The 451147-nt window shown below is 67.8% G+C and carries 390 protein-coding genes, 2 tRNA genes, 4 pseudogenes and 1 riboswitch (2 of these 397 only partly in view); of the genes and pseudogenes, 196 read left to right on the top strand and 200 right to left on the bottom strand.

The genetic code is table 11. The annotated features are described in order from the left end of the window. Positions 1-45: the final stretch of a hypothetical protein gene (locus AC3WR5_RS04420; RefSeq protein WP_141289829.1), read on the top strand. 246 nt of this gene lie to the left of the window's left edge; 45 of the gene's 291 nt are visible here — the last part of the coding sequence; its start codon lies off the left edge, out of view; its stop codon occupies positions 43-45. An 84-nt stretch (positions 46-129) separates the two neighbouring features. Here the strand turns inward: AC3WR5_RS04420 and AC3WR5_RS04415 are convergent, their stop codons facing one another. Then, the gene (locus tag AC3WR5_RS04415) at positions 130-687 is read right to left on the bottom strand and encodes a hypothetical protein (protein ID WP_141289830.1); all 558 of its coding nucleotides are present in this window, start codon (positions 685-687) and stop codon (positions 130-132) included. A 293-nt stretch (positions 688-980) separates the two neighbouring features. Here AC3WR5_RS04415 and AC3WR5_RS04410 point away from each other — a divergent pair, with 293 nt between their 5' ends. From AC3WR5_RS04410 to AC3WR5_RS04395, 4 genes are read left to right on the top strand one after another with little or no spacing between them, the layout of a single operon-like run. Next, entirely contained in the window at positions 981-4073 is a 3093-nt protein-coding gene (locus AC3WR5_RS04410) for a response regulator (protein ID WP_492482169.1), read from the top strand. Continuing rightward, entirely contained in the window at positions 4070-5002 is a 933-nt protein-coding gene (locus AC3WR5_RS04405; protein ID WP_492482167.1) for a CheR family methyltransferase, read from the top strand. The genes AC3WR5_RS04410 and AC3WR5_RS04405 overlap by 4 nt, the downstream gene beginning before the upstream one ends. A 16-nt stretch (positions 5003-5018) precedes the next feature. Then, positions 5019-5624, top strand: a complete 606-nt coding sequence (locus tag AC3WR5_RS04400) for a chemotaxis protein CheB (protein WP_141290218.1) — start codon at positions 5019-5021, stop codon at positions 5622-5624. After that, positions 5624-6712 (top strand): ATP-binding response regulator, encoded by a 1089-nt coding sequence (locus tag AC3WR5_RS04395; protein WP_231012393.1) that lies wholly within the window; start codon positions 5624-5626, stop codon positions 6710-6712. The genes AC3WR5_RS04400 and AC3WR5_RS04395 overlap by 1 nt, the downstream gene beginning before the upstream one ends. 363 nt (positions 6713-7075) lie before the next feature. Here the strand turns inward: AC3WR5_RS04395 and AC3WR5_RS04390 are convergent, their stop codons facing one another. After that, a complete protein-coding gene (locus AC3WR5_RS04390) occupies positions 7076-7252 on the bottom strand; it encodes a DUF1328 family protein (RefSeq protein ID WP_141288651.1) in 177 nt (58 codons plus the stop codon). A 347-nt stretch (positions 7253-7599) separates the two neighbouring features. On the opposite strand from AC3WR5_RS04390, the gene egtD reads away from it, so the two are divergent. From egtD to AC3WR5_RS04365, 5 genes are all read left to right on the top strand, one after another. Then, positions 7600-8604 carry an L-histidine N(alpha)-methyltransferase gene (egtD, locus tag AC3WR5_RS04385; protein WP_492482164.1) on the top strand — a complete coding sequence of 335 codons (1005 nt, stop codon included), beginning with the start codon at positions 7600-7602 and terminating at the stop codon, positions 8602-8604. Between the two features lie 19 nt (positions 8605-8623). Further along, positions 8624-9970: an ergothioneine biosynthesis protein EgtB gene (gene egtB, locus AC3WR5_RS04380; protein WP_492482620.1), complete on the top strand. Its 1347-nt coding sequence runs from the start codon at positions 8624-8626 to the stop codon at positions 9968-9970. Positions 9971-10136: 166 nt separating this feature from the next. Continuing rightward, positions 10137-10625, top strand: a complete 489-nt coding sequence (locus AC3WR5_RS04375) for a hypothetical protein (RefSeq protein ID WP_492482162.1) — start codon at positions 10137-10139, stop codon at positions 10623-10625. A 32-nt stretch (positions 10626-10657) separates the two neighbouring features. Next, positions 10658-11593 carry a hypothetical protein gene (locus AC3WR5_RS04370; RefSeq protein ID WP_492482160.1) on the top strand — a complete coding sequence of 312 codons (936 nt, stop codon included), beginning with the start codon at positions 10658-10660 and terminating at the stop codon, positions 11591-11593. A 347-nt stretch (positions 11594-11940) separates the two neighbouring features. Further along, positions 11941-12486: a L,D-transpeptidase gene (locus tag AC3WR5_RS04365; protein WP_492482158.1), complete on the top strand. Its 546-nt coding sequence runs from the start codon at positions 11941-11943 to the stop codon at positions 12484-12486. Here AC3WR5_RS04365 and AC3WR5_RS04360 read toward each other — a convergent pair whose 3' ends face one another. Next, positions 12487-14079, bottom strand: a complete 1593-nt coding sequence (locus AC3WR5_RS04360; RefSeq protein WP_492482156.1) for a hypothetical protein — start codon at positions 14077-14079, stop codon at positions 12487-12489. Between the two features lie 201 nt (positions 14080-14280). On the opposite strand from AC3WR5_RS04360, the gene AC3WR5_RS04355 reads away from it, so the two are divergent. The 12 genes from AC3WR5_RS04355 (at position 14281) to AC3WR5_RS04300 (ending at position 41325) form a co-directional block, all read left to right on the top strand. Continuing rightward, complete coding sequence (locus AC3WR5_RS04355; protein ID WP_492482154.1) at positions 14281-16545, top strand: winged helix-turn-helix domain-containing protein; 2265 nt, start codon at positions 14281-14283, stop codon at positions 16543-16545. Positions 16546-17167: 622 nt separating this feature from the next. Further along, positions 17168-18076, top strand: a complete 909-nt coding sequence (locus tag AC3WR5_RS04350) for a sulfotransferase family protein (protein WP_141289692.1) — start codon at positions 17168-17170, stop codon at positions 18074-18076. 146 nt (positions 18077-18222) lie between these two features. After that, on the top strand, positions 18223-18639 hold the full coding sequence (locus AC3WR5_RS04345; RefSeq protein WP_141289691.1) for a hypothetical protein: 417 nt from the start codon (positions 18223-18225) through the stop codon (positions 18637-18639). 86 nt (positions 18640-18725) lie between these two features. Next, positions 18726-20219, top strand: coding sequence for an efflux transporter outer membrane subunit (locus AC3WR5_RS04340; RefSeq protein ID WP_170201000.1), 1494 nt, complete (start codon positions 18726-18728; stop codon positions 20217-20219). Between the two features lie 18 nt (positions 20220-20237). Beyond that, positions 20238-22739 carry an HlyD family secretion protein gene (locus AC3WR5_RS04335; RefSeq protein ID WP_492482151.1) on the top strand — a complete coding sequence of 834 codons (2502 nt, stop codon included), beginning with the start codon at positions 20238-20240 and terminating at the stop codon, positions 22737-22739. Between the two features lie 404 nt (positions 22740-23143). Continuing rightward, on the top strand, positions 23144-23374 hold the full coding sequence (locus tag AC3WR5_RS04330; protein WP_141288282.1) for a hypothetical protein: 231 nt from the start codon (positions 23144-23146) through the stop codon (positions 23372-23374). Beyond that, entirely contained in the window at positions 23340-31730 is an 8391-nt protein-coding gene (locus AC3WR5_RS04325; RefSeq protein ID WP_492482148.1) for an SDR family NAD(P)-dependent oxidoreductase, read from the top strand. Before AC3WR5_RS04330 ends, AC3WR5_RS04325 begins: the two co-directional genes overlap by 35 nt. Positions 31731-31748: 18 nt before the next feature. Then, complete coding sequence (locus AC3WR5_RS04320; protein ID WP_492482146.1) at positions 31749-36641, top strand: beta-ketoacyl synthase N-terminal-like domain-containing protein; 4893 nt, start codon at positions 31749-31751, stop codon at positions 36639-36641. 303 nt (positions 36642-36944) lie between these two features. Then, positions 36945-38024: an alpha/beta fold hydrolase gene (locus tag AC3WR5_RS04315; RefSeq protein WP_141286888.1), complete on the top strand. Its 1080-nt coding sequence runs from the start codon at positions 36945-36947 to the stop codon at positions 38022-38024. Beyond that, positions 38008-39468 carry a hypothetical protein gene (locus AC3WR5_RS04310; protein WP_141286890.1) on the top strand — a complete coding sequence of 487 codons (1461 nt, stop codon included), beginning with the start codon at positions 38008-38010 and terminating at the stop codon, positions 39466-39468. The genes AC3WR5_RS04315 and AC3WR5_RS04310 overlap by 17 nt, the downstream gene beginning before the upstream one ends. A 159-nt stretch (positions 39469-39627) precedes the next feature. Then, on the top strand, positions 39628-40587 hold the full coding sequence (locus tag AC3WR5_RS04305; protein ID WP_492482143.1) for an alpha/beta hydrolase: 960 nt from the start codon (positions 39628-39630) through the stop codon (positions 40585-40587). 69 nt (positions 40588-40656) lie between these two features. After that, complete coding sequence (locus AC3WR5_RS04300; protein ID WP_492482141.1) at positions 40657-41325, top strand: histidine phosphatase family protein; 669 nt, start codon at positions 40657-40659, stop codon at positions 41323-41325. A gap of 14 nt (positions 41326-41339) precedes the next feature. Here the strand turns inward: AC3WR5_RS04300 and AC3WR5_RS04295 are convergent, their stop codons facing one another. Next, positions 41340-42440 carry a hypothetical protein gene (locus tag AC3WR5_RS04295; RefSeq protein ID WP_492482139.1) on the bottom strand — a complete coding sequence of 367 codons (1101 nt, stop codon included), beginning with the start codon at positions 42438-42440 and terminating at the stop codon, positions 41340-41342. 259 nt (positions 42441-42699) lie between these two features. Between AC3WR5_RS04295 and AC3WR5_RS04290 the strand changes: the two genes are divergently transcribed. From AC3WR5_RS04290 to greB, 5 genes are all read left to right on the top strand, one after another. After that, positions 42700-43683 (top strand): helix-turn-helix transcriptional regulator, encoded by a 984-nt coding sequence (locus tag AC3WR5_RS04290; protein ID WP_492482138.1) that lies wholly within the window; start codon positions 42700-42702, stop codon positions 43681-43683. A gap of 175 nt (positions 43684-43858) precedes the next feature. Then, a complete protein-coding gene (locus AC3WR5_RS04285) occupies positions 43859-44896 on the top strand; it encodes a branched-chain amino acid ABC transporter permease (protein WP_492482136.1) in 1038 nt (345 codons plus the stop codon). A gap of 1 nt (position 44897) precedes the next feature. After that, a complete protein-coding gene (locus AC3WR5_RS04280; RefSeq protein ID WP_492482134.1) occupies positions 44898-46709 on the top strand; it encodes a branched-chain amino acid ABC transporter ATP-binding protein/permease in 1812 nt (603 codons plus the stop codon). A gap of 141 nt (positions 46710-46850) precedes the next feature. After that, positions 46851-47588 carry an ABC transporter ATP-binding protein gene (locus tag AC3WR5_RS04275; RefSeq protein WP_492482132.1) on the top strand — a complete coding sequence of 246 codons (738 nt, stop codon included), beginning with the start codon at positions 46851-46853 and terminating at the stop codon, positions 47586-47588. A 113-nt stretch (positions 47589-47701) separates the two neighbouring features. Beyond that, complete coding sequence (greB, locus tag AC3WR5_RS04270; protein WP_492482130.1) at positions 47702-48265, top strand: transcription elongation factor GreB; 564 nt, start codon at positions 47702-47704, stop codon at positions 48263-48265. Between the two features lie 92 nt (positions 48266-48357). Here the strand turns inward: greB and AC3WR5_RS04265 are convergent, their stop codons facing one another. The 25 genes from AC3WR5_RS04265 to AC3WR5_RS04145 all read right to left on the bottom strand — a co-directional run bounded on the left by AC3WR5_RS04265 (position 48358) and on the right by AC3WR5_RS04145 (position 72610). Beyond that, entirely contained in the window at positions 48358-50640 is a 2283-nt protein-coding gene (locus AC3WR5_RS04265) for a RelA/SpoT family protein (RefSeq protein WP_141287368.1), read from the bottom strand. Between the two features lie 170 nt (positions 50641-50810). Then, positions 50811-51014 (bottom strand): DNA-directed RNA polymerase subunit omega, encoded by a 204-nt coding sequence (gene rpoZ / locus AC3WR5_RS04260; protein WP_141287369.1) that lies wholly within the window; start codon positions 51012-51014, stop codon positions 50811-50813. A 53-nt stretch (positions 51015-51067) separates the two neighbouring features. Further along, complete coding sequence (gene gmk / locus AC3WR5_RS04255) at positions 51068-51688, bottom strand: guanylate kinase (RefSeq protein WP_141287370.1); 621 nt, start codon at positions 51686-51688, stop codon at positions 51068-51070. A 225-nt stretch (positions 51689-51913) separates the two neighbouring features. Beyond that, on the bottom strand, positions 51914-53218 hold the full coding sequence (locus AC3WR5_RS04250; protein WP_141287372.1) for a sensor histidine kinase: 1305 nt from the start codon (positions 53216-53218) through the stop codon (positions 51914-51916). 91 nt (positions 53219-53309) lie between these two features. Further along, positions 53310-54770, bottom strand: coding sequence for a nickel-dependent hydrogenase large subunit (locus AC3WR5_RS04245; protein ID WP_492482127.1), 1461 nt, complete (start codon positions 54768-54770; stop codon positions 53310-53312). Between the two features lie 33 nt (positions 54771-54803). Beyond that, positions 54804-55829: an NADH-quinone oxidoreductase subunit B family protein gene (locus tag AC3WR5_RS04240; RefSeq protein WP_211361550.1), complete on the bottom strand. Its 1026-nt coding sequence runs from the start codon at positions 55827-55829 to the stop codon at positions 54804-54806. Continuing rightward, a complete protein-coding gene (locus AC3WR5_RS04235; RefSeq protein WP_492482124.1) occupies positions 55829-57283 on the bottom strand; it encodes a sigma-54-dependent transcriptional regulator in 1455 nt (484 codons plus the stop codon). The genes AC3WR5_RS04240 and AC3WR5_RS04235 overlap by 1 nt, the downstream gene beginning before the upstream one ends. Next, positions 57280-59139, bottom strand: coding sequence for an enoyl-CoA hydratase-related protein (locus AC3WR5_RS04230; RefSeq protein WP_492482122.1), 1860 nt, complete (start codon positions 59137-59139; stop codon positions 57280-57282). The genes AC3WR5_RS04235 and AC3WR5_RS04230 overlap by 4 nt, the downstream gene beginning before the upstream one ends. 42 nt (positions 59140-59181) lie before the next feature. Continuing rightward, positions 59182-60234 carry a hydrogenase expression/formation protein HypE gene (gene hypE, locus AC3WR5_RS04225; protein WP_492482120.1) on the bottom strand — a complete coding sequence of 351 codons (1053 nt, stop codon included), beginning with the start codon at positions 60232-60234 and terminating at the stop codon, positions 59182-59184. After that, entirely contained in the window at positions 60231-61379 is a 1149-nt protein-coding gene (hypD, locus tag AC3WR5_RS04220; protein ID WP_141290426.1) for a hydrogenase formation protein HypD, read from the bottom strand. Before hypD ends, hypE begins: the two co-directional genes overlap by 4 nt. Further along, positions 61376-61618, bottom strand: coding sequence for a HypC/HybG/HupF family hydrogenase formation chaperone (locus AC3WR5_RS04215; RefSeq protein ID WP_492482117.1), 243 nt, complete (start codon positions 61616-61618; stop codon positions 61376-61378). The genes hypD and AC3WR5_RS04215 overlap by 4 nt, the downstream gene beginning before the upstream one ends. Beyond that, a complete protein-coding gene (locus AC3WR5_RS04210) occupies positions 61591-62769 on the bottom strand; it encodes a Kae1-like domain-containing protein (protein WP_492482116.1) in 1179 nt (392 codons plus the stop codon). The genes AC3WR5_RS04215 and AC3WR5_RS04210 overlap by 28 nt, the downstream gene beginning before the upstream one ends. 15 nt (positions 62770-62784) lie before the next feature. Further along, complete coding sequence (gene hypB, locus AC3WR5_RS04205; protein WP_492482114.1) at positions 62785-63681, bottom strand: hydrogenase nickel incorporation protein HypB; 897 nt, start codon at positions 63679-63681, stop codon at positions 62785-62787. A 13-nt stretch (positions 63682-63694) separates the two neighbouring features. Further along, complete coding sequence (locus tag AC3WR5_RS04200; protein WP_492482112.1) at positions 63695-64042, bottom strand: hydrogenase maturation nickel metallochaperone HypA/HybF; 348 nt, start codon at positions 64040-64042, stop codon at positions 63695-63697. Next, complete coding sequence (locus AC3WR5_RS04195; RefSeq protein ID WP_492482110.1) at positions 64035-65171, bottom strand: hypothetical protein; 1137 nt, start codon at positions 65169-65171, stop codon at positions 64035-64037. Before AC3WR5_RS04195 ends, AC3WR5_RS04200 begins: the two co-directional genes overlap by 8 nt. Beyond that, positions 65168-65683 (bottom strand): [NiFe]-hydrogenase assembly chaperone HybE, encoded by a 516-nt coding sequence (gene hybE / locus AC3WR5_RS04190; protein ID WP_492482108.1) that lies wholly within the window; start codon positions 65681-65683, stop codon positions 65168-65170. Before hybE ends, AC3WR5_RS04195 begins: the two co-directional genes overlap by 4 nt. A 6-nt stretch (positions 65684-65689) precedes the next feature. Then, complete coding sequence (locus AC3WR5_RS04185; RefSeq protein ID WP_141290109.1) at positions 65690-65917, bottom strand: rubredoxin; 228 nt, start codon at positions 65915-65917, stop codon at positions 65690-65692. Next, a complete protein-coding gene (locus tag AC3WR5_RS04180) occupies positions 65914-66783 on the bottom strand; it encodes a hydrogenase expression/formation protein (protein WP_492482106.1) in 870 nt (289 codons plus the stop codon). The genes AC3WR5_RS04185 and AC3WR5_RS04180 overlap by 4 nt, the downstream gene beginning before the upstream one ends. Positions 66784-66801: 18 nt before the next feature. Further along, on the bottom strand, positions 66802-67299 hold the full coding sequence (locus AC3WR5_RS04175) for a thioredoxin domain-containing protein (RefSeq protein WP_141290111.1): 498 nt from the start codon (positions 67297-67299) through the stop codon (positions 66802-66804). After that, positions 67296-67631 carry a HypC/HybG/HupF family hydrogenase formation chaperone gene (locus AC3WR5_RS04170; protein WP_141290112.1) on the bottom strand — a complete coding sequence of 112 codons (336 nt, stop codon included), beginning with the start codon at positions 67629-67631 and terminating at the stop codon, positions 67296-67298. Before AC3WR5_RS04170 ends, AC3WR5_RS04175 begins: the two co-directional genes overlap by 4 nt. A 2-nt stretch (positions 67632-67633) precedes the next feature. Beyond that, positions 67634-68263, bottom strand: coding sequence for a HyaD/HybD family hydrogenase maturation endopeptidase (locus AC3WR5_RS04165; protein WP_492482103.1), 630 nt, complete (start codon positions 68261-68263; stop codon positions 67634-67636). Between the two features lies 1 nt (position 68264). After that, positions 68265-68996 carry a Ni/Fe-hydrogenase, b-type cytochrome subunit gene (gene cybH, locus AC3WR5_RS04160; protein WP_492482101.1) on the bottom strand — a complete coding sequence of 244 codons (732 nt, stop codon included), beginning with the start codon at positions 68994-68996 and terminating at the stop codon, positions 68265-68267. Positions 68997-69031: 35 nt separating this feature from the next. Then, positions 69032-69622: a HupE/UreJ family protein gene (locus tag AC3WR5_RS04155; RefSeq protein WP_492482099.1), complete on the bottom strand. Its 591-nt coding sequence runs from the start codon at positions 69620-69622 to the stop codon at positions 69032-69034. Between the two features lie 41 nt (positions 69623-69663). After that, the gene (locus AC3WR5_RS04150) at positions 69664-71520 is read right to left on the bottom strand and encodes a nickel-dependent hydrogenase large subunit (protein ID WP_492482097.1); all 1857 of its coding nucleotides are present in this window, start codon (positions 71518-71520) and stop codon (positions 69664-69666) included. 13 nt (positions 71521-71533) lie between these two features. Further along, positions 71534-72610 (bottom strand): hydrogenase small subunit, encoded by a 1077-nt coding sequence (locus AC3WR5_RS04145; RefSeq protein ID WP_492482095.1) that lies wholly within the window; start codon positions 72608-72610, stop codon positions 71534-71536. A 387-nt stretch (positions 72611-72997) separates the two neighbouring features. On the opposite strand from AC3WR5_RS04145, the pseudogene AC3WR5_RS04140 reads away from it, so the two are divergent. Then, positions 72998-73162, top strand: a pseudogene (locus AC3WR5_RS04140) (thiamine pyrophosphate-binding protein); the annotation flags it as partial. 50 nt (positions 73163-73212) lie between these two features. Further along, a pseudogene (locus AC3WR5_RS04135) lies at positions 73213-73287 on the top strand (class II fructose-bisphosphate aldolase); the annotation flags it as partial. A 241-nt stretch (positions 73288-73528) separates the two neighbouring features. Here the strand turns inward: AC3WR5_RS04135 and AC3WR5_RS04130 are convergent. Continuing rightward, positions 73529-74275: a spermine/spermidine synthase domain-containing protein gene (locus AC3WR5_RS04130; protein ID WP_492482093.1), complete on the bottom strand. Its 747-nt coding sequence runs from the start codon at positions 74273-74275 to the stop codon at positions 73529-73531. Positions 74276-74453: 178 nt separating this feature from the next. Here AC3WR5_RS04130 and AC3WR5_RS04125 point away from each other — a divergent pair, with 178 nt between their 5' ends. Beyond that, complete coding sequence (locus tag AC3WR5_RS04125) at positions 74454-74651, top strand: ribbon-helix-helix protein, CopG family (RefSeq protein WP_141284373.1); 198 nt, start codon at positions 74454-74456, stop codon at positions 74649-74651. Between the two features lie 329 nt (positions 74652-74980). On the opposite strand, the gene AC3WR5_RS04120 is transcribed toward AC3WR5_RS04125, so the two are convergent. Both AC3WR5_RS04120 and AC3WR5_RS04115 read right to left on the bottom strand, forming a co-directional pair. Further along, positions 74981-75610 carry a response regulator transcription factor gene (locus AC3WR5_RS04120; protein WP_492482091.1) on the bottom strand — a complete coding sequence of 210 codons (630 nt, stop codon included), beginning with the start codon at positions 75608-75610 and terminating at the stop codon, positions 74981-74983. A 23-nt stretch (positions 75611-75633) separates the two neighbouring features. After that, positions 75634-77541, bottom strand: a complete 1908-nt coding sequence (locus AC3WR5_RS04115; protein WP_492482618.1) for a PAS domain-containing sensor histidine kinase — start codon at positions 77539-77541, stop codon at positions 75634-75636. A 930-nt stretch (positions 77542-78471) separates the two neighbouring features. Between AC3WR5_RS04115 and AC3WR5_RS04110 the strand changes: the two genes are divergently transcribed. From AC3WR5_RS04110 to AC3WR5_RS04090, 5 genes are all read left to right on the top strand, one after another. After that, positions 78472-81327, top strand: coding sequence for an ATP-binding protein (locus tag AC3WR5_RS04110; RefSeq protein WP_492482089.1), 2856 nt, complete (start codon positions 78472-78474; stop codon positions 81325-81327). 14 nt (positions 81328-81341) lie between these two features. Then, the gene (locus AC3WR5_RS04105) at positions 81342-84476 is read left to right on the top strand and encodes a sensor histidine kinase (protein WP_492482087.1); all 3135 of its coding nucleotides are present in this window, start codon (positions 81342-81344) and stop codon (positions 84474-84476) included. 154 nt (positions 84477-84630) lie between these two features. Beyond that, entirely contained in the window at positions 84631-85371 is a 741-nt protein-coding gene (locus AC3WR5_RS04100; protein WP_492482084.1) for a response regulator transcription factor, read from the top strand. Positions 85372-85502: 131 nt separating this feature from the next. Then, positions 85503-87485, top strand: a complete 1983-nt coding sequence (locus AC3WR5_RS04095) for a M13 family metallopeptidase (RefSeq protein WP_492482082.1) — start codon at positions 85503-85505, stop codon at positions 87483-87485. Positions 87486-87637: 152 nt separating this feature from the next. Beyond that, positions 87638-88564 (top strand): alpha/beta fold hydrolase, encoded by a 927-nt coding sequence (locus AC3WR5_RS04090; RefSeq protein WP_492482080.1) that lies wholly within the window; start codon positions 87638-87640, stop codon positions 88562-88564. 92 nt (positions 88565-88656) lie between these two features. On the opposite strand, the gene AC3WR5_RS04085 is transcribed toward AC3WR5_RS04090, so the two are convergent. Beyond that, on the bottom strand, positions 88657-89523 hold the full coding sequence (locus AC3WR5_RS04085; protein WP_492482078.1) for a proline iminopeptidase-family hydrolase: 867 nt from the start codon (positions 89521-89523) through the stop codon (positions 88657-88659). Positions 89524-89578: 55 nt separating this feature from the next. After that, the gene (locus AC3WR5_RS04080; protein ID WP_492482076.1) at positions 89579-91270 is read right to left on the bottom strand and encodes an ATP-binding protein; all 1692 of its coding nucleotides are present in this window, start codon (positions 91268-91270) and stop codon (positions 89579-89581) included. A 300-nt stretch (positions 91271-91570) separates the two neighbouring features. Here AC3WR5_RS04080 and AC3WR5_RS04075 point away from each other — a divergent pair, with 300 nt between their 5' ends. Continuing rightward, positions 91571-92212: a response regulator gene (locus AC3WR5_RS04075; RefSeq protein WP_492482074.1), complete on the top strand. Its 642-nt coding sequence runs from the start codon at positions 91571-91573 to the stop codon at positions 92210-92212. Positions 92213-92221: 9 nt separating this feature from the next. Here the strand turns inward: AC3WR5_RS04075 and AC3WR5_RS04070 are convergent, their stop codons facing one another. Beyond that, positions 92222-92947, bottom strand: coding sequence for a sensor histidine kinase (locus AC3WR5_RS04070; protein WP_492482072.1), 726 nt, complete (start codon positions 92945-92947; stop codon positions 92222-92224). Positions 92948-93224: 277 nt separating this feature from the next. Here AC3WR5_RS04070 and AC3WR5_RS04065 point away from each other — a divergent pair, with 277 nt between their 5' ends. Then, positions 93225-93611, top strand: a complete 387-nt coding sequence (locus tag AC3WR5_RS04065) for a hypothetical protein (RefSeq protein WP_492482070.1) — start codon at positions 93225-93227, stop codon at positions 93609-93611. 78 nt (positions 93612-93689) lie between these two features. On the opposite strand, the gene AC3WR5_RS04060 is transcribed toward AC3WR5_RS04065, so the two are convergent. Further along, complete coding sequence (locus AC3WR5_RS04060) at positions 93690-94157, bottom strand: nuclear transport factor 2 family protein (protein WP_492482616.1); 468 nt, start codon at positions 94155-94157, stop codon at positions 93690-93692. A 306-nt stretch (positions 94158-94463) separates the two neighbouring features. Between AC3WR5_RS04060 and AC3WR5_RS04055 the strand changes: the two genes are divergently transcribed. Together AC3WR5_RS04055 and AC3WR5_RS04050 are read left to right on the top strand one after the other, a co-directional pair. Further along, positions 94464-95084 (top strand): pyridoxamine 5'-phosphate oxidase family protein, encoded by a 621-nt coding sequence (locus AC3WR5_RS04055; RefSeq protein ID WP_492482068.1) that lies wholly within the window; start codon positions 94464-94466, stop codon positions 95082-95084. 296 nt (positions 95085-95380) lie between these two features. Then, entirely contained in the window at positions 95381-96277 is an 897-nt protein-coding gene (locus AC3WR5_RS04050; RefSeq protein WP_492482066.1) for an alpha/beta fold hydrolase, read from the top strand. 193 nt (positions 96278-96470) lie between these two features. Here AC3WR5_RS04050 and AC3WR5_RS04045 read toward each other — a convergent pair whose 3' ends face one another. The 3 genes from AC3WR5_RS04045 to AC3WR5_RS04035 all read right to left on the bottom strand — a co-directional run bounded on the left by AC3WR5_RS04045 (position 96471) and on the right by AC3WR5_RS04035 (position 98153). Beyond that, positions 96471-97124 carry an isochorismatase family protein gene (locus AC3WR5_RS04045; RefSeq protein ID WP_492482064.1) on the bottom strand — a complete coding sequence of 218 codons (654 nt, stop codon included), beginning with the start codon at positions 97122-97124 and terminating at the stop codon, positions 96471-96473. A 307-nt stretch (positions 97125-97431) separates the two neighbouring features. After that, a complete protein-coding gene (locus tag AC3WR5_RS04040) occupies positions 97432-97674 on the bottom strand; it encodes a DUF1427 family protein (RefSeq protein ID WP_492482062.1) in 243 nt (80 codons plus the stop codon). Then, positions 97671-98153, bottom strand: coding sequence for a DUF1427 family protein (locus AC3WR5_RS04035; RefSeq protein WP_492482060.1), 483 nt, complete (start codon positions 98151-98153; stop codon positions 97671-97673). The genes AC3WR5_RS04040 and AC3WR5_RS04035 overlap by 4 nt, the downstream gene beginning before the upstream one ends. On the opposite strand from AC3WR5_RS04035, the gene AC3WR5_RS04030 reads away from it, so the two are divergent. Both AC3WR5_RS04030 and AC3WR5_RS04025 read left to right on the top strand, forming a co-directional pair. Beyond that, positions 98152-98958: an alpha/beta fold hydrolase gene (locus AC3WR5_RS04030; RefSeq protein ID WP_492482058.1), complete on the top strand. Its 807-nt coding sequence runs from the start codon at positions 98152-98154 to the stop codon at positions 98956-98958. The two genes, AC3WR5_RS04035 and AC3WR5_RS04030, sit on opposite strands and share 2 nt — an antisense overlap. A gap of 30 nt (positions 98959-98988) precedes the next feature. Continuing rightward, positions 98989-99171 carry a hypothetical protein gene (locus AC3WR5_RS04025; protein ID WP_492482056.1) on the top strand — a complete coding sequence of 61 codons (183 nt, stop codon included), beginning with the start codon at positions 98989-98991 and terminating at the stop codon, positions 99169-99171. A 21-nt stretch (positions 99172-99192) separates the two neighbouring features. Here the strand turns inward: AC3WR5_RS04025 and AC3WR5_RS04020 are convergent, their stop codons facing one another. The 5 genes from AC3WR5_RS04020 to AC3WR5_RS04000 all read right to left on the bottom strand — a co-directional run bounded on the left by AC3WR5_RS04020 (position 99193) and on the right by AC3WR5_RS04000 (position 107287). Next, positions 99193-102168, bottom strand: coding sequence for a sensor histidine kinase (locus AC3WR5_RS04020; RefSeq protein WP_492482054.1), 2976 nt, complete (start codon positions 102166-102168; stop codon positions 99193-99195). Positions 102169-102623: 455 nt separating this feature from the next. After that, positions 102624-103301 (bottom strand): DUF1275 family protein, encoded by a 678-nt coding sequence (locus tag AC3WR5_RS04015; protein WP_492482052.1) that lies wholly within the window; start codon positions 103299-103301, stop codon positions 102624-102626. A gap of 73 nt (positions 103302-103374) precedes the next feature. Then, positions 103375-105327: an amidohydrolase gene (locus AC3WR5_RS04010; protein ID WP_492482051.1), complete on the bottom strand. Its 1953-nt coding sequence runs from the start codon at positions 105325-105327 to the stop codon at positions 103375-103377. 296 nt (positions 105328-105623) lie between these two features. After that, positions 105624-106307: a DUF6624 domain-containing protein gene (locus AC3WR5_RS04005; protein ID WP_492482049.1), complete on the bottom strand. Its 684-nt coding sequence runs from the start codon at positions 106305-106307 to the stop codon at positions 105624-105626. Positions 106308-106534: 227 nt separating this feature from the next. After that, positions 106535-107287, bottom strand: coding sequence for an SDR family oxidoreductase (locus AC3WR5_RS04000; protein ID WP_492482047.1), 753 nt, complete (start codon positions 107285-107287; stop codon positions 106535-106537). Between the two features lie 110 nt (positions 107288-107397). Between AC3WR5_RS04000 and AC3WR5_RS03995 the strand changes: the two genes are divergently transcribed. Together AC3WR5_RS03995 and AC3WR5_RS03990 are read left to right on the top strand one after the other, a co-directional pair. Next, positions 107398-108309: a LysR family transcriptional regulator gene (locus AC3WR5_RS03995; RefSeq protein WP_492482045.1), complete on the top strand. Its 912-nt coding sequence runs from the start codon at positions 107398-107400 to the stop codon at positions 108307-108309. Between the two features lie 152 nt (positions 108310-108461). Next, entirely contained in the window at positions 108462-109895 is a 1434-nt protein-coding gene (locus AC3WR5_RS03990) for an FAD-dependent oxidoreductase (protein ID WP_492482043.1), read from the top strand. Positions 109896-109902: 7 nt separating this feature from the next. Here AC3WR5_RS03990 and AC3WR5_RS03985 read toward each other — a convergent pair whose 3' ends face one another. The 6 genes from AC3WR5_RS03985 to AC3WR5_RS03960 all read right to left on the bottom strand — a co-directional run bounded on the left by AC3WR5_RS03985 (position 109903) and on the right by AC3WR5_RS03960 (position 119105). Further along, positions 109903-110928 carry an aldo/keto reductase gene (locus tag AC3WR5_RS03985; RefSeq protein ID WP_492482041.1) on the bottom strand — a complete coding sequence of 342 codons (1026 nt, stop codon included), beginning with the start codon at positions 110926-110928 and terminating at the stop codon, positions 109903-109905. Between the two features lie 42 nt (positions 110929-110970). Further along, positions 110971-112428 (bottom strand): efflux transporter outer membrane subunit, encoded by a 1458-nt coding sequence (locus AC3WR5_RS03980; protein ID WP_492482614.1) that lies wholly within the window; start codon positions 112426-112428, stop codon positions 110971-110973. A gap of 2 nt (positions 112429-112430) precedes the next feature. Beyond that, positions 112431-113594: an efflux RND transporter periplasmic adaptor subunit gene (locus AC3WR5_RS03975; RefSeq protein WP_492482039.1), complete on the bottom strand. Its 1164-nt coding sequence runs from the start codon at positions 113592-113594 to the stop codon at positions 112431-112433. Next, complete coding sequence (locus tag AC3WR5_RS03970) at positions 113584-116802, bottom strand: efflux RND transporter permease subunit (protein WP_492482611.1); 3219 nt, start codon at positions 116800-116802, stop codon at positions 113584-113586. The genes AC3WR5_RS03975 and AC3WR5_RS03970 overlap by 11 nt, the downstream gene beginning before the upstream one ends. 352 nt (positions 116803-117154) lie before the next feature. Beyond that, complete coding sequence (locus AC3WR5_RS03965) at positions 117155-117532, bottom strand: hypothetical protein (protein ID WP_492482037.1); 378 nt, start codon at positions 117530-117532, stop codon at positions 117155-117157. A gap of 211 nt (positions 117533-117743) precedes the next feature. Further along, positions 117744-119105 carry a DUF1254 domain-containing protein gene (locus AC3WR5_RS03960; RefSeq protein ID WP_492482035.1) on the bottom strand — a complete coding sequence of 454 codons (1362 nt, stop codon included), beginning with the start codon at positions 119103-119105 and terminating at the stop codon, positions 117744-117746. 132 nt (positions 119106-119237) lie between these two features. On the opposite strand from AC3WR5_RS03960, the gene AC3WR5_RS03955 reads away from it, so the two are divergent. From AC3WR5_RS03955 to AC3WR5_RS03925, 7 genes are all read left to right on the top strand, one after another. Further along, positions 119238-120275 (top strand): ligase-associated DNA damage response exonuclease, encoded by a 1038-nt coding sequence (locus AC3WR5_RS03955; protein ID WP_492482033.1) that lies wholly within the window; start codon positions 119238-119240, stop codon positions 120273-120275. Further along, a complete protein-coding gene (locus tag AC3WR5_RS03950) occupies positions 120272-121951 on the top strand; it encodes an ATP-dependent DNA ligase (protein WP_492482031.1) in 1680 nt (559 codons plus the stop codon). Before AC3WR5_RS03955 ends, AC3WR5_RS03950 begins: the two co-directional genes overlap by 4 nt. Continuing rightward, positions 121948-124557, top strand: a complete 2610-nt coding sequence (locus tag AC3WR5_RS03945; protein WP_492482029.1) for a ligase-associated DNA damage response DEXH box helicase — start codon at positions 121948-121950, stop codon at positions 124555-124557. Before AC3WR5_RS03950 ends, AC3WR5_RS03945 begins: the two co-directional genes overlap by 4 nt. Beyond that, positions 124554-125243 (top strand): ligase-associated DNA damage response endonuclease PdeM, encoded by a 690-nt coding sequence (gene pdeM / locus AC3WR5_RS03940; RefSeq protein ID WP_492482027.1) that lies wholly within the window; start codon positions 124554-124556, stop codon positions 125241-125243. The genes AC3WR5_RS03945 and pdeM overlap by 4 nt, the downstream gene beginning before the upstream one ends. Before the next feature lie 129 nt (positions 125244-125372). Then, positions 125373-126008, top strand: a complete 636-nt coding sequence (locus AC3WR5_RS03935) for a Spy/CpxP family protein refolding chaperone (RefSeq protein WP_492482025.1) — start codon at positions 125373-125375, stop codon at positions 126006-126008. A gap of 86 nt (positions 126009-126094) precedes the next feature. Next, positions 126095-126802: a response regulator gene (locus AC3WR5_RS03930; protein ID WP_141291081.1), complete on the top strand. Its 708-nt coding sequence runs from the start codon at positions 126095-126097 to the stop codon at positions 126800-126802. An 86-nt stretch (positions 126803-126888) separates the two neighbouring features. Further along, positions 126889-128394, top strand: coding sequence for a sensor histidine kinase (locus tag AC3WR5_RS03925; protein ID WP_231012124.1), 1506 nt, complete (start codon positions 126889-126891; stop codon positions 128392-128394). 1 nt (position 128395) lies between these two features. On the opposite strand, the gene AC3WR5_RS03920 is transcribed toward AC3WR5_RS03925, so the two are convergent. The 7 genes from AC3WR5_RS03920 to AC3WR5_RS03890 all read right to left on the bottom strand — a co-directional run bounded on the left by AC3WR5_RS03920 (position 128396) and on the right by AC3WR5_RS03890 (position 134041). Beyond that, complete coding sequence (locus AC3WR5_RS03920; RefSeq protein ID WP_492482023.1) at positions 128396-129814, bottom strand: MATE family efflux transporter; 1419 nt, start codon at positions 129812-129814, stop codon at positions 128396-128398. Further along, positions 129811-130302: a DUF3717 domain-containing protein gene (locus AC3WR5_RS03915; RefSeq protein ID WP_492482021.1), complete on the bottom strand. Its 492-nt coding sequence runs from the start codon at positions 130300-130302 to the stop codon at positions 129811-129813. Before AC3WR5_RS03915 ends, AC3WR5_RS03920 begins: the two co-directional genes overlap by 4 nt. Before the next feature lie 62 nt (positions 130303-130364). Next, positions 130365-130571 (bottom strand): hypothetical protein, encoded by a 207-nt coding sequence (locus AC3WR5_RS03910; RefSeq protein ID WP_141288392.1) that lies wholly within the window; start codon positions 130569-130571, stop codon positions 130365-130367. A 176-nt stretch (positions 130572-130747) separates the two neighbouring features. Further along, on the bottom strand, positions 130748-131554 hold the full coding sequence (locus AC3WR5_RS03905; RefSeq protein WP_492482018.1) for an HvfC/BufC family peptide modification chaperone: 807 nt from the start codon (positions 131552-131554) through the stop codon (positions 130748-130750). Further along, the gene (gene bufB, locus AC3WR5_RS03900; RefSeq protein WP_492482016.1) at positions 131551-132408 is read right to left on the bottom strand and encodes an MNIO family bufferin maturase; all 858 of its coding nucleotides are present in this window, start codon (positions 132406-132408) and stop codon (positions 131551-131553) included. Before bufB ends, AC3WR5_RS03905 begins: the two co-directional genes overlap by 4 nt. 123 nt (positions 132409-132531) lie before the next feature. After that, positions 132532-132789 carry a BufA2 family periplasmic bufferin-type metallophore gene (gene bufA2, locus AC3WR5_RS03895; RefSeq protein WP_492482014.1) on the bottom strand — a complete coding sequence of 86 codons (258 nt, stop codon included), beginning with the start codon at positions 132787-132789 and terminating at the stop codon, positions 132532-132534. A 130-nt stretch (positions 132790-132919) separates the two neighbouring features. Then, positions 132920-134041 (bottom strand): aromatic ring-hydroxylating oxygenase subunit alpha, encoded by a 1122-nt coding sequence (locus AC3WR5_RS03890; RefSeq protein ID WP_492482012.1) that lies wholly within the window; start codon positions 134039-134041, stop codon positions 132920-132922. Positions 134042-134293: 252 nt separating this feature from the next. Between AC3WR5_RS03890 and xseB the strand changes: the two genes are divergently transcribed. Genes xseB through dxs form a run of 3 tightly spaced genes read left to right on the top strand, consistent with a single transcriptional unit; the run spans position 134294 to position 137361 of the window. Then, positions 134294-134533: an exodeoxyribonuclease VII small subunit gene (xseB, locus tag AC3WR5_RS03885; RefSeq protein WP_492482010.1), complete on the top strand. Its 240-nt coding sequence runs from the start codon at positions 134294-134296 to the stop codon at positions 134531-134533. Further along, positions 134530-135417 carry a polyprenyl synthetase family protein gene (locus tag AC3WR5_RS03880; protein ID WP_141288387.1) on the top strand — a complete coding sequence of 296 codons (888 nt, stop codon included), beginning with the start codon at positions 134530-134532 and terminating at the stop codon, positions 135415-135417. The genes xseB and AC3WR5_RS03880 overlap by 4 nt, the downstream gene beginning before the upstream one ends. Positions 135418-135468: 51 nt before the next feature. Continuing rightward, positions 135469-137361: a 1-deoxy-D-xylulose-5-phosphate synthase gene (gene dxs / locus AC3WR5_RS03875; RefSeq protein ID WP_492482008.1), complete on the top strand. Its 1893-nt coding sequence runs from the start codon at positions 135469-135471 to the stop codon at positions 137359-137361. 38 nt (positions 137362-137399) lie between these two features. Here the strand turns inward: dxs and AC3WR5_RS03870 are convergent, their stop codons facing one another. Then, the gene (locus AC3WR5_RS03870) at positions 137400-137936 is read right to left on the bottom strand and encodes a nucleotidyl cyclase domain-containing protein (RefSeq protein ID WP_492482006.1); all 537 of its coding nucleotides are present in this window, start codon (positions 137934-137936) and stop codon (positions 137400-137402) included. Between the two features lie 272 nt (positions 137937-138208). Here AC3WR5_RS03870 and AC3WR5_RS03865 point away from each other — a divergent pair, with 272 nt between their 5' ends. From AC3WR5_RS03865 to AC3WR5_RS03825, 9 genes are all read left to right on the top strand, one after another. Continuing rightward, positions 138209-138799 (top strand): ECF-type sigma factor, encoded by a 591-nt coding sequence (locus tag AC3WR5_RS03865; protein ID WP_141287842.1) that lies wholly within the window; start codon positions 138209-138211, stop codon positions 138797-138799. Then, positions 138799-141579, top strand: coding sequence for a serine/threonine protein kinase (locus AC3WR5_RS03860; protein ID WP_492482004.1), 2781 nt, complete (start codon positions 138799-138801; stop codon positions 141577-141579). The genes AC3WR5_RS03865 and AC3WR5_RS03860 overlap by 1 nt, the downstream gene beginning before the upstream one ends. 73 nt (positions 141580-141652) lie before the next feature. Next, positions 141653-142009, top strand: a complete 357-nt coding sequence (locus tag AC3WR5_RS03855; protein WP_141287840.1) for a hypothetical protein — start codon at positions 141653-141655, stop codon at positions 142007-142009. A gap of 139 nt (positions 142010-142148) precedes the next feature. Next, the gene (locus AC3WR5_RS03850) at positions 142149-142943 is read left to right on the top strand and encodes an enoyl-CoA hydratase-related protein (protein WP_492482002.1); all 795 of its coding nucleotides are present in this window, start codon (positions 142149-142151) and stop codon (positions 142941-142943) included. A gap of 6 nt (positions 142944-142949) precedes the next feature. After that, positions 142950-143426 (top strand): hydroxyphenylacetyl-CoA thioesterase PaaI, encoded by a 477-nt coding sequence (gene paaI, locus AC3WR5_RS03845; protein WP_141287838.1) that lies wholly within the window; start codon positions 142950-142952, stop codon positions 143424-143426. A gap of 7 nt (positions 143427-143433) precedes the next feature. Beyond that, positions 143434-144069, top strand: a complete 636-nt coding sequence (locus AC3WR5_RS03840; RefSeq protein WP_492482000.1) for a TetR/AcrR family transcriptional regulator — start codon at positions 143434-143436, stop codon at positions 144067-144069. Between the two features lie 41 nt (positions 144070-144110). Continuing rightward, positions 144111-145259 carry an ABC transporter substrate-binding protein gene (locus AC3WR5_RS03835; RefSeq protein WP_141287844.1) on the top strand — a complete coding sequence of 383 codons (1149 nt, stop codon included), beginning with the start codon at positions 144111-144113 and terminating at the stop codon, positions 145257-145259. A 196-nt stretch (positions 145260-145455) separates the two neighbouring features. After that, on the top strand, positions 145456-146595 hold the full coding sequence (locus AC3WR5_RS03830; protein WP_310742439.1) for an HD domain-containing phosphohydrolase: 1140 nt from the start codon (positions 145456-145458) through the stop codon (positions 146593-146595). Between the two features lie 19 nt (positions 146596-146614). Continuing rightward, positions 146615-150676 carry an ATP-binding protein gene (locus tag AC3WR5_RS03825; RefSeq protein ID WP_492481998.1) on the top strand — a complete coding sequence of 1354 codons (4062 nt, stop codon included), beginning with the start codon at positions 146615-146617 and terminating at the stop codon, positions 150674-150676. Between the two features lie 14 nt (positions 150677-150690). Here AC3WR5_RS03825 and AC3WR5_RS03820 read toward each other — a convergent pair whose 3' ends face one another. Both AC3WR5_RS03820 and AC3WR5_RS03815 read right to left on the bottom strand, forming a co-directional pair. After that, complete coding sequence (locus AC3WR5_RS03820; protein WP_492481996.1) at positions 150691-151668, bottom strand: tripartite tricarboxylate transporter substrate binding protein; 978 nt, start codon at positions 151666-151668, stop codon at positions 150691-150693. A gap of 122 nt (positions 151669-151790) precedes the next feature. Continuing rightward, positions 151791-152942: a UDP-galactopyranose/dTDP-fucopyranose mutase family protein gene (locus tag AC3WR5_RS03815; RefSeq protein ID WP_492481994.1), complete on the bottom strand. Its 1152-nt coding sequence runs from the start codon at positions 152940-152942 to the stop codon at positions 151791-151793. Between the two features lie 231 nt (positions 152943-153173). Here AC3WR5_RS03815 and AC3WR5_RS03810 point away from each other — a divergent pair, with 231 nt between their 5' ends. The 3 genes from AC3WR5_RS03810 to AC3WR5_RS03800 are packed head-to-tail and all read left to right on the top strand — an operon-like array spanning position 153174 to position 157176. Beyond that, positions 153174-156110, top strand: coding sequence for an EAL domain-containing protein (locus AC3WR5_RS03810; RefSeq protein ID WP_492481992.1), 2937 nt, complete (start codon positions 153174-153176; stop codon positions 156108-156110). Further along, entirely contained in the window at positions 156107-156298 is a 192-nt protein-coding gene (locus AC3WR5_RS03805; RefSeq protein ID WP_492481990.1) for a hypothetical protein, read from the top strand. Before AC3WR5_RS03810 ends, AC3WR5_RS03805 begins: the two co-directional genes overlap by 4 nt. Then, entirely contained in the window at positions 156295-157176 is an 882-nt protein-coding gene (locus AC3WR5_RS03800; protein WP_492481988.1) for an HDOD domain-containing protein, read from the top strand. Before AC3WR5_RS03805 ends, AC3WR5_RS03800 begins: the two co-directional genes overlap by 4 nt. Before the next feature lie 45 nt (positions 157177-157221). Here the strand turns inward: AC3WR5_RS03800 and AC3WR5_RS03795 are convergent, their stop codons facing one another. Beyond that, positions 157222-157440 carry a hypothetical protein gene (locus tag AC3WR5_RS03795; protein ID WP_492481986.1) on the bottom strand — a complete coding sequence of 73 codons (219 nt, stop codon included), beginning with the start codon at positions 157438-157440 and terminating at the stop codon, positions 157222-157224. Positions 157441-157576: 136 nt separating this feature from the next. On the opposite strand from AC3WR5_RS03795, the gene AC3WR5_RS03790 reads away from it, so the two are divergent. Further along, positions 157577-158995 carry an erythromycin esterase family protein gene (locus AC3WR5_RS03790; protein WP_492481984.1) on the top strand — a complete coding sequence of 473 codons (1419 nt, stop codon included), beginning with the start codon at positions 157577-157579 and terminating at the stop codon, positions 158993-158995. 60 nt (positions 158996-159055) lie between these two features. Here AC3WR5_RS03790 and AC3WR5_RS03785 read toward each other — a convergent pair whose 3' ends face one another. The 3 genes from AC3WR5_RS03785 to AC3WR5_RS03775 form a co-directional block, all read right to left on the bottom strand. Then, positions 159056-159259: a DUF6496 domain-containing protein gene (locus AC3WR5_RS03785; protein ID WP_492481982.1), complete on the bottom strand. Its 204-nt coding sequence runs from the start codon at positions 159257-159259 to the stop codon at positions 159056-159058. Between the two features lie 68 nt (positions 159260-159327). Further along, positions 159328-159918, bottom strand: a complete 591-nt coding sequence (locus AC3WR5_RS03780) for a DUF4142 domain-containing protein (RefSeq protein ID WP_492481980.1) — start codon at positions 159916-159918, stop codon at positions 159328-159330. 102 nt (positions 159919-160020) lie between these two features. Next, positions 160021-160425 carry a DoxX family protein gene (locus AC3WR5_RS03775; protein ID WP_492482609.1) on the bottom strand — a complete coding sequence of 135 codons (405 nt, stop codon included), beginning with the start codon at positions 160423-160425 and terminating at the stop codon, positions 160021-160023. A gap of 429 nt (positions 160426-160854) precedes the next feature. Here AC3WR5_RS03775 and lepB point away from each other — a divergent pair, with 429 nt between their 5' ends. The 5 genes from lepB (at position 160855) to AC3WR5_RS03750 (ending at position 163896) form a co-directional block, all read left to right on the top strand. Then, the gene (gene lepB / locus AC3WR5_RS03770; protein ID WP_492481979.1) at positions 160855-161523 is read left to right on the top strand and encodes a signal peptidase I; all 669 of its coding nucleotides are present in this window, start codon (positions 160855-160857) and stop codon (positions 161521-161523) included. A gap of 200 nt (positions 161524-161723) precedes the next feature. Continuing rightward, the gene (locus AC3WR5_RS03765; RefSeq protein WP_492481977.1) at positions 161724-162158 is read left to right on the top strand and encodes a VOC family protein; all 435 of its coding nucleotides are present in this window, start codon (positions 161724-161726) and stop codon (positions 162156-162158) included. A 122-nt stretch (positions 162159-162280) separates the two neighbouring features. Then, the gene (locus tag AC3WR5_RS03760) at positions 162281-162733 is read left to right on the top strand and encodes an SRPBCC family protein (RefSeq protein ID WP_492481975.1); all 453 of its coding nucleotides are present in this window, start codon (positions 162281-162283) and stop codon (positions 162731-162733) included. A 42-nt stretch (positions 162734-162775) separates the two neighbouring features. Next, on the top strand, positions 162776-163348 hold the full coding sequence (locus tag AC3WR5_RS03755) for a GNAT family N-acetyltransferase (protein WP_141288574.1): 573 nt from the start codon (positions 162776-162778) through the stop codon (positions 163346-163348). Next, entirely contained in the window at positions 163312-163896 is a 585-nt protein-coding gene (locus AC3WR5_RS03750; RefSeq protein ID WP_492481973.1) for a VOC family protein, read from the top strand. Before AC3WR5_RS03755 ends, AC3WR5_RS03750 begins: the two co-directional genes overlap by 37 nt. Positions 163897-163935: 39 nt before the next feature. Here the strand turns inward: AC3WR5_RS03750 and AC3WR5_RS03745 are convergent, their stop codons facing one another. Beyond that, positions 163936-164847 (bottom strand): LysR family transcriptional regulator, encoded by a 912-nt coding sequence (locus tag AC3WR5_RS03745; RefSeq protein ID WP_492481971.1) that lies wholly within the window; start codon positions 164845-164847, stop codon positions 163936-163938. Positions 164848-164945: 98 nt separating this feature from the next. On the opposite strand from AC3WR5_RS03745, the pseudogene AC3WR5_RS03740 reads away from it, so the two are divergent. After that, positions 164946-165986, top strand: a pseudogene (locus tag AC3WR5_RS03740) (NAD-dependent epimerase/dehydratase family protein). Here AC3WR5_RS03740 and AC3WR5_RS03735 read toward each other — a convergent pair. Then, entirely contained in the window at positions 165970-167448 is a 1479-nt protein-coding gene (locus AC3WR5_RS03735; protein WP_492481969.1) for a DUF3466 family protein, read from the bottom strand. The pseudogene AC3WR5_RS03740 and the gene AC3WR5_RS03735 overlap by 17 nt on opposite strands. A 174-nt stretch (positions 167449-167622) precedes the next feature. On the opposite strand from AC3WR5_RS03735, the gene AC3WR5_RS03730 reads away from it, so the two are divergent. Further along, the gene (locus tag AC3WR5_RS03730) at positions 167623-168852 is read left to right on the top strand and encodes a hypothetical protein (protein WP_492481968.1); all 1230 of its coding nucleotides are present in this window, start codon (positions 167623-167625) and stop codon (positions 168850-168852) included. Between the two features lie 37 nt (positions 168853-168889). On the opposite strand, the gene AC3WR5_RS03725 is transcribed toward AC3WR5_RS03730, so the two are convergent. The 5 genes from AC3WR5_RS03725 to AC3WR5_RS03705 form a co-directional block, all read right to left on the bottom strand. Then, positions 168890-170239 (bottom strand): MFS transporter, encoded by a 1350-nt coding sequence (locus AC3WR5_RS03725; protein ID WP_492481966.1) that lies wholly within the window; start codon positions 170237-170239, stop codon positions 168890-168892. Between the two features lie 343 nt (positions 170240-170582). Then, entirely contained in the window at positions 170583-171113 is a 531-nt protein-coding gene (locus tag AC3WR5_RS03720) for an RDD family protein (protein WP_492481964.1), read from the bottom strand. Between the two features lie 58 nt (positions 171114-171171). Continuing rightward, the gene (locus AC3WR5_RS03715) at positions 171172-172209 is read right to left on the bottom strand and encodes a zinc-dependent alcohol dehydrogenase (RefSeq protein ID WP_492481962.1); all 1038 of its coding nucleotides are present in this window, start codon (positions 172207-172209) and stop codon (positions 171172-171174) included. A 19-nt stretch (positions 172210-172228) separates the two neighbouring features. After that, positions 172229-172615: a hypothetical protein gene (locus tag AC3WR5_RS03710; RefSeq protein WP_492481960.1), complete on the bottom strand. Its 387-nt coding sequence runs from the start codon at positions 172613-172615 to the stop codon at positions 172229-172231. Positions 172616-172721: 106 nt separating this feature from the next. Beyond that, positions 172722-173333 (bottom strand): hypothetical protein, encoded by a 612-nt coding sequence (locus AC3WR5_RS03705; RefSeq protein ID WP_492481959.1) that lies wholly within the window; start codon positions 173331-173333, stop codon positions 172722-172724. A gap of 103 nt (positions 173334-173436) precedes the next feature. Here AC3WR5_RS03705 and AC3WR5_RS03700 point away from each other — a divergent pair, with 103 nt between their 5' ends. From AC3WR5_RS03700 to AC3WR5_RS03680, 5 genes are all read left to right on the top strand, one after another. Beyond that, positions 173437-175989, top strand: coding sequence for a chemotaxis protein CheB (locus AC3WR5_RS03700; RefSeq protein WP_492481957.1), 2553 nt, complete (start codon positions 173437-173439; stop codon positions 175987-175989). A 43-nt stretch (positions 175990-176032) separates the two neighbouring features. Beyond that, on the top strand, positions 176033-176635 hold the full coding sequence (locus AC3WR5_RS03695) for a hypothetical protein (RefSeq protein ID WP_492481956.1): 603 nt from the start codon (positions 176033-176035) through the stop codon (positions 176633-176635). A gap of 117 nt (positions 176636-176752) precedes the next feature. After that, positions 176753-177472 carry a Crp/Fnr family transcriptional regulator gene (locus AC3WR5_RS03690; protein WP_492481954.1) on the top strand — a complete coding sequence of 240 codons (720 nt, stop codon included), beginning with the start codon at positions 176753-176755 and terminating at the stop codon, positions 177470-177472. A 119-nt stretch (positions 177473-177591) separates the two neighbouring features. Beyond that, complete coding sequence (locus tag AC3WR5_RS03685; RefSeq protein ID WP_492481952.1) at positions 177592-178188, top strand: GNAT family N-acetyltransferase; 597 nt, start codon at positions 177592-177594, stop codon at positions 178186-178188. Beyond that, positions 178185-179147 (top strand): YXWGXW repeat-containing protein, encoded by a 963-nt coding sequence (locus AC3WR5_RS03680; protein WP_492481950.1) that lies wholly within the window; start codon positions 178185-178187, stop codon positions 179145-179147. Before AC3WR5_RS03685 ends, AC3WR5_RS03680 begins: the two co-directional genes overlap by 4 nt. Before the next feature lie 42 nt (positions 179148-179189). On the opposite strand, the gene fusA is transcribed toward AC3WR5_RS03680, so the two are convergent. Both fusA and AC3WR5_RS03670 read right to left on the bottom strand, forming a co-directional pair. Continuing rightward, a complete protein-coding gene (gene fusA, locus AC3WR5_RS03675) occupies positions 179190-181298 on the bottom strand; it encodes an elongation factor G (RefSeq protein WP_492481948.1) in 2109 nt (702 codons plus the stop codon). Between the two features lie 213 nt (positions 181299-181511). Next, positions 181512-182186, bottom strand: coding sequence for a TetR/AcrR family transcriptional regulator (locus tag AC3WR5_RS03670; protein WP_141287727.1), 675 nt, complete (start codon positions 182184-182186; stop codon positions 181512-181514). Between the two features lie 186 nt (positions 182187-182372). On the opposite strand from AC3WR5_RS03670, the gene AC3WR5_RS03665 reads away from it, so the two are divergent. From AC3WR5_RS03665 to AC3WR5_RS03650, 4 genes are all read left to right on the top strand, one after another. Beyond that, positions 182373-183932 (top strand): methyl-accepting chemotaxis protein, encoded by a 1560-nt coding sequence (locus AC3WR5_RS03665; RefSeq protein WP_492481946.1) that lies wholly within the window; start codon positions 182373-182375, stop codon positions 183930-183932. Between the two features lie 131 nt (positions 183933-184063). Further along, complete coding sequence (locus tag AC3WR5_RS03660) at positions 184064-185401, top strand: cytochrome c (protein WP_492481945.1); 1338 nt, start codon at positions 184064-184066, stop codon at positions 185399-185401. 10 nt (positions 185402-185411) lie between these two features. After that, a complete protein-coding gene (locus AC3WR5_RS03655) occupies positions 185412-185975 on the top strand; it encodes a sugar dehydrogenase complex small subunit (RefSeq protein ID WP_492481943.1) in 564 nt (187 codons plus the stop codon). Next, the gene (locus AC3WR5_RS03650) at positions 185972-187609 is read left to right on the top strand and encodes a GMC family oxidoreductase (RefSeq protein WP_492481941.1); all 1638 of its coding nucleotides are present in this window, start codon (positions 185972-185974) and stop codon (positions 187607-187609) included. The genes AC3WR5_RS03655 and AC3WR5_RS03650 overlap by 4 nt, the downstream gene beginning before the upstream one ends. A gap of 48 nt (positions 187610-187657) precedes the next feature. Here AC3WR5_RS03650 and AC3WR5_RS03645 read toward each other — a convergent pair whose 3' ends face one another. Beyond that, positions 187658-188047, bottom strand: coding sequence for a 4a-hydroxytetrahydrobiopterin dehydratase (locus AC3WR5_RS03645; protein WP_141287722.1), 390 nt, complete (start codon positions 188045-188047; stop codon positions 187658-187660). A gap of 232 nt (positions 188048-188279) precedes the next feature. Here AC3WR5_RS03645 and AC3WR5_RS03640 point away from each other — a divergent pair, with 232 nt between their 5' ends. The 7 genes from AC3WR5_RS03640 (at position 188280) to fae (AC3WR5_RS03610) (ending at position 195156) form a co-directional block, all read left to right on the top strand. Further along, positions 188280-189290 carry a beta-ribofuranosylaminobenzene 5'-phosphate synthase family protein gene (locus tag AC3WR5_RS03640; RefSeq protein ID WP_492481938.1) on the top strand — a complete coding sequence of 337 codons (1011 nt, stop codon included), beginning with the start codon at positions 188280-188282 and terminating at the stop codon, positions 189288-189290. A gap of 48 nt (positions 189291-189338) precedes the next feature. Further along, positions 189339-190265: an NAD(P)-dependent methylenetetrahydromethanopterin dehydrogenase gene (locus AC3WR5_RS03635; protein WP_492481936.1), complete on the top strand. Its 927-nt coding sequence runs from the start codon at positions 189339-189341 to the stop codon at positions 190263-190265. 14 nt (positions 190266-190279) lie between these two features. Further along, complete coding sequence (locus AC3WR5_RS03630) at positions 190280-191422, top strand: ATP-grasp domain-containing protein (RefSeq protein ID WP_492481935.1); 1143 nt, start codon at positions 190280-190282, stop codon at positions 191420-191422. Continuing rightward, positions 191419-192423, top strand: a complete 1005-nt coding sequence (mch, locus tag AC3WR5_RS03625) for a methenyltetrahydromethanopterin cyclohydrolase (protein WP_492481933.1) — start codon at positions 191419-191421, stop codon at positions 192421-192423. The genes AC3WR5_RS03630 and mch overlap by 4 nt, the downstream gene beginning before the upstream one ends. Positions 192424-192620: 197 nt before the next feature. Further along, positions 192621-193583 (top strand): ATP-grasp domain-containing protein, encoded by a 963-nt coding sequence (locus AC3WR5_RS03620; protein WP_492481931.1) that lies wholly within the window; start codon positions 192621-192623, stop codon positions 193581-193583. Positions 193584-193672: 89 nt separating this feature from the next. Further along, positions 193673-194515, top strand: coding sequence for a triphosphoribosyl-dephospho-CoA synthase (locus AC3WR5_RS03615; RefSeq protein ID WP_492481929.1), 843 nt, complete (start codon positions 193673-193675; stop codon positions 194513-194515). A gap of 128 nt (positions 194516-194643) precedes the next feature. Beyond that, a complete protein-coding gene (fae, locus tag AC3WR5_RS03610) occupies positions 194644-195156 on the top strand; it encodes a formaldehyde-activating enzyme (protein WP_141289915.1) in 513 nt (170 codons plus the stop codon). Positions 195157-195282: 126 nt separating this feature from the next. Here the strand turns inward: fae (AC3WR5_RS03610) and AC3WR5_RS03605 are convergent, their stop codons facing one another. Next, positions 195283-195714 carry a dihydroneopterin aldolase gene (locus AC3WR5_RS03605; RefSeq protein WP_141289913.1) on the bottom strand — a complete coding sequence of 144 codons (432 nt, stop codon included), beginning with the start codon at positions 195712-195714 and terminating at the stop codon, positions 195283-195285. A gap of 250 nt (positions 195715-195964) precedes the next feature. On the opposite strand from AC3WR5_RS03605, the gene AC3WR5_RS03600 reads away from it, so the two are divergent. The 5 genes from AC3WR5_RS03600 (at position 195965) to AC3WR5_RS03580 (ending at position 201570) form a co-directional block, all read left to right on the top strand. Next, positions 195965-198007 (top strand): sigma-54-dependent Fis family transcriptional regulator, encoded by a 2043-nt coding sequence (locus tag AC3WR5_RS03600; RefSeq protein WP_492482607.1) that lies wholly within the window; start codon positions 195965-195967, stop codon positions 198005-198007. Between the two features lie 270 nt (positions 198008-198277). Continuing rightward, a complete protein-coding gene (locus tag AC3WR5_RS03595) occupies positions 198278-198841 on the top strand; it encodes a flavoprotein (RefSeq protein WP_141288830.1) in 564 nt (187 codons plus the stop codon). Further along, positions 198820-200259 carry a DUF6513 domain-containing protein gene (locus AC3WR5_RS03590; RefSeq protein ID WP_492481927.1) on the top strand — a complete coding sequence of 480 codons (1440 nt, stop codon included), beginning with the start codon at positions 198820-198822 and terminating at the stop codon, positions 200257-200259. The genes AC3WR5_RS03595 and AC3WR5_RS03590 overlap by 22 nt, the downstream gene beginning before the upstream one ends. Then, on the top strand, positions 200252-200869 hold the full coding sequence (locus tag AC3WR5_RS03585) for a DUF447 domain-containing protein (RefSeq protein WP_492481925.1): 618 nt from the start codon (positions 200252-200254) through the stop codon (positions 200867-200869). The genes AC3WR5_RS03590 and AC3WR5_RS03585 overlap by 8 nt, the downstream gene beginning before the upstream one ends. Then, positions 200866-201570 (top strand): (5-formylfuran-3-yl)methyl phosphate synthase, encoded by a 705-nt coding sequence (locus tag AC3WR5_RS03580; protein ID WP_492481923.1) that lies wholly within the window; start codon positions 200866-200868, stop codon positions 201568-201570. The genes AC3WR5_RS03585 and AC3WR5_RS03580 overlap by 4 nt, the downstream gene beginning before the upstream one ends. A gap of 24 nt (positions 201571-201594) precedes the next feature. On the opposite strand, the gene AC3WR5_RS03575 is transcribed toward AC3WR5_RS03580, so the two are convergent. Genes AC3WR5_RS03575 through AC3WR5_RS03565 form a run of 3 tightly spaced genes read right to left on the bottom strand, consistent with a single transcriptional unit; the run spans position 201595 to position 204243 of the window. Further along, the gene (locus AC3WR5_RS03575; RefSeq protein ID WP_141288824.1) at positions 201595-202194 is read right to left on the bottom strand and encodes an amino acid kinase family protein; all 600 of its coding nucleotides are present in this window, start codon (positions 202192-202194) and stop codon (positions 201595-201597) included. Beyond that, positions 202194-203288, bottom strand: coding sequence for a hydantoinase/oxoprolinase family protein (locus AC3WR5_RS03570; RefSeq protein ID WP_492481921.1), 1095 nt, complete (start codon positions 203286-203288; stop codon positions 202194-202196). Before AC3WR5_RS03570 ends, AC3WR5_RS03575 begins: the two co-directional genes overlap by 1 nt. After that, positions 203275-204243: an ATP-grasp domain-containing protein gene (locus AC3WR5_RS03565; RefSeq protein ID WP_492481919.1), complete on the bottom strand. Its 969-nt coding sequence runs from the start codon at positions 204241-204243 to the stop codon at positions 203275-203277. The genes AC3WR5_RS03570 and AC3WR5_RS03565 overlap by 14 nt, the downstream gene beginning before the upstream one ends. 69 nt (positions 204244-204312) lie before the next feature. Here AC3WR5_RS03565 and AC3WR5_RS03560 point away from each other — a divergent pair, with 69 nt between their 5' ends. The 9 genes from AC3WR5_RS03560 to AC3WR5_RS03520 all read left to right on the top strand — a co-directional run bounded on the left by AC3WR5_RS03560 (position 204313) and on the right by AC3WR5_RS03520 (position 214625). Continuing rightward, positions 204313-205020 (top strand): HisA/HisF-related TIM barrel protein, encoded by a 708-nt coding sequence (locus AC3WR5_RS03560; RefSeq protein ID WP_492481917.1) that lies wholly within the window; start codon positions 204313-204315, stop codon positions 205018-205020. 238 nt (positions 205021-205258) lie between these two features. After that, positions 205259-206548, top strand: coding sequence for a molybdopterin-binding domain-containing protein (locus AC3WR5_RS03555; RefSeq protein ID WP_492481915.1), 1290 nt, complete (start codon positions 205259-205261; stop codon positions 206546-206548). Then, positions 206545-208230: a formylmethanofuran dehydrogenase subunit A gene (locus AC3WR5_RS03550; protein WP_492481913.1), complete on the top strand. Its 1686-nt coding sequence runs from the start codon at positions 206545-206547 to the stop codon at positions 208228-208230. Before AC3WR5_RS03555 ends, AC3WR5_RS03550 begins: the two co-directional genes overlap by 4 nt. After that, positions 208227-209156: a formylmethanofuran--tetrahydromethanopterin N-formyltransferase gene (fhcD, locus tag AC3WR5_RS03545; protein ID WP_492481911.1), complete on the top strand. Its 930-nt coding sequence runs from the start codon at positions 208227-208229 to the stop codon at positions 209154-209156. The genes AC3WR5_RS03550 and fhcD overlap by 4 nt, the downstream gene beginning before the upstream one ends. Further along, positions 209153-209974, top strand: coding sequence for a formylmethanofuran dehydrogenase subunit C (locus tag AC3WR5_RS03540; RefSeq protein WP_492481909.1), 822 nt, complete (start codon positions 209153-209155; stop codon positions 209972-209974). Before fhcD ends, AC3WR5_RS03540 begins: the two co-directional genes overlap by 4 nt. 58 nt (positions 209975-210032) lie before the next feature. Next, positions 210033-210566, top strand: a complete 534-nt coding sequence (fae, locus tag AC3WR5_RS03535; RefSeq protein WP_141291436.1) for a formaldehyde-activating enzyme — start codon at positions 210033-210035, stop codon at positions 210564-210566. 20 nt (positions 210567-210586) lie between these two features. After that, entirely contained in the window at positions 210587-212458 is a 1872-nt protein-coding gene (gene pabB / locus AC3WR5_RS03530; RefSeq protein WP_492481907.1) for an aminodeoxychorismate synthase component I, read from the top strand. 120 nt (positions 212459-212578) lie between these two features. Continuing rightward, entirely contained in the window at positions 212579-213259 is a 681-nt protein-coding gene (locus tag AC3WR5_RS03525) for an HAD family hydrolase (RefSeq protein WP_492481905.1), read from the top strand. A 250-nt stretch (positions 213260-213509) separates the two neighbouring features. Then, a complete protein-coding gene (locus tag AC3WR5_RS03520) occupies positions 213510-214625 on the top strand; it encodes a methyl-accepting chemotaxis protein (protein WP_492481903.1) in 1116 nt (371 codons plus the stop codon). Here the strand turns inward: AC3WR5_RS03520 and AC3WR5_RS03515 are convergent. The 3 genes from AC3WR5_RS03515 to AC3WR5_RS03505 form a co-directional block, all read right to left on the bottom strand. Beyond that, the gene (locus tag AC3WR5_RS03515) at positions 214574-215290 is read right to left on the bottom strand and encodes a M48 family metalloprotease (protein ID WP_492481901.1); all 717 of its coding nucleotides are present in this window, start codon (positions 215288-215290) and stop codon (positions 214574-214576) included. The genes AC3WR5_RS03520 and AC3WR5_RS03515 overlap by 52 nt on opposite strands. A 99-nt stretch (positions 215291-215389) precedes the next feature. Next, positions 215390-216019 carry a response regulator gene (locus AC3WR5_RS03510; RefSeq protein WP_231012083.1) on the bottom strand — a complete coding sequence of 210 codons (630 nt, stop codon included), beginning with the start codon at positions 216017-216019 and terminating at the stop codon, positions 215390-215392. Further along, positions 216016-217371: an ATP-binding protein gene (locus AC3WR5_RS03505; protein ID WP_492481899.1), complete on the bottom strand. Its 1356-nt coding sequence runs from the start codon at positions 217369-217371 to the stop codon at positions 216016-216018. Before AC3WR5_RS03505 ends, AC3WR5_RS03510 begins: the two co-directional genes overlap by 4 nt. 254 nt (positions 217372-217625) lie before the next feature. On the opposite strand from AC3WR5_RS03505, the gene pqqA reads away from it, so the two are divergent. From pqqA to pqqE, 5 genes are all read left to right on the top strand, one after another. Further along, entirely contained in the window at positions 217626-217700 is a 75-nt protein-coding gene (gene pqqA / locus AC3WR5_RS03500) for a pyrroloquinoline quinone precursor peptide PqqA (protein ID WP_141288184.1), read from the top strand. Between the two features lie 94 nt (positions 217701-217794). Next, entirely contained in the window at positions 217795-218715 is a 921-nt protein-coding gene (pqqB, locus tag AC3WR5_RS03495) for a pyrroloquinoline quinone biosynthesis protein PqqB (RefSeq protein ID WP_492481897.1), read from the top strand. A 7-nt stretch (positions 218716-218722) separates the two neighbouring features. Continuing rightward, positions 218723-219475 carry a pyrroloquinoline-quinone synthase PqqC gene (pqqC, locus tag AC3WR5_RS03490; protein ID WP_492481895.1) on the top strand — a complete coding sequence of 251 codons (753 nt, stop codon included), beginning with the start codon at positions 218723-218725 and terminating at the stop codon, positions 219473-219475. After that, positions 219472-219747, top strand: coding sequence for a pyrroloquinoline quinone biosynthesis peptide chaperone PqqD (gene pqqD, locus AC3WR5_RS03485; protein WP_492481893.1), 276 nt, complete (start codon positions 219472-219474; stop codon positions 219745-219747). The genes pqqC and pqqD overlap by 4 nt, the downstream gene beginning before the upstream one ends. 17 nt (positions 219748-219764) lie before the next feature. After that, the gene (gene pqqE, locus AC3WR5_RS03480; protein WP_492481891.1) at positions 219765-220892 is read left to right on the top strand and encodes a pyrroloquinoline quinone biosynthesis protein PqqE; all 1128 of its coding nucleotides are present in this window, start codon (positions 219765-219767) and stop codon (positions 220890-220892) included. Here the strand turns inward: pqqE and AC3WR5_RS03475 are convergent. The 15 genes from AC3WR5_RS03475 to AC3WR5_RS03405 form a co-directional block, all read right to left on the bottom strand. Continuing rightward, positions 220889-221788, bottom strand: a complete 900-nt coding sequence (locus tag AC3WR5_RS03475; protein WP_492481889.1) for an AraC family transcriptional regulator — start codon at positions 221786-221788, stop codon at positions 220889-220891. The genes pqqE and AC3WR5_RS03475 overlap by 4 nt on opposite strands. A gap of 104 nt (positions 221789-221892) precedes the next feature. After that, complete coding sequence (locus tag AC3WR5_RS03470) at positions 221893-222642, bottom strand: SDR family oxidoreductase (protein ID WP_492481887.1); 750 nt, start codon at positions 222640-222642, stop codon at positions 221893-221895. Between the two features lie 330 nt (positions 222643-222972). Then, complete coding sequence (locus tag AC3WR5_RS03465; protein ID WP_492481885.1) at positions 222973-223467, bottom strand: thioredoxin domain-containing protein; 495 nt, start codon at positions 223465-223467, stop codon at positions 222973-222975. Positions 223468-223517: 50 nt separating this feature from the next. Further along, positions 223518-224381, bottom strand: a complete 864-nt coding sequence (locus tag AC3WR5_RS03460) for a quinoprotein dehydrogenase-associated SoxYZ-like carrier (RefSeq protein WP_492481883.1) — start codon at positions 224379-224381, stop codon at positions 223518-223520. A gap of 13 nt (positions 224382-224394) precedes the next feature. After that, positions 224395-225348 carry an MBL fold metallo-hydrolase gene (locus AC3WR5_RS03455; RefSeq protein ID WP_492481881.1) on the bottom strand — a complete coding sequence of 318 codons (954 nt, stop codon included), beginning with the start codon at positions 225346-225348 and terminating at the stop codon, positions 224395-224397. 10 nt (positions 225349-225358) lie between these two features. Next, a complete protein-coding gene (locus tag AC3WR5_RS03450) occupies positions 225359-225841 on the bottom strand; it encodes an SRPBCC family protein (RefSeq protein WP_492481879.1) in 483 nt (160 codons plus the stop codon). Between the two features lie 111 nt (positions 225842-225952). Then, positions 225953-226915, bottom strand: coding sequence for a YVTN family beta-propeller repeat protein (locus AC3WR5_RS03445; protein WP_492481877.1), 963 nt, complete (start codon positions 226913-226915; stop codon positions 225953-225955). Positions 226916-226919: 4 nt separating this feature from the next. Further along, a complete protein-coding gene (locus AC3WR5_RS03440) occupies positions 226920-227762 on the bottom strand; it encodes a quinoprotein dehydrogenase-associated SoxYZ-like carrier (protein WP_492481875.1) in 843 nt (280 codons plus the stop codon). A gap of 39 nt (positions 227763-227801) precedes the next feature. Beyond that, entirely contained in the window at positions 227802-228749 is a 948-nt protein-coding gene (locus tag AC3WR5_RS03435) for a quinoprotein relay system zinc metallohydrolase 2 (RefSeq protein WP_492481873.1), read from the bottom strand. Between the two features lie 28 nt (positions 228750-228777). Next, complete coding sequence (locus AC3WR5_RS03430; protein WP_492481871.1) at positions 228778-229155, bottom strand: hypothetical protein; 378 nt, start codon at positions 229153-229155, stop codon at positions 228778-228780. Positions 229156-229221: 66 nt separating this feature from the next. Continuing rightward, on the bottom strand, positions 229222-229947 hold the full coding sequence (locus tag AC3WR5_RS03425) for a hypothetical protein (protein ID WP_492481869.1): 726 nt from the start codon (positions 229945-229947) through the stop codon (positions 229222-229224). A 16-nt stretch (positions 229948-229963) separates the two neighbouring features. Beyond that, complete coding sequence (locus AC3WR5_RS03420) at positions 229964-230983, bottom strand: S1C family serine protease (RefSeq protein WP_492481867.1); 1020 nt, start codon at positions 230981-230983, stop codon at positions 229964-229966. 10 nt (positions 230984-230993) lie between these two features. Then, entirely contained in the window at positions 230994-231842 is an 849-nt protein-coding gene (locus AC3WR5_RS03415) for a substrate-binding domain-containing protein (RefSeq protein ID WP_492481866.1), read from the bottom strand. A gap of 29 nt (positions 231843-231871) precedes the next feature. Further along, positions 231872-232288, bottom strand: a complete 417-nt coding sequence (locus AC3WR5_RS03410) for a c-type cytochrome (protein WP_141287060.1) — start codon at positions 232286-232288, stop codon at positions 231872-231874. Positions 232289-232394: 106 nt separating this feature from the next. Beyond that, positions 232395-234146, bottom strand: a complete 1752-nt coding sequence (locus AC3WR5_RS03405; protein ID WP_231012134.1) for a methanol/ethanol family PQQ-dependent dehydrogenase — start codon at positions 234144-234146, stop codon at positions 232395-232397. 601 nt (positions 234147-234747) lie between these two features. Between AC3WR5_RS03405 and AC3WR5_RS03400 the strand changes: the two genes are divergently transcribed. The 8 genes from AC3WR5_RS03400 (at position 234748) to AC3WR5_RS03365 (ending at position 243659) form a co-directional block, all read left to right on the top strand. Beyond that, entirely contained in the window at positions 234748-235461 is a 714-nt protein-coding gene (locus AC3WR5_RS03400; protein ID WP_141287056.1) for an ABC transporter ATP-binding protein, read from the top strand. A gap of 106 nt (positions 235462-235567) precedes the next feature. Then, complete coding sequence (locus tag AC3WR5_RS03395; RefSeq protein ID WP_492481863.1) at positions 235568-236554, top strand: PQQ-dependent catabolism-associated beta-propeller protein; 987 nt, start codon at positions 235568-235570, stop codon at positions 236552-236554. Continuing rightward, the gene (locus AC3WR5_RS03390; protein ID WP_492481861.1) at positions 236551-237705 is read left to right on the top strand and encodes a type 1 periplasmic-binding domain-containing protein; all 1155 of its coding nucleotides are present in this window, start codon (positions 236551-236553) and stop codon (positions 237703-237705) included. Before AC3WR5_RS03395 ends, AC3WR5_RS03390 begins: the two co-directional genes overlap by 4 nt. 50 nt (positions 237706-237755) lie before the next feature. Then, positions 237756-238643 (top strand): ABC transporter permease, encoded by an 888-nt coding sequence (locus AC3WR5_RS03385; protein ID WP_492481859.1) that lies wholly within the window; start codon positions 237756-237758, stop codon positions 238641-238643. Next, positions 238640-239638 (top strand): tripartite tricarboxylate transporter substrate binding protein, encoded by a 999-nt coding sequence (locus tag AC3WR5_RS03380; RefSeq protein ID WP_492481857.1) that lies wholly within the window; start codon positions 238640-238642, stop codon positions 239636-239638. The genes AC3WR5_RS03385 and AC3WR5_RS03380 overlap by 4 nt, the downstream gene beginning before the upstream one ends. After that, positions 239628-240626: a sensor histidine kinase gene (locus tag AC3WR5_RS03375; RefSeq protein WP_492481855.1), complete on the top strand. Its 999-nt coding sequence runs from the start codon at positions 239628-239630 to the stop codon at positions 240624-240626. The genes AC3WR5_RS03380 and AC3WR5_RS03375 overlap by 11 nt, the downstream gene beginning before the upstream one ends. Further along, positions 240623-241264: a response regulator gene (locus AC3WR5_RS03370; protein ID WP_492481853.1), complete on the top strand. Its 642-nt coding sequence runs from the start codon at positions 240623-240625 to the stop codon at positions 241262-241264. Before AC3WR5_RS03375 ends, AC3WR5_RS03370 begins: the two co-directional genes overlap by 4 nt. A gap of 103 nt (positions 241265-241367) precedes the next feature. Then, the gene (locus tag AC3WR5_RS03365; protein ID WP_492481851.1) at positions 241368-243659 is read left to right on the top strand and encodes a TonB-dependent receptor; all 2292 of its coding nucleotides are present in this window, start codon (positions 241368-241370) and stop codon (positions 243657-243659) included. A gap of 407 nt (positions 243660-244066) precedes the next feature. Here AC3WR5_RS03365 and AC3WR5_RS03360 read toward each other — a convergent pair whose 3' ends face one another. From AC3WR5_RS03360 to AC3WR5_RS03345, 4 genes are all read right to left on the bottom strand, one after another. Beyond that, positions 244067-244492, bottom strand: coding sequence for a hypothetical protein (locus AC3WR5_RS03360; protein ID WP_492481849.1), 426 nt, complete (start codon positions 244490-244492; stop codon positions 244067-244069). Between the two features lie 56 nt (positions 244493-244548). Further along, a complete protein-coding gene (locus AC3WR5_RS03355; RefSeq protein WP_492481847.1) occupies positions 244549-244896 on the bottom strand; it encodes a hypothetical protein in 348 nt (115 codons plus the stop codon). Positions 244897-245264: 368 nt separating this feature from the next. Continuing rightward, positions 245265-246476 (bottom strand): hypothetical protein, encoded by a 1212-nt coding sequence (locus tag AC3WR5_RS03350; protein WP_492481845.1) that lies wholly within the window; start codon positions 246474-246476, stop codon positions 245265-245267. Between the two features lie 25 nt (positions 246477-246501). Next, on the bottom strand, positions 246502-247767 hold the full coding sequence (locus AC3WR5_RS03345; protein WP_492481843.1) for a hypothetical protein: 1266 nt from the start codon (positions 247765-247767) through the stop codon (positions 246502-246504). A gap of 354 nt (positions 247768-248121) precedes the next feature. Here AC3WR5_RS03345 and AC3WR5_RS03340 point away from each other — a divergent pair, with 354 nt between their 5' ends. The 3 genes from AC3WR5_RS03340 to AC3WR5_RS03330 all read left to right on the top strand — a co-directional run bounded on the left by AC3WR5_RS03340 (position 248122) and on the right by AC3WR5_RS03330 (position 249278). Next, positions 248122-248517, top strand: a complete 396-nt coding sequence (locus AC3WR5_RS03340; RefSeq protein WP_492481841.1) for a hypothetical protein — start codon at positions 248122-248124, stop codon at positions 248515-248517. Beyond that, complete coding sequence (locus tag AC3WR5_RS03335) at positions 248514-248741, top strand: hypothetical protein (RefSeq protein WP_492481839.1); 228 nt, start codon at positions 248514-248516, stop codon at positions 248739-248741. The genes AC3WR5_RS03340 and AC3WR5_RS03335 overlap by 4 nt, the downstream gene beginning before the upstream one ends. A 135-nt stretch (positions 248742-248876) precedes the next feature. Continuing rightward, positions 248877-249278, top strand: coding sequence for a hypothetical protein (locus tag AC3WR5_RS03330; RefSeq protein ID WP_492481837.1), 402 nt, complete (start codon positions 248877-248879; stop codon positions 249276-249278). A gap of 363 nt (positions 249279-249641) precedes the next feature. Here AC3WR5_RS03330 and AC3WR5_RS03325 read toward each other — a convergent pair whose 3' ends face one another. Beyond that, positions 249642-250250 carry a hypothetical protein gene (locus AC3WR5_RS03325; RefSeq protein WP_492481835.1) on the bottom strand — a complete coding sequence of 203 codons (609 nt, stop codon included), beginning with the start codon at positions 250248-250250 and terminating at the stop codon, positions 249642-249644. Positions 250251-250593: 343 nt separating this feature from the next. On the opposite strand from AC3WR5_RS03325, the gene AC3WR5_RS03320 reads away from it, so the two are divergent. From AC3WR5_RS03320 to AC3WR5_RS03295, 6 genes are all read left to right on the top strand, one after another. Then, the gene (locus AC3WR5_RS03320; RefSeq protein WP_492481833.1) at positions 250594-251616 is read left to right on the top strand and encodes an AAA family ATPase; all 1023 of its coding nucleotides are present in this window, start codon (positions 250594-250596) and stop codon (positions 251614-251616) included. A gap of 17 nt (positions 251617-251633) precedes the next feature. Continuing rightward, entirely contained in the window at positions 251634-252503 is an 870-nt protein-coding gene (locus AC3WR5_RS03315; protein ID WP_492481831.1) for a DUF58 domain-containing protein, read from the top strand. Beyond that, positions 252500-253405, top strand: a complete 906-nt coding sequence (locus AC3WR5_RS03310; RefSeq protein ID WP_492481829.1) for a hypothetical protein — start codon at positions 252500-252502, stop codon at positions 253403-253405. Before AC3WR5_RS03315 ends, AC3WR5_RS03310 begins: the two co-directional genes overlap by 4 nt. Before the next feature lie 120 nt (positions 253406-253525). Continuing rightward, the gene (locus AC3WR5_RS03305) at positions 253526-254563 is read left to right on the top strand and encodes a vWA domain-containing protein (RefSeq protein ID WP_492481827.1); all 1038 of its coding nucleotides are present in this window, start codon (positions 253526-253528) and stop codon (positions 254561-254563) included. Continuing rightward, positions 254554-255111: a hypothetical protein gene (locus AC3WR5_RS03300; protein WP_492481825.1), complete on the top strand. Its 558-nt coding sequence runs from the start codon at positions 254554-254556 to the stop codon at positions 255109-255111. Before AC3WR5_RS03305 ends, AC3WR5_RS03300 begins: the two co-directional genes overlap by 10 nt. Positions 255112-255113: 2 nt before the next feature. After that, positions 255114-256811 (top strand): vWA domain-containing protein, encoded by a 1698-nt coding sequence (locus AC3WR5_RS03295; RefSeq protein ID WP_492481823.1) that lies wholly within the window; start codon positions 255114-255116, stop codon positions 256809-256811. A 59-nt stretch (positions 256812-256870) separates the two neighbouring features. Here the strand turns inward: AC3WR5_RS03295 and AC3WR5_RS03290 are convergent, their stop codons facing one another. Further along, positions 256871-257851, bottom strand: coding sequence for a LysR family transcriptional regulator (locus AC3WR5_RS03290; RefSeq protein WP_492481821.1), 981 nt, complete (start codon positions 257849-257851; stop codon positions 256871-256873). 120 nt (positions 257852-257971) lie between these two features. Here AC3WR5_RS03290 and AC3WR5_RS03285 point away from each other — a divergent pair, with 120 nt between their 5' ends. The 11 genes from AC3WR5_RS03285 to AC3WR5_RS03235 all read left to right on the top strand — a co-directional run bounded on the left by AC3WR5_RS03285 (position 257972) and on the right by AC3WR5_RS03235 (position 269667). Beyond that, on the top strand, positions 257972-259438 hold the full coding sequence (locus AC3WR5_RS03285) for a form I ribulose bisphosphate carboxylase large subunit (protein WP_492481819.1): 1467 nt from the start codon (positions 257972-257974) through the stop codon (positions 259436-259438). 25 nt (positions 259439-259463) lie between these two features. After that, the gene (locus AC3WR5_RS03280; protein ID WP_141290150.1) at positions 259464-259883 is read left to right on the top strand and encodes a ribulose bisphosphate carboxylase small subunit; all 420 of its coding nucleotides are present in this window, start codon (positions 259464-259466) and stop codon (positions 259881-259883) included. 119 nt (positions 259884-260002) lie between these two features. Continuing rightward, complete coding sequence (gene cbbX / locus AC3WR5_RS03275) at positions 260003-260872, top strand: CbbX protein (RefSeq protein ID WP_492482604.1); 870 nt, start codon at positions 260003-260005, stop codon at positions 260870-260872. Beyond that, the gene (locus AC3WR5_RS03270; RefSeq protein ID WP_492481817.1) at positions 260869-261675 is read left to right on the top strand and encodes an HAD-IA family hydrolase; all 807 of its coding nucleotides are present in this window, start codon (positions 260869-260871) and stop codon (positions 261673-261675) included. Before cbbX ends, AC3WR5_RS03270 begins: the two co-directional genes overlap by 4 nt. After that, a complete protein-coding gene (gene rpe, locus AC3WR5_RS03265; protein ID WP_141291158.1) occupies positions 261672-262361 on the top strand; it encodes a ribulose-phosphate 3-epimerase in 690 nt (229 codons plus the stop codon). The genes AC3WR5_RS03270 and rpe overlap by 4 nt, the downstream gene beginning before the upstream one ends. Further along, positions 262358-263047 (top strand): HAD-IA family hydrolase, encoded by a 690-nt coding sequence (locus tag AC3WR5_RS03260; RefSeq protein WP_492481814.1) that lies wholly within the window; start codon positions 262358-262360, stop codon positions 263045-263047. Before rpe ends, AC3WR5_RS03260 begins: the two co-directional genes overlap by 4 nt. Positions 263048-263061: 14 nt before the next feature. Next, positions 263062-264147, top strand: coding sequence for a class 1 fructose-bisphosphatase (locus tag AC3WR5_RS03255; protein WP_141290539.1), 1086 nt, complete (start codon positions 263062-263064; stop codon positions 264145-264147). An 8-nt stretch (positions 264148-264155) separates the two neighbouring features. Next, positions 264156-265034: a phosphoribulokinase gene (locus AC3WR5_RS03250; RefSeq protein WP_141290541.1), complete on the top strand. Its 879-nt coding sequence runs from the start codon at positions 264156-264158 to the stop codon at positions 265032-265034. A 24-nt stretch (positions 265035-265058) separates the two neighbouring features. After that, on the top strand, positions 265059-267128 hold the full coding sequence (gene tkt / locus AC3WR5_RS03245; RefSeq protein ID WP_492481812.1) for a transketolase: 2070 nt from the start codon (positions 265059-265061) through the stop codon (positions 267126-267128). Positions 267129-267160: 32 nt separating this feature from the next. After that, on the top strand, positions 267161-268198 hold the full coding sequence (fba, locus tag AC3WR5_RS03240) for a class II fructose-bisphosphate aldolase (protein WP_492481810.1): 1038 nt from the start codon (positions 267161-267163) through the stop codon (positions 268196-268198). Between the two features lie 80 nt (positions 268199-268278). Continuing rightward, on the top strand, positions 268279-269667 hold the full coding sequence (locus AC3WR5_RS03235; RefSeq protein ID WP_492481808.1) for a pyridoxal phosphate-dependent decarboxylase family protein: 1389 nt from the start codon (positions 268279-268281) through the stop codon (positions 269665-269667). Positions 269668-269704: 37 nt separating this feature from the next. Here the strand turns inward: AC3WR5_RS03235 and AC3WR5_RS03230 are convergent. Next, positions 269705-269780, bottom strand: a tRNA-Thr gene (locus tag AC3WR5_RS03230). Between the two features lie 205 nt (positions 269781-269985). Here AC3WR5_RS03230 and AC3WR5_RS03225 point away from each other — a divergent pair. Beyond that, positions 269986-270675, top strand: coding sequence for a D-sedoheptulose-7-phosphate isomerase (locus tag AC3WR5_RS03225; protein ID WP_492481806.1), 690 nt, complete (start codon positions 269986-269988; stop codon positions 270673-270675). Here AC3WR5_RS03225 and AC3WR5_RS03220 read toward each other — a convergent pair whose 3' ends face one another. The 4 genes from AC3WR5_RS03220 to prfB all read right to left on the bottom strand — a co-directional run bounded on the left by AC3WR5_RS03220 (position 270676) and on the right by prfB (position 276555). After that, positions 270676-271440 carry a hypothetical protein gene (locus AC3WR5_RS03220; RefSeq protein WP_141291216.1) on the bottom strand — a complete coding sequence of 255 codons (765 nt, stop codon included), beginning with the start codon at positions 271438-271440 and terminating at the stop codon, positions 270676-270678. 25 nt (positions 271441-271465) lie between these two features. Next, positions 271466-272494: a class 1 fructose-bisphosphatase gene (locus tag AC3WR5_RS03215; protein ID WP_492481803.1), complete on the bottom strand. Its 1029-nt coding sequence runs from the start codon at positions 272492-272494 to the stop codon at positions 271466-271468. A 124-nt stretch (positions 272495-272618) separates the two neighbouring features. Beyond that, complete coding sequence (gene pepN, locus AC3WR5_RS03210) at positions 272619-275294, bottom strand: aminopeptidase N (RefSeq protein WP_492482602.1); 2676 nt, start codon at positions 275292-275294, stop codon at positions 272619-272621. Between the two features lie 156 nt (positions 275295-275450). After that, a protein-coding gene (gene prfB, locus AC3WR5_RS03205; RefSeq protein ID WP_141290052.1) for a peptide chain release factor 2 occupies positions 275451-276555 on the bottom strand; the annotation gives its coding sequence in 2 pieces (ribosomal slippage) (positions 275451-276473 and positions 276475-276555; 1104 coding nt in all). A 186-nt stretch (positions 276556-276741) separates the two neighbouring features. Here prfB and AC3WR5_RS03200 point away from each other — a divergent pair. The 3 genes and pseudogenes from AC3WR5_RS03200 to AC3WR5_RS03190 all read left to right on the top strand — a co-directional run. Further along, complete coding sequence (locus AC3WR5_RS03200; protein WP_492481801.1) at positions 276742-277044, top strand: DUF4212 domain-containing protein; 303 nt, start codon at positions 276742-276744, stop codon at positions 277042-277044. Then, on the top strand, positions 277041-279125 hold the full coding sequence (locus AC3WR5_RS03195; RefSeq protein ID WP_492481799.1) for a VC_2705 family sodium/solute symporter: 2085 nt from the start codon (positions 277041-277043) through the stop codon (positions 279123-279125). Before AC3WR5_RS03200 ends, AC3WR5_RS03195 begins: the two co-directional genes overlap by 4 nt. Before the next feature lie 391 nt (positions 279126-279516). Further along, positions 279517-280002 (top strand): annotated as a pseudogene (locus tag AC3WR5_RS03190) (acyltransferase); the annotation flags it as partial. Between the two features lie 138 nt (positions 280003-280140). Here AC3WR5_RS03190 and AC3WR5_RS03185 read toward each other — a convergent pair. From AC3WR5_RS03185 to AC3WR5_RS03125, 13 genes are all read right to left on the bottom strand, one after another. Beyond that, entirely contained in the window at positions 280141-280710 is a 570-nt protein-coding gene (locus AC3WR5_RS03185) for a cytochrome b (RefSeq protein WP_492481797.1), read from the bottom strand. 108 nt (positions 280711-280818) lie between these two features. After that, positions 280819-281529, bottom strand: a complete 711-nt coding sequence (locus AC3WR5_RS03180; RefSeq protein ID WP_141290015.1) for a GntR family transcriptional regulator — start codon at positions 281527-281529, stop codon at positions 280819-280821. A 13-nt stretch (positions 281530-281542) separates the two neighbouring features. Further along, positions 281543-281944, bottom strand: a complete 402-nt coding sequence (locus tag AC3WR5_RS03175) for an AtzH-like domain-containing protein (RefSeq protein WP_141290012.1) — start codon at positions 281942-281944, stop codon at positions 281543-281545. Beyond that, positions 281941-283767: an allophanate hydrolase gene (gene atzF, locus AC3WR5_RS03170; protein WP_492481795.1), complete on the bottom strand. Its 1827-nt coding sequence runs from the start codon at positions 283765-283767 to the stop codon at positions 281941-281943. The genes AC3WR5_RS03175 and atzF overlap by 4 nt, the downstream gene beginning before the upstream one ends. A gap of 15 nt (positions 283768-283782) precedes the next feature. After that, positions 283783-284508 carry a cysteine hydrolase family protein gene (locus AC3WR5_RS03165; RefSeq protein WP_492481793.1) on the bottom strand — a complete coding sequence of 242 codons (726 nt, stop codon included), beginning with the start codon at positions 284506-284508 and terminating at the stop codon, positions 283783-283785. After that, entirely contained in the window at positions 284505-286052 is a 1548-nt protein-coding gene (locus tag AC3WR5_RS03160) for an ABC transporter ATP-binding protein (RefSeq protein WP_492481791.1), read from the bottom strand. Before AC3WR5_RS03160 ends, AC3WR5_RS03165 begins: the two co-directional genes overlap by 4 nt. Further along, on the bottom strand, positions 286049-286894 hold the full coding sequence (locus AC3WR5_RS03155) for an ABC transporter ATP-binding protein (RefSeq protein ID WP_492481789.1): 846 nt from the start codon (positions 286892-286894) through the stop codon (positions 286049-286051). The genes AC3WR5_RS03160 and AC3WR5_RS03155 overlap by 4 nt, the downstream gene beginning before the upstream one ends. Positions 286895-286967: 73 nt before the next feature. Then, the gene (locus tag AC3WR5_RS03150; protein ID WP_141289456.1) at positions 286968-287741 is read right to left on the bottom strand and encodes an ABC transporter permease; all 774 of its coding nucleotides are present in this window, start codon (positions 287739-287741) and stop codon (positions 286968-286970) included. Positions 287742-287751: 10 nt separating this feature from the next. Then, positions 287752-288738 (bottom strand): ABC transporter substrate-binding protein, encoded by a 987-nt coding sequence (locus tag AC3WR5_RS03145; protein ID WP_492481787.1) that lies wholly within the window; start codon positions 288736-288738, stop codon positions 287752-287754. Between the two features lie 26 nt (positions 288739-288764). Further along, the gene (gene biuH, locus AC3WR5_RS03140) at positions 288765-289457 is read right to left on the bottom strand and encodes a biuret amidohydrolase (RefSeq protein WP_492481785.1); all 693 of its coding nucleotides are present in this window, start codon (positions 289455-289457) and stop codon (positions 288765-288767) included. A 19-nt stretch (positions 289458-289476) separates the two neighbouring features. After that, positions 289477-290397, bottom strand: coding sequence for an ABC transporter permease (locus AC3WR5_RS03135; RefSeq protein ID WP_492481783.1), 921 nt, complete (start codon positions 290395-290397; stop codon positions 289477-289479). Continuing rightward, complete coding sequence (locus AC3WR5_RS03130) at positions 290397-291599, bottom strand: ABC transporter permease (protein WP_492481781.1); 1203 nt, start codon at positions 291597-291599, stop codon at positions 290397-290399. Before AC3WR5_RS03130 ends, AC3WR5_RS03135 begins: the two co-directional genes overlap by 1 nt. A 55-nt stretch (positions 291600-291654) precedes the next feature. Next, positions 291655-292773, bottom strand: coding sequence for a BMP family ABC transporter substrate-binding protein (locus tag AC3WR5_RS03125; protein ID WP_492481779.1), 1119 nt, complete (start codon positions 292771-292773; stop codon positions 291655-291657). 339 nt (positions 292774-293112) lie between these two features. Here AC3WR5_RS03125 and AC3WR5_RS03120 point away from each other — a divergent pair, with 339 nt between their 5' ends. From AC3WR5_RS03120 to AC3WR5_RS03100, 5 genes are all read left to right on the top strand, one after another. Further along, positions 293113-293496, top strand: a complete 384-nt coding sequence (locus AC3WR5_RS03120) for a c-type cytochrome (RefSeq protein ID WP_492481778.1) — start codon at positions 293113-293115, stop codon at positions 293494-293496. Between the two features lie 83 nt (positions 293497-293579). Continuing rightward, positions 293580-294470 carry a metallophosphoesterase family protein gene (locus AC3WR5_RS03115; RefSeq protein ID WP_492481776.1) on the top strand — a complete coding sequence of 297 codons (891 nt, stop codon included), beginning with the start codon at positions 293580-293582 and terminating at the stop codon, positions 294468-294470. Continuing rightward, positions 294467-294817 carry a cupredoxin domain-containing protein gene (locus tag AC3WR5_RS03110; protein WP_492481774.1) on the top strand — a complete coding sequence of 117 codons (351 nt, stop codon included), beginning with the start codon at positions 294467-294469 and terminating at the stop codon, positions 294815-294817. The genes AC3WR5_RS03115 and AC3WR5_RS03110 overlap by 4 nt, the downstream gene beginning before the upstream one ends. 9 nt (positions 294818-294826) lie before the next feature. Beyond that, on the top strand, positions 294827-295435 hold the full coding sequence (locus AC3WR5_RS03105; RefSeq protein WP_492481772.1) for a sigma-70 family RNA polymerase sigma factor: 609 nt from the start codon (positions 294827-294829) through the stop codon (positions 295433-295435). Next, the gene (locus AC3WR5_RS03100; protein ID WP_492481770.1) at positions 295432-296175 is read left to right on the top strand and encodes an anti-sigma factor family protein; all 744 of its coding nucleotides are present in this window, start codon (positions 295432-295434) and stop codon (positions 296173-296175) included. The genes AC3WR5_RS03105 and AC3WR5_RS03100 overlap by 4 nt, the downstream gene beginning before the upstream one ends. A gap of 1 nt (position 296176) precedes the next feature. On the opposite strand, the gene lhpI is transcribed toward AC3WR5_RS03100, so the two are convergent. The 21 genes from lhpI to AC3WR5_RS02995 all read right to left on the bottom strand — a co-directional run bounded on the left by lhpI (position 296177) and on the right by AC3WR5_RS02995 (position 317149). After that, positions 296177-297136 carry a bifunctional Delta(1)-pyrroline-2-carboxylate/Delta(1)-piperideine-2-carboxylate reductase gene (gene lhpI, locus AC3WR5_RS03095; RefSeq protein ID WP_492481768.1) on the bottom strand — a complete coding sequence of 320 codons (960 nt, stop codon included), beginning with the start codon at positions 297134-297136 and terminating at the stop codon, positions 296177-296179. Beyond that, positions 297133-297759 (bottom strand): glutathione S-transferase family protein, encoded by a 627-nt coding sequence (locus AC3WR5_RS03090; RefSeq protein ID WP_492481766.1) that lies wholly within the window; start codon positions 297757-297759, stop codon positions 297133-297135. The genes lhpI and AC3WR5_RS03090 overlap by 4 nt, the downstream gene beginning before the upstream one ends. Positions 297760-297846: 87 nt before the next feature. Beyond that, positions 297847-298275 (bottom strand): hypothetical protein, encoded by a 429-nt coding sequence (locus AC3WR5_RS03085; RefSeq protein WP_492481764.1) that lies wholly within the window; start codon positions 298273-298275, stop codon positions 297847-297849. A 110-nt stretch (positions 298276-298385) separates the two neighbouring features. Next, positions 298386-298982 carry a hypothetical protein gene (locus AC3WR5_RS03080; RefSeq protein ID WP_492481762.1) on the bottom strand — a complete coding sequence of 199 codons (597 nt, stop codon included), beginning with the start codon at positions 298980-298982 and terminating at the stop codon, positions 298386-298388. A gap of 15 nt (positions 298983-298997) precedes the next feature. Further along, positions 298998-299480 carry an SRPBCC family protein gene (locus tag AC3WR5_RS03075; protein WP_492481760.1) on the bottom strand — a complete coding sequence of 161 codons (483 nt, stop codon included), beginning with the start codon at positions 299478-299480 and terminating at the stop codon, positions 298998-299000. Between the two features lie 110 nt (positions 299481-299590). Beyond that, complete coding sequence (locus tag AC3WR5_RS03070) at positions 299591-299839, bottom strand: response regulator transcription factor (protein WP_492481758.1); 249 nt, start codon at positions 299837-299839, stop codon at positions 299591-299593. A gap of 137 nt (positions 299840-299976) precedes the next feature. Beyond that, a complete protein-coding gene (locus AC3WR5_RS03065) occupies positions 299977-300666 on the bottom strand; it encodes a 4'-phosphopantetheinyl transferase family protein (protein ID WP_492481756.1) in 690 nt (229 codons plus the stop codon). Further along, the gene (locus AC3WR5_RS03060) at positions 300663-301832 is read right to left on the bottom strand and encodes a multicopper oxidase family protein (RefSeq protein ID WP_492481754.1); all 1170 of its coding nucleotides are present in this window, start codon (positions 301830-301832) and stop codon (positions 300663-300665) included. Before AC3WR5_RS03060 ends, AC3WR5_RS03065 begins: the two co-directional genes overlap by 4 nt. An 8-nt stretch (positions 301833-301840) precedes the next feature. Next, positions 301841-303097, bottom strand: coding sequence for a beta-ketoacyl-[acyl-carrier-protein] synthase family protein (locus AC3WR5_RS03055; protein WP_492481752.1), 1257 nt, complete (start codon positions 303095-303097; stop codon positions 301841-301843). 13 nt (positions 303098-303110) lie between these two features. Continuing rightward, positions 303111-304121 carry a cytochrome c gene (locus AC3WR5_RS03050; protein ID WP_492481750.1) on the bottom strand — a complete coding sequence of 337 codons (1011 nt, stop codon included), beginning with the start codon at positions 304119-304121 and terminating at the stop codon, positions 303111-303113. Beyond that, positions 304118-304918 carry a cyclase family protein gene (locus AC3WR5_RS03045; protein WP_492481748.1) on the bottom strand — a complete coding sequence of 267 codons (801 nt, stop codon included), beginning with the start codon at positions 304916-304918 and terminating at the stop codon, positions 304118-304120. Before AC3WR5_RS03045 ends, AC3WR5_RS03050 begins: the two co-directional genes overlap by 4 nt. Next, positions 304915-306798 (bottom strand): virginiamycin B lyase family protein, encoded by a 1884-nt coding sequence (locus AC3WR5_RS03040; RefSeq protein WP_492481746.1) that lies wholly within the window; start codon positions 306796-306798, stop codon positions 304915-304917. The genes AC3WR5_RS03045 and AC3WR5_RS03040 overlap by 4 nt, the downstream gene beginning before the upstream one ends. Then, entirely contained in the window at positions 306791-307828 is a 1038-nt protein-coding gene (locus tag AC3WR5_RS03035; protein WP_231012040.1) for an alpha/beta hydrolase, read from the bottom strand. The genes AC3WR5_RS03040 and AC3WR5_RS03035 overlap by 8 nt, the downstream gene beginning before the upstream one ends. A 4-nt stretch (positions 307829-307832) precedes the next feature. After that, a complete protein-coding gene (locus AC3WR5_RS03030; protein ID WP_492481744.1) occupies positions 307833-309962 on the bottom strand; it encodes a virginiamycin B lyase family protein in 2130 nt (709 codons plus the stop codon). Between the two features lie 13 nt (positions 309963-309975). Further along, positions 309976-310485, bottom strand: a complete 510-nt coding sequence (locus AC3WR5_RS03025) for an SRPBCC family protein (RefSeq protein WP_141290197.1) — start codon at positions 310483-310485, stop codon at positions 309976-309978. A 1-nt stretch (position 310486) separates the two neighbouring features. Beyond that, positions 310487-312904: a virginiamycin B lyase family protein gene (locus tag AC3WR5_RS03020; protein ID WP_492481742.1), complete on the bottom strand. Its 2418-nt coding sequence runs from the start codon at positions 312902-312904 to the stop codon at positions 310487-310489. A gap of 10 nt (positions 312905-312914) precedes the next feature. Continuing rightward, positions 312915-313196 (bottom strand): acyl carrier protein, encoded by a 282-nt coding sequence (locus tag AC3WR5_RS03015; RefSeq protein WP_141291645.1) that lies wholly within the window; start codon positions 313194-313196, stop codon positions 312915-312917. A 9-nt stretch (positions 313197-313205) separates the two neighbouring features. Next, positions 313206-314240 carry a beta-ketoacyl synthase N-terminal-like domain-containing protein gene (locus AC3WR5_RS03010; RefSeq protein ID WP_492481740.1) on the bottom strand — a complete coding sequence of 345 codons (1035 nt, stop codon included), beginning with the start codon at positions 314238-314240 and terminating at the stop codon, positions 313206-313208. Positions 314241-314311: 71 nt separating this feature from the next. After that, positions 314312-315151, bottom strand: coding sequence for a hypothetical protein (locus AC3WR5_RS03005; protein ID WP_141291224.1), 840 nt, complete (start codon positions 315149-315151; stop codon positions 314312-314314). Positions 315152-315185: 34 nt separating this feature from the next. Continuing rightward, on the bottom strand, positions 315186-315863 hold the full coding sequence (locus AC3WR5_RS03000; protein ID WP_141291222.1) for a hypothetical protein: 678 nt from the start codon (positions 315861-315863) through the stop codon (positions 315186-315188). Between the two features lie 350 nt (positions 315864-316213). Beyond that, positions 316214-317149, bottom strand: a complete 936-nt coding sequence (locus AC3WR5_RS02995; protein ID WP_492481737.1) for an alpha/beta fold hydrolase — start codon at positions 317147-317149, stop codon at positions 316214-316216. A gap of 80 nt (positions 317150-317229) precedes the next feature. On the opposite strand from AC3WR5_RS02995, the gene AC3WR5_RS02990 reads away from it, so the two are divergent. From AC3WR5_RS02990 to AC3WR5_RS02970, 5 genes are all read left to right on the top strand, one after another. Beyond that, a complete protein-coding gene (locus AC3WR5_RS02990) occupies positions 317230-317730 on the top strand; it encodes a GNAT family N-acetyltransferase (RefSeq protein WP_492481735.1) in 501 nt (166 codons plus the stop codon). 61 nt (positions 317731-317791) lie between these two features. Continuing rightward, positions 317792-319561, top strand: a complete 1770-nt coding sequence (locus AC3WR5_RS02985; protein ID WP_492481733.1) for an acetate--CoA ligase — start codon at positions 317792-317794, stop codon at positions 319559-319561. Between the two features lie 164 nt (positions 319562-319725). After that, positions 319726-319813, top strand: a riboswitch (cyclic di-GMP riboswitch). A gap of 138 nt (positions 319814-319951) precedes the next feature. Next, the gene (locus tag AC3WR5_RS02980; RefSeq protein WP_492481731.1) at positions 319952-322216 is read left to right on the top strand and encodes a S8 family serine peptidase; all 2265 of its coding nucleotides are present in this window, start codon (positions 319952-319954) and stop codon (positions 322214-322216) included. Positions 322217-322251: 35 nt separating this feature from the next. Continuing rightward, entirely contained in the window at positions 322252-323928 is a 1677-nt protein-coding gene (locus AC3WR5_RS02975) for a sensor histidine kinase (protein ID WP_141290237.1), read from the top strand. Continuing rightward, the gene (locus AC3WR5_RS02970; RefSeq protein WP_492481729.1) at positions 323925-325340 is read left to right on the top strand and encodes an ATP-binding protein; all 1416 of its coding nucleotides are present in this window, start codon (positions 323925-323927) and stop codon (positions 325338-325340) included. Before AC3WR5_RS02975 ends, AC3WR5_RS02970 begins: the two co-directional genes overlap by 4 nt. A 79-nt stretch (positions 325341-325419) precedes the next feature. Here AC3WR5_RS02970 and AC3WR5_RS02965 read toward each other — a convergent pair whose 3' ends face one another. Genes AC3WR5_RS02965 through AC3WR5_RS02955 form a run of 3 tightly spaced genes read right to left on the bottom strand, consistent with a single transcriptional unit; the run spans position 325420 to position 326876 of the window. After that, entirely contained in the window at positions 325420-326037 is a 618-nt protein-coding gene (locus AC3WR5_RS02965; RefSeq protein WP_492481727.1) for a hypothetical protein, read from the bottom strand. Further along, positions 326030-326266 (bottom strand): helix-turn-helix domain-containing protein, encoded by a 237-nt coding sequence (locus tag AC3WR5_RS02960; RefSeq protein WP_141290163.1) that lies wholly within the window; start codon positions 326264-326266, stop codon positions 326030-326032. Before AC3WR5_RS02960 ends, AC3WR5_RS02965 begins: the two co-directional genes overlap by 8 nt. 7 nt (positions 326267-326273) lie before the next feature. Beyond that, on the bottom strand, positions 326274-326876 hold the full coding sequence (locus tag AC3WR5_RS02955; protein ID WP_492481725.1) for a DUF2975 domain-containing protein: 603 nt from the start codon (positions 326874-326876) through the stop codon (positions 326274-326276). A 112-nt stretch (positions 326877-326988) separates the two neighbouring features. On the opposite strand from AC3WR5_RS02955, the gene AC3WR5_RS02950 reads away from it, so the two are divergent. From AC3WR5_RS02950 to AC3WR5_RS02940, 3 genes are all read left to right on the top strand, one after another. After that, positions 326989-328047 (top strand): aldo/keto reductase, encoded by a 1059-nt coding sequence (locus tag AC3WR5_RS02950; RefSeq protein WP_492481723.1) that lies wholly within the window; start codon positions 326989-326991, stop codon positions 328045-328047. A 115-nt stretch (positions 328048-328162) separates the two neighbouring features. Next, positions 328163-328651 (top strand): aminoacyl-tRNA deacylase, encoded by a 489-nt coding sequence (locus tag AC3WR5_RS02945; RefSeq protein ID WP_492481721.1) that lies wholly within the window; start codon positions 328163-328165, stop codon positions 328649-328651. Between the two features lie 66 nt (positions 328652-328717). Continuing rightward, positions 328718-329554 carry a substrate-binding periplasmic protein gene (locus tag AC3WR5_RS02940; RefSeq protein ID WP_492481719.1) on the top strand — a complete coding sequence of 279 codons (837 nt, stop codon included), beginning with the start codon at positions 328718-328720 and terminating at the stop codon, positions 329552-329554. A 59-nt stretch (positions 329555-329613) separates the two neighbouring features. Here the strand turns inward: AC3WR5_RS02940 and AC3WR5_RS02935 are convergent, their stop codons facing one another. Further along, a complete protein-coding gene (locus tag AC3WR5_RS02935) occupies positions 329614-331878 on the bottom strand; it encodes a hybrid sensor histidine kinase/response regulator (RefSeq protein WP_492481717.1) in 2265 nt (754 codons plus the stop codon). Positions 331879-332116: 238 nt separating this feature from the next. On the opposite strand from AC3WR5_RS02935, the gene plsY reads away from it, so the two are divergent. Both plsY and AC3WR5_RS02925 read left to right on the top strand, forming a co-directional pair. Beyond that, positions 332117-332806 (top strand): glycerol-3-phosphate 1-O-acyltransferase PlsY, encoded by a 690-nt coding sequence (gene plsY / locus AC3WR5_RS02930; protein ID WP_492481715.1) that lies wholly within the window; start codon positions 332117-332119, stop codon positions 332804-332806. 1 nt (position 332807) lies between these two features. Next, positions 332808-333152, top strand: coding sequence for a RidA family protein (locus AC3WR5_RS02925; protein WP_492481713.1), 345 nt, complete (start codon positions 332808-332810; stop codon positions 333150-333152). Positions 333153-333215: 63 nt separating this feature from the next. On the opposite strand, the gene AC3WR5_RS02920 is transcribed toward AC3WR5_RS02925, so the two are convergent. From AC3WR5_RS02920 to AC3WR5_RS02900, 5 genes are all read right to left on the bottom strand, one after another. Next, positions 333216-333599 carry a VOC family protein gene (locus AC3WR5_RS02920; protein WP_492481711.1) on the bottom strand — a complete coding sequence of 128 codons (384 nt, stop codon included), beginning with the start codon at positions 333597-333599 and terminating at the stop codon, positions 333216-333218. A gap of 63 nt (positions 333600-333662) precedes the next feature. After that, positions 333663-334193, bottom strand: a complete 531-nt coding sequence (locus tag AC3WR5_RS02915; protein ID WP_141289290.1) for a hypothetical protein — start codon at positions 334191-334193, stop codon at positions 333663-333665. Between the two features lie 158 nt (positions 334194-334351). Then, on the bottom strand, positions 334352-334975 hold the full coding sequence (locus AC3WR5_RS02910; RefSeq protein WP_141289289.1) for an L-threonylcarbamoyladenylate synthase: 624 nt from the start codon (positions 334973-334975) through the stop codon (positions 334352-334354). 96 nt (positions 334976-335071) lie between these two features. Further along, a complete protein-coding gene (locus AC3WR5_RS02905) occupies positions 335072-335953 on the bottom strand; it encodes a 3',5'-nucleoside bisphosphate phosphatase (protein WP_141289288.1) in 882 nt (293 codons plus the stop codon). A 57-nt stretch (positions 335954-336010) separates the two neighbouring features. Further along, positions 336011-338218, bottom strand: a complete 2208-nt coding sequence (locus AC3WR5_RS02900; protein ID WP_492481708.1) for a hypothetical protein — start codon at positions 338216-338218, stop codon at positions 336011-336013. 269 nt (positions 338219-338487) lie between these two features. On the opposite strand from AC3WR5_RS02900, the gene AC3WR5_RS02895 reads away from it, so the two are divergent. Continuing rightward, complete coding sequence (locus AC3WR5_RS02895; RefSeq protein ID WP_492481706.1) at positions 338488-339894, top strand: glutamine synthetase family protein; 1407 nt, start codon at positions 338488-338490, stop codon at positions 339892-339894. A gap of 32 nt (positions 339895-339926) precedes the next feature. Here AC3WR5_RS02895 and AC3WR5_RS02890 read toward each other — a convergent pair whose 3' ends face one another. From AC3WR5_RS02890 to AC3WR5_RS02855, 8 genes are all read right to left on the bottom strand, one after another. Then, positions 339927-340481, bottom strand: coding sequence for a Uma2 family endonuclease (locus AC3WR5_RS02890; RefSeq protein ID WP_492481704.1), 555 nt, complete (start codon positions 340479-340481; stop codon positions 339927-339929). 68 nt (positions 340482-340549) lie between these two features. Then, complete coding sequence (gene yfcF / locus AC3WR5_RS02885) at positions 340550-341182, bottom strand: glutathione transferase (protein ID WP_492481702.1); 633 nt, start codon at positions 341180-341182, stop codon at positions 340550-340552. A gap of 101 nt (positions 341183-341283) precedes the next feature. Next, complete coding sequence (locus AC3WR5_RS02880) at positions 341284-348258, bottom strand: hypothetical protein (RefSeq protein WP_492481700.1); 6975 nt, start codon at positions 348256-348258, stop codon at positions 341284-341286. Positions 348259-348475: 217 nt separating this feature from the next. Next, the gene (locus AC3WR5_RS02875; protein ID WP_492481699.1) at positions 348476-348733 is read right to left on the bottom strand and encodes a hypothetical protein; all 258 of its coding nucleotides are present in this window, start codon (positions 348731-348733) and stop codon (positions 348476-348478) included. A 27-nt stretch (positions 348734-348760) separates the two neighbouring features. Next, on the bottom strand, positions 348761-353503 hold the full coding sequence (locus tag AC3WR5_RS02870) for an RHS repeat-associated core domain-containing protein (protein WP_492481697.1): 4743 nt from the start codon (positions 353501-353503) through the stop codon (positions 348761-348763). 129 nt (positions 353504-353632) lie between these two features. Then, positions 353633-354289, bottom strand: coding sequence for a glutathione S-transferase family protein (locus tag AC3WR5_RS02865; protein WP_492481695.1), 657 nt, complete (start codon positions 354287-354289; stop codon positions 353633-353635). Between the two features lie 18 nt (positions 354290-354307). Continuing rightward, complete coding sequence (locus AC3WR5_RS02860) at positions 354308-354958, bottom strand: DUF2238 domain-containing protein (RefSeq protein WP_492481693.1); 651 nt, start codon at positions 354956-354958, stop codon at positions 354308-354310. After that, complete coding sequence (locus tag AC3WR5_RS02855; RefSeq protein ID WP_492481691.1) at positions 354955-355725, bottom strand: SDR family NAD(P)-dependent oxidoreductase; 771 nt, start codon at positions 355723-355725, stop codon at positions 354955-354957. The genes AC3WR5_RS02860 and AC3WR5_RS02855 overlap by 4 nt, the downstream gene beginning before the upstream one ends. A gap of 261 nt (positions 355726-355986) precedes the next feature. Here AC3WR5_RS02855 and AC3WR5_RS02850 point away from each other — a divergent pair, with 261 nt between their 5' ends. Beyond that, on the top strand, positions 355987-357123 hold the full coding sequence (locus tag AC3WR5_RS02850; protein ID WP_492481689.1) for a S53 family peptidase: 1137 nt from the start codon (positions 355987-355989) through the stop codon (positions 357121-357123). A gap of 353 nt (positions 357124-357476) precedes the next feature. On the opposite strand, the gene AC3WR5_RS02845 is transcribed toward AC3WR5_RS02850, so the two are convergent. Genes AC3WR5_RS02845 through AC3WR5_RS02820 form a run of 6 tightly spaced genes read right to left on the bottom strand, consistent with a single transcriptional unit; the run spans position 357477 to position 365436 of the window. Beyond that, on the bottom strand, positions 357477-359813 hold the full coding sequence (locus tag AC3WR5_RS02845) for an nSTAND3 domain-containing NTPase (RefSeq protein ID WP_492481687.1): 2337 nt from the start codon (positions 359811-359813) through the stop codon (positions 357477-357479). A gap of 27 nt (positions 359814-359840) precedes the next feature. After that, positions 359841-360503 (bottom strand): RluA family pseudouridine synthase, encoded by a 663-nt coding sequence (locus AC3WR5_RS02840; protein ID WP_492481685.1) that lies wholly within the window; start codon positions 360501-360503, stop codon positions 359841-359843. Between the two features lie 51 nt (positions 360504-360554). Then, positions 360555-361760, bottom strand: coding sequence for an ABC transporter permease (locus AC3WR5_RS02835; protein ID WP_492481683.1), 1206 nt, complete (start codon positions 361758-361760; stop codon positions 360555-360557). Next, the gene (locus AC3WR5_RS02830) at positions 361760-362527 is read right to left on the bottom strand and encodes an ABC transporter ATP-binding protein (protein ID WP_231012209.1); all 768 of its coding nucleotides are present in this window, start codon (positions 362525-362527) and stop codon (positions 361760-361762) included. The genes AC3WR5_RS02835 and AC3WR5_RS02830 overlap by 1 nt, the downstream gene beginning before the upstream one ends. Then, entirely contained in the window at positions 362524-363885 is a 1362-nt protein-coding gene (locus tag AC3WR5_RS02825) for an efflux RND transporter periplasmic adaptor subunit (RefSeq protein ID WP_492481681.1), read from the bottom strand. Before AC3WR5_RS02825 ends, AC3WR5_RS02830 begins: the two co-directional genes overlap by 4 nt. Positions 363886-363912: 27 nt before the next feature. Continuing rightward, positions 363913-365436 (bottom strand): efflux transporter outer membrane subunit, encoded by a 1524-nt coding sequence (locus AC3WR5_RS02820; protein WP_492481679.1) that lies wholly within the window; start codon positions 365434-365436, stop codon positions 363913-363915. Between the two features lie 204 nt (positions 365437-365640). Here AC3WR5_RS02820 and AC3WR5_RS02815 point away from each other — a divergent pair, with 204 nt between their 5' ends. Both AC3WR5_RS02815 and AC3WR5_RS02810 read left to right on the top strand, forming a co-directional pair. Continuing rightward, on the top strand, positions 365641-366909 hold the full coding sequence (locus AC3WR5_RS02815; RefSeq protein WP_492481677.1) for a PQQ-dependent sugar dehydrogenase: 1269 nt from the start codon (positions 365641-365643) through the stop codon (positions 366907-366909). 122 nt (positions 366910-367031) lie between these two features. Beyond that, entirely contained in the window at positions 367032-369155 is a 2124-nt protein-coding gene (locus AC3WR5_RS02810) for a hypothetical protein (RefSeq protein WP_492481675.1), read from the top strand. Positions 369156-369218: 63 nt separating this feature from the next. On the opposite strand, the gene AC3WR5_RS02805 is transcribed toward AC3WR5_RS02810, so the two are convergent. From AC3WR5_RS02805 to AC3WR5_RS02795, 3 genes are all read right to left on the bottom strand, one after another. Beyond that, on the bottom strand, positions 369219-369992 hold the full coding sequence (locus tag AC3WR5_RS02805; protein WP_141286435.1) for a ferredoxin--NADP reductase: 774 nt from the start codon (positions 369990-369992) through the stop codon (positions 369219-369221). A 136-nt stretch (positions 369993-370128) separates the two neighbouring features. Beyond that, positions 370129-371319 (bottom strand): CaiB/BaiF CoA transferase family protein, encoded by a 1191-nt coding sequence (locus tag AC3WR5_RS02800; protein ID WP_492481672.1) that lies wholly within the window; start codon positions 371317-371319, stop codon positions 370129-370131. Between the two features lie 295 nt (positions 371320-371614). Further along, the gene (locus AC3WR5_RS02795) at positions 371615-372793 is read right to left on the bottom strand and encodes an acyl-CoA dehydrogenase (protein ID WP_492481670.1); all 1179 of its coding nucleotides are present in this window, start codon (positions 372791-372793) and stop codon (positions 371615-371617) included. 112 nt (positions 372794-372905) lie between these two features. On the opposite strand from AC3WR5_RS02795, the gene AC3WR5_RS02790 reads away from it, so the two are divergent. From AC3WR5_RS02790 to katG, 3 genes are all read left to right on the top strand, one after another. Beyond that, the gene (locus AC3WR5_RS02790) at positions 372906-373826 is read left to right on the top strand and encodes a LysR substrate-binding domain-containing protein (RefSeq protein WP_492481668.1); all 921 of its coding nucleotides are present in this window, start codon (positions 372906-372908) and stop codon (positions 373824-373826) included. 153 nt (positions 373827-373979) lie between these two features. Beyond that, a complete protein-coding gene (locus AC3WR5_RS02785) occupies positions 373980-374582 on the top strand; it encodes a hypothetical protein (protein WP_492481666.1) in 603 nt (200 codons plus the stop codon). A gap of 153 nt (positions 374583-374735) precedes the next feature. Then, positions 374736-376952, top strand: coding sequence for a catalase/peroxidase HPI (gene katG / locus AC3WR5_RS02780; RefSeq protein WP_492481664.1), 2217 nt, complete (start codon positions 374736-374738; stop codon positions 376950-376952). A 44-nt stretch (positions 376953-376996) separates the two neighbouring features. Here the strand turns inward: katG and AC3WR5_RS02775 are convergent, their stop codons facing one another. Genes AC3WR5_RS02775 through AC3WR5_RS02765 form a run of 3 tightly spaced genes read right to left on the bottom strand, consistent with a single transcriptional unit; the run spans position 376997 to position 379645 of the window. Beyond that, positions 376997-377620 carry a LysE family translocator gene (locus tag AC3WR5_RS02775; RefSeq protein ID WP_492481662.1) on the bottom strand — a complete coding sequence of 208 codons (624 nt, stop codon included), beginning with the start codon at positions 377618-377620 and terminating at the stop codon, positions 376997-376999. Positions 377621-377625: 5 nt separating this feature from the next. Further along, on the bottom strand, positions 377626-378618 hold the full coding sequence (locus AC3WR5_RS02770) for a Bug family tripartite tricarboxylate transporter substrate binding protein (protein ID WP_492481660.1): 993 nt from the start codon (positions 378616-378618) through the stop codon (positions 377626-377628). Next, complete coding sequence (locus AC3WR5_RS02765; protein WP_492481659.1) at positions 378608-379645, bottom strand: CDP-6-deoxy-delta-3,4-glucoseen reductase; 1038 nt, start codon at positions 379643-379645, stop codon at positions 378608-378610. Before AC3WR5_RS02765 ends, AC3WR5_RS02770 begins: the two co-directional genes overlap by 11 nt. A gap of 150 nt (positions 379646-379795) precedes the next feature. Between AC3WR5_RS02765 and AC3WR5_RS02760 the strand changes: the two genes are divergently transcribed. Then, on the top strand, positions 379796-380722 hold the full coding sequence (locus AC3WR5_RS02760) for an SDR family oxidoreductase (protein ID WP_492481657.1): 927 nt from the start codon (positions 379796-379798) through the stop codon (positions 380720-380722). Positions 380723-380823: 101 nt separating this feature from the next. On the opposite strand, the gene AC3WR5_RS02755 is transcribed toward AC3WR5_RS02760, so the two are convergent. The 3 genes from AC3WR5_RS02755 to AC3WR5_RS02745 form a co-directional block, all read right to left on the bottom strand. Continuing rightward, on the bottom strand, positions 380824-381435 hold the full coding sequence (locus tag AC3WR5_RS02755; RefSeq protein ID WP_141292065.1) for a rhomboid family intramembrane serine protease: 612 nt from the start codon (positions 381433-381435) through the stop codon (positions 380824-380826). A 160-nt stretch (positions 381436-381595) separates the two neighbouring features. Further along, the gene (locus AC3WR5_RS02750; protein WP_492481655.1) at positions 381596-383863 is read right to left on the bottom strand and encodes a xanthine dehydrogenase family protein molybdopterin-binding subunit; all 2268 of its coding nucleotides are present in this window, start codon (positions 383861-383863) and stop codon (positions 381596-381598) included. A 14-nt stretch (positions 383864-383877) separates the two neighbouring features. Next, positions 383878-384339, bottom strand: a complete 462-nt coding sequence (locus AC3WR5_RS02745; protein ID WP_141286773.1) for a (2Fe-2S)-binding protein — start codon at positions 384337-384339, stop codon at positions 383878-383880. Between the two features lie 102 nt (positions 384340-384441). Between AC3WR5_RS02745 and AC3WR5_RS02740 the strand changes: the two genes are divergently transcribed. Then, on the top strand, positions 384442-385029 hold the full coding sequence (locus AC3WR5_RS02740; RefSeq protein ID WP_141286772.1) for an Isoquinoline 1-oxidoreductase subunit: 588 nt from the start codon (positions 384442-384444) through the stop codon (positions 385027-385029). A 52-nt stretch (positions 385030-385081) separates the two neighbouring features. Here the strand turns inward: AC3WR5_RS02740 and AC3WR5_RS02735 are convergent. Then, positions 385082-385166, bottom strand: a tRNA-Leu gene (locus tag AC3WR5_RS02735). 137 nt (positions 385167-385303) lie between these two features. On the opposite strand from AC3WR5_RS02735, the gene cysM reads away from it, so the two are divergent. From cysM to AC3WR5_RS02720, 3 genes are read left to right on the top strand one after another with little or no spacing between them, the layout of a single operon-like run. Continuing rightward, on the top strand, positions 385304-386209 hold the full coding sequence (gene cysM, locus AC3WR5_RS02730) for a cysteine synthase CysM (protein ID WP_492481652.1): 906 nt from the start codon (positions 385304-385306) through the stop codon (positions 386207-386209). After that, positions 386206-386754, top strand: a complete 549-nt coding sequence (locus AC3WR5_RS02725; protein ID WP_141286770.1) for an NUDIX hydrolase — start codon at positions 386206-386208, stop codon at positions 386752-386754. Before cysM ends, AC3WR5_RS02725 begins: the two co-directional genes overlap by 4 nt. 26 nt (positions 386755-386780) lie before the next feature. After that, entirely contained in the window at positions 386781-387008 is a 228-nt protein-coding gene (locus AC3WR5_RS02720) for a sulfurtransferase TusA family protein (RefSeq protein WP_141286769.1), read from the top strand. 190 nt (positions 387009-387198) lie between these two features. Here AC3WR5_RS02720 and galU read toward each other — a convergent pair whose 3' ends face one another. Next, positions 387199-388065 (bottom strand): UTP--glucose-1-phosphate uridylyltransferase GalU, encoded by an 867-nt coding sequence (gene galU / locus AC3WR5_RS02715; RefSeq protein ID WP_141286768.1) that lies wholly within the window; start codon positions 388063-388065, stop codon positions 387199-387201. Positions 388066-388226: 161 nt separating this feature from the next. Then, positions 388227-391079, bottom strand: a complete 2853-nt coding sequence (locus AC3WR5_RS02710; RefSeq protein WP_492481649.1) for a valine--tRNA ligase — start codon at positions 391077-391079, stop codon at positions 388227-388229. 289 nt (positions 391080-391368) lie between these two features. On the opposite strand from AC3WR5_RS02710, the gene AC3WR5_RS02705 reads away from it, so the two are divergent. Beyond that, entirely contained in the window at positions 391369-392712 is a 1344-nt protein-coding gene (locus tag AC3WR5_RS02705) for a S41 family peptidase (protein ID WP_231012218.1), read from the top strand. A 39-nt stretch (positions 392713-392751) separates the two neighbouring features. Here the strand turns inward: AC3WR5_RS02705 and AC3WR5_RS02700 are convergent, their stop codons facing one another. Together AC3WR5_RS02700 and AC3WR5_RS02695 are read right to left on the bottom strand one after the other, a co-directional pair. Beyond that, positions 392752-392952 carry a hypothetical protein gene (locus tag AC3WR5_RS02700; protein WP_492481647.1) on the bottom strand — a complete coding sequence of 67 codons (201 nt, stop codon included), beginning with the start codon at positions 392950-392952 and terminating at the stop codon, positions 392752-392754. Positions 392953-393065: 113 nt separating this feature from the next. Then, on the bottom strand, positions 393066-393956 hold the full coding sequence (locus AC3WR5_RS02695) for a hypothetical protein (RefSeq protein WP_492481645.1): 891 nt from the start codon (positions 393954-393956) through the stop codon (positions 393066-393068). Between the two features lie 9 nt (positions 393957-393965). Here AC3WR5_RS02695 and AC3WR5_RS02690 point away from each other — a divergent pair, with 9 nt between their 5' ends. Next, positions 393966-394223 carry a type II toxin-antitoxin system Phd/YefM family antitoxin gene (locus AC3WR5_RS02690; protein ID WP_141286764.1) on the top strand — a complete coding sequence of 86 codons (258 nt, stop codon included), beginning with the start codon at positions 393966-393968 and terminating at the stop codon, positions 394221-394223. 3 nt (positions 394224-394226) lie between these two features. Further along, positions 394227-394664, top strand: a complete 438-nt coding sequence (locus tag AC3WR5_RS02685) for a growth inhibitor PemK (protein ID WP_492481642.1) — start codon at positions 394227-394229, stop codon at positions 394662-394664. A 98-nt stretch (positions 394665-394762) separates the two neighbouring features. On the opposite strand, the gene AC3WR5_RS02680 is transcribed toward AC3WR5_RS02685, so the two are convergent. The 9 genes from AC3WR5_RS02680 to AC3WR5_RS02640 all read right to left on the bottom strand — a co-directional run bounded on the left by AC3WR5_RS02680 (position 394763) and on the right by AC3WR5_RS02640 (position 403325). Further along, positions 394763-396184, bottom strand: a complete 1422-nt coding sequence (locus tag AC3WR5_RS02680; RefSeq protein WP_492481640.1) for a DUF58 domain-containing protein — start codon at positions 396182-396184, stop codon at positions 394763-394765. Beyond that, complete coding sequence (locus AC3WR5_RS02675; RefSeq protein WP_231012221.1) at positions 396151-397119, bottom strand: AAA family ATPase; 969 nt, start codon at positions 397117-397119, stop codon at positions 396151-396153. Before AC3WR5_RS02675 ends, AC3WR5_RS02680 begins: the two co-directional genes overlap by 34 nt. Further along, positions 397116-398468, bottom strand: coding sequence for a hypothetical protein (locus AC3WR5_RS02670; protein WP_492481638.1), 1353 nt, complete (start codon positions 398466-398468; stop codon positions 397116-397118). The genes AC3WR5_RS02675 and AC3WR5_RS02670 overlap by 4 nt, the downstream gene beginning before the upstream one ends. Continuing rightward, complete coding sequence (locus AC3WR5_RS02665) at positions 398465-399250, bottom strand: DUF4129 domain-containing protein (RefSeq protein WP_492481636.1); 786 nt, start codon at positions 399248-399250, stop codon at positions 398465-398467. Before AC3WR5_RS02665 ends, AC3WR5_RS02670 begins: the two co-directional genes overlap by 4 nt. Beyond that, positions 399234-399956, bottom strand: coding sequence for a hypothetical protein (locus AC3WR5_RS02660; protein WP_492481634.1), 723 nt, complete (start codon positions 399954-399956; stop codon positions 399234-399236). Before AC3WR5_RS02660 ends, AC3WR5_RS02665 begins: the two co-directional genes overlap by 17 nt. Further along, positions 399946-400965: a stage II sporulation protein M gene (locus AC3WR5_RS02655; protein WP_492481632.1), complete on the bottom strand. Its 1020-nt coding sequence runs from the start codon at positions 400963-400965 to the stop codon at positions 399946-399948. Before AC3WR5_RS02655 ends, AC3WR5_RS02660 begins: the two co-directional genes overlap by 11 nt. Beyond that, positions 400962-401735: an RDD family protein gene (locus tag AC3WR5_RS02650; protein ID WP_492481630.1), complete on the bottom strand. Its 774-nt coding sequence runs from the start codon at positions 401733-401735 to the stop codon at positions 400962-400964. The genes AC3WR5_RS02655 and AC3WR5_RS02650 overlap by 4 nt, the downstream gene beginning before the upstream one ends. Before the next feature lie 4 nt (positions 401736-401739). Continuing rightward, positions 401740-402246: an RDD family protein gene (locus AC3WR5_RS02645; RefSeq protein ID WP_492481628.1), complete on the bottom strand. Its 507-nt coding sequence runs from the start codon at positions 402244-402246 to the stop codon at positions 401740-401742. A gap of 101 nt (positions 402247-402347) precedes the next feature. Then, on the bottom strand, positions 402348-403325 hold the full coding sequence (locus AC3WR5_RS02640) for a GMP reductase (RefSeq protein WP_492481626.1): 978 nt from the start codon (positions 403323-403325) through the stop codon (positions 402348-402350). Between the two features lie 325 nt (positions 403326-403650). Here AC3WR5_RS02640 and AC3WR5_RS02635 point away from each other — a divergent pair, with 325 nt between their 5' ends. From AC3WR5_RS02635 to AC3WR5_RS02625, 3 genes are read left to right on the top strand one after another with little or no spacing between them, the layout of a single operon-like run. After that, positions 403651-406035 (top strand): UvrD-helicase domain-containing protein, encoded by a 2385-nt coding sequence (locus tag AC3WR5_RS02635; RefSeq protein WP_231012312.1) that lies wholly within the window; start codon positions 403651-403653, stop codon positions 406033-406035. 34 nt (positions 406036-406069) lie between these two features. Then, the gene (locus AC3WR5_RS02630) at positions 406070-408118 is read left to right on the top strand and encodes a diguanylate cyclase domain-containing protein (RefSeq protein WP_492481624.1); all 2049 of its coding nucleotides are present in this window, start codon (positions 406070-406072) and stop codon (positions 408116-408118) included. Then, entirely contained in the window at positions 408115-410211 is a 2097-nt protein-coding gene (locus tag AC3WR5_RS02625) for a GGDEF domain-containing protein (protein WP_492481622.1), read from the top strand. The genes AC3WR5_RS02630 and AC3WR5_RS02625 overlap by 4 nt, the downstream gene beginning before the upstream one ends. Here the strand turns inward: AC3WR5_RS02625 and AC3WR5_RS02620 are convergent. The 3 genes from AC3WR5_RS02620 to AC3WR5_RS02610 form a co-directional block, all read right to left on the bottom strand. Further along, the gene (locus AC3WR5_RS02620) at positions 410200-411018 is read right to left on the bottom strand and encodes a BPSS1780 family membrane protein (protein WP_141289945.1); all 819 of its coding nucleotides are present in this window, start codon (positions 411016-411018) and stop codon (positions 410200-410202) included. The genes AC3WR5_RS02625 and AC3WR5_RS02620 overlap by 12 nt on opposite strands. A gap of 15 nt (positions 411019-411033) precedes the next feature. Then, positions 411034-412002, bottom strand: coding sequence for a homoserine kinase (locus AC3WR5_RS02615; RefSeq protein WP_492481621.1), 969 nt, complete (start codon positions 412000-412002; stop codon positions 411034-411036). A gap of 95 nt (positions 412003-412097) precedes the next feature. Continuing rightward, on the bottom strand, positions 412098-412487 hold the full coding sequence (locus AC3WR5_RS02610; protein ID WP_492481619.1) for a hypothetical protein: 390 nt from the start codon (positions 412485-412487) through the stop codon (positions 412098-412100). 126 nt (positions 412488-412613) lie between these two features. Between AC3WR5_RS02610 and polA the strand changes: the two genes are divergently transcribed. From polA to AC3WR5_RS02585, 5 genes are all read left to right on the top strand, one after another. Then, a complete protein-coding gene (polA, locus tag AC3WR5_RS02605) occupies positions 412614-415376 on the top strand; it encodes a DNA polymerase I (RefSeq protein WP_492481617.1) in 2763 nt (920 codons plus the stop codon). A gap of 124 nt (positions 415377-415500) precedes the next feature. Then, entirely contained in the window at positions 415501-415917 is a 417-nt protein-coding gene (locus tag AC3WR5_RS02600) for a PaaI family thioesterase (RefSeq protein WP_375140594.1), read from the top strand. Positions 415918-415986: 69 nt separating this feature from the next. After that, positions 415987-416901, top strand: coding sequence for a UDP-2,3-diacylglucosamine diphosphatase (locus AC3WR5_RS02595; RefSeq protein WP_141288877.1), 915 nt, complete (start codon positions 415987-415989; stop codon positions 416899-416901). Between the two features lie 65 nt (positions 416902-416966). Next, positions 416967-419156, top strand: a complete 2190-nt coding sequence (gene ppk1, locus AC3WR5_RS02590) for a polyphosphate kinase 1 (protein ID WP_375140593.1) — start codon at positions 416967-416969, stop codon at positions 419154-419156. 5 nt (positions 419157-419161) lie between these two features. Next, positions 419162-419674, top strand: coding sequence for a SixA phosphatase family protein (locus AC3WR5_RS02585; protein WP_141288876.1), 513 nt, complete (start codon positions 419162-419164; stop codon positions 419672-419674). A gap of 6 nt (positions 419675-419680) precedes the next feature. Here AC3WR5_RS02585 and AC3WR5_RS02580 read toward each other — a convergent pair whose 3' ends face one another. Next, a complete protein-coding gene (locus tag AC3WR5_RS02580) occupies positions 419681-420871 on the bottom strand; it encodes a DNA alkylation repair protein (RefSeq protein ID WP_231012237.1) in 1191 nt (396 codons plus the stop codon). 87 nt (positions 420872-420958) lie between these two features. Between AC3WR5_RS02580 and AC3WR5_RS02575 the strand changes: the two genes are divergently transcribed. Genes AC3WR5_RS02575 through AC3WR5_RS02560 form a run of 4 tightly spaced genes read left to right on the top strand, consistent with a single transcriptional unit; the run spans position 420959 to position 426178 of the window. Next, positions 420959-422782, top strand: a complete 1824-nt coding sequence (locus tag AC3WR5_RS02575) for a phosphatase PAP2 family protein (protein WP_492481613.1) — start codon at positions 420959-420961, stop codon at positions 422780-422782. Further along, complete coding sequence (locus tag AC3WR5_RS02570; protein WP_231012241.1) at positions 422779-423825, top strand: glycosyltransferase family 2 protein; 1047 nt, start codon at positions 422779-422781, stop codon at positions 423823-423825. The genes AC3WR5_RS02575 and AC3WR5_RS02570 overlap by 4 nt, the downstream gene beginning before the upstream one ends. A gap of 11 nt (positions 423826-423836) precedes the next feature. Beyond that, entirely contained in the window at positions 423837-425462 is a 1626-nt protein-coding gene (locus AC3WR5_RS02565; RefSeq protein WP_492481611.1) for an ArnT family glycosyltransferase, read from the top strand. Beyond that, positions 425459-426178, top strand: a complete 720-nt coding sequence (locus AC3WR5_RS02560; protein ID WP_492481609.1) for a phosphatase PAP2 family protein — start codon at positions 425459-425461, stop codon at positions 426176-426178. Before AC3WR5_RS02565 ends, AC3WR5_RS02560 begins: the two co-directional genes overlap by 4 nt. 20 nt (positions 426179-426198) lie before the next feature. Here the strand turns inward: AC3WR5_RS02560 and AC3WR5_RS02555 are convergent, their stop codons facing one another. Beyond that, positions 426199-426945 (bottom strand): acyloxyacyl hydrolase, encoded by a 747-nt coding sequence (locus AC3WR5_RS02555; protein WP_492481607.1) that lies wholly within the window; start codon positions 426943-426945, stop codon positions 426199-426201. A 285-nt stretch (positions 426946-427230) separates the two neighbouring features. Between AC3WR5_RS02555 and AC3WR5_RS02550 the strand changes: the two genes are divergently transcribed. Next, positions 427231-428277: a CE1 family esterase gene (locus AC3WR5_RS02550; RefSeq protein WP_492481605.1), complete on the top strand. Its 1047-nt coding sequence runs from the start codon at positions 427231-427233 to the stop codon at positions 428275-428277. A gap of 87 nt (positions 428278-428364) precedes the next feature. Next, positions 428365-429078 carry a riboflavin synthase subunit alpha gene (locus AC3WR5_RS02545; protein WP_492481603.1) on the top strand — a complete coding sequence of 238 codons (714 nt, stop codon included), beginning with the start codon at positions 428365-428367 and terminating at the stop codon, positions 429076-429078. Positions 429079-429084: 6 nt separating this feature from the next. Here AC3WR5_RS02545 and AC3WR5_RS02540 read toward each other — a convergent pair whose 3' ends face one another. Next, complete coding sequence (locus tag AC3WR5_RS02540; protein WP_492481601.1) at positions 429085-431046, bottom strand: sigma-54-dependent Fis family transcriptional regulator; 1962 nt, start codon at positions 431044-431046, stop codon at positions 429085-429087. A 308-nt stretch (positions 431047-431354) separates the two neighbouring features. On the opposite strand from AC3WR5_RS02540, the gene exaC reads away from it, so the two are divergent. After that, positions 431355-432875 (top strand): acetaldehyde dehydrogenase ExaC, encoded by a 1521-nt coding sequence (gene exaC / locus AC3WR5_RS02535; protein WP_141287226.1) that lies wholly within the window; start codon positions 431355-431357, stop codon positions 432873-432875. 61 nt (positions 432876-432936) lie between these two features. Beyond that, complete coding sequence (locus AC3WR5_RS02530; RefSeq protein WP_492481598.1) at positions 432937-433311, top strand: DUF779 domain-containing protein; 375 nt, start codon at positions 432937-432939, stop codon at positions 433309-433311. Between the two features lie 83 nt (positions 433312-433394). Here AC3WR5_RS02530 and AC3WR5_RS02525 read toward each other — a convergent pair whose 3' ends face one another. Further along, positions 433395-434921: a methyl-accepting chemotaxis protein gene (locus AC3WR5_RS02525; protein ID WP_492481596.1), complete on the bottom strand. Its 1527-nt coding sequence runs from the start codon at positions 434919-434921 to the stop codon at positions 433395-433397. Between the two features lie 227 nt (positions 434922-435148). On the opposite strand from AC3WR5_RS02525, the gene AC3WR5_RS02520 reads away from it, so the two are divergent. The 4 genes from AC3WR5_RS02520 (at position 435149) to AC3WR5_RS02505 (ending at position 439664) form a co-directional block, all read left to right on the top strand. Further along, positions 435149-436054, top strand: a complete 906-nt coding sequence (locus tag AC3WR5_RS02520; RefSeq protein WP_492481594.1) for a DNA ligase — start codon at positions 435149-435151, stop codon at positions 436052-436054. A 111-nt stretch (positions 436055-436165) separates the two neighbouring features. Further along, positions 436166-437608, top strand: a complete 1443-nt coding sequence (sbcB, locus tag AC3WR5_RS02515; RefSeq protein ID WP_492481592.1) for an exodeoxyribonuclease I — start codon at positions 436166-436168, stop codon at positions 437606-437608. Positions 437609-437692: 84 nt separating this feature from the next. Continuing rightward, complete coding sequence (locus AC3WR5_RS02510; RefSeq protein ID WP_492481590.1) at positions 437693-438430, top strand: DUF6781 family protein; 738 nt, start codon at positions 437693-437695, stop codon at positions 438428-438430. 112 nt (positions 438431-438542) lie between these two features. Further along, on the top strand, positions 438543-439664 hold the full coding sequence (locus tag AC3WR5_RS02505) for a beta-ketoacyl-ACP synthase III (RefSeq protein WP_492481588.1): 1122 nt from the start codon (positions 438543-438545) through the stop codon (positions 439662-439664). Between the two features lie 16 nt (positions 439665-439680). On the opposite strand, the gene AC3WR5_RS02500 is transcribed toward AC3WR5_RS02505, so the two are convergent. Genes AC3WR5_RS02500 through AC3WR5_RS02490 form a run of 3 tightly spaced genes read right to left on the bottom strand, consistent with a single transcriptional unit; the run spans position 439681 to position 442551 of the window. Beyond that, entirely contained in the window at positions 439681-440829 is a 1149-nt protein-coding gene (locus AC3WR5_RS02500; RefSeq protein ID WP_231012247.1) for a Bug family tripartite tricarboxylate transporter substrate binding protein, read from the bottom strand. Between the two features lie 43 nt (positions 440830-440872). After that, on the bottom strand, positions 440873-441622 hold the full coding sequence (locus tag AC3WR5_RS02495) for a sulfotransferase-like domain-containing protein (RefSeq protein WP_492481586.1): 750 nt from the start codon (positions 441620-441622) through the stop codon (positions 440873-440875). Continuing rightward, the gene (locus AC3WR5_RS02490) at positions 441619-442551 is read right to left on the bottom strand and encodes an aminotransferase class IV (protein WP_141287219.1); all 933 of its coding nucleotides are present in this window, start codon (positions 442549-442551) and stop codon (positions 441619-441621) included. Before AC3WR5_RS02490 ends, AC3WR5_RS02495 begins: the two co-directional genes overlap by 4 nt. Before the next feature lie 124 nt (positions 442552-442675). On the opposite strand from AC3WR5_RS02490, the gene AC3WR5_RS02485 reads away from it, so the two are divergent. Continuing rightward, positions 442676-443368, top strand: a complete 693-nt coding sequence (locus tag AC3WR5_RS02485; protein WP_492481583.1) for a hypothetical protein — start codon at positions 442676-442678, stop codon at positions 443366-443368. A gap of 16 nt (positions 443369-443384) precedes the next feature. Continuing rightward, complete coding sequence (locus tag AC3WR5_RS02480) at positions 443385-444401, top strand: NAD-dependent epimerase/dehydratase family protein (RefSeq protein ID WP_492481582.1); 1017 nt, start codon at positions 443385-443387, stop codon at positions 444399-444401. A gap of 125 nt (positions 444402-444526) precedes the next feature. Here AC3WR5_RS02480 and AC3WR5_RS02475 read toward each other — a convergent pair whose 3' ends face one another. From AC3WR5_RS02475 to AC3WR5_RS02465, 3 genes are all read right to left on the bottom strand, one after another. Further along, on the bottom strand, positions 444527-445426 hold the full coding sequence (locus tag AC3WR5_RS02475) for an NAD-dependent epimerase/dehydratase family protein (RefSeq protein ID WP_492481580.1): 900 nt from the start codon (positions 445424-445426) through the stop codon (positions 444527-444529). 3 nt (positions 445427-445429) lie between these two features. Beyond that, positions 445430-445921, bottom strand: coding sequence for a thiol-disulfide oxidoreductase DCC family protein (locus tag AC3WR5_RS02470; protein WP_492481578.1), 492 nt, complete (start codon positions 445919-445921; stop codon positions 445430-445432). Positions 445922-446008: 87 nt separating this feature from the next. Beyond that, positions 446009-446536 carry a GbsR/MarR family transcriptional regulator gene (locus tag AC3WR5_RS02465; protein ID WP_141288908.1) on the bottom strand — a complete coding sequence of 176 codons (528 nt, stop codon included), beginning with the start codon at positions 446534-446536 and terminating at the stop codon, positions 446009-446011. A 92-nt stretch (positions 446537-446628) separates the two neighbouring features. Here AC3WR5_RS02465 and AC3WR5_RS02460 point away from each other — a divergent pair, with 92 nt between their 5' ends. The 4 genes from AC3WR5_RS02460 to AC3WR5_RS02445 all read left to right on the top strand — a co-directional run. Beyond that, positions 446629-447537 carry a LysR family transcriptional regulator gene (locus AC3WR5_RS02460; RefSeq protein WP_492481576.1) on the top strand — a complete coding sequence of 303 codons (909 nt, stop codon included), beginning with the start codon at positions 446629-446631 and terminating at the stop codon, positions 447535-447537. A 183-nt stretch (positions 447538-447720) separates the two neighbouring features. Continuing rightward, positions 447721-448560 (top strand): putative hydro-lyase, encoded by an 840-nt coding sequence (locus AC3WR5_RS02455; protein ID WP_492481574.1) that lies wholly within the window; start codon positions 447721-447723, stop codon positions 448558-448560. Between the two features lie 190 nt (positions 448561-448750). Beyond that, entirely contained in the window at positions 448751-450040 is a 1290-nt protein-coding gene (locus AC3WR5_RS02450; RefSeq protein ID WP_492481572.1) for an MFS transporter, read from the top strand. Between the two features lie 67 nt (positions 450041-450107). Beyond that, positions 450108-451147: the beginning of a hydantoinase B/oxoprolinase family protein gene (locus tag AC3WR5_RS02445; RefSeq protein WP_492481570.1), read on the top strand. It continues 2632 nt past the right edge of the window; 1040 of the gene's 3672 nt are visible here — the first part of the coding sequence; it begins with the start codon at positions 450108-450110; its stop codon lies beyond the right edge, outside the window.

Below are 451147 nucleotides of genomic sequence, written 5' to 3'. Positions count from 1 at the left end.
CTGCTGGCCTGCTACAGCGCCGCCTGGCACTGGCTCGCGGCCTGAAGCCCGACGGGCCATGAAAAAGGCGCCGTGGATGCGGCGCCTTGTTGCGGGTGAAGGTCAGGCCGGGGGCATGACCTTGTCAGTTCACCAGCTCTGGTTGTAGCGGGCCTTGGCCGAGGCCACGCAGGTGTCCTTGGCGTCGCCCGATAGGCCGTCGCACTTTTCCTTGGCGACCTTGTATTCAGCGGTCATCTTGGTGTCGATCGCGTCCTGCTCGGCATTGACGATCTTCTTGTGCGCCTTCAGGTCGGCTTTGGCCGAGTCATGCGCAGCCTTGGCTTCCTTGACGCACACGTCCTTGGCATTGCCCGACAGGTCATCGCACTTTTCCTTGGCCACGTCATAGCGGCCGTCGTACTGCGCTTCGGTCAGCTTGGCTTCGTCGGTCGGCTTGCCGGTGTAGTTGTATTCGAGACGGGCCTTGGCGACCTTCTCGTTGGCCTTGGCCTGCTCGACGCAGATGTCCTTGGCATTGGCCGACAGCTTGTCGCAGCTGTCCTTTTCTGCCTTGTAGGTCGTCTCGATGTCCTTCTTGGCGCCGTCGTAGGCGCTCTTGCTGAAGTTGTTGGCCTGGGCGGCGCCCAGGCAGCAGACCGCAGCAATGGCCACAAGGGATTGGCTCAGCAGCTTGGAAGTTTTCATGATGTTGTCCTTAGATGAGGTTGGTTGCTCTGCAGGCGGGTGAACCCGGGTCGGCCCTGGTCCATGCAGTTGCCACACATCCCGCCTTCTGTCCTTGCCGTGGCCCGCTGCTTCATCACCCGTTGGGGTATCAGGTGATGAGCCGGTCCTTTGGCGTGATCGCAGTGTCACGCTGAGCCGCATGGTCCTGCCACCGGTGGCCGCCGCGGCGACATGTAGGCTCCGGCCTACAGACTTCGCGTGGACCGTCGGCAAAAATTCCTCTGCATCGCCCCTGCCTGCTGCCTGCCTACATGCCGTTTTCGTCGTACCAAACCGTAGACCGCCGCGATCACCTGGTACTGGCCGCTGCGCTGCTGTTCGAGGTGGGCCTGCTGGTCGTCGACATCCTGACGCCGCTTGGATTTGCCGAATGGGTGCTGTACCTGCTGCCGCTGTCGCTCTCGCTGCTGCAGCGGCGGCGCTGGGTGCCCTACCTGCTGCTGGTGCTGGCCATTGTTTTCACGTTCCTTGGCATGCAGTGGTCGCCACCGGGCCTGGCCTCGCCGTTCCTGCTGTATGTGAACCGCAGCATGGGATCGGCCGCCTTCATCGTGATGGCGGTGGTGATCTCCAAGGTGCTGGGCCAGCGCGAAGCCATTCGCCGGCAGCTGTGGCTGCAGCAGGCGGAATCGGCACTGGCGCAGCGCCTGGCCGGCGAGCTGACGATAGAGCAGGTGGGCGAGGTCAGCTGCGCGATGCTGTGTGGCTGGCTGACACCTTCGGTGGCGGCGGCCTATCGGCGTGACGGTGATAGGCTGCGGCGCTTTGGCAGCCACGCGGCTGACCTGGCCACGCTGCCGGCGACGCTGACGCTGCAGGACGGCCTGCTCGGCGAGGCCGCACGCCAGGACCGATTCAATGCACTGAGCCCGGCGCCGCAGGGCCACCTGGGGCTGCAGTCCGCCCTGGGCCGCAGCTTGCCGGAGCACCTGCTGCTGATGCCGCTGCATGCCGAGGGCCGCAACGTCGGCGTGATCGAACTCGGCGTGGCGCGCGCGAAGCTGGACCTGGCACTCTGCGAGGAACTGGCGCGCGGCATCAGCGAAGTGGTCGGCCTGGCCTTGCGCGGCGCCGCCTACCGGCTGGAGCGCCAGGCCATGCTGGAGGAAACCCAGCGCCAGGCCGAGGAACTGCAGGCCCAGCAGGAAGAGCTGCGCGTGTCGAACGAGGAACTTGAAGAGCAGGGCCGCATCATGCGCGAGTCGCAGGCCGAGCTGGAGACGCAGCAGACCGAGCTGGAGCGCGTCAACGGCCAGCTGGCGCTGCACGCGCGGGCCATGGCCGACAAGCAGCAGGAACTGTTGCAGTCGCAGGCGGCGCTGCAGGCGAATGCCGAGGCGCTGGAAGCGGCCAGCCGCTACAAGTCCGAGTTCCTGGCCAACATGTCGCACGAGCTGCGCACGCCGCTGAACAGCTCGCTGATCCTCTCGCAGCTGCTGGCGGCCAACAAGGACGGCCGGCTCAGCGAAGAGCAGGTGCGCTTCGCCCGCGCGATCTTCGATGCCAACAACGACCTGCTGGCCTTGATCAACGACGTGCTGGACCTGTCCAAGATCGAGGCCGGCCATGCCGACCTGCAGCGCGAGCGCGTGCCGCTGCAGGAGCTGGCCACGCGGCTGCAGACGGTGTTTGCCGCGCTGGCCGAGAAGAAGGGCCTGGGCTTCGAGGTGGTGCTGGACCAGGGCCTGCCCGAGCACATCTTCAGCGATAGCCGGCGCCTGCAGCAGGTGCTGAAGAACCTGCTGGCCAATGCGGTGAAGTTCACCGTCAGCGGCAAGGTGACGCTGGCGCTGAAGCCGCTGGCCGGTGGCGCGGTGCGCTTCGAGGTGCGCGACACCGGGGTGGGCATTCCGGTCGACAAGCACGAGGTGATCTTCGAGGCCTTCCGCCAGGCCGATGGTTCGACCAGCCGCCAGTTCGGTGGCACCGGGCTGGGCCTGTCGATCTCGCGTGAACTGACGCAGCGCCTGGGCGGCACGATGACGCTGCACAGCAAGCCTGGTCAGGGCAGCTGCTTCAGCGTGGACCTGCCGGCCGAGCTGCCCGAGCAGCCGGCGCCGGACGAACCCCGCATGGCCCGCCCTGCCGCGCCGACGTCGCGGCCCGCCGGCCCCGCCGCGCCCACGCCGGCCGCGCTGCCGATCGAGCTGCCGCCTGGCCTGGGCGAGGACAGGCGGGTGCTGCTGGCGGTGGAAGACGACAGCGCCTTTGCCGCCACGCTGCGCACGCTGGTCGAGGAACTGGGCTTCGACTGCGTGGTGGCCAACACCGGCGAGCAGGCGCTGACGCTGGCGCGCGAGCTGCGGCCCAGCGGCGTGCTGCTGGACGTGGGGCTGCCTGATGTGTCCGGCCTGTCGGTGCTGGAGCGGCTCAAGCGCGACCCCGGCACCCGGCACATTCCGGTGCACGTGGTTTCGGGCCTGGAGCGCAGCCACGCGGCCATGACCATGGGCGCCATCGGCCACCTGGTGAAGCCGGCGCTGCGCGAGCACCTGGTCGAGGCCATCGAGCGGCTGCGGCACCGGCTGGACCATCCGTTGCGCCGGGTGCTGGTGGTGGAAGACGATGTGGCGCTGCGGCAGAACCTGCAACTGCTGCTGGCCGCGCCGCAGGTCGAGATCACGACCGTGGGCACGGTGGCCGACGCGCTGACCGCGCTGGGCGCGACCACCTTCGACTGCATGGTGACCGACCTGGCACTGCCCGACGGCAGCGGCTTCGACCTGCTGGAGCGCATGGCGCGCGGCGAGCGCGAAGGCTTTCCGCCGGTCATCGTCTACACCGGCCGGGCGCTGAGCCGCGACGAGGAAACGCTGCTGCGCCGCTATTCGCGCTCCATCATCGTCAAGGGCGCACGTTCGCCCGAGCGGCTGCTGGACGAGGTGACGCTGTTCCTGCACAGCGTGGAGGCGGCGCTGCCGGGCGAGCAGCAGCGCCTGCTGCAGGCCGCGCGCAGCCGCGACGCGGTGCTGGAAGGCCGGCAGATCCTGCTGGCCGAAGACGACGTGCGCAACATCTTCGCGCTCAGCAGCGTGCTGGAGCCGCTGGGCGTGCAGCTGCAGATCGCCCGCAACGGCCGCGAGGCGCTGGAACGGCTGGACCGCCAGCCGCCGGTGGACCTGGTGCTGATGGACATCATGATGCCGGAGATGGACGGGCTGGAGGCGATGCGGCGGATCCGCGCCCGGCCCGATGGCGCCGACCTGCCCATCATCGCGCTGACCGCCAAGGCCATGGCCGACGACCGCCAGCAGTGCCTGGAGGCCGGTGCCAACGACTACCTGGCCAAGCCGATCGACGTTGACCGGCTGGTTTCGCTGTGCCGCGTCTGGATGCCCAAATGACACGCCCACGCCGCTCTGTTTCTTCGCCGGAGCTGCCGGCGGCTGCGGTGTCGGCCGCGGGCAGTGCCGACGCTGCGCAGCGCGAGCGCAGTGACGCCGTGGCCCAGGCGGATACCTTGTTCGACATCGAGATCAAGCTGCTGCTCGAAGCCGTGTTCCTGCGCTACCAGCACGACTTTCGCCACTACGCACCCAGCTCGTTGCGCCGCCGCCTGCACCAGGCGCTGCAGGCCATGCGCTGCGAGCGGCTGTCGCAACTGCAGGACCGGGTGCTGCGCGAGCCGGATGCCTTCTCGCAGCTGCTGCAGTTCCTGACCATCCAGGTCAGCGAGATGTTCCGCGACCCGGCCTACTTCCGGGTGCTGCGCGAGGAGGTGGTGCCGGAGCTGCGCACCTATCCGTCGCTGAAGCTGTGGGTGGCCGGCTGCAGCCATGGCGAAGAGCTGTGGTCGCTGGCCATCCTGCTGCACGAGGAGGGGCTGCTGGAGCGCTGCATCCTCTACGCGACCGACATCAACCCGGTGGCCCTGCAGCGTGCCGAGGCCGGCATCTACCCGCGCGAGCGCATGCCGCTGTTCAGCCGCAACTACCTGGCGGCCGGCGGCAAGGCCTCGCTGAGCGACTACTGCACCGCCGCGTACGAGGGCGTGATGTTCGACCGGGCGCTGAAGCGCCAGGTGGTGTTCGCCGATCACAGCCTGTCGACCGACGCGGTGTTCTCCGAGGTGCACCTGGTGTCCTGCCGCAACGTGCTGATCTATTTCAACCGCGACCTGCAGGACCGCGCGGTCGGCCTGTTTCGCGAGGCGCTGGTGCGGCGCGGTTTCCTCGGGCTGGGCAGCCGCGAGTCGCTGCAGTTCGGCGCCCATGCGCACCTGTTCCAGCCGTTCCACCCGCAGCCGGACGTTCGGCTCTACCAACGCCTGTGAGCCAAGGAGCATGTCCATGAACTGGCCTGACCTGTCGCTCAAGGCGGTGGTGATCGGCGCCTCGGCCGGCGGCGTCGAAGCGCTGCTGGCGCTGACGGCAGCCTTGCCTGCCGATTTCCCGGCGCCGGTGCTGGTGGTGTTGCACCGGGCGCCTCAGCCGGAAGGCAAACTTTCACCCGCGGCGCTGCTGGCCAGGCGCTGCGCGCTGCCGGTCGAAGACGCATGGGCCGGCCAGCCGCTGAAGCCGGGCCGGGTGTTGCTGGCACCGGCCGACTACCACCTGCTGGTCGATCCGGGGCCGGATGGGCCGGTGGCTGCGCTGTCGGTCGACGATGCGGTGCTGTGGTCGCGACCGGCGATCGACCCGCTGTTCGAGAGCGCGGCGCACGAGTACGGTGCTGGCCTGCTGGCCATCGTGTTGACAGGCGCCAGTGCCGACGGTGCGGCCGGTGCTTTGGCTGTGCGCGCGCACGGCGGCCGGCTTTGGGTGCAGGATCCGGCCGAGGCCGTGGTCCCGACGATGCCGAGGGCCGCGCTGGACCTGGCCGGCGCAGACCAGGTGATGAGCCTGAAAATGATGTGTGATGCCCTGGGCCAGGCCCAGACGGGGGGAGAGAGATGATGGCTGCCAAACCTTTGAACATCCTGGTCGTCGACGACGTGCCGCAGAACCTGCTGGCGATGCGCGCGCTGCTCGCCGCAGACGACTGGCACGTGCTGACCGCCGACTCGGCCGATGCTGCGCTGGAGCTGCTGCTGCAGCACGACGTGGCGCTGGCGCTGCTGGACGTGCAGATGCCGGGCATGGACGGCTACGCGCTGGCCGAGCTGATGCGCGGGGCCGAACGCACCCGCCACGTGCCCATCATCTTCCTGACCGCGGGCTCGATGGAGGAGCAACGCAGCTTCCGCGGCTACGAGGCTGGCGCGGTGGACTTCCTCTACAAGCCCTTCGACGGCCGGGTGCTGCGCAGCAAGGTGGCGATCTTCGCCGACCTGCACCGCCAGAAGGCCACGCTGGCCGAGAACATGGCCGAGCTGCAGCGGCTGACGCGGCTCAACTCGACCATGCTGTCGGCGCTGTCGCACGACATCCGCGCGCCGCTGGCCGCGCTGGCGCTGAATGCCGAGCTGCTGCTGCGCTCCGACAAGCCCGGCCCCGGTTCGGCCGGTGCCCGCATCAAGGCCGCCACCGCGATGCTGAGCCGGCAGGTCGACCACCTGGTGAACCTGGCCCAGCTGCCCAGCGCCGAGCTGCGCCCCAGCCCCGTCATGACGGACCTGGCCGCGCTGACGCAGGAGCGGCTGGAGACGGCCCAGGGCAATGGCTTGCTGAGCCAGCTGCCAGCCTTCGAAGTGCTGGGCGACACCCAGGGCCTGATGGACCGGGCGATGCTGCAGCAGGCGCTGGACCACCTGCTGCTGCAGGCCACGACCTATGCTGGCGAGTCCGGGCTGAAGATCGAGCTGGATGGCGACCAGCGGCGCTCGCTGCTGCTGCGCATCAGCTTTGCCGGCTTGCTCGGCGACGCGGCCAGCCAGCACTTGTTTGGCGGCGGCGAGGCCGTCGAAGGCATGGCCGCGCCGCGCGTGGGGTCCGGCCTGTCGCTGCCGGAACGGGTGGCGCGCGCGCATGGCGGCTCGTTGGTCGGCCGCTCGCGGCCGCGCGAGGGCACGCAATTCGAGTTGATGCTGCCGCGCGGGCTCTGACGCCCCGGCAGGCCCATAAAAAGGGGCCCGCCACGTTGCCGCGGCGGGCCACCAAAAAAACCAGCGTCGTCGCCGGTCCTTCTCAAACGAAAAACAGGAATTGCAGGCAAGTCATTGCAGGTTCCGCGCCAGCCGCGGGCCTGCTGCCAGCGTGCCGCCTGCATGTTGCCGGGCCGTACGAGGGAGAGTCCTGTTTTTGCGTCGCCAGCGCTGTTACGATTTTTCACTTTCAGGGCCTTGCGGCCCGGCTCCGGACTGCGGTGGACGGCCGCCAGGGCGACCGGGCGTGACACATTTCGTCGCCTCGGGCGCGACGTTTCACGGCCGCGGCCGCAAATTGGCAATGCGGTTGAAGCGAACGCGCTACTTCCTCAGCGCGCCAATGCCCAGCAAGGCCAGCACGACAAACAGCAGGCAGATGGCCAGGAACACGAAGAAGAGCACCTTGGCGATGCCGGCGGCGCCAGCGGCCACGCCGCCAAATCCCATCAGGCCGGCAATCACCGAGATCACCGCAAAAATAAGGGCCCACTTGAGCATGATGTTGTCCTCTTGAGTCGACGAAGGTGGCCGCGAAGCCGCTCGCCAGGCAGGGCCGCCGGCGAGCGTTTTGCGGCATGGTGGGACTGTAGAAAGCGGCAGCCTGGGGGGCCATCGGTGGCGGCGCAGGCGGCTTGTAGGACGGGGCCTTGAGCCGGCCAGGTTCAGCCCGGGTGAGCCCGGGCCGGGGCATCGCGCATTGTTGATCGCCTGGCTCGGGTTTTGGGGTATTCCCTTTGGGCTGGCGCCCGCGCGCGTGTCAGGCTGCAAACGCGGCGCAGTCCTACACTGCGCTCCGGGCGCGAGAGGCGATGCTGCGCCAGTCCACCGCAAGCCCAGGGAGAGCCATGCGCGCCGTGTTCGACTCGATTCCCACCCTCCGCGACGTGGTGTCGCGCACCCAGCCACGGGGCCTCACGCCCGTGGATGCCGCCCCCGAGGATCCAGAGCGGGCGGCCATCGTCGCCGCACTGCTCAAGCCGGCGGCGAGCATTTCACCGAAGTACTTCTATGACGAGCAGGGCTCCGCGCTGTTCGAGGCCATCACCGAGGTGCCCGAGTATTACGTGACGCGCACCGAGCGGGCGGTGATGGTGCGCCATCACGAAAGCATTGCCGGCGCGGTGGGGGAGTGCAGCAGCATCATCGAGCTGGGCGCCGGCAGCTGCAAGAAGGCCATGTCGCTGTGCGAGTTGCTGGACCCGGACCACCTGGTCGTGGTCGACATCAGCGGCGACTTCCTGGCCACCCATGCACGGGTGCTGCAGGCCGGGCTGCCGTGGATGCAGGTGCATCAGGTGGTGGCCGACATCACCCGCCCTTTCGAGCTGCCGCCGGCGCTGCCCATGCAACGCCGGCTGGTGTTCTACCCGGGCTCGTCGATCGGCAACTTCGAGCCGGCCGAGGCCTGTGCGCTGCTGGCCCGCGCCCGCGGCCTGAGCGGCGACGATGGTGCGCTGCTGCTGGGCGTGGACCTGGTCAAGGACCCGCAGATCCTGCAGGCCGCCTACGACGACCATGGCGGAGTCACCGCGGCGTTCAATCGCAATGTGCTCACGCACCTGAACACGCTGATCGGCAGCGACTTCCAGCCCGCGCAGTGGCGGCATGTGGCGCTGTTCAATGCGCAGCGCAGCCGCATCGAGATGCACCTGGAGGCCAGCCGGGAGCTGGAAGTGCGCTGGGCGGGCGGCGGCCGGCGCTTTGCAGCCGGCGAGCGCATCCACACCGAGAACAGCTACAAGTACACGCCGGACCGGCTGCAGGATTTGCTGGCCACCGCCGGTTACTCGCGCGTGCGCTGCTGGACCGATGCCCGCGGCTGGTTCGCCGTGGTGCTGGCCCAGCCTTGAGTTCGCGATGAGCGCCGCGATGCTGATCGATGAAGTGCTGGCGACGGCTCCTGCGCACGCGGTCGTGCCGCTGGTGCAGCGCTACCACGCGGTGCGCCAGCATTCGCTGGGGCTGGTCACGCCGCTGTCGCCCGAGGATTGCTGCGCGCAGTCCATGCCGGATGCCAGCCCGGCCAAGTGGCACCTGGCCCACACCACCTGGTTCTTCGAGACCTTTGTGCTGGAACGCTGGGAGCCGGACTTCGCGCCCTTCCACCCCGGCTTCCGCATGCTGTTCAACTCCTACTACGACAGCGTGGGTGAGCGCCATCCGCGGCCCGCGCGTGGGCTGTTGACCCGGCCTTCGCTGGCCGAGGTGCTGATCTACCGCCGGCAGGTTGATGCCCGCATGGGCACGCTGCTGCTGCAGCTGCATGCCAACCCCGAGGTGCAGGCACTGGTGACGCTGGGACTGCAGCATGAGCAGCAGCACCAGGAGCTGATGCTGACGGATCTGAAGCATCTGCTGTTTGCCAACCCGCTGCGGCCCGCCTATGTGGCCAGGCCGGCGCCGGTGGATGCGGCAGAGGTCGCAGGCGCGTCCAGGGCGGCCAGGCCATTGCGCTTCCAGCAGTTTGCCGGTGGCCTGGTGGAGATCGGCCATGCGCGCCAAGCATTGGATGACGAGGCCACGGCGTTTGCCTTCGACAACGAATCGCCGCGGCACAAGGTCTACCTGGCACCGTACGCGATTGCCGATCGGCTGGTCAGCAATGGCGAGTACCGGGCCTTTGTCGAGGATGGTGGCTATGACGACCCGCTGTTGTGGCTCTCCGAAGGCTGGGCATGGCGCCAGGCGGCACAGCACCGGCACCCGCTGTACTGGGAGCCCGGCGCACCGGGCGCATGGCTGGCCTTCACGCTGGGCGGCCTGCAGCCACTGCGCGACGCCGAGCCGGTGGCCCACCTGAGCTACTTCGAGGCCGATGCCTTCGCCCGCTGGGCCGGCGCGCGGCTGCCGACCGAGGCCGAGTGGGAGCATGCCGCTGGCGCGGCCTGGGCGGAAGCTAGACCTGGCTTGCGGGGCCCCGACCAACTGCACCCCCAGCACGCTGCAGAAGCCCAGGCCCAGTGGTTTGGCGAGCTGTGGCAGTGGACCCAGTCCAGCTACGCGGCCTACCCCGGCTTCCGGCCCGCGCCAGGCGCGGTGGGTGAGTACAACGGCAAGTTCATGGTCAACCAGTACGTGCTGCGTGGCAGCTCGTGCGCGACGCCGGCCGGCCATGCCCGGCCCAGTTACCGCAACTTCTTTCCGGCCACCGCCTGCTGGCAGTTCAGCGGCCTGCGCCTGGCCAAAGACCTGAGCGAACTGCCGCCTGGCGGCTGACGGCGATGCCGCGGGGCCGTGGGCCAAGTCCTACATGTCCCGTTGGCATCGCCTGACACCCGGGGTCTTTTGAGGGGCGTACGCTGACATTCATCCGGTCAACACCGGGTGTCACTTTCCTCCCCAAACCGCGCAGTCACCTGTGCGGACTTTCAAAGGAGTTCCCATGAACACGAACAAGACCCTGCTTTCCGTCATCACCGCCGCCAGCGTCGCCGGTGCCCTGTCGATGGCCTACGCCCAGTCCGAACCGGCCCCGTCGCCGACCTCGGTGCAGGCCCCGACGACCGAATCGTCGGCCCAGTTGCAGGCATGGCACGACCTTGAGCAGCAGCGTGAAAAGGTGCGCGAGATCGCTCGCCAGCAGGCGCTGGACGCCGCTGAAGCCCAGCGCGCTGCGAATGAAGCCTCGGTGGCGCAGGCTGGTCAGGCGGCCGAGCCGACTTATCGCGCCAACATGAGCAACACCGCCGTGTTTGCCGAGCCTGCGCAGCAAGCCGCGCCGATGGCCCCGGCCACCCCGGAACCCAGCGCCACGCAAAGCAGCGGCACGACCACCCCCACGCCTGACCAGGGCTACAACAGCAGCACCGACAACAGCGCCATGAACAGCGGCTCGACCTCGATGCCAGCCCCGCAAGCCGACCGCAACTGAGCGACTCGTCCAGCCATCCCGGTCCTGACCCCATGAACACGAACCCCGAGCATCCTTCCGTGCGTCGCCCTGAGTCTGCTCCAGTGGCGCCTCGCGACACCGACTGGTTCGATGGCATCCGACGGGGTCTGTGGATCGGGCTGGCGGCGGCGGCCGTCATCCTGCCGGTGCAGTACCAACTGCGCCAGCATCGGCTGGCAGCGCAGCGGTCTGCGGCCGTCGCGATGGCGCCCGGTGCGGAACAGGCGCCTGCGGCTTTGCAGCCGCAGGCGCCGCTCGCCGTCACGCCGCCGCCGCCGGTGCGCCCGATGGTGGTGGACTGGCACGGTGAATCCGCCTCCGAGCCGGCCCGCAAGCTGGCGCAATGGGTGGCGGCTTCGCACAACAACGAAGGCATGGATTTCGTGATCGTCGACAAGCACAACACCAAGGTGTTCGTGTTTGCCTCCGACGGCCAGCTCAAGGGCGCCACGCCGGTGCTGCTGGGCTCCAAGGTCGGCGATGACTCGGTGCCCGGCATTGGCCAGAAGCCGATTGCCGACGTGCGCCCCGACGAGCGCACCACACCCGCTGGCCGTTTCCTCGGCCAGCGCGGCATGAACGCGATCAACCAGGATGTGGTGTGGGTGGACTACGACGCCGCCGTGTCCATGCACCGCGTGCGCACCACCAACGCCAGCGAGCGCCGGCTGGAACGCCTGGCCACACCGACCACCGCGGACAACCGCATCTCCTACGGCTGCATCAACATGCCGGTGGCCTTCTTCGAACAGGTGCTGGCACCGACCTTCGCGAAACAGCGCGCGGTGGTCTATGTGCTGCCCGAGGTCAAGAGCCTGCAAATGGTATTCGGCATTCCCGATCGGTTCGATGCACCGGCCACGACGGCCGAAGCCCCGGCCACGATGCCAACGATGACTTCGCTGCGTGCACCGCTCGCGGCGGCCGCACTCGCCGCCAAGGGCTGAATGGGCCGCCCGTTCCCAGCATTCGCTTAGCACAGCAAGGAAGCTGAACACTCAATAACGCCAGAAAACGCCAGTATTTGCCGCAAAGCCTGCAAACCCTGCGCTGCTAGTATTCCTGCCTGACACGACCGGATCGGAGATCCGCGTCAATCGTGTCGCTGGACATTGGCGAGGCGGGGTGCATGGGTTTGCTTGCTCGGCGTTGGCTGAAGGCTGCGGCCTCGGCATGGGTGCTTTTGTGTGTCGCGTCTGGCGTTCAAGCCAGCGTGGCGGTGTCCACGGCCGTTGCGGCACAGTCTGCGGAAGCGGCTGATGCTGGCGGTGCCAGCGCAGACCAGCAGCGACTGGTGAACTGGATCGCCGAGACCGGCGACAACCACGGCCATCCGTTTGTGCTGGTCGACAAACAAGCAGCGAGCCTGCGTGTCTACCGCGCGGACGGCAGCCTGGCCGGCGCCACCACGGTGTTGTTGGGCCGCACCCGGGGTGACCTGACGCAGCCGGGGGTTGGCGAGCGCACGCAGACCGGCCATCTGCTGCCCGAGGACCTGACCACGCCGGCTGGCCGTTTCGAGTCCGAGCCCGGCCGCAATCGCTTGGGCGAAGACGTGGTCTGGGTCGACCATGCCGCTGCGCTGGCCATACACCGCCTGCGCCCCGGTGCTTCGCAGGTCGAGCGGCTGCGTCGGCTTGCATCGGTCACGCCGGAAGACAACCGCGCCTCCGCGGGCTGCGTGGTCGTGCCGGTGTCGTTTTACCTGGACGTTGTCCAACCCCTGCTGGGCCAACAGGCCGGCGTGGTCTACATCCTGCCCGAGCGCGGCATGGGTGAGGGCACGCAGTGGGCCGACGGCCTGTCCCCCACCCACCTGCGACCTGTTGCACTGAAGTGATCAGCGCGCCGCGCCTGTCGGCAGCGGCGGGCGTGGCACCACGGTGACCCGTGTGACGCCATCGTCGCCGGTGCTCAGCGCATAGTTGCCCAGCGAGAAATAGGCTTCGGCGTGCGCGATGTCGCTGGCCTGCGCAACGAACAGCCGCAGCCAGCCGGTCGAGCCGCCAGGCAGACCGGTCAAGCCCAGCGCTTGTGTCACCACCTGGGTCTGTCCGGCCGGAAGGGTCACGGTGACCGGCAGGCCCAGTGCCTTGCCCTTCTTGCCAATGTCGTAGACCACGCTGCCGGTCTGTGATTCGCTTTGCAGCGCATTCAGGTACAGCCACAGCGAGACGGTCTGGTCCTGTGCGCTGGTATTGCGCAGCGTGTAGGCCAGCTGGCAATCGCCCACCGGCGTGTCGCTGCAGCGCGCCACGTCGTCCAGGTCCACCACCACCTCCGGCATGGTCAGCGTCAACGAGCTGGCGCTGGTGCCGGGGATGTCGAAGGTCTTGGAGAACTGCATGCCGTAGTGGGCATTGGCCAGCGCGTGAATCTGGTAACGGCCGGCTGGCAGCTTGGCCAGGTTCAGGTAGAACTTGCCATCCGCCGGCAGGGCCAGTCCGTCGCCTTCGATCCAGCGGCAGTATTCGTCGTCGGACCGGTCGCAGCTCATCAGTCGCACTGAAGGCGCGAGTTCCAGCGGCAGCGCCGCGCCGGTGTCCGCCGCCAGCACCTGGCCGGACAGGAAGCTGAGCTTGGCGTCCGGCCGGGCGGCGGGTGTGCCGGCCGCGATCAGGCCGGCGTGCCGCCGCGCACGCAAGGCGCGGGCTTGTTCGGCCGCGGCCGAGATCGGGCGCAGCGTGCCGTCGCCCTCGGAGAACACGGTGGGCAGGCTTTCCCAGATCAGCGCCTGCTGCGGCAGGTCCTTGGGCGACACGAACAGCGAAATCGAGGCGTACGCGCCGCGCGGCAGCTGTTTGCCGACATAGACCTTCTGCGTCAGCGTCTTCTGCTTGCCGGCGCCAAGCGTCAGCTGCACGCGCTTGGTGTCGCCGTCGCCATAGGTGTATTGCGACCATCCGGCCGGCATGAAGGCAGTGGTGGAATTGAGCACCCAGGCCTGCAGTTGGCGGCTGCTGCTGCCGATGTTGCGCAGCGTGTAGCTGACGCTGCAGAAGCCTTCGGCGTCCACCATGGTGCAGCTTTGCAGCTTGCTGGCCTGAAGCGGCAGCAGGTCCAGTGGCATGTCCATCGGATGGTCTTCGCTGCCGGTCACCGAGAACGGGGCCGAGTGCGTGTATTCGTGGTTCAGCGCGCTGCCCCAGAGCTGGTAGCGGCCGGGGCTGTCGAAGCTGCCGGCGGCAAAGCGGTAGCTGCCATCGGCCGCCGGTTCGGCGCCGGCCACGAATTCGGCGCACAGCGTGTCGCCTGGCGCGCTGCAGCGGTGCAGTTCGACGGATGGGTAGTCGTCGGCCACGAAGGCTTGCTGCGTGCTCGCGTCGAACAGGCGGCCCCAGACGTCGGCATGCGCAGGCAGGGCAGCCAGGCCCAGCCAGGACAGGCACAGCGCCCATTTGGCAGTTGAGCGAGGAGGGCGGGGAAGGAACATCGGGACACTCCGGAAAGATGGCGCATAAGTGCATGCAACGTGGCCTTGTGCCGCAATGCAGGGGCTGTGCCGATTTGACGGGGCCACCCTGGCACCGACAATGCTTGGGCTGCCAAGCTTTTCTCGTATTTTTCTCACGAAAAGATTTTTCCTCGTGAAATCAAGCAGTTACGCGCCGGCTTACGTGGCGTGCCCGGCGCTGTGAACGCACCGGCTACCGTTGAAGCGGCCGCCGCAGCCGCCCGTTTCTGGACCATTGGCCGGTTTCGCCTCGACCTGGCAACCCGCAGCCTGAGCGCCGGGCCTGGTGCTGACGGCGTCGCGCTGAGCGAAAACCTGTCGGTCAAGACCGCAGCGGTGCTGCGGCGCCTGGCCGAACGTGCTGGTGAGGTCGTGCCACGCGAGCGCCTGATCGCCGAAGTCTGGGAGGGCAATTCGTACACCGGTTCGCGCGCCTTGACGCAGGCCATCTGGCAACTGCGCCGGGTGCTGGATACCGAGGCAGCGGCGGGCGGCGAGAGCGCGATCAAGACGATTTCCAAGGCCGGCTACCAGTTGCTGCTGCCGGCCGCGCCCTGGATTCCCGCGGCCGGCGTGGCGCATGCCGATGAGCCCGCCGACGCGCCGGCTGTCTCGGTGAACCCGGCCGCGCCCTGGGGCCGCAGGCGCTGGCACCGGGCAGCGCTGTGGGGCCTGGTGCCGGTGCTGATGGTGGTGCTGGCCTCGAGTTTGGGCCTTGCCGGCCTGTGGTGGCCGCACTCGGTGCCGGTGCTGGCCGCGGCGGCGCTGCCGGCACCGCCCCTGCCGCTGACGATGCGGGATGGCGTCGAGGAGTATCCGGCCTTCAGTGCCGACGGGCGCTGGATGGCTTACCTCTGGTCGCGCGCCGGCAGCCCGGCGCGGCTTCAGGTGGTCGACCGGCATGCGCCCGACGCACCGCCGGTCGAGATCCGCGACGAGGGCTACACGCTGGCGCGGCCGATGTGGCTGGGCGCGCGCCGGCTGGCCTATGCCAGGGCGCGCGAGGCGGCCGACTGCGAAGTAGTGGTGGTCGACCTGACGCAGCCCGAACGGCCGGCCCGGCGGCTGGCCAGCTGCTTCTACGAGCGCAACCAGGCTTTTGTCGATGCCTCGCCGGATGGCCAGTGGCTGGTGCTGGCCCGGCACCAGGGCGAGGCGGGCGTGGCCCTGGTGCTGCACCGGGTTGCAGACGGCCAGGAGCGGCAGCTGACCCGTCCGGCCGGCGGGCTGGACGACGCGCAGATCAGCTTCTCTCGACGCGGCGACCGGGTCGCCTTCATGCGTGGCACTGCCATCGTTGGCGACCTGTACGTGGTCGACATCCAGACCGGTGCCGAAACCCGGCTGACGCACGACCAGGCACCGGTGGGCGGCCTGGCCTGGTTGTCGGGCGATGCCGGCATCGTCTTCAACTCGGCCCGCGATGGTGCTTTTGCAACCTGGCGCGTGGCGCCCGCCGGCGGCGAGCCGACCTTGTTCGCCCGCGCCGGCACCGCCACCAACCTGGCCACCCTGCCGGGCGAGCCGCAGGCGGTTGCTGCCAGCCTGCACCATTTCTCCGACACCATCGAACTGCGCTCGCTGGCCGATGGGCGCCTGCTGTCGGCCATCGCCTCCAGCGGCCGCAACCTGTACGCCCAGGCCTGCCCGGATGCCGGGCGCGTGCTGTTCCTGTCGATGCGCAGCGGCCGAATTGCGCTGTGGACCGGTGACGGCCAGGGTGCTGCGGCGCGCCAGGTCGCGCTGCCGCCCGGCACGCCAGACCCTCCAGGCTGCTCGGCGACCGAGCCGCGGTTTGCGACCAGTTTGCGGGCGCCCGGGGCGCAACACGACGCGCTGGTCATCGGCCGCCTGGACCGTGACGAGCCGCTGCAGGTGCTGCCGCAAACCGGTGGCTACAACAGCGTCAGCTGGTCACTGGATGGGCGCAGCCTGCTGGTGGCCAGCGGCCGCGGCGGCGGCTGGGACCTGTGGCGCTTCGACCTGCAGCGCCACGATTTCCAGCGCCTGACCGATGACCAGGGCCACTTCGGCCGCGAGGTGCGCACACGCAGCGGTCTCTGGTTGTATTACGCGCGGCTGGGCAAGCCGGGGCTGTGGCGGCGGCCGCTGGACCAGGCCGGCCGCACTGGTGCGCCAACGCTGGTCACCGACGCCCTGGGCTCGGAAGACTGGGCCAACTGGCAGTGGCATGACGGTGCGCTGTGGCTGGTCGAGCGTGGGCCCGAGCAGGACCAGGTGGTGCGGCGGGACGAGCTGGGCGCCGCGCCGCGGATCGCTTTCACGTTGCCACCGGGTCAGCTTCGGCTGTACCGCTCGTTTGCCATCACGCCGCAGGGCGAGGTGGTGGCCAGCATGTCCGGCCCTCGCCAGGCCGACATCGTTCGGCTTGAAGGGCCTGCGCTGCCGGCCGTCTCCGGTCAAGCCACATCTGTGGGACGTTGACCCATGTGCCGTTGCAGTTCTCTTTCAGATCGGCTGGCCCCCTGCATTCGTGGGGTTCATGCATATGTTTCGCATGAGCAGGCGTACAAATTGCATAAGCCAACCCAGGTGAAAACCCGGTCTGAACGCCACCGGACTCGTAGCACCCTAGCGCTGCTGACGGAGGATGGCGACGTGAGACCGATGTTGGTTGCAGATGGCTTTGCTTCTAGGGGTTGCGTTGCTGGGGTGCCAAGAAGGCCCTCGGGGCAGGCACCAAGAGCGGGCATACTGCAAAAGGTCAACCCAGCATCATGAGGCATTCCGGCCGGCCTTGCATGGCGGCTCCGGGTATGTCCCATGAGCAAGCGCTGAGCTTGGGCTGGCGGGCGTGGCGAAAGCGGCGCTGGCGGGTGTGCTGGCAGCGAAGAGTGGGGCTGGAGGGGCGTTTCCTGACCTCCAGCGTGTCGTGTCGTCCCCTTGGGCGGCCGGTGCAGGCAAGGAACGGCTGAATACAGCGGGAGTTGGGGTCATGGTTTTGGACAAGGTGTACTTCCAGGTGGGCAGCGCTGGTGATGGCATGTGCGCCGCCGGCCGGGCCATCGCCGAAGCGCACGCGCTGTTCGCCTGAGCGGGACGCACCATGGCCGCCCCGCTGTTCCTGCTCGCCCCGCCGAGGTCGTACACGTCGCTGATGAACGCGATGATCGGCCAGCATCCCCAAACCTTCGGTCTGCCGGAGCTGTGCCTGTTCAACGTCGAGACGCTGATCCAGCTCTGGACGCGGACCAGCGACGAGATCGAGAACTTCTCCAAGACCCGCCAGGGCCTGCTGCGTGCGGTCGCCGAGATCTATGGCGGCGAGCAGACCACGGCCACCATCAAGATGGCCAACCACTGGTGCTTCGCGCGCCAGCACCGCAGCACGGCCGAGGTCTACCAGGAACTGGTGCGCGACATCGATCCGCTGATCGCGGTGGAAAAGAGTCCGTCGTACACGATTTCGCTCAAGCGCATGCAGGCGATCTACCGGGCCTTCCCGGACGCCCGCTTCCTGCACCTGGTGCGGCACCCGGTGGCGACCTGCAAGTCCATCATGGCGCTGAACGACGGCGCGTTCGCGATGTACGTGAACTCGATCGACTTCCTGGAAGACCGTGCCATCGTCGATCCGCAGTTCGCCTGGCACGACCTGAACACCAACATCTTCAACTTCCTGCAGATGGTGCCGCCCGAGCAGCAGATCCGGGTGCGCGGCGAGGACATCATGCATGACCCGACCCACTTCCTGGGCGAAGTCTGCCGCTGGCTGGGCATTCGTGACGATGCCGAGGCGATCGACGCGATGATGCATCCCGAGCGTTCGCCTTTTGCCTGTTTCGGCCCCATCACCGCGCTGTTCGGCAACGACCCCAACTTCCTCCGCGGCCCGGCCTTCCGTGCCCACAAGGTCAAGGTGCCGCCGCTGGACAAGCCGCTGGCCTGGCGACCCGACGGCAAGGGCCTGGACCCGCGCGTGATCGAGCTGGCGCATGAATTCGGCTACCGCTGACCGGCGGCGCCAGAGATTGAGAAACGACTCAGTATGAGACACCCCGTGTCAACTTATTCCGTGCGGGCCGAGCGCCGGGCCGCTCCCAAGCCGGCACGCATCCCCCCGGGGGATCGGCCGACGTACTCGTCGGCCGAGGGGCTGGCATGAGCGATCCAAACGAGCGTCCGCCGGGCAACCGGCCCAAGATCGGCCACATCGATGGCGATCCGGTGACCAGCCATCCGAAACTCGACACCTTGTCCGAGAACCAGCGCGCACTGCGGCTGGCGGTCATCAAGGAATTCAAGGCCAAGAAGGTCAAGAAGTTCGTCGAGAAGCAGGTTCAGCACATCAACACGAACCAGCGCATCGCCGAAGGCATCAAGTTCCTCTTCGACGAGGAAGGGCGGCCGCCGCCCAACATGCCGATGGAGGACATCATCGCCGAGCGGCGCCACATCGAGTATGAGATCCGCTGGTTCGAGGCAATTCTTGAAGAGCTGCACAACCGCCTGGTGCGCGTCAAGGAAATCGAGGACCACGCGCTCGACATGCTGGCCGACCGGTTCACCGAGGAATGAGCATGCGCCGCATCCATCCTCCTCAACCGCATCTTGTGCAGAGCGCCCCGCTGGCAGACATGCCGCGCCGTGGCGAGGGAACGACCATGCGCCTACTTCCTGTCGCCGCCGCCGTGCTGGCGGCTGCCTTGTCCGGCTGCGCCGCTGTCGGCCCCGATTTCGAGCGCCCCAAGGTGACCGAGCCTGCCGCTTGGCGCACCACGCTGCCCGTGCCGGCCCAGGCCACCGCGGAGCCCGCTGCTGCTGCCCCTGTCGCTTCGGCAGACATGGCCAACCTGGCCTGGTGGAAAGCCTTTGGCGACCCCAAGCTGGAAGCGCTGGTGCAGCTGGCACTGGACAACAACAAGGACCTGAAGATTGCCGCTGGCCGGGTGCGTGAATACGCCGCCCGCCTGGACATCGCCAAGGCCCAGGAACTGCCCAGCGTCAGCGCCCGCGGCAGCTCCAACCGCGAGAAGATGAGCGAGGAGCGGCAGGTGCCGCTGTCCAACCGCACGCCGGTCAACAGCGCGGCCTACGAGCTGCAGGCCCAGGTGAGCTGGGAGCTGGACATCTGGGGCCGGGTGCGCCGCACCAACGAGGCCTACCTGGCCGACCTGACGGCGATTGACGAAAACCGCCGCGCGCTGACGCTGACCGTGGTGGCCAACGTGGTCGCCAGCTATGTGCAGTTGCTGGCGCTGGACCAGGATCTGGTGCTGTTGAAGAAGGAACTGGCCAGCCGCCAGGAAACCGCGCGCCTGACCGAGTCGCGCCAGGCCAAGGGCGGCTTCTCGATGCTGCCGGTGTTCCAGTCGCGCATGGTGATGGAAGAGGCCGCAGCAGCGATCCCGCCGAAAGAGCGCGAGATTGCCGCAACCGAAAACGCGCTGTCCATCCTGTTGGGCGTCGAGCCTTCGGCGGTGGCGCGGGCGAGGGCGCTGAACGACCTGAAGGCGCCGCCGGTGCCGCAAGGCATTCCGTCGCAGGTGCTGGCGCAGCGGCCTGACGTGCGCATGGCCGAGCAGAACCTGATCGCCGCCAATGCCCGCATCGGCGTGGCCAAGGCCGAATACTTCCCGGTGATTTCGCTGACCGGCCTGTTCGGCTACGCCAGCACCGACCTTTCCAAGCTGCTGACCGCACCGGCCAGCTTCGGCAGCGCCGGCACGCAGGTGCTGGCCAAGCTGTTCGATGGTGGTGCACTGGATGCCAACGTGCGCCAGGCCGAAGCCGTGCAGGCCTTGCACGTCGATGCCTACCGCAAGGCGGTTCAGAACGCCTTCTTCGAGGTCGAGGACGCATTGTTGTTTTACCAGAAGACCCGCGAGCGGGCCGACGTGCTGACCCGCCAGCTGAAGGCTGCGCAGGAAGGCGCGCGCTACGCCCGCAAGCGCTACGAAGGTGGCATGGGCACGGTCTTCGAGGCCCTGGAAGCCGAGCGCCAACTGACCTCGGCCGAGCGGCTGCAGGTCGATGTGCAACGCGACACGCAGCTCTCGCTGATCCAGGTCTACAAGGCCATGGGCGGTGGCTGGAAGGTGGCCGCACCGGACATCCTCGACAGCAATGCTGCAGTTGTCAGCAGCAGCACGAATTAACAGCAGAAAGATTCGGTCATGAGTGAGCAAACCAAGAAGGTGGCCCTGCCTGCCTACCTGCCGAAGCGGCTGGAGGCGTTCAAGATCTCCAAGGACGATCAGCCGAGCTACCTGCTGCGGGACAAGCTGCTGAACAAGGTGCACGACCTGGAGCCCTGGCAGTTCTTCCTGCTGGAAGTGCTGCCTGGCTGCGAGACCTATCCCAAGCTGCAATCGGTCTTCGAGGACCGTTTCGGCCGGCCGATCACGCAAAAGCAGATCGAGGAATTCTTCGCCAGCCTGGCCGACCGCCAGTTGCTGGACATGGAGAACCCGACGCATGAGCTGCTGCAGCGCTTTCGCACCAAGGGCTACGACATCAAGGACGGCACGGCGACGGTGAAGTCGCATGTGGCGAATGTGGCGGCTTCGCATGCCGAGGCGGCCACGGTGGCCGCTGCCGCGGTGGCCTCCGCTGCCGGCCATGCCGCGCCGCCTGCGCCGCCGAAGGCACCCGGCGCTGGCGCTGCTGCGCCCGGGGGCGACCTGCCTGCCGGCGTCAACGATGCCGCTGGTTTCGATCCACGCGCCACGCGCTGGATGTTGAAGCTGTTCGATCCGCGGCCGATGCTGAAGCTGCTGGCGCCGGTGGTCGCGCCGCTGCGCTTCCTTGTCTACATCATGCCGCTGATGGCGATCGCGGCCGTGCTGCTGTCGCTGGAATACAGCCACCTGATCCGCGAAGACCTGGCCAACCTGCACAACTACACCACGCTGTTCGAGCACGTGCTGTTCAGCTTGTTCACGGTGAATCTGGCGGTGACGCTGACGCAGGCCTTCATCGCACACGCCTACCGCGCCACCGTGGCGAAGTTCGGCATCTCGGTGTTCATGGGCTTCCTGCCGCGCTTCCTGAACGTTGTCACGCACACCGAGCAGATGACGCGCCGCGAGCGCATGTGGCTGAACGCAGGCCCGCTGCTGGTGCGCGTGTTCCTGTTCAGCCTGGGCATGCTGATCTGGTACAACACCCGTGACTCCGCGGGCACTGCGGCCAAGATCGGCCTGGCGCTGGGCATCATCTGCGCGATCGACCTGGTGTTTGCCTCGGGCAATCCGCTGGTCAAGGGCAGCGGCTACCACCTGCTGTCGGCCTTCATGAACGAGCCGCATCTGCGCGGCAAGTCATACAAGACGCTGCTCAACCGCATGCGCGGCCAGACCTTCAAGGAGTCGGACAACAGCGTGCTGGCGGCCTACGCCTTGGCATCGACGGTGTACGCCTTCGTGCTGATCCTGATCTCGGCCGTCATCGTCGGGGTCTACCTGCAGTCGGTGATGCTGGGCGGCACCGCGCTGTTCCTTGCGGCGCTGATGGCCATCTACCTGGGGCGGCGTTCGATCCGCCGCCTGCAGATGATCGAGGCGGCCTATGACCGTTCGGTGCAGTTCGACCGCTGGCGCAAGCGCACGCTGCCCGATGCGGTGGGTGAGGCCGAGGACACGCTGAAGCCGCGCAGCGCCTGGAGCCACTACGGCAAGATCGCGCTGGTGGTCACCTTGCTGCTGTTGCTGGTGATGCCATATCCGTACGAGCCGGGTGGCCGATTCCTGGTCTATCCGTTCCAGAAGCAGATCATCACTTCAGACATCGGTGGCGTGGTCCAGAAGGTCAACTTCGACGGTGGTGAGCGCATTGCCAAAGGCACCGTGCTGGCGACGCTGTCGACGCTGGACTACCAGTCCGAAGTCAGCGTCTACAACGCCCGCATTGCGGAGCAGCAATCCGTCGTGGCCGACCTGAAGGCGCGCCCGAAGCCGGAAGAGGTGGAGGTGGCTTCGCGTCAGCTGCAGGTGGCCCAGGAGCATGAGCGCTTCACCAGGGACCGCGTGCCGCGTCTGGAGTCCATGTACAAGGATGGCACGGTGTCATTCGAGGAACTGGACTCGGCTCGCCGCGAATACCAGGTCGACGTGAGCCAGGTGGCCGAAAAGAAGGCGGCGCTGGCGCTCGCCAAGACCGGTGCGACCAAGGATCAGATCGACGCTGCCGTGGCGAAGCTGCAAAGCCTGAACGAAGAGCGCGACATGTACCAGAGCAAGGTCGGCCGCGGCGAGTTGACCATGCCTTTCGATGGCAATCTGCTGACACTGCACCTGCAGGATCGCACCAACAGCTATCTCGAGAAGGGCGCGCCGTTTGCGTCGGTGGAAAACACCAACGATGTGACGGTGGAGGTAGAGGTGCCTGAAACCGACCTGGCCTACATCAAGGTCGGCACCAAGGTGCGCGTGCGGCCGATCGCCTTCAGCGACAAGTTCTTCGACGGCGAGGTCACCACGATCGATCGCAATGTCACGCAGCAGTCGTTTGGCACCGTGGTCAAGGTCGTGGCCAAGGTCAAGAATCCGGATCAATCGCTGCGCACCGGCATGACGGGCTACGCGAAGATCGACGGCAGCACCATGCCGGTGTGGAAAGCTTTCTCGTTGGCCATCCAGCGCTTCCTGAACGTGCAGGTCTGGTCCTGGATTCCCTGATGACACGGATGGCGCGCCTTGTTGGCGCGCCAGATCTGTTGCGCGTTGTCCCTCAAAGGCGCGACATCACAACAGCCACCTTCCTTCGGGGGGTGGCTTGTTTTTTTGTTGGCGCCGGTTTCGCGTCTGTTTCCGGCATATGCGTGAGAAAAGGGGAAATATTGCCTCTTTTCGCTGGAGACGCACCATTCTGGGGACATTGCGCGCGAAAATGCCTCGTAATCTGTCCGGTGGCTGGCATGGCGGTTGCAAAGTGCATTAACAGCCTATCTATGTGACTTTTCCCCCACGCATAAGTCGGCTTGAGTCGCCAACGTTCTTCAACGACACAGATTAGGGATAGTCGCTAGGTCGGCCTCCAAGTGACATTAGCGACTGGCGGTATTTGCTTAGAACCTGCGCGCATGAACCCGGTTGAAGAGCTGTCAAACCCGCGCCACGTACCGGTGGTCAGATGGGTGGAGAAGGCAAGGCTGGCGAAAGCCGGTCGGTATCTGATGGTGAGGCTGGGTGCCGCATCTGCGTTCGCAATGCGCACTGCCCTGTTTGTCGAGGCCGCGCTGTGCAAGGCGGTCCCGTTCCAAGTTTCCGGTGTCGTGAATGCCCACCACGAACGCCATGTCGCACGGGCCTGAAGACATGCAGCAGCCTTTGTTCACCCAGTTTGTGTTCACCCCCGCAGGTCAGGACGACGCCAGTCTGGCGATCGCCGCCTGTCGTGCCGGCGCCGTCGGCGTCGTCAATGCCGAATGGCAGCCTGACAGCCAGGTCGTGCTGGCCATGCTGGCCCAGGTGGCACGCCACGGTGGTGAAGGCTACGGCCTCAAGCTGGACCGGCTGGACCTGACGCTGGAAACCGCGCTGCAATCGCCCGCGCTGTCCGGCCTGGCTTGGCTGATCGTCGAGGCGCCGCTGGTCGAAGCCGCATGGCCGCTGATGACGCAGCTGCAGGCCCGCGGTGTGCGCCTGCTGGTGGAAGTCTGCGCGCCGGTGCTGCCGGTGCTGCCTGCCGAAGGCGTGGTCGAAGGCTGGTTGCTGAAGGGCAACGAGGCTGGCGGTTTTGTCGGTGAAGATGCTTCATTCATCCTGCTGCAGAAGTGGCGCAAGCTGAGCGCGCTGCCGCTGTACCTGCGCGGTGGCCTCACCCCGCACGTGGCCGCAGCCTGCAGCGCCATCGGCATGGCCGGTGGTGTGCTCGACTCGCAAGTCCTGCTGCTCGAAGAAGCCGGCCCCAGCGACGCGCTGATTGCGATGCTGGGCAACCTGTCCGGCAACGAAGCCACCGCGATTGGCGACGGCGAGCATGGCGAATACGTTCGCGTGCTGGTCCGGCCTGGCCACACTTTCGCGCGGCAACTGGTGGTCGATGGCGAAGGCCTGGGTTTTGCGAAGCTGGCCGAGATCGTCAAGGGCAAGGCCGACTGGCGCAACCTGCGCGCCGGCCTGCTGCCGCTGGGGCAGGACGTCTGTTTTGCTGGCACCTGGCGCAAGCAGTACAAGCACCTCGCCGCCGTGCTGCGCGCGTTCGACGAGGCGGTGGCCGGCCACCTGAAGGCGGCAGTCGCCGCCAATGCGATCAGCAAGGACGCGCCGCTGGCGGAGGCTCTGGGCATTACGTTCCCGCTGGTCCAGGGCCCGATGACCCGCGTGTCCGACAGCGCAGCCTTTGCCCAGGCGGTCGCCGACGGTGGTGCGCTGCCGATGCTGGCCTTTGCGCTGCTCAAGGGCGCTGCACTGCGCGAGCTGCTGGAAGACTCGGCCCGTCGCATGGCGACCAAGCCCTGGGGCATCGGCCTGCTGGGCTTTGCGCCGCAGTCGCTGCTCGACGAGCAACTGGCCATGGCGGCCGAGTACAAGCCGAGTTACGCCATCATTGCCGGCGGCCGGCCCGACCAGGCCGTGACGCTGGAACGCGCAGGCATCCCGACCTTCCTGCACGTGCCGTCGGCCAACCTGATCCCGATGTTCGTCGGCGAAGGCGCTCGCCGCTTCATCTTCGAAGGCCGCGAATGCGGTGGTCACATCGGCCCGCTGAGCAGCTTCGTGCTGTGGAGCACCATGGTCGACAAGCTGCTGGCCGAGCTGGCCGGCAGCAAGGTGCCTCCCGGCGACCTGCAGGTGCTGTTCGCCGGCGGCGTGCACGACGCTGTGTCGTCCGCCTTCGTGCAGACCATGATCGCCCCGCTGGCAGCCAAGGGCGTCAAGGTTGGCATCCTGATGGGCAGCGCCTACCTGTTCACCAGGGAAATCGTCGAGAGCGGCGCCATCGTCGAGCAGTTCCAGAAGGAAGTGATCGAATGCGACCACACGGTGGCGCTCGAATCCGGCCCGGGCCACGCCAGCCGCTGCGGCTACACGCCATTCGCCGAAGAATTCTTCCGCAAGCGTGACGAATTGAAGGCCGCGAAGGTGCCGGCCGATGAAGCTCGTCACGTGCTGGACGACCTGATCCTGGGCCGCCTGCGCATGGCTTCCAAAGGCACGACCCGCGTCGGCCTGAACGGCAAGCTGGAAAACCTGACGCCGGAGCAGCAGCGTGCCGACGGCATGTACATGCTGGGCCAGGTCGCCACGCTGCGCAACGAAGTCACGCAGATCGAAGACCTGCACCGGCAGGTCACCGAAGATGCGGCTGCGATGATGGCCGAGCGCCTGGCCGGCTTGGGCGATGCACCGCGCGCCGCCACTGCCGGTCCGGCCGACATCGCCATCGTCGGCCTGGCCACCTTGCTGCCCAAGGCCAACGACAGCCGCCAGTACTGGGACAACATCCTGGGCAAGGTCGACGCGATCACCGAGATCCCGTCGCACCGCTGGGACTGGCGCCTGTACTTCGACGAAAACCGCTACGCCAAGGACAAGATCTACTCCAAGTGGGGCGGCTTCCTGGACGACATGGCCTTCGACCCGACGCGCTTCGGCATGCCGCCGAAGTCCATCGAAGCGATCGATCCAATGCAGCTGATGGCGCTGGAAGTCGCTCAGCGCACGCTGGTGGACTCGGGCTATCACGAGAAGGCTTTCAATCGCGAGAGGTCCTCGGTCATCATCGGCGCCAGCGGTGGTACCGGTGACGTGGGCACGCAGTACGGCCTGCGGTCGGAGCTGCCGCGCTTCCAGGGCCAACTGCCTGAGGACGTGGCCGATCGCCTGCCCGAGTGGACCGAAGATTCCTTCGCCGGCATCCTGGTCAACGTGATCGCCGGCCGCATTGCCAACCGCCTGAATTTTGGGGGCGTGAACTACACCACCGATGCCGCTTGCGGCTCCTCGCTGGCTGCCGTGTACCAGGGCGTGAACGAACTGGTGGATGGCCGCAGCGACATGGTGCTGGCCGGCGGTGTCGACACGGTGCAAGGCCCGTTCGGCTACCTGTGCTTCAGCAAGACGCAGGCGCTGTCGCCGCGTGGCCGCTGCTCCACTTTTGACCAGAACGGCGACGGCATCGCGGTCTCCGAAGGCATTGCGATGATCGCGATGAAGCGCCTGGCCGATGCCGAGCGCGATGGCGACCGCATCTATGCCGTGATCAAGGGCGCTGGCGGCAGCAGCGACGGCAATGCCAAGGGCATGACCGCACCGCTGCCGGCTGGCCAGCTGCGCGCGATGCGCCGCGCCTACGCGCAAGCCGGTTTCGGCCCGTCCGATGTGGGCCTGTTCGAGGCACACGGCACCGGCACGGTGGCCGGCGACACGGCGGAGCTGGAAAGCACCACCGCGCTGATGCGCGAAGAAAACGGCGCGCCGCGCAGCGCCGTGGTCGGCTCGGTCAAGACCATGATCGGCCACACCAAGGCCACGGCCGGCGTGGCCGGCCTGATCAAGGCCGCGCTGTCGCTGCAGCACCGCGTGCTGCCGCCGCACCTGAACGTCAAGAAGCCGGTCGCGATCCTGCAAGCCGAAGACGCGCCATTGCACCTGCTGGAAGATGCGCAGCCCTGGTTGACGGTGGATGCCAAGCCGCGCCGCGCGGCCTGCAGCGCCTTCGGCTTTGGTGGCACCAACTTCCACGTCGTGATGGAGGAGTACACCCGCGAGTACCGCCCGTGGGTGCGCAGCGCAACCATGAGCCAATGGCCGGCCGAGCTGATGCTGTTCAGTGCCGCGAGCAAGGCTGAACTGGCCGACCGCGCCGCCGAACTTTCGACGCAACTGCCTTCGCTCAAGGACCTGGTGCTGCGCGACCTGGCTGCCAGCCTGGCCCAGCAATGGGAAGCCGGCAGCGACACGCTGGCCGTCGTCGCGAAGGACGCTGGCGACCTGGCTAGCAAGCTGGAGAAGGCTGCTGCCTTCCTGCGCGGCCAGGCGCCCATGCTGCCGCCGGGCGCTCACTTCGGTGCTGTCGGTGCGGACGCTGGCAAGGTGGCCTTGCTGTTCCCCGGCCAGGGTTCGCAGTACCCGATGATGGGCCGCGAACTCGCCGTGCTGTTCCCGGTCGTCGCCGACGCGCTGTCGCGTGCCAATGCTGCGCTGAAGGGCGCCTTCGAGACCCGCTTCGGCCGCGGTGCCAGCCTGGGTGGCTTCATCTTCCCGCGCGGCGCCTATGACGACGCCGCCAAGGACGCCGCCAAGCTGGCACTGACCAGCACCGACGTGGCACAGCCCGCGCTGGGTGCGCTGGAAGTCGGCCTGCTGCGCCTGATGCAGGGCTTCGGCCTGAAGGCCGACATGGCGGCAGGCCACAGCTACGGCGAGTTCGTGGCGCACCATGCCGCAGGCGCCTACGACCTGGAAGCGCTGATGACGCTGTCGGCGGCCCGTGGCCGCTTCATCGTCGACGCCGCCAAGGCCGGTGGTGCCGAGCTGGGCACCATGGCCGCGGTGCAGGCGCAACGCGCCGATGTCGAGAAGCACATCGCCGGTCTGGACAGCGTGGTGATCGCCAACCACAACGCACCGCTGCAAACCATCATCTCCGGCACCCATGCCGGCGTGAAGGCTGCGCTGGAGAAGCTGCAAGCCGCTGGTGTGGACGTCACGCCCATCCCGGTTGCTGCGGCCTTCCACTCGGCCCTGGTGGCCCCGGCGCAAGCCCAGTTGGCCGAACTCATCCAGGCCACCGACTGGCACACCGGCATGCTGCCGGTCTACGCCAATGCCACCGGCAAGCCGCACGCGGACGATGTCGCCACGGTCAAGCGCCAGATGGCCGACCACCTGGTGCAGTCGGTCGAGTTTGTGGCCGAGATCGAGGCGATGTACGCCGCTGGTGCCCGCACCTTCATCGAGATCGGCCCGAAGGCCGTGCTGAGCAAGCTGACCGGCAAGATCCTGGCCGGCCAGCCGCACAAGGCCATTGCCATCGACGACGGAAGCGGCCTGCCTGGCTTGTTGAACGGCCTGGCACAGATGCTGTGCGCTGGCGTTGACCTGGACATTTCGCCGCTGTTCGAGAAGCGCGACTGCCGCATTGGCAACGCCACCCAGCCAGCCGCGCTGCAGCGCACCGTCACCGTGCCCAAGCATGCCTGGATGCTGAACGGCAGCGGTGCCCGCAAGGTCACCGAGCCGGTGCAGCAGATCGGCATGACGCTGGAGCAGGCAGAGGTGCGCAACGCCGCCTTGGCCGCCCCTGCGCCTGTGCTTGCCGCTGTGGCCACTGCCGCCGCGCCGGCCCTTGCCGCGTCCCCCGCTTCGACCGCCATCGCAGCCGCGTCGGTGGCCTACACCCCTGTTCAAGCAATCCCGCCCGTCACCCCCCCACGTTGGAGAAAAGAGTCCCGTATGGATGAACGACGTCCCCTGCCACCGGCAGGATCTTCCGGCGTCATGTCGGAATACTTCGAGACCATGCGTCAGTTCCTGGAGACCCAGGAACGCGTCATGGGCATGTTTGTCGGTCAAGGTGAGCCGATGGCGGCTCGCCCGGCAGCTCCCCGTCTGCAGCGCGCTGCGCAGCCGATGGCACTGCCGCGCGTGACGGAGTACGCCGCGCCCGCACCGGTCGCTGCCGTGGTGCCCCCGGTTGCCGCTCCGGCACCGGTGGTGGCTGCGCCTGCGCCGGTCGTTGCGATGCCGGCACCGGTGCCCGCACCGGTTGCCGTGCCTGCTCCGGTGGTGGCCAAGGCCGCCCCGGCGCCTGCACCTGCCGTGGCGGCAGTGCCCGCACCGGCACCTGTTGCCGCTGCTGGCGCTGCGAGTGCTGCAATGGGCCGTGACCAGATGATCGACATGCTGCTTGCCATCGTCGAAGACAAGACTGGCTACCCGCGCGACATGGTGGGCCTGGACCAGAACCTTGAATCCGACCTGGGCATCGACTCGATCAAGCGCATCGAAGTGGTCGGCGCCATGCTGCAGAAGCTTCCGGAAGGGCTGCGTGCCAGCCTGACCGAAAGCCGCAGCAAGCTGAACACCCAGCCGACCTTGAATGGCATGTTGGACATCCTGTCCTCCGCCAAAGCAGGAAGCGTGGTGGCAAGCCCTTTTGATGTTGCCGAGACGGGATCAAAGGTTGTCGCTGCAAGCAGCGACAGCCACCCGCCTCGGCATGTCATGGTGCCTGCGCACGAAAGCATCGACGCCGATGCGCTGAAGCAGCTGCAACCCGGCCTGTTCGTGATCACAGAAGATCTCGCAGGCCAGGCCAAGGCCTTGGCTGGCGCCCTGCGCGAGCAGGGGCGCGAGTCCGTCCTGGTCGGGCGGGCCGTGCTGGGCAGCGAATCGGCCTTGATTGAATGGGCAGCGGCCCTGCGCCAGCAGGCGCAACCGTTGGCCGGTGTCATCCACCTGGCGGCATTGGGCGGGGAACTGCTCGCGCCGCAAGGTTCGGTGGCCGAATGGCGCCAGCAATTGCTGACGCATGAAAAGTCCTTGTTCCTGCTGTTGAAGGAACTGGCCTCCCGCCTGACCGAAGGCTCGCATGTGATGGCTGTCAGTGCGCTGGGTGGTCATTTCAACCGGGCGGGTGAGCACACGCCTGCCGGCCTGTCGCTGCAGAGCGGCGCGGTCGGCATGCTGAAGTCCTTCCACGAAGAGCGGCCTGAGCTGCGCGTGAAGGCGGTGGACCTGGACCCGGGCCAGTCGGCTGCGGCCCAGATCCAGACGGTGATGTCGGAACTCGAAGTCGTGGGTGGCCGCCAGGAAGTTGGCTATCCGGCGGGTCAGCGCACGGTGTTCCGCACCGAGGCGGTGGTGGTGCCGACCGACCCTGCGAACCTGGAAAAACTGAAGGGCATCGTGGTGCTGGCCACCGGTGGTGCCCGTGGCATCACGGCCGAAGTGCTGCGCGAGCTCGCGCTGCCCGGCAATACGCTGGTGCTGACTGGCCGTGGCGCCTGGCCCGAAGCCGAGCCGGCCGAACAGGCCGCGCTGACCACGGAAGGCGCGCTGCGTGCGCACTTCATCGCCCTGGTGCGTGCGGGCAAGCTCAGCATGAAGCCGGCAGAAGTGCAGAAGAAGGTGCAGGCCGTGCTGGCCGCGCGCGAGATGCACGGCAACAAGGCCGACTTCGAGCAGCGCGGTGCCAAGGTGGAATACCACCCTGTCGACGTGGGCAGCGATGACGGCATGAAGGCCTTGCTGGCCGACCTGTACACCCGCCACGGCGCGGTGCACGGCGTGCTGCACGGCGCGGGCGTGATCGAGGACAAGCTGCTGGTCGACAAGGCCTCGGACAGCTGGGACCGTGTGGTCGGCACCAAGGTCATGGGCCTGCTGCTGCTGCAGAAGTACCTGAAGCCCGAATCGCTGCGCTTCCTGAGCGTGTTCAGCTCGGTCGCTGGCCGTTACGGCAACAGCGGCCAGTCCGACTACGCGACCGCCAACGAACTGATGAACCGGCTGTGCTGCCAGCTGCAGCGCCGCTGGGAATACAAGGTCAACGTCAACGCCCTGTGCTGGGGCCCGTGGGGCCCGACGATGTTCGGCGCCGGCATGGTGACGGCCGAGACCGAAGCCAAGTTCGCCGAGAAGGGCGTCTACCTGGTGACCGCCGAGATGGGTCGCCGCCTGCTGATCGACGAGCTGATGCGCAGCAGCGGCGTGGACAACATCGAGATCATCTGCGGCGCCGGTCCGTGGGAAGCGCGCGAGGCCGACCTTGGCCGCATCCGGCGCCAGAACCCTCCGGCCCCACGTGAGGTGCTGGGCTCGCTGCTCGGCCCGGCCGAGATGATGACGCTGCCGATGGGCGGCCAGGTCGTGACCTTTAACGTCGACGCGAACCACGTCTACCTGCAGGAACACTGCATCGACAAGACGCCGGTGCTGCCGGCAGCCGCCGCGCTGGAGTTGCTGGCCCAGGCCGGCCGCACGCTGTGGCCGGGCTGGCACGTCGTCGAGGTGCGCGACTTCCGCCTGATGAAGGGCGTGGAGCTGAAGGAGGCTACCCGCAAGTTCGACATCGTGATCAACCCGCCGCCGTATGGCAGCGCGGAAGGCTTCGAGGTCAACGCAACGCTGCAGTCCGAGCAGCAGGGTGGCAAGTCGGTGGTGCACTACAAGGCCGTGCTGCGGCTGGAGCAGCGCATGCCCGAAGGCTTCTCCCGTGCGCCGCGTGCCCGCTTCGACAAGAAGCTGCCGGTGGCCCAGGCCTACGACGAGTACCTGTTCCACGGTCCGCGCTTCCAGGTGATGAAGACGCTCAAGGGCCTGTCGGCAGATGCCGCGGCCGCCACCGTCGCGTCCAGCAAGCCGGCCGAGTGGATGGGCCATGTGCCGGCCGAGCAGGACCGCTGGGTGTTCGACCCGGCGCTGATCGATGCCGGCCCGCAGCTGGCCATCGTCTGGGACCGCCTGTTCCGTGACGAGACCTGCCTGCCGACCCGCTTCGGCCGCGTGTCCCGCTATGTGGAACAGCTGCCGGCGCAGATGACGATGGAAATCGAGATCGTGCCGCTGGAAGACAGCAGCCTGGTCGGCGCCAACGTCTACTACACCAACACCGCCGGCGAGGTGGTGATGATGATCGAGGACATGCAGTGCATCTCCAGCAACGCGCTGAACCGCCTGGGCGGCACGGCCCGGCTGGCAGCCAAGTCCTCTGTCTGAAGCTCCTGATTGCGCACCATGACTGAATCGACCCAAGGCGCCGCCGCCACCGGTGGCATCTCCAGCAAGGCCGACGTGCCTGCCGCCGTTGCCATCATCGGCATGGCCTGCATGTACCCGCAGGCCGGCAGCATGCATGCCTTCTGGCGCAACATCATCGGCGGGGTCGACGCGATCACCGAGCCGGTCGAGTCCTGGGACGCCCAGCGCTACCTCGACACCGGCCGCATCAAGACGCCGTATGGCGGCTACCTGAAGGACCTCTACCGCTTCGATCCACGCGAATTCGGCATCATGCCGAACTCGCTGGATGGCGGTGAGCCGGACCAGTTCCTGGCGCTGAAGGTGGCGGGTGATGCGCTGCGCGATGCGGGTGGCCGCTACGCCGACCCGAAGTACGACCACCGCGACACCGGCATCGTGCTGGGTCACAGCACCTATCTGCACCGTGGGCAGGGCACGCTGATCCAGAATCACATCGTGGTCGACCAGACCATCGAGATCCTGCGTGCCAGCTGTCCGCACATGACGGAAGAGCAGATCGAGGCCGTGCGCAGCATGCTGGCCAAGAAGCTGCCGGCCGCCAGCGCCGACATCGCGCCTGGCCTGGTGCCCAATGTGATGACTGGCCGCATTGCCAACCGGCTGAACCTCAAGGGCCCGAACTACCTGGTGGACGCGGCCTGCTCGTCTTCGCTGCTGGCCGTCAACGCCGCCATGGACGAACTGCGCCTGGGCCGCAGCAAGCTGATGTTGGCGGGCGGCGTGAACGCTTCGCTGCCTGCGGAAGTCTCGGTCATCTTCACCCAGCTTGGCGCCTTGAGTGGCCGCGGCAAGGTGCGCCCGTTCGAAAAAGGCAGTGACGGCACGCTGCTGGGCGAAGGCCTGGGCATCGTCGCGCTGAAGCTGCTGGACGAAGCGCTGGCCGATGGCGACCGCATCTACGCCGTGGTGCGTGGCGTGGGCCAGTCCAGCGACGGCCGTGGCACCGGCCTGCTCGCGCCCAGCATGGAAGGTGAATCGCTGGCGATGAAGCGTGCCTACTCGGACTGTGGCGTGGACCCATCCACCATCAGCCTGATCGAGGCCCATGGCACCGGCATTCCGCTGGGCGACAAGACCGAGATCGGCGCACTGAAGAGCATCTTCGGCGAGCGCACGGCAGAGCAGGGCACGATCGCACTGGGCTCGGTCAAGTCCATGATCAGCCACACGATTCCGGCCGCCGGCATGGCAGGCCTGATCAAGAGCGCGCTGGCGCTGCACCACAAGGTGCTGCCGCCGATGCTGTGCGGCGAGATCAATCCGGATCTGGGCATTGACCAGACGCCGATGTACATCAACAACCAGACCGGGCCGTGGATCGCGCCGCAAGGCGCGCCGCGCCGCGCGGGTGTCAATTCCTTCGGCTTTGGCGGCATCAACACCCATGCGGTGCTGGAAGAAGCGCCAGCTGCGGCCCTGTCGCCGCAGCGCTTCATGCCCTGGTCGGCCGAGCTGTTCGTGCTGTCGGCCGATTCCGCCGAGGCGCTGAAGACGCGAGTGGCCGAGGTGCAGGCCCTGATCGAGGCGCGCCATGACCTGACGCTGTCCGACCTGGCCGGCTCGCTGGCTGCCACCGATGCGCAAGCCGCCTGTCGTCTGGCGCTGGTCGCGTCCGACAAGGCCAGCTTGTCCAAGCAGCTGACACAAGCCGTCAAGAAGCTGAGTGATGGCAACCCGAACTGGTCCACCCGCAATGGCATGGTCTACAGCAGCCAGCCGATGCAGGGCAAGCTGGCCTTCATCTTCCCGGGTGAAGGTTCGCAGTACCCCGGCATGCTGGGCGATCTGGCGCTGTGCTTCGACGACGTGCGCAACTGGCTGGACTTCTGGTGCAGCCTGTATCCGGACCAGCCGGGCGAGCGCCGCACCGACATTGCCTACCCGCCGTCCACCGGCCTGAGCGCGGAGCGCCGGGCGATGCTCGAGCGCCGCATGAACGACATGGACGTCGGCTCCGAAGCCGTGTTCGTCGGCGGCCAGGCGCTGAACCAGTTGCTGGGCACGCTGGGCGTACAGCCGGACGTGATGCTGGGCCACAGTTCAGGCGAATCGTCGGCGCTGGCGGCTTCGGGTGCGATTCCTGCCGCCACGCCGCAGGAGCTGGCCGAGTTCATCCGTGAGCTGAACAAGGTCTACCGTGCCGAACTGGCCGATGGTTCGATCCCGACCGGCGCGCTGCTGGCCGTCGGTGCGTTGCCGCGCGAGCAGCTGGACGGCTTTGTCGCCGAAGCCGGTACCGGTGTGTTCGTTGCGATGGACAACTGCGCGAACCAGGTGATCCTGTACGGCTCGGCCGAAGCCATGGCTGCGCTGCAGGCCAAGCTGACGCAGGTTGGTGCGATCTGCATGATGCTGCCGTTCGACCGCGGCTACCACACGCCTGCGTTCGACACCGTCACCAAGGCCTTCCTGAAGTACTACCGCGCGATCAAGCTCGGCGCGCCGCGCGTGCCGATGTACTCGTGCGCTTCGGCCAATCTGTTCCCCGAAGGCACGACCGCGCTGCGCCAGCAGGCCGCCGCCCAGTGGTCCACCACCGTGCGCTTCCGCGAAACCATCCAGAAGATGCACGACGACGGCGTGCGCTGGTTCATCGAGGTCGGCCCGTCGGCCAACCTGACGGCCTTTGTCAACGACATCCTGGCCGGCCGCGAATACACCGCCATTGCCACCAACCAGCGCCGCCGCAGCGGCATGGAACAGCTGCTCAGCGTGCTGGGTCAGCTGTGGGTGCATCAGAAGCCGGTGGGCCTGGCCACGCTGTTCAATGGCCGCAAGCTGAACACCGTGGCGCTGACGGACCTGACCGTGCCGGCGCCCAAGGGCGTGTTGCTGGACAACACCATGCCGCAGATGCACCTGAACGAAGGTGAACGCTGCCGCCTGCGTGACCTCGCCGCACTGCCGTCCGAAGCGGTGCCGGTGGCTGCACCCGTGCTGGCTGCCTTGCCGCCAGCAGTGCAGGCGCCCGTTGCTGCAGCCGTTGTGCCGGTCGAAGCGCCTGCTCCCATGGAGGAGCTGTCGCCGCTGGACAGCGAGGCCGCGCTGCGTGGCCAGGTCATGGGCGAATACTTCGACGTGATGCGCGGCTTCCTGGAACAGCAGCGCGCGGTGATGGATCGCCTGCCGATCGAGTCCGACTGGGACGAGTCAGCCGAGGCTGTCGCCGCGGAGCAGGACCCGGTGGCGGCTGCCATGGGATTCCTTGACGAGATCCTGGAATTCGACGAAGAACACCTGGTGGCGCGTTCCGCGCTGAGCCTGGAGCGAGACAACTTCCTGCGCGACCACGTGCTGTCCGGCCGTGTCTCCGTGGATGACCCGCAGCTGGTCGGCCTGTCCTGCGTGCCGCTGATGGTGAGCCTGGAGATCATGGCCCAGGCGGCCGCTGCACTGGCCGGCAGCGTCAACGTCTGCGTGATCGAAAACGTGCGCGCTTTCGACTGGATCGCGCTGGACGATGGCGAGATCGAGCTGAAGGTGCAGGCCAAGGTGATGAACCGCGAGCAGCAGCGCTTCAGCGCCTTGCTGTCCGGGCCGTCGGGCCGGCTGGTGAGCGCGGAATTCCGCTTTGCGCCGGTGTGGCAACTGCCCGCGGCGAGCAACCTGACGGAATGGCGCAGTTCGCTTTGGAACGACGAAGAGCTCTACACCTGCGGCATGTTCCATGGCCCGGTGTTCCAAAGTATCGAGCACATCCACGGTTGGGACGACGCGGGCATCGATTGCGCGCTGTCGCCGGTCTCGCTGGACAGCTTCTTCACCCCGGGCCAGCAGGCCACGCTGGTGCTGAACCCGGTGCTGCTGGACGCAATGGGTCAGTTGGCAGCCTTCTGGATCGCCCAGTACGTGGGCACGGACTTCAACTGCTTCCCGTCGACCATCGACCGCATTGAGCTCTACACGCCGTGCCCGAACGCACAGCCCGGCATCCAGCTGCGTGCGCGTCACTACTCGCTGGACGCGTCCAACAATGAGGTGTCGGCGCCGCGCGCCTGGCAGTTCGAATGCCTGGACGCCAACGGCCAGCCGCTGGTGCGCGTCAACAAGCTGGTCAACATCTTCTTCTCGGTGCCCAACCGCTTCTACCAGGTCCGCCGTGACCCGCTGAACGGCTGGCTGGGTCAGCCGCTGGCGGCTGGCGCTGAAAAGGGCACCTTGCTGTGGCGCCTGGAGCACCTGCCGGAAGACTTCTGCGCCCAGTCGGGCAACATCTTCCTGCGCATCCTGGCGCACATCTACCTGAGCGTCGAAGAGCGCGAAGAGTGGGCGGCGCTGACGGGCAGCGTGCGCCGCAAGCGGGAGTGGCTGCTGGGCCGTGCATGTCTGAAGGAAGCCGTGCGCCAGTGGATCCAGTTGCAGACCGGCCAGCTGCTGTATTCGTCCGACATCCTGGTCGGTCACGACGAGTTGGGCGCGCCCTGGGTGGACGGCTGGTGGCGCGACCACCTGGTGCCGGCGCCGCAGGTGTCGCTGTCACACAACGAAGCTGGTTCGCTGGTGGCGGTGAATCACCCGGATGCACCGGTGGGCGTGGACGCGGAGCAACACGGCCGCATCCAGAACCCCGAGCTGTTTGCGACTTCGCTGACCGCGGCCGAGCAGGCTGCACTGGCCGCATTGCCGGCCGATCAGCAGCCTGGCCGCCTGCTGGCGCTATGGTGCGCCAAGGAAGCTGCGGCCAAGTGCCTGGGCCTGGGCTTGCAAGGCCAGCCGGAAGCCTTTGCGGTGGAGTTTCTCGATGCAGCCGGCCTGCAGGCCCGCGTGAGCCATGCCCAGGCATTGCTGGCGGTGACGATTTATCGCGACGAGGGCTCGCTGATCGCACTGGCCACAGAGAGCGGCGACCGGGTCGAGGTCCATTGAAGTGGGGACGCTGATGGAAACGCTTGTAAGTGGCCTGGCCCAGGCAGGGGTGGAGCCGGCAGAATGCGTAACCATGCGTGACAGCAGGATCGCCGCGCCTCGTATTTCAGCCGACCGCCGCCCAACCCGCGCCGTGCGCGGACAGGCGGAGCGGTGGCATGCAGGTGTGTTTATTGCTTTCAGTCTGAGCAGTCACGCATCAGCGTCCCTGGACCCTCGGCAACGTCGACGCGAGCGCAGGCTTGCCGCGTACCACCGGTTCGTGATGCGACCGCAGATGTTGAGCCTTTCGGAGTAATTGCCATGCCTGTCGCTCAAGTCAATGGAGCCCGGCTGAACTATGTTCAGATGGCGCCGGAAGATGCCACCGATGAGGTCGAAGACCTCATCATGGTGCACGGATTGGCCACCAACATGGCCTTCTGGTACTTCCACTACGCGCCTGTTTTCTCGCAGCGTTTCCGCGTCACGCTGTTCGACCTGCGCGGCCATGGTCGCTCGGAGATGACCGAAAGCGGCTACGAGCCGCCCGACCTCGCGCAAGACCTGCTGGGCCTGATGGACCACCTGGGCATCCGCAAGGCGCATTTCCTGACCCACAGCTACGGCGGCGTGGTGGCGCTGAACGCCGCCTGCCTGGCGCCGCACCGCTTCAGCAGCCTGGTGCTGGCAGACACCCATATCGCAGCCGCTCGCCACGAACACCACTGGGAAGCCGGCCAGTTCGGCACCAAGATGCAGGCTGTGCTTGACGAGCACGGCATCGGGCTGGACACCCGCGACCCGTATTTCGGCTACAAGCTGCTGACCGAGGTGGCCCACCTGCAATTGCGCAGCGAGGAAGTGCCCGCCGTGCTGCAGGAGATGGTCAGCCCGTTCATCGGCAAGTACGGCAACCGCACGGCCAGCCAGTGGATCCGCCTGATGGACCAGACCAAGGCCTGCACCGAGCTGATGGGCGACGACGGACTGCGGCTGGACGAGCTGCGCAAGCTGCAGTTCCCCATCATGGCCATGTACGGCGACCATTCGCAAGCCCGGCTGACCGGCCGCGAATTGCTGGAAGTCTGGGGCCACGCGGTGTTCCGCCGCGTGCGCGATGGCGGGCATTTCTTCCCGTCGTCCCGGCCACAGGAACTGATTTCCGGCTGCAACCGCTTCTGGGGCGGTGAGTTCGGCGTGCGCCACGAGCTGCGCACCGGCGAGCCCAAGCGCAACTTCTTCCGCAGCGACCGCATTTTCCAGGCTGGCGAAGCCTGGTATTTCACGACCCGGGAGCACGCCCGTGTCGGCCCTGCGGCCAGCCGAGCCGAGGCCGAACAGGTCCTGGCTTCTTTCATTGCCGCGATGGCAACGGAACAACTCAGTGCAGTCTCGCAATAAGAACAAGCTCGGCGTTCATCCCGGACTCGGTCAACGCGATTTCAAACTGGTTGCCCACGGTGGTTTTGGCGATGGCCTGAATGCCTATGCGCATTCGATGGCCTGGTACAAGGACCGGCTGTACGTGGCGACCACGCGGGGCAACTTCCCGTTCATGAAGGCCCGCCTGCCGATCGGCATGGACATCTGGCCGGTGGAGTGCCCCGAGAGTCCGTTCGACCTGGACATGGGTGCCGAGATCTGGTGCTACGACCCGCACGAAGGCGTGTGGGAGAAGCGCTTCAAGGCGCCGATGATCGTCGGCAGCCATGGCAAGCTGATCCCGCGTGAGTTGGGTTTCCGCGGCATGGTGGTCTACACCCCGCCTGGCAGGCCGAACGAGCCCGAGCTGTACGTCAGCACCTGGTCGCCCGCGCGCGGCCCCGGCCCGAACATCCTGCGCTCGACCGACGGGCATCACTTCGAGCCGACCTGCGAGCCCGGCCTGGGCCTGCCGGTCACGACGATCCGCACCATGGTCCCGTTCAAGGGTCGCATGTTCACGACGCCGGCTGGCTCGCGCGGCGGCAATCCGAACGTCTCCGGCCACTCGGTGGTCTACGAGAGCACCGACCCCGCCAGCGGCGAATGGGAGCCGGTATCGGACTTCGGCTTCGGCGATTCCGGCAACAAAACGATCTTCGAGATGTGTGGCTTCGGTGACCATCTCTACATCGGCACCTTCAATCTGGAAGGCTTCCAGATCTGGCGCAGCACGGTGGAAGGGGAGAAGCCCTACCACTGGGAGCGCGTGATCGAGAAGGGGGCCTACCGCGGCCCGCTGAACCAGTGCGTGCTCAGCCTGTACCCGTTCAAGGGGCACCTCTATGTGGGCGGTGGCATCCAGGGCGGTGGCGTGGACACCCAAAACCGCATCGGCCCTGCGCCGCCTGAGCTGCTGCGCATTGCGCCGGATGGCAGCTGGGACCTGCTGGTTGGTGAGACGCGCGACACGCCGCTGGGTCGCAAGGAAGCGCTGTCTGGCTACCTGCCGGGGTTCGACAATTTCTTCAACGGCTATTTCTGGCGCATGTGCGTGCACGATGGCTGGCTGTACATGGGCACCTTCGAGTGGAGCTCGGTGCTGGGTTATGCGAACCGGCGGCGCTGGCCGGAAGCGTTCACGACCATCATCAACAAGCTGACGCCGCAGTTCCTGCTGGACCATTCCTCGGGCTTCGACCTCTATCGAACCTGCGACGGCAAGAACTGGGTGCCGGTCACCACCGATGGCATGGGCAATCCGTACAACATGGGTCTGCGCACGCTGATCTCTACCCCCCACGGCATGTTCATCGGCACCGCGAATCCGTTTGGTCCGAAGATCATGCCGCTCAACGGTGACCGCTACATCCCCAATCCGCGAGGTGGCTGCGAGGTGTTCCTGGGCAGCCCGCGCGACTGAAGCGAAACAGTTCGTCACCGTGTCAACCATCTTCGCCCGCTGGGACGTTGCGAGTGCATACCCTCAAACCTGCCGCTTCGCGGCAGGCCCCCCGAGGGGGATGAGGAAGCTTGGGAGCGGCCCGGCGCTTCCTCATGCAAGCACCCTGGAGAACGAACCATGTCCCTGGTCCGAAAACGATTCATCCTGCGCGGCGGCCTGGCCGCATTGGGCGCGAGTCTGCTGATGCCTGTCTTTGCTGGCCCCCTGAAAGACGCCATCGTCGACCGCATGCTGACGCGCAAGCTGGAGCAGGCGCAAGAAGGTGGCGCCGCGGCAATGGAAGGGCAGATGCTGCCCGTGCCGCTGCCGCCCGGCGCGCGTCTGGAGAAGGATTTCAGCTACGGCAGCGATCCGGCGCAGAAGATGGACATCTACATCCCCCAGCACACGGGGCTGGCGCCGGTGATCTTCATGGTGCACGGTGGCGCCTGGATGGTCGGTGACAAGGGCATGTCCAAGGTCATCATCAACAAGGCCGCGCGATGGCTGCCCAAGGGCTATGTGATCGTGTCGGTCAACTACCCGATGCTGCCGAATTCGCCTGTGGACCAGCAGGCCCGCGACGTCGCCAAGGCCCTGTCCGTGGCCCAGGCCAACGCAGTCAGCTGGGGGGCAGATGCCTCCCGCTTTGTGCTGATGGGCCATTCGGCCGGTGCGCATCTGGTGACGCTGCTCTCGGCCGACCCGCAGATCGCCTACAGCGCCGGGGCCAAACCCTGGCTTGGTACCGTGTCGCTGGACAGTGCATCGATGGACGTGGTCAAGACCATGGAAGACAAGCACTACAGCTTCTATGACAAGGTCTTCGGTAGCGACCCGAACTTCTGGCGCCAGGTCTCGCCGTACCACCGCCTGACCAAGGCGCCGCCGGGCCCGGTGCTGATGGTCTGCGGCACCGGCCGCGCCGACTCCTGCCCACAGGCCCAGGCCTTTGCGCAGAAGGTCATCTCTCTGGGCGGCAAGGCCACGGTGCTGCCGCAGGGCATGAACCATGGCGACATCAACGGCAAGCTGGGTGAGCCAGGTGCGTACACCGACACTGTCGAGAACTTCCTGCGCAGCCTGGGCGTGAGCTGAGCCTGCGGGTATTTCGGCAGGTCACCCGCGTGACAGCTGCCCGAGCGCCACAGGCGCACACTTGCCGCCATGGGAAGTGTCTACCTCGTTCGCCATGGTCAAGCCTCGTTCGGCGCGGCCGACTATGACCAGCTGAGCCCCCTTGGCGAGCAGCAATGCCAGCGCCTGGGGGCTTACTTCGCGGCGCGTGGCCAGCGCTTCGACGCGGTCTACACCGGCACGCTGAAGCGCCATGCACAGTCGCTGGCGGCCATCGCCAAAGGCATGGGCACGCCGTTGACCCCGCGCATGCGACCCGGGTTGGACGAGTACCTGCCCGAAGCTTTGGTGCGTGCAGTGCATACCGGCGAATTGCCGAAAGTGGGCACACCCGACGCGGTGCGGGCTCACTTCCGGTTGCTGCGCCAGGGGCTGCTGGCCTGGATGCAGGGTGAAAGCGCGCCCGAAGGCATGCCGACCTACCGCGGCTTTGTCGACGGCGTGCAGCTCGCGCTGCGCGATGCGCAAACCCACCACGAAGGCCAGGTGCTGATCGTTTCCAGCGGCGGGCCGATCTCAGTCGCCGTGGGCCATTTGCTCGGTGCCTCTTCAGCTGCCATCGTCGAGCTGAACCTGCGCATTCGCAACAGCGCCGTCACCGAGCTGGTCGCAGGCCATCGCGGCCATTTGCTGCTGAGCTTCAACACCTTGCCACACCTGGACGACGCCGAAGGCCGCGCGCTGCAGACCTACGCCTGAGCAGGCGGCCACCTTCAGTGAAGGGCAGCACCCGCGGCGGCTGGATGCCAAGCCGGACTGGCGCCTGCATCGACGGCGCCGGCTGCGTGGTCCAGCACCTGCCAGCCTGGCAGCCGCAGCCGGCTGACCTGATTCAGCAAAGCCTCTGTTTGCGCCGCGCTCAACTGCGAAGCAAAGCGTTGCCAGGCAACCAGCACCTTGCCATCCAATGCAGCATCTTCCAGCCGCTCGCGCCATTGCACCGGCGTGGTCGGGCGGCCGCCTTCCCAGACGCGCGGCAGCAGGCGGTGCAGCCACAGGTGGAAGGCGCGGCGCAGCGCGGCATTGGGCAAGGCATCCACCAACCGGCCGACGCGCAGGCCCCAATCGGGCTGCGCCAGCTGCAACATGGCCAGCGCTTGCAGACCTTGCAGCGGGTTGGCCAGCAGCACGCGGTTCGGCGGCAGCGCGGCCATGGGCATGTCCGTCAGTGTTTCCGCTGGCAGCGGGGTGACCAGGGCCATCAGCGCGGCCAACCGGGTCCATTCAGCTGCGCTGAGGCCTTCGGTCATGCCGTCCACCGCAGCGCGCGCCTGGCCGATGCGGGCCTGGACCTGCGCCAGGCTGAGCTGGGCGCGGGCCTTGGCGGCCTCCGGGCTCAGCGCGACCAGTTGGCCGGCCGTGTAGGCACCGGCTGGCGCCAGCGGCGTGATGTGGGCCTCGGCCAGGCTGAGCGACCGGCGCGTCACCGGGCAGCGGCTCACGGCCAGTTGGCGCAGGTAATGCGGCGTCAGTTGCAGTGTGTCGAAGGCCTGCCGGTACTGCCAGGCGTGCAGGCGCAGCTGCAGCCACATGCGCACGGCAGGGTCGGCACGGCGCGTGCGACCGCTGAAGCCCGGCTGTGCCAGCGCCCAGCCCTGGCGCACCGGGTGACCTGGCAGCAGGTGCTGTGCCGGCGGCACCACGCCGTAGCGCGCGTGTTCCTGGCCGATCTCGAAGCCGGCGCCGAACTCGTCGTCTGAGCTGGCCAGGCCGCCGTGGGTGGGTGGCGTGCCGCGGAAGCTGACCGGCAAGGGCACGGGTGGCAGCGCCGAGTTCTGGGCGGGCATGTCGAAAGCGAAAGCGGTCTGGGCCATGGTGCAAAGCTCCTGAAAGTCGTTTCGGTCGGCGGTACGGCCCGCCGGGCGCTGGGGCTGGAGGCCCTGTTCACGATGGGAGCCAGTTTGTGCGGCCCTGGGCTCATGGCATGAGCCAGCCAAAGCACTGTGGATAAAAACAGACTGGGGAATGCGCTATGCTGAAGGCTCAGGCTGTGAGCCATGAATGCGCTAGGCGTGCCATGACGAAGCAGGTTGGCGCGACGCCTGACCAGTTCTTTCACCGTGTGGTTGTCCGATGAACAAGACTGAACGCTTCTACAAGATCGAAGTGCTGATCCGCAGCCGCGGCGGCGTCAGCTTCGAGACCTTGCTGGACGAACTGGAGGTCTCGCGCGCGACGCTCAAGCGCGACCTGCAGTACCTGCGCGAGCGCATGGACGCACCCATCGTCTACGACCGCCACGACAACCTCTACCGCTTCGAAGACGGTGGCAGTGCGGGCGGCGAGGTGTCACACCAGCTGCCAGGCGTCTGGTTCAGCGAGACGGAGATCCACGCACTGCTGACCATGCACCAGCTGATCGCCGGGCTGGACTCGGGCGGCGTGCTGGGGCGCCACCTGCAGCCGCTGCAGGACAAGCTCAACAGCATGCTGGGCACGGGAGAAAGCGCCTCGCGTGAACTGATGAAGCGCGTCAAGATCGTCAACCCGGCGCGGCGCGCCGTGCCTGGCCGCTGGTTCGAATCGGTCGGCAGTGCCTTGCTGACCCGGCGTCGGCTGGACCTGAGCTACTTCAGCCGTGGCCGCAAGACCGAGTCGCAGCGCATTGTTTCCCCGCAGCGCCTGCTGCATTACCGCAACACCTGGTACCTGGACGCCTGGTGCCACAGCAGCGAAGGCCTGCGGCGTTTTGCGATGGATGCAGTGCGTTCGGCCAAACTGCTGGACCAGCGAGCCAAAGACGTCAGCCTGAAGACGGTTGAGGCCGAGCTGGACGGCGGCTACGGCATCTTCAGTGGCCACAAACTCAGCTGGGCTACCTTGCAGTTCACGCCCGAGGCTGCCCTCTGGGTGGCGCAGGAAGAGTGGCACCCTAAGCAGGAGCAGCGCGAGATGGCCGATGGCAGCCTGCAGCTGAAGTTGCCGTATGCAGACGCGACCGAGCTGATCATGGACATCCTGCGCCACGGGCCTCAGGTCAAGGTGCTGTCGCCAGCCTCGCTGGTGAAACAGGTCTCCGAGCGACTTCGCGAAGCTGCGTCGCGCTACGACGCCTGAGCCTTTTCCGCGTCCGTCACAAGCCGCCAGCCTGGGAAAACCCGTGGCCGGATTCGTGTCGCTTGCGCATATCTTCATTGGCTGACCGACCGGTCGAACTATTCGGTTCGAGTGCCGGCGAGAAGGCGCTATGAAGACGTGAGGGCCGGCAGGGCCAGGAAAGGCAGCAGTACGCATGGATGGTTCGATCGCCAGCATCCTGGCCCTGGATGGCATCACCAACGGGGCCGTGTATGCCTTGTTGGCGTTGGCCATCGTGCTGCTGTTTGCCGTGACCCGCGTGATCTTCATCCCGCAGGGCGAGTTCGTGGCCTTTGGCGCGCTGACGCTGGCGCTGCTGCAGACCGGCGCGGTGCCGGGCACTGTCTGGCTGCTGCTGCTGCTGGCAGCCGGTGTCGCGCTGGGTGAGCTGGTCAATGGCTGGCGCCAGCGTCGTTCGGCCAAGGCCTTGCTGCTGGCCGCGCTGCGCACACTGGCCTGGCCCATCGCGATTTCACTGCTGACCATCTGGGCCGCGCCGCAGCACTGGCCACTGCTGGCCCAGGCCGCGCTGACGCTGGCCGTCGTCACGCCGCTGGGCAGCCTGGTCTACCGCGCGGCCTACGAATCGCTGGCGGATGCCAGCGTGCTGGTGCTGCTCATCGTGTCGGTTGGCGTGCACTTTGTCCTGACCGGTCTTGGCCTCTATTTCTTCGGCGCCGAGGGCTACCGCAACCCGCCGTTCTGGGACGAACGCTTCAACGCCGGCCCGCTGATGCTCAGTGGCCAGACGCTGATCGTGCTGGCGGCGTCTTTCGCGCTGATCGTCATGTTGTGGCTGTTTTTCGAGCGCAGCCTGTGGGGCAAGGCCTTGCGGGCGACGGCGGTGAACCGGCTGGGCGCGCGGCTCATGGGCATTTCAAGCAGCAGTGCAGGGCGCTTGTCGTTTTCGATGGCGGCCTTCATCGGCGCGCTGTCCGGCCTGCTGATCGGACCGACGACCACGGTGTTCTACGACTCCGGCTTCCTGATCGGCCTGAAAGGCTTTGTCGCCGCGGTGTTCGGCGGCTTGGCCAGTTACCCGCTGGCGTTGGTCGGCGCGCTGGGCGTGGGCCTGCTGGAAAGCTTTGGCTCGTTCTGGGCCAGCGCGTTCAAGGAGGTGATCGTGTTCTCGGCCATCCTGCCGGTGCTGCTGTGGCGCTCGCTGCGCGACCCGCATGGCGAGGAGCACTGAGATGGCGGTTTCCTCCACCCGAGCTGCCGCCATCGCGCGGCGCCCGTCCCGCCTGCAGGCCTGGCGGCTGCCGGTGTTCTGCCTGCTGATGCTGGCCGCGCCGCTGCTGCCGCTGCCGGACTTCTGGATCACCCAGCTGAACTACATCGGCCTGGCATCCCTCGTCTCGCTGGGCCTGGTGCTGCTGACCGGCGTGGCCGGGCTGACCTCGTTTGGCCAGGCGGCGTTTGTCGGCGTCAGCGCCTACAGCACGGCCTGGCTGACGCTGAACGTCGGTCTGTCGCCGTGGCTCACGCTGTTCATCGGCGTGGGGCTGGCGGTGCTGGTGGCGCTGGTGCTGGGCCTGATCACGCTGCGCATGTCCGGCCACTACCTGCCGCTGGCGACGATTGCCTGGGGCCTGGCGCTGAACTTTGGCATGGCCAACATGGCCTTCCTCGGCAAGTACGACGGGCTGCAAGGCATTGCGCCGCTGACGCTGTTCGGCCACAGCCTGGCCGATGGGCGCTCGATGTGCAGCCTGATCTGGCTGGTCGCACTGGCGGCCGCCGTGGCGTTGAATCACCTGCTGGACTCTCGCCCGGGTCGCGCGCTGCGGGCGCTGAACGGCGGCGCGATGATGGTCGAGGCCATGGGCATCTCGACCTTCCGCTACAAGCTGACGGCCTTTGTGTTGGCCGCCGTGCTGGCGGCGCTTTCGGGCTGGCTGTTCGCCCATTTCCAGCGCAGCGTGAACCCGACCCCATTTGGCCTCAACAAGGGCATTGAATACCTGTTCATGGCGGTGCTGGGCGGTGTCGGCCAAGTCTGGGGCGCGTTCACCGGCGCGGCCATGGTCGTGCTGCTGACGGACAAGCTGCAGACCCTTCTGCCAGCCCTGTTGGGCAGCAGCGGCAACTTCGAGGTCATCGTCTTTGGCGTGGTGCTGGTGGCCACGCTGAAGTACGCGCCCAATGGCCTGTGGCCCTTCATCCAGCGCTGGTGGCCGCCGGCGCAGCGGGTGCGGGACTGGGAAGGCGCACCGCCGCTGCCGTCCCGCCCCAAGCCGGCCCCAGGCGAGCCGTTGCTGGAGGCTAGGGCGCTGCGCAAGCAGTTCGGCGGGCTGGTGGCGGTCAACGGCGTGAACTTCTCGCTGAAGGCCGGCGAGATCATGGGCTTGATCGGGCCGAACGGCGCCGGCAAGTCCACCACCTTCAACCTGGTGTCGGGCGTGCTGTCGCTGACCAGCGGCGAGGTGCTGTTCCGCGGCGAGGCGATTGCCGGCCTGAGCTCTCGGGCCATCGCGCGCCGCGGCATGAGCCGCACCTTCCAGCACGTCAAGATGGTGCCGGACATGACGGTGCTGGAAAACGTGGCGTTGGGCGGCTACCTGCGCAGCCATGGTGGCCTGTTGCGCGCCATGCTGCGGCTGGACCGGGCCGAGGAGCGCCAGTTGCTGGCCGAGGCCGAGCGCCAGCTTCGTCGCATCGGCATGGCTGAGCTGATGTTCGAGCGCGCCGGCAACCTGGCGCTGGGGCCGCAGCGCTTGATGGAAATCGCCCGCGCGCTGTGCACCGATCCGTCGCTGCTGTTGCTGGATGAACCTGCCGCCGGCCTGCGGCTGAAGGAAAAGCAGGCGCTGGCCGAGGTGCTGCGCCAGCTGAAGCAGGAAGGCCTGTCCATCCTGCTGGTCGAGCACGACATGGACTTCGTGATGGGCCTGGTCGATCACCTGACGGTGATGGAGTTCGGCACCTGGCTGATGGCCGGCACGCCGGCCGAAGTGCAGGCCAGCCCGGCCGTGCGCGCGGCCTACCTGGGCACGGAGCATTGAAGTGAAACACCCCCTACCGGCTTCGCCGGCCCCCTCAAGGGGGCGCGCCCGCAGGACCGGCAAAGCCGGATCCTGGAGCGCTGCTGGCTTGGGTCGGTTTCCTGTGTCGCGGGTGCTGCCCGGGAGCGTGGAGCAACTGAAATGAGCAGCAGCAGTTCAATCCTCAATGTGCAAGGCTTGCATGCCGGCTACGGCCGTGCCGAGGTCCTGTCGGGCCTGGACCTGCAGGTTGGCCGCGGTGCGGTCGTCACCGTCATCGGGCCCAACGGCGCGGGCAAGTCCACCACGCTTAATGCGCTGATGGGCGTGCTGCCCTCGCGCGGCAGCATCGTCTTCGACGGGCTGGAGCTGGCCGGCAGCACGCTGGAAGAGCGGGTGATGGCCGGCCTGGCGCTGGTGCCCGAGAAACGCGAGCTGTTCGGCACCATGCCGGTGGAAGACAACCTGGTGCTGGGCGGCTTTCGGCCGATGCGCCAGCGCGTGCCCGGCTGGCGCAGCACGCTGGACGAGGTCTACACGCTGTTCCCGCGCCTGAAGGAGCGCCGGCTGCAGCTGGCCGGCACGCTGTCCGGCGGCGAGCGGCAGATGCTGGCGGTCGGCCGTGCCTTGATGAGCCGGCCCAAGCTGATGATGCTGGACGAGCCCAGCCTGGGCCTGGCGCCGCTGGTGGTGCGCGAGATCTTCCGCACCATCAGTGCGCTGCGCGCCACCGGCGTCAGCATCCTGCTGATCGAGCAGAACGCGCGTGCGGCGCTGGAAGTGGCCGACCATGGCTATGTGCTGGAAACCGGCGCGCTGGCCTTGCAAGGTCCGGCCGCCGAACTGGCGACAGACCCGCGGGTGATCGACACCTACCTCGGTGCTGCCCGCGCGAGTTGACGGCTCCCGGCATCGGCGTACCGATGCCACCCTCCGAGAGGGTGCTCAGGCCGCTTGGGGCGGCCCGGCGCTGGCCTGAGACCGTCGCTTGGTCCTGGGCTACAGTTCCGCGGATGAACAAGGCCTTCACCAAGGAGCCCGAGGGCGACGACGAGGACGACGACGGCGGTGGCCTGCCATCGCTGCCCGCGGGTGGCAAGAACTACATGACGCCGGCAGGCCACACGGCGCTGCGCACCGAGCTGCTGCAGCTGATCGACGAGGAGCGGCCGAAAATCGTCGAGATCGTGCACTGGGCCGCGTCCAACGGGGACCGCTCCGAGAACGGCGACTACATCTACGGCAAGAAGCGGCTGCGCGAGATCGACCGCCGCATCCGCTTCCTGACCAAGCGGCTGGACATTGCCGAAGTGGCCGATCCGTCAGCCCACCATGGCAGCGACCAGATCTTCTTCGGCGCCACCGTGACCTATGCCAACAGCAAGGGCGAAGAGCGCACCATCACGATCAAGGGCATCGACGAGGTCGACCACTTGGCCGGCGAAGTCAGCTGGATCTCGCCGATCGCCCGTGCGCTGGTCAAGGCGCGCGAGGGTGACGAGGTCACGCTGATGACGCCCGGCGGCGCCGAGACGCTGGAGGTGCTGGAAGTGAAGTACCCGAAACCGGGAAACTGACGCGGGCCAGCGCAGGGCCGCCCCAAGCGGGCCCGCTACCCGCCTGGCGGGTGGTGATGCGTACTCGCATCACCGGGTGCTCACATTTCGGGTTAAGGGCGCACGCGCTGGGCTCTGAGCACCGTGGGGTTGCGCTTCAGCGTCCTGAGCACATCGGCCAGGTGTAGCCGGTCGCGCACGCTGACCAGCAGCCGCATCTCGGCCGTCTCGCCCACCGCTTCGTCGCCCATGTCGATGTGCGTGATGTCGGCCTCGGCACTGCTGACGGCCTGCGCGACCTGCGCCAGCACACCTTTGCTGTTGCGCATCAGCACGGTGATGGCGGTTTCGAACGCGCGGGTTGGCTCTTCGGCCCATTCCACCTGCATCCAGCGCTCGGGGTCGCGCTCATAGAGGCGTTTGCCAACTTGGCAGTCGGCGGTGTGCACCAGCAGGCCTTCGCCACGGCCCAGGTAGCCGACGATGTCGTCGCCGGGAATGGGCCGGCAACAAGGTGCCAGCGAGACCGAAGCGCCCTCGGCGCCGTCGATCACCACCAGGCCTTGCGCGGGGGTGTTTTCGTCATGGCCATAGCGGCCCATGCTGAGCATCACCGCATCAGGTTTCTGGCCCTGTTCGCGCAGCGACTGCGCGACGCGCTTGGCGACGATGGTCGCGATCTTCTTGCCCAGGCCGATGTCGATCAGCAGCTCGGCCTGCGTGCGGTTGCCGCTCCAGCGCAGCAGCGCCGGCCAGATCGAAGGTGGCTCGCCTGCGGCCGGCTCGCGCGCCGGCATCGTCAGGCCCTCGGCCCGCAGCGCCTGCGACAGCATCTTGTGCCCCAGCGCCTGCGATTCCTCCAGCTCCATGTTCTTCAGGTAATGGCGGATCTTCGAGCGCGCGCGGCCGGTGCGCACGAAGTTCAGCCAGGCCGGGTTGGGCCGCGCGCCGGGGGCGGTCAGCACTTCCACCACGTCGCCCGAGCGCAGCTCGGCGCGCAGCGTGGAGGCTTCGCCATTGATCTTCGCGGCCACGCAATGGTCGCCCACGTCAGAGTGGATCGCGTAGGCGAAGTCCACCGGCGTGGCGCCGCGTGGCAGCGCCAGGATCTTGCTCTTGGGCGTGAAGACGTAGACGGCGTCCGGCACCAGGTCGATCTTCACGTGCTCCAGGAACTCGGCCGCGTCGCGCGTCTCGTCCTGGATGTCCAGCAGGGACTTCAGCCACAGCGCGCCCAGGCGCTGCGCCACGTCGCCGGGGTTGGCGTCCCGGCCGACCTTGTAGAGCCAGTGCGCGGCGATGCCGGCCTCGGCCACCGCGTGCATTTCCTCGGTGCGGATCTGGAACTCCACCGCCGTGCCAAGCGGGCTCACCAGCGTGGTGTGCAGCGACTTGTAGCCGTTGGGCTTGGGAATCGCGATGTAGTCCTTGAAGCGGCCCGGCACCGGTTTGTAGAGCTGGTGCAGCACGCCCAGCGCGAGGTAACACTCCGGCAGCGTGGGCACGACGATGCGAAAGCCGAAGATGTCGCTGACCTGCGCAAAGCCGGCGTGCTTCTCGCGCATCTTGCGGTAGATCGAATAGACCGTCTTCTCGCGCCCGCTGACCTCGGCCTTCATCTTGTTGTGCACAAAGGCCTTGCCCACGTCGTCCTGCACGCGGGTCACGATGTCGCGCCGGTAGCCACGCGCGCGCAGCACGGCCTTTTCCAGTGCCGCGTGGCGCCAGGGGTTGATGTAGGCGAACGACAGCTCCTGCAGCTCGCGGTAGGTCTGGTTCAGTCCCAGGCGGTGGGCGATGGGCGCGTAGATGTCCAGCGTCTCGCGGGCGATGCGGGCGCGCTTGTTGACGGCCATCGCCGCCATGGTGCGCATGTTGTGCAGCCGGTCGGCCAGCTTGATCAGGATGACGCGCACATCGCGCGACATCGCCAGCAGCATCTTGCGGAAGGACTCGGCGTCGCTTTCCGCGCGGGTCGAGAACTGCAGCTTGTCCAGCTTGGTGAGGCCATCCACCAGCTCGGCCGTCGGCGCGCCAAAGCGCTCGATCAGCTCGACCTTGGTGATGCCGCAATCTTCCATCGCGTCGTGCATCAGCGCGGCCATGATGGCCTGCGCGTCCAGTTTCCAGTCGGCTACCAGGCTGGCCACCGCGATCGGGTGCGTGATGTAGGGCTGGCCGCTGGCGCGGAACTGGCCCAGGTGGGCCTGGTCGGCGAACTTGTAGGCGTCGCGCACCTTTTTCAGGTCGGACTTGCCCAGGTAGCCCAGTTTGTCGGCCAGGTCGGCAAAGGTGTTGACCTCCACCGGGGTCTGTCCGGTGGTCACGGTGGGCAGCCGCGGCCGACCCTGCAGTGCGGAAGGCAGGAGATCGGCGGCGAAGGAACGAATACCCATGCCTGGAATTTAGCCCATAACCCGGGCCGGCCGCGGCGATCTGCGAGGGGCCGTACCCGACCGCAGGGCTTTGCGGGCTTTGTTGCCGCCGGAAAGCAAAACGGGCACCAAGTGGCGCCCGTTCGGGATGGCAGGCCGGCGTTGCAGCCGGCATGCAGTGAGCCGGAAGCTCAGGTCGGAACCTTGCGCAGCATCTCGATGCCGACTTCGCCAGCGGCGATTTCGCGCAGCGCGGTCACGCCAGGCTTGTTCTTCGACTCGACCTTGGGCGTGTGGCCCTGGCTCAGCATGCGTGCCCGGTAGGTCGCGGCCAACACCAGCTGGAAGCGGTTGGGAATCTTGACGAGGCAGTCTTCAACGGTGATGCGGGCCATGGGGTATCCAAGGTCAGGAAAAGCAGGCAGTGAGCCCTGCGGGGCCTGAAGCGTCAGCCCAAATCCAGTGCAGTGAACACGGCGGACTTGGCGCGGCGCTGTGCCGCATACTTCAGGCGCTGCGAGTGCACCACGGTTTTCAAATCGAAAAGCGCGGTCTCGAACAAGCCGTTGATTATAACGTAGTTGAAATGCCGGGCCTGGGCCACCTCGTGGCGGGCGTTCACCATGCGCTGGGCGATCACCTCCGGCGGGTCCTCGCCGCGGCGAGCCAGCCGCTGCGCCAGCTCTTCCCAGCTGGGCGGCAGGATGAAGATCAGCACCGCGTATGGGAACAGCTGCTTGATCTGCAGCGCGCCTTGCCAGTCGATCTCCAGCACCACGTCTTCGCCGGACATCAGGCGCGACTCGATGCCGATGCGCGAGGTGCCGTAGCGGTTGCCGTGCACCTCGGCCCATTCGAAGAACTCGTCGCGCTCGACCATGCCCTGGAATTCATCCAGGCTGACGAACCAGTACTCGCGCCCATGCTGCTCCTGCCCGCGCGGCGCCCGCGTGGTGTGAGAGATGGACACCTTCAGGTGCGAGTCCAGCTCCAGCAGCGCCTTGACCAAGCTGGACTTGCCGGCGCCGCTGGGGGCGGCCACCACGAAAAGATTGCCAGGGGTTTCCATCGCGTCGTCCGGCTTTGCTCTCAACCAAATTCATCATTTTCGGCCATTTGGGTACTGTCTGCGCCCTCGAAGACGATTTGCCGCCGCTGACCAGGGCCTGAATGCGGGCCGCAGCAGAAATATTGCGCGCCAAGTGCGAGAAACAAAAGCGTGAACACAGGCCGACCGAGGGGCCGAGACGATGCGCGCCGTCACACACGGCAGCCCTCACGGGCTGAGGCCATGCTATCCAGGTGCCAGGGGCAGCTCCAAGAGAAACTCTGCCCCACCCTCTGGATGATTGCTGGCCGTCAGGCGACCGCCGTGCTGTTCGACGATGCCATAGCTGATCGACAAGCCCAGGCCCGTTCCTTTCCCAACGGGCTTGGTCGTGAAGAACGGGTCGAACAGACGCGACAGGTGTTCGGGCAGGATGCCTGGCCCGTTGTCGCGCAGGCGCACGCGCACCCGGGTGTGGTCGCGCTCGACCGTGAGCCGGAGTTTGGCTTGCTTGCCGTGGGCACCCGAGGCTGCGTCGGTGCCATTCTGTAAAAGGTTCATCAGCACCTGCTGCAGCTGACCGGCGCTGCCGTTGACCACACAGGGCGGTCCGCTCTGCCAGTGCATCTCGAAGCCCGCGCCCGTGCCTTTGCGCACCCAGTGAATGGCCCGCTCGATGACCTCGTTGAGATCCACAGGCGTGCGCGCCTCCGGGTCCATTGCCGAGAAGCGCTTGAGCCCGCCCACAATGTCGGCGGTGCGCTGTGCGCCTTCGAGGGTCCCTTCGATCAGCGACGGCAGATCGCCGAGCACGTGCTCGATGCGCAAGGTCGTGCGCAGGGCCTGGAGCGCCTCAGCGTCCTGCCCGGCATGCACGGCGGCGAGGTATTGGCGCAGCCGCTCGCTGTAGCGGGCTAAGGCATGCACATTGCCGAGCACGAAGCTGATCGGGTTGTTCAGTTCGTGAGCGACGCCGGCCACAAGCCGCCCGAGCGAGGCCATTTTTTCGGAATGCAAGAGCTGCTGCTGAGCGAGCTTGAGTGACTCGTGCGCTGCCCGCAGCTCGTGGTAGGCGCGTTTGATCTCGGCAGTCGGGCGGCCCACGAACACCGTGCCCACACGCCGTCCATTGACGCCGACGCGCGGCGTGCAGTTGGCATCGACCGACACGCTTTGGTGATGCGGCCCGGTCAGGTTCAACTCGGTCGCCTCCCCGCCGCGTGCGGGCTTGCTGCGCGACAGGACCGCGCGCGCGCGCTCGGCGCTGGGCTCGTCCGCGAGCAGGTCGTAAAACGAGGTCCCGCGCAGTTCTGCGTCGCTGCGCCCTACGAGCTCGCACAGCGCTGCGTTGGTCTCTTCGATGCGGCCGTGTTCGTCGCAGACCAGCAGCACGTCCGACATCGCCGAGAGCACACTGAAGATGAACTGCTGCGACTGCTCGAGCTCGTTGTTCTTCTGTTCGAGCTGGATCTCGTCGTGCACGAGCTGCGAGTAGACCTCGTCCATCTTGTGGATCACGTCCAGCCAGGTCGATTCGTCCACGCCTTCCATTGCGCCATGCGGCACCAGCCCTGCGAGGCCCAGGCTGCGCCTCGCAGGTTCGTTCTCGAGGTGCTCGGTGTCGGCCATGCTTCAACCCCGCTCAATGCACCGTGCACACCATGCACGGGTCGAACGAACGCACGATGTGCTGTACCGCGATCGGCGTGGTTTCGCCGTCGAGCACGGGCGCGCCGACGAGCGCCTGTTCCAGCGCGCCGGGTGTGCCGGCGGCGTCACGCGGCGAGAAGTTCCAGGTCGTCGGCGCCACGATCTGGTAGTTCACGATGCGCCCGCGCCGGGTCTGCACCCAGTGCCCCAGGCTGCCGCGCGCGGCTTCGCTCAGGCCCACGCCCAGGCCTTCTTCAGGCAGCGCCGTGTTCACGCAATAGGCGTCGTTCACCACCAGTTGCTGCAGCCAGCGTTCCATCATCGGCACGACCTGCGCCAGCTCCAGCAGCCGCGCCAGCACGCGCGTGTAGACCGTGCCGCCGTGGCGCGCCACCACCTCGCGCACCAGCGGGTGGGCCGACGCGAGCTGGCGTGCGATGGCGCCGGTCTCGACCACCTGGCCCCCCAGCCGCGGCGCCTTGTTCCAGGTGTACGCGTCGGCCTTGTCGGGTTCGGGCCGTGTGAGGCCGGCGCTCGGGTGCAGCGGGCCACCGGCGTCGGCCAACCGGGCGTGTGTGGCGTCTTCGCGGATCGCACCGGCATCAAGCGGGCCGAGCGCGTCGGTGGCGCTTGACCACACGCCGGGCGCGAACAGGTACCCGCCGCCCGGCTGCGGGTAGGCGCCGTAGCTGAGGTAACGCTCCGGGCCGGGACCGAGTGCGGCCAGACCGGTGTCCTGCGCGACGCTCAGGAACAGGCGGAAGTCGCCGCGCCACGGGTCTTGGGCATGCCAGGCCTGCAGCTCGGCTTCGCTGCGCAGCGCGGCGATCTGCTCCAGTGGCGCCGCGAACAACTGGCGTTCCAGAAAGCTCCGGAACTCGCGCACCCGCGCCAGCAGGCGCGTGCGCTCGGCCGCTTCGACCGGGCGCGTCGACCCGCCGGGCTCGATGCTCTGCGTGTGCGGCCACTTGCCGGCCAGCGTGCCAAGCAGTTCGAACCAGCGCTGGCGTGCCGAGATCGCGGCGCGCACCTGCTCGCCGGTCTGCGGCGCGAAGCGTCGCAGCGCTTCGGCGTGCCAGGCCTTCGCGGCGTACACCGGGCGCGTGAAGTCGGGCATGAAGAACAGGTAGAAGTGCGTCAGGTGGTCGGCGAGGTTCTCGGTGGCCAGGATCACGTTGGTGATGTGCTGGCCGTTGGCCGGCATCTGCATGCCGCCCAGGTCGGCCAGCGCCCGCGCCGCCGCGACCGATTGCGACACCGAACAGATGCCGCAGATGCGCGGCACGACCACCAGCGCGTCTTGCGGCGCCTTGCCCTGCAGGATCTGCTCGAAGCCGCGGTACATCGGTGCGTTCACGCGTGCCGAGTCGACGCGCCCGTCTTTGAGCTCGAGCGTGACTTCGAGATCGCCCTCGACGCGGTTGAACGGGCCCACCAGCAAACGGGTCGTCATGCGCCGCTCACCTCGACCGCGTCTTGCGCGCAGTCATTTGAGCCGCGTCTTCCGCGCGGCAGGCGCCACCACGATGTGGTCGGCCGTGGCATTGAGCTTCACGCGGCGCGGCGTGGCCGATTTCGACAGCGACGCGAGTGCTACGAACCAGGCCTTGGGCATGTCGGTCGGCAGGCCGATCGGAATGCCGGCGATCTTCGGCGTCTGGTGGAACGGGTGGCCTGGCTCTTGAAAGCCCGGTTCGGTGCAACTGATGCAGGCGTAGCCGCCGCGCGTGCACGAGCCCTCGCCGTTCCACAGCCGCGTGTTGCAGTCAGCATGCGCCTGCGTGCCCTTGCAGCCCATGTGCTCCATCATGCAGCCCAGGTCCGATGGCTTTTCGGCGCTGGCCTTGAACTCGTAGTACTCGTTGCGGGTGCAGCCATGGTGCACGAGCTGGTCGGCGTAAAAACGCGGGCGGCCCAGTGTGTCGAGCTCGGCTTCCGACAGGCCTTCGGCCGCCAGCGCCATCAGCGTGTCTGTGACCCAGCCCGGATGCGTGGGGCAACCGGCCACGTTGATCACCGGCAGGCCACTGCCCGAGCGGAACGCCGCGCCGAGCAGGCCGCCAGGTCGGTCGTCGTCATACTGCAGGCCACAGGCGTCAGTCGGGTTGTCGCCGCCCGCGGTGATGCCACCCCAGGCCGCGCAGCTGCCGATCGCGACCACGTGCCGCGCCTTCGCAGCGAGGCGTTTCACCCAGTCGATCATCGGCAGGCCGGTGCCGGCCAGCACGTGGAAGCGGCCGGTGCCGTTCGGGCCGCGCAGCAGCGAGCCTTCGATGCACAGCGCGTCGACGCGCAGCGTGCCGGCCAGCACCGCGTTCAGCATCTCGATCACTTCGCTGCCGCTGGCCAGCGAGAGCGAAGGGTGCCACAGCAGGTTGATGCCGGCGTCGCGCCACTGGCCATGGAAGTCGGTGGTGTCGGCGCACAGCAGCGACATGCTGCAGCCGCCGCAGCCGCCCGACTGCAGCCACAACACGTTCAACCCCGGCGGTGAAGTCTGCACGGCGCCCATCAGCCCTCCAGCCCGAAACGTTGCATCTTGCCGCGCAGGCCGACGCGCGACAGGCCCAGCTCCTTGGCCGCGCGGGTCTTGTTCCAGCGGTGGCGCAGCAGGGTCTCGCGCAGCACCATCGCTTCCATCGCGTCGAGCCGCTCGCCCAGCGTACCACTGGCGGGCAGCGGCGTGCCCTGGCCGTTCAGCGCCGCCGAGCGCCCGGCCTGGCCGTGCAGCACACGCGTGGAAAAAGCCTGCGCTTCGATCACTTCAGCGTCGCTCAGCGCGATCGCGCGGGCGATCTCGTTGCGCAGCTCGCGCACGTTGCCGGGCCAGGGGTAGCTCATCAGGCAGGCCATCGCTTCGTCGCTCAGGGCCACGCGCGGGCGGCCGAGTTCGGCGCCCACTTCGCCGACCAGACGCTGCGCAATCGGGCCGATGTCGCCAGGCCGCTCGCGCAGCGGCGGCACCGTGAGCGACACGCCTGCGATGCGGTAGTAGAGGTCTTCGCGGAACAGGCCTTCGTGCACCCGCTGTTCCAGGTCGCGGTGGGTCGCGGCGATCACGCGCACGTCGACTGGCACCGCACGCGCGCCACCCACTGGCCGCACCTCGCCTTCCTGCAGCACGCGCAGCAAGCGCACCTGGAACGCCGGCGAGGTCTCGCCGATCTCGTCGAGAAACACGGTGCCGTTGTGGGCGCGCTGGAACAGGCCGGGGTGGTCTTCGTAAGCGCCGGTGAACGAGCCGCGCTTGTGGCCGAAGAGTTCGGATTCGAGCAGCGTGTCGGGAATGGCCGCGCAGTTCTCCACCACGAACGGCGCCCCGGCGCGCGGGCTCGCGTAGTGCAAGGCTCGCGCCAGCAGTTCCTTGCCGCTGCCCGACTCGCCGAGCACCAGCACGCTCAGGTCGTAGCGCGCCACCCGCGCGGCCATCTCGCACACGCCGTCGAGCGGGCTGCCGGACGCACGTTCGATGCGGTCGAAGTCGAACACCCGGCGCGCCCGCTCCAGCTTGTTCGCGGCGCGCTGGCGCAGCACCGGGGTGCTGGTGCGCAGCTCCACGTCGAGCCGGTTCATGTCGCGCTGCAGCGTCTGTGCTTCGGCAGCGGTGCGCACGGCGCCGAGCAGGTGGTCGGGCACCCAGGGCTTGAGGATGTACTGGTAGATGCCGGCGTCGTTGATGCCGGCGATGATGTCTTCGGAATCGGTGTAGCCCGAGATCACGATGCGCACCGTGTCGGGCCAGCGCTCGCGTACTTCCTTCAGGAACACCACGCCGGTCTGGCCTGGCATGCGCTGATCGCACAGGATCACGCTGACCTGGAAGCGTTCGAGCTGGCTGCGGGCTTCGTCGGCGTTGCTCGCGGTGAGCACGGTGAAGTCTTCGTCGAGCGTGCGGCGGATCGCGTCCTGCGAGCGCACTTCGTCGTCGACGATCAGCACACGCGGCAGGTCGAGCACGGCGCTCACGATGAGGCCTTCATCAGATCGAAGCCCGGTTCGCGGTGCAGCGCCAGGTGACGCGGCGTCCAGGCGTGCGGCAGCTTGTGGACGAAGTGGTAGCGCGCCACGTGATAGCTGGGGTCGAAGCCGTAGAAGTTGCGGTGCATGCGGGAAAGTTCGTCCTGGCGGTACGCAGCCAGTGGGCGCAGCGCTTCGTCCGTGGCGCGTGCTGCCCGCTTGTGCGCCAGGCGCTGCGGCAGATTGTGCGACAGCGCCAGTGCCAGCGCATCGGCAACAGCCCCATCACCGAAGTCCGAGGCGGGGGTGTTCACGCAGCGGTCGATCAGGCCCATCTGCGCCGCCGTCGTGGCCGACAGCGGCAGGCGCTGCTGCATCAGCGCGCGCGCACCCTCCGCGCCGAGGCGGCGCGGCAGCAGATAAGTCCAATACTCCGAGCCGTACAGGTTGCCCATGTTCTTGTAATGCGGGTTCAGCACCACGCTGCGATGCGCCCAGACCTCGTCGGCCGCCAGCGCCAGAAAAGCGCCGCCGGCACCGGCGTTGCCACGCAGCGCGGCAACGCTCAGGCGGTCGGTGGTGGTGATGAGTTCCAGCGCCAGGTCGTTCATCGCATTGATGTTGCGCCACGATTCGTCGGCGGCGCTGTCGCCCGGCCGGTGGGCGGCGGCCTCGATGCAGTTCAGGTGAATGCCGTTGCAGAAGAAGTCGTGCCCGCCGAGCAGCAGCAGCACACGCGTGTCGCGCCGTTTCACTTCACGCAGCGCGGCGAGCAGGCGTTCGCACTGCGCGGTCGACATCGCGCCGTTGTAGAAGTCGAACGACAGGCAACCCACGCGTGCGCCGGGCGGGCCGAGTTCGCGGTAGCGCAGCTCGGCCCATTCGCCATCGGCGCGTTCGAGCGGCGCCGGCCGCTCGGGCAGCCGCGCGGCCTGCGGGGCGAACGCCAGCGCGGCAGGCAGCTTGAACGAAGGCCCGTCGCCGCAGGCTTGCGCGGTGCGGGCCTGGCCAAGCCACACCGCGCCATCGGCGGTGCGGCGCAGCAGCGCGCCGTCGCGCTGCGCGATCACGTCGCCGGGCCGGGCGGGGGGCAGCGTGTGCAGCACCGCGTCGCTGGCGGCGTGGCCATCGAACAGGTGGCAAGGCTGGCCGAACAGTTCGTCGGCCACGCCGGGCTGGCCGTCGGCGCTGCGCAGCCTGGCCAGCACGCGCGTGGTGGTGTCCGTCTGCCAGTCGATGCGGCGTGCCGACTGCGGCATCGCCGGCCGCCAATGGCCGGCAGGCGTTGCGGTGTTCGCAGGCTCGCCGCCACCGGCCATGGCAGCGCCGTGGCGTGCGACCGCCTGCAGCGTGGCCGTCACAGCCGCTTCGGCAACCTCGCCGCGGTACAGGCTGCCCTTGGCGGCCTCACGCATCGCGAAGGCGGCGTGGGCTTGCACCGGGCCGGCGTCGAAGTCTGCAGTCGCCTGCAGCACCGTCACGCCCCAGCGCGTTGGCGCGTCCAGCACCGCCCAGTCGAGCGCAGCCGGGCCACGGTCGCCGGGCGGACCGGGGTGCACGACCAGGCACACGGTGCTGCGCCACACCGGCTCGGGAATGCGCCGCTTCAGGAACGAGGCGATCACGAACTGCGGCTGGAAAAGCGCCACCGCTTCTTCGGTCACCCGGTCGGCGATGTCGAATTCCACCGCCACCTTGTGGCCGAGCGCATTCAGCTCGACGAACAGGCGCTGCGTCAGGCTGTTGAAGCTGTGGCACAGCAGCAGGATGCGCAGGGGGCCATTCATGGCGCAGGCGCGGGCTTCGGCCGCACCGGCGCTGCCGGTGGGTGTCTTGCGGTAGACGCGGTCGAGAGGCAGGTTCATCGGTACTGCACCGGTCGGTGGGCACGCGAGGGCCGCGCCGCATCAACAAATGCGCGGCAACTGCTCGCCGCTGAGCCAGTCGACCACGCGGCGCCCGCCGAAGCGTGTTGCCATCTGCACAAAGTGGTGCGGGTCCTCGGTGACGGTGCCGATGCGCACCGCGTTGCCACCGAGCGGGTGGGCGCGCATCGCCGCGAGCACGGCCGCCGCCGACTCGGGGGCGCAGACGGCGACCAGCTTGCCCTCGTTGGCAATGTACAGCGGGTCGAGCCCGAGCAGTTCGCAGGCCGCGTCGACCTGCGGCAGCACCGGGATCGCGGCTTCTTCCAGCAGCATGCCCACGCCCGACTGGCGCGCCACTTCGTTCAGCGTGGTGGCCAGGCCGCCGCGGGTTGGGTCGCGCAGCACGCGTACGCCATCGCGCGAGGCTTCGAGCATGGCGGCTACCAGCGTGTGCAGCGCCGCTGTATCGGAAGCGATGGTGGTCTCGAACTCCAGCGACTCGCGCTGCGACAGCACCGCCACGCCGTGCTCGCCTATCGTGCCCGAGAGCAGCACCACGTCGCCCGGCCGCGCGTTGGCGCCGCTGACGTTCACGCCGTGCGCCACCACGCCGATGCCGGTGGTGCTGATGAACACACCGTCGCCCTTGCCCTTTTCGACCACCTTGGTGTCGCCGGTGATGATCGGCACGCCGGCCTCGCGGGAGGCGGCGGCCATCGAATCGACCACGCGCTTGAGTTCGGCCAGGGGAAAACCTTCTTCGAGGATGAAGCTGGCGGCGATGTGCAGCGGGCGGGCACCGCACATCGCCACGTCGTTGATCGTGCCGTGAACGCTCAAGGCCCCGACGTCGCCGCCGGGGAAGAACAGCGGCGAGACCACGTGGCCGTCGGTGGCCATCACGAGCTTGTGGCCGGCGGGAATGTCGAACACGGCACCGTCGTTGCCCTGGCGCAGGTACTCGTTGTCGAAGGCCTTCAGGAACAGCTCCTCGATCAGCTGCGCGGCCGCGCGGCCGCCGGCACCGTGGCCCATGTCGATGCGGCCGTTCTTCAGGTCGAGCGGGCGCACGTAGTCTTTCTTGATCGTCATGCCGCCACCTCTACCCGCACCGGAATGTCGCGGAAGCGGCCATACGAATAGTGCGCCGCGCACGCCCCTTCGGACGAGACCATGCACGAGCCCATCGGGTTCTCGGGCGTGCACACGGTGCCGAAGATCTTGCAGTCGGTCGGCTTCTTCACGCCGCGCAGGATCGCACCGCACTCGCAGGCCTTGTTGTCGGCCACCGGCCGATAACCCAGACCGAAGCGGCGCTCGGCATCGAAACTCGCGAACGCGGGCCGGATCTTCAGCGCGCTGTACGGCACTTCGCCCAGGCCACGCCATTCGAAGCTCGCGCGCAACTCGAACACTTCAGACACCAGCGCCTGTGCCGTCAGGTTGCCTTCGGAGGTGACCGCGCGGGTGAACTCGTTCTCGACCTCGGTGCGGCCCTCGTTGACCTGACGCACCAGCATCAGCACGGCCTGCATCACGTCCAGCGGCTCGAAGCCGGCGATCACGACCGGCTTGCGGTATTCCTGCGCGAAGTGTTCGTAGGGCGCCGAGCCGATCACAATGCTCACGTGGGCCGGACCGACGAAGCCGTCGATCGGCACGGTGCCGTACTGCCGCACTTCGGGGCTTTCGAGAATGTGCGTGATCGCCGAAGGCGTGAGCACGTGGCAGCACAGCACGCTGAAGTTGGCCAGGCCTTCGAGGTGCGCGGTGCGGATCGCCAGCGCGGTGGGCGGCGTGGTGGTCTCGAAACCGATCGCGAAGAACACGACCTCATGGCCTGGGTTCTGGCGCGCGATCTGCAGTGCATCGGTCGCCGAATACACCATGCGGATGTCGCCGCCGCGCGCCTTGGCCCGCACCAGCGACAGGCTGTCGGAAGCCGGCACCCGCATCGTGTCGCCATAGGTGCAGACGATCGCGCCCTTGTCCAGCGCGAGCTGGATGGCCAGGTCGATGCGTCCGATCGGCAGCACGCACACCGGGCAGCCCGGGCCGTGGATCATGCGCACGTTGGCCGGCAGCAACTCGGTGATGCCGTAGCGCGAGATTGCGTGGGTGTGGCCGCCGCAGAACTCCATGAAACTGTACTGGCGCTCGGGTGCGGCCTCGGCGCGCAGACGCGCGGCGATCTTCTGCGCCACGCCGCCGTCGCGGAACTCGTCGATGTACTTCATGGCTGCGTCTCCAGCGCGGGCGTGGCGCCGGCCAGTTCGCCGAACATCGCCAGCGTGCGCCGCGCTTCTTCAGGGTCGATCTGCCCGATGGCGTGGCCGACGTGCACGATCACGTAGTCACCGACCAACGCGTCGGGCACGAGCGCGGTCGAGACCTGCTTGCGGATGCCGCCGAGGTCGACGATGGCCTGGTCTGGGCCGATCATCTCGATCAGGAGGGCTGGGATGGCGAGGCACATGAGGAACTTTCGTTGAGGCAGGCCGAGTCGGTGGCGACTCGAAGCTGATGCACCGCGACCCAGGCCTGGCCGAGCGCCAGACCGGCATCGCCGCACGAATGCCGCAGCGGCCGCAGCACACGCAGGCCGCGGCGTTCGAGGTGTTGCGTGAGGTGCGTGGTGAGCACGGCATTGAAGAAACAACCCCCACCGAGGCACACGGTGCCAATGTCGAAATGCTCGGCGGCCGACGCGGCCCAGCCGGCGAGTGCGGCCGCGAGCGAGGTGTGGAAGCCAGCGGCGGCTTCGTCGGTGGCCGTGGGTGGCACGTCGAACAAGGGGGCGAGCAAGGGGCGCAGGTCGAGCACACCTCGGGCATCGACGGTCGGCGCGGTGCTGCCGACGCGCGGTTCGTGCCCGGTTCCGAGCCAGCGGGTGGCGGCCTGTTCGAGCGCGATTGCGGCTTCGGCTTCCTGCGTCTGCTTCAGGCTCAGGCCGAGTGCCGCAGCGGCCGCGTCGAACCAGCGGCCGGTGCTGCTGGTGGGTGGGCATTGGACGCGCTTGTCCAGCATCTGTCGCACACCTTTGGCGCTGGCCGCGCCCACCGCCGCCGCGAAGCGCGCTTCGATCTCGTCGGCACGGCCGAGCGCGTGCAGGGCCGAGGCCGCCATGCGCCAGGGCTCGCGCGCAGCCACGTCGCCACCGGGCAGGCCGAGCGGGTACAGGTGGCCGAGGCGGCGAAAGCCCTGCGCATGGACGTGCAGCAGTTCGCCACCCCAGGCCTGGCCGTCGCTGCCCAGGCCCACGCCGTCGAGCGCGAGGCCGATCACCGGCTGCTGCAACCTGTGTTCGGCCATCACCGCCGCGATGTGCGCATGGTGATGCTGCACACCGATGGCCGGTACGCCGAGCTCGGCTGCCAGCCGCAGCGCGAGGCGGGTACTGAAGAAGTCGGGATGCAGATCGTGCGCGATCGCGGTGACCCTGCGCGGCGTGTCGTTCAACAGCGCGGCCACCGAGGCTTCGAGCGCGATGCAGGCCTGCGGGTCGCCGAGGTCGCCGTGCACGGCCGAGAAGCGCGGCTCGCCCGCGCTCAGTCGGCATGCGGCGTTCTTCAGCCACGCGCCGAGTGCGAGCACGTCGGGCAAGTGTGTGAACGCTGCGTGGCCCATGATCGGCTCAGTCTCTCAGGCGGGCGCGGCCATGCGCTGCTCCAGCCACTGCAGCCACGCGCCCATGCCTTCGCCGGTGGTGGCCGAGAGCTGGATCACCTCGATGGCGGGGTTCACGCGCCGCGCCGCCTCGATGCAGCGCTGCACGTCGAAGTGCAGATGAGGCAGCAGGTCGGTCTTGTTCAGCAGCATCAGCGTGGCGGCGGCGAACATGTCGGGGTACTTCAGCGGTTTGTCTTCGCCTTCGGTGACCGACAGGATCGCGACTTTCGCGTCTTCGCCCAGGTCCCACAGCGCGGGGCACACGAGGTTGCCGACGTTCTCGATGAAGAGCAGGCTGCGCGCGTCGTGGTGATCGCGGTGGTCGTGGTGGTGATCGTGATCGTGCAGGCGCGCGAACGCTTCTGCCACCATCGGTGCATCGAGGTGGCAGCCCTTGCCGGTGTTGATCTGGATCGCCGGCGCGCCGGTCGCGCGGATGCGGTCGGCGTCGAAGCTGGTCTGCTGGTCGCCTTCGATCACCGACACCGCGAGCCGCGGCGCACGTGCCTTCAGCGCTTCGATGGTGGCGCACAGCAGCGTGGTCTTGCCCGAGCCGGGGCTGGAGACGAGGTTCAGCGCCGTCACGCCATGCGCTTCGAAGTGCTGGCGGTTGTGGCGCGCGATGCGCTTGTTCTCGCCGAGGATGTCGGCCTCAAGCTTGACCGCGCGTGCCTGGCTCATGCCGGGCACCGAAACGCGTGCCGTGCCGGCCCCGAAGTGCAGGTCGCCGTGGCGCGGGTCGACCTGCACGTGGGCATGCTCGTGCTCGCTGCCGTGCTCGCTGCCGTGCGCGTGGACATGCGTGTGCCCCGTCCCTTCAGCTACCACACCGGCAGGGCCGGTCTCTGAACAACCACAAACGACACACATCAGCGCTTCTCCTTCACACGTCTTCGACCAGCATGTCCACGACCCGCAATTCGGTGCCGCCGACAGGCTGCAATTGGTAACCACCGCAGCCCGGGCAGGCCGCGCCGCGCTGCGCGATCGACACGGTGCTGCAGCAGTGCATGCACCAAGCCTGGCCGGGCGGTTCGTCGATCTCGAACACCGCGCCCTGCAGGCAGGTGCCGGGCGCCAACGCTTCGAGCGCGAAGCGCAGCGCGCGCGGCTCCACGCCGGCGAGTTGCCCGGCTTCCAGGCGCAGCGAGGTGACACGCACGAAGCCTTCGCGCCGGGCGTTGTCTTCGACCAGCTTCAGAATGCCGCCGGCCAGGCTGGCTTCATGCATGGGAGGCCTCGTGGGGCATGGGCAGATCCTGTTGGTGGGGCACGCAAGGATCGTAAGCGGCCATCAGCGCGCTGAGTCGGCGCAAACCCTTGTCTGCAGGTTGTTTTGGCAATTGCTCCAGCACGCGTGCCACCGCGCCGTCGGCATCGAAGTTCCATTCGGTCGGCGCGACCACGTGGCAAGCCACCACACGCGCCGTGTCGCCGCTGCCTTCGAGCTGTACGTGGTGCAGCAGCAGCCCGCGCGCCATCTCGACCCAGGCGATCGCCTCGAAGGGCGCGAGCGGCAAGGCGCCGAGGCTCAGCCAGTGCGCGCCGCAGCGTGCCGGCGCATCGGGCAGCGCGAGCCGCACACACTCGGCCAGGCGCGCGCCGAAGCGAAGCCAGGCGCTGTTCAGGCGCTGCGGTGCAGCTTCGTTCAGGCGCGTCCACACGCCGGTTTCTGCACAGTGGCCGCGCCAGCGGGGTTGGCGCGCGAAGGCGCGGTCGTTGAGCAGATTCGATGCGAAGCCACGCAGCTCTGCGGCATCGGCATGCAGTTGCAAGGCCGGCACGTCCGGCAGCGTGGAGCTGGTGGCGAGCCGGCAGGCCTGTAGCAGTTGCGCCAGCCGGCCCCTGCCGTGCTCGCACCAATGCGCCAGCCATGTGGCCGGGGCGTGTTCCCACGCTGCCAGCCAGCCGGCTGCTGCCATGCCCAGCAGCTCGGCCTCGAACCATGCAGCGGTTTCGCCCGGCGCGGCGGCCGACGCGAAAGCGGGGCAGCGCGCCAGCCAGCGCGCGGCGGCGTCGAGGGCCGTGTCGGCCGCCGGCTCTGCTGCGAGCTGGCGCGGCCAGTCGAGCGCGATGCGGCGCAGGTGTTCGCGCAAGGTCTGCTGTGCGAGCGACCTGCGGGTGGCGCGGGTGATCCCGTCGTCACGCCCGAGCGCTGCGTTCACTGCCATGCCGGCGCACAAGCTGTGGGCGTGGCCGCACAGGCTGAACAGGCTGCCCAGCGTGGCCGGCAGGCGGCTCGCCGGCAGGCCGCTGGCAATGCGGCTGACCCAGTCGGGCCGCGTGCTGCGCAGGTTGTGCGGGCGTGCCTGGCCCGCCCGCCACCAGAGTGCACCGCCGAGCGGCTCGTGCGTGTTCATGGCCGCACTTCGGAGGCGGCACTGCGGCCGAACAGGAACGAGCGGCGTGCCGGAACGGGCTCGGTGCGCACGGCCGGCAACGGCGGCCTGCGCAGCTGTGCCAGCACTTCCAGCGCGGTGGCGCGCGCAGTGGACTGGTCAGCGAACTCGAACATCGGCGAAAACAGCGAGCACGCACAAAATGCACCGAGCGCCGCTTCGTGCGCACCGATGAACTCGAAGCGCTGGCCTGCCAGCGGCTCGTCGTGGGTGCGGCCGACCTGAGCGGCCGAGTCTTCGCGTTGCAAGGGCAGGCGCACGAGGTTCATGAACCACGGCGTGACCAGAATGCCCAGGCCTGCCGGCTCACCCTCGCCCGCAGGCAGGCACTCGAAGCCGATGGCCTCGACCTGCAAGGCCGTGTTCAACACCGGCATGCCGGCCATGCGCGTGTGTGCAACGGTCGTGAACAGCGCGGCCAGTTCGGCCACGCGGGCGCTCAGGCGGTCGACGGGTGCGGGGTGAGGGCCCATGCGGTGTCAGTCGGTGTCTGCCAGCACCATGAACTGCTCGGCGTCGCCATCGCATTGCGGGCAGCGCCAGTGCGAGGGCCGGCCGCTGAACGGCGTGCCGGGCTCGACCTGCCAGACCGGGTCGCCGAGCGCCGGGTCGTACACCCACCAGCAGATCTTGCATTCGAGGCGCGCACCGGCCGGCAGCTTGGACAGGTTGCCGAGATAACTGCCTTCGAACCGCGCGCCGTTCATGCGCCCTCCACCCAGGTCAGCACTTCGCCGAGCCGCTCGTGGGAGTCATCGAGGTCTTCTTTCGCGGCCTGCGCAACGTCCGGCAGTTCCACCACTTCGACGGTGTTGAGGATCACCACGTCCTGCGAGTTGTAGTACACGACACGCCAGCAGTTCGGCATGCGTGTGTTGGTGATGCGGCAGTTGCCATAGCCGCGCGACAGGATCAACACGCGACCGGTGCCGAGGTGGTGGTCGAGGAAGCCGATGTCTTCGACCGACATCGGCAGCAGCGTCAGGTTGACCACCTGTGCCGGCTGGCCGGCACGCCAGGCGTGCCACTGGTCTTCGATCTCGGACAGCAGCGTCGGAGCGTTCTGTACGTTCGGGGGCAGGGCGCCTTGCCAGCGTGGCATGGTCGGCAGCACGTCTTCGAGCGCGACGGTCTTCAGCGCCTGCGGCACCGCGCCGAGTTCGATCACGTCGGAGCTGACCACGCCGTTCACCGAGCACACCACGCGCCACACGCCAGCAAACACCGACTCCTGCACACGCACCTCGTAGCCCGAGTCGCCGCCGGTCACGACCGCGCTGACCTCGCCTTCGCCGAGCACCTGGTTGATGAGCTGGCGGTCGGCCACCGGCAACCCGGTCAGGTCGACTCCGAGGTTGGCGCCGCCCTGGCGCACGCGGTCGAGCTGGGCCAGCGCCTCGCGCAGCGCGCGGTGTGCCCGATGGCAACCGGCCACGTCTTCCGGCTCGGGCAACAGCGGCGCGCGGAAGGTCTCCATGCCCTGTGGCATGGGCAGGTAGTCGAGCGTTTCTTCTTCGGGCTGGCTGCCCGGGCCGATGCCGATGGCCACCACAGGAATGGGGAAGTCTTTCATGCGAGGGTCCTCTTCAGTTCAGTGGCAGGACGCGTCGCCGGCGCCGGCGCTGACCACCGGGATGCCGATGGTCGGTGCGCGCGAGACCGGCATTGCCAGCGCCTGGGTCACGCGCTCGATGAACACCTCCCAGTCGTGCATGCCGCTCACCGTGGTGACGTACTGGCCGTCGCGCAGGAACAGCAGCGTGGGCCAGCGCTGGGAGCCGAAGCGGCGTGCGACCTTGTCTTCGCGCTCGCGTGGCACCACGCCCACCTTGAAGCGGCCAGGCAGGCTGCGCTGCAGTTCGGGCAGCACCACGGCCACGTCGAGCCCCTCGGGGAACTGCACCGGGTCGCCGGCGAACAGCACGACACGGTCACCGCCTTCGGCCGCCCAGGCGTCGATGTTGGTCTCGTCGACCCAGCTCGCACCGAACTGTTCGACCAGCCGCTCGATGAGTGCCGAGGTCACGACCTTCGGCGCCTGCACGGGCAGCTTGACCAGGGTTTCGGAGCCTTGTTTGTTGGTGCTCATGGAATGCTTTCCGGGGTGGGTAGGGCAGGCGCGCCGGACAACGCGCGCAGTTGCGCAGCCGTCCAGCGCGAGGGCAGGTCGAACGCGGCGTTGGCGGGGTCTTGTGCGTCACCCTTCATCGCGGCCTGCAGCAGGTCGAGCGTGGCGTTGATCTCCGCCACCCGTTGCGGCTCCAGCCGTTCCTGCGCGCTGTCGATGAAGACCAGCAGCCATTCGCCAGGCGCTACGTCGCCGACCAGCGCGGTGCGCACGCGGCGGCTTTCGCCGCGGCCACTGCACAGCGCGTGACCTGGTTCGGTGCTGCCCACCTGCATGGGGATGCCGATGCACATGCTCAGGCCGGGAAAAAACGTTCGTCGCCGACGCGGCAGGCCACCGCTTCGGGCGGGCGCTCGCCTTCGTAGCGCCTGAGTTCGAGCTGGGCGAAGCCGACGCTTTCGTGTTCGGCCAGCGGCCGCATGCGCGGCACCGGTTGTGCGCCCCAGCGCCGCAGCGTGTCGATGCCGAGGGCCAGTGCGTCTTCCATCGCGCTGCGCACGACAGGGCGCAGGCTACCGCCGTAGTCCTCCAGCTCTTCAGGCTGGCAGCCGATCAGCAGCACGTCTTTCGGGTACTGCTCGGTCAGCAGTGCGAGCATCAGCACTTCCTGAAAGCCGGTCTGGTGCAGGCTCATCTTCTTCGCGCCCATGAAGCGTGGCACCTCGTCGTTCTCGACCAGCTTGAGCGTGCCCGGTGCGAGGCCGTAGTCGATCGCATCAAAGATCAGCAGCCTGCCCGCCTGCTGCACATGCTGGATCAGGTACAGACCCTGCGTGCCGCCGTCGATCAGCTGCACGTGCGGCGCGAATTCGCAGCGTTGCTGCAGCGTTTCGATGCAACGCACGCCGAAGCCTTCGTCGGCCCACAGCAGGTTGCCGATGCCCAGCACCGTGATGGTGTTGTCGCGATCAGCCGGCTGGCTCATGTCAGTCCTTGAACGTCCGGTGGCCGGAGATCATGGTGCTGACCACGCTCGAGCGGCCCATGATGTCTTCGCGGATTGCGGCGTATACGTGGATGATCACGAAGCAGATCAGTCCCCACATGCCCACGTGGTGCCAGGTGTGCACGTCCTGCGACTGGCCAAACAGCGGGATCACCCAGCCGAACATCCGTTCCTGCCAAGAGCCCATCTGTGAACCTTCTCCGTACAGCGCGAAACCGGTGACGATCATGAACAGCGTCAGCAGGAAGAAGCCGAAGAACATCGCGAAGCGCGCCAGCGGGTTGTGACCCACATAGCGGCCGGGCCGGGCGCTGACGAAGGCGTACCACTTCACCATGCCCCACATCTCGGCCCAGTAGGCGCGCTGGAAGATCGGCACCCAGAACAGCTCGCGCGCGTGGTGGTTGCCCACTGCGGCCCAGTACAGGCGGCCGAGGATGCCCACCGCCAGCAGGTAGCCGGCCGCGAAATGCGCGAATCGAATGTAGCCCATCAGGTAGTTTGCGCTGGCCTCGCCGGGCTGCGTGGGCAGCGGCGAGCCGATGAAGTAGCCGGTGATGGCCAGCACGGTGATGGCGAGCGCGTTGATCCAGTGCCAGATGCGCACCGGGGCCTCAAAGACATACACCGACTTGATCGACTGCGCGAGGGCGACGACGCGCTCGTCGTTCACCGTGACGGCGGCGGGTGCGGAAGGGGAGCTGGTGGACATGGTGGTGTTCTCCTCGCGGGTTCCGGACGGGGGTCTCAGAGGCGGGTGGCGAGCATCACGAGCCCGCCGCCGCCGATCAGCGCGGCGGCCGCGCGCCAGGCCCAGGCCTGCACACGCTGCAGCCAGGCCCCGGCCCCGAGGCCGGCGCCGTGCAGTGCCGCCGAGCCGAGAACAAAACCAGTGGCGTAGGCGGCGAAGGATGTGCCGGCTTGCCACTCGATGCCGTGCGCCTGCCCGTGCAGCAGCGCTGCGGCGGCCACGATCAGCAGGCCCGCGCGCGCCGGAATGTGGCGCGCGCCGAGCATCAGCACGGCCAGCAGCACGACGCTGAGTGCCACGCCGGCTTCCACGCCCGGCAGCACCAGGCCGGCACTGGCGAGCAGGCCGCCGAACAGCAGCATCGCCAGGAAGACCAGCGGCCCGCGGGCACGCTGCGCGCCGCGCGCCGAAGCGGCAGACCAGAGGCCGACTGCCAGCATGGCCAGCAGGTGGTCGAGGCCGGTGAACGGGTGCATGAGCCCGGCGGCAAGGCCGTCGACGCCGTGCCCAGGGTGGGCCTGCGCGGCCGATGCCGCGAGCAGCAGCGCGGCCGCCACCATCGCGCGCGAGCGATTTTTCGTGAGCATGTCGTTGTCTCCTGGATGTTTGTGGTTCGTGGCCTGCGGCTTCAGCGCACCTTCACGCTGGTGAGTTCCTGGCCGTCCGGGCTCATCACGTGGGTCGAGCAGGCCAGGCACGGATCGAACGAATGCAGCGTGCGCAGGATCTCGACCGGCTGCTCCGGATTGGCCATCGGCGTGTTCATCAGGCTTGCCTCGAACGCACCGATCTGGCCCTTGTTGTCGCGCGGGCTGCCGTTCCAGGTGGTCGGCACGACGCACTGGTAGTTCTCGATGCGGCCGTCCTTGATGCGGATCCAGTGGCCGAGCGCACCGCGTGGCGCGGCCACCGTGCCCACGCCCTTAGCCTCCTTGGGCCAGGTCGCCGGGTCCCACTTCTCGACGTTGGCGGTGCTGGTGTCACCGGCCTTGATGTTGGCGACCAGCTCGTTGAAGTCGTCGAGCATCATCTCGGCGCAGTACTGGCTTTCCAGCGCGCGCGCCAGCGTGCGGCCGATGGTCGTGGGCAGCAGCTGCTTGGCGGTGTACTGCGTCTCGGGCAGGCCCAGCGCCTTCGGGATGACGCTGTTGATCGCCGCCGCCGACGAATCGATCTGCTGCTTGACGCGCTGCGAATACCTGTTGCCCTGCAGCGCATGCGCATGGCCGAGGATGTAGCGCGCCAGCGGGCCGACCTCCATCGCGTGGCCGCGCCAGCGCGGCGACTTGATCCACGAATACTTGGCGCTCTCGTCGATCTCCTTGATGTCTGTGCGCGTGCCCTTGGTCCTGGCGCCGAGTTCGTAGTTGGGCTCGGTCACGCCGTCCCACGGGTGCAGGCCCTTGGACTCGTCGGCATACTTGTACCAGCTGTGCGGCACGAACTCCTGCACCTGCTCGGGGTCGCGCGGGTCGACCGGGTGGATCACGTCCCAGTTGCCGTCGAGGATCGCGCCGCCGGGCAGCTGGTCGGTCCTGGCGTCGTAGTTGACCTTCGAGTAGGTGCCGTAGTCCATCACGTTGGTGGCCGAGAGACCGCCGCCGAACAGCCAGCCGGCGTTCTTGTAGATCGTGCCGATGGCCAGCACGTCTGGGATGTAGACCTTGTTGTTGAACTCGATCATCTCGTCGATGCGAGCCTTCACGAAGTTCAGCCGCTCCATGTTGATCGGCGCACCGGCGGCACCGTTGCCGTCGATGTTGATTGCGCAAGGCACACCGCCGACCAGGTAGTTCGGGTGCGGGTTCTTGCCGCCGAAGATGGTATGGACCTTGACCCATTCCTTCTGCAGGTCGAGCGCTTCGAGGTAGTGCGTCACCGCCATCAGGTTGGCCTCGGGCGGCAGCACGTAGGCCTTGCTGCCCCAGTAGCCGTTCATGAAGGGGCCGAGCTGGCCGCTCTCGACGAACTTCTTCAGCCGGTTCTGAATGTCGCGGAAGTAACCGGCCGAGGACAGCGGGTGCGACGGCGAGACGAGCTGCTGCAGCTCCGAGGTCTTCTTCGGATCGGCCTTGAGCGCCGAGACCACATCGACCCAGTCGAGCGCGTGCAGGTGGTAGAAGTGGACGGCATGGTCGTGCACCTGCAGCGTCTTGGCCATGATCTCGCGGATCAGGTAGGCGTTCTTCGGGATCTTGATGCCCAGCGCGTCTTCGACCGCGCGCACCGAGGTCAGCGCATGGCAGCCGGTGCACACGCCGCAGATGCGTTCGACGAAGGCCCAGGCATCGCGCGGGTCCCGGCCCTTCAGGATGACCTCAAGGCCGCGCCACATCGTGCCGGTCGAGACAGCGTTGCGGATCACGTTGTTGCTGTCGAGGTTGACCTCGCAGCGCATGTGGCCCTCGATGCGCGTGACCGGGTCGACGACGATGCGCCGGCCGGTGTTGTCCATCTTGAAGCCTTGCGTTTCGTAAGCGCCCATGGGTGTACTTTCTTCAGACCTTGGTGTTGGTGTCGTTGTTCTGGTTCGCGCGCTTGATCGCCGAGACGGCCGCGTGCGCCGCCGCTGCCGCACCCACGACGGCGGCCGCCACACCGCCGACCTTGTCGGCGTTGGCTTCGATGCCGAACTGGTGGATGTCGGTCAGTCGGTTGTAGAACGAGCCCTTGTCCCAGAAGCCGTCCTCCGAGCAGCCGATGCAGCCGTGGCCGGCCTTGATCGGGAAGCTCGTGCCCTCGTTCCACTGCACCGTGGAGCAGGCGTTGTAGGTGGTCGGGCCCTTGCAGCCGACCTTGTAGAGGCAGTAGCCCTTGCGCGCGCTCTCGTCGTCCCAGGCCTCGACGAACTGGCCGGCGTCGAAGTGCGGGCGGCGATAGCACTTGTCGTGGATGCGCTGGCTGTAGAACATCTTCGGCCGGCCCTGGCGGTCGAGCTCGGGGATGCGGTCGAAGGTGAGCATGTAGGTGATCACGCCCGTCATGACCTCGGCGATCGGCGGGCAGCCCGGCACCTTGATGATGGGCTTGTCGAAGATCACCTTGTGGATCGGCGTGGCCTGCGTCGGGTTCGGCTTGGCCGCCTGCACGCAGCCCCATGAGGCGCACGAGCCCCAGCTGATGATGGCCTTGGCGTCTTTCGCAACGTGCTTCAACTGCTCGATGAAGGGCTTGCCGCCGATGATGCAGCTCATGCCGTCCTGGTTGAGCGGCGGGTTGCCTTCCACGGCCAGGATGTAGTTGCCCTTGTACTTGACCATGATCTCTTCGAGGATGGCCTCGGCCTGGTGGCCGGCGGCGGCCATCAGCGTGTCGTCGTAGTCGAGCGAGATCATCGACAGCACCACGTCCTTGGCGAGCGGGTGCGCCGATCGGATGAAGCTCTCGGAGCAGCAGGTGCATTCCAGCCCGTGCAGCCACAGCACCGGTGTGCGCGGCTTGGTTTCCATCGCGTGCGCGATCTGCGGCACGAAGGCCGGGCCGAGGCCGAGCGAGGTCGCGGTCAGCGAGCAGTACTTCAAAAAGCTGCGGCGCGAAATGCCCTGGCGGCGCATCACCTCGTAGAACGTCTCCATGCGAGCTGTCTCCTCTTGTTGCTTCAAGGGTCTGGGGTCGCCGGTACGCCGGCTGCTGCTGCTTTGATTACAAGTCGCGAGCCAGCTTTCGGGGCCTCGCGGGAAAACCCCGAACGCAGCTCGCAAGCCCTTGTTTCAATTGGCAAAACGCGCGGGCCGCGGCATGCGCCCAAAACACGCGCGGCGCCAGCTGCCAGCTCGGCTTGCGATCATGGCGGCGCAGCGGCAGCCCGGCTTCCAGTTCGCGGCCGGCGCTCGATGCGCCGAACGCTCGCCGAGCCCGAGCCCGTGGCACGTCGTCGCGAACACCGCCGCCAGGCGCACCGAGATCGCAGCGATTTCCGAACTGCTCGCAACGCCGGGTCGAATTAGGCGCTCAGGACGGCGCTGCGCGACATCGACGGCCACGACGCAAGCTCCCTTGACCGCGCGCTGGACGCGGCGCGAGCCGCCGGCCGCCCGGTGCTCGTCCGCTGCGGGACGACCATCGGCCGAGGTTCGCCAAATCGCGCTGGCAGCGCGGATGCGCATGGTGCACTGCTCGGCGACGCCGAGATCGCCCTGACACGCCAGGCACTCGGCTGGACATCTCCGCCGTTCGAGATTCCGAAGCCGACTTCCTTGCCCGCACCGGTGTCGATGCCCTGGCCATCGCCATCGGCACCTCGCATGGCGCTGCAAATTCAGCCGCAATCACCACGGCCAGGAACAAGCAGCTCCCTTCGGTGGCGATGTTGCTGATGTCGCCACCCACACTGCGCCGTGCACTTGCATCAGCTTTTGCACCCGGTCCTTGCCCATCCGCATGCCTCGGGCCAGCAACTCCTTCGAGGTTTGTCTTCTCGACAGTGAATTGGATGGGCACAAACCGGACAGGATGCCCGCTCAACACAGCCTGGCTGCGGTGGCGCCGTCGCCTCAATCCTTGAGCGCGGACGCGATCAGCGCAAAGGCGGCCAGCAGTTGCTTCGCAGCCACCACATCCAGGTTCTTGGGGGGACGGATGATGCCGGGCGGGAGTTGCTCGAACGGATGGCCCTTCCTTGCAAAAACGATGCTGTTGCTCAGTTCGCCATCGTCCACGACCAGCACGGCGTCGTTGAAACTGCGCCGGATGCGCTCCAGGTGCTTGTCGTAGCTGATGTGCCCGTAGTGCAGGTTGACCACCATGATCCCGTCCGACTGCAGCATCTTGGCGCAGTCGTCGTAGAAGCGCTGCGAACTCAGGCGGGCCGGCTGGCCCTGGCTGTCGAAGCCATCGACCATGAGCACATCGGGCCGCGTTGCGCGCAGCCGCACGAACTGGGCACCGTCGCCACGCAGTACCGTGAAACGCTCGTCGTTGGGCGGCACGTGGAATTCATCGCGCAGCGCAATCACATGCGGGTTGATTTCGACCACCTGAATGCGTGCCCGCGGCAGATGGCGGTAGCAGAACTTTGCCAGCGAGCCGCCGCCGAGTCCGATCATCGCGATGCTCTCCGGATCGGGGTTGAAGAGCAGGAAGCCCATCATCGTGCGCGTGTATTCCAGGTCCAGCGCATGCGGGTCCTGGATCAGCATCCGGCTCTGGATCTCGCAGATCGAGAAGTGCAGGGCTTTGGAGCTCAAACTCTCGTAAACGAACGGCTTGACGAATTGCGCCGACTCTTGGGTTTCTGGCATGGCGGGGCAGGGCAAGCAGTGAGGCGATGAGGGAGGATCAGAAGTGAGGCAGAGGAAGAAGCGCCAGAACGAGGGTGCTGCTGGCCGAGGTCTCTGCCGTAACCGTGCAATCCAATTTGTGCTGGATGTTACTAAAATGATAATGTAAATGGCATACGGAAAGACACACGGAGATCGCATGGAACTCAAAACTGCGCGCCTGACGGTGCTGGTCGACCCCGCCAAAAAGAAGGCCTTCGAAGCTCTTTGCGCGAGGCAAGACGTGACGCCGTCGCAGGTGGTCCGGCGGTTGATTCGGGACTACTTGGATCACCATGGCGTGAGCTTCGTCCCGAGCGGGGTGGACCAAGAAGACGAAGCCACGGCGAAGCGCTGAGCCATCGCGATGCCGTTGCCGACGACCTTGGCCAGTTGGGCCCGGCGCGCGCACGGCGCGCGCTCCATACCGACGACCATGCGGCCTGTCTTGCCTTGTGGCGTCTGCCCGGCAATGGTCGTCGTGGGTACGACCAACCAGGACGCCATTTGCAGGACGCTGGCGTGCTGCTCATCTGGTGCGGGTTGGCGCCGGAACGCGTGACGATGTCCGTGCGCCCTGCGGGCCATGGCTACCGCTCTGCGCACCGCCGCATCCAGACCTCGGGTCCGCGCGGCCTTCCCAGGCGTGGCGGGCTGTGAGCCCATTCGTGGGCCGACCGTGCCTGGCTACTGCGGCCCAAGCGGACCGGCGACCCCGCTCTCGTGGCCGCCTTCCTGGCCGAGAAAATCCGCCATCCGTACCAGCTCAGGCACCGATTCGGCGCCCATTTTTCGCATCACCTGACCGCGATGGAGTTTGACCGTGGCCTCGGCGATGCTCACTCTTTCGGCAATCTGCTTGTTCAGCAGGCCTGCGGTGACCAAGGCCATCACCTGGCGCTCACGGTCTGTCAGAAGTGCATGCCTGGCCTGCAGCGCCGCCATGCGTTCGGCATCCCTGCGCCGTTTTGCCGCCTGTTTGATGGCGCGGTTGACGGCTTCCAACAAGTCCTGTTCACGCACCGGCTTGGCGAGGACGTCGACGGCACCGGCCTTCATTGCACGCACGGCCATCTGGACATCGACGTGGCCGCTGATCAGGATGACTGCCTGGGGGGAGCCGCTTCTCGCCAGGGCTTCCTGGAACTCGAGGCCGCTTTGCCCGGGCAGCCGAATGTCGAGCACGACGCAGCATGAGCCTTCCGGCGGCTCGGTTGCAAGGAACGCCTGCACAGACCCGTAGGTCCTGGTGAGCAGACCCACCGACTCGAAGAGGCCTCGCAAGGCCTCGCACACGCTGGCGTCGTCATCGATCACGACGACGGTTTCCGACCTTTGGCTCATTCCATGGCTCCCACTGCCAAAGGCACCGTGAAACTGAAAATGCTGCCGCGCGGCACATCATTCCTGGCGGAGACCGTTCCGCCATGGGCTTCGACGATGGAGCGGCAGATCGACAAGCCCATGCCGATGCCGCCTGGCTTGGTGCTGAAAAAGGCGTCGAAGATGCGGTCCAGGTCGTTGCGCTGGACACCGGTGCCGGTATCGATGACGCTCACCTCGCCAAACCCATCTTCACGCGCGGTACTGCAGATCGTCAGGCGCCTGCCCGCTTGCTCGGTGTCTGCCATCGCTTCCACGCTGTTCATCAGCAGGTTCAGCAGCACTTGCTGCAATTGTGTGCGGTCGCCAAGCACCGTGAGGGGTTGCTGCCCGACGTCGAAGCCCGCATCGACGCCGCGTCGCCGGAATTCGCCGTTCAACACCAGCAGGACGTCGCGAATCGCCTGATGCAGGTCCATGGGCGCCATGCGCGCGGGCGCCTTGCGAGCGAGTGCGCGAATGCCGGCCACGATTTCTCCGGCGCGATGCCCCTCCCGGACCACCCGCTCGGCCGCCTGCCGCGCACGAGTGGCGTCGAATTGCGCCTCGTCAAGCCAGCGCATGCAGGTCCCTGCATCGGTGACGATGGCCATCAGCGGCTGATTCACCTCGTGTGCAATCGACACGGCCAGCTCTCCCAGGGTGGTCATGCGTGCCACGCGGGCCAGCTCGTTCTGGCTCTGGCGCAGCTCATCTTCCGCGCGCTTGCGATCTTCGATGTCGATGAGCGCGCCATACCACTTCACGACGTCCCCGTTGGCGTCCAGCAGAGGGCTCTGTCGAAACGTGAACCAGCGGTATTCCCCATCAGACCGACGAACGCGTGCATCGATCTCTTCGCCGCGCTTGATTGACCGGACCCTTTCCCAGCGGCGCAGCATGTAATCCAGGTCCTCGGGATGGAACATGCGGCTGTAGCCTTCTCCCACCACGTCTTCGTACCGAAGCCCGCAGAAATCGAGCAGGTTCTTGCTGAAGAAATCGACGTAGCCATCCGGTTCGGAAGACCATGCCATGACGGGGATGGTGTCGATGATCAACTTCAGGCGTTGCTCGCTGGCCTTGAGTGCGTCTTCGGCGCGCTGAAGATCTTCGAAGTCGACATTGGCACCGACCCACCGGACCACGCCGTTCGCGTCGGTGATCTTGCGCCCGGAAAAATAGAACCAGCGGTACTCGCCATCGAATCGTCGGATCCGTCCCTTCAGGTCCATGCGGTCGCGCGTTTCAAGCGCGTCTTTCCATGTCTCGACCATGCCCGCCACGTCGTCGGGGTGGTAGAAATTGAGGAAGCCCCACTCGAGAATCTGCTCGGCCTCCACACCCGCGTATTCGGCCCAGCGTCGATTGACGAATTCGGCGGTGCCATCTGGCCGGGCCACCCACGCCAGGACGGGCAGCGAGTCGACGATGAGGCGAAGGTTCTGCTCGCTGGCCACCAGGGCCGACCGAGCCTCCTTCAGGGCTTCTTCCGCGCGCTTGCGATCTTCGATGTCCAGGACGACGCCATACCATTTCGCGACCTTGCCGCTGGGGTCCCGCAAAGGGTTCTGCCGAAGTGTGAACCACCGGTATTCACCATCGGCGCGCCGAATCCGGCCATCGATTTCCCTGACGCGCTTGGACGCCATGATCTCCTGCCACGCGGCCAGAAGGTGGGGCATGTCATCCGGGTGAAAGATGCGATAGAAGCCCAAGCCAAGGATCTCGCTGGAAGAGAGTCCCACAAAGTCCAGGAAATGCTGGTTGCAGAAGTCCAGCATGCCGTCCGGCGTTGCCGACCAGGCCATCGCCGGTATCGTGTTGATGATGAGGTTCAGCCGCCATTCGCTTTCTGCGAGCGCCGCACCGGTGGGCTTCTCCATGCGGGTGTCGGCAGGTGGCCGCAGGTCGTTCAGCTCGCGGATCTCCCGGCACGCCAGACCCGCCTGCATGGCTGAGACCTTCAGGCGCAGCCATTCCGAGCGCAGCGGAAAGCCAGCGCGCCGCGAGCCGACCACCAGCGAACCCATGCTGGCAATCTCGCCCAGCGGCACCGCCGCAACACCCAGCACCTCGCCGCCAACCACCATCGATGCCGACCCCAGTTGCGGGTGGGCCGCAAGCCACGCGTCAATCGAAGGGACGAGGTCTCCAGCGGACTGAGAGGTCGAAAGGGCGTTGCCGGTCCGCAGGAAAAGATGGACGGTGTCGCTGAACCGAAGGCCGGCGAAGTCCAGGCCGAGCATGTCGATCAGCGTCTCCAGCATGCTCTCGACGATGGCCGTCGGGTCCAGTCCCCGCCAGGTCGACGCAAGACGGACGAGATGTTCGAAGTCGTCGTCGCTCTGCCGCAATGCCTTGTCTTCAGCGACCGCGTGTGGAAGCGTCGCCTGGCGAGCCGCATCCAGCGGACCAGACGGTGATAGTTCACTCACAGAAGTTCCTCGCGGCTTGCTCAGCCAGGACCATGTTCCATCCGTGCGAGCGCAGCCGCTTCTCGCGCCCGGTCGCAGGCGAGCAGCTTACCGTGTGCCCGATGTCGCATCCAACTCGACCATGGTCTAGGGCTGCTCGACCAATCGCTAAGGGGCCACCGGATGGCAGCGGCGCGACGGCGTGGCAGGTGTCTGCGTGCTGCAATCGCCAGGCAGTCTGCACAAAGAGGAGGTGCAACTCGACCAAAGTCTAGCGTTGCCCCACCTCTCGCCGCCCATCGTCGACCAAAGAAGAATTGATCCGGTGTGCATCGGAAGATAGCCTTCACTTGCCGAATTGATTTCTGCAATTTTTGGTCGCGAGGAGTACGGAGAGTCATGAACCACGCGGCGGAGCAGGCTCGGAGGGCATTCGCCTTCGGGCCGTTCACCCTTTTGCCTGAACGACAGTTGCTGCTGAAAGGTGAAACGCCGCTGCGCATCGGTGGGCGTGCGCTCGACATTCTCACGGCCCTGGTCGAGCGCCCTGGGGAGATGGTCACCAAACGAGGGCTCATGGCGCGCGCATGGCCAACCACCATCGTCGACGAGAGCAATCTCAAGGTGAACATGGCAGGCTTGCGCCGCATTCTTGGCGAAGAGGGCGGCGCTCCGCGGTACATCGCGACCGTGATCGGCAGAGGCTATCGGTTCGTCGCTGATGTCCAGTCTTCTGGATTGGCAGAGCCTTCGTTGAGCCATGCGCAGCCCATGCGCAAGCACAACCTGCCCACCGGCACGACACGAGTCGTTGGAAGGACGGAAGTGATCGCCGCCCTGCAGCAGGACCTGGAAGGATCGCGGCTCGTGTCGCTTGTCGGGCCGGGCGGCATCGGGAAGACGACAGTTGCGATTGCCGCCGCTGACCGCGCGCTCCCGTCGTTCAAGGACGGTGTTTGGCTGGTGGACCTCGCGCCGCTGAAGGATTCGTCGTTGATCCCCAATGCCATCGCGACCGCCATCGGCATGGCGGCGCATTCGGCCAATGTGCTCGCCGCGCTGTGCAGCTTCTTGCGTGATCGAGAGATCCTGCTGGTGCTCGACAGCTGCGAGCACATCATCGACGCCGCAGCCACTTGCGTGGACCGCCTCCTCACGGAGGCTTCGAAAGTCAGGATCCTGGTCACCAGCCGGGAGCCGCTCAGCTTGCAGGGCGAGCGGGTTCGAAGGCTGCCGGGATTGAAAACACCACCGGTCACACCGGCGATCAACCGAGCGCAAGCCGTGGCCTTTCCGGCTGTGGAGCTCTTCGTCGAACGCGCGGTGGACAGACTCGAATCGTTCAACCTGAGCAATGCGGATGCCCCCGCCGTGGCCGAGATTTGCCGGCGTCTGGACGGCCACGCGCTTGCAATCGAGCTGGCCGCCACGCGAGTCGATGTCTTCGGGATCGGCGAAATCCTGGCCCGGCTCAACGACCGATTCCGGCTGCTGAAAGGACGCCGGTCGGGTCCGGACCGCCACCAGACGCTGATGGCGACCATCGACTGGAGTTTTGATCTCCTGTCGAACAGCGATCAGAGAATCTTGTCTCGGCTTTCCGTGTTCGCAGGCGCTTTCACCTTGGCCTCCGCTTGTGCTGTTGCCGCTGACGACGGCATTGACCGCGTCAAGGTGGTCGAGGGCGTGGCCAACCTTGTCGCCAAATCGCTGCTTGCGGCAGAGCCCGGCGAGATCGAGCTGGCATATCGGCTGCTCGACACCACCCGCAGTTATGCGTCGGAGAAGCTCGCCGAACACGACGAGCCGGACAGTGCCCACCTGCGCCATGCCCTGCATTTCCTCGAGCTGGCTGGGAATGCAAAGGCAGATGATGTTCGTTTGACCGGGCCGGACTGGCTCGCTCGTCACGCCGAGAAGATCGACGACATTCGCACCGCGATTGGCTGGGCTTTTGCCGGCTCGGCACACGCCGCACTGGGCGTGAAGCTCACCGTGGCGGCAATCCCGTTCTGGGAACGCTTGTCGCTGTTCGAGGAATGCCGGCTGTTCGTGAAGCGGGCACTGGAGAACAGCCTCGGGACCGACCGAACCAGGCAGGACGAACTGACCTTGTGCCTGGCCGCCGGTGGGGCGCAATTGTTCACGCGCGGTCCGATGCAGGAAGTCAAGGACCTCTTCACGAAGGCTTTGGCGCTTGCCGAAGAATTGAACCGTGCGGACTTGCGGCTGGAATGCCTCAAGAGACTGTCGGAATACCATTTGTGGGAGGGCGACTCGCGGTCATCCCTGGCACTGTCCGCCGAGATACGAGCGCTCGCAAGCGCGGAGGGGGACCTGATCTCGGTCGCCAATGCGGACGCTCACGCGGGATCTGCCTTGCACTACCTGGGCGACCTGTCTCAGTCGTGCCGCCACCTTGAAGACTTCCTCGCGTCACCGGTTCAAACGCGAGCAGGCTGGGAGACCGCCCGATTCCAGTTCAATCAGCGTCTGGAGGCCCGGGGGTCCCTGGCGTTTGTGCTGTGGTTGCTCGGTTTTCCAGAACAGGCCCTCGCGACCGCAAAGCGCCATCGCGTAGAGGCAGAGGAAAGTAACCATGCGGTGCCCATCTGTTCCGCCATTGCAATGACCGCAGCGCCTCTTGCCATCTATACCGGCGACTTTGCTGGTGCGGAGCAGGCCTTGAATTTCGCCGCACGGCATGCGGCAGCGCATGGCTTGCCGATGTGGGGCGCCATGACCGAGTGCGTGCGCATCAAATGGTTGCTCGATTCCGGCCGCGAGGTTGACCTGAAGCGGTATGAGGAAACGCTGGTCCAGATCCGCGACGGCAGCGTTGGCATTCGATATGCGCCATTCATTGCGAACCTGGGTCACGTGCTGTCGCTGCGCGGCGATACCACGGGTGCGCTCGCGAAGATCGACGAAGCGCTCTCGCTTTCCGCCAGCAGTGGTCAGGTCTGGGGCATCCCCGAAATGCTGCGCCTGAAAGGAACATTCATCGAAGCCGGCAGGCAAGCGGGGTGGGCCGATGCCGCGGCCGAGTGCTATGGCCAGTCGATCAACATGGCACACGCGCAAGGGGCGCTCGCCTGGGAACTGCGTTCGGCAACCAACCTGGCGGCGCTGTGGGCAGATTCCGGCTCCCGCGGTCGGGGCAAGGACATGCTGTCGTCCATCTACCGGCAATTCAACGAGGGCTTTGAAACGAAAGACCTGCGAAACGCACGCCGCATCCTCGAAGCGATGTGAGTACGACGCGACGCTTGCCCGCACACCACCATGGCCAGCACCCGTCGCAGGCGCTCGACTTCCTCATGACTTGGCGGTGCCTGCGCGCTTGGAGCGTGTGCCTGGTGCAGGCATTCCTGGTCAATGCGCTGACCTGTCCGGCCGCGCAGGCATTGCCGGCGCAATACAGCGTCTCGCAGCTTTATCACACGCAGTGGACCGTCCATGATGGCGTGCCGACGGGCATCGAGGCCATCGCCCAGACGCCCGACGGCTTTCTGTGGCTGGGCACCTCGGGTGGGTTGTTTCGCTTCGACGGTGTGGCGTTCGAGCGCTTCTCCGGCACGAACGAGGTTTCGCTCCTGTCGCAGGACATCTATTCATTGCACGCGGCGGTGGATGGTGGCCTGTGGATCGGGCACCACCTCGGCGGCGTGAGCCATTTGCAGGGTGGCCGCCTGGTCAACTACGGCCGGGCAGAGGGGTTGCCCGCTTCGTCCGTGACGGCCATCGGGCATGCAGGGGATGGGAAGGTATGGGCCGGGACGACACGAGGGCTGTTCCGACTCGAAAGCGGGCGGTGGCAGGCGGTGGGCGCCGCCTGGAACGCGCCGACAGGCCCTCTGGAGGCGCTTGTTGTCGATCGCGATCGCACCCTGTGGGTGAAGGGCAATGGGCAGATCTTCTATCTCAGGGACGGCGCGACACGGTTCGAGAAATTGCCGATCACGCTCGGCAAGTCCGTGTTCATCACCATGCTCCTGGCGCCCGGCGGCGCGGCCATGTTGTGCACTTCGGGGCACGTGCGCACGCTGGCGCTGAAAGTGCCGCTCGGCGCCAGCGCGTGGGTGCCGGAATGGCACGACAGGCAGGTCACCGTCAGCGAAGAGGCCACGTGTGTCTTCGACAGGGAAGGCCACTTGTGGGTTGGGGGGAGCGAGGGCGCGAGCCGTTTCCCACCGTCCTCAGAGAACGCAGCATCCACGGCCAATGGGTGGCGCGGCTACAAGGCGGATCTCGCGCCTTTGACCGGCGAATCCGTCTCGGCCGCGCTGGAGGATCGGGAAGGCAATCTGTGGTTTTCAACCCGCGCCGGACTTGATCGCTTTCGTGCGCCGGCCCTGTTGAAATTGCCATTGGATGTCGGATCGAACGAGTTTTCACTGGCGCCTGCGGGTGAGCGCGGCGCATGGATCGGCACGTCGCGGGGCAACATCTTTCGCGCCGGGCCGGTCTCCCAGGCGCAGATCGACTTCAACAAGTTGGCGGGCGTGGGAGTGGATACCGTCTACAGCAGCGCTGCGGGCTCGCTGTGGGTGGCGGGTGGGGATTCGATCTGGGAGCTTCAGCCTGATCGCCGTTGGCGGCGTTCGGCCCGGCCTGGCGCACAAGGTGGCCCGGCTGCTTACGCCTACTCCAACATCCAGACGATGACACAGGACGCCCAGGGTGCCATGTGGGTGTCCGTGCTGCGGGTTGGTGTGTACCGGGTGGTCGGGGATGCGTGGACCTTGTGGGGCGGACGCACCGACATGCCCACGCAAAACACGACGGCCTTGTTCACCGACATACGGGGCCGGGTCTGGTTCGGCCATGACGATGGCACGGTGGCGGTCCTTGACGGCGACCGCCTGACGATCATGGCCTCGCCGAACGACGCGCAACCGCAAGCGAGCCTGGGCGCCGTGGCTTCCTTCGGGCAGCAAGGCGATCGCATCTGGGTCGGTGCCGAGAAAGGGCTGTGGCACCTGGAGGGCGGTGTGCTGCGGCCTGTCACGGGAACCCGCGGCGCGTTCATCGGGGTCTCTGGCATCGTGCCGGGTCCGACCGGTGACCTGTGGCTGAGCACGGTCGAGGGCGTGGTGCACATCACCGCCGATGAGTTGGCCCCGGCGCTCGGCCGGCCCGAACGTCCCGTCCGCTATGCGTTGCTGAATCACCTGGATGGCTTGTCGGGGCTGCCAGTAGCGGCGATGGGCAATGGCGGCCGCATCTGGTTTTCAACGGTCAACGGTGTCGTCTGGACCGAGCCCTCGCGCACGGCGCGCAACCTCATCGCCCCCACGGTGATCATCAAGTCGATCGTTGCGGACGGCACCGTGTACACCTTGCAACCAGGCATGCCCACGCAACTGCCGGTGCACACCCGCGATCTGAACATCTCCTATACCGCGACCAGCCTCACGATGCCCGAGCGCGTGATGTTCCGCTATCGCCTCGGCGATGGGCATGGCGAATGGCAGGAGGTCGGGACACGCAGGGAGGCGTACTTCAGAGACCTTCCGCCAGGCCACCATCGTTTCCAGGTCCTCGCTTCCAACAACGACGGCGTGTGGAATGAAACGGGCGCCAGCATCGAGTTCGTCATTCCCCCCACCTTCGTACAGACGCCCTGGTTCATCGCGCTGTGCGGTGCAGCCGCCGCTGCGGCATTGGGGCTGCTGTACTGGTCGAGATTGCGCTCGATCAAGGCTCGCTTGCGCCTGCGGTTGGAGGAGCGGATGGTCGAGCGGGAGCGCATCGCGCGCGAACTGCACGACACCTTCCTGCAAGCCGTGAATGGCCTGGTGTTGCGGTTCCATGCGGTGATGGAGCGCATCCCGCCGCACGAGCACGCCAGGGGCTTGATGAAAGACGCGCTGGATTGTGCCGACGAAGTGATTGCTGACGGGCGTGATGCCGTGACGAACCTGCGTCTGGCGACAGCCAGTCCGACCGACTTTGCCCAGGATCTGAAACTCATCGGCGAGCGTTGGTCGCGGGACACCGGCATCTCCTTTGAGATGCGCATCGAGGGTCCGCTGCGCGAACTCGATCCTGTCGCCGTGCAGGAATGCCAGCGCATCGCCACGGAAGCCATCAGCAACGCGTTTCGCCATGCGCAGGGCACACGCGTCGAGCTTCGCATTGCCCATGCGCCCAGGCAGTTCCATCTGCAAGTTGCAGACGACGGTCACGGGTTCGACCCGGACCAGCCGCACGCCAGACGCTGGGGCCTCATCGGCCTGCAGGAACGGGCGGATAGGCTGAACGCGCGTTTGCACGTGAGCTCGGGCGGGCAGGGCACCACGGTGGCCATCGAGGTGCCGGCCAGGATCGCCTACAAGCGAAGGCGGCGCTCCTGGGTCGGGCGGCGCGTTGGTGCGGGTCGCCTTGCCGCAGAGTCCTGAGTCGGACGGGACGCCCCATGCGCATCTTTGCGCGTGCGCTGCTGCGGATGAGCCACTGTCGGCGGCTCGGTAGCATGAGATTTAACCGCGGTTAACTGGCCTTGTTTGCCGCCGAGGGCGACCATGCATGCATCAAGATTGAAGGAGCGATGCCATGGCTTTGGTCACACCCGCCGTCATAGACGTGACGCACCAGAACGCCGTTATCGAGGCAGGGCTGCGCCGCATCCTCGCTTCGTGGCCAGAGTTTGAAGTAAGAGGGGGCGCAGAAGCTGGCGGCCCTGCAACACAGCCGAGCGACCCCGACGTGGTCGTGCTGGACCATGACAAGGGGATCAGCTGGGCGAAGAGCCATCAACTTCACCCTCGAACCAACGTCCTGGTCGTGTCCATGATGGGACAGGAGAGCGACATCCGCAGTGCACTTGCTGCTGGCGTGCGTGGCTATGTGTTGATCGACTGCTCGGCAGACGAGATCGTGAACGCGGCGCGTGCGGTCGCGGCAGGGCGCCGGCATCTCTGCACCGCCGCCACCCTTCGCATGGCGGACAGCCTGGCGCAGCCTGTCCTGACCTCCCGCGAAACCGAGGTGCTCGCCCTGGTCTTCCGCGGCAACAACAACAAGGAAGTCGCGCGCACCCTGGGCATCTCCGTGGGCACGGTGAAGTCTCACATGCGAGGGCTGCTGACGAAGCTCGGTGCGCGTTGCAGGACCGAGGCCTTGTGGGTGGCTTCTCAGCGAGGGCTCATCGACCGGTCGGCAGATGCGGGTTCCGATGGGAACACGGCGCCCAGGCGAGCGCCGCCAACGGGTGGCAGGAGCGTGCCGCGCGTCACCGGCGCTCAGTCGCGGAGTTTTTCCAGCGCAGGCGTCCTGCAAGCGTTGCCCGCATGACGCCTCGCAGTGGCCGATGGGCGCTGCGAGATTTTTGCCACCGTGGCCATTTGCCCCGGCTGGATTTTCATCGCGAATTGACAGGGGTTGTCTTGAGTTTGAAGTTAGGAGCCTTGCTCGCTGCAGTGGCCATGTCCATCTCCGGCTGGGGCCAACCGGCCCCGGCCACCGTGTTGCCCAGCGGCATCGACCTGAGCGCACGCGACGAGACCGTGCGGCCAGGCGATGATTTCTGGCACTACGCCAACGGCAGGTGGGCGGCGCGCACCGAGATCCCGGCGGATCGCGAGGTGGTCGGCACCAGCGCCCAGCTTTCGGCCGACGCGGAGGCGAAAGTGCGCGAACTGCTGGAGATGGCCGCGGCCCATCCGGAAACGGTGAGCGCCTCGATGCGCATGGCTGGCGATCTGTACGCGGGCTGGATGGACGCTGCCGAGATCGAGGCGCGTGGTGTCCAGCCGCTGAAGCCCTACCTTGCGCGCGCCGCCGCTGTCGCAAGCCGCGCCGACCTTCAGGCGCTCTTCGCGGCGCCAGGGTACGCCTCGCCGATCGCCATCGACGTCGTGCCGGGTTTCGAGAACCCGGACCATCATGTGATCGCCGTTGCCCAGGGCGAACTGGGCATGACCCGCGACCAATACCTGCTCGAAGGCGAGAAGTACCAAGCCAACCGCCAGGCCTATCGCGCATACGTGCAGCGCATGCTGGCGCTGGCCGGCTTCGACGCTGCGGCCGCCAGGGCCGAAGCCATCATGACGCTGGAGACGGCGTTGGCGCGGGTGCACTGGTCCGGCACGCAATCGCGCGACGAGGCCCGCATGAACGACCCGAAGACGCTGGCTGCGCTGCAGGCGACCGTCCCGCAGTTCGACTGGAAGCGCTGGCTCGCAGCCTACGGCTTCAAGTCGCCGCGCGCGGTGGTGCTGGGCAACAACACCGCGGTGATCGCCATTGGCCGGATCTATGCCGAGACCCCGCTGCAAACCTGGAAGGACTACCTTGCCTTCCGCTTCGTCAACGACAACGCGGCCTACCTTCCCAAGGCCTTTGGCCAGGCCCATTTCGAGTTCCACAGCAAGACGCTTTACGGCGTGCAGCGGCAGCGGCTCCGCTCGGCGCTCGGCGTTCAACTGGTCAACAACGTGCTGGGCGAAGCCGTGGGCCAGGCCTATGCGGCGCGCAACTTCCCGCCGGCCGCCGCTGCGCAGGTCACAGAGCTGGTGGACAACCTGCGCACCGCCTACGGCATGCTGATCAGGCAGTCCGCCTGGATGGACGCGCCCACCCGGCAAAAGGCCCTGGCCAAGCTGGACGCCTTTGAAGCCCGCATCGGTGCGCCGGCCTACCGCGTGGACGATTCGGCGTTGAAGATATCCCGTGCCAACCTGCTCGCCAGCATGATGAGCCATGCGGCATTGGCGCGCAGCCGGGCCGTGTCGCAGCTCGAAAAGCCGGTGGACAAAGCGCGCTGGCTGATGCTGCCGCAAACACCCAATGCCTACTACGACCCGTCCACCAACCAGATCACCTTCCTGGCTGGGATGCTGCAGCCGCCGGTCTTCGAGGCCGATGCGGACCCAGCGGTGAACTATGGCGCCATCGGCGCGCTCATCGGCCATGAGATGGGGCATGCCTACGATGACCAGGGCAGCGGCCACGGACCCACAGGCAAGCTGGAGAACTGGTGGACCGATGCCGCCAAGGCCGGCTATCAGGCCCGCACCACGGCGCTGCGCCAGCAGTACGACGCCTATGAGGTGCTGCCAGGCCTGAAGGTCAACGGCGCCTTCACGATGGGTGAAAACATCGGCGACCTCAGCGGCCTGGAAGCAGCCTATCTCGCCTACCAGCTCTACCAGCAGAAGCACGGCACCGCACCGGTGCTGGATGGGCTCACCGGTGACCAGCGCTTCTTCCTCGCGCATGCGCGCTTCCGGCGCACCAAGATCCGCGAAGGCACGCTGCGTCAACTCGTGTTGATCGACGCCCACTCGCCGCCGCTGTTCCGGCTCAATGGCGTGGTGCGCAACATGGACGCTTGGTACAAGGCCTTCGACGTTCAGCCCACAGACAAGCTCTACCTGGCCCCGGAGGCCCGGGTCCACTTCTGGTAGCGGGCCGCCACCTGGTCCGCCGCACGCGGCTTCATCAGACTTGACACATTCAGGGTCCTCAATGAGGGATTCTTTCGATCGCCCACGCTTTGTCATTCACCAGAAAACCTGCCATGCGCTCACTCCGAAACACATTCCGATGGATTTTCCTGGTGGCGCTCGCTTTGCTGCTCGTGGGGGCCAAGGTGCATGCCGCCTCGCCCGCGAATGCCGAAGTGGTCGTGCGACATGAGTTTGCGGAGGTGGATGGCCACAACATCTTCTATCGCGAGGCGGGCCCTGCGGATGCACCTGTGGTGCTGCTGCTGCACGGCTTCCCCACGTCATCCCGCCTTTTCCGGGCGCTGATTCCGAAGCTTGCGCTTCGATACCGCGTCCTTGCGCCCGACCTTCCGGGTTCTGGCCTGACGCAGGTGAAGGATGGCGCGTCCTTTCACTACAGCTTCGACGAGCTTTCGCAGGTGGTCGACCGGTTCACCGAGGTGAAGGCGGTCAAACGCTATGCGCTCTATGTCTTCGACATTGGCGCGCCCATCGGTTGGCGGCTGGCCGTTGCCCATCCAGACCGGATCACAGCCATCGTGTCGCAGAACGGAAATGCGTACGAGGAGGGCCTCAGCCCTGGCTGGGCACCGATGCGCGAATTCTGGGCGGACCCTTCGCCGCAGCATCGCGATCCCTTGCGCAAGCTGTTCAAGCTCGAGACCACCCGATGGCAATACCTGGAAGGTGTGAAAGAGCCGTCCCGGATCGACCCGAACGACTACCTGCTCGACCAGCAATTCCTGGATCGCCCGGGCCAGGAAGACATCCAGCTGGCCATCCTGCTGGACTACCGCTCCAACCTGAAGCAGTACGGGGCGGTGCACGACTACTTCCGCAAGCACCAGCCGCCGCTGCTGGCGGTCTGGGGCGCTGGCGATCCATTTTTTCTGCCTGCCGGCGCAGAGGCATTCAAGCGCGACCTGCCCAAGGCGGAGGTCCACATGATCGATGGCGCCGGTCACTTCGCATTGGCCTCGCATGGCGACGAAATTGCGCGTTGGATGATGGCCTTCCTCGGGCGCAACCTCCAATGACCCATGCCATGTGGCGCCGGCGGTGCCAGCGCCACGTGGGTTGCCAGCCCAGGGCTGCGAGCGAGCGTTGCGGCGCCGGGCTGACTGGCGAATCAGACGGTTGCCAGGAAGCGCAGCAGGTGGCCAAAGTAGGCGGCCTGGTCGTCCCACATCGCCAGGTGGCTGCCGTTGGGGCAGATCTCCGCCTTGGCGTTCGGCATCATCTTTGCCATGCGCTGGAGGTCTTCCGGATCCATGGTGTCGTGCATGGCGCCGAGGATGAGGGTGCGGGTCTTGATGTCCTTCAGGCGATCCCAGCGTTCCCAGTCCTTCAGGCTGCCACTCACCTCGAACTCGCTGGGCCCCTGCATCTGGATGTAGATGTCCTTGTTCATGTGCTTGAAGCTGCGCATCAGCGCATCGGGCCAGGGATCCAGCCGGCAGATGATCTTGTTGTACAGGTGCGCCATGATGATCTGCTCATAGGCCGGGTTGTCGAAGTCCTTGGCCTCTTCGAGTGCATTGATCTGCTTGAGCAGCGGCGCAGGCAGCAAGGTCTCCTTGAGGTGGTTGACCCGCTTCAGGTAAGCCTGCATGCCGGCCACCATGTTGGAGATCACCAGGCCTTTCAGCGCCTGGGGGTGCTTCAGCGCGTACTCGATGGCCAGCACGCCGCCCCACGAGTGGCCAAACAGCACGAACTTGTCGAGGCCCAGGCCACGCCTGACTTCCTCCACCTCCTCCAGGTAGCGCGGCACTGTCCACAGCGACGCATCGGCCGGTTGATCGGAGTTGTTGACGCCCAGCTGGTCATAGAAATAGATCTCGTAGCCGGCCTCGGGCAGGAATGCCGCCATGACTTCCAGGTATTCGTGCGAGAAGGCGGGGCCACCGTGCAGCAGCAAGACCTTGGTCGCGCCGTTGCCGACGCGCTTGGTCCAGACCTTGTACTTGCCGCCGACGACCGGGACCAGGCGCACGCCTGCCGTGCGAACGCCAACGGGATTGAGGCCATCGGGAACGGGGGTCGCGATGTCAGGCGATGGTGGCCGCCGTGCGGCAAGGGCCGGCGTGGACGCGAGCGTGGCAGCCGCTGCAGCGGCTGAGGTGTTCAGGAAGTTTCTTCGACTGGTCATGATGGCCCTTGGAGGGGGTGATTGGCGGCGCCGCGCAGGCAGCTCCGCGTGTCGTGCCGCAGTGGCGGCACGGGGAGTTCGGTGGTTGCGGGCCTGTGTCCCGCGGCGAAAGGGCCGCGCCTTGCTGGTCGAGTGCGCCACGCCTGTGATGCGCGAGCCTGAAGCGAACCAGGTGTTCCTGCCCGCTCAGCGCCAGGCGCTCAAGGCAGCAGTGCCTTGTCGTTTCCGGGAGGAAGTAGCTGACTGTGGGGCCACCAAAATTTGCCGTGACGAGCGACTTTTCGGCGAGCGTGCCCAGCGCCTCCGTCGTTTGGTCAAGGCTCAGGTCCGTGACGGCCGCGGCGGCCGCGCCATCGAATTCGCCGTCGAACACCGAGACGGCGTGCAAGACGGTGGCTTCAGCTTCCGAAAGCAGGGCATGGCTCCAGTCGAAGCTCGCAGCCAGGCTCCGATGGCGCTCTGGACCCGCGCGGCGACCCGTCAGGAGATGGGTGCGATTATCGAGTTGCCTCAGCAGGCCGCTGACGCCAAAAGCCGGTATGCATGCCGCTGCCAGTTCGATGGCCAGCGGGAGGCCGTCGAGCCCTCTGCAGACCTCCGCAATTGCGGCTGCGTTGGCGTCGCCGAATTTGAACTGCTCGAAGCTCGATGTCGCCCGCTCCACGAAGAGCTGGATCGCGGGAAAACGCAGCGCTTGTGTCGCATTCAAACGTTCTGATCGAGGCGGCGCGCACAGTCCTGCAAGCCTGCGCACTCGCTCTCCCGCAATCCGCAGCGGTGCTCGGCTCGTCGCGAGAATCTTGACGTTGGCCGCGTTCGCGAGAACCTGGGCGGCGCAGTGGGCCGCTTCATCGATGAGGTGTTCGCAGTTGTCGAGCACGAGCAACAGCGTGCGTTCGCGCAGGTGTTCGCACAATGCCGCCCATTCGCCAGCATGCAATGCAAGACCCATCGCGCTGGCGATTGTGCCGGGCATCTCGTGGGGTTCTGTGAGTGACGCCAGATCGATCAGCCACACACCATCCTTGAACACACCCAGCGCTCGCTCGGCCACCGCGAGCGCTACCGTGGTCTTTCCCACGCCGCCCGCGCCAACAATGGAAATCAGGCGGCATTGGGTCAACTCATCCCACGACATGTCGATCACATCGTCCCTGCCCAGGACGCTCGCGCGACCGGCCGGTAAATTGCTGCGCCGTGGCGTTGACGTCGAAGAAGATGCCCGCCCCGCGGGCGAGGTGTGGGCCGTGACCTCTGCGATGAATCGGTAGCCGCGCCCCGTCACCGTCGCGACGTACCTGGCTGCTGATGGATCGTCACCCAGCACACGCCTCAGCGCCGCCATGTGCACCTTGAGGTTGCTTTCCTCGACCACCGTGTCCGGCCAGACACGTTCAAGCAGTTCGCGCTTGCTCACCACTTCGCCGGCGCAAATCACCAGGACGGTCAGCATCTCGAATGCGCGGCCGCCAATCCGGACCTGCGTACCGCTTTCCAGCAGCGCCTGACGCTCAGGAACGAGAACGAAGTTTCCAAATTCATATGAATTCGGCGCGACATCTCTCAGTTCAGGCTTCATGATCTTCTCCATCACACGAGGTGCAGACCTCACATCTGGGAAAATCGCCGCGGCAACACAAATGCCCATGCCTGCGCATTGACTTGTCTGGCGAGGGTTCCGTTCGCAATCGATCGTGATTTCCAATCGGCCACATGAGGTGACTTGATGGATCAGGACTTTAGGGAGCATGGTCAAGCCTCGCCAGCCGCGACGCAGGGACGGGCGTCTCACTCGATAGAGGGAGTGCCGCGCCTGCAAGGTTGACGATGGTCCCGGTGGGGCGTTAACGTCCCGCAAGAACCTTGAACGCTTCAGGGCGCGCTACCCCACATGTCAGAGCTTCCCGACAACCCCATTCGCATCCTCGTTGTCGACGACCACCCGATGGTGCGCGCGGGCATTGCGGCGGTCATCTCCGGCCAGCCGGACATGGCCCTGGTCGCCGAGGCGGGCGACGGCATTGAAGCGCTGGCGCTGTTCGAGCAGCACAGGCCCGATGTCACGCTGATGGACCTGCAGATGCCACGCATGAATGGCATGGCCGCGATGGGTGAAATGCTGAGCAGGGATCCCTCGGCGCGCATCGTGGTGCTGACGACCTACCGCGGTGACGTGCAAGCCCTTCGTGCGCTCAAGATCGGTGCCAGCGGCTACCTGTTGAAGAACGCGCTTCGCAAGGAACTGGTGGCCGCCGTGCGCACCGTGCATGGCGGCAGGCGCTTCATCGCGCCTGAGGTGGCGCAGGAGCTTTCCCTGCGCCTGACCGACGAAGCGCTTTCGCCGCGCGAGGTGGAGGTCATTGGCGAGGTGGCCGCAGGTGGCGCCAACAAGCAGGTCGCCGATCGCCTCGGGGTTTCGGAAGAGACCGTCAAGACCCACATGAAGAGCATTCTCGTGAAGCTCGGTGCGAGTGACCGCCTCCAGGCCGTCGTCATCGCGATGCGCCGGGGCATCCTCAACGAGGAACTCTGAGCAGCGCCTTCATTGGCGGATCTTCGCCGACGCCTTGTAGGCAAGCGCAGCCGAAATGCGCAGCTCGATTTCGGTGCCGGCACCCGCGCGGCTCCAGAAATCGAGCCGGGCGCCGATTCGCGCCGCGCGCGCCTGCATGCCAACGACACCCCAGTGAGCGGGGCCCTTGTCCTGCCCGAGCATGTGCGCATCAACACCTGTTCCATCATCGCGGATGCGGATGCTCAGCGTGTCTTCTCCATAGACGATCTGGAGTTCTATGGTGGCCGCATGTGCGTGGCGAAATGCATTGAGCAGCGCCTCCCTGCCAATGCGATAGAGCTCGGCCTTGACGAAGGGCTGGAGGTCACGTGCCGTGCCATCGACGATGGTGCGGAAGGTCACATTGCGGCCTTGCCTCAGCGCTTCGCCGGTGGCGGCATAGGCCACCGGCAGGTCGCCCAACGGCTCCTCCGAGGTCCTCAGGTCAAGCACCCTCTCGCGGCCTGTCGTCAGCATGGCTTCGACGCGGTCCAGCGCTTCCAGCAGCGCGGCGCGGGCCGGATCCTCGGGGGACATGTGGTCCACCGCGGCCTGGAACTGAAGGATCAGGCCTTGTGTGCTTTGCAGCAGCGTGTCCTGGAGTTCCCGTGCGATGCATGTTTGCTCGGCCATGCGTTCTTCGCAGCGGGCGCGCATGCGAGCGGCGGCCCGCTGGACGCAGAACCGGAAAGCGGCCAAGGCCAGCAGCGCCACGCCAACGCCGCAGAAAACGATGAACCCATCTGAGCGGATGAAGGCGAGCGGCGGCGCCGGGCCCTGGTCGGCCCCCCAAACGCTGCCACAACTGAGCAGGCAGACAAGCCGGCACCATGGCAACCGCCGCAGGCTTCGCTTCATTGGCGCTCGACTCGAATGGTGGTGAATTCGACTCTATCGAGCGGCGCGGCACTCGAAATCACTCCAAGGGCTGAGTGGCCGTTACCCGGATTGGCATTTTCCGTTCGATGGCGTCTTCATAGCATGCGAGCAAATGCAAAGACTGTTCTCCGCGTTCCCTGGCGGGCCACCGGGCGCCGCGCTGCTCATCATGCGGATTGCGCTGAGCGTTCTCCTGTTGGACGGCGCACTCCGGCCTCCTGGCCCGTTCACATCCGGTGTGGCCATGCTGGCGCCCTGGACGGTGGCGATCGCGCTCTGGATCGGGCTTTTCACGCCCGTCTTCTCGGCGTTGTGCGTGCCCCTGGTCCTGGCGATTTGCGTCAATGGCACCGGCGAGATGGACGTGGGGCCCGTCTGCACGATCCTTGAGGCCGCGGCGCTCGCAATGCTGGGCCCCGGGGCCTATTCGTTGGATGCCCGCTTGTTCGGGCGACGAAAGATCATCTTCCCCCAGCATCACGAAAGTGGCGATGAGTAGGGGCTGATGCCGCCCAGCCGCGACCGAAGGGCTTTGCGCTGGCGAACGGCAAGTTGTGGCGCAAGGAGGCGCGGACCTTCAAAGTCCCAGTTCAGTCAGTCCGGGATGATCGTCGGGCCGCCGGCCCAGGGGCCAGAAGAACTTCCGATCCGCTTGCGCGATGGGCAGGTCGTTGATGCTGGCGTGTCGATGCGTCATCAGCCCCGCCGCATTGAACTCCCAGTTTTCATTGCCATAGCTGCGGTACCAGTTCGCGGCGTCGTCGTGCCATTCGTAGGCGAAGCGGACGGCAATCCGGTTGCCGTCGAAAGCCCAGAGTTCCTTGATCAACCGGTAGTCCAACTCTCGCTGCCACTTGCGCTCCAGCAGCGCCTGCGCTGCCGGCCGGCCCGTCGGGAACTCCGTCCGGTTGCGCCAGCGGGTGTCCTCGCTGTAGGCCAGCGCCACACGCGCAGGGTCTCGCGTGTTCCAGCCGTCTTCGGCCAGACGGATCTTTTGCAGCGCGGTCTCGCGGGTAAAGGGAGGAAGTGGAGGACGTGTTTCCATGGCGGAATCCCGGCGTCGGAAGTTGAGGTGGCCAATCTTTGCCCGCCTGGCAGCAATCGTCACCCAGCCGGAGGCATAGCGGCCCTTGCGTCCAAGTGAGGTAGCCACCCGTGCGGGGCGAATGTCCGTCGTCCAGACGGTTGACCCAAAGTTGCAACCTTGTGCTGGTCCTGGGGGTGTGTCCGCATCGCCGGCGCATTTCTACGCTTGCGGCGTGGCCGTCGCAAAGGGACGTGCGGGGCCTGTCGGCTGTCTGCAGGCGGCGACTTCACAGCCTTTCACATTGGACAACCCGTTGGAGATTTCATGCCACGAGCATTCGCGGAGATCACATTCACGCCTTCGGTGAAGGCAGCCCAGCAACGCTACGGCTCCCGGCAGGCCAACCGGAGCTTCGAGACGGCGACGGCGCGCCAGCAAGAGCTGACGCAGGCCGAGACCGAGTTCATCGAAGGAATGGACGGATTTTTCCAGGCCAGCGTCGGCGAGACGGGATGGCCCTATGTCCAGTTTCGTGGGGGACCGCCGGGCTTTCTGAAGGTGATCGATGCCAGGACCATCGGGTTCGCCGATTTCCGCGGGAATCTGCAATATGTCAGCGTTGGCAATCTCGATGCCGATGGCCGGGTCGCACTGATCCTGGTCAATCACGCTGACCCCGGTCGCCTCAAGATCTGGGGCCGCGCGCGGGTCATTGACCGCGCCGTTGATCCCGATCTGGTCCGGTCGCTCCAGGTTCCTGGATATGCCGGCAGGGCCGAGCGCGCGATCGTCATCGGGGTAGAAGCCTTTGACTGGAACTGCCCTCAGCACATCACGCCGCGCTTTACGGAGACCGAGATCCGTGAGATGACCGCGCCAATGGTCGCGGAGCTGGCGGCGCTGAGGAAGAGAGCTGCCGGTGGTTCGGACCCGGGCATGCCGTGACGACCATCGCGGTGTTGTGATTCATCACGGCTCCCAGTTCTTCCGGGTTGTGAATTCAGGTGCCTCTTGGTGTGCATCAGCGTGGTCTCACGCATCCGGCTCGCGCCATGCCTGCTGTCCTTTCCATCCAAAGGCCACCCTCGACACCACCCTCTGCAGGATGTGCCTCGCAGTGCTGGTGTCTAACCTTGAAACGTCCGTCATCACACGCTGAGACGCGATGTCATGACGACATCCTCCAGGCTTGCTGCATCCGCAGACCGGAGGCGCCCCACCATCTACTGACGAGGAATCACATGGACCAGCTTACCCCCCGCACATCATCGCCGACCGACATCCGGTATGAACGAGTGAAGGTCGACGGCATCGAAGTCTTCTACCGGGATGCGGGTCCGATGGACGCCCCGGTGCTTCTGTTGTTGCACGGCTTCCCCACGTCGTCGCAGATGTTCCGCAACCTGATTCCCCAGCTGGCGGACAAGTTTCGTGTCATCGCCCCGGACTACCCGGGCTACGGCCAGAGCGAGAGCCCTGATCGTACGAAGTTTGCCTACACCTTCGAGAACTACACGAACATCGTCGACAAGCTGACCTGCCAGCTCGACATCGAGAAGTACGCGCTGTACGTGATGGACTACGGCGGCCCGGTGGGCTTTCGCCTGGCGGTCAAGCACCCGGAGCGCGTCACCGCGTTTGTGGTTCAGAACGGCAACGCGTACATGGAGGGCTTCGGGCACCCGTTCTGGGACGGCATCATGGCCTACTGGGAAACCGGTGCCGCCAAGGAGCGCGAGGCCATCCGGTGGCTGACGACGCTGAAGGCAACGTACTGGCAGTACAGCACCGGATTCAAGGACATGTCGCTGGTCAGTCCCGACGCCTGGACGCTCGACCAGGCCCTGCTCGACCGCCCTGGCAACGCCGAGATCCAGCTCGATCTGTTCTACGACTACCGGACCAACGTCCCGCTGTATCCGTCGTGGCACGAGTACTTCACCAAGTACCAGCCGCCGATGCTGATCACCTGGGGCGCTAATGACGAGATCTTCCCTGCGGCCGGGGCGCCCCCGTACAAGCGTCACCTGCCGAACGCCGAAATCCACATGTTCGACACCGGCCACTTCGCGCTCGAAGACCACGGCCGGCAGATTGGCGACCTGATCCGTGAGTTCCTGCAGAGGGTGGTCCGCTGAACGTCGGGCCACGGCGTCGGGCAGGTTGAATGATCAGTGTCAGACCGCCGCCAAGGTGGTCTGACTGCTTTTCTCAACCAGTGCAAAAGGGCCGCCGGGTGGTGTTCTTGCACCATCCCGCGGCCCTTTCACATGGCTCGGCTGAGAACTCGCCCAAGACTCGGGCGGCTCTCCCTGTGCCGCACCGTCCGAGTTATGCCTTCGCAGCCTGCTGCGCGCGCTGGTAGCTCTCAATGGCGGCGGCGTAGTGCGGAGAGAAGAGGGCGTAGATCTCGGCGTACTTTGCCGCGTCGGGCCGGTTCCAGGTTCTCTGCAGCTCGCAAACCATCGCGTTGATGCTGGTGGGCACCACACCGGCTTGGGTGAACCGAGCCAGCGTGGCCCGCGAGGTCAGCTCGCTGGGGTCGCCAGAGGCGTCCATGACCGCATAGACCTTGAATCCAGCGGCCACTGCGTCCAGGGCCGGGAACATCACACAGACGCTGGTCCAGATGCCGGCGATGACCAGCGTCTTCTTGCCTGTGGCGCGCACGGCCTTGACGAAGTCTTCGTTGTCCCAGGCGCTGATCTCCCCTTTGCGTGAAACGTAGGTTGCGCGAGGCGCGAACTGCTCGATCTCGGAGATGAGCGGACCGTTCGGGCCATCTGGCACCGATGCGGTGGTGATGACCGGGATGTCCATCAAGGCCGCAACCTTGGCCAGGGATGCGACGTTGGCCCTCAGCTCGCTGATCTCGATGTCCTTCACGGTCTGGAGCAGGCCTGACTGGTGATCCAGCAGCAGGATCGCGACGTCGGAGGCATCGAGCAGCGCTTTTCCGCCGCCGGTGGTGAGTACGTGTGCCATGTATGACCTTTGCGTATGAGCCTCGCTTCGAGGCGTTGTTGAAGATGCGGACGGAGCCTGCGGCGTGCGCCACGGGCAGGTCCGACTTACCCGCCACCACCACCCGCCTGTGACGAAGGCGACCGCCGGTTGTTTCCGGCACCGCGTTCGGAGCAGGTGGGCAATGTCTGGCCACTTTGCCGAACCGATCACCTGCCGGCACCCGCACTCGGGTTGGCGCGCGCTAGGCCTCTGGGCGTAAGGGGCGCAGGCGCGCGCGGTTGGGTAGAGCCGCGCTGCGAGGTCCGGCAGGGAGAGCCCGGCGATGTCACCGGCCTTGCTTGAGCGAACCGTCCGGCCCGCCGCACAGGTCCCGGTGCCTGGCTTCCCTTTTCGCGACCCAGCGATCCGTGGCGATGTACCCGAGGGTCATGGCCACCACCAACAGCGCACCGGCCAGCACGGGCGGTGCTGGCGACGGGATGCCGGCCCAGCGGCACAGCGCGCCAATCGCCACGCCCAGCAGCAGCCCGATCACGATCCTGGTCTTCTGTGTCGAGCCGGCGTTCATGCGGCGCCTCGCAGCAGGTGGTCAACGCCGGCGAAGCCGAGGGTGATGGACAGGACAAGCAGCGCGCCCACCAGCTTGGGCGGCGCCGGCAGTGGCAGGTCGAACCAGCGGCAGGCGACGCCAATGCCCAGGCCGAGCGCGAGTGAGATCAACAGGTCGTTCATGGATTCATCCCCGAGTTGGAACGGGCACCCGCGCAGCAGTGCGTGCCAGCTGGCTTTCCCGTCGCTGTTCGCTTCGAGTGTGCCGGGCGTGAGGCGTGCAGCTGTGTGCACGGAGGAAGGCACCACAGTGGCCAGAAGGGGCAGGTCGCCGACTTGAGTCGCAGCTTGCTCGGCGCAGCCCTGGCGATCGAGTTCGCCAGCCGTCAAGCAGCGCTTGCCACCAACGGAGGAGGTGGCACCAACCCCCGGGAGGAAGCTGGCGACCCAGCTTCCAAGGATATTGAATGCTCTTATTTTGATGACTGGAACTGCCATGAATGCCCCCCTTGTTCCCAAGCTGACTGCCTTCTCCATCGCGACCGGCCTGGTGTTCAGCGCCTGGCTGAGTCCGGGTGTTGTCGCTGCGGCGCCAGCGGTAGCTGCGAGCCAACAGGTCTCCGTCATCCTGGTGCATGGCGCCTGGGCAGACGGCTCCTGCTGGAACGATGTCGTCCCGCTGCTTCAGGAAAAGGGGCTGACGGTGGTCGCGGTGCAGAACCCGCTGAGTTCGCTGGCCGACGATGTGGCCGCCACGCAGCGAGCCATCGACAGGCAAGCGGGCAAGGTGCTGCTGGTCGGCCATTCGTGGGGTGGCGTGGTCATCACCGAGGTGGGGCGGCAGGAGAAGGTCGCGGGCCTGGTCTACGTCGCGGCTTTTGCGCCGACGGATGGCGAATCGGTGAACGACCTCTCCGCCAACAAGGACCTGCCACAACCCCCGGGCCTGGCCGGCATCGAGCCGGATTCACACGGCTATCTGTGGATGAGTGCCAGGAACTTCGGGGAGCACTTCGCGCAGGACCTGGCGCCGGCCAGGACCCGATTGATGGCAGTGAGCCAGAAGCCCATCGAAGGGCGCAGCTTCGGCGACAAGGTGGGGGTGGCGGCCTGGCGGAGCAAGCCCAGCTGGTATGTGCTGGCCGAGCAGGATCACATGATTCCACCGCTCGCGCAGAAAGCCATGGCGCAACGCGCGGGTGCCAAGGTCACCAGTCTTGACGGGGGCCATGCCGTGATGATGGCCAAGCCTGCCGAGGTGGCGAATGTCATCCTGGCCGCCGTCAAGGGCCTGGGCACTTAGTCGGCCGACCAACCGCACTGGAGCCACTCGATGTCTCTCCTGATCGTTCTCTTTGCGCTGGGGTTGCTCATCTTCGTGGCCTGCAGGGGGCACGGCGTCATCCTGTTTGCCGCCGGTGGCGGCGCTGCTGGCCGTGCTGCTACCAGTCCGGTCTTTGCGTGCGGGCCCTATCGGTTCACCAATCGCGAGTACCTCAGTTGGTGCATGCAATAGGCGGTCCGTTGCAGCTCTTGCCTATGCCTGCCGGCGCATCGGCTGGCGACCTTCTCTGGGGATTCGCAAGATCTGGCGCCATGGCCTGTTCGACGCGGTGCCCTCGAAAGCCTGGGCGGCAGGCACGCGAAGTTCGACTTCTGTGCCACCTCCGGGTCGACTTGTGATCGTGAGGCTGCCGCCGATCTGCGCGGCTCGCTCGCGCATGCCCAGCAGTCCGTAGTGGCCGGGGCGGGCGCCAGCCGCCAGAACTTCCGGGGCCATGCCCGGGCCGTTGTCGTGCACGCGCAGGGTGAATCGGCGCGACTCGAACTGCAGGTCCACGCGGATGTCGCTGCCCTTGCCGTGGATCACGGCATTCAGCAGCGCCTCACGGCCGATCAGGTAGATGCGGTCGCGGGTGAGAGGCCTCAGGGCCCGAGCTCGCCCGGCCTCCACGATCTCCACCTGTGCTGTTCCCGCCAGTTGGGCTGCGGCCGATTCGAACGCTTCGCGCAGGCCGACGGCGTCGGCATCCGTGCTGCGCAGATCGCGCACCCGGTCGCGTGCCTCGCCCAGCATCTGGTCGGCGTGGTCGAGCTGGCTTTCGATCGAACCGCGGGTGTTGTCCTGGGCCGGCAATGCGGTGGCCACGGCCTGGAATCCAAGGATCACGCCTTGCATGCTCTGCAGCAAGGTGTCGTGCAGGTCTCGCGCAATGCGCTCGCGCTCCGCCAGGATCTCGCGCATGCGCGACCGCTCGCGAGCCCTCAGGACACCCACGCGCAGCCGGTAGACCAGCCAGAGGCATCCGAGCACAAGCGACAGCGCGAGCATGCGAAACCAGAGCGTCTGGTACCAGGCCGGCAGCACCTCGAACGTCAGCGACGTGGGCACTTCGGCCCACTGGCCATCCTCGTTGCTGGCCATGACCTCGAAACGATGGCGGCCCGGCGGCAACTGCGTGTAGTACGCGGTGCGCCGAGCCCCGGCCTCCTGCCACTCGCTGTCGATGCCCTCGATGCGATACCGAAAGCGAACCCGGTTCGCGATGGAGAGCGCCGCCGCCGAATAGTTGAACTCGATCTGGCCGGGATTGGCGGACAGTTGCACCCCGGCTCCCGCTGGCGTGATCGCGCCATCGCTCTTGACCGCCCAGACCTGTGCCACGGGTGGCTTGGGCACGGCCTGCTTGACACCGGGATCGATCCAGAAGCGACCTTCGTTGGTCGAGGCCCAGATGAGGCCCGCGGCATCCCGGGCCAACCTGGGCGCATCCCCGGGATCTGCGACGCCGTGCAGCCCGTCATGGTGGTCATAGACCTTGGGCATCACCGCCTGCCCGCTCAAGCCGGCCTTGAGCGTTGCTGCGGGAATGTGAAAGACCTTGTTCAGCCCGGACAGCCACAGATCACCCTGCGGCGTCTCGACGATGCCCGTGATCGCTTTGAGAACATTGCCCTTGCTCTGCAAGGGGCGGAACTGGTCTCCCTCGAAAACGCCCACGCCGTTCAGCCCGCCGATCCAGACCCTTGCGCCGCGCGCGAAGGCCACCCAGGCTTCGGTCACCGTGTCATGGTAGGGCTCGGACCTGATCTCGCGGAACAGGCCCCCACGCAGCACGAAGGGACCGCGGCGCGCTTTGCCGGCAAACCAGAGCTGGCCCTGCGTGTCGGCATGGAGGATGTAGCGTCCATCGGCAGGCGGCGTGACAGGCCCCCTGGGTTGAGAAATGCGACCGTCTTGAAGGCGCAGCAACTGATCGCCAGCCTGAAGCCACACGGCTCCCGTGTCATCTTCAGCAATCTGATGTATTTGCCCACGCCATGACAGATCGGGCGTCGGGACAAGGGTGAAGTCGGCACCCGCCTCCTTGCGCCACAGCGCGTTCTGGGTCGACACCCAGATCCGATGATTTGCGCCGGGCCGGATGCTCGTGACGTCCTTGATCTGGGGCATCTCCTTGACGCTGCCATTGGCGACGTACTTCAAACTGCTGTTCCATTGGCCCAGCCAAAGACCGCCATCGGCATCGGGTGTCAGCTCGGCAGAGGTCACGTAACGCGGGAACTTCGCCTGCGTGAAGCGCGGGAGCCGAAACCGCTCGATGCCAGTTGCGGTTGCCAGCCAGATGTTCCCGTCGGCATCTTCGTGCAAGTCGTTCACTGAAAGAGACGACAGGCCGCGCTCAGGCGTGATGGCGTCTGCCTGCAGGGCGGAGACGCCTCCAGGCGCGAGAACGCGTCGCCAGTCGGCCGCATGCTCGATGCCGATCAGCGAATGCATCCAGAGGCCGCCCCGGCTGTCGAACAACATGATGCCGTGGGGCGCCCGCGTTAGGCGCCGCTGGCTGACAGGGCGGCCGTCTTTCATGTCGATCACGGCGATGCCCTCGGCGCCTGTGCACCACAGCGATCCATCCGGCGCGAAGGCAATCTGCTCGCAATCCCGCACGTCAACGCGCTCGAACACCCGCGCGCCCCTGGGCAGCCTGTACAGGCCGACAGGATTGACAAACCAGACAGCCCCTTGCGCGTCAACGACCGGACGGTGGATTGCCCTCGTCCCCTTTGGAATGCCCCATGAATCATCGAGGGCCTCGAGATGGAGCCCCTCGAGCCGAAGAAGGACACCTCTCTGGTGATACCACCCAACCCCTTGCTGATCGAAGATGAACCTGGCGTAAGGACCTGCGCCAAACTTGTCCTCGACCGCTTCGGTGCGGCCCTGCCACCTCCGCATCAGGCGGAGCGTCTCGGGATGGATGTAGTAGACCGCTCCCGTGGGGCTGGTCTGTCCCAGCACGTCGGCGGAGTCCACGAACGGCCCGCCCGCCGGCGCCTTGTTGAACGAGTGGAACTCAACGCCATCGAAGACCTGGCGGCCCACGGTGGTCCGCATCAAGAGCATGCCGTGCGGCACCTGGATGAATTGACCCGCCGCAGCTGCAAGGCCGTCCTTCTCGCCCCAGACGGTGTGCTCGTAGTCCGCGATTGCAAGCGCTGAGGCGCTGGTCAACTTGAGGGCGAGGGCCGTCCAGACCAGCCCTGCCAGCCAACGCGAGATGATTGACTTTCCGTGGCGCGCCGCGGGCCGCGTGCTGCGCGCGTGCGAGTGGAGGCTTCGGCATGGGCGAGTGCTGCGGCGCGATACCAGTATGTGCATGACCCGCCAGCTTACCCGCTGGGATCTTGAAACGTCCGGGTGGGCAGTCGCAGTACCGCGTGCATCTGGCGACCCAGAGCACGAGCCGCTGCGGCAGCCAGAACGCGCCGTGGGTGCTTTCGAACGCGAATCAACCGATGTCGATGTCGATGGCGGAACCGGCGGGCCGCGCGGCCATGCCGGGTCGGCTTTGCGACCGAGCAGTCGTTGAGGAAGCTGTTCGTGAAACGGCTCGGCATCACGCCAGATGACTACCGAGCCCGGTTTGGCGGTGGACGCAGCACGGCAGCCGGAACGCTGCCGGCTGGTCAGGGTGCGGCTGCGCGCGTTGCCCTTGCCAGAATGGGCACGAGCCCGAGCACGGGCGTGATCGCGAAGCACCACATGCTCAACTGGCTGTACAGGATGGCACCTGCCGCACAGCCCGCTGCGAACGCCGCCACGTTGGCGAGCATCTTCGACAGGCGAGTGCTTGCCTCCTGCCTTTTTTCGCCCTCCAGTCCGCGAACCAGGTTCGCGATGTCGATCATGATTTGCGTCGTCGTACCGGTCATCAAGGTGGTTGGCGGGGCGCTGCCAAGGTGCAGGCGCGAGGCAGCGTTCTGAATGGCCATCGCGGCAACGAAGGACATGCCGGCCACGATGGTGAGGACGTCATCTCCCTTCTGCTGCGGCCCCACGAAGATCGCCAGCGCGGCCCCGAACAGGAGCAGCAGCACCTGCAGTGACAGCATCGTGCGCAGCACCGGCAACCCGGCCCTGGCCACCGGGAAAGAGGCCAGGTGGGTCACGAGGATGACCGCGCAGAAGACGGGAAGCGCCAGCAATTTCGCCGTGGCTCCCGAGGTGCCGAGGACCAGGGCGGCGCCCAGCGTCACGAAGTTCCCGGTCACGTGCGCGGTGAACAGGCCCTGAAGGGCAAGAAAGCCCGCCGTGTCGATGTAGCCCGCTGTGAAGCTCATGAAGACAGGAACGCTCAGTTTCATTGGAAATTCCCTTGCCTTGTATCCAGGTTGAATCGAAGAGCGCCGCGCGCCATGGTACGGCCGCCGTCCACGCTCAAACGGCCCAGCATCCGCATCCAAACGCGCCCCAGAAGCCTTGTGCATCGCTCGTCGGCACATCGCGTCGGGCGGCGGCGGCATGGTCATGTCCGTGCACGCTGCAGCCGGCGCTGCAGCCGCACATGGATGCCATGCGAGCGGCACCCGGTTGCCCCAGCCTGCGCTGCTGATAGCCGCCGAATCGCTTCACTGGCGACCAGTCAGGCAGCACGGGGAGAGCGGGTGGGGCGAAGTCCGCAAAGTCGCCCTTGCCATGGACCACGCGGCCGCCCAGCAGGGTCATGACCGAGGAGAGTTGCGCGATATCGCTCTCGGGCACCTGGAGGTAGTCTTCAGACAGCACGGCCAGGTCCGCCAGCTCGCCCACGGCGATCCGGCCCTTCTTGCCCTGTTCGTTCGAGAACCAGGTGTTGGCCTCCGTCCAGAGGCGCAGTGCGTGCTCGCGATCGAGGCGGTTGTTCGGCGGATAGAGCTGCGCGCCGCCAACAGTCTTGCCGGTGACCAGCCAGGCGAGCGAAACCCAGGGGTTGTAGCTGGCCACGCGCGTGGCGTCGGTGCCGGCCCCAACCGGCACACCGGAGGCCAACATCTTCGAGATCGGGGGTGTCGCCTCGGCGCTCTTCTGGCCATAGCGGTCGATGTAGTACTCGCCCTGGTAGGCCATGCGATGCTGGACGGCGATGCCGCCGCCCAGGGCCGCGATGCGATCGATGTTCTTCTGCGTGATCGTTTCGGCGTGATCGAAGAACCAGTGCAGGCCGTCGAACGGAATCTCCCGGTTGACCTTCTCGAAGACGTTCAATGCGCGATCGATGGTCTCGTTGTAGGTTGCGTGCAGCCGCCAGGGGAAGCGGTTCTGCGCCAGCAGGCGGACGACGCGCTCCAGGTCGCCCTCCATGTTGGGGGGCATCTCGGGCCGGGGCTCGCGAAAGTCCTCGAAGTCGGCGGCGGAATACACCAGCATCTCGCCTGCGCCGTTCACCCGATAGGTGTCGTCGCCCTGGCCGGGCTTGACGCTCTTGGTCCAGCGCGAGAAGTCGTCGACTTCGCCACCGGGCTTTTGCGTGAACAGGTTGTAGGCGATGCGAAGCGTCAGCTCACCGTCTGCATGGAGCTTCTCGATGATCTCGTAGTCATCGGGGTAGTTCTGGAACCCACCGCCCGCGTCCACCACGCTGGTCACGCCCAGGCTGTTCAGCTCGCGCATGAAGTGGCGCGTGGAGTTCAATTGGTACTCCGGTGGCAGCTTGGGTCCCTTGGCCAGGGTCGCGTACAGGATGGTGGCGTTCGGGCGTGCCATCAGCAGGCCGGTGGGCTCGCCCGCCCCGTCGCGCACGATCTCGCCGCCCGGAGGGTTCGGCGTGTCACGCGTGTAGCCCACCGCGCGCAACGCGGCCCGGTTGAGCAGGGCGCGGTCGTACAGGTGAAGAATGAACACCGGTGTGTCTGGGGCCACCGCGTTGAGCTCGTCGATGGTTGGCAGCCGCTTCTCGGCAAACTGGTGCTCGGTGAAGCCGCCCACCACGCGCACCCATTGCGGCGCCGGCGTGTTCTGGGCCTGCTTGCGCAGCATCTCCATGGCATCGGCGAGGGAGGGCACGCCATCCCAGCGAAGCTCCATGTTGTAGTTCAGCCCGCCGCGGATCACGTGGATGTGGCTGTCGATCAGGCCGGGAATGGCGCGCCTGTTGCGAAGGTCGATCAGCTTGGTGGCCGGGCCACGCGTGGCCAGGATGTCTTTGGCATCGCCGACGGCGCTGAAGCGGCCGTTCGTGATGGCGACGGCCTGCGGATTGGGATTGGTGCGATCCAGCGTGGTGAACCGACCGTTGGTCAGGATGAGGTCTGGGTGCACGAGCGGGCTGTCCTTCGCGGATGCGGTGGCCGATGCCACCGGCCAGATCGCTGCACCACCAAGCGCCTGCAACACGTCGCGGCGGCGCGTCATGGCGCACTCCCTTCATGCGCGGCCGCGTGGCGCGGGGTGTCGACGTGCTTGATGAGGTGCGTCAGGCGCATGCTGCTTCTTCCTTGTGTCCGAATCACTGGAAGATAGGCGACGGGGCCTGGGGCAAACAGCCCCCGAATGGGCAACCTGAACTCGGCCTTTTGGAGATTGAACTTCGATGGCCCGACCCGATGGCTCGGCGGCGCGCTTACCGCGGGAAGGGCTTTGGAGTCTGATCGATTTGAGTCAGGCCTTGATCGCGGCCTGACCAATGCGCTGCTTGGGAGTGGATCGACTCATGTGACCCAACCGACATCGCGGCGCCAGAGATCGCCGGCGACTTGCTTGGATGCGTACTCCTCGTGCGAGGGGAGCGGGAGACCCCGGGCCCGCGACAAAACTTCGCTGACAGGCCCCAGACCTGCCTCCCTTCTCCACCTGTCGACTTGGCTCGGGTCTTCCAGTGCATTGAGCTCTGGCCCATCAGGTGTGAGATCGAACTGCGTACCGAAGCGCTGCGCTTTGCCTTCGAAGACACGAATTCGATCATCCAGGTAGGCAAACTGCCATCGTGGAACGAGCCCGATGCGGCTGGCTTCATCAATCAATGTGCGGCAGTGGCGCATGAAAGCGGGTTCGGCAATCGAGTGCTGAAGCACCAGCCACGCTGCCTCTGCACCCTCCGGCCCCACCAAGGCCTCGCTCGGCCAACCGTGCTCTTCCATCAGCGCGCGTAGATCGGCCGCATTTGCGCGATGAACTGCCTCCATGCGCGGGTGGTAGCCCTCGAGCAGCGTGCCCTCGGCTTGCAGCTCGGCACGGACCCGCTCGTCCCTGGAGGCCATGGCAAGCAGTTGATTCCTGAGGATATTGTTCACTTGGTTGGCGGACTTCGATGCAAACGAATTCAGCGGACAAGACATCGCGAGGCGGTTTCTCGGTCCGCTGCATAGACCTTGCCCCTGGATGCCGTGTCCCATGGCTGCTCCACGCGCTGGCTTGCTTTGATTGACGGGCCAGCCAATTTTCCTCCAACTGCATCGGGCCTGCGGCTCATCGAGGCCGTGATGCCGTACTCGGGCAGCACGCCCCGGAAGTCCTGGCTGGCGTGTTGTCTGCCGCGGTCACTGTGGAAGATCAGTCCCGCTTCGCCCGATCGCGTTGCGGCTGCCTTCAAACCGCACGGCGATCATCTGCCACAAAGCCGTCATACCTGCGTCATGCCACCGTCGGCGAACAGTTCGATGCCATTGACAAAGCTGCTGTCGTCAGAGGCAAGGAACACTGCCGCCTTGGCGATTTCGTCGGTCCTGCCGACGCGGCCCAACGGAATCGTCCGCGCCTGCATCTCGATGAAGCCTTCGAGTTGATCGCCCGTCAAGCCCAGCAGCTCATAGGCCGGCGTGGGCACCACGCCCGGGCTCAGCACGTTGACGCGAATGCCCGCATCTTTCAGGTCCAGCATCCAGCTTCGCGCCAGATTTCGCACCGCCGCCTTGCTGGCACTGTAGATGCTGAACCCAGGTGTGCCCTTGATGGAAGTCGTCGACGCATTCAGCACGATGGTGGCGCCCTTTGGCATGATCGGTATTGCCTTTTGCACGGTGAACACCAGGCCGCGCACATTGGTGTCAAAGATGCTGTCGAAGTGAGCTTCGGTGATCTGGCCCAGCGCCGCCACCTGACCGCCGCCCGCGTTGGCGAACAGCACATCAAGTCGGCCCTTTTCTTTCTGGATCGTGGCGAAAAGCTGATCGAGGTCCTGCAGGTTGGCAACGTCGCTGCGGACGCCCGTGACATTGCGACCGATGTCTGCGACTGCCGCGGCAAGCTGCGCCTGCCGTCGGCCGGTAATGAAGACGTGGGCGCCTTCGGCGACGAAGCGCTTGGCGGTCGCCAGCCCGATGCCGCTGGTGCCGCCGGTCACGAGGGCGATCTTGTCGGTAAGTTTGTTGGTCATGGTGGAGTCCTTGCGTTGGCCTGAGATGCAACGCAGTTTGGGTGCCCATCCGAACCTGGCCAAGATCGCGGCGGGCACTTGTCCATTTCCGATCCGCTAATAATGGCCCGATGGACCAGATCACCGCCATGCGCGTCTTCGCCCGGGTGGTCGAGGCTGGCGCTTTCGCGCGCGCAGCAGACCAGTTGCAGATGCCCAAGCCCAGCGTGACCAAGCTCGTACAACAGTTGGAAACCCACCTGAAGGTGAAGCTGCTGCAGCGCACCACCCGGCGCGTGACCGTCACCCCCGAGGGGGCGGCCTACTACGAGCGCACGGCACGCGTGCTGAGGGACATTGACGAGATCGAATCCGATCTGACGCAGGATCGGACCGATCCCAAGGGCTGCATCCGTGTCGACGTCGGATCGGTCGTTGCCAATCTGATCGTGATGCCGCGGCTGCCCGGCTTCTACCAGCGCTTTCCTCAAGTCCAACTCGCGCTGGGCGTCAGTGACCGACCGGTGGACCTGGTGGGTGAAGCGGTCGATTGCGTGATCCGCGGCGGCGCGTTGACCGACCAGTCATTGGTGGCCCGTCGCATTGCGCGGATGGCCTTCACGACTGTCGCCTCGCCGGCCTATCTGAAGCGGCATGGCGTGCCGGAAAGCCCGCAGGAACTGTTGGACGGCAGGCATGCGATGGCCAGTTTTTTCTCGGCCGGCACCGGCCGGATCGTTCCGGCCCCATACGTGCGCGGCGCAGAGCGCTTCGAGATCGCAGGCCAGGGCCCGATCTCCGTCAACGAAAGCACCGCGCACGTCAACGCTGCTTTGGCCGGCCTCGGTCTCGTGCAGACCTTCGGACCCATCGTGCAGCCGCACATCGAGAGTGGCGCCCTGGTCGAGGTGCTGGCTGAGTGGGCGCCTCCGCCCATGCCGTTCCATGTGGCTTATCGGCCCAACCGCCACCTGAGCGCCAAGCTGCGCGTCTTCGTCGACTGGGTCGTGGAAGTATTCGCACCCTACAACACCGCTCGCTGAGGCAGCGCAGGTCGCGCTGCGCCAGCGGTGAGGATCTGGTGCCGGGCTCTCCTCCGTCTTCTCAATCTGACGCTGGGCAATTCGATTTGGCAAACCCCCATCGACTTGCCGTGCAGGCTGGCTACGATGCCGCCAACACGGAGGTGCTTGCCATGTCAGCGGATAACCCATCCACACCCATCGCTTCGGACTTGTCTCCAGCCGACGGGCCGCGGCGACGGCGCGTGCTGGGCGGCTTGGCCGCCGGCACAGTCGCAGCGGCCTTGCCGCAGCGACGCGCCCGCGCCGCGACCTTGCCGCGGGTGGCCATCATCGGTGGCGGCATGGCGGGCATTGCCTGTGCGTGGCTGCTGGACGGTGTGTGCGAGGTGCAGTTGTACGAGGCGCGGGACACGATTGGTGGGAACGTGCGGACCTTGTCGGTGCCTGTGGGCGGGCAGGTGCTGCCGGTGGACATGGGGGCGCAGTTCTTTCATCCGGGGCCATATCCAACCTACGTGCAGCTGCTGTCGCAGCTGGGGCTGTGGCCGGTGGACAGCGGGGAGTCGCACAGCTTCGTGGCGTCGATCACCTTGTCGTCGCCCGACGAGGCGACGCCGCGTTTTGTCTCGCCGGTGCTGCCCGGGCGCGCGTGGCCGCTGCTGGCGCCATGGAACCGCTCCGGCGTGCAGGCTTTCCAGACGGTGTTCAACGCGGCGCAGCGGCGCGAGCAGCGGGATGCGAGTTGGTCGCTGTCGATGGGCGACTGGCTGGCGTCGCTGAACCTCACGCCGGCGCAGGCCGAGACCATGATCCTGCCGTGGGCCGCGTCGCTGAACTCGGGTGACGTGAGCGAGACGGGTGGGCTTTCGGCGCGGGCGCTGATGGTGTTCGCTGCCGGCGCGTTGCCGCCCGCGTTGACCGACCCGGTGCTGTACTACGTGCTCAAGCGCGGCATGAGCGAGCCGCTGAAACGCATGGTGGCGCAGTTCGGCACGGTGCAGATGCACATCAGCGCAGCGGTCGAAGCGGTGTCACCGGCGCCGGGCGGCGGGTTCCGTGTGCAGCCGCAAGGCTTGCCCACGGCGGACTTTGATGCGGTCGTCTTCGCCGCCTCCGGCCCGCCCACGCTGTCGCTGCTGGCCGGCCTGCCCGGTACCGCGGCGCAACGCAGCGCGCTGCAGGGCATTCCGTTCTACGACGCGACGCTGGCGCTGCACACCGACCCAGCCTTCGCACCGGCCGATCCACGGCACTGGTCCTTCCTGAACTGCAGCGCCGAGGGCAGCGCCTGCGAGGCCTCGATGTGGCTGGACCCGGTGATCGGCAGTAGCGGGCTGTGGAAGAGCTGGATCAGCCACCGCGCGCCGCCGCAACAGCTGCTGGCGACCGAGCAATACCGCCACATGCTGCCGACGGTGGGCGCGATCCAGTCGCAGAAACTGCTGGCCGCCCAACAGGGCCGCGGCGGCATCTGGTTTGCCGGCGGCTACACGCAGCCCTTCGACTCGCAGGAGACGGCGCTGCTGTCGGCGATGGGCGTGGCGCAGGGTTTGTCGGGCGGCAGCGCGCGGCTGAGCCGCCTGCAGCGCCTGGTCCAGCGCTGAGCCTGCCTCAGCCGGCGGCCTTGCCGGTGCGCGGCACGCGGCCGGTCACCGGGTACTGCGGGTCGGTGAAGCCGGGCGTGGACGGATGGCCTGGCGCCACCAGCGTGTCCACCAGGGCCTCGTCCTCGGCGGTGAACGGCGAGGCCAGCGCGGCGAGGTAGTCCTGCCATTGTTCGAGCGTGCGCGGGCCGGCAATCACCGAATGCACCTGTGCGTTGTTCAGCACCCAGTTGATCGCGAAGTGCGAGGCGCTGCTGCCATGTGCCTGCGCGTGGTCGTGGATGCGGCGCGACAGCGCGATGGACTCTGGCCGCAGCTCCGTCTGCAGCATGCGCCGGTCCGCGCGTGCGGCGCGGCTGCCGGCAGGCAGGGCGTCCATGCTGGCGTATTTGCCGGTGAGGATGCCGCGCGCCAGCGGGCTGTAGGGCACGACGCCAATGCCGTAATGCTCGCACGCCGGCAGCAGCTCGACCTCGGGCATGCGGTTCATCGCGTTGTATTGTGGCTGGCAGGCGACCGGGCGGTCGATGCCCAGCTCATCGCACACCCGCACCACTTCGGCCACGCGCCAGGCGCGGAAGTTCGACAGGCCGATGTGGCGGATCTTGCCCTGGTGCACCAGGTCGGCCAGCGCGTGCACGGTCTCTTCCAGCGGCGTGCTGGCGTCGTCGCGGTGCAGGTAGTAAATGTCGATGCAATCGATGCCCAGCCGGCGCAGGCTTTGCTCGACTGCCAGCATCACGTACTTGCGCGACAGGTCCGGCCCGGCTGGTGCGGTGTTGCCCGCCGGGAAACCGACCTTGGTGGCGATGACCCAGCGGTCGCGGTCCGCCTTTACCGCGCGGCCGACGATCTCCTCGGACCGGCCTCCGGCGTACACGTCGGCCGTGTCGATGAAGTTGATGCCGGCTTCGCGTGCGCTGTCGATGATCTGCACCGCGGTGGCCTCATCGCTCTGGTCGCCGAACATCATCGCGCCCAGGCAGAGGGGCGAAACCTTCAGGCCGCTGCGGCCGAGTCGTCTGTATTGCATGGCGGTTTCCGTTGAGGTGGGAATGGTGCTGTGGGTCCGTGGTCAGCGCTGGGCTGCGGCGTCGGTCGCGGCAGCCGCGGTCTGCGCGAGCTCGGCCGACCAGCCGCCGCCCAGCGCGCGCACCAGTTGCACCGTGGCGCGGCGCTGGCGGGTGCCCAGGTCCAGCGCGCTGCGTTGCGCCTGCAGGTTGGCCGTTTGCGAGCTGACGACTTCCAGGTAGCTGGCCGCACCGGCGTTGTAGCGGTTGGTGGCCAGCGCCAGCGCGCGGGCGGTCGCCACGGTGGCCTCGCGCTCTGCCACGGCTGCTTCGCCATAGCGGCCCAGCAAGGCGAGCTGGTCCTCGGTCTGCTGGAAGGCGGCCAGCACCACGCCGCGGTAGCGCTGCGCGGCTTCTTCGACGGCGGCATCTGCCCGCGCGTTGTCGGCCTGGCGGCGCCCGCCGTCCAGCAGGTTGAACACCAGCGTCGGCCCCAGGGCCCAGAACAGGTTGGGCATCTCGATGAAGCGGCCCAGGTCCGAACTCTGGAAGCCGGCTTGCCCGCTGAGCTGGACCGCCGGGAAAAATGCGGCGCGTGCGGCACCGGCGCTGGCATTGGCGGCCAGCACGCGCTGCTGCGCGGCGAGCACATCAGGCCGGCGCTGCAGCAGCGTGGAGGGCTGCAGCAGCGGCACCTGGGGCAGCGTCATCGACACCGGTTCGGCGGGCAGCGAGAAGGTCGACGCGCTGGCACCCACCAGCGCCGCAATCGCATGTTCCTGCACCGCCCGCTGCGCGCGCGACTGGCGCAGCTGCGAGCGCGTGGAGGCCAGCTGGCCTTCGGCACGCGCCAGGTCCAGCCCGGAGGCAATGCCGGCGTCATGCCGGCGGCCGATCAGCTCGGCGGCGCGCTGGTAGGCGGCTTCGGTTTCCTGCAGCAGGCGGGCTTCCTGGTCCAGGCCACGCAAGGCCACGAGGGTGTCGGCCAGCTGGGCTTGCAGCGCGAGCCGGGCGGCGGCCAGGTCGGCCTGCGCGGCCCGCTCGTTGGCGCTGCCCGCGGCCACCTGCTGCTTCACGCGGCCCCACAGGTCCAGCTCGTACTGGAAGTCCAGGCCCAGCGTGGCGCTGTTGTATTCGTCGGGCGAGTTCGGGCCCAGCACGCGCAGCGGCCGGCGGTCGGACTGGCGGTTGCGCTGGACATTCAGCGACGTGCCCAGCGTGGGCGACTCGGCTGCGCGCAGCGCGTCGGTCGCGGCACGGGCTTGCTGGTAGCGGGCGAGGGCGCTGGCGAGGTCGGGGCTGTTTTGCAGCAGCAGCTGCTCAAGCCCGTCCAGCGCCGGGTCGCCAAAGGCCTGCCACCAGCTGTCCCATTGCAGCGGCGGCAGGTCTGCACCCGCCACTGCGGACGGTGCTTCCTTGAAGGCTGCCGCGCTGGGGATTTCGGGCAGAGGCACCACCGGTGCCTGCGAACAACCCACCACACAGGCCGCGGACCAGGCAACGGCGATGAATCCGCGCCGCATCATCACGCGCCCTTCTTCGGCTCGGCCAGCACACGCACCTCGTCGCCGTCCTGGATGCCGTCTGGCGGGCTGGCGATGACTCGGTCCGCCGCAGCCAGGCCACCCGCCGGCACACCCGCCAGTTCGACCACGCTGCCGAGGTCGCGCGCCACGTCCACCTGCTTGAGCTTGACGCGGTTGTCCTGGCCAACAGTGGCCACCTGCACGCCCGCCTTGCCGATGATCAGCGCGCCCGGCGGCACGCCGATGCCACCGGTGCCGGGTGCGTTGTCCAGGCTCACGCTGGCGAAGCCGCCGGGCAGCAGTTCGCCCTTGGCGTTGTCCACCGTGAGCTGCACCAGCATGGCGCCGGTGCTGCCGTTGATGGACTGGGCCAGCGAGGCGACGGTGGCCACATAACGCTGGCCCGGCCGCTCAGGCACCGTCAACACCGCTTGCGTGCCGGGGCGCAACGCGGCGACCTGCCGCTGCGGCACGCTGACGTAGACGCGCAGCTTGCGCACGTCGGACACCACGAACAGCTCGCTGCCCGGCGCGCCGCCAACGCCGATCAGCGCGCCGATGTCGGTGTTGCGCGCGGTGACCACGCCGTCGAACGGCGCGACCAGCCGGGTGTAGCGCTGCAGCGCCTGCACGCGGTCGACGTTGGCCTGCATCGCATTCGCGGCGGACTGCTTGGCGGCCATGTCGCCGGCCCGCTCATCGGCCTCCTGGCGCGACACGGAATCGGTCGCCAGCAGGGTCTGCCAGCGCTGCGCGGTGCTGGCGGCCAGGGCCGCATTGCTGCGCGCAGCGGCGAGTTCGGCCCTGGCCTGCATCAGCTGCTGGTCCAGGTCCGGCGTTTCGATTTCGGCCAGCAGCTGGCCGGCCTTGACCGGGCCGCCAATGTCGACCTGCCAGTTCTTCAGGTAGCCGCTGACACGCGCATAGATGGGCGCGCGGGCCCAGGCTTCGATGCGGGCGGGCAGTTCGAGCCTGGTCGAGGCAAGCGCGGCCGGCGAGATCAGCGTGACGGTGGGCACGGCGCTGGCGGTGATGCCTTCGCGCAGCTGTTCTGCCCGCGACTTGCGCGTCCACAGGCCGGTCGCCACGACCACGACAGCCAATGCAACAGCGGTGATGGAGACCAGCCGCAGCCGCGGGGAACGGGTGGGTTCAGTTCGCATGGGAGGGATGTCCGGAAGAAGGAAGAAGCGGGCCGGCCACAGGCGCAGCATGCTCATGCCGGCGGTGCGCCAGGCTGAACACGACGGGCACGAAGACCAGCGTGGCAAAGGTGGCGAAGACCAGCCCGCCGATCACCGCGCGGCCCAGCGGCGCGTTCTGCTCGCCGCCTTCGCCCAGGCCCAGCGCCATCGGCAGCATGCCGATGACCATGGCCAGCGCAGTCATCAGGACCGGGCGGAAGCGCACGAAGCCGGCTTCCAGCGCAGCGGCGGTCGCGTCTCCCAGCTCGGCCAGGCGTTCGCGCGCGAAGCTGATCACCAGCACGCTGTTGGCGGTGGCCACGCCCATGCACATGATGGCGCCGGTGAGGGCCGGGACTGACAGCGTGGTGTCGGTGGCAAACAGCATCCAGACGATGCCGGCCAGCGCCGCGGGCAGGGCCGAGACGATGACCGCCGGGTCCAGCCAGGACTGGAAGTTCACGACGATCAGCAGGTAGATCAGCACGATGGCGCCGAGCAGGCCGAACAGCAGGCCGGAGAAGGCGCGGTCCATGGTGCGCACCTGGCCCAGCAACTGCACGTTGGAGCCCTTGGGCACGTCGGCCGCGGTTTCGGCGATCACGCGGCGAACGTTGGCGGCCACGGCGCCGAGGTCGCGGTCCTGCGTGGTGGCGTGGATCTGCACCATGGTCTGGATGTCGTACTGGCTGACGATGGAACTGCCGGTGCCACGCTCAAAGCGCGCCAGGCCACCCAGCGTGGTGCTGCCCGTGCTGGCGCCATTGCCCACCGGCAGGTTGGCCAGCGCAGACAGCGAGTCCAGCTCGCGCTGCGGCGTCTGCATCACGATGGGGTAGCTCACGCCATTGACCGGGTTCAGCCAGTAGGTGGGCGCGACCTGGCTGCTGCCCGCGAGGTTGACCACCAGGCTGTTGGTCACGTCGCGTGTGCTCAGGCCCAGCAGCTGGGCCTGGGTGCGGTCCACCTCGACCTTGAACACCGGCGCCTTGTTGGACTGCTGGATGCGTGCGTCCGCCACGCCGGGAATGGCCTTCACCCGTTTGAGCAGCTGCTGCGCATAGGCGAAGTTGGCGTCCATGTCGCGGCCGCGGACCTGCAGGTCGATGGGCGCGGGCGAGCCGAAGTTCAGGATCTGGCTGACGATGTCGGCCGGTGGGAACGAGAAGGTGGTGTCCGGGAATTCCTTGGGCAGCACCTCGCGCAGCTTGCGCACATGGTCGGCCGTGGGCTGGTGGCCCTCGCGCAGGGCGATCTGGAAGTCGCCGTCATGCGAGCCGGAGGCGCCGGTGTTGTTGTAGGTCAGGTTGATGCTGCTGGGCGGCAGGCCGATGTTGTCGACCAGCGTGGTGATTTCTTCCGATGGGATCACGCGGCGGATCGCCTGCTCGATGCGCGCGAATCGCACAGCCGTCTCCTCCACCCGCGTACCCACCGGCACGCGCGCATGCATCAGGATCTGGCCCGAGTCGACCTGCGGAAAGAAGTTGCTGCCGATGAAGGGCAGCAGCAGGAACGAGAGCGCGACCACCGCGACAAAGCCGATCAGGAACGGACGGCGGCGTGACAGCGCGAGTTCCAGCACGCCGCGGTAGCTTTCGCGCACGCGCTCGAAGCCGGCCTCGAAGCGGCGCTGGAAGCGCACCAGCGGGTTGCGCGAGGGCGGCAGGTCACCGTCGCGGCCGTGCAGGTCGGTGTGTGGCGCGTGCGGGCGCAGCAGGAAGTTCGCCATCGTCGGCACCAGCGTGCGCGACAGCAGGAACGAGAAGATCATCGCGAAGATCACCGCTTCGGCCATGGGCACGAACAGGAAGCGCGAGACGCCGTCGAGGAAGAACATCGGGATGAACACGATGCAGATGCACAGCAGCGAGACGAAGGCGGGGGTGACGATCTGCTGCGCGCCGTCCAGGATGGCGGTGCGCACGTCCTTGCCCTGTTCCAGGTGCCAGTTGATGTTCTCGATGGTGACGGTCGCGTCGTCCACCAGGATGCCCACCGCCAGCGCCAGGCCGCCCAGCGTCATCAGGTTCAGCGTCTCGCCAATGGCCGACAGCGCGATGATGGCGCCCAGGATGGACAGCGGGATGGACACGGCGATGATCAGCGTCGAGCGCCAGCTGCCCAGGAACAGCAGGATCATCACGCTGGTCAGCGCCGCGGCAATCGCGCCTTCGGTCGCCACGCCCTTGACCGCGGCGCGCACGAAGATCGACTGGTCGTTGATGGGCACCACGTTCAGCGCTTCGGGCAGCGAGGGCTTGAGTTCGGCCAGCTTCGCGCGCACGCCGTCGACGATGGCCAGCGTCGACGCCGCGCCGTTCTTCAGCACCGACATCAGCACCGAGCGGCCACCGTCCACATGCACGATGTTGGTCTGCGGCGCGTTGCCGTCGTGCACCTCGGCCACGTCGCTCAGGTAGATGGTGCTGCCGCCCACGACCTTCACCGGCAGCCGGCCCAGCTCGGCAATGACAGAGGGGGCGCTGTTGAGCTGCAGCGTGTATTCCAGCTCGCCGATCTTCTGCGTGCCGATGGGGGTGAGCACGTTCTGCGCGGCGAGCGCCGCCGCCACGTCCTGGGCCGACAGGCCGCGGGCCTGCAGTGCCGCGGGGTCGATGTCGATCTGCACTTGGCGCTGCTTGCCGCCGTAAGGCAGCGGAATCGCCGCGCCCGAGACCGTGACCAGCGGCGTGCGCACGGTGTTGAAGCCCAGGTCGAACAGCTGCTGCTCGCTCAGGCCCTTGCCCGACAGCGCCAGTTGCAGGATGGGCACGGTGGCGGCGTTGTAGTTCAGGATCAGCGGCGGCGTGATGCCGGCCGGCATCTGCCGCACGACGACCTGCGACACGGCCGTGACCTGTGCATTGGCCACCGCCACGTTCACGCCGGGCTGGAAGAAGATCTTGACGACGCTGACGCCGGGGTAGGAGTTGGACTCGATGTGCTCGATGTCGTTGACCGTGGTGGTCAAGGTGCGCTGGAACAGCGTGGCGATGCGGCCGGCCATCTGGTCTGGCGGCAGGCCTGTGTATTGCCATGCCACCGCAATCACCGGCACGCGGATCTCGGGAAAGATGTCGGTCGGCGTGCGCAAGGCTGCCAGCGGCCCGACGATCAGCAGCAGCAGCGCCATCACCAGGAAGGTGTACGGGCGGCTGAGCGCGATGCGGACAGCTGCCATCAGCATGTTGTGGGCGCTCCGGAAATCAAGGGCATGGCAGGACTGCTTGGCAGCGTGGGGGGCTTGAACATGACGCCGCCGCCAGGCAAGCCAGGCGGCGGCACAGGGAGACTGGCGAAGACGCGCGGGCGGGCGCAGGTGTAACCAATTCTGCAGCAATGCGCCAACCCTGGCAGCAGCAGGCCCGCCTTGCCGCGAGCTGTACCCGCACCGGGGCAGGCGCGACTTCATGAACAAGCTGTGCCAGGCGCCAGCCAGCCGCCGCTTGATGGATTGGCAAGCCGGGTTTGCCAATCAACACGCAAAAAAAAGCCGCCTCCCATCGGAGGCGGCCTTTTGCGTCAGGCGGCTGGGTTCAGCGGCCGATCACGCTCGGTGCGCTGCCGCTCGGCGCCAGGGTGCCGCGGGGCATCGCGGTCCAGGTGCCCTGGTTGAGCACCACGCCCTGCCAGTCATACACGGTCCAGGTCTTGTCGTCCTTGATCCACCAGGTCACTTCCTTGCCGCTTGGCATCAGCATCGCCGCGCCGCTGCTGCCCAGCACGTAGCCGATGCGGAGGTCGGTGCCGGTGCGAACCTGCGCGCCGCCGGTGGTGAGCGTGGTGCCATTGCAGTCCACGTTGTGCCAGGTGCCGGCGGCGCCGGTCTGGCCTTCGGTGGTGAGGTCGGTGAAACTGTCGCAATAGCCATCCAGCGCAATCGCCGAGTTCACGAAGGCGTGCGCCATGCTCATGGAGGCCAAAAGAGCACTTGCGGCCAGGATTTTCTTGTACATCGTTGAAGCTTCCAGTTTGAAGTAAGAGTTACCGGAAGGCACATCCCTGTTTTACGCACAATGTTTTACGCATAAGACAGGTAGCTTCCGACCGGCGGCTGCATGACGAGAGAAATACCTCGCCGCACACAGCCCATGGGCAAGCGCTGTTCCCACGCCGTTCCTGATCTCAATCCAGCCGCTGCACCGCCGGCATCTGGAAGCGACCGTCCAATACCTCCGCCCTGGGCTGGTAGGCGCGCATCACCAGCATGAACGGGCCGGTGGGTGCCGGCAGCCAGTTGGCAGCGGCGTCCGTGGGCTGGCTGTTGCCGACCTCGATCACCACGCTGCCGTCCGCGCCTCGCTTCAGGCCCGGCGTGCGGTCGCCCAGCGTGTAGCGCTTGAGCGGGTTGTCGGTGAAGAACAGCCGGCCGTCGGGCTCTTCCTGGTACATCGAGAGGGACCAGAAGCCGTCCACCGGCATGCCGCCGGCCGGCAGGCTCAGGCGGTAGCGGTGCTGCCCGCTCAGCGGCTCACCGCGGCCGTCGACCTTCACCGTGGCATTGCTGTCCTCCGGCGGGATCAAGGCCAGCAAGCCGGTCAGTGCCACGTCGGCCCGGTAGCGGTAGTCGGTGCCGAAGTCGCCCAGCGTGTCCAGCGGCTTGGTCCAGCCGCCGGGCTGCGGCTTGCCCAGGCTGGCATTGCGCTTGAGTTCGGCCAGCAGGCCGGGCAGTTCGGTGGCCCAGCGCTGCTGGACCTCGGGCGACAGCTGGTTCCAGCGGCACCGCGCACCGCACACGCCAATGGCGGCCCAGGCGTCCAGCTTGGCCTGCTCGTAGGCGGGCGGCGGGTTGCGCGCCAGCATTTCGTTGACCATTTCCAGGTAGCGCCGCGCGGCGGCCATGGGGCTGGTGTCGCTGGCCGGCACCAGCGGCGCGCTGATCCACAGCGGCTGCGTGGGCGCCTGGGCCAGCGGCGCCAGCTTCAGCTGGTCCTGCAGCGCATGCACGGCCGGCAGGTCCGCCGGGCCGTCCACCAGCATGCGCGAGAGCAGCAGCACGTCGTTGGTCGTGCTCTGCACCACCTGCTGGCCTTCGGGCAGCGGGCCTTGCCAGCGCGGGCCGACCAGCAGCACTTCGCGCGCCCGGGTGCCGCCGGTGCGCCGGCCCAGCACCGCGACGTTGTTGGTGTACATGTCCAGCACCGCCACCGAGTAGTAACGGCCCTGGGTATCGGGCAGCGACAGCCGCACCGGCCCGTTGGCCAGGTCCAGCCAGGCCAGTGAATACAGCGTGTCGTTGTTTGGCGCCGTCACGCGCCGGTCCGCAGGCCCCAGCAGTGCGCGCATGTGGATCCACTGGTTCAGCCGGAATTCGGTCGGCGTCTGCCCGTCGCCCAGGCGGGCCAGCCGCAGCTTGGCCATTTCCTGCAGAGGGAAGGCGTAGTCGAACGCTGGCTTGAGCGGCATCTCGGCCGGTGGAGCGGCTTGGGCCGGTGCGTAGACGCTCAGCAGGAGTGCGGCGAACGAGGCGATGGCGAAACGTGGCATGGGCTTCCCTGGCGTTTGTCGTGCCTGCCATCGTAGGCGGCAGGTGCAGGCTCGCAAAACACCTACTGTGCAGGGGGCGCGAGTCGGCCTTCGCTGACACGCCGGCCGGCGGCGGCGTGCTAGCGTCGCTCGATGGACCTGGTCGTCGCCCGTCCCGAGGGGCTGTATTGCCCACCCGGCGATTTCTACATCGACCCCTGGCGGCCGGTGGCGCGGGCCATCATCACCCATGCCCATTCAGACCACGCCCGGGTGGGCCACGGCCACTACCTGGCGCATGTGGCCAGCGCCGGCGTGCTGCGCGGCCGGCTGGGCGACATCCACTTGCAGACGGTCGAGTACGGCGAGGTCGTCACGCAGCAAGGCGTGCGCGTCTCGCTGCACCCGGCGGGGCACGTGCTGGGTTCGGCGCAGGTGCGCATCGAGTGGCAGGGCGAGGTGTGGGTCGCGTCGGGTGACTACAAGGTCGAGGCCGACCCGACCTGCACGCCCTTCGAGGCGGTGCGCTGCCACACCTTCATCACCGAATCCACCTTCGGCCTGGCGATCTACCGCTGGCCCACCCCGGCGCAGTTGATGGCCGAGGTGCAGCAATGGTGGGCCGAGAACGCGGCGGCTGGGCGCCCCAGCGTGGTGGGCGCCTATGCCTTCGGCAAGGCGCAGCGGCTGCTCGCCGGGCTGGACGCTTCGACCGGGCCGCTGGTGGTGCATGGCGCCGTCGAGGCGGTCAACCAGTCCTATCGCGCCGCCGGCGTGGCGCTGCCCGAGACGCGGCTGGCAACGGACTGCTCGGCCACCGAACTGAAGCGCGCGCTGGTTGTGGCGCCGCCTTCGGCGCTGGGCTCGCCCTGGATGAAGCGCTTCCCGAATGCCTCGGACGCGTTTGCCAGCGGCTGGATGCTGGTGCGCGGCGCGCGGCGGCGGCGCGGCGTGGACCGTGGCTTCGTGATGTCCGACCACGCGGACTGGCCGGGGCTGCAAAGCGCGATCCGCGCCACCGGCGCGCAGCGTGTCATCGTGACCCACGGCAGCGTGCAGGTGATGGTGCGCTGGCTGACCGAGCAGGGTTTGCAGGCCGAAGGCTTTCGCACTGAGTACGAAGGCGAGGGCGGCAGCGAGGCCGACACTGCTGCAGCGCCTGAAGCCCCCACCGAAGGCGAAGCCGCATGAAGGACTTCGCCGCGCTCTACCGCGCGCTGGACGCCTCCACGTCCACCCGCGCCAAACAGGACGCTTTGCAGCGCTACCTGCGCGCCGCGTTGCCGGCCGATGCGGCCTGGGCCGTCTACGTGCTGGCGGGTGGCAAGCCGCGCCAGCTGGTGCCAACCAAGGTCTTGCGCACGCTGGCCCAGCAGGCCGCGGCGCTGCCGGAATGGCTGTTCGACGAATGCTACGAAGCCGTGGGCGACCTGGCCGAGACGATTGCGCTGCTGCTGCCGCCGGCCGAAGCGCCACTGCGCCGACCGCTGGCCGAGTGGATCAACCTGCACCTGCTGCCGCTGCGCGAGCTGGGCGACGAACAGCGCGTGGCCGAGCTGCTGCTGCAATGGCGCACGCTGCCGGACGACGAGCGGTTCGTCTACCTCAAGTTGATCACTGGCGCGCTGCGTGTTGGCGTCTCTCGGCTGCAGGTCACGCAGGCGCTGGCCGCGGTGGCGGGCGTGGACGCCAAGACGATTGCACAGCGGCTGATGGGCTACACGCACCCGCAGGCGCGGCCGGACGAGACGGCGTGGTCGCATCTGGTGGAACCCGTCGCCGAAGCGGTCGAAGGCGAGGACTTGCCGGCCGCGCGTGGCGGTCACCCGTATCCGTTTTTCCTCGCCCACCCGCTGCCGCCTGCGCTGGACACGCCAGAGGCATTGGCCGCGGAGCTGGGCTCGCCGGACGACTGGCTGGTCGAGTGGAAGTGGGACGGCATCCGCGCGCAGCTGGTCTGCCGCGAGGGCCAGGCCTGGCTCTGGTCGCGCGGCGAGGAACTGGTGACAGACCGCTTTCCCGAGGTCGCCACGCTGGCCGCGGTGCTGCCGCCGGGCACGGTGCTGGACGGCGAGCTGGTCGTCTGGCGAGGCGGGCTGGTGCAGCCGTTTGCCGAGCTGCAGCGCCGCATTGGTCGCAAGACCTTGGGGCCCAAGCTGCTCGGCGAATTGCCGGTGGCGCTGCTGGCCTACGACCTGCTGGAGCAGGCCGGGCAGGACCTGCGTCAGGTGGCGCAGCATGAGCGCCGCGCGCGGCTGGAAGCGCTGGTCGCGGCGCATCCGCATCCTTCGCTGCGGCTCAGCCCGCGCGTGCCCACGGCGCAGGGCTGGGCGGGCCTCGCCGAGCAACGGGCGCAGTCGCGTGCGCTGGGTGTCGAAGGGCTGATGCTGAAGTCGCAGGCTTCGGCCTATGGCAGCGGCCGCACGCGGGTGGACGGCGTGTGGTGGAAGTGGAAGATCGAGCCGTATGCGGTGGACGCGGTGCTGGTCTATGCCCAGCGCGGCCATGGCCGCCGCGCCAGCCTCTACACCGACTACACCTTCGCCGTGTGGAACGGTCCGCCCGAAGATCCGAGCCGCGCGCTGGTCCCGTTTGCCAAGGCCTATTCGGGGCTGACCGACGAGGAGATGAAGCAGGTCGACGCGATCATCCGCCGCACCACGCGCGAGAGCTTCGGGCCGGTGCGCAGCGTCGAGCCCACGCTGGTCTTCGAGCTGGGCTTCGAAGGCATTGCGCGCAGCCCGCGCCACAAGAGCGGCATTGCGGTGCGCTTTCCGCGCATGCTGCGCTGGCGGCAGGACAAGCCGGTGAGCGAGGCCGACACGCTGCAGACGCTGTCGCTGCTGCTGCCGGGAGCCAAGGCGTGACACCGACAGAAGACGTGCTCGCAGCTTGGTGGGAAGGCCTGGGCTGGTCGCCATTCCCGTTCCAGCGCGAGGTCTGGGCCGCGATGCAGCGTGGCGAATCCGGCCTGCTGCATGCGACGACCGGTGCCGGCAAGACCTATGCCGTGTGGCTGGGCGCGCTGCTGGCGCTGGCGGACGAAGCGCGCGCCACGGGCAAGGCCGCGCCACCGCTGACGGTGCTGTGGATCACGCCGATGCGGGCGCTGGCCGCCGACACGCAGCGCGCGCTGGAGGCGCCGCTGCTGGCGCTGCGCGACGGGAGCACGCCGCTCGCACGCTGGACGCTTGGCATGCGCACGGGAGACAGCAGCAGCGCCGAGCGCAGCGCGCAGAACAAGCGCCTGCCCACCGCGCTGGTGACCACGCCCGAGAGCCTGTCACTGATGCTGGCCCGGGCCGATGTGGCGGAGGTGCTGGGCACGGTGCGGTTGGTGGTGGTGGACGAATGGCACGAGCTGCTGGGCAACAAGCGGGGCGTGCAGGTGCAGCTGGCACTGGCGCGGCTGCAGGTGCTGGCGCGCGGCGCGTTGCCAATGACCTGGGCGCTGTCGGCCACGCTTGGCAACTTGGATGAAGCGATGGCCACGCTGCTGGGCCCGGGCCGGCCGGGCCGGCTGGTGCGCGCGCAGCTGCCCAAGGCCTTGCAGATCGACACGCTGCTGCCACCCACCGCCGAGCGTTTTGCCTGGGCCGGTCACCTGGGCCTGCGCATGCTGCCGCAGGTGGTGGCCGAGTTGGACGGCAGCCCGTCCTCGCTGGTCTTCACCAACACCCGTTCGCAGGCCGAGCTCTGGTACCAGGCGCTGCTGGACGCGCGGCCGGACTGGGCCGGGCAGATCGCGCTGCACCACGGCTCGCTGGCCCGGGATACGCGGGAATGGGTGGAGGCAGGGCTGAAGGCCGGGCAGCTGAAAGCGGTGGTCTGCACCTCCAGCCTGGACCTGGGCGTGGACTTCCTGCCGGTGGAGCGGGTGTTGCAGATCGGCTCGCCCAAGGGCGTGGCACGGCTGCTGCAGCGCGCGGGCCGCTCGGGCCACGCGCCGGGCCGGCCGTCGCGCATCACGCTGGTGCCCACGCACAGCCTGGAACTGATCGAAGGCGCGGCTGCGCGGGCGGCGGTGGCGGCAGGACACATCGAGTCCCGGCGCACGCCGCATCAGCCGCTGGACGTGCTGGTGCAGCACCTGGTGACGGTGGCGCTGGGTGGCGGTTTCGAGCCCGACGCGCTGTACGCCGAGGTGCGGCGCACGGCGGCCTATGCGGCGCTGTCGCCCGAGGCCTGGCAGTGGTGCCTGGACTTCGTGAGGCGCGGCGGGCCGTCGCTGGCCGCCTACCCGGAATACCGCCGCGTGGCCGCAGACGACACCGGCCGCTGGCGCGTGCCGGACGCGGCGGTGGCGCGGCGCCACCGCATGAACATCGGCACCATCGTCAGCGATGCCAGCATGACGGTGGAATTCGTCGGCGGTGCGCGGCTGGGGCAGGTCGAAGAGAGCTTCATCGCACGCATGAAGCCGGGCGACCGCTTCCTGTTCGCCGGCCGGCTGCTGGAACTGGTGCGGGTGCATCAGATGACCGCGCAGGTCAAACGTGCGCCCGCCGGCCGGGCGACGGTGCCGCGCTGGAACGGCGGGCGCATGCCGCTGTCCACCACGCTGGCGGATGCGACGGTCCAGCAGTTCGCCGAGGCCGACGCGGGCCGCTACGACAGCCCCGAGCTGGCCTTTGCCAGGCCGCTGCTGGCAGTGCAGCAGGCCTGGTCCCGGCTGCCGGCGCCGGGCACGCTGCTGGCCGAGGTGCTGAAGACGCGCGAAGGCTGGCACCTTTTCCTGTACCCCTTTGCGGGCCGCCAGGTGCACCTGGGCCTGGCCAACCTGCTGGCCTGGCGAGCCGCGCAGCTGTCGCCAGGCACTTTCTCGATGGCCTTCAACGACTATGGCTTCGAGCTGCTCAGTGCTACCGCGCGCGACTGGGCGCAGCAGCTGCCGGTGCTGCTGGACACCGAGGCCGATGTGCTGGCCCAGGTGATGGCCAGCCTGAACGCCAGCGAGCTGGCGCAGCGGCGCTTTCGCGAGATCGCCCGCGTTGCCGGTTTGATCACGCAGGGCTACCCGGGCGAGCGGCGCAGCAATCGGCAACTGCAGGCCTCGTCCGCGTTGTTCTACGAGGTGTTCCGCAAGTACGACCCGGCCAACCCGCTGCTGCAGCAGGCCGAGCAGGAGCTGCTGGCCAACGAGCTGGACATCGAACGGCTGCAGGCTGCGCTGCGGCGCATGCATGCGCGCGACCTGGTGCTGCAGGCGCCGAAGCGGCCCACGCCGCTGGCCTTTCCGCTGATGGTCGAGCGCTTCCGCGAACGGCTCAGCAACGAGCCGCTGGCCGAGCGCATTGCGCGCATGGTGCAGCAGCTCGAAGCCGCCGCCACCAAGAGCACGGGCGACGCCGCGCCGGAAGCTGCGGCGCCCGCGGTGCAGCAGGGCCTGGCCTTTTCACAGGACCGCGACACTGGCGAGCCCGGCAAGCGGCGTCGCCCACGCCGGCCATCCCGCCCCTTGCCCTTGCTGTGAGCACGCCGCGGCACCATCGCCTGGAATGGGCCGGCCAGGAACTCTGGCTGCTGCCCGAGCGCGCGCTGTGGTGGCCGGCGCGGCGCGTGCTGCTGGTGGCGGACCTGCACCTGGGCAAGGCGGCGACCTTCCGCGCGCTGGGCCAGCCGGTGCCCGCAGGCACCACGGTGGCCAACCTGGCGCGGCTGGACGCGCTGCTGGCTGCATGCCCCGCCACGCAACTGGTCTTCCTCGGCGACTTCCTGCACGCGCCGCAAGCCCGGACGCGGGCTGTGCTGGCCGCAGCCCAGGCTTGGCGCGAGTCGCACGCAGCGCTGGCGGTCGTGCTGGTGCGGGGCAACCATGACCTTCGCGCGGGCGACCCGCCGCCGTCTTTGGGCATTCACGTGGTGGACGAACCCTGGCCGCTGGACGAGGCCGGCGACTGGCTGGCTTGCCATCACCCGCAGCGCTTGCCTGGCAAGCGCGTGCTGGCGGGCCACCTGCACCCGGCTGCGACGCTGCAAGGCCCGGGGCGCGACCAACTGCGCATGCCGTGCTTCTGCCTGGACCGGACCGTTCCGGACGACGCCGGACTGCTGGTGCTGCCGGCTTTCGGCGAATTCACCGGCGGCGCGAGCGTGGCGCCGACTCCGGGGCGGCAACGCTTTGCAGTGGCGGGTGATGCCGTCTGGGCGGTGCCTTGAATGCGAGACATCTGACGCGGTTCCGCGCCGCGGTTTACGCATCTTTACGGCGCGCTCAAGCCGGACCAACACGTGGCCGCGAGCATTCACTCCACGCTGTGCCAATGCAACAGCACGAGAGGACACACGATGAAGAACACGACTTCGCGCCAGGTTCGCCTGGTCGGCCTGGGCCTGCTGCTGTCGCTGGTCGGCGGGCTGGGCCTGGTGGCCATGGCTTCTGCGCACGAAGCGCCGGGCCAGATGCAGCCTGCGCAGCAGCAGGAGCGTCCGCATCCCGGGGCCGGTGGCATGCCCCGCGGTGGCTTCATGCCCGCGATGATGATGGTTGGCCACGGTGGCGGCCTGCCGCCCGAAGGCCCGCCGCTGGACCATTTGCTCGACGAGCTGAAGGCCACGCCCGAGCAGCGCGCCGAGCTGCGCAAGATCGTTGGCGCGATGCGCGACGACGTGAAGGCCCTGCACGAGGCCGGCCGCGGCGAGCATGAGCAACTGGGCAAGCTGTTCACCCAGCCGAACGTGGACCCGGCGGCAGTCGAGGCCTTGCGCCAGCGGGCGATGAGCCGCGAGGACAGCGTCAGCCGCCGCGTGACCCAGGGCATGCTGGCCGCCAGCAAGGTGCTGACGCCGGAGCAGCGCCAGCAGATGGGCGAACGCCTGGCGCACATGGGACATGACGGCGAGCCGCACGGTCGCCCCGGTCCCGGCCCGGACGGCCGGCCCGATGCTGGCCCCGATGCCCGTCCGGGCAACCCGCGCAGCTGAGCCAGGAGGGCGATACCATGACGTTTGCCCAACAAACCGTGCGCCTCGCCCGCCAGGGCGGTCCTGGCCTCGGTGCACCGATCGAGATGTCTGCAGCCAAACTCCTGCTGATCGACGACGACACCCGGCTGACCGCGATGGTGGGTGACTACCTGCGCGGCCACGGCTTCGACGTTGAAACCGCCAGCTCGCTGGCCGAGGGCCGCGTGAAACTGCGTGGCACCCCGGTCGATGCGCTGGTCCTGGACCTGATGTTGCCCGACGGCGACGGCCTGGACCTGACGCGCGAACTGCGCGCCGACGCCAGGCTGCGCCGCCTGCCGCTGCTGATGCTCACGGCCCGCGGCGAGCCGATGGACCGCATCGTCGGCCTGGAGATCGGCGCGGACGACTACCTGCCCAAGCCTTTCGAGCCGCGCGAGTTGCTGGCTCGCGTCAAGGCCTTGCTGCGCCGCGCAGCCCCCGACCAGGTCAGCGAGGAACTGCTGCGCTTTGGCCGGCTGGAGATCGACCTGGGCGCCCGCGAGGCCCGGCTGGACGGCAAGCGCTGCGACCTGACCGGCCACCAGTTCGAGCTGCTGGTGGTGCTGGCACAGAGCCCCGGCCGGGTGCTGAGCCGCGACCAGATCATGGATGCGCTGAAGGGCCACCCGATGGAAGCCTTCGACCGTTCGATCGACGTGCACATCTCGCGCATTCGCTCGGTGATCGAGGACGACGTGAAGAACCCGAAGCGGGTGCTGACGGTGCGCGGCACCGGCTACGTCTTTGCCCGCAAGCAGGATGCCGATTGAGGCTTGCATCCCGCGGCCCTGCCTGCCCCACTTCCCCTGGAGATTGACGCTGCCGGCCTTGCGCCGGCAGTTGTCGTGAAGACGCCTTGAAATCCCTCTACCTGCGCATCTGGCTCACCGTGGTGGCCGCCCTGGCCTTGTTTGCGCTGGTTTCCGGCTGGCTGCTGCAGCGGCACCTGGAGCAGGAGCACACCCGTGCCGAGGCGGCAATGGCCGAGCGCATGGCGGGCTGGGGCACACTGATCCAGAACTCGCTGCCCGAGCGGGATGCCCCCAGCCAGGACCAGGCCAAGGCCTTGCAGGAATGGTCGCAGCGGCTGCGCATGCCCTTGGCGCTCAGCGACCAGCGCGGCAAGGTGATTGCCCAGTCCGAGAGCTATACCCGCCTGTTGGCCGAGGGCCGCGGCCGGCCCGTCATGTTGCAGCTCGACGATGGCCGCAAGCTGTGGATCATGCGGCCGCCGATGCGGGACTTCCGGGGCCCGCGCGGTGACCTGGACGATGGGCCACGCCCGGGCGATGTACCTGGTGGTCCCGGTGGGGGGGCCGAGCTGCAGGGGCCGCCTGGCGCGCCGCCGGATGGCCTGGGCGGCCCGCCGCCCGGGGAGGACCGCGGCAGCCTGATGAACCGGCGCATCGTCAGCCGCACCGCGATGCCGTTTGGCTGGGACATGCCGGGGCTGCCGCGCGAGTGGCCGGCCAGCGTGGGTTTGCTGGTGTTGCTGATGCTGCTGTTCATTGCCGTGGCGGCTGGCGCCTATCCCGTGGTGCGGGGGCTGACCCGGCGGCTGGAGGCCTTGAAGCGCGGCGTGGAGGCTTTTGGCGCCGGGGCGCTGGACCACCGCGTCAAGGAAGAAGGGCGCGACGAAGTGGCGGCGCTGGCGACCAGCTTCAACCAGGCCGCCGCCCGCCTGCAAACGCTGATGCAGGCCAACCAGAGCCTGCTGGCCAATGCCAGCCACGAGCTGCGCTCGCCGCTGGCGCGGCTGAAGATGGCGATCTCGATGTTCGAGGACGACGCGCCACCGGCGCTGAAGAAGTCGCTGCGGCGCGAGATCAACGTCAACATCGGCGAGCTGGACGCGCTGGTCGAGGAAGTGCTGTTGTCGAGCCGGCTGGAGGCGGGTGCGGCAATGGACCTGGGTGACCCGGTCGACCTGCTGGGCCTGCTGGCCGAGGAGGGCGCGCGGGTGCAGGCCGAGGTGACTGGCGATGCCTTGATCGTCAAGGGCAGCGACCGGCTGCTGCGCCGCGCGGTGCGCAACCTGCTGGAAAACGCGCGCCGCTACGGTGGCGCCGAGATCAGCGCCACGCTGCACCAGGAAGCGGGCGGCGGGCGCGTCCTGTTGCGGGTCTGCGACCGCGGGCCGGGCGTGCCGGAGGAAGAGCGCGAGCGCATTTTCGAGCCGTTCTACCGCATGGCCGGCCATGCCGAGCGCGAAGGCGGCGTGGGCCTGGGGCTGGCGCTGGTGCGGCAGATCGCGCGCCGGCATGGCGGCGAGGTGAGCTGCCTGCCGCAAGAAGGCGGCGGCAGCTGCTTCATGATCACGCTGCCGGCAGACCGGCTGCTGGTGCTGTCGCCGCGGCGCTGAATCAGCTTGCCGTGCGGCGCAGGACCAGCGCCATGAAGCCGGTCAGCCCCAGGCTGGCGACCGTCAGGCCGGCAAAGGCGGCGGTCCAGAAGCCGGGCGCCCCTTGCAGCGACTCCGGCACCGTGCCGCTCAGGTTGAAGGCCAGCGCATAGCCGCCGCCCAGGCCCACGCCCCACAGTGCACAGGCGTAGATGACCATGGGCGCGGTGGCAATGCGCCAGGCGCGCAGCGTGTAGGCGACGATGGTCTGCATCGCGTCCACCACATGGAACAGCGCCAGCCAGGCCAGCAGCGGCAGCGCGGCAGCCACCACCGCCAGGTCTGCCGTGTACAGGCCGACCACCGCGCGCCGGCCGATGAATACCGCGCCGCCCAGCAGCGCGGCCAGCAGCATGCCCAGCACCAGGCCGTGCCAGCCCAGCCGGCGCGCGTGCGGCAGGTCCCCGGCACCAATGCGCTGTGCGACCAGCGTGCTGGTGGCGTTGGCCAGCGCCAGCGGCACCATGAACAGCATCGAGACCAGGTTGATGGCGATCTGGTGGCCGGCCACCGCCACGGTGCCGAGCCGGGCGATGAACAAGGCCATGAAGCTGAAGGCGGTGACCTCCACCAGGATGGACGCCCCCATGGGCACGCCCAGCCGCAGCAGCGCTTTCAGGGCCGGCCAGTGCGGCGCATGCAGGCCACGCCGCCAGAGCTGGAAGGGCGCGTAGAACGGGTCGCGCCGCATCAGCCACCAGGCGCCCAGCAACTGGGCCCACAGTGCCGTGGCGGTGCCTATGCCGCAGCCTGTCACGCCCAGTGGCGCCAGTCCCAGCGACGGCACGCCAAAGACCAGCAGCGCGGTCACAGGCAGCTTCAGCGCCAGCCCGCCCACCTGCAGCAGCATCACCGCCTTGGGCCGCGAGACGGCGGTGTTGAAGCCGCGCACCACGGTGAAGATCAGCGCGGCCGGCAGCGAGCAGGCCAGTGCCAGCAGGTAGCCCCTGACCTTGGCGGCGACCTCGGGCGTGGCCTTGGCCAGCCACAGGAAGGGCTGCGGAAAGGTCAGCAGCAGGCAGCCCAGCACCGACAGCGCAAGCGCCAGCCAGATGCCCTGGTGCACCTGGTCGCCTGCGGCTTCCATGCGCCCGGCGCCGAACAGCTGCCCGGCCAGCGGCGCGACGGACAGCAGCACGCCCATGAAGCCGATGAAGACGGTGATGTAGGCCGCGGCGCCGACCGCAAACGCAGCCAGGTCGGCCTGCGAATGGCGCGCCACCATCATCGTGTCCATGGTGTTGAAGGCCAGCATCGCCAACTGGCCGATGACCACCGGCCAGGCCAGTGGCAAAAGCTCGCGCACGTCGGCCTGCCAGCGCGCGAAGCGGCTGCCAGCGCTGGCATGGCCTGCGCCCTGGGCGGGGAGCACGCGGCTCACCGAGGGCCGCCTGTCGGCTGCGGGCTGGAATGGGAGGCTGGTTCAGCCTGGGGGTCGGGTGGCGGCTCCTGCGGGCTGCCTCCAGACAGCCGCGCGCGCTCCGCATAGCGATTGAAGCGCCAGGCCTTGGCGTCCAGCGTGATGCGGCGCCAGACCTGGCGCTTTTCCACCGGGCTCAGCAGCGGCCAGTGCTGCACCTCGTCTTCACTGCGGCCGCAGCCTTTGCAGATCGGGTCGCCCTGGGCGGTCGAGCAGATGGCGATGCAGGGCGCGTCCGGCGTGCTGGCGTACCAGTCCAGCCAGGCAGCGCGGGCGCGCGCGGGCATGCTGGCCTCGTCTGCCTCGGGCTCGTGGTAGTAGACCATCAGCGCATAGACCTCGGCCAGCGCCCGGACTTCGGGGCAGGCGGAGATGCCGTCGGCAGAAGGAGAGCGCTCGCGCCACCAGTTGATGGCCGATTCGATGTCGGTGATGTGAATGCCGGGCATGGGGGCGGTATTGTGGCGCGGCGCGCCACCCTGCTGCCCACCAGGGCATCGCTGGCGGACTTTCAGCGGAGCTGCATGCCTGGCTGGGTATCGGCCAATACGGCTGGCGCCGGCGCGCTGAGGTGCGGACCGGAACTGACGCGAAGCGTTTTCGCTGCTCGGTGCTGCTGCACCCATAGCCCGCCTACCAAGCCCAACAACAGCATGACCAGCAGACCTGCGGTGACCCAAAGGCCAAGGTGCGAACCGTCTTCCAGATCGTCGAACATGGGGGTGCTCCTCTGTCGGCGTGGCAAGGCGTGGGGACGAGGGACTGATTCTAGGGATGGCGTCCGCCGACAGGTTGGCTTTCCTTCCAAGGAAAACCCGCGTCGGGGCCGTTCCGGATGCGATGAATTCACGCAAGCAAGCAGGTTTTTTGTGCGCTGCCGGATGTGACGGGCGCTTACCTGACCTGCATCACCAGCAGTCCCTGGTTGACCCAGGTCTGCAGCGCCGAGGCCAGCAGGCCAGGTGCGGCTTCGTCCCCGACCTGCTGCGCCGCCACATGGCCCAGCTCGCCAAACGGCACACCGGCCAGCGTGGCCTGCAGCAGCGCGGCTTCTTCGGTCTGCAGCGAACGCCAGCGGGTGTCCAGCGCCTGGCGCCAGATCAGCAACTGGTGCTGCAGCAGCTCGGGCGGCTTGGTGTCTGCATCTTCCGGCGCATGCGTGAGCTGCTGCCAGAGCGGCTCGACGGCCCAGTCGAGTTCCAGCAACTGCAGCGAAGCATGGGCGGCCAAGCGCAGGCCGACCCAGTCTTGCGGCGCCAGCGTGGCGAGCTGCGCGCCATCCAGCGGTGCGGCGTCGGCCGCGTCGAAGCTCAGGCCCAGCGCCCACTCCATGCGGGCCAGGTCGGACAGTGCAGGGTGGGGCAGCGCATTCGGTTGTTGCTGCAGGTAAGCGGGCAACGCGGCGCCGAACCAACGGATGGACGGCGTGTGCGGCGGGTGATGTGCGATGAAGCCCATGGCCAGCTCGGCGAAGTCGTCGTCGCCCAGCACGCGGTGCAGCACGGGGTAGTTGGAACGCAGCGCTTCAATCAGGCGGCCGCGCCAGGCGTTGCGGTAGATGCCCAGCGAGACCTGCGGCGACTCGGGCCTGCCGTGCAGTGCGCGCAGCAGCGGCGGCAAGGCGGCGGCGGGTGGCGCCTCCGCTTGCTGGATCAAAGCGGCCAGTGCGAGCTGGGCATTGCGCAAGCTGTCCAGCGTCATGCGGCCTCCGGCAAGTCGGCCAGGGCCAGCGCGGCATGTTCACGTGCCAGCGCGAGTTCGGCCAGCAACTCCGGCAGCGGCGGGATGTGGTCGTCGCGTTCGATCATGGTGGGCAGCGGGCCGAAGCGGCGCAGCGTGTGGCGGTACAGATCCCAGACCCCATCGCAAACCGGCTGGTCATGCGTGTCGATCAGCCAGCTGCGGCCACCGTGCGTTTCCTCGCTGTGGCCCGCGAGGTGCAGCTGGCGCACCTGGCCCAGCGGCAGGGTGTCGATGAAAGCTTTGGCGTCGAAGCCGTGGTTGTGCGCGCTGACAAAGACGTTGTTGACGTCCAGCAGCAGCTCGCTGCCGGTGCGCCGAAGCAAGGCGGCGAGGAACTCGGCTTCGTTCATTTCGTCGCCTGCCCATGCGGCGTAGCTGGAGACGTTCTCCAGCACCAGCGGCCGGCCCAGCCTGTCCTGCACCTGCTGCACCCGGCTGGCCACATGGCGCAGGCTGGTCTCGGTGTAGGGCAGCGGCAGCAGGTCGTGCAGCTGGGTGCCGGCCACGCCGGTCCAGCAGAGGTGGTCCGAGACCCAGCCGGGCTCGATGCGCTGCGCCAGCGCACGCAGCTGGCGCAGGTAGTCGATGTCCAGCGGGTCGGTGCCGCCGATGGACAGCGACACGCCGTGCATCACCATGGGCACGTCACGGCGGATGGCGTCCAGGTGGGCCAACGGCTTGCCGCCGGGTACCAGGTAGTTTTCACTGATCACCTCCAGCCAGTCCACACCCCACTCGGGGGCGGGTTGCCGGCGGAAGTCGGCGTAATGTTCGGGCCGCAAGCCCAGGCCGAAGCCAGTCAAGTTGGGCATGGTGTCAGGTGCGGCGCGCCGCAGGCGCCACCGCATGGTCAAGTGGCGTGCGCGGATCCGGCTTCGCCGGTCCGCTGCGCGAGCCCCCTCGGGGGGCAGCCCCCTGGCAGGGGGGCGTGGGGGTCACTTGACCACGGTGCCGCCGGCCTTGGTGCATTCCGCAGCCGAGGACTTGCTGACCCAGCCCTGGCCCTTGCAGCTGTTCTGGCCCTTGCACTCGTTCTTGGCGGTCTTGCACTCGGACGTGCCCTTGCAGCTGTTGACGCCGGTGCAGTGCACCGCGCCGTCCGCTGCGTGCGCGGCCAGCGGGGCCACGCCCATCGTGAACATGGCAGCAGCGGCAGCAGCGATGGCGACACCGGTCTTGGCGGTATGGAACATGGGATGACTCCTGTGATGGTGATGAAGAAACAGACGGCGCTTCCTTCAGGAAGGCGACCCGGACTTGTCATCCGGGCTGAACGTCAGTCGCACCAGCCGCGCGGTTCTTACAGCACCCACAAAAGAAATTTCACCAGGGCCGGCGGCCCATGCCCAGCACCTTGCGGTACCACTCGTGGAAGTGCTGCATGCCGTCTTCCATCGGGCTCTGGTACGGCCCGGCCTCATCGTCACCGCGCTGGAACAGCGCATGGCGGCCCGCGTCCATGCGCTCGGCAATCTCGTCGTCCTCGACGCAGGTCTCCATGTAAGCCGCGCGCTGGGCCTCGACGAAGTCGCGCTCGAAGGCTGCGATCTCCTCGGGGTAGTAGAACTCCACCACGTTGAGCGTCTTCTGCGGCCCTTGCGGGTACAGCGTCGAGATGGTCAGCACGTGCGGATACCACTCGATCATGATGTTCGGGTAGTAGGTCAGCCAGATCGCGCCCTGCTTGGGCGGCCGGCCGCCGTTGAACTTCATCACCGCGTCGTGCCAGCGCTGGTAGGCCGGCGAACCGGCCCGCTCCAGCCCGCCGTTGACGCCCACCGTCTGCACCGAATAGTGCTTGCCGAACTCCCAGCTCAGGTCGTCGCAGGTGACGAACTGGCCCAGGCCTGGGTGGAACGGGCCGACGTGGTAGTCCTCCAGGTAGACCTCGATGAAGGTCTTCCAGTTGTAGTTGCAGACGTGCTTTTCGACGTGATCGAGCACGTAGCCGGAGAAGTCCAGGTCGGCGCGGGGGCCGAGTTGCGCGAGGTCGGCGGCCACGTCGCGGCCGTTGTCCTCGAAGACCATGCCGTTCCAGGTTCGCAGCTTGTAGTTGTTCAGGTGCAGGCAGGGGTCGTGATCGAAGTGCGGTGCACCCACCAGTTGGCCCTGCAGGTCGTAAGTCCAGCGATGCAGCGGGCAGACGATGTTGGCGCGCGTGTTGCCACGGCCCTTCAACATCACCGCCTGGCGGTGCCGGCAGACGTTCGAGATCAGCTCCAGCCCGTTGCGCGAGCGCACGAGCGCACGCCCCTCGCCTTCCTGCGGCAGGGCGTAGAAGTCGCCTATTTCGGGAACGGACAGTTCGTGCGCCAGGTAGCGCGGTCCGTGCTGAAAGATGAGTTCTTGTTCACGGCGGAACAGGTCCTCATCGAAGTAGGTGCTGACAGAGAGTTGCGAGCGCGCGCGCTCCAGAGCTTCCAGCTTGATGCTCAGGTCCGACATGATCCCCAGGATCTCCAAAAAACATGTCTGTAAACCCCCCACCCGGTGGCCCCGCGGATGGGTTTGTGACAAATGAAAAGCCCTCTCGGCAAGGAGAGGGCGGTCTGGCATTCTAACCAAGGGAAAGCAACAGGTCTGCCAGACGATGGGAATTTTCACCAAATGCGCTTTGCATTCGGCAACATGACCGGATCTTCCGCCAGACCTCGGGCAGACCCTGACTACAATCGCGCTAAATTTTCACCTGCCGAAATGCCCAGCGAGTCGCTTTCATCCGCCAGCCCCCTGCCCGCGAGCTACGACGACGCGGTCGCCGAGCTGGACCAACTGGTGCTGGCGATGGAGACCGGGCAGATGCCGCTGGACCGCCTGCTGGAGAGCTACCAGCGCGGCGCGGTGCTGCTGGGCTTCTGCCGCGAGCGGCTTCAGGCAGTTGAAGTACAAGTCAAGGTTCTGGAGGAAGGGCAACTCAAGCCCTGGGCAGCTGCATGACGAATGAAGATCTGGATCGCTGGGTCCGAGAGGAACTGCGGTCTATCGAGCAAGCGCTCGACCGCCTGGTGCCGGCCGATGCACCGGTCGGCCTGGGTCAAGCCATGCGCTACGCCGTGCTGGACGGCGGCAAGCGCCTGCGCCCGCTGCTGGTGCGCGCTGCCTGCGACGCCAGCCTCGGCCACGCCGAAGCGGCCACGCGCGCCGCGGTGGCGGTCGAACTGATCCACGCCTACTCGCTGGTGCACGACGACATGCCCTGCATGGACGACGACGCGCTGCGCCGCGGCAAGCCCACGGTGCATGTCCAATATGGCGAGGCCCAGGCCATGCTGGCCGGCGATGCGATGCAGGCGCTGGCCTTCGAGGTGCTGACGCCGGAAGACGGCTCGGTGTCGCCCGAATTGCAGGCCCGGCTGGTCGGCCTGCTGGCGCGTGCCGCTGGCCATGCCGGCATGGCTGGCGGCCAGGCGATCGACCTGGCCAGCGTCGGCAAGCCGCTGAGCGAAACCGTGCTGCGCGACATGCACCGCCGCAAGACGGGTGCCCTGCTGCAAGCCAGCGTGTTGATGGGCGCTGCTTGCGGCACCATCAGCGCCCCCGCCTGGCAGGCCCTGTCCGAATACGGTGCAGCCATCGGCCTGGCTTTCCAGGTGATGGACGACATCCTCGACGTGACCCAGGTCAGCGAGGTGCTGGGCAAGACGGCGGGCAAGGACATGGATGCCAACAAGCCGACCTATGTCTCGGTGCTGGGCCTGGACTCGGCGCTGGCCTATGCCCGCGCGCTGCACGAGCAGGCGCTGAAGGCGCTGGAGCGCAGCGGGCTGCCCGCGAAGCACCTGGGCTGGCTGGCCGACCTGGTGGTCGACCGGGAACACTGAGGGCGACACCCTGGCCAGCGCACATTACAAGAGTTCAGCGGAGCGAATCGCATGAGTCAAAACAGGCTGTTGGAAAGCGTCCAGGGTCCGGAGGCGCTGCGGCAGATGAGCCGTGCGCAGCTCAAGACCCTGGCCCAGGAACTGCGCGACTTCCTGCTGCAATCGGTCAGCCGCACCGGCGGGCACTTGTCGTCCAACCTCGGCACGGTGGAACTGACCATTGCGCTGCACCATGTGTTCAACACGCCGCATGACCGCCTGGTCTGGGACGTGGGCCACCAGTCCTATCCGCACAAGATCCTGACCGGCCGCCGCGAAGCCATGGCCACGCTGAAGCAGCTGGGCGGCATCAGCGGCTTTCCGCGCCGCTGCGAGAGCGAATACGACACCTTTGGCGTGGGCCATTCGTCGACCTCGATCTCGGCTGCGCTGGGCATGGCCCATGCCGCGAGGCTGAAGGGAGAAAACCGCAAGGCCGTGGCCGTCATTGGTGACGGCGCGCTGACCGGCGGCATGGCCTTCGAGGCCTTGAACCACGGCGGCTACCAGGGCGCAGCCGGGCTGCCCGACATGCTGGTCATCCTGAATGACAACGACATGTCGATCTCGCCACCGGTGGGTGCGCTGAACCGCTACCTGGCGCGGCTGATGAGTGGCAAGTTCTACGCCGCGGCGCGCGAAGGCGCCAAGAGCGTGCTGCGCAACACGCCGCTGTACGAATTTGCCAAGCGCTTCGAGGAGCACACCAAGGGCATGGTCGTGCCCGGCACCATCTTTGAAGAATTCGGCTTCAACTACGTGGGCCCGATCGATGGCCATGACCTCGATTCGCTGGTGCCGACGCTGGAAAACCTGCGCGACGCCAAAGGCCCGCAGTTCCTGCACGTGGTCACCAAGAAGGGCTACGGCTACGAGCTGGCCGAGGCCGACCCGGTCAACTACCACGGCCCCGGCAAGTTCGACCCCAAGGTCGGCATCCAGAAGCCCGCCACGCCGCCCAAGACCACCTTCACCCAGGTCTTCGGCCAGTGGCTGTGCGACATGGCCGAGGCGGACGAACGCCTGGTCGGCATCACGCCGGCCATGCGCGAAGGCTCCGGCCTCGTGGAGTTCGAGAAGCGCTTCCCCAAGCGTTATCACGACGTCGGCATTGCCGAGCAGCATGCGGTGACCTTTGCCGCCGGCCTGGCCTGCGAAGGCCTGAAGCCGGTGGTGGCGATCTACTCGACCTTCCTGCAGCGCGGCTATGACCAGCTGATCCACGACGTGGCGATCCAGAACCTGCCGGTGGTTTTCGCGGTGGACCGCGGCGGCCTGGTCGGTGCCGACGGTGCCACCCACGCCGGTGCCTTCGATCTGGCCTACCTGCGCTGCGTGCCGAACATGGCAGTGCTGGCACCGGCCGACGAAAACGAATGCCGCCAGGCGCTCTCCACCGCGTTTGCGCATGCCGGCCCGGCCGCTGTGCGCTACCCGCGCGGCGCGGGTGCTGGCGTGGCCGTCGAGCCTGCGCTGTCGACCCTGCCCTGGGGCCGCGGCGAAGTGCGCCGCAAGGGCTCGCGCATTGCCATCCTGGCCTTTGGCACGCTGCTGTACCCGGCGCTGGCTGCTGCTGAAAAGCTGGGCGCGACGGTTGCCAACATGCGCTTCGTCAAGCCGCTGGACCAGGCGCTGGTGCTCGAACTCGCCCGCACCCACGACCACCTCGTGACCGTGGAAGAGGGCTGCATCGCCGGTGGTGCCGGCAGCGCGGTGCTGGAGTGCCTGGCCGCCGCAGGCCTGGCGGTGCCGGTGTTGCAACTGGGCCTGCCGGACCAGTTCATCGAACACGGCGACACCGCGCAGCTGCTGGCCCGCTGCGGCCTGGACGCCGCCGGCATCGAGCAGTCCGTGGTGCGCCGCTTCGGCCCGCCGCTGTCGCTGGTGAAGCCCGCCGCAGCCTGAGCGTTCTGCGGTGCGGCTCTTGCGCCGCAGGCCTTGTTTCAGGTCACCTGGATGGGCTGCAGCGCCCGCTCTGCCGCCCAGACCAACGCCTCTGCGCTGGGCTCCTGCCCGTGCTCCAGGCCGTCCGCCGCCGCACCCATGCGCAACTGGGGCCTCGGGCCCGCTGCGCCGTCTTCAAGCGGCCACGCCATGGTCTTTTGAAGCCGCTGCTGGATCCTGGGCAGGGCCTCTGCCTGCGTGTCCAGCAGCAGCACGCCCATGCAGCCGCCCTCCAGCGGCTGCAGCAGGTCGGAGCGCCGCAATTGCTGGCGCAGCCGCTCGTGCAGCGTGTGCATCCATTCCGCATGCTGCGCCGGCGCCATGAGCGTGTGCCGGCCCTCGGCCGCCTGCAGCGTCACCAGCAGCACGGCAGGGCAGGTGCCGTGGCGGCGGGCCTGGTTCAGGTGCCGGTGCACCAGCTGGACAAAACTCAGGCGATCCATGGTGTGGGGTCCGTGGCCATGCCGATCTTCAGCCTGGCGCTGCTGGAAGATGACCGGCAGGGTGGGTAGGTACTGGGTTTCAACGGCATACATGGCAGGGTCCTCAGGTGGCTTTGGCATGGTGCGCGGCGTGCGTTCGGGCGTTGCCTTCGGGGGCGAGGGCCTGGCACGCAGGGCGGCGGTCTCGCATGGACCTCCCTGACCGTGGTTGCGTGACAGGCTCTCTCCTGCACAAACGCGATGGGCCGCGCGATCCCGACATCGCCAGCCAGAAAACTTTCGCCTGGCCTGCGATAGAGTGCGGGCACCAGCGGTGGCATGGCTGCCTGCTGTCGCCCGGTCGTTGTTCCTCGCCGATGGTTTTCATGACGCTTCCGCCCGCCGCCGACCCCACCGCTCCGCCGGATGGCGCTGACATCACCCGGTTGCTGCGCCAGGCCAGCGCGGGGGACGTCGCTGCGGCCGATGAAGTCGTCGCCCGCCTGTATGCCGACCTGCGCCGCATTGCCGGAAGCCGGCTGCGCCAGTCCGGCGACCTGACGCTGGACGCCACCGCGCTGGTGCACGAGAGCTACCTGCGGCTGCAGCGTGCGGGCGGGCTGGACTTCCCGGATCGCAAGCACTTCCTGGGTTATGCCGCCAGGGTCATGCACAGCATCGTGATCGACCAGGTGCGCGCCCGCCAGGCCGAGCGCCGCGGCGGTGCGCTGCAGCAGGTCACCTTCAACACCGGCATTGCCGACCTGGCACCCCAGCGCGACGACGAAGTGCTGCGTGTGCACGAGGCCCTGGCAGAGCTTGCCGCGATGGACGCCCGGCTGGCCCAGGTGGTCGAGATGCGCTACTTCGCCGGCCTCACCGAGCCCGAGATCGCTGAAACCCTGGGCGTGACCGAGCGCACCGTGCAGCGTGACTGGGCCAAGGCCAGGCTGTTCCTTTCGATGGCGATGAAGTGATGGGCTCGGCCGACGCTTCTGCCGTGCCGCCGCGCGAGATCGACAAGTCCCGCTGGCCGTTGCTCAGCCCGCTGCTGGACGAACTGCTGGACCTGCCTGCCGAGCAGCGCCAGGGCCGCCTGGACACCCTCGCGGCGCACGACCCCGAGCTGATGCAGGATCTGCGCGAGCTGCTGCGCCGGGAACAGGCACAGCACGCGGCCGACTTCCTCGCCACACCTGCGCCGCTGGGCCCCTTGCCTGGCAGCCAGCAGGCCGGCCAGCAGGTGGGCGTCTACACGCTGGAGCGGGTGCTGGGCCAGGGCGGCATGGGCAGTGTGTGGCTGGCCAGCCGCACCGATGGCCGCTACCAGGGCCAGGTGGCCATCAAGTTCCTCACCAGCGGTTTGCTGGGCCAGGGCGACGCGGGCCGCTTTGCACGCGAAGGGCAGATCCTGGCCCGACTCGCGCATCCGCACATTGCCCGGCTGATCGATGCCGGCGTCAGCCCCGATGGCCAGCAGCCCTACCTGGTGCTGGAGTACGTTGACGGCCGGCCCATCGACCAGCATTGCCGCGAGCATGCGCTGGACCTGCGCCAGCGCATCACGCTGTTCCTGGACGTGCTGGCCGCCGTGGCCCATGCCCAGCACCGCCTGATCCTGCACCGCGACCTCAAGCCCAGCAACATCCTGGTCACTGCCGCAGGCGAGGTCAAGCTGCTGGACTTCGGCATCGCCAAGCTGCTGGCCGGTGATGCCACACAGCCCATGCCCACGCCGGCCACCGAGCTCACACAGAGAGCCGGCAATGCCTACACCCCCCTGTATGCCGCGCCCGAGCAGGTGCAGGGCGGCGAAGTGACCACCGCCACCGATGTCTATGCCCTCGGTGTGCTGCTCTACCAGTTGCTCAGCGGCGCCCACCCCACCGAGCACCACACCGGCCAGCACGGCGACACGCCGCTGGAGCGCCTGCGCGCGCTGATCGAGGTCGAGCCCAAGCGGGTTTCTGAAGCGCTGCATGACCAGGCCGCTCGAACTGCGAAGGCGGGTGAGGCCGGCGAGCCGAATCCAGCCCAGGCCGCCCGGCAGGTTCGCGAACTGCGCGGCGACCTGGACACCATCGTCGCCAAGGCGCTGAAGAAGCTGCCGGCCGAGCGCTATGCCCATGCCGAAGCATTGGCCGACGACCTGCGCCGCTGGCTGCTCAACGAGCCCATCAGCGCCCGGCCGGACAGCCGCTTCTACCGCAGCGCCAAGTTCGTGCGCCGCCACCCCTGGGGCGTGGGCGCCAGCGCACTGGCCACGCTGGGCCTGGCGACCGGCTTCGGCCTGGCCTTGTGGCAAACCCACGAAGCCCGCCATCAACGCGAACAAGCCGAGGGCCTGATCGAGTTCATGCTGGGCGACCTGCGCAAGAAACTGGAGCCCGTCGGCCGCCTCGACGTGCTCGACGCCGTCGGCGAAAAAGCGCTGGCTTACTACGCCGACCAGCAACTCAGCCGGCTGGACCCGGACGCATTGGGCCGCCGCGCGCGGGCCTTGCATCTGATGGGCGAGGTGGCGGACACCCAAGGCAAGCTGGCCGAGGCTGAACGCATGTTTCGCGAGGCAGCGGACAGCACGGCGGAATTGCTGGCCCGCTACCCAAAAGACACCCAGCGCATCTTTGACCATGCGCAGAGCGTGTATTGGGTGGGCTGGGTGGCAAGGCGGCGGGGCCAGTTGCCCGAGGCGGAGGCGCAGTTCGGGAGTTATCTGCAATTGGCTCGGCAGCTGACGCAGCTGGAACCAGGCAAGCTGGACTGGCGCTTGGAAGAGGCTTACGCCCACAACAATCTTGGCGTGCTGGCATTGGATAGCGGCCGGGTACGCGAAGCTTTGCAGACCTTTGTCGCTGCGCGGAAGGTTTGGCAAGGTATTGCTGGTGAGCAGGCTTCCCACAACTTCGATCTGGCCACTGCCTATGGCTGGGAGGCTGATGCGCAAGATGCGCTCGGCGACTATGCAAGTGCTCTGCAATCCCTGCAGTCAAAAATCGAGGCGCTGCGCCAGCAACCGGGGGCGGAAAAGGACCGGCGGCTGCAGTACCAGCTCGCCTTGGCTGAGACGGCGCGTGGAGACCTGTTTGTCAACCTAGGCAGGATTGATGAGGCACTGCACGGTCACGAAAGTGCCGCTTCCCAACTGGAAACCTTGATTGAACTTGAGCCGAACAATCTGCGGTGGGTTCAGGAGTGGTGCTTGGCGCGCGTCAAGCTCAATGATCTACGCCGGGTGCAGTCAGGCTCATTGATTGGGTTTTCCGACCCGATCTTGCTTGCGCGCATGACGCGTCTTTTGACATCGCAGAATCAACATGCGATCGCCCAATCTAAATGGGCCATCGCCCTGCGCGGCAGCTGGCTTCTCAGTCATCTTGGCCCTAAGGGGCCAGGTGAAACAGGCAGCCTGGAGAAGGAGGCCCGCGAATATTTGGCGACCGTCCAGCGCTTTGAGGATGCGGGTAATCGACTTAGCCGAGATCAAACGCGCGTCGTCGCCGAAGTTGAGCTGAGGTTGGGGGATCGCCTGGTCAACGACCCGGTGGCGGCTCAAGCCTTGTGGCGGCAAGCGAGCGATCAATTGAAAGTCGGAGCGGGCAGCGGCGATCACCATGCCGATGCTTTGCTGGCGCATGCGTTGTTGCGACTGGGCCAGGTTGAGCAGGCAGAAGTTTTGGCGAACGCGTTGGGAGACAGCTCATTTCGCCATCCGTTGTATTCTGAATTGCGCCAACGCTTGCAACACAAGTTGTAGCGCTTCATCAGCTACAGGCAACCAACCTGAGCTTCCAATCTTGCCCAATTCCACACCTCGCATGACTGCATCCATGGAACCCAGCCATCTCTATTTATTGACCGTTAGCGTGACCACAGCCACCGATGGCAGTGGCAGTGAACAAGGCAATGTCGAGCCGCACGATGCCGCGATTAAGAAGGACAACACTTTGATGGTCTACACGCTGACCACCGAGGGCTACGAGTTCTGTCCCGACGATCCCCTTCTGTTCGATACGCCCAGTGGCCAGTTCCCATACCAGCCTTGGCTGCTCAGCGCGACCGAACTGGCACTCTTTAACAAAGCAACCAAGAAGGGGGATCACCCTTACCACGTCTATGTGCGCAAAGTTGGCACTACTGACAGGCTGCCCATTGATCCGATGATCCAGAACGAAGGAAAGCCGTAAACGACGCCCCAGCCCGGGAAACCTCGGGTCTGGCTCGGGCTTGAGCGCCTTGTGCGGCGCTCCGCCCCTGCCTATCATTCACCGACCGCCCGGTTGGTGAATTGCGAATCGGGTGGTTTCCTCTCATAGGAGCCCCCCGATGTCCGAAGCCCTGGTTCTGGTGGCGCAGCAAGGCGCTGTGCGCACCCTGACGCTGAACCGCCCCGCTGCGCTGAACAGCTTCACTTCGGCAATGCACGCCGAGTTGCGCAATGCGCTGGACGCGGCGGCCGAAGACCGCAGCGTGCGGGCGCTGCTGCTCACCGGCGCCGGGCGCGGCTTCTGCGCCGGGCAGGATCTGAACGACAGCGGCATGGTGCCTGACGCCGATGGGCGGGTGGACGTGGGCGCTGTCATCGAGGCCAACTACAAGCCGCTGGCGCTGCGCCTGCGCGAGATGCCGGTGCCGGTGCTGGCCATGGTCAACGGCGTGGCGGCGGGCGCGGGTGCCAACCTGGCGCTGCTGTGCGACATGGTGATCGCCGGCCGTTCGGCCAGCTTCATCCAGGCCTTCTCGAAGATCGGCCTGGTGCCGGACTGCGGCGGCACCTGGCTGTTGCCGCGCCTCTTGGGTCGGCCAATGGCGCTGGGGCTGGCGATGACCGGCGACAAGCTGAGCGCCGAAGACGCGGTGCGCCTGGGCCTGATCTGGGAATGCGTGGACGACAAGTACCTGGCCGACACCGCCATGGCCATGGCCCAGCGCCTGGCCGCGATGCCGGTCAAGGCCCTGGTCGCCACGCGTCGTGCGCTGGACCAGGCCAGCCAGATGGACCTGGAACAGGCGCTGTCGCTGGAGGCGCGTGTGCAGCGCGATCTGGGCCACGCGCCTGACTTCGCCGAGGGTGTGGAGGCCTTCCGCCAGAAGCGCGTGCCGGCTTTCAGGGACCGCTGAAACCCGATGCAGTCGACGGACGACGACCAGGCCCGTGCCCAGCGCGTTGCCGAAGCGGTGCGGGACGCCATGTGGGCCGGCGACCGGGCCTCCAAGGCACTGGGCATGCAACTGCTGTCCATCGCGCCCGGCCGGGCAGTCATGCAGATGACCGTGCGTGCCGACATGCTCAACGGCCACGCCATCTGCCATGGCGGGCTGGTCACCACGCTGGCCGATTCGGCATTCGCCTTCGCTTGCAACGCCCACAACGAAGTGACCGTGGCCTCCGGCTTCAACGTCGACCTGATCGCACCCGGCCGCGAGGGTGACCTGCTGACGGCCCGCGCGGTGGAGCTGAGCAAGTCCGGCCGCACCGGGCTGTATGACGTCGAGGTGCGCAACCAGCGCGACGAGCGCATCGCGGTCTTCCGTGGCCGCTCGTACACGATGAAGGGCAAGCCCGTGGTCGAGCTGCCGCCGGGTGACCCGGCGGCTGGCTGACCGGCGCATGGCCCGGCCTCGCTCCTCCGGCTATGACGGCCAGCGCGAGCTGATCCTGCAGCGCGCTGCAGCGTTGTTTGCCGCGCAGGGCTACGTGGCCACCTCGATGAACCAGGTCGCCGCGGCCTGCGGCATGTCCAAGGCCGCGCTGTATCACTACGTGCGTGACAAGAACGAGCTGCTGGCCCATGTGGCCGAGGGCCATGTGCGGCGGCTGGCGGCAGTGGTCCAGCAGGTGCTGGACGAAGGCCTGGCGCCCGAGCCCCGGCTGCGCGAGCTGATCGTGCGCTTCGTGCGCGAATACGCCAGCGCGCAGAACGAACACCGCGTTTTGACCGAGGACGTGCACCTGCTGGAGACGGCCCGGCGCGAGCAGGTGCTGGGCGTGCAGCGCAGCGTGGTCGCGGCCTTTGCCGAGACCCTCGCCGAGGTGCGGCCGGCGCTGGCCGAGGCCGGGCTGCACCGGCCGTTGACGATGCTGCTGTTCGGCATGATCAACTGGCTGTTCACCTGGTTCCGGCCGGGCGAGCCGCTGACCCACGAACAGATGGCGCCGATGGTGGCCGACCTGTTCTTCGGCGGGCTGGCCGCCGTGCGCGCTGCAGGCGCGGCTGCCCCGCCAGCCACCGTTCCCGCGATCTGAAAATCACCACAACGGAGACAAGCAAAGTGAACCTTTCTTCCCTGAACAAGCTGCCGCAAGCCCTGGCAGCCGCCGCACTGCTGGCGCTGGCCGGCCCGGCGCTGGCCGACATCAATGTCGGCGTGACCGTCTCGGCCACCGGCCCGGCCGCCTCGCTGGGCATTCCCGAGAAGAACACCGTGACCCTGATGCCGACGACCATCGCCGGCCAGAAGGTCAACTACATCGTGCTGGACGATGCTTCGGACACCACCAAGGCCGTGGCCAACACCCGCCGCCTGATCACCGAGGACAAGGTCGACATCGTGCTCGGCTCGACCACCACGCCGAACTCGCTGGCGATGATCGACGTGGTCGCCGAAGCCCAGGTGCCGATGATCTCGATGGCCGCCTCGGCCCGCATCGTCGAGCCTCAGGACGCCAAGAAGCGCTGGGTCTTCAAGACGCCGCAGAACGACATCATGATGTCGCTGGCCATTGCCAGCCACATGGCCGACCACGGCATCAAGACGGTGGCCTTCATCGGCTTTGCCGATGCCTATGGCGAAGGCTGGTACCAGGAGTTCGGCAAGGCTGCCGGCCTGAAGGGCCTGCAGGTGGTGGCCAACGAGCGCTACAACCGCACCGACACCTCGGTCACCGCGCAGGTGCTGAAGCTGGTCGGTGCACACGCAGACGCGGTGCTGATCGCCGGCTCCGGCACGCCGGCCGCGCTGCCGCAGGCGGGCCTGGTCGAGCGCGGCTACACCGGCAAGGTCTACCAGACCCATGGCGTGGCCAACAACGACTTCCTGCGCGTGGGCGGCAAGAACGTCGAAGGCACCTTCCTGCCGTCCGGCCCGGTGCTGGTGGCCGATCAGCTGCCGGCCAATCACCCCGCCCGCAAGAGCGCGCTGGAGTACGTTGCCAAATACGAAGCCGCCTTCGGCAAGGGCTCGGTCTCGACCTTTGGCGCGCACGCCTGGGACGCCGGCCTGCTGATGAGCGCGGCGGTGCCGGTTGCCCTGAAGAAGGGGCAGCCCGGCACGCCGGCCTTCCGCGCCGCGCTGCGCGACGCGCTGGAGCAGGTCAAGGAGCTGGCCGGCGCGCACGGCATCTTCAACATGTCCCCCGCCGACCACCTGGGCCTGGACCAGCGGGCCCGGGTGTTGGTCAAGATCGACAAGGGTGCCTGGAAATATCAGCCCTGAGCGGCAGTCGGCCCTGGGGTGCGCATGAGGAAACGCTGGGCCGAGCGCAGCACGGTCCTTGGGGGCGCACAACCTGTAAGGGTTTGCGGGTGACGTAGAGGGGGTTGACTGGAGTAGCCTAGGGCCATCGGGGCCGATGGCGGTGCGCATGGTGCATGCCGCTTGGGAGGAGGCCTCGGCCACGGGATGACGGCTTGTGAAAACACTTGGCTCGACGTCCAACCTTGAGCAGGCACGCGTCCTCATTGTTGATGACGTGCCGGAGAACCTCACGGTGCTCGGCGAGGTGCTGCAAGGTGCGGGTTGCATCGTGCAGGTCGCCAACAGCGGCCCGGCTGCGCTGCGGCTGGCCACCCAGGCGCCCACGCCCGAGCTGATCCTGCTCGACGTGATGATGCCTGGCATGGACGGCTACGAAGTGCTGCGCCGGCTGCGCGCCGAGCCGCGCAGCCACGACATCCCGGTGATGTTCCTGACCGCGCTGGACGACCCCCGCGACGAAGAGCATGGCCTGAGCCTCGGGGCGGTGGACTACCTGGCCAAGCCCATCCAGCCTGCCGTCGTGCTGGCCCGGGTGCGCAGCCAGATCGACGCGCGCCGGCTGCGCGAATGGCTGCGCGACCAGAACGCCGCGCTGGAAGCCGAAGTGGCCCGCCGCATGGCCGAGAACGACGCGATCCAGCAGGTGACGATCCGCGCGCTGGCCCACCTGGCCGAGACCCGCGACCCGGAAACCGGCAACCACATCCTGCGCACCCAGGCCTACATGCAGCTGCTGGCGCGCGCCTTGCGCCACCACCCGCGCTTCGCCGCCACGCTGAACGAACACACCATCGAGCTGCTGACCCGCTCGGCACCGCTGCACGACATCGGCAAGGTCGGCATCCCCGACCACATCCTGCTCAAGCCCGGCCGCTTGACGGCCGACGAGTGGGAGCCGATGAAGACCCATGCCGCGCTGGGCGCCGCAGCCATCGAACAGGCCGAGCGCGACATCGACCGGCCGGTCGAATTCCTCTCGCTGGCCAAGCAGATCGCCCGCTCGCACCACGAGCGCTGGGACGGCAGCGGCTACCCCGACGGCCTGGCGGGCGAGTCCATTCCCATCGCCGCCCGCCTGATGGCCGTGGCCGACGTCTTCGACGCGCTGATCTCGCCGCGCGTCTACAAGCGGGCGATGAGCTTCGACGAAGCCAGGCGCATGATCAACGATGGCCGCGGCAGCCATTTCGACCCGGCGGTGGTCGACGTCTTCGAAGACGAGTTCGAACGCTTCGTCGACATTGCCAACCGGCACCGTGACAAGCCGCCGGCCGTCGCGCCGCGCGTGCATTGAACCGCGGGCAGCTGCACCCGTGAGCGAAGCGGCCGAGCAGCGCGACACGGCCCCGGACCCGGCCGCGCCGGCCGCTGCCGACGCCAGCCTCCCGCCGCCGCCGGCCGACCCGGGCGGGATCGCCGGCCCGGTTGATCCGGTCGACCCCGTCGATGCGATGGCCACGCGCGAGATCGATGCCGGGTTGATCGTGCTGGCCTATGCCATCTTTGCCGCGCTGTGGATCCTGCTGTCTGACCGCGTGCTGGCCTGGCTGGTCACCGATGTCGACCAGCTGCTGCTGCTCGGCACGCTCAAGGGCTGGCTGTTTGTCGCCATCACCTCGGTGCTGCTGTACCTGACCATCCGCTACTCGACCGCGCGGCCTGGCTCGCTGCTGCCGCCGCGGCGCCGCCGCGGCTGGTCGGTGGGCTGGCCGCTGCTGGTGGCCGCGCTGGGCACCGGCACCGTCACCATGGGCGCTGCGATGGCCAGCCTGCAGCAGCACCGGCAGACCGAGCTGGCGCGGCTGCAGGCCATTGCGCTGGCCCAGTCCACCCAGCTGTCGGACTGGCTGACCGAGCGCATGGGCGACCTGCGCTTCATCAACGGTGCCATGCCATGGACCCAGCTCTACCAGCACTGGCGCACCGCCCATGACAGCAAGGACCTGGACCTGCTGCGCAGCCGGCTGATCGCCTTCGCCGAGAACAAGGGCTTTCGCAACGTGCTGCTGCTCGACGAGCAGGGCCAGCTGCAGCTGCAGATCGACAACCTGCAGCCTGGCGGCGACCCAGGCCGGCGCGACGAGCAGGCCGCCGTCAGCCTGGCGCCCCAGCTGCAGGCGCTGGCCCGCGAGCTGGCGCGCGAGGGCGGGCTGCGCCGCATCGGTCCTTACCGGGACCCGGACGGCGTGCTGCGGCTGGACTTCCTCACGGCACTGCCGCGCGCACCGGGCGGGGAAGCCGCGGTCATCGTGCTGCGGGTGGACAGCAACTGGCATTCGGTCCGCGCGCTCGGCCAGTGGCCGGTGCCCACGCGCAGCGGCGAGACCTTGCTGGTGGCGCGCCAGGGCGAGCGCGCACTGTTCCTGAACCCGCTGCGGCGCGACCCCGAGGCCGCCGGCCGGCGCAGCCGCCCGCTGGGCCAGGCCGACGCGCTCGAAGCCCAGGCCTTGCTGCACCCCGGGCGTGTGGGCCAGCTGCTGGAAGGTGAGGACTATGCCGGCGAGCCCGCATTGGCGGTGGCCCGGCCGGTCGAGGGCAGCGACTGGCTGCTGCTGGCCAAGATCGACGAAGCCGAGGTGCGCGCCGGTGCGGCCCAGGACCTGACCTGGATCGGCCTGGCCGGGCTGCTGACGCTGGTCATCGTGGCCGGTGTGCTGTGGCAGGCACGCCAGCGCCGCCAGCTCGCCGCCACCCAGCGCGAGCGCCACGACCAGGCCCAGCAACTGCAGGCGCTGCGCCTGGTGCAGGCCTTGTCGGACAGCTCGACCGACGTGATCTACGCCAAGGACATGCAGGGCCGCTACCTGCTGTTCAACCGCGAGGCCTGCGCCGTCACCGGGCTGACGGAGCAGCAGGTGCTGGGCCGGCTGGACCACGAGATCTTCCCGCCTGAGATGGCCCGCGAGCGCGAAGAATCCTGCAACCGGGTGATGCGCGAGCAGCAGGTCTTCACCGCCGAAGAGCGCATCTCCACGGTGCTGGGCGAGCGCACCTTCCTCAGCACCAAGGGGCCGCTGCGCGATGCGCGCGGCGAGGTCATCGGCCTGTTCGGCATCCTGCGCGACATCACCGAGCGCATGCGCGCCGAGCAGCAGCTGCGCGACCAGGACGAGATGCTGCACCAGGTCAGCACCATGGCCCGCATCGGCGGCTTCCGGCTGACTGGCCTGCCGGGGGCGGGTCTCAGCGAAGCCTGGACCGACGAGGTTTCGCGCATGCTGGGCCAGGCCAACGGCCGGCCGGTCACGCTGGCCAAGCTGCTGGCGCTGTGCCGGCCCGAGGAGCGGCAGCGTCTCAGCGCGGCGATCGACGCTGGCCTGGCCGGCGGCCAGCCTTTTGACCTGGAGCAGCCGCTGATGCTGCCCGGTGGCCGCCAGCGCAGCCTGCGCGTGGTCGGCCTGCCGGCCGAGCTGGCGGCTGCCTCCGGTCCCGGCCAGCAGGCCGTGCTGCAAGGCTTTGTGCAGGATGTGACCGAGCAGCGCCGCCTGCTCGACGAGCTGGACCAGCACCGCAACCACCTCGAAGAGCTGGTGCAGCGCCGCACCACCGAGCTGGCCGATGCCAGGCTGCGCGCCGAAGCCGCCAACACCGCCAAGACCAGTTTCCTGGCCAACATGAGCCACGAGATCCGCACGCCGATGAACGCGGTCATCGGCCTGACCCACCTGCTGCGCGACGCCGACACCACGCCGCTGCAGGCCGAGCGCCTGGACAAGATCGACGCCGCGGCCTACCACCTGCTGTCCATCCTCAACGACGTGCTGGACCTGTCCAAGATCGAGGCCGGCCGCGTGGAGCTGGAGGCGGTGGACTTCTCGCTCGGCGTGCTGCTCGACGAAGTGCGCACGCTGGTGCTGCAGCCGGCCCAGGCGCGCGGCCTGGCGGTGTGGGTCGAGCCGGTCGAGCCACCGCTGTGGCTGCGCGGGGACGCCACCCGGCTGCGCCAGGCCCTGCTCAACTACGCCGGCAACGCGGTCAAGTTCACCGAGCGCGGCGAGGTGCGGCTGTCGGCCCGGGTGCTGCAGCAGAGCGCCGCTGGCGTGCAACTGCGGCTGGAGGTGCGCGACACTGGCATCGGCCTGTCGGCCGACCAGGCCGGCCGTGTCTTCGAGGCCTTCGAGCAGGCCGACCTGTCCACCACCCGGCGCTTTGGCGGCACCGGGCTGGGCCTGGCCATCGTGCGCCGGCTGGCCGGGCTGATGGGCGGCGAAGCCGGCGTGTCCAGCAAGCCGGGGCAAGGCAGCACCTTCTGGTTCAGCGCCTGGTGCCAGCGCGGCCTGCCGTATGCGCGGGTGGCCATGCCGGGCCAACGCGGCGAGGCGGCGCAGCAGCTGCGCAACCGGCGCAGCAAGGCGCGGGTGCTGCTGGCCGAGGACAACGCGGTCAACCGCGAGGTCATGGTCGACCTGCTGCAGGCCGTGGGCCTGACCGTGGACACCGCAGGCGACGGCCAGCAGGCGCTGCACATGGCCCGCCAGGCCCAGCGCGAAGGCCAGGGCCATGCGCTGGTGCTGATGGACATGCAGATGCCGGTGCTGGACGGGCTGGACACTACCCGCGCGATGCGTGCCGAGCCGGCGCTGGCCGGGCTGCCCATCGTCGCGCTGACGGCCAATGCCTTCGACGACGACCGCCAGGCCTGCGAAGCCGCCGGCATGAACGGCTTCATCCGCAAGCCGGTCGACCCCGACACCTTGTACCGCTGCCTGCTGCAGTGGCTGCCGGCACTGCCGCTGCCTGCAGCGGCGGCCGGCAGCGAAGCCAGCCTGCCGCAGGTCGAAGGGCTGGACCTGGCCCGCGGCCTGCAGGTCTGCGGTGGCGACCCGGCGCTGTACCAGCGGGTGCTGAAGGCCTTTGCCCGCAGCCATGCCGACGATGCCGCCAGGCTGACCAGCCTGCTGGCTGAACGCGACGCCGCCGGCCTGCGGCTGGCTGCGCATTCGCTCAAGGGCGCGGCCGGCGCGATCGGTGCCGAAGCGCTGACCGAAGCCGCCCGCAGGCTGGAGCTGGCGCTGCGCGGCGAAACCGAAGCAGCGCCCGTCGAACCGGCCGCGCTGGCCCGCCTGGTCGAGGCCCTCCAGGCGAGCCTGGTGCCGCTGCTGGCTGCGTTGGCCCAGGCCGACAGCGAGCCAGGCGCCACGCCGGCTGGCGACGAACGCGCCTCAGCCCAGCCTTGGATCAGCCCCGAGCAGGTGCTGATGCAACTGCGTGAACACCTGGCGACCGGGCACCTGGCCGCGGGCGCTTTTGCGCAGGCCCACGAAGCCGTGCTGCGGCGGGCCCTGGGCGAGGCGCAGCTGCAGCGCCTGAACCAGGACCTGCAGCGCTTCGACTACGAAGCCGCGCTGCAGTCGCTCACCCAGCCCGCCGAGTAGAACTGTCCTCGCGTTCAGTCTTCCCGCATTTGCGCGGCCCTGGCAATGGGCCCCAGCCTGGCCTTCTCGGCGGCCAGGAACTTGCGGAAGTCCTCGCGGCTGCCACCGGTCGGGTCGATTGCCATGGGGATCAACCGGGCTCGCAGTTCGCTGGACTTCAGCGCCGTGTTCACCGCGGCATTGAGCTTGTCCAGGATCGCGTCCGGCGTGCCCTTGGGCGCGAACACGCCGGTCCAGTGGCCGATCACGATGTCGTTGAAGCCCTGCTCCTGCGCCGTGGGCAGGTCCGGCAGTGCGGCAATGCGGCGGCTCCAGGTCGAGGCGATGGGGATCAGCTTGCCGCCCTTGATCATCGGCAGCACGATGGGGCTGCCTTCGGAGGTCGCGTCCACCTGGTTGCCCACCACGGCCGACATGCCTTCCGAGCCGCTCTTGAACGGGATGATCTGCATCTTCGCCCCGGCCTTGAGCTTGAGCATCTCGGCGACGAAGTGCGGCGTGCTGCCGGTGCCGGCGGTCGAGAAGTTCAGGCCATCGCCCTTTTTCGAAGCGGCAACCAGGCCCTTCAGGTCCCTGATCTTCGAATCGGCCGGCACCACGATGACCGACGGGCTCACGGCCATCATCACCACCGGCACCAGCGCGTCTTCCTGATAGGGCATCTTCGTCTTGATCATCGCGTTGGTGATCACACCGGCCGCAGGCGTCAGGAAGGTGTAGCCATCGGGGGCGGACTTGGCGACGATGTCGGCGCCCAGCATCGAGCCGGCACCGGGCTTGTTCTCGATGATGATGGTGGCGCCCAGCACCTTGGCGGTGGCCTCGGCCACCGCGCGGGCCACGATGTCGTTCGAGCCGCCGGGCCCGAAAGGCACGACGAAATGGATCGGCTTGCTGGGCCAGGGCGCGGCTTGCGCCTGGGCCAGGCCGGGCAGGGCGGCGGCAAGCGCCAGGGCCAGCGTGTGCCGGCGTGAGAAGAGGGAAGACGTCACAGGAGGTTCCTTTGGGATCGGCACAGTTCAATGCTATGCGATGACTCCTAGGGTAGTCCCTTGGTCGCTGGCCAGGCCTGTGGAAACCGCGTAAACCCCGCGCGGCCGTTCCCGGTACCTGCTCAGTGCTTGGCCAGGAAGGCGCGCGCCGTGTCCAGCGCGGCGCGGATGGTCACGTCCATGTCCATGTAGCGGTAGGTGCCCAGGCGGCCGACGAAGGTCACGCCTGGCTCCGCCGCGGCGCGCGCCTGGTAGGCCTTCAGCAGGTCGTCGCCTTCGGTCAGGTGCACGGGGTAGTACGGAATGTCGGCCTCGCCGCAGCTGCGGCTGAATTCCGTGTAGCAGACGGAAGCCGCATGGGTTTCCCAGGGCGAGAAATGCTTGTGCTCGGTGATGCGGGTGAAGGGCACGGCCTCGTCGCAGTAGTTCATCACCGCGCAGCCCTGCACGTCGCCCTCGGCCTCGGAGCGCTGGAAATCCAGCGTGCGGTAGGGCAGGCGGCCCAGGTCGTAGCCGTAGAAGCCGTCCACCGGGCCGGACCAGAACACGTGGTCGAACTCGGCCAGCGCATCGGGGGCCAGCGGCGTGCCCAGCTTCACCTCGATGTTGGGGTGGTCCAGCATCTTCTCCACCATCTCGGTGTAGCCGTTTTCCGGCATGCCCTGGTGCTTGTGGAAGAAGTAGTTGTCGTTGTAGTTGAAGCGCACCGGCAACCGCTTCAGGATGGCCGCCGGCAGGCGCTTCGGGTCGACTTCCCACTGCTTCAAGGTGTAGCCGCGGAAGAAGGTTTCGTACAGCTCGCGGCCGATGAAGCGCAGTGCCTGCTCCTCGAAGCTCTGCGGGTCGGCAATGCTGGTGTCGGCCTGTTCCTGCGTGATGAAGGCCTCGGCCTCGGCCGGCGAGAAAGTCTTGCCGAAGAATTGGTTGATGGTGTGCAGGTTGATCGGCAACGAGAAGACCTGGCCGCGCGCGGTGGCCTTCACGCGGTTCACGAAGGGCATGAAGCGCATGTAGCGGTTCACCATCGCCCAGACCTCGTCGTCGTCGGTGTGGAAGATGTGCGGGCCGTAGATGTGCACCATCACCTGGGACTTTTCGTCCCGCTCGGTGTGGCAGTTGCCGGCCACGTGCGGCCGCTTCTCGAACAGCGTGCAGCGGTGGCCTTGTTCGGCCAGTTCGCGGGCGATCACCGCGCAGGACAGGCCGGCACCGGCCATGCCGATGTGCAGCGGGCGGCCAGCCGGGCCGGCGGCGGGAGCGGAACTTGGGGTCATGGTCACCTCGCACCGCCTCGCACGGGCGGCTGGCGCCTGGAACGGCCAGGCCCGGCCGAAAGCGCATGCGGCGCGGCAGGGAGCTTCGGCAGCTTGCATTCTCCGGGCCTGGCGATGGCCCCGGGTCGGTGAAAAGCCCCATGGAAGGCGGCTTGTTCTCAAGCTGGGGCGGGCCGGTGCCGATAGTGGCCTCATGGCAGGCCTCGGCTTGCCGCCTCGATCCACACATCCATGGTGCAAGACCCTTTCGCGAACGCAGCTCAGGCCAGGCTGGACGCCAGCCGCGCCGCCGCCTTGCTCGACCAGGCCCAGGTGGGGCTGGTCGTGGTCGATGCGCATGGGCTGCGCTTTGCCAACCCGGCCGCGCTGCGCCTGCTTGGCGACGCGCCTGGGCGGCCCGTCATTGGCCGCAGCCTGCTGGACTTCATTGCGCCGACCGACCGGGCGCATGTGGCCGAGCAGATCCGCCGCCGGCTGGCTGGCGAGCCGGGCAGCGCCTACGACGTGCGCTGCCGCCGCACCGACGGCAGCGAGTTCGATGCCCGCCTGTTCGGCCAGCGGGTGATGTTCGACGGCCATCATGCCGACCTGGTGACCCTCACCGACGTGACCGAGCTGAAGGACGCCCTGCGCCGCAGCGAATGGACCGCCAGCCTGCTGGCGCGTAGCGAGTCGCTGTGCCGCTCCGGCTCCTTCGAGGTCGAATGGCCCTCGGGCCGGGTGTTGGTGTCGCAAGGCCTGCGCGAGCTGACCGGCGAGTACCGCAGGCCCGTCGGCGCGGACGACACGGTGGACATGATCAGCTGGGTGCCGCCCGATGAGCGCGGCCTGCTGGCTGCGATCTGGCGCAATGCCGTGGTGGGCGAACCCTTCGAACTGCAGCACCGCCTGCTGTGTGCCGATGGCGAGCGCCTGGTGGTGCTGCACCGCGGCATCCTGCAGGCTGGCGCGCCCGGCCAGCCGCCGCGCGGGCTGGCGCTGATCCAGGACATCACCCGCCAGCACGAGGCCGAGCACCGCATCCAGGAGCTGGCCAATTTCGACGAAGTGACGGGGCTGCCGAACCGCTCCAGCCTGCTGGACCAGCTCGATGCCCGCGCCCACACCGCGCGCTGGGACGAGCGCGGCTTCTGCCTGATGTCCATCGACGTGCCGCGCATCACCGAGCTGCGCGCCACCATGGGTTTTGGCGCGGGCGACAGCCTGGCCATGACCATCGCCGCGCGGCTTTCGCGCATGGCCACCGAGCAGGAAGTCGTGGCGCATGTGGGCGGCAGCGAGTTCGCGGTCATGCGCGTGTTCGACGGCCCGGCGGCGCAAGAGGCCCTGCACCTGCGCGCCCAGGCGCTGCAGGCCGGCCTGCAGGAGGCCGCGCGTGTCGGCCCTACCGAAGTCTTCCCGCTGTGCCACATCGGCATCGCGATGTTCCCGGCCGACGGCGAGGCTGCCGATGCCTTGCTCGAAGCCGCGCAGACCGCGCGGCTGGGCGCCGAAGCTGCCGGCGGCGTGGCCTTCGCGCGGCCTGAATCCAACGCACTCGCGCTGCGCGAGATGCAGCTGGCCGGTGCTTTGCGGCATGCGCTGGTGCGCAACGAGCTGAGCTTGCGCTACCAGCCGCAGGTCAGCCTGGCGACCGGCGCGGTGATCGGCGCCGAGGCGCTGCTGCGCTGGCGCTCGGCCGAGTGGGGCGATGTGTCGCCGGTCGAATTCATCCAGGTGGCCGAACGCTCCGGGCTGATCGGCGCGATTGGCGACTGGGTGCTGCGCCGCGTCTGCGAACAGTCCGTCATCTGGCGCCGCGAGGGCCTGCCGCCGGTGCGGCTGGCGGTCAACTTCTCGCCGCTGCAGTTCCAGCAGGGCGATGTGGCGCGCCAGGTCCAACGCACGCTGCTCGAAACCGGTGCCGACCCCGCCTGCCTGGGCATGGAGCTGACCGAAAGCACGCTGATGGAGAACCCCGAGCGCGCCGCGGCCATGCTGCGCGAGCTGCGCGCGCTGGGCATCGAGATTTCGCTGGACGACTTCGGCACCGGCTTCTCCAGCCTCAGTTGCCTGCGCCGCCTGCCGATCGACGTGGTCAAGATCGACCGCTCGTTTGTGCAGGACATGACCAACGGGCCCGAGAGCGTCTCGATGGCACGCGCCATCATCACGATGGCCCAGGGCCTGAAGATGCAGGTGCTGGCCGAAGGCGTGGAGACCGAAGACCAGCTGGCGCTGCTGGTCGCCAAGGGCTGCGACCAGATGCAGGGCTACCTGTTCAGCCGCCCCATCACCACCGACGAAATGGCCGCGCTGCTGCGCGAAGGCCGGCGCCTGCCGGAAGACCGCGTGCGCGGCGGCCACAAGACCCGCACCCTGCTGCTGGTGGACGACGACGTGGCGGCGCTCTCCGCGCTGCGCCGGCTGTTCCGCCGCGAGGGCTACCGCGTGCTCACCGCCGCCAGCGCCGAAGAAGGCCGCGCCCGCCTGGCCGACAGCTCGGTCGACGTGATGCTGTGCGACCCCGGCCTGTCCGGCCCGCCGCTGCTGGCGCATGCGCAGCAGCAGCATCCCGACGTGGCGCGCATTGCGCTGGCCGGCCCCGAGGAATGGGCCGCGGTGGCGGGTGAAGTCAGCAGCGGGGCGCTGCACCAGGTGGCTGCCAAGCCCTGGGACGAAACCCGGCTTTGTGCCCAGGTGGCACAGGCCTTCCGCCAGCAGCTGATGGGCGATGACCACCGCCGCTTGCAGGACGAGGTGGGCAGCCTGCAGACCGAGCTGGCCACGCTGCGCCAGCAACTGGCCGGCGCCCAGGCCCGCGAGGAAGCCCAGGCCCAGCTGCTGGAGGCCCGCGGCACGGGCGTGCGCGACCTGGTCGACCAGCTGCCGCTGGCGGTGCTGGGCCTGGACCCGGATGGCCTGCTGGTCTATGCCAACGAACAAGCCCATCTGCAACTGCCGCAAGCGGCAGCCCAACTCGGCCTGCCGCCCGAAGGCTGGCTGGCCGAGCTCACGCTGCCCGGGATGCCGGCCGTGCTGTCGCTGCCGGCCTCGGCCCGGTCCGAACAGTGTTTCGAAGGCCGCCCGGGCCAGGTGCTGGTGCAGCCGCTGCGCGTGGCCGACGGCTCGCCGCGTGGCCACAGTCTGGTATTCCTGCCCATGGCCCCGCCGCCCGCTGCGTCATGAACGAACCGCAAAACAAGCTGCCCGCTGCAAATCCTGCCGACGCTGCTGCCACCGAGCAGCGGCTGGCCAGGCTGTTCCGCCGCGCGCTGGGCGAGCAGCGCTTGCATCCGCTGTATGCGCTGCTGCGCCGCCACCGCGGGCTGACGGATGCGCTGCCGCCGGCCCACACGAGGCCCGAGCCGTCGTGACGCCCGATCCCCAGTCCTTCGCCGCGCGGCTGGACGGCCGCATTGCCAAGCTGCCGCCGCTGCCCGAAGCGCTGCGCGCAGTCTGGCAGGCGCTGGACAAGGAGAACCTCTCCATCACCCAATGCGTGCGCCTGATCGAGCAGGACTCGGTGCTGGCCGGCCGCACGCTGCGCATGGCCAACTCGGCTTTCTACGGCCTGGCCGGTCGCGTCGCCCGCATCGGGGATGCGGTCAACCTGCTGGGCCTGCGGGCCATGGGCTCGATGCTGGCCGCTGTGTCCATTGGCGACGCGCTGAAACCCGCTGCCGCACCAGCTGGCTGGTCACTGCGCGGCTACACCCGCCACGCGGTGGCCGCCGCCGTTGCCGCACGCGCCCTGGCGCCGCGCCTGGGCGTGGATGCCGAGCAGGCCTTCCTCGCCGGTCTGATGCATGACATCGGCCAGCTGGTGCTGGTTTCGCAGTTCGCGACCGAGGCCGCCGCGGTGCGCGCCCATGCGCAAGCCGGCGACCTGCCCAGCCACCTGGCAGAGCAGGCGGTGCTGGGCATGGACCATGCCGAGATCGGCGCCCGCCTGGCTCGCCACTGGCGTTTCCCTGCGCTGATCAGCGAAGCCATGGCCAACCACCATCAGCCCGGTGGCGCACTAATGGACGGCGTGGACGGAGTGGACGGCGTGGCCGACCTGACCGTTCTGATCCACGTGGGCGACGCGATGGCCCACGCCCTGGACCTGGCCGACGAGCCGGACGAAGCCGTCCCGCCGCTGGACGCTGCCGCCTGGCTGAAGCTGCGGCTGGACGAACCGGCCGCTCTGGCGCTGCTGGCGCGCATCGAGGCCGAGGCACGCGCCATGTCCGAAGCCCTGGGCAGCTGAGCCCGCATCGGGGCTGGTGCCCGCCGGCGCATGTGACTGCGCGCTCTACTTGCGCCCGCCGCCCAGCGCGTCGCCGCCCTTGTCCTGCTGCGGCGCATCCGGCGCCATCGCTTCGCGGGTGCTGGGCATGTCCAACGCTGCGCCGGGGTCTTCCTCGCCTGCGTCCGATTCAGTTTCCGGACCTTGCTGCGGTGCCTGGGCCTTGCCGTCGGTGCGCGGCGTGGGTGGCTTGTCGGGGTGCTTGGTGGTGATGGTGTTGCTCATCGCGGTCTCCGGTGGGGTGTGTGTCTATCACGTGGCAAGCAGCATGCCCTGCGGCATCGTGTGAGGCACACCGAGGCACGCCATTTGCCCGATGCGAGGCATGCGCTCCACGACGCGGGTGCTGGAGACCGTCCCGATGCGAACCCCTGACGACCAATGCGTGGACCGCCTGCGGCGCGCCGCGCGCCCGCTGCGCGGCGATGCCACCGACCATGACCTGCTGCTGGCGATGGTCGGCCACAAGTCGCTGGTGCTGCTGGGCGAGGCCTCGCACGGCTCGCACGAGTTCTACCTGCAGCGGGCCCGCATCACGCAGCGGCTGATCGCCGAGAAAGGCTTCCATGCGGTCGCCATCGAGGGCGATTGGGCGGACGCGGCGCGCGTCAACCGCCACGTGCGTGGCAGCGCGCGGCCGGCGGATCGCGCGGTCAATGCCCCACCAACGGAGCCCGCTGCGGCACTGGCCGGATTCCAGCGCTTTCCCGGCTGGCGGTGGCGCAACACCGTGGTGGCCGGCTTCATCGACTGGCTGCGCGAGTTCAACAGCGTGCGGCCCATGGCGGTGCGCACCGGTTTTTACGGGTTGGACCTGTACAGCCTGCAGGGTGCCATGGGCGCGGCGCTGGACCACCTGCGCGAGGCCGACCCGGCCAGTGCCAAGGCGTTGCGCGCGCAGTGCGTCCGCTTCGACGCCTTTGGACCGGACAGCGAGATTCACGGCCTGATGAACGGCCTGCGCGCTGCGCCCTCGTGCGAGGCTGCCGTGCGCGCGGCGCTGGCGCAGCTGCTGCAGCGTGGCCGGCAGGCGGCTGACCCAGGCGGCGCGGTGGATCAAGAAGAGGCACGCTTCGACCTTGCGCAGAACGCGCGGCTGGTGAAGAACGGCGAGCATCACTGCCGCGCCATGTGCCTGGGCGAGATCTCCTGCTGGAACCTGCGCGAGCAGCAGATGGCCGAGATGCTGGCCGAGCTGGACACCCACCTGGCCAAGCGGGTCGCGCGGCCGAAGATCGTCGTCTGGGCGCACAACTCGCACACAGGCGACGCCCGCGCCACCGAGATGGGCCGACTGCGCGGCGAGCAGAGCCTGGGCCAGCTGGTGCGCCAGCGGCAACCCGACGATTGCCTGCTGGTCGGCATGACCACCCACAGCGGCAGCGTCACCGCCGCCAGCGACTGGGACGCGCCGGCGCTGCAACAACGCGTGCGCCCCGCGCTGGCCGGCAGCGTGGAGCAACTGTTGCACGACACCGGCCTGCCGCGCTTCTGGCTGCCGCTGCGGCCGGGCAGCGAGGCCAGCGAGGTGCTGCGCGAACCGCGGCTGCAGCGCGCCATTGGCGTGGTCTACCGCCCTGAAGCCGAGCGCGAGAACCACCATTTCTTTTCTCGCGCCGCCGAACAGTTCGATGCCTTGCTGCACCTGGACAGCACCCGCGCGCTGGCCCCGCTGTCGCCCGAGCCAGCCTGGCGTGCCGGCGATGGCCAGCCGCTGACCAAGGAGTCGCTGTTGGCCCTGCACGGCGACATGCACGAAGCCTTTCCCACGGGGCTGTGAGCCCAACGCAATGAAGCCGCCCGGGAGCGGCTTCTTTCTTGCCGGGGCGGGCGTTCGGCGTCAGTGAGAAGCGGTCTTCTTGGACGCGCGCTTGGACGGCACCTTGCCGCCTTCCTTTCGCGCCTCCGACAAGCCGATCGCAATCGCCTGCTTGCGGCTTTTCACCGGCTTGCCGGTGGAGCCGCTTTTCAGCTTGCCCTCCTTCTGCTCGTGCAGCGCGGTGTGCACCTTCTCCTGCGCCTTTTGGCCATAACGTGCAGTCATTGCAGACTCCTTTTCAGACACGGAATGCAGCCACCACGGCAAGCGATGTGCCGTGATGGCCTGGGCGGTCAGCGAGAAGCCGCTGGCGCAGGCGCCACGGCGGCCTGCAGCGTCTTGGCCATCTCCAGGTGATGCTGCAGCGCCGGCAGCGTCTTCACCGCGAAGGCCTTCACGTCCGCGTCCTTGGCATCGGTCGAAGCCTTTTGGAACAGCTTCACCGTGTCTTCGTGCGCCTTCACGCCAAAGCTTTCCACGTAGCGCTGGTCGAACTTGTCGTCGTCGCCGACCTTGATTAATTCGAGCTTGGTGCGCTTGCCCAGCGACGCCTTGTCCGAGAGCGTCACGTTCTTGCTCGCCGCCAGCGCCTTCAGCTCGTCGGCCGTCGCGGTGTGGTCCTTGATCATCTGCGCAGCGAAGGCCTTCACGTCGTCGCGCTTGGCCTTGGTCTGCGCCAGCTGGCTGGCTTCGATCTCGCCATTGCCGGCCTTGGCGGCATCCTTCATGAAGCTGCTGTCGGCATGCGAGAGCGAGTCCGCTGCCATCGCCAGGCCACTGGCCAGCAGCAGCGTGCCCATGGCCAGCGCCGGGCGCAGGCCACGGCGCATCAGGGAAGGCCGGCGAGAGGCGGGAGTGTCGAAATGGGCGAGGGTGTGAGACATGGCATCTCCTGGTGGTTGGTCGTCATCACCTTCTGGCAAACCGGAGGCCCAAGCCAGCGAGCGCGCTGTCCGCCAGCTTGTCCCCTTGTGTGTGTTTGGCGCTCAGTTCCAGCGCGCGTGCTGCCCGGCCAAGCTGAAGCGGCCCGCGCCCAGCAGCAAGATGGCCACCGAACCGAACAGGTAGAAAACCTGCAACTCCACCGCCCAGCCGCCGGTAGGCGCCAGCCTGAACAGCTGCGTCATGTGCACCAGCGCAAACGCCACCAGCATGTTCGCCACCATCAGCAGCGCGCCCACCCGCGTGTACATGCCGATGATCACCAGTACCGGCCCCAGCACTTCGCCGAGGTAGGCGCCATAGGCCAGCGCAGGCGGCAAGCCGTGCTGCGTCAACATCGCCATCACCTGGCCCGGCCCTTCGACGACCTTGCTGAGGCCATGGAACAGCATCAACACCGCCACCGTCAGCCGCAGCACCAGCTTGCCGGCGTCGGCGGAGGCAAGCACTGCGGGCGTGGCGACCGGACGAAGGTACTCGCGAGAGATCGGGCGGGGCGCCTGGCGGGAGGCGGAAGAGGGCAGGGACGAGGTGGGCATGGCGAGCTCCAGAAGAGAGGCAGCAGGGTCACCGTCGCGGGGCATTCGGTGTGCCGCGCGACCGCCACTGCGCATGCGCGCCACATCTCTCTTGAAATGCAGCGTCGCGCTTTCTCCTGCATCAAAGTCGTGGCCAGTACGGTAAAGGCCAGGCTTGTGTCAGGTGGCGAGCGTAGTTCGGCCGGCGAGTCCGGCAGAATGCGCGGCAAACATATGAGTTTCCTCCGGGGCAGGGCGCCTCTCCTCGTCCAACTGCAGGTTCAACACGGACAAAAAAGGCTTTGCATTTTTGCCGGTTAACCTGGGCGTTAGATCAGACATCACCACCGAAAGGTACCTATGAGACGCTGGATAAACCAGAACCGAGGCTTTCTGATCTTCTTGCTTTGCTTTGGATTCTTCCGATCAGCCATGGCCGACTGGAATCCCATACCTTCTGGCTCCATGCGCCCAACTCTTTTGGAAGGAGACGTCGTCCTTGTCAATCGACTCGCGTATGACTTCAAGATTCCTCTGACCGACATCGCGGTCATGAAACTTGGAAGCCCTCAGCGTGGCGATGTGATCACCTTCACGTCTCCTGTGGACGGTGTCCGCTTGATCAAGCGACTCGTCGGAGTGCCCGGCGATGTCGTGGAAATGCGAGACGAAATACTCTTTGTCAACGGATCGGCCGCAGAGTACAGCACTCCCCGAGGTGTCACCGAACCTATGGACCACGGCCGCACCGCCGAAGGCCTGCGAACGACGGAACGGATCGAAGGAAGCGAACGGACCGTCCAGTTCCTGCCGGCCATTGAGGCAAAGCGAAGCTTTGGACCGATCTCCGTTCCGGCGGACAGTTACTTCTTCCTTGGCGACAACCGAGACAACAGTGCCGATTCCCGCTACATAGGCGTTGTTCCCCGTCGCCTTCTTATCGGTCGAGCCCACCACATCCTCGTCTCGGCGAACATCAAAGGCGATTGGTTGCCGCGGCTGGAACGGGTGGGCGAACGCATTCAATAGGTCGAGCAGTGTGATCCCTTCGATCAAGCGGACGTCTTCCAGCAAGCTTCGCTTGCTTCCAGCGGCCGCTCATGTCAAACGTTTGGGGCTGCCATGCCTGGCGCCGGTCAGCGTCGCATGAAGGGGCCGCGAGCTTCCTTCCTGTCCCGATCAGGTGCCGCGAGCGGCAGGTCTGGGATTCACCCGAGAGGAAGCGAGAAATGTCGCTCAAACGAATGGACAACGTTCTCATCGTTGTCGACGATCTTGAAGCCGTCAAGGCGTTCTTCATCGAGCTGGGCCTCAGGCTGGAGGGCGAGACGACGGTGGAGGGCCCTCTGGTCGGGAAACTGATCGGGCTCAACGATGTCCGAGCCACCCTCGCAATGCTGCGGACTCCCGATGGGCAAGGAATCGAGCTGGACAAGTTCCATGCACCTGAAGCGATCCGGTACGGCCCCGTGAACGCACCAGTAAATTCATATGGCCTTCGCCGCGTCATGTTTGCTGTCGAAAACATCGACGCTGTTCTTGCTCGAATGCGCGAGCACGGGGCCGAACTAATCGGGGAAATGCAGTACGAAGACACGTACCGCCTCGCCTACATTCGGGGCCCCGAGGGCATCATCGTCGCGCTTGCTGAGCAGTCTGCCTGACGCAGATCGTCCAGCGATCCGCTTTCGAGCATTCATGAGCGCGGCGCTAACCCTTTTACAGGGACTTCCCCGCGCGTCAATGACCACTGGTCTCAGGCATCCAGATGCCAGTTGAAGCACTCGTGACCATCGACGGAACGGCGGCAGCGGTCTGGGCCGCCATGTCCAACATCGAGAACGCCGCCGAAATCATCAGCGGAGTGAAGAAGATCGAGGTGGTTGAAAAACCTGCGAGCGGACTCGTTGGGCTGAAGTGGCGTGAAACCAGGATGCTGTTCGACGAACCCGCCACGGTCGAAAAGTGGATCACGGACGCGGTGGAGAACGAGTTCTACAAGACCAGGGCGGAAAGCCATGGGTTTGTGTTTTTGGCCACCCTGCGCATTTCGGAGCGCGGTGGCGTGGTGACCTTGCACAGTGCTCACGAGTCCATTCCGCAAGGCTTTGTCGCCAGGTTGAAGCTGATCCCGATGGCGTTCTTCAAAGGTGTGATGAAGAAGGCCTTGCTGCAGGACCTGAACGACATCAAGTCCGCGGTCGAGTCGGCCGGCGCGGGGGCTCGGCGCCCGGCTTGAAAAGCGCTTGCCCATCGTGCTTGAACAGGACAACCTGCGAACATGTCTCTGCCGACCCCCACGCTGCGCACCGAGCGCCTTTTGTTGCGCCCTTTTGGCGAGCGCGATGCTGATGCCATCTATGCCTTGCAGAGCAATCCGCAGGTGCTGCGCTACTGGGATTCACCGCCTTGGAAAGACCGTGCACGAGCCGGGCGCTTCCTCGCGAGCTGCCAGCAGATGGCGGAGGAGGGCAGCGGTGCGCGGCTGGCCGTCACACGCGCAGGCGATGGGGTGTTCATCGGCTGGTGCTGCCTGGTCGAATGGAATCCGCTCTACCGCAGCGCCACGTTGGGCTACTGTTTCGCTGAAGCGGCCTGGGGCCAGGGTTTTGCGACGGAGGCCGCGGGCGCTTTGCTGCGGTGGGCCTTCGGCGCGCTGGACCTGAACCGCGTGCATTCCCAGACCGACACGCGCAACCTCGCCTCTGCCCGGGTGCTGGAGAAGCTGGGGTTTGTGCGCGAAGGCATGCTGCGGGAAGATTGCGTGGTGGACGGCGACGTGTCGGATTCCTGGGTATACGGCCTGCTGAGGCGGGAATGGGCGCAGTCGCCGCCAGGTTCGGCGGCAGGCTGAAATTTTGGTGCGTTCACCAAGGGAGAATTCTTCGCATGCGTGACAGACGAACAGCCATTGCATGCGCGTGTGCCGCCATGCTTTCCATCCTGCCGGCATGGGCCGCCGCGCAAGCCGCTGCGGCAGATTCGAACAGTGCTTCAGGCAGTTCAACGGTGCAAAAGCCCATGAGCAGGGTGACTGGCATCGGCGGCGTCTTCCTGAAAGCAAAGGATCCGGCAACGCTGCGAGCCTGGTACAAGACCCATCTCGGCATCGACGTGCAGGTGTGGGGCGGTGCCAAGTTTCGGTGGGTGGACAGCGCGGGGAAATCAACACCAGGCAGCACCGCCTGGTTCATCGGCGACGGCAAGAGCTTCGCGCCCAGCGCTTCCTCGTTCATGGTCAATTACCGCGTGGCCGACCTGCCCGGGCTGCTGGCCGCACTCCGGGCCGAAGGCTGCGAAGTGCTGGAGAAAACCGAGGAATCGGAATACGGCAAGTTCGGCTGGGTGATGGACCCGGAAGGCAACAAGGTCGAGCTGTGGCAACCCCCGGAAGGCAAGTGAATTGAAGCGCTGAGCACCCTCCTGGGAGTCGGGGCAGCCTCAAGTGCTGCCCGCCGCAGCCACATGCCGCTGCAACCCATCCGCCAGCGCATCAAACACCACCCTGCATGCCGCGCTGTGCCGCAGGTCCTCGTGCGTCGTGACCCAGGTGTCCAGTTGCATTGAGAGCTCACTCGCCAGCAGCCGTTGCAGGGGCGGCTCGCTGCGCTGGGCCAGCGCAACCTGGCAGAAGCCGATGCCGGCGGCGGCGCGGATCAGCGCGAGCTGCGCCAGGTCGCTGTCGCTGCGCAGCGTGAACATCTCCCGCTTGACGCCGAGGCGCTGGGCGACGCTGCGCAGGTAAGGCGTCAGCTCGTCGAAGCCGATGAACGCGTGGCCGGCCATGTCTTGCAGTGAGCTTGGCGTGCCGTGGGCGGCGAGGTAGTCGGGGTGGGCGAAAAGACCGAGTTCGATCTGCCCGACCTGGCGGGCGACGAGCTGGTTTTGCGTGGGGCGCACCATGCGCACGGCGATGTCGGCCTCGCGCTGCAGCAGGTCCTGCACGCGGTTGCTGAGCTTCAGCTCGATGGTGATGCCGGGCTGCTGGTCGCGCAGGGCCTTGACGATGGGCGGCAGCACTTCCACGCCGACCACCTCGCTGGCGGTGATGCGCACCGTGCCGCTCAAGCCCTTCGCAGCGTCCCCCTGGCCGCTGGCGAGCCTGGCCAGTGCTGCGGCGCTGCTGGCCATGGCCTCGGCATGGCCGCGCAGCGCAAGGGCCGCGTTGGTCGGCAGCAGGCCCAGCTGTGAGCGGGTGAACAGCACCACGCCGAGCTGCTGCTCCAGCGTGGCGATGTGCCGGCCGACCGTCGGCTGCGTGAGCCCCAGTTCGCGGGCTGCGCCGGACAGCGAGCCTTGCTGCAGCACGCCCAGCAGCGAGCGATAGAGTTCCCAGCCAATCGTTTGAGCCATACGGAAATGTATAGCTGCTGGCTTGTCTTCGGTAATTCCCAATCAGTGACCCGCTGACCAGAATCCATCCCATCAACCCGATTCCCAAGGAGCATGAGATGGACAAGCAGCAACAACAGCAGACGAGTTCGAAGACGGCGCTGGTGCTGGGCGCCAGCGGCGGCGTGGGCGGCGAAGTGGCCCGCCAACTGCGCGATGCCGGCTGGGCGGTGCGGGCGCTGCAGCGCGGCCTGGAACAGCCGCAAGTGCAGCGCGATGGCATGACGTGGCTGCGCGGCGACGCAATGAATGCGGCGGACGTACTGGCCGCGGCGCAGGGCTGCGGCGTGATCGTGCATGCGGTCAACCCACCCGGCTACCAGCGCTGAGCCGAGCTGGTGCTGCCGATGGTGGACAACACCATCGCCGCAGCCAGGGCGGTGGGCGCGACCATCGCACTGCCGGGCACGGTCTACAACTTCGGGCCGGACGCGCTGGCCCAGCCGCTGATCGGCCAAGACGCGCCGCAGCGGCCGGTGACGCGCAAGGGCGCGATTCGCGTGGAGATGGAGCGCCGACTGCAGCAGGCCAGCGGCGATGGTGCGCGGGTGCTGATCCTGCGCGCGGGCGACTTCTTCGGTCCGCGCACCGGCAACAGCTGGTTCGCGCAGGGCATGGTCAAGCCCGGCAAGCCAGTGCGCAGCGTGGCGCTGCCTTCGGCGCCGGGCGTGGGCCACCAATGGGCCTATTTGCCGGACCTGGCGCGCACGATGGTGGCGCTGCTGTCACGCCGCGCCGAGCTGCCGGCCTTCGCGCGCTTCCACTTCGAAGGCCACTGGGACGCCGACGGCCGGCAGCTCGGCCAGGCGGTTCAGCGCGTGGTGGCCAGCCGCAGCGGCGGCGCGGCGCCCAAGCTCACCGCGCTGCCATGGTGGCTGCTGAAGCTGGCCTCGCCTTTCGTGCCGGTTTTCCGCGAGATGCAGGAGATGCGCTACCTGTGGCGCCAGCCGGTCCGCATGGACGGACAGCGGCTGGCGGCCTTCCTCGGCGAAGTGCCGCACACACGGCTGGACGAGGCAGTGGCGGCGACGCTGGAAGGCATTGGCTGCCTTGCTGCGTCTTCCCAGACGGACACGGCAGTCCTCAATCCGTCTTGGTGATCTGCATCGAATACAGCCGCGGGTACGAGTAGCTCACGTCGTAGCCCGGCGGCTGGAAGAAGCCGATGCCGGTGATCCAGCCGGTGTCGCTGATCGAGTAGGCGCTGAAGAGCTGCCAGCCGCTGTTGGGTGGCAGCAGCTTGTTCAGGTCGACGGGCGTGCCGTTGGGCTTCCACACCACGGCATGCACGGCCAGCGCGGTCGGGTTGGACGTGTCGCCCGAGGCGGTGCCCACCACGTTGGCGTTGCCCACCACATAGCCCTTGTTGTTCATGCCGAAGGCGTAGCTGTACGAGCCGCCATCGGCCGCCTGGGACAGCAGGCCCAGCACTTCGGGCTCGGTGCTGTCTGCCGCCCAGCGGATGGCGCGCTGGCCCAGGTCGGCGCCGCTGTCGCTGTACGGCTTGCCGACGCCCATCACAACGCCCTTCTTGTTGATCGCCAGCGCGTAGGTCCAGCCGGTGCCGTCCGGGCCCTGGCCCAGGCCTTTCAGCTCGACCGCGGCGGTCTGTCCGGCGGGCCAGCGCACGGCTGCGTCGCCCAGCGAGGCGCCGCTGTCGGAGAACTTGGCCGAGGAGCCGACGGCCACGCCGGCATCATTGATGGCCGTGGCCGAGGCGTAGTACGACTGGCGCGCAGGCTTGGCCAGCGGCAGCAGGGCGGTGGCTTGCGTGCTGCCGGCCAGCCAGCGGGCGCCAACAGTGCCCAGGTTCTGGCCCTTGGCGCTGAACAGGTTGCCCTTGCCGGCCACGTCCCCTGCGGCGTTCACCGCCACGCCCCAGCTGGCGGTGCCGATGGCGCTGCCCAGCGCCACGTTGTCCAGCACCTTGCCCTTGGCCGTCGGGTTGGCCCAGCGGATCACGCGGGAGGCGCCGTTGGCCGCGATTTCACTGCCGTAGCCGATGATGACGCCGGTGGACGACATGTTGGACGTGCCCATGTAGCCCACGCCGCTGGCATCGGTGAAGCCTTTGGGCACAGCCAGCATCTTCGGTTCGCTGGAGCCGGGCGCGTAGTACACGGCGCGGCCGCCGAGGTCAACGGTGCCGTCACTGGAGTACAGCCCGCTCGTGCCGGCGACTTCATTCTTGGCATTGGTGGCCTGGGCGGACGAGGAGCCGAAGCCCAGCGGGGTCCAGCCGTCGACCGAATTGACGCCCAGCGTGCCCAGCACGTAGGTCTGCGCAGGCGTGATCACCATGCCGCGGTAGCCGAGGAAGGCCGTGCCGGTGGACAGTTGCGCTGCGCCCAGGCCGGCTGCCGCGCCGGAGGCGGTGCCGCCACCCGAAGCATTGGGCAGCGTGTACGACATTGACGGGTACATGTAGCCGGTGGCGATGAACTGGCCGGGCGAGGTCTCGACCAGGTCGTAGCCCAGGCCCGGGTACAAAGTGCCGGTCAGGCCGGCCAGCGCTGGCAGCGCGGAGGTGCCCAGTGCAAGCGCCGCCAACAGGGGGCGCAAGGGCAGGAAACAGGTTGGTGCGGTCACTTCGGAGGCCTCAGGCAAAGGTGGGTGGGAAGGATGGAACGCAGCCTAAGGCATTTGCCAAAGCGCTACAAGGGTTCTGTGAAGGTATTCTGAAAATACCCATGAGGTCGCTTCGGGGTGTGGTTCTTTCGCGCTATGCTTGACGGCATGAGAACCGAGACACAAGCGGCTGGCGTTGAAGTGGCACTGCGCCGCAGGGCAGAAGAAACCGGCGACCGGCTGCGCGCGGCGGTCGACGGTTTGTTGACCGACCTGGGCGGGCGTGGCATCCGCGACCAGCGCGGCATGCAGGAGGCGCTGAACCTCAGCCAGTCGGCCGTGAGCCGGCTGGTGCTGTCCGCCCGCAGCGGCGATTCACTGGCTTCGCTGAGCAACAGCCCCGGCCTGGAGGCGCTGAAGCAGGTCGCCAAGGGCGCGGCCAAGTCCGGCGTGGACAAGGCCTGCCTGGCCGAAGTCAACCTCGCGATTGCCGAGCTGGAACATTTCCTGGCCGCCGAGGTGGGCGACCGCAACACGCTGGAAGCGGTGTTGTGCGACTGGGTGCAGGAGTCCCGCGGCAGCTTCGAGCTGCGCCACAAGGCGGCGGCCTTCAAGTCCATGAGCGCGCTGCGCGGCGTGCGGGCCGACGTGATCGTCAACGCCGCCATCGTGCACCCTTCGGCCGATCCGCGGGTCTACGACTGCATTGGCATTGACGCGATGCTGGGCTGCCGCCGCCTGCGCCCCAGCGGGCTGCTGCGGCTGTTCGGCTCGCACCTGGCGCCGCCCGGGTCCAGCTACCAGGTGACCACGCTGGCGGGCGGCGCCATCGGCTCGCTGCGCGATGAGATGGTGCCGGGCTTCAGCACGGTCTCGGCCGCACAGGCCGAGAGCGTGGAGCACGGCCAGTACCTCGAAACGACGGTGCGCGACCTGCCGCTGGGCATGGGCGACTTTCCCGGCCAGGATCTGGTCAGCGCGAGGATGTACCGCGGCGTGCAGCGCGCGGTGCGCGGCGAAGGCCCAGCCACCTCGGGCGTAGGCGGCCAGGCCGAGCCGCCGGCCGAGGTCTATGTGGTGGACGCATTGCTGCACGACGACGTGTGGCCGGATGCCAAGCCGGAACTGCGCATCTACGACACGGTGGTGCGCGGCATCACCCACCCGGACAACCCCATGCGCCAAGGCGACCGGCTGGACATGCTGGAGAGCGTGCAGTTCCTCGGCCGTGGCCCGCATGCCTTGCGCATGGCCGAGTTCGCGCGCTACCCGGAGCTGGTCGCCACCGTCTGCGAACAGGCTGGGTGGGACGCCTCGCGCCTGCGGGTGTTCCGCTGCCGGGTGCGCTACCCGATCTACGGCTCGCAGATCGGGCTGGCCTTCCCGCTGACGGACTGAACTCGGGGGCGCACCCCCGGGTTTACGCGCCGCGCCTTCAGGCGCTCTGCACCATCGTCAGGTCAATGCCGCGCGTCTCGCGTGTCAGCGCCAGCGCGGCCAGCGTCATCGCGCCATTGGCCACCAGGTACAGGCCCACGCCCCACAGGCCGTAGGTCTGGTTCAGGCTCACGGCCACCAGCGTGGGCACCGAGGCGCCGACGATGGCGCCGAAGTTGTAGGCCAGCGAGGCGCCGGAGTAGCGCACCTCGGTCGGGAACAGCTCGGGCAGCAGCGCGGCCATCGGCCCGAAGGTGAAGCCCATCAGGCCCAGGCCGACGATGATGAACAGCAGCACGGTGCCGGCCGTCGCGCCGCCCAGGAAGCTTGGCATCACCAGGCCGAAGGCCATGATGGCCAGCGTCACGCCCATCAGCCAGCTGCGCCGGCCGATGCGGTCGGCCAGCACGCCGCCAATGCTGGTGCACACGCCGAACACGATGGCGCCGATCAACAGGATGCCGGTGAAGGTATTGGCCGGGATGCCCAGCCCGGTTGCGTGGCCGGCCGGCGAGGTGCCCACCGGGCTCTTCGAGTAGATCTGCACGAAGGCCGTCATCAGGTAGAACAGCACGTAAGTCGTCGTCATGATCAGCGTGCCCTGCAGCACCTGCAGGCCGTGCTTGCGCAGCACCGCGGTGACCGGGGCATTCAGCTTCTTGCCGGCCTTCTCGGCCTCGCGGAAGACCTGGCTTTCATGCAGCGTGAGCCGCACGTACAGGCCCACGCCCACCAGCACGATGGACAGCAGGAACGGGATGCGCCAACCCCAGGCGACCATGGCCTCGGCGCCAAGGAAATGGCTGACCAGGAAGAACACGCCATTGGCCGCGAACAGCCCGATGGGCGCGCCGAGTTGCGGGAAGCTGCCGAACAGGCCGCGCTTGCCCGCCGGTGCGTTTTCGGTCGCGACCAGCGCCGCGCCGCCCCATTCACCGCCCAGGCCGATGCCCTGGCCAATGCGGAACACGCACAGCAGGATGGGCGCCCACAGGCCGATGCTGTCGTAGCTCGGCAGCAGGCCGATGGCCACGGTGGACAGGCCCATGGTCAGCAGCGAAGCCACGAGGGTGCGCTTGCGGCCGATCTTGTCGCCGAAGTGGCCGAACAGTGCCGAGCCGACCGGCCGTGCCACGAAGGCCAGCGCCATCGTGGAGAGCGACAGCAGCAGCGCTGCCGAGGGGTCTGCCTTCGGGAAGAACTGGCTGTTGAAGACCAGCACCGCCGCGGTGGCGTAGATGTAGTAGTCGTAGAACTCGATCGCGGTGCCGATCAGCGAGGCCATCGCGACCTGGCGGGGCGAGTTGCGCAGCGCGGCGGCCGGCCGCGTGGGTGCAGAGGAAGACATGAAGACCTTTCGCGGTGCAAAGGCTGCGGTTGGCCAGGCACCGGGGGGGACAAGAAATGGGACGGGCAACGCCACGCGAACACATCCGGCCGCGCAGAAGGCGAGCCCGGAGGCCTGGGGCGTACGACCGGGGCGGTGCGAGGCGGGTGGCCCGTGCGCGCGCTCGGCGAGGCGGGCGCCGCAAGGGGTGGCGCGGCGTCCGCGGAAAACCGGCGATTGTCCGCGCACTTGGCTGCGGCGCGCAGCGGGCCGGTGAAAAGACCGCACCGCCGGCGCTTGGTGGCTCGGCGGCGCTCCGACCTGCGTGGCATGAAGCGCAGCCTGGGCGGTTGCGCCGAGCGCTTCAGCCGAACTTCACCTGCCTGGAGGCTTCGACCCGCTTGGTGCGCACCACCACCGTGCCGGCCAGCTTGTCGTGCCAGCCTTGCTTGCGAGGATCCCAGGCAACCCACAGGAAACCCAGCCCAAGCGGCAACAGCGAAAGGTAGTAGCCCAGGTAGCGCACGATGGACTGGCCGGTGCCGATCGGCTCGCCCGTCCTGGCGTTGACGACCCGCGCGCCGACGACGATCTTGCCCGGCGTGGCCTGGCGCAGGATCCAGAAGGCGATGGTGGCCGCGGCCGGGCCGACATAGGAGATCAACAGGTCCGCCGGCCCGGCGATGATGCCTTCCTTGCCACCGGTGTAATACGCGAAACCGTAGGCGGCGATCAGCAAGGGCGTGGTGACCAGCAGGATCAGCACCGTGTCGATCACCGAGGCCCAGGCCCGGATCCAGAACCCCGCATATTCGAGGTCCTGCGGGTTGGACGCGTCAGGCGCGATGTCTTCGACGGCAGCCGAAGGTGCGGCGTAGGGGTTGGGGGCAGTCATGCGCCGGATTCTGCGGCATGAGCCCCGCCTGTTTCATTGCCGGCCGTGCTTCATGGCCTCACGCGAGCACCTCGTCGCCAATGCGCATCACCACGCGCCCTTCGATCTCGCCGCGCTTCATGCGGCCCAGCACGGTGTTGATGTGATCCAGGCTGTCTTCGGTGAAGGTGGTGTGCACGAGGCCGTCACCGGCGAAGGCCAGCGCTTCCTGCAGGTCCTTGCGCGTGCCGACGATGGAGCCGCGCACGGTCTTGGCGTTCAGCACCACGTCGAAGATGGGCAGCGCGAAGTCGCCCGGCGGCAGGCCGACCAGCGACATCGTGCCGCGCTTGTGCAGCATGCCCAGCGCCTGCGCAAACGCACTGCGCGAAACGGCGGTGACCAGCACGCCATGCGCGCCACGCAAGGCCCGCTGCACCTCCAGCACCGGGTCCTGGGTCAGGGCGTTGATCGTCATCTCGGCACCCAGGTGCTTCGCCAGCGCGAGCTTGGCGTCGTCCACATCCACCGCAATGACATGGAAGCCCATGGCCCGTGCGTACTGCACGGCCAAGTGGCCCAGGCCGCCAACGCCGGAGATCGCCACCCAGTCGCCCGGCTTGCAGTCCAGCACCTTCAGTCCCTTGTAGACCGTGACGCCAGCACACAGCACCGGGGCGATTTCCGAGAAGCCGATGTTGGCCGGCAGGTGGCCGACATAGTTCGGGTCGGCCAGCACGTACTCGGCGTAGCCACCGTTGACGGTGTAGCCGGTCATCTGCTGCTCGTCGCACAGGGTTTCCCAGCCGGTGATGCAGTGCTCGCAATGGCCGCAGGCGGTGTGCAGCCAGGGCACGCCCACGCGGTCGCCTTCCTTGATGCCCTTGACCCCCGCGCCCAGCGCGGCCACGTAGCCCACGCCTTCGTGGCCCGGGATGAAGGGCAGGCTGGGCTTGACGGGCCAGTCGCCTTCGGCGGCGTGCAGGTCGGTGTGGCAGACGCCCGAGGCGACCACTTTCACCAGCACCTGGCCGGCGGTGACTTCGGGCACCGGCACTTCCTCGATCTGCAGCGGCTGGCCGAAGCTGTGCACGACAGCGGCTTTCATCGTTTTCATGGTGATCTCCCTTGGCGTTTCAGCGCGGCTGGTGCAGCGCGGGTGCGGCCAGGTGTTCGCGGCGGTCGAAGAAGCTGCGCGCCTGCGCCAGCAGCTGCTTCTCGCTCGGGTGGTCGACGATCTCGTAGCCGGCGATGCGCTTGGCGGTCTGGGGCTGGTGCTTGTCGACGTAGTGGTGGAAGTCCGCGGAGGCGACGTGGCCGGCCGCCACCAGGATCTGGCCGTCACCGGCGAGTGCCGCGCACACGGCGGCGAAGAACTCGTGCTCGGCGCGCACGCCGGATGCGTGCTGCGCCGTGGGGTGCTGGTGCGCGCGAACATGCTGGGTTTGCGCAGTTTCGGCGTCGAAGCTGAGGATGGTGGCGGTCTGGTGATCGACCCAGACGACGGCGTAGGGATGGCCCATGCGGATTCCTTTTGCCTGCGACGGCAGGCGCTGGGCTTCATGATCCGGGCTGGGTCCGGTCGCAGGCTTGATCTTGCGCAAGGGCTGCGGTGGAAGGCCTGGCGGCTCAGCCGCCCGCAGACGCCATCGACGGCAGCTTGACCAGGCGCTGGATCTCGCCGCCGCACAGCAGGTTGTTGCGTGCGTACTCTTCGGGGCTGTCGAACTCGTCCTGTGCCCGCGTCAGCGTGGCCAGGGCCTGCCTGGCGTGGTTCAGCACGGTGGCCGAGCTCGCGCGCTCGGGCCAGGGGTAGTGCAGCTGGCGGAACTGGGCGGCGATGTCGCGCCAGATGCGCACATGGGTGTGCTCGTGGTTCAGCACCCGGGCGTAGCTGCAGCTGTTTTCCGGGAACTCGCTGGCAATGCGCAGCACCGGCTTGGCGAAGGCCAGCCGCACGACGATGCCGGCGCAGCTCGCCTGAGGTTCCACGCTGAGCTGGGTCTGCACCATCACATGGCCCAGTTGCACGCCTTTGCCGGTCTTCTTCCGGCCGGCATTGCCCAGCGCGGTGACTTCGGCCGAGCGCTTGCCGTGGTCCAGCTCGGGCGCCGGGAACCAGTCGGCTGCGTAGCGAATGGGCTCGCTGCAAGGCGGCAGCTCGGCACCCCGGGAGGGGGCGCTGAGCACGCCTGTGGACAGGCCGATGAGCAGGGCGAGGTGGGCGCGTGGGGCGGGCATGGGGCCGGGCATGGAGCGAGGGCAGGCTGAACCGCTGTTATCGGCGCTTGCCGGCCGGAACTGAGCGCGTCGTCTTTCACCAGGATGAGACCGATACTCCTGCATGACCCTCCCTCCACCGACCGCGCCGGGCGCTGATGCCCCTGGCCCGACACGCATCGTCGGCCTGGGTGCGTCCGCTGGTGGCTTGAGCGCCCTGGAGGAGTTTCTTGCCCGGGTTCCCGCCGGCAGCGGCCTGGCCTACGTCGTCGTGCAGCACCTGGATCCCACGCACAAGGCCCTGGTGGTGGAACTGCTGCAGCGGTCCACGCTGATGCCGGTCGCCGAGGCGACGCGGGCCATGCGCATCAAGCCCGACTGCGTCTATGTGATCCCGCCCAACAGCGAACTGACGGTGGCCGGCGGTTCGCTGCACCTGGCCCCGCCGGCGCAACCACGGGGCATGCGCCTGCCGATCGACGTGCTGTTCTGTTCGCTGGCCCGCGACCGGGGCGAGCAGGCGATTGGCGTGGTGCTGTCGGGCATGGGCTCCGACGGCACCCTGGGCCTGCAGGCCATCAAGGCCCAGGGCGGGCTTGCGCTGGTGCAGTCGCCGGAGTCGGCGCAGTTCGATGCCATGCCCAACAGCGCCATCAGCGCAGGCGCGGCCGACATCGTGGTGCGGCCTGCGGAGATGCCACAGCGCATCCTGCTCGTCACGGCACGCGGCACGGCCCCGGGCGCGTCAGCCGGCGCTGCCGAGGGCCGGGCCACCGGGCTGGCCGAGATCCTGGGCCTGCTGCGCGCACACAGCCGGCACGATCTCTCGCCCTACAAGTCCAGCACGCTGACCCGACGGATCGAAAGGCGCATCGGCGTGCATCGCCTGGCCACGATGGCGCAGTACGCGGCCTTCCTGCGCGAGAACCCGCAGGAACTGGACCTGTTGTTCAAGGAGATGCTGATCGGCGTGACCGCCTTCTTCCGCGACCCATCGGTCTGGCAGGAATTGCAGGACAGCGTGCTGCCCGCGCTGCTGGCCGGCGCCGCCGAGGGCACGCCGCTGCGCGCCTGGGTGGTCGGCTGCTCGACCGGCGAGGAAGCCTACTCATTGGCCATGTGCTTCAGGGAGGCGGTCGACGCGCTGCCCACCCCAGGCTCGCACACGATGCAGATCTTCGCAACCGACCTGAGCGCGGACGCGATTGCCGCGGCGCGCAGGGGGCACTACACCGAGAAGATCGCGGCCGACATGAGCCCGGAGCGCTTCGCCCGCTTTTTCAGCCCGCAGGGCAATGGCGTGGTGATTGCGAAGGAGATCCGCGAGATGGTGCTGTTCGCCCAGCACGACGTGATCCTGGACCCACCGTTCACGCGGCTCAGCATCCTGTCCTGCCGCAACCTGATGATCTATTTCAATGCCACGCTGCAGCGTGGGCTGATTCCGCTCTTCCACTACAGCCTGCGCCCCGGTGGCGTGCTGCTGCTGGGCGGGTCCGAGACGACGGGGCGTGCGTCGGCACTGTTCACGCCCATCAGTGCGAAGTCCAGGCTGTACCGGCGCGGCGACAATGCCGCCCACGTCGGTTCGGTGGACTTTCCCGTCAATCGCCGCTTGCCGTTGCGCCCTGCCGCGCAGGAGTCGCTCGTGCCCCACACCACAGCTCAGCCCGCCAACCTGCAGACCCTCGCAGACCAGGTGCTGCTGCAGGAGTTCTCGCCGCCTGCCGTGCTGGTCAATGCGCACGGCGACATCGTCTACATCAGCGGCCGGACCGGCAAGTACCTGGAACCCGCCGCGGGCAAGGCCAACTGGAACATCCACGTGATGGCCCGGCCGGGCATTCGCACCCAGGTGGCGGCGGCGCTGCGCCAGGCCATGCAAGGCGGCGGCCCGGTCGAACTGCACGGGCTGAAACTCGAAGGCGCGGCGCAGGAGATGCTGGATGTGATCGTGCGGCGCATCGACGAGCCCAACGCGCTGGCGGGCGCCACGATGATCGTGTTTCGCGAAGTCCTCGCCCCGGCGGGCGGCGCGGCCCGGCGCAGGCGCAAGGCCGGCGAGGTCGACCCTGCCGTCAGCCAGGAACTGGCGCGGGCGCACGAGGAGATCCGCGCGCTGCGCCAGGAGATGCGCAGCTCGGAGGAAGAGCTGCAGGCCGCCAATGAGGAACTTCAATCGACCAACGAGGAGCTGCAGTCCGCCAATGAGGAGTTGACGACCTCCAAGGAAGAGGGGCAGTCGATGAACGAGGAGCTGCAGACCATCAATGCCGAGCTGCAGTCCAAGCTGGACGACCTGGCGCTGGCCCACAGCGACATGCAGAACCTGCTCAACAGCACCGACATCGCCACGCTGTTTCTCGACAGCGCGCTGAATGTGCGGCGCTTCACCGAGCAGATCACGCGCATCGTGCACCTGCGCGAGGGCGACATCGGCCGCCCGCTCAGCGAACTCGCCAGCACGCTGATCTATCCGGAGCTGCATGCCGACGCGAAGGAAACGCTGCGCACGCTGGCGTTCTCCGAGAAGCAGATTTCCACCACCGATGGGCATTGGTACTCGGTCCGGATCATGCCCTACCGCACGCTGGCCAACGTCATCCAGGGCGTGGTGATCACCTTCGTTGACATCACCGCGGCGAAAGAGCTGGAGTCCCGTCTGCGCAAGGCATAGAGTCGGGCTGCCCAGGGTTGCTCGATTGAAAAAGGAAACCCCCATGTCGAGCCAGATTGTGTCGTCGGGAAACCCGATGGACCTGAGATCGCGTGCAGCGCTGCGCTTGAACGGTCGTGGTGGCGCGAATGCAAGAGGCGCCAGTCCATCCGAAGCGCTGGTGGTGCTTTTCGAGCTGGCCTCCTCGCCCGCGACGGCGCCCGATGCGCTGGCCCTGCTGCACGAACTTCAGGTGCATCAGGTTGAGCTCGAGCTTCAGGGCGAAGAGCTGCTGGACTCGCGTGCCGAGCTGGAGGCGGCGCTGGCTCGCCAGACTGCGCTCTACGATTTCGCCCCGGTGGGGCACTTCACCTTGGGTGCCGGCACGCTGGTTTGCGAACTGAACCTCAAGGGCGCCCGCTGGTTGGGCTGCGAGCGCGAAGCCGTGCTGGGCCGGGCCCTGGACAGCTTCCTCGATCGGCGCAGCGCCGACAAGCTTCACGCCTTGCTGGCCAGGGTGGGCGAGGGTCGGCAAGGGGATGCCTGCGAGCTGAACCTGGCCTTGCCGGGTGGCAGGTCGCGTGCCGTTCATGCATGTGCCGCCCGGGACCTGGCCGGCGGGCGCTTCCTGGTCACGCTGGTCGAACTGGGCGAACGCCAGGTGTGATGCCCGAGCGCCGTATGTGCGGCACCGAACACGGGGTTTGAATCGCGGCGCCTATCTCGCGAAAGGCAGGGCGACCGGTTGTTGCCGGCCGCCTGTTTCATGCCTGGGGAGGCCCGCATGGTCATCGCATTGGGCGGCAGAGAAAACCATCTGCTGGCCGCCTTGCCGGAGGCAGAGTGGCAGCGTTGGCGGCCGCAGCTGGAAGCCGTTGAATTGCCGCTGGGGCTGGTGCTGTACGAGGCCGGCCTCGCGCTCAGCCACGTCTATTTCCCGACCACCGCGATCGTCTCGCTGCTGTTTGTGCTGGAGGACGGCGACACGGCCGAGATTGCGGTGGTCGGCAATGAAGGCCTTGTGGGCATTGCGCTTTTCATGGGCGGCGAAAGCACGCCCAGCCGCGCGGTGGTGCAGAGCGCCGGCCAGGGCTTCCGGCTCAGCGCCCAGGCCATCAAGGAGGCCTTCAACTGCAACGGCCCGATGATGCACCTGATGCTGCGCTACACCCAGGCGCTGATCACGCAGATGGCGCAGACGGCGGTCTGCAACCGCCACCATTCGCTGGACAAGCAGCTGTGCCGCTGGCTGCTGCTCAGCCTGGACCGGCTGCAGGGCAACGAGCTGGTGATGACGCAGGAGTTGATCGCCAACATGCTGGGCGTGCGCCGCGAGGGGGTCACCGAAGCGGCCTTGAAGCTGCAGGCCGCTGGGTTGATCCGCTACGCCCGCGGCCGCATCACCGTGACCGACCGGCCTGGCCTGGAACTGCGGACTTGCGAGTGCTATGCCGTGGTGAAGAAGGAATACGACAGGCTGCTGCCGGACTTGAAGGCGATTTGACGCGCACCCCAAGCCTGCTGGGGCCTTGGGTATTTGCCACCTGTGAAGTGGGCCACCGCACAGACCGTTTTCCACCGCGGCGTCAGGCTGGGCCGCATTGAATCATTCGGAGAATGGCCATGAACACAGGCAGTCAGTTGCATGGAGACGCGGTTTCCGGGGTGGACGAGATCCTCGGCGATGGCACGCATGTGCGGGTGCGCCCCATCCACCCCGATGACCTCGAACTGGAGCGCCGGTTCATCGAGGCGCTGTCGCCCGCTTCGCGCTACTTCAGGTTCATGGAGACGCTGCGCTCACCGAGCGACGCGCTGCTCAAGCAGATGACGGTCATCGATCCCGCCACCGATGCGGCCTACGTCGCGGTGGTGGGTGAGGGCGACCAGCAGCGCGAAGTCGGGGTGGCCCGCTTCAGTGCACGGGCCGACGGCCAGGACTGCGAGTTTGCGGTCACCGTGAGCGACGAGTGGCAGCAGAAGGGGCTGGGCAGCTTGCTGATGAAGCGCCTGATCGAGGTGGCACGTGCACGCGGCATCGGTGCCATGCATTCGAGCGACGCGGCCGACAACAGCCGCATGCGGCAGTTCGCCGACCACCTGCACTTCCAGCACAAGACCGACCCCGACGACCCGACCATGGTGCGCTACACGGTGGACCTGAAGGCGAACAGCCTGCCTGCTGCAGGGATGGCAGTGGCAGCGAAGGTGCTGCCATGAAATCGCTTTTGGCCAGAAGCGCGCTGGCGCTGGCGATCCTGGTTTCGCTGCCGTCGTGGGCAGAGGTTTCGGTGGCCATCAACATCGCGCCGCCGCCTTTGCCGCTCTATGCCCAGCCCCAGGTTCCGGGAGAGGGCTACATCTGGACGCCAGGCTACTGGAGCTGGCGCGCGACAGACGGCGACTACTACTGGGTGCCCGGCACCTGGGTGCTGGCACCGAACCCCGGTGAACTGTGGACGCCCGGCTACTGGGCCTTCCAGGGCCCGGGCTACTTCTGGCATGTCGGCTACTGGGGCCGGCGCGTCGGCTTTTATGGCGGCCTGAACTATGGCCATGGCTACACCGGCTCGGGCTACCAGGGCGGTCGCTGGGACCGTGGCGTGTTCCGCTACAACCGGGCCGCCAGCAACGTCAATGTGCGGGTGGTGCGCAACGTCTACAACACCGTGGTGATCAACAAGCAGGTCAACCACATCAGCTTCAATGGCGGCGAGGCGGGTGTCAACCGACGGCCGACCGTGAGCGAGCGCCGCTTCCAGGAGGCAGAACATCGCGCGCCGACGGCCGACCAGGTGCAACACGAGCGCACCGCGGTGTCCACGCCCGGCCAGAGGGCGACCGTCTCCCATGGCGCACCTCCCGTGGCGGCAACGCCAAAGCCATCCGGCTTCGAAGCCCCCGGTGTCGAGCATGCGAAGCCTGCACGCGCCGAGCCGCCCGCGCACCGGGCGCAGATGCCCGGCACCGCGCAACGGCCGGCGCCTGAACAGCATGCCGCGCCGCGAGCGGTACCCCAGCAAGCCCCGCGCACGGAGCAGCCGAAGGCAGAGCGGCCGGAGCGGGCAGAAAAGCCGGAGCGACCGGAGCGACCGGAGCGGGCAGAGAAGCCGGGGCGCGGAGAGCCCAATGGGCGTGGCGGCGAACAGGCGCCGGATGCGCCGCGCAAGGAGCGTTGATTTCGACCTGTGGCCTGGCACCGGGCGTGGTGTCGAAGGCGCTCAGGTGCCCTTGCCGCGGCCGGCGATGATCGCGTCGGCCACGTTCTTGGGCGCTTCGCTGTAGTGCTTGAACTCCATCGTGTAGGTGGCGCGGCCCTGCGACATCGAGCGCAGCGTGGTCGAGTAGCCGAACATTTCCGACAGCGGGACTTCGGCCTTGATGACCTTGCCGCCGCCAATCATGTCGTCCATGCCCTGCACCATGCCGCGGCGGCTGGACAGGTCGCCCATCACGTTGCCGGCGTAGTCCTCAGGCGTCTCAACTTCCACCGCCATCATCGGCTCCAGGATGACAGGCGAGGCCTTGCGCATGCCTTCCTTGAAACCCATGGACGCGGCCATCTTGAACGCGTTTTCGTTCGAGTCCACCTCGTGGTACGAACCGAAGGTCAGCGTGACCTTCACGTCCACCACAGGGAAGCCGGCCAGCACGCCATTGGGCAGCGTGTCGATCAGGCCTTTTTCCACCGCAGGGATGAACTCGCGCGGCACCACGCCACCCTTGATCGCGTCGACGAACTCGAAGCCCTTGCCGGGTGCCTGCGGCTCGACCGTCAGCACCACGTGGCCGTACTGCCCCTTGCCGCCGGACTGGCGCACGAACTTGCCTTCCACGTCGGAGACCGACTTGCGGATGGTTTCGCGGTAGGCCACCTGCGGCTTGCCCACATTGGCTTCCACGCCGAACTCGCGCTTCATGCGGTCGACGATGATTTCCAGGTGCAGCTCGCCCATGCCGGAAATGATGGTCTGGCCGGATTCTTCGTCGGTGCGCAGGCGGAATGACGGGTCTTCCCTGGCGAGCCGGCCCAGCGCAATGCCCATCTTCTCCTGGTCGGCCTTGGTCTTGGGCTCCACCGCCTGCGAGATCACGGGTTCGGGGAAGACCATCTTCTCCAGCGTGATGATGGCGTCCGGGTCGCACAGCGTCTCGCCGGTCGTCACGTCCTTCAGGCCCACGCAGGCGGCAATGTCCCCGGCCAGGATTTCCGAGATTTCCTCACGCTGGTTGGCATGCATCTGCAGGATGCGGCCAATGCGTTCCTTCTTGCCGCGGATCGGGTTGAACACCGAATCACCGGATTTCAGCACGCCGGAATACACGCGCACGAAAGTCAGCTGGCCCACGTACGGGTCCGTCATCAGCTTGAAGGCCAGCGCGGCAAACTTCTCGCCGTCGTCGGCCTTGCGGACCACGTCCTTGTCGTCCTCGTCATGGCCGGGCACCGGCGGGATGTCCAGCGGGGAGGGCATGAAGTCGATCACCGCGTCCAGCATGCGCTGCACGCCCTTGTTCTTGAATGCGGTGCCGCACAGCATGGGCTGGATCTCGCCGGCAATGGTGCGTGTGCGCAAGGCCTGCGTGATCTCTTCTTCGCTCAGGTCGCCGCTTCCCAGGTACTTGTCCATCAGCGCCTCGCTGCTTTCGGCCGCGACCTCCAGCATCTTCTCGCGCCATTCCTGGGCCAGCTCGGCCAGCTCGGCCGGAATTGCTTCGTAGCTGAACTTCATGCCCTGGGACACGTCGTCCCAGAGGATGGCCTTCATCTTGATCAGGTCCACCACGCCCTTGAAATCCTCTTCGGCGCCAATGGGGATGACGATTGGCACCGGGTTGGCCTTCAGCCGGTCGATCATCATCTGGCGCACGCGGAAGAAGTCGGCGCCCACGCGGTCCATCTTGTTGACGAAGGCCAGGCGCGGCACCCGGTACTTGTTGGCCTGGCGCCAGACGGTTTCGCTCTGCGGCTGCACGCCACCCACCGCGTCGTAAATCATCACCGCGCCGTCCAGCACGCGCATCGAGCGCTCGACCTCGATCGTGAAGTCCACGTGGCCGGGGGTGTCGATGATGTTGATGCGGTGCTCGGGCCGGGCCAGGTCCATGCCCTTCCAGAAGCAGGTCGTCGCGGCCGAGGTGATGGTGATGCCGCGTTCCTGCTCCTGCTCCATCCAGTCCATCGTGGCCGCGCCGTCGTGCACCTCGCCCAGCTTGTGGTTGATGCCGGTGTAGAACAGGATGCGCTCGGTGATGGTGGTCTTGCCGGCATCGATGTGCGCGGAGATGCCGATGTTGCGGTAACGCTCGATGGGGGTTTTGCGGCTCACGATGCGACCCTGGAAAGTTGGCCTATGAGAGGTGTCCCGGGTCTGGCGACCCGAAACGCTGGCTTCAGCCGTTTCGCGAGGAAAGGGCCGGGGCACCAGTATGCCGACAGATGGCGCATCGTGTCATGGCGCCTGCTGTCATGCGGTCATGCGGTCATGCGGTCATGCGGGCTGGCGGACCCGTGCGGGGCCGCGATGCCGATGAACCTGGGCTCAGCGGCGCGGGCGCGGGGCTGGCGAGGCCAGGCCCTGCTGCACCGTGCACAGGATGTCCAGCACCGTGCGGTCGCGCAAGGCATCCCGGTCGTACAGCGGATAACGCGCCACCCCCAAGGTGAGCAGCAGGTAACCCAGCATTTGCGCCACCAGCGCGTCGGTGCTGAGGCCCAGTGCTGCATCGCCGGGCGGTGTTGCCGCGCAGGCGGCCACGCGTTCGCGCGTCAGCAGCACCATGCCTGCGTAGACCGGCTGGTGTTCCATGTCCACCGCGTCCGCGCCGGAGGTCTGCACCAGGGACATGTAGATCATGCGGAACTGGTCCGGGCGCAGCTCCCAGAAGGCCAGGAAGCTGCGCACATGGGCTTCCAGCAGCTTCAGCGGCGTGCGCCGTCCCTTCTGCACCGACTGCAACTCGGCCAGCAGCGCCTCGAAGATCTCCAGCCACAGGCCTTCCAGCAAGGCCTGCTTGCTGGGGAAGTAGCTGTACAGCGCCATGGTCGAGAGCTTGAACTCCAGCGCCATGCGGCGCATCGACAGCGCGGCCAGGCCTTCGTCGCGGTAGATCAGGCGCGCTCGCTCCAGCAGCTCGCGCTTGAGCGTCGCCATCTCGTTCGGGCTGCGGCGCAGGCGGACGGTCGCTGGTTTGTTGCGCGGTGCCTTGGTGTTCATCGGGTTCCGGTTCCAGCCATCTTGGGTAGCCCGATACGGTAGTGCAGGTCGGTTCTAGGCCAAATGGGCGAGAACCCCTGTGCTTTTGTGGGGTTGTCACTAACGTACACGTACAACAATATCGATTAGCAGGCATGCTTGTCACCTTGCATGCCGGATCTGTCCATTTGTATTGAGACCCACTTCATGCAAGTTCTTCATCGCCTTTCCGTCGGAGCCAAGCTGGGCCTCGCCTTTGCCGCCGTGCTGCTGATCACCACCGCGCTGGGCGTGCTGGCCATCGTCCAGCTCGGCCGTGTCAACGACACCGCCAGCGACATGGCCGACGACTGGATGCCCTCGATGCGCGCCGCGCAGACCGCCAGCCTGGAAGTGGCCCGGCTGCGCACCCGCGAGTACCGCTTCCTGCTGGCCGAGGAGGCGCAGCGCCCGGCCGTCATCGAGCAGCTGAAGTCCTCCGCCGAGGCCGTCGAACTGCAGCTGGCCAACTACGCCAGGCTGGTGCAGTCCGAAGACGAACGCAGCCAGCTGACGCGCACGCAGGAAGACTGGGCCGCCTATCTGAACAGCGACCGTGCCATGCAGGACGCGATGGCCAAGGGCGACAAGGCTCTGGCCAGCGAACAGCTGCTCAAGCGAGGCGTGCCCAGTTATGACGCGCTGCTGGCCAGCCTGAACAAGCTGACCAAGCAGAACGCCGATGGCGCCGAGGCAGCCAACGACCTGAGCGACCGGATCTATGCCAACAGCCGCTGGATGGTCATCGGCATGACGGTCATCGCGGTGCTGCTGGGCGCGGGCCTGGCCTTTGTCATCACCCGCCGCATCACCCGCCCGCTGGCCGACGCAGTGCGTCTGGCCGAGGCGGTCGCCCAGGGCGACCTGACGCGCAGCCTGCGCGTGGTCGGCCACGACGAACTGGCCCAGCTGCAGGGCGCGCTGCTGCGCATGGTCGAGCGGCTGAAGTCCGTTGTGACCCAGGTGCGCAACGGCGTGGATTCCGTCTCCAGTGCTTCGTCGCAAATCGCCACCGGCAACCATGACCTGTCGGCCCGCACCGAGCAGACGGCCGCCAACCTGGAGGAAACCGCCTCCAGCATGGAGCAGCTGACCGGCACCGTGGGGCAGAGCGCCGATACCGCGCGCCTGGCCAACCAGCTGGCCAGCTCGGCGGCCGAGGCGGCCGCACGCGGTGGCGAGGTGGTGGGCGGCGTGGTGCAGCGCATGCAGCAGATCAGCGACTCGTCCCGCAAGATCGCCGACATCATCGGCGTGATCGACGGCATCGCGTTCCAGACCAACATCCTGGCGCTGAACGCGGCGGTGGAAGCGGCGCGTGCCGGTGAACAAGGCCGCGGCTTCGCGGTGGTGGCATCCGAGGTGCGCTCGCTTGCGCAACGCTCGGCCGAGGCGGCCAAGCAGATCAAGGGCTTGATCGTGAAGTCGACCGAGACCGTGGAGGCCGGCACGGCCGACGTGGCCCAGGCCGGCCAGGTCATGGACGAGATCGTGACGGGCGTGCGCCGCGTCACAGACCTGATGGCCGAGATCGCCGCGGCCGCTTCCGAGCAGCGCGACGGCATTGGCCAGGTCAACCAGGCAGTGGCCAACCTGGACCAGATGACGCAGCAGAACGCGGCGCTGGTGGAAGAGTCCACGGCCGCGTCTTCCTCGCTGCAGGAGCAGGCGCAGCGCCTGGCCGATGTGGTGGCGGTCTTCAACGTGGGCACGCCGGCCCGGGTTTGAGTGGCATTGAAGGCCTGCCGAGGGGCGGGTCAGGCGAAACAACAACAAGGTTCAACACGATGCGGTTCATCCGGTCAGTTTTCACGGCCCCTCTATTTTTCGGGGCTGCGGGGTGGGTGATGTGGGCCTGCATGGGCGCGGCCCATGCGCAGGCCGCACCGCCAGACCAGGCCCTGGTCGAGCAGGGCCGCAAGCTGGCAGTCGCTGCCGATTGCGCGGCCTGCCACACCACGCCCAAGGGCGGCGCGGCCTTCGCGGGTGGCTACCCCATTGCGTCGCCGCTGGGGACGATCTATGCGTCGAACATCACGCCGTCCAAGGCGGGCGGCATTGGCGACTACACGCTGGCCGACTTCCAGCGCGCGCTGCGCCAGGGCGTGCGCAAGGACGGCGCGCAGCTCTATCCCGCGATGCCGTACACCTCGTACACGCAGCTCAGCGACGCGGACACGCAGGCGCTGTATGCGTACTTCATGCACGGCGTGACCGCGGTCGACCAGAAGGCACCCGAGACCGAACTGCCGTTCCCGTTCAACCTGCGCCTCTCGATGGCCGCATGGAACAGCATGTTCCTGAAGGACGAGCGCTTCGTGCCCGACGCCTCCAAAAGTGCCGAGGTGAACCGCGGCGCCTACCTGGCTGGCGCGCTGGCGCACTGCAGCGCCTGCCACACGCCACGCAATGCCTTGATGGCCGAGCAGATTGGCAAGTCCTTCCTGGCCGGCGGCTCGGTCGGCCCCTGGTTCGCGCCCAACATCACGTCCGACGCCACCAGCGGCATCGGTGGCTGGAGCGAGGCCGAGCTGGTGCAGTACCTGAAGAGCGGCCGCGTGGACGGCAAGGCCCAGGCCGCCGGGCCGATGGCCGAGGCCATCGAGCACAGCCTGCAGCACCTGCCAGACGAGGACCTCAAGGCTATCGCGGTCTACCTGAAGCAGACGCCAGCGGTGAACGACGGCGAGGCCAGGCCGCGTTTTGCCCATGGCGAAGCGTCCAAGGCCGAGATCGACATGCGCGGCCTGACAAATGATGCCGACGCCGGCTGGCGCGTCTTCAGCGGCAGCTGCGCGCAGTGCCACCAGGTGGGCGGCGGCGGCAACGGCGTCTACCCCTCGCTGTTCCACAACACCGCCCTCGGTGCCGACCGGCCCGACAACCTGATCGCCACCATCCTGCAGGGCGTGGACCGCACGGTGGACGGCAAAGCCCACTTCATGCCGGCATTCGGCGACACGGCCTCCTACGCCGACCGCCTGAGCGACCAGCAGATTGCCGACCTGAGCAACTACCTGCTGAGCCACCACGGCAACGCCGCGGTGAAGGTCAGCGCCAGTGACGTGCAGACCTTGCGCGCCGGCGGCAAGCCGCCGCTGCTCGCGATGATCCGGCCGGCGATCCTGCCGGGCGGCGTGGTCGTGCTGTTGTTGTTGATCGTGCTGGTGGTTCGCCGCAGCCGTCGTGCCCGCTAGGAGACAAGCCATGAGCCACTCAAACCAGGACGGCTTCGAGCCCGTCCCGTTCCCCATTTCCCGCCGCGCACTGATCGGCGGCGCCGCCGTCGCAGGCGCTGCCTTCGCGCTGGGCGGCGCCGCCTTGCTGGGCACGACCAATGCCTTTGCCGCGGCCGCGGCTGGCGCGGACTTCCTGCGCCTGTCCGAATTCCTGACCGGCGGCAAGCCGCTGGAGCCGGGTCTCGCCACGCGCTACCAGGCTGCGCTGGCGCGCCATGACGCCAAGTTCAATGACTCCTCGGCTGCTTTGCAGCGCTATGTCGCCGAAGCCAAGGAAACCAGTGTCGACAGCCTGCTGGCCAGGCCGGACCTGGGCGAGCCGCTGCGCAAGACCATCACGCAAATCGTTTCGGCCTGGTACCTGGGCATCGTCGGCAATGACGCGGACGCCGAGCTGATCAGCTACGCGCAGGCCTTGATGTACCGGCCCACGCAAGACGTGCTGGTCATTCCCAGCTACGGCGGCGGCCCCGACTCCTGGGGCCAGAAGCCGGCCGGGGTGGTGGCACCAAGTACCGAGAAAGCAGCATGAGCAGCAACCAAGAATTTGATGCAGACCTGATCGTCATCGGGTCGGGCGTGATGGGCGGGCTGATCGCCAGCCGGCTGGCCAAGGCCGGCAAGTCGGTGATCATCCTGGAAGCCGGGCCGCGCGTGCGCCGGGCCGAGATCGTCGAGACCTTCCGCAATTCGCCGGTCAAGCTTTCACTGGCCAACACCAAGGCCCAGGGCGCCGGCTCGCCGTTCCCGAACCCGCCGCACATCCCGTCCACCTATGGCGACTACCTGCAGCAGACCGGCCCAGTGTCGTACCCGACCAAGTACCTGCGCGTGGTCGGCGGCACGACCTGGCATTTCGGCTCGGCGCTGTGGCGCATGATCCCCAACGACTTCAAGCTGAAGACGCTCTATGGCCGTGGCCGGGACTGGCCCATCGGCTACGACGAGCTGGAGCCGTATTACTGCGAGGCCGAGGCCGAACTCGGTGTGTCGGGCATCGACGGGCAGGACGAAAGCGGCCATGGCGGGCAGGCCTGGCCGCCACGCTCCAAGCCCTTTCCAATGAAGGGCCTGAACGAGCCGTATTTCATGACGCGCATGGCCGAGATGCTGGCGCCTGGCGGCTACAACCCGGTGATCGAGCCGCACGGCCGGGCCACGCGGCCTTACGGCAACCGCCCGGTCTGCGCCGGCAACAACAACTGCAACCCGGTCTGCCCCATCGGTGCCAAGTACGACGGCTCGATGCACATCGACGTGGCCGAACGCCACGGCGCCAGGCTGCTGGACAACGCCGTGGTCTACAAGATCGAGCACGGCGCGGACAACAAGATCACCGCCGTCAACTACAAGCAGCCCGACGGTACTTCGCATCGCCTCACGGCCCGCCACTTCGTGCTGGCGGCGTATGCCATCGAAGGCCCGAAGCTGCTGCTGATGTCGACCTCGGAGAAGTTCCCGAACGGCATTGCCAACTCGTCCGACCAGGTCGGCCGCAACCTGATGGGCCACACGGGCATCAGCGTCAACGCGATGATGAACGAGGACGTCTGGCCGGGCCAGGGGCCGACCGAGCTGCTGGTCTACCTCAACTACCGCGACGGCGAATTCCGCAAGGACATCCCAAGCTACAAGACCAAGTTCCGCAACACCGTGCCGACCTCGCAGATCGCCTCCGCGCTGCTGGCCAAGGGCGTGCTCGGCAGCAAGCTGGACGCCGAGATCCGCCGCCAGTCCGCGCGCTCGATCAACATCGCGGTGGACCTGGAAACCGAGGCCCAACCGCAGAACCGCATCGTGCCCAGCAAGAAGCGCTTCGACGGCATCGGCCTGCCGGTGCCGGAGATCTACTACAGCGTCAACGACTACTGGAATGCCGGGCGGGACTTCGCGGTCAAGGACCTGACGCGCATGACCAAGCTGCTGAACGCCGACGTGCTGAAGATGGACACCAGCCACCAGGACCGCCAGCACATCATGGGCACCACGCTGATGGGCGACGACCCGAAGGACTCGGTGGTGGACCGCGACTGCCGCACGCACGACCATCCGAACCTGTTCATCGCCGGCACCGGCGTGATGCCTTCGGCCTCCTGCATGAATCCGACGCTGACCGGCGCCGCGCTGAGCCTGCGCATCGCCGAAACCTTGCTCAAGGAGATCTGAGCCACGACGCGCTGCGGTCAATCGCCGCAGCGCCGCGCCTCAGGGCGGTCAGTCGTACTTCAGGTACTTGAAACGAGGATCGTCGGGCGTGCCTTGCAGCGCCGAGCCCTCCACGGCGCCCGGCTGCCACAGGACGACCTCCTCGATCTTCTTCGCGAGCTCGAAGTCCTTGTCGGTGATGCCCTTGGCGGCGTGGTTCATCAGCTTGACCGTGACGAAGGCATACGACACGGTGAGGTCCGGGTGATGCCAGGCTGCTTCCGCGAGGTGGCCCACCGTGTTCACCACCATCAAGGTGCCTTTCCAGCCGCTGGTCTTGAACTTGCGGCGAATCCAGCCGTCCTCAAAGGACCACTTCGGCAACTCTTCAGACAAGCGTGCCGTGATCTCTTCCGAGGTGTAGACCTCGTCTGCAGTCTGTTTGCGCCAGCTGGTCATGTCAGTCTCCCATGGAAAGAAGCAAGGGGACGCCGATGCTACCGCTCGTGGCGCCGCATGACACACTGTCCCTCTGGCGATACAGCGGGGCGGATCGGCGTCTGCCTTGCCCGGGTGGGTGGTCCCGGAGGGGCCAGGAACGGAGATTGCTCTTGGGTTGTCGCGCAGATGCCGTTTCACAGGGCGGCGCGTCACGACCATGGGCCATGCCGTTCTCGCCGTTCCGCCTCGGATGCACTTCGATCTCTCCAACACAGTCACGCTGCGGGCGCCGGGCCGACTGCACCTGGGTTTTCTGGATCCATCTGGCTCACTGGGACGCCGCTTCGGCAGCATCGGGATGGTCATCGACGGCTTCGAGACCGAGGTCGAACTCGGTGCCGCACTTGCCGATCGCATCACCGCCGACACGCCCGAAGGCGACACGCAGATGGCGCGCGCGAGCGCCTACCTTCATACGCTGCGCGAGCGCAGCGGCCGCCTCGAACCGCTGCACCTGAGGCTGCTGCGGGTGCTGCCGGCGCACGGCGGCTTCGGGTCCGGCACCCAACTCGCGTTGGCGATCGCACGTGCGTTCGCCCAGTGGCATCGGCTTGACGTGAGCACGCCGACGCTGGCGCACTGGCTCGGTCGCGGCCAGCGTTCCGGTATCGGCATCCACGGCTTCGATCAAGGAGGCCTGCTGGTCGACGGCGGGCCGACCGCGGATGCCCGGCCTGCCCCCTTGCTCTCGCGCATCGCGCTGCCCGGGGCCTGGCGCATCCTCGTCGTGCAGGATGAGCGCGAGCGCGGCCTGTCGGGTGGCGATGAGAAGGGCGCGATGGCCGGGCTCGCCGCCATGCCGGCCGCGCGTGCTGCCGAGATCTGCCACGAGGTGCTGATGCGCGTGCTGCCCGGTGCCGCCAGTGCCGAATTCGACATCTTCGCGCGCGGCGTTTCGCGCGTGCAGCAACTGCTCGGTGAACATTTCGCGCCGGCCCAGAACGGTAGTGCCTACACCAGCGCCGCGGTTGGGCGCTTGATGGATTGGGTTGGCGCAAGTGCGCATCGGGCCGCGATCGGCCAGAGTTCCTGGGGCCCGACCGGGTTTGCCATCGTCGAATCGCAGGCGCACGCCGAGTCGCTCGAACGTGCCGCGCGCTCGGCCAATCTGATAGAGCCCGGGCTGGTGCTGCGCATCGTCGCGCCGCGCAACCGTGGCGCCGAGATCACCGACCTTCGCGTGGCGCGGCGCGCGCGCTGAGCGAACGCCATCCCTTCCCCGCCTCATCAACGCCCACCGATTCAAGCCATGGAACGTCCCCGCATCCTCCACCTGTTCACGCCCGGGCATCAGGCCAGCCCGTTCGACGTCAACATGGCGGCCGATGCCGGCTACCAGATCATCACGCCTTACACCGACGTCGGCATTGACGGGGTCACCGCGCTGACGCAGGACGCGATCTTCTCGCGCGGCCCGAAAGGGGTGTCGCGCACCGGCATCTTCATCGGCGGGCGCGATGCACTGCTCGCAGCCGACATGCTCGAACGTGCGAAAAGCGCGATGTTCAATCCCTTTGTCGTGTCGCTGATGGCTGACCCGAGCGGGGCCTACACCACCGCCGCTGCGATGTTGGCGTGCGTCGAGGCGGCCATGCAGCGTCACCACGCGTTAGGCCTGAGCGGTCAAAACATCCTGGTGCTTGGCGGTACCGGGCCGGTCGGTCGCATCGCCGCCGTGCTCGCGGCGCAGGCCGGCGCCAGCGTGCGCGTGGCCAGCCACAGCGGCCTGGAGGTCGCACAAGCGGCAGCGCAAGAGACCGGCAAGCGCTTCGGCGTTGCGCTGCGCGGCGTGTCGGGGGCCGGTGCCCAGGCCGTGCGTGCGGAACTGGCCGAGGCGGACGTGGTGCTCGCCTGTGCGGCGGCCGGCGTGCAGGTCGTGTCGACCGAGGATCTTGTGTTCGCGAAACGCCTGAAGGTCGCGGCCGACGTGAACGCGGTGGCGCCGGAGGGCATTGCCGGCGTCGGCGTGATGGACGATGCCAAGCCTCTGGCGGGTGTCGAGGGCGCGGTGGGCATTGGCGCGCTGGCGGTCGGCAACGTCAAATACCAGACCCAGCATCGCCTGCTGATGAGCATGCACCAGGGCAAGAAGGCGGTGGTGCTGAGCTTTCCGGAAGCGTTTGCCGCCGCGCGCGAGTTCCTCGCCGAGCAGGCCGCGTCCGAGCCCACAGCCTGAGGCGATCGCCACCTGTGGCTGCGCTGCTGGCCGTCGCGGCCCTTTCTGCCCGCATGCTGGCCGAGGCGGCTGTGCTCGATGGTTATCAGGTCATCGCACTCGACTTGTTCGGCGACGCCGACACGCGGCGCGCCTCGCAGCGCTGGCAGCCGATTGGCGCAGCGGGTTCGCTGCAGATCGACGCGACACGCGTGCTCGATGCGCTGCAGGCGCTGGCGCGTAAGGGTGGAGACGAGGTCATCGGCTGGGTCCCCGGCAGCGGCTTCGAAGGGCAGCCCGAGCTGCTCGATGCCGGGGCGCAGTTGCTGCCGCTGATCGGCACGCCGGCCGAGGCGGTGCGCCGCGTGCGTGATCCCGGCTTGTTCTTCGATGTGCTCGAGGCGCACGGCATTGCGCACCCGCCGGTGCGGGCCGATGCCCCGGCCGATGCCGATGGATGGCTGCTGAAGGATGCGCGCGCCTGTGGCGGCTGGCACATCCGCCACGCGCACACGGCCCGCGACGGCGCATCGGTGAGCGCCTGGCACTACTTCCAGCGGGCAATGCCGGGTGTCCCGATGTCGGCGACCTTCATCGCCAACGGCGACCGGGCGAGCTTGCTGGGCCTCAACGAACTGATCGTGCGACCCTTCGGCGCGCACCCGCATGTGTATTGCGGCTGCGTCGGGCCGGTGGCCGTGCCTGCAGGCCTGGCGCAACGCATCGATGAGATGGTGCAGTTGCTCACGGCGGCGTTCGGCCTGCGCGGCTGGTGCAGCCTTGATTTCATCCGCGGCGGCGACGACGGCATCGGCGTGCTGGAGGTGAACCCTCGACCGCCGGCCAGCCTGTCGCTGTACGCGCAGCCTGGCCTGATCGACGCGCAACTGCGCGCCTGCCTGCAGGCCGAGTTGCCGCCGCCGGCGGCGTTTGCGCCTCGGCACATCGGCGGCAGCGAGATCGTCTATGCCCGACATCCGTTGACGATCGATGAACCTGGCGCGCAGTATCTTGCCGGCCGGCCCGATGTGCACGACCTGCCGCTCGCAGGCGCATGCTTCGATGCCGGCGACCCGATCTGCAGCTTGAGTGCGGCAGGTGGCACTGTCGAGTACGTCCGAGCCTTGCTTTTTGCAGCGCGCGATGCCGTGATGCACACCCTGGAGAAATCGTCATGACCGATGCCCGTCCACCGCTGGCGACCTCGTCGCTGAGCGTCAACGACCTGACACGTCCGCTGGTCGAACGACTGCTGGCCGGTGCCGACGCGCTCGAGCTGAGCGTGTCGCGCTTCGATGATGGCACCTGCATCGTCGATGCAGGGATCAAGGCCCGCGGCAGTGTCACGGCCGGGCTGCTGATCGGCGAGATCTGCATGGGCGGGCTCGGTCAGGTCGGCCTGCGCAGCGGTGCAGGCGAGGGTTGGCCGACCTGGATCGAGGTGCGCAGTTCGCAGCCCGTGCTCGCCTGCCTGGCCAGCCAGTACGCCGGCTGGAGCCTGGCGGCGAGCAAGGAGGAAACGGGCGGCAAGAAATTCTTCTCGCTCGGCTCCGGCCCTGCACGCGCACTCGCCGCCAAGGAGGCCTTGTTTGCCGAACTCGGGTACCGCGACCAGGCGGACACCGGCGTGCTCGTGCTGGAGGTCGATCGGCCGCCTCCCCAGGTCGTGATCGACAAGCTGCTGCGCGACTGCAAGCTGCAGGCCGACGCGTTGACCCTGATCCTGACCCCGACGACCAGCCTGGCGGGCACCACGCAGGTGGTTGCACGCGTGCTCGAGGTCGCGCTGCACAAGGCCCACGAACTCGGCTACGCGCTCGGCAACATCGTCGAAGGTGTCGCCACTGCGCCGCTGCCGGCGCCCAGCCCCGACGGCGTTGTCGCGATGGGACGCACCAATGATGCGATCCTGTACGGGGGCCGCGTCCACCTCAGCGTGCGCGGCGACGACGCCGCGGCGCGCCAGCTCGCGCTGCAACTGCCGTCGCGCAATTCGCGCGACTACGGGCGTTCGTTCGCCGACATTTTCAAAGAAGTCGAGTACGACTTCTACAAGATCGACGGCGCGCTGTTCGCACCGGCCGAGGTGTGGGTCAGCAACCTCGACAGCGGCAACACCTGGCATGCCGGCGCGTTGAACATGGCGCTGCTGCAAGGCCTGTGGCTGCAGGAGGCGTGATGAAGCAAACGCGGGCCGAGCGCCGGGCCGCTCCCAAGCCGGCCCGCATTCCCTCGGGGGATCGACCGATTTCCCCATCGGGCGAGGTGGCGCACTCGCGGGCCGAGCGCCGGGCCGCTCCCAAGCCGGCCGCTCGCTGGCGGCAACCGTCCACTGGACGCTTGCCGTCCCCGCTCGCCCCCTCGGGGGATAGCCCGATGTACCCATCGGGCGAGGGGCTCCACATCGCGATCATGACTGACGAGACGGGCTGGCACACGCGGCAGCTGCAGGCAGCGTTGCGTGCGCGCGGCGCGAGTGGGCGCTGCGTCGACCTGGCCGATTGCCACATTGACACGGCGCAGGCCTGGCACGGTCTGGTGATCCCCGGCTTTGGCCGCGACCTGCCCGATGCGGCGCTGGTGCGTGGCATCGCCGGCGGCAGCTTCGAGCAGGTCACGAAGCGGCTCGGCGTGCTGCATGCGCTGCGCGAACTCGGCGTGCCGGTCTACAACGACGCGCGGGCGATCGAGCGCAGCGTCGACAAGTCCATGACCAGCCTGCTGCTGCATGCGGCGGACATTCCGACCCCACCGACCTGGGCGACCGAGTCGCTGGCCCAGGCCCGGCGCATCGCAATGCGCGAGGGCGCGGCCGGCCACGCGCTGGTGCTCAAGCCGCTGTTCGGCTCGCAAGGCAAGGGCTTGCAGCTCGTCGGCGATGTCGCGGGCGTTCACCATCCGGTTCCCGAACTCGGCGAGGCCTACGGTTCGCTGGCCTACCTGCAGCGGTTTGTGCCGGCTGCGACCGATCCCGGGTTCGACTGGCGAGTCCTCGTGGTCGGCGCGCGTGCGGTCACTGCGATGCGTCGGGTGAGTGAGGGATGGATCCACAACGTTGCGCAAGGTGCGCGTTGCGAACCCGCCGAATTGACACCGGCGCTGGCCGCGCTGGCGGAACGCGCTGCGGCAGCGCTGGAGATGGACTACGCCGGGGTGGACATGATCCCTTGCGCCGGCGGCGGCATCCAGGTGCTGGAGGTCAATGGCGTGGCTGCATGGCAGGGGCTGCAGCGTGTGACCAGCTTCAACATCGCGCGAGCCATCGTTGACGACCTGCTGGACCGCAAGCTGGCGGCGGCGCGAGCGGGCGGCGTGGCGGGCGCGGGGCGGCGTGCGTGAATCCTCCGCCCACGCCCACGCCCACGCCCACGCCCACGGCAGCTCGCGCGACCGAGCGGGCCCAGGCCAGTTACCTCCGCGCCTGTGAGTTGGATGTTGCGGTCCGCAAACCCGGCAACGTGAGCCGACTGTCTGCAGGCCATGGCATGCAGGCGGCGCTGTTCAGCGCCAGCGCGCGGGCATCGGTCGGGCCGATGTTCCGGCCGGGCGCTCGCGTGGGTGATCGCATCGAGGCCGCGGTGGCCGCCAGCTGGGATGCAGCAGGCTGCAACACCAACCTCGGCATCGTGCTGCTGTGCGCACCCATTGCGCGCGCCGTGGAGTTGCATCCGCAGGCCGAAGACCCGGCCGCGCTGCGTGCGGCAATCGAAGAAGTGCTGGCCGATCTCGACCTGGCCGACGCCCGCGCCGCCTACCGCGCCATCGCCCAGGCCCATCCTGGCGGGCTGGGCTCTGCTGCGGCTCAGGACGTTCATGACGTGCCGAGCATGGGACTGCGCGCGGCGATGGCGCTGGCTGCCGATCGCGACAGCATCGCGCGGCAATACCGTGATGGGTATGTCGAGCTGTTTGAACTCGGTATTCCGACCGCGGCCCTCGCGCTGCCTGGCGGCGCTTTCACGCGAGACGGTCTGGCATCCCCGGCCGTCAGTGCAGCCGTCCAGCGCACCTACCTCGCGTTTCTGGCCACGCTGCCCGATTCACACATTGTGCGGAAACACGGCGCGGCGCTGGCACACACTGTCATGCGCTCGGCGCAGCACTGGCAAACCCGTGCATTGAACGGTGAGAACCTCGATGCCGATCCCGACTTCGTGGCCTGGGATCTCGAACTCAAGGCGGCCGGTCTGAACCCGGGGACCAGCGCCGATTTCACAGTGGCGGCGCTGTTCGTCGCGGGCCTGGTTGCGCCGGGGACAGCAGCGCGCTGACGGCGCGCTGCTGTCCCCGGCGCGGGAGCCCGGTGGATGGCACGGATCGTGATACGTACTGCGTCGCGCTGGTTGACTTGGCCGGTGTCGTGAATACCCTCAAGAACTGCTCACAGGAGACGGAAGAAATGGCAAAAATTGATCGCATGATGGTTGGTGAGTCGCTCGTTGGCGACGGCAACGAAGTGGCCCACATCGACCTGATCATCGGGCCGCGCGGCAGCGCCGCCGAGACGGCGTTTGCCAACGCCCTCACCAACAACAAGGACGGCTTCACCTCGCTGCTCGCCGTGGTGGCGCCGAACCTGTTGACCAAGCCGCCTACGGTGATGTTCAACAAGGTCACCATCAAGGGCGCGAAGCAGGCTGTGCAGATGTTCGGCCCGGCTCAGCGCGGTGTCGCGATGGCGGTTGCCGATTCGGTCGAAGACGGTACGATTCCGGCAGACGAAGCCGACAACGTGTTCATCTGCGTTGGCGTTTTCATCCACTGGCTCGCCGAAGACGACACGAAGATCCAGGACTACAACTACCGAGCTGTTCGCGAGTCGATCCAGCGCGCTGTCGCAGGCTCCCCGACCGCGGCGGAAGTGGTCGCCAAGAAGGGCACGGCGGCACACCCGTTCGCTGCCCATTCCTGATCTCCGACGCACGCCTGGGGCGCTCGTGGCCCCAATGAAAGCGCGCTACAACGGCCGTTGACTCGGCCGGGCACCACAAGAAAAACGGCCGCTGAGCGGCCGTTTTGTCGTGCGATTGAAGGGCGGTCAGCGTTTGCCGGGGAGCATGCCGCTGGCGAGCAACTGGACCACGGCCGCGCTGTGGCCAGAACGTCTCGACTCGGGTTCGGGCGCAATGCGTTCGATCTGCACGCCCACAGCACTCACGTCCGCGAATTTGCGCGGCTTCACGACCTTGACGCGAACCCAGCGCGCGCCGAACTCGTCGATCAGGATCTCGGCGATCTTCTCGGCAAAGGCCTCGAGCAGCGTCAGGCGGTGCTCGACCAGCAGACGGCGCAGCCGCTCGGTGACAACGCCGTAGTCGATCGTGTCGGCGATGCGATCGGTGTTGCAGGCTCGGGCATGCGGCAGGCCGGCGTGCACGTCGATCACCAGCGGCTGGGGGCGATGCAGCTCGGATTCGTGGATGCCGATCACCGTTTCGCCGACAAATCCCTCGATGAAGATCAGGTCCATGGCTTGCGGCGTGGCAGCCTGGGTTGTCGAAGCCCTCATGATGGGCAGGGAGAAGCTGTTGGACATGGTGGGGCCGCTGAGAAGCGCTGGTCGCCGCGAACCTGCGGCTGCGGAAAAATGCAAGCGGCGTGCCAATATGACCACGCGGAGCCGATCTTGCGGTACTCGCGTTTCGCCCGGTTGTGCAGGGCCTGCACTTGGATGAGGATTGGGCCCTGGAGCCCAGGCGGCCCGAACATTTGGAGACAAAATGGGAACATTGTTGCGGGAGACAGACCGTCACGCCGAGCGGATCATGGTGATGGTGAAGAACGGGACACACGAGCCAGGCAACGACGCAATCATGCGTTCGTGGAGCCGGTGTGTGAACGAATACCGCCTTCACCCTGACCGCCCGCGCACGCCGTCGGTGATTGATCGTGCCGCGCTCGAGAGTCGTTGCGAGCGCAAGGCCGATGTGATCGACTGCGCGCGCTACGAGATGACCACGCTCTACCAGCAACTGGCCGACGCTGACCTGGCGGTGCTGCTGACGGACACCGATGGTGTGATCATCCACATGGTTTCGTCGCCTGCGTTCAGTGCCGAGGTCGCGCCGCTCGGGCTGCGCACCGGAGGCCTGTGGAGCGAGGCCGAGGCCGGCACCAACGGCATGGGCACCTGCATCGCCGCGGCGGCACCGGTCGCGATCCGCCGCGAGGATCACTTCTTCACGCAGTTCTCGAACCTCACCTGCTCGGCCGTGCCGGTGTACGACCCCTCCGGGGAGATCGCCGCGGTGCTCGACGTGTCGAGCCGCTCGAAGCAGATGCAGCAACATTTGCTGGTACTGCTGGGCATGACCGCACGCATGATCGAGAACCGCCTGATCGACCAGCGCTTTCGCAACGCCCACCCGCTTCACTTTCACAGTCGGCCCGAGTTCGTCTACACGCTGCACGAGGGCAAACTGGCTGTCGATGACGACGGCCACATCCTCGCGGCGAACCGCAGCGCGCTGTTCCAGCTCGGCCTGCAGTCCATGGACGAAATCCGTTCGCGCCGCATCGAGGACCTGTTCCAGACCTCGCTCGAAGACATGCTGCAGCGCAGCATGTCTTCGTCGTTCCACCCGGTCGTGACCTACCGGGCGAATGCGGCCCTGCGCTTCTTCGCGGTCGCGCGCCGGCCCGCCTCGAGTGCGACGGCCAACGTGCACCCGATTTCGGCAACCGCCGCTGCCGCGCTGGTCAACCCGACGCCGTTGCCGGAGCGCAGGTCACCGCACCGGCCGGCCGCACTGCGCGCCGTGTCGCCGAGCCGCGCGACTTTCAAGGACCAGCGCCTGCTGGCCCATCTCGAAACCGCGCGCCGCGTGATCGCGCGTCAGACCCCCGTGCTGCTGTGGGGCGAGACCGGCTCGGGCAAGGAGGTTTTCGCCCGCGCCACCCATGACGCCAGCCCTCACGCGGACGGTGCGTTCGTGGCGGTCAACTGCGCCAGCCTGCCCGAGACACTGATCGAATCCGAACTGTTCGGCTACCGGGCCGGCGCCTTCACGGGCGCGCAGCGCTCCGGCCGGCGCGGCAAGATCCTGCAGGCCGACGGTGGCACCCTGTTCCTCGACGAAATTGCCGACATGCCGCTGGAGCTTCAAGCCCGCCTGCTGCGCGTGCTCGACGAACGCCAGGTCACACCGCTGGGCACCGAGGACACGCAGCCGGTGGACTTCCAGCTGATCAGCGGCAGCCACCAGAACCTGCCGGCACTGGTGCGGGAAGGGCGCTTCCGCGAGGACCTGTACTACCGGCTCGCCGGCATCGAACTCGAGCTGCCTGCGCTGCGCGAACGCAGCGACAAGCGTGAGCTGATCCACGACATGTTGAAGGCCGAGTCGGGTGGTGACAGCCGCCTGAGCGCCGACGCCGAGCGTCTGCTGATGGACTACCCGTGGCCCGGCAACATCCGCCAGCTGCGCCATGTCTTGCGCAGCGCCTCGGCGCTCGCCGACGGGCAGGCGATCACGCGCGAGCACCTGCCGGCGCTGATCCTGCATCCGGCGCCGATGTCTGCGCATGCTCATGTGCCGGCGCAGGTCGCCATGTCGTGCGACACGCCGGCCGGGGCCGAAGAAGACGCGCCGCAACCTGTCAAACTCAATCCGATCCAGGCCAACGAGCGGCAGGTGTTGCTGCAGATGCTGGAGCAGCACCGTTGGAACGTGAGCAATGTCGCCAAAGCGCTTGATGTCAGCCGCAACACCCTGTACCGAAAACTCCACAAGCTCCACATCGAGGTTTCGCACCCCGAGTAGATGGCGCCCCCGGCCCTGCGGGTACGCAGGGCCACCCCCCGGGGGGGTCGCCGGCCGCTTCGGGGCGGCCGGGCGCTGGCCGGCTGGGAGCCCCCGGCCCTGCGGGTACGCAGGGCCACCCGGGGGGGTCGCCGGCCGCTTCGGGGCGGCCGGGCGCTGGCCGGCTGGGCGCCCCCGGCCCTGCGAATACGCAGGGTCACCCCCCGAGGGGGTCGCCGGCCGCTTCGGGGCGGCCGGGCGCTGGCCGGCGCGTGCCGAGGTGCCGCTGTGATGCCGGCGCCCTCCCGCTTCGCCTGGTGCATCACCGGTTCCGGCCACTTCCTGGAAGAGTCGCTTGCACTCGCGGCGCGCTTGCCGCAGGTTGACCTGTTCCTGTCGGCCGCCGCCGAGGAGGTGCTGCCGATCTACAAGATCGGCCTCGACGAACTGCGACCCGATTTCAGGATCTTCCGCGACAAGACCGCCAGCGCGGTGCCGGTCGGCACGCTGTATGAGAACGTGTATCACACCGTCGTTGTCGCGCCGGCCACGAGCAACACGGTCGCGAAGTGCGCCTTCGGCATCAGCGACACCCTGCCGACCAACATGTTCGCGCAGGCCGGCAAGCTCGGCATCCCGGGCATCGTGTTTGCATGCGACACCGAGCCGGTGGTCGTGACGCGCTCGCCGCACGATTGGGTCACGCTGCGGCCCAGGCGCATCGAGTTCGACAATGTCGACCGGCTGCGCGACATCGATTTCTGCCAAGTCGTGGCCTCGCCTGCCGAACTCGAAGCGGCGCTTGCCACGCGCCTGAAGGAACTTTCGCTCGCATGGAACACATCGTCTTCCTGACTGGACGCCTCGCCGAGGCCAGCCTTCGGCGCGTTCTGGGCGGGATGGATGCGCTGCCGTTCAGCTGGGAGGTGCGTGAGATCGGCCTGCAAGTCGCCGCGCTGATGACGGCCGAGATGATCCAGCGCCGCGTGCCTGCGCCGCTCGGCGCCGACCGCATGATCGTGCCGGGCCGTTGCAGGGGCGACATGGATGCACTGACGCGCCACTACGGCATCCCGGTCGAGCGTGGCCCCGAGGAACTGAAAGACCTGCCGCGCCACTTCAACCGTGCCGCCAAACCGATCGACCTGACCGAGTACGAGGTCGCGATCTTTGCCGAGATCGTCGACGCGCCGCAGCTCAGCGTGGCGCAGATCGTCGCGCGCGCCGGCGTGCTCGCGGCCGATGGCGCCGACGTGATCGACCTCGGCTGCCTGCCCGAAACGCCTTTCGATCACCTCGTCGAGAGCGTGCAGGCCTTGAAGGCGGCTGGCTTCACCGTCAGCGTCGACTCGATCAATGCCGACGAGTTGCTGCGCGGCGGCCGCGCCGGCGCCGACTACCTGCTGAGCCTGAACCTCGACACGCTGTGGGTGGCCGACGAGGTCGCGTCCACGCCGGTGCTGATCCCGCGTGTGCCGGCGGACGAGGCCTCGTTGTTCGAGGCGGTCGAGGCGATGCAGCGGCGCGGCCGGCCGTTCCTCGCCGACTCCATCCTCGATCCGATCCCGTTCGGCTTGACCGCCTCCATCGTGCGCTACCACCGCCTGCGCGAGCGCTTTCCCGATGCGCCCATCATGATGGGCGTGGGCAACCTGACCGAGCTCACCGAGGCCGACACCAGCGGCATCAACGCGCTGTTGTTCGGCATCGCGGCCGAGTTGAACGTCGCGGCCGTGCTGACGACGCAGGTCAGCGCGCATGCGCGCCGCGCGGTCCGCGAGGCCGATTGGGCGCGCCGCATCATGCATGCCGCTGCGCGCCACCAGACCTTGCCCAAGGGCATGAGTGGCGCACTGATGACGGTGCATGCCAAGCACCCGTTCCCCGACACGCCGCAGGAGATCGAACAGGTCGCTGCCCAGGTGAAGGACCCGAACTTCCGCGTGCAGGTGTCGGCCAGCGGCCTGCACGTCTACAACCGCGACGGCCTTCGCCTCGGCCAGGGCGCGTTTGAACTCTGGCCCCAGCTCAAGCTCGAGGGCGATGCCAGCCACGCGTTCTACATGGGCGTCGAACTCGCGCACGCCGAGATCGCCTGGCAACTGGGCAAGCGCTATGTGCAGGATCAGCCGCTGGACTGGGGCTGCGCGGTCGCGACCGATGCCGGCGACCTCAACACCTGGTGCGCGCCGGGCAGCACGATGACGAGTGCGAAGACCGGCCGCGCACGCGCCGCGGCTGCCGTTTCTCCGACCGACCCGAACGATGAATGACGTGATTTTTGAAACCGTGATCAGCACGGTGGCCCCTGATGGCGCGCCGCATGTCGCGCCCATGGGCATTCGCTACCGCCAGACCGAGGCCGGCAGCGACGTGATCCTGATGCCGTTCAAGCCGTCGACCACGCTGGCGAACATCGTGGCGAGCGGCCATGCGGTGCTCAACATCGTGGCCGATGCGCGCGTCTTCGCCGGCTCGGTCACGGGCCGCCGCAACTGGCCGGTGCGGCCCGCCGAACGCATCGAGGGCGTGCGGCTCGCCTGCGCGCTCAGCCACGTCGAGCTCGAGCTCGCCGAACTGCAGGACGATGCGCAGCGCCCGGTGCTGCGCATGGCGCGCGTGTTCGAAGTGAACCATGCGCCCTACATCGGCTTCAACCGCGCGCAGGCGGCGGTGATCGAAGGCGCGGTGCTGGTGAGCCGCTTGCACATGCTGCCCGCGGCGAAAGTGGATGCCGAGATGCGTTACCTGCAGATCGCGATCGACAAGACCGCCGGCCCCGAGGAGCACGAGGCCTGGGGCTGGCTGACCGAGGCCGTTGCTCGCCACCGTGCGGTGGCAGCCGATTGGACGCCCCCATCCCCCCAGGAGATGCGGCCATGATGCGCATGCGCATGCTGGTTAGCGTTCGCGATGTGGCCGAGGCGCGCATCGCCGCGCGAGGCGGTGCGGATTTCATCGACCTCAAGGAGCCCCGCGACGGCGCACTTGGCGGTTTGCCGGTCGATGCGATTGCGCGGGCCGTGCAGGCCTTGCGGGAGCAGGGCAGCCCGCTGCCCATCAGTGCCACGATCGGCGACCTGCCGATGCACGACCTGCCTGCGATCCTGGCGCGCGTCGAAGCGGTCGCGGCCTGCGGCGTCGATTACGTGAAGGTCGGCATCGAACGCGAGGCGGCCTCGGGCGTGGTGCTCGACGCGCTGGCCGCGACCGGCCACCGGATCATCCCGGTTTTCATTGCCGACCGCGGGCTCGACTTCGAGCAGGTCGCGCACGCGTGTGCGCTGAAGTTCCCCGGCATGATGGTCGACACGGCCGACAAGCTCGCAGGCAGCTTGTTCGATCTGATGTCCGCCGCCGATTTGCGGCGTTTCGTCGCCCGGGTTCGCGCCAGCGGCGCGCTGGTAGGTCTGGCGGGCGCGCTGCGTCATGCGCAACTCCCGGCCTTGCAGGAGCTTGCGCCCGATTTCGCGGGCTTTCGCAGCGCGGTGTGCGCGGGCGACCGCAGCGGGACCCTGGATCCTGAACGCCTGCGTGAGCTGGCCGCGCGGCTGCATGCAGCGCCGGCACCCCTCAGCGCCTGAAACGCCTGAGGCGCCTGAGTCGGTTCAACCGTCGAGGTCGCGCAGCCCGCCGAGCAACAGCGCGCGCATGCGCGGCAGTTCGTGCTTCGCCATGACCTCGATCGGGAATGCGGCGCCGCGCGCGCCGCCTTGAAAGCTCTCGTCCAGCACGCCTGCCGCACCGAGTTGCGCCAGCGTCTGAGACCGGTCGATCTCGCACGACTTGATGACCACCAGGCGCTCCGCGTTCAGCTCGTGCGCCAGATCGAGCGCGATAGTGTCGGAGGTGGCGTCCCAGTTGGTTCGCGCATCCGGCGCGTCGCGCTGCAGCTCGAACGGCAGCCAGATCGCCGCGCGGCCCTTGTGCAGCACGCCGGCAATCTCGGCCTTGCTCGCGGCGAGTTGCAGTGCCGGGTTCATCGCGTGCAGCTGGTAGCCGGTTTGCACCATGGCCAGCACCGCCATGTTGTGCGCGGCCAGGTCGTTGAACTGCCACAGCGCCTGCGTGCGCCGCACTTCGTCGGCGAGGCCGCCGCCGCCGCAGACGATGGTCACGCGCCCGCCGCCGAGTTTTGCGAGCAGATCCAGCCACTCCGGCAGCGCCGGATCGGCCATGAGACTGCCACCGATCTTGACGACCCACATCAGCGCAGCCCGGTGTCCAGCAGTGCGGCGACGGCCACTGCAGGGGCACACACCTGGGCCCAGCGGGCAACAGCGTCGGTGCCCGGCAACGCGTCGGCGGCGATGCGCGCCACGTCGAAGCCGTAACGCAGGTGTTCGCGCGTCGGGCCGGCTTGCGAGACCACGTCGGCGATGAGAAAGTCGCCGCAGCCCGCGCTCAGCGCCACCGCCGTGTCGGACAGGCCGTGCGCGGCCACCACCCGGCGCAACTGGCTTGCAAGTTCGTCGACCTGCCGTGCACGCCAGGTGTGGGCGAACGCGAGCCAGTCGTCCGAGCTGGCCTCGCGCGCATCGAGGCCGATCATCCGCGCCAGGCGCTTTTCGGTGGCGGGCAGATCCTTGGGCGCATTGTCGGCGGCGGCGTGCAGATCATGCGCGGGGTCGAGTTCACCGGTGAGCCGGTAAACATCGGCAGTGGTCGCGAAGAACTCGTTCATCACATTCATCTCCACACCGCGCCATGCGACACGTGGCCCGAGCGCGCACAACGGCGTGCGCACCACGCCCTGGTAGACGAGTTCGCCGCTGGCCAGCCGCTGGGCATCGCTGCGGCTCGTGCCGAGCACGCGGCCGGCGCGGAAGGCGATCAGGTCGGTCGTCGTGCTGCCGATGTCGATCAGCACGCCTTCGGCCATGCACTGCGCCGCGTGCAACGCGGTCGCGCGCCAGTTGGCCGACGCGATGTGCGCCCATTGCGCACCGACTTCAGCGGCCGGGCACCACGGCCCCTCGCCGGTGAAGAAGTGCAGGGCGCGCGGAGCCGACGGTGCCAGTGTGTCGGCCAAGGTCGCTGCGATGCGTTGCACGCCTTCTTCGCGGTGCTCGAACAAGTCGGTCATCTCGCCGGTCATCGTGACCGCGTGGGTCGCCGACGCGAACTGCGGCCAGCGGGCCCGCGCGATGTGCAGCACATGCGCCAGGTGCTCAATGCCTTGCCAGAGCGGGCAGGCCCATTGCGTCACATCGACGACGCGGCCATTGCGCATCAGGCAGGCCTTGACATGCGCGCCGCCGATGTCCCAGCCGACAATGTGAAGCGGTTCAGGTGAGGGCATGGGCGAGCTCCTGGTGATGCGCATCCAGCACTGCCGCCGCGACGTTGCGACCAAGGGTCGCCGACAGGCCCACATACGCCATCGTCGCGCGCGGGTTGATCTCGATCAGCACCGGCCCGCGCTGCGCGTGCCAGACCAGATCGATGCCGACATACCCGCGCAGCCCGGGGAAGCTTCGGGCGAGCGTCCGGGCCCAGGCGCGCAGGGCCCCCATGCGCGGGTCGGTGCCCTGCAGCACATGGATCTGCACGCCTTCGAAGCTCACGGCCCCGAGCGCATCGATCGCGAGATGCTGCCGGTTCACACTCAGCAGCTCGGCGTCTTGCGCGCTGCACAGCAGCGAGAGGCTGAGCGGTTCGCCTGCGACCCAGGCTTCGAGCACCACCGCGTCGCCGCGCTCGCGGCGAGCCGTCATGTCGTCGAGTGCTGCAGCATGCGTGTTGTGCAGGCGGGTCGCGACGGCGCCAGCGCCATCGTCGGGCTTGACGACCCAACGGCGCGTGGCCGGTGATGCTGCGAAGGCGAGCGGTGTCGTCACGCCGTGCCCGGCGGCATGGGCGATCGTGGCGCGTTTGCTCGAAGCGAGTGCGATTGCTGCGCCGTCGCAGCCCAGCCAGCGGCTGGCGTCGACCGCGCGCTGCATTTGCGCAAGCACGCCGTCGGTCTCCGGCGCGATGACCCAGGTTCGCTCGTGCAGGCGCGACTGCTGCGCGACGAACTGGGCCGAACCGATGGCACGCTCGCCCGAGGCGTGCAGCGGGGCCGCAATTGGGGTCGCGCCCGGCGGCACCTCCGTGGCATGCGTGCCAGTCGCGACCGAGACCGCACAATCGCCGGTGCGCAGCAAATCACGCGCGACCGCATCGCGCATCTCGCGGCCGGCGGTGAGCAACTCTTCCGGTGCGTCTGCTGTGCCGCCGGCGCTCAGGTGCTCGTAGACGAACACGCGCATCATCGCGGCAACCGCAGCGTGCAATCTCCGCAGGCGACCCACGTGACCACAGACTTTGAAATGAACGGCAGCATGACCCTGATTCCGGTGATCGATCTGTTGAAGGGCCGGGTCGTGCGCGCTGTGCGCGGCGATCGGCAGGCATACCGGCCGATCGAGTCGGCCCTGTGCGCGAGCAGCGACCCGTTGACGGTCGCGAGGATCCTGGTCGACCACTGCGCGGCGCGCCAACTGTACGTGGCCGACCTGGACGCGCTGACGGGCGGCTCAGCCCAACACGGGTTGCTGCGCGAACTGCTCGGCGCGCTGGCCGGCATTGAGCTGTGGGTCGATGCGGGCTTCGCGGATGCCGATGCAGCCTCGGCGCTTGGCGCACAGCTTGCGCCGCATGCGAAGCGCATCGTCCCGGTGTTCGCCAGTGAATCGCTGCGTTCGCGGGCCGCGCTTGAAGACTGCTGCAGCCGCTTCGGCGCCGCCGGCGCGGTGCTGTCGCTGGATCGCCGCGACGGGAAGCGCCTCGACCCGGCCGGTTGCTGGGACGCCGTCTCGCTGTGGCCGCAGCGTGTGATCGTGATGACGCTGGAGCGGGTTGGCTCCGGCGCCGGGCCCGATCTGGAGACGATGGCCGCGCTGCACCGCGCCGCGCCGGGCACGACCTTCGTGGGCGCCGGCGGCGTGCGCAGCAGCGATGACCTGGCCCGCGCCCACGCTGCCGGGGCCGGCGCCTGGCTGGTCGCGAGCGCGCTGCACGATCTCCAGTTGCCGCGCCAGCCTCGTTGATTGGCGGGGCGGCGTGGCCAGAGCGGTGTCGCTGTCATGGCCGGATCGGATCACGAATCGTGCCATCGCGGTGCCGGCTGGAGACGCCGTCGAATCCGTCAAAAGCGCCACAGTGTGTTCCAGAAACGGTCATGCAACAGGGCTCGGCTTGGCCTTGCCCGTCCGCGGCGCACCTGCCGAGGCGGGTGTCGCTTGCTGTGCTCGATGAATGGCACATCGCTTGCGTGGTAACTGCCCGATGAGCGCCCTCGAATCGTCTTCCAGCCACGCCCCGGCGCCCTGGACCTGCCCGTTCTGCCCCCTGCTGTGCGACAGCTTCTCTGTCGTCGAGGGCGAGGGTGCGTGGGTGCTGGAGGGCAGCGACTGTGCCCGCGCACGCACCGGCTTGTCGCGATTCAGCCCAGCCCAGGCGCCAGCCGTGCGTGCGCAGATCGACGGTGTCGATTGCGAAACGCAGGCGGCCATTGCAGCGGCGGCGCGCCTGCTTGCCGCCAGCCGCCAGCCGCTGTTCGGTGGCCTCGGCACCGACGCGGCGGGTGCCCGCGCGCTCTACCCCTTGGCATGCCGCACCGGTGCGATCTGCGATCCGGCCGGCGGCGTTTCGCTGATGCAGTCCCTGCGCGCGCTGCAAGACCGCGGCGCCTTCACGACCACGCTGGCCGAGGTTCGCACCCGCGCCGACCTCATCGTCTGCGTCGGCTCGATGCCCAGCGAGCGCCACCCGGAGTTCCTGCGGCGCTGCGGCATCGGCGAGGACGGCGCCGCGCGGCTGGTGTTGCTGCAGCCGGCCGCGGGCCAGGCCGCCGCGCCTGCCATCGCGGGACTTGAGATCGTCCAATTCGACGCCGACCTGTTCGACACGGTGGCGATGCTCGCGGCCAGCGTTGCCGGCCGCTCCGTTGCGTCCCATGCGGCGGCCGGAGCACTCGGCAAGCTCGCTGGCGAATTGCACCTGGCGAAGTACGCTGTGCTCGTGTACGAAGCCGGGCAGATGCCATCCCAGGCCGCCTTGATCATCGAAGCGATCAACCGGATCGTCTCGACGCTGAACTTGAAGACCCGCGCCGCCGCCTTGCCGCTGGGCGGTGGCGACGGCGCCTCGACCGTCAACGCGGTGTTCACCTGGCTCGGCGGCCTGCCGCTGCGCTCCCGCGCTTCGCCGGCCGGCCTGGAGCACGAGCCGCTGCGCTTCGATGCGCAGCGCCTGCTCGCGGATGGCGCAGTCGACGCGCTGCTCTGGATCGCCAGTTTTGGCGGCGAGCCAGGGCCACCGCAGACCGACTTGCCGCGCATCGTGCTCGGCCACCCGGCATTTGCCGATGCAGCGCGGATCAGCGGGACCGTGTTCATCCCGGTGGCGACACCCGGCATTGGATCTGCCGGGCACCTGTTCCGCACGGACGGTTCGGTCCTCATGCCCTTGCGAACGCTCAAGGCCGATCCGCTGCCTGCCGTGGCCGATGTGCTCAAGCGCATCACGCAGGCGCTGCAACAGCCGCCTCATCAGCCGCTTGAGGCCGACACATGACGAAGACATTGCGCCTGCGCGGCGGCCGCATCGTCGACCCCACCAATGGTGTTGACGGCGAAACGCGCGACCTGTTCGTGCGCGATGGCCGCATCGTGGCACTTGCGCCCGGTGAGGTGGCGACCGAAGAGATCGACGTCAGCGACTGCATCGTGATGGCCGGCGGGATCGACATGCACACCCACATCGGCGGTGGCAAGGTCAACCTCGCGCGCATGCTGCTGCCGGAGTTCCAACGCAGCGGTCCGAACCCGATCGCGCTGCCCGACAACCCGCTCGAACTCGCCTCCTGCGGCGGCTGCACGCCGGGCACGCTCGCGACCGGCTACCGCTACGTGGAAATGGGCTACACAGCGGCGTTCGAGCCGGCCATGATGGCCTGCAACGCGCGCCACACGCACATGGAAATGGGCGACACGCCCATCCTCGACCATGGCGCCTACGTGATGCTCGGCAACGACGAGCTGTTCCTCGAAATGCTCAGTCGCGGCGCAGATTTCGAGCGCATCCGCGACTACGCGGGCTGGACCATCAACGCCACCAAGGCGATGGGCATCAAGGTCGTCAACCCGGGTGGCATCTCGGCCTTCAAGTTCAACCAGCGCAAGCTCAATGTGGACGAAGACCATGTGCACTGGCGCGTCACGCCACGGCAGGTGGTGCACACCCTGGCGAAAGCGCTGCGCGAGCTCGGCGTGCCGCACCCCTTGCACATCCACGGCAGCAACCTCGGCGTGGCCGGCAACATCGAGTCCACGCTGGAGACCATCGCGGCGCTCGAAGGCCTGCCTGCCCACCTCACGCACATCCAGTTCCACGCCTACGGCACCGAAGGGCCGAAGAAGTTCTCGTCGGCCGCGATCCAGCTGGCCGAGGCCGTCAACGCGCACCCCAATGTGAGCATCGACGTTGGCCAGATCATGTTCGGCCAGACCGTCACCGCCTCTGGCGACACGATGCGCCAGCACGCGCAATCGAACCTCGCGAATCCGCGCAAGTGGATCGGTGCCGACATCGAGTGCGAGGCCGGCTGCGGGGTGGTGCCGTTCCGCTATCGCGACCAGAACTTCGTCAATGCGCTGCAATGGGCGATCGGCCTGGAGATCTTCCTGCTCGTGAACGACCCCTGGCGTGTGGTGCTCACCACCGACCATCCGAACGGCGGCCCCTTCACCAGCTACCCGCACCTGATCCGCCTGCTGATGGACCGCAGCTTCCGCGCCGAGCAACTGGCGAAGCTGCATCCCGATGTGGCGGCGAACGCGGCGCTGAAATCGATCACCCGCGAGCTTTCGCTTTACGAGATCGCGATCATGACGCGCGCCGCGCCGGCCCGGCTGCTCGGCCTGACCGACCGCGGCCACCTCGGAGCAGGGGCGGCAGCCGACATCGCGGTGTACCGGGAGGACGCGGATCGCGAGGCGATGTTCGCGACACCGGCCTACGTCTTCAAGGACGGCGCGCTGGTCGCGCAGGCAGGGCGCATCACCGCCGCGCCGGTTGGCGGCACGCATTTCGTCGCGCCCGAATACGACCGCAGCATCGAGACCATGCTGCGCAAGCACCTCGCCACGCATGGCGGCGTGAATTTCGATCAGCTGGCGATCGGCCACGATGAGCTGTGCAGCTGCTGCAACGGTGGGCGCCTGCTGCCGGCCGCGTGCTTCGAGGTCAGCCCGTGACCGATTCACGTGTGATCAACGGCGTCGTCATCGACGACACCTTTGCCGAAGCCTTCCCGATGAAGGCCACGCGCCTGATCGTCACCGCCCACAACATGACATGGGCCCGGCACGCAGCCGCCAGTGCAACCGGCTTCGCGACCTCGGTGATCGCCTGCGGCTGCGAGGCCGGCATCGAACGCGAACTCGGCCCGGAAGAAACGCCCGACGGCCGCCCTGGCTGTTCGCTGCTGATCTTCTCGATGTCCGGCAAGGAACTCGCGAAGCAGGTCGAGCGCCGGGTGGGCCAATGCGTGCTGACCTGCCCGACCACCGCCGTGTTCGCCGGCATCAGCGAAGGCGAGGCCATCGCGCTCGGCAAGAACCTGCGCTTCTTCGGCGACGGCTGGCAAATCTCGAAGCTGATCAACGGCGTGCGCTACTGGCGCGTGCCGGTGATGGACGGCGAGTTCGTCGCGCAGGAAACCACAGCGGTGACCAAATCGGTCGGCGGCGGCAACCTGTTGATGCTCGCGACGGACACCGAGGCTGCGCTGCATGCCGCCGAGTCCGCGGTGGCCGCGATGAAGCGCCTGCCGAATGTGGTGATGCCGTTCCCCGGTGGCGTGGTGCGTTCGGGCTCGAAGGTCGGCAGCAAGTACGCGGCGCTCAGCGCCTCGACCAACGACGCCTTCTGCCCCGGCCTCTACGGCCTCGTGGCCAGGACCGAACTCACGCCCGAGGTGCGTTGCGTGCTCGAAATCGTGATTGATGGCCTCACCGAGGCCGATGTCGGCGCGGCGATGCGCGTGGGCATGGACGCCTGCGTCGAGATCGGCGCGGCCGGCGGGATGCTGCGGGTTTCGGCCGGCAACTATGGCGGCAAGCTGGGGCCTTACCACTTCCATCTGCACAAGCTGCTCGATGCCGCCGGGGGCACGAAATGAGCCGCGTGCGCTTCGTCCTGAAGCAGGCGCCCGCGTTGCGGGTCGACCTGCGCGGCGTGACACCGGCAGCACTCGCAGGGCTCACGCTGACGCAGATCGAGCGGCTGCCCGTGACGCACGGCATGCAGACCGTGCCGCTCGCCGAGTTCTTCTCGGTCGCCTGCGACGACTTGCCCGAGGCGGGCAGCGAGCTGGTGTTCGAGGGTGATCTGTCGCGCTTCGACCGCATTGGCTGGCAGCTCGCCGGTGGGCGGATCGTGATCGCGGGCCCGGCGGGTGACTACGTCGGCGCCTGCATGACCGGTGGCGATGTCCAGGTGCAGGGCAACGCCGGCTTGCTGGCCGCCTGCGAGATGGCGGGCGGCACGCTGACGATCGCCGGCAATGTCGGCGACCACGCCGCCAGCACCTTGCCTGGCAGCATGGACGGCATGCGCGGCGGCACGCTGATCGTGCGCGGCAACGCCGGTGATCGCTTTGCAGACCGCATGCGGCGCGGCACGGTGCTGGTGTTCGGCAATGTTGGCGACTTCCTCGCATCGCGGCTGGTCGCGGGCACCATCGCCATCGGTGGGCAAGTCGGCGCGCACGTGGGCTACGGCATGCGCCGCGGCAGCGTCGTGTTCGCCGGTCCGGCGCCGGTCCTGCCGCCGACCTTCGTGCCGGCACTGGTCGACGCAGCGGTCGCGTGGCAGCTGATCGCGCGCGACATCGCCCGCCACGGCGGACCCTTCGCCGGCCTGCAGGCGCGGCGCACCGCGCGCCACCTCGGGGACCTGGCGGCCGATGGTCGCGGCGAGTTGATCGTCACCGTGTAGGCTTGCGGCTGCGGTGCCGCGCGCGGCACCTGAGAATTCCTCTGACGAAAGACCCACGATGAGCAACGATTACCTCTTCCACGCCGGCGAGGCGACCGTGCTGGCCCGCGACGGCCAGTTCACCGATGCGATGCCCGAGATCCTGATCGGCCGCACCAGCGGCCCGGTCGGCCAGGCCTTCGCCAACATGATGGCGCAGAGCAAGGGCCACACCGCGATGTTCGCCATCCGCGCCTGCAACCAGCTGGTGCGGCCCGCCACCATCGTCGTGCCCAAGGTCACGCTGAAGGACTTCGCGAACATCGACCTGTTCGGCGGCGTGGTGCAAAGCGCCACCGCCGACGCGGTGGTCGATTGCCTGATCGAGGGCATCATCCCCAGGGACATCGCCAACGAGCTGTGCATCATCAGCCTGGTCTGGATCGACCCCCGCTGCGCGACCGATCCGAACCTGGACAAGCAGGACATGTACCGCACCAACCACGAGGCGACGATGCTCGCGATCCGCCGTGCGCTCAACAACGAGCCGTCGGTGGAGGAGCTGATCGCCAACCGCCACAAGATCAAGCACGACATGGACGATTGGTCTTGAGTGTTGCCGGGCGTTTGACGATGGCCTGCTTCGCGCTGCTCGATGACCGCGCCGCGACAAACGCGCGGCCCAGCAGTCGCCTGTACGAGGACTTCGAGCGCGCGCATGTGTGCGCCGACCCGGCGCTGCTCGATGCGACCTGGGCGCAGGTCGATGCCGACCTGCGCGCAGGGCTGCACGCGGTGCTGCTGGCCGATTACGAGTGGGGCGCGAAGCTGCTGAAGGCCGGCGTCCGGCCTGGCGACGACAAGCCGGGCGAGGACCGCGCGCTGCGCGTGCTGATGTTCCGCACGCTGACGCACCTGTCTCGCGACGCGGTCGATGCCTGGCTCGCCGAGCACGACACCTCCGGTGCGGACGAGCCGGTCGGCACCATGAACCTGGAGGCGAGCGTCGACCGCGCCGAATTCACGCGGTCCATCGAGGCGATCCACGAGGCGATCCGCGCCGGCGAGACCTACCAGGTCAACTACACCTACCGGATGAACGGCACGGCTTTCGGTTCGCCGATCGCGCTGTACCGGCGGCTGCGCGCGCGCCAGCCGGTCGACTACGGTGCCTTCATCGCCTTGCCGGCGGGCTGGGCGAGCACGCATGTGCTGTCGCTCTCGCCCGAGTTGTTCCTGCGCCACGAGGCTGGCCTGCTGACGGCGCGCCCGATGAAGGGCACGGCCGCCCGTGTCGCCGCACCGGAGAGCGACAGCGAATCGGCGCGCCTGCTGGCCCTCGACATCAAGAACCGCGCCGAGAACCTGATGATCGTCGACCTGCTGCGCAACGACCTTGGCAGGCTCGCGCAGACCGGCTCGGTGCACGTGCCGGCGCTGTTCGCGATCGAGCCGTATGCCACCGTGTTCCAGATGACCTCGACGGTGCAGGCGCAGATCCGTCCTGAAGTCGGCATGCCGGAGCTGCTGCGCGCCGTGTTCCCGTGCGGCTCGATCACCGGCGCGCCCAAGCACCACACGATGGCACTGATCGCCGGACTCGAGAGCACGCCGCGCGGTCTCTACTGCGGCGCGATCGGCTGGATCGACGCACCACGTGGCGCGCCGGCCGGCGAAGCGCGCATTGGCGACTTCTGCCTTTCAGTCGCAATCCGCACGCTGACGCTGGGCGCCGCGGCCAGTGGCCTGCGCGCGATGCGCATCGGCGTGGGTGCCGGCATCGTGCTCGACAGCCGTGCGGACGACGAGTTCGACGAATGCCGCCTGAAGGCACGTTTCCTGACCGGCCTCGATCCCGGCTTCGAGCTCTTCGAGACGATGTTGTGGCGCCCGGGCGAGGGCGTGCAGCACCTTGAGCGTCACCTCGCCCGGCTCGCCCACAGTTCGCGCGTGTTCGGCTTCGCGTTCGAGCGCGAGGCCGTGTTGCAGAAGCTGCTGGCCTTTGAACCCGGTGCCGCCGTCGAGACGCGCTTGCGCTTGGCGCTGGCCCACGGCGGACGCATCAGCCTGACCCACGCGCCGCTCGCCCCGCTGCCTGCCGGCCCGGTGCGGCTGCTGCTCGGCGGTGACACGCTGCCCGAGGCCGACGCGCTCGCGGCCCACAAGACCACGCGTCGACAGCATTACGACGCCGGCGTGCGTACGGCCGAAAGCGCCGGCGCGTTCGATACCTTGTTCTTCAGCCGTGCGGGCCGGCTCGTCGAAGGCGGGCGCAGCAACGTGTTCGTTCGCATCGATGGCCGCTGGTGGACGCCGCCGATCACCGACGGGGCGCTCCCGGGCGTGATGCGTGGCGTGCTGCTCGACGACCCGGCCTGGAACGCGCAGCAGCGCAGCCTGACGCGCGCCGATCTCGCGCAAGCAGAGCGCATCGTCGTGTGCAACGCCCTGCGCGGCGCATTGCCCGCCGAACTCGCGGTGCTGCCGCGGCATGTTTCCGCATGAGCCCCGCCCGGCCGTCCGAAGGGGCTCGCACCGCAGTGCGCAGCACGAAGGTATGCCAGTGAGCCCCGCCCGGCCGTCCGAAGGGGCTCGCACCGCAGTGCGCAGCACGAAGGTACGCCGGTGAACCTCGCGCTGTTCGACCTCGACCATACGCTGATCCCGTTCGACAGTGGCATGGCCTGGACGCAGTTCCTGGTCGGGCGGGGCGTTCTGCCCGCGCAGGCCGAGGAAACCTACCTCGGCTACTGCAGGCAGTACGTGGCCGGCACGCTGGACATCCACGCGATGCACTTCGCCAGCGTCGCGCCGCTGGCGAGCGTGCCGCGGGTGAGGCTGGCGCAGTGGGCGAACGAATTCGAGCGTGTGCTGCGCCCTCGCGTGCCTGCGGCCATGCGCGCGCTGGTGCAGCGCCACCTAGCCGCTGGCGAGCTCTGCGCCCTCGTCACCGCCACCACCCGCTTCATCGCTGAGCCCTGCGCTCGCCTGTTCGGCATTGCGCATGTCGTCGCGACCGAGGCGGCGACCGCCGATGGCCACCCGGACGGTGCGCTGACCGGCGCCATCGACGGTTTGCCCTGCTTCCGCGAGCACAAGGTCACGCGGGTGCAGCAATGGCTGGCGCAGCAGATGCCCGGCGGCGCGGATGGCCTGGCGGCGTTCGAGCACAGCTGGTTCTATTCGGATTCGGCGAGCGACTTGCCGCTGCTCGGCGCGGTCTCGAACCCGGTCGCCGTGCGGCCGGACACCCGCCTGCGCCAGCACGCGCTGCAGGCGGGCTGGCCGATCATCGACACGGCTTGATGGCGCCCCCAGACCTGCCGCTTTGCGTCAGGCCCCCCGAGGGGGATGAGAAAACTTGGGGCGGCCCGGCGTTTCCTCATGCGCGCCCCCAGACCTGCCGTTTCGCGTCAGGTCCCCCTTGAACGCAGCGACCGCGTGGCGTGACTTATTTGTTTAAGTCGAAACCAATGCGGCCGAAACTCCCCTCAGCGACAAAGAACAGGGCATCGCAAGCACGGGATGCCGATCGCGGTGTTTATCGGAGACACACATGAGTTGGATTCGCAGAGTGAGCCTGGTGCGCCGGGTGACGATTGGCTTTGGCTGCACCGCAGTCATCATCGCAGGCATCTGCGCTGGTGGCGCATGGGCGCTGCAAGGTGGGATGCCGGCAAGCTCCGCGGTCTGGTTCATGGGCTTTGCCGCGCTCGGTGGCTGCGCGTTCTCGCTGCTTGCGGGCATGCTGATCCGCAGCAGCATCAAGGAATCGGTCGAATCGACCGTGCAATGCGTGATCCGCATCGCCGGCGGTGACCTGGAAAGCGTGATCGACTCGCCTGGCAAGGACGAGATCTCGTGGCTGCGCGCCGAACTCAATTCGATGCGCAAGAAGCTGCGCAAGACCGTGCTGGCGGTGCGCGAAACGGTCGGTGGCGTGAACATCGCCTCCGAGGAGATCGCCAACGGCAACCTCGACCTCTCGACCCGCACCGAGAGCCAGGCCAGCGCATTGCAGCAGACCGCCAGCTCGATGGATCAGCTTGCCAACACGGTGCAGAGCAATGCCCGCAGCACGCAGGAGGCACGCACCGTCGTCACGCAATCGAGCGAGGTCGCAGCGCGCGGCGAGAAGACGATGCGCGACGTGATCCTGCGGATGGGCGAGATCAACGGCAGCGCGACCAAGATCTCCGAGATCATCGGCGTCATCGACGGCATCGCCTTCCAGACCAACATCCTGGCGCTGAATGCCGCGGTCGAGGCGGCACGGGCCGGCGAGCATGGCCGCGGTTTCGCGGTCGTGGCCTCCGAGGTGCGCAGTCTCGCGCAGCGCAGCTCGACCGCCGCACGTGAGATCAAGACCCTCATTGGCGACTCGACCCAGAAGGTCGAGGCCGGCTCCAAGCTGGTCGACGACGCGGGGCGCACGATGAAGGAGATTCTGGAAAGCGTGAAGCGCGTGTCGTCCCTGATCACCGACATCGCCGACGCCGGTCAATCACAGAGCAACGGCATCGAGCAGGTGCACAGCGCGATTGCCCAGATCGACACGATGACGCAGCAGAACGCCGCGCTCGTCGAGGAACTCGCGGCAGCGGCCCAGTCGCTGAAGGGTCAGTCGGGCAGGCTGACGGAGTCGATGAGCTCGTTCCGCGTCGTCGCCTGAATTTCGCCCGGCCTCCGGGCCGGTTGCTGTGCATCAACGGCTCGCATCGCTGCGAGCCGTTTGCCCGTTCCGGGATGGGTGGGCGTGTCGCGGATCACGCCGAAATGCGTCAGCGCGGTGCTCGCGTCCTGCAAGGGCTGACTTGACCCCAGCGCGAGCCTGTGCAGCGTGCGCAGCGCGAAAGCGTCGGCCTCCAGTTCCTGGCGATGGCCCAGCCCCGAGGCATCGCGTCCCAGCAATGCCGCTACCGGCTCGGTCTGGTCCGGGGTGACCGCGCCGGGCACCCACTTCTGGTAGAGCTGCTGTGTCTGTTCCCAGTGACGCAGCTCGATGTGCCCGAGCTCGTGCGCGAGGATGAACAGCCGCTCGCCTTCGCTCAGATCGGCCAGCGATTCGTTCGCCAGCAGGATGCGGCCCTGGAGTGTTTCGGCAACCGTCTCGCCCGTGATCACGCGAAGTTCCACCTGGTGCCTGAGTGGCAGCGCGCGCGCCAGGGTCTCCAGGCTGGCGCGCACCATTTGGGCGCGCGCACCGGCCGGGTCGGCGGAGGGGGCATTGTCCAGACGTGCGAGCTGCGAGCGCGCCAGCACGCCGAGGATGCCCTCGTCGGCAGCGGCGGCACGCGCTGCGAGCAGCAGGATGAAGGTGACGAACCACCAGCGCATGTCGGACGCTCCCTCGGCGGCCGGGAGCCGGCCATGCGGGGGGCAGCGCAACAAACATGCCAGATATACGGGTAGACCCGAATATGCCGCCTCAGGCTCTCAGGCCTCGATCAGCCCCCAACGCAGCGCGACCAGCGTCAGCTCCGACTGGTTGCTGGCGCCGAGCTTCTGCTTGACGTGGAACAAGTGGGTGCCGACGGTGCTCTGCGAGAGGCTCAGGTTCTCGGCGATCTGCGCCACGCTCAGGCCACGGGCGAGCTGCACGAACACTGAGAACTCGCGTTCGCTGAGCGTCTCGGCCGGGCTGGTTCCGCCGCTCACTTCGGCAACAGCGAGCGCCTGCGCGGTGTGCGCGTCCACGTAGGGCCGGTTGGCCGCGACCGAGCTCACCGCGGCGATCAGGGCCTCGGGCGCGCTGCGTTTGGCCAGGTAGCCGAGCGCGCCGGCACGCAGCACGCGGCGCGGGTGTGCGGTGTCTTCGAAGGCCGAGAGCGCGAGGATGCGCGCCTTCGGGTCCTGTGCGATCAGCCGCCTGACAGCCTCCAGCCCGCCCATGCCGGGCATCGAGAGGTCCATCACGACCACGTCGGGCCGCACGCGGGCGTAGTCGGCGCAGGCCTGCTCGCCGGTGTCGGCCTCGGCCACCACCTCGACCTGCGCGTCGGCCAGCAGCATGCGGAAACCCATGCGCACGAGCGCGTGGTCGTCGACCAGCATCACGCGGATCATGTGGCGCCTGCCTCCGCCAACGGCAGCCGCACCTGCAGCTCGACGCCTTGCGGCGTGCGGTTGGCGATCCGGAAGCTGCCGCCCAGGCCCTCGGTGCGCTCGGCGAGCCAGCGCAGGCCATGGTGGCCGCTCGGCGCCGGTGCGGCCGGCAGGCCCTGGCCGTTGTCGGTGACAGTGAGCAGCGCGGCGTCGGCCTCGCGCCGCATCGACACGGAAATGTGCGTCGCGTGGCCATGTCGCAGCGCGTTCGTCACGGCTTCCTGCGCGCCGCGGTACAGCGCCAGCGCGACATCGGCCGCCAGGCTCGCATCGCCCAGTCCCACCTGCAGCTCGATGCTTGCGCCTGGCTGGCTGCGCCGCGTGCGTTCGACGAGGTCGCCGAGTGCGTCTGCGAGGCCGAAGTTGTCCAGCGTCAGCGGCGCGAGGCGCGGGATGATGCCGTGCATGGCTTCGTAGAGGCGTGACGACTCGTCGGCGATGGTGCGCGCCGCCTGCTCTGCCTGCGCATCGAGGCCGCGCACGCGCTGCGCGATCGAAATCGCCATGCTGTGCATCGCGGTGATGGATTGGCCGAGCTCGTCGTGCAGCTCGTGCGCGATGAGGCGCCGCTCCTGTTCGAGCTGGCGCTCGATCCAGCGTGTGAGTTCGCGGTTGTCGACCAGCCGGCTCTCGGCCAGCGCGGCGCGGCGTTCGGTCTCGATGTTCTGGCGCAGGCGGCCGACCATGCGGTTGAAGGCCGCGCCGATCAAGCTCGCCTCGGCGCCGGGCAGCGGCGGCAGCTTCGCGTCGAAACGACCGGCCTCCAGCGACTCGAGTGCACCGACGATCTGCCCGAACGGCCGCACCGTGTGCCCGACCAGCCAGAACACCAGCGCGTTGACGACAGCCAGCAGCACCGCCGCGCCGGCGCCGAGCACGAGCAGGTAGTCCCAGGCGTCGATCGCGGCGCGCGATGCGTTGGACTGCGTCACCAGCTTGCCGCCGGGGAAAACGATGGACTGCACCGAAGGTGCCGGTGCGATCAGCCGCTCGAACCAGTCGGGCGCATCGCGGCCTGCCTTGTAGGTGGACGCCGGGGAGCGGTACAGCACCTGGCCCTGCCCGTCGTACAGCACGATGTCGTTCGAGCGCACGCGGCCAATGCCCTGCAGGTAGGCGAGCATCGCCGGCGTGCCCTGGGCCGCATAGAGCAGGGTGTTGCGCTGCAGCAGCTGCGTGGCGACGCGGTTGGCGGCCACCACCTCCTCGTGCACCGACTCGCGCATGCTGCGCAGCTGCAGCGCGAGCACGGCCGCGACAAACAGGATCGTCAGCGCGCCGACGATCAGGTTGATCTTCAGGCGCAAGGTCATGGCGTGGGCGGCGGAGCCCCGCAGGTCGGGAAGGTGAGCACGCGCCATGGTAACCACCGATCCCGCCAACACATTCGCGAACGACGCAGGAACCGGGTCGACCCTCGGTCGCAATCATGAAAATCATGAGGCGCGAATCATGGTGCAGCGACTGGCGCGCAGCGGCTTGGGGAGCGATCCTTCACCATGGGATGCAAGCTGCATCCTTGCGCAGGTCGACCGGCCTGCGTGTCATTCACTTCCGGAGACTTGCCATGCAATGGACCACCCCGACCGCCGCTGATTTCCGCTTCGGCTTCGAGATCACGATGTACGTCAGCGCCCGCTGACGAACCCGGCACCGGCGCTGCGCGCAGGCGTGGCTCGGTGCCTTCCTCTTTCAAGGCACGCGCAAGCGCGCGCCTTTCCGGTGTCCAACAAACAATGCGCATCAGCGTGCTCGGGTCTGCCGCCGGCGGTGGTTTCCCGCAATGGAACTGCAATTGCCGCAACTGCGCCGGCGTCCGGTCGGGCAGTGTGCGGTGCAAGCCGCGCACCCAGTCGTCGATCTTCGTGCGGCCCGACGATGCCTCGGACGGCGTGCTCTTCAACGCCTCGCCCGACATCCTGGAGCAGATCCGCGCCCGGCCCGAACTGCAGCCCGCGCGCGCGCTGCGCGACACCGCCATCGCCGGCGTTGTGTTGATGGACGGGCAGGTGGACCACGCCACCGGCCTGTTCATGCTGCGCGAGCGCGGCTCGCCGCTGCCGCTGTGGTGCACCGACCCTGTCGCCGAGGACTTGAGCCAGGGCAACCCGATCCTGCGTGTGCTCGGCCACTATTGCGGTGTCGAGCGGCATCGCATCGGGCTCGATGGCACGCCGTTCCGCGTGGCCGGCGTTGCGGGCCTGAGCTTTCGCGCGCTGCCGCTGTCGAGCAAGCCGGCGCCCTATTCGCCGCACCGCGAGCACCCGGTGGAAGGCGACAACATCGGCATGCTGATCAGCGACGAGAAGACCGGCGCGAGCGTGTTCTACGCGCCTGGCCTCGGCGCGATCACGCCACCGGTCTTCGACGCGATGGCCCGTGCCGATGCGCTGCTGGTCGACGGCACCTTCTGGACCGACGACGAGATGCCGCGCCTGGGCCTGAGCAAGAAGACCGCGCGCGACATCGGCCACCTGCCGCAGTCCGGCCCCGGCGGGATGATGGAGTGGTTCGCGAAGCTGCCGGCGCACACGCGGCGCTGCCTGATCCACATCAACAACACCAACCCCATCCTCGACGAAGACTCCGACGAGCGCGCGGCGCTGACTGCTGCACGCATCGAGGTCTGCGAGGACGGCATGCTGATCCAACTCTGAGGTGCCGATGAAGGCCGAGATCCTCCAAGCGCGGCGCGAAGCCGTGCCCGCCGATGCGCCCGCCTGGGGTGTCGCCGAGTTCGAAACGAAGCTGCGCGAACGCGGTCGCGCGTACCACATCCACCACCCGTACAACCTGATGCTCAACGGCGGGCGCGCCACCCGCGAGCAGGTGCAGGGATGGGTGGCGAACCGCTACTACTACCAGATCGCTATTCCCATCAAGGATGCTGCGGTGCTGTCCAACTGTCCCGATCCGGCCGTGCGGCGCGGCTGGGTGCAGCGCATCCTCGACCACGACGGCTTCGAGCTCGGCGGCATCCGCGATGCCGGCGGCATCGAAGCCTGGCTGCGCCTGGCCGAGGCGGTCGGCCTGAGTCGCGACGAGGTCACCGACCTGCGCCACGTCACGCCCGGCGTGCGCTTCGCGGTCGACGCATACGTGAACTTCGCGCGTCGCGCACCCTGGCAGGAGGCGGTGTGCTCGTCGCTGACCGAACTGTTCGCGCCGGAGATCCACAAGCAGCGTCTCGCGACCTGGCCCGAACACTATCCGTGGATCGAGTCCGAAGGCCTGCACTACTTCCGCAGCCGTGTGAGCCAGGCGCGGCGCGATGTCGAGCAGGGCCTCTCGGTCACGCTCGCGCACTTCAGCACCCGCGCCGCGCAGGAGCGCGCGCTCGAGGTGCTGCAGTTCAAGCTCGACATCCTGTGGACCATGAACGATGCGATCGCATTGAAGTACGGGGTGTCGGCATGACGGCTTTGCCGACGTCCATCCGGCCGCGCATCGGCGCTGGCTTTCGCATGCAGTGGGAGCCGGCGCAGAACTGCCATGTGCTGCTGTACCCCGAGGGCATGGTCAAGCTCAACGGCAGCGCCGGCGAGATCATGCTGCGCTGCGACGGCGAACGCAGCATCGAGGCAATCGTCGGCGAACTTGAGCTGGCGTTCAATGTCAAGGGTCTCGGGCCCGAGGTGCAGTCGTTCGTCGAGATCGCTGGCAAGCAGAAGTGGCTGACGTGGGAATGAGCGGAATGAACGAAGCAATGTCACCGCGCCCGGGGCCACCTTTGTGGCTGCTCGCCGAGCTGACCTACCGCTGTCCGCTGCACTGCGTGTTCTGCTACAACCCGATCGATTTCGCGAACCAGCCCGAGGAGCTGTCGACCGAGGACTGGCTGCGTGTGCTGCGCGAAGGCCGCGAACTCGGCGCCGTGCAGTGCGGCCTCTCGGGCGGCGAGCCGCTGTTGCGTGACGACCTGGAGGTGATCGTCGCCGAAGCGCGGCGCCTGGGTTATTACACCAACCTGCTGACCTCCGGCGTCGGTCTGACCGTGGAGCGGGCGCGTGCGCTCAAGGCCGCCGGCCTCGACCATGTGCAGCTCTCGTTCCAGGATTCGACCCGCGAGATGAATGACTTCCTCTCGCACACCAAGACCTTCGAGTTGAAGAACCGGGTGGCCCAGACCATCAAGGACCAGGGTTGGCCGATGGTGATGAACGTGGTGCTGCACCGCCTGAACATCGACCACATCGACCGCATCATCGGCATGGCGGCCGAGCTGGGCGCCGAGTACCTCGAACTCGCGAACACGCAGTACTACTCCTGGGCTTTCAAGAACCGGGATGCGTTGTTGCCCACGCGTGCGCAACTGCAGCACGCAGAAGCCGTGGCCGATGCCTGGCGCGTGAAGCTGGGCGACCGCATGCGCATCTTCTTCGTGGCCCCCGACTACCACGAGGGCAAGGCGAAGAAGTGTGTGAACGGCTGGGGCAGCATGTTCCTGACCGTCACGCCCGACGGCACCGCCGTGCCCTGCCACACCGCGAAAATGCTGCCCGGCCTGAGCTTCCCGAACGTGCGCGAGCACTCGGTGCGCGACATCTGGTTCGACTCCGAAGGCTTTAACCGCTACCGCGGCACCGGCTGGATGAAGGAGCCGTGTTCCAGCTGCGAACACCGCGAGGAAGACCTGGGCGGATGCCGCTGCCAGGCGTATCTGATCGCGCACGATCCGACGGTGGCCGACCCGGTGTGCGTGAAGAGCCCGCACCACGGCCAGGTGCAGGAGGCCGTGCAACGCGCCGAGGCTGGCCTGGCGACTGTCACCGAACATCCGCTGGTGTTCCGCGACGCGAAGAACTCGCGCCGGCTGAGCGCACCGTCGACCTAGCTTCCCTCTCGGGCGTACAGCCGAGGCGCCTTCCCGACGTGGCGGCTGAAGGCAGTGCTGAACGTGCTTGTGGAGGCATAGCCGACACGCTCCGCCACCTCCGCAATCGCCAGGTCCTTGCGCAACAGCTGCTTGGCAAGCTCCATCCGCCAGGACAGCAGGTACGCCATCGGCGGAACGCCGACGGTCCGGCTGAAGCGGTCGAAGAACGCCGACCTCGAGAGGGCTGCAACGTCCGCGAGCTCACCCACTGTCCAGGGTCGATCCACCTGCGCATGCATTTGCTGCAGCGCGGGCGCAAGGCGTTCGTCCCCCAGGCCGCGCAGCAAACCCGGAGGCGCACGACCTGTCGTGCTCCACCGCATGGCTTCGATGAGCATCATGCCTGCCAGCTGCGACAGCATGAACTCGTTGCCTGGCCTTGGGTCCATGTACTCGTCGCCCAGCATCTGCACCAACTGCGCCAGGCGAGTCGCGCCCGGTACATGCACGACGCCCGGGAGCAGCGACACGATCAGCTTCGGGTTGGCGCAATCGAAGAGGAAGGCGCCCCCAAGCGACAGCATCTCGGGCTCGCCTCCCAGCGCGCCGTAGCGACGCTCGCCCGCACCGCCAGGCATTGTCTTCGGGTCGATGTGGACGGGTAGCGGTGCCGGCGTGAAGCTGGAGATGGTGAAAGGTGGCGTGGAAGGGAGCAGCACGAAGTCGCCTGCATTGAGGGTCACTTCCTCGTGCCCGTCGACGGCGAGCCTGCAGGTGCCCTTCAACATGATGCAGAAGCTCGGCTGGCCATACTCGGCGTAGCGCACCGCGTAGTCGCCCTTGCCGCTGATGAGATTGGCAAAGACGGCGCGCGGTTGCAGCAGGTGGACGACTTCGGTCAGCGGGTCACTCATCGCACGTCGCTCGTCTGGGACGGTCATTGGACACACCTTGCAGCATAGGTCTCGCGCGTCAGGCGCGTTGGGGCGCTGGGTGAGCGGCTCAACGAGCGGTCGGTTTACGCGGCCTTGGCCAGTGCCAGGGCCACGGCGTCCGGGCCTGCGGCGAAGTGCAGGCGGTTGGATGTGTCGTGGGCGGCCTGCCACACCATCTCTGCGACATCAGCCGCAGTCGTCACGGGGCCGGGGTTCGCGAACGCCGTGAAGATGGGGTCGGCGAAGGGCCGGTAGGCCTCAGGAATCAGGCCCTGCATGCGGGCGCCGCCGTTCTCGGTGAAGCGCGTGCCGGGGCCATAGCCAGGCTCGACGAGCTTGATGCGAATGCCGAAGGCACCCAGTTCATGGGCGACGGAGCCGGTGAGGCCTTCCACGGCCGTCTTGCTGGCCGTGTAGACACCGGCGAGCGGGAAGGAGGCAAGGGTGACGCTGGACGTCACGTTCACGATGACGCCGGTGCCGCGCTCGCGGAACTGGGGCACCACCGCCTGCATCATGGCCATGACACCGAATGTGTTGGTATCGAAGACTTCGCGAGCAGTGCTCATCGGCGTCGCTTCGAAGGCGCCGATGACGCCGATGCCCGCGTTGTTGACGAGCACGTCGATGGGACCCGCAGCCGATAGCGCGGCGGCGATGCTCTCGGAGTTCGTGACGTCCAGCGCGATGACGCGCATGCGGTCCGACCTGGGCAGGACGTCTTCACGCGGAGTACGCATGGTAGCGATGACGTTCCAGCCCTTGGCGTGGAAGTGGCGGGCGGTCTCCAGGCCATAGCCGGAAGAGCAGCCGGTGATGAGGACGGTTTTCATGGTTCGTTCCATTGGTTGAGTTGCGATGGAAAAACGATACCCAGCGAGAACCGGATTCACAATGCCGTTTAGTCCAGAAGTATTTGGCCATCGTCCAAATCAAAAAGTGCTGAATCTTGGCACGACTGGGTTGGCTGCACGGACCTCACGCTCCGGTCACGTGGCATCGAGAGGCGGGGGCGCCGATTGGCATCCATCGAGATGGGGCGCAGCCTCAACTCACGCCGGCGTTCGCCACCGCGCATGCGCCGCCGCGCCGTGCCCCCGCCAGGCCGGGCAAGCTGGTGGGACTTTCGGCAAGCCAGTCAGCCGCCTGGCGCGACCGCTGCGCTACTGCACCAGTTGCAAGATTTCGAGCTGTTCCTCGACGGTCTCGAAGGTGCCTGTGCCTGCGGGCATCTGCATCAGCGGCTTGAGCTGCGGGTCGAACAACCACACGCTGGGATAGACCAGCATGCGGGTGCGCTCGTCGCCGATTGAACGCTGGAACTCGAGGTAGGGCAGGGACTTGTTGCCCACGCGGATGAACAGCTTGTTCGCCGTCGTCGACAGCGCGCTGCGCAGGTCGACGACGATCCAGGGTTTGAAGTGCGACACCAGTTCCCCGGCATGCTTGGCCAGGAAGTTCTCGTAGCGTCGGCAGTACGGGCAGTCGCTCGCGCCGAGGTAGACGTAAAGACGCTTGTTCTCGCGCTGGGCACGCGCCAGCGCCGGCCCGAGATCGAACTCGGCGCGCTCCGGGCCGCCGCCAGGTTCGACGACCAGCGGTTCGTAGGCGGGCGGGATGCCGAGGGCATGCGTGGCGGCGCTGAGCAGCGTGATCATCGCGGCACAGAAAACGCGTGCCAACAGCCGACCCAGGCGGGGGCGCGCCATCATCCGACCTTCAGCGAGCCGGTGAAATGGTGCTCTTTCGAGTCGGAGACCTCGGCGCGCAGCTCGCCCGGGCCATGCGGCACGAAGTTGAAGCGCCAGGTCGGGTTCTCGCTGATCGAGAAGTCGAGATCGGCATCGAAGATCTTTCGGCCCGCATAGCTCACGGCGATCGTGCGCACAAAGTACGAGGGGATGAACATCACCGTCACGTTGTTCAGCTCGAAGCCGGTGTCGTTCGGGTGGATCACCGTCACATCGGCGGTGGTCGGTGCGTCCATCGTCGGTGGCCCGGGAAGCTTGAAGATCGTCCTGCCGATCAGCTCGGGGGTGTCGCGGTTCGGCGGCGCGGAGCAGCCGCCGGAGGTCTTCACGTAGCGTGAGTCCATGTGCAGCTCGCCGTTCGACAGCTCGCTGACGACGCGCACGTGGCTGTACTCGTCGACCCGCAGGCGCGTCTCGAAATCGGCCTGGCCGACTTCCGGCGTCAGTTCGAGCGTGGCAGCCAGTGGCGACGGGTTCTTGTCGACCAGCAGGTGCATGCGCTTCACGTACAGCTCCGGCGTCTGCGCCAATTGCGAGACGATCTTCACCGGCACCGCTGCGCCGTAGGCGGCGCGCAGCGGGGCGATCAGCTGCACGCGGCTGGCAGCACCGGTGGTGATCGGCCGCGTACCGAAAATCCGGCCGCGCAGCAGTTCCCATTCGGGCGAGAGATCGGCCGGGCCGGTGTTGCTCGGCAGGCCGCCGATGGCCGCGCGCACCGAGGGCGCCATCGCGAGCGGCAGGGCGCCCACGCCGAGCATGAAGGCGCGGCGCTGGCGATGGGTGAAAGAGAGGGGAAGGGGTTTGATCGGCGACGGCATGACTTCGAAACTCCTACTTCAACAGCTGCTCGCGCTCATAGCGCAGGTAGACCAGGGCCGCATTGCGCCTGTGCACCGTGGCGTACTGGTCCCAGGCTGCGAACTCGGGCAGCGCGGTGGCGTCAGGCACCTCGCTCAACGGCGCGCCGGCCGTCAGCAGCGCACGCACGCGCGTCGTCAGCTGATCCAGGTAGCGCTCGGTCTGCGTGACCAGCCGCTTGGTGCCGGCCGGTCCGTGGCCGGGCACGATGACTTCCAGCGGCAGCGCCTGCAGCGTGTGCAGCGCCTCGCCCCAGGCCGGCAGGTCGCTGTCGAACACATCCGGAATGCGCTGGGCATCCAGCAGGCCGCCTGCGAACAGCGTGCCGGTGACCGGGTCGAACACGGCGACATCGCCGGGGCCGCTGGAATGGCCGAAATACAGCACCTGGATCGACCGACCGATCAGCGTGGCCGCGTCGAGGCCGGGCGGGGTGGTGAAGCGGATGTCGGGCTCGAACATCGTCGTGCCGCGCATCTCGTCTTCACCCAGGGTCGCACGCAGGGTCTTCAGGCAGGTTTCGCAACGTGAGGCCATCAGGCCGGCGGCGGCTTGATGCATCGCGACCGGAATGCCTTGCTCGCGGAATGCCGCGGCGCCGAACAGGAACTCCTGCCGCGTGTGCGTGACGATGGCCAGGCGCACTGGCTTGTCGGTCACGCCGCGGATCGCATCGAGCAGCGCGCGGCCGTGCCGATACGAGGTGCCGGTGTCGATCACCAGCACGCCTTTGCGGCCGACGATGAAACCGGTGTTGCCCACGCGGCCCAGGTTCGCGCCGTCCGGCTCGCCGCCGGTGCCAGCCACCATGTAGACGCCGGACGCCAGTTCGATCGGATCCAGCGCAGCGGCCCGCGCCGTCATCGCGGCACAGGCGAGCAGGGCCGCGGCCAGCCAGCAACTCGCTGTGCGCGAAAGGGCACGCATGGGCGTCACGCTACTTGGCCTCGACGAGCTTCTTCAGGTTGGCCAGCCCACTCTGGTACACCCCGGTTACGGCCTTCATGGCGGCCTCGTCGTTCTGTTCGGGAGGAGGGTCGTTGTGCATGTAGGCGCGGTAGAAGGCACCGCGCCATTCGACGGTCGAGGTGTTGCCCTCGCCGGTCACGGTGATGGTCGAGGTGTAGTTCGAGACCGGCAGCGCACTGCCGTCTTTCAGGCGGTAGCTGTAGCGCATCTGCGCGTCGTCGTAGCGTTCCAGCGTCTCGACCAGCGCGCCACCCCCCTTCAGCGCCACCTTGCGCTCCGAGCCTTCGGCGTTGCCCTTGTCGGCCGGGCTGGATTCGACGGCCGGGTGCCAGTCTTTCAGCGCGTCGAAATTCTTGATCTTGGCCCAGACCACTGCGGCGGGTGCGTCGATCTTGATGGTCTCGACGGCCTTCTGGCGCGTCGGCCCGTGCGCGATGGCGGGCAATGACATCGCACTGCCGAGAACGGCGATGGCAAGCGCTGGTTGAAGCCATCGACTGGCGAATCTCAGGAACATGGGGAAGGGCCTCCGGTGGTGGAGTGGTTGAAGATCATGGTGGATTCATGGTGTCGGTGGCGAGCCGATGAAGGCCCCGAAGCCGCGGCTGTTCTTGCCGGTGGCGATGCGGGCCAGCGTGCGGCCGCTGGTGGCGTCGAGCACGCTCACGTCGTCGTCCATCCAGTTGACGACGTAGACGCGGTCGGCGTGCACGGCCACCCCTTCGGGGTAGCCGAAGCCTGGCAGCGTGCGCACGGTCTCGAGCCGCTGCACGTCGACGACGCTGACACTGTCGTCGTGCTGGTTGGTCACATACAGCAAAGCACCGTCGCGGGTCAGCGCCGCGCCGTAGGGCGCCTTGCCGACCTTGACGGTGGCGATCACCTCGAGCCGGCGCGTGTCGATCACCGAGATGTCGTCACTGAGCACGTTGAGCGCATAGAGCCGCTCGCGGGCGGTGTCGACCAGCAGCGCGAACGGATGGGTGCCGACCTTGACGCGGCCACGCACGCGCGAGGTGGCGATGTCGATCGCGGCAATGCTGTCGTCGTCGCGTTCGGCCACGAAGACGGTTGCGCCGGCAGCGTCGACCGCCACGCCCGCAGGCGCGCGGCCGACCTCGATCGTGGGCAGCGCAGTGCCCGCCACGGTGTCGAACACCAGCAGCCGGTTCGCGTACCAGTCGGCCACGAACAGGCGAGAGCCATCGGGCGATGCGTCCATGCCGACTGGGCCGCTGCCGGCCGCAAGCGTCCCCACCACGCGTTGCGTGCGCATGTCGATCACCGAGATCGTCTTGCTGTCCGGGTTGGACACGAACACCTTGCCAGCGCGGCTCGACGCCACCACACCTGCCGGCGCCAGGCCGACAGGCACCGTGGTGACCACGCGCTGCGAGGCCAGGTCGATCACCGAGACATCGTTGCTGCCCTGGTTCGTGATGTAGGCGAATGGTGCGGCGAAGCCGGGCGTACCAGTGCCGATGAGCCAGAGCGACAGTGCGGTGACCGTGGCGGCGTGGCGCATTCGTTCAGGCGGCGGACGGCGTCACGTCGAGGCTGCTCTTCCATGTGGCCTGGTGCGAGTCGACAACCTCGGCCGTGAGCCGGCCCGGCGCGTTCGGCACGAAGTAGAAGCGCAGGTTCGGGTTCTCGCTGATCGAGAAATCCAGATCGGCCGACAGCACCGACTGGCCGGCGTAGAAGACTTTGACCGTGCGCACGAAGCGGCGCGGTGTGTAGGTGCGGGTCAGCTGGTCCATGACCATGCCGGAGTCGTTCGGATGGCTGATCATCAGCTGCGCCAGCGTGGGCTGGTGCAGCACGACCTGGCCGTCAACGCGCATCTTGATCTTGCCCAGCGATGCGAGCGCGGCCTGCGGATCCTTGCCCGGCGGCGCCGAACAGCCGCCCGAGGCTTTGACAAAGCGCGTGCGCATCAGCAGCCGCCCGTCGTTGGTCTCGGCGATCGCGCGCACGAAGGTGTATTCGTCGACGCGCACGCGGGTTTCGACATCGGCCCGGCCGCTGTTCGGCGTGAACGAGAAGATCGCCGAGATCGGCGACGGGTTGTTGTCGATCACGAGGTACAGTTTTTCGACGTAGCTGGAAGCCGTCTGCGGCAGCTTCGCGCGCATCGCGATCGGCACCACGGCGGCGTCTTCGGCGCGCACCGGCGTGTCGAGCACCAGGGCTTCGTCGCCGACCTCCTGGATGGGGCGGGAATCGAACAGGCTGGCGCGCACTTTCTGCCAGATCTCACTCGCCTGCGGGTCATCGCCGGACATGATCGCGGCACTCGCGTCGCGCAGGCCACCCAGTGCCAGCGAGGCGATCAACGCGCCGCCGGTGGCGCTGGCTTCGCGTCGTGTCATTCGGCTCAGTCGTGTCGGGCGGCGTGTCATCGTTGCACCTCAGTCTTCCCACTCCAGCTCTGCAAACGCTGCAGTGACGTTGCGACGGTGGAAGCGTTCGGCGAGCTGCCATGGGGTGGCAGCCTGAACGCCGACGGTGTCGACCGCCTGGGGCAGTGTCTTGCGGGCCTTGAGCGCCGCGCGGGTTTCGTGCAGCAGCGCCTCAAGATACGCCTGTTGCGGCTTCCACGCATCCGGGCCGCCGGCCAGGGTGGGGCCGTGGCCAGGCACGAGCCGGGCCGCATCGACTTTCGTGAGCTGCTGCATCGTCGCGAGCCAGCCGAGCAGGCTGCCGTCGACGACCGGGATGTGCTTCACGAACAGCAGGTCGGAGGTGAACAGCGTGCGCGATGTCGGGTCGTACACGGTGAGGTCGTTGTCGGTGTGCGCGGTTGGCCAGGTCTGCAGCACGATCATGCGGTCGCCGAGGTCCAGTTCGCGGGTTCCGTCCACCGCAAGCGTTGGATGCACCATTGCGCCCGGTGCGACGCTGACGCCGAAATCGCGCGCCAGCGCGTTCAGGAAGTAGGGTTCGCGCGCGGCCATCGCCGCGTTGAACTTCGCGCTCGCGACGAAGCGCGTGTCGGGGCCGACGAAGGCGGCGTTGCCGAGCACGTGATCGGGATGGGCGTGGGTGTTGATCACGAAGCAGACCGGCAGGCGGGTGATGCGCTCGATGGCCGCGCGCCAGCGCTGACCGACCTGCGGGGTGCCGCCGCTGTCGATCACCGCGACGCAGCGGCTGCCGACAACGAGGCCGAGATTTGCGACGTCACCGCCGTTGCCCGGCAGCCAGTCCTCGACCAGCCCCGCATGCACGTACACGCCAGGTGCGATCTCGGCCACACCGAGCGGCGGCGCATCGGTCACGCCTTGCGCGGCCGTGACCCCATGCAGCAAGGCAGCCAGCAGCAGGGCGGTCGCGGTGCGGTGCAGGGTGGGTCGCATGGTCGGCAAAAGAGGCGATGCGTCGGGGCTACTTGGCGTCCTTGATGAAGCAGCTCTTTTTCACCTTCGCCTGCAGCTCGCGATACTTCTTCAATTCGGGTTGCAGCCCAGGCGTGTCGCGGATCGTGTTGCCGCGTTCGCCACCGATCGTCATGCCATTGCTGATCGTCTGCATCGTCGTGTACTCGTCGTAGTTGACCTCCTCGGCGAGTGCATCCACCGCACAGGCGCATTTGTTGACCATTTCGAAATACGGACCGGGGTTCGCACGGATGCAGTCCTCCACGAACAGCACGCGGGCCGAGGTCGGGTAGTCGTTCGCAGCGTGTGCGGTACCGCTGGCGACCAGCAGTGCGGCGAGCAGGGTTGCGCTTGAAGTTGAAGAGCGCAGGCGAGCGTGGTTCATGGCGTGTTCGTGAAATCGGTAGAAGCTGATGGTGACGAAGGCGAAGGGCAGCAGCGCGGGCCGCCGTCAGGCGCCAGGCTTTGGCGGCGTGGGCTCCGCCCCTTCGATGAGCAACTCGTCGGTGACCAGCGGAGGCGCATCCGCGCCCTTGGCAGCATCGGTGATCACCGAGCGGATGGCGTAGACGCCGCCCGGCACGGCGTCCGACATCGTGAACACATAGCGCTTGTTCGAGAGCTGTTCGAAGCGCGGGCGGTTCGGGTCGTCGCGGTAAGGGTCGATCGTGAACTCCTGGCCCGCGACCGCGTTGCCGCGGTAGCGCAGCGTCACCGCGCGTTGCTGCGCACCCTGGTAAATCGCCATGCGGATGCGCTTGCGGAAGTAGGCCTGCTTGCCCTTTGTCAGGCGTTCCATCTCGCGCACGTCGCGTTCGAGGAAATAAAGCATCACCGGGTTGCCCGTGGCCCCCTCGACCGGCGGCAGCACCACGGCGTGTTCGCCGCTCAGGAAGTCGCCGCTCGCGTCGCAGCACTGGCCGTTCGCTTGCGCCTTCAGCGAGATCGACACCTTGTCGTCAAAGCCAGGCTCCAGGCTGCCGCTGCGATGGAACGCGTAGTGCAGCGTCATCGGCGGGCGCAGCTTGGTGAACTGGTTCGTCATGAACAGCGCGCGCTCGGCGGCGGAGAAGTCCTTGGGCGCGTCTTCAGCGCGAACGTGAGCGACAGGCAGCGCAAAGCTTGCGATGGCTGCGGCGGCGAGGGTGGTCGTGAGGCGATGAGAGAACGAGGTCATGAGCGGTGAGTTCGCATCAATGGCGGCAAGAATTGCCTGCCACATGGGTTTCGGGTTGGGAGTCATGCGGCAGTGCGAGGCGTTGGAGCTCGCTTCGCGCCGCCGCGTAGTCGGGTGCGATCGCAAGCGAGCATTCCAGCGCAATGCGCGCATCGCGCGGCTGCTCCAGGCGTGAGAGGGCGAGGCCTAGCAGGTACCAGGGCTCCGGGTCGCCCGCGTCGAGTTGGGTCCAGTCGGCTGCCAGCGGCTGCAGCCCACGCCAGTTGCCCTCGACTTCGAGCGCAGCGGCCCGCAGGAAGGTCGGTTGCGCGTCGGCCAGCCGCTCCCAGAAGGCGAGTTCGCCGCGCGCGAGCGGGCCGATCTGTTGCACTGCCTCGTTGTCGATGCGCGGCCGTGCGAGCCATTCGACCGGTGCCGCGAAGTAGTGGGCGTTGCCGCCGCGCAGGCGGAAGGTCAGGATGCCGACGAGATTGAAGTCGGCGTCGAACAGCCCGCCGCCGCTCGCTCCGGAACTGAAGAAGTTGGAGGTCTGGATGACGCGGGCGCCGTCCATCCGGTGCAGCGCCAGCACTTCGCCGCTGCTGCCCTGGAACGCGCCCGCCGTGTGGCCGACGGCCGTGACGACCTGGCCGACCGTCAATCGTCCTGCCGAGCCCAGCGCCACCGCGCGGCTGCCCTCGATGCCGCGCACATGCAGCAGACACAGGTCGTGGTATGCGTCGACCTGCTGCGACTCGGCTGGCAGCCGCAGCCCGCCCTGCAGCACCGAGACCAGTCGCGCATCCCGCGTGACATGGCAGTTGGTCACTACGCGGTCCGCGCCGATCACCACGCCGGAGCCGAGTGAATAACCGCCCTGGGTGCGCATCACCTCGACCTTGAGCACGCTGGTCGAGAGACGGATCAGCGTGGCTGCGTCGGGCTCGGCGAATGCGATCCCGGGCAGCAACAAGCCCCACAGCACCAGGGCCAGCAGGAACGACGTTGCCGTCGCCCGGCCTGCGCTGGCGCCCGTGCTGATGAACCGGCGGCGCATTCGCTGGCACTCAGTTCTTCGGCGCCCCGTACGAAGCATCGACCATTGGCACGCCGTACGCCTTCAGGATCGTCTCGATCTCCGCTTGACGCGACTCGATCAACCCTTCGATTTGCTGCTTCCACTCGCGCTCGCCGAAGCGCACGCCCATCGCCATCTGGTAGTCGAGCTTCAGGCCCGGCTCCGACTTCAATGGCAGCACGACCAGCTGCGGTGACTTCACGCGTTGCGCGAAGTAGCCGGCGATCGGTCCCCAGACAATGGCGGCGTCAAGCTTGCCCTGCGCCAGATCCTTCTCGATGATCTCGCCCGGGTACTGCTGCGGGTCCGCATTCATCATCTGGTAGGGAACACCGTTCTCCAGCAACTGGTGCCTGGACAGCCATTCCCCCGCTGGAGATCGGTCGTACACGCCGATGCGCAGCGAGCGCAGCTTTTCAGGGCCGAGTGCGAGGAACGCTTCGACGGTGGTGACGTCGTCCAGGCCCTTGCCTTTCGGGAACACCAGCGCATAGGTCGAGCGATAGTAGGGCTTCGTGACCGAGACGCCTTCGTCGAACCCCACCGGCACGCCGATGATGATGTCGCAAGGGTAGTCCTGGCCCGGCAGCTTGTAGCGCAGCGTGTTGCGGGTGAACGCGAGCCGCTGCGGGAACGAGTAGTAGGTGACCGGCAGGTTCAGTGCCTTGCCGAAGACCTCGGCGATGCGGTTCTCCATGCCTTCTCCCTTGGTGTTGGAGAACGGCAGGTTGTTCGGGTCCTGGCAGACGCGAAATTCGGTCCGCTTCGGTGGTGCCTCCTGCGCCGCGACACTGGTTGAGAGCGCCGCGAGCGCAGCCGCGACACTCAGGAAGGCCACACAAGCATTGCGAGGCGACCTGGATTGGCTCATTGCATCGCCTCGACACGCGCTTTCGTGATCGCGCCGTCCGAGCGACCCTTCAGGTAGCTGTAGAGCTGGTCGATGTTCTTCATCACTTCCGGATTGCCGCCGAATGGGACCATCTGCGTGTTCGGCCGGCCGTTCTTGACGGTCTGGACGAAATCGTCTTTCGAGAGGGTCTTCAAACTGTTGATCAGTGACGGGCCGACCAGGCCTTCCTGGTTCGCACCGTGGCAACGGTCGCAGGCGGCGGAGCGCCAGGTCTTGAAGCCGACCAGGGTGTTGGCGTCGACCTTGTAGCCGTCCACCACCGTGTAGGGCTTGGCACCGGCGGCAGGCGCAGGCGCAGATGCGGTCTGGGCGAACGTCGTCAGGGTCGAGGCGAGCAACATGGCAGCGCCGAGGGTCTTGAAGTGCTTCATGGGATGTTGAATGAATCAAAAAAATGGGGAAGGCGTTCCTGCGAAAGCCCTCCCCCTTGTCAGGCGCGCGCCGAGTATGTTCAAGGCTGCGCTGCCTATTGCTGCCTCAGTTCGGCAGCGCGAACACCGTCAACGAGCCACCCAGTTCGGTGTACTTCGCCAGCTCGCGGTAGCCGCCCACGGCGCCCAGGCCATCCTGGTCCTTCTCGAGACCTGCGGCCATGCCGATGCCGGCCCAGCCACCGATGCCCGAGAACACGCCGATGTACTGCTTGCCCTTGTGCATGTACGAGAACACGTTGCCGATGATCCCGGAAGGCGTCTTGAACTTGAACAGCTCCTTGTTGATGTCCTTCTTGTCGACGCACTTCAGGTAGCCCTCGAGCGTGCCGTAGCAGGAGATGCCGCCCGCCGTGTTGAGCGCGCCGCTCCAGACCGAGAACTTCTCGGAATGGCTCTGCACGATCTTGCCGGCGCTGGCGTCCCAGGTGATGTAGTTGCCCATGCCGCCATGGCTGCCCGGCGCCGGGTACATCGACAGCGTCGCACCCACGTACGGCTGGCCCGCGGTGTACTCGACCTTGAACGGCTCATAGTCCATGCAGACGTGGTTCGTCGGCACGTAGAAGAGCTTGGTCTCGGGGTCGTAGGATGCCGGCTGCTGGTCCTTGCTGCCCAACGCCGCCGGGCAGATGCCCTTGGTGTTGACGTCAGGACCGCCCTTCGCGGTGGAGTACTTCGCGACCACTTGCGGCCGACCGGTCTTCATGTCGACGTGGGTGGCCCAGTTCACTTGCGGGTCGTACTTCTCGGCCACCAGCAGGGCGCCGGTGACGCGGTCCATGGTGTACGCAAAGCCGTTGCGGTCGAAGTGAACGAGTGCCTTGGTCGGCTTGCCCTTCACGTTGATGTCGGCCAGGATCATCTCGTTGATGCCGTCGAAGTCCCACTCGTCGTACGGCGTCATCTGGTAGACCCACTTGGCCACGCCGGTGTCGACATCACGAGCCCAGATGGTCATAGACCACTTGTTATCGCCAGGCCGCTGCGCCGGGTTCCAGGTCGACGGGTTGCCGCTGCCGTAGTACATCAGGTTCAGCGCCTTGTCGTAGCTGTACCAGCCCCAGGTCGTGCCACCACCGGTCTTCCATTGATCGCCCTTCCAGGTCTTCAACGAAGAGTCGGGGCCCACCGGCGCCATCTTGCCGTCGGTCCAGGTCATGGTCTTGGCCGGGTCCATCAGCATCTCGGCGTCAGGGCCCACGCTGTAGCCCTTCCAGGCCAGCTTGCCGTCCGACAGGTTGTAGGCGGCGATGAAGCCGCGCACCCCCCACTCGCCGCCGCTGATGCCGGTGATGACCTTGTCCTTGAAGATGTGTGGCGCGTTGGTGTTCACTGCACCGAGCTTCGGGTCGCCGTTCTTGACGCTCCAGACCACCTTGCCGGTTTTCGCGTCCAGCGCCACCAGCGTGCTGTCGGCCTGCTGCAGGATCACCTTGCCCTCGGCATAGGCGACGCCACGGTTGACCGTGTCGCAACACATTTGCGCAATCACCGCCGGGTCTTGCTTGGGCTCGTACTTCCAGATCATCTCCTGGGTATCGAGGTTCAGCGCGTACACCTTGTTCGGGAACGGCGAGGTCATGTACATGACACCGTCGATCACCAGCGGCGAACCTTCGTGGCCGCGCAGCACGCCGGTCGAGAAGGTCCAGGCGACCTGCATCTTGCCGACGTTGCCAGTGTTGATCTGCTTCAACTGGGAGAAGCGCTGGTTGTACATGTCTCCCGCTTGCATGGCCCAGTTGCTGGAGTTCGCGATGTTCTTCTCTACGTCGGCGTTGGCAGACGCCAACATCGGTAGAGCGAGCAACGCGAGCCCCAGGTGCAGCACGAGGCTTGCGCCCGATTGCCGAGGAATTCTCATCGATGTCTCCTTGCTTTTGAGGTGGTCTTCAGTCTTGCGAAGGTCACCACCGAAACCCCCGCACGAACCGTCTGGCGAGGGATCAAATCGCAACATCCATGCCTGTCGAAAAATCGTCTCGGACTCACTCGCCTCAATGCGCCGGACCACCTCAACACAACGTGCCAGCCACTGCTTTCGCACTAGGCGAAACCCTGCCTTATCGACTTGAGTTTTTGCCAAACGTGATCGGGTCCGCGTTCGTCCCAGGCCCCGCGCCGTTCGAAATTCGGGAAATCCCTTGGATGTCTCACCCGTGCCGCGCGACGCCGCATGGCGCCATCGCGTGCCGGCTCTGCGCATCGCGCAACGCTTGTCGTCACTTTTGGCGCAGAGTGTTCCACTGTGCCTTCGACCGAAGGGCGCAGCGCCTTGTTGCGCTGCAGTGATGAGTGCAAACGCTCGGTCAAGGGCGCGGAAGTTGCAGTAGTGTCTGTCCCGAAGACGTCGCGCTGAACACTCTGTTCAAGTCGATCTGGAACCCCCGACCTTCATGCTGCGAACCACCGATCTCACGAAACGCTATGGTCAGACCATCGCATTGAAATCCTTGACGCTGCAGATCGGTCGCGGCGAGTTCGTTGCGTTGCTGGGCCCCAACGGCGCCGGCAAGTCCACGCTGTTCCAGGTGCTCACAGGCTTGTTCGCGGCCGACGGCGGCGAGGTCGAAGTGGCCGGCCATTCGCTGCGACATTCGGCGCGCATCGCGTTGCGCCACATCGGCGTCGTATTCCAGCAGATCGCGCTCGACCTGGACTTGAGCATCCGGCGCAACCTGCTGTTCCAGGCGGATCTGCAGGGCGTGCCGCGTCGCGTCGCGCTGGCGCGCATCGAGGCTGGCTGCGCACGCCTCGGCTTGCCCGCCGATCTGGACCGAAAGGTGCGCGAGCTCTCAGGCGGCAATCGGCGAAAGGTGGAACTCGTGCGCGCCGGGCTGCACCAACCCTCGGTGCTGCTGATGGACGAAGCCACCGTGGGCCTGGACCCGAAGTCGCGCCGCGACCTGCTGCAGGCCTTGCACGCCGATGTGCGCGAGCGCGGCGTGAGCGTGCTGTGGGCAACCCACTGGGTCGAGGAGGCCGAGGGCGCCGACCGCGTGCTGGTGCTGCACCAGGGCGCGCTGCTGGCCGACGGCACGCCCGCCGAGGTGACCCGCGCGCTCGGCGAAGCGACGCTCGAAGCGGGCTTCATCAAGCGGACCTCATGAGCGCCCCCAGACCTGCCGCTACGCGTCAGGCCCCCCGAGGGGGTCAAGAAAACTTGGGGCTGCCCTGCGTCTTCTCATGAGCGCCCCACAAGAAAGACCTGGAGACATGGATTTGAAGCTGATCCGGAAAACGACCTGCCTTGTGGGGCTGACCCTGTGGCTGGCGGGCAGCGTCTTCGCCCAAGCGGCGCCGGGCACGGTCTATGTGTCGAGCGAGAAGGACGACGCGTTGACGATGATCGACCTCGCCACGCTGGCCGTCAAAGGAACGATCGCCACCTGCAAGCGCGGCCGCCACCTGCAGCTCACGCCCGACCGCAAGCTGATGCTCGCGTGCTCGGACTCTGGCGTGGCCGATCTGATCGACCCGGCGACCGGCCAATCGCTGCGGCGCATTCCGCTCGGCGACGACCCCGAGGCCTTCGACCTGTCGCCCGACGGCAAGACCATCTACGTCTCCAGCGAAGACGACGCAACGGCCGTTTTCGTCGACGCGGCCACCGGCAAGAAGCTCAAGGAGGTCAAGGTCGGGCAGGAGCCAGAGGGCGTGAAGGTCAGCGCGGACGGCAAGGTCCTGTACATCACTTCCGAGGTCGCCAGCCTCGTGCATGCGATCGACACCGCCAGCGGCAAGATCATCAAGAACATCAAGGTCGGCAAGCGGCCACGCCGCATGGCGATCACGCCCGATGGCAAGGAGCTGTGGGTCACCTGCGAGCTCGACTCGGGCGTCACCATCGTCTCGACGGCTGACCATTCGGTGCTGGCGACGCTGAAGTTCGAGGTCAAGGGCGCCCGCGCGCAGGACATCACACCGGTGGGCATCCAGATGTCGCGCGACGGCAAGCGCGCGTACGTCGCGCTCGGCAGGGCCAACCACGTCGCCTTCGTCGATGTGGCGGCACGCAAGGTCACCGATCTCGTGCTGGTCGGCAAACGCGCATGGAACGTCGCGCTCGACAAGGATGAAAAGCGCTTGTTTGTCGTCAACGGCCTGAGCGATGACCTGACCATCGTCGACGTGCCGGGCGCGAAGGCGATCAAGACCGTGCCGGTCGGGCGCGTGCCCTACGGCGTGGTGGTCGTCGAATGAGGGGCGCGCTGCTTGCGCTGATCCTGTCGTCGGCCTGCTTCGGCGCCGCGGGGGCGACCTTGAAGGCCACGCTGATCAGCCCCGAGAACGACCCGCGACTGGACCGCACGAGGACGGAGCGCGCCTACCTCGGTCACCCGGGAGGTCCCGCCGCCGACGGGGTGCAGGTCGCGCTCGACGAAGGCGGCTTCGAGCTGGAGGCCGCCGGCGCCTCGGTGGTGCTCAGCCCGGCCACGGCTGGCTCGGTGGACGCCGCGCGCGCCGCTGCGCAGGCGGCCGAGAAGGCCGGCGCCGCGCTGATCCTGACCGACCTGCCGGCCGCCTGGACGCTCGCGGTGGCCGATGCGGTCAAACTGCCGGTGCTCAACCTCGGCGCACCCGACGACCGGCTGCGCCAGCAGGATTGCCGGCCGCGCCTCTACCACCTGCTGCCGAGCGAGCGCATGCGCGCCGATGCGATTGCGCAGACCCTGGTGTCGCGCAAATGGAACAAGCTGTTGCTGCTTGTCGGCCCGGGCGCGCAGGACCAGCTGCGTGCCGCAACCGCGCAGGCCTCGATCAAGCGCTACGGGCTGCAGGTGGTGGCATCCAAGCCCTTCAAGCTCTCGACCGACCCGCGCGAGCGCGACCTGGCCAACCCGCTGCTGCTGACCGCGGGCAACAACTACGACGCAGTCTGGATCGTCGACAGCGACGGCGAGTTCGCGCGCAGCCTGCCCTACCGCACCGTGCTGCCGCGGCCGGTGGTCGGCGATGCAGGCCTGGTTGCGCTGGCCTGGCACGCGCAGTTCGAGCGCTACGGCGCGCCACAGGTCTCACGCCGTTTCTTCAAGGCCGCGAAGCGACCGATGACGGACAGCGACTGGGCCGCGTGGATGGGCGGCAAGACGCTGCTCGCGCTCGCGACCTCGACGCCGAAGGGCCCGAGTGCAGCGTGGGCGCAGGCGCTCGCGAAGACCAGCGTCGACGGTTCCAAGGGTCTCGCCCTGAGCTTTCGCACGTGGGACGGCCAGCTTCGCCAGCCCCTGCTGCTGACCGATGGCCAGGGTGTGATTGCGCAGGCGCCGATCGAAGGCCTGCTGCACCCGACCGACGTGCTCGACACATTGGGCGCCGACGCTCCGGAGAAGCTATGCAAGACGCCCCGGTGAGAGATGACGACCCCTCGACCGGCGGGTACGCCGATCGATCCCCCGAGGGGATGCCGGCCCGCTTGGGGCGGCCCGGCGCCGGGCCGGCCGCGCCTGTCGAGGTTGCCACACGTCGAGGCATCGCGCATGCGCTTCAGGCCTTGCAGGCCATCGTCATGCGCGAGCTGTTCAAGTTCTCGCGCCAGACCGGGCGGCTGGTCTCGGCGCTGGTGCGGCCGCTGCTGTGGCTTGCGGTGTTCGCGGCGGGCTTTCGCAATGTGTTCGGCGTCGCCATCGTCGAGCCCTACGACACCTACATCCCTTACGACGTCTACATCGTGCCCGGCCTGGTCGGCATGGTGCTGCTGTTCAACGGCATGCAGTCCTCACTGGCGATGGTCTATGACCGCGAGATGGGCCTGATGCGCCTGCTGCTGACGGCGCCGCTGCCGCGCCCGTGGCTGCTGTTCTCGAAGCTGTGCGCGACTGCGCTGCTGTCTGTGCTGCAGGCGCTCGCGTTTGTCATCGTCGCCGCGTTGATCGGCACCGAGCTGCCGCTGTGGTCGCTCGCCGGCCTGCACGCGCTGCTCGCGCTCGTCTGCGGCGCGCTGATGCTGGGCGCGCTCGGGCTGCTGCTGTCGGTGTACGTGAAGCAGCTCGAAAACTTCGCCGGCACGATGAACTTCGTGATCTTCCCGATGTACTTCCTGTCCACCGCGCTCTACCCGCTGTGGAAGCTGCAGGAGTCGGGCGCCGAGTGGGTCTACCAGCTGGCACGCTTCAACCCGTTCACGCATGCGGTCGAGTGGGTCCGCTTCGCGCTGTATGGCAAGGACCCGGGCGCGGCGCCCTATGTCGTGCTCGGCTGCCTGGTGGTGTTCTTCGTGGTGGCCTGCTGGGGCTACGACCCGCAGCGCGGCTTCGGCGGATTGACCAAGCGCGGCGGAGGCGCCGGATGATGCGCTCCCGACGCCACTGGCTGGCCGCAGCCGGCGGGCTCGCGCTTGGCGTGGGCGGGCTTGGCGGGCTTGGCGAGGCGCGCGCCGCGGCGCCGTATCCATCGCGCCCGATCACGCTGTGGGTGCCCTGGCCGGCCGGCGGCGCGACCGACATCTCGCTGCGCCTGCTGGCCGAGCTCGCATCGCGCACGCTGGGCCAGACGGTCGTCACCGACAACCGTGCCGGCGCCGGCGGCACGCTGGCGATGAACGTCCTGTACCAGGCTGAACCCGACGGCTACACGATCGCCCAGATGCCGCAGCCTGTGTTCCGCGCGCCCTGGGTCCAGAAGGTGTTGTGGGACCCGGTCCGCGACGTGACGCCCATCATCCAGGTGTCCGGCGTGACCTTTGGCGTGCTGGTCCCTGCCGGCAGCGCGCTGCGCAGCCTCGATGACCTGTTTGCCTATGCCCGCGCGCACCCCGGCGAATTGAGCATCGCGACCAACGGTGTCGGCACCACGCCGCACCTGGTGCTCGAAGACCTGTTCACGGCGCGGGGCCTGCGCTACATCCATGTGCCGTACAAGGGTACGGCCGAGCAGATCACTGCCATCATGGCCGGCCAGGTCATGGCCGGGGTCAACTCGACCGGTTTCGGCCCGGCCGTCGATGGCGGCCGCCTGCGACTGCTGGTGATCTTCTCGGCGCAGCGCTCCAAACGCTGGCCGCTGGTGCCGACCCTGCGAGAGCTCGGTTTCGACATCGTTGCGATGTCACCCTACGGGCTGGCCGGGCCGCGCGGCTTGCCTGCGCCCGTCGTCGCGACCCTGCACGATGCGTTCAAGCGCGCGATGTTCGATCCGCGCTTCATCCAGGAACTCGCGAAATACGATCAGGAGATCGACTATCTCGGTTCCGAGGACTATGCACGCGCGTGCCGCGAGATCTATGCCCGCGAGCGCATCAACGTCGAGCGTCTGGCGACGCCGCAGGCCGCTTCCCATGGTGGGTGAACCGACGACGCGCCCGGGCGGCCGGCCGGCTGCGTCTCGCTGGCGCAGCGACCTGTGGATCGTGCTGGCGCTGGCGCTGGCGTGCTACGGCCTCTCGCGGGTGCTGAACCTCAGCGAGTGGCTGGTCGCACAATCTGGCCCGTACGAGCGCTGGCAGCTTGACGAGCTGCCGCTGACCGGCATGGTGTTCGCCTTCGGCGTGGCCTGGTATGCGTGGCGGCGCCGGTACGAGACCGAGTCGGCGCTGCGCGCGCGCGAGCAGGCCGAAGCGCGCGCCTCCGAACTGCTCGCCCACAACCGTGAGCTCGCGCAGCAACTGCTTGCGGTGCAGGAGAGCGAGCGCCTCGCGCTCGCCCGCGAGCTGCACGACGAATTCGGCCAGCGCTGCAGCGCGATCCTGATCGAAACCGCCTGCCTTCGGCGCTGCGCTGCCGATGATCGCGCCGCACTGCTCGGTGCTGCGGCGCGTGCCGACATCGCGGCGCAAAGCCTCTACCAGCTCGTGGGTGGCCTGCTGCGCCGCTTGCGGCCGGCGAACCTGGACGCACTCGGCCTGGTCGCGGCGCTGCAGGAGCTGTGCGAATCGTGGGAAGAGCGCAGCGGCGTGGCCTGTGTGCTGCACCGCGAGGACATGGCCGAGGCACTGCCGGAGCGCGTCAACATCGCCGTCTACCGCGTCGCGCAGGAGGCGCTGACGAACGTGATGCGGCACGCCCACGCGAATCAGGTGCGGCTGGTGCTCGCACGCGAGACCACGGGCGGCGTGTGCCTCAGCGTTGCCGATGACGGCTGTGGCATGGACCCGGCCCGTGCGACGCGCGGCCTGGGCCTGCTCGGTGCGAGCGAACGTGCCGCGGCACTGGGTGGCGATTTGCGGGTCGAGAGCACGCCCGGCGCTGGCGTGCGGCTGAGCCTGCACATTCCGCTGCCTGCTGCTGTCGCGCCGGCCGCCGAGCAGGCGACGGTGAGTGCGAGGGCCGTCGCATGATCCGCGTGCTGCTGGCCGATGACCACCCGGTCGTGCGCAGCGGCTACCTGCGGCTGCTCGAACAGGCGAGCGACATCCGCGTGATCGCCGAAGCCGCCACCGGCGAGGCCGCCTACAGCGCATTCGTGGCCGACCCGCCCGACGTGCTCGCGACCGATCTCGCGATGCCCGGCGGCGGCGGCCTGGCGCTCATCCGGCGCGTGCTGCTGCGTGCGCCTGCGGCACGCATCCTGGTGTTCAGCATGTACGACAGCCCGCCGCTTGTGCGCCAGGCGCTGGATGCCGGCGCGCGCGGTTTCCTGACCAAAGCTGCTGCGCCGCAAGGCCTGGTTGACGCGGTGCGCGCGCTGCATGCCGGCGAGCGCTACCTCGGCGCCGACCTGGCCGCCAGCCTGTTGCAGCGCGACCCGGCGCGCGAGGCCGAGCGGCTCGCCGAGCTGAGCCTGCGCGAGTTCGAGATCTTTCGCATGCTCGCGCTGGGCCATTCGCCGGCCGAATGTGCGCAGGCGCTGAAGCTGAGCCCGAAGACGGTTTCCAACCACCAGACCGTCATCAAGGAAAAGCTCGGGGTCACGACCTCGGCCGCGCTGGCCCATCTGGCGATCCGCCATCGCGTGATCGGCAGCGCGCTGGTCTAAGTGAGGTTCGCGCGCCACGGCGGCGCAGCCCGGGAAGTTTTCCCTGTCGCTGCCGCCAGCCTCTTGATACGGTCGGTGCAAACAACAAGCTCCGGAGACCCCGATGCAGTACCTGCCGTGCCGCGCGCACCACCGTCCTCTGGCCCTGGCCGCGCTGATCGCCTGCGGCCCGGCCTTGCATGCGCAGACCTTGCCTGCCACGACGCTGCAGACGGTCGAGGTCGTCGGCACGACGCCGCTGCCCGGCACCGGCGTGCCCAAGGACCAGATTCCGTCGAACGTGCAGACGGCCGACGGCCAACGCCTGCGGCAGCTGCAGAGCCTGAACCTGCCCGAGTTCATGGCCAGCCAACTGGCCAGCGTCAACATCAACGAGACCCAGGGCAACCCGTTCCAGATGGACGTGAACTACCGCGGCTTCACCGCCAGCCCCTTGCTCGGCACGCCGCAGGGCCTCTCGGTCTACCTCGACGGCGTGCGCGTCAACGAACCCTTCGGCGACGTTGTCAACTGGGACATGATCCCGAGCGGCGCGTTGGCCAACGTGGCCTTGCTGCCCGGCTCGAATCCGCTGTTCGGTCTGAACACGCTGGGCGGCGCACTGGTGCTGCAGACCAAGAGCGGCGACACCCATCCCGGCGGCGAGCTGGAAGTGCGCGGCGGCTCGTTCGGGCGGGTCAGCACCGAGTTCAGTTATGGCCAAAAGCTGGGCGAGCACGGCCACTTGTTCGCCGCGCTGGGCAGCTTCGACGAAGACGGCTGGCGCGCGCACTCCCCGTCCCGCGTGCGCCAGTTGTTCGTGAAGGGTGGCGAACATGCACCGGACTACTCATGGGACCTGAGCCTGCTGCACGGCCAGAGCCGGCTCATCGGCAATGGCCTGCTGCCGGAGTCCATGCTGGCGCAGGACCGCGCGCAGATCTACACCCGCCCTGACCAGACCCGCAATCGGGTGACGATGCTGTCGCTGAACGCGACACGCCAGTTCGGCAACGGGTTCGAGCTGGCCAGCACCGTCTACGCCCGCCGCGTGCGAGCCTCCACGGTCAACGGCGACCTGAACGACGACTACGACCCGCCAGACACGCCCGAATCGGGCGTCGAGAACCGCACCCGCACCAAGGAACGCAGCGAGGGCCTCGCGCTGCAGCTGAGCAAGACTGCCGGTGCGCACCGGCTCAGCGTCGGCCTGTCGTACGACCGCGCGCGCAACGACTTCGAACAGAGCGAGGCTGAAGGTGTGCTGGACGCGACCCGCGCCGTGGTCGTGACGGAGGACGCCGAGACCAACGCATTGATCGCCGGCACCAGCCGCACCGCGAGCGTCTTCATGTCCGACATCGTGACCCTCGCGCCGGGGCTGAACCTCACGCTCTCGGGTCGCTACAACGACACGCGGGTGCGCACCGACGACCTCGGCCGCAGCACCCTGGGCCTGGACACCACACTGGACGGCGAAGGCCGGTTCAAGAAGTTCAATCCGGCGGCAGGGCTGACCTGGCGACTCACGCCGGCACTGACCGCCTTCGGCGGCTTCAGCCAGGGCAACCGAGCACCCAGCCCGATCGAGCTCGGCTGCTCGGACCCGGACAACGCCTGTGTGCTGCCGAATGCGCTGCAGGGCGACCCACCGCTGAAGCAGGTCGTGGCGCGCACGCTGGAGGCCGGGCTGCGTGGCAGCATCGGCTCCGACATGCGCTGGAACGCGTCGGTGTTCCGCACCGAGAACCGCGACGACCTGCTGTTCATCAGCAACGGCCGCTCGGCCGGCTACTTCACGAACTTTGGCCGCACGCAGCGGCAGGGCGTGGAGCTCGGCGTGTCGCAGCACACGTCCGTGGTCGACTGGCGCCTGTCTTACAGCCACTTGCGGGCGACCTTCGAGTCGTCGGCCTGCCTGCTCGCGGCCGCCAACAGCAGCGCGGGCACGAGCCCGGCCTGCGCTGGCGCTGACGAGATCGAGGTGCGCCCCGGCAACCGGCTGCCGGGCCTGCCGGCGCACAGCCTGAAGCTCACCGTCGACGCGCCCCTGCTGCCGGACTGGCGTGTCGGCGCGCAGCTTGCCGCGTATTCCAGCCAGTTCGCGCGCGGCAACGAGAACAATGCCCACCAGCCCGACGGCGTCGAGTTTTTCGGCGCCGGCAAGGTCGGCGGCTTCGCGCTCGTGAACCTGACGACGAGCTGGACGCTGGGCGCAGGCTGGGAGCTGTTCGCGAAAGTCTCGAACCTGTTCGACCGGCGCCATTCGAGCGGCGGCTTGCTGGCGGAGAGCGCCTTCGATTCGCGCGGCAACCTGCTGGCGCCCGCCGAGTGGCGCAACGAGCAGTTCGCCGCTCCCGGTGCGCCGCGCGCGCTGTGGATCGGCGGGCGCTGGCGCTTCGGCGCATCGGAGTGATGTGCCTGTCGGCAGTCGCTTCTCACGCATGCCCAAAATGACCGACCCAGCGGATCAAGGCCATGGCAGCGAGCACATCACGGCACCTTGAACTGCCGTCTCACTGAACATTGAACTCTCCGAAGTTCGTTTCACTGAAGATGAAATCTTCCGCTCACTGCCGCTGACCGCTTGAGGCTGCTGCAGTCGCTCGGTTTCTGCAGTCCGGCGACCGCTGTCTGGAGCAGCTGTCATTCGACCGATTGATCGTGGAATGGCCGCTGCACTTCCAAGACCAGCCCTTCAGCGGAACTGGCGACCGGGGCAGCCAAGGCCCGCGACGACGTTCGGGGCAGCGGCAGCTTCGAAGGGCCGTGAACTGGCGGTATCGACCCTCAGCGGAAATTCGCAGCCTTAAATTCAGCGCCTCAAACCGGACGTACTGCAGTTCCCTGTTGCGACTGAACAGGCAAACCATGTCGGTCGCAGGGCACCGCTTTGAAGTTGTCGCTGACGCACCAGGCGACGATGCGCTCGATCTGTGCCGAGGTGATTTCGGTTGCCTCAGCGGCCGCGACCTTCGGTCTCAGGCGAATGCGTACCCCAGACTCGACAGGGTGCGCCGAAGTAGGAAACCCGGCGCCGATAACCTGGATCGGCCCGAAGACGATCATCGCCACGCCACCGACAGTCTGTCGATCTACCCGCAGAACGATGTCGAAGCCATCCTTCGCTGTGATGCGCACAAGCTCACAGGTGACAGGAGACGGGTACGGCTTGGCCAAGAGCGGATAGCCATCGGAGACGAAGGCTTCCCAAGAATACTGGCGGTCATGCACCTTGACGAATTGCATTGCGTTGAGTCCCACAGCGGAAACCGTCGAACGTCGGCTCCCGGCCGGTCGAAGCCTCAGACATCCAGAGGGATATGGTCGGCGTCAGCGCCCCGGAACTTCTCGTGAACCTCTTCTGGTGAGAAGGCACGGGCAAGCACATCCTTCGGATAGACAGCACCGTTGCGACGCGCTTCAAGGATGCGCTCGACAGCGTCAAGGGAGAGTCTCGGGCCCACGAGAGCAGTTGCGACGCTGGTGATCTCAGTCCTTCGCGCCAAGAACCGCCTGAGTTGCTCGAACGTCAGGCCAATCTCATGTGCTGCTGCGATTTCAGCGCCAACTTGCATCGTGAAGCCGCGCCCCTTGGAGCTTTCGCCCGTCATCAAGCGATGGAACTCTTCGCAGTATTCGGTGAGAGTCATGCCGGTCCTTGTACCAGGAATTTTCCACACGCCCCAATGGGCCTTCGGTCGGCATCACGAAAGCAGACCTTGCCGAGCGACGGCATGCGGCCGGGACTACCAGTTCGCAGACAGCTCCGGGAGCTGACGTACGGCCTGACCAAGCCTGAGCGACCGGTTCTTGAGACTGCGAGCTCACTTTGCCGACCCTGAGCAGATCTTCGAATCGCCGATCTCGCTGCCGAAAAGCGGTCGCTCATGATTGGTCTGTTGCTGCGACGGGCGGTCCCGCAAACTATCGGAAGTCGCAGTTATCACTAGCGGCGATCTCGAGCGATCGATGCCGCGCGTCGTATGCTGGTGACCCACTCTCTGCGACCATCGCTGGCCTACAGAAGCGGATGCTGATTCGCGTCGCTCGATTGCTCGGCTGGCGATTCGACAGATGACCCTTCATCCGGTCGGTCTTTTAACGCCTGAGTCTTCTCCTCTAGCGCCGTTTCGGAGGTTGCTGTCAGTTGAGGTTGATCAGTTGCCGCGTGGCTTGAAGAAGCAGATATCGAAGCGGGCGGTTCCTGCGCCGGCGTGCCGCCATCGACCACAATGGGGAGCGAGCTGCGCTTGACACCGACGAAGTCAGCGAAGACGCCAAGAATGGAGCGCGTCTCTAGGCTCATGACAAACCGCTTGGGATCTCCAGATGTGTGTGCCGCTGCTTCCAGCTCTCTCGCAGCGCTAAACAGGTGCTGTGCATGGTGCTCGCGCATAAAGTACTCGGCAATTACTTCCGCGCGAATTCCAGCGAGCCTTCTTTCCAGTTGCTGCCGCGCTTGGGCGGCAATGGCTTTGCCGTTCTGCATTCCTTCGGAAAGGGCTTCTAGCGCGGTCTGAATGCTAGCTTGGACCCTTCCGTCACCCGAGTCGCCAAAGATCACGCCATTGACTAGACCTTCGTGGCGGTTGTCCACATCACTGAAAACGAACCGCTCAAGGCCGATGTCCAACGCAACACAAGCGATGGCCGCCGACAACAGGGCGCATCGCAGCGCCGCTTCACGATGCTGGACCCGTACCTCGACACGCTCGCCAAAGAACCGGAAGGCGAACATCGCTCGGTTGAAGGCGGCGAAACCTGGGAGGCTCGCGACCGCAGACTTTGCATCCCCAAGGATGCGTAGCCAATCACCATCCTGTTTGTGACCGGGGTTTTGCTGAATCAACTCAATCAGTTCCTCCAAGGTCAGGCGCTCGTCAATGTCGAGTTTCTTGGCTAGCCTGTCCAAGAAGTCCTTTGACAGCACCGCGATGTTTTGAGACTGTGCGAATCGAAGCAGCGATGGTGAACTATCTGTGGTCGCGACGATTGCGCGATCGCACTTCATGACAGTCTGAAGTCCTTTCACCCACAGCACTCGCTCGAAGGCCTTCGGGGACTTCTTGTTCTTGACGTCAACGATGGCCCGCACGCGCGTTGTCGCCGACTGCCGCGCGTACAGCCAGCTATCCAAGTCGGTCACATCGTTCTCTTCGTACTGAAACGGCACCGACCGCAGCGCAAAAAAGCCTTGTCGTGCGAAGTAGGCGCGCACAAGTTCTTCCAATGCGGGTCCTTTTCCTGGCGCCATCTCAGCCCCCACTGCGCAGGCGATCAAGCGCGCCCGTCACGAATGCTTTGTCTTGAAGCGTATGCCGCGCACGAACCTTGTGCCGGTTCTCGCTTGGACCCTGGAAGCTGGTGGCTGGCGACCCGTCGAGGAGCAGCGCGTCACTGGCGATGTTGTTGCCCCGGATCAGCGCACGGGCTAACTCCCCCACATCCTTCTTCAGCAGCGTCATGGTGCAGCGGCCACCGCCCTTGTTCTCCAGTTGGACAACTTGCCGTTTCTCCAACTCTTTGTAGTCTTCGGCTATCGCTCGCACGCCGTGTTGACCACCGACGGACATGCCGTTGATCAAGTTTCTAAGCAGAGCGTCGGGCCAGGCAATGCTTCCTCGCGCGGCATCACTGCGGGTCATGCCGTACGTCAGAGACGCGAGCAGTGCCTTTGCATCATCGACCGGATCGTCTTCGAACGGTCGGCCGTACTTCTGGAAAGCATCAGGAGAGGTCAGATATCCCACGGCCTCAGTGCTGTTGCTGACTTCCAACCTATCAAAGAGGCCAACGCCTACAAGGCGCCGGTAGAGGTCATCGCCCAAGATTCGCGTCGCTTCGATGTCCGAGACAGCTCCGCGCTGCTTGATTTTGTCCTGCAATTCAGTGAGCCGACTGCGTTCAGCTGCGCCTAGCGCTTGCATCAAGTTGTATGCTTTCGAGGCGTACCGTGCGTCCCGAAACGTGTTGCTGTTGAATAGGATCTGGAAGCCCCGGTCCTCGGACTGGTCCAGAATAGCAGCGGACCTGCAGACGTCGATCAGCGAATCCATGTCCCTGGACGCGATCTTGTACTGGTCGGAAATCTGCTGGGCGACAACTGCACGTGCCTCGGGCTTCTCGGCGACTTTCTCCGAAAGGTCGATGACGGCACGCTCTTCCATCGACGGGTTCGCGGCTTCGAAGATTCGCGCCGTCGCTTCCAAGACACCCTCAGTGGTCGCGCCCAGAATCGCGATATCGCCTGTCGCGGAGACCTCGATACGCCCCTCGGTCCGAAGCGTTCGAAGGCCGAGCTCTCGCGACGCGCGATCAATATTGTTCAGACGACAGATGTCGGTGACAGTCGCGGAATTGACGACCGGTGTGCGTTCGTCTAAGGAGCTGCGCCGCAACAGGTTGTAGAGCCGTCCGGTACGACCCGCGTACTGGATGTTCTCCAAGCGCCCCACGCCACTGACCGCGTCCAAGCTCTTCGACTGTGAAAGCAGCCATGCGCCTCTAGTTTTGTCGTCCATCTTGGTGCTCCCCGCACTTTCCCTCTAACTTCCACTATGCCATAGGGGAAGTCGGACGCTCTGTCTTGGCCATGGGTCAACGGCTGGTCGCCATGATGTTAAGCGCCGCTACGCTGATTAGCGACTACACGCACTTGTCGATACTCAGGCATGGCAGCATGTAGCAAGACTGTCGTTCGTGTGCGGCAGCTTCTGGCCGTGACTGAGAGTTCGAGGCCGCGCCAGAAAGCTGACTTCTGATGAGGCGCCAGCCAGGGTTGGCCAATGTCAGCTGACGGCAAGGTCCGCAAACTGGCGCTGCCGGCCATGAGCAGTCTTTGACGACGGTCAGCTTTCGTCTGGGTCCTCAACGTCTTGGCAAAAGGTTCGGATGTGACTCGTTTTAGACTGATGGTCGATAGGGCACTGGAAGACGGACGACTCGTGGTCGTCAATTGTTCGCGCGAGGACATTCCGCTCGGGACGATGTTCGCCGAGATGACGATGGAGGCGAGCGAGAGGGGCATGGGCAAATTCAACGCAGACCCCATCGGCTCAACTCCGGTCGTCGCGCTTAAGCTTGAAGCTGTGGAGTCCTGGCGAAAATCGCTTGAGGCAGTGCCGTACGGACACAACGCAGCGGTTCAACTCTCCGGGCCCGGCTTGGTGGAGCTTGTGCGACTCCTCTCGGACAAATCGAAGGGTGAGTACCTCTACCTGGCCACGAAAGGCAGCACGCCGTATGACCAGATGGGTACACACAACCAATGAAGATCGGTCCACGATACCTGCACAAACACTGCGCCTTCCCAGATGCCGCTGCAGAGAAGGCCGCGCTGTTGATGTCGCTGGAAGGTGCTCCTGGACTCATTTCGGTAGGGGACATTGAGCTTCATCACAAGGGAGGTCACCGCGCTTCTCTTGAGATCGACAGAGGCGCGCTCGACGACTTTCTCGGCCACATGGATTCGCAGGGCTGGATGGACGGACTATGACCCGGCTCCGGAAATCTTCCAGCAACCTTCAGATGCTGGTCTCGGCCAGGAGCTGACGGTCCCGACTCGCGGCTTTAGGGCAATCTCATCACGAGGTGATCTTGCGGTTTCTGGCTACTGGAACATGAGGCGTACATGGGCGTTGATATGACCTTGATCCCCGTTTCTCACGTGACCGCTGAAGGTGACCTGATCTGTCTCCATGCATTCGATCTGGACTTGAGTGGCGTGATCGCGCCGTTTTGGAATATGAAGATTGAACGGCACCACGGAAGGATCTTTTGGCCGATCGTGAAGGCGGGTGACGACGACGACGCGAACCCGTGGCGCGCTGCGCCTTATATCGGCGGCCAGTTGCAAGACAGCCGATTTGGCTGGGCAACAGAAAGTGCGGCGTTTGTGCTGGCGTCCGAAGTGCAGCAGACATTTGCGACGTTAGGTGAGCTGCTGGCCGACGCAAACGACTTCGAGAGGGCTGCCATAGCGTACGTGTCGGCGCTTGAGCCGAACACCAAAGTCTTCATGATCTCCTGGTAGTGGGCTCTGCTGCTGCTTGCTTTAAAGAGGCCGGAATCCGAAGGTGTTCGCACGCTTTCGGTTGGAAGCTGCAGTCGAGCCCATGATGCCCGCTTTCCGGCTGTGGGTCCGCCAGGGGCGATTCCGCAACGGGTCGATTCGAGCCCGTCAGGCCAAAGATGACCAGTCGTTCGCGGTCGGCGGTCGCGCGGTAGCAGTACGGTGGTCGGCTGTCCCACGCATTGCTGACACTCAAGGCGGCACTGGCTGCCGAGCGGGATGTCGGCTTGATGGCGCAGACCCGGCGTGCGACCAGCGGCGGCGACCGGCTCCTTGCGCTGCCAAGCAGTCTTGCCGGTCTTGGCCGATCTGACTCCCGGGTTGCTAGTCTTCGCTCTTCTCTCGGGCCCGAGCGGCTAGGGGGCTCGCCAAGCTAGCTAGCATGATGAACCGTTGATCTTCCGAGTCCAGGTGATCACCATGAAAGACTCGCTCCAGCAGCTTGAGCATGCTGAACGCGATGCTGTGTTCGGTGGCGGCGTCGGTGAGGCGGTCGATGGTTTCTGTGTCGTCCTCCGAGAGTCTGACTTCATCTCTCGGAATGGGAACCGTTCCGAGAGCCTGAATGATGCCAACCTGAAGATCCGGCATCACGGCCGCGGAGATCTCGTCGAGCCCAGAATTCGGTACCGCGAGCTCGATCAGGACGCTCAAGGAGTTGCTGAACCAGAACGTGTCCGTGCCCATCGGAGGGATGGCATGTACCCGAGCCAGATAGCGGACCGCGTTTTCGATGACGATGTCGTCGTCGCGCTGCCCGCGAACGAAGTCTTGATGATCTCTCGCGATGGCAAAGTACTTCGCCGCTTGCGTTTCGACGACGTCGCTCGAATCGCCGCCCGATCGCCACAGGACGGCGCGCGCCACCTCCTGACAGGCGGCGAACAGGCCTTGATCGGATTCGGTTGTCAGGTCCAAGGGCGGCATGGCCATGCGTGAGGTCTCCAGAGGCGCGGTGCGTCAAACTCAGTTTGCAAACGATGAGCTTACTCGGGGTCCCGGGGGACTTGGCCAAGCTGAACGGTGGTTCCCGCTGCAAAGCTATCAACCACCCAGCTGCCTAGGGATCGCCCGGCGGGCAGTTTGGCGGGTCCCCGAGCCCGAGCAGTTCCATCTTCAATGAAAGAAGTTCCACCTTGAGTGAGAACCGACATTGGTGCTCGGCTCAGCTCTTGCTTGTCTAGGCACTTCGTCGGCGCGAGCATTGCGCCCGTCCCGAGGGCGTGACAGAGTGTCTCGCACTCGGCAGTGCAGAGGCAGTGCAGAGAGGGTTTGCATGGATCGCAGCGATGCGCTGTTGCATGACTGGCGCGAACGTGCGCTGGCAGTCGAACGCGAAGTGAGCACGGCCGTGATGGGCCAGGCGCGCGTGATCCGCCTTGTCAACACCGCTGTTTTCGCACGCGGCCACGTGCTGCTGCAGGGCGATGTGGGCGTGGGCAAGACGACATTGCTGCGCGCCTTTGCGCGCGTGCTCGGCGGTGCCTACGCGCGCACCGAGGGCACCATCGACCTGATGCCCAACGACCTGATTTACTACACCTACATCAGCGCCGAGGGCCGGCCGGCGGTCGACCCCGGGCCCCTGATCGAGCATGGCGAAGACCTCGCGATCTTCTTCTTCAACGAGATCAACCGCGCCCGCCCGCAGGTGCATTCGCTGCTGCTGCGCGTGATGGCCGAGCGCAGCGTTTCGGCCTTCAACCGCGAGTGGCGCTTCCCGCACCTGCAGGTCTTTGCCGACCGCAATCGCGTCGAGCGCGAAGAGACCTTCGAGATCGCCTCCGCTGCGCGTGATCGTTTCATGATGGAGGTGACGATCGAGACGCCGGCGAACGAGGACCAGCGCCGCGCGCTGATGTTCGACCCGCGTTACCACGACACCGATGCGCTGGTCGCCTCGCTGGCCGGCGGCATGCTCGCTTACCGCGAGCTGAACGACATCGCCGCGCAGATCCAGCGCAGCGTGCAGACCTCCGAGCGTCTGCAGCAATATGCCCTCGAACTGTGGCGCGCAACCGCAGCGCCGGCCGACTACGGCGTGAAGCTCTCGGGCCTCGACACCGCGCAGCTGATGCTGGCCGGCGCGAGCCCGCGCGGCATGAGCATGCTGCTGCGCGCGGCCCGCGTCACAGCCTGGCTTGAAGGCCGCGACTACGCCACGCCCGAGGATCTGCAAGCCGTGTTCGACGTGACCATCGCGCACCGCCTGTGCTTTCAGCCGGTCTACGAGATGCGTCGGCCCGAGATCGCCGGGCCCTTGATCGCCGGCATCCTCGGCAGCGTCGCTGCGCCTTGAGAGACTGAAGGCTGATCATGGCCGACCTGCAGATGCACGCCGCAGCGCCGATACGCGAAGTCCACTACCGCGTCGATGCGCCCGTGGCGGGCCACTTTCCCGGCCACCATCGCAGCAGGCGGGGCGACAGCGGTTTCGAGTTCCGCGGCCATGCCTCGCTGCTCGACGCGCCCGATCCGCGCCGCCTCGATCTGCACGCCAGCCTGCGCGACCCCTTCGGCGACTGGCGCGTGCGCATCTACAGCCAGCGCAAATCCATCCCGGTCACGGTCGTCGCCGACCTGTCGGCCTCGATGGGCTTCAGTGGGCAGGTGCGCAAGCTCGCGGTGCTGGCCGACCTGGTCGAGAGCCTCGCCTGGTCAGCCTGGCGCACTGGCGACAGCTTCGGTTTTGTCGGCTGCGACAGCACGGTGCGTGCCGACCTGCTGCAGCCGCAGAGCCGCGCGCGCGGTGTCGGCGGCGAGCTCGCGCGCAAGCTGCGTCTGCTGCACCCCGAAGGGCGGGATGCGCACGGCCTGCGCCATGCGCCGGGCCACCTGAGCCGGCAGCGCACGCTGCTGTTCCTGGTCTCGGACTTTCATCTGCCGCTGGACGTGATTGCCGAGCTGCTCGACGCCCTGGTCCTGCACGAGGTCGTGCCGACCGTGCTATGGGACCCGCTGGAATTCACCCTGAGCGCGAAGCGCGGCCTGGTGCAGGTGATGGACCCCGAGAGCGGCCACCAGCGCCTGGTCTGGTGGCGGCCGGCTTTGCGTGCGCGCTGGGAGGCCGCGCACGCGCAGCGCCGCGAGGCCTTGTTGCAGCTGTTTCGCAGCCGGCGGCTCCGGCCGCTGTTCATCGAAGGTGGGTACGACGCCGAAGCCGTCACCCGCCACTTTCAGTCATGACGCAACGCGCCCCGACGCTGGCCGCCGCCTTGCTGATCCTGGCCCTGGTTGGCCAGGCGGGCGCCGCGCCGCAGACGCTTGGCGCGCGCAGTGACGAACCGCGCGCCTTCGGCTACACGGTGGGCGACGTGGTGACGCGCCGCATTGCGCTGCAGGTGCCCAGCGGTTTGAGGCTGGACGAGGCCTCGCTGCCGCGCGCCGGCAGCCGGGGCAGGGCGCTGGAGCTGCAGCGCGTTGTGCTGCGCAAATCGCTGACCGGCGTGCCCGAGGAACTGCAGCTCGACTACCAGGTCTTTCTCGCGCCGCGCGAGTTGCGTGTGCTGGAAATGCCTGCGCTCGTGCTGCGCTTCGAGGGCTCGCCGCGGGAGCAACAGCTGCGCATCGATGCCTGGCCGCTGACCGTCGCACCGCTCACGCCCGACGACCCGTCGCCGCGCGAAGGGCTGGGTGAACTGCGGCCGGACCTGGCCCCGCCGATGCTCGATACGGCCGCGGTGCGCACGCGCCTGGCGGCAGAGGCTGTGGTGATCGTGCTGCTGCTTGCCTACCTCGCGCAGGTCTACCTGGTTCTGCCCTGGTCGGCGCGGCGGCGGCGGCCTTTCGGGCGCGCGTGGACGGTGCTGCAGGCGTTGCCGGATGCACCTGACGCCGCGCAACGCCGCGCCGCCTACCAGCAACTGCACGCGGCCTTGAACGCGCTGGCCGGCGAGGTGCTGTTCGAACCCGGCCTGGCCCGCTTTGTCGCACGGCAACCGCGTTTTGCGCCGCTGCAAAACGAGCTTGCCGGCTTTTTCGCCCAGTCGCGCGCGGAGTTCTTTGGCAGCGGCCCGCAGGCGGGCGACATGCGCTGGCTGGTGGCGCTCTGCCGCCGCTGCCGCGACCTCGAGCGGGGGGCGGCATGAGCCCCGCCCGGCCGCCCGAAGGGGCTCGCACCGCAGTGCGTAGCACGAAGGTATGTCAATGAGCCCCGCCCGGCCGCCCGAAGGGGCTCGCACCGCAGTGGGCAGCACGAAGGTACGCCAGTGAGCTTCGACCAACCGCTCTGGCTGGTGCTGCTGCCGCTCGCGCTGCTGCCGCTGTTCGCCCGGACGCGGGGGGCCTTGCCCAATGCCTGGGCCGCGCTGCTGCCGCGCGACCGCGGCTCGCAGCTGCTGCACGGGCTGCTGCGCGGTGCGGCGGTGCTGGCGCTCGCGGCCCTCGTCGTCGGCATCGCCGGCCCGTACCGGCCCGAATACGAGGTCGAGCGGGTCGGCCGCGGCGCCGAGATCGTGCTGGTGCTGGACCGCAGCCGCAGCATGGACCAGAGCTTCGGCGGCGGGCGCAAGCCGTCGGTGAGCGGCACCGGGCCGGAGGCGCTCGACTACTACGCCAAGCTGCGCGCCAACGAGGCCCGCGAAACCAAGGGTGTGGTGGCGCGGCGCGTGCTTTCGGAGTTCGCGGCCAAGCGGCCGGACGACCGGTTCGGCATGATCGTGTTCAGCACCTTGCCCTTGCGCGTGCTCGAGTTCACGCAGAAGAGCGAGGTCATCCAGGCGGCGATCAATGCCGGCAACATCGGGCGGGGATTGTCCGAGACCAACATCGGGCTCGCGCTGGAGTCTGCGCTGTCCTCCTTTGGCGACCGGCCCTACACCGGCTCGCGCATCGTGATGCTGGTGTCCGACGGCGGCGACCGGCTGGATCCCGGCGCGCGGGACCGCATCGCGCAGCTCGCGCGCAAGACCCGGGCGGCCATCTACTGGATCTACATCCGCTCGGCGCGCAGCCCCGGGCTGCTGCCCGACCAGACCGAACCGCCGGCCAATGCAGACGCAGTACCCGAGTACTTTCTGCACCGTTACTTCCTGTCGCTGGGCACGCCTTACCGCCCCTACGAGGCCGGCACACCCGAGGCGCTGCAGCAGGCGATCGACGACGTGAACCGACTGGAGAACCTGCCCATCACCTACCAGGACACGATGCCGCGCCGCGACCTGTCGGGCTGGGGCTACGCCGCGGCGCTGGCCAGCGTGCTGTTGCTGCTTGGCGCCAACCTGCTGGAGCTGCGCAGATGGGCCTAGCGACTCGGCGCCGCACCCGCTGGGTCATCGCTGCGCTCGCGGCCGTCGTGGTCGCGGGCTTGTTCGATGCCACGCTGCTGTGGCGCGCGGCGCAGACCAATGCCGTGATCGCGAGCGGCCAGGCGGTGCCCGACGCACCGGGCCAGGCGCCGGAGCTGCGCTTCGCGCAGGCCTACGCACTGTCCCAGGCGCAGGCCGCGAGCGGTGCGCGCGACGCCGCGCTGAACCGCTACCGTGCCCTGCAGCCTGACCCGCGTGTGGGCGCCGCGGCCCGTTACAACAGCGCGAACCTGCTGGTGCGCCAGGCGATCGAGGTGCGCGCGAGCACGCAGCCTGGCCAGGCGATTGCGCTGCTCGAACTCGCCAAGGAGTATTACCGCGACGTGCTGCGCGACGACCCGGCCCAGTGGGACGCGCGCTACAACCTCGAGCGTGCGCAGCGCCTGCTGCCCGACCCGGACGACGACGAACCCGGGCCGCTCGGCCAGGAGCGCAACCGCGAGCGTGCCGTGACGACGATGCGTGGCTATTCGCCGGGGTTGCCGTGAACATGACCGGCCTCTCGCGGCGGGCCGTGGCATCCTGGCGCGGGTACGCCGAGCGCTGGCTGCTGTCGGGCGCCGCCTGCGCGCTCGCAGCCTGCCTGCTGAACCCGGGCTGGGTGGTCGAGAGGGCGCGCTTCGAGCACGTCATCGTGCTCGACATCACGCAGAGCATGGACGTGCAGGACGAGTTGCTCGACGGCAAGCCGGTTTCGCGGCTGGCCTACGCGAAGCACGCGCTGCGTGCTGCGCTGCTGCGACTGCCCTGCGGATCCAAGGTCGGCTGGGGCGTGTTCACCGAGTACCGGTCCTTCCTGCTGTTCGAGCCGGTCGAGGTCTGCGCCAACCTGAGCGAACTGCGCGCCACGCTGGCGAGCATCGACGGCCGCATGGCCTGGAGCGGCAACAGCGAGATCGCGAAGGGCCTGCACAGCGGCATCGATGTCGCCAGGCAGCTGCCGGGCCACCCGGCGCTGGTGTTCGTCACCGATGGCCAGGAGGCACCGCCACTGAACCCGCGCCATCGGCCGAGCTTCGATGACAAGCCGGGCGAGGTTGCTGGCCTGATCGTCGGCGTCGGCGATCTGCGCCCGTCGCCGATTCCGAAGAGCGATCCCAGCGGGCGGCCACTGGGCTTCTGGCAGGCCGACGAAGTGGCGCAGGCCGATCTCTACGGCCGCGGACGCGGGAGCAGCCTGAGTGGCGAGACCATGACCGACGACGGCGACGCCGCCCCCGCGCCGGCGCTTGGCGCGACGCCGGGCAGCGAGCACCTGTCGGCGTTGCGCGAGCCCTATCTGCGCCTGCTCGGCAGCGAGCGCGGCCTGGCCTTCGCGCGCCTGGCCTCGGCCGATGTGCTGGCGGCGGCGCTCACCGCGCCGGCACTGGCGAAGCCGACGCCGGTGCGGGCAGACGGCCGCGTGATCCTGGCCATGCTGGCGCTGGTGTTGCTGTTGGCGCGCTACGCGAAACTGCCGCGGCGCCTGGGCCGGCTGGACCGGCACGCGGCGGTTCGCGGGGCTCTGCTGGGTGTCGCGCTTTCAGGCGCGGTCGCGACGCCGCCCGCAGCGGCCAACGACCGCCCGTTCCAAATCGCGCGCACCGCGGTGCTCGAAGACGATGAGCAGGTGTGGTCGTTCGAGTCGTGGGTGCAGCGCCTGGGCAAGGTGCGTGGCCTGTCGGTCGAGCCGGAGTACACCTTCGAAGCCGGCACCTCGGTGCAGTTCGAACTGACGCGCCTCGATGATCGCCGCGGCAGCGAAACCGGCCACGAGGCCGAGGTCGAGTTTAAGCAGCTGTTCAACGACATCGCGCGCGACGGCTGGGGCTGGGGACTGAGCGCAACGCTGGCCGCAGAGCGCACCCACGACAGCGGCGGCACGCTGCCGTCGGTCGGGGTCAAGCTGCCGCTGTCGATCGCACTGGGTGACGGCGGTGGGTTCCTGCACTTGAATGTCGGCATCAGCAAGGCCCGCGACGCGCGCCGCAGTTGGAACGCTGCGGCCGGGATCGAACGCGAGCTGTTCAAGCGCACGCTGTTCTTCGCCGAACTGGCGCGTGAGAACGAGGCGACGTTCATGCAGGTCGGCGCACGCCACTGGCTGCACCGCGACAGGCTGGCGATCGACTTCGGCCTGCAGCAGCAGCGTGCTGATGGCCTGCGCACCTCGGGCTTTGTCGTCGGACTGGGTTGGTACGACTTGTAGCGCGCCGCCGCTGTGCGCACGCCGTGCGGCGATGTACCGTCTGCTGTTCGCGAAAGACCTCAGCCAGCCGCTTTCTTGCGGGCCGGCCGGCGCTTCGCAGCTGCAGGGCCTGGCGTCTGGCCCAGCTGGCGCTGGATCTCCGTCTGGCCCTGGTCGCAGAGAAATTCCTCGAAGGCCAGCGCCACATGCGGCAGTTGGCGGGAGGCCAGGTGCATCACGTACCAGTCGCGCACGATCGGGTTGTCGGCCACCGGCAGCAGCGCCAGCAGCCCGGCGTTGATCTCGAGCACGCAGGTGTGCATCGACAGGAATGCCGCGCCGAAGCCGGCCGCGCACATGCGTTTGATGGCCTCGTTGCTCGACAGCTCGGAGCCGATGCGCAAGGGCAGGCCCTGGTCCTTGAAGACGCGCTCGACCGTCGTGCGCGTGCCGGAACCGCGCTCGCGCACGAGGATTCGGGTCTCGGCGACGTCGGCCAGGGTCAGGCCTGGCATGGCCATCAGCGGGTCGGTGGGCGCGGCGAGGAAGGCCATGGGATGGCGCGCGAATGTGCGCGAGTCGGTTTTCAGTTCGGCTGGCGGGCGGCCCATGATCGCCACGTCGATCTCCTGGCCGGCGAGCATGCGCACGATCTCGTCGCGGTTGCCCACCTGCAGCTTGACCTTGACCTTGGGGCGGTCGTTGATGAAGGACACCAGCAGCGGCGGCAGCAGGTACTCGGCCGTCGTCACGGTGCCCACGCGCAGCGTGCCCGAGAACACGCCGCGCAGCGTGGCCATTTCCTCGCCGGCCTCGCGCCACAGGTCGACGATGCGGCTCGCGTAACCGGCCAGCAGTTCGCCCGCTTCGGTCAGGCGCACGCCGCGGCCGTTGCGCTGCAGCAGCGGCGTGCCGGCCGAGGCTTCGAGCGCGGCGATCTGGATCGACACCGCCGGCTGTGTCAAGTGCATTTCGTCTGCCGCGAGCGAGACGCTGCCCAGCCTCGCGACGGTGTGGAACGCGGTCAGCTGGCGAAACGTGGCGTTGCGGGTGAGTGGCATGGTGACATATTAGCTTTTCGAGATGTCAGAGCGAATAGTTTTAATTATTCCAAATCGTTGATCCTGCCTACATTGCACCCATCAGCTTTCACCGACACACCCAACAGCAGGGGAATCCAGATGGGCAACATGAAAGACGCAGTGCAGATCACCGACGCGAAGAAGCGTTATTCGGCGGGCGTGCTCAAGTACGCGCAGATGGGCTACTGGGACGGTGACTACGAACCGAAGCAGACCGACATCCTGGCGCTGTTCCGCATCACGCCACAGGACGGGGTGGACCCGATCGAGGCGGCGGCCGCGGTGGCCGGCGAGTCGAGCACCGCAACCTGGACCGTGGTCTGGACCGACCGGCTCACCGCGTGTGACATGTACCGCGCCAAGGCCTACCGCGTCGACCCGGTGCCGGGCATTCCGGGTCAGTTCTTCTGCTATGTCGCTTACGACTTGTCGCTGTTCGAGGAGGGCTCGATCACCAACGTCGCGGCCTCCGTCATCGGCAACGTCTTCAGCTTCAAGCCCTTGAAGGCGGCCCGGCTCGAGGACATGAAGTTTCCGGTGGCTTACGTGAAGACCTTTGCCGGCCCGCCGACCGGCATCGTGGTCGAGCGTGAGCGGCTCGACAAGTTCGGCCGTCCGCTGCTGGGTGCCACCACCAAGCCCAAGCTCGGCCTGTCCGGCCGCAACTACGGCCGCGTCGTGTACGAGGGCCTGAAAGGCGGGCTCGACTTCATGAAGGACGACGAGAACATCAACTCGCAGCCCTTCATGCACTGGCGTGACCGCTTCCTCTTTGTGATGGACGCCGTCAACAAGGCCAGCGCCGCGACCGGCGAGGTCAAGGGCAGCTACCTGAACGTGACCGCGGGCACGATGGAAGAGATGTACCGTCGCGCCCAGTTCGCAAAAGACCTGGGCTCGGTGATCGTGATGGTCGACCTGGTGGTGGGCTACACCGGCATCCAGTCGCTGAGCCACTGGTGCCGGCAGAACGACATGATCCTGCACCTGCACCGCGCCGGCCACGGCACCTATACGCGGCAGAAGAACCATGGCGTGAGCTTCCGCGTGATCGCGAAGTGGATGCGGCTGGTGGGCGTCGACCACATCCATGCCGGCACGGCGGTGGGCAAGCTCGAAGGCGACCCGATGACGGTGCAGGGCTACTACAACGTCTGCCGCGACACGCACACCAGCGTCGACCTGCCGCGCGGCGTGTACTTCGACCAGGACTGGGGCGCGATCAAGAAGGTGATGCCGGTTGCCTCAGGTGGCATCCACGCCGGCCAGATGCACCAGCTGCTGGACCTGTTCGGCGATGACGTGGTGCTGCAGTTTGGCGGCGGCACCATCGGGCATCCGCAGGGCATTCAGGCGGGTGCGACAGCCAATCGCGTCGCGCTCGAGGCGATGGTGCTGGCGCGCAACGAAGGTCGCAACCTCTTGGAAGAAGGTCCGCAGATCCTGCGCGACGCGGCCAAGTGGTGCTCCCCGCTGGCTGCCGCCCTCGACACCTGGGGCGACATCACCTTCAACTACACCTCGACCGACACCTCGGACTTCGTGCCGACCGCCTCGGTGGCCTGACGAATCGACGAAAGAGAGCACGAGCATGCGAATCACCCAAGGCACTTTCTCGTTCCTGCCCGACCTGAGCGACGAGCAGATCACCAAACAGGTCGACCACTGTCTCGCCAAGGGCTGGGCCATCGGCCTCGAGTACACCGACGACCCGCACCCGCGCAACACCTTCTGGGAGATGTTCGGCAACCCGATGTTCGACATCCAGGACGCCGCCGGCGTGATGCTCGAGTTGCGCAACTGCCGCAACACTTTTCCGAGCCACTACATCCGACTGAGCGCGTTCGACTCGACGCACGGCACCGAATCGGTGGTGGTGTCCTTCATCGTGAACCGGCCCAAGGAAGAACCCGGCTTCCGCCTGATCCGGACCGAGGAGCCTGGCCGCACGATCCGCTACAGCATCGAGAGCTACGCGGTGCAGCGCGCCCCCGAAGGTGCCCGTTACTGAGCGCCGCCATGGACACCGCACTTGCCGTCGGCGGGCCGAGCGCCGGGCCGCCCCAAGCCGGCCCGCGTCCCCTGGTGGGGCCGGCCGACGTACGCGTCGGGCCAGGGGCACCGGCTGCGATGCTCGAAAGCTCGGGCGCGCGTGCCGTGCTCGACCAGCTGGACGCGGAACTCGTCGGCCTGGCGCCGGTGAAGGGCCGCATCCGCGACATCGCCGCGCTGCTGCTGATCGACAAGCTCCGCGCCGAACAGGGCCTGCAGGCCACCAAGCCGTCGCTGCACATGTGCTTCACCGGCAACCCCGGCACTGGCAAGACAACGGTCGCGATGCGCATGGCCGAGGTGTTGAAGCAGCTCGGCTATGTGCGCAAAGGCCACCTGGTGGCGGTGACGCGCGATGACCTGGTCGGCCAGTTCATTGGCCACACGGCGCCCAAGACCAAGGAAGTGCTGAAGAAGGCCATGGGCGGCGTGCTTTTCATCGACGAGGCCTACTACCTCTACCGCCCCGAGAACGAGCGCGACTATGGGCAGGAGGCGATCGAGATCCTGCTGCAGGTGATGGAGAACCAGCGTGACGACCTGGTCGTGATCCTGGCCGGCTACAAGAACCGCATGGACACCTTCTTCGGCAGCAACCCGGGAATGGCCTCGCGCATTGCGCACCACATCGACTTCCCCGACTACAGCCAGGCCGAGCTGATGCAGATCACGCAGCTGATGCTGACCCAGCTCAACTACCACTTCGACGCCTCGGCCGAGCCGGCGTTTGCGCGCTACGTGGCCTTGCGCAAGCAGCAGCCGCATTTCGCGAATGCACGCTCGATCCGCAATGCGCTGGACCGCATCCGGCTGCGCCACGCGACCCGTCTGTTCGGCTCGACCGAGGCCTTGTCGCGCGAGCAGCTCGCCACCTTGCAGGCCGAGGACATCCTCGCGAGCCGTGTTTTCGATGCCAGTGCGGTGACGTCGCCGGAGGAGCGGGCATGACCATCGAAGCGCTGATCTTTGACGTCGACGGGACGCTGGCCGACACCGAGGAGGCGCACCGCCTTGCCTTTAACCTCGCCTTCGAACGCCACCGGCTGGGCTGGAGCTGGACGCGCGCCGAGTACCGCCGCCTGCTGTCGGTGACGGGCGGGAAGGAGCGCATCACCTCGTACATCCAGTCCCTGCCGGTGAGCACCGCCTTGCGCCAGCACCTGATGGCGCGAGTGCCCGAGATCCACGCCGACAAGACCGAGTTCTACAGCGCCGCCGTGCGCCAGGGCGGCGTGCCCTTGCGGGACGGCGTGGCCAGGCTGCTCGAAGAGGCGCTGGCGGCGGGCTGCAGGCTCGCGATCGCCACCACCACCACCGCGGTCAACGTCGACGCACTGCTGCAGTCCGCGTTTGGTACGCGCGGGCTGGAAATGTTTGCCGTGATCGCCTGCGGCGACCAGGTGCCTGCGAAGAAACCCGCGCCCGACATCTACCGTCTCGTGCTTGCGACGCTCGGCATGGGTGCCGACCGCGCCGTCGCCTTCGAGGACTCGCCGAACGGCCTGCGCGCTGCCGTCGGTGCCGGCCTGTGGACGGTGGTGACGCCGACCTTCTGGACAGCAGGCGGGGACTTCTCCGCTGCCGGCCTGGTGCTGCCGCATCTGGGCGATCCGCAGCACCCGCTGCCGGCCGAACCGGGAACGGCGCTGGGAATGCACGCCTGGCTGAGCCTGGGCGAATTGCAGCAGCTGGCGTGCCCGCCGCGAATGCCGAATGCCGTCGATTTGCTTTACGAAGGAAGGTTTGCATGAACCAGACGATCCGCATCGCGCCCAGCCTGTTGTCGGCCGACTTCGCGCGTCTCGGCGCCGAGGTCACGGCTGTCATCGAAGCCGGCGCCGACCTGATCCATTTCGACGTGATGGACAACCACTACGTGCCGAATCTGACGATGGGTCCGATGGTGTGTCAGGCGATCAAGCCGTATTGCCGGCGCGGCGACCAGCCCGTGCCGATCGACGTGCACCTGATGGTCAAGCCGGTCGACGCGCTGATCCCGTTGTTTGCGCAGGCGGGGGCATCCATCATCTCGTTCCACCCCGAGGCCAGCGAGCATGTGGACCGCACGCTGCAGCTGATCCGGTCACTCGGGGTGAAGGCCGGGCTGGTGCTGAACCCGGCGACGCCGCTGCACTGGCTGGGCCATACGCTGGAGCAGCTCGACCTGGTGCTGCTGATGTCCGTCAACCCCGGCTTTGGCGGCCAGACCTTCATTGACCACGTGCTGCCGAAGATCGAAGCGGTGCGCCGCCGCATCGAGGCGACCGGGCGCGACATCTGGCTCGAGGTCGATGGCGGCGTGAACGCCGCCAACGTGCGGCGGGTCACCGAAGCTGGTGCCGACACCTTGGTGGCCGGCTCGGCCGTGTTCGGTGCCGGTGACTACCACCGCGCGATCGCAGCGCTGCGCGACGGCGCCGGGGCGGCACGGCGATGAAGCGCTTCGACGCGATCGCCTTCGATCTCGACGGCACCTTGGTCGACAGCGCCGGCGGCATCGCCCACGCGCTCAACGCGGCACTGGCCGACCAGGGCTTGCCCAGCTTCCCGCTGGACACCGTTCGTGCGTGGATCGGCGACGGACCGGACGCCTTGATCGCGCGTGCGCTGGCCAACGATGCGCTCGCGCCCCACGACAGCTACGAGCTCGCGGCCCGGTTGCGGCGCGGCTTCGATGCCGCCACCTTGCGTGCGCCGATGGCGGGCAGCGTGGTCTTCGACGGGATTCTCGCGGTGATCGGTGAATTGGCCGCGCAGCGTCCGCTGGTCGTCATCACCAACAAGCCGACGCCACTGGCCCGCGCCGTGCTCCACGAGGCTGGCCTGCTTGCGACCTTCGCCGCGGTGCATGGCGCCGACACGCCTTCGCAGCGCAAGCCGTCGCCGCTGCTGCTGCAGCAGGCCGCGCGCGGGCTTGGCGTGGCGCCGCAGCGCTTGCTGATGGTGGGCGACGCGGCGGTCGACATCGCAGCTGCGCTGGCCGCCGGCAGCGCCGCAGCATGGGCCGGCTGGGGCTACGGCCACGCACCGACGCAGCTGCCCGCCGATCTGTGGCGGCTCGCAACACCGCAAGACTTGCTGCACCGGCTGGCGATGCCCATCGGTGCCGACACATCACATTGAAAAAGGAGACCGCGATGCCCACCGGAGGAAGACCCACACTCACCCAGTTCCTGATCGACGAACGCCGTCGACACCCGGGCGCCACCGGCGACCTGAATGCGCTGATCACCGACGTCTCGCTGGCCTGCAAGGCGATTGCCCGCAAGGTGGCCTTCGGTGCACTGGCCGGTGCGCTTGGCAACGAAGTCGACACCACGGCCAGCATCAATGTCCAGGGCGAAGAACAGAAGGCCATGGACGTGCTCAGCAACGCGCTCTTCATCCGCGCGACCGAATGGGGCGGCCAACTCGCCGGCATGGTGTCCGAAGAGATGGAGGAGCCGTACCTGCTGCCGCCCCAGCACCCGCGCGGCAAGTACCTGCTGCTGTTCGACCCGCTGGACGGCTCTTCCAACATCGACGTCAACGTGTCGGTGGGCAGCATTTTCTCGATCCTGCGTGCCGCCACGCCGGGGCAGGACCCGCAACCGCAGGACTTCCTGCAGCCCGGCACCGAGCAGGTCGGCGCGGGCTATGCGATCTACGGCCCGACGACGATGCTGGTGCTCACGCTGGGCCGTGGCACGCACGCCTTCACCCTCGACCCGATGCTGGGCGAATGGGTGCTCAGCCACCCGGACCTGCAGATCCCCGAGAGCACGCGCGAGTTCGCCATCAACGCATCGAACAGCCGCTTCTGGGAGCCCGCCGTGAAGCGCTACGTCGACGAATGCATGGCCGGCCAGACGGGGCCGCGCGATGCCGACTTCAACATGCGCTGGATCGCCTCGCTGGTGGCCGAGACGCACCGCATCCTGATGCGCGGCGGGGTGTTCCTGTACCCGCGCGACCGCAAGGACCCGGCGCGCGCCGGCCGGCTCCGGCTGCTCTACGAGGCAAGCCCCATCTCCTTCCTGATCGAGCAGGCGGGTGGCGCCGCGAGTACCGGGCGCGAGCGGCTGATGGCGGTGCAGCCGGAGGCCTTGCACCAGCGAATCGGCTTCATCTTCGGTTCGAAGCAGGAGGTCGAGCGCATCGAGGGCTACCACCGCGACGAGCCGCCCGAGGCCTTCGACGCGCCGCTGTTCGGCAGGCGCGGGCTTTTCGCTGCCGCCGTTTAGGAACCACCATGTCTGCCAAGCACCCCATCATTGCGATCACCGGTTCGTCCGGTGCCGGCACCACCTCGGTGACGCGAACTTTCGAGAACATCTTCCGCCGCGAAGGCGTGGCCGCGGCCGTCGTCGAGGGCGACAGCTTCCATCGCTACGACCGCGCTGCGATGAAGGTCGCGATGGCCGAGGCCGAGAAGCAGAACCGGCCGCACTTCAGCCATTTCGGTGAGGACGCGAACCTGTTCAAGGAACTCGAGGCCTTGTTTGCGGCTTATGCCGAAAGCGGCACTGGCACCAGTCGCAAGTACCTGCACAACGAAGAAGAAGCCGCGCCCTTCAAACAGCCGCCCGGCACCTTCACCCCGTGGGCGCCGCTGCCGCCCAGCGAATTGCTGTTCTACGAGGGACTGCACGGCGGCGTGACCACCGACAAGGTGGACGTAGCGCGCCTGGCCGACCTGCTGATCGGCGTCGTGCCGGTGATCAACCTCGAATGGATCCAGAAGATCCATCGCGACAAGAGCACGCGCGGCTACTCGACCGAGGCGGTGACCGACGTGATCCTGCGCCGCATGCACGAGTACGTGCACTACATCTGCCCGCAGTTCACGCGCACCCACATCAACTTCCAGCGCGTGCCGGTGGTGGACACCTCCGACCCGTTCATCGCGCGCACCATCCCGACCGCCGATGAGAGCCTGGTCGTGATCCGCTTCTCGGACCCCAAGGGCATCGACATGCCCTACCTGCTGAGCATGCTGCACGACTCGTTCATGTCGCGTGCCAACACGCTGGTCGTGCCGGGCGGAAAGATGGAGCTGGCGATGCAGCTGATCTTCACGCCAATGATCATGCGCCTCGTCGAGCGGCGCAAGAAGCTGCTCTCCCACTGACCGGACGCTGCCATGAACATGACCATGAATCCGACTTCCGACGCATCCGGTGCCAACGCACTTCGCGCGACCTGTGCCAACGCACTTCGCGTGTTGGCCATGGACGCCGTGCAGGCCGCGAATTCCGGCCATCCCGGCATGCCCATGGGCATGGCCGACATCGCCGAAGCGCTGTGGCGCCACCACCTGAAGCACGACCCTGCCGACCCGCAATGGATGGACCGTGACCGCTTCGTCGTCTCCAACGGCCACGGCTCGATGCTGCTGTACGCGCTGCTGCACCTCAGCGGCCATGCCTTGCCGATGGCCGAACTCAAGCGCTTTCGCCAATTGCACTCGCTCACCCCAGGCCACCCCGAGGTCGGCGTCACGCCCGGCGTCGAGACCACGACCGGGCCGCTCGGCCAGGGCATTGCCAACGCGGTTGGCATGGCGCTCGCCGAGAAGCTGCTGGCCGACGAGTTCAACCGCCCGGGGCACGCGGTGGTCGACCACCGCACCTATGTGTTCCTGGGAGACGGCTGCCTGATGGAAGGCCTCAGCCACGAAGCCTGCTCGCTGGCCGGCACCTGGGGCTTGCGCAAGCTGGTCGCGTTCTACGATGACAACGGCATCTCGATCGACGGCGACGTGAAGGGCTGGTTCGGCGACGACACGCCGGGGCGCTTCGAAGCCTACGGCTGGACCGTGATCCGTGCCGTCGATGGCCACGACTTCGACGCGCTGGACCGCGCCATCGCCGCGGCCCATGCATCCGAGAAGCCGGTGCTGATCTGCTGCCGCACGCGCATCGGCCAGGGCTCGCCGAATCGCGCCGGCACCGCCAAGGCGCACGGCGAGGCCTTGGGTGCGGCCGAAATCGCGCTGACGCGCGAGGCCCTGGGCTGGACGGCCGCGCCGTTCGAAATCCCGGCACCGGTCGCGCAGGCATGGTCGGCGCTGGCGCGCGGTGCGGCTGCGCATGGCGAATGGCGTGAGCGCTTCGCGGCCTACGAGCGCGCTTACCCCGACCTTGCCCGCGAGCTGCTGCGCCGCACACGGCCGGCTGCCGGGCTTTCCGAGGAAACCGAAGCGGCCCTGGCCACCGCGTGCGCCGACGCTGAACGCCTGCGCGCCAACGTTGCCACGCGCAAGGCCTCGCAAGACGTGCTGCAGGAGGTCGGGCCCGCCACACCGGAGCTGCTCGGAGGATCGGCCGATCTCACCGGCTCCAACCTCACCGACTGGAAGGGGCACCGGCCGCTGAAGGGCCAGGGCACCGGCAATCACGTGCACTACGGCGTGCGCGAGTTCGGCATGGCCGCGATCATGAACGGCGTCATGCTGCACGGCGGGTTCCGGCCATTCGGTGGCACCTTCCTGACCTTCTCGGACTACGCGCGCAACGGCGTGCGCATGTCGGCGCTGATGAAGCTGCCGGTCGTCTACGTGTTCACGCACGACTCGATCGGCCTGGGCGAAGACGGGCCGACGCACCAGCCGGTGGAGCATGCGTCGAGCTTGCGGCTGATTCCGAACGTCGATGTGTGGCGACCGGCAGATGCGACCGAGACGGCGGTGGCATGGCGCGAAACGCTGCGCCGAACCGACGGCCCGGGCTGCCTGCTGCTCACGCGCCAGGCATTGCCGCATGCGGGCGACGGCACGCGGCGGCTGGACGCGATCGCGCGGGGCGCATACGTGCTGCGGCGGCCGGCCGGCGAGCGCGTCGCGCTGCTGGCCAGCGGCTCGGAGGTGGGCGTGGCGCTGGCGGCGGCCGAACTGCTTGCGGCCGACGGCATCGCGGCGCGCGTCGTGTCGGTGCCCTGCATGGACGTGTTCGAACGCCAGGACGCGACCTACCGGCGCCACATCGTCCCGCGGCACCTGGTGCGCATCGCCATCGAAGCCGGCAGCACCGGCCTGTGGTGGAAGTTCGTCGGCGAGGACGGCGACGTGATCGGGATCGACCGCTTTGGCGAGTCGGCACCGGCAAGTGAGCTGTTCAGGTTGTTCGGCATCACCGCCGATCGGGTCGCGCAGCGCGCCCGCAGCCTGCTGGCCGGTGAGACCAGCCGCACGACCGACGCCGCACCCGCGCTGGCCGACCGCTGAACCCGCATCCAACCCATTCAAAGGAGCTTCACATGGCCATGATTTCGCTGCGGCAACTGCTCGACCATGCCGCCGAGCACCAGTACGGCGTGCCGGCGTTCAACGTCAACAACCTGGAGCAGATCCAGGCCATCATGCAGGCCGCCCAGAAGACCGACAGCCCGGTGATCCTGCAGGCCTCGGCTGGCGCACGCAAATACGCCGGCGAGCCCTTTCTGCGCAAGATGGTCGAGGCCGCAGCCGAGATGTACCCCGACATCCCCATCGTGCTGCACCAGGATCACGGCGCGAGCGCGGCGGTCTGCATGCAGGCGATGCGCTCCGGCTTCACCAGCGTGATGATGGACGGCTCGCTGCAGGAAGACGCGAAGACGCCGGCAAGCTACGACTACAACGTCGGCGTGACGCGGCGCGTCGTCGAGATGGCGCATGCCGTGGGTGTCTCCGTCGAGGGTGAGCTCGGCTGCCTCGGCTCGCTGGAGTCGGGCAGGGCGGGTGAAGAGGATGGCTCGGGCGCCGAAGGCCAGCTCACCCACGAGCAAATGCTGACCGACCCCGAGCAGGCGGCCGACTTCGTCGCGCAGACCGGCGTCGATGCACTGGCGATTGCGATCGGCACCTCGCACGGCGCCTACAAGTTCAGCCGCAAGCCGACCGGCGACATCCTGGCGATTGATCGCATCAAGCAGATCCATGCGCGCATCCCGAACACCCATCTGGTGATGCACGGCTCCTCGTCGGTCCCGCAGGAATGGTTGGCCGTCATCCGCGAGCATGGTGGCCAGATCAAGGAGACCTACGGCGTCCCGGTCGAAGAAATCCAGGAGGGCATCCGCCACGGCGTGCGCAAGGTCAACATCGACACCGACATCCGCCTGGCGATGACCGGCGCGATGCGGCGGGCCATGGGCCGAGACACCGCCGAGTTCGACCCGCGCAAGTTCCTGAAGGACGCAATGACCGCCGCACGCGAGCTCTGCGTCGACCGGTTCGAGGCTTTCGGCTGCGCCGGCAGGGCGTCCGGGATCAAGCCGCTCGGGCTGGAGCTCAGCGCGCGGCGCTACGCCTGATTCGCTGCTGGACGAACGCGCGCGCCGGCCCCCAGAATGGGCCCCAAGGCCGCCATGCGCGGCGCACTCCGCTGGGGCCAATGGATGATCAGATCGACGGGCGCGACGCCGTGAACCCGCTGTTGCACGACGCCGCGCTGCGCGCCTCGCACTATCTTGCAGGCTTGGACGAACGCCCGGTGGCTCCCGGGGCTGACGCGGTCGCGCGGCTCGCCGAGCTCGACCAGCCGCTGAACGAACACGCGCAGGCTGCCGATGCCGTGCTGCGGCGGCTGGACGAGTTCGGTTCGCCGGCCACGATGGCGAGCGCCGGCGGTCGCTTCTTCGGCTTTGTCGTCGGCGGCGCACTCCCGGTCACCGTCGCCGCCAACTGGCTGGCCACCGCCTGGGACCAGAACTCGGCCAATCCGACCGGCGCCCCCGCGACGGCGGCGTTCGAACTCGTTGCACTGCGCTGGCTGCGCGAACTGCTCGGCCTGCCCCTCGATGCGGCGGGCGCCTTCGTCAGCGGCACGACCATGGGCAACCTGTGCGCGCTGGCGGCCGCGCGCCACGCCGTGCTCGAGCGCGCCGGCTGGGACGTCGAGGCCAACGGCCTGTTCGGCGCGCCGCCGATCACGGTCGTCGTCGGCGCCGAGGCCCACCCGACGCTGTTCAAGGCCTTGGGTGTGCTCGGGCTGGGCCGCAGCCGGGTCGTCACGGTGCCGGTGGATGGCCAAGGGCGCATGCGGGCCGAGCGCCTGCCGCGGCTGACCGGGCCGAGCATCGTTTGTGTGCAGGCGGGCAACGTCAACACCGGTGCCTTCGATCCGTTCGCCGCGCTGTGCGAGCAGGCCCACCGCGACGGTGCGTGGGTCCACGTGGATGGCGCCTTCGGCCTTTGGGCACAAGCCGCGCCGACGCTGCGCCAGCTTTGCATGGGCGTGGATCAGGCAGACTCCTGGGCCACCGATGCGCACAAGTGGCTGAACGTGCCCTACGACAGCGGGCTCGTGTTCGTGCGCGACGCGAACGCACTGCGCGCTGCGATGTCGGTGACCGCGGCCTACCTGCCCACGACGGACGATGCCTGGACGCCGTCCGACTTCACGCCAGAACTGTCGCGGCGCGCGCGCGGCGTGGACGTGTGGGCCGCTTTGTCCGCACTCGGCCGCAGCGGCGTGGCGGCGTTGGTCGAGCGTTGCTGCGCCCACGCGCGTGCCTTCGCTCAGGGCCTGCGCGGCGCCGGTTTCGCGGTGCTCAACGAGGTCGTGTTGAATCAGGTGCTGGTGAGCTTCGGCGATGCACAGGTCACGCGTGACGTGATCGAGGCATTGCAGGCTGACGGCACCTGCTGGTGTGGCCTCACGCAGTGGCAGGGCCACGCGGCGATGCGCATCAGTGTGTGCTCCTGGGCGACCACCGGCGCGGACGTGCAGCGCAGTCTGGCCGCCATCGTGCGGATCGCAAACCAGCGGCTTCGGCAATGAAAAAAGCCGACGCTTGGCGTCGGCTTTTTCCTTGAGATGGTGCCGGAGAAAGGAGTCGAACCCTCGACCTTCTCATTACGAATGAGCTGCTCTACCAACTGAGCTACACCGGCGAAAACCAGAATTCTAGCAGGCATTTTTGAGCGCTTGAATCGTTTGGGCCCGGAAAATTTGGGGCTGCGGCGCGGTGAGGAAATGAGCCCCGCCGCGCCTGCCGCTCAGGTGCAAGCAAATGAAAGACAGGGCCAAGCGGTGCTTTTTCACGGTTTGGCGCGCTCAGGCTTTGTCACCATGCGGGCGAAAACAAGGATTGCAGTCATGCGCGGGCGTCGCATCGGCGCCTGCGTGCTGCAGCCCTTGGGGGATCGCAACATGACCTTGCTGACTGAACCGCTGGCGTTTTCCACCGGGTCTGCCGAAGCGGCAGGCAGCGGCGCCGTGGCCATGGCGCAGGCCCTGGCCGCGCACCGCGCGGTGTTCGATCAACTCGAAGCGCAGGCTGCGCCGCTGGCGGAGATGGCCGAGCGGCTGACGGCCTGCCTGTCGGCCGGCGGCAAGCTGCTGCTGTGCGGGCAGGGTGCCTCGGTGCCGCTGGCGCGCTACCTGGCGGGCCGGCTGGCAGGGCGCTCGGCGCGAGGGCGGCGACCGTTGGCGGTGCTGGCTTTGTCGGCCGACGGCGTGCCCTGGGGCGACGGCGACGGCCTGGACCTGTATGCCAGGCAGGTGCGTGGGCTCGGCCGGCCGGGGGATGCCTTGCTGGCGCTGAGCACTTCGGTGGAGCCGGCGGCTGCTGGCGCACCCACGCTGCTGCTCAATGCGGTGCAGGCAGCGCGCGAGGAGGGCTTGTCCATTCTTGGCTTGCTGGGGCCGGACAACCTGGCCTTGCAGCAGGCTTGCCACCTGAGCCTGTTGACACCGGCAGCGGCGCAGGTTCACCAGCAGGAAGCCCAGATGTTCCTGGGCCATTTGCTGTGCGGGCTGATCGAAGTGGGCCTGGGCCTGGGCTGATCAGTTGGTCTCGGTTCGAGCGGGATGGTCGGCGTGCTTGGCGGCGGCTTTCAGCTTGCCGGTGGCATGGCGGGCCCGTTCGACCATCGCGAAATTCGCCTCTTTCACATGGCCGTGGAACAGCAGGTTGCGGTACTTGATGATCTGCTGCAGTTCGCTGTAGAGCTCTTCGCTGATCACCTCGTGCTGGATCAAGGTTTCCGCCACCTGGCGCAGGCTGCCGGCTGCGCTGCCTCTGCGGCCTTCGGTGGGCGCTTCTTCCATGCCCTGGCGCATGGCCAGGTCACGCAGGGAGCGCTCCAGCTTTCGGTAGACGCGGAAGAACTCGGTCGAGGGCGTGCGGTTGGCGGCGTCCTCGCCTTCCTTGAGCTGCGCCTGCTGCTCCAGTTCGCGCTCTGCCGCCTTCTGGTATTTGCGCGGGTCGATGATGGTGACCACGAAGGCCAGGCCGGCCACGATGGCCAGCGTGTCCATGAACGCGGCACCACCCATCAGCGCGTCCGGCGGCGGGATGTTGGCCCGGTTCACCCAGACCACCAGCAGGCTCAGCACGACCGCGATGGCCGTCAACCAGGCCAGCCAGGTCAGGCGGCTGTGGTAGGACATGCGCAGCGCGTCATGGATGTCCTGCAGCGAGTCGTCGCGGTCCCGTGCCGACTCGATCTGCGACAGCACCAGCGCGTAGCCGGTCAGCAGCAGGGCGACGAAGGTCGACACGCACTGCGCTGCCGCCGTGAACGTCCAATAGATGAAGTCGGTGTTCATCGCGGCATGCGGGGCTGCGGTGGGTTCAGCCCTTGGCCTTCTCGGCGTCGTGCTGCAGGTGGTAGTCGGTCACGCGCTGCACTTCGTTCTTCGAGCCCAGCACGACGCTGACGCGTTCGTGCAGCTTGCCCGGCTTCAGGTCCAGGATGCGCTGGCGGCCGTTGGTCGACATGCCGCCGGCCTGCTCGATCAGGAAGCTCATCGGGTTGGCTTCGTAGAGCATGCGCAGCTTGCCGGGCTTGTCCGGCTCGCGCTGGTCCCAGGGGTACATGAAGATGCCGCCGCGGCACAGGATGCGGTGTACGTCGGCCACCATGGAGGCGATCCAGCGCATGTTGAAGTCCTTGCCGCGCGGGCCCGTCTTGCCGGCCAGGCATTCGTCGATGTAGCGCTTCACCGGCGTGTCCCAGTGCCGCATGTTGGACATGTTGATCGCGAATTCCTTGGTGTCTTCCGGGATCTGCACGTTCTCCTCGGTCAGCACCCAGGAACCTTGCTCGCGGTCCAGCGTGAACATGGCCACGCCGTCTCCGACCGTCAGCACCAGCGTGGTCTGCGGGCCATAGACGCAGTAGCCGGCTGCCGCTTGCTGGCTGCCAGCCTGCAGGAAGTCTTCCTCGCTGACGCCGCGCTGGGTGTCGGTCTTGCGCAGCACCGAGAAGATGGTGCCGATGGAGACATTGACGTCGATGTTGCTGGAGCCGTCCAGCGGGTCGAACATCAGTAGGTACTCGCCCTGCGGGTAGCGGTTGGGCACCACGTGGATGGAGTCCATCTCTTCGGACGCCATGCCGGCCAGGTGGCCGCCCCATTCGTTGGCCTCGATCAACACCTCGTTGGAGATGATGTCGAGCTTCTTCTGCACCTCGCCCTGCACGTTCTCGGAACCGGCCGTGCCCAGCACTTCGCCGAGCGCGCCCTTGTTGACCGAGATCGCGATGCGCTTGCACGCGCGGGCCACCACCTCGATCAAGAGCCGCAGTTGCGCCGGGATGTGCCCGTGCTCCCGCTGCTGCTCGACCAGGTATTGGGTCAGGCTGACACGTTGACTCATTGGATTCCTCCTGATGTAAAAACCGTGACCGCCGAGAAGCTCAGGCCAGCGCCGGGCCGTCCCAAGCGGCCTGAGCACCCTCTCGGAGGGTGGCTGCGGTACGCCGCAGCCGGGTGTTCCATTCCTAATCCTGCAGGGCGCGGTCGATGATCTCGCGCGTGTCGCCGCTCAACTCGGGCTTGGCGGCCACGCGGGCGATCGCTTCGCGCGCGGCGCTGCGGTACGGCTCGGCCAGGTTGCGCCAGCGGTCCAGGCCGCGGGCGAAGCGCGAGGCCAGCTGCGGGTTGATGGCGTCCAGCTCGATCACGCGGTCAGCCCAGAACACGTAGCCTGCCGCGTCGGTGCGGTGGAAGGCGGCCGGGTTCATGGCGGTCAACGAGAACAGCAGCGCGCGTGCGCGGTTCGGGTTGCCCAGCGTGAAGTCCGGGTGCTGCATCAGCTGCTTGATGCGGGCGAAGACCTTGCCGCCGCGCTCGGCTGCGCGGCCCTGCAGTGCAAACCACTTGTCCAGCACCAGGGCCTCGTCCTTGAACAGGGCGTGCATGCGCTCCAGCGCAGGCGTGGCCAGTTCGGCATGGGCGTTGACCAGCGCCTCGATGGCGCCCAGGCGGTCGGTCATGTTGCTGGCGTCCTTGAAGCGCTGGTAGGCGCGGCCGGGCCAGACGTTGTCGCCACTGGCCACGGCATGGCGCACCAGCATGGCCAGCGCCAGGTTGGTCAGCGCGCGTTGGCCGCTCTGCTCGGCGTTCGGCAGGTAGCCGCCGCGCACCTGGTAGTGCTCGAAGGCCCAGGCCCAGTCGGCCTGCAGCGCGCTGGCCAACTGGTCCAGCATGGCTTCCCGAGCGGCGTGCAGGCGCTGCGGGTCGATGTTCTCGACCAGGTCGGCCACGTAGATTTCGGACGGCAGCGTGAGCGCCAGTTCCTTGAACGCCGGGTCCAGAGAAGGGTCGCGCAGCAGCGTGCGCAAGGCTTCGACGAAGGCCGCGTCCAGCACGGGCGTGTCGTCGTGGGCCAGCGCGGCGCGCAGCGCGTTGACACCCAGGCGCTGGGCGGCTTCCCAGCGGTTGAAGGCATCGGTGTCGTGCGCCATCAGCACCAGCAGGTCGGCGTCGGACAGGCCGTCCTTCAGCAGCACCGGGGCCGAGAAGCCGCGCAGCAGCGAGGGCACGACGTCAGCGGTCGGCAGGCCGACGAAGGTGAAGCTCTGCTCGGCCTCGGTCATCACCAGCACGCGCTCGGTGCCGGCGGGTGCATCTTCGCCTTCCAGTTGCAGCTGCAGCGGCTGGCCGTTGCGGTCCAGCAGGCCGATGGCGATGGGCAGCAGGTTGGGCTGCTTGTAGGGCTGGCCGGCGGAAGGCGTGTTGGACTGCGACAGGCGCAGCGTGTAGCGGCCGCTTTCCGCGTCGCTCTCGCAGTGCGCGACCAGGCGCGGCGTGCCAGCCTGGGCATACCAGCGCTTGAACACGTCCAGGTGCTGGGCCAGCGCGCTGTGCGGGTTGGCATCGGCCATGGCCTGGGCGAATTCGTCGCAGGTCACGGCCTGGCCGTCATGGCGTTCGAAGTACAGGCCCATGCCGGCGGCAAAGCCTTCGCGGCCGACGAGGGTGTGCATCATGCGCACCAGCTCGGCGCCTTTTTCGTAGACGGTGGCGGTGTAGAAGTTGTCGATCGCCTGGTAGACGTCCGGGCGCACCGGGTGGGCCATCGGGCCGCCGTCTTCAGGGAACTGGCGCTCGCGCAGCGTGCGCACGTCGCCGATGCGGCGCACCGCGCGGGCGGACGCGCTGCCGGCCATGTCCATCGAGAATTCCTGGTCGCGGAAGACGGTGAGGCCTTCTTTCAACGACAGCTGGAACCAGTCGCGGCAGGTGATGCGGTTGCCGGTCCAGTTGTGGAAGTATTCGTGGGCGACCACGCTTTCGATGCCGTCGAAGTCGACGTCGGTCGCAGTGGCGGTGCTGGCCAGCACGAACTTGGTGTTGAACAGGTTCAGGCCCTTGTTCTCCATCGCGCCCATGTTGAAGTCGTCGACCGCGACGATCATGAAGCGCTCCAGGTCCAGCGGCAGCTTGAAGCGGGCCTCGTCCCAGACGATGGAGGCGATCAGCGAGTTCATCGCGTGTTCGGTCTTGTCCAGGTCACCGCGCTTGACGAAGATCTGCAGCAGGTGGTCCTTGCCCGAGCGGGTGCGCACCCATTGCTCGCGCGCCACCAGGTTGGCCGCAACGATCGCGAACAGGTAGCTGGGCTTGGGGAACGGGTCGTGCCACTTGGCATAGTGGCGGCCTGCGTCCAGTTCGCCTTGCTCGACCAGGTTGCCGTTGGACAGCAGCACCGGGTACTTCTTCTTGTCGCCGCGCAGCGTGACGGTGTAGACGGCCATCACGTCCGGCCGGTCCTGGAAGAAGGTGATGCGGCGGAAGCCCTCGGCCTCGCACTGGGTGTAGAGCCCGCCGCCGGAGGCGTACAGCCCGCTCAGCTGGGTGTTCTTCTCGGGCGAAACCGTGTTGCGGATCTCCAGCGTGAAGGCATCGGCCGCCGGGGCGTCGATGATCAGCAGCGCGCCCTCCTGGCGGAACGAGACGCTTTGGCCGTCGACCAGCACGCGCAGCAGGTTCAGGTCTTCGCCGTGCAGCTTCAGCGGCTGCACGTCCTGCGTGGTGTTGCGCTCGATGGTCAGCTTGCTCGAGACGATGGTCTTGGTGGCATCCAGGTCGAAGCACAGGTCCGCGCGGCGGATCCAGTAGGCCGGGGCCAGGTAGTCTTCGCGGCGGATCAGGGGGGCAGTGCCTTCACGCATCATGATGTTGGGCGTCCTCGTGGGTTCAGTTGTTTTCGGCGTGGGCGCCGGGTGCGGTTGGCCGGGTGGGCTGTCCGCCCCGGCCCAGGCGCCGGCCCGCGGGCCGGCGTCAGGTCAGGTCAGTCGGGTTCGGTCGGTTCAGGGGCGCGGCAAGGCTCAAAGGCCTTGCTTGAGGCTGGCGGCAATGAAGCCGTCCAGGTCGCCGTCCAGCACCTTCTGGGTGGCCGAGACTTCGACGTTGGTGCGCAGGTCCTTGATGCGGCTCTGGTCCAGCACATAGCTGCGGATCTGGTGGCCCCAGCCGACATCGGTCTTGGTGTCTTCCAGCTTCTGCTGCTCTTCCATGCGCTTGCGCATTTCGAAGTCGTACAGCCGCGAGCGCAGGCGCTTCCAGGCCACGTCGCGGTTGCTGTGCTGGCTGCGGCCGTCCTGGCACTGCACGACGATGCCGGTCGGGATGTGCGTCAGCCGCACCGCGGAGTCGGTCTTGTTGATGTGCTGGCCGCCAGCGCCCGAAGCGCGGAAGGTGTCGGTGCGCACATCGGACGGGTTGATGTCGATCTCGATCGAGTCATCCACTTCCGGGTAGACGAACAGCGAGGCGAAGCTGGTGTGGCGGCCGCCGGCCGAGTCGAACGGGCTCTTGCGCACCAGGCGGTGCACGCCGGTTTCGGTGCGCAGGTGGCCAAACGCATACTCGCCTTCGACCTTGATGGTGGCGCTCTTGATGCCGGCGATGTCGCCCGGCGTTTCGTCTTCCATCGTCGTCTTGAAGCCCTTGCGTTCGCAGTACTTCAGGTATTGGCGCAGCAGCATGCCGGCCCAGTCGCAGGCTTCGGTGCCGCCAGCGCCGGCCTGGATGTCGATGAAGCAGTTGCTCGGGTCGGCGGGGTTCGAGAACATGCGGCGGAACTCGAGGCCTTCGACCACTTCGCGCAGCTTGTCGGCGTCGGCCTCGATGGCCAGCAGCCCGTCCAGGTCCTCGTCGGCCTTGGACATGTCGTACAGCTCGGTGTTGTCCGAGAGATTGCTGGTCAGGTGGTCGATGGTGCCGACCACTTCGTCGAGCTGCTTCTTTTCCTTGCCCAACTCCTGCGCCCGCTTGGGGTCGTTCCAGATGTTGGGGTTCTCCAGCGTGGCGTTGACTTCGTTCAACCGCAGTGCTTTGCGATCGTAGTCAAAGATACCCCCGTAGATCGAGGGTGCGCTGGGTCAGGTCGGCCAGCGAGTTGCCAATGGCATTGATGCGTTCGATGTCCATGACGGATCCTTGTCTTCTATCTTGTCCAAACCCCACATTTTCTCACGGCGGGCGCTTTGCTCGGGGTATATCCCGGCCTGGAGGGCGGCCGCAGTCGGGCATTCGGTGGCGGGATTGACCTGACAATCCTTTCGGGGCCGCCGAATGGCGCCCCTCATGCCAGGTCGTATCGCCGTTTTCTTGCCCATGACACCACCCCGCGAGTCCGAGCGCCGCGCCCCCGCCGCGGCAGCGCCGCTGCCTGAGCGAGCGCGCCGGCATTGGCGCAGCACCCGGCGCCTGACGCTGGCGCTGCTGGTGGTGTGGGCGCTCGTCAGCTTCGTGTTGCCCTGGCATGCACGCAGCCTGAATTTCGGCTTCTTCGGCTGGCCGTTCAGCTTCTGGATGGCCGCGCAGGGCGCGATGCTGGTCTACCTGCTGCTGGTGGTGGTGTTCGCGCTGCTGACGCCGAGCATCGACGAAGCGCATGGTTTCGATGAGCCGCGATGAACCCATCTGAGCCGCACGTCGGCCGGCGGGCGCGCCACCGGCTGCACGCGATCTATTTCGGCTTTGCGCTCTGCTTCGTGCTGTTTGTGCTGGGCATGGGCGTGCTGGAGCGGCTGGGCATGCCGCGCCAGTACATCGGTTTCGTGTTCCTGGCCGCGCCGGTGGTGGTCTATGCCGTCATCGGCGTGGTCTGCCGCACGACAGACCCGGCCGAGTACTACGTGGCCGGCCGCCGCGTGCCGGCGGTCTACAACGGCATGGCCACCGCGGCGGACTGGATGAGCGCCGCCTCCTTCATCGGCCTGGCCGGCACCTTGTACCTGACCGGCTTCGAGGGCCTGGCCTACGTGCTGGGCTGGACCGGCGGCTTCTGCCTGGTGGCGCTGCTGATGGCACCTTACCTGCGCAAGTTCGGCCAGTACACCATTCCGGATTTCCTCGGTGCGCGCTACCAGGGCCACCTGCCGAGGCTGATCGGCGTGGGCGCGGCGGTGCTGTGTTCCTTTGTCTACGTGGTGGCGCAGATCTACGGCGTCGGTCTCATCACCACCCGGTTGACGCACATTGCCTCGTTCGAGATCGGCGTGTTCCTCGGCCTGGGCGGCATCCTGGTCTGCTCTTTCCTGGGCGGCATGCGGGCGGTGACCTGGACCCAGGTCGCGCAATACATCGTGCTGCTGCTGGCCTACCTGGTGCCGGTCGTCTGGCTCAGCGTCAAGCAGACCGGCGTGCCGTTTCCGCAGGCGGTCTACGGCCAGCAGTTGCAGAAGGTGGCCGAAGCCGAGGCACGGCTGAAGTCGGACCCGGCCGAGCTGTCCGCCATCCAGGCTTTCCACGCCCGGGCCAACGAGCTGGGCGACAAGCAGCTGCACGCCACCGAAGCCCTGGCCAGCGAGCGGGCCGAAGCGCGCCAGCGCATTGCCGCACTGCAGAAGGCCGACGCGCCGCAATACCAGGTCCAGGCGGCCGAGCGCGAGATGGCCGCCTTGCCCAAGGACGAGGCCAGCGCCATCGTGGGCTGGCGTGCCGGGCGCGAGGCGCTGGAGGCCCGTGCCCGCCCGCTGGCCGGCATGCCGGACCATGCCGCCCAGTTCGCTGGCGACCCGGACGGCACGCCCGAGCAGCAACACGCCTTCGAAGCCTCGCGCCGCAACTTCCTCGCGCTGGTCTTCTGCCTGATGCTGGGCACCGCCGGCCTGCCGCACATCCTCACCCGCTCTTACACCACGCCTTCGGTGCGGGAGGCGCGCCAGTCGGTCGCCTGGTCGCTGTTCTTCATCCTGCTGCTGTACCTGACCGCGCCGGCGCTGGCGGTGATGGTCAAGTTCGAAATCTTCACCCACCTGGTCGGCACCTCGTTCGATGCCTTGCCGGCCTGGATCGCCAACTGGAACCGGGTCGACCCCGGCCTGCTGTCGGTGGTGGACATCAACCACGACCGCGTGCTGCAGCTGGCCGAACTGAAGATCGGCGGCGACATCATCATGCTGGCCACGCCCGAAATCGCCGGGCTGCCATACGTCATCTCCGGCATGGTGGCGGCCGGCGGCCTGGCCGCAGCGCTGTCCACGGCAGACGGCCTGTTGCTCACGATCTCGAACGCGCTCTCGCACGACCTGTACCACAAGGTGCTGGACCCGCAGGCCGGCACCGCGCGCCGGGTCATGTTGTCCAAGCTGCTGCTGCTGGTGGTGGCGCTGGCAGCGGCCAGCGTCGCCGCGCAAAAGCCGGCCAACATCCTGTTCCTGGTCTCGGCCGCGTTTTCGCTCGCCGCGTCGGCCTTCTTTCCCGCGCTGGTGCTTGGCTTCTTCTGGCGCCGCGCCAACCGCTGGGGTGCCTCGGCCGGCATGCTGGCCGGCCTGCTGCTGTGCTTCGGCTACATGGCCGCCACCCACCCTTGGCTGCGCGGCCTGTTCGGCATCACCGCGCCAGCGGGGCTGTGGTGGGACATCCAGCCCATCTCCGCCGGCGTCTTCGGCGTGCCCTTCGGCTTCCTGGTCACCATCGTCGTCAGCCTGCTGACACCGCCTCCGCCGCCAGAGGTGCAGCAGTGGGTGGAGGATCTGCGGCATCCGGGTTGAGGCCGGCGGTCAGGTCTGCCTCGCTGTATCAAGCTGAAACTGATGCGTTTTCGGCAGTGGTGTCGTCCTTGCATCGTGTTCGCTGCCTTCCGCAGGCGATAGCGAGGCAACGCAGGGTTTTCCGCCACGCCCCCGCGGAAGCCAGGCTGTCGCAGCCGCCGCGACTTTGACACCGCCTGATACACACTGCCGGCCGCCGCGCGGCAAGGCGCAGCGCCTGTGCCGTCAAGCTAGACGTTGGCGCCGAGGCGTGGTTCCAGCGTTGGCACGAGTCTGTGCAGCAAGGCCTTGCCAGCGAGACAGATGCGCCAGCGCAGGCGGCAAGGCCTGGGCCGGTGGGGCGGGATCGTTCGGCGGCGCATGGGCTGGAAAGTAGGCAGGAAAGCCGCAGATGAAAAAATACATTCGGGGGGCGATGTGCGTCGCTTATTCGCTGCTCAGGTTTTGCATCCTCAAGCTCTTCCATGTGAAGGGTTTCCAATTCACCCGTTGGAGCGTGGTTTCGCCGTTTGCCGAAATCGACCTCGGCAGGCAAGCCAGCCTTGCGCTGGGTTGGGGCGTGAAGATTCGAGGCGGTTCGAGAATCCGGGTGCGCGGTCATGCCAAGGTGTCGATTGGCGAGCACTCGTACATGAATCACGGCTGCATGATCGTCAGCCACGAAAGCATCCGCATCGGCAAGGGCGTGCAATTCGGGCCGAACGTGATGGTGTACGACCATGACCATGACCGCTCAGCCCGTCCTGCAGGAGGCCTGGGAAAATCGACATTCAAGACGTCCCCCATCGTCATTGGCGACAACGTCTGGGTCGGCGCCAACACGGTGATCCTGCGCGGCACGGTGATTGGCGACAACTGCGTGATTGGCGCCGGCAGCGTCATCAAGGGCAAGTACGCGCCTGACCAGATCCTGGTGCAGAAGCGCGAAACCGAGATCACGGAGCTGCCCGCGCGGCCGCAAGGGGGAGGAGCGGCTGCATGCGGCGAGTCCGAGCACCCGCTTGCCGCAGGGCATTCAGCGCCGCTTGTGGCGGGGCAACATGGCCAGCAGCACCGTGTCCTTGAGCACGAAGTGATGGAACAAGGCGGCGGCGGCGTGCAGGCCGGCGATCCACATGATCACGTCTCCCAGCAAGCCGTGCACATCGCCCCAGTCGGCCAGTTCGCCAAGGCCTGAATCGGCAATGAACGGCAGGTGGTCGACCCGCACACCGCCCAGCAGCGTCAGCGGGTGGCCTTCGCTGCCCAGTGCCAGCAAGGCCGTCAGCGGCAATGCCAGCAGCAAGGTCCACAGGGCCAGGTGGCCCAGCTTGGCTGACCGCTTCATCCAGCTGGCCATGGGCACCTGCGGCGCGGCCGGCCGCACAGCCACCCAGATCAGGCGCAGCGTGGTCAGCACCAGCACCAGGATGCCCAGCGACTCGTGCCAGACGATGTCGCTGCGCGTGGCGGGGTCCACGCCCTGGTGCATCAGTCGCCCGAATCCGCCTGGGCCGAGGATGAAGGCAATCGTCACCACGATCGCCGTGACCCAGTGAAACACCTGGCTGAGGACGTCGTAGCGGGTGGTGGATGGCTGTTGCATGGCTTTCCAGGGAAAGGTGGCGACCCATCGATTGTCGGCCTTCCCCCTTGTCTCGACACTGCGCTGGCGCAAAGCGCTGGCAAACAGGTGCAAGAGCGGCTGCGCCTTTCAATCCTTCTGCCGCGCCTTGTAGAGCATGTCCAGCGTGATGTGCCGCACTTCGAGCTTGCTCTGCTCGATGTGCGCCCGCAGCAGGCGTTGGGCTTCGTCCGAGCGGCGGCGGGTGATGGCGCGCAGGATGCGCGCGTGTTCGTCGTAGGTGGCTTCTACGCGGGCTGGCTTGGTGAAGTCCAGCCGGCGGATGATGCGGATGCGGTCGGTGATCTCGCCGTGCACGCGCAGCATCGCGCGGTTGGCGCTGCCTTCCACCAGCCCGCGGTGGAAGCCTTCGTCCAGGTCGCGCACCGCTGTCGGGTCTTCGGTGCGCTCGATGTCTGGTTGCAGCCAGACGGCGGCCAGTGCCGCCAGTTGCGGTCTGTCTTCGGCTTCGCAGAGCTTGGCGACTGCGTGGCATTCGAGCAGCACGCGCAGGTCATACAGCTCGTCGAACGCATCGAAGTCCAGCGGCGCGACCTGCCAACCCAGCTTCGGAAAGACCTGCAGGAAACCTTCGCGCTCCAGCCGCTGCAGCGCCTGGCGCAGCGGCGTGCGGCTGACCAGCACGCGGCCGGTCAGGTCGGACTCGCTGAAGCGGTCGCCCGGCATCAGGCTGAAGTCGAAGATCAGCGCTTTGACCTGGCGGTAGGCCTGTTCGGCGAGGCTCAGCGGCGCGGCCTCGACAGACGTTTCTGATTCAACGGGAACTGGCGACGACTTCATGACGATGGTCATGTTACGTGGGCGGCCAGGGGATCATGCTGACATGGGCGCTGACGATGCGCCAACCTTCTGGCATCCGCGCCCAGGTCTGGCTCTGGAAGCCGCGCAGCGAAGAGTCGCTGCGCACGAACTCGACCAGTGCAACGGCCGTGTCCGGCCCGAAGCTGCTGATGCGCAGGTTCTCCAGTTGGCGGGTGAAGCTGGGCGTGGGCACGCTGTGGCGGTAGGCCGCCTGTTCGGCGTGGCCCAGTTGGCGGTCGGCCACGCCGTAGCGGGTCAGGCGCTCGTCCTGCCAGAAGAAGCCGATCAGCGTGGGCAGGTCGTTGGCCATGAAGGCCGCTTCGTAGGCATGGAAGCAGGCGGTGACTTCGGCCAGCACGTCCTGCCGATCAACGGCTTCGTTGGTGAAGCTCATGTGTTGGTGCCGGCCAGGGCTCGGCTGGCCAGGTAGGCGCGCCAGCCGCCGTGTTCGCTGATGTCTGGCGCGTCCGCCAGCGGCGCGGGCTCGCAGATGAAGCCCTTGACCCAGCGGCCGTCTTCCAGCTCGACCGAGCCCAGGCCCAGCGGCGGCGGGATCAGCGCCAGCAGCGATCCGACCTGCTCCAGCGGCATTTCGTAGACCTCCAGCTCGATGGCATGACCCGCCTCGCCGGCGCCCACACGGGCCAGCGCCGGCTTGGGCGGCACGGTGCCTGGCAGCGCGTGCAGCCGGTAGTGTGGCGAACTGTGGGTGCGCGCAAGCAGCCGGCAGCCGCGCTCGCGAAGCTGGTAATGCAGCGGCAAGCCTTGCAGGTGCGCACCGACGACGGCCAGCGCCAATGTCGGCGTGCTGGCCGGCAGTTGACGCAGCATCGTGTCGGAAGGCGAAGCCAGTCGCAGGCGCGCACCCAGCACCATGTCGCCCTCGGCCAGCCGGGCCTGCTCCCAGCGCCGGCCCCAGTCGGCCAGCGCGGCGTCGGCTCCGCCGGGCGCGATCCAGGTCACGCCAAACGGCAGGCCGGCGGCGGTGAAGCCGCCGGGCAGCGCGAGTGCGGCCATGCCCAGCAGATTGACGAAGTTGGTATAGCGGCCCAGTGCGCTGTTGCGCGCCACCGGCTGCTCGGTCACCTCCGCCAGCGTCGGGTGCGTGGGGGCGGTTGGCACCATCAGCGCGTCGACCTTTTGCCACATCGGCGCGATGGCGCGCGCCAGCGCTTCGAGCTTGTAGCGGCCGTCGAAGGCATCGGCCGCGCTGAAGCGGCGAGCCTGGCTGATCACCTCCAGCACCGTGGGGTCCATCACCTCCGGGCTGCGTTCGATCAGCTCGCGCACTGCGGCATAGCGCTCGGCCACCCACGGGCCCTGGTAGAGCAGCGCCGCCACCTCGAACAGTGGCGTGAAGTCCAGCGGCACCAGCTCGGCGCCCAGCGCGCGGGCGCGGCCTTCGGCCTGGCGCCAGGGGGCGTCGTAACCCAGCACCGTGTCCAGCTCGGGCGGCATCGGCACGCCCATGCGCGGCTTTTCCGGCAGCCAGGCCGGGCGCAGCGGCGGGGCGGGCAGGGGGCTGCCATCGTCCGGGCCGTCGATCAGCGCGGCAACCTCGCCGGCGTCGCCCAGCGTCAGCGCAAAGACCGAGACCACGTCCAGGCTCTTGCAGGCCGGCAGCACGCCTTGCATGCCCAGGCGGTGCGGCGTGGGCTTCCAGCCGACCAGGTTGTTGAAGCCGGCCGGCACGCGGCCCGAGCCTGCCGTGTCGGTGCCCAGTGCAAACGGCACGATGCCGCGCGCCACCACGCTGGCCGAGCCGGAGCTGGAACCACCGCTGACGTAGTCCGCATCGAAGGTGTTGGGCACTTCGCCAAACGGCGAGCGTGTGCCGACCAGCCCGGTCGCGAACTGGTCCAGGTTGGTCTTGCCGACCAGCACCGCGCCGGCCGCGCGCAGCCGGGCCACCACGCTGGCGTCCGCCGTGGGCTGGTAGGCGGCGGCCGGGCAGGCGGCGGTGGTCGGCCAGCCGGCGGCGTCGATGTTGTCCTTGGCGGCAAACGGCACGCCCCAGAGCGGCGCCTTGGCCGGGTCCAGCGTGGCCAGCCGGGCCAGCTCCGTCTGCAGGCCGGCTTGGTCCAGCCGGGCAATCCAGGCCGGGTCGGTGGGCGACAGCCGGCCGAGCAGCTCACCCAGCAGGGCTTGGGGTTGAGCGCCTGCAGCGTAGGCGGATCGCCAGTCTTCAAGGGTCAGCAGATTTTGGCGCGGGTTCATGAGGGAAGGAAGGATTCAGGTGTCGGAAAGAGGCTGCCAACTGGCCAGCCCGGCGATCAGCGGTGCGGCCGGCGCGGTCCAGCCGACGATCCCGCCCTGGGCGTGGATCATCTTGATGGCGGCCTGCTTGAAGGCCGGGAAGTAGCTCTCGGTGCCGTCTTCCACCAGCAGGCAGTCGTAGCCGCGGTCGTTGGCTTCGCGCATCGAGGTCTGCACGCAGACTTCGGTGGTCACGCCCATGAAGACCAGGTGCGTGATGCCCTGGCCTTGCAGCATCGCGTGCAGCGGCGTCGCATAGAACGCGCCTTTGCCGGGCTTGTCGACGACGATCTCGTTGGGCCGCGGCGCCAGCTCCGGGATGATCTGGTTGCCCGGTTCGCCGGCCACCAGCACGCGGCCCATCGGACCTTCGTCGCCAATGCGCAGCGAGGGGTTGCCGCGCAGGCGCTTGGCGGGCGGGCAGTCGCTCAGGTCGGCCTTGTGGGCTTCGCGGGTGTGCACCACGAGGCCGCCCGCGGCGCGCCAGGCCTGCAGCACCGCCCTGCAGGTTGGAATGATGGCCTGCAGCAGCGAGACGTCGTTGCCCAGGCTGGCACCAAAGCCGCCGGGTTCGACGAAGTCGCGTTGCATGTCGATGATGACCAGTGCGCTGGCCGCAGGCGAGAAGGCATAGGCGAAAGGCTGGGCGTCGATCTCGATCTCGATCCGGTCGGGGCGGACCAGGGCTTCGGTTTCCGTCATGCCGCCTCCTGTGCCGGTTCGTGGTGCTTGCCGCCCATGAAGGCGCCCAGCGCATGGCGGTCGGCCTGCGCGGCCGGCACGTCGTGCACGATCTGGCCTTCGCTGATCACGACGATGCGGTCGGCCAGCGCCAGCAGCTCGTCCAGGTCCTCGCTGACCAGCAACACCGCGGTGCCGCCGTTGCGCGCCGCGACCAGCCGGCCGTGGATCTCGGCCACGGCAGCGAAGTCCAGCCCGAACACCGGGTTGGAGACCAGCAGCAGCCGCGCCGGCTCGGACAGCTCGCGCGCCAGCACCGCGCGCTGCACGTTGCCGCCCGAGAGGCTGCGGATGGGGGCGCGCTCGCCCTGCGTCTTCACGCCGTATTCGCTGATCCACGAACGCGCCCGTGCCCGCAGCCGCCCCCAGTGCACCCAGCCGCCGGTGGCAAACGGCGGCTCGTCGAAATTGCGCAGCCCCATGTTGTGGGCCACGCTCAGGTCGCCCACGCAGGCATTGCGCAGCGGCTCCTCGGGCAGGGCGCGCACCTTCAGCTGGCGGTTCTCGCGCCGCGTGGCGGCAAACGGCTGGCCACCCACCTTCACGCTGCCGCCGCCGCGCGCGCGCTGGCCCACCAGCGCTTCCATCAGCTCGCGCTGGCCGTTGCCCGAGACGCCGGCCACGCCGACGATTTCTCCCGCACGCACCGCCAGGCTGAGGCTGCGCACCGCCAGCTCGCCACGGTCACCCATGACTTCCAACTGGTCCACTGCCAGCTGAACTTCGCCGGGTTCTCGCACTTCGCGCGCCACGGCTTCACGCGGCGCGCGGCTGCCCGGCTCGCCGCCGCCCACCATGGCCTGCGCCAGTTGCTCGGGCGTGCTGTCCGCCACCTGGCCGGTGTGCACCAGCCGACCGCGGCGCAGCACGCTCACGTCGTCGGCATAGGCGGTCACCTCGCGGAACTTGTGCGTGATCATCAGCACCGAGCAGTCGCCGGCATGGGCGCGCTCGCGCAGGGCGCCCAGCACCTCGTCAGCCTCCTGCGGCGTCAGCACCGAGGTGGGCTCGTCGAGGATCAAGAGGCGGGGCTTCAGGAACAGCTGCTTCAGGATTTCCAGCTTCTGCTTCTCGCCTGCCGAGAGGTCCAGCGGCGTGGCGTCCAGGTCCAGCTTGAACGGCGTGCTGCGCATGAACGCAGTCAGCTCAGCGCGGGCCTGCTTCCACGGGATGACGGCCGGCAGGTGGCCGCGCGCCATCAGCAGGTTCTCGGCCACGGTCATGCCGGGCACCACGGTGAAGTGCTGGTAGACCATGCCGATGCCCAGGTCGCGTGCGACGGTGGGCGAGGTGATGGCCTGCTCGCGCCCGTCCACCAGCACCGCGCCATCGTCGGGCAGGTAGTAGCCGACGATGCACTTCACCAGCGTGCTTTTTCCCGCGCCGTTTTCGCCCAGCAGCGCATGCACCGTGCCGGGCCGCACGCTGAGCGAGCATTGGCCCAGCGCGGTGAAGGCGCCGAAGCGCTTGGTCAGGTTGTAGGTGGCTAGCGGAACCGCGTTCATGCTTGCATCTCCCGGCGAAACACGGCCAGCGTGTGCGCCTTGACGCGCACGAACTCGGGGTCGGACACGGCTTCCGGCGTGCGCGGCCGCGGCATGCTGAACGGCACCAGCTCGGCAATGCGCGTGGGCCGGCGCGTCAGCAGCAGGATCTGGTCGGCCAGGAACACCGCGTCTTCCAGGTCGTGCGAGACGATGACCATGCTCACGCCGGTGGCCAGGTGCGCTTCCTGCAGCTTGGCGCGGATGAACAGCGTCATCTCGAAGTCCAGTGCCGAGAACGGCTCGTCCAGGAACATCACCTCGGGCCGCGGCGCCAGCGCCCGCATGATGCAGACGGTCTGCATCTGCCCACCGGAGAGCTCGTACGGGTAGCGCTTCAGGTCGAAGCGGATCTCGAACAGCTTGACCAGCTCGTCCACGCGCTGCTTCACGTCCGCCGCCTTCATGCCTTGCCGGCGCAGCGGGTAGGCGATGTTGTCCCAAGCGCTGATCCACGGGAACAGCGCGTCGCGGTAGTTCTGGAACACGTAGCCGATGCGCGTGTCCTTCAGGCTCTTGCCGTCGAACAGGACCTCGCCCGCGTCCAGCGGCACCAGCCCGGCGATCATGTTCATCAGCGTGGACTTGCCGCAGCCGTTCGGCCCGAAGATCGAGACGATCTGGCTGCGCGGCAGGTCCAGGTTGAAGTCCTTGTAGAGCACCTGGCCGGCAAAAGACTTGCACAGGCCGCGCACCGTGACGTGGGTGTTCGGCGCTGCGCGCAGTGTCAGCACCGTGCTCTCGGGCGTGGTCAGTTTCACTTCGGTGGGAATGGCCGAGACCGGCAACTGGTCGCCGCTCATGATGTGGCTCCCTTCGGCCTGGCGGCCGGTCCCTCCGAGAGGGAGTTCGCCCCTTCGGGCGGCCGTGCGGGGCTCATGCCTTTCCTCCCCAGTGAATCAGCTTCTTCTCGATCAGCAGGAAGACCAGGTTCAGGCCGTAGCCCAGCGCGCCGGTCACCAGGATGGAGGTGTACATGTCCTTGACGTTGAAGACCTGCTGCGCGTCGATGATGCGGTGACCCAGGCCGGTCTCGGAGCCGATGAACATCTCCGCGACGATGACGATGACCAGCGCCATCGAGACCGCGCTGCGAAGGCCGATGAAGGTCTGCGGCAGGCTCTCCATCAGCATCACGTCCTTGAACACGTGCCAGCGCGACACGCCCATGATCTGCGCCGCCATCACCCGCGTCTTCTTCGCGTTCATCACGCCGTAGGCACTGTTGAACAGCACGATCAGCATCGCGCCGAAGCTGGCGATGGCGATCTTGTTGATGTCGGTGATGCCGAAGATCAGCATGAACAGCGGGATCAGCGCCGAGCTGGGCGTGGAGCGGAAGAAGTCGATCAGGAACTCGACGCTGCGATAGGCGTTTTCGGCGCTGCCCAGCATCACGCCCAGCGGCAGGCCGATGGCAATCGCGATGGCAAACGCGCTCAGCGTGCGCAGCAAGGTGGACCACAGGTCCGGCAGGATCGCGCCGGTGGCGAAGGCCTGGGCCAGGTACTGCAGCGTCTCGCCCGGCGGCGGCAGCAGCACGGGCTTGACCCATTGCGCCGAGATCATCAGCTGCCAGAAGGCGAGCAGCAGAAGCGGGCCCAGCAGCGGCAGCCAGCGCTTGTTGTAGAGGAAATTGATCGCCTGCATGACGGCCTCCTCAAGCGGTGTACAGCAGCGACTTCACATCCAGCTTGCGGCTGAAGATCTTGCGCTCGGTGAACACGTCGAAGAACTTCTGGAAGTAGCCCAGGTCGCTGGCGCTGAATTCGTTGTACAGCGTGAATCCTGACAAAGGCACCTCTTTGACCAGCGCCTCCTCGATGGCCGTGAAACCATCCATGTGCTTGCGCGATTCTTCCGGCTGCTTGCGCACCCATTCCACCGCTTTGCCATAGGCGGCGATGTAGCGCTTGGCCAGGTCCGGCGTGTCTTTCACGAAGGCGGTGGTGACGCTGGCGCTACCGCCGAACCAGGGCGCGTCCGCATTGCCCAGCACGTACTTGGCGATCACGCCGGTCTCCAGCACGCGGGCCAGGCCCTTCAGGCGGCCTGCGGTGCCGGTGGGCTCCAGCGTGTAGACCGCGTCGATCTGGCCGGCGGCCAAGGCCGGCACGTGCTGGCCCACCGGCAGCTCGGTCACGGTCGGGTTGGCGATGCCGTTTTTCTCCAGGATGATCTTGGCCAGCGTGACGTTCTGGATGCCGGGGCCGCTGGCGACCTTCTTGCCGGCCAGCTCGGCAATCGACTTGATGGGGCTGTCCTTGGGCACGACGAATTCGTCCAGCACCAGCGACTTGTTCGAAGGGTTGGAGCAGATGATCTTGAACAGGTTGGGGCTGGTGATCTCGGCCAGGCCCAGCACGGCGGAGGCCGTGCCGTTGGCCGAGCCGTGGATGCGGCCGGAGATCATCGCTTCGGCGACCTGCTGGGCGCTGGCGAACTTCACGCCTTCGACGTTCAGCCCGGCCTCCTTGAAGAGGCCGCGCTCCAGGCCCACGTACAGCGGCAGGCCGGAGGCGATGGGCCAGTAGCCGATCAGGATCTTGTCGTCGGCGCGGGCCGCGGGCGATGCACCCATCGCTGCGAGGGCACTGGCGGCACTGGCGCCGGCCAGCAGGCGGCGGCGTTGAAGGTCTGAAGCCATGGTCAATCCTTGAAGACGAGAGAGGTTCAGAAGCTGCGCAGCACTTCGAGCAGCGCGCCGGAATCGGAGACCGCGCCGAACACGCCGCCCTGCATCCTGATCATCGAGAAGGCCGCGGCGTGGTTGGCCGGGTCGGTCGCGCCGGTGCAGTCGGTCAGCATCACGCACTCGAAGCCGCGGTCGTTGGCGTCGCGCATCGTGGTGTGCACGCACACGTCGGTCGTGATGCCGGTGAGGATCAGGTTCTGGATGCCGCGCACATGCAGCACCAGTTCCAGGTCGGTGGCATAGAACGAGCCCTTGCCGGGCTTGTCGATGATGGGCTCGCCGGCAATGGGGTAGAGCTCGGGAATGATGTCCCAGCCCGGCTCGCCACGCACGAGGATGCGGCCGCAGGGGCCCATGTCGCCGATGCCACGGCCCTCGGTGCCGATCTGCTGCGAGCGCCAGCGCTTGTTGGCCGGCAGGTCGGACAAATCCGGCCGGTGGCCTTCGCGGGTGTGGATCACGTGCATGCCGATGCGGCGGGCTTCGGCCAGCAGGACCTTCAGCGGCTCAATCGGTGCGCGAGTGAGCGACAAGTCGTAGCCCATCTTGTCCACGTAGCCACCCACGCCGCAGAAGTCGGTCTGCATGTCGATGATGACCAGCGCGGTGTTGGCCGGCTTCAGGTCGCCGTTGTAGGGCCAGGCGTAAGGGGTCGAAGCAATTGTTGGCATGGCTTGGTCCTTCAGAGGTTCAGCGCGAAACGTTCAATTCCATCGGCGCGCCCTTCACGGCGCGGCTGGGCGAGCAGGTGGCGATCAGGATGGCCAGCGTCAGCGCATAGGGCACGGCGTTGAACAGGTAGTAGCCCCCGCTCACGCCAATCGACTGCAGCGCAGGGCCGATGGCCCCGGCGCCGCCGAACAGCAGCGCCGCGCCCAGGCAACGCCACGGGCTCCAGCGCGCGAAGATGACCAGCGCCACCGCGATCAAACCCTGCCCGCTGGACAGTCCCTCGTTCCAGCTGCCGGGGTAGTACAGCGACAGCGACGCGCCGCCCAGCCCGGCGATGAAGCCGCCGGCCGTGGTGGCCGCGATGCGCACGCCGTTGACCGAGTAGCCCAGCGCGCGGGCCGCGTCTGAAGAGTCGCCCGCCATGCGCACCACCAGGCCCCAGCGCGTGTTGCCGAAGCCCCAGGCCATCAGCGCTGCCAGCAGCACGCCCAGCGGGAACAGGGCGTTGATGGACAGGGCCGACTGCACCTGCGGCGAACTGCTCCAGGCGCCCAGCACCAGCGAGGGAATCTGCGGCGCCTGCGGCTGTATCAGCGGCTTGCCGAAGTAGAAGGCCAGGCCCGAGCCCAGCAGCATCAGCGCAATGCCGGTGGCAATGTCCGACACCCGAGGCAGCGAGCACAACAGGCCGTGCGGCAGCGCCAGCAACGCACCGCAGGCGCCGGCCACCAGCACGCCCACCCAGGCGGAGCTGCTGAGGTAGGCCCCGCCGAATCCGGCCATGGCCGAGAACACCAGCACGCCTTCCAGCCCGAGGTTGATGCGGCCGGACTTCTCGGTCAGGCACTCGCCCAGGCTGACAAACAGGAAGGGCGTGCCCACGCGGATCGCGCCGCCCAGGATTGCCAGCAGCAGGTCCATCCAATCCGAGGTGGTCATCAGGCTTTTCCTCCAGCGGAGACCAAGGGAGCGGGCGTTTCATCGGCGCCTCGCGTTGGCAGGGGCACGACCATCGATGCTGCAGTGGGCGCAGCCACGGGCGGCTTGGGCACCTTGCGCAGCCGTGGCAGCGGTGGGCGCTGGAAGAGCTTGCCGCGCAGCGCTTCCGAAGCCAGGATCAGCACGAAGGCAAAGCCTTGCAGCACCAGCACCGAGGCGTCCGGCAGGTCCATGCGCCGCTGCAGCAGGCTACCGGCTGCGCCGAAACCGCCGAACAGCAGGGCCACCGGCGGAATCGCCCACGGGTTCTGCCGGGCCACGAAGGCCACCAGGATGCCGGTGTAGCCCAGGCCGGCGATCACCGAGGCATTGGCCGAGGTCTGCACCGCGGCCACTTCGATGCCACCGGCCAGTCCGGCGCAGGCGCCGCCGGCCGCGCAGGCCACGAGGATTAGCCGCGTGCTGGGCAGGCCGACCAGCCGCGCGGCCTTGGCATTGCCACCGACCACGCGCAGCGCCATGCCGTGCGCCGTGAAGCTCAGCCACAGCCCTGCGAGCACGCACAGCACCAGGCCGATCACCAGGCCCCAGTGCACGTCGCCCAGCCAGCTGTCGAAGCCGTTGGCGCCCATGATGGGGCCGATGCGCAGGCCTTCGGCCAGCGGCTTGGTCGAAGGTTTGTTCAGGCTGGCCGGGTCGCGCAGCGGACCTTCGACGATGTGCTTGAACAGCGCAATCGCGATGTAGCCCAGCAGCAGGCTGGAGATGGTCTCGTTGACGCCGCGCCACTGGCGCAAGGCACCCGCCAGCGCCACCCACAAACCGCCGCCAATGGCTGCGGCCAGCATCAGCAGCGTGCTGCCGAAGACGTTGGGCGGCGGTGAAAAAACATACGGCAGCGCGGCGCAGGCCAGCGCGCCCACCACCAGCGCGCCTTCGCCGCCAATCACCACCAGCCCGGCGCGCGCCGGCAGTGCCACAGCCAGCGCGGTGAGCATCAGCGGCGCTGCGCGCTGGAGGCTGTTCTGCCACGAGAAGGCATCGCCAAACGCGCCCTTGAACAGCAGCGTCCAGGCTTCCACCGGGCTGTGGCCGCCCAGCCAGACGAACAGGCCGAACAGCAGCAGCGCGCCGGCCAGGGCCAGCACCGGAAGGGCGATGTTTTCAGCGCTGGCGTGCCAGGGCCGGGGTGCAGCGGACATGGGAATCTCCCTGGACTGCGCGGCGCCGCAAGGCCTGCGGCGCCATGGATGAAGCTCAGACTTTTCCGACGACGCCGGCGACGAGGTAGTTCATGCCTTCCAGCTCGGCGTCGGTCTGCTTGAAAACCTTGCCCTTGGGGATCACGACCTTGCCGGTGTTGTCCTTCATCTCGCCCTTGAAGATGTCGAAGCTGCCGGCCATCATCGAAGCGCGCACGGCCTCGGCCTGCTTCTTTGCGGGCTCGGGCACCATCGCACCGTAGGGCGAGGACTTGACGAAGCCGTCCTTCAGCCCGCCGCGCACGAAGTTCGGGTGCGGCTTGCCGGTCTTGGCGGCGTCGATGATCTGCTTGTAGGCGGTGGTCCAGTTCCACTCGGCGCCGGTGAGGTAGGCGGCCGGGGCCAGCTTGGCCTGGGACGCGTGGTAACCGCAGACGAACTTGCCGCGCTTGGCGGCGGTCTCGACGATCACCTTGGGCCCGTCCACGTGCATCGTGAACACGTCGATGCCCTGGTCGGCCAGGCTGTTGGTGGCTTCGGCTTCCTTGACCGGCATGGACCAGTCGCCAGTGAAGATCACCGTGGTGGTGATGTCCGGGTGCACGCTTTGCGCGCCCAGCGTGAAGGCGTTGATGTTGCGCAGCACCTGCGGGATGGGCTTGGCCGCGACGAAGCCGAGCTTCTTGCTCTTGGTCATGTGGCCGGCGATCACGCCGTTGAGGTATTGCGCCTCATCGATGTAGCCGAAGAAGCTGCCGGTGTTGGTCGGGTGTTTGCCCGCGGTCCACATGCCGCCGCAATGGGCGAAGCGCACGTCCGGGAACTTGGCGGCCATGGCCAGCATGTGCGGGTCGAAGTAGCCGAAGGAGGTGGGGAAGATCAGCTTTGCGCCGTCCTGCGAAATCATGCCCTGCATGGTCTTCTGCACCGCGGTGGTCTCGGGCACGTTCTCCTCTTCCACCACCTTGATTCCGGGCCACTTCTTGACCTGGGCCACCGCCTCGGCATGCGCCTGGTTGTAGCCGTAGTCGTCCTTGGCGCCCACGTAGATGAAGCCCACGGTGAGCGGTGCATCGGCCGCCAGGGTCAGGTCACCGAGGCTCAGGGCGCCAAGCCCCATGCCGGTGTGCTTGATCCATTGCCTGCGGTTCCAGTGCGCGTGCTGCTGCGTCATCAAAAGCTCCAGAAGGTGGGTAGACAAGCCGACCGACACACCACAGCGCCTCCCCCGCACTGCCTTGGTGTTCGGATTGAAGTTCTAGCTGGTATACAAGCAATCTGCAGGCCAGCCCTGGCGAACCCGACCGCTGCTGCGTGTTCCCGGGGCGTGGCCTTTGAGTGGCCTGTTTGGGCCCTGAACGCGCACGCCGCCAGTGCACTGGCGAGGGTCGTGCCGGGGCTGGCGCGGTGCGCCGCACCGGCGGCGTGCAGCTTGGGCGGGAATGAACCGGAGGGCGCGGCGGTAAGGCATGGGGAGGCGGACATACCGTCTGCCGCAGCCACCGGAACCGCCATGTCCCCAAGCCGTCGCTTCGCTGTCTTTCCGCTGTTGCTGGCCTTGTTGCCGGCCGTTGCCTCCGCCGTGGGCGACGCCGAGCACGGCCGCCAGCTCTACCAGGCACGCTGCACCGCCTGCCATTCCGCTGCCTACAACGGCGTGGGCCCGGCGCACCAGGGCGTGTTCGGCCGGGCGCCGGGCTCGGCGCCCGGCTTTGCCTATTCACCTGCGCTGAGTGCGCTGAAGGCCGCAGGCGGTGTGTGGACCGAAGCCACGCTGGACCGCTGGCTGAGCGACCCGGAGCGCTTCGCACCCGGCCAGCGCATGGGCGTCAGCGTGCCGGAGGCACAGGACCGAGCCGACCTGATCGCCTACCTGAAGACCCTCGCCGCGCATTGAACTGCAATGCCGACGGAATAAACCGGGCACCCCGCCGGTAAGGCATGGCAGGACCCCCAACTCCCTTGCTCAGGAGCCCTCGAATGCAACGACGTGACTTCCTCCACCTGGCCGCCGCAGGCGGCGGCGCGGTTTTCGCCTCAGGCCTGGCCGGCTGCGCAGGCATGCAGACCGCCGGCGCCGCGACTGGCAGCGACTTCTATTTCGTCCAGCTCTCCGACAGTCACTGGGGCTACGAAGGCCCCGCCAACCCGGACGCGCGCGGCACGCTGCCCAAGGCCGTGGCGGCAGTCAACGCCTTGGCCGAGCCGCCGGCCTTCATCTTCTTCACCGGCGACCTGACGCACACCACCGACGACCCTGCCGAGCGCCGCCGCCGCATGACCGAGTTCAAGGCCATCGTCGCCGGGCTGAAGGTGCCGGTGGTGCACTTCATGCCCGGCGAACACGACGCTTCGCTGGACCGCGGCGCCGCGTTCCAGGAAATGTTCGGCCCTACGCACTACAGCTTCGACCACCAGGGCGTGCACTTCATCGCGCTGGACAATGTCTCCGACCCCGGCGCGAAGATCGGCGAAGAACAGCTCGCCTGGCTCAAGACCGACCTGGCCGGCCGCGACCCGCAGGCCCCGCTGGTTGTGCTGACCCACCGCCCGCTGTTCGACCTGGCGCCGCAGTGGGACTGGGCGACGCGCGACGGCGCGCAGGCCATCGCGCTGCTGATGCCGTTCCAGCACGTCACCGTGTTCTACGGCCACATCCACCAGGCGCTGCACCGCATGACCGGCCACATCGCCCACCACTCGGCCCAGTCGCTGATCTTCCCGCTGCCGGCGCCCGGCTCGCAGGACAAGCGCACGCCGCTGCCCTGGAACCCGGCTGCGCCTTACCAGGGCCTGGGCTGGCGCCAAGTCGAGGCCGAGCAGAAGGGCCTGCAGTACGAGATCGATGACCGGCCGGTGGTGAAGGCATGAGCAGCGCAAGACGGAGTCTGTTGATCGGCGGTGTCGCACTGATCGCCGGTGTCGCCGTGGCCCAGTCGGGGCCACGCGTGATCCGCATCGTCGCCAGGCGCTTCCAGTACGAGCCTGCCGAAATCCCGCTGAAGGCCGGCGAGGCGGTGCTGCTGGAGCTGCAGGCGCTGGACTTCACGCATGGCTTCAACGTGCCGGCGCTGAACCTGCGGGCCGACCTGGTGCCGGGCCAGATCGTCAAGCTGGAGATCCGCCCCACCGCGCCCGGTAAGGTCGATTTCCTCTGCGACAACTTCTGCGGCGACGGCCACGAGGAAATGAATGGCCGTTTCATCGTCAGTGCGTAGCATGTCCACATGAACCGCCGCCAGGTCTTCGAGCAACAGGTGATGCCGCACCTGGACGCCGGCTACAACCTGGCGCGCTGGCTACTGCGCGATGCCCAGGCGGCGGACGACGCGCTGCAGGAAGCCGCGATGCGCGCGTTCCGCTACCTCGATTCATTGAAGCTGCCCCCAGGGCCGGGCTGCACCCAGCCCGCCCCTCGAGGGGATCAGGAAAACTTGGGGCGGCCCGGCGTTTCCCTGAAGGGCGACGAAGCCCGCCCATGGTGGCTGGGCATCGTGCGCAACACCTGCCGCACGCACTTGGCACGGCTGCAGAACGGGCCGATGCTGGTCGAGTTCGACGACGAGGTGTTCGCCGCCGAGCTGCGTGCGCCGGTCACCGCCGAGCCGGCCGAACGCCTGCAGCACAACCGCCTGCGACGCGAGGTGGACGCAGCCATCCGCGCACTCTCGCCGCCGCTGCGCGAGGTCATCGTGCTGCGCGAGCTGGAGGAACTGGCCTATGCCGACATCGCCCGCATCGTCGACGTGCCGGTCGGCACCGTGATGTCTCGCCTGTCCCGGGCCCGCGGCAAACTGCGCGAAGTCCTGGCCGCCCACCGGATGGACCCTTCATGACGCCGGATCCGCATCACCCTCCCGAAGACGAGCCGGACGCCAAGCAGAACGCCGAGCTGTCTGCCTTGCTGCGCCGGCACGCCAGCCGCCACACGGCCGGCAATCCGCTGCGCGCGGCGATCCAGACGCAGGTCGCGCTGGCCGACGCCAGCCGCCCGCCGCGCCACGCGCCGCGGCTCAGCGGCCTGCGCCGGTGGGTGAGCGGCTGGCGAGGCCCGGCCATCGGCTTTGCCGCCGGCCTGGCCTGCGCGCTGCCGGTGGCCATGCTGCTGCCTGCCGGTGTGCTGCGCCTGCCTGCCAATGGCGGCTTCCAGGCGGCCGCGCTGCACCCGGCTGAACTGGTCGCCAGCCACGTGCACGCCCTCAGCGCCGGCCCGCTCTACCAAGTCGCCTCGTCCGACCGCCACACCGTCAAGCCCTGGTACCAAGGCAAGCTGGACTACGCCCCGCCCGTGCCCGACCTCTCCGCCCAAGGCTTCCCGCTGGCCGGCGGCCGCATCGAAGCCCTGCACGGCGAAGCCACTGCCGTGCTCGCCTACATGCGCCGCTTGCACGTCATCGACGTCTACGTGCGCCCCAGCAGCGAACCGGCTGCGGCGCCCTCGCTGCAAACCGAACGCGGCTTCCATGTGCTGACCTGGCGCGTTGGCGGCATGCAGTGCTGGGCGGTGTCTGACGTGGAGGCGGGGGAGTTGCAGCAGTTCGCCGCGGCCTGGCGGGCGCGCACGGCGGGACCCTGAATCAGGAGGCTGGTGCGTTCGCGCACCTGGACTTGGGGCAGGCTTGCTCGTACACCAGCATCGCCGCCGCCAGGTCCTCCAGCGCGGTGCCGACCGACTTGAAGACGGTGCGCTCTTGGGCGTGCTGTCGACCGCTGCCGGGCTGGCGGCACAGGTCGGCCAGCGTGCCGCGCAAGTCCTCTGGCTTCAGCAAGCCGCTGGCCAGCGGGGCCAGCAGGTCGCCGCTTTTGCGCAGGGCCTCGATGGTGTCCACCCACAGCGAGGCACCCTGGAAGCAAGACTCGTCGGCCTCGCGCATCGCGGGCGTGAAGCTGCCGATCAGGTCCAGGTGGCTGCCGGGGCGCAGCCATTCGCCGTGGATCAGCGGGGCTGTGGCCAGCGTGGCGCAGCTGACGATGTCGGCCTGGCGCACGGCGGTGGCGAGGTCTTGCACCGCGGCGACCGGCAGGCCCTGGTCACGCAGCTGCGCCGCGAGCGCCAGCGCAGTGGCCGGCGTGCGGTTCCAGAGCCAGAGCTGCTGCAGGCCGGGCAGCGCGGCGCGGTAGGCCTCGGGCAGCAGGCGGGCGACCTGGCCGCTGCCGACGACGAGCAGGGTTTGCGCACCGGGTTTCGCAAGACGGCTGGCGGCCAGTGCCGAGGCGGCGGCGGTGCGCCGCGAAGTGACTTCGTTGCCGTCCATCAGGGCCAGCGGCTGGCCGGTGGTGGCGTCGTACAGCAGGTAGCTGGCGGCCAGCGCAGGCAGGCCCAGTGCGGCATTGCCGGGCGCGATGTTGACGGTCTTGATGCCCAGGTAGCGGCCGGGGATCCAGGCCGGCATGATCAGCGTGGTGAGCTGCCCGCCAATGCTGTGCACATGGCGCTGCGGCACTTCGCAGCCCTGGGCGAACAGCGACTGCAGCGCGCCGATCAGCGCGGGAAACGGCAGCGCGGCGCGGGTGGCTGTGGCGTCGAAGGTCCTCACGGAAGACCGTTGCGGCCGTGCAGCTGGAACGCCGGGCGCATGCTGAGCTGGGCGTAGTAGGCGTCCACCGCGGGCAGCGCCAGCCGCTCTTCCAGCGGCGTCATGAACCAGCGGTGCACCGACAGGCCGATCACCACGTCGGCCAGCGTGAAGTTCTCGCCGGTCACGAAGGCGCCGGTCTTGCTCAGCTGGGTGTCGAGGATCTGCATCAGCCGCGTCCAGTCCGCCAGGCTGCGGGCCACCAGCGCCGGGTCGGCGTGGGCGGGGCTGTGGCGCACCAGGCCCATGAAGGCATAGCGCCAGGCGTTGTTCAGGTCGCCCAACTGCCAGTCCATCCATTGCTCGACCTGGGCGCGCGCGGCCGGCGTGGTGGGCAGCAGGTCAGCCCGCTTTTCGCGGCCCGCGAGGTAGCGGCAGATGCTGTTGGACTCCCAGAGCACGAACTCGCCATCGCGCAGCACGGGGACCTGGGCGTTCGGGTTCAGCGACAGGAACAGCGGCTGGTCCAGCGGCAGCTGCGGCGTGCCCCATTCCTCGTGGGCGATCGGCAACTGCATCTCGGCACACAGCCACAGCACCTTGCGCACATTGATCGAAGGGGATCGGCCCAGCAAGGTCAGCATGGCGTGTGCTCCGGCAAGGTTGTCGCGGCAAGAGGCGGGACGGTGCAGGGGCGCATGGTATCGCCGCACGCGCCGCCGCTCCAGCCGTCAGCGGTCGTGGCCCCGGCCGTGGCCGTTGTCTTTTCCGCGGCCATGGTCGTGATCGTCGTCGTGATCGCGGCCATGACCGTGGCGGTTCCAGTAGTCGGGTGCGTAGACCTCGTTGTACCAGCGGTCCTGCACGAAGTAGACCGGGCGGCCGCAGGCGTTGTAGCGGCCACAGTGCTTGTCCCAGTGCTTTTCGTGGCCGGGGGGCACGCGCAGGTACAGCGGCGCGTAGCGGGTCGGGCCACGCTGGATCAGCACTGGCTCGGCATAGATCAGCTCAGGCTGAGGGGCGTTGCCTATGTCGATGCGGCCATAAAAGCCGGGCTGGCCGATCTGCACCGACACGGCGACATCGGCGGCCTGGGCCTGGGAGGTGAAAAACGCCCCCAGCATCAGAGCGGGAGCAAGCGACAACAATCGGTACAGCATGGCAACAAGACCTGGCGGCCAGTGGGAGCGGGAGCGCGCAGCGTAGCAGAGCGGCCCGGCCGGCCGGCGCAACAGTGGTGTCCAGCTGTCAGCTCGCCAACCGCCGGCCGTCAGCCTCGGGCGCGGCCGTAGCGGTCGGCGGCGTAGGTGTCGGACCAGGCCGAGGTCTTGCTCGGCGCCAGCCCCGCGGCCCTGGTCACCGCCATGATCTCGCTTTCCTTGACCTCGGCCGCAGCCCCCTTGCGCCGCAGCACCCAGAGTTGGCAGCCCTCAGGCTTGGCCTTGGCAAGCGCCTTCAGCGCCGTCAGGTCCTGGGCCGTGTCCACGACGATGAAGGCCAGCTGCGCCTGGGCCAGCGGCACGTAGTTCGGTGCCACCGGGTCCAGCACCCGCTTCAGCTCGGCATGCGCCTGCTGCAGGTGCACGGCCAGGCCTTCGCTGACGCCCAGCTTGTCCGCCAGCGAGGGCGGATGCAGGATCTTCTTGAGCCACAGCGCCGCCTCCTTCTCGCCCAGTGCCAACGCCAGCGGCCCCTGCCGCGTGTGCGCCACCAGCAGGTCTTCCTGCGTGCGCAGGTCCTGCAGTTCGGCCACCGCCAGCTTGGCCTTGAAGTCGCCCTTCAGCAGGATGGCATGGCCCTCCAGCATGGCCTGCACCTCGCCCTTGTCCGGCCCCAGCGAGCCGTAACACAACACCACCCGTCCCATGGATTGCCGCGCCTTTCAGGAAAAACTCACCGCCTGGACCGCCAGCTTGCGCGTCAGGTCGTCGAAATAGATGCGCATGCTGCGCTGGTGACCCATGATGAAGCGCGAAACAAAGCGGAACACTGGGTTGTAGACCTCGCCGTCTTCGGTCACCGTCAGCTCAATGCCCGTTTCCACGGTTTTCAGCACAAAAGTCCAGGTGCCACCAAACGGCAAACCCTCGCCGACGATCCTGCGCACGATGCGCTGCTGCGGCTCGACAGCCAAGGTCTCAAATGCCAGCCCGCCGCCGTCTTTCTCAAGTTCTTTCCACACTGGGTGGCCATTTGCATCCGGCTGGCGCTGCATTTCGACGACGCCGGTGCGCCAGCCGTCATAAGCCGCAAAGTCGCTGATCAATTCCCAAAGCCTGGCCGGCGAAGTTGGCAGCACGATGCTGCGGGTGGCCGAATGCTTGACTGGCAACAGCATGCCGATGATGACGATCAGGGCGATCAAACCCACGATCAGGCCCACCACGGTGCCCACGACGATCAGGTAATTCATGAATGCCTCCCATTCGGCCTGCTGGCCGATGTTGAAACCCGGCGATGCTGCGCACGCACGGCTTATGCGGTGAATGAATGCAGTGTGACGACCAGCGCAACCCGGCTATTGACGCCGAGCTTGCTGTAAATGCGTCGGAGATAAGAGGACACAGTGTGTTCACTGAGACCGGCCCTGGCGGCAATCTGCTTGTTGGACAGACCGGCGCAGACCAGTTCTGCGACCAATGTTTCCTGGGCGCTCAGCGTGGAGCGGGTGACGACAGGCGGGACAGCGTTGAAACCGACGCCGGTATGGAGCATGTTGGCCATCTTCTTTCCCTGAACGATTTGCCTGCCGGATGGCGGGCGTGTTGTGAGAATCGACTCTGAAGAAAAATGCTGCTGCTGCTCAACTGTGGCCTTCACAGGCCGGCATCGTACTGAATGCGCCTGCTTGGCAACAGTTTCTATATTGTTTCCATTTGCACCGAAGCGATGCAGATGAAGTAGGGGGATGATTGAAACAAAGTGTAGCGAAATCGCTTGCGGAGGTCCATCAGCTGGGTGGGCAAACTCACCCAGCGATGTTGCGCGTCGCGCCAGCATCGAATTTCGCGGAACACCGGCCCCATTCCCTTTCCCAGGGTTTTCACGGTGGCTTCCTTGACGGCCCAACTGATGGCCCGGTCTGAAACCGAGTACCTGGATTCGGTGGAATGGCACCACGCCTCATCATGCGGTGGCGCGCGGCCTTGGGAAATCAGGTCAATGCCGAGTCGCCAGGCTGGCAGGAAACTCGCCGCGCAGGCCAGTCCGGCGGCATGCGAAAGGCTCAAGGCATATTCGCTGCCGTCTGGCAAACGCACCCGCGGCTCGCCGCCAGGCAGCGGCAGCACCGGCAGTTCGGCCAGTGGCAGCGGGGGTTGACCTTGCCAGCGGCGCAGCGCATGCACCGCCAGCTTGGCAGCCAGCCGGCCGCCGGCGTATTCCAGCCGCCGCTTGGCCGAAGGCACGGCTTGCCAGAAGGCCAGCTCGGGTGGGGCCAGGTAGTCGGGGGCCTGACCGTGCAGCCGCCTTGCCAGGCCGGCCAGGCCAACCTTGGCGCTGAACCCGATCACCGTTGGCTCGACGGGTGTTGGTGCGTGCAGGCGGTTCATCGCGCGGCCTTGGCCAGGCTGGCGTAGTAGCGGCGCGCGTAGTCGCGCCAGGCGTCGGTTGCGGCTTCGATGCCCGGGCCCAGCGGGCCTTCGCCGCTTTTCGGGTAGCGGTCCGGGCCCACGATCAGGTGCGCCATCATGCCGCCGGGGTAGACGCCGGCATTGGTGGTGTGCGGCGGCGAGTGGCAGTGCAGCGGCCAGTCGCCGGGGTTGTTGGCAATGAAGAAGATGTCCACCCGCTCGGCCGGGCCGACCGCCACCGTGTCCATCAGCATCGGCTCGCGCAGCGGAAAGCCATCCTTGTGGGTGACCAGGAAGGTGTGGCCATGCAGGTGCATGAAATGCGGCTGCGCCCCGGCATTGACAAAGCGGATGCGCACCCTGGCGCCTTGCTTTACCTGCATCAGCGGCGTGTTCGGGAAGGACAGGCCGTTGAAGGTGAAGAAGTCGGCGTCGCCCACCTCGCGCGGGTCGCCCGGCTTGCCCTGCTTCGCGTACTTGGAGTTCCACTCCTGCAGCAGCAGCACGCTGTCGAAATCGGCCGGCGGCTCGGGCAGCTTGGGGAAGACCACGAAGGTGCCGATCATGCCGCGCGCCATGTGCTCGTTGGCGCTCACGTGGCAGTGGTAGAAGTGCGAGCCCGAGGGGCGGGCGATGTAGTCGTAGGTGAACTCCTCGCCGGGCGCCACCGGCAGCGGCGCGCCGGCCGGGTCGTGCTGGTGCATCTCGCCGTCCGGGCCCAGGTGCACATGCGTGGCGCCGTCCATGCGCTGCGGCGTGTACAGGCCGTGCGAGTGGATGGTGTGCGGCACGGTGGTCTCGTTGACGAGGCGGATGCGCACCCGGTCGCCATCTCGCGCATAGAGCTGCGGGGCGGGCACCCGGTTGCCGTAGGCGTAGACCTTGTACGGCGTGCCGTCGGCCAGCGGGTGCGTGGTCTCGGTCACCACCAGCCGGTATTCCCAGACCAGGTGATCGCCCTCACGGTAGGGCTTGCGCCGGGTGAAGTGCGGGGTTTCCTCCGGCGTCAGCGCCTGGGCCTGGTAGGGCGGCGGAACGAGCGCGGCGAGCGCGTCGGGCACGGCCGCGGCATGGGCCGACTCGCCCGGCCACGGACCCAATGTCAGGCCCAGCGCCAGGCCAAGCCACGTCCGCCGCTGCAACATGTTCGGGCCTAGCGCTGCGGGTGGCCCATGACCAGCGCCGAGTGCACGCCGGAGAAGCCGCTGCTGAGCTTCAGCAGCGCGCCTATCGGGGCGCCGCGGCCCTGGTTGGGCACATAGTCCAGGTCGCAGCCGTCGCCGGCGCTGCCGAAGTTGATGGTCGGGAACATGTACTGCTCCTGGATGGCCATCGCGCAGGCGGCGATCTCGATCGCGTTGGACGCGCCCAGCGCATGGCCGACCATGCTTTTCAGCGAGTTGACCGGCACCTGGCGTGCCTTGTGCTGGCCCAGCACCGCCTTGATCGCGTTGGTCTCGCAAACATCGTTCTGCGGCGTGGAGCTGCCATGGGCGTTGACCGCGTCGATGGCCTCGGGCTTCAGCGCCGCGTCCGCCAGGCCCAGCGACATGCAGCGCGCCAGCGCCGCGCCGTCGGCCGGCAGGTCCGTCATGTGGAAGGCGTTGCTGACCGAGGCAAAACCCAGCAGCTCGGCATAGATGCGCGCACCGCGGGCCTTGGCGCGTTCGTAGTCCTCGACCACCAGCATGCAGGCGCCTTCGCCGAGCACAAAACCGTCGCGGTCCTTGGCAAACGGGCGCGAGGCGCTTGCGGGATCGTCATTGCGGGTGCTGAGCGCGCCAATGCTGTCGAACGCGGCGTAGACCACAGGGCACACCGGCGCCTCGCCCGCCCCGGCCAGCACCACGCCGCAGCTGCCGTGGCGCACCAGGTCGAAGGCCATGCCGATGGCGTCGATGCCGGCGGTGCAGCCGGTCGAGACCGTCAGCACCGGGCCGTGGGCGCGCAGCCGGCGGGCCATGGCGTGGGCCACGGTGTGGAAGGAGACCTGTTCCATCAGGTCGAACGGGGTGGCGCCAGCGTCCGTGCCGGCCATCTTCAGGAAGCTTCGCTCCATGGCGGCGGTGGTGCCCACGGCGGTGCCCATCACCACGCCGATCTGGTCGGCGGCGTGGCCGTCCAGCGGGCCGGCGTCGTCGCAGGCCAGCTCGAAGGCGCGCATGCACATGGCGCTCAGCCGTTGGTCGCCATGGCCCACGCCGGGCAGCGCCGCTTCCGGCAGGCAGGCGACGATGCGCGAACGCAGCGCGTCGTGCGCCCCCAGCGCGCCAGTGCTGGCCACGTCCACCACGCCGTTGCGGCCCGCTGCCGCAGCACGCCAGAACCCGTGGCGCCCGCTGCCGATGGGCGTCACAGGCCCGATGCCGGTGATCACCACGCGGCCGGAAGGAGGAGGGGAATGCGCCATGGAGCTTGCCCTTTCAGTCTGTGCGTTGCCGCAGGGTTTTCAGATAAGCGATCACGTCCTGGATCTCGGCGTCATTCAGCACGCTGGCCCATGAAGGCATCAGCGCCGACTTGTCGACGGCCGTGCCGCCGTAGCGGATCACGCGGTACAGGTGTTCGTCGCTCAGTTTGTCCATCTCCGGGCCGCGGTGGTTGCGCGGCTCCACGCTGAGGAAGCGGGCGTTGATGCCGCGGCCGTCGCCGTCCACGCCATGGCACTGCGAGCAGACCACGCGGTAGACCAGCGCACCGCGCGGCGCGCTGGCGTCCAGGGCCTTCGGTGGCGTGCCGGCGGCCGGTGCCTGCGCTGGCGAGGCGGGCTCGGCGGGCGGCGGGTTCAGCACGTACTGCGCCAGCGCCGCGACCTGGTCCATGCGCAGCCTGGCCTTGGGCATGTTGACCGTGCCGAGCTGCTGCGGGTCGTGCAGGAAGGCGTCCACCCAGGCGGGGTTCAGTCGCTGGCCGGCATTGCTCAGCAGCGGGCCGGTGCGCGGGGCTGCGGCGTCGGGCGAATGGCAGCCGCTGCAGGCAGCCACCTTGTCGTACAGCACGCGGGTGGTGTTGGCCGCCAGCGCGGGCTGCGGCGGGAAGGCCTGCAGCTCGGCCTGCAGCGTGCCGAGGTAGGTGGCCGCGGCCTGTGCCTCCTCGGCGTTCAGCGCCAGGTGCTCGAAGGCGCGCGTGGGCAGCCTGTCGCCCTCGGGCGTGCGCTGCACCCAGCGGAAATACGGGTAGCTGCCGCCATGCAGGGAGCCGGGCTGCTGCAGCCATGCGACCAGCCAGGCCGGGTTGAACTTGCTGCCGGCGCCCGCCAGCGAAGGCCCCTGCTGCGTGAAGGCCACGCGCCAGCGCTCGGCGGCCGGCGCGTCCTGCACCGTGTGGCAGGCCTGGCAGCGTTCGGCGAACAGCGCCTGGCCGTCGCGCGCTGCGGCCGGGCCTGCGGCCAACAGTGTGGCCAGCAGCAGCAGGGGCTGGGCGCGGCGTGTCATCCCAGTGGCGCCGGTTTGGCCACGAACGCGACCACGCGGCTCCAGCCCGCGCTGCCGGACTGGACCTTGATCGGGAAGGCGGCAACCCAGAAGCCGGCCGCCGGCAGCGTGGCCAGGTTGGTCAGCTTTTCAATGGCACAGAACTCGCGCTCGCGGCCCACGAAGTGCGCCTCCCACACCGCCTGCGGCCCCAGCGCCAGCGAGCGTTCCTTCATCTTCGGGTAGGACGCGTCAATGCTCCAGGCGTCGGTGCCAAACAGGCGCACGCCGCGGTCGGTCAGCTCGCGCACCACGTCGCCCGTCAGCCCGCGGCCGCGGCGGTTGAAGCCGGCCGCGCCATGGAAGGCTTCGGCACCGGTACGGAACAGCACGATGTCCTGCGCCTCGATGCGGATGCCGGCGCGCTGCTCGGCCGCCAGCAGCGCCTCGCGGCTCAGCGGCTCGCTGTCGTCCGAGATGTCCAGGCACTTGCCCTGGCCCCAGAACCAGTCGAGCGGAATCTCGTCGATGGTGCGGCTCTTCCTGCCCTGGCACAGCGGCGCGTAGTGGTGGGGCGCGTCGATGTGGGTGCTGTTGTGGGTGATGGCCTGGATGCGCTCGCTGGCCCAGGCCAGCCCGCCTTCGAGCTGCTGCTGCTCGATGTCGGCCAACTGCGCCAGGTGGGCCCCACCGCAGCAATGCGGCAGGTACTCGACGACGACAGGCACCGACTCGGCTTCCGACTCGCCCAGCGGCACGCTGAGGTCCACCAGCCGGACTTCGGGCTGCATGAACAGCGGCGGCAACATGCTGGTCATGGTTGAAGCACCGTCACTTGCAGCGCCGCGCCCGGCTTGCGCGAGTCCAGCACGGTGTAGCTGCCGGGCGTGTCGAAGCGTTGCACGAAGCGGTCGCCGGCGCGCATCAGCGGTGACTTGACCTGCAGGCTGGCGACTTCGATCTGGTGCAGCTCGTGCGAGATCTCGTGGCCCTGTTTTTCGCCCTGGTACATCCAGGCCACGCTGCCGCCGGGCTTCAGCTCCACCTGGCGCGGCTCGAAGAAGGGTTCGCGGTCCAGGATGGTCACCACCTGCTCGCTGCCGCGACCGCCGGCCATCCACTCCAGCGTGGCCGAGATGCTGGCGTATTCGTCGGCCGCCAGCTGTTCGCGGTGGGTGGCCAGCATGCCGCGCAAATCGTCCACGCGCTGGGCTTTGCCGCTGTCGTTGGCGGTCATCAGCAGCGCGTCGCGCAAGGCCTTGGGCTCGGGTGACTTGAAGCGCAGCGCGCCGATCAGCGTGGGCAGAGATTCAGGCGCCGGCAGGTAGCGGAAGCGCCGGCTTTGGCTGTTGCTCAGGCCTGCGGCATCGGTGGCCACCACCTTCAGCTCATGCTCGCCTGGCGTGGCATGCGTGAGGTCCAAGCGGCCGTTGCGCAGGGCGACTGCTGCGCCGTCCATCTCGTAGCGCACTGTCACCTCGCCGACTAGGCTGTCCAGCGCCTGCACCGTCACGTATGGGTCGGCCGCCTTCACCTCCGGCCCGGGCGACATCAGCTTCAACTCCGGCTTGGCCAGGTCCAGCACGCCGAGCTGGCCGGTGTACTGCTGCGAGAACCACAGGTTGCCGCTGCTGTCGAAGGCCAGGCCAAACGGGCGCGAGCTGCGCGCGAACGGCGGTGAGCTGGGCTGCGCGTCCTGCTCGCCAACGGGCAGCGGGTAGACGACAAACTGCTTGTCGCGGCGCTGGTAGCTGAGCAGCGAGTTGCCATCCAGTGCCACCAGCCAGGGGTTGCCTTGGGCATCCAGCGTCACGCCGGCCGGGCGTGCGGCATTGGCCGGCGTGGCCATCAGCTGCACCTGGCTGGCGCCGGGCGGCAGGTAGCCCAGCTGGCCTTCGAGCTTGGCAAACCACACGCCGCCTTCGCCGTCCACCACCAGCCCGGCCGGGCCGCTGACCAGGCCGGTGCTGGCCTGGCCCATGGCGATCTCGGTGACCTGGCCGGTGGCGGGGTCGAGGCTGGCCAGCGTGTCCTTGTAGCTTTCGGTGAACCAGACCCTGCCGCTCTTCGCGTCAATGCCCAGCCCCGCGGGGCCGGAGCCGGGGCGCGGCAGCGGCAGCTGGGTGAACTCGCCGCTCACCGGGTCCAGCTTGCCGATGGCGCCGGCTGCGCGCTGCGTGAACCAGACGTGGCCCTTGGCGTCCAGCGCAATGTTGAACGGCCAGCTCTCGGTGCCGGGGATGGGGTATTCACGGCGCTGGCCGGTCTGCCAGTCGTAGCGGATGATCTTGTTGTCGTAGCTGGCGGCAATCCACACCGAGCCGGGGTAGCCGTTCTGCTTGGTGCCGGCAATCACGCCGACCGGCCGGCTGTTGGCGCCGAGGTCGAAGGTTCGCACCTTGCCGCCGCTGTACATCGCCAGCTTGCCGGCGCGCGCCAGCGCCACCCACACGCGGTCCTCGTCGTCCACCGAGACGATGGCCGGGCCGCTGCCCGGGTTGTCCAGCGCCAGCTCCTGGAAGTGCCCTTGCACGGTGACGGACTTGGGCATCTCTGCTGCCATGGCCGGCACCGCGCAGCTGCAGACGGTGACGACCCAGGGCGCCCAATGTTGGGTGCAGTGGCGCATCAGGTGTTCGCCGAGCGTGTGGCTCAGCCGCTGCGCCAGGTTGGCGCGGGGGAGGTGTTGTTCAGGCATGTGCAAACCTTTCAGCAAACCAGTCAAAGGCCCCGGGCAACCAGCGGTAGAAGCTGCTGGTGCCCACGTGCTCGGCGGCGACGGTCTTCACCTCCACTCGGCCCTGGCCCCAGGCCGCGTAGGCCTCGGTGTGGCGGGCGTCGAACATCGCGTCTTCGGTCATCGCGTACACCCGGCATGCGGCCTGCGGCGGCGCCAGCGCGTCCAGCCGCACCGAGGCGGCCAGCGCGTCCAGCTCGGCTTCGCCCGGCTGGCCGAAGCTCCAGCTGAACATGCGCGAGAAGTACGGGTGCTGGCGGTGCTTGTCCTCGATCCAGGCGGGCGGCGAGATCAGCAGCCCGGCGCACAGGCCGGCATTGCCGGCCAGCAGCCGTGCGCCCAGGTAGCCGCCGAAGCTGACCGCGAACACGCCCAGTGGCTGCCCGCCCAGCCCATGCCCGGCCAGCCATTCGTGCAGCGCCGGCAGCCAGCGTTCGGCCTGCATGTCGCGCGGGCCGCTGGCGCTGAAGCGCGCCGGCAGGTCCAGCGACAACGTGGCCATGCCGCGTGCCAGCAGCCCGGAAGCAAAGGCATGCAGCTCGACTTCGCACAGCGAGTCCAGCCCATTGAGCAGCAGCACCACGCCGCGCGGCTCGCCTTCCGGCAGCCTGCAGTAGCCGTGCAGGCGATGGGCGCCCAGGGCCAGCGTGACCAGCTTCGCACCGCCGTCCTGCTGCAGCGCGCGGCGGTAGGCGGCCACGGCGAGATGGCGCAGCCGGCTCACGCGCACCAGGCCGTCGAGGGCCGACAGGTCCGGCCCCAGCGTGGCGCTGTGGTAGGCCACGCCAGCCCAGCGGAAGTACTGCGCGGCGCTGGCCGCGGCGCCTTCGGAGGCGGCGCGGCGGGCGCAGGCGCGCAGCAGCCTGGCCTGGCCCAGCATGCCCTGGCGCCAGCCGATGGCGCTGCCGCGTTCGCCGTCCAGCGCGCGCAGCGCGGCGTAGGGCAGGCCGGCGAAGGCCACCCGGTGCAGCACGAAGTCCTGGCGGTCCATGGCCTCAGTCCGCCTTGGCTGCGCGCAGTGGCTTGGACACGCCGTCGATGCACAGCCGGTCGACCCGGTTGCCGAACTGCTCGGTGATCCAGAAGCAGCTGTCGGCGTCGCGGTCGATGCCGCCCACCCACACGCCGTCCTGCGGCACCGGGTAGCGCGCCACCACTTCGCCCTTCGGGATGTCGAAGCGCATCACCGCGTTGCCGAACACCGTGGAGACCCACATCGCGTGGTTGCCGGCGTCGTAGGACAGCTTGAACGGCGCCGAGTTGACCGGCATCGCGTACTCGCGGATCTGCTTGGTGTGGCGGTCCAGTACGCCGAGCTTGTCCGAGCGCATCTGCGCGAACCAGATGTCGCCCTTCTCGTCCTCGACGATGGACAGCGGCCAGGCCATGCGGGTGGGAATCTTCCAGCGGTCCACGCGCCACTTCTGCTGGTCCACCAGGCCCACGTGGTTGCCCTGCTTCTCGGCGAACCAGACCAGGTCCTCGTGGTCCACGAAGACGGTGCGCGGTGCCAGGTTGGGGGCTGGCAGCGGCAGCACGCGCCACTCGCCTTCGGCCGTCATGCGGGCCAGCGCATTGCCGTCGCTCAGGGCCACCCAGACGTTGTGCTTGCTGTCCACCGCCACGCCGACCGGCAGGCTGTCGGGCACCGGCACCGTGAACTCGGTGACCTGATCGTTTCGGATGCGGGCGATCTTGTTGGCCGCGCGCAGGCTGACCCACACGTCGTCGTTGACCGGGTCCAGCCCCAGCGAGGTCGGGCCGGATTCGGGCGTGGGCATGGCCAGCTCGTGCAGCTTGCCGTCGCGCACATAGCCGACCTTGCTGCCGGCCGGGCCGGGCGGGAAGCCCGGGCCGACGAAGCCGCCGCCCATCTGCGTGAACCACACGGTGCCGCGCTTGTCGATGTTGACGATGCCGGGCAGCGAGTCGGTGGTCGGGATCTCCATCGGGTCGTAGCGGTAGCCCTTCAGCGCGTCGGCCACCGGGTCGGCCGGGCTTGCCTGCGAGACCCGTTGTTCACCGCCCACGTAGCCCAGGTCGGCCCGGATGATGGTGGCCAGCTTGTTGGTGCTTTGCTGGGCGAACCAGACGTTGCCCTTGGAGTCGATGGCCAGGCCCGCCGGGTGTGCGTTGTCGCCCCTGATCGGGAAGTGTTCGAACTGGCCGGTGGCCGGGTCGAAGCGGCCGATGCTGTTGGCGAACAGCTCGCTGAACCACATCTGGCCGAACTGGTCGGCCACGATGATGAAGGGCCCGGCTTGGCGGTTCTCCAGCGCAAATTCCTGCACCGTTCCGTCGGCCAGGATGCGACCGAGCTTGCCGGCACCGCGCTCGGTGAACCAGACGGTGCCGGTCTTGTCCACCGTCACGCCGCAGGGCCGGGCCGAAGGCGTGGAGAGCTTGTACTGGGTGAAGGTGGCGGTCTTGGGGTCGAACTTGCCGATGATGTTGACATCGCGCTCGGCAATCCAGATCGTGCCGTCCGGCGAGGCGGCAATGCCGGTGGACATCGTCGCCTTGGCCGGCAGCGCGAACTCCTCGACCTGGCCGGTCTTGATGCGCACCACGCCGATCTTGTCGGCCTTGGTGCCGGTGAACCAGACGTCGCCTGCCGGGTCGATGGCCAGGCCGGTCGGCCAAGCGCCGGGCGTGGGCACCTGGTAGTGGACTTTCTGCCCGTCGCGCTTGAAGCGGGTGATGCGGTTGGCCAGCCGCTCGGTGATCCACAGGTCGCCGGCCTTGTCGAATTCGATGCCCATCGGGCTGGTCTCGGCGTCGCCAAGGTACCACTCGGACATGGTGCCGCCCGCGTCGATGCGGCCGATCTTGGACTGCGCCGGTACGTCGATGAAATTGCGCGCGAAGCGGCCACCGCTTTCGCTGAACCAGACTGCGTCGTTCTGGTCGATGGCCAGGATGTGCGGCACGGCGTGGGCGGTTGGCACGGTGTACTCGGCCATCGTGAAGGTCTTGCCGGTGGAGCTTTGCAGCCGGTGCAGCGTGGTCGGCGCCGGCGTCACGGCCGTGGGCGTGCCGAAGTCCGTGGAGGGGGCCGCGGCCAGGGCCAACGTGGGCAGCAGCATCGCGCCGGCCAGGGCCAGGCTGAGGAAGGTGGTGTGCATGGCGGTCTCCTGGCTAGGCCACGTCGGTGGCAACGGCGGCGGACTCGGCTTGAGCGCTGGCCAGCGCGTTGCGCAGCGCTTCCATGGTCTGGCGGCTGTTGGCGCGCAGCAGCTCGCCAATGCGTTCGGCCACGTCGCCCTGGCCGTCCCAGCCCAGCACGGTGCTGGCGAAGTGGCGCGCCTCGTCCTCGTTGACCACGAACTCGTGGTGGCTCACGGCCTTGCAGCCTTGCTCGGTCGGCGTGATCTCCCAGTAGCCGCCGTGCATGCGCAGGAAGGCCGGCGGCGTGGGCTGGAAGTAGTAGATGCGGTTGCGCTGGCGGCAGCGCATGGTCTGGAACGAGGCATGGCTGCCGCGGCTGTTGACGGCCATGGTCAGCACCTGGCACTGCGCGTCTTCGTAGTGGAAGGTGATGCCGGTCACGTGCTCCGTCAGGCCGGGCCAGTGTTCGGCGCGCCAGAAGGCTTCCATGACCGCCGCGGCCGGCACGGGGTAGGCGATGTCGAGTCCGATGGTGTTCATGTCAGATGGCGTCCGTGGGAATGAGGGAGATGCGGTTCGCCCCTTGCTGGGTGAACCAGATGCCGCCGGCACCACCGGCGTAGATGCCCATGGGCTTGGCCTGGCCGTTGGCCATGGGCAGCGTGGTGAAGCGCGCGGTGGACGGCTGGAACACGGCCAGCTGGTTGCCGCCGACGCTGCCGATCTCGCCGCCGTCGGCGATCCAGATGCGGCCCTCTGCGTCACGCGCCAGCCGCACCGGCTCGGGCTTGGCGCCGGGGATGCGGTAGCGCGCCCAGCCGCCGGTCGCAGGGTCCAGCCGCGAGAGGTGGCCGCTGCCGCCTTCGGCGACCCACAGGCCGCTGCCGTCCAGCAGCATGCCGGTCGGGTTGGCGCCGGCTTCGGTGGTCATGTAGACCTGGAACTGCTGCTGCGCGCGGTCGAAGCGGGCGACGTAGCTGCCGTCGTCCTTCGCGGCGCTGACCCACAGGTTGCCGTGGCCGTCGGGCAGCAGGTAGAGCGGGTTGCTGTCGGCCAGCGGCAGCGCGTGGCGGGTGAACTGGCTGGTGGCGCTGTCGAAGCGCACGATGGCGTTTTCGCCCATCAGCGACATCCACACCGCGCCGGTCTCGTCCACCACCACCGCGCTGGGCAGCGCGTTGGCCCAGGGCACCGGGAACTCGTCGACCTTCGCGGTGGCCATGTCGATGCGGGCCAGCGCATTGCCGCGGAACTCGGCCACCCACATCACGCCGTCGCCTGCCGAGGCCAGGCCCACCGGCATGCTGACAGGCCGCGGCAGCGCCACCTCGCGGAACTCCTTGGTCGTCTGGTGGATGGCGGCGACCTTGTTGCCGAACATCAGCGGGAACCACAGCCAGCCATCGGCCGCGGCGACCAGCGTGTTGCCCGGCCCGCCGCCAGCGGAAGGGATCTTGTAGTCGATCATGGCCTTGGCCATCTGCAGGCTGTCCGGCATGGCGGCTTGCGGCTTGGGTACGGCCGGCGTGGCTTCGCTGCGGGCGGCCGGGGGCGGTGCGGCCGGCGCGACGGGCTTGGCTGCCGGGGGCGCCGCGGGCGTCGCGGAGGTTGCGTCAGCCACGCCGGTGCTGGCGCCGCCAATCTTCACCGCCGGGTCGAAGTAGGCGATCTTGTTGCCCATCTGCTGGGTGAACCAGACGCGGCCCTTGGCGTCCACCGCGATGCCGCCGGGCCGGCTGTCGACCGTGGGGATCTTGTACTCGGTGATCTCGCCGGTCGCCAGGTCGAACTTGCCGATCTGGTTGGCATAGACCTCGGTGAACCACAGGTGGCCGTTCTGGTCCGGCACGATCTTGAACGGCGCGGCGAAAGCGGTGGGCAGCGCGTACTCGACGATCTGGTCGCCGACCACCTTGGCCACTTTGTTGCCGACCATCTCGACGAAGTAGATGGTGCCGTCCGGCGCTTCGGCAATGCCGGCGGGGCGGGCCTGCTTGGTCGGGATCTGCAGCCGGTGGAACTGCTGGTCGGCCGGGTCGTACCAGCCGATCTCGTTGGCCACGCGGGCCGTGTACCAGATGCGCCCACGGGTGTCGACGAAGATGGTGCGCGGCTCGGACTCCTTGTCCGGCAACTCGATCTCGGTGATCTTGCCCTTGGCATCGATGTGGCCGATGCGGTTGCCAAAGCGCTCGGCGAACCAGATCTTGCCGCTGGCATCGATGTCCACGCCCAGTGCGTAGCCGCCCGGGGTCGGGATCTGGTGCTCGGTGATGGCGCCGCTGGGGCTGAGCACGCCGATGCGGTTGGTCAGCCGCTCGGTGAAATAGATGTGCCCCTTCTTGTCCATCACCAGCGAATCGACGCCGACCTTGCTGCCGTCTGAATCAGGCGTGGGTGTGGCGTACTCGACGACCCGGCCGTGCTCGTCGATGGAGGCGATCTTGTTCTGCGCCGGGATGTCCTCGAAGCCGTAGAAGTCACCGCCGCCTTCGGTGAACCACATGCGGTGGTCCTGGCCGGCAATGATCATGCGCGGCACGCTGCGCATGGTCGGGATGACGAACTCGCGGAAGGCCTTCTGGTACGGGAAGTCCAGCGCCGCGGCGGTGCTGCCGCTCTCGTCGCGCACGGTGACGCGTGCCTTCATGAAGAAGTGGCGATGGCAGATGTAGTCGTAGACCCCCGGCTTGGCGAACTTGTAGCTCCAGCTCTTGCCGGGCACGATGTCCTGCGAGTAGAGGTTCAGGTCGCCGTCCATCACGATGTGGGCCAGCTCGGGGCCGGTGTTGGACCAGGTCACCGTGTCGCCCACCTTGACCTCCAGGTTGGGCTGGTCGAAGTAGGGCGGTGCGTCCAGCATCGTGATGGTGTGGGTCGCGGCAAAGGCCGAGCCGAGTGCGCTGGCGAGGGCCAGCGGCAGGGCCAGCCGGCACAGCGTGAGGAGGAGCGTGTGCATGGCGGTGGCCCTACTTCGCCAGCAGCTGGTCGACGCGGGCGACGATGTCGGACACGCGCTCCACGCCGAACAGGCTGATGGCCTTGTCGTCCACGCCGAACTCGCGCCGCACCAGCATGCCCAGCTCGACGAACTCGGTCGAGTCGATGCCGAGCTCGCGGTCCAGCTCGTGCACCGGCAGGATGGGGTCGGCGTCGCAGCCCAGGGCCCGGATGGCCTTGATGACGCGATCCGTCGTGCTGATCGTGGCGATCGTGTGGCGCTGGTCCAGCGCTGCGCTCAAGTCGTTCATGTTGGCCTCCTAGAGGGTCAGGGTGAGGATGTCCAGGCACTGGTGGCCGACCGACAGCACCAGCGCGTGGCTGCACTGGGCCTGCAGCAGGCTCTCGCAGGCGACCGCGGCGGCCAGCGCCGCCGAGGCGGCCAGGCTGTCGCCCAGCACGCGGTTGGGAAACATCAGCGTGGCGACGGCCAGGCCGCTGGCGCGCACCGCCTGCTCGATCTCGGCCTCGATGCGGTCGTGCGGCAAGGTGTTGACGAACAGCGCCAGCTCGGCCATTTCCGGCTCGGACGCGGCGGCCAGCAGCTCGCGCACCTGGGCCTGCAGCGGCTCGTCGTGGAACAGCGCGCGGGTGCGGTGGCGGGTGATGCGCGGCCGGGCTTGGTCTGCCGGTGCCTCGGGCGAAAGCAGCAGGAAGGCGGCGGCCTCACGCAGCTGCGCGCGGTCGCCGAACTTGCATTCGTAGGCGGCTTCGACGAAGGGCGTGATCGGCGCCTCGGCGCCGCCGGCGACGATGGCCTCGGCCTTGCCGTGGGCGATGCGCGCGAAGCCCAGGCCGATGGCCTGGCCGCCGGCGCAGCGGTCGGTGGCAATCGTCTTGGCATAGCCTTCCAGCCCGAGCTGGATGCTGGCCTGGCCCTGGGCCGCGGCCGGGAACCAGGACGAGGCCAGGTAGGGGCTGATGTCCGCCAGGCCGGTGCTGTGCAGCTTGCGCAGCTCGGGCTCGGTACAGCCCCAGCCGCCTGTCATGTTGCCCACCACGATGCCGCAATCGCTGCGCGGCAACGACGCGGCGGCATGCGCTGCCAGCGTGCTGCGCGTGGCGGCCACGGCCAGGTGGGCAAAGCGGTCCATGCGCTTGGCAATGCGGGCCGGCAGCGCACTGGCGATGGCCAGCGCGTCGTCCGCGACTCGGCGCATCGGCACCGTGCTGCGGGCGCCGCGCCAGACCTGCGCATGGGCCTGGCCCACGTCTGCGCAGCCTGGCGCAATGCAGCCGGCGGCCAGCACATGGCAGGCGCCGTCCGCACGCGATCCTGCGATCGTGCTTCGCATGTCAGCCTCCCTTCTGATGCGGGGCCGGCTCCGCGGGAGCCGGCCGGTTGAGCGGGCGCGCGGGTGCGCGCTCAGCTGTTGCCGATGACCTTGAAGATGTAGAAGCGGTTGGGCACCTGCAGCGCGCTGTAGAAGGTGCGCTCCAGCGTGATCATTTCCGGCGAGGTTTCCTGCGTGCGATCAACGTAGGAGTCCTCGGCGTCTTCCAGCTTCTTGTACTCGCCGTAGTTGAACGACAGCCGGGTGGCTTCGCGCGGGCGCGGCGTGTACGGGGCCTGCAGCTGCGCGGTGTTGCGCTGGGTCTCGATCAGCAGCTCGTCGCCGATGTAGCCGCGCGGCTTGCGGTTCAGCGTGTGCACCTTCACCTTGTAGAGCGCGGCGTAGTAGTCCTCCACGCGCGAGGGCGTTGGCAGGAACAGGCCCAGGTGGGCGATCTGGCCGACGCTGGTGCCCAGCTCGCGGCCATTGGGCGCATTGAGTTCACCCTTGGGTGTGTAGACCTTGTCCATTTGCGCCAGGTGGCTCTCGGCATCGCGGCGCAGCAGCGCGCGCACGGCGGTGATGCGGCTGGTCGTCAGCGCCTGCGCGGTGCCGGCGTTGCCGAACTTGGTGTAGGTGGCGTATTGCGGGCTGGCGGCGTCGATGTTCTTCAGCACCCGGTCGTTGATGAACTCGCTGCCCTTGGCGCCACCTTTGGCCCCGAGCGCGATCAGCTTCTCGAACTCGGCTTCGCGGCCGGGCAGCACGTCATAGATGACGATTTGGGCGAACACCGGCGTGGCCTTCTGGGCCAGCAGGGTCTGCTCGTATTCGCCCTGGGCCACGGCGACCGTGGGCAGGGTGGCACTCAAGAATGCCAGTGCGATGGCGGAAGACAGCAGCGCCACACGGCGCGTCAGGTTGGCATGCATGGTTTTCTCCTTTGGGCTGTTCAAAGGCGGCGCTTCAGCGCGGCACGTAGTTCAGTTCCACCGTGCCGGCCTGGGCCCGGCTGGCTTCGGCCTGCAGGCTGGCGCGCTGCGCGCCGCTGGGGCTGCTGAAGTACTCGCTGTAGATGAAGTAGCCCTTGTTCGGCGTGGCGTAGATGGACGCACCCGACAGGCCGCTGCGGTTGGCCAGCGAGGCGCGCAGCGAGGTGGGGGTCTGGCCCTGGTCGAAGAACTCGACGAAGCCGGCCTGGCCGGTGTAGCCGGTCTTCAGGAAGCTCAGCGAGGTCAGGCGTTCCTTGAAGATGCGGTCCGAGCCATTGGCCTGCACGTCCACCAGCGCAGGTGCGCGGCCCTTCTCCCAGCCCCAGTCGGCGAACACATGCTTGACCAGCGTGCCGCCGGTGCGGGTGGGCGGGCCGTCGAGGAACTCGGCAACCTTCTTGTCGCGCGCGCTGCTGACGCGCTTGGCCGTCACCGAGTCCAGGTAGCGGGCCACCGAGACCCACGCGCTGCGGCCGTTGGCCGCTTCATCAGGCAAGGGTGCCAGCACTTTTTCACCGACCGCGCCGTTCATCAGCCGGTGGTAGGGGCCGTTGTCGACCATGGCTTCCAGGAAGGCTTGCTCCTGGCCAGGCTTGACGTTGTAGACGGTGACCTCGGCGTAATTCGCGTTGACGAGGTTCATCATCATCATGGCCGGCTCGTCGGCGCGAGCGGCGAGGGGCGAGAGGGCAAGGGCACAGACTGCAAACACTGGGCATACCGCTTGTCTGACTGCAACGAAGGTGGGTCTCCGATTCATGGCGATGCTCCGCAAGAGGGGGTGAAGGATCCGGCGTCGTCCAGACGCAAGCCAATCTATCGCCGCACCCCTGGGCCCGATAGCGCATGTTCGTGCCACCACGAAGCGGCGCCCACGGATGTGGCGGCGCGTTCGACGCACGTCAGGTTTGGGGGGTGGATTCCCGTGGATGGGCGCACTGTTTCGCCACGGCGGCGCCCGGCCCTCACGCGGGGCCGGCAGCAGACTTCACAAGTTCTGCTTCAGGGCGCCAGGAAGCCCTGCAGCAGCTGGGCCACGGCCTCGGGCTGGTCGTGGTGCACCATGTGCCCGCAGTCGCTCAAGGCATGCGCGCTGACCTGCGGCACGACGGCCAGGCGGGCCTCGAACTCGCTGTGCGGGTAACGCTCGCCCCACCACAGCGGGGCTTCGGTGTCGCGGCCTTCGATCCACAGCAGCGGTGCCGCGATGCGGCGCCAGCAGGCCAGCACTTCGTCGGCCTGGTACTGCAGCGCGCTGGGGTGCTTGTGGGCCGGGTCGGCCTGCAGGTGCCACAGGCCATCGGCGCTTTGTTCGGCCCATTGCGTGGCCAGCCACAAGGCCTTGTCCAGCGGCAGGCGCGGGTTGGTCTGGCGCAGCCGTTCGGCCACCGCGGCGGCACTCGCGTAAGGGCGCAGCGTGCGCGGGCTGCGCAGGCCTTCCAGCCACATCGTGAGCTTGGCCGGCGCGTCCTGCGGCGAGCTGCGCGGCATGCCGAAGCCTTCGAGGTTGACCAGCCGGCGGATGCGCGTGGGGCGCAGGCCGGCGTAGCTCATCACGATGTTGCCGCCCATGCTGTGGCCCAGCAGGTCGACCGGCACGTCCGCGCTCAGGCCCAGCTCGCTGGCCGCGAGCAAGGCGTCCAGGTCGCCCAGGTAGTCGGGGAACCAGTAGCTATCGCTGGCGGGCGTGTCGGTGCGGCCGAAGCCGCGCCAGTCGTGCGCCAGGATGTAGCGCGTGGGGCCTTCCAGCGCGGCCAGCGCGTCCACCACGAACTGGAACGAGGCGCCCACGTCCATGTAGCCGTGGCCCATCACCAGCGCCGGCCGCTCGGGGGTGATCAAGCCCGGGTCGCCCCAGGCCAGCACATGGTGGCGCAGGCCTCGCACGGTGGTGTAGCGCGAGTGGGCCAGGCGGTGGGGGACGTAGGCAGCGGTCATGGCAGGAATGTAGGGGGTTTGCCGTGACAGTGCTGTCACCAACCGGCCAGCGCTGGGCGGGCTGGCGCGAGAATCCTGCAATGAACACCTTGCCCGATGCCCTTCCCCTGATCCGCACTGCCGAGCCGCGCGACCTGCCGGCCGTGGTCGGTCTGATCCACGAACTGGCCGAGTTCGAGAGCCTGACCCACCTGTTCGAAGCCACGCCCGAGGCGCTGGGCCGGCACCTGTTCGCCGAGCGGCCCTCGGCCGAATGCCTGGTGGCCCAGCAGGGCGACACGCTGGTGGGCTTCGCGCTGTTTTTCACCACCTTCTCAACCTTCAAGTGCAAGCCCAGCCTGTACCTGGAAGACCTGTACGTGCAGCCCTCGCAACGCGGCAACGGCCTGGGCAAGCGCTTCTTGAAGCAGCTGGGAGCACTGGCGGTGGCGCGCGACTACGGCCGCTTCGAATGGTGCGTGCTGGACTGGAACACCAATGCGATTGCGTTCTACGAAAAGATGGGCGCTTCGCTGCTGCCGGACTGGCGCTTGTGCCGCCTGAGCGGCGAGGCCTTGCAGGCCTTTGCCGCGCCGGCCTGAGTCCTCTGCGCTCCGGGCCTTCCCTCTGGCGGGCCGGGCATGTTGGCCCTAGGCTGGGCCCATGAACGTGCAGGACCTGCCGCCGCCCACGGCGGCCCCCGATGGCCACGCCGCGCTGCATGCCGGCTTCCGCTGGCAGGTGCCGGCCTTCTTCAACCTGGCCGAGGTCTGCTGCCGCCGCTGGGCGCTCAGCCAGCCGCAGGCGGTGGCCATCCGCACCGAGGGGCTGGACGGCAAGCTCAGCCTGCTGCGCTACTGCGAGCTGCAGGCGCGGGCGAACCGGCTGTCGAACGCGCTGCGGCGCCTGGGCGTGAAGCGTGGCGACCGCGTGGCGGTGGCGCTGCCGCAGCGCGCCGAGACGGCGGTGGCGCACATCGCGGTGGCGCAGCTGGGCGCGGTGAGCATGCCGCTGTCGCAGCTGTTCGGCCCCGAGGCGCTGGCCTACCGGCTGCAGGACGGCGAGGTGGGCGTGGTGCTGGGCGACGACAGCACGCTGCCCGCGTTGCGCGAGGCGCGGGCCGAGTGCCCGGCGCTGCGAACTCTGATTGCCGTTCAGGCCGAGGCGCTTGGCGAGGGCGAACAGGCGCTGGACCTGCTGCTGGCGCGCGAGTCGGCCGAGTTCACGCCGGTGCGCACCCGCGCGGACGACAGCGCCTTGCTGATCTACACCAGTGGCACCACCGGCCCGCCCAAGGGTGCGTTGATCCCGCACCGCGCCCTGATCGGCAACCTCAGCGGTTTTGTCTGCAGCCAGAACTGGCTGGTCGATCCTGGTTCACGCAAGAAGCTGGGCCCATCCGGTGTGCCCACCGATGCCGTGTTCTGGAGCCCGGCGGACTGGGCCTGGACCGGCGGCTTGATGGATGCGCTGCTGCCCTCGCTGTACTTTGGCGTGCCCATCGTCGCCTTTGCCGGCCGCTTCTCGCCGGAGCGCGCCTTCGAGCTGATGCAGCGCCACCGTGTGACCAACAGCTTCCTGTTTCCGACCGCGCTGAAGGCGATGATGAAGGCCGTGCCGGCACCGCGTGAACGCTACAAGCTGAAGCTGCGCGCGCTGATGAGCGCCGGCGAGGCGGTGGGCGACACGGTTTTCCACTGGTGCCAGCAGGCGCTGGGCGTGACGGTCAACGAGATGTTCGGCCAGACCGAGGTGAACTACATCGTGGGCAACTGCAGCCAGACGCTGGGCTGGCCGCCGCGGCCCGGCAGCATGGGCCGCGCCTACCCGGGCCACCGTGTGGCGGTGATCGACGATGCTGGCAACGAGTGCCCACGCGGCACGCCGGGCGATGTGGCGCTGCATCGGCTGGATGTGCATGGGCAGCCCGATCCCATCGTCTTCCTCGGCTACTGGCGGCGCGAAGCCGCGACGCAGGCCAAGTTCACGCAGGCCAATGGCCAGGGCTGGTGCCGCACCGGCGACAGCGCGGTGATGGATGCCGACGGCTACCTCTGGTACCAGGGCCGCAGCGACGACGTGTTCAAGGCCGCGGGTTACCGCATTGGCCCGAGCGAGGTCGAGAACTGTCTGGTCAAGCACCCTGCGGTGGCCAACGCCGCCGTCGTGCCCAAGCCGGACGCCGAGCGCGGCGCGCTGGTCAAGGCCTACGTGGTGCTGGCGCCTGGCTTCGACGGCAGCGCGGCGCTGGTCGAGGCGCTGCAGCAGCATGTGCGCGGCCGGCTTGCGCCCTACGAATACCCGAAGGAGATCGAGTTCATCCAGGCCTTGCCGATGACGACCACCGGCAAGGTGCAGCGGCGGGTGTTGAGGCTGCAGGAAGAGGCGCGGGCGGAGCAGGCGCGTTTGCCTGGCCGGGACACCGCGGCATGAGCGAGCAGCGCGCATGCCCGGTGGATGGCAAAACCGCACGCGGCAGGAATTTGCCGCTTTGCCCCGTCCTTTGCAAACTCCATCACGCTGGGCCCTTTCTGCGGCCGTGCTTACCGGGAAACTGCTCAGTCTGATGGGCCCACGGGTCGATACATTGACTGACATCGAGACAAAGGCACACCCGCACGAAAGTCGGGGTCGCAAAGCTTCCGGTCTAAGGCCCTCAGGGGCGATGACAGCGGGGTTGCCAACGAAGCGGCGGGGCCAGCACGGCCCCTGAGCCGAGCGCGCCGTGTGCGCCATACGGCGCTGGCAACCCTGTGCAATGGTTGCGGCATGCGATTCCTGGCCAAGCGGACCGGGCCTGCGCTCGAGCTTCAGGAGTTCTGCATGAGCCACGTCACCCGCTTCATCGTCCTGGTCGAGCGCCGCCTCGTCCGCCTGCTGGTTGCCGTGCTGCCGCTGATCGGCCTGATATCGGCACTGTGGTGGCCGCAGGCGGCGCATTCGCAGACCGGCAACTCGCACAAGATTGCCACCGACTTGCGCGACGTGCTGCAGTCCCCCTCTGCCGCCGCACGCGCCTCCTGGGCGCGCGACACCAGCAGTGGCCGCTATGTGCGCGTCCTGGTCGTCAGCAACTCGCCGGATCCCGAGCTGACCGAGCTGCGCGCGCACGTGCTGGCCGCAGGTGGCTCGGTGTACTACCGCTACCTGGCGGTCAGCGCGCTGTCTGTGCTGCTGCCCGCTGACCGCGTGGCCGAGATCGCCCAGCGTGCCGACGTGCAGAGCATCTCGCCGAATCGCCAGGCGCGGCGCACCGCGAGCCTGCTGGAGCTGGCCACCGGCGCCGCCGACGTGCATGCCGGCAGCAGCCTCGGCCAGGCTGGGCTGGACGGCAGCGGCATCGGCATTGCAGTGCTCGATTCGGGCATCGCCTGGCACCACAGCAACTTCCTCGACGCGGCGGGCAAGTCCAGCCGCATCGCCCGCGCGGTCGACTTCCAGAAGGCAGGCGACATGACCGGCAAGCTGTGGCAGCCCGGCGTCGACGTTTCGGCCTCGCTCAACAGCGGCAGCAGCAGCGGCCGGGCCGCATCGGCCTTCGAGAAGCTGATCGCCGCCGATCGCACCGACCGTGCCGATCCCTACGGCCATGGCAGTCACGTCGCGGCGATCGCTGCCGGCCGCGGCAATTACCAGCCCGTCGATTCGACCGGCATCGCCCCCGGCGCCAAGCTCTACGACGTCAAGGTGCTGGACGACGCCGGCAACGGCGAGCTGAGCGACGTGCTCGCCGGCATCGACTGGGTGATCTATCACGCCCGCGAATACAACATCCGCGTGCTCAATGTCAGCATGGCCGCCGACTCGACCGAGTCCTACCTGACCGACCCGCTGTGCCGCGCCGTGCGCAGCGCAACGGCTGCCGGCATCACGGTGGTCGTCGCTGCCGGCAACTTCGGCAAGGATGCCAACGGCGCCGAGGCCTACGGCACGATCAGCGCACCAGGCAACGACCCTTCGGTGATCACCGTCGGATCGGCGAACCTCAAGGACAGCGCCGCACGCAGCGACGACAGCGTCAACTTCTTCAGCTCGCGCGGGCCGACGCGCGGCGGCCGGATCGACGCCAACGGCGTGCGCCAGGCCGACAACCTGCTCAAGCCCGACCTCGTCGCACCCGGCAACCGCATCGTCGGCGTGCTGGCCTCGGACAAGCAGGGCTCGGCCAGCGCCTTCGCCTACCTGCCGCGGACTTATCCCGACATTTCGGCACCCTACGGCGGCAGCGGCCAGCCCAAGCTGAAGCAATTGATGCAACTGAGCGGCACCTCGGTGGCCGCTCCGGTCGTCGCCGGCACCGTGGCACTGATGCTGCAGGCCAACCCGGGCCTGACGCCGCCGCTGATCAAGGCGATGCTGCAATACGCGGCACAGCCGATGGCCGGCGCCAACCTGCTGCAGCAAGGTGCCGGCCTGCTGAACGTGGCCGGTGCGGTGGCCATGGCGGGTGCGCTGCGCACCGACATCGCCACAGCCATCGACGCCGGCACGCTGTCCGCCGGGTCTCCGCTGCTGGCCGCCGGCAAGAGCCTGCCGGCGCCGGTCTCGACCATCAACGGCAGCAGCGTGCCGTGGAGCCGCATCGTCTTCGTCGGCGGCAATCAGATCGCCAGCGGCAGCGCACTCTTCACGCAGTACCAGCCGCTGTGGGACCCGCGCCTGGTGTGGGCGCGCGGCACGGCGCAGCGCTCGACGATCAGCTGGTGGCCGGCCGCCCGCGGCGAAGCAGCCCCCGCCTGGATCCGCTCGATCGTCGCGCAGCCCGCCGCAAGCCAGCGCCTGCTGACGCCCGGCGTCACTTGGGCGGCTGCACTCGCCGGCAGCAGCTCGGCGCGCGGCCTCACCGGGATCTTCATCCCGACCGCGACGCTCGCCGGATGGCTGGCCGCCGGCAGCGGACTGGTGCTGAGCGAAGGCATTGTGCTGAGCGAAGGGATCGTGCTCAGCGAGGGCATCGTGCTGAGTGAAGGCATCGTGCTGAGCGAAGGCATCGTCCTCAGTGAAGGGATCGTGCTCAGCGAGGGCATCGTGCTCAGCGAAGGCCTGGTGCTGAGCGAGACGCAGGTCGGCCCGACCGGCGAGCCCTGAAACATGCCCAGGCCCGCAGCCCTCAAGCCCGCGTGATGCAACCCACCGCTCTCGCCCCTGCTTTGCCGCCGCCGCAGCCGCCGCCAGCGTCGCCTTGGCCCTGGCAGCGCCTGCACGCCCGGCTCATGCCGGACTACAACCGCAATGCCACGATCTACTGGTGGAGCGTGGTGCTGCTGGGCGCGGCGGTGCTCGGGTATTCGCTGCACCAGTTGGCCGCGATGACGGCGGCCACGTGGCTGCAGGTGCTCGCGGCCAGCATGCTGGCGATGGTGGCCGGGCTGGTGCCGGTGCGCATTCCGCGCTCGACCAACTCGTTCACCGCCGGCGAGATCTTCATCTTCCTGCTGTTGCTGCTGAGCGGCCCGGAGGCGGCGGCGCTGGGCTCGGCCTGCGAGGCGCTGGTCGGTTCGTGGCGGACCTCCAAACGCTGGACCAGCCGCATTGCCAGCCCGGCGATGGCTGCGCTGGCGATGTTCAGCGCGGGCTCGCTGCTGCAGACCGGCCTGCAGGCACTGCAGCGCCACGGCCTGGCGCATGACGGGCTGTTGCTGTTGGGGGCGATCCTGTTCGCCTTCGGCTACTTCCTGCTGAACACGCTGCTGGTGACCATGGTGCCGCGGCTCAAGCGCAACGAGCCGCTGAACCTCAAGGCCTTCCTCGATTCCTTCGGGTGGCTGGGCATCGCCTACGCCGGCAACGCCTCGGTGGCGACCTTCCTGTACTTCAGCTTCCGCCAGTCGGGCATCGTCGTCGTCGTCGCGGCGGTGCCGATCATCGTGATCCTGCTGACCACCGGCCACTGGTTCTTCCGGCGCGAGGAGGCCGAGGAAGCGGTGCGCAAGGCCCGCGAGCAGGAAGCCGCCCAGCGCCAGGCGCTGGAAAACGCGCGCCATGCCGGCATGGCCGAGATCGCCACCAACGTGCTGCACAACGTCGGCAATGTGCTCAACAGCGTCAATGTCTCGGCCGAACTCATCGCCACGCGCGTGCGCGACTCAGAAGCCGCCAGCCTGGGCTGCGCGGTGCAGCTGATCGAGCAGAACGGCGACCGGCTCGGCGACTACCTGACGAACGATGCTCGCGGCCGAATGCTGCCGATGTACCTGAAGCAGCTGGCGCAGGCGCTGGAAGAAGAGCGTGCCGAGATTGCCGCCGAGCTGGCGGTGCTGACCAAGAACGTGCGGCACATCAAGGAGATCGTGTCGACGCAGCAGGCCTACGCCGGCGCATCGAGCCTGGTGGAGCCGGTGCACATCGTCGAGCTGATCGAGGATGCGCTGCGCATCGACAACAGTGCCCTCGCCGGCCGCAACGTGACGCTGCTGCGCGAATTCGAAGCCGTGCCCGCGCTGCTGCTGGACAAGCACCGCGTGCTGCTGATCCTGGTCAACCTGATCGCCAACGCCCGCCACGCGATGCAGCGCCTGCCCGAGGCCGCACACCGGCTGACGCTGCGCGTTCAGGTGGCCGACCCGTGCAGCCTGCAGGTGATCGTGGCTGACACCGGCGAAGGCATTGCCGCCGAACACCTGACGAAGATCTTCGCCCATGGCTTCACGACCAAGAAGGACGGCCACGGCTTCGGCCTGCACAGCTGCGTGCTGGCCGCGCGCGAGATGGGCGGCAAGCTGACCGTTGCCAGTGCAGGCCCCGGCCAGGGTGCCGCCTTCACCCTCGAACTACCCCTCAAAACCGAACGGCCATCATGACCCTTGAAAACCGCCGCATCTTGCTGGTCGACGACATGCCGACGATCCACGACGATTTCCGCAAGATCCTTTGCCCCCAGGCACCGGCGAAGTCTGCGCTCCAGGCCACGCGCGCCGCGCTGTTCGGCGACGAGCCACCGAAGGCCACGACCGGCGCGGCCGTTTTCGAACTGGACTCGGCCTACCAGGGCCAGGAGGGTTTGGCGAAGGTGGAGGCCTCGCTGCGCAACGGCCGGCCGTACGCGATGGCCTTTGTTGACATGCGCATGCCGCCGGGCTGGGACGGCGTCGAGACCATCGAGCACTTGTGGCATGCAGACCCGCGGCTGCAGGTGGTGATCTGCACCGCCTATTCCGACACCTCGTGGGACGAGGTCTTCCGGCGCTTGGACGCGCGCGACCGCCTGCTGATCCTGAAGAAGCCTTTCGACAACATCGAGGTGCGCCAGCTGGCTCAGGCGCTGACCGCCAAGTGGCAGATGACGCAGCAGGCCGCCCTGCAGATCGACAGCCTGGAGGCCGCCGTCGACGAACGCACTCAGCGTCTGACGCAGGCCAACCTTGCGCTGCAGGCCGAGATCGCCGAGCGCAAGAACCTGGAAGCGCAGCTCGTGCAGCAGGAAAAGCTGGCTTCGATCGGCCAACTGGCCGCTGGCGTGGCGCACGAGATCAACAACCCGATCGGCTACGTCTTCTCGAATGTCGGCACGCTCGAGGGCTACCTGGCCGACCTGTTCCGCATGCTGGACGCCTACGAGCAGACGCCGGCGGCAGCGCAGCTGCGGGCCTTGCGCGAAGAGCTGCAGATCGACTACCTGAAGGATGACGTGCCGAGCCTGATGCGTGAATCCAAGGAAGGCATCGGCCGCGTGCGCCAGATCGTGCAGGACTTGAAGGACTTCTCGCACGTCGATGCACTGCAGGAATGGCAGATGGTGCAGCTCCACCAGGGCATCGATTCGACCTTGAACATCTTGGGCAGCGAGCTGCGCGACAAGGCCGATGTGGTGAAGGAATACGGCCAGGTGGCGGAGATCGAATGCCTGTCCTCGCAGCTCAACCAGGTGGTGATGAGCCTGGTGGTCAATGCCGCCCACGCCATGGGAGACAGGGGCGACAAGCGAGGCCGCATCGTCATCCGCACCGGCTGTGTCGACGGCGAAGCCTGGTTCGAGGTGATCGACAACGGCAGCGGCATTCCAAGCAAGGTGCTGCCGCGCATCTTTGATCCTTTCTTCACGACCAAACCCATCGGCAAAGGCACCGGGCTCGGCCTGTCCCTGTCCTACGGCATCGTCCAAAAGCACCAGGGGCGCATCACGGTCGACAGCGAAGTCGGCCGCGGCACAACTTTCAGGGTGACGCTGCCATTGCGACGCCGCGCGACGCCCGCCGAGATGGTGCCGGCTTGATGCGGGCACGGCCCGGCTGCACGGGCTTGGCGGCGCCGTTGGAGACAGGCATCGACCGCGAGCCCTATGCCAGCGGCGCTCAGTGTGCGCACTTGCCAGCTGCCGCTGCGGCCAGCAGGAAAGGCAGGGCCAACAGTCCCGGGCCGCTTTCCTGAGGGGCCATGCAGTCGGCCGCCAGGGCGCCTTGGGTGGCGCCGGACAGGCGGCTGCTGGCGGTGGCAGGGGCAATGCCGGTGGCCGCGGCCGCGCGCTCGGAGAGCAGGGGGCCGCGGGCAGCGTCGCGGATCGCCTGGCGCGTGGCTGCGTTGTCCAGCAGCCGCTCTCGTTTCGGCGCGCTGGCCGGTGGCTCGGGCAGCAGGCTGAGCGTGGATTCGGGCGTTGGGGCCGGCGAGGGCAGGACTGCCGTTGTTTCGGCCCCGCGCTGCGGGCGTTGGGTGGCCACTGGAGGTCTCGCCGGGGGCGTGGTTGCAGCAGCCCGCGGCGGTGGACCGGAAATGGGTGGCGCAGCCGGCCGCAGTGCCAGCAACTGCAGCACCTGCGTGTCGGGCCGCTGGGTCACGCCGACCTGCACCGGCCCTGTCGCCGAGCGCCACAGCAGCACCAGCAGCGCGTGGGCCAGCAGCACCGCGCCCCAGCGCAGCGACCGGCGGCGTGGCGCGGGCAGCGGCCAGGCATGAGCGGTAGTGGGCTCAGCCATCGGTGTCGCCGGCAGGGGCGTCGTCGCCTGGCGCATAGACCAGCAGGTCGCCGGGTTGGCAATCGAGCACGCGGCAGATGGCGGCAAGGGTGTCGAAGCGCACGCCGCGCACCTTGCCGGACTTCAGCAGCGAGATGTTCTGCTCAGTGATGCCGACGTGCTCGGCCAGCTCGCGCGAGCGCATCTTGCGCCGGGCCAGCATCACGTCGAGGTTGACGATGATGGGCATGCGGTGGTCAGACGAACTGCTCGTTTTCAGCCGCCACCCGGGCGGCCTCGGCCATCACCCGCGCGATGGCCACGAAGACCAGTGCCATCAGCAGCCCGGCATAGTCGTCGGAGCCAAACGAGAGCTGCAGCTGGCGTTTGCCTGCGGGGTTGTCCATGGAGACGGCCACCGTCATCAGCGCGCCTGCCAGTGGCTGGCTCAACGCGTGCGCCAGCATCAGCCAGCCGAGGCGCCGCAGGTGCCGCACGGCGGGCGCAGCGAATACCGCACCCTGCCGATAGTGGCCAAACAAGGACCACAACTGCCACAGCACTGCCCAGGCCAACGCCATCGAGCACAGGCTCACCGCCACGATGCGCCATCGCACTGCCGCCGTGAAGTTTCCGATCAACAGCGAACGGATCGACGCACCCGCCAGCCATTCATCGGCCATCAAGGCCTCGGCCGGCGCCACCATGCGCCAGATCAGCAAGGCCAGCAGCAGCACGGCGCCTACCGCCACCAGGCCCTGAACGGCCAGTGCCAGTCGGCGCAGGCGCTGGGCCAGCGATGGCGTGGGGCCGAGCAGCGGCGCGGAGGGCAGGGTGGGGCGAGCGGTCGATTTGCGCATGAATTTACTGTAAAACAATAAAAACACATCGTCAAACAGTCAGTCTCCCTGACCGACAGGAATTGCCTCGCTGCGGCAAACTCTCGGCTTTGCCTTTGTTCAAATGCCCACGATGAACCTCCTGAACCTCGGCCGCAGCGAACTGCGTGTCAGCCCGATCTGCCTGGGCACCATGACTTTTGGCGAGCAGGTGGACGAGCCCACCGCGTTCGCGATCCTGGACCGTGCTGTCGAACGCGGCGTGAATTTCCTCGACACGGCCGAGATGTATTCGGTGCCGCCGCGCGCCGAGACCTTTGGCGCGACCGAGGCCATCCTCGGCCGCTGGTTCGCGCAGCGGCCCGGCATGCGCGAGCGCGTGGTGCTGGCCAGCAAGGTGGCCGGCCCTTCGCGCGGCATGCCCTGGGTGCGCGGCGGCGCGCCAGACCTGAAGCCCGCGCACATCCTTGCCGCCTGCGACGACAGCCTGAAGCGCCTGCAGACGGACGTGATCGATCTCTACCAGATCCACTGGCCCAACCGCAACGCGCCCAGCTTCGGCGCCATGTATTTCGACCCGAAGCAGGAGGCCGAATACACCAGCATCCACGACCAGCTCGAAGCGCTCGGGCAGCTCGTGAAAGCCGGCAAGATCAGGCACATCGGCCTGTCCAACGAAACACCTTACGGCGTGGCCGAGTTCGTGCGCGTGGCCGAGCAGCATGGCCTGCCGCGGGTGCTGACGGTGCAGAACCCGTACTGCCTGGTGAACCGCCAGATCGACAACGGGTTGGACGAAGCGATGCACCGGCTGGGCGTGGCCTCCATCCCGTATTCGCCGCTGGGCTTCGGGCTGCTCACCGGCAAGTACGACGAGCGCGGCTTCGATGATCCTGGCAACACTGGCCGCATTGCCCGCTTCGAGCGCATGAAGCAGCAGCGCTGGGGCCGGCCTGCCGCGCTGGCCGCTGCGAAGCGCTACAACGCGCTGGCCCGTGAGCACGGGCTGACGCCCACGCGCATGGCGCTGGCCTTCTGCTACACCAGCTGGCGCGTGGCTTCCACCATCATCGGCGTGACCTCGCTCGCGCAGCTCGATGAGGATCTGGACGCCTGGGGCACGACGCTGAGCCCGGAATTGTTGGCTGAGATTGATGCAATTCGGTTGGAGATGCGCGACCCGGCACAGTGAGTGATGTTTGCCCCCAAGACGCCTGCGGCGTCGCCCCCCCGAGGGGGAGCGTTTGCCTTGGGGCGGCCCGGCGGCAAACATCTGTTTTCCCGCCTCGGGCGGCGACAATGCGAGCATGGCCAAGAAGGACAAACACGTCAGCGAAACCCCGGCGACCCAGTGGCTGAAAGCCCACGGCGTCGCCTTCACCGAACACGTCTACGACTACGTGGACCACGGCGGCACGGCCGAGTCGTCCAGGCAGCTCGGGCACCCGGAACATGCGGTGATCAAGACGCTGGTGATGCAGGACGAGAAGGCCGAGCCGCTGATCATCCTGATGCATGGCGACAAGCAGGTCAGCACCAAGAACCTGGCGCGGGCCATCGGCACCAAGAGCGTCGAGCCCTGCAAGCCCGAGGTGGCACAGCGCCACACCGGCTTCCAGGTCGGCGGCACCTCGCCATTCGGCGTGCGCAAGGCGATGCCGGTCTATGTCGAAGCGACAGTGCTGGAACTGCCGAACGTCCTGATCAACGGCGGCCGGCGCGGCTACCTGGTCGGCATCGCGCCCGCGGTGCTGAGCGGGCCGCTGGGGGCGAAGCCGGTCAGCTGCGCGATCTGAAACGCCGTGGGCAGTGGCGCCGCGCGCGCTCGCCAATACCGGTGGGCACGCCTATATTGCAGGCCCATGCGCCGTCGTTGCCTTGCCTGCCTGGTTTCCATTTCGCTTTCATGTCTCGTTGCGCTGCCCGGCCTGGCGCAGGCCCGCAGCTTGCGCATTGCCACAGGCGAGCTGCCGCCGTATGCCACGCAGTCGCGTGCCGACCAGGGCATTGCGCTGAACATCGTGCGACAGGCGCTGAAGACCGCAGGCCATGAGGTGATCTACAGCTTCATGCCCTGGGGCCGGGCCCAGGAAGAGACCAAGGCGGGGCTGTGGGACGGCTCGGCCTACTGGGGCCGGCGGCCGGACCGCGAACGCGATTTCCTGCTCAGCGACAACGTTCTGACCGAGCAGTGGGTGGTGCTGTACCGCGCCGGCCTGAAGCTGGACTGGCAGGTGCCGACCGACCTGGCGCCCTACACCTTCGCGGCGATCCGTACCTACACCTACACGCCCGAGTTCATCGCCCGCTTCAATGACGGCACGCTGAAGGTGGACTGGACGCCTGACGACCTGGCCGGCCTGCGCAAGCTGGCGGCAGGCCGGGTCGACGCGATGCTGCTGGAGCGCAACGTGGCCTGCCACCTGATCGACACCCAGCTCACGCCTGCCGAGGGCAAGACCATCCGCGCCCACCCGCGGCTGATCACCAACCAGTTCACCACCCACCTGATGCTGCCGCGCCAGCTGCCCGGCAGCGTGGCGCTGCTGGCCGACTTCAACCGAGGTCTGGCGGCGCTGCATGCCTCTGGCGACTATCAGCGGCTGCTGGGCGACGTGCCTTGCCAGGCTGGCCTGGCGCAGCCGGTCATGATCACCCCCGTGCCTGCCGCTTTGCGTCAGGCGCCTCGAAGGGGGTGAGGGAACTTGGGACGGCCCTGCGTTTTCCCATGAACCGTTGAACTGCCGGGCTGCTGGCTTCAGGCCGCCTGCGGCGGCGCCTTGCCGGCCTGCAGGGCGGCGTCGATCTCGCGCAGCACTTCATCGAAGGCCAGCGGCTTGGTGACGTAGGCGCGCGCGCCGGCGGCCAGCGCATTGCGCACGCTGTCGTCCAGCGCATCGGCCGAGACCATGATGACCGGCAGCGTGGCCAGCGCGGGCTCGCGCTGCAGCTTGGCCAGCAGCTCGGTGCCGCGGCCGTCGGGCAGCTGCATGTCCAGCAGCAGCAGGTCCGGGCGCCGGGCGCGCAGCCCGGCCAGGCCCTCGCCAAGGTTGGTGTAGGTCACCAGCTGCAGGTCCTCGCGTTGCTCCACCAGCGCACTCATCACCAGCGTGTTGACCGGATCGTCCTCGATGTAGGCCACGGTGTGGCGGGTGCTGGCGCTGCTGTCGAAAGGCAGGGTCAGCTGCTGGTCGTCGGTGGGGGCGGCGGCCGGCAGCGTCACCCGGAAACGGGTGCCCACGCCGGCTTCGCTGTCGACCTCGATGCGGCCACCCATCATGTCCAGCAGGCTGCGGGTGACGACCAGGCCGATGCCGGCGCCGGGCTTGCCGCCCAGCTCGCGGCCCAGGCGGTTGAAGGACTGGAACAGCCCGGCCTGCTGCTGCTCGTCCATGCCCAGCCCGGTGTCGCTGACCTCGATGCAGACCTCGCCATCGCCTGCGGGGCTGACCTGCAGCGCCACGTCGCCGCCGGGCCGGTTGTACTTGACCGCATTGCCCAGCAGGTTCAGCAGCACCTGCTGCACCCGCACCTCGTCGGCCATGGCCCAGCGCGCGCGCGGGTCGACCTCGGCGCTGCAGAGCACCTGCTCGCGCACTGCCTCGCCCGCGACCAGGGCCATCGCGTCGTCCACCAGCGCCTGCAGGTCCACCGGGCCGCGGTTGATGCGCAGGCTGCCGGTTTCGATGCGCGAGAGGTCCAGCACGTCGGCAATCATGGCCCTCAGGTGCCAGCCGGCGCGCTCGATCAGGGCCACCTGGTTGAGCCGCTGCGCGTCGGCCTGGATCGCAGGGTCCTGCGTCAGCGACTGGGCAAAGCCGACGATGGCGTTCAAGGGGGTGCGCAGCTCGTGGCTCATGCGCGAGAGGAAGTCGCTCTTGGCCTGGCTGGCGGCCTCGGCGGCCATGCGGGCCTGCTCGGAGCGGCGTCGCTGCACCGCGTCGGAAATGTCGGCGATGACGACGATCCAGGCCACGCCTGGCGTCTGCCCCTGCGGCAGGCCGTGGCGGGTCTCGCCCAGCGGCGTCAGCTGGATCTGCACCGTGCGCGGCTGCCCGACCTGCGGGCTCAGTTCGGCGCGCAGCTGGGCCGGCTGGCCTGCGGCAATGCCGTCGCACAAGGCGTCGCCGAAGTCGCGCGCGCCGTCCCCGCTGTCCAGTTGCGCCAGGCCTTGCAGTCCCTGGCCGCGGGTGGGCGCCGTGTCCAGGCCCAGCAATTCGCCCAGCGCGCGGTTGGCATATTGCACCCGCCCCAGTGCGTCCAGGCCCAGCAGGCCTTCGCGCAGCGAGCCCAGCATGGCCGAGCGCTCCTGCAGGCTGCCGCGCAATTGCTCCTCGGCATGCTGGCGACGCTGCATCTCCAGTACCCGGGCATGGTGGTAGCGCTCGATGCCGCGCGCCAGCACCACGATCTCGTCGCGCGTGTTGGCCGGTTGCGGCGTGGGCTGCAGCCTGGCCTGCAGGTCGTCAACGCGCAGGTTGCGCAGCTGCCGCACCAGGGCCGACAGGCGTGAGATCACCAGCCGGTGCATCAGCAGCAGCAGGCTGACCGCCACCGCCAGCACCTTCAGCAGTTCCAGCGGCAGCCGGTCGACAGCACGGCGCTGGATCTCGGCATTGACGTCGGCGTCCGACTCCTGCACCGTCAGCAGGCCAATGGATTGGGCCCGCAGCGGCATGGACAGCGGCAGCTCGCGGCTGCGCAGTCCCGGGCCTGGGCCCGCACCCGCACGCCAGGCCTGCGACTGCAGTTCGCCGCGTTCGTTGCGCACCTCGGCATGCACGATGCTGCCGTCCTTCACCAGGCCCTGCGTCATGCGCTGCAGCGCCGCCAGGTCGTAGTTCCACAAGGCATTGGCCATCGGGTCGGCGCTCAGCGCCACCGCGGCGTCGGCCCGGGCCTGGGCCTCGCGGGTCAGCAGGTTGCGCTCGTGCCAGAGCTCGAAGCCGCCGATCAGCAGGAAGATCAGCAGCGATGCGGCGGCCACCGCCAGCAGCATGCGCGTGACCAGTGAGGAAGACATCCTGTACAAGCGTGTGGACCTTCAGCGAACACCCGCGGCTCGCCGGCCCGGTCGGTGCAGGCGCGGTGGCGGCTGCAATCCTGGATGGTAATCGCCCGCAGGAAGTGCCTCGGTGTTGCCGGGGCTTGTGTTGGCGCAGGTCTTCAGGGCAGACGCCAGCCAGGCCGGCCTGTCGGGCAGCTTACACTCCACGCCCGGTATTTCATTGCGGTGTGCGGTTTCGCCATCGCCTGCTTCGATGGACATTGCGACCTCCCTGCTTGCCGTGGCCGTGGCGTATGCCATCGGCTCCTTGTCGTTTGCAGTCATCGTCAGCCGCTTCATGGGGCTGGACGATCCACGCTCCTACGGCTCGGGCAATCCGGGTGCCACCAACGTGCTGCGCTCCGGCAACAAGGTCGCCGCGCTGTTGACGCTGGCCTTCGACGCACTCAAGGGCTATGTGCCGGTGGTGCTGGCGATGCTGCTGGCACCTCGCTTCGGCTGGGGCGAGCTGACCATCGGCCTGGTGGGCCTGGCGGCCTTCATCGGCCACCTGTGGCCGGTGTTCTTCCGCTTCCAGGGTGGCAAGGGCGTGGCCACCGCAGCCGGGGTGCTGATGGCGCTGAACCCCTGGCTGGGCCTGGCAACGCTGGGCACCTGGGTCATCGTCGCGGTTTTCACGCGTTATTCGTCGCTGGCGGCCATCGTCTCCGCAGCTTTTGCGCCGTTCTACCAGATGCTGATCTGGGAGGTCTCGCCGCTGCTGCTGGCCATCACCGTGATGAGCCTGCTGTTGATCTGGCGCCATGGCGCCAACATCCGCAAACTGATGAACGGGACCGAATCCAGGCTGGGCCAGAAGTCGAGCGCGGCGACCGCTGCTGCGGCCACCGGGAAGAAGCCCGCGCATCCTCGTCCGCACTCGCACACCAAAGGAAAGCACTGAAATGATCCAACGCTACGAAGTCGGCGCCCGCATGTCCGAAATGGCCGTGCACAACGGCGTTTGCTACCTCGCCGGTCAGGTGGCCGAAGACGGCTCGCAGGACATTGGGGGCCAGACCCGGCAAGTGCTGGCAGCCATCGACGCGCTGCTGGTGAAGGCCGGCACCGACAAGACCAAGATCCTGCGCGCCCAGATCTTCCTGGCCGACCTGGTCGACTTCCCCGGCATGAACGCCGTCTGGGACGCCTGGGTCGTCGCCGGCAACACGCCGCCGCGCGCCACCGTACAGGCTGCGCTGGCCAAGCCAGAGTGGAAGATCGAGATCGTGGTGACCGCTGCGCTCTGAGCTGCGGGTCTCTCGACCATGAAAAAAGGCCTGGGTTCTCCAGGCCTTTTCCATTTCAGCGCCTCACTCGGGCGCGTGACAGACGGCTTCGATGTTGTGCCCGTCCGGGTCGCGCACAAACGCACCGTAGTAGTTCGGGTGGTAGTGCGCGCGGACGCCGGGGGGCCCGTTGTCGGTCCCGCCCGCAGCCATCGCTTCACGGTAGAACGCGTCGACGATGGCGCGCGAGGCCACGCGGAAGGCAATGTGGATCGCCGGCACATTCGGCGTACCTTCGGCGATCCAGAAGTCCGGTTTCGGCGGCTCGCCGAAACCCGCCACCCGGGTGCCCACCAGCTCGGCCGGCATCTCCGCTAGCAGCTGGTAACCCATGGCGCCCAGCGCCTTCTCGTAGAACGTCTTGCTGCGGCCGTAGTCACTGACGCTGGCGCCGGTGTGGTCGATCATGTTGGTTTGCTTCCCTGTGTGAATGGATGAGGGCGCGGCACTGGCGGGCTGGGCCCGTCTCGCCTACTCCAGCGAGGCGAGGAAGGGTTCCTTGCAACCGCCGAGCTTGAGGTATTCCTTGGTGATCTTGCGTGGATAGACCTTGCGGCCCAGGAACATCGCCACGATCAGGCTCACCAGTCCCCAAGACAGCATGCCGATGCCAGGCAGTTGCTGGCCACGCGCGAGCAGGCCCACGCCCAGGCACAGTGCGACCAACGCGATGGCCATGGCCACCCCCACGCGCCGCTTGCGGCGGCTGGCATGGGCCTCGCAAAGCCCAGGCGACACCACAAACGACTTCCTGGCCAGCAAGCCGACGACCAAGTAGATCAGGATGTTCAGCGGGATCAGCAGATACAGCCACGGGCTGTGCCAATACAGCTTCTTCGACTTGACCGGCGTTTGCGCGGCCGAGTTGCAAATGATGCAACGTTGGGGAAGGTCGAAACCGACCGGCACGATGACCGATTTGCCTTTGCGGACGCAATCGGTGGTTTTGCGCTCGGTCTCTATCGTCGGGGGCGCAAATGGATTGAACTGGGGTTCTTGCATGGCAGCTGTCTTCTGGATTTGACCAACGCAGGCCTCCTCCTGAAATCCCTGAGGCCAGCGACTGTGGCCGTTGCAAGGTAGGCACCGGCCGCGGCGGATTCTGCCGCCACCCCAACCAAGCGCCAAGCATGCTGCGGCAGCGGCCGGCAGGGTGGCGTCTACAACCCCAGCTTCGCCGCGTCCCCGCGCCCCTCGCGCACGATGACGGGTTCGTCGCCGCTGAGGTCGATCACCGTGGTTGGCTGCAGCGGGCAGGCGCCGGCGTCCACCACCGCCTGCAGCTGTTTCTCGAAGCGCGCGCGGATTTCGGCCGGTTCGTTCAGCGCTTCGGTTTCGCCGGGCGGGATGAAGGTGGTGGCCAGCAGCGGTTGGCCGAATTCGGCCAGCAGGGCTTGCAGCACCGTGTGCTCGGGCACGCGCAGGCCGATGGTGCGGCGGGACGGGTGCGAGACCCGGCGCGGCACTTCCTTGGTGGCTTCCAGGATGAAGGTGAACGGGCCTGGCGTGGCCAGCTTCAGCAGGCGGTACTGGCGGTTGTCCACGCGGGCGTAATTGGCGAGTTCGGACAGGTCGCGGCAGAGCAGCGTCAGGTGGTGCCTGTCGTCGACCTGGCGGATGCTGCGCAGGCGCTCGGCGGCGGCCTTGTCGTCCAGGTGGCAGACGAGGGCGTAGCTGGAATCGGTGGGCACGGCGGCCACGCCGCCGGCATGCAGCAGCTGCGCGGCCTGCTTCAGCAGGCGCAGCTGCGGATTCTGCGGGTGGACCTCGAAGTACTGGGCCATGCCGATATTCTCGCAGCGCCGGACGGCCCTTTTGACGGTGTCGTCAATGCCATCCACATACCGATGTGGGTGTGTGGCCTGGCGGGCCGGACCGGCTCAAGCCGCGGCCATCGGGTCCGCTTGATGGGCTGCCAGGCGCGGCGCCCAGAGCGACCAGATCGGCGTGACCTTGCCTGGCAGGTCTGGCAGCGTACCGAGTGGCACGCGGCTCTCGCCGGGCGCGTGGAAGTCACTGCCGCGCGAGGCCAGCAGGTCGAACTCCAGTGCCATGTCGGCGTATTTCACGACCTCGTCCGGGAAATGGCTGCCGCAGGTCACTTCCACGCCCCGGCCGCCATGGGCCTGGAACTCACCGAACAGCGCGAACTCCTCGGTCGGCGAGAAGCGGTAGCGGGCGGGGTGGGCGATGGCGGTCACGCCGCCGGCTTCCTTGACCCAGCGCACGGCCTCGCCCAGTCCTGCCCAGCGGTGCTCGACAAAGCCTGGCTTGCCTTCCTTCAGGTAGCGCGAGAAAACTTCCTGGATCGAGCTGCAATGCCCGTTGTCGACCAGGAAACGGGCGAAGTGGGTGCGCGAGACCAGCTCGGGGTTGGCCGCGTATTTGATCGCGCCTTCGTAGGCGCCCGGAATGCCGGCGCGGGCCAGGCTTTCGCCCATGTCGCGGGCGCGCTGGTGGCGGCCGGCACGCAATTCGGTCAGGCCCTGGACCAGGCTGGGGTGGTGTTCGTCGAAATCGAAACCGAGCACGTGCACGGTTTCGCCAGCAAAGGTGACCGAGATCTCGACGCCGGTGACGTAGGCCATGCCCAGGGCCTCCGCAGCGGCCCTGGCTTCGGCCTGGCCAGCGAGTTCGTCGTGGTCGGTCAGGGACCACAGCGCCACGCCACCCTGGTGGGCGCGCTGGGCGAGTTCGCTGGGGGAGAGGCTGCCGTCCGAAAAAATGGAATGGCAGTGCAGGTCGGCGTTCAGTAGGTGCACTGCAGCATTCTAAAAAATCTGCTGCCTGCCTGCGGCGTCAGGGTCAATTCCGGCCGCTCATTTCGGGGCTTCGGCGGTGTAAATGCACGCGCCTTCGGTGCTGCGCATCGCCTGCACCAGGTCAGTCCGGCCAATGTCCTGCCAGTAGGGCTGCGCCAGGTCCACCACGGCGACCGGCAGCGGCAGCTGGATCTTGGCCTCCAGCAGTTGGCTCCACTGCGCCGGGTCCGGCTGCAGCAGCGCGTGCGAGCGCTCGATGACCACCAGGTACAGGCTCCAGCCGCGCACCTGCGGGCTGGTCTTGCGCAGCAGCCAGGCCTTGCCTACGGCCGGCTCGGACTTCAGCAGCGCCAGCGTGTCGGCCAGCACGCGGGCGCTGAGGCGGGTGTGCAACTGGGCCGCGGTGCTGGGCAGCGTGCCGGTGTGGCGGCTGCGCAGGCCGGTGGGTGCGGCTTCCAGCTGCTGTTCGCCCTGGAAGCTGCGCAACACCTTCTCGGCCCGCTCGGCCTCCAGCGCCAGCTCGCGCAGGCGGGCGCGCACAGGCTTCAGTGCCTCGAAATCCTCGCGCTGTTCCAGCACCATTTCCAGCCGCTGCGCGGCCGGCAGCCGCCAGTGGGGGTCTGCCGCCAGGGCCTGCGTGTACTGCAGGCTTTCGCGGCCTTCGTTGGCCAGGCTTTGCAGCAGCTCGATGGCTTCGGCTTGACTCGGTGTCGGGTCCGGCCGCCTGCCGCGCGGCTGCACGGCAGGTCCATGGTCCAGCAGCGCACAGGCCAGCAGGTAGCGGGCCTCGCCAATCGCGTGGTGGCGGGCCATCGTCAGCCGCAGTGGCGCCAGCGCGGCGCCCGGGCCTTGCACCTGTCTCGCCAGCCGGGCCCAGAGCAGCAGGTCAGCCAGTGGCAACGGTGCGTTGGCATCGGCATCGGCCAGCTCGTGCAGCAGGCGCTCACGGCGGCGGTGGGCAGCATGTTGCGCGCGCCACTCGTCGGTCACCTGGTGTCGCCAGTCGGCGTCCAGCATGTCGATCCAGGGCTCCAGGCCGCTGCCCAGCAGCACCTCGGCGGCGCTGCGGGCCGGCACGGCCGGCACTTCGACTGGCGCGGGCAGGGCGGCCGGTGGGTCGGCCTCGTCGCCCGTCTGTCCTTGCAACCAGGCCACGCGCTCGCGCAGGCTGGGTTCCAGCGCGCGCTGGGCGGGCAGCGCTTTCAGTGCTTCGGCCAGCCAGCGGCGTGCGGCCGGTTGGCGCGGACTGTCCTTCAGCAGCACGCGCAGGCCACGCAGCGGTGCTGCGTCCGGCTCGGGCACGCGGGCGGCCTGTTCCCACAGGCGTGGCCAGAAGTCCTGGTCCAGGTAGCGCTGCTGGATTGCCAGCGCCAGCGGTGCCTGCAAGGCGGCCTGGGCGCCGGCCACCTGCACCGCGCAGGCATCGGCCGCGCGCTGGTGCAACTGGGCCAGCACCAGCGCGCGGGCTTCGAAGCCGGGGTAGAGGTGGCGGTAGAACAGGCGCCGGGCCAGGTCCGCACCCGGCGCACTGAGCCGGGCGGGGCGTTGAGCCGGCGAGAGGCTGGCCCAGCGCTGGTGCAGCCGGAAGATCCAGGCCAGGCGCGGTTCCACGCCGCGGCCCTGGTGGGCGAATTCTCGCGCCAGCACACCGGCCAGCTGCGGGCCGTCCAGCGCCATCAGCAGCGGCAGGCCCAGGCGCAGCCGGCGCTGCGGCCAGCCCAGCAGGCCCAGGCGCGGCGCTTCCTGCAGTTCGGCCTGCAGGCTGCTGTCGAGCTGCACGGCCAGCGGTGGGTTGCGGTGCTGGCGCCAGGCGGCGATGGCGCGGGGCAGCAAAGGCTGGGATGGCGCGCCGGCCGGGCGGGGGGGCGCAGGTTGCACCGCGCCGCGCAGGCGGTCCACCAGTGAAAACAGCCGCGGCGCCTGGTTGCGCGGCAAGGTCTTGCCACCGGCAGGCAGCGTTTGCGGCCACACCGCGCTGGCCAGCGTCCAGCCCAGCAGCAGGCCCAGCAGGCCGACCAGCGGCGGCCACAGCGCTTCGTCCATCCACCAGCCGGCCAGCGCGGCGGCCAGCGCCAGCACCGCCAGCACGGCCGGCAGTGCAAGCGCCAGCCAGGCGCCCAGCGCCCAGGCCGCGGTGGCCTGCACAAAGGCGGCCGGGTTGTCGCGGCAGGCCAGCTCATGGCGGGCGACCTGCTGGCGCAGCGTCTGTTCCGGCGGCGGCCTGCGCGCACCCAGGCTGGCGCTGCCTTGCGTGTGTTCCTGCACGGTCAATCTTCCTTTGCGGCGTCAGGCGTGCTGCGCCGCTTTTTGGCGGCCCCCTGTGCCGCGCCGCTCCCTTGCGACGTGGCCGGTGCCGTCCCCAACGTGGGCTGATTCTGGGGCCGGCAAGCGGCCCACGCGCAAGTTTGTTCGACCATCGGTGGCCGGGCCCGGCCCGGCGGTTGGCCCCGGCTTACCCGACTGGGTGACCGAGGGCGGCTCGCCTATCATGCTCGGTTGCGCCCACAAGGCACACCCATTTCCCTGACGTTCCCATGAAGACCGAGCCGCTTGTTTCCCCGTCCACCGCCGAGCTGAAGGCCGCGCTGCAGTCCTGCGAGACCGTCAGGAGCGGCGGCAAGCCGACGCGGTTGGTCGAATGCGCATTCGGCGACTTCACCTCGGTGGCCCGCGGCAAGCTGGTGCACGCCGACGACTTCACCAGCATGGGCGGCTGCCGCGCGCCTTCGGTGGTGATGGGCCTGACGCTCACCGCCGGCGAGCCGGAAGCCGTGTTCGGCCCCCTGCTGCCGGATAGTTACGACGACATGCACCTGGTGCCGGACCTGCGCACGCTCAGCGCCCGGCCGGGTCGCCCCGGCGAGCTGACAGTGCTGTGCGAGCCCACCGGCGCGCTGCGCTCGGCCACCGGCATGGTGGACGCTTCGGCCTATTCGCCCCGCGCCGCCCTGCGCGCCGTGCTGGCCCGGCTGGACGCCGCCGGCCTTCAGGCGCTGGTGGCGCCGGAGCTGGAGCTGTTCCTGCTGGACCGCGACGCGCAGGCCCGCCTCAGCGCGGCCCGTGCGCATGGCGGCTCGCTGACCCGCGAGCGCGCCTGCGAGGCCTTGTCGCTGGAGCGGCTGTCGCACTTCGAGGCCTATTTCGACGAGCTGTACGCCGCCTGCGACCTGCTGGGCATTCCGGTGAACGGCCATGCACACGAATCGGCGCTGTCGCAATACGAAGTCAATTTCCGCCACGGCGAGCCGCTGGCCCAGGCCGATGCGGTGTTCCGCTTCAAGCGCCTGGCCCGCGAGATCGCCGCGCGCCATGGCTACCTGTGCAGCTTCGCGCCCAAGCCCTTCCTGGACGAGCCTGGCACCGGCATGCACTGGCACTTCAGCGTGCAGCGCCAGGCGGCCGACTGGCCGCACCTGTTCGCCGAGCCGGCCGGGGCCGACAGCGCCGCGCTGTCGCACTTCGTGGGCGGCCTGCAGCGCGCCGCACCTGCGGCCATGGCCTTCTTCTCGCCGCACGACATGGGCTACGACCGCATCGCGCTGAGCAATGCCTCACCGTCCCACGCCAGCTGGGGCCACGAGGACCGCTCGCTGGCCTTCCGCATCCCGGCCTCCGGCGCCAGCGCGCGCCGCATTGAAAACCGCCTGCCTGGCGGTGATGCCAACCCCTACCTGACGGTGGCAGCCACGCTGGGCCTGGGCCTGCTGGGCCTGCAGGCGGCCGAGCCACCGATGGATGGCAGCGACGAGCTGCTGCGCCTGCCGCGCAGCCTGCCCACCGCGCTGGACGCGCTGCACGCCAGCCAGGCCCTGCGCGAGCTGCTCGGCGACCCGCTGGTCAATGCCTTCATCGCGATCAAGCGCCACGAACATGCCGAACGCGCCGCGCTGGCCCAGCCGCGCGAGCAGTGGGACCTGACCCACCTGCTCGAACTGGGCTGAGAGGCTGAGGCGCGGTTCTCGGCTTCAGCTGCTCATGCTGCGCCGCTCTCCACGCCCTTGAAAACCAGTGCCATCGGCAGCTTGAGGTCAATGCTGCCAAGCACCAACTCACCGGTCCCGGTCTGGTCGGTCAGCAACCAGGCGCCGGCCTCGGCCAGTGTGAAGACCTCCACCTGGCGCTTGGCCGGGTCGATCAACACGTACTCGCGCAGTGAAGGCAGTGTGCGGTAGAGGATGAACTTGTCGCGCTTGTCGTAGCCCCTGGTGCTTGGCGACAGCACTTCGATGACGAGCTTGGGGTCGGTGATGGTCTGCTCGTCGCCGGCCTCGGCCTTGCCGCAGGTGACCATCACGTCGGGGTACAGGAAGCCCTCGGAAAGTTCTGCCTTGACGTTCTCGGCAAAGACCTGGCACGGCGTGCCGTCCAGGTGGTCGCCGATGCGGCTGGCCAGGTTCAGGATGACCCGGTTGTGGCGCAGGGTCCCGCCGACCATGGCATAGGTGTCGCCTCGGTAGAACTCATGCCGTTCCGGCTGTTCCTCCTCCCAGGCGAGGAACTCTGCCATCGTCATCTTGTGCAGTGGCATGCCCATTCGCGTGGCCCTCATGGTTGGAAGTCACTGAGCCCCAGCATAGCGCGGCCTTGAACCTCTCATCAAGACTGACTGAGTCCCGGCCGCGGCAACGCCAGCCACTCGCGCACGCTGCGGCGTTGCCACTGCCGTGTCGCATAGGCCGCGAGGTGGGCCGGCACCAGGTCACCGTGCATCACCAGCCGGTTCAGCATCAGTGCCAGGTCCAGGTCGGCCAGGCACCACTCGCCGAACAGGTCGTCGCTGTGGCCATGCAGCAGGGTGTCCGCGACGCTGAACAGCTTCTGCGCAGCCGCTTCGGCTTCGACCGACAGCGGGGCACGGCGCTGGGCGAAGAAGATCACTTCGGTGGGGCGTTCGACGCGGATCGGCATCAGGTCGCTGCGCAGCCAGGCCTGCACCTGGCGCGCGTGGGCACGCTGCCGCGGCGAGCTGGGGTAGAGGGCAGGGCCTGCGGCGGTGTCTTCCAGGAACTCGGTGATGGCCGAGGACTCGGCCAGGTTGAAGCCGTCGTCCTCGATCAGCGTGGGCACGCGCTGGGTCAGCAGTGTGCCGGCCAAGGTCGCGGCCTTGTGGGCGTCTGCGCCCAGGTCCACGGTGTGCATCTCGAAGGGCAGGCCTTTTTCATGCAGGGCCACGAAGACCGACATGGCGTAAGGGCTGGCGTACTGGGCATCGACGTAGAGCTGGCGCATCAAATGGCGCGCGGCGCCCTGGGCGCCGCGTCTGTCAAAACGGAGGGAAGGCCAGCGTAGCACCGGCAGCCCTGGCGGACGGCCAGTGCTTTGCCTGCCTTTCAGCGCCCGCGGCCGCGCAGCAGGCCGTCGGCGCGGTCCAGCGCCATGTTGCCGGCGCGGCCGTTGGCGGTTGCGGCGGTGGGCAGCACGGTGTTGCCCAGCGTGGCGCCGCCCAGCGTCGGGCGCAAGCCGGCCATGCCCAGGCTCGGCTTGGCGACCGTCATCGAGCTCATCACGCCAGGCTTGATGGCGCGGCCGAAGCCGCGGCGCAGCGTCGTGGCGTCGTCGTCGGCCGCCGCAGCAACCGTTGCGGTTGCCACAGGCTTGGCCACCGTGACAGCCGAGGCGATGCCCATGGTCGGCCTGGCCGTCGTGGTGGTGGTCGGTGCGCCAGCAACGGCGGGCGTGAGCCAGGACAAGAGGTAGCTGATGTCCGCGCCCTTGGCGGCGCTGGCGGTCAGGCTGAAGCTCAGCACCACGCTGTTGGCGCCGGCGGCGAAGCTGCCGAGGCTGACGGCGCTGTCGGTGAAGAAGGTCTGCGCCGAGGCCAGCGTGGTGAAGGTGTTGCTCAGCAGCGTGGTGCTGCCGCTCTTCACCGTGAAGCTCAGCGAATCGAAGCCGCCGTTGTAGCTGGTCATGCCCAGCAGGCCCAGGCTCAGCGTGCGCGTGTCCGACAGCGAGAAGCCGTAGGTCGTGCTCGACGAGTAGGTGCGCGTGCCGCTGGCGCCGCCGCCATAGTTGGCGCCAAACGAGCCCAGGCCCAGCGTGGTGCTGCCACCGGACAGCGAGGCCGCCACGTTGGGGTGCGAGGACAACTGCGCGTTCAGCGTGGCGGCGCTGGGCGAGCCGTTGGCATAGGCAAACGACTGCACACCATTGCTGCCGCCGCCGAGGTTGGGCATGTTCAGGCCGACAGCAGTGCGGTAGGCCGACTGGGTGTTGGTCACCGTGGCGCCGGAGACATCGGCCGCGGCCGTGCTGCTGATGCTTTTTGCGCCGTTGGTCACCGTGCTGGTGGCCGTGGCGGTGCCGCTGGCGCCATTGGCGTTGGCGACAGCGTCCAGGTCGGCCGCGGCCAGGCCCTGGCTGGTGGCCGTGGAGGTGGCCACGCCGCCCACCGCGTTGGCGTTGCTGACCGCATGGGCATAACCCGAGGCCAGGGTTTCCTTCGCGGTGGCCGAGGCGGTGGCTGCGCCGACGGTTGCGCCGCTGCCGCCATTGGCTGTGGCGGTGGCGCTGACCGAGGTGGTGGCCGTGGCGGTCAAGGTGCTGGTGGCCGCGCCGCCGGCTGCCGTGCCCTGGCCTGCGCCGCCATTGGCCAGCGTGCTGGCGGTCAGCGGTGCGCCAACGCCGGTCAGCGTCAGGGTGCCGACCGTCTTGGCCACGCCGCCGGCACCGCCTGTGCCGGAGCTGGTGCCGCCACCCGCGCCGGCGCCGGAAGACAGCGCGATGGTGGCGCTGCTGGCGCTGGCGTTGCTGAGGGTCAGCGTCGAGGTCGCGTTGCCGCCCTTGCCGGCTGCGGCGGTGTACGAATAGCCGCCCGCGCCGCCTGCTGCGCCCTGGCTGAGGTTCAGCGTGCCGTTGGTGCTGCCTGTCACGGCGTCGGTCTCGGTGACCGCGCCGCCGGCGCCGCCCTTGGCGCCATTGAAGCCGGTGCCGCCAGCGCCGCCGGTGGCACCGGCGCTGAGGTTCAGCGTGCCGTTGCCGGCGGCGCCGCTGGCCACTGCAGTGGCTGCCGCGCCGTTGCCTGCGGTGCTGCCGCTGCCGTCACCATCGCCGCCCCGTCCGCCGTAGGCCGTGGCCTGGCTGTACATGGCGGCCGAGCCGCCGCTGGTGCCGCTGGCCGTGGCGCTGCCTGCGCCTCCGATGGCGCCGCTCGCCCCGCCGCCGCCGTAGCCGCCGGTGCCGCCAGTGGCGCCAGCGCTGACGTTCACGCCGCCGGTGCCGGTGACTGCGGTGCTGCTGGAGGTGCCGGTGCCGCCCGCGCCGGATACCTTGCCGGCGCCGCCGGCACCGCCGCCGTTGCCGCCGGTGGCCGAGGCGCTGACGGTGGCGCCGTTGTTGTTGATCGTGGTGCCGCTGCTGGTGGCGGTGGCTGCGCCGCCCTTGGCGCCGGCCGCGGCATTGGCGCCGCCGCCATTGCCGCCGGAAGCGCCGGTGCCGATGTTCAGTGTGCCAACGCCGGTGACCGTCTGGCTTGCGGTGGCCACGCCGCCGATCGCAGCGGTGCCGGACGAGGCGCTGCCGCCTGCTGCCGCGATCGCGCTGGTGCTGACCGTCAGGCTGCTGGCCGTCGTGTCATTGACCGTCTGGCTGCTGGTGGCCGCGCCGCCTGCGCCGGCCACGCCGGAGTCGACATTGCCACCGTTGCCGGCGTAGGCGTTCTGCGTCAGGCTCAGGGCGCCGCTGGTGCTGCCGGTGGTGGCATCGGTCAACGTGGTGCTGCCGCCTTTGCCGCTGTTGGCGCCTGCGTAGCCAATGCCGCCACTGCCGGCATACGCCCGGTTGGTCACCGTGACGCTGCCGCCGCCGGACGCGCCGCTGGCCACCGACACGGCACCCGAGGCACCGTCGCCCGCCTTCTTGCCGACGCCGTTGCCGGAGCCGCCGCCGCCCGAGGTGGCTTGCGCCAGCACGTTGATCGTGGCCAGGCCGACGCTGCTGCCGTTGGCGGTGGCCGAGGCGGTGCCGCCGGTACTGCCGCTGGCATTGGTGGCACCGTAGCCGCCGCCGCCGCCATTGGCATAGACGGCGAGGTTCAGCGAGCCCAGGCCGGCGGTGATGCCCTTGGCGACCGCTGCGGCGCCGGCAGCGGAGGTGCCGCTGGTGGTCGAGCCGCCGTTGCCGCCGTTGGCATGCAGCGTGGTGTCGAACAGGCCGTTGCTGGTGCTGTTGAGCGTAAGGTTGCTGGTGGCCTTGCCGGCCACGCCGGCCGCTGCTTCGTAGGAGTAGCCGCCGCTGCCGCCGTTGGCGGTCTGGCCCAGGGTCAGCGCCCCGGTGGTGCTGCCGCTGGTGGCATTGGTCTGGGTGACCGCTGCGCCTGCGCCGCCTGCCGCGCCGCTGTAGCCGGTGCCGCCCGAGCCGCCACTGGCGGTGACGCCCACGCTGACCGGCGCGCTGCCGCTGGTGCCGGAGCCGCTGGCGGTCGCCGTGCCGCCGTTGCCGGCGGTGAAGCCGGCGCCGCTGGCATAGCCGCCGGTGCCGCCGCTGGCGCCAATGCTGATGCCGGCACTGTGGTTGGTGGTGGTGGTGCCGCTGCCGCTGCTGGTGGCCGCGCCGCCCAGGCCGCCGTTGGCGCTGCCGGTGCCCGAGCCGCCAGTGCCACCGGTGGCGCCCACGCTCAGGCCCAGCGCGCCGACGCTGTTCAGCGTGCTGGCCGCGGTGGCCGCGCCGCCGGCCGCGATGTTGCCGGTGCCGGTGTTGCCACCCGCGCCGGCCGTGGCGCCGATGCTGGCCGACAGCGCGTTGGCCGCCGTGTCGCTCAGCGTGAGGCTGGAACTGGCGGCGCCGCCCAGGCCGGCATTGCCGCTGTCGGTGCCGCCGCCGTTGCCGCCGTAGGCGTTCTGCGTCAGGTTCAGCGTGCCGGTGGTGCTGCCGCTGACCGCGTCGGTCAAGGTGCTGCTGCCGCCCTTGCCGCCGGTGGCGCCTGCGTAGCCTATGCCGCCGCTGCCGGCATAGGCGCGGCTGGTGACGTTGACCGTGCCGCTGCCGGAGGCGCCGCTGGCGATGGCGGTCAGGCTGGACGAGCCATCGCCGCCCTTTTTGCCCGCGCCGTTGCCGTAGTTGCCGCTGCCGCCCGCGGCCTGCGCCAGCACGCTGACGGTGTTGATGCCGATGCTGCTGCCGCTGGCCGTGGCCGAAGCGCTGCCGCCGGCTGCGCCGGTGGCGTTGCTGCCACCATAGCCGCCGGTGCCGCCGTTGCCATAGACGTTCAGGTTCAGTCCGCCCAGGCTGGTGGTCGTGCCCTTGGCGACCGCTGCGCCGCCGGCGGTGGCGGTGCCGCTGGTGGTCGAGCCGCCGCCGCCGCCATTGGCGGTGACCGTGGTGTCGAACTGTGCGCTGCTGGCGTTGACCGTCAGGTTGCTGGTGGCCTTGCCGGCGATGCCGGCGGCGGCTTCATACGAGTAGCCGCCGGTGCCGGCATTGGCCGTTTGGGTCAGCGTCAGGCCGCCGGTGGTGTTGCCGCTGGCGGCATTGGTGGCGGTGACCGCTGCACCTGCGCCGCCGGCCGCCCCGCTGTAGCCGGTGCCGCCTGCGCCGCCGTAGGCCGTGGCGGCGACGCTGGCGGCTGCGCTGCCGGTGGTGGCGCTGCCAATCGCGGTGGCGGTGCCGCCCGCGCCCGCGGTGAAGCCGGCGCCGGTGGCGGTGCCGCCTGTGCCGCCGTAGGCATTGACGGTGCTGCCGGCGGTGTGGTTGTTTGTCGTCGTGCCCTGGCCGGTGCTGCTGGCGTTGCCGCCGGCACCGCCGCTGGCTGCGCTGCCGGCACCGCCGGTGCCGCCCGAGGCGCTGATGTTCAGCCCCAGGTTGCCGACGCTGGTGGCGTTGCCCGTCGCCACACCGGCGCCGCCTGCGCCGGCCGTGCCCGAGGTGGTGGCGCCACCCACGCCGCCCGCGGCGCCCACGGCCACCGAGAGGTTGCTGGCGGCCGTGTCGGTCAGCGTCAGGTTGGACGTGCCCTTGCCGCCAAGGCCTGCCAGCGCGGTGTCGCTGCTGCCGCCGTTGCCGCCGGTGGCGCTCTGCGAAAGGTTCAGCGTGCCGGCGGTGCTGCCGGTGGTGGCGTTGGTCAGCGTCTGGGCCGCGCCTGCGCCGCCATTGACGCCCGCACTGCCGGCGCCACCGCTGCCGCCAAAGCTGCGGGTGGTGACGTTGACGGTGCCGATGCTGGAGCTGCCGCTGGCGGTGGCGCTGGCGCTGCTGCCGTCGGCCGAGGTGGCGTCCGTGCCATTGCCGCCGCCGCCGTTGCCGCCATAGGCATCGGCGCGCACGTTGACGGTGTCGCTGCCCATGCTGGTGCCGGTGGCGGTGGCGCTGGAAGTGCCTGCGCTGCCACCGCTGGCGCCGGAGGCACCGCTGCCGCCGGAGCCGGCCGCCGAGGTGGTGAAGACATTGATCGGGCCGAAGTCGGACACGGCCGCGCCGGTGGCGCTGGCATTGCCGCCGTTGCCGCCGGTGCTGCCGCTGCCACCGGCCGAGCCGCCATTGCCGCCGTTGGCCGTGGTGGTCGCGCCTGCGGTGTGCTGGTCCACCGTGGTCGCCGTGTTGGTGGCCAGCGCGGCGCCGCCAGCGCCGCCGCCGGTCAGGCTGCCGTTGCCACCGTTGCCGCCAGTGGCCAGTACCGTCACGCCGAGTTCGCCCACCGCATTGAAGTTGGCCTTGGCCGTGGCTGCGCCGCCGGCGCCGGTGAAGCCAATGTTGGCCGCGCCGCCGGTGCCGCCATAGGCCTGCTGGGTGACGCTGAGGCTGGAGGCGGCGCTGTCGCTGGCCGTCAGGTTCGAGGTGGCCGCCCCGCCGGTGCCGCCTGCCCCGCCACCGGTGCCGCCGCCATTGCCGGCGTAGGCCTGCTGGACCAGCGTGATGTCGCCGCTGGTCGTGCCCTTGGTGGCGTTGACCAGGTTGACCAGGCCACCCGCGCCGCCGTCTGCCGTGCCGCTGGTGCCGCCGCCGGTGCCGCCAAAGCCTTGCACCTGCACGCTGACATTGCCGCGGCCGGACTTGCCGATGCCGGTGGCCGCTGCGGTGCCGCCATCGCCCGAGACCTGCACGAAGCCGCTGCCCGAGGTGCCGCCGCCATTGCCGCCATAGGCGCGCGAAAGAATCGACAGGTTGGACGCGCCCTTGGCAGTGCCGGTGGCCGAGGCGGTGGCGTTTGCGCCGTTGGTGGCGTCGACGTTGGCCTGGCCCACGCCGCCCACGCCGCCTGCGGCGAGCACGTTCAGCGTCAGGCCGCCCTTGGCCGTGATGTTGGCGGTGGCCGTGCCGGCGCCGGCGCTGCCCGCCGTGCCGCCGGAGGTGCCGCCGCCGTTGCCGCCGGTGGCGTTGAGGCTCACCGTGAGCGCGTTGGCCGTGGTGTCGTTGACGGTGAGCGAACTGCTGGCTGCGCCGCCGTTGCCGCCGCTGTCGCCATACGAGAAGCCGCCGGAGCCGGCGGTGGCGTTCTGGGTCAGGCTGAGGTTGCCGGTGGTGCTGCCGCTGACGGCGTTGGTGAGCGTGGTGGCCGCGCCATTGCCGCCGTCGGAGTTGGTGTTGCCGGTGCCGCCGGAGCCGCCGGTGGCCGCGGCGAGCGCCGATGCGTCGCCCGAATCTGACTTGGCGGTTGCGGTGGCGGTTGCCGTGGCGCCGTCGCCCGCCTTGCCACGCGAGGCCGTGCCGCCAGTGCCGCCAAAGCTTTGCGCGTCGGCCGAAGCGGTGGCGCTGCCGATGCCGGTGGCGCTGGCCGTGCCGGTGGCCGCGCCGCCTTTGCCTCCGGCCGCGCCCAGGCCGCCGCCCACGCCGCCGTTCGAGCCAGGTGTGCCCGGCGTGCCGCCCTGGCCGCCATAGGCGCGGCTGATGGCCGCTGCGTTGCCGGTGGCCGGGGTGGTGTTGGCAACCGCGGTGGCCGCGCCGCCCGCACCGCCCTTGCCGGCATTGCCACCCGGCAGGCTGGCAGAGCCTGCACCGCCATTGCCGCCGGTGCCGCCAGTGCCGCCGGTGGCGGTCGAGGTGTTGCTGTTGTCGCCGTTGGCCGGGTTGGTGGCATTGGCCGCCTGGCCGTTGCCGCCAACGCCGCCGTCACCGCCAGGGTCGGTGCCGGCCGTGCCGGTGGTGCCGTTGGAGCCGGTCGTGGTCACGGTGGTGGCGGCCGCAGGTTGCAGCGCGATGCCGATGGCCAGCGGCACCAGCAGTGCGCCGATGGCCGACCAGGTGCCGGCCTCGGCCAGCCGCGTCGAGTTCCCCGCACGCCAGGCCTGGATGGCATGCGCCAGCGCGCCCAGCTTCAGGCTTTGCGGACGGCGCTGCGGGTTGCTGGCGCGGGAGGTGTCGGAGAAAGCTTGCATGAATCGCTCCAGGAGAGAGTGGGGCACTGGGGCCGAGGCGAAGCCCGGCCACCCGATGAGGTGGCCGGGCCTGGCGGCAGCGGTTGATCGAATGAAGGGGCGCGCGAAGGTGGGCGCGAATGGGAAGGCGCGCACGAATGGGCGCATGCCGGCCAATGCGGCCAGGCGCCTGCAGGGTGGCCACGGGCTTGCCGCAGCCGGGTTGGCGCGCTGCGGCTTATTTCCTTTCCCCGAAGAAGTACAGGCCGGCGGCCAGCACGAACAGCACCGCGCCGGCCGTGATCAGGCCGTACAGCAGCATGTGCTCGCTGGCCGTGAGGTAGACCACCGCGCCGTGGGTGTTCAGCGGGTACGAGGGTTCGCCGGGCGGTGGCGAGGCGGCGCCGGTGGAGGCGTAGCGCTGCCAGACGAAGAAGGAACAGCACCACAAGCCCAGCGCCAGCAGGCCGCAGATGATTTTCAGGGACCTGAGCATGGGCATCCTTGTGTCGGCAGGCATTGTTCAGAAGGGGTGCACCCAGGTGTAGGTGGCGCCGGCGGTGCCTGAGACAGGGGTGCCGCCGCCCACGCCAATGAAGCCGTTGCCGCCGTAGATGTTGCTGCCGTCGGAGCCCTGGCCGTAGTAGCCCTCGGCACCGCCGATGACACCTTCGCCGCCGGAGCCGCTGACCGAGGCGAACGGGCCGGCCAGGTCGCAGATCGTCTTGGCATTCGAGCCGCCGAACTGGATGCCGATCGAGCCGCCGGCCCCAGCGCCCACGCCACCGCCACCACCGCCGTAGAAGCCCCAGTTGGTGCCGTCGAAGGCAATGCCGGCAAAACCGCCGCCGCCAATGCCCACCGGGCCTATCAGCGGGATGTTGACGCTGCCGGAGATGCCGATGTTGATGGTCCACAGGCCCAGCGGGTCGATCTGCGAAGCCGGGTTGCCCTTGACGTAGCTGTACAGGTTCACCCCGCCGTTTTCGGCAATCGGGTCCCGTGAGAGCCAGCGGCCGGCCGCCGGGTTGTAGGCCCGGAAAGGCGTGAGGTAGAGGCCGCTGGTGGCGTGATAGAACATGCCGGCGTAGCGGAAGTCGGTGGAGGTCGGCGTGCCGCCGGTGGCCACCGAGTTGCCGTAGGCGTCGTAGTCCAGCGATCCCTGCACGGCGCCGCTGGCAACGTTGGTCACGTTGCGCACCGAGCCCAGCTTGTCGCGGTTGTAGTAATACTTGGCCGAGTTCGCCGGGCGGAATTCGCCTTCGGCAAAGTAGCGCCGGGTCACCGCGTCGCTGCCGTCGCGGGCCTGGCACAGCACCATGCCGCACCACAGGAAGCGGGTCTCGGTGACGGTGCTGCCATTGGTCTCCAGCATCGCCACCCGGCGGCCCATGCCGTCGTAGCGGAACTCGCTCTTCAGCGCCGTGTTGTTCTTGTAGAGGATGGTGGCCAGTCGGCCGGCGCCGTCCCAGGTGTAGGTGCGCTTGCCGTCGTCGGTGATGTTGCCGGCGCTGTCGTGCGTCACATTGGCGCCGGCCAGCTTCAGCAACTGGTTGTTGACGCCGAAGGTGGCGGTGGAGGTGGTGCCGCCGGGCAGGGTCAGGCTGGTCAGGTTGTCGGCCGCGTCGTAGGCGTAGGCAAATGCATCGCCAGGGGAAACCGACATGGCGGTGAGCCGGTCCGCGGCGTCGTAGGCGGGGGTCCAGCCGCGTGCCGCGCCGGCAATCGTGGTGTCGGCGATGGCGGTGACCAGGGCCTGGGCGTTGCTGGTGTACTGGAAGCTGCGCGTGCCCAGGCCGGCGATGCTGCTCAGCCGCCGGTCCAGCGTGTTGTTCTCGTAGCCGAAGGTGGTCTTGGCCTTGGTGCCCACGGCCACGGTCAGCGGTGCGAAGGTGTTGCCCAGGTAGCTGTAGGCCAGTGCGCCCAGCGCGTTCTGGCCGCTGCTCACGCGGCCCAGCGCGTCGAAGACGATGCTCTCGGCATTGCCCGCTACCGTGCGCTGCTTCACCCGGCCGAGTTCGTCGTAGGCGTAGGCGATGTCGTCGTTGGCGTAGGGCCCGTCTTCACCCGTCAGTTGCAGTGCGCCCAGGCCGCCCACGGCGCCGTACTGGTACTGGGTCGTGCCAGTGCCGTCGCTCATGGACTTCACGCGCGGGAACACCGTGTCGTAGCTGAACTTGACCGTGGCCGTGGCAACGCTGCCGCCGCTGTAGGCGACGCTGGCGATGCGGTCGTCCTTGCGGTAGGTCAGCGTCTGGGTGCGGCCGGTCGCGTCCACCCGCGACTTCATGCGTGCGCCGTAAGTCTCCCAGTTGAAGGTGTCGACACTGCCGTCGGCAAAGGTCTTGCTGGTGACGCGGCCTTGAAGGTCGCGCTGCCAGGTGGTGACATTGCCCTTGGCATCGGTCAGCGTCTGCAACTCGCCATTGCGGTAGCGGCCGATGGAAACGGTGTGCAGCAGCGGGTCGGTGACGCTGCTGAGCGCGCGGTTGGCGTCGTGGCCGTAGCTGGTCACGCGGCCCAGGCGGTCGGTGTAGCTGCCCAGGTCCAGCTTGTCGTAGGCGTACTGTTCGCTGCTGCCATCCGGATAGGTGGCGCTGAGCATGCGGTCCAGCGCGTCATAGCTGTAGCCGATGACGTGGCCTTCGGAGTCGGTGCGGGAGGCCACCCGGCCGAAGCTGTCGTAGGTCAGCGTGACGCCAGCGACGGCATTTGGCAGCGTGATGCTGGTCAACTGCCCCAGCGCGTCGTACTGGTAAGTCCAGACCTGGCCCAGCGCATTGGTCCTGGTCAGCAACTGCCCGGCCGGGTTGTACGTGTACGTCGTGACCTGGCCCGCCGCGTCGGTGGTGGTCAGCGGCAGGTGCTGCGTGTTGAACGTCGCCTGCGCCGTGACGTAGTAGTTGCCGTTCTTGTCGCGCACCCGCACCCGGGTCACGTCGATGCCGTTGCCATTGCCGTAGGTGTACTGGGTGTAGCGCCCTTCAGGATCGGTCACCGAGGCCGGGTTGCCGGTCTGGTTGTAGAGGATGGTCGTCAGCTGCGTGCTGCCGTCGTCCAGCACCCGGCCGATCTGCCAGGGCTGGTTGTAGGTGCCCGAGGTCAGCCCGCTGTCGTTGGGCGTGCGGAACCACAGCCGGCCTTCCAGCGGGTTGACGGTGGACGCCATCGCGCTGGACGAATAGCTGAAATTCACCATGTCGTGGTACCAGTGCTGCACCTTGGCCTTGGTGTAGTCACCGGCGGCCAGCTGGTAGGCGTGCTTGTCCCAGTAGAAGGTGTTGCGGTAGTACAGGTACTGGTTGTCGTTGTCCATGCCCGCGGGCATGCCGCGCGGGTCCGAATACGGCATGCCAGGCGCCGACTGCTTGGACTCCACCCGCTCGGTGTAGCCCAGCGGGTCCGTCATCTCCAGCACCCGGTCCGGCCCGCTCTCGGAGGCCGTGAAGGTGCTGGCACCGTAAGGCGTCGCCAGCTGCGTGATGAAGCTGCCCGCGTCATAGGTCATCGTCGAGGCCAGGCCCAGCACGTCGGTGATCTTCTGCAGCCGGCCCGAAGCGTCGTAGACGATGGCCGCAAAGCGGTTGAACGGATCGGTGACCTTGGTCACCTGCAGCGGGAAGCTCGCATTGCCATAGGCCAGCTTGGTGATGCGGCCCACCGCATCGGTCAGCCTGGTGACCCGCATGCTGCCGTCATAGGTCAGCGTGACCGCATTGCCCTGCGGGTCCAGCACCTGCGTCAGGAACACCCGGCGCGGGTAGACGGTCGCCCCATCCGGGCTGGCATACACCTCCACGCTGCCGTCCTTGAAGCTGCGCTCGTAGCGCACCGGGCTGGCCGAGACCATGCGCAGCAGCGAATAGCCCGCCGGCTCGTGGGTGAACTTGCCGGTGTTGGCCGAATAACCCGTCTCGTCATAGGCGCCGCCCCCGCGCACATAACTCATCGTGTTGACCCCCGGGCGGCCTGGCACGTCCACCACGTAGGCCAGCCAGTTGTGGGTCCACTTCGGGCCCAGGTTGCCGAAAGTCGGCAGCGTGGGCTGGCGCGCCTCGCGCTGGTTGTAGGTCAGCTGGAAGAAGACATCCGGGCCGACCGCCGGCCGGTAGCCCACCGGCGTGTCCGTCAGGTTCAGGCTGACGTTCATCGAATGCGCGTTGTAGCCGCACATGCCGGCATTGCCGCAAGGCGGCTTCTCCTTCGGGTCGTCCGGCCGCGTCGCGTTGGGATCGCCCGAGTTGGTGTAGCCCATGCCCCGCACCTGCGCGGCCTCGGCCACCGTCACCGGCCGCCAGCCTGCCGCCGCGGTGGCAGCCGGGATCATGAAGAAGCCCGTGCTCTCGCGCTCGATCGCGTCCCGGCTGACCCACAGGTCGGTGCCGAAGGTCGGGTCCTGGATGTGGAAGCGGTCGCCCTCCTGGCCGACGATGGCCGCGTAGTGGCTGACCTTCCAGTGGACGACAGACGGCACAGGGATCGGCGTGTTGCCGACCCGGAAGGCCGCGCGGTAGGGCAGCTTGGCCGCCTTGGCCAGTTCCGCCACCTGGCCCAGCGTGACGCCTTGCGGGCCGGACTGGTAGCGCTCCAGCAGCTTCATCTCCGGCTTGCCAGGGCTGCCGGCATTGGCCGGGTTCAGCAAAGCCAGCCGGCGCAGCGCGTTCGGGCCACATAAATAGGCGACACCGGGGTTGTTGTCCATCATCCACAGGCCTTGCCTGGCACCTGCGACGAGTTCGGTGGCCGGGCCGATCAACTGGCGGCCTTCCACCGCCGCCAGCAATTCCTTCAGGCGCTCGGCATGGCCCAGGCGGGCGTGCATGCGGATCAGCTCGCCCACCGCCCGGTCGGCCATTGCGCGGGCTTGAGGGGAAGGCTCGGTCAGGGACTGGCCGATGGTCCAGGCGTCTTCCCAGGCGGCGATGGCGCGGGAGAAATAGCCTTCGCGGTAGTACCACAGGCCCAGGTTGGTCTGCAGGCCCAGGCGCCAGGCGGACTGCGGGTGGGCGGCGAGGAAACGCTCGACCGGGGCCAGGCCCTCGAGGCTGCCGGGGTTGAGGCCGGCCAGGGCCTGGGTGAGGGTGGCTTCGTCGGTCGCTGCCAGCGCGCTGGTGGCGATCAGGGGTTCCTCAAAGCCGGGGATGGCGCGGGGCAGGCCCACCGAGGGCGGTGTGTCGGCATGCGCGAGTTGAAAACCTGCGCCCAAGGTGAGCGCGACGCCAATGAGCAAGCGGCCAACCTTGCGCCAAACCGATGCGACTGCCATGCCCACCCTCCCGGATGCTTGATGTAACCAGCAAATTCTGCGCGCATCCATCCAGGCAAGCGAGCTGACCTCGTCCCGCAAGTTGGGGGTGTGTTAACCCTTGTCGCCTGATCTCGGTCTTGACACGAATCAGTCGTGTAACGGTGCTGGCTTCGGAAAATGCAGCTGGAAGATTTCGGCCACCAGCGGGTCGGCTTCAATGCGCTGCAGCAGCTCGGAAAATGCAGGCCTGTGCTGGTGCATCGCGCGGCGCGTGCCGGACCCGCGGCTCACCACCACCGCCAGGAAGTCCAGCGCGCCCGGCTGCGCGCCGCCGAGGAAAGGTTGGGTTGCGGCCAGCGGCATGAACTGGTCGGCGAACAGCGTCCAGTGGTGATGCAACTGGGCACGGCTGCCGCGCCGCAGCGGCGCCTCGCCGTCCTTGAACCCGTCCAGCCAGCGCTCGGGGTAGTCGGTGATGCTGATGGCTGAATAGCAGTTGGCGGCGATGTAGACCAGGCCACGCACGGTCTGCGCGCGCTCGGCCGGCGTGCCAGGCAGCAGGCCGCTGCCCGGGTGTTCGAGGCCGAGCTGTATCAGGATCGCGGCGCTTTCGGTCATGACCGCGCCGCCTGGTAATCGCAGCGTCGGGATCTGCTGCAGCGGGTTGGCGGCGGCCAGTTGCTCGCGTGCGGACTCAGGCGCCCAGGAGGCGGCGTTGACCAACTCGAAGGGCAGGGCACAACGGTGAAGCGCCAGCTCGACAGCGGCCGAACCGGAACCGGGGAAACCGAACAGGGTATGCACAGGCTGTCTCCTGATGGCTCAAGTCTTGAGGGGTGAGACCTGCCAGCGCGGTCCACGGGCGATCTGCCGGTCCTGCCAGCGGGAGAACAAGGCCAGCGCCAGCAGCGCACCAATGAAGGCGCAGAACATGTCGGATTGCGTGTCCCAGATGTCGCCCTGGGATCCCAGGAACTCGTTGGCGCCCTGGCCCAGCGCGAGTGCTGCGGCCCATTCGATCAACTCATACCACGCGCTGACGGCCATCGCCACGCACACGCTGAGGAAGCCGGTCAGCCAGCGCCCGGCCGACACCCCACGCCGTATCAGTACCTCGCGCGCCACCAGTGCCGGCACCAGGCCTTGCGCCAGATGGCCGATGCGATCGTAAGGGTTGCGCTCGGTGCCCAGCAAGTCCTTCAGCCAGAAGCCCAGCGGCACGCGGGCATAGCTGTAGGCGCCGCCATAGATCAGGATCAGGCAATGCACGGCGATCAGACCCAGCAGCATCGGCGTGAACGGGCAGCGGCGGCGCAGCGCCCACAGCAGCGGCGCGGCGATGACGACCGGCGTCACTTCCAGCACCCAGGTGCCGCGGTCGAACGGCTGCCAGCCGGAGGCGACAAAGGCCAGGCCGACGAGGCTCCACAGCAGCGGCACGATCCACGGCACGGGTCGCGGGTCGCCGCTCATGCGCTGGCGTCCCGCACGTCGGCCACCGGGTTGCTGCCGAAGTCCGGCCTGGCCAGGAAGGCTAACACCCGAGCCGCGGCGTCGGCCGGGCTGAGCAGCTGGCCGCCGGCCTTCAGTGCGACGAAGTTGGCGTGGTCAGGGAAAGCCGCGGGGTCGGCGGCGCGCAGTTGATCCTGCATGCCGGTGTCGATCACGCCAGGCGCCAGCGAGACGACCTTGGCGCCATTGGGCTGCAGGGCTTCTTCCATGGCGAGTGCGCGGCTGAAGTGGTCCATGCCGGCCTTGGCCGCGCAGTAGGAAGCGCTGCCGGCCATCGCCCGCCGGCCCAGCCCGGAAGAGATGTTCAGCAGCTTGCGCGGCACCATCCAGCCGCGGGTGCCGCGCAGGAACATGGTGCTCATCACCATGGCCGCCTCCAGGCCCACGCGCAACACCTTGGCGGTGGCTGCAGGGTCGATGTCGGCCAGGGGCTGCAGCGGCGCGATCACGCCGGCGTTGTTGATCAAGGTGGCTTGGCTGAAACGGCCGGGTGCCTGCGCCTGCAGCCAGTCCAGCAGGGCCCAGCCGGCGGCCTCGGGCTCGGCCAGGTCATGGCGCCACTGCAGCAGCGTGGCGCCGCGGCTGGCGGCCAGTGCATCCAGCGCTTCGCTGTGCCGGCGCGAGATGCCGATCACGCAGTGGCCTTCTTGCAGGTACTGGGCGGCCATGGCCTCGCCCATGCCGCGAGAGCTGCCGGTCAGGATGGTCAACGGAAAAGGGTTTGACATAGGGGGATGAGGCGGTGAACTAGGGGCTGGAAGGCGGTTTGACAGGCTTTGGACAGCCTCAAAAACACTTGTTGTAGCAGCATCGGCCGCTTGGCGAATCAGGGGTCGATCCGACCCACGCCGCGGTGACATGCAGAGGGCCCTGAAGACGGGCGAACTCGGGCATTTGCCGCGGTCCTGACATGCTTTTTGTTTTTTCAGGAGTAGGTTTGTATGCGAGGAATCAGGCTCAGGATTTTGGGGGCCACCTTGACCGCCGCGGTGTTGCAGTTGCTGAGTGTCGGCGCGAGCGCGCAAGACCTCGGCACCGCAGCGCGCAAGCTGGTGCACACGCGTGAAGCATGCAGCAGGGACGTGGCCGAGGGCCACGCGCGCTGCCATGCGCACATCGTGCTGGACCGCAATGGCGAAGACCTGGTCACGGCAGCGCCCAGCGGCCTGAGCCCGGCCAGCCTGCGCTCGGCCTACAAGATCACCGGCAACGGCAGCGCGGCCACCGTGATCGCGGTCGTGGACGCTTACCACTACGCCAATGCCGAAGCTGACCTGGCGGTCTACCGCTCGCAGTTCGGCCTGCCGGCCTGCACCAAGGCCAACGGCTGCTTCAAGCAGATCGACCAGAACGGCGGCACCAACTATCCGGGCACCAACAAGGGCTGGAACCAGGAAGCCGCGCTGGACCTGGACATGGTCAGCGCCATGTGCCCGTCCTGCAGCATCGTCTTCGTCGAAGCCACGTCGACCAGCTCGGCCAACCTGGCCAAGGCCGTCAACACCGCAGCCGCGCTGCCTGGCGTGCGTGCCATCAGCAACAGCTACGGTGGCAGCGAGTCCGGCTCGACCAGCTATGAGTCGGCCTACGACCACCTGAACATCGCCGTGGTGGTGAGCTCGGGCGACAGCGGCTACGGCGTGCAGTTCCCGGCTTCTTCGCCGCACGTGATCGCCGTTGGCGGCACCTCGCTGAAGACTTCGACGAACAGCCGCGGCTGGGTCGAAACCGCCTGGAGCGGCGCCGGCAGCGGCTGCAGCACCGTCTACGCCAAGCCCTCGTGGCAGCTGGACACCGGCTGCGGCAAGCGCACCGTGGCCGACGTCTCCGCCGTGGCCGACCCGAACACCGGCGTGGCCGTGTATGCCCCGAAGAAGTTCGGCACCAAGTCCGGCTGGCAGGTCTACGGCGGCACCAGCGTTGCAGCCCCGGTCATCGCCGGCATCTACGGCGTCAACGGCGGCCCGGTCACCTACGGCTCCGACCCCTACAGCCACACCAACTCGATCTTCGACGTGACCTCCGGCAGCAACGGTTCCTGCGGTGGCAGCTACCTGTGCACCAGCGGCACCGGCTACGACGGCCCCACGGGCCTCGGCACGCCGAACGGCACGGCTGCGTTCTGATCTTTCACTGAACCGGATCGCCCCTGGTGGGCGACTCGGTCAAGTCTCGAAGGCGCCGCTTGCGGCGCCTTTTTTTGTTGTCGATTAACGTACTTCGGAACTTGCACTCAAGTCCACCGACCATGATCGGAAGCTGGCGAGCGGTGGCTCTGTAGAACGTATGGCCGAATGGAAATGGCTCAAAGAATGTCGGGCTGGGCACCGAGTGTCAGATTTTTAGTATCCTATTGATTGTTCGCCGGCTAGGAGCGGAATTTGGCCAACTAACGCCAGCGCGACATTTTTCGTTTGCAAGACGAAGCGACGGCCTCATAGTTTGGCTTAATAAAAATTTTTACCAAATTCGTTCTGAATTAGCGGTCCAGAAGGCTTTCGAAGAGCTCATCCTCGTTGATCGATTCTTTGCGAGAATAATTATCAAGGACTGGATCCGTTTTTCCGCCTAGATCTTCTATTTCATTATCTCGTAGTTCGCGGGCATGGTCTTCAAGGGGTTCCACGGAAATTGCGATGCGCCGGAATTTTGGGATGATTGCCAAGCGTTTGACTGCGTAAATTTCCTCTTCCACCCACCCAGCATCCTCTTCATTTTCAACTACGCCTTGTATCGCTTCCTCGCAGGCCCGAAGGCAAATCTTTACTTCTGCATTGGAGCACCCTTGGATGAGTTCGGCGGCCTGTATTAACGACACAAGATTGCTAGGCCGGGTATCAAGGCCATCTGACACGCTGACTAGGTTAAAGAAACATCGGCGAAATATAGTCGATGCTTTAGCTCCGATTGGATGTTGTAAACTAGATAGCCAAGAGATCAGTTGTTCGAGTTTGCCAGATAAATCCCATTGGGACAGTGATGCGACTATTAATTCATTCCACGATTTTTTCTGTACTATTACATTAAATAGCGCCTTGTTCCTGGAGTCGGTGACGTTGCTAGCGATCTCTATCTCAAGCAGTAATTTCAATATTGATATTTCGGATATTCCTTCTGAACTCCAGCGCCGAGAGCTTCTGCATTCGCCTTGTTCCATTCCATTGATAATTTTTCCACCGATACATCCTTCGCACACTTGTCCAGCATTACGCAGCATTCGCAAGAGATCATCATCTTCAGATTGATTTCGTAGCGTTTTGAAAGCCTTAAGAACTTGGTCTATGTGTGTAAAAGCGGGAATGAGAAATCTCAGTTTGGCAGGAGTGCTGGCAACGCTTTGGATGAATTCCTCCACGGATGGATTTTGAAAGGATATGGTGTCAACCAACAAATGCCCTACCCATTCCCGTAGGCGCTCCGTTATCGCAAAGCTTCCATCCAACTGCCGAATTGCATCCTCAAATTGTTTATCGAAGGATAAAGCAGGCACATCAGCGTGAAGTTGGCGCACAACTCCCTTCACCGAGTCCTGGGTGGCGGAACCGTCAAAGGACCACAGCGCTAAAAGGATGCTGCGTGCAATCTCGCTGATTTCAAACTTGTATGGATGTTGCCACAGCGAAACTGGATTTTTGAATTCGTCTGCAAAGTATTTAAGAAACTCATCATCGCTCATTGATCTGCTGTTGGCTGCAAGACAGACAGTCTCAATCACGCGAGGATTGAAATGTCTTCCCCCAAGTACTTGTTGATATAACTTGGTTTTGATGAGCTTTTCAAGGCGAGAGTTTGGTAAATCAGAAAAGTATAGGTGGTTGAATAGAATTCGCGCACGATGCGGCCTAGCGTAGTCCTCTATTGCTAGGGTGTACTTCAATAATTCTTGGGCCCGCTCGTCAAATGCCCCATGCCTTTGTTTGGCTTCTTCGAGTATGTATTCTCTTGTGGTAAATATGAGTCTTATATTCGTGCTTATAGCAGCTTCGTCGACGAGTCGAAGGAGTGAAATTTCCTCATTTTTTGCGAACTTGTTGTCACCGAATGAAAGTCGACCCAGAAAATCATCATAGACAATAATGCATGGCTTATTGGCGTCTTTTGCGGTGTGAACAATTTTCCAAGCTTCTTCGACGTTTGTTGACACCCAAATGGGCTCATAGCCTTCATCAAGGTAACGAATTAATAGTAGACGAGCGAGCGTTGTTTTCCCAATGCCAGGATTTCCGACGATCATGACGTGATGGCGCTCGTTTAGACGCTCGAGAGCTTTGGAGAAACCATCGTGTATTACGAGGCGGCTTGCTGTTCGCCGTATTTCTCTTATGCTGGCGTCGGTTTGAGAGAATATGTGCGAATGCAGTATTTGCTGCAAAACAGCCGTGCCGGAAATCCAAAGCTTAAAATGGCGACGCTCGATCGTTGGGTTGTCCCGGATTATTCGATTTAGAGCGTCTGCGCCAAAAATATCGTTAATCGAGGTAATCCAAGGTGCTAGGAGATTGAAAATGTCTTGCTCGTTTTGGGGGCTGAGGCCGACGGTTGTCGCGATTACATAGCGTTTCGGCTTGAGCTTTTTGAGCTTTGGAAGTTCATTTTTGAGACTCCTAAGCAACGCCGGGAAACCATGCGTGACATAGCGTTTGCATTGGACAATCAGGTCGCCTGTCCCGGTGGCCGTCAATGCAAATCTGAGGTCAATACCGCCGTCGCGCCCATTTTTAAACTGCTTCAGAGGGACACGCAGTTCACTTGAAAGCAGGTCGCAAGCCAAAGCTTCGAAATCCTGCGGAGAAAGTGTCATGAAATCGTAGGGCATTGGTGTTGGTCCCCGATTGCCTTGAGATTAGAACGGCGCTGGCGCTTCCAGGACCAGCCGATCTACGCTGACAGGATGCGGCAGCGAGAGTTGCCAAGCATGCAGCATCAGCCGCCGCGACGCCGCCTCCACCTCCGGCGCTGCATACAGCTCGTCGCCCAGGATCGAGTGGCCGATGGCTTGCAGGTGCACGCGCAACTGGTGCGAGCGGCCAGTGATGGGGGTGAGCAGCAGGCGGGAGGTGTTCGTGGCGGCGTCTCGGGAGAGACAGCGCCACAGCGTGGTGGACGGTTTTCCCTGCGCAAAGTCCACCATCTGCCGCGGCCGGTTCGGCCAGTCGGCGATCAGCGGCAGGTCCACGCGGCCCTCGTCTTCGGCGAGCAAGCCGGCCACCAGCGCGAGGTAGCGCTTTTCGGTCTGGCGTTGCTCGAAGGACTGGCTGAGCGTGCGTTGCGCGGCGGCGCCGCGGCCGAAGACCAGCACGCCGGAGGTGCCCATGTCGAGGCGGTGCACGGTGAGTGCGTCGGGGAACAAGGCCTGCACCCGCGAGGCGGCGCAGTCGGCCCGCTCGGCACCGCGGCCGGGCACCGAGAGCAGGCCGGCTGGCTTGTCGATGGCGACCAGGTGCGCATCGGCGAACAGCACTCGCAGCTCGGACAGCGGCGGTGGTGTGTACAGGATTCCAGCCATGCGCGATCTTAGCGACCGCGGTCCTTGCGCCGGCCGAGCGTCACTCGTGCGTCACTCGTGCCTGAGCGCCTCGATCGGGTCCAGCTGCGCTGCGCGCCGCGCCGGCATGAAGCCGAACACCACGCCGATGGCGGCGGAGAAGCCGAAGGCCAGCAGGTTCACGCCGGTGTTGAAGGCATAGGGCACACCCAGCAGCGAGGTCAGCCCCAGCGAGGCCAGCGTGGCCAGCACCAGGCCGACCAGGCCGCCCAGCGAGGACAGCACGACGGCCTCGATCAGGAACTGCAGCAGCACCTCGCGCTCGAACGCGCCAATGGCCAGGCGCACGCCGATCTCGCGGGTGCGCTCGGTCACGCTGACCAGCATGATGTTCATGATGCCGATGCCGCCGACCAGCAGGCTCACGGCGGCCACCGCGCCCAGCAGCGAGGTCATCAGCTGCGTGGTGCCGGAGAGCGTGGCGGCGATCTGCGCGGTGTCCAGCACGTTGAAGTTGTTCTCCTGCCCTTCCGCCAGCTTGCGGCGTTCGCGCAGCAGCGTGGTCAGGCTGGCGGTGACGGCTTCGCTGTCCACGCCGTCGTCTATCGAGACCAGCAGCGTGTTGATGCGGGTGTTGCCGATCACGCGGCGCTGCGCGGTGCGCAGCGGCACGATGATGGTGTCGTCCTGGTCCATGCCCATGGCAGCCTGGCCCTTGCTCGCCAGCGTGCCGATGACCTCGCACGAGAAGCTCTTGATGCGCACCTGCTGGCCGACCGGGTCCTCGTTGTTGAAAAGCTCGCGCTTGATGGTGGCGCCGACCACGCAGACCGCGGCACCGGCCGTCTGCTCGTCTTCATTGAAGATGCGGCCGCTGGCCAGCGTCCAGTTGCTGGCGGCGAAGTACTGGTCGTTGCTGCCGGTGATGGTGGTCGCCCAGTTCTTGCCGTTGGCGATCACAGTGACAGCGGAGCGCACCTCGGGCGCAACGGCCTTCAGGCCGGCCACTTCATCGCGGATCGCGTCCACATCGGCTTCCAGGAAAGCCGGTGCGCCGGTGCCGCCGCCCGGGCCCAGGCGCTGGCCGGGGCGGATCTGCAGCAGGTTGCTGCCCAGGCTGCTGATCTGTTCGCGCACCGCGCGCGTGGCGCCATTGCCGACCGTGACCATGGTGACCACCGCAGCCACGCCGATGACGATGCCCAGCACCGTCAGGAAGGAGCGCAGCAGGTTGCGGCGGATGGCTCGCAGAGACAACAGGAAGGTGTTGCCCCACATCAGGACTGGCCCTCGCTGAGGTTGGCAAACTGGCTGGGCGGTGCGTCATGCGGCGCCTGGTATTCGTCGCGTTCGATGCGGCCGTCGCGGAAGTGCACGATGCGCTGGGCCCAGGCGGCCATGTCCGGCTCGTGGGTGACCATCAGCACGGTGATGCCGTGTTCGCGGTTCAGCGCGCGCAGCAAGGCCATGATCTCTTCGCTGCGGGCGCTGTCGAGGTTGCCGGTGGGTTCGTCGGCCAGCAGCACTGTCGGCTGGGTGACGATGGCACGGGCAATCGCCACGCGCTGCTGCTGCCCGCCGGACAGCTCGGCCGGCGTGTGGTGCTCCCAGCCGGCCAGCCCCACCTGGGCCAGCGCGGCACGGCCGGCCTGGTGGCGCTGCGCAGCGGCCTCGCCGCGGTACAGCAGTGGCAGCTCGACGTTCTCCAGCGCCGAGGTGCGCGAGAGCAGGTTGAAGCCCTGGAACACAAAGCCCAGGTGGCGGCGGCGCAGCCGGGCGCGGGCGTCACGGTCCAGCCGCTCCACGTGGATGCCGGCGAACAGGTACTCGCCGCTGGTCGGCGTGTCCAGGCAGCCCAGCAGGTTCATCACGGTAGATTTGCCCGAACCGCTGGGGCCCATGACCGCGACGAACTCGCCGGCCGGGATGTCCAGGTCCACGCCCTTGAGCGCCTGGAAGGCGATGTCGCCCTGGCCGTAGGTCTTGGTCACGCCGCGCAGGCGGATCAGCGGGCCGCCGGTGGGCAGGTCCTGGGCGGTGCTCATTTCGCAGCTCCGCTGGCCTGGCCCGTCTGCTGGCTGATGATGACAGGCAGGCCTTCCTGCAGGCCTTCGCCGCTGACTTCCGTCAGTCGCCCGTTGCTCAGGCCGACGGTGACGGTCAGCGGTTTGGGCCGCCCGTCCTCCAGCACCCAGATGCGCTTGCTGCTGCCGCTGTCGGCATTCGCCTTCGCGGGCTTGCCGCCGTTCTGGCCACCGGCGCCGCCCGCACCACCGGGCCGGCCGGCACCGGGCGGGCGCGGCATCAGCATGGACATGATGCCGGCGCCGCCGCTGGCGCTTGCACCCGGCGCGCCGCCGCGCTGCGTGGGCGCGTAGTTCAGCGCGCTGCGCGGCACCAGCAGCACGTTCTTGTGCTCGGTGGCGGCAATCGTCGCGGTGGCGGTCATGCCCGGGCGCAGCGTCTGGTCCGGGTTGTTCACGTCCAGCTGCGTGGTGTAGGTGACCACGTTGTCTGTTGTCGTCGAGCCGAAGGCCACGCGGGTCACATTGGCCGGGTACTTGCGGCCCGGCCAGGCGCTGACGGTGAACTGCGCTGTCTGGCCCTCTTTGACCTGGCCCACGTCGGCCTCGTCCACGTTGACCGAGAGCTTCATGCGGCTCAGGTCCTCGGCCATGGTGAACAGCGTGACGGCCTGCAGCGAGGCGGCCACCGCGTTGCCCGGCTCCACGGCGCGGGTCAGGATCACGCCGTCGATCGGCGAGCTGATGGAGGCCTTGGCGAGGTTGGTCTGGTTGGTGCTGAGGCCGGCCTGCGCCTGGGCGACACCGGCGCGTGCCGCGGCTTCGGCCGAGATCGCGCGGTCCAGCGTGGCGCGGGCGGCGTCCAGCTCGGTCGCGGCTGGCGTCTTGCCGCCGGAGAGCTTGGCCACCTGCTCCAGGCGGGCCAGCGCCAGGCGGGACTCTTCCACCGTGGCCTGCGACTGCAGCACCGTGGCCTGCGCGCTCTGCAGCGCAGCCTTGGAGGTGTTGACCTGGTCGATCAGCTTGGCCGTGTCCAGCTCCACCAGCACCTGGCCCTTCTTGACCCGGTCGTTCACGTCGACCAGCACGCGCGTGACGGTGCCCGAGAGCTCGCTGCCAATGCTGACCGAGCGCGTGGGCTGCAGCGTGCCGTTGGCGGTCACGGTGAGGGACAGATCGCCGCGCTTGAGCGGCTCGGTGACATAGCGCGGCGCATCGGCCTCGGCCCGGTGGCCCAGCCACAAGGCCACGCCAACGCCGGCGAGCGCCAGCAGCGCCAATGCGACCCAGGTGCTGCGGCGGCGCCAGCGCGGGGTGGTGTCGCCGGCCAGCCAGTCGGGGGTTTGCTGGCCGGGGTCTTGGGGAGAGGAAGACGTCATGGAGAGGGGGTCCGGAAATGTTGGGGCTCAGCGGCTTGCGACGGGCGAGCTGGCGGTCGGCTGGCTGGCGGTCGACTTGGCGGACGGGGCGGTCGCGGCGGTTTCACCGTCCGGCGTCCAGCCGCCGCCCAGTGCCTTGTAGAGCTGCACCAGGTTTTGCGAGAGTTCGGTCTGCGTGCTTTGCAGGCTGGTCTGCGTGCTCAGCAGGTTGCGCTGGGCTTCGAGCAGGCTGGCGGTGTCGATCAGGCCGGCCTGGTGGCGCTGGCGGGTCGCGTCGAAGACGTTCTGTGCGGCGGTGGCGGCCTTGCGCAGCGTGCCCACGCGCTCGCGGCTGCCGCGCACGGCGACCAGGCTGTCCTCCACGTCCTTCAGCGCGGTGAGCACCACGGCTTCGTACTGGATGCGCGTGGCGTCCAGCGCAGCGTCCTGCTGGGCCACCAGCGCCTCGCGCTGACCGCCGTCGAACAGCTGCCAGCTGAAGGCCGCGGCCAGGCTGGCAATGCCGGCACCGCTGGCGCCCAGGCCGGCCAGCGTGAGGGCCTGCAGTCCCGCCGAGCCACTGAGCGAAAACGCCGGCAAACCTTCGCGCCGCGTCTGGTCGCGGCGGGACCATTGGGCTGCTACCGAGGCTTCGGCCGCGCGCAGGTCCGGCCGCTGGCGCAGCAGGTCGGCCGGCACGCCCACGGCCAGCCTGTCCACCAGCGGTTCGGTGTTCGGCATGGCCGAGACCTGGGCCAGGCTGCCCTGCAGCGCCTGCAGGCTGCGGCCGGTCAGCAGCGCGAGCTGGCTCTCGTATTGGGCGACTTCGGTGGTCAGCGAGGGCAGGCTGGCGCGGGTCTGCTCGGTGCTGAGCCGCGCCTGGTCCAGGTCCAGCCCGCTGGCCAGGCCCGCCTGAACACGCCAGCTGACGAGTTGAGAGCTGTCCTCGAAGCTGTCCAGGCTGGCCTGGGTGATGCGCTGGCGGGCCTGCGCGTCGCGCAAGCCCAGGTAGGCGAGGCCCACCTCGGCGGCCAGCGAGACCTGGGTCGCATGGAGGTCCTGCGTGGCGACCGCCACGTCGGCGCCTGCGGCGTCGATCGCGGCCTGCTGCGAGCCGTTCAGGTCCGGGTTCCAGCTGGCGCTCAGGCCCACCTGGAACTGGTTGCTGTTGGCGTTGTTGCTGTGGTTGCGGCTGGCCGAGGCCGAGGTGCCGACCTGCGGCCGCGCCCCGGCCACGGTCGCCGCGCGCGCCGCCTGCGCCTGGGCCAGCGTGCTGCGGGCCACGCGCAGGTCGGTGTTGCGGGCCAGCGCCTCGCGCACCAGCGCGCTGAGGTCGGCATCGTCGAACTGCTGCCACCATTGCGCCAGCACCGCGCCGTCCGCCGGCTTGGCCTGGCCCGGGCCGGCACGCAGCCAACTCATGGGCAACAACGGCGTGGCCGCCGAAGCCGCAGCGGTGGCGCTCTCTGGCGGCCGGTCTTCAGGCGCAGCAGCCCAGGCGGGCAGCGCCAGCGCCAGGCTCAGCGCCAGCAGCGCGGGCCGGAAGCGGTCGGGCAATGGGTGTGGAAGCATCGGTCCCTGCATGGTGTCCAGTGGTGGCGCGCGAGCAGCGGCGAGCCCCCGAATGTCCAGATGCTCGCCGCGTGCTGGAAGGGCCTTGCGTCCGCTTTGTAAAGTAAAGTGGATTGATCGGTCCATCCCGCTGACTGCGACGACTTCCGCGGCCGCAGGCGCGGAGTCGGCCTGGATCCCTCTTCACAAACCGGCGCACCTCGGATGAATCAGCGGCTTTCCTGGCGTTCGGGCGCGAGACTGGCGGCGTTGGCCGTGGCCTGCTGCGCTTCCCTTGTCACTGCCAAGAAACCAGCCGAGGCGAATGCCGGCTACGCGGTCAGCGGCAGCTGCGCGGGGCATCCGGCGGTCACTTCGCTGAAGGTGGCGCCGGGCTTCTGCGTGGGCCTGGTGGCGAGCGACCTGGGTGCGCCGCGGGGCGTGCTGCCGCTGCCGGACGGGCGCGTGCTGGTGACCGACCGCGGGCCTTGGGACGGCCAGCGCGGCCGCCTGCTGGCACTGAGCTTCGGCGAGCAGGGCGAGGTTCAACTGAAAGTCTTGCTGACCAAGCTGGACCGGCCGCACGGCCTGCAACTGGACGCGGCCGGCCGGGTGTTGATTGGCGAGTCCGGCCGCATCAGCGTGGTGGACTTGCGGCCCGATGGCGCGGTGCTGAAGCCGCTGATCGAGCACCTGCCCACGGCTGGGCGCCATCCGCTGAAAGCCTTCATCGTGGCGCCGGACGGGGCCTTGATCGTCAACCTTGGCGCACCGACCGATCACTGCGAAAGCTCGGACCCAGCACCTGCTTCGGCGCCCGCCGGTTTCCTGCCTTGCCCGGTGGCGGAGGGCGGCCAGGCCCAGGCGGCGCTGTGGCGCTACGAGCGGGTCAAGGGCGAGCCCGAGCGCTGGGAAGGCAAGGTTCTGGCGCGCGGCCTGCGCAACTCGATGGGCCTGGCCTACAGCCCGCTGGACGGCGCGCTTTGGCAGGCCGAGAACAGCCGTGACAGCTTACCCGGCCCGGTGCACGATTCCGCCACGCGCCCGTTCGACGAGCTCAACCGCGTGGCGCAGGGCCGGCACTACGGCTGGCCGTATTGCACCGAAGCCGATCTGCGCGACCCGGCGTTCGGCCGCTTCGACTGCAGGCAGTACACCGCGCCTGAACGCCTGCTGCCACCGCATTCGGCCCCGCTGGGCATGCTGTTCTACGACGCGTCGCAAGCCCCCGCCGCCTGGCGCAAGTCCCTGCTCATCACGCTGCACGGCTACCGCGCCACTGGCCACCGCATCATCGGCTACCCGCTGTCGCCCAAGGGCCAGCCCGCCGCGAAACCGATCACCTTGGTTGAAGGCTGGGATGCCGCCACGGGACTGCACCCGATGGGCGCGCCCACCGACATCAAGGCCGACTCGAAGGGCCGGCTGTGGGTGACCGAAGACCGCAACGGGACGCTGCTGGTGATTGCGCCGGTTGTCCAGGATCCAAGGTGAGCGGCGTCACAAGCTGAATCGCCTGCGCTGTCCCGTCCTGTGCCGTTTTCGCGTACACCGTTGACGAAGGGGCGTCGCGCCCCATCCGTCTGAAGACCGACAAACAGGGGAGCCGGTGCACCATGAACATCTCGAACCGCAAGGGGGCCAAGCGGCTTGCCTGGGTGGCGTTGGCCCTGCTGTTGGGGCTGGTGTGCCTGCAATTTTTCAACCACCGCGCGGTCAGCGGCAAGCTGTGCGGCGAAGCGATGCGATGCGCGGACGACAACCATTGGTCCCGTCTGGGCCTGCAGGCCGACATTCCCAAGCTGCCGGCTGCGCTGCAGGCCTCCGCGGTCCAGGCCAGTGTGCACACCGGCCTCGTGCGCAGGGCTTGCGATGGCGGCTGGACGGCAGCTTTTGGGGCGCGCATCGAGCTCGACGCGATTGCCGTTGGCAAGCTGGTCAGCACGCAACGAACTTGTGTGGACGTGGGGCGCAGTGAGCTGCATGCGAGTGTGGCGGGCGCACAGTTGACGCTGGACAGCTGCCGCGTTCTGCTTTCGCCGCTGCGCCTGGACTGGGGCGACAGCTTGCGGATCACGCTGGCGGGACAGCCCGCACCCGACGCCGCTGCGGCATGCGCCGCATCGCTGCCGCCTGGCGGTCTTTCGGCTCTGGCGCAAACGCTGGGGGACCTGAAGCTGAGCGCAACAGCCGAGTACGGCTTGCCGTTTTCGAAGGCCGATTCGCTGGCCGGGTTGTCGGTGCAAAAGGTGCTGTCCACCATGGCCACGACGCAGGAACTTCGCTTGGCCTCGGGCAGCGGCACTGGCCAACTGAGCCTGAAGACCCGGCCGGCAGCGGACGCTGCGCAGGCTTCGCCCGAGCTGACGCTCACGGCAGGCGTGGAGGGCGCGTTGCGGGCCTTGCTGCCTGAGGAGCTCGGTGCCTTGATGGCGGCCGGTCGGCCACTGCAGGTTCGCTGGAACCTGGGGCACGAGTCCGGCGTGTCGGTCAACGGCCGGGCTGTCGCGCGCAAGGCGGTGCAGGTCCGCCCGGCCGGTCTGGTGACCTTGGGCGACGAGTGCAGCACGCCGGTGCCGGAGGCTGGCCGCTCGCTGTTTTTCGTGCAGGCCAGCGACCAGGGTGAGGCCGTGGCGCCGCCACAGATGCAGGCGGTGTTCGACGCGGTGGCGCAGGCCAACGCAGGTGCCGGCGCGCTGGTTGCGCTCTTCGTGCACGGTTGGCAGCATTCGGCCGACAAGGCGGACAGCTATGTGTGCGACTACGCGGACCTGACCAGCGGGGTCAGGGCGATGGAGCAGGCGGCAGCACGGGCATCGGGCCGTGCGCCGCGCCAGGTGATTGGCGTGTTCTTCGGCTGGCCAGGCGCGCCTTATGACAGCGAGGTGGCCAATGTGGTCACCACCTTCTGGAACCGGCTGCAGGCGGCTGACAAGCTTGGCGGCGCGCAGGCGGTGTTGCCGCAACTGATCGCGGGCCTGGCTCAGCGGGTGGACTCGGCGCCGCGGGACCAGCGCGCCGACCGACGCAGCGCCTTCGTCTTGGCGGGCCACAGCATGGGCGCGCGCGCGGTGTTCAGCGCCATTCGTGGGAGCCTGTTGCAAACGAGCGCTGGGGCCCAGCTGCCGCCGCGGCCGGACCTGGTGCTGTTGATCAACCCGGCGTTTTCGGCCGAGCTGTACCGCGCGGTGCACGACCAGCAGGCGCAGTGCGCGCCGGCCAGCATGCCGGTGCTGTTGTTTTCGTCGGAAACAGACGGCGTGACGCGCGAGGTCTATCCCGCCGGGCAGGCCATGTCCTATGCGCCCGATGCGCCGCAAACCGCGCCGTTTCTGGAGCACATCTACACGGCAGCCAACTTCCCGGCCTTCGTGACCCACCGGCTGCGCATGGAGGTGTTGCAAGGCGAGACGCCGGACGCGCACGGTCCGCAAACCATCCTGCGAGGCTTCCAGCGCGCGCCGGCGCGGTCCGACGAGTTGTATGCCGACAATCCTGTCACCGTGTTCCACCAGCCTGCGACCGGCTTTCCGGCACCGTCGGACGCCTGGTACCGCATGCGGCTGGAAGCGGTGGACGACAAGGCCAGCACCTGCCCGGCGGGCGGCTCCAAGGTCATCGAGGTGGACCGGCGCATCGTGCCCGACCACGGGACCATCTTCACGCCGCCGTTCATGGAGTACGTGGTGCGTGCGCTCAACCACGGGACCGCGGGCTTGCAGCACAAGGCCACGCCGTAGCCGCCGAGCAGGCACAAAAAAGCCACCCGAAGGTGGCTTGGTCGATTCAGCACTTGGGGCTGATCACTGGCTGACGAAAGCGCGCTCGATCACGAAGTCGCCCGGGGTCGTGGTGTTGCCTTCCTTCAGGCCACGCACTTCCATCATGGTCTTCAGGTCGCGCAGCATCTCGGGGCTGCCGCAGATCATCACGCGGTCTTCGGCGGCGTTGAGCTGCGGGATGCCGAGGTCGGCGGCGAGCTTGCCGCTCTCGATCACGTCGGTGATGCGGCCCTGGTACTTCGAGGGTTCGCGGGTGACCGTGGGGTAGTACAGCAGCCTGCCCTTGATGAACTCGCCGAGGAACTCGTGTTCGGGCAGGTGCTGGGTGATGTAGTCGTGGTAGGCCAGCTCGTTGTTCTGGCGCACGCCGTGAACCAGGATGACCTGCTCGAATTTTTCGTAGGTGTCCGGGTCGCGGATGATGCTGAGGAACGGTGCCACGCCGGTGCCGGTGCCGAGCAGGTAGAGGCGCTTGCCAGGCGTGAGGTAGTCGATCAGCAGCGTGCCGGTGGGCTTCTTGCCGACGATCAGCGTGTCGCCGACCTGGATGTGCTGCAGCCGCGAGGTGAGCGGGCCGTCCTGCACCTTGATGCTCAGGAACTCCAGCGTCTCTTCGTAGTTCGGGCTGACGATGGAGTAGGCGCGCAGCAGTGGCTTGCCGTTCACGCGCAGGCCGATCATCGTGAAATGGCCGTTCGAGAAGCGCAGCGAGGTGTCGCGGGTGGTGGTGAAACTGAACAGGCGATCGGTCCAGTGGTGCACGCTCAACACGCGCTCTTCATTGAAGGCACTCATCTCGAAGGTTCGGTAAGGTCACAAGACACGGAGCGACTCACCGCCCCGCAGGACTCGGGATTATCCCTCAGCGGCCTTGCCCGGCCCGGCCTGAGGCTTTGCGCAGGCGCAAGCCAGCCTTGTTCTGGAACAGAGGTCAGCGCCCCTGGCCCAACCAGTCACGCAGGACTTCAGCCGTGTGCTCTCCGAGTTGCGCCGGCGCCTGGCGGTATTGCACCGGGCTGGCCGACAGGCGGATCGGGTTGGCCACCAGCGGTACGCTGCCGAAGGCCGGATGCGGCATTGCCAGCTTCATGCCGCGGGCAATGACCTGCGGGTCCGCGAAGACCTCGCCCAGCCGGTTGATCGGGCCGCAAGGCACGCCCGCGGGTTCCAGCAGCGCCATCCATTCGGCGGTGGTCTTCATCACGGTCGCCTGGCGCATCAGCGGGATCAGCACCACACGGTTCGCCACCCGCGCCGGGTTGGTCGCGAAGCGTTCGTCCGTCGACCATTCGGCATGGCCCGCCACGGCGCAGAGCTTGGCGAACTGGCCGTCGTTGCCCACGGCCAGGATCATGTCGCCGTCGGCCGTCGGGAAGTCCTGGTAGGGCACGATGTTCGGGTGCGCATTGCCCATGCGCTGCGGCGCCTTGCCGCTGGTGAGGAAGTTCGCGGCCTGGTTGGCCAGCGTGGCCACCTGCACGTCCAGCAGTGCGAGGTCGATGTGCTGGCCTTCGCCGCTGGTGTGGCGGTGCTGCAGCGCGGCCAGCACGCCGATGGTGGCGTATAGCCCGGTCATGATGTCCACCAGCGCCACGCCCACTTTCTGCGGCCCCGCACCTTCGTCGCCATCAGCCCGCCCCGTCAGGCTCATCAGCCCGCCCATGCCCTGGATCAGGAAGTCGTAGCCCGCGCGCGGCGCGTACGGGCCGGTCTGGCCGAAGCCGGTGATCGAGCAATAGATCAAGCGTGGGTTGACGGCTTTGAGGCTCTCGTAGTCCAGCCCGTAGCCCTTCAGCCCGCCGACCTTGAAGTTCTCCAGCACCACGTCGGCTTCTACCGCAAGCGCTCGCACCTGGGCCTGACCTTCGGGCGATGCCAGGTCAATGGCGACCGAGCGCTTGTTGCGGTTGGCGCACTGGAAATAGGCCGCCTGCTTCGACGGCGAACCGTCTGCCAGCGGCACCCAGGGCGGGCCCCAGGCGCGGGTGTCGTCCCCAGCACCGGGGCGCTCCACTTTCACCACGTCCGCGCCCAGGTCGCCCAGCATCTGGCTGGCCCAGGGGCCGGCGAGGACGCGGGAGAGGTCCAGGACCTTGATGCCTTGGAGTGCGGTGGTGTTCATTTGGGTGCTGTGTGGAGGTTTGCGCGTAGCCAAGGCCATCGGGTAGCCCACTCCGCTCATGTCCCCCGGCCTGCGGCCTCCTCCTTTACTTCGCTGTGTGGGCCACCCAATGCCCTTGGCGGCGAGCGTTTTGCCTTTGCCGCCGAGAACAGCCGGGACCGTGCCCGGTTCGGGAGTCGGGGTGTGCTGCGCAGTGAAGTAAAGGGGGAGGCTGCAGGCCGGAGGACATGAACGGAGCAGCACACCCCGGATCCCGAACCTTGCGCCAACCGTGGCGCAAAGGTCTTCTCAAAGATCAGAACGCCGCAATGCCCGTCATCGCACGGCCGAGGATCAGCGCGTGCACGTCGTGCGTGCCTTCGTAGGTGTTCACCACTTCGAGGTTGACGAGGTGGCGGGCCACGCCGAATTCGTCGGAGATGCCGTTGCCGCCCAGCATGTCGCGCGCGGTGCGGGCAATGTCCAGCGACTTGCCGCAGCTGTTGCGCTTCATGATGGAGGTGATCTCCACGGCGGCCGTGCCTTCGTCCTTCATGCGGCCCAGGCGCAGGCAGCCTTGCAGGGCCAGCGTGATCTCGGTTTGCATGTCGGCCAGCTTCTTCTGCACCAGTTGGTTCGCGGCCAGCGGCTTGCCGAACTGCTTGCGGTCCAGCGTGTACTGCAGTGCCGTGTGCCAGCAGAACTCGGCCGCGCCCAGCGCACCCCAGGCGATGCCGTAGCGCGCGCTGTTGAGGCAAGTGAACGGGCCCTTGAGACCGCGCACTTCGGGGAAGGCGTTTTCCTCGGGGCAGAAGACGTTGTCCATCACGATTTCGCCGGTGATGGAGGCGCGCAGGCCCACCTTGCCGTGGATGGCCGGGGCGCTCAGGCCCTTCCAGCCCTTTTCGAGCACAAAGCCGCGGATCTGGCCGCCGTCGTCCTTGGCCCAGACCACGAACACGTCGGCGATCGGGCTGTTGGTGATCCACATCTTGGCGCCGGAGATGCTGTAGCCGCCGTCCACTTTCTTGGCGCGGGTGATCATGCTGCCGGGGTCCGAGCCGTGGTTGGGCTCGGTCAGGCCGAAGCAGCCGATGAATTCGCCGCTGGCCAGCTTGGGCAGGTACTTCTGCTTGGTCGCTTCGTTGCCGAACTCGTTGATCGGCACCATGACCAGCGAACTCTGCACACTCATCATCGAGCGGTAGCCGGAGTCCACACGCTCCACCTCGCGCGCCACCAGGCCGTAGCAGACGTAGTTCAGGCCGGCACCGCCGTATTGCTCAGGAATGGTCGCGCCCAGCAAGCCCAGGCTGCCCATCTCGCGGAAGATGGCCGGGTCGGTCTGCTCGTTGCGGAAGGCCATCAGCACGCGTGGGGCCAGGGCTTCCTGGCAATAGGCTGCAGCGGCGTCGCGCACCTGGCGTTCGTCGTCGGTCAGCTGGCTGTTGAGCAGCAGCGGGTCATCCCAGTGGAAGCTGGCCTTGGTTGCCATGGTCGCGGTCTCCGTCAAGTTCAATGTTGGAATCTTAGAATCGAGTCTGCCTGCGAGGCAAACGAGAATTTCGCACCGTTCTGTGCGGATCAGGAATTCCGAGGGTTGCTCGATGCGCCGCAAGATCCCATCCACCGCTGCATTGGCCGCCTTCGAGGCCGCCGCGCGCCACCAGAGTTTCACCAAGGCCGCCCACGAACTGGCGGTGACGCAGAGCGCCGTCTGCCGGCAAATTGCCACGCTGGAAGACTTCCTCGGCCTGCCGCTGTTCCGCCGCGGCCAGCGTGGCGTGCTGCTGACGGATGCCGGCCAGCGCTATGCACGCAGTGTGGCGGCCCGGCTGGACGAGGTCGAGCGCGACACGCTGGACCTGATGTCCCAGGCCGGGCTGGGCGAAGCCGTGGGCTCGCTGGAGCTGGCGGTGGTGCCCACGTTTGCCACGCAATGGCTGCTGCCGCGCCTGGCCGGTTTCCAGGCGCAGCACCCCGGCATCACCGTGCACTTCACGCCGCGCACCCGGCCCTTTCTGTTCGAGGAAACCACGCTGGACGCTGCGGTCCATGCCGGCGAGGCCTTCTGGCCCGGCACCGCGGGTGAACTGCTGATGCATGAGCACCTTATTGCCGTGGCCAGCCCGGCGCTGCTGAACGGCAGGGCGATGCACAGCGCAGCGGACGTCGCGAGCCTGCCGCTGCTGCAGGCCAGCACGCGGCCCTACGCGTGGCGGCTGTGGTTCGAATCGCTGGGCCTGAAGGTCGACCACGACATGGCTGGCGCGCGCATGGAGTTGTTCTCCATGCTCAGCGAAGCGGCGGCGCAAGGACTGGGCGCCGCGCTGGTGCCGCGCCTGCTGGTGGAGCGCGAACTGGCCAGTGGGCGGCTGGTGCAGTTGCTGCCGCACGAGCACGTGAGCGACCGCGCCTACCGGCTGTTGTGGCCGCAGCACAAGGCTGGCCTGCCGGCGCTCGCGGTGTTTGCCGCCTGGCTGGGCGAGGAGGCCGGGCGATACCGGGCCGAGACGGGTGAGGCCTAGCATGGCGTGAACGGCCACGGCTTTTCGTCCAGTGTCGTGAAGGCACTTTTGCCGCGTCAAGGAGCACCCATGGCCCAAGGTTTGCCTCGTCACGATGATGTTCGCCTGCTGTGTCGATGCCTGCTGCTTTGCAGTGTCGGCCTCTGGTGCAGCATGGCAGGCGCCCAGGCCACGCAGCGCTTGTGCGGGCCAGACAGCGAAGACAAGCCAGGGCCAGCCTGCCTGGTGGCCAGCCAGGAGATTGGTGCGTTGCCGGACCGGCCGATCTACTGGCGCATCTACACCTATGACGACCTGCAGGTCGCTCGCCGCGAGGCGCCGCGCGAAGGGGCTGTGGCGCAGGCGTTCGGGCAGACCTGGCTGTTCGTTGCAGGTGCAGATGCGCCGAGCTTGCCCAGCGCACGGCATGTGGCCGACGTCGGCCCGCTGCCGGTCGCTGCAGGTTCGAATTACCAGGCGGAATACCTGAAGTCCACCTTCAGCCCGGGCATGACTGCGCCCTTGCATGTGCACTCCGGGCCAGAGGCGTTTTACGCACTGAGTGGCGGCACCTGCCTGGAAACACCGGACGGCGTGCAGGTGAAGCGCGGCGCGGGTCACAGCCTGATGATCCGGCAGGGGCCGCCCATGCTGCTGATGGCCGTGGGCAACGAGGAGCGCCGCGGCTTTGCGTTGATCCTGCATGACGCCAGCCACCCGCCGACCACCTTGACGCAGGCCTGGACGCCCAAGGGCTTGTGCGTGGCCGAGAAGTAGCTTCCGCTGGCGTGTTGCTGGCGCACCGGCCACGTTTGCGTCCATCGGGCAATGGGCCTGTGCCTATCGCCGGCATTGAGAGGATTTCATCGGGCCGCTGTTTTCGCGTCCTAGACTTGCAGCTCAGTCATCTCACCCAGGAGGCAAGCCAGCATGACGACCGAATCCCAATGCCCGTTCTCGGGCAGCGCCGCCCAGAAAAACGCATCTCCCAAGGCCCGCGGCAACAAGGACTGGTGGCCCAACGCATTGGACCTCGCCATCCTGCACCAGCACTCCACCCGCGCCAACCCGATGGGCGAGGAGTTCAAGTACGCCGAAGAATTCAAGACGCTGGACCTGGATGCCATCGTCAAGGACCTGAACGCCTTGATGACCGATTCCCAGGACTGGTGGCCGGCCGACTACGGGCACTACGGCCCGCTGTTCATCCGCATGGCCTGGCACTCCGCCGGCACCTACCGCACGGCAGACGGCCGTGGCGGTGCCGGCGCCGGTGCGCAGCGCTTCGCACCGCTGAACAGCTGGCCCGACAACGGCAACCTGGACAAGGCGCGCCGGCTGCTGTGGCCGATCAAGCAGAAGTACGGGCACAAGCTCTCTTGGGCCGACCTGATCATCCTGGCCGGCAATGTCGCGCTGGAATCCATGGGCTTCAAGACCTTCGGTTTTGCCGGCGGCCGGGCCGACGTGTGGGAACCCGGCGCCGAGGTCGACTGGGGCAAGGAAGGCACCTGGCTGGCCACCAGCGACAAGGAAAACAGCCGCTACTCGGGCGACCGTGAACTGGCCAACCCGCTGGCCGCCGTGCAGATGGGCCTGATCTACGTGAACCCCGAAGGCCCGGATGGCAACCCCGACCCGCTGGCCTCGGCACGCGACATCCGCGAGACCTTCGCCCGCATGGCGATGGACGACGAAGAAACCGTGGCGCTGATCGCCGGCGGCCACACCTTCGGCAAGTGCCACGGCGCCGGGGATGCCAGCCAGGTCGGTGCCGAGCCCGAGGGCGCGACCATCGAGGAGCAAGGCCTGGGCTGGAAGAACAGCTTCGGCACCGGGCGTGGCGCCCACGCCATCACCAGTGGCCTGGAAGGCGCCTGGACGCCCACACCCACCAGCTGGGACAACAGCTACTTCGAGACCTTGTTCGGCTTCGAATGGGAGCTCACCAAGAGCCCCGCCGGTGCGCATCAGTGGACGCCCAAGGGTGGCGCCGGTGCCGGCACCGTGCCGGACGCGCACGACCCGAGCAAGCGCCACGCGCCGATGATGCTGACCTCCGACCTGGCGCTGCGCCTGGATCCGGCCTACGAGAAGATCTCGCGCCGCTTCATGCAGGACCCGGCGCTGCTTGCCGACGCCTTCGCCCGTGCCTGGTTCAAGCTGACCCACCGCGACATGGGCCCGCGCCCGCGCTACCTGGGAAAGCTGGTGCCGCAGGAAGTGCTGATCTGGCAGGACCCGGTGCCCGATGTGAGCCATCCGCTGGTCAATGACCAGGACGTGGCCGCGCTGAAGGCCAAGGTGCTGGCTTCGGGCCTGGGCATCTCGCAACTGGTGACCACCGCCTGGGCCTCGGCGTCCACCTTCCGCATCGGCGACAAGCGCGGCGGCGCCAATGGCGCGCGCATCCGCCTCGCGCCGCAGAAGGAATGGGAAGTCAACCAGCCGGCCGAACTGTCCAAGGTGCTGGCGCAGCTCGAAGCCATTCGCCAGGACTTCAACGCCGCGCAGTCCGGCGGCAAGCAGGTCTCGCTGGCCGACCTGATCGTGCTGGCCGGTGGCGCCGCCGTCGAGGCTGCTGCGAAGAAGGCCGGCGCAGACATCACCGTGCCATTCACGCCAGGCCGCACCGATGCGTCACAGGACCAGACCGACGTGCACTCCTTCGCCGTGCTGGAACCCAAGGCCGACGGCTTCCGCAACTACCTGCGCAAGGGCCTGGAAGGCTCGGCCGCCGAGCTGCTGATCGACAAGGCCGAACTGCTGAGTCTCAGCGCGCCGGAGATGACCGTGCTGATCGGCGGCCTGCGCACGCTGGGCGCCAACTTCGGCCACACCGCGCACGGCGTCTTCACCAAGCGCCCCGAGACGCTGACGACCGACTTCTTCGTCAACCTGCTGGACATGCGCACCGCCTGGCAGCGCTCGGCTGCGGACACCAACGTGCTCGAAGGCCGGGACCGGACCAGCGGCGAGCTGAAGTGGACCGCCACCGTCGTCGACCTCGTCTTCGGCTCCAACGCCCAGCTGCGGGGCATCGCCGAAGCCTATGCCAGCAGCGACTCGACGCCGCGCTTCCTGCGCGACTTCGTCAAGGCATGGACCAAGGTGATGAACCTGGACCGGTATGACTTGCTGAGCTGAGCTGAGCCGAGTGCCGATCCGCCGCGCATCGCGGCGGATCGGCTTCAGCGGTGCGCTGCCAGCAGCAGCCCGCCCGCTCCGATGAACACGCCGCCGGTGGCACGGTTCAGCCGCCGTGCGGCCAGCGGGCTGCGCACCAGGCGGCGGATCTGGCGGCCGCCCAGGCCGTAGGCCAGCGACGAGACGTATTCGGCCAGCAGGTAGGTGGCACCCAGCGTGGCGAACTGCATCGCGGCGGGTTTGGCCGGGTCGATGAACTGCGGGAAGATCGCGGCGAACAGCAGCATGGCCTTGGGGTTGCTGATGCCGAGCAGGAACTCCTGACGCATCAGTTCGCGCCAGCGGCGGGGCGGGGCACTGTCGGCCGATTCGCCAGCATGCAGGCCACCCAGGTCCCGGCTGCGCCAAGCGTGCACGCCCAGCCAGAACAGGTAGGCCGCGCCCAGCCACTTCAGCACGCTGAAGGCAGTTTCGGAAGCCAGCAGCATCGCGCCCAGTCCCAGCGCTGAGACGGTGAGGAAGATGGCGAAGGCCGCGACGCGCCCGGTCGTGCCGACGATTGCAGCGACCACGCCTTCGCGCAGGCCGTGGTTCAGCGCGCAGAAGTTGTTCGGGCCGGGCGTGAGGGCAATGCCCACGGCGAGCGGGAAGAAGTAGAGGGCGTCCATGGGCTTCAGTCTATGGTGGCGCCGCTGGCCTTGACAACTGCCTGGTAGCGCGCGTGCTCCGCGGCGACGAAGCGGGCGAATTGCTCCGGCGTGGTGGCGAAGCTCTCGGCCATCAGTGTGCGCCAGCGCGCCTGGATCTCGGGCGTGGCCAGCGCTTCGGTGAAGGCCTTGTTCAGGCGGGCCGTCACGTCGGCCGGCAGCTTCGCCGGGCCGAACAGGCCGACCCAGGTGCCGATGTCGAAGCGGGCCAGGCCGAGCTTGGCGCCGGCTTCGGCCACGGTGGGCAGCTCGGGCATCGCATTGCTGCGCCGGGCCGAGGTCACAGCCAGGGGCTTGAGCTTGCCGGCACGGATGTTGGCCGAGGCGGTGGCGAGGTTGTCGAAGCTCAGGTCCACCTGGCCGGACGGCAACGCCAACTGCGCCGGGTTGCCGCCCGCGTACGGAATGTGGACCATGAAAAGCCCCGCCTGGGTCTTCAGCATCTCGCCTGCGAGGTGGCCGGCGCTGCCGTTGCCGCCGGAAGCGTAGTTGAGCTGGCCAGGGTGGGCCTTGGCGTAGGCGACCAGGTCGGCCACCGAGGCGATCTTCAGCTGCGCGGCCCGCTCGGCGTTCATCACCAGCACGTTGGGCATCTGCGCCAGGCCGGTGATGGGCGTGAAGTCGCGCAGCGCGTCGTACGGCATCTTGCGGTAGAGCCAGGGGTTGATCGCGTGCGTGGCGACCGCGCCAATGCCGATCGTCAAGCCGTCCGGTGCGGCCTTGGCCACTGTGTCCGCCCCCAGGTTGCCACCAGCGCCGGGCTTGTTTTCGATCACGATGGTGCCCAGCGTGGACTGAACCTTGTCGGCCAGCGCGCGGGCCATCACATCCAGCGGGCCGCCTGGCGGGTAGGGCACGACCAGGCGGATGGGCCTGCCCTGGGCCGCGGCAAACGTTGGCACCGCAGCCAGCGCCGCGAGCAGGTGCCGGCGCGTGAAGCCCCGCATTTCAAGCGCCATGCTTGTCGGCTTCGGAAGTGAAGCTGTCGGCGAAGAACTCGTCGTCAGGCAGGCCGCATTTGGCTTTGAGGTCGCGCTGGGCCGACTCGACCATGATGGGGGCGCCGCAGGCGTAGACCTGGTGGCCGGAGAGGTCTGGCAGGTCGGCCATCACCGCATGGTGGACAAAGCCGGTGCGGCCAGTCCAGCCGTCTTCGGGCCTGGGCTCGGAGAGCACCGGCACATAGCGCAGATTCGGCAGGCGCGCGGCGGCGGCTTCGGCCCAGTCGTGCAGGTACAGGTCGGCCCGGCTGCGGGCGCCCCAGTACAGCACCGCTTCGCGTCCACTGGCCAGCTCTTCCAGCCGTTCGATCAATGCCTTGATCGGCGCCAGCCCGGTGCCCGAGGCCAGCAGCACCATGGGCTTGGTGGATTCCTCGCGCAGGAAGAAGCTGCCGAACGGGCCTTCCATGCGCAGGATGTCCTTTTCCTTCATCGCGCCGAAGACCTGGTCGGTGAACTTGCCGCCGGGCATGTGGCGGATGTGCAGCTCGATGGACGGCGGCGTGCCGAGCTGGTGTGGCGCATTGGCCATCGAGTAGCTGCGGCGCGCGCCGTCGCGCAGGATGAACTCGATGTACTGGCCGGGGTGGTACTGGAAATTCTGGTTCGCCGGCAGCTGCACGCGGATCACCTTCACGTCTGGCGCGGGCTGCGCCATCGACAGCACGCGGCCGGGCATCTTGAGGATCGCGAACTGGCCGGCGCCCGGCACGCTGCGGGCTTCGACCACGCAGTCGGTCTGCGGCGTGGCGCAGCAGGTGAGGATCAGGCCGGCGGCTTCCTCGGCTTCGGACAAGGCTTTCTGCTGGTGCGCGCCGTGGATGACCCGGCCTTCGAGCAGGCGGCTCTTGCAGGAGCCGCAGGCGCCGTCCTTGCAGCCATACGGCAGGCCGATGCCCTCGCGGATGGCAGCGGTCAGGATGGGCTCGTCGCGTGCCACGTCGAAAGCGCGGCCGGAGGGCTGGAGGGCGATGGTGAAAGTCATGGGCAGGCGGTGGACCGGGGCTGGCTACACTTGGCGCCCCTCGGCCATGGCCGCGCTGCGGATGCTGCTTGCCGGGCGCCAGGGGCGATTTTGCCCCGAGACCTGCCAGGCCGTTGGCAGGTCCCTTCCGGCCCTTCTCGATTGCGTGACATGAGCCAGCTTCCTCCCCGCTTGCTGCCTTCGGCGGCGCACCGCCGGCCGGTGCTGTTGATCGTCGGCTGTGGTGACGTGGGGCTGCGCGTGGTGCGCTTGCTGGCCGGGCGCTGGCGGGTGCTGGCGCTGAGTTCGTCGCCAGAGCGTTGGCCGTCGCTCCGCGCCGCTGGCGTGGTGCCGCTGGCCGGGAACCTGGACCAACCCGAAACCCTGGGCCGGCTCGCGGGGCTGGCAGACGCGGTCTTGCACCTTGCGCCGCCACCCGGCAAAGGCGCTGCCGACACGCGCACCGCCGCGCTGGTGCGCGCGCTGGCGCGGTCCGGGCGGGTGCGGCGTGTGGTCTACGGCAGCACCACTGGCGTCTATGGCGATGCTGGCGGCGCCCGGTTCGACGAGACCCGGGCGGTGAACCCGGCGACCGACCGCGGCCGTCGGCGGGTCGATGCCGAGGCCAGGTTGCGCTGGGCCGGGCTGGCCTTCGGCTGGACCGTCTCAGTGCTGCGCATCCCGGGCATCTACGCCGCCGACCGCGAAGGCGGCCACCCACGCGACCGGGTGCAACGCGGCACGCCGGTGCTGCGCGCCGAGGACGACGTCTACACCAACCACATCCATGCCGACGACCTCGCGCGGGCCTGCGTGGCCGCGCTGCTGCGCGGCGCGCCGCAACGGGTCTACCACGTCACCGACGACAGCGAGACCCGCATGGGCGAACACTTCGACACCGTGGCCGACCGCTACGGCCTGCCGCGCCCGCCGCGCCTCTCACGCGCCCAGGCCGCAGCGCAGCTCTCGCCCATGCAGATGAGCTTCCTCGGCGAGTCCCGAAGGCTGGACAACGGCCGAATGAAAAAAGAGCTGCGATTGCAGCTCCTTTATCCGGACGTGATCGCCGGCCTGGCGGCTGACACGTCACGCCCCTGACTGCCGCGTTGCCAGCGCTGCCAGCGCCGGGCCGCCTCAAGGCGGCAGCGCCAACCCGCTTGGCGGGTGGTTTCGCGTACCCGCGAAACCGGGTGCCCCAATCACCTGCGTTTGCGAGGCGGAAAGGGCGCCTGGCCGCGCCAAAAGCGAATGATCAGCCAGGCGCCGAGCGCACCGCCCAGTTGGGCAAAGGGGGCGATGCCGCCCAGGCTGCTCAGGCCCAGTGCCAGCATCACGGCACCGAAAGCCAGCACGTAGGTCCGCTGCTTCATCGGGATGGGGGGAATCAGCGGCATGATGGTGCGATTGGGGAACAGGATTGCCGACGCGGCAAGCATCGCGTAGATCACGGGACTCGAGCCAATGAAAGGTGCACGCGCACCAGTTGCCAGAGAGAGAAGCAGGTAGCAAACCGATGCTGCAATGACCGCAGCAAACAGGAATTGTGCGTAACGCTTTTGCCCCCAGAGCCGCTCCAGTTCACCGCCGAACATCCACATGCCCAGCATGTTGAAAAGCAAGGCTGTGATGTCCTGCTGGACCAGCGCATAGGTGAACGGTTGCCACGGCATGAAGATGCCATTGCCCAGCGGCCACAGCGCCATCCACAGGTTCAAAGAGAAGCCGGTGAAGCTGCGGATCAGCAGATCGAGAAAATAGGCCGCTGTGCAGATCAGCATCAAGGCTTGTGTGATTGGTGGAATCGGGAGCATGGGCTGGGGCAATGGTCAGGTGTCGGACAGGCCTGCAGTTGCAGAGCAATGCCGCGGGAGTATCGCCCATGCGCGATCAGTCGCCCACGCCGCAGCGTGTCAGGTGTCACTGACGCGGGCGGCTTGGCAGGGTGCGGCGGCCCGGGCCAGGCTTCAGGCTTCAGGCTTCGACCAGCCCTGAGCGGCTCATGGGCAAGCGGCGCACGCGCGGGCCGCCCAGGCGCGCCAGCGCGTTGGCAACGGCCGGCGCCAGAGGCGGCACGCCAGGCTCGCCCACGCCTGTGGGCTCGGCGGTGCTGGCCAGGATGTGCACTTCGACGCGCGGCATCTCGTAGATGCGCAAGGCCTTGTAGCGGTCGAAGTTGCGCTGTGCTACACGGCCCTGCTTCATTTCCACCTCGCTGTAGTACAGCGCGCCCAGCGCAAAGCCGATGCAGCCTTCCATCTGCGCGCGGATCACGTCCGGGTTGACCGCCACGCCGCAGTCCACCGCGCAGACGACGCGGTCCACCTTCAGCTTGCCGTTCTTCAGCGAGACATCGGCCACCTGGGCCACGTAGGAGCCGAAGGATTCGTGCACCGCCAGGCCTTGCGCGCTGCCCTTGGGCATGGTCTTGCCCCAACCGGCCTTCTGCGCCGCCAGTTGCAGCACGCCGGCTGCGCGGCCGCCGGGTTCCAGCAAGGCCAGCCGGAAGGCGAGCGGGTCGCGCCCCGCGGCGGCGGCCAGTTCGTCCATCATGGTTTCCATGACGTAGGCGGTGTGGGTGTTGCCCACCGAGCGCCACCACAGCGGCCTCACGCTCAGCGTGGTGGTGTGCAGCGCGCCTTTCATCATCGGCAGCTTGTACGCGCTGGGCGCCACGCCTTCGACCGAGGTGGAGTCGATCCCGTCCTTGATCATCACCGCCATCGCGGTGCCGGCCATGATGGACTGGCCAACGATCTGGTGCTGCCAGTCTGCCACCTGGCCCTTGGCGTCCAGCCCGACCTGCACCTGGTGCACGTACATGGGCCGGTACAAGCCCGAGGCCATGTCGTCCTCGCGGGTGTATTGCAGCCGAACCGGGGCGCGTCCATTGATGGCCTTGGCCACGTTGACCGCAGCCACGGTGAAGTCGCTGTAGGCATTCGCGCGGCGGCCGAAGCTGCCGCCCGAGACGAGGGTGTGCAGCTTGACCTTCTCCATCGGCAGGCCCGCGGCCTTGGCGGCGAACATGTGGTCGAAGGTCGGGAACTGGTGGCCGGACCAGGTTTCCAGCATGCCGTCGTGCAGCCAGGCCACGCAGTTCATCGGCTCCATGGTCGCGTGGGCCAGGAACGGGAACTCGTAGGTGGCGCTGATGGTGTTCACCGCCGGGCCGGCTTGCGTCGCTGCATTGGCTTCTGGCTTGGCGAAGACGGTGCCCCCGGGCTGCGTGGCCTGCTGCTTGTACTGCGTCAGCAGCGCATCGGTGTCCAGTGCATTGCCGGCCGATTCGTCCCATTCCAGCTTCAGTGCGCGCCTGCCCTGCATCGCGGCCCAGGTGCGCGTGGCAACCACGGCCACGCCTTCGGGCACCTGCACCACGTCGGTCACGCCGGCCACCTTCAGCGCCTCGGTGGCGTCGAAGGACTTCAGCGTGGCGCCGAACGAGGGAGGCCAGGCGATCACCGCGGTCAACAGGCCGGGCAGCTTCAGGTCGATGGTGTAGACCGCCGTGCCGTCGCACTTCGAAGGCGAGTCGACCCGCGGCGTGGCGTTCTCCTTGCCGATCATCGTGAACTGCGCGGGCGTCTTCAGCACCGGCTTGTCGGGCACCGGCATGCGACTGGCCGCTTCGGCCATCTCGCCGTAGGTGGCGTGTTTGCCAGAGGCGTGGCTCAGCACGTTTCGGCGGGTCCTGATTTCCGCGGGTGGCACGTTCCAGGCCTGGGCCGCTGCAGCAACCAGCATCTGCCGTGCAGCAGCCCCTGCGTTGCGCATCTGCAGGTAGGCGTTGGCAATCGCCGAGGAGCCGCCGGTGCCCTGCATGTCGCCAAAGGCCAGGTTGTTGTAGAGCTTGGGGTTGGACGGCGCGTATTCGGTGCGCACCAGGGTCCAGTCGGCGTCCAGCTCGTCAGCCACCAGCGAGGCCAGGCCGGTGGTGTTGCCCTGGCCCATCTCGTGGTGCTTGCAGACGATGGTGACCAGGTTGTCGGTGCCCACGCGCACGAAGGCATTCGGGGCCAGCGGGCCGGTGGCAACGCCTTCCGGGCCTGGCGCCGCGGCCTGCGCCAATGAGGGCGCGAGGCTGCCGATGCTGATCAGCAGTCCGCCGCCCGCAGCACTCTTGAGCAGCGTGCGGCGGGTGAGCGGCGCAGCGCCGGCTGGCGCAGCTTCCGCTTCCGGGAACAGCAGCGATTGCAGCGACTCGCGCCGGGCCTGCATGGCAAGCATCATCGGGTGCATGGCGGGTCTCCCGTTCAGGCCGTGAGCTGGCGCGAGGCCGCGTGGATGGCGGCGCGGATGCGCTGGTAGGTCGCACATCGGCAGATGTTGCCGCTCATCGCGAGGTCGATGTCGCGGTCGGTCGGCTTCGGGTTCTTCTCCAGCAGTGCCGCGGCCGACATGATCTGGCCCGACTGGCAGTAGCCGCACTGCACCACGTCCAGCTCGACCCAGGCCTTCTGCACCGCCTTTGCGGCCTTGGACGACAGGCCTTCGATGGTGGTGATCTTGCGGTTGCTGATCCATGAGACCGGCGCGGTGCAGGAGCGCAGGGTTTCGCCATCGGCATGGACGGTGCAGGCGCCGCACTGGGCCACGCCGCAGCCGTACTTGGTGCCGGTCAGGCCGATGTCCTCGCGCAGCACCCACAGCAGCGGGGTCTCGGGGTCGACATCGAGTGCGTGCACCCGGCCATTGACGTTGAGTTCAACCGACATCCAGACCTCCTGTGAGTTCAGTGAAATGCGTGATTGTTCAGCGTTGCCCCAAGCGCGCCGCCTGCGGAGTATGCTCGTGCGTCGAGAAAATGGGGAGAAGCGATGCCCGTCATCCGGACCTGTGTTTTCGCGCTTTGCGCCGCTGCAGCCGCCGCCAGTTGGGCTGCGGACCTGCGTACCCCGGAGAGTTTCGCTTCGACCAGCGACCCGGCCCAGCGTTCGCGCGAGCTCTTCCTCGAAGCTGGCAAGGTGCTCCAGCATCCACGCTGCCTGAACTGCCACCCCAACGGTGACCGGCCGACCCAGGGCATGGACCTGCATCCGCACCTGCCGCTGGTGGTGCGCGGCAAGGACGACAAGGGCGCTGTCGGCATGCGCTGCACGGCCTGCCACCAGGCAGCGAATGTGGAGCCGGGCGGTTTCCCGGGCAATCCGCTGTGGCACCTCGCGCCAGGCTCGATGGCCTGGCAGGGCAAGACCCTGGCGCAGATCTGCGTGCAGATCAAGGACAAGCGGCGCAACGGCGGCAAGTCGCTGCCGGCCATCCAGGAACACATGGCAAGTGACGGCCTGGTGGGCTGGGCCTGGGCGCCTGGCGGCACGCGCGAACCTGCGCCTGGCACGCAGGAACAGCTGGGCGCGTTGATCAAGGCCTGGATCGACACTGGCGCGTTCTGCCCGGCGTCTTGAAGCGCCAGCAGCTGCGGAAGTGAGAAGGGGAGAGAAGTATCCCGCGAGGGGATGGTGCCCGAGGTCGGACTCGAACCGACACGCCTTGCGGCGAGGGATTTTGAATCCCTTGCGTCTACCGATTTCGCCACCCGGGCAAGGTGTGTGATCAGCGCTGTGTGCCGGCCTTGAGAAGGCGGTGAGTCGCTGCACGTGGAGCGCGATTATGACATGACCAACGCACGGACTTGAGGCCGCCGCGATAATGAGCCGCAACTCCTGACAAGCCGTGCCCATGCCCAATTACAAGACCCTGGAAGACGCGATTGGCCACACCCCGCTGGTGCGACTGCAACGCCTGCCTGGCGCCGAGCTGGCCGCCCGTGGCAATGTGATCCTGGGAAAGCTGGAGGGCAACAACCCGGCCGGCTCGGTCAAGGACAGGCCGGCGATCAACATGATCCGCCGGGCCGAGCAGCGCGGCGAGATCAAGCCGGGCGACACGCTGATCGAGGCCACCTCGGGCAACACCGGCATTGCGCTGGCGATGGCCGCGGCGATCAAGGGCTACCGCATGCTGCTGATCATGCCGGAGGACCTGTCGATCGAACGTGCGCAGACCATGAAGGCCTTTGGCGCCGAGCTGATCCTGACGCCCAAGTCCGGTGGCATGGAATGGGCCCGCGACCTGGCCGAGCAGATGCAGGAGGACGGCAAGGGCCGGGTGCTGGACCAGTTCGCCAATGCCGACAACCCGGCGGTGCACTACGAGACCACCGGCCCCGAGATCTGGACCGACACGGACGGCGGCATCACCCATTTCGTCAGCGCGATGGGCACGACAGGCACCATCACCGGCGTGTCGCGCTACCTGAAGGAACAGAACCCGGCGGTGCGCATCGTCGGCGCCCAGCCTTCCGAAGGCTCGCGCATTCCCGGCATCCGCAAATGGCCGGAAGCCTACCTGCCGAAGATTTACGACCCGAGTGCGGTGGACGAGCTGGTCTACGTCAGCCAGGCCGATGCAGAAGACATGGCACGCCGGCTGGCGGCCGAGGAAGGCCTGTTCGCCGGCATCTCGGCGGCTGGCGCCTGCTGGGTGGCGCTGCAGCTGGCGCGCACGCTGGAGAACGCGACCATCGTGTTCGTGGTCTGCGACCGGGGCGACCGGTACCTTTCGACGGGAGTCTTTCCCGCATGAGCACCTTCAAGTTCTGTCCGCAATGCGCCACGCCGCTGGCGATGATCGAACGCATGGAAGACAGCGGGCCGACCGAGCGCCTGCGCTGCCCGGCCTGCGACTTCACCCACTGGAACAACCCGACGCCCGTTTTGGCGGCGGTGGTCGAGTGCAGCGACCAGGGCGGCAAGGTCCTGCTGGCGCGAAACGCGGCCTGGACGCACAAGATGTTCGCGCTGATCACCGGCTTCATGGAGGCGGGCGAATCGCCGGAAGACGGCATAACGCGCGAGGTGCTGGAAGAAACCTCGCTCACCGCCACCTCGGTGAACCTGCTGGGCGTCTGGGATTTCCAGCGCATGAACCAGGTCATCATCGCCTACCATGTGGTGGCACATGGCGAGGTGCGGCTATCGCCCGAGCTGGCCGAATACCGGATGTTCGAACCGGTTGATGTGGTTTGCTGGCCGGCGGGCACCGGCTACGCGCTGGCCACCTGGCTGCGCAGCAAGGGCATTGAGCCGCGCTTCATCGAGCTACCGTCGGCGGCGCCCAGCGCTACCTGAATTTCATCCGCAGGAAAACGCTTCTCATGCAACCTGACAAGGAACTCGACACCAGCGGCCTGAGCTGCCCGCTGCCCATCCTGAAGACCAAGAAGGCGCTGGCCGACATGCTCAGCGGCCAGGTGCTGAAGGTGGTGGCGACCGACCCCGGCTCCAGCCGCGACTTCCAGGCCTTCGCCCGCCAGACCGGCCACGAACTGGTCGGCCAGGAAACCGTCAACGATCACTTCGTGCACTGGCTGCGCCGGCGCTGAATTGGAACACCCCCTACCGGCTTCGCCGGCCCCCTCAAGGGGGCGCGCCTGCAGGACCGGCCGAGCCGGATCCTGGGGCGCCGCTGGGGTGGGTTCGGGCGCTGCGCCGCTGGTGCCGCTTGGTAATGCGGTGAACTGAAATGAAAACGCCCGCCGGGAGGCGGGCGCGTAGCGGGCACGGAACGAAGTTTTAGATGTCCAGCGCCTTCAGGTACTCGCGGAAGCCGGCGCCCAGTTGCGGGTGAGCCAGTGCGAGTTCGACGTTGGCTTCCAGGAAGCCTTCCTTGGAACCGCAGTCGTAGCGCTTGCCGTCGTAGCGGTAGGCAAACACCTTCTCGCGGCGCATCAGCGCGGCAATGCCGTCGGTCAACTGGATCTCGCCGCCCACGCCGCGCGGCTGGTTGGCAATCTCGCGGAACACGCCAGGCGTGAGGATGTAGCGGCCGGCCACGCCCAGGTTGGAAGGCGCTTCTTCCGGTGATGGCTTTTCCACCATGTGGGTCAGGTCCATCATGCGGTCGTTGACCGGCGTGCCTGCGACGATGCCGTAGCGCCTGGTGTGCTCCGGCTTCACTTCCTGCACCGCCAGGATGGAGGCTTGCCACTCGGTGAACTGGTCGACCATCTGCTTGAGGATGGGTGGCTTGCCGACCATCAGGTCATCGGCCAGCAGCACCGCAAACGGCTCGTTGACGACCACGCACTGCGCACACAACACCGCGTGGCCCAGGCCCAGGGCCTTGGGTTGGCGGATGTAGATGCACTCCATGTCGTCCGGCTTGATGCTGTGCACCATCGCCAGCAGCTCTTTCTTGCCCGACGCTTCCAGCTCTGACTCCAGTTCGTAAGCGGTGTCGAAGTGGTCCGGGATGGCGCGCTTGTTGCGGCCATTGACAAAAATCATCTGGCGGATGCCGGCGGCATAGGCCTCTTCCACCGCGTACTGGATCAGCGGTTTGTCGACCACCGGCAGCATTTCCTTGGGCTGCGCCTTGGTGGCGGGAAGAAAGCGGGTGCCCAGGCCGGCGACCGGGAAAATGGCCTTGTTGATCTTCATGGAACTCCCTATTGATTAATGCGACAACGATGACACAAAAAAGTGCAGCGATGGTGACAAGGCAACACTGAAGCTTCTGCGCTCAGCGATTTTGATCCATCACTTTGCTTGCCTAAGCAGCCTCCGTGCCTCGCTGCATTCCAGGGCTTGAAGACAATCTTTCAGGCCGGTGGCAGCTTGCCCAGTTGGCCGCGCAGGCTGTCCAGCGAGCGGCCGAAGCCTTCCAGCCGCTCGCGCATCTGGGCCACCACGGCTTCCGGCGCACGGGCGACGAAGCTCTCGTTGCCAAGCTTGATTTCGGCCTTCTCGACTTCGCCTTCGATGCGCTTGATCTCCTTGCTCAGGCGTTCACGCTCGGCCGCCACGTCGATCTCGACCTTCAGCGCCAGCCGGGCTGCACCCAACACCAGCACCGGCGCCATCTCGGTCGCCGCGGCAAACGCGGCCTCGTCGGCCATGACCTGCACTTCGCTGAGCTTGGCCAGTGCCTTCAACACCTGAGCTGCTTCCGCGATGAACGCGTCGTCGCCAATCGTCACCAGCGGCACCCGGTCGCTGGGCGACAGGTTCATCTCGCTGCGCAACGTACGACAGGCGCTGACAAATTCTTTCAGTTTGACCACCCAGGCGTCGGCAGCCGGGTCAATGCGTTCCAGCTGCGCGACCGGGTAGGGTGCGGTGACGATGCTGCGGCCATCGTCTGCCGCCTTGCGGCCGGCCACCACGGCAACCGTGTCCCACAGCTCGGCGGTGATGAATGGCGTGACCGGGTGCAGCAGGCGCAGCACGGTTTCCAGCACACGGACCAGCGTGCGGCGGGTGGCGCGCTGCTGGGCTTCGCTGCCCGTCTGGATCTGCACCTTGGCAATTTCCAGGTACCAGTCGCAATACGAGTCCCACACGAACTGGTAGATCGCGTTGGCCACGTTGTCCAGCCGGTATTCATCGAAGCCCTGGGCGACCGCCGCCTCCACGCGCTGCAGCTCGCTGGTGATCCAGCGGTCGGCCTGGCTGAAGGCCAGGTAGCCATGCGCCGGGCCGCCAGGCGCGCACTCGGCCTTGGTGTGCTCCTTCAGGCCGTTGTCCTGGCCCTCGCAGTTCATCAGCACGAACTTGGTCGCGTTCCACAGCTTGTTGCAAAAATTGCGGTAACCCTCGCAACGCTTGCTGTCGAAATTGACACTGCGGCCCAGCGTGGCCATGGCCGCGAAGGTGAAGCGAAGCGCGTCGGCGCCGTAGCCTGGAATGCCTTCCGGGAATTCCTTTTCGGTGGCCTTGCGCACCTTGGGCGCGGTCTCGGGCTTGCGCAGGCCGGTGGTGCGCTTGTCCAGCAGTGGTGCCAGTTCGATGCCGTCGATCAGGTCCACAGGGTCCAGCACATTGCCTTCGGACTTGGACATCTTCTTGCCCTGTGCGTCCAGCACCAGGCCGTGGATATACACATGCCTGAACGGCACCTTGCCGGTGAAGTGCTTGGTCATCATGATCATCCGGGCGACCCAGAAGAAGATGATGTCGTAGCCTGTCACCAGCACGCTGCTCGGCAGGAACAGGTCCTGCTCGATGGTCTGCTCTGGCCAGCCCAGCGTGGAGAAGGGCACCATGGCTGATGAATACCAGGTGTCCAGCACGTCCTCGTCACGGCGCAACGCGCCGGTGTAGCCTGCGGCCGTGGCCTTGGCACGTGCGTCTTCCTCGCTGCGGGCGACGAACAATTCACCGTTGTCGCCGTACCAGGCCGGGATCTGGTGGCCCCACCAGAGCTGGCGCGAGATGCACCAGTCCTGGATGTTCTTCATCCACTGGTTGTAGGTGTTGACCCAGTTCTCGGGCACGAACTTCACGTCGCCCGATTCGACGGCTTCGATGGCCTCGTCCGCGATGCTCTTGCCGTTGTGGCCGGCCTTGCTCATCGCGATGAACCACTGGTCCGTCAGCATCGGCTCGATGATGGCGCCGGTGCGTGCGCAACGCGGCACCATCAGCTTGTGCTTCTTGACCTCGACCAGCAGGCCCTCGGCCTCCAACTGCGCGACGATCTTCTTGCGCGCGACAAAGCGGTCCAGCCCGCGGTAGTCCTCCGGCACCTCGGGCATGTCGGCGGTGACCTTCGCGTCCAGCGTGAAGATGGTCAGCATCGGCAGGTTGTGGCGCAGGCCGACCTGGTAGTCGTTCTGGTCGTGGGCAGGCGTGACCTTGACCACGCCGGTGCCGAAGGCCTTGTCCACGTAGTCGTCGGCAATCACCGGCACCAGCCGGCCGGTGATGGGCAGGCGCACCTGCTTGCCAATGAGGTGGGTGTAGCGTTCGTCTTCCGGGTGCACCATCACCGCGGTGTCGCCCAGCATGGTCTCGGGCCGGGTGGTGGCCACGACCAGCGATTCATCGCTGCCTTCGATGGGGTAGCGGATGTGCCACAGCGAGCCGTCTTCCTCCTCGCTTTCCACCTCCAGGTCCGACACCGCGGACTTCAGGATCGGGTCCCAGCTGACCAGGCGCTTGCCGCGGTAGATCAGGCCTTCCTCGTGCAGCTTCACGAAGGTGTCGGTCACGACCCTGGACAGCTTGTCGTCCATCGTGAAGTACTCATGCCGCCAGCTCACCGAGTCGCCCATGCGGCGCATCTGGTTGGTGATGGTGGAGCCGCTTTTTTCCTTCCACTCCCAGACCTTGGCGACGAAATTCTTGCGGCCCAGGTCATGGCGGCTCGCGCCTTGCTCCTGCAACTGGCGCTCGACGACGATCTGCGTGGCGATGCCGGCGTGGTCGGTGCCGGGCACCCACAGCGTGTTGAAGCCGCGCATGCGGTGCACGCGGGTCAGCGAGTCCATGATGGTCTGGTTGAACGCGTGGCCCATGTGCAGCGTGCCGGTCACGTTGGGCGGCGGCAGCTGGATGCAGAACGAGGGCTTGGCCGGGTCCAGGCTGGGCTCGTAGACGCCAGATTGCTCCCACAGCGGCGCCCAGCGGGCTTCGATGGCAGTGGGTTCGAAGGATTTGGCGAGTTCGGTCATGGGCGGAAGCGAGGTGCGTGCAACAAGCGGACACAAGCTTTGTGTCAACGCTCTGCAAAGAAGCGGAGTTAAACGGAATTGTAGGGTGGCCGGCTGGCGGCCTACCCGGTAAGGGCGAGAGCTTGCTCGCGCCCGGGAGTGGGACATGGCACAAGTTTGGGCGGGGGTGCGTGCACCCTGGCGCGCAGGGCAATCCTTGCCAACGCATCAAGAACAACCAGAGGGCGCCAGCGGCGCCACTCGCACCGGCGCCTCCCGCTCGCGCTGGCGACCTTGGGCAGGCGCCGCGATGGCCTCGGTCGCGGTGCTGCTGGCAGGCTGCGGCGGTGGCGGGGACGACCTGCCGCCGGGGGCGACCTGCTCGCTGTCGGACCAGAAATACTGGGTTGGCAGCTACATGGACGACTGGTATTTCTGGTACGCCACCAATCCGAACCCCGACCCCGCGGCCTACTCGTCCGAGTACGACTATTTCTACGCGCTGCTGTCCACCGGCGACGCGACCTTCCCGGCCGACCGCTGGAGCTACGTCACCAGCACGGAAGACTACAACCGCTTCTTTGGCGACGGCGCCACCATGGGTTACGGCATTGGCGTCAACGGTCTGGAAGTCACCGGCCAGCCGACGCTGCCGCTGCTGGTGCGCTACGTCGAACCCGGCTCACCGGCGGCCGTGGCCGGCCTGCAGCGTGGTGACCAGATCACCACCGTCAACGGCCAGCCGGCCTCCACACTGATCTCGGCCAACAACTACGACGCGCTGAGCCCCACGGCCACCAACACCGCCGTGACGCTGGGCCTGCACACGACGGCAGGCGACACCACGCTGACGCTGTATTCCGCCGTCTACAACCTGCAGCCGGTGCAGGGCACGTCCATCGTCACTACACCGGGTGGCCGCAAGATGGGCTACATGATGGTGAAGGACATGATCACCCAGGCCAACTCGCCGATGGACACCGCCTTTGGCCAGTTCCGCAGCGCGGGCGTGCAGGACGTGGTGATCGACCTGCGCTACAACGGCGGCGGCCTGGTTTCGGTGGCGGCCAACCTGGCCTCCTACCCGGCAGGTGCTGCGGCCCAGACCACCAGTGGCCAGACCTTCGCCAACCTGTACTTCAACGACAAGCGCGCCGCCAGCAACAACCAGAGCTTCAAGTTCACCAACTGGGCCAATGCGCTGGGCCTGTCGCGGGTCTATGTGCTGACCGGCCCGCGCACCTGCTCGGCCTCCGAGCAGGTCGTCAACGGCCTGAAGCCCTTCGTTGACGTGGTCACCATTGGCGACGCCACCTGCGGCAAGCCGGTCGGCTTCACCGCGCAGGACGACGGCTGCGGCAACGTCTGGAGCCCGGTGACCTTCGAGAGCACCAACTCGCTGAACCAGGGCCGCTACTTCAACGGCCTAGCCGCCACCTGCCCGGTGGCCGAAGACTTCAGCCAACCCATTGGCTCGTCGACCGACCCGCTGGTCGTTGCCGCCAGCCAGTATGCCGACGGCGGCGGCTGCCCGGCCGCCAGCGCCAGCCCGTCGCCATCCAACGCCCGCCGCGGTTTGCTGAGCCAGCGTCCGCTCAACAGCAAGCCGCTGTGGCATGAGCCGGGCGAGCGGGGTGGCATGTACGCGAAGTGAGCGATCTCAGGCGTCATCCGCTCGCGGCTGGCGCCTGATTCAACCTTCGACGGCCGAGTTGGCCCGACTTTCCAGCTCGTCCAGCCGGCAGCTCAGTGCATCCATCGAGCGCTGCTGGGCCACGAACAGTCGCGTCACCACATCAAGCAGTTCGTTGACCGTCAGACCGGAGAAGGGCTGTCTGGCTTCCTCGGCCGGCGGACTGAACAGGCTGTCGGTGTTGCAAAAGCTGCGAGCCACTTGCTGGTTGCTTTCAGCGTATCTCGCGTCGATTTCGGCGGCCTGCTCGGCGCTCAGCAGAAAACGCTTGTCGCTGCCTTTCGCGAGCTCATCGCGAAAAGCTGCGGTGAATTTCAGCTTGTGCGCAGCCGCGGTCGGTTGTCGGTTGTCGGTTGTCGGTTGAATGACAGCATGGCTTCGAGCGCCGTTGCGCTGAGGCTGCTTTGCTGGTCTTCGGGGCGTTTGAGATCGTCCATGTCCTTCAGGCCCACCAAGTCGCAGAAGTCATCGACGATGTTGCCGCGCAGCAGCTTGCCCCGTTCCCAGGGACGCACGATCACCCGGTCCGCGCCAAACACTTCGGCCCACACTGCCAGCATTTGCTGATAGTCCATCACGCCCAGTCGTTCCTGGCGCGCGATGAAGTCCTCGAAGGACAGGCGCGAGGTCTGGCTGACGTCGGTCTTGACGATCTGGTTGAACCAGGATTCCACCCAGTCACTCTGGCGCCGCAGGTAGCAAACGATGTGCACGTCGCAGTGCGCAAGCTGTTTGGCCATCCACTGCACGGCAGTGCGCCGGCGTTGCGGTCGGTCTTCGAACAAGTGCCAGAAGACTTCTTCGCTGATCACGTTGATCGGCGCGTCGCGCTGCACGATCTGCTCGGCGAGCCGGGTCCAGGCGAACTCCGCGTCGCCGGAGCCCTTGGCCGCCTGATCCACGCTGTCAAACAGGAAGCGCTGCTTGAGGATGTGCCGGTCGCCGGGAGGTGATGCAGGGTAGAAAAGCCCTCGCCACTGCAGTGCGTCGCGGTTGGCGTGCATGAACGCCTGCAAGGAAGTCGAGCCAGTTTTCGCCACCTTGCCGGGCGCAGCAGTTGCTCGCTCATGGCTGTCCGGTAGCGGCTGAGCTTGATGAACGAGGAGAGCGAAGTCGACCGTCTGGTGGACTGCAAGCCCAAGGTGACACCACACAGAGCTTGCGGAATGCGAGTTTTCGTATAATTCGTATTTTCCGAAATTCATCGCACAGACATGCTCAAAGTCACCTCGTCAGAGTTCCAGCGGAACATTGCGCGTTACCAGGACGTGGCACTGACCCAGGGCGTGGCGGTCACGCATCACGGGCGTGAGCGCACGGTGTTGATCTCGGCGGAGGAGTACCACCGCCTGAAGCGCCGGGATCGCCAGGTCATGGCCCTTGACGATTTCACTGCCGCTGACCTGGCGGCGCTTGAAGCGGTGCGCGCGCCGGAGGCAGCCAAGGGCTTCGACGGTGAGTTGGGCGCTTGACGCATGGCCTTTCCCGCCCCGGTCCCCGGCCTCGTCATCCGTTACAGCTACCTCTGGTCGACCGAACATGCGCGCGGTCAGGAAGAAGGCGTCAAAGACCGCCCCTGCGCGGTCATCCTGGTGACGACGGGCGAGGAAGGCAACAAGGTGGTGACGGTGCTGCCGATCACCCATGCACTGCCGACCGACCTTGCCCTTGCCATCGAGATCCCGCCCGATACCAAACGGCGTCTTGGGCTGGACGGTGAGCGTTCCTGGGTCGTGCTGACCGAGGCCAATCGGTTCATCTGGCCGGGTCCGGACTTACGGCCGACCACGCCAGGCAACCCCGACAGCTTGGCTCATGGGCTGTTGCCACATGGGCTGTTTGAAGCAATCCGGCTGCGCTTCATCGACCTGATCAAAGCACGGCAGGCTCGCTCGATTCCCAGGACGGAATAAGACGGGGCTGCCGGTCGCCCGCTGGGCCTTGCGCTCATGCCGCGGCGTTGTCCATGCGGATCTCGGCCCTTTGTCCTGCCGGCGAAAGCACAGCGCGGTCAGAGCAGTTGCTTGCGCTTGACCGTCAGGTAGCGGCTGACCAGTGCGCTGGCGAGTTCGGCGGGGGGCACGTCCAGGCTCAGGCCCTGCGGGTCGGGCAGGCGGCGCAGGGCGTCGCGTCGGGCTTGTTCGAAGGCGTGGGCTGTCGCCACTTCGGCGACGGCTTGCTGGCCGTTGAGTGGCTGGCTGGCGAGTTCGGCCAGCATGGGTTCTCTCAGGTTGGCGACCACGGTGATGTGGCGGCTGCGCAGCAGGCGCAGCGCCGGGGCGAGTTCGCCGCCGTCTTCGTCGCGGAAGTGGGTCAGCACCACGACCAGGGCGCGGCGCGGCATCGCACGCATCAGCGCGCGGGCGGCTTCCTGGTAATCGGGGTGTTCGGTGCTGGGTTCGAGGTCGTGCAGTGCGGCCAGCAGGCCGTCCAGCGCGGCCTGGCCCTTGCGCGGCGCGAGGCGGCGGGCCTGGCCTGGAGCGTGGGCGAAAGTCATCAGGCCGACTTCGTCGCCGGCCTTCAGCGCCACGTGGGCGGTCAGCACCAGTGCGTTGAGCACATGGTCGAAATGCTGCGCCTGGTGGGCACCGGTGCGGTCGTCGGCGCGCAGGCGGCGGCCGCAGTCCAGCAGGAAGACCACGCGCTGGTCGCGCTCGTCCTGGTACTGGCGCACCACGGGCTTGCCGCGGCGCTGGGTGGCTTTCCAGTCGATGTGGCGCACCGGGTCCCCGGGCTGGTAGTCGGCCAGCTGGCGGAAGTCGCTGCCCAGCCCGCGCTTGGCGGCGCTGCGCACGCCGATTTCGGCCAGCCGCTGGTCGCTGGCCAGCCAGGCGTAGCGGGCCAGTGCTGCGAAATTCGGGAAGACCTTCAGCGGCGCCTCTTCGCCCAGCTCGAAGGCCAGCGTCCACCAGCCGCCGGGCGAGCGCAGCCGCAGCTGGGTGCGGCCCAAGGTGGCCGCGCCGCGGTGGCGCGGCACGAGCTGGTAGTCCAGCGTCCGCACCTTGCCTGCAGCCAAGGGCAGCCGGGCCGGAAGGCCCTGGGCGTCGAAGCCAGGGTCGATGCCGTCGAACACTTCCGCCTGCCAGTTCACCGGTCCCTGGTGGCCCAGGTGCAGCTGCACGGTCTGCGCCACACCCAGCGCCAGCGCGCGCGGCACGCGGCGGCTGAGCTTGACCGGGTGCCGGCGCAGTGCGCGCTGCGCCTGCCAGCCGTCCAGCACCATCCAGCCCAGCAGCAGCAGGGCGACGCCGCCTGCGGCCAGCGCCAGGGCCTGGCCCTGCAACCCGGCCAGGCGTGTCAGCGCCGCCGCACCGGCCAGCGCCAGCCAGGCCCACGGTGCGCGCTGGCCGGGCAGCCAGCGCAGCTTCGGGCCTTTGAGCGAGGACGATGGCGACAGGCTCACCGGCGCGGCGCCTCGACGCGGTTCAGCCATTCGGCCAACAGGTCGTCCACCTGCAGGCCGTCCAGTTGGGCATCGGCCGACAATTGCACGCGGTGGCGCAGAGCGGCCACGGCGTGGCGCTTCACGTCGTCCGGCACCACATGGTCGCGGCCCGCCAGCAGCGCGGCGGCGCGGGCAATGCGCACCAGCGCAATCGCGCCGCGCGAGCCTGCGCCCATGCTCAGGCCCGGCAGGTCGCGCGTGCCGCGCACGATGCGCACGGCGTAGTCCAGCGCCGCGTCGTCCACTGCCACGGCAACCACCAGCGCCTGCAGCGCATGCACGCGCTCGCGGGTCAGGCAGGGGCGCAGGTTCTGCAGCGGCAGCGCGTCGCCGGCCTGGTCCTGGGTGGCGCGGCGCAGCACCGCAACCTCGTCGGTCGCGCTCGGGTAGCCGATGTCGATCTTCAGCAGGAAACGGTCACGCTGGGCTTCGGGCAGCAGGTAGGTGCCTTCGGAATCGACCGGGTTTTGCGTGGCCAGCACCATGAAGGGCTGCGGCAGCGCCAGGCTCTTGCCTTCGACGGTGACCTGGCCTTCCTGCATCACCTCCAGCAGCGCGCTCTGGGTCTTGGCCGGCGCGCGGTTGATTTCGTCGGCCAGCAGCAGGTTGGTGAACACCGGGCCGCGGCGCAGGCGCAGCTTGCCCTCGTCCAGCACGGCCTGGCCGGTGATGTCCGAGGGCATCAGGTCCGGCGTGAACTGCACGCGGGCGAAGTCCAGCGACAAGGCCTTGCCCAGCGCGCGCGCCAGCAGCGTCTTGCCCAGGCCGGGCACGCCTTCCAGCAGCACGTGGCCGCAGGCCAGCAGCGCGATCAGCGTCTGCTCGATGGCCGCACCCTGGCCGACCAGGGCCTTGCTGACTTCGGTGTGCAGCAGCGTCAGGTCGGCGCGCGCCTGCTGCAGGGTTTCGGTGTCCAGGCTCATGGGCTTGCTTTCTGCGGGGAATCTTGAAGATGGGTTGGTGCCGTGTGGCCCTTGGCCGCGAGGCTGACCAGCTGGCGGCGGGCGGTTTCGAGCAGCATCAGGTCTTGTGCCAGCCGGCGGGTATTGCGTTGCGCAGGCGCCATGGCCTTGCCCAGGGCCGAGGCCGACAGGCCGGTGGCAAGCGCCAGCGTGACGGGGTCGGGCAGCGCGCTGCTGACCGAGGCGCTTGGCGCGAGCTTGCGTGCGGCTTCGGCCAGCGCGCGGCACTGAGCGGTGTGCAGCGCCTCGGCGCGGTGTTGCAGCAGGAAGCCGGCGCTGCCGCGCACCTGTTCGGCCAGCGAACGCCGCCGGTCCGGTGGTGGCCGGCGCAGCGGACCGAAGCGCGGCAGCGCGCGCCACAGCGAGAGCACCAGTGCCGCCAGTGCCAGCAGCAGCACTGGCGCTGCTTCCTGCCAGAGCCAGCTCGGCAACGCCGGCAGGCTGGCCGAGCCCATCAGCCAGACCTGGCGGCCGGGCCGCAGCTTCAGCATCGCGGCCAGCAGCGGCGCGTGGTCATGCTTCATCAGTTCCGGCCTGTCCAGGTTGGGGTACCAGGCAGACAGCGTCAGTTCCCCGTGGCCCAGGGGCAGGCGCAGCGCGCGCCAGCCCAGGTCGTCACGAACGCCCCAGGTGGGCAGGTCGCGGCTCTTGAAAACGGTGCCGGGCGAGCGGCAGAGCTGGTAGATCGGCAGTTCCGCAAAAAACGGCTGCTTGCCGGCGTCCTTGGCCGTCCAGTCGCATTTCGGTGGCGGCGGAACGCGCGGCAGTGCGGGGCCGGAAGCAGGCGTGGCAGGGGCGGCGTCTTCCTCGTCGTCTTCATCGTCCTCGTCCTCGTCGTCCGACTTTTCCGGCGGCGCGGGGTGGCCCGACGCAGCGGCGCGGGCCTTGGCCTCGGCCTTGCGTTGTTCCCGCTGCAGCCGCCATTCGCTGGTCTCTTCAATGCCCAACGGGTTGAGCTTCAGCATCGCCTCGTCAGTGTTGGGGAACAGCACCAGGTGGCCGCCCGCCTCGACCCAGCGCTTCAGGTCCTGCTCGCGCGACTGGCGCACGTCCCACAGCGGCGAGGTGAGAACCAGCGTGTCGGTCACCGGCGGCAAGGTGCCAAGTTCGCCCGGTGTCTGCAGCGTCACGCCCTGCTTGGCCAGCCAGTGGCGCAACTGGTAGTGGCGGTCGGTTTCGGCTTCGCCCTGAGGCGGCAGCGGCACGCGTTTTTCTTCCCACCTGGTGTAGCGCACCAGCAGCGCGCCGGCGCCCAGCAGCACGGCAAGCAGCAGCAGCCATGGCAGGCTCCGGCGCAACATGGAACTCATGCCGTGGCCGCCCGCAGTGCACCGCCAGCGGCCTGGGCTGCGAGGCCGGCACCGAACAGCGCGTCGAAACGGGCGCAGAGGTCCAGCACGCGGGCCTCGTCGGGCCGCCGGTGCGCGTAGCCGATCTCCAGCCAGGCGTCGATCAGCTGCCGCAAGGCCTCGATGGCGGTGGGCGACAAGCGCTCCGAGGCCAGCGCCAGGCACTCGGCTTCGGTGCTGGCCGCGACGATGGCCACGCCGTGCCGGTGCACCAGACGGGACAGCACGCCGCGGTAGAGCAGTGCCAGCGCCGCACGCGCATCGCCCTGGTGCCACAGCGCGGCTGCAGCCTGGCCAAGCGGTTCGGGCAGGCTCTCGGGCCGGATGTCCAGGCTGCCGACGTGGCTCGGCGCCACTGGCGCCGCAGCCAGCGTCGGCATGCTGCGTTGCCACAGCCGCCAGCCGAGCACGCAGGCCAGCGCCACCAGCAGCAGCCCGCCCGCCCACGCCAGCAGGCGGCCGGCGCCTGCCAGCCACTCGGCCAGGGTGATCAACCAGTCCGGTGCAGGCGATGGCTTGTCCTGCTTCTTGGGTTTCGATTCCCAGTCGAACTTCAGCGTGCGCCGGGTTTCCTCGGCATGCAGCAACGGATCGCGGTTCATCGCCTCGGTGGCAGCGCGCACCGCGGCCAGCGTGACGGTGGGTGCGGAGGCCGCAGGCGAGGGCGGTGCCGGCTGCGCCTGAAGGCCGCCGCAGGCCAGCAGGCCGGCAAGGGCGACGGCTGCATCAATGCGCAAACGCATGGCGCAGCTCCTGTTCCACGTCCCAGGACTCCAGCTCGACCCGGCGATTGAGGTACATCATGAAGCCGCCGGCAACAAACGGCGCCTCCAGCAGCAGCGATACCAGCACCTGCAGCACCGCGATGACCGGCTCGGCGCTGTCCCGGCCCATCCGCAGCATCGGGTTCTCGCTGCCGCTGAACGGGTTCAGCGAGAACAGCAGCCACAGCAGGCCCAGCAGCAGCCAGTAGGTCAGCACGCCCCAGCTCAGCTGCGCCATGATCGCCCGGCCATGCTGGCCGTTCAGCAGGCGCTTGCGGCGCTGGCGCGCGGCGTCGCCCTTCAGGCCTTCGAGCTGCGCGACCGGCTGCGTGAAAGCGCGCCAGGGCGAGAAGGCCGCCACCAGCAGGCCCGGCAGCAGCGAAGGGCGCAGCAGCAGCGGGCCGTTCAACACGTCGGCCAGCCGGCTGGGCAGGCCGAAGACGGCGCGCGAGAAGACCTGCAGCAGCACCCGGTCCAGCCAGGGTTGCAGCAGCACCAGCAGCAGGCCGGGCAGCCACGGCGAGACCAGGAGGCCCAGCAGGCACAGCCCGCCGACCACCGCGGCGATGGGTGCATACAACCGCAACAGCAGGCGCATGTGCTGCTGCGTCAGGCGCAGGCCCAGGTCCAGCGCCTCCATGGCCGGCCGCGGACGCAGCGCCAGTTGCAGTTGCTCAGTCTGCATGCGGGTCCTGCACCGGCCGGGCGCCGAAACGGCCGGCGAGGTAGGCCATCACCAGCGGCCAGCACAGCGCGGCAGCGGTGTACTTCACGCCCGGCTGCACCCAGGCCGCGCTGGACCAGAAGGCCTCGGTGGCTGCGGCCAGCAGCAGCAGCACGATGGTGGCGGCCACCAGCGGCAAGCTGTCTCGGCCGGCCTGGGCCAGCGCGGCGCCGCGCGGCAGCCGGCCAGGCATCAGCGCGGCCTGGCCGAGCCGCAACCCTGCTGCGCCCGAGATCACGATGGCTGTCAATTCGAAGGCCGAATGCGTGGCGACAAACGGCCAGAACTGCCCGCCGTGGCCGATGGCCGTGACGTAGCCGGCCACCGCACCGATCTGCGCGCCATTGCTCAGCAGGTAGAACAGGCTGCCCAGGCCCAGCAGCAGCCCGCTGGCGAAGTACTTGAACGCAATGCCGATGTTGTGGCCGATGTAGAAGCCGAACATGGTCACGTCGTCCCCCGCGCTGCGCAGCCGGCCCACGTGCTGGGCGTCGGGCGCGTACATCTGCTCGTACTGCTGGGTCTGGCCGGCGTCCATCACCGTCAGCACCAGCTCGGGCATCCAGCGCGTGGCGGCCAGCATGGCCAGCAGCGGCAGCGCAAAGGCCAGCGTGGCCAGCAGCAGGTGGCGGCGGTGGTGGCGCACTGCTGCGGGCACCGCGTCACGCAGCATCGTGCGCAAGGCGCCCCAGCCGCCGCCGCTGGGCCGGTAGATCAGCTGGTGCGCGCGTTGCGTCAGCGACTCCAGCATCTGGATGCGGCCAATCGGGTAGCTGCGGCTGCGCGCCAGCGCCAGGTGCTCGCAGCTGCGGCGGTACAGCATCGCCAGCCGCGCCGCGTCGAAGCTTTCGGTCTCGGTGGCGAACTCGCCGCGCTTGACCTTGCGGCGGCCGCGCTGGGCTGCCTGAAGCTGCTGCTCCAGCGCTCGCCAGTCGGCCTGGTGGGCCTGCTCGAAGTCGAAAGGTGTCATCGCATGCCGGCCCGCATGTCGCCCGTCGGGGGTGTGGACGGGCTGGCAGGTGCTGCTTCGCGTTGGCCCAGCAACCAGCGCGACAGCGCCAGCAGGCGTTCGCCAGCCGACATGGCCTGGGTCGGGTGCGGGTCCAGCGGCAGCCAGGGTGCCAGTCGCAGGGCAAGTTCGTCCAGGCGTTGCGGTGTCAGCCGGCGCTGGCGCTCGGCCAGGTGCAGCACGGCGGTCTGCTGTGCGACTGTCAGCGGTCGGGCTGGCGGCAGTGCCGGTCCCGCCACAGTGGCCTGGGTGTTCAGCGCGGCCGGTGCATAGACCACCAGCGTGCCGGCCACCAGGTCACCCAGGCGGCGGAAGTCGCGCCGCAGCAGCATCGAGATGCAGCCCGCGAAGTAGGCCATCGGCAGGAAATCGACCGCCCGCAACAGGTTGCGCAGTACCGAGGCGCCTGCGGTGACCGGCAGCCCGCTGTCCATCAGCACCTGCAGGCCGACGATGCGCTTGCCCGGCGTGGCGGCACCCGGCATCAGCTCGAACAGCACCGGGTAGAACCACTCGACCAGGAAGGCCGTGGCCAACCACAGCCCGGTGCCGAAGCCTTTCAGCGCGGCCAGCAGGGCCGCCAGCGTGCCCATCACCACCATGCGGATCAGCAGGTCGATGACATAGGCCTGCCCGCGCGCCGGCAGGCCCGCCGGCCGCAGCGCCAGCGTGATGCCCTCGGGCGTTTCGACCTGATGCAGCGTGTCCAGCAGCACGGATCCAGCAGCCACGCGCTCAGGCCTTGACGACGATGGTGTCGGCGATGAAGTCGTGCAGGCAGCGGCGGGACTTGCCGAAGATGAACAACGAGTCTGCCAGACTGAGCAGGGGGCCAAGCACCGGGATCATCGCCACCAGCCACATCACGCCAATGCGCAGCCCCAGCGTGCGGCCGATCGTGGCATGGCTGCCGTCGCTGCGCTTGATTCGGATGCCCAGCGCGATCTTGCCGATGGTCTGGCTGCGGGTGTGCAGGAACCAGCCCTGGACCAGCGTGAACAGCACGAAACTGGCCAGGTAGAGCGGGAACAGCCGCGTGAGCGAGGTGTCCTCCGAGAGCCAGGCCACGCCGATGGCCTTGGATGCGCCGTAAGTCAGGGCACCGGAAATGGCGCCATCGAGGAGCGCGGCCCCCAACCTGGTTCCACGCCCCGCCAGTTCACCGGCGCCGGTGACTTCGGCAATGTCCGCCACCACCGCTTCCGGCGGCGCAAAAGGATTGTTCCTGTCGATGCTGCTCATGCGATCCCTCCCTCAAAGCTTGCCGCCACCGCTCTTCGTCGGAGGCGTGCGGGGCATGATAGTGCAGCAAGCGGCGGGCGCGAATCCTTCGCTTGGGGGCCTCACATCAGCAGGTGCTCGCCTGCGTTCTCGCCGCCCAGGATCACGTAGTTGACCTTCCTCAGGTCGGTCAGCTGCACGCCGCCGGCGTAGCTGATGGAGCTTTGCAGGTCTTCGCGCATCTCGCGCAGCGTGTCGGCCAGGTGGCCTTTGACGGGTTCGAGGATGCGCTTGCCTTCGACGTGCTTGTACTCGCCCTTGTTGAAGTCGCTGGCCGAGCCGTAGTACTCCTTGTAGCGCCGGCCGTCGACCTCGACCGTGGTGCCAGGTGACTCTTCGAGGCCGGCGAAAAGCGAGCCAACCATCACCATCGCGGCGCCGAAGCGCACGCTCTTGGCAATGTCGCCATGGTGGCGGATGCCGCCGTCGGCAATGATGGGCTTGGTGGCCACGCGGGCACACCACTTCAGCGCCGAGAGCTGCCAGCCGCCGGTGCCAAAGCCGGTCTTCAGCCGCGTGATGCAGACCTTGCCGGGGCCGATGCCGACCTTGGTCGCGTCCGCACCCCAGTTTTCCAGGTCGATCACGCCTTCGGGCGTGCCGACGTTGCCGGCGATGATGAAGGCCTGCGGCAGCTTGTGCTTGATGTGGTCGATCATCTGGCGCACGCTTTCGGCGTGCCCATGGGCAATGTCGATGGTGATGTAGTCCGCGCCCACGCCGTCGGCGGCCAGACGGTCGATGACCTCGCGGTCGGTGGGCTTCACGCCGGAGCTGATCGAGACGAACAAGCCCTTGTCGCGCATGCGCCGGGCATAAGCGACGTTGTCCAGGTCGAAGCGGTGCATCACGTAGAAGTGGCCGTTGGCGGCCAGCCATTCGGTGATGGGCTCGTCCACCACCGTCTTCATGTTCGCCGGCACCACCGGCAGCTTGAAGCGGCGGCCGCCGAAATCCACGCCGGTGTCGCACTGGGCGCGGCTGTCCACGCGGCACTTGCGGGGTAAGAGCAGCACGTTGTCGTAGTCGAAGATGTCCATTGTTCTCGGAGCTCCAGGGGTGTCGGCGCGTTGAAGGCAGTGTGCCGACATGGGCTGCGAGCGCTTGACCTGAGCCCGGCGGGTGCCGCGCGAGGCCGCCCTGCAAGGGGCGGTGGCGGTTCACCAGCACCGGGCGCCAGAGTTTGGGCCCGGTCGCTGAGTCTACGCGTTTGCATACAAAACCGCACTGCACGCAGTGTGGCGCCTGCCACAAGCAGGGCTTTCCCGTCGCGCACACTTTCCAGCCAGGTCGCCAGGCATCCCTAGAATGAACGAAATGCACGTTCAGGACCCTTCCGATTTCCCGCCCGGCCTGCCGCCGGCCATGGCGTTGCCGGACGACAATCCGCTGCTGCGCGGCCTGAACCCCGAGCAATACGCCGCCGTCACGCTGCCGCCGCAGGCTTCGCTGATCCTGGCCGGCGCCGGCTCCGGCAAGACCCGGGTGCTGACCACGCGCATTGCCTGGCTGCTGCAGACCGGCCAGATCTCGCCTGGCGGCGTGATGGCCGTGACCTTCACCAACAAGGCCTCGAAGGAAATGCTGACGCGCCTGGGCGCGATGCTGCCGGTCAACGTGCGCGGCATGTGGATCGGCACCTTCCACGGGCTGTGCAACCGTTTCCTGCGCGCCCACTGGAAGCAGGCCAATCTGCCGCAGAGTTTCCAGATCCTGGACAACGGCGACACGCTGAGCGCCGTGAAGCGCGTCATCAAGGGCATGAACCTGGACGAAGAGCGCTTTGTGCCCAAGCAGGTCCACTGGTTCATTGCCGGCAGCAAGGAAGACGGGCTGCGGCCGAACGACGTGGTGGTGCACGACGGCCAGAGCCAGAAGATGGTCGAGATCTACCAGGCCTACCAGGACCAGTGCGAGCGCGAAGGCGTGGTCGACTTTGCCGAACTGATGCTGCGCACCTACGAGCTGATGCGCGACGACCCGCTGCTGCGCGAGCACTACCAGCGCCGCTTCCGCCACATCCTGGTCGACGAATTCCAGGACACCAACAAGCTGCAATACGCCTGGCTGAAGATGTTCGCCGGCCCGCAGACCGCCGTGATGGCGGTGGGCGACGACGACCAGAGCATCTACGCCTTCCGCGGCGCGCAGGTCGGCAACATGGCCGACTTCGAGCGCGAGTTCCGCGTGCAGCACGTCATCAAGCTGGAGCGCAACTACCGCAGCTTCGGCAACATTCTGGACGCAGCCAACCACCTGATCGGCCACAACAGCCGGCGCCTGGGCAAGAACCTGCGCACCGAGGCCGGGCCGGGCGAGCCGGTGCGGGTGCAGGAATCGGCCAGCGACTTCAACGAGGCGCAGTGGATCCTGGAGGAACTGCAGCAGCTGCACCGCGCCGGCATGCACAGGCGCGAAATGGCCATCCTGTACCGCAGCAATGCGCAGTCGCGGGTCATCGAATCGGCGCTGTTCAATGCCAGCATTCCGTACCGGGTGTACGGCGGCCTGCGCTTCTTCGAGCGCGCAGAAGTGAAGCACGCGCTGGCCTACCTACGCTTGATCGAGAACTGCAACGACGACACCAGTTACCTGCGCGTCGTCAACTTCCCCACGCGCGGCATTGGCGCACGCACGCTGGAGCAGTTGCAGGACGCCGCGCGCCAGAGCGGCCGCAGCCTGTGGCAGAGCGTGGGTGCGGTCGGTGGCAAGGGCGGCGCGAACCTGGTGGCGTTCAATGCGCTGGTCGATTCGATGCGCAATGAGACGCACGGCCTGACGCTGCGCGAAATCATCGAGCACATGCTGCAGCGCTCGGGGCTGATCGATTTCTACCGCACAGAAAAGGAGGGCGCGGACCGCATCGAGAACCTGGAAGAACTGGTCACCGCGGCCGAGGCCTTTGTCACGCAGGAAGGCTTTGGCAAGGACGCGATTGCGCTGCCGGTGGACGAACACGGCCCGGGCCAGATCGCCGACGGCAGCGCCGCCGGCCTGCCCAACGCCGTGGCCGCGGTGGACATGACGCCCGACGCCGAGACCGGCGAGATCATGAGCCCGCTGGCCGCATTCCTGACGCACGCGGCACTGGAAGCCGGCGACAACCAGGCCCAGGCCGGCCAGGACGCGGTGCAGCTGATGACGGTGCACTCGGCCAAGGGCCTGGAGTTCGACGCGGTGTTCATCACCGGGCTGGAAGAAGGCCTGTTCCCGCATGAAAACGCGATGTCCGACGCCGACGGGCTGGAAGAGGAGCGGCGGCTGATGTATGTGGCCATCACCCGCGCCCGCCAGCGGCTGTACCTGAGCTTCAGCCAGACCCGCATGCTGCACGGCCAGACCAAGTACCACGTCAAGAGCCGCTTCTTCGACGAGCTGCCCGAAACCGCGCTGAAGTGGCTCACGCCGCGCAACCAGGGTTTCGGCTCCGGCTTTGCACGCGACTACCAGGCCGCCTGGCAGCGCGGCAGCGGGCTCAATTCCGTTGTCGGCGCAGGCCGTTCATCAGGCTGGAACCCGCCTGCCGCGCCGGCCATGCCGCCGGTGCCGGCCAGCATGCAGGCCAGCGCCGCGAAAGCCGCCGGCCATGGCTTGCGGGTCGGCCAGGGTGTGTTCCACACCAAGTTCGGCGAGGGCGTGATCGTCACGCTGGAAGGCAAGGGCGAAGATGCCCGTGCCCAGGTCAATTTCGGCCGCCACGGCCCGAAGTGGCTGGCGCTGTCGGTCGCCAAGCTGACGCCGGTGGATTGAGCCTCCGGAATGCCCGCCAGAACCTGATCCGATGATGTCTCGCTTCGTCCGTGCTGTTTGCGGTTGCGTCGTCATGCTGACGCTGGCGATCGGGTTCGGATCGGCCGCGGGCGCCGGCGCCCCGCCCGATGAGCGGCCGCTCTATCCGGACGAGCCGCTGGAGCGGCTGCAGTACCAGGGCAGGGCGCGGCCGGACCAGGCCGCCGCCGAGCTGGAGCGCCTGCTGGCCAAGCCCGACCTGCCACCGGCCTATCTGCTGGAAGGGCTGCTGGCGCTGGGCGTGCTGTACGTGGACATGGAGCAGGTCGACGCGACCAATGCCGTCATTGCCCGGGTCGAACAGATCGGCCGCGATGGCAACGACCGCCTGCAGCGCGACGCCGCGGTGACCGCCGACCGCCTGCGTGCCGGCCTGCTGCGCAACTCCGGCCCGCTGGCCCGCGCCGATGCCTTGCTCGACGAGGCCGAGCGTGGCCTGGATGGCAACTCCTCGGTGCTGCTGCGCATCGCCTGCCTGTCCACGCATGCCGGCATCAAGGAGGAACTGGGCCGTTTCGATGAAGCGGTGCGGCTCTACCAGGACGCGATCCACCTGAGCGAACGCTCGGCGCGGTGGCGCGCCAGTTCGCTGCTGAATGCACTGGCCTATACCTTGTTCCGCGCCGGCCAGCAGGAGCGTGCCTGGCAGATCAACGAAGATGCCAAGCAGCGTGCGATTGCCGGCAATGACTGGATGTCGCTGAACGAAGTGCTGTCGGTCGAAGGCATGCTGCTGGCGGACCAGGGCAGGAATGCCGAATCGCTGCAGACCCTGAAGCAGGCCAATGCCTATGCCCGCACCGCAGGCGCGCGGCGCGACGAGGCGCTGGGCCTGGGCAACATCTCCGACTACTACCTGCGCCAGGGCGACTACAAGACCGCCTACGCCACCGCCCAACAGGCCTTGCCGCTGGCGCGGGCCATGCACTTCTCGCAGGCCGAGCAACTGGCCCAGCTCAACAGCGGGCTGGCGCTGATCGCGATGCGGCGCAAGGACGAGGGCCTGCCGCTGGTGGAAGAAGCGCTGTCGCAGTACCAGCGCAGCGACGAGATCGTCTCGCTGGCCGAGACCCTGGACGACCTGGGCACCTACCTGGAGGCTGCGGGCTACCACAGCGAGGCGCTGGCCGCCTTCCGCCAGCACCGCGAGCGGGCCCAGGAGGCTTTCCAGCGCAACCAGCAGCGCGCGCTGGTCGAGCTGCAGGAAAGCTTCGACGCCGAGCGCCGCCGCCATGAACGCGAACTGCTGACCGACGACAACCAGCTGATGCAGGAGGCCCTGCGCCAAAGCGAGTTGCGCTTCCGGGAATGGGCGCTGGTCACAGCGGTCTGCGGCATGGCGGTGGTGCTGCTGCTGCTGGTCTACCTGCGCACCCGGGCCACGCAGCGCGCGCTGTCCAGCAACAACGAGCGGCTGAAGGTGCAGACCGAGCAGGACCCGCTGACAGGCCTGGCCAACCGCCGCCACCTGCAGCGCCTGGCCGCGCAGGGCGACCGGGCCAACGACGCGCGCGGCACGCTCTACCTGCTGGACCTGGACCACTTCAAGCGCATCAATGACCACTTCGGCCACGCCGCGGGCGATGCGGTGCTGATCGAGGTCGCGCGCCGGCTGAAGGCGGTGGTGCGCGAGGAAGACCTGGTGGTGCGCTGGGGTGGCGAGGAATTCATGATCCTGGTGCCCGCCAGCCAGGCCGAGCAGACCGAGCTGCTGGCCCAGCGCCTGCTGGCCGCGCTGGCTTCGCTGCCGGTGCTGGCCGGCACGTCCCACATCGCCATCACCGGCTCGATCGGCTTTGCCAGCTTCCCGCTGCAGCCGCACCAGCTGGAGGTGCCCTGGTCGGTGGCCATCGACCTGGTGGACTCGGCCATGTACATCGCCAAGACGCAGGGCCGCAACCGCGCGGTCGGCGTGCGCCGCCTGCCGGCCGATTCGCTGGAGAAGGTCGAAGCCTGGATGAAGGACCTGGAAGCCGCCTGGCGCGATGGCGTGATCTTGCTGGTCGAGTTCCACGGGCCCGAAGGCGTGGGGCAGACGCAATGAAGCCGCCATCCCTGCAGCACCTGCTGCTTGCGCTGGCCTTCGCGCTGAGCTGCGGCCTGGCGCAAGCCGTGCCCGAGGCACTGACGGCCGACGACATCAGCCCGTTGCGCAGCATGGGCGAGCAGATGGAAGCCTGGGTCCAGCGCGGCGAGGACGTGCCCGAGCAGGTGCTGGCGGAGATCGCCAGCCAGGGGCCGGCCCCGGCGGGCGTGCCGGAAGCGGTGTGGCAGCGTGCGCTGCAGCGCACGCGCGGCCTGGTGGCGGCACGCTCAGGTCTTGAGGCCGAGGTGCGCGCGGCGGTTGCCGCGCTGCAGCTGCTGAACAGCGATGGCCGCAATGCGCAGATCCAGGCTGACCAGGCACTGGTCCAGGCCTTGTTGCAGGACTTGCTGGGCCACGCAGAGATGGGCGCTCAACAGGCGCGTTCGGCCGACGTGTACTACACCCAGGCCTGTGGCGTGCGCCTGCCGCCGGCCGACTGCGAACACCGCGCCTGGTGGCGGGCGCTGCGCCTGATGTGGCTGCGGGCCGAAGCCCAGGGCGCACTGGTCGAGGCACAGGGCCTGACCCAGCGCGCCCAGGCGCTGGCTGCCAGGGCCGACGATGCCTTGCTGCAGGCCTGGACCCTGTCTGGCCAGGCGGTGATCAGCCAGGCCCTGGGCGATGCGGACGCCGCCCGCCGGATCATGGTCCAGGCCGACAGGATTGCGCGGCGCAGCGACAGCGCGCTGGCGTTGGTGCGGGTGCGCTACAACGAAGCCAGGCTGGCGCTGATGCAGGGTGACGATCGTGGCGGCCTGCGCACCATGCAGGAGGCACTGGCGCTGGCCAAGCCGCTGAACTCGCCGCGGCTGGATTCGCAGGTGCTGGCCAGCCTCAGCGACCTGCTGCGCCGCGCCGGCCGGGCGCGCGAGGCGCTGGCCGCGGTCGAGCGAGCTTACCCGGTGATGAAGCGCCACAACGAGTTGCGCGGCCAGCCCACGCTGCTGCACAACGGTGGCCTGGCCAGGCTGCAGCTGGGCCAGGTGGCGCAAGGCCGCTCCGACCTGGAGGACGCGCTGGCGATGTGGTCGGACACGGGGGCCAAGGCGGCGATGGAAAGCGCGCTGCGCGAAGACTCCGACGCGCTGGCCGCGCTGGGCGACACCCACGCGGCGCTGGAGCTCTACCACCGCGAGCAGGCGCTGCGGGCCGACATCAACAAGGGTAACCGCGAAGCCGCGCTGGCCCAGCAGCGCGAGCGCTACCGCAGCGAGGCCGAGAAGCGCGAACTGGACCTGCTGGGCCGCGAAAACGCGCTGCGTGCCTCCCGGCTGCAGACCCAGGCGCTGCTGGAACGGGTCTGGCTGCTGGCCGCGGCACTGCTGCTGCTGGTGGCCGGCGTGGCGGTGCTGCTGCTCAAGCGGGCGCGCGACGCCAACCAGCAACTGCGCCGCAGCGAGGCCTTGCTGAAGGTGCAGAGCGAGCGCGATCCGCTGACCGGTCTGGCCAACCGGCGCCATTTCCGCGAGGTGCTGGCCACGCTGGAAAGCGATGGCGGCTTCCGTGGCGCCTTGCTGCTGTTGGACATCGATCACTTCAAGCGGGTCAACGACGATTTCGGCCACCAGGCTGGCGACACGGTGCTGATCGAGATTGCACATCGGCTGGGCAGCTCGGTGCGGTTGAACGACCTGGTCTGCCGCTGGGGCGGCGAGGAATTCCTGGTCTATGCGCCCGGCCTGCGCGACGAGGGCCTGACCGCGCTGGCGCGGCGCATGCTGCACGCCGTGGGCGACCAGCCGGTGCGGCTGGAAGACGGCCGCGACCTGACCGTCACGACCTCGCTGGGCTACGCCTGCTTCCCGCTGCCGCAGCACGAGGTCAACCTGGACTGGGACCGGGCCGTGAACCTGGTCGACATGGCGCTCTACACCGCCAAGTCCATGGGCCGCGACCGCGCGGTCGGCCTGCAGGCCACGCTGGCCGAAGACGGCGACGCGCTGGTGGCGATGGAGCGCGACTTCGAGATGGCGCGGCTGTCAGGCGAGGTGCAGCTGCGGGTGGACCCGCGCATCACGGCGCCTGTGGCTGCTGCGGGTTCAGGGACCTGAGAGCTCGTCCTTGTCGCCGGAAGCCGTGTCAGAACCGAAGCTGTCGCGGAAGGTGAAGAACAGGGACACGTAAAACGCGGTGGTCAGCAGCAGCGACAGCGGCATCAGCAGCAGGCTGGCGAAGGCGCCGAGCAGCACCGTCAGCGGGCCGCCGAGCAGGGTCACGGCCAGGGTCAGTGCCAGGTAGCTGGCCAGGTAGACCAGGAAGGCGCCCTTGTTGCGCCACATCGCCAGCGTGCTGGAGAACAGCGACTGCGCGAGGCCTTGTTCGCCCCAGACCACCAGCCCGGGCGCATGCCAGAACGGCACGCTCAGCAGACTGATGATCAGCACCCGCGCCAGGACACCGGCGCTGACGCCGGGCGCCTGCGCCAGCTTCTCCAGCGTGTCCGCGTCGGCGCCGCTGGTCATGGCGACGACCAGTGCCTGCAGCCCGCCATGGTCGATCAGCCCGCACAGCGCCAGGCTGCCCAGCATGGCCAGTGCATAGGCCAGGCACAGCGTGATCAAGGTACGCCGCCGCGGTGCAGGCAGTTGCTGCCACGGTGCGATGAACACCATGGGCGAGGGCGGCTGGCCGCGCAGGCTGCCCACGGTGGCCATCATGAAGGCCAGGCTCACCAGCGGGATGGCGGCCACCACCATCACGATGCCGATCAGCGGCAAGGCCATGACCAGCGCGGCCACGAACATGAAGCACAGGAACAGCGTGAGGTAGCGCACCGGGAAGCGCAGGCACTCGACCAGGCCTTGCCGCATCCACACCGCGCCTTGCCGGGCCGGCACGGTCTTGAGGGTCAGTCGCATGGGTTCAGGCCGCCTTCATGCCGCCGGGTGCCACGGGCGCGCCATGGCGTCGCGCAGCACGCGTTCGAAGTGCAGCGGCGGTTTGGGCTTGAGCAGGCTGGCTTCGCGTGGCAGGTGCCAGTCGGCCAGGCGCGAGAGCCAGAAGCGCTGGGCTGCGGCGCGGCGCAGGCCGGGCAGCAGGCGCAGCTCGTTGCCGCTGGGCTGGCGCTCGGCGCTGTAGGCATGCAGCAGCGCTTCGGCGCGCGGCAGGTCCAGCTGGCCGCTGTCCAGGTCCACGCACCAGTCGTTCAGCACCACGGCCAGGTCGTAGACGAAGGTGTCGGTGCCGGCGAAGTAGAAGTCGAACACGCCGCTCAGGCGCTCACGGCCGGGCAGGCCGGCGAACAGCGCGTTGTCGCGGAACAGGTCGGCATGCACCGCGCCGCAGGGCAGTTCCTGGTAGGCGGCGGAGGCGTGCAGGTGGGCCTGGAAGGCCATTTCCTCGTCCAGCAGGCGGCCGGCGTCGGCGTCCAGGTAAGGCCGCACGACGGGCGCAGTGGCCTCGCGCCAGGCCAGGCCGCGCAGGTTGGGCTGGGCCAGCGGGAAGTCGGCCACCGCCAGGTGCATGCGCGCCAGCGTGGCACCGAGTTGCTCGCAGTGGTGCAGGTCCGGCGCGTCCAGGCTTTCGCCCTCCAGCCGGTTGACCAGCGCGGCAGGCTTGCCGGCCAGCGTGTGCACCAGTTCGCCCTGGGCATTGGCGCGCGGCTCCGGCACCGGCTGGCCGGCGCGCGCCAGGTGGCGCATCAGCTGCAGGTAGAACGGCAGCTGGTCATGGGCCAGGCGCTCGAACACCGTCAGCACCCACTCGCCTTCGGCCGTGGTGGCGAAGTAGTTGGTGTTCTCGATGCCGCTGGAAATCGGCTGCAGCGCCAGCACCGGGCCCAGGCCCAGTTGGGCGAGCAAGGCATTGGCCTGTTCGACAGAAACTTCGGTGTAGACCGCCATGTGGCTGGGTGCCCCGGAAGGATTGGAAGATGGGGAGTGAGACGGCGGGCGACGGCCGTTCTGCGGGGGACTGGGCGGAGGCCGGGGCCGGCCGTTCAGAAATCGAAGGGCAGGCTCAGCCAGACGCGCTGGCCGGCCTTGGGGTCCTGTGACGGCGGGCGGCTGTTGTCGCGCGGCACGATGTCGTAGGCCGGGAAGCTGCCGTGCTTGGGTTGCACTGTGATGCGCTGGGTCTGGCCGCGCACCCGCAGTTCCTCGATGCGAACCTCGTCGTCCTCCGTTACGCCGTGCAGGATCTGCGGTTCAGGCACCTTGCTGGTGGGCGCGGCGGCCTCTACGGGCGGCAGCGGCTTGAGCGCGGCGGCGCCGGTCAGTGGTGCGGGGGCGGCGGCCGGAGCGGCAGCCTGGGCCAGACAGCTTCCGGCGGCAAGCAGGCCGAGACACAGGGCGCAGAACTGCAGGCGCGGGCGGAATGAGGCGTTCATGTTCCTGATTTTACGGTCGCCAAGTGGCTGTCCGGCCATCCGGCTGGCGAATCGCCGCTGCGAGCACAATTGCAAGCCTTCACAGGCGCGCTGCGGCGCGTCTTGCGCCGCCTGAAAGCTTTCTGAATGAACGACAAGATCCTGTTGCTGGTCGACGGTTCCAGCTACCTCTACCGTGCCTACCACGCGCTGCCGGACCTGCGCGGCCCGGAAGGCGTGCCCACCGGCGCGCTGCACGGCATGGTGGCGATGATGAAGCGGCTGCGCGAGCAGGTCGGTGCCGAGCACGCCTGCTGCGTGTTCGACGCTTCCGGCCCGACCTTCCGCGACGAGTGGTACCCCGAATACAAGGCCCAGCGCGCGCCCATGCCCGACGACCTGCGCACCCAGATCGCACCGATCCACGAGGTGGTGCGACTGCTGGGCTGGCCGGTGCTGGAGGTGCCGGGCGTGGAGGCGGACGACGTGATCGGCACGCTCTCCTGTGCCGGGCACGCCACCGGGCACAAGGTCGTGATCTCCACCGGCGACAAGGACATGGCGCAGCTGGTGCGGCCGGGCGTGACGCTGATCAACACGATGAGCAACGAGTCGCTGGACGAGGCCGGCGTGCTGGCCAAGTTCGGCGTGCCGCCGGACCGCATCGTCGACTACCTGACGCTGATGGGCGACGCGGTGGACAACGTGCCCGGCGTCGAAAAGGTCGGCCCCAAGACGGCTGCCAAGTGGATCGCCGAGCACGGTTCGCTGGACGGCGTGATCGCCGCGGCGGCCAGCATCAAGGGCGTGGCCGGCGAGAACCTGCGCAAGGCGCTGGACTGGCTGCCCACCGGCCGCAAGCTGGTGACCATCCGCACCGATTGCGACCTGGCCAAGCACCTGGTCGACTACCCGAAGCTGGACGCGCTAGCGCTGCGCCCGATCGACGACGCCGGCCTGCTGGCCTTCTACCAGCGCTACGGCTTCCGCAGCTGGACCAAGGAGCTGGAAGGCAAGCTGGGCGTGGCGACCGATGACAGCGCGGGCAGCGCGCCTGCCGCTGCGCCAGCGGCCGCGGTGCCGCGCCCGGAGCGCCCGGTGCTGGCCCGCGAGTATGAAACCGTCAGCACGCTGGAGCGGCTGGAGGCATGGATCGCGCAGTTGCGCGCCGCGCCGCTGGCCGCCGTCGACACCGAGACCGATTCGCTGGACCCGGTGCGCGCCCGCATCATCGGCATCTCGTTTGCCATCGAGCCCGGCCGCGCGGCCTACGTGCCGACCGGCCACGACTACCCCGGTGCGCCTGACCAGCTGCCGCTGGAGACCGTGCTGGAACAGCTCAGGCCCTGGCTGGAAGACCCGGCGGCGGCCAAGGTGGGCCAGAACCTGAAGTACGACCTGCACGTGTTCAACAACCATGGCGTGGCGCTGCGCGGCATCGCGCATGACACGCTGCTGCAGAGCTACGTGCTGGAAGCCCACAAGCCGCACAGCCTGGAAAGCCTGGCCGACCGCCACCTGGACCGCAAGGGCCTGAGCTACGAGGACCTGTGCGGCAAGGGCGCGAACCAGATCCCGTTCTCGCAGGTGGACGTGGAACGCGCGACGACCTACAGCGGCGAAGACAGCGAGATGTGCCTGCAGGTGCACCAGGACCTGTGGCCGCAGCTGCAGGCCGAGCCAGGGCTGCTGAACGTCTACCAGCAGATCGAGATGCCGGTCAGCCTGATCCTGCAGCGCGTGGAGCGCCACGGCGTGCTGATCGACCCGCAGCGCTTGGCGGACCAGAGCCGCCAGCTGGCCGAACGCATGATCGCGCTGGAGCGCGAGGCCTACGAGATCGCCGGCCAGCCCTTCAACCTGGGTTCGCCCAAGCAGATCGGCGAGATCCTGTTCACCAAGCTGGGCCTGCCGGTCAAGAAGAAGACCGCCAGCGGCGCGCCTTCCACCGACGAAGAAGTGCTGCAGGAGCTTGCGGCCGACTACCCGCTGCCGGCCAAGCTGCTGGAGCACCGCAGCCTGTCCAAGCTCAAGGGCACCTACACCGACAAGCTGCCGCTGATGGTCAACCCGCAGACCGGCCGCGTGCACACCAACTACGCGCAGGCGGTGGCGGTCACCGGGCGCTTGTCGAGCAACGACCCGAATCTGCAGAACATTCCGATCCGCACCGCGGAAGGCCGTCGCGTGCGCGAGGCCTTCATCGCGCCGCCGGGCCACCGCATCGTCAGCGCCGACTATTCGCAGATCGAGTTGCGCATCATGGCCCACATCAGCGGCGACCCCGGCCTGACGCGCGCCTTCAGCGAAGGCATGGACGTGCACCGCGCCACCGCTTCGGAAGTCTTCGGTACCGAGCCGGGCGCGGTCACCAGCGAGCAGCGCCGCTATGCCAAGACCATCAACTTCGGGCTGATCTACGGCATGGGCGCGTTTGGCCTGGCGCAGAGCCTGGGCATCGACCAGAAGGCGGCGAAGAACTACATCGACCGCTACTTCGAGCGCTTTGCCGGCGTGAAGCGCTACATGGAGGAAACCAAGGAATCGGCCCGCCAGCTCGGCTATGTCGAAACCCTGTTCGGCCGCCGCATCTACCTGCCCGAGATCAATGGCGGCAACGGCCCTCGCAAGAGCGGCGCCGAGCGCCAGGCCATCAACGCGCCGATGCAGGGCACCGCGGCCGACCTGATCAAGCTGGCGATGATCGCGGTGCAGGGCGAGCTGGACCAGGAGCAGCGCGCCACGCGCATGGTGATGCAGGTGCACGACGAACTGGTTTTTGAGGTGCCTGAACATGAGCTGGACTGGGCCAAGGAAGCAGTGCCGCGCCTGATGGCCAGTGTTGCAGCCTTCAAGGTGCCTTTGATTGCCGAAGTTGGCGTCGGCGCCAATTGGGACGAGGCCCATTGAGAATGGCGCACCCGGCCTCGCGAGTACGCAAGGCCACCCGCCGGGCGTGTTGCGCAGCCGCCTTGAGGCGGCTCGGCGCCAGCTGCGTGGGGTGCGGTGTGGTCAAGTTTGGAGGACTGAAACGATGATGGACGCAGAAGAATTCAACGCCCGCGGCATGCGCACCTTGCCCGGCCACATGGGCATTCGCATCCTGGAGGTGGGCGAGCAGGTGAAGGCCGAGATGCCGGTGCGCCAGGAGGTGATGGCGCCGAACGGTTACCTGCACGCCGGCAGCATCGTCACGCTGGCAGACACCTGCTGCGGCTACGGCTGTGCGGCCAATTTGCCCAAGGGCGCGAAGGGCTTCACGACCATCGAGCTGAAGTCCAACCACCTGGGCACCGCGCTGGAAGGCATGATTGCCTGCACCGCGACCATGCTGCACGGCGGCCGCACCACGCAGGTCTGGGACGCGGTGGTCACGCACCGCGACACCGGCAAGACGATTGCGATGTTCCGCTGCACGCAGATGGTGCTGTACCCAGCGCCTGCAGCTTGAAGCCCACGTCACGGCGGCTTCATCTCGCGGTCATGCTTGCGTCACTGCGCCGGCCCAGCATGGGAAGCCATGCAGACCGCCTTCCTGCCCTCCGCGCCGGCCACGCCGGCAGCACCCCGGCCGCCTGACCTTGCTTCGCTGGCGCGTGCCACGCTGCTGTCAGACGAGCATGACGGTGCCGACGCGCCCTCGCCACGGCACCGCTTCCGCACCGTGTGGATCTCGGACGTGCACCTGGGCACCCCGGGCTGCCAGGCGCAGGCGCTGCTGGACTTCCTGCGTGTGACCGAGTGCGAGACGCTGTTCCTGGTTGGCGACATCGTCGACGGCTGGCAACTGCGCCGCAGCTGGTACTGGCCGCAGGCGCACAACGACGTGGTGCAGAAGCTGCTGCGCATGGCGCGCAAGGGCACGCGGGTCATCTACGTGCCGGGCAACCACGACGAGTTCGCCCGCAAGTACCTGGGCCACAGCTTTGGCGGCATTGAGGTGGTGGAAGACTGGGTGCACGTGACCGTTGACGGCCGCAAGTTGTGGGTCACTCACGGCGACCTGTTCGATGGCGTGATCCAGTGTGCCAAGTGGCTGGCCTACCTGGGCGACTCTGCCTACGAGTTCACGCTGAAGCTGAACCGCTACCTCAATCACTGGCGCGCCAAGCTGGGCCTGCCGTACTGGAGCCTGTCCAAGTACCTGAAGCTGAAGGTCAAGCGCGCGGTCAGCTACGTGGCGGACTTCGAGGGCGCGCTGGCCCGCGAGGCGCGCAAGCGCGGGGTGCAAGGCGTCGTCTGCGGCCACATCCACCATGCCGAGTTGCGCGACATCGACGGTATCCTCTACGCCAACGATGGCGACTGGGTCGAGAGCCTCAGCGCGCTGGTCGAGCACTTGGACGGCCAGCTGGCACTGGTCGACGGCGTGCAGCGTCCCGACTTCGCAGCGCCGGTTCCGGCGAGCCAGCCGGCGCTGGTGGCGGGCGCCTGATGGCGCCAGCTTCGCATTTGTGACAGCGTCACGGCGTCGTCACATAAAGTTCATAAACTGCCCGCATGAGTGCTGAGTCTGCCTTACGTGATGCTGCCCAACCGACCGAGACAGCGCCTGTCGTGCCTGCGCAAATGAGCACGCCGGCGGCACCGCTGGCCTCGCCGGCCGACGCAGCCCCCGGGCTGCCGCCGCTGCTGAACCGCGAGCAGGCCATCCTGGCCTTCAACCGCCGGGTGCTGGCCCAGGCCCAGCGCCCGGATGTGCCGCCGCTGGAGCGGCTGCGCTACGTGACCATCGTATCGTCCAACCTGGACGAATTCTTCGAGGTGCGTTTTGCCGACACGCTGGAGGCTGCCCGGGCCGCCGGCGGCGATGCCAGCCGTGACGACCTGGCCACGCTGGCCGCGCGAGCCCATGCATTGATCGACGAGCAGTACGCGCTGTTCAACACCAAGGTCATGCCGGCGCTGCGCCAGCACGGCATCGAGATCATCAACCACGCCGAACGCACGCCCGAGCAGCGCGAGTGGGTCTCGCGCTTCTACCAGCGCGAGCTGCGGCCGCTCTTGATGCCGGTGGGCCTGGACCCGACGCATCCGTTCCCGCAGGTGGCCAACAAGTCGCTGAACTTCATCGCCCGGCTGGGCGGGCGCGATGCTTTCGGCCGCGAGAGCACGATTGCCATCGTCAAGGTGCCGCGCGTGCTGCAGCGCGTGATCCGCCTGCCGGCGGAGGTTTGCGCGCCGGGCCAGCAAGGCTTTGTGATGCTTTCCAGCGTGATCCGGGCGCACCTGGAAGACCTTTTTCCCGGCCGCACCGTCGAGGCCTTCTCGCAGTTCCGCGTGACCCGCGATTCGGACCTGGAAGTCGACGAAGACGACACCGTCAACCTGCGCCAGGCCGTGCGCACCGGGCTGACCACGCGGCACTACGGCCAGGCCATCCGGCTGGAAGTGGTGAGCAGCTGCCCCGAGGAGCTGTGGCGCCTGTTGCTGGAGCAGTTCAAGCTGCCCGAGGCGGCGCTTTACCGCGTGGACGGCCCGGTCAACCTGGTACGGCTGAACCAGCTGATCGACCAGGCCGACGACGTGCCCGGCGTGCAGCTGCGTTTCCCGCCACACGAGCCGCGCTGGCCCTCGCGGCGGCTGCGCCGCGGCGAATCCATCCTCAGCGTGGTGCGAGAACACGACGTGTTGCTGCACCACCCGTTCGAAAGCTTCGACCCGGTGGTCGAGTTCCTGCGCGAAGCCGTGCTGGACCCGGACGTGCTGGTGATCCGCCAGACCATCTACCGCACCGGCGCGCAGTCGGTGCTGATGGACCTGCTGATCGAGGCGGCGCGGCGCGGCAAGGAAGTCACCGTGGTGGTGGAGCTGAAGGCGCGCTTCGACGAGGAGGCCAATGTCAACTGGGCCGACCGGCTGGAAGCGGTGGGCGTGCAGGTGGTCTACGGCATCGTCGGCCTGAAGACGCATGCCAAGCTGCTGCTGGTCACCCGCCGCGAGGCCAGCAAGCGCGGCGGCGTGAAGATGCGCCGCTATGTGCACCTGTCCACCGGCAACTACAACCCCAAGACGGCCAGGCTCTACACCGACCTGGGCTACCTGACGGCCGACCCGCGCATCACCGCCGATGCCGAGGCCGTGTTCCAGCAGATTGGCAGCCTGACCCGTCTGGGCCCGCCGCGCCAGCTGCTGACCGCGCCCTTCGTGCTGCACGACCGCCTGATGCGGCACATCGAGCAGGTCGGTGCAGCGTCGGCCGCCGGCTACGGTGGGCGCATCGTCGTCAAGTGCAATGCCTTGACCGACCCGGCGCTGATCCAGGCGCTGATGCGTGCCGGCCAGGCCGGTGCGCAGATCGACCTGATCGTGCGCGGCGCCTGCATGCTGCCGCCAGGCCTGCCGGGGCAGACCGACAACATCCGGGTGCGCTCGGTGGTCGGCCGCTTCCTGGAGCATTCGCGGGTGCTGTACTTCCGCTGGGGCGATGGCGACGAGGAAGAGGCGCTGTACCTGTCGAGTGCGGACTGGATGAGCCGCAACATGTTCCGCCGCATCGAGCTGGCCTGGCCGGTGCGGGACCCCAGGCTGCGCCAGCGCGTGATCGACGAATGCCTGGTGCCTTACCTGCACGACACCCGCGACGCCTGGCTGCAGCAACCCGATGGCAGCTACCAGCGCGTGTCCAGCGAAGGCATCAGCGTGCAGCAGGCCTTGATGCAGCTCTACTCCTCTCGCAGCACCGCCTGACACCCATGGACCTGATCCTCTGGCGCCACGCCGAAGCCGATGAAACCGCGGCCGAGCTGCCCGACCTGGAGCGGGCGTTGACCACCAAGGGCGAGCGCCATGCGCGGCGGGTGGGCGAGTGGCTGAACCGCTTCCTGCCGGAGCGCACGCGGGTGCTGGTCAGCCCGGCCAAGCGCACCCAGCAGACCGCGCATGCGCTGGGCCGGCGCTTCAAGACGGTCGAGACGCTGGGCCCGGACGGCACGGTCGAAGGCTTGCTGGCCGCCGCGCGCTGGCCGGATGCCAAGGAGCCTGTGCTGGTCGTCGGCCACCAGCCCACGCTGGGCCTGGCCGCGGCCTACCTGATGATCGGCCCGCGCATGGCGGCGGCGACCTTCAGGGCCGAGGACGGCAGCGAAGACCCGGCGATGCTGCCCTGGGCCGTGAAGAAGGGCGGCGTGTGGTGGCTGCGCTACCGGCCGCGCGAGGAGCGCGGCGAGGTGGTGCTGGTTGCTGTCCGCACCCCCGAGCAAATCTGATCAGGCTCAGCCAGGCAGCAACTCGAAGCTGGCCTCGGCGACGACCGCGCCGTTGACCTGCAGCTCGACCTTGTGCAGCCCCGGGTAGTAGCGCCGCGTGGTGATGGGCTTGAGGGCGTGGCTGCGCTGCAGCAGCAGCGTCTCGCCGGCCCCAAGTTCGCGCTGCCAGCCCTTGAAGACCTTGGCGCTGGTCCGGCCGTCGGCTTTCACGTGATGCACCAGGTAGTCGACCAGCAAGGTCTGGCGCTCGGCCGCGGTGCTGCGCAGCGTGGCACGCAGCTGCACCGCGCCGCCCAGCGTGATGCGGGCAGGTGAGATCGCCAGCGTCGCGTCGCCCACCAGCGCCTGCCCTTGGCCCCAGGCGGCCAGCACCCGCACGTCGGCTGACTTGATCAGGCTGCGGCTGGCATGGCGCAGCAGCGCGCGGCGTTCGGCCGGCGCGCCGGGCAGGTGGCTGCCCAGCCAGTCGGCAATCAGGGCCGGATGATCCTTGGCAATGTCGTTCAGGTGATTGGCCACGCTGCGGCGCACGTAGGCGCTGGGGTCGTCCTGCAGCCGGCCCAGCAGCGGCAGGCTGGGCGAAGGGTCACGCACCAGTGCCTGCAGTCGCAGGCCCCAGGGCAGGCGGGGGCGGCTGCCTTCGCTGCAGAGGCGGCGCACATGCTCGTTCGGGTCGTCCACCCAGCGTTGCAGCGTGGCGAAGACCGCCGCTTGGTGGTCACGCAGCAGCGGGCGGATGGCGAACTCGGCCGTGAAGCGCTGCGTGAGCGCGTGCAGCGCCTGCAGGCCGCGGTCCAGGTTCGCGGGATCGGCCGCCACGCGGCGTGTCACCCAGTCGCCCAGTGGCCAGACGATCCAGCCGGCCAGGCCTGCGCTGCTGGCGTCGCCGCTGCTGGAGGCGTCCGGGGACACGGCGGGCGCCAGCGCGCGCTCGACCATCTGGCAGGCGGCGTCGAAGTCGGCCGGCAAGGTGGCGTCCAGCGCGGCGGCGATCTGCATCGCCCTGGCCTTCAGTTCCAGCGCTTCCAGGCCGTCGCTGGCGAGTTGCGTGAAGCGGGCGCTGTCGAAGCGGCACTCGTGAAGCTTCAGGTGGTGGGCGGCGGCGGCAATGCTGCCGGTGTGCAGGCGGTGCTTGAGCAGTGGCGCGGCGGCCTTGGCCTCGGCGGCAGCCAGGAGGGAGGTGGAGGTGTCGACCATCGGGCGAGCATAGTTCAGCCTCCCGGCGCGCGAAGCGCGTGGGCGGGTGCCGCTCTGGCATCATGCCGGCCAAATCTCCCGCCCCACATGCCGTCTTCTCCCGACCCGAACGTCGCTGGCGAATCGCCGTTGCGTTCTTCCCAAACGCCCTGGTGGTCCCTTGGCATTGCTTTCCTGCTGATCCTGGCGGGCACGGCGTTGCAACTGCGGCCAGAGTTGAACCACGCGCTGTTCCGGCTGGGCAACCAGGCGGCCGGCAGGCCCGATGCGTGGACGGCCGGGATCTGGGCTGGCCTCAGCGTGGCGGGACTGGGCCTGAGCACGCTGATGGTGGTGATGGCGCTGGACCGGACCCGGCAGGCGGCGCTGGCCGCGGCGCTGTGGTGCATTCCGGTGGCCGCGCTGCTGACTCACCTGCCGAAGAACCTGGTGCGCTCGCCACGCCCGCCCAAGCTGTGGACGGCAGATCAGTTGTGGGTGATCGGCGAGCCCATCGTGCATTCACCGTCGATGCCGTCCGGCCATTCGCTCACCGCGTTTGCAATGGCCGCGCTGCTGGCCAGTGCGATGGGCTGGGCCCGCTGGCAGCAGGTGGCCGTGTTCGGCGTTGCGGCCCTGGTGGCGCTGTCGCGCGTGGCGGTTGGCGCCCATTGGCCGTCTGACGTGCTGGCCGGCGCCGGCCTGGGCCTGCTCAGCGGCCTGATCGCGCTGGCCTTGGCGCAGCGCAGCCCGCTGCAGCGCTGGCTGAACCTGCTGCGCGGCCGGCGGCTGCTGGCGGTGCTGGAATTGCTGCTGGCGGTGGCGATGCTGGTGCAGAAGACCGGCTACCCGATCGCCCAGCCGCTGCAGTGGACGCTGGCGCTGATGTCGCTGTGCAGCGCAGTCTCCCGCTGGCAGAGCGCGGACGCGCCGGCCGGCACCGATGCGCGCGCAGCCAGGCTGGTGCTGCCCTGCCTGCTGGCCGGGCTGGCGCTGGCGGTGCTGCTGCGCAATGCCAGCTGGCAGCCGGTGGCCGAGGCGCTGCGCGGCCTGCCGGCCTGGGCCTGGCTGGCCTTGTGCGCCGGGCTGTGGGGCAGCTACGCCCTGCGTGCCGAGCGCCTGCGCCGCGAATGGGGCAACTGGGGCCGCGCGAACCGGCCGGGCCAGCCCATGCTCACGCTGCACGACAGCGTGGACCTGTTCCTGGCCCACAACGCCGCCTTGCTGGTGCTGCCGATGCGTGCTGGCGAGGCTGGCTACCCGTGGCTGCTGAACCGCCGCTTCGGCATTCCGGTGGCCGACGCCTTGCGCAGCCTGGTGTGGCTGCGGCTGCAGGATGCCTGCGTGCTCGGCCTGCTGGGCCTGGCCTGCCTGTTGCCCGGCTCGCCGTGGCTAAGGCTGGGCGCGGTGGCAGGTGCCTTGTTGGTCTTGCTGGTGCTGCTGCCCCGGCTGTCGAACTGGCTGGGCGCCAAGCTGCCGCGCTGGCAGGCCTTGCAGGCTGGCCTGCTGGCGCACCGGGACGACAGGCTGGGCTGGCTGCTGTGCCTGGCCAACTGGTGCCTGAAGCTGCTGGTGCTGGGTGGCGGGCTGGCCTTGCTGGCGCCGCTGCCTTGGCTGGCGGGCGTGAGCGCCGCAGTGGCGGGCGAACTGGCGGTGGCCTTGCCGATCCAGGCGCCGGCCGGCGTGGGCAGTTACGAAGCGGCCATCTGGGCTGCGGGACAATGGCTGCAGGTGGCTGCCGAGCCGGCGCGCCTGACCAGTGCCGCGCTGGCGGTGCATGCGCTGAGCCTGGCCGTGGCCTTGCTGAGCTTTGCGCTGTACCGCGGCGTGGCCATGCTGCTGCCGCGGCGCACCTCTTTCAAGACCGATTTCGCGGCCGACGCCGCCAACGTCACTGCTTCCCAGCGGTCCGCAGACCGCCCCCTTCCATGACCGATTCGCCTGTTTCCAACGCCTACATCGGCGCCGCTCCCGCGCTGCCGGCCGACCCGGCGCCGCCGCACCGCCTGTCGGTGGTGGTGCCGATGTACAACGAGATCGATAACGTCAGGCCGCTGATCGACACGGTGCAGGCGGCGCTGCAGGCCTATCCGCACCCGTGGGAGCTGATCGTCGTGGACGACGGCAGCCGGGATGGCACGGGCGCCGCGCTGCAGCGCCATGCGGCCACGGTCGGCCCGCACATCCGCGTGCTGCGCCTGTTGCGCAACTTCCGCCAGACCGCGGCCATGCAGGCCGGCATCGACGCGGCGCGCGGCGACGTCATCGTGACCATGGACGGCGACCTGCAGAACGACCCGCGCGACATCCCTCGCATGGTGGCGCGGCTGCTGATCGAGAACATGGACATGGTGGCTGGCTGGCGCGAGAAGCGGCAGGATGGCTTTGCGCTGCGCCGGCTGCCGTCGATGATTGCCAACCGGCTGATCCGCAAGATCACCGGCATGCAGTTCAAGGACCTGGGCTGCAGCCTGAAGGCCTTCCGCACCTCGGTGCTGCGCGAGGTGCGGCTGTATGGCGAGATGCACCGCTTCATTCCGGCCTGGCTGGCCACCGTGACCACGCCGGACCGCATGACCGAGGAGCCGGTGAACCACCGTGCCCGCGAGCATGGCGAATCCAAGTACGGCCTGTCGCGCACCTTCCGCGTCATCGTCGATTTGCTGTCGGTCTACTTCTTCCTGAATTTCGGCGCGCGGCCGGGGCACTTCTTCGGCGCGGTCGGCCTGGCGGTGCTGGGCTTTGGCTCGGCGGTGCTGGGCTACCTGGGCATCCTGAAGCTGCTGGGTGAATCCATCGGCGGCCGGCCGCTGCTGTTCGTCGGCTTTTTCTGCGTGATGGGCGGGCTGCAGTTCCTGCTGACCGGCGTGCTGTCCGAGCTGCTGATCCGCATCTACTTCGACGGCAGCCATGCCCGCCAGTACCACCTGATGGCCACGCCGCCGGTGGCGGACGGCGAGGGCTGGCACGCATGATGGCTGCTGGCATGTCAGAGCCGGCGCCGGCCGGAAAGCTCAGCCGCAACGAATGGGCGCTGCTGGCTTTGGTGTTGCTGGCGCTGGCGCTGTGGCGGCTGGGCGGAGCGCCGCTGTTCGATGTGGACGAAGGCGCTTTCAGCGAAGCCACGCGCGAGATGCTGTCCAGCGGCGACTGGCTGCACACCACGCTGAACGGCGAGCCGCGCTTCGACAAGCCCATCGGCGTGTACTGGCTGCAGGCGCTCAGCGCGTCGGCCTTCGGCGTCGGCGAATTCGCGATGCGGCTGCCGTCTGCCCTCAGCGGCTGGCTGTGGGCGCTGGTGCTGGCGCAGTTCGCATTGCCGCGGCTGGGCAGGCAGGTGGCGGTGAGCGCGACGGTGATGCTGGCCACCTCGCTGGGCGTGCTGATCATCGGCCGCGCCGCGACCGCCGATGCGCTGCTGAACCTGCTGCTCACACTGACCGCGCTGGACGGCTGGCGTTGGCTGTCCAGCGACTCCAAGTCGGCGCTGCGCCGCGCCTATGCCTGGATGGGCCTGGGCCTGCTGACCAAGGGGCCGGTGGCCATCGTGGTGCCAGGCGCCGCGCTGCTGCTGTGGCTGTTCTGCTCGCTGCCGTGGCGGGCTGCGCTGGCCAGGCTGGGCCGGGCGATGGCCGATCCAGTCGCCTGGCTGCTGATGCTGGGCATTGCGGTGCCCTGGTACGCCTATGCGCTGCACCGCCACGGCCAGGCCTTCATCGACGGTTTCCTGATCCGCCACAACCTGGCGCGCTACACCAGCCCGCTGGAGCAGCACGGGGGCAGCATCGGCTACTACCTGGTGGTGGTGCCGCTGCTGCTGCTGCCGTGGGCGCCGCTGCTGGCCGGCGTGCTGGCGCGTGTGAAGCGGCACTGGGCAGACCCGCTGCAGCGCTACCTGCTGCTGTGGGCCGGTTTCGTGATCGTGTTCTTCTCGCTCTCGGGCACCAAGCTGCCGCACTACGCGCTGTATGGCGCCACGCCGCTGGTGCTGCTGATGGCCATCACGCTGGCCGAAGCGGGCACCACGATGCGTGCGGCGCTGACCGTCAGCCTGCTGCTGTTGCTGGCGCTGCTGTGCGGCTCGGCGCTGGCCATGGGCTGGTGGCTGCCGCAGGTCACGCACCCGCTCTACAAGGCGGTGCTGGAAGGCCAGCATGCCTCGCCGTGGCTGGCCTGGCTCAGCGGGCTGGCGGCCTTGGCCGTGCTGTTCCTGATGACCCAGCTGAACCGACCGGGGTGGACGCTGGCGCTGCGCAGCGGCGTTTCGGCGCTGGTGATTGCGGTGGTGGCACTGGGCGTGGCGCTGCCGTGGTGGGGCGACCTGCTGCAAGGCCCGATCAAGCGCGCCGCGGCCATTGCCGCGGAGCGCAACGAGCCGGCGGTGCAATGGGGCCTGCACCAGCCCAGTTTTGCGCTTTACCGCGGCCAGTCCACGCCGCGCCGCGCGCCACATGATGGCGAACTGGCACTGGTCCGGCTGGACCAGTTGCCCAAGCTGATCGCCCAGGCCGGCGGGCGCTACATCCCGCTGTATGCCGAGCGGGGCTATGCGCTGATCCTGTGGCGTGCTGCTGCACCGGCTGCCACCTCGGTGGCGCAAGCCGCGCCATGAAGACCGGTTGGTGGCGGCGCGCGCGGCATCGCGAGGCGCTGGCCTGGCTGCTGGCGCTGCTGGTCGCGGGCACGGTGTTTTCGGCTTGGCCGCAGCTGGACCTGCAGGTGGCCGGCTGGTTCTACGACGGCCAGGGTCACTTCCCGGGTGACCACTGGTGGTGGGTACGGGCGATCTACCGCGGCACCACGGCGGTCGGCTGGGCGGTGTTCCTCTATGCGCTGTGGAGCGCCTGGCGCAGCTGGCGCCGTTCGCCGGGCCATCGGCTGCGTCACGGCCGGCGCGGCTGGGCGCTGGCGCTGGTCATGCTGCTGGGCGTGGTGGTGCTGGTGCACGGCGCACTGAAGGAGCAATGGGGCCGGCCGCGGCCGGTTCACATCCTGCAGTTCGGCGGCGAGAAGGTGTTCAGCATGGCGCTGTTGCCGTCCAGCGGCTGCCGCACCAACTGCTCCTTCGTCAGCGGCCATGCGGCCACCGGCTTCGTGCTGATGGCCGTGGGCCTGATGGCCGCGCCTGCGGTGCGCCGGCGCTGGTGGCGCGCCGGCATGGCGGCTGGCGCATTGATCGGCGCCGTCCGCATCGTCCAGGGCGGCCACTTCCTCAGCGACGTGGTGTTCGCTGGCCTGGCGATCTGGGGCTGTGCGCTGCTGGTGCGCGCCGGCTGGCTGCGCTGGCGGCTCAGACGCCGCCGGCGGCGGCAGGCCTCAGCGGCTTGAAGGCCGGCGGTTCTTGCGGGTCAGAGGCTGAACGCGACCACGACGCCGGCAAAGTCCACGCCGTTGTTCGGCGTCTTGATGTCCAGGTTGCTGATGTGCCGCCAGTGCAGGCCCACGCGCCAGGCGCCGCCGGCGTCCACCAGGTTCAGGCCCAGGTGGTCGGAGAACTGGTACTGGGTGCTTTTCTGGCGGTCGCCGATGTTGGTCTGGCTCAGCCAGGCCGGGCCGATGCCGAATTCGACTTCCATGCGCGTGGCGCCAAAGGCCGGCCGCTGCCAGTGCACCAGCGGCACGATCGCCACGTCCCAGGCATTCTTCGCGAAGGCCACATCGCCTTGCGCGCTCCAGCGGCTGACCGAGAAGTTGGTCTGGTTGCTCAGGCTCCAGCCACCAGCAGTCAGCATCTGGCATTCGCCGTAGGCGGCACCCACGGTGGCCACGCGGAGTTCGTCGTCCTTGGCCACGTTGCCGCGGAACTGCCAGCGCGGCGCGCCGTCGCAGCGCGTGAATGGTGCGCCTTCCCACCAGGCATAGGCCCAGCTGGCGAGCGTGCCGGCCACGGCCACGGCGCGCAGGCCATTGCTGGATGCATGTTCCTTGGGCGTGGCGGGCGCGGTTTGCGCCATCAACGGCGCGGACAGCAGGACCGACAGGCAGGCGACAGCCTGGGCGCCGAAGCGGGCACGCCGCGTGCTGATGGAGTGGCCAAAGGTGCGGCCGAACGCGCGCTTGGCGCGCGGCGAGATGGGGGAGGGCAGGCAGGGCATCGGTGGATTCTGCCAGCGACGCCCGGAGCGCGCCCGCTCACGGCTTCCCTGACAAAGAGTCACAGGTTTTTTCCACGTCGTTGTCGGCCGACATCTCATAAGGGCGTTGTCCTACATTACGTCGGGTCGCAAGCGAATGGGTGGGCCAGGGGCCCGGTGCTACCGTCATGCCATCCATTCACCGCTGCGGAATCTCTTGGCCACAGCTTGTGGCCCGCCACTCTTGGGTGGGTTGGCGGAGGTTTTTTTGAGCGGGTCATACCAACAGCCTTTCGGAGTCTTTCCATGTTCCATCGCATCTCCCGGGTCCGCGCGCTTGCCGTGACCACCATGCTGGCCTCTGTCGCCTTGCTGTCCGCCTGCGGTGGTGGAAGCGACAACGACGTGGCGCCGTCGGGTACTGACGAGTTGATCACCAACGTGCACGTCACCAGCAGCACCGGTGCTGCCTACCCACAACAGATCAACATCTACAAGCCCAAGGGCGCGACCCGGGCCATCGTTGCGCTGCACGGCGGCGGCGGGAACAACGTCTCCATCTCCTACCAGCTCGGCCTGAACACTTCGCAGACCGACCTGGCATCGTCGACCATCAACTGGACCTGGTTGGAAAACAATCACGTGATGCTCGTGTTTCCCCAGGGGCAGCACATTGCCGGGCAGGACGGCGCGACGACCTGGAGCAACCGGGTGATGACCTCCGGCCAGGACGACAAGGCCTTCCTGATTGGGTTGGCTGCCAAGCTGCGCGCGGACTACGGCATCAGCAAGATCACGCTGATGGGCCACTCCATGGGCGGCGCGATGACCAACCGCATGTACTGCGAGTCCAACGCCACGTTTGATTCCTATGTGTCCCTGGCCGGCCCGGCCTCGGTGGACTTCTCGACCGGTGCAGCGGTGTGCGATCCCGCTGGCACTGCCGCCGGCAAGGCGGTGGCGCCGTACATGGGCATCATTGGCGACAGCGATCCGGTGATGCGGACCTACGACCCGATCACCGGGGCGTCGAACTGGGGCGATGACCTGTGGACCATCAACCAGGTCCTGATCTACGCGGCCGGCGATGCCTGGGTCAATGACCAGGTGATCAACGAACAGGTCCAGCAGCAAGTCCGCGCGACGGCGATGTGCGGCGAGACTGTGGCTGCCTCGCCGACCAACAGCGGCAACGTCGACACCTGGTCCAACTGCGGCGGCAAGCTGGTGCTCAAGCGCATTCATGGCGCGGGTCACGGCGTCGATTCGTTGGCTGCGCAAATGGGCTTCTCTTCCGGCACCGGCATCCTGGACCAGGAAGAAAGCCTGGCCTCCACGGCTGGCCTGAAGTAATCACCCCCAGCATGGGCGCCTCGGCGCCCGCCACCGAAACTGGCCCGGGCTGCTAAGCTCGCGCCAGTTTTTTCATTGGGATTTCGGATGTTCACCGGCATTGTGCAAGGCGTGGCCCAGGTGGCCAGCATCCAGGACAAACCAGGGCTGCGCAGCTTCCGGCTGCAGTTCCCCGACGGCTTCGCGCAGGATCTGGGCATTGGCGCCAGCGTTTCGTGCGACGGCGTGTGCCTGACCGTCACCGAGCTGCATGGCGACAACGCGGCCGACTTCGACGTGATGCAGCAAAGCCTGTCGCTGACCACGCTGGGCGCCTTGAGCGAAGGCAGCCCGCTGAACGTGGAGCGCGCGGCGCGCGACGGCGCCGAGATCGGCGGCCACCCGCTGTCCGGCCATGTGGATTTCAAGGCCACGCTGGCCTCGGTGCGCCAGCCCGAGAACAACCATGTGATGCGCATCCAGGTGCCGCAGCCGTGGATGCGCTACATCTTCGCCAAGGGCTACATCGCGATCAACGGCGCCAGCCTGACGGTCGCCGAGGCCAACCGTGCCGAGGGCTGGTTCGAGGTCTGGCTGATTCCCGAGACGCTGCGCATGACCACCTTTGGCGACAAGCAGCCGGGCGACACGCTGAACATCGAGATCGAGCGCAGCACGCAGGTTTTTGTCGACACCGTGCGCGACGCACTCGACGAACGCCTGGGCCCGCTGATGCCGGCGCTGGAAGCTTTGCTGAAGCAGCAGGGCAGCAGCGCCGAGGAACTGGCCGGCCCGCTGCCCAAGCTCAAGGGCCTCAGCTGAGTTTTTTCAGCTGGACCGCGCAGCCCTGAGCTTGCGGTACAGCGTGTTGCGGCTGATGCCCAGCCGGCGGGCGGCTTCCGAGAGATTGCCGTCGCTCTCCTTCAGCGCCCGCTCCACGGTGCGGACCGCAAGCTCGCGCAGGTCGATGGCAGTTTCCACTGCTGCAGGCGCCGTCTCCCGCAGCGGTGCACAGGCACGAAGGTCCTCGGCCAGGTCATCGGGCAGGTGCGCCCAGGTGACCTGCGTCTCGTGAGGCTCCATCAGCGCGCAGGCAGTGCGCAGTGCATTGGCCAATTGGCGCAGGTTGCCGGGCCAGCGGTAGCTGGCGAAGCGCTGCGCCAGTTCCGGTGACAGTTGCACGTCCTGCCCCGGTGCCAGTTCCTGCAGCATGCGTTGCACCAGCGCCTCCAGGTCCTGGCGCTCGCGCAGCGGTGGCAGTTGCAGCGTCAGGCCATTGAGCCGGTAGTACAGGTCTTCGCGGAACTGGCCGGTGCGCATCTGCTCGCGCAGCGCATGGTGGGTGGCACAGATCAGCTGGATGTCCACGGCCACCGGCTTGCCACCGCCCAGCGGCACCACCAGGCGGTCCTGCAGCACGCGCAGCAGCCGGCCCTGCATGGCCAGCGGCATGTCGCCAATCTCGTCGAGGAACAGCACGCCGCCGTCCGCCTCGCGGATGCGGCCGGGAGCGCCTTCGCGGCTGGCGCCAGTGAAGGCGCCGGGCCGGTAGCCGAACAGCTCGGCCTCGATCAGGCTTTCCGGCAGCGCCGCGCAGTTGACCGCCACGAAGGCTTGCGCGCGCCGCGGCCCGCTGCGGTGCACCGCCCGCGCCAGCACCTCCTTGCCAGCGCCGGATTCGCCCTGCAGCAGCAGCGCAATCGGCTTGTCCAGCACCCGGCGCGCGCGGGCCAGCACCGCGTGCAGCGTGGGGTCGCCGGTGTCCAGCGCCGCCAGTTCGTCGGCCGGCGCCGGGGCGGGCAGCGCGATGGGCGCCGGCTGGGCCGCGAACACCATGGCCGGCGTGCCGAGGCTGGCCTGGCCCGGTTCGATGCGCAGCCACAAGGCCTGGCCGTGCACGGTCTGCACCCGCAGCGGCGCGCCGCCGGCCCGCTGGGCGCTGGCCATCAGGCGGTCCATGGACACCTCCAGCAACTGTTCGATGGGCAGGCCACCCAGGGTCTGCCAGGGCTGGCCCAGCAGTGCCAGCGCGGCCTTGTTCGCGCCCGTCACCCAGCCGTCGCCCGACAGCGCCAGCAGGCTTTCGGTCAGCGTGGACAGGCCCTCGGGCTGGCTGTGCAGCCGCAGCCGCAGCTGGTCGCCATGGCGGGTCTCGAACAGCCTGTGCTCGATCATGCGCACGGCCGAGCGCACGAGGCCCAGCGTGTGGCGGTGGTAGCCGCGGTGGTCGCCTGAGAGGTCCAGAGCGCCCAGCAGGCGGCCTTGCGAGTCGTGGATGGGCGCGGCGGCGCAGGTCAGGAAGGCATTGCGCTCCAGGAAGTGCTCGCCGCCGTGCACGACCAGCGGCTGGGCCTCGACCAACGCGGTGCCAACCGCATTCGTGCCGCGCCAGCACTCGTGCCAGTTGGCGCCCGGGCGCAGCGCCACGCGCTCTGCGCGGTGCATGAACTGCAGGTCGCCCAGCGAGTGCAGCAGCAGCCCGTCCGGGTCGGCCAGCACCAGCATGCCGTCGCTGTCCTGGGTCTGCTCATGCAGGAAGTTCATCACCGGCAGCGCGTGGGCCAGCAGTTCGCGCTGCTGTTCCAGCGCCTGGCGCAACTGGGCCGAGGACGCATGCGGCGCGCCCGCCGGGCGTGCCGTGGGCGACAGGCCGGCTGCGGCGCTGCGCTGCCAGGAGCGCGCCAGCACGGGGCCCAGCAGTTGCGCGGACACCTCGCCGCTGCTGTTGAGCTGCCGGTGGGCCTCGCGCACCTGGGCGGGGGAGAGGACGGGGGTCAGGGCAGGGTGCATGGCGGCAGGTTCGAAGGCGGTGTCGGGCCAAGGTTAGCCATGCCGACCGCCCTCGCCTAGAGGGTCTTCCGCCAGTGCCGCAGGCGAGCTGTTCCGTTTCGGCACAGGGTTTCGGTGTGCGACACATTGGCGCAGGCCATGGCCGCTGTTTGACCCGGATTTGCGCAGGATCAGCCTGTTCCCGGCACAAACAAGGCCCAGCTGCCGTTGGCATGTCGCGTGCAGAGCAAGCCAGGGCAGGCCCCGTTTCCCCACACGCAAACGTCGGGTCGCTTCCCTCTTCATCCAACAACGCAGGAGACAAACGCATGCTGTATGCCTTTCCCGGAACCGCTGGTGCCCCCGTCGGCTTCAAGGCGCGCTACGACAACTTCATCGGCGGCAAGTTCGTCGCGCCAGTGGGCGGCCAGTATTTCGACGTCATTACGCCGATCAATGGCAAGGTCTTCACCCAGGCCGCACGTTCGACCGAGGCCGACATCGAGCTGGCGCTGGACGCTGCACACGCCGCCGCCGCCAAGTGGGCTGCCACGCCGGCCGCCACGCGCGCCAACGTGCTGCTGAAGATTGCCGACCGCATCGAACAGAACCTGGAGAAGCTGGCCTACGCCGAGTCGGTGGACAACGGCAAGCCGATGCGCGAGACGCTCAATGCCGACATCCCGCTGGCGGCCGACCACTTCCGCTACTTCGCCGGCTGCCTGCGGGCGCAGGAGGGCACGCTCAGCCAGATCGACGACGACACCATCGCCTATCACTTCCACGAGCCGCTGGGCGTGGTCGGCCAGATCATTCCGTGGAACTTCCCCATCCTGATGGCGGCCTGGAAGCTGGCACCGGCACTGGGCGCAGGCAACTGCGTGGTGCTGAAGCCGGCCGAGTCCACGCCGGTCAGCATCCTGGTGCTGGCCGAGCTGATCGCCGACCTGCTGCCAGACGGCGTGCTGAACATCGTCAACGGCTTTGGCCGCGAGGCCGGCATGCCGCTGGCGCAGAGCAAGCGCATCGCCAAGATCGCGTTCACCGGCTCCACGGCCACCGGCCGCGTCATCGCGCAGGCGGCGGCCAGCAACCTGATCCCGGCGACGCTGGAACTGGGTGGCAAGAGCCCGAACATCTTCTTCGACGACGTGGCTGCTGCCGACGATGCCTTCTTCGACAAGGCCATCGAAGGCCTGGTGCTGTTCGCGTTCAACCAGGGCGAGGTCTGCACCTGCCCCAGCCGCGCGCTGATCCAGGAATCGGTCTACGACAAGTTCATGGACCGGGCGATCAAGCGTGTGGCCGCGATCAAGCAAGGCAGCCCGCTGGACACCGACACGATGATGGGTGCGCAGGCTTCGTCGATGCAGATGGACAAGATCATGTCCTACCTGGAGCTGGGCAAGCAGGAAGGCGCGCAGGTGCTGATCGGCGGCGGCGCGGCGAAGATGGAGGGTGACCTGGCCGGCGGCTATTACATCCAGCCCACGCTGTTCAAGGGCCACAACAAGATGCGCATCTTCCAAGAGGAGATCTTCGGCCCGGTGCTGGCCGTGACCACCTTCAAGGATGAAGCCGAAGCCATGCAGATTGCCAACGACACGCCGTACGGCCTGGGCGCTGGCGTGTGGACCCGCGATGGCAGCCGTGCCTACCGCTTTGGCCGTGGCATCCAGGCCGGCCGCGTATGGACCAACTGCTACCACGCCTACCCGGCGCATGCAGCCTTCGGCGGCTACAAGGAATCGGGCATCGGCCGCGAGACCCACAAGCAGATGCTGGACCACTACCAGCAGACCAAGAACCTGCTGGTCAGCTACAGCCCGAACAAGCTGGGCTTCTTCTGAACTTCACGCTGTCATGCACGAGCGGCCTGCGGGCCGCTTTTTTCATCGGGAAGCGCAAGCCATGATCGAACGCGTGATCGCCACCGACGCCGCCTTGGCGCTGGTGGCGCACCTGAAGGAAAGGCACGGGGCGGGGATCTTTTTCTACCAGGCCGGCGGCTGCTGCGAAGGCAGCCACCCGATGTGCTGCGCACCGGGCGACCTGACGCTGAATGCCGGCGACGTGCAACTGGGCGCCGTCGGCGGCGTGCCGTTCCACGTCAGCCGCTCGCAATGTGAATACCTGCTGGGCATGCAGCTTACGCTGGACGTGCGAGCGGGCAGCCAGGGCAGCTATTCGCTGGAAGACCCGGAGGGCGTGCATTTCGTCAGCCTGACCCGGCTGTGGACGGACGAGGAGTGGCAGGTGCTTTCGGTGCAGGGCCTGCCAGCCTGAGCCTCATGGGAGAGCGACCGGCAGCCCCCGGGTTTTCTCATCCCCCTCGGTGGGCCTGACGAGAAGCAGGTCCGGGAGCAGCATCAAGCCAGCTTGAAGACGCCCACCGTGGCCACCAGCTGATCGGCCTGCCCCTTCAGACTTTCGGCAGCAGCGCTGGTTTCTTCGACCAGCGCCGAGTTCTGCTGGGTGCCCTGGTCCATGCGGTCGATGGCCTCGCTCACCTGGTACAGGCTGCTGCTCTGAGCATCGCTGGCGCGGCTGATTTCCGCCACCAGTGCCGTCACGCGGTGAATCGCGCCGACCACTTCGTCCATCGTTGCACCGGCCTGGCTGGCCTGGGCATCGCCTCGCGCCACGCGTTCGGCGCTGGCCTGGATCAACTGCTTGATCTCGCGCGCCGCATCGGCTGATCGCTGGGCAAGGCCGCGCACCTCGCTGGCGACCACGGCAAAACCGCGGCCATGTTCGCCCACCTTGGCCGCTTCGACGGCCGCATTCAGCGCCAGGATGTTGGTCTGGAAGGCGATGGCGTCGATCATGCTGGTGACGTCCGCGATGCGATGCGAGTCGCCGGCAATGTCCTGCATGGTCTGCACCACCTGGCCCACTGCCTGGCCACCGCGTTCGGCCACCTCGTTGGCGAGCTGTGCCAGCTGACTGGCCTGCTTGGCATGTTCGGCATTGCCGCGCAGTGTCTCGCTGAGCTGCCCCACTGACGAGGCGGTCTGCTGCAGCGCGGCTGCCTGGGCTTCCGTCCGGGCGGCCAGGTCGCTGTTGCCCTGCGCGATTTCCGCGCTGGCCATGGCCACGCCTTCAGCATTGCCGCGCACCTCGCTGACCAGTTGCCGCAACTGGCCCTGCATGTGGGCCAGCGCCTGCAGCAGCCGGGCCAGTTCATCGCGGCCGGCTGCACGGATGGTGCGCGCCAGATTGCCTCTGGCGACTTCGGCGGCCATGTCGATGGCATGCATCAAGGGTCGTACGACCGCACGGCTCAGCAGCACGCCAATGATCACGCCCAGCAGCGCGGCCAGCAGCATCAGCGCCAGGCTCCAGCCTGCGGCCCGCTGGCCGGCGGCGTAGGCGTTGCTGGCGGTGGCCGCGCTGAGCGTGGCGATCTCCCTTTCCAGAGCTTCCAGCAATTGGCTGGGTTCGCGGTCCGCGCCGCGCACCGCCTGGTCGCCAGCCTGTGGCTGCTGGCCTGCAGCCTTGAACTTCTCCAGGCCTTCGCGGTAGCCGCTGGCCATCTTGCGGTGCGCTGTCAGGAACCGGTCGAGCAAGGCCTGCAGATGGGTTTCGCCCAGGTCACTCCGCAGCCAGGCGGCGCCGTCGGCCACTGCCTTTTCCTCCTGCACGAAGGCCGTCCAGTGCTTGTCCAGCGCCGCCGCATCGGCGCCGCGCAGCAACACGTTCTTCCATTCCTGCACCTGGGTTTTGAAGTGCTGGGCGATGGCGGCCACGGCGCGCTCATGGGCCACCTGCTGCTGCACCTCGGCGTGGAAGATGTCTAGGGAGCGGCCCACTGCCCAGAGTCCGCCCAGGCCTGCGGCCAGGGTCAGCAGCAAGGCCATCGCAAAGGCGAGCGGCACTTTCCGGCTTAGGTTCATGGCGAAACCTCCTGTGCGCGGGCTGTGCAGATGCAGGCAAGCCTGGCACCACCGCATGATGACGCAACAGCGACGCTCTGGGCGGCATGGCATGCCCTGAGATTCAGGTCGCACAGGGCCGAATTCCCCCTTCCGGTGGATGGGCGGCACCCAGGCGAGTGGGAACAATGGCCGAGCGGCTTTTCGGCCGCTTCCTGCTTCACCGCTTCGATCCGAGGTTGCCTTCCATGCCTGTTCCTCCTGTCGCGCTGGCCCTGCTGGGCGGCATTTCGACCACCCTGGTGGCCGCTGCGGCGCTGCCGTCCACCTCAGCGCTGCCCATGCCGGCCCAGCCGGTGGCCGCACTGGCTACAGCCGGTGCGCCCGTGCTGCTGCTGGCGCGGGAACTCGGGCCGGACGTGTCGCCAGCGCCCTACCTGGTCAGCGAGAAGTTCGACGGCGTGCGTGGGCTGTGGGATGGCCGCCGGCTGCGCTTTCGCGGCGGTGGCGAGATCCAGGCTCCGGCCTGGTTCCTGGCGCAACTGCCAGCGCAGCCGCTGGACGGCGAGCTGTGGCTGGGCCGTGGGCGCTTCGATGAAGTTTCAGCGCTGCTGCGGCGGGGTGATCCGAGCGACGCCGGCTGGCGCGCGCTGCAGTACCGCGTGTTCGAACTGCCGGGTGGCGACGGCAGCTTCGCGCAGCGCGCGGCCAGGCTTGCCGCGCTGGCGCCACCGGACGGACCCGGTCCGGTGCGGGCCGTTGCGCAGTTCCAGGTGGCCGACCGCATCGCCTTGCAGCAGCGGCTGGACGAGGTGGTTGCTGCCGGCGGCGAAGGCCTGGCGCTGCACCTGGCCGACGCGCCGTACCTGACCGGCCGCAACGGCGTGCTGCTGAAGTTCAAGCCGGTGCAGGACGCCGATGCGGTGGTCATCGGCCACGTGCCGGGCAAGGGCAAATACGCCGGCCAGGTCGGCGCGCTGCGCGTGCGCAATGACGACGGCCACGTCTTCCTGCTCGGCTCGGGCTTGAGCGACGCGCAGCGCCGCAGCCCGCCGCCGCTGGGCAGCCGCCTGAGCTACAGCTGGCGCGGCCAGACTGACACCGGATTGCCGCGCTTTGCGACGCTGCTGCGCTTGCGCGATGCAGGCACCTGAAGAGAGATGGGGCATCCGGTTCCGCGGGTACGCGGAACCACCCGCCGAGCGGGTCGCACGGCCTGCTTGGGGCGGCCCGGCGCTGGCCGCGCCCTGCGGTATCGTGCCGACATGAGCGATTTCAGTTTCTTCTGGCACGACTACGAGACCTTCGGCCGTGTGCCGCGCCATGACCGGCCGTCGCAGTTCGCCGGTGTGCGCACCGATGCGGACCTGAACGAGATCGGCGAGCCGGTGATGGTGTATTGCCAGCCGGCGCCGGACTACCTGCCGGACCCCGAGTCCTGCCTGCTGACCGGCATCCTGCCGCAGCTGTGCCTCGAACAGGGCGTGCCCGAGCATCGCTTCGCCGCCACCATCGAACAGCAACTGGCCAAGCCCGGCACGGTGGGCGTGGGCTACAACTCCATCCGCTTCGACGACGAGGTCACGCGCCACCTGTTCTGGCGCAACCTGATGGATCCGTATGCCCGCGAGTACAAGAACGACTGTGGCCGCTGGGACCTGCTGGACACCGTGCGCTGCATGTACGCGCTGCGACCCGAAGGCATTGAATGGCCGAAGCACGAGGACGGCCGCCCGTCGTTCAAGCTGGAGCACCTGAGCGCCGCCAACCGCCTGCTGCACGAGGCGGCGCACGATGCGCTGTCGGACGTGCGCGCCACCATCGGCCTGGCCCGGTTGATCCGCCAGGCCCAGCCGCGGCTGTGGGACTTCTGCCTGAAGCTGCGCAAGAAGGATGCTGTGTGGGCGGAGATTGGCGTTGGAAGGCCGTTCCTGCACATCTCCGGCATGTACGGCCCGGAGCGTGGCTGCATCGCCGCCGTCTGGCCGCTGGCGCCGCACCCGGTCAACAAGAACGAGCTGATCGTCTGGGACCTGGCGGTCGATCCGTCCGAGCTGTTCACGCTGAACGCCGCGGCCATTCGCGAGCGCATGTTCTCCAAGGCCGACGCGCTGCCCGAAGGCGTGACGCGGCTGCCGATCAAGACCATCCACATCAACAAGTCGCCGGTGGTCATCGGTAACCTGAAGACGCTCTCGCCCGCGATGGCCGAACGCTGGGGCTTCGACATGAACCTTGCGCTGCAGCACGCCCAGGCTTGCGCCGAAAACAGCGCCAAGCTCGGTGGCCTGTGGGACGAGGTGTTCGCCCGCCCGCCCGCCGAGCGCACGCCTGACGTGGACGAAGACCTCTACGGCGGCTTCGTCGGCCCGCAGGACCGCACCCGGCTGGACCGCCTGCGCAAGTTGAAGCCCGACGATCCCGCCTTGCCGCGTGCCAGCTTCGACGACGGCCGCCTCGGTGAGTTGCTGTTCCGCTACCGCGCCCGGAATTTCCTGGACAGCCTGAGTGCCGAAGAACACGAACGCTGGGAGCAGTACCGCGCTGCGCGCCTGCACGAAGGCGAGGGCGGCGCGATGAGCATCGACGCCTACCTGGAGAAGCTGGACGTGCTGGGCGCTGCGGCTGCCGAGAAGGGTGACGAGAAGGCGACCGCCATCCTCGACGCCTTGTCCGAATACGTCGAGCAGATCGCTCCAGAGATGTGATCATGGCTTCGGGCAAGCCCCTGGGCCGAAGCATGCGGGACGCGCGTATCGTCGCCGTCAACCCAACCACCTTGCGGAGTGCCCATGCTCAAGTCCGGCATTGACCAGGACGCCCTGATCGAGATGTTCTCGACCACCAGCGCGCGCCAGACCGCGCAGCTGCGCGACGCCGTGCACACGGCCACCTTGAAGGCCTTGCAGGGCCGTGAGATGAGCCTGAAGAACATCCGCTCGGTGCTGAAGTCGGTCACCCAGGCCGCCAGTGCCGGCACCGCCGGCCGCGGCCTGCCGGAGGTCGATGCCGAGGCCATGCTGGGCTCGGCGCTGGCCGGCATGGACGATGCGCTGCTGAAGGCCGTCGAGGCCCACCAGGTGGCGCTCAGCAGCCTGGCTGGCCAGGGCGTGGGCCTGCAGGACAAGCAGCTCAAGAAGGCGCTGGGCGATCTGGAGCAGCTGGAAGACACCATGTTCGGTGCGGTGCGCAAGGCGGCGGACGCCGCCGGTGGCACGCTGTCCGGCCCATGGGAGCAGGCGCTGTCTCACTTCAAGCAGGACGGCAGCCAGGCCGGCGCGCATGCGCAGGCGACCGTCAACGGCGTGACCGCGCAACTGGAGAAGATGCAGACGGCCATGCGCGACACCCGGGCCGCCGGCCTGAAGGCCGCGCAGGCGTTGGCGCAGAGCTACACCGCGCTGGTCAGCGGCGTGCTGATGGGCATGTCCGACGCCTTGCGCCAGGGCGGCAGCGCCGGTTCACCACCGCCGCCCACTGCTGCACCTGCCGCGCCCGCAGCCAAATCCTCACGCCGCAAAGCCACTTGAACCCCTGGGCCGGCAGGCCCTGTGTACCACCCGCCCTAAAATCCGCGGTCGACCTCCAGGAAGCCCGTCTGCCGCGCAGCGGGCTTTTTCACTTTTCACGGATATTTGCGCCATGACCCGAGTCGTCATCAGCGGCACCGGCCTTTACCAGCCGCCGCACGTGATCACCAACGCCGAGCTGGTGGAGGCTTTCAACGCCTATGCTGCGCTGCAAAACGAGCAGCATGCCGACGCAATCGCCGCCGGCACCCGCGCGGCCATCACCCACTCCAGCGTGGAGTTCATCGAGAAGGCCTCGGGCATCAAGCAGCGCTATGTGATCGACAAGGCCGGCGTGCTGGACCCGACGCGCATGTACCCGCGCTTCGAGGCCCGCGCTGACGAGCAGCTGTCGCTGATGGCGGAGATCGCGGTGGACGCCGCGAAGCAGGCGCTGGCCGCCGCCGGCAAGACCGGCGCGGACGTGGACGCGGTGCTGTGCGCAGCGGCCAACATGCAGCGCGCCTACCCGGCGATGGCGGTCGAGATCCAGCAGGCGATTGGCGCGGGGGGCTACGGCTTCGACATGAACGTCGCCTGCTCGTCGGCCACCTTCGCCATCGAACAGGCGGTCAACGCCGTCAAGGCCGGCACCGCCAGGTGCGTGCTGGTGGTCAACCCCGAAATCACTTCGGCGCACCTGGAATGGCGCGACCGTGACTGCCATTTCATCTTCGGCGACGTCTGCACCGCGGTGATCATCGAAGCTGCCGACACGGCCACCAGCAGCGAGCAGTGGGAGATCCTCGGCACCAAGCTGGCGACCGAGTTCTCCAGCAACATCCGCAACAACTTCGGCTTCATGAACCGCGCCGAAGACAACGACCCGCTGGGCCGCGACAAGACCTTCTACCAGGAGGGCCGAAAGGTCTTCAAGGAAGTGGTGCCGATGGCCGCGGCGCACATCGAGAAGCACCTGCACACGCTGCGGGTCGAGCCCACGCAGGTGCGCCGCTTCTGGCTGCACCAGGCCAACCAGGGCATGAACCAGCTGGTGATCAAGAAGCTGCTCGGCAGCGACGGCAATGCCGACATCGCGCCGCTGATCCTGGACGAATTCGCCAACACCGCATCGGCCGGTTCGGTGATCGCCTTCCACCGCCACCACGGCGACCTGGCCAAGGGCGACCTGGGCGTGATCTGCTCGTTCGGTGCCGGTTATTCGATCGGCAGCGTGATCGTCAAGAAGCGCTGAGGGCAGCGCTGCCCGGTCACTCGGGCTTGATGCCCGCGATGCGTATCACGCGGCCCCACCGGCTGACTTCGCGGTCAACGAAGTTCGCGTAGCTGTGCGAGCCCTGGTCCGGGATCACAAAGCCTTTGGACTCCAGCTGTTGCCTGGTGTCCGGTGACTGCATGATCTTCACCAGTTCGGCTTCCAGCCGTGCGGCGATGGGGGCGGGTGTCTTGCTGGACACCGAAATGCCGGACCAAGACATTGCCACGAATCCCGGAATCTCCTTTTCGCTGATCGCCGGCACGTTGGGGAACAGCGAATTGCGCGAAGTGCTGGTGACTGCCAGGGCCTGGAGCTTGCCCTCTTTCACCAGGGGATAGGCCGAATCCTGGTTGATGAATGCCATCGGCACCTGGCCTTCCAGCAGCGCAGCGACCAACGGCCCGCCGCCTTTGTAGGGCACGCCAACGATGGAGAGGCCCTTGCAGTCCCGGCCACCTTGGGCATTGCCCAGGCAGACGCTCAGCGACTGCTTGAGCAGTTCCATGGCCACGTGGCCGGAAGATGCGTGTGTGAAGCCGTAGCTGAGCTTGCCGGGATTGGCCTTGCCGTAGGCGATCAGCTCGGCCAGTGTCTTGAACGGTGACTTGGGGCTGGCGACCAGCACATTCGCACCGGAATGAACCTGCGTCAGGTGCGTGAAGTCCTTGATGGAGTCATAGCCGACCTGCGCATCCATGCCGTGCGCCACGGCGTTCTGGCCAATGCCGCTTTGAATCAGCGTGTAGCCGTCGGCGGGTTGCGACAGCGCCTTCAAGGTGCCGGTGACGCCGCCGCCGCCGGCGATGTTTTCCACGTTGACGGGCTGCTTCAGTGCCACGGCGAGCTTGCCGGCGATCAGCCGGCCCATGAAATCGCTGGTGCCGCCGGGCGGGAACGGGACGACCAGCTTGAGGGGCTTGGTCGGCCATTCCGATGCCTGCGCGTGCGCAGAATGTGCGCCCAGCAATGACATGGTCAAGCCCAACCAGGTCGCCAGCAATGAACTGCAACGTATCACTTGTGTTGTCTCCGTGGGTCTCGAATGCGAATCGTCTAATCGTCTTTTAGCCAAGTCTGCAGCGCGATTCGGCGGCCAATCTAACATCGCTCGCATTCGCCACCAAGGTTTGGTGGCGAACATGCGTGGCATCCTGCCGCCTTCTCGAAGACGTCAGGGCAGCTTGTCAGGCGCTGATCCGGAGGCGATGCTGGTGCAGCAAGGCGTAAGCCGGGCGACAGGCCTCGGCCACGGCCAGGGCCGCACCTTGCAACTGGGGCGAGCGAGGGCGCCAGGCCTCAAAGCCGGTCGACGCCCAGACGGCGTCGTACCAGTGGGGCGCCCAGATGCCGTCGCTGTCCCGCCGACCTGCGGGCCAACTGAGCATGCGCGGCGTGAAGGCAATGCCCAGCGCGGTGCAGACCGCTTTCAGGTAGGCCTCGGGCGCCTGCAGGAAGTCGTCTGCGGCTATCACCATCGGCGCCTGGCCGCTGCGCTGCGCCAGTTCGTCGAATAGCGCGGCTTGCTGCAGCAGGCCGATGTCGGCCGGGGCCACGGTGGCGCGGCTCTTCAGATAGCTCTCCACGACCTGCGCCGGGTCGCGGATCAGCAGCACGTTGTGCAGCTTGTGCACCCAGTCCGTCGCCATGCCTGGCAGCAGGTGGTGGCTCATGTGCTTCTGGTACCAGACCGGCTGAGCGCCAGGTGCCGGGCCTTCGCTCAGGGCCCGCGCCACGCGCGCTGCGTCGATGTCGCCGTCGGCAATGATGTCGTCGCGGCCCGGGTGGTCCAGGCCCGTCGCAGCCAGGTAGGCGGCGTACAGCGGCTCGTCGCTGACGGCGCAGTCACCGCGGTTTTCCCAGGCCCGCATCATCGCGGTGGAAATGTTGCGCGGGCCGCTCCACATGGCCACGCGCAGCGGTGCTCCGGCGTTCATGCCCATGAGCCTTCTTGCGCTGCCACGTCGCGGGCCACCAGCGCCTTGTACAGCGCTTGCAGCCGCAGTACCATGGGTCCCGGCAGCCCACCTTCCATTGCGCGGCCGTCCACCTCGCGCACCGGCACCACGCCAGCAAAGGTGCCAGTGCAGAAGGCCTCTTCGGCGCTGTAGACCTGGGTCAGGCTGAAGTTCTTCTCGAACACCGGGATGCCGGCCTCGCGGCAGACCTGGATCACGTTGCTGCGCGTGATGCCGCCCAGGCAATAGTCGCCGCTGCTGGTCCACACTTCGCCGCCACGCACGATGAAGAAGTGCGTGGAGTTGCAGGTCGCCACAAAGCCGTGCGGGTCCAGCATCAGCGCTTCATCGGCACCTGCGGCGGTGGCCTGGATGCAGGCCGTGATGCAGTTGAGCTTGCTGTGGCTGTTGAGCTTGGGATCCAGCACGTCCGGGTAGCCGCGGCGCACGTGCACCGTGAACAGCTTCAGCCCGGCGTTGACCGTCTCCGGCTTGGCCAGCTTGAATTCCGGCAGGATCACGATGGTGGCCGGGCCCACGGTGACACGCGGGTCCTGGTATGGCGTGCGCTTCACACCGCGGCTGACCATCAGCCGGATGTGCACGCCGTCGTGCATCTGGTTGGCCTTCAGCGTGTCGTAGACGGCCTGCCTCAGTTCGGCCTTGCTCATGCCGATGTCCAGCATGATGGCCTTGGCACCTTCCCACAGCCGCGCCAGGTGTGCATCCAGGAACACCGGATGCCCCTGCACCACGCGCAGGCCTTCCCACACACCATCGCCGAGCACGAAGCCACTGTCGAAAACCGACACCGTGGCGTCGGCGCGCGACTTGAGCTGGCCGTTGATCCAGATGCGGATGTCCGCATTGCGCGGGTCGTCGTGGAAGTCGTGAATGCTTTGCGACATGTTTCGTCAGGGTTCCCGGGTGATCAGCCAGTCTAGCGGCAGTGGCATCATCTCGGGCTGGCCGTCCCACCAAGGGCGGTTTTTGGGGCCGGTCATCGCCGGCCATGACAGCAAAGGTTATCGAATGCACTCGTTCCAAAAGCACTCTCTCGCCGGCGCCGCTGGTCTGTTGCTGGCCCTGGTCGCCAGCCTCGCCGCGGCGCAAGACAAGCTGCAAAGCCTTGGCAATGCGAATGCCAAAGCGTCGGTGATGAGCCGCGAAGAGCTGCGCGCCTGCTTCAAGGAGCAGGACAGCATCAAGGCCGCGAGCATTGACCTGGGCACCAAGCGCACCGCGCTGGACGCCGAGCGCAAGCAGCTTGAAACCGAGAACGAGGCCATGAAGCAGCAGCGCGATGCATTGGCTGCCCGTGTCAACCAGAACGCGGCCGACATGAATGCTCGCGTGGCCGCACACTCTGCCAAGGTGGAAGCCTTCAACCAGAAGATGGACGCGCTGAACGCCGCGGCGAAGAAGGGCGAGAACATCGACCGCCGCCAACAAGTGCTGGAGCGTGAGGGCAAGGAAATCCAGAAGACCTCCGACGAGCTGAACGAAGCCGGCAAGGTGTTCCAGGCCAGCGTCGATGAAGACAAGAACAAGCTCGACAGCCAGTTCCAGCAGTTCCAGGCCAAGACCGACCAGTGGAACACCCGCAATCACGACATGGATGTGGCCGCGGCGAACTATGACGCCGACCTGAGCTCATGGAAGACCCGCTGCGGTGGCCGCAACTACCGCGAGAGCGACGAGAAGGCCATCCGCGCCGGCAAGTAAGACAGCGAAGCCCGCCATGCCGCAACGCCTGCTGATCATCGGCGGCACCCGCTTCGTCGGGCGCCACCTGGCCGAGGCGGCGCTGGCGGCGGGTCATGGCGTCACGCTGTTCAACCGGGGCCAGAGCGGCGAGCCTTTGCCAGGTGCCGAGTCAATCCGGGGCGACCGTCGCGGCGGTCTTTCCGCGCTGGCTGCCGGGCGTTGGGACGCGGTGGTCGACTGCTGCGGCTACCTGCCCGGTGAGGTCGCCGCGATGGCGCAGGCCTTGAAGGGCCGTGTTGACCGCTACGTCTTCATCTCCAGCGTCTCTGCCTATGCCGACTTCCGGCAGCCCAATAGTGAGGACTCACCGCTGGGCGTGCTGAGAGATCCGGACACCACCGTGGTCGACGGCGACACCTACGGCCCGCTGAAAGCAGCCTGCGAGCAGGCGGTGCGGCAGGTCTTCGGCGAGCAGGTGCTGCTGATCCGCCCTGGCTTGGTCGTCGGCCCGCACGACCACACCGGCCGCTTCACCTGGTGGCCGGCGCGGGTTGCCAGTGCGGCGGATGGCGAACCGCTGCTGGCGCCGGGTCATCCCGAAGACGAACTGCAGTTCATCGACGCCCGGGACTTGGCGGCCTTTGTGCTGCATGCTGTGGCGCAAGGCGAGTCCGGTGCTTTCAACGTGGCCACGCTGCCCCGCGTGCATCAGTTTGGCGACCTGCTGCAGCATTGCGTGGAGGCTGCCGGCACCCGGCCACAGGTCTGCTGGGCCTCGTCCGCCTGGCTGCTGGCGCAGCAGGTATCGCCCTGGGACCAGATGCCCTTGTGGCTGGGAGAGGACCCTGGCTACGCGGCCTTCCAGCGCAACAACACCCTGCGCGCCCATGACGCTGGCCTGCGCTGCCGCCCGCTGGGGGAGACGGTGGCCGACACGCTGGCCTGGTGGCGCGCCTTGCCGGCCGAGCAGCAAGGTTTTCCGAAGACCGGCCTGCCACTCGAGCGCGAACGCGAACTGCTGAGCCGACTCACCACAGCCCAGGCTTCGTGACCATCAGCCAGAAGGTTGCGAGCATCGCGACGAAGGCCGGATAGCCCAGCCATTCCCACAGCCTGGCCTGTTGCCAATGCAGTGCCAGCGGACGTCCAGGCAACGGCTCATGGACCGGTGGGATCTCATGACCATGTGCGCGCCAGCAGTTGGTCCGGCGGGCAGGCTGCGTGGCCCAGCACGGCAGCGAACTGCGCCGCTTCGGCAACGCTTGCGGTGTTGTCCCGCTGCAGCAGGCCCAGCGTCTGCCGGCCCCAGGGTGTGCAGGGCAGCAGGTCGCCTGCCCAGGCGCTGCCGCGAGCCAGCGCCGCCGGCATGGTGCTGACCCGCGCGGGCTTGTCGCCGCGTTGCTGCCGCAGCGAGGCCAGCAAGGCTTCGAGGCTGAGCGCCTGCGGTCCCGTGCAGACCAGCAAGCCGCGGGTCGCCGAGGCTGGCCCAAGCAACTGCGCGCAGGCATTGGCCAGGTCCGAGACGGCCACCGGCTGAATCAAGGTGCGCCGGCCTTCGGGCGGCAGTGCCAGCCAGCGCAGTCGGGACATCTTGACGAACAACTCGCTGCCTGCACCGCCGCGGCCGAACACCACGCTGGGCCGCAGCACCGCGCCGTCCAGCTCACCGCGCTCGGTCAGCGCCAGCAGCGTGTTGTCCGCCTCGGCCTTGGTGAGGGCATAGGACGAGTCCTGGCCTTCAATGCCCAGCGCGGAGACCTGCAGCACCCGCCGCACGCCAGCATCTGCGCAGGCCTGAAACAGCGCCTGCGGTGCTTGCGTGTGCAGCAACTGCATGGGCTGCCGGCGGCTGTCGCGCAGCACGCCCACGGCGTTGATCACAGCGTCCACACCGGTCAGCAGTGGCAGCCAGTCGCTTGGCTGGGTCATCGCCATGAAGTTCACGGCCAGGGGCTCCTGGCCGCCCGCTGCCTGACCGCTCCGGCTCGCAGCCAGCACCTGATGGCCGTGATCCCGCAGCGCGCGGGCGATGTGCCGGCCGATGAAACCGGTGGCGCCACAAAGCAGCACTCGCATGGCTCAGCGCTCCGTGTGGGTGTGAATGTCGCAATGCCCTGCGTGGCAGCGCGAGGTGTCGTTCGCGGCGCGTTCCGCCGCCCTGCGCAGCGTGGTTTCGAACAGCGCGTGGCTGATCCAGTGCGGCAGTGCGCGGCGGTGCCTGGCGATCCACGGATAGGCCCGCTCGGCCAGCCGGCCCAGCAGCGGCTGGTTCAGCAGTTGCGACACCCGGGGCAGGCCGGCCGCTACATAGGCCAGGCGGAACACGGCCACGCCGGTCAGCCACGTGCCGTCGGCTCGCTGGCCGCGCATCAGCGTCAGCATGTCGGCCAGGGTTGGCCCGCCTGCAGGCGGCACGAAGCCCGGCGCGCTGACGTCGACAAAGCGCAGCAGCCCGTCGCGGTTGCGCAGCATCAGGTTGCGCATCTCGCCGTTGCACAGCGGGCAGGCCGACTCGTAGTAGAGCGTTAGCGGATAGGCACCAGCGTCATGGTGCAGGGGATGCACTCTCATCATCTTCTCCGTTTGAAATTTCAGTATAAACAGAAATTTAGGCTCAAAAAAAGGGGGACTGCCCATCGCCTTGTTGCGACAACCCGTTCAGCTGTCCCCACGCACGAAGCGCTGCACACTGGCGCCGAGCTTCAGCACCTTCTCCAGCGTGGTGGGCGAGAGCCGCAGCATCTCGTCGGACCACAGCCCCAGCGTTTCCATGAAGCGCAGCGTTTCGCGCACGCGGTCCTGCGCGTCGGCCGGTTCCTGCTCGAAGCCGGGCTGGGCCTGCAGCTCCTTCAGCAGGCGCACGGTCGGGTCGAACTCGCGTTCCTTGCGCTCGCGCACGATGGTGCGGAACAGCTCCCACACGTCGAGCGAGGTCTCGAAATAGTCGCGCCGGTCGCCCAGCACGTGGGTGGTTCGCACGAGGTTCCAGTTCAGCAGTTCCTTCAGGCTGGTGCTGACGTTGGAGCGCGCAATGCTCAGCGTCTCCGAGATCTCCTCGGCATGCAGCGGCCGGCCATGGAAGTAGAGCAGGGCGTGGATCTGCGAAACGCTGCGGTTCACGCCCCAGTTGCTGCCCATCTCGCCCCAGTGCACGATGAAGCGGCGGGCGGTGTCGGTGAGTTCCATGGCTGCATGCTAGGTTTCTTCTTGTATTTCTGTCAATACAGAAATTAAGGCGGTGAATGTGTTGTGTGACAGCCGCCCATAATCGGCTTCCCATGAACTTGCGTTTCGTGGAGGCCTTCCATTGGGCGGTGTCGCTGAAGAGCGTGACGCGTGCGGCCGAGAAGCTGCACGTCACGCAGTCGGCGCTGTCCTCGCGCATCTCGGCACTGGAAGAGGAACTGGGCGTGGTGCTGGTGGACCGGCGCGACAAGCAGTTCCGCCTGACGATTGCCGGCCAGCGCTTCCACGTGCTGGCCATCCGCCTGCTGGACGTGCAGCGCCAGCTCAAGGAGGAGATGGGCAACCACGCCAGCCGGCCGGTGGCGCTGCGCATCGGCGCCATCGAATCGGTGGTGCACAGCTGGCTGACCGGCTGGCTGCAGCAGATGCGCCGCACCCACCCCGATTTCGCGCTGGAACTCACGGTGGAAACCTCGCCGGTGTTGGTGGACCAGGTGCGCCGCGGCGCGCAGGACCTGGTGTTTGCAGCCATTCCGGCGACCGATGCGTCGGTGCGCACGCGCCCGCTGCCACCCATGCCCATGGTCTTTGTGGGCCATGCCGAGCAGCACACCAAGCCGCGCTACAGCCTGCTGGACCTGTCCTGCATCGAGCTGCTGACTTTCCAGCGCGGCTCACAGCCGCACCAGGCGCTGCTGGAGCTGTTCCAGCGCCACGGCGCGCCGCTGCCGCGGGTGCACGCGATCTCGTCGATCTCGGCCATGGTGCAACTGGTCGAAGGTGGCTTCGGCATTGCCACCCTGCCGGAGAGCGCGGCGCTGCAACTGGCACGCCGGGCACCGCTGCGCTGCCTGTTGGCCGACGCCACGCTGGCGCCGCTGCCCATCCACGCCAGCTACCGCGAGGACCCAACGTCTTCGCTGACCGAGTCGGTGCTGGACTCGGCGCAGGCCTACCTGTCGCAAGGCAGCGCAACAGCGCCAGTCGAGCCCGCAGCCTGATCGCGCTTTCCGTTCACCGTGACGGTGCCCGCTGGCAACGGGGTTTGCACCAGGATTCATCATTCAAAAATTCGATGAGGCCAACGGGAAATTTCTCGTTGGAAGCCCGGTCACCGGACTTTCACAATGCGCCGCATTCGCAGGTCTTTTGGGCCTGCAGCCAGCAAGCACCAGGAGTTGCCCATGAACGCGAGCACCGCCGCTTCCTTCTCTGCCATGACCCCGGCCGACCTCGGCCTGTCCGCGGCTTCCACCGGGCGCGACGTGCGCCTGGCTGCCCGCAGCGGCGGCTTCCTGGGCCACACCAGCGGACTCGCCGCCGAGTACGTGCAGGTCAACCTCGCCATCCTGCCGGCCGAACTGGCCGGCGACTTCCTGCGCTACTGCCAGCGCAACCCCAAGCCCTGCCCGCTGCTGGGCGTGTCCGAACCTGGCGAGTGGACGCTGCCGGATCTGGCCGAAGACCTGGACCTGCGCACCGATGTGCCGCGCTACCGCGTGTGGCGCCATGGCGAGCTGGTGGCCGAGCCTACCGACCTGCACGGCCTGTGGCGCAAGGATCTGGTGACCTTCGCGCTGGGCTGTTCGTTCTCGTTCGAGCACGCGCTGCTGGCCGACGGCATGCGCCTGCGCCATGTGGACGAGGGCCGCAACGTGGCCATGTACCGCACCAACATCCCGACGCGTGCCGCCGGCGTCTTCCATGGGCCGATGGTGGTCACGATGCGGCCACTGAAAGCCGCCGATGCGATCCGCGCGGTGCAGATCACCACCCGCACGCCCGAAGTGCACGGCGCGCCGGTGCACCTGGGCGACCCGGCCCTGATCGGCATCCGCGACATCATGCAGCCAGACTATGGCGACGCCGTCGAGATCCGCAGCGACGAGCTGCCGGTCTTCTGGGCCTGCGGCGTCACGCCGCAGGCGGCCATCGCCGCAGCCAAGCCCGCGTTCTGCATCACCCATGCGCCCGGCCACATGCTGGTGACCGACAGGCTCAACCAACAGCTCGGCCGCAGTTAGGCCGCAGTCAGGCTGCAGTAGGCCAAATTCAGGTCTCTCTTTTCTCTTGCCGGCACCCCTGGGCTGCCGGCCGTGCCCGAAGTGGCAGGTGTTGTCCCCCCGCGGCGGTCTGGCCAGGGCCGCGGCGGGATGTCACGCGCCGCAATCCCGCCCCACCCACGCATCTCCACATACAGGCAGGACCCCAACCATGTGGCTCAAGCACACCAGCGCCGCCGAGCGGCGCACCCTCGTTGCCACCTTCGCCGGTTACGGCGTTGACGGCTTCGATTACATGATCTACACCTTCCTCATCCCCACGCTGCTCGCGGCCTGGGGCATGAGCAAGGCCGAGGCCGGCTATATCGCCACCGGCGCGCTGCTCACTTCCGCCGTGGGCGGCTGGGCCGCAGGCGTGCTGGCCGACCGCTACGGCCGCGTGCGCGTGCTGCAGTGGACGGTGCTGTGGTTCGCCAGCTTCACCTTCCTCAGCGGCTTCACCTCGTCCTTCGGCCAGCTCTTCTTCACCCGCGCCATGCAGGGCTTCGGCATGGGCGGCGAATGGGCCGTGGGCTCGGTGCTGATTGCCGAAACCATCTCGGCCAAGCACCGCGGCAAGGCCGCCGGGCTGGTGCAAAGCAGCTGGGCGGTGGGCTGGGCCGCCTCGGCGCTGGCCTTCTGGGGCCTGTACTCGGTGCTGCCGCCGGAAACCGCCTGGAAGCTGCTGTTCTGGATCGGCATCATTCCCGCGCTGCTGATCCTCTACATCCGCCGCAACCTGGACGAGCCGGCGGTCTACCGCGCCGAGCAGGCCCGCCGCCGCAGCACCGGTGACCGCGCCAACTTCCTGCGCATCTTCCATCCCTCGCTGCTGCGCACCACCGTGCTGGCCAGCCTGCTGGCCACCGGCATGCAGGGCGCCTACTACTCGGTCACCACCTGGCTGCCGACCTTCCTGAAGACCGAGCGCCACCTCTCGGTGCTGGGCACCAGCACCTACCTGCTGGTGCTGATCGGCGGCTCGTTTGCCGGCTACCTTACCAGTGCCTGGCTGAGCGACGCCATTGGCCGCCGCCGCTGCTTCATGCTGTTCGCCGCGATGGGTGCCGTGCTGGTGCTGAGCTACACCCAGATCCCCATCACCGACGGGCTGATGCTGGTGCTGGGCTTCCCGCTGGGCTTCTTCCTCTCAGGCATCTTTTCCGGCATGGGCGCCTTCCTGTCCGAGCTGTTCCCCAGCGACGTGCGCGGCTCCGGCCAGGGCTTTACTTACAACGTGGGCCGCGCCATCGGCGCCATCTGCCCGGCCCTGATCGGCCAGCTCAGCAGCAGCATGCCGCTGGGCCAGATCCTGGGCTGGATGGCAGCGGGCTGCTACGCGCTGGTGATCCTTGCCGCGCTGGTGCTGCCCGAGACCCGTGGACGCGAGCTTTCTGCGGGCAGCGAAGCGCCGAAGGACGGGTCCGCCGACGCGCCGCGTGCCAATCGTCTGGCTGCTTGATCGCCAACGCCCATTGCATTCCCTGGCGGGCCGCGCAGGCGGTCCCGAACAAGACATGACTGAAAACTTGACCTCCTCCGACCGCTGGCAGTTCTGGATCGACCGTGGCGGCACCTTCACCGACCTGGTTGGCCGCGCGCCGGACGGCACGCTGCACACGCTCAAGCTGCTCTCCGAGAACCCCGAGCAATACCGGGACGCCGCGGTCGAAGGCATTCGCCGCCTGCTGGGCCTGCAGCCTGGTGAGCTGATCACGCCCGAGCGTGTCGAATGCGTGAAGATGGGCACGACGGTGGCCACCAATGCGCTGCTGGAGCGCAAGGGTGACCGCACGCTGCTGGTCACCACACGCGGCTTCCGCGACGCGCTGCGCATTGCCAGCCAGGCCAGGCCCAAGCTGTTCGACCGCCACATCCAGCTGCCCGAGCTGCTGTACGAGCAGGTCATCGAAGCCGACGAGCGGGTGGGCGCGCAAGGGCAACTGCTGCAGCCGCTGGACCTCGCCGCACTGCGCCCGAAACTGCAGGCCGCCTTCGACAGCGGCCTGCGCGCCTGCGCCATCGTCTTCCTGCACGGCTACCGTTCCCCGGCCCACGAGCAGGCCGCGCAGGCGCTGGCGCGCGAGATCGGCTTCACACAGGTCTCGGCTTCGCACGAAGTCAGCCCGCTGATGAAGCTGGTGCCACGCGGCGACACGACGGTGGTCGACGCCTACCTCAGCCCCATCCTGCGCCGCTACGTGGAGCAGGTCGCGGGGCAGATGCCGGGTGTGCGGCTGTTCTTCATGCAAAGCTCCGGTGGCCTCACGGAGGCGCACCGCTTCCAGGGCAAGGACGCGATCCTCTCGGGCCCGGCCGGCGGCATCGTCGGCATGGTGCGCACTGCGCTGGCCGCGGGCCACGAGAAAGTCATCGGCTTCGACATGGGCGGCACGTCCACCGATGTGAGCCACTTCGCCGGCGAGTTCGAGCGTGCCTTCGACACCGAGGTGGCCGGCGTGCGCATGCGCGCGCCGATGATGAGCATCCACACGGTGGCGGCCGGTGGCGGCTCGGTGATTCGCTTCGACGGCGCACGGCTGCGCGTCGGTCCGGAGTCCGCCGGTGC

The organism is Ideonella sp. FW305-24, assembly GCF_058788035.1.
This window is presented reverse-complemented; position numbering and strand designations above follow the sequence as displayed.

Bases quoted from the DNA above. Each gene is read 5' to 3' on its own strand.
- AC3WR5_RS04415 (WP_141289830.1), bottom strand. From the start codon at position 687: ATGAAAACTTCCAAGCTGCTGAGCCAATCCCTTGTGGCCATTGCTGCG.
- AC3WR5_RS04410 (WP_492482169.1), top strand. From the start codon at position 981: ATGCCGTTTTCGTCGTACCAAACCGTAGACCGCCGCGATCACCTGGTA.
- AC3WR5_RS04405 (WP_492482167.1), top strand. From the start codon at position 4,070: ATGACACGCCCACGCCGCTCTGTTTCTTCGCCGGAGCTGCCGGCGGCT.
- AC3WR5_RS04400 (WP_141290218.1), top strand. From the start codon at position 5,019: ATGAACTGGCCTGACCTGTCGCTCAAGGCGGTGGTGATCGGCGCCTCG.
- AC3WR5_RS04395 (WP_231012393.1), top strand. From the start codon at position 5,624: ATGGCTGCCAAACCTTTGAACATCCTGGTCGTCGACGACGTGCCGCAG.
- AC3WR5_RS04390 (WP_141288651.1), bottom strand. From the start codon at position 7,252: ATGCTCAAGTGGGCCCTTATTTTTGCGGTGATCTCGGTGATTGCCGGC.
- egtD (WP_492482164.1), top strand. From the start codon at position 7,600: ATGCGCGCCGTGTTCGACTCGATTCCCACCCTCCGCGACGTGGTGTCG.
- egtB (WP_492482620.1), top strand. From the start codon at position 8,624: ATGCTGATCGATGAAGTGCTGGCGACGGCTCCTGCGCACGCGGTCGTG.
- AC3WR5_RS04375 (WP_492482162.1), top strand. From the start codon at position 10,137: ATGAACACGAACAAGACCCTGCTTTCCGTCATCACCGCCGCCAGCGTC.
- AC3WR5_RS04370 (WP_492482160.1), top strand. From the start codon at position 10,658: ATGAACACGAACCCCGAGCATCCTTCCGTGCGTCGCCCTGAGTCTGCT.
- AC3WR5_RS04360 (WP_492482156.1), bottom strand. From the start codon at position 14,079: ATGTTCCTTCCCCGCCCTCCTCGCTCAACTGCCAAATGGGCGCTGTGC.
- AC3WR5_RS04350 (WP_141289692.1), top strand. From the start codon at position 17,168: ATGGCCGCCCCGCTGTTCCTGCTCGCCCCGCCGAGGTCGTACACGTCG.
- AC3WR5_RS04345 (WP_141289691.1), top strand. From the start codon at position 18,223: ATGAGCGATCCAAACGAGCGTCCGCCGGGCAACCGGCCCAAGATCGGC.
- AC3WR5_RS04340 (WP_170201000.1), top strand. From the start codon at position 18,726: ATGCGCCTACTTCCTGTCGCCGCCGCCGTGCTGGCGGCTGCCTTGTCC.
- AC3WR5_RS04335 (WP_492482151.1), top strand. From the start codon at position 20,238: ATGAGTGAGCAAACCAAGAAGGTGGCCCTGCCTGCCTACCTGCCGAAG.
- AC3WR5_RS04330 (WP_141288282.1), top strand. From the start codon at position 23,144: ATGAACCCGGTTGAAGAGCTGTCAAACCCGCGCCACGTACCGGTGGTC.
- AC3WR5_RS04325 (WP_492482148.1), top strand. From the start codon at position 23,340: ATGCCCACCACGAACGCCATGTCGCACGGGCCTGAAGACATGCAGCAG.
- AC3WR5_RS04320 (WP_492482146.1), top strand. From the start codon at position 31,749: ATGACTGAATCGACCCAAGGCGCCGCCGCCACCGGTGGCATCTCCAGC.
- AC3WR5_RS04315 (WP_141286888.1), top strand. From the start codon at position 36,945: ATGCCTGTCGCTCAAGTCAATGGAGCCCGGCTGAACTATGTTCAGATG.
- AC3WR5_RS04305 (WP_492482143.1), top strand. From the start codon at position 39,628: ATGTCCCTGGTCCGAAAACGATTCATCCTGCGCGGCGGCCTGGCCGCA.
- AC3WR5_RS04300 (WP_492482141.1), top strand. From the start codon at position 40,657: ATGGGAAGTGTCTACCTCGTTCGCCATGGTCAAGCCTCGTTCGGCGCG.
- AC3WR5_RS04295 (WP_492482139.1), bottom strand. From the start codon at position 42,440: ATGGCCCAGACCGCTTTCGCTTTCGACATGCCCGCCCAGAACTCGGCG.
- AC3WR5_RS04290 (WP_492482138.1), top strand. From the start codon at position 42,700: ATGAACAAGACTGAACGCTTCTACAAGATCGAAGTGCTGATCCGCAGC.
- AC3WR5_RS04285 (WP_492482136.1), top strand. From the start codon at position 43,859: ATGGATGGTTCGATCGCCAGCATCCTGGCCCTGGATGGCATCACCAAC.
- AC3WR5_RS04280 (WP_492482134.1), top strand. From the start codon at position 44,898: ATGGCGGTTTCCTCCACCCGAGCTGCCGCCATCGCGCGGCGCCCGTCC.
- AC3WR5_RS04275 (WP_492482132.1), top strand. From the start codon at position 46,851: ATGAGCAGCAGCAGTTCAATCCTCAATGTGCAAGGCTTGCATGCCGGC.
- greB (WP_492482130.1), top strand. From the start codon at position 47,702: ATGAACAAGGCCTTCACCAAGGAGCCCGAGGGCGACGACGAGGACGAC.
- AC3WR5_RS04265 (WP_141287368.1), bottom strand. From the start codon at position 50,640: ATGGGTATTCGTTCCTTCGCCGCCGATCTCCTGCCTTCCGCACTGCAG.
- rpoZ (WP_141287369.1), bottom strand. From the start codon at position 51,014: ATGGCCCGCATCACCGTTGAAGACTGCCTCGTCAAGATTCCCAACCGC.
- gmk (WP_141287370.1), bottom strand. From the start codon at position 51,688: ATGGAAACCCCTGGCAATCTTTTCGTGGTGGCCGCCCCCAGCGGCGCC.
- AC3WR5_RS04250 (WP_141287372.1), bottom strand. From the start codon at position 53,218: ATGGAAGGCGTGGACGAATCGACCTGGCTGGACGTGATCCACAAGATG.
- AC3WR5_RS04245 (WP_492482127.1), bottom strand. From the start codon at position 54,770: ATGACGACCCGTTTGCTGGTGGGCCCGTTCAACCGCGTCGAGGGCGAT.
- AC3WR5_RS04240 (WP_211361550.1), bottom strand. From the start codon at position 55,829: ATGGGCGCCGTGCAGACTTCACCGCCGGGGTTGAACGTGTTGTGGCTG.
- AC3WR5_RS04230 (WP_492482122.1), bottom strand. From the start codon at position 59,139: ATGAACCTGCCTCTCGACCGCGTCTACCGCAAGACACCCACCGGCAGC.
- hypE (WP_492482120.1), bottom strand. From the start codon at position 60,234: ATGACGATCAAGAAAGACTACGTGCGCCCGCTCGACCTGAAGAACGGC.
- hypD (WP_141290426.1), bottom strand. From the start codon at position 61,379: ATGAAGTACATCGACGAGTTCCGCGACGGCGGCGTGGCGCAGAAGATC.
- AC3WR5_RS04215 (WP_492482117.1), bottom strand. From the start codon at position 61,618: ATGTGCCTCGCCATCCCAGCCCTCCTGATCGAGATGATCGGCCCAGAC.
- AC3WR5_RS04210 (WP_492482116.1), bottom strand. From the start codon at position 62,769: ATGGGCCACGCAGCGTTCACACACTTGCCCGACGTGCTCGCACTCGGC.
- hypB (WP_492482114.1), bottom strand. From the start codon at position 63,681: ATGTGTGTCGTTTGTGGTTGTTCAGAGACCGGCCCTGCCGGTGTGGTA.
- AC3WR5_RS04200 (WP_492482112.1), bottom strand. From the start codon at position 64,042: ATGCATGAAGCCAGCCTGGCCGGCGGCATTCTGAAGCTGGTCGAAGAC.
- AC3WR5_RS04195 (WP_492482110.1), bottom strand. From the start codon at position 65,171: ATGAACACGCACGAGCCGCTCGGCGGTGCACTCTGGTGGCGGGCGGGC.
- hybE (WP_492482108.1), bottom strand. From the start codon at position 65,683: ATGGGCCCTCACCCCGCACCCGTCGACCGCCTGAGCGCCCGCGTGGCC.
- AC3WR5_RS04185 (WP_141290109.1), bottom strand. From the start codon at position 65,917: ATGAACGGCGCGCGGTTCGAAGGCAGTTATCTCGGCAACCTGTCCAAG.
- AC3WR5_RS04180 (WP_492482106.1), bottom strand. From the start codon at position 66,783: ATGAAAGACTTCCCCATTCCTGTGGTGGCCATCGGCATCGGCCCGGGC.
- AC3WR5_RS04175 (WP_141290111.1), bottom strand. From the start codon at position 67,299: ATGAGCACCAACAAACAAGGCTCCGAAACCCTGGTCAAGCTGCCCGTG.
- AC3WR5_RS04170 (WP_141290112.1), bottom strand. From the start codon at position 67,631: ATGTGCATCGGCATCCCCATGCAGGTGGGCAGCACCGAACCAGGTCAC.
- AC3WR5_RS04165 (WP_492482103.1), bottom strand. From the start codon at position 68,263: ATGAGCCAGCCGGCTGATCGCGACAACACCATCACGGTGCTGGGCATC.
- cybH (WP_492482101.1), bottom strand. From the start codon at position 68,996: ATGTCCACCAGCTCCCCTTCCGCACCCGCCGCCGTCACGGTGAACGAC.
- AC3WR5_RS04155 (WP_492482099.1), bottom strand. From the start codon at position 69,622: ATGCTCACGAAAAATCGCTCGCGCGCGATGGTGGCGGCCGCGCTGCTG.
- AC3WR5_RS04150 (WP_492482097.1), bottom strand. From the start codon at position 71,520: ATGGGCGCTTACGAAACGCAAGGCTTCAAGATGGACAACACCGGCCGG.
- AC3WR5_RS04145 (WP_492482095.1), bottom strand. From the start codon at position 72,610: ATGGAGACGTTCTACGAGGTGATGCGCCGCCAGGGCATTTCGCGCCGC.
- AC3WR5_RS04130 (WP_492482093.1), bottom strand. From the start codon at position 74,275: ATGCCAGAAACCCAAGAGTCGGCGCAATTCGTCAAGCCGTTCGTTTAC.
- AC3WR5_RS04125 (WP_141284373.1), top strand. From the start codon at position 74,454: ATGGAACTCAAAACTGCGCGCCTGACGGTGCTGGTCGACCCCGCCAAA.
- AC3WR5_RS04115 (WP_492482618.1), bottom strand. From the start codon at position 77,541: ATGGAGAAGCCCACCGGTGCGGCGCTCGCAGAAAGCGAATGGCGGCTG.
- AC3WR5_RS04110 (WP_492482089.1), top strand. From the start codon at position 78,472: ATGAACCACGCGGCGGAGCAGGCTCGGAGGGCATTCGCCTTCGGGCCG.
- AC3WR5_RS04100 (WP_492482084.1), top strand. From the start codon at position 84,631: ATGGCTTTGGTCACACCCGCCGTCATAGACGTGACGCACCAGAACGCC.
- AC3WR5_RS04095 (WP_492482082.1), top strand. From the start codon at position 85,503: ATGTCCATCTCCGGCTGGGGCCAACCGGCCCCGGCCACCGTGTTGCCC.
- AC3WR5_RS04080 (WP_492482076.1), bottom strand. From the start codon at position 91,270: ATGGAGAAGATCATGAAGCCTGAACTGAGAGATGTCGCGCCGAATTCA.
- AC3WR5_RS04075 (WP_492482074.1), top strand. From the start codon at position 91,571: ATGTCAGAGCTTCCCGACAACCCCATTCGCATCCTCGTTGTCGACGAC.
- AC3WR5_RS04065 (WP_492482070.1), top strand. From the start codon at position 93,225: ATGCAAAGACTGTTCTCCGCGTTCCCTGGCGGGCCACCGGGCGCCGCG.
- AC3WR5_RS04060 (WP_492482616.1), bottom strand. From the start codon at position 94,157: ATGGAAACACGTCCTCCACTTCCTCCCTTTACCCGCGAGACCGCGCTG.
- AC3WR5_RS04055 (WP_492482068.1), top strand. From the start codon at position 94,464: ATGCCACGAGCATTCGCGGAGATCACATTCACGCCTTCGGTGAAGGCA.
- AC3WR5_RS04050 (WP_492482066.1), top strand. From the start codon at position 95,381: ATGGACCAGCTTACCCCCCGCACATCATCGCCGACCGACATCCGGTAT.
- AC3WR5_RS04045 (WP_492482064.1), bottom strand. From the start codon at position 97,124: ATGGCACACGTACTCACCACCGGCGGCGGAAAAGCGCTGCTCGATGCC.
- AC3WR5_RS04040 (WP_492482062.1), bottom strand. From the start codon at position 97,674: ATGAACGCCGGCTCGACACAGAAGACCAGGATCGTGATCGGGCTGCTG.
- AC3WR5_RS04030 (WP_492482058.1), top strand. From the start codon at position 98,152: ATGAATGCCCCCCTTGTTCCCAAGCTGACTGCCTTCTCCATCGCGACC.
- AC3WR5_RS04035 (WP_492482060.1), bottom strand. From the start codon at position 98,153: ATGGCAGTTCCAGTCATCAAAATAAGAGCATTCAATATCCTTGGAAGC.
- AC3WR5_RS04025 (WP_492482056.1), top strand. From the start codon at position 98,989: ATGTCTCTCCTGATCGTTCTCTTTGCGCTGGGGTTGCTCATCTTCGTG.
- AC3WR5_RS04015 (WP_492482052.1), bottom strand. From the start codon at position 103,301: ATGAAACTGAGCGTTCCTGTCTTCATGAGCTTCACAGCGGGCTACATC.
- AC3WR5_RS04010 (WP_492482051.1), bottom strand. From the start codon at position 105,327: ATGACGCGCCGCCGCGACGTGTTGCAGGCGCTTGGTGGTGCAGCGATC.
- AC3WR5_RS04005 (WP_492482049.1), bottom strand. From the start codon at position 106,307: ATGGGACACGGCATCCAGGGGCAAGGTCTATGCAGCGGACCGAGAAAC.
- AC3WR5_RS04000 (WP_492482047.1), bottom strand. From the start codon at position 107,287: ATGACCAACAAACTTACCGACAAGATCGCCCTCGTGACCGGCGGCACC.
- AC3WR5_RS03995 (WP_492482045.1), top strand. From the start codon at position 107,398: ATGGACCAGATCACCGCCATGCGCGTCTTCGCCCGGGTGGTCGAGGCT.
- AC3WR5_RS03990 (WP_492482043.1), top strand. From the start codon at position 108,462: ATGTCAGCGGATAACCCATCCACACCCATCGCTTCGGACTTGTCTCCA.
- AC3WR5_RS03985 (WP_492482041.1), bottom strand. From the start codon at position 110,928: ATGCAATACAGACGACTCGGCCGCAGCGGCCTGAAGGTTTCGCCCCTC.
- AC3WR5_RS03980 (WP_492482614.1), bottom strand. From the start codon at position 112,428: ATGCGGCGCGGATTCATCGCCGTTGCCTGGTCCGCGGCCTGTGTGGTG.
- AC3WR5_RS03975 (WP_492482039.1), bottom strand. From the start codon at position 113,594: ATGCGAACTGAACCCACCCGTTCCCCGCGGCTGCGGCTGGTCTCCATC.
- AC3WR5_RS03965 (WP_492482037.1), bottom strand. From the start codon at position 117,532: ATGAGCATGGCGCACGCCTTCGTGAACTCGGCGATTGCGCTGGATGGC.
- AC3WR5_RS03960 (WP_492482035.1), bottom strand. From the start codon at position 119,105: ATGCCACGTTTCGCCATCGCCTCGTTCGCCGCACTCCTGCTGAGCGTC.
- AC3WR5_RS03955 (WP_492482033.1), top strand. From the start codon at position 119,238: ATGGACCTGGTCGTCGCCCGTCCCGAGGGGCTGTATTGCCCACCCGGC.
- AC3WR5_RS03950 (WP_492482031.1), top strand. From the start codon at position 120,272: ATGAAGGACTTCGCCGCGCTCTACCGCGCGCTGGACGCCTCCACGTCC.
- AC3WR5_RS03935 (WP_492482025.1), top strand. From the start codon at position 125,373: ATGAAGAACACGACTTCGCGCCAGGTTCGCCTGGTCGGCCTGGGCCTG.
- AC3WR5_RS03930 (WP_141291081.1), top strand. From the start codon at position 126,095: ATGTCTGCAGCCAAACTCCTGCTGATCGACGACGACACCCGGCTGACC.
- AC3WR5_RS03915 (WP_492482021.1), bottom strand. From the start codon at position 130,302: ATGCCCGGCATTCACATCACCGACATCGAATCGGCCATCAACTGGTGG.
- AC3WR5_RS03910 (WP_141288392.1), bottom strand. From the start codon at position 130,571: ATGTTCGACGATCTGGAAGACGGTTCGCACCTTGGCCTTTGGGTCACC.
- AC3WR5_RS03905 (WP_492482018.1), bottom strand. From the start codon at position 131,554: ATGACGCTGGACAGCTTGCGCAATGCCCAGCTCGCACTGGCCGCTTTG.
- bufB (WP_492482016.1), bottom strand. From the start codon at position 132,408: ATGCCCAACTTGACTGGCTTCGGCCTGGGCTTGCGGCCCGAACATTAC.
- bufA2 (WP_492482014.1), bottom strand. From the start codon at position 132,789: ATGTTCCATACCGCCAAGACCGGTGTCGCCATCGCTGCTGCCGCTGCT.
- AC3WR5_RS03890 (WP_492482012.1), bottom strand. From the start codon at position 134,041: ATGTCGGACCTGAGCATCAAGCTGGAAGCTCTGGAGCGCGCGCGCTCG.
- xseB (WP_492482010.1), top strand. From the start codon at position 134,294: ATGCCCAGCGAGTCGCTTTCATCCGCCAGCCCCCTGCCCGCGAGCTAC.
- AC3WR5_RS03880 (WP_141288387.1), top strand. From the start codon at position 134,530: ATGACGAATGAAGATCTGGATCGCTGGGTCCGAGAGGAACTGCGGTCT.
- dxs (WP_492482008.1), top strand. From the start codon at position 135,469: ATGAGTCAAAACAGGCTGTTGGAAAGCGTCCAGGGTCCGGAGGCGCTG.
- AC3WR5_RS03870 (WP_492482006.1), bottom strand. From the start codon at position 137,936: ATGTATGCCGTTGAAACCCAGTACCTACCCACCCTGCCGGTCATCTTC.
- AC3WR5_RS03865 (WP_141287842.1), top strand. From the start codon at position 138,209: ATGACGCTTCCGCCCGCCGCCGACCCCACCGCTCCGCCGGATGGCGCT.
- AC3WR5_RS03860 (WP_492482004.1), top strand. From the start codon at position 138,799: ATGGGCTCGGCCGACGCTTCTGCCGTGCCGCCGCGCGAGATCGACAAG.
- AC3WR5_RS03855 (WP_141287840.1), top strand. From the start codon at position 141,653: ATGGAACCCAGCCATCTCTATTTATTGACCGTTAGCGTGACCACAGCC.
- AC3WR5_RS03850 (WP_492482002.1), top strand. From the start codon at position 142,149: ATGTCCGAAGCCCTGGTTCTGGTGGCGCAGCAAGGCGCTGTGCGCACC.
- paaI (WP_141287838.1), top strand. From the start codon at position 142,950: ATGCAGTCGACGGACGACGACCAGGCCCGTGCCCAGCGCGTTGCCGAA.
- AC3WR5_RS03840 (WP_492482000.1), top strand. From the start codon at position 143,434: ATGGCCCGGCCTCGCTCCTCCGGCTATGACGGCCAGCGCGAGCTGATC.
- AC3WR5_RS03815 (WP_492481994.1), bottom strand. From the start codon at position 152,942: ATGACCCCAAGTTCCGCTCCCGCCGCCGGCCCGGCTGGCCGCCCGCTG.
- AC3WR5_RS03810 (WP_492481992.1), top strand. From the start codon at position 153,174: ATGGTGCAAGACCCTTTCGCGAACGCAGCTCAGGCCAGGCTGGACGCC.
- AC3WR5_RS03805 (WP_492481990.1), top strand. From the start codon at position 156,107: ATGAACGAACCGCAAAACAAGCTGCCCGCTGCAAATCCTGCCGACGCT.
- AC3WR5_RS03795 (WP_492481986.1), bottom strand. From the start codon at position 157,440: ATGAGCAACACCATCACCACCAAGCACCCCGACAAGCCACCCACGCCG.
- AC3WR5_RS03790 (WP_492481984.1), top strand. From the start codon at position 157,577: ATGCGAACCCCTGACGACCAATGCGTGGACCGCCTGCGGCGCGCCGCG.
- AC3WR5_RS03785 (WP_492481982.1), bottom strand. From the start codon at position 159,259: ATGACTGCACGTTATGGCCAAAAGGCGCAGGAGAAGGTGCACACCGCG.
- AC3WR5_RS03780 (WP_492481980.1), bottom strand. From the start codon at position 159,918: ATGTCTCACACCCTCGCCCATTTCGACACTCCCGCCTCTCGCCGGCCT.
- lepB (WP_492481979.1), top strand. From the start codon at position 160,855: ATGAGACGCTGGATAAACCAGAACCGAGGCTTTCTGATCTTCTTGCTT.
- AC3WR5_RS03765 (WP_492481977.1), top strand. From the start codon at position 161,724: ATGTCGCTCAAACGAATGGACAACGTTCTCATCGTTGTCGACGATCTT.
- AC3WR5_RS03755 (WP_141288574.1), top strand. From the start codon at position 162,776: ATGTCTCTGCCGACCCCCACGCTGCGCACCGAGCGCCTTTTGTTGCGC.
- AC3WR5_RS03750 (WP_492481973.1), top strand. From the start codon at position 163,312: ATGGGCGCAGTCGCCGCCAGGTTCGGCGGCAGGCTGAAATTTTGGTGC.
- AC3WR5_RS03745 (WP_492481971.1), bottom strand. From the start codon at position 164,847: ATGGCTCAAACGATTGGCTGGGAACTCTATCGCTCGCTGCTGGGCGTG.
- AC3WR5_RS03730 (WP_492481968.1), top strand. From the start codon at position 167,623: ATGAGAACCGAGACACAAGCGGCTGGCGTTGAAGTGGCACTGCGCCGC.
- AC3WR5_RS03725 (WP_492481966.1), bottom strand. From the start codon at position 170,239: ATGTCTTCCTCTGCACCCACGCGGCCGGCCGCCGCGCTGCGCAACTCG.
- AC3WR5_RS03720 (WP_492481964.1), bottom strand. From the start codon at position 171,113: ATGACTGCCCCCAACCCCTACGCCGCACCTTCGGCTGCCGTCGAAGAC.
- AC3WR5_RS03715 (WP_492481962.1), bottom strand. From the start codon at position 172,209: ATGAAAACGATGAAAGCCGCTGTCGTGCACAGCTTCGGCCAGCCGCTG.
- AC3WR5_RS03710 (WP_492481960.1), bottom strand. From the start codon at position 172,615: ATGGGCCATCCCTACGCCGTCGTCTGGGTCGATCACCAGACCGCCACC.
- AC3WR5_RS03705 (WP_492481959.1), bottom strand. From the start codon at position 173,333: ATGCCCGCCCCACGCGCCCACCTCGCCCTGCTCATCGGCCTGTCCACA.
- AC3WR5_RS03700 (WP_492481957.1), top strand. From the start codon at position 173,437: ATGACCCTCCCTCCACCGACCGCGCCGGGCGCTGATGCCCCTGGCCCG.
- AC3WR5_RS03695 (WP_492481956.1), top strand. From the start codon at position 176,033: ATGTCGAGCCAGATTGTGTCGTCGGGAAACCCGATGGACCTGAGATCG.
- AC3WR5_RS03690 (WP_492481954.1), top strand. From the start codon at position 176,753: ATGGTCATCGCATTGGGCGGCAGAGAAAACCATCTGCTGGCCGCCTTG.
- AC3WR5_RS03685 (WP_492481952.1), top strand. From the start codon at position 177,592: ATGAACACAGGCAGTCAGTTGCATGGAGACGCGGTTTCCGGGGTGGAC.
- AC3WR5_RS03680 (WP_492481950.1), top strand. From the start codon at position 178,185: ATGAAATCGCTTTTGGCCAGAAGCGCGCTGGCGCTGGCGATCCTGGTT.
- AC3WR5_RS03670 (WP_141287727.1), bottom strand. From the start codon at position 182,186: ATGAACACCAAGGCACCGCGCAACAAACCAGCGACCGTCCGCCTGCGC.
- AC3WR5_RS03665 (WP_492481946.1), top strand. From the start codon at position 182,373: ATGCAAGTTCTTCATCGCCTTTCCGTCGGAGCCAAGCTGGGCCTCGCC.
- AC3WR5_RS03660 (WP_492481945.1), top strand. From the start codon at position 184,064: ATGGGCGCGGCCCATGCGCAGGCCGCACCGCCAGACCAGGCCCTGGTC.
- AC3WR5_RS03655 (WP_492481943.1), top strand. From the start codon at position 185,412: ATGAGCCACTCAAACCAGGACGGCTTCGAGCCCGTCCCGTTCCCCATT.
- AC3WR5_RS03650 (WP_492481941.1), top strand. From the start codon at position 185,972: ATGAGCAGCAACCAAGAATTTGATGCAGACCTGATCGTCATCGGGTCG.
- AC3WR5_RS03645 (WP_141287722.1), bottom strand. From the start codon at position 188,047: ATGACCAGCTGGCGCAAACAGACTGCAGACGAGGTCTACACCTCGGAA.
- AC3WR5_RS03640 (WP_492481938.1), top strand. From the start codon at position 188,280: ATGCACTTCGATCTCTCCAACACAGTCACGCTGCGGGCGCCGGGCCGA.
- AC3WR5_RS03635 (WP_492481936.1), top strand. From the start codon at position 189,339: ATGGAACGTCCCCGCATCCTCCACCTGTTCACGCCCGGGCATCAGGCC.
- mch (WP_492481933.1), top strand. From the start codon at position 191,419: ATGACCGATGCCCGTCCACCGCTGGCGACCTCGTCGCTGAGCGTCAAC.
- AC3WR5_RS03620 (WP_492481931.1), top strand. From the start codon at position 192,621: ATGTACCCATCGGGCGAGGGGCTCCACATCGCGATCATGACTGACGAG.
- fae (WP_141289915.1), top strand. From the start codon at position 194,644: ATGGCAAAAATTGATCGCATGATGGTTGGTGAGTCGCTCGTTGGCGAC.
- AC3WR5_RS03605 (WP_141289913.1), bottom strand. From the start codon at position 195,714: ATGGACCTGATCTTCATCGAGGGATTTGTCGGCGAAACGGTGATCGGC.
- AC3WR5_RS03600 (WP_492482607.1), top strand. From the start codon at position 195,965: ATGGGAACATTGTTGCGGGAGACAGACCGTCACGCCGAGCGGATCATG.
- AC3WR5_RS03595 (WP_141288830.1), top strand. From the start codon at position 198,278: ATGCCGGCGCCCTCCCGCTTCGCCTGGTGCATCACCGGTTCCGGCCAC.
- AC3WR5_RS03590 (WP_492481927.1), top strand. From the start codon at position 198,820: ATGGAACACATCGTCTTCCTGACTGGACGCCTCGCCGAGGCCAGCCTT.
- AC3WR5_RS03585 (WP_492481925.1), top strand. From the start codon at position 200,252: ATGAATGACGTGATTTTTGAAACCGTGATCAGCACGGTGGCCCCTGAT.
- AC3WR5_RS03580 (WP_492481923.1), top strand. From the start codon at position 200,866: ATGATGCGCATGCGCATGCTGGTTAGCGTTCGCGATGTGGCCGAGGCG.
- AC3WR5_RS03575 (WP_141288824.1), bottom strand. From the start codon at position 202,194: ATGTGGGTCGTCAAGATCGGTGGCAGTCTCATGGCCGATCCGGCGCTG.
- AC3WR5_RS03570 (WP_492481921.1), bottom strand. From the start codon at position 203,288: ATGCCCTCACCTGAACCGCTTCACATTGTCGGCTGGGACATCGGCGGC.
- AC3WR5_RS03565 (WP_492481919.1), bottom strand. From the start codon at position 204,243: ATGATGCGCGTGTTCGTCTACGAGCACCTGAGCGCCGGCGGCACAGCA.
- AC3WR5_RS03560 (WP_492481917.1), top strand. From the start codon at position 204,313: ATGACCCTGATTCCGGTGATCGATCTGTTGAAGGGCCGGGTCGTGCGC.
- AC3WR5_RS03555 (WP_492481915.1), top strand. From the start codon at position 205,259: ATGAGCGCCCTCGAATCGTCTTCCAGCCACGCCCCGGCGCCCTGGACC.
- AC3WR5_RS03550 (WP_492481913.1), top strand. From the start codon at position 206,545: ATGACGAAGACATTGCGCCTGCGCGGCGGCCGCATCGTCGACCCCACC.
- AC3WR5_RS03540 (WP_492481909.1), top strand. From the start codon at position 209,153: ATGAGCCGCGTGCGCTTCGTCCTGAAGCAGGCGCCCGCGTTGCGGGTC.
- fae (WP_141291436.1), top strand. From the start codon at position 210,033: ATGAGCAACGATTACCTCTTCCACGCCGGCGAGGCGACCGTGCTGGCC.
- pabB (WP_492481907.1), top strand. From the start codon at position 210,587: ATGGCCTGCTTCGCGCTGCTCGATGACCGCGCCGCGACAAACGCGCGG.
- AC3WR5_RS03520 (WP_492481903.1), top strand. From the start codon at position 213,510: ATGAGTTGGATTCGCAGAGTGAGCCTGGTGCGCCGGGTGACGATTGGC.
- AC3WR5_RS03515 (WP_492481901.1), bottom strand. From the start codon at position 215,290: ATGCGCTGGTGGTTCGTCACCTTCATCCTGCTGCTCGCAGCGCGTGCC.
- AC3WR5_RS03510 (WP_231012083.1), bottom strand. From the start codon at position 216,019: ATGATCCGCGTGATGCTGGTCGACGACCACGCGCTCGTGCGCATGGGT.
- AC3WR5_RS03505 (WP_492481899.1), bottom strand. From the start codon at position 217,371: ATGACCTTGCGCCTGAAGATCAACCTGATCGTCGGCGCGCTGACGATC.
- pqqB (WP_492481897.1), top strand. From the start codon at position 217,795: ATGCGCATCAGCGTGCTCGGGTCTGCCGCCGGCGGTGGTTTCCCGCAA.
- pqqC (WP_492481895.1), top strand. From the start codon at position 218,723: ATGAAGGCCGAGATCCTCCAAGCGCGGCGCGAAGCCGTGCCCGCCGAT.
- pqqD (WP_492481893.1), top strand. From the start codon at position 219,472: ATGACGGCTTTGCCGACGTCCATCCGGCCGCGCATCGGCGCTGGCTTT.
- pqqE (WP_492481891.1), top strand. From the start codon at position 219,765: ATGTCACCGCGCCCGGGGCCACCTTTGTGGCTGCTCGCCGAGCTGACC.
- AC3WR5_RS03475 (WP_492481889.1), bottom strand. From the start codon at position 221,788: ATGAGTGACCCGCTGACCGAAGTCGTCCACCTGCTGCAACCGCGCGCC.
- AC3WR5_RS03470 (WP_492481887.1), bottom strand. From the start codon at position 222,642: ATGAAAACCGTCCTCATCACCGGCTGCTCTTCCGGCTATGGCCTGGAG.
- AC3WR5_RS03465 (WP_492481885.1), bottom strand. From the start codon at position 223,467: ATGATCACGCTGCTCAGCGCCGCCACGCATGCCCTCGGCATCCCGCCC.
- AC3WR5_RS03460 (WP_492481883.1), bottom strand. From the start codon at position 224,381: ATGCCGTCGCCGATCAAACCCCTTCCCCTCTCTTTCACCCATCGCCAG.
- AC3WR5_RS03455 (WP_492481881.1), bottom strand. From the start codon at position 225,348: ATGCGTGCCCTTTCGCGCACAGCGAGTTGCTGGCTGGCCGCGGCCCTG.
- AC3WR5_RS03450 (WP_492481879.1), bottom strand. From the start codon at position 225,841: ATGTCATTGCCCGCCATCGCGCACGGGCCGACGCGCCAGAAGGCCGTC.
- AC3WR5_RS03445 (WP_492481877.1), bottom strand. From the start codon at position 226,915: ATGCGCCACGCCGCCACGGTCACCGCACTGTCGCTCTGGCTCATCGGC.
- AC3WR5_RS03440 (WP_492481875.1), bottom strand. From the start codon at position 227,762: ATGACACGACGCGAAGCCAGCGCCACCGGCGGCGCGTTGATCGCCTCG.
- AC3WR5_RS03435 (WP_492481873.1), bottom strand. From the start codon at position 228,749: ATGCGACCCACCCTGCACCGCACCGCGACCGCCCTGCTGCTGGCTGCC.
- AC3WR5_RS03430 (WP_492481871.1), bottom strand. From the start codon at position 229,155: ATGAACCACGCTCGCCTGCGCTCTTCAACTTCAAGCGCAACCCTGCTC.
- AC3WR5_RS03425 (WP_492481869.1), bottom strand. From the start codon at position 229,947: ATGACCTCGTTCTCTCATCGCCTCACGACCACCCTCGCCGCCGCAGCC.
- AC3WR5_RS03420 (WP_492481867.1), bottom strand. From the start codon at position 230,983: ATGCGCCGCCGGTTCATCAGCACGGGCGCCAGCGCAGGCCGGGCGACG.
- AC3WR5_RS03410 (WP_141287060.1), bottom strand. From the start codon at position 232,288: ATGAAGCACTTCAAGACCCTCGGCGCTGCCATGTTGCTCGCCTCGACC.
- AC3WR5_RS03405 (WP_231012134.1), bottom strand. From the start codon at position 234,146: ATGTTGGCGTCTGCCAACGCCGACGTAGAGAAGAACATCGCGAACTCC.
- AC3WR5_RS03400 (WP_141287056.1), top strand. From the start codon at position 234,748: ATGCTGCGAACCACCGATCTCACGAAACGCTATGGTCAGACCATCGCA.
- AC3WR5_RS03395 (WP_492481863.1), top strand. From the start codon at position 235,568: ATGGATTTGAAGCTGATCCGGAAAACGACCTGCCTTGTGGGGCTGACC.
- AC3WR5_RS03390 (WP_492481861.1), top strand. From the start codon at position 236,551: ATGAGGGGCGCGCTGCTTGCGCTGATCCTGTCGTCGGCCTGCTTCGGC.
- AC3WR5_RS03385 (WP_492481859.1), top strand. From the start codon at position 237,756: ATGCCGGCCCGCTTGGGGCGGCCCGGCGCCGGGCCGGCCGCGCCTGTC.
- AC3WR5_RS03380 (WP_492481857.1), top strand. From the start codon at position 238,640: ATGATGCGCTCCCGACGCCACTGGCTGGCCGCAGCCGGCGGGCTCGCG.
- AC3WR5_RS03375 (WP_492481855.1), top strand. From the start codon at position 239,628: ATGGTGGGTGAACCGACGACGCGCCCGGGCGGCCGGCCGGCTGCGTCT.
- AC3WR5_RS03370 (WP_492481853.1), top strand. From the start codon at position 240,623: ATGATCCGCGTGCTGCTGGCCGATGACCACCCGGTCGTGCGCAGCGGC.
- AC3WR5_RS03365 (WP_492481851.1), top strand. From the start codon at position 241,368: ATGCAGTACCTGCCGTGCCGCGCGCACCACCGTCCTCTGGCCCTGGCC.
- AC3WR5_RS03360 (WP_492481849.1), bottom strand. From the start codon at position 244,492: ATGCAATTCGTCAAGGTGCATGACCGCCAGTATTCTTGGGAAGCCTTC.
- AC3WR5_RS03355 (WP_492481847.1), bottom strand. From the start codon at position 244,896: ATGACTCTCACCGAATACTGCGAAGAGTTCCATCGCTTGATGACGGGC.
- AC3WR5_RS03345 (WP_492481843.1), bottom strand. From the start codon at position 247,767: ATGGACGACAAAACTAGAGGCGCATGGCTGCTTTCACAGTCGAAGAGC.
- AC3WR5_RS03335 (WP_492481839.1), top strand. From the start codon at position 248,514: ATGAAGATCGGTCCACGATACCTGCACAAACACTGCGCCTTCCCAGAT.
- AC3WR5_RS03330 (WP_492481837.1), top strand. From the start codon at position 248,877: ATGGGCGTTGATATGACCTTGATCCCCGTTTCTCACGTGACCGCTGAA.
- AC3WR5_RS03325 (WP_492481835.1), bottom strand. From the start codon at position 250,250: ATGGCCATGCCGCCCTTGGACCTGACAACCGAATCCGATCAAGGCCTG.
- AC3WR5_RS03320 (WP_492481833.1), top strand. From the start codon at position 250,594: ATGGATCGCAGCGATGCGCTGTTGCATGACTGGCGCGAACGTGCGCTG.
- AC3WR5_RS03315 (WP_492481831.1), top strand. From the start codon at position 251,634: ATGGCCGACCTGCAGATGCACGCCGCAGCGCCGATACGCGAAGTCCAC.
- AC3WR5_RS03310 (WP_492481829.1), top strand. From the start codon at position 252,500: ATGACGCAACGCGCCCCGACGCTGGCCGCCGCCTTGCTGATCCTGGCC.
- AC3WR5_RS03300 (WP_492481825.1), top strand. From the start codon at position 254,554: ATGGGCCTAGCGACTCGGCGCCGCACCCGCTGGGTCATCGCTGCGCTC.
- AC3WR5_RS03295 (WP_492481823.1), top strand. From the start codon at position 255,114: ATGACCGGCCTCTCGCGGCGGGCCGTGGCATCCTGGCGCGGGTACGCC.
- AC3WR5_RS03290 (WP_492481821.1), bottom strand. From the start codon at position 257,851: ATGCCACTCACCCGCAACGCCACGTTTCGCCAGCTGACCGCGTTCCAC.
- AC3WR5_RS03285 (WP_492481819.1), top strand. From the start codon at position 257,972: ATGGGCAACATGAAAGACGCAGTGCAGATCACCGACGCGAAGAAGCGT.
- AC3WR5_RS03280 (WP_141290150.1), top strand. From the start codon at position 259,464: ATGCGAATCACCCAAGGCACTTTCTCGTTCCTGCCCGACCTGAGCGAC.
- cbbX (WP_492482604.1), top strand. From the start codon at position 260,003: ATGCTCGAAAGCTCGGGCGCGCGTGCCGTGCTCGACCAGCTGGACGCG.
- AC3WR5_RS03270 (WP_492481817.1), top strand. From the start codon at position 260,869: ATGACCATCGAAGCGCTGATCTTTGACGTCGACGGGACGCTGGCCGAC.
- rpe (WP_141291158.1), top strand. From the start codon at position 261,672: ATGAACCAGACGATCCGCATCGCGCCCAGCCTGTTGTCGGCCGACTTC.
- AC3WR5_RS03260 (WP_492481814.1), top strand. From the start codon at position 262,358: ATGAAGCGCTTCGACGCGATCGCCTTCGATCTCGACGGCACCTTGGTC.
- AC3WR5_RS03255 (WP_141290539.1), top strand. From the start codon at position 263,062: ATGCCCACCGGAGGAAGACCCACACTCACCCAGTTCCTGATCGACGAA.
- AC3WR5_RS03250 (WP_141290541.1), top strand. From the start codon at position 264,156: ATGTCTGCCAAGCACCCCATCATTGCGATCACCGGTTCGTCCGGTGCC.
- tkt (WP_492481812.1), top strand. From the start codon at position 265,059: ATGAATCCGACTTCCGACGCATCCGGTGCCAACGCACTTCGCGCGACC.
- fba (WP_492481810.1), top strand. From the start codon at position 267,161: ATGGCCATGATTTCGCTGCGGCAACTGCTCGACCATGCCGCCGAGCAC.
- AC3WR5_RS03235 (WP_492481808.1), top strand. From the start codon at position 268,279: ATGGATGATCAGATCGACGGGCGCGACGCCGTGAACCCGCTGTTGCAC.
- AC3WR5_RS03225 (WP_492481806.1), top strand. From the start codon at position 269,986: ATGCGCGGGCGTCGCATCGGCGCCTGCGTGCTGCAGCCCTTGGGGGAT.
- AC3WR5_RS03220 (WP_141291216.1), bottom strand. From the start codon at position 271,440: ATGAACACCGACTTCATCTATTGGACGTTCACGGCGGCAGCGCAGTGC.
- AC3WR5_RS03215 (WP_492481803.1), bottom strand. From the start codon at position 272,494: ATGAGTCAACGTGTCAGCCTGACCCAATACCTGGTCGAGCAGCAGCGG.
- pepN (WP_492482602.1), bottom strand. From the start codon at position 275,294: ATGCGTGAAGGCACTGCCCCCCTGATCCGCCGCGAAGACTACCTGGCC.
- AC3WR5_RS03200 (WP_492481801.1), top strand. From the start codon at position 276,742: ATGACACCACCCCGCGAGTCCGAGCGCCGCGCCCCCGCCGCGGCAGCG.
- AC3WR5_RS03195 (WP_492481799.1), top strand. From the start codon at position 277,041: ATGAACCCATCTGAGCCGCACGTCGGCCGGCGGGCGCGCCACCGGCTG.
- AC3WR5_RS03185 (WP_492481797.1), bottom strand. From the start codon at position 280,710: ATGCAACAGCCATCCACCACCCGCTACGACGTCCTCAGCCAGGTGTTT.
- AC3WR5_RS03180 (WP_141290015.1), bottom strand. From the start codon at position 281,529: ATGAAGTCGTCGCCAGTTCCCGTTGAATCAGAAACGTCTGTCGAGGCC.
- AC3WR5_RS03175 (WP_141290012.1), bottom strand. From the start codon at position 281,944: ATGAGCTTCACCAACGAAGCCGTTGATCGGCAGGACGTGCTGGCCGAA.
- atzF (WP_492481795.1), bottom strand. From the start codon at position 283,767: ATGAACCCGCGCCAAAATCTGCTGACCCTTGAAGACTGGCGATCCGCC.
- AC3WR5_RS03165 (WP_492481793.1), bottom strand. From the start codon at position 284,508: ATGACGGAAACCGAAGCCCTGGTCCGCCCCGACCGGATCGAGATCGAG.
- AC3WR5_RS03160 (WP_492481791.1), bottom strand. From the start codon at position 286,052: ATGAACGCGGTTCCGCTAGCCACCTACAACCTGACCAAGCGCTTCGGC.
- AC3WR5_RS03155 (WP_492481789.1), bottom strand. From the start codon at position 286,894: ATGAGCGGCGACCAGTTGCCGGTCTCGGCCATTCCCACCGAAGTGAAA.
- AC3WR5_RS03150 (WP_141289456.1), bottom strand. From the start codon at position 287,741: ATGCAGGCGATCAATTTCCTCTACAACAAGCGCTGGCTGCCGCTGCTG.
- AC3WR5_RS03145 (WP_492481787.1), bottom strand. From the start codon at position 288,738: ATGGCTTCAGACCTTCAACGCCGCCGCCTGCTGGCCGGCGCCAGTGCC.
- biuH (WP_492481785.1), bottom strand. From the start codon at position 289,457: ATGCCAACAATTGCTTCGACCCCTTACGCCTGGCCCTACAACGGCGAC.
- AC3WR5_RS03135 (WP_492481783.1), bottom strand. From the start codon at position 290,397: ATGACCACCTCGGATTGGATGGACCTGCTGCTGGCAATCCTGGGCGGC.
- AC3WR5_RS03130 (WP_492481781.1), bottom strand. From the start codon at position 291,599: ATGTCCGCTGCACCCCGGCCCTGGCACGCCAGCGCTGAAAACATCGCC.
- AC3WR5_RS03125 (WP_492481779.1), bottom strand. From the start codon at position 292,773: ATGACGCAGCAGCACGCGCACTGGAACCGCAGGCAATGGATCAAGCAC.
- AC3WR5_RS03120 (WP_492481778.1), top strand. From the start codon at position 293,113: ATGTCCCCAAGCCGTCGCTTCGCTGTCTTTCCGCTGTTGCTGGCCTTG.
- AC3WR5_RS03115 (WP_492481776.1), top strand. From the start codon at position 293,580: ATGCAACGACGTGACTTCCTCCACCTGGCCGCCGCAGGCGGCGGCGCG.
- AC3WR5_RS03110 (WP_492481774.1), top strand. From the start codon at position 294,467: ATGAGCAGCGCAAGACGGAGTCTGTTGATCGGCGGTGTCGCACTGATC.
- AC3WR5_RS03105 (WP_492481772.1), top strand. From the start codon at position 294,827: ATGAACCGCCGCCAGGTCTTCGAGCAACAGGTGATGCCGCACCTGGAC.
- AC3WR5_RS03100 (WP_492481770.1), top strand. From the start codon at position 295,432: ATGACGCCGGATCCGCATCACCCTCCCGAAGACGAGCCGGACGCCAAG.
- AC3WR5_RS03090 (WP_492481766.1), bottom strand. From the start codon at position 297,759: ATGCTGACCTTGCTGGGCCGATCCCCTTCGATCAATGTGCGCAAGGTG.
- AC3WR5_RS03085 (WP_492481764.1), bottom strand. From the start codon at position 298,275: ATGCTGTACCGATTGTTGTCGCTTGCTCCCGCTCTGATGCTGGGGGCG.
- AC3WR5_RS03080 (WP_492481762.1), bottom strand. From the start codon at position 298,982: ATGGGACGGGTGGTGTTGTGTTACGGCTCGCTGGGGCCGGACAAGGGC.
- AC3WR5_RS03070 (WP_492481758.1), bottom strand. From the start codon at position 299,839: ATGGCCAACATGCTCCATACCGGCGTCGGTTTCAACGCTGTCCCGCCT.
- AC3WR5_RS03065 (WP_492481756.1), bottom strand. From the start codon at position 300,666: ATGAACCGCCTGCACGCACCAACACCCGTCGAGCCAACGGTGATCGGG.
- AC3WR5_RS03060 (WP_492481754.1), bottom strand. From the start codon at position 301,832: ATGTTGCAGCGGCGGACGTGGCTTGGCCTGGCGCTGGGCCTGACATTG.
- AC3WR5_RS03055 (WP_492481752.1), bottom strand. From the start codon at position 303,097: ATGGCGCATTCCCCTCCTCCTTCCGGCCGCGTGGTGATCACCGGCATC.
- AC3WR5_RS03050 (WP_492481750.1), bottom strand. From the start codon at position 304,121: ATGACACGCCGCGCCCAGCCCCTGCTGCTGCTGGCCACACTGTTGGCC.
- AC3WR5_RS03045 (WP_492481748.1), bottom strand. From the start codon at position 304,918: ATGACCAGCATGTTGCCGCCGCTGTTCATGCAGCCCGAAGTCCGGCTG.
- AC3WR5_RS03040 (WP_492481746.1), bottom strand. From the start codon at position 306,798: ATGCCTGAACAACACCTCCCCCGCGCCAACCTGGCGCAGCGGCTGAGC.
- AC3WR5_RS03035 (WP_231012040.1), bottom strand. From the start codon at position 307,828: ATGGACCGCCAGGACTTCGTGCTGCACCGGGTGGCCTTCGCCGGCCTG.
- AC3WR5_RS03030 (WP_492481744.1), bottom strand. From the start codon at position 309,962: ATGCACACCACCTTCCTCAGCCTGGCCCTGGCCGGCGCGATGCTGCTG.
- AC3WR5_RS03025 (WP_141290197.1), bottom strand. From the start codon at position 310,485: ATGAACACCATCGGACTCGACATCGCCTACCCCGTGCCGGCCGCGGCG.
- AC3WR5_RS03020 (WP_492481742.1), bottom strand. From the start codon at position 312,904: ATGCACACGCTCCTCCTCACGCTGTGCCGGCTGGCCCTGCCGCTGGCC.
- AC3WR5_RS03015 (WP_141291645.1), bottom strand. From the start codon at position 313,196: ATGAACGACTTGAGCGCAGCGCTGGACCAGCGCCACACGATCGCCACG.
- AC3WR5_RS03010 (WP_492481740.1), bottom strand. From the start codon at position 314,240: ATGCGAAGCACGATCGCAGGATCGCGTGCGGACGGCGCCTGCCATGTG.
- AC3WR5_RS03005 (WP_141291224.1), bottom strand. From the start codon at position 315,151: ATGCATGCCAACCTGACGCGCCGTGTGGCGCTGCTGTCTTCCGCCATC.
- AC3WR5_RS03000 (WP_141291222.1), bottom strand. From the start codon at position 315,863: ATGATGATGATGAACCTCGTCAACGCGAATTACGCCGAGGTCACCGTC.
- AC3WR5_RS02995 (WP_492481737.1), bottom strand. From the start codon at position 317,149: ATGACCGCTGCCTACGTCCCCCACCGCCTGGCCCACTCGCGCTACACC.
- AC3WR5_RS02990 (WP_492481735.1), top strand. From the start codon at position 317,230: ATGAACACCTTGCCCGATGCCCTTCCCCTGATCCGCACTGCCGAGCCG.
- AC3WR5_RS02985 (WP_492481733.1), top strand. From the start codon at position 317,792: ATGAACGTGCAGGACCTGCCGCCGCCCACGGCGGCCCCCGATGGCCAC.
- AC3WR5_RS02980 (WP_492481731.1), top strand. From the start codon at position 319,952: ATGAGCCACGTCACCCGCTTCATCGTCCTGGTCGAGCGCCGCCTCGTC.
- AC3WR5_RS02975 (WP_141290237.1), top strand. From the start codon at position 322,252: ATGCAACCCACCGCTCTCGCCCCTGCTTTGCCGCCGCCGCAGCCGCCG.
- AC3WR5_RS02970 (WP_492481729.1), top strand. From the start codon at position 323,925: ATGACCCTTGAAAACCGCCGCATCTTGCTGGTCGACGACATGCCGACG.
- AC3WR5_RS02965 (WP_492481727.1), bottom strand. From the start codon at position 326,037: ATGGCTGAGCCCACTACCGCTCATGCCTGGCCGCTGCCCGCGCCACGC.
- AC3WR5_RS02960 (WP_141290163.1), bottom strand. From the start codon at position 326,266: ATGCCCATCATCGTCAACCTCGACGTGATGCTGGCCCGGCGCAAGATG.
- AC3WR5_RS02955 (WP_492481725.1), bottom strand. From the start codon at position 326,876: ATGCGCAAATCGACCGCTCGCCCCACCCTGCCCTCCGCGCCGCTGCTC.
- AC3WR5_RS02950 (WP_492481723.1), top strand. From the start codon at position 326,989: ATGAACCTCCTGAACCTCGGCCGCAGCGAACTGCGTGTCAGCCCGATC.
- AC3WR5_RS02945 (WP_492481721.1), top strand. From the start codon at position 328,163: ATGGCCAAGAAGGACAAACACGTCAGCGAAACCCCGGCGACCCAGTGG.
- AC3WR5_RS02940 (WP_492481719.1), top strand. From the start codon at position 328,718: ATGCGCCGTCGTTGCCTTGCCTGCCTGGTTTCCATTTCGCTTTCATGT.
- AC3WR5_RS02935 (WP_492481717.1), bottom strand. From the start codon at position 331,878: ATGTCTTCCTCACTGGTCACGCGCATGCTGCTGGCGGTGGCCGCCGCA.
- plsY (WP_492481715.1), top strand. From the start codon at position 332,117: ATGGACATTGCGACCTCCCTGCTTGCCGTGGCCGTGGCGTATGCCATC.
- AC3WR5_RS02925 (WP_492481713.1), top strand. From the start codon at position 332,808: ATGATCCAACGCTACGAAGTCGGCGCCCGCATGTCCGAAATGGCCGTG.
- AC3WR5_RS02920 (WP_492481711.1), bottom strand. From the start codon at position 333,599: ATGATCGACCACACCGGCGCCAGCGTCAGTGACTACGGCCGCAGCAAG.
- AC3WR5_RS02915 (WP_141289290.1), bottom strand. From the start codon at position 334,193: ATGCAAGAACCCCAGTTCAATCCATTTGCGCCCCCGACGATAGAGACC.
- AC3WR5_RS02910 (WP_141289289.1), bottom strand. From the start codon at position 334,975: ATGGCCCAGTACTTCGAGGTCCACCCGCAGAATCCGCAGCTGCGCCTG.
- AC3WR5_RS02895 (WP_492481706.1), top strand. From the start codon at position 338,488: ATGAAGACCGAGCCGCTTGTTTCCCCGTCCACCGCCGAGCTGAAGGCC.
- AC3WR5_RS02890 (WP_492481704.1), bottom strand. From the start codon at position 340,481: ATGCCACTGCACAAGATGACGATGGCAGAGTTCCTCGCCTGGGAGGAG.
- yfcF (WP_492481702.1), bottom strand. From the start codon at position 341,182: ATGCGCCAGCTCTACGTCGATGCCCAGTACGCCAGCCCTTACGCCATG.
- AC3WR5_RS02880 (WP_492481700.1), bottom strand. From the start codon at position 348,258: ATGCAAGCTTTCTCCGACACCTCCCGCGCCAGCAACCCGCAGCGCCGT.
- AC3WR5_RS02875 (WP_492481699.1), bottom strand. From the start codon at position 348,733: ATGCTCAGGTCCCTGAAAATCATCTGCGGCCTGCTGGCGCTGGGCTTG.
- AC3WR5_RS02870 (WP_492481697.1), bottom strand. From the start codon at position 353,503: ATGGCAGTCGCATCGGTTTGGCGCAAGGTTGGCCGCTTGCTCATTGGC.
- AC3WR5_RS02860 (WP_492481693.1), bottom strand. From the start codon at position 354,958: ATGAGCGGCGACCCGCGACCCGTGCCGTGGATCGTGCCGCTGCTGTGG.
- AC3WR5_RS02855 (WP_492481691.1), bottom strand. From the start codon at position 355,725: ATGTCAAACCCTTTTCCGTTGACCATCCTGACCGGCAGCTCTCGCGGC.
- AC3WR5_RS02845 (WP_492481687.1), bottom strand. From the start codon at position 359,813: ATGCCCTACGATTTCATGACACTTTCTCCGCAGGATTTCGAAGCTTTG.
- AC3WR5_RS02840 (WP_492481685.1), bottom strand. From the start codon at position 360,503: ATGGCTGGAATCCTGTACACACCACCGCCGCTGTCCGAGCTGCGAGTG.
- AC3WR5_RS02835 (WP_492481683.1), bottom strand. From the start codon at position 361,760: ATGTGGGGCAACACCTTCCTGTTGTCTCTGCGAGCCATCCGCCGCAAC.
- AC3WR5_RS02830 (WP_231012209.1), bottom strand. From the start codon at position 362,527: ATGAGCACCGCCCAGGACCTGCCCACCGGCGGCCCGCTGATCCGCCTG.
- AC3WR5_RS02825 (WP_492481681.1), bottom strand. From the start codon at position 363,885: ATGACGTCTTCCTCTCCCCAAGACCCCGGCCAGCAAACCCCCGACTGG.
- AC3WR5_RS02820 (WP_492481679.1), bottom strand. From the start codon at position 365,436: ATGCTTCCACACCCATTGCCCGACCGCTTCCGGCCCGCGCTGCTGGCG.
- AC3WR5_RS02815 (WP_492481677.1), top strand. From the start codon at position 365,641: ATGAATCAGCGGCTTTCCTGGCGTTCGGGCGCGAGACTGGCGGCGTTG.
- AC3WR5_RS02810 (WP_492481675.1), top strand. From the start codon at position 367,032: ATGAACATCTCGAACCGCAAGGGGGCCAAGCGGCTTGCCTGGGTGGCG.
- AC3WR5_RS02805 (WP_141286435.1), bottom strand. From the start codon at position 369,992: ATGAGTGCCTTCAATGAAGAGCGCGTGTTGAGCGTGCACCACTGGACC.
- AC3WR5_RS02800 (WP_492481672.1), bottom strand. From the start codon at position 371,319: ATGAACACCACCGCACTCCAAGGCATCAAGGTCCTGGACCTCTCCCGC.
- AC3WR5_RS02795 (WP_492481670.1), bottom strand. From the start codon at position 372,793: ATGGCAACCAAGGCCAGCTTCCACTGGGATGACCCGCTGCTGCTCAAC.
- AC3WR5_RS02790 (WP_492481668.1), top strand. From the start codon at position 372,906: ATGCGCCGCAAGATCCCATCCACCGCTGCATTGGCCGCCTTCGAGGCC.
- AC3WR5_RS02785 (WP_492481666.1), top strand. From the start codon at position 373,980: ATGGCAGGCGCCCAGGCCACGCAGCGCTTGTGCGGGCCAGACAGCGAA.
- katG (WP_492481664.1), top strand. From the start codon at position 374,736: ATGACGACCGAATCCCAATGCCCGTTCTCGGGCAGCGCCGCCCAGAAA.
- AC3WR5_RS02775 (WP_492481662.1), bottom strand. From the start codon at position 377,620: ATGGACGCCCTCTACTTCTTCCCGCTCGCCGTGGGCATTGCCCTCACG.
- AC3WR5_RS02770 (WP_492481660.1), bottom strand. From the start codon at position 378,618: ATGGCGCTTGAAATGCGGGGCTTCACGCGCCGGCACCTGCTCGCGGCG.
- AC3WR5_RS02765 (WP_492481659.1), bottom strand. From the start codon at position 379,645: ATGACTTTCACCATCGCCCTCCAGCCCTCCGGCCGCGCTTTCGACGTG.
- AC3WR5_RS02760 (WP_492481657.1), top strand. From the start codon at position 379,796: ATGAGCCAGCTTCCTCCCCGCTTGCTGCCTTCGGCGGCGCACCGCCGG.
- AC3WR5_RS02755 (WP_141292065.1), bottom strand. From the start codon at position 381,435: ATGCTCCCGATTCCACCAATCACACAAGCCTTGATGCTGATCTGCACA.
- AC3WR5_RS02750 (WP_492481655.1), bottom strand. From the start codon at position 383,863: ATGCACCCGATGATGCTTGCCATGCAGGCCCGGCGCGAGTCGCTGCAA.
- AC3WR5_RS02745 (WP_141286773.1), bottom strand. From the start codon at position 384,339: ATGTCGGTTGAACTCAACGTCAATGGCCGGGTGCACGCACTCGATGTC.
- AC3WR5_RS02740 (WP_141286772.1), top strand. From the start codon at position 384,442: ATGCCCGTCATCCGGACCTGTGTTTTCGCGCTTTGCGCCGCTGCAGCC.
- cysM (WP_492481652.1), top strand. From the start codon at position 385,304: ATGCCCAATTACAAGACCCTGGAAGACGCGATTGGCCACACCCCGCTG.
- AC3WR5_RS02725 (WP_141286770.1), top strand. From the start codon at position 386,206: ATGAGCACCTTCAAGTTCTGTCCGCAATGCGCCACGCCGCTGGCGATG.
- AC3WR5_RS02720 (WP_141286769.1), top strand. From the start codon at position 386,781: ATGCAACCTGACAAGGAACTCGACACCAGCGGCCTGAGCTGCCCGCTG.
- galU (WP_141286768.1), bottom strand. From the start codon at position 388,065: ATGAAGATCAACAAGGCCATTTTCCCGGTCGCCGGCCTGGGCACCCGC.
- AC3WR5_RS02710 (WP_492481649.1), bottom strand. From the start codon at position 391,079: ATGACCGAACTCGCCAAATCCTTCGAACCCACTGCCATCGAAGCCCGC.
- AC3WR5_RS02705 (WP_231012218.1), top strand. From the start codon at position 391,369: ATGGCCTCGGTCGCGGTGCTGCTGGCAGGCTGCGGCGGTGGCGGGGAC.
- AC3WR5_RS02695 (WP_492481645.1), bottom strand. From the start codon at position 393,956: ATGAATTTCGGAAAATACGAATTATACGAAAACTCGCATTCCGCAAGC.
- AC3WR5_RS02690 (WP_141286764.1), top strand. From the start codon at position 393,966: ATGCTCAAAGTCACCTCGTCAGAGTTCCAGCGGAACATTGCGCGTTAC.
- AC3WR5_RS02685 (WP_492481642.1), top strand. From the start codon at position 394,227: ATGGCCTTTCCCGCCCCGGTCCCCGGCCTCGTCATCCGTTACAGCTAC.
- AC3WR5_RS02680 (WP_492481640.1), bottom strand. From the start codon at position 396,184: ATGGCTGAACCGCGTCGAGGCGCCGCGCCGGTGAGCCTGTCGCCATCG.
- AC3WR5_RS02675 (WP_231012221.1), bottom strand. From the start codon at position 397,119: ATGAGCCTGGACACCGAAACCCTGCAGCAGGCGCGCGCCGACCTGACG.
- AC3WR5_RS02670 (WP_492481638.1), bottom strand. From the start codon at position 398,468: ATGAGTTCCATGTTGCGCCGGAGCCTGCCATGGCTGCTGCTGCTTGCC.
- AC3WR5_RS02665 (WP_492481636.1), bottom strand. From the start codon at position 399,250: ATGCGTTTGCGCATTGATGCAGCCGTCGCCCTTGCCGGCCTGCTGGCC.
- AC3WR5_RS02660 (WP_492481634.1), bottom strand. From the start codon at position 399,956: ATGCAGACTGAGCAACTGCAACTGGCGCTGCGTCCGCGGCCGGCCATG.
- AC3WR5_RS02655 (WP_492481632.1), bottom strand. From the start codon at position 400,965: ATGACACCTTTCGACTTCGAGCAGGCCCACCAGGCCGACTGGCGAGCG.
- AC3WR5_RS02645 (WP_492481628.1), bottom strand. From the start codon at position 402,246: ATGAGCAGCATCGACAGGAACAATCCTTTTGCGCCGCCGGAAGCGGTG.
- AC3WR5_RS02640 (WP_492481626.1), bottom strand. From the start codon at position 403,325: ATGGACATCTTCGACTACGACAACGTGCTGCTCTTACCCCGCAAGTGC.
- AC3WR5_RS02635 (WP_231012312.1), top strand. From the start codon at position 403,651: ATGGCGTTGCCGGACGACAATCCGCTGCTGCGCGGCCTGAACCCCGAG.
- AC3WR5_RS02630 (WP_492481624.1), top strand. From the start codon at position 406,070: ATGTCTCGCTTCGTCCGTGCTGTTTGCGGTTGCGTCGTCATGCTGACG.
- AC3WR5_RS02625 (WP_492481622.1), top strand. From the start codon at position 408,115: ATGAAGCCGCCATCCCTGCAGCACCTGCTGCTTGCGCTGGCCTTCGCG.
- AC3WR5_RS02620 (WP_141289945.1), bottom strand. From the start codon at position 411,018: ATGCGACTGACCCTCAAGACCGTGCCGGCCCGGCAAGGCGCGGTGTGG.
- AC3WR5_RS02615 (WP_492481621.1), bottom strand. From the start codon at position 412,002: ATGGCGGTCTACACCGAAGTTTCTGTCGAACAGGCCAATGCCTTGCTC.
- AC3WR5_RS02610 (WP_492481619.1), bottom strand. From the start codon at position 412,487: ATGAACGCCTCATTCCGCCCGCGCCTGCAGTTCTGCGCCCTGTGTCTC.
- polA (WP_492481617.1), top strand. From the start codon at position 412,614: ATGAACGACAAGATCCTGTTGCTGGTCGACGGTTCCAGCTACCTCTAC.
- AC3WR5_RS02600 (WP_375140594.1), top strand. From the start codon at position 415,501: ATGATGGACGCAGAAGAATTCAACGCCCGCGGCATGCGCACCTTGCCC.
- AC3WR5_RS02595 (WP_141288877.1), top strand. From the start codon at position 415,987: ATGCAGACCGCCTTCCTGCCCTCCGCGCCGGCCACGCCGGCAGCACCC.
- ppk1 (WP_375140593.1), top strand. From the start codon at position 416,967: ATGAGTGCTGAGTCTGCCTTACGTGATGCTGCCCAACCGACCGAGACA.
- AC3WR5_RS02585 (WP_141288876.1), top strand. From the start codon at position 419,162: ATGGACCTGATCCTCTGGCGCCACGCCGAAGCCGATGAAACCGCGGCC.
- AC3WR5_RS02580 (WP_231012237.1), bottom strand. From the start codon at position 420,871: ATGGTCGACACCTCCACCTCCCTCCTGGCTGCCGCCGAGGCCAAGGCC.
- AC3WR5_RS02575 (WP_492481613.1), top strand. From the start codon at position 420,959: ATGCCGTCTTCTCCCGACCCGAACGTCGCTGGCGAATCGCCGTTGCGT.
- AC3WR5_RS02570 (WP_231012241.1), top strand. From the start codon at position 422,779: ATGACCGATTCGCCTGTTTCCAACGCCTACATCGGCGCCGCTCCCGCG.
- AC3WR5_RS02565 (WP_492481611.1), top strand. From the start codon at position 423,837: ATGTCAGAGCCGGCGCCGGCCGGAAAGCTCAGCCGCAACGAATGGGCG.
- AC3WR5_RS02560 (WP_492481609.1), top strand. From the start codon at position 425,459: ATGAAGACCGGTTGGTGGCGGCGCGCGCGGCATCGCGAGGCGCTGGCC.
- AC3WR5_RS02555 (WP_492481607.1), bottom strand. From the start codon at position 426,945: ATGCCCTGCCTGCCCTCCCCCATCTCGCCGCGCGCCAAGCGCGCGTTC.
- AC3WR5_RS02550 (WP_492481605.1), top strand. From the start codon at position 427,231: ATGTTCCATCGCATCTCCCGGGTCCGCGCGCTTGCCGTGACCACCATG.
- AC3WR5_RS02545 (WP_492481603.1), top strand. From the start codon at position 428,365: ATGTTCACCGGCATTGTGCAAGGCGTGGCCCAGGTGGCCAGCATCCAG.
- AC3WR5_RS02540 (WP_492481601.1), bottom strand. From the start codon at position 431,046: ATGCACCCTGCCCTGACCCCCGTCCTCTCCCCCGCCCAGGTGCGCGAG.
- exaC (WP_141287226.1), top strand. From the start codon at position 431,355: ATGCTGTATGCCTTTCCCGGAACCGCTGGTGCCCCCGTCGGCTTCAAG.
- AC3WR5_RS02530 (WP_492481598.1), top strand. From the start codon at position 432,937: ATGATCGAACGCGTGATCGCCACCGACGCCGCCTTGGCGCTGGTGGCG.
- AC3WR5_RS02525 (WP_492481596.1), bottom strand. From the start codon at position 434,921: ATGAACCTAAGCCGGAAAGTGCCGCTCGCCTTTGCGATGGCCTTGCTG.
- AC3WR5_RS02520 (WP_492481594.1), top strand. From the start codon at position 435,149: ATGCCTGTTCCTCCTGTCGCGCTGGCCCTGCTGGGCGGCATTTCGACC.
- sbcB (WP_492481592.1), top strand. From the start codon at position 436,166: ATGAGCGATTTCAGTTTCTTCTGGCACGACTACGAGACCTTCGGCCGT.
- AC3WR5_RS02510 (WP_492481590.1), top strand. From the start codon at position 437,693: ATGCTCAAGTCCGGCATTGACCAGGACGCCCTGATCGAGATGTTCTCG.
- AC3WR5_RS02505 (WP_492481588.1), top strand. From the start codon at position 438,543: ATGACCCGAGTCGTCATCAGCGGCACCGGCCTTTACCAGCCGCCGCAC.
- AC3WR5_RS02500 (WP_231012247.1), bottom strand. From the start codon at position 440,829: ATGTTCGCCACCAAACCTTGGTGGCGAATGCGAGCGATGTTAGATTGG.
- AC3WR5_RS02495 (WP_492481586.1), bottom strand. From the start codon at position 441,622: ATGAACGCCGGAGCACCGCTGCGCGTGGCCATGTGGAGCGGCCCGCGC.
- AC3WR5_RS02490 (WP_141287219.1), bottom strand. From the start codon at position 442,551: ATGTCGCAAAGCATTCACGACTTCCACGACGACCCGCGCAATGCGGAC.
- AC3WR5_RS02485 (WP_492481583.1), top strand. From the start codon at position 442,676: ATGCACTCGTTCCAAAAGCACTCTCTCGCCGGCGCCGCTGGTCTGTTG.
- AC3WR5_RS02480 (WP_492481582.1), top strand. From the start codon at position 443,385: ATGCCGCAACGCCTGCTGATCATCGGCGGCACCCGCTTCGTCGGGCGC.
- AC3WR5_RS02475 (WP_492481580.1), bottom strand. From the start codon at position 445,426: ATGCGAGTGCTGCTTTGTGGCGCCACCGGTTTCATCGGCCGGCACATC.
- AC3WR5_RS02470 (WP_492481578.1), bottom strand. From the start codon at position 445,921: ATGAGAGTGCATCCCCTGCACCATGACGCTGGTGCCTATCCGCTAACG.
- AC3WR5_RS02465 (WP_141288908.1), bottom strand. From the start codon at position 446,536: ATGGAACTCACCGACACCGCCCGCCGCTTCATCGTGCACTGGGGCGAG.
- AC3WR5_RS02460 (WP_492481576.1), top strand. From the start codon at position 446,629: ATGAACTTGCGTTTCGTGGAGGCCTTCCATTGGGCGGTGTCGCTGAAG.
- AC3WR5_RS02455 (WP_492481574.1), top strand. From the start codon at position 447,721: ATGAACGCGAGCACCGCCGCTTCCTTCTCTGCCATGACCCCGGCCGAC.
- AC3WR5_RS02450 (WP_492481572.1), top strand. From the start codon at position 448,751: ATGTGGCTCAAGCACACCAGCGCCGCCGAGCGGCGCACCCTCGTTGCC.